This is a genomic window from Streptomyces sp. NPDC085460 (assembly GCF_044541975.1).
In the GTDB taxonomy this organism is placed as follows: Bacteria; Actinomycetota; Actinomycetes; order Streptomycetales; family Streptomycetaceae; genus Streptomyces.
In genome coordinates this window covers 57,356-417,357 of record NZ_JBITTO010000006.1, presented here as the reverse complement: position 1 = coordinate 417,357, position 360,002 = coordinate 57,356, and the positions used below count along the sequence as shown (strand labels likewise).

Genomic DNA, 360,002 nt, shown 5'->3' with positions numbered 1-360,002 from the left:
TCGCCGCCGCGGGGGGGCCCCCCCGGGCGCGCGGGGGCCCGGGGCCCGCCCGGCGGTGGACCGCCGCGGGGGGGGGGGGCCCGGCCCGCACCCCCCACCCCTTGGAGGCCGTACCCCCAGAGCCGTACCCCCTGGGTCGCGCTCCTACAGCGCGTCCGGTCCGCGCTCGCCCGTCCGGACGCGGACGGCGGTCTCGACCGGGACGCTCCAGACCTTTCCGTCACCGATCTTGCCGGTGCGGGCGGCCTTCACGACGACGTCGATGAGCTGTTCGGCGTCCTCGTCCTCGACCAGGACCTCGATGCGGATCTTGGGGACGAGGTCGACGGTGTACTCGGCTCCGCGGTAGACCTCGGTGTGGCCGCGCTGGCGGCCGTATCCGCTGGCCTCGGTGACGGTGAGGCCGTGGACCCCGAACGCCTGGAGGGCCTCCTTGATCTCGTCGAGCCGGTGCGGCTTCACGACCGCGGTGATGAGCTTCATGCGTCCACCTTCTTGTTCTCCGTGACAACCGGGGCGGGGGCGGCGGTGGTGCGCCCGCTGGCGCCGCCGCCGGCTCCGCTGAAGTCGTAGGCGGTCTCGGCGTGCTCGACCTGGTCGATGCCGGAGACCTCGTCGTCCTCGCTGACCCTCATGCCCATGGTCTTGTCGATGATCAGGGCGAGGACCGCGGAGGCGATCAGAGAGTAGGCGAGGACGGCGAAGACGCCGACGGCCTGCTTGCCGAGCTGCTCCAGGCCGCCGCCGTAGAAGAGGCCCTTGGCGTCGGACTGGACGCCGCCGGTGGCGAAGAAGCCGACGAGGAGGGAGCCGAGGACACCGCCGACGAGGTGGACGCCGATGACGTCGAGGGAGTCGTCGTAGCCGAACTTGTACTTGAGGCCGACGGCCATGGCGCAGACGAGGCCGGCGATGGCGCCGATGGCGATCGCGCCGAGCGGGGAGCAGGAGCCGCCCGCGGGGGTGATGGCGACGAGGCCGGCGACGGCGCCGGAGGCGGCGCCGAGGGTGGTGAAGGCGCCGTGCCGGATCTTCTCGTAGAAGAGCCAGGCGAGCATGGCGGCGGCGGTGGCGACCTGGGTGTTGACGAACATCACGGCGCCGACGCCGTCGTCGTTGCCGAGCCAGGAGCCGGCGTTGAAGCCGAACCAGCCGAACCAGAGCAGACCGGCGCCGAGCATCACCAGCGGGAGGCTGTGCGGGCGCATCGGGTCCTTCTTGAAGCCGACGCGCTTGCCGATGACGAGGATGACGCCGAGGGCGGCGGCGCCGGCGTTGATGTGGACGGCCGTTCCGCCGGCGAAGTCGATGACGCCCATCTCGAAGAGCCAGCCGCCGGCGCCCCAGACCCAGTGGGCGACGGGGAAGTAGACGACGGTGACCCAGAGGGCGATGAAGAGGGCCCAGGCGGTGAACTTGACCCGGTCGGCGAGGGCGCCGCTGATGAGGGCCGGGGTGAGGATGGCGAACATCAGCTGGAAGGCGGCGAAGACGAAGACGGGGATGGTGTAGCCGTCCCAGAGTTCGGTGACGCCGATGCCGCTGAGGCCGAGGTAGTCGGAGGACCAGCCGACGATGCCGCCGGTGTCGGTGCCGAAGGCGACGCTGAAGCCGTAGAGCACCCAGAGGATCGTGACGATCCCGAGGCTGATGAAGCTCATCATCAGCATGTTGAGGGTGGACTTGACGCGGACCATGCCTCCGTAGAAGAAGGCGAGGGCCGGGGTCATCAGCATGACCAGGGCGGTGCAGATGAGCATGAACCCGGTGTTGGCGGCGGACAGCTCGGGGGCGTCTGCTGCCAGGGTCGTGATGGCTGGTGCCATCGGCGTCTCCTCGTCGTCGGATGCGGCCTGTGCGGGGCGGGGCCGGCGGTGAGCGGCGGCCTGAGGGGTGGCCGGTTATGGGCCAGAGATTCGCGCAGCGCGGTTTCCGACGATGCCGCTCGATGTTTCGGGGCAGTGACGAAGGGCCGGGGTGTGTTACGTGACCGTGAACACCCGGGTCACGGGGAGGTAACGGGCGTACTCTCCCGGCCGGGCGGTCGGGGGGTGGCGGGTCCCGGACGTGGACCGGCCGCGCCGGCGTCCGTGTGTCCTGTGCGGCGGGGGAGCCGAGTCGGGCAGTACGGGACGTCCGGCGCGGCCGGGGTGCGGGGGCTCGCGGGGAGTGGGCGGGGCGGTCAGACGGCCTCGGCGGACTCGGGCAGGAGCAGGGTGAGCCGGTCGGTGAGGTCGACGACCTGGGCGACGTCGCCGAAGTCGCGGGCGGCGGTGTCGACGGTCTTGCGGAGCCGGTTGTTGACCCGTTCGGAGCGGATGGAGCGGGCGACCCCGAGGGCCTTCTCGGCGAGGACGACGGACTGCTCGGGCTCGCGCTTGAGCAGGTGGACGGTGGCCATGCCGATGAGGTTGAGGGCGTACGACCGCTGGTGGTCGGGGTCCTTCCCGAAGAGCTCCACGGCCCGTTCCATGACGGGTTCGGCGAGGGAGGCGTAGGTCGGGGAGCGGCCGGCGACATAGGCGAGGTCGCGGTAGGAGTGGGAGTTCTCGCCGTTGAGCTCGGCCTCGGTGAAGAAGCGGATCCAGTCGGGCTCGGGGCCGCCTTCGAGGGCGGCGTCGGCGAAGGTGTCCTCGGCCATCCGGACGGCCCGCTTGCACTTGGAGGGCTGGCCCATGTTGGCGTAGGCGCGGGCCTCCATCGCATACAGCATGGCCTGGGTGCGGGGGGTGGCGCAGTCCCGGCTGCCGTACTGGGCGAGGTGGATGAGTTCGAGGGCGTCGTCGGGGCGGCCGAGGTGGATCATCTGCCGGCTCATGGAGGAGAGGATGTACGAGCCGAGCGGCTTGTCGCCGGCTTCCTTGGCGGCGTGCAGGGCGAGGACGAAGTACTTCTGGGCGGTGGGCTGGAGGCCCACGTCGTAGCTCATCCAGCCGGCGAGTTCGGCGAGTTCGGCGGCGACGGTGAAGAGGCGTTTGGCGGTGGCGGCCGGCTGGGGCTCCTGGAGGAGGTCGGTGACCTCGTGGAGCTGGCCGACGACGGCCTTGCGGCGCAGTCCGCCGCCGCACTGGGCGTCCCACTTGCGGAACATGGCGGTGGTGGATTCGAGGAGGTCGAGCTCGATCTCGGAGAGCCGGTGGGGGCGGCGGCCGTCGGGGGCGGGGTCTCCGGGGGCGGCTTCGCCGGTGGGGGTGGGCACCAGCCAGCGCTGCATGGGCTCGATGAGGGCGGGTCCCGCGGCGAGCTGGAGGGAGGAGCCGAGGAAGCCGCGGCGGGCGAGCATGAGGTCGCTGCGGGAGAACTCGCTGAGCAGGGAGACGGTCTGGGGTCCGGCCCAGGGGAGGTCGACGCCGGAGACGGAGGGCGTCTGGTGGGCGGTGCGCAGTCCGAGGTCCTCGATGGCGACGACGGAGCCGAAGCGCTCGGAGAACAGCTCGGAGAGGATTCTCGGGATGGGTTCGCGGGGCTGCTCGCCGTCGAGCCAGCGGCGGACCCGGGAGGTGTCGGTGGAGATGTGGTGGGCGCCCATCTGGCGGGCCCTGCGGTTGACCTGGCGGGCGAGTTCGCCCTTGGACCAGCCGCTGCGCACGAACCACGAGCCGAGGCGCTCGTTGGGGCGCTTGCCGGCATTCGTACCGTCTGTGCCGCTGCCGCCCACTGGAACGCCCCCATCCACCTGATTGCCTGTCGTGCGAACCCCTATCAGAATGCCGCGTCCGGCGGCACTCCGCTCGGTGTTCCGACTCCTTCGAACGGGAAACCGGCTTGCCTCCGGCATACCCACCCGCGCGTGTCCTCCGGGGTTCGGGTACCGAAAGTAATCCTACGATCACCCCTGCGGTGAGGGCGTTTCAAGAAACGCCACCATTCGCCACCCCTTCGAATGAACTCGCCGGGCGCTCCACACGATTCACTTGACATGCGACGACCCGGGGTCAGCGGTTGGGAGCGCGGAGAGGCGTGCGCCACCGGGCGCACCACCCCGTTCACGACCGAGCGCCGCCCCGGGCGATCACACCCGGGCGTGGCGTCACCGAACGTGACCCGCGTGTTCCGGGTCGTAACCACCGGCGCGTCCGACCCGTTGGAGGGGGCATGGGCTTCACGATCGGCGGCATTCGCGAGATGCGGTCCGGCTCACGGCGTCGCGCACGCACCACCGAGTGCACAGCGGTGGCCGAGTACACCGGACTCTGGGGCTGGGACGTCCAGCCCGGCGCGCGGGCCGTCTCCGGCCAGTGCTCCTGCGGCGACCGGGCCTGTACGGCTCCGGGCGCGCATCCTCTCTCCTTCGCGCCGCCCGTTCCGGCGGGCGCGGGGGTGGACGACGCGACCAAGGCGTGGGCGGAGTTCCCGGGGGCGGCGCTGCTGCTGCCGGTGGGGCGCGCCTTCGACGTGATCGAGGTGGCGGAGGCGGCGGGCCGGCGGGCGCTGGTCCGGATGGAGCGGATGGGGCTGCCGCTGGGGCCGGTCTGCGCGACGCCGACGGGCCGGGCGCAGTTCTTCGTCGCGCCGGGCGCGGCGGCGGAGCTGCCGCGGCTGCTGTACCGGATGGGCTGGGACGACGCGGACCTGGACCTGCACTGTCTGGGGCCGGGCTGTCACATCACCGCTCCCCCGTCGAACCTGGGCGGTCTGGGTCCGGTGCGCTGGCTGCGGCCGCCGACGCTGGACACGGCGGGGGCTCCGCCGCAGGCGCGGCTGCTGCTCGGCACGCTGGCGTACATGTGCCATCGGACGCACGCCTAGGAGTACGGCGCGTACGGCGAGGGCCCCCGCTCCTGGACGGAGCGGGGGCCCTCTCGCGTGCGCCGTGCGGGGTCAGTCGCCGATGAGGGCGTCGACGAAGGCGGCGGGCTCGAAGGGGGCCAGGTCGTCCGGGCCCTCGCCGAGGCCGACGAGCTTGACGGGGACGCCGAGCTCGCGCTGGACGGCGACGACGATGCCGCCCTTGGCGGTGCCGTCGAGCTTGGTCAGGACGATGCCGGTGATGTCGACGACCTCGGCGAAGACGCGGGCCTGGATGAGGCCGTTCTGGCCGGTGGTGGCGTCGAGGACGAGGAGGATCTCGTCGAGCGGGCCGTGCTTCTCGACGACGCGCTTGACCTTGCCGAGCTCGTCCATGAGGCCGGTCTTGGTGTGGAGGCGGCCCGCGGTGTCGACGAGGACGACGTCGGCCTTCTCGGCGATGCCCTCCTTGACGGCGTCGTAGGCGATCGAGGCGGGGTCGCCGCCCTCGGGGCCGCGGATGGTGCGGGCGCCGACGCGGTCGCCCCAGGTCTGGAGCTGGTCGGCGGCGGCGGCGCGGAAGGTGTCGGCGGCGCCGAGGACGACGGACTTGCCGTCGGCGACGAGGACGCGGGCGAGCTTGCCGGTGGTGGTGGTCTTGCCGGTGCCGTTGACGCCGACGACCATGACGACGCCGGGGACGTCCTCGGGGCTCTCGGTGTGCACGGTGCGGTCGTAGTCGCCGAGGAGGGCGATCAGCTCCTCGCGGAGCAGGCCGCGGAGCTCCTCGGGGGTGCGGGTGCCGAGGACCTTGACGCGCTCGCGGAGCCGGTCGACGAGTTCCTGGGTGGGGGCGACGCCGACGTCGGCGACGAGGAGGGTCTCCTCGATCTCCTCCCAGGTGTCCTCGTCGAGGTGCTCGCGGGAGAGCAGGGTCAGCAGGCCCTTGCCCAGCGAGTTCTGGGAGCGGGCGAGGCGGGCCCTGAGGCGGACGAGGCGTCCGGCGGTGGGCTCGGGGACCTCGATCTCGGGCGCCGGGGGCGCCTCGGCGACGACCGGGTCCTCGACGGCGGCGGGGGTCTCGACCGCCTCCTCGGCGGTCGGGAGGCCGACCTCCTCGACGGTGCGGCGTGGTTCTTCCCGCGGTGTCTCCGCCTCGTCGCCGACGTGCGGCTCGGCAGGCGGAGCGGTGATGGTCGGCGTGGTGGACGGCGGCTCGGCCGGCGGCAGCTGCTTCTTCTTGCGGCCGCTGATCACGAGCCCGCTGGTCACGGCGACCACGACGACCAGAGCGATGACTACAGCAAGGATGAGTTCCATAACGTCACCCAGTATCGGACACGACCGGGCCGGTGACGCCGTACGCACGCAGCGTGGGTCGCGCGTTCCGGGCGCGCCGGGACCGTTCTCATCTGACGTAGCGTCAGCTATGGTCGCCCCTCGCCGGCAGCCCACCCGGGAGGGGACCCCCATGGCCTTCAGCGTCGTACGGTTCAACCTGGTCGAGCCGCGTGCCACCGCCGAGTCGCTGGCGGAGCGGTACCGCGCCGCGCTGGAGATGGCGGCCTACGCGGACGGGCACGGGGTGGACACGGTCCAGACCGAGGAGCACCACGGGGTGGAGAACAACTGGCTCCCCTCCCCCTTCGCGTTCGCGGGCGCGGTCTTCGGCGCCACCCGCCGGATCGCGGTCACCGTCTCGGCGATCATCGGCCCGCTGCACGACCCGCTGCGGCTCGCGGAGGAGATCGCGGTCCTGGACCTGCTGAGCCGGGGCCGGCTGGTGACGGTGGCGGGGATCGGCTACCGGCCGGAGGAGTACGAGGAGCGCGGGGTGGACTGGGGGCGGCGCGGGAAGCTCCAGGACGAGCTCCTGGAGACGCTGCTCGCCGCGTGGACGGGCGAGCCCTTCGCGTACCGGGGCCGTACGGTACGGGTCACCCCGCGGCCCTTCACCCGGCCGCACCCGCTGCTGCTCGTCGGCGGTTCGTCGAAGGCGGCGGCGCGGCGCGCGGCGCGGCTCGGTCTGCCGTTCTTCCCCTCGGCGCATCTGCCGGAGCTGGAGGCGTACTACGCGGAGCGGTGCGCGGAGTACGGGACGGAGGGCTGGACGATGATGCCGGGTCCTGTGACGCCGCTGCTGCACGTGTCGGAGGATCCGGACCGGACCTGGGCGGAGTACGGCGAGCACTTCCTGCACGAGGCCCGGGCCTACGCGTCCTGGCAGTCGAAGGACATCAGGTCGGCGGTGCGGTCGGGGGCGTCGAGCGTGGCGGAGCTGCGGGCGGAGGGGGTGTACCGGGTGGTGACGCCCGCGGAGTGCGTGGCGCTGGGCCTGGAGAGCCTGGTGCTGCATCCGCTGTGCGGGGGGATGCCGGTGGAGGAGGGGTGGCGGAGCGTGCGGCTGTTCTGCGACGAGGTGCTGCCCCGGCTCGGGGCGTGAGCCTCGGGCCGGGGCAGCCGTCGTGAGGAGAGGGGCAGCGGGGGTTAGCCCATCTCCTCCAGCGCCTTGCCCTTGGTCTCCTTGACGTACCTGAGCACGAAGGGGATCGAGAGCACGGCGAAGACCGTGTAGATGATGTAGGTGCCGGAGAGGTTCCAGTCGGAGAGGGACGGGAAGCTGGCGGTGATGGCCCAGTTGGCGATCCACTGGGCGGAGGCGGCGACGCCGAGGGCGGCGGCGCGGATCCGGTTGGGGAACATCTCGCCGAGGAAGACCCAGACGACGACGCCCCAGGAGAGGGCGAAGAAGAGCACGAAGACGTGGGCGGCGACGAGCGCCACGACGCCCTGGGTCTCGGGGAGCTTGCCGTCGACGAGGTCGGCGGAGAAGGCCCATGCCTCGAAGGCGAGGGCGATCGCCATGCCGACGGATCCGACGAGGGCGAGCGGCCGGCGGCCGACGCGGTCGACGAGGACCATGGCGATCACGGTGCCGATGATGTTGATGATCGACGTGGTGAACGAGTAGAAGAACGAGCTCGACGGGTCGATGCCGACGGACTGCCAGAGCGTCGAGGAGTAGTAGAAGGCGACGTTGATGCCGACGAGCTGCTGGAAGACCGAGAGTCCGATGCCGACCCAGACGATGGGCAGGAGGCGGAAGCGGCTGCCCTGGACGAGCAGGTCCTTGAAGGTGGACTTGTGCTCGCTGCGCATGGCCCGGTCGATCTCGGCGACGCGGCGGTCGAGGTCGACGCCCTTGCCCTCGACCTCGGCGAGGACTTCCTTGGCCCGGTCGGTCTTGCCGACGGAGATGAGGAAGCGGGGGGACTCGGGGATGGCGAAGGAGAGCAGCCCGTAGAGCAGGGCGGGGACGACCATCACGCCGAGCATCCACTGCCATGCCTCCAGGCCGCCGATCTCGCCGCGCTGGTCGCCGTCGGCGAGCTGGAGGATGCCGTAGTTGACGAGCTGGGAGATGGCGATGCCGATGACGATGGCGGCCTGCTGGAAGGAGCCGAGGCGGCCGCGGTAGGCGGCGGGGGCGACCTCGGCGATGTAGGCCGGGCCGATGACGGAGGCCATGCCGATGGCGAAGCCGCCGATGATCCGCCAGAAGGCGAGGTCCCAGAGGGCGAAGGGCAGCGCGGAGCCGACGGCGCTGACGGTGAAGAGGACGGCGGCGATCTGCATGCAGCGGATGCGGCCGATGCGGTCGGCGATCCGGCCGGCGGTGGCGGCGCCGATGGCGCAGCCGATCAGGGCGATGGCGATGACCTGGGCGAGGGTCGCGGAGCCGATGTCGTAGCGGTCGCGGATGGCTTCGACGGCTCCGTTGATGACGGAGCTGTCGTAGCCGAAGAGGAAGCCGCCCATCGCGGCGGAGGCGGTGATGAAGATGACGTGCCCGAGGTGGTCCGGATGGGCCGCTCGGCCTTCGGACGGCGGCGGCGTGGGCGCCTGCGCGGTGTCGGTCACATGGACTCCTCGGTGGGGGGACAGCCCTTCCAGTGGCTTCCAGTGGCGCACAGGTCCGCGCCGCCCACCACGTGAAGGTAAAAGCAACGTTGCAGAGACTATGCGTTCAAGTTTTGAAGTCAAGAGGCAGGGTCATCCCTCGCTTACCCAGCAATGAGCGCTCTAATGTTCATTGCTTGAAGGAGTGAAGCCGAGAATCGAGGGCAGGCGGGATCAGCGGAGTCTCTGGCTGATGACCTTCGAGACGCCGTCGCCCTGCATCGACACCCCGTACAGCGCGTCCGCGACCTCCATCGTCCGCTTCTGGTGGGTGATCACGATGAGCTGCGAGGACTCCTGGAGCTCCCGCATGATCCGGATCAGCCGCTGGAGGTTGGTGTCGTCCAGCGCCGCCTCGACCTCGTCCATGACGTAGAAGGGGCTCGGCCTGGCCTTGAAGATCGAGACCAGCAGGGCCACGGCGGTCAGCGAGCGCTCACCGCCGGAGAGCAGCGAGAGGCGCTTGACCTTCTTGCCCGGCGGGCGGGCCTCGACCTCGACGCCGGTGGTGAGCATGTTGTCCGGGTCGGTGAGCACCAGCCGGCCCTCGCCGCCCGGGAAGAGACGGGAGAAGACGCCCTCGAACTCGCGGGCGGTGTCCCGGTACGCCTCCGTGAAGACCTGCTCGACCCGCTGGTCGACCTCCTTCACGACCTGAAGCAGGTCGGCGCGGGTCTTCTTCAGGTCCTCCAGCTGCTCGGAGAGGAAGCGGTGCCGGTCCTCCAGGGCCGCGAACTCCTCCAGGGCCAGCGGGTTGACCTTGCCGAGCTGCTGGAAGGCGCGCTCGGCTGCCTTCAGCCGCTTCTCCTGCTCCGAACGGATGAACGGCCGGGGCTGGTTGCGCGGGTCGGAAGGGTCGTCGGGGAGGGTCTCCCCCTCGGCGGGCGGCGACGGCGGCACCGGCTGGTCGGGGCCGTACTCGGCGGTGAGCGCGCCGGTCTCGACCCCGAACTCCTCCAGGGCCCTCGCCTCCAGCTGCTCGATCCGCAGCCGCTTCTCCGCGCCCAGGACCTCGCCGCGGTGGACGGAGTCGGTGAGCTTGTCCAGCTCGGCCTTGAGTTCCCGGCCGCGGGCGCGGGCGGTGCCGAGGCCCTGTTCGCGGTCGGCGCGGGCGGCGGCCGCCGCGGCTCGCTCGCGCTCGGCCCGCTCCAGCGAGACCTCGGCGTGGGCGAGGAGGGTACGGGCTCCGGCGGCGACCGCACCCGCGACCCCGGCCTCGTGGCGGAGTCTGGCCCTGCGCTGCTCCGCACGCGCGCGTGCGTCCCGTTCGGCGCGGGCGGCCCGGTCGAGGGAGTCGGCCCGGCCGGCCAGGCCCTTGACCCGCTCCTCGTGGGTGCGGACCTGGAGGCGGGCCTCCATCTCGGTCTGGCGGGCGTTGGAGCCGTCGATGGCGAGCCGGTCGCGGACGGCGGTGTCGGGCTCCTCCTCGGCCGGAGCCTCCTCGGCGACGAGCAGCCGCTCGGCGAGTTCCTCGGCCTCGGCACGCGCGCGTTCCAGGGCTTCCTGGGCGCGGGCGACGGCGGCGGCGGTCCGCTCGGCCTCGCCGGCCGCTCCCCTGGCCTGGCCGGCGAGCCGTCCGAGGGCCTGGGCGACGGACGCCTTCTCCTTCTCGGCGGTACGCCGCAGCGCGTCGAGCTCCTCGACCCGCGCCGCGCCGGCCCGGCGGCGCTCGGCGGCCTCCTCCTTGGCGCGGGCCGACTCCTCGCAGCGGACGGCCAGTTCGGCGAGCTCGGCGGCGGCCTCGTCGACCTGGGCCTGGACCTCCAGGAGGCTGGGGGCGCCGGCGGAGCCGCCCTGGGCCCAGTGGGCGCCGAGCAGGTCGCCCTCGGCGGTGACGGCGGTGAGGGCGGGGTGGGCGCGGACGAGGTCGCGGGCCTCGTCGAGGCCGTCGACGACGACGATGCCGTCGAGGAGCCGGCGGACGGAGCCGAGGAGGCCGGGCGGACCGGAGACGAGCGCGGCGGCGGGCCGCGTGCCGGCGGGCAGCGGGCGGGGGGCCGCCCCGGGCTCGGGGTCGGACGCGAGGAGGAGGGTGGCGCGGCCCGCGTCCTGTTTGCGGAGCAGGCGGAGGGCCTCGGCGGCGGCGCCGGGTCCGTCGGCCGCGAGGGCGTCGGCGGCGGCGCCGAGCGCGGCGGCGACGGGGACCTCGTACCCGGGGGTGACGGTGAGGAGTCCGGCGGCGGGGCCGAGGATCCCGGTGAGGCCGGCGGCGAGCAGGGCGCCGGTGCCGTCCTTGCGGCGCAGGCCGAGCGCGAGGGTGTCGTGCCGGGCGCGGGTGGCGGCCCGGCGGCTCTCGGCGGTCGCGGCCGCCTCGCGGGCGGCGCTCAGCGCGGTCTCCGCGTCGGCGAGGGCGCGGCGGGCCTCCTCGTGCCGTTCGGCGTGCGCGGTGTCCTCGGCGTCGAGGTCGTCGACCTCGGCCCTGAGCCGCTCGTACTCCTCCTGGGCGGCGACGGCGCGGTCGGCGGCCTCGTCGCGGGCGGCGGCCAGCCGGTCGATCTCGGCCTGGGCGGAGGCGGCGCGGGAGCGGGCGGCGTTGACCTGGCCGTGCAGCCGGGCCAGGCCCTCGCGACGGTCGGCGAGGGCACGGGCGGCGTCCTTGAGGCGGCGCTCCTCGGCGGCGAGGGCCCGTTCCAGTTCGGCCCGGTGCTCGACGGTGTCCTCCAGGGCCCGCTCGGCGGCCTCCAGGGCGGCCTCCAGCTCGGCCTCCTGCTCGCGGACCCGGGCGGCCTCGCGCTCCAGGTCCTCGGGGTCGCGGCCCCGGCGCTCCTCGGCGGGGGCGTCGGTGGCGCTCTTCACGCGCGCGTCGGCGAGGGAGATCGTGCCGCGGACGCGTTCGGCGAGCTGGGAGAGGGCGTACCAGCTCTGCTGCGCGCGCTCCAGGCGGGGGGCGAGGGCGCGGACCTCGGCCTCCAGCGCGGACTCGTGGGCGAGGGCGATGCGCAGTGCCTCCTCGGTGGTCTCCTTGCGGGCCAGCAGGGCGGCCTCGTCGGCGAGTTCCGCGTTCAGGGCGTTCTGGAGGCGGACGAGGTCGTCGGCGAGGAGGCGGAGGCGGGCGTCGCGGAGGTCGGCCTGGATGACGACGGCGCGGCGGGCGACGGCGGCCTGCCGGCCGAGCGGCTTGAGCTGGCGGCGCAGTTCGTCGGTGAGGTCCTGCACGCGCGCGAGGTTGGCCTGCATCGCGTCGAGCTTCCGCAGCGCCTTCTCCTTGCGCTTGCGGTGCTTGAGGACGCCGGCGGCCTCCTCGATGAAGGCGCGCCGGCCCATCGGGTCGGCGTGCAGCACGGAGTCGAGCTGTCCCTGGCCGACGATGACGTGCATCTCGCGGCCGATGCCGGAGTCGGAGAGGAGGTCCTGGATGTCGAGCAGCCGGCAGGTGTCGCCGTTGATCTGGTACTCGCTGCTGCCGCCCCGGAACATGATCCGGGTGATCGTCACCTCGGCGTAGTCGATCGGCAGGGCGCCGTCGGAGTTGTCGATGGTGAGCGAGACCTCGGCGCGGCCGAGCGGCGGGCGCCCGGTGGTGCCGGCGAAGATGACGTCCTCCATCTTGCCGCCGCGCAGCGACTTGGCTCCCTGCTCGCCCATGACCCAGGAGAGCGCGTCCACGACATTGGACTTGCCGGAGCCGTTGGGGCCGACGACGCAGGTGATTCCGGGTTCGAACCTCAGCGTGGTGGCGGAGGCGAACGACTTGAATCCGCGGAGCGTCAGGGCCTTGAGGTGCACCCCCGGGACTCTACCCGGGGTGTCGCGTTTCGCCCGTGATCGCGCAGGGCAGACCCTCGGGTGACGAGGGTGTGACGCGGGGGAGTCGAGGGGGCCAAGAAAAGAAGGGACGCCGGAGCGCCCCTTGCCTATTCAGCTGTTCCCACCTGAGCCCGTCGGAGCTTGTCGGGGTTGGGTGTCAGGTGAGCGCAGGCTCCGCCTGGGGTACGTCGAGGTCGATGCGGTCGAGCAGCGACTCGCCCTGCTGAGCGGCGGCAGCGTTGAGCGCGTCGTTCTCGGTCTGGATCCGAACGAGCTCGGATTCCAGGTCCTGGACGCGCTGCTGAAGCCGTCGCATCTCGGCGAGGAGTCGCGGGTCGGAGCCGCCGACGTAACCGAGAAGCGCCTTTGCCATGATGAGTGGTCCTCCACACTGAGTGACCGACCGATTGCGGTGTGGGTCGTGAGGGATGGATTCGCACCCGCGGTGCTCGGCAGTACCTGAGTCGTGCCGGTGTGCTACTGCCACACAGCTAAGGTGCGCGGGGCTTCCAGAGTCTCACCAAAAAGTTTGACGGTCAACACGATCACGCCCCGATCGGTGGCGCGGACGGGGAGTTCGCGGCCGCGTCGCAGGCGGCGGCGCCTCTCGACCCGTTGCGCCGGGGCGTGGCGATCATCCTTACCCGGGAAGCCTTGCACGAGTGTCGAATCTTGGCAACCACCAGGCGGTTTCCCTGTTCACGCCCGTTCATACGCGCGAAACACCGGCCCCCGCCCGGCCCTCGGCGAGGGCGGGCCGAGGGGGCCGACGCGGGTACGGGCGGGCGGGGATCAGCGGATGGCGAAGCCGTCGTAACCGCCGCGGGGGGTGTCCCATATCTCGGTGACTCCGTCCACGCGGCCGGGCGTGTCCTCGGACCGCAGCCAGTCGAGGAGACGGTGGCAATTGTCACTCGGGCCCTCCGCGACCACCTGGACCCGGCCGTCGTCGAGGTTCAGGGCGAAGCCCTTGAGGCCGCCGATCTCCAGCGCGTTTGCCCTGGTGAACCAGCGGAAGCCCACTCCCTGTACTCGCCCACGCACCCAGGCGGTCATCCGTACATCGTCGCTCATGGCTGCACGCTAGCGGGCGGATTGCCCGAACGGCACGTCGCGGCGGCTTCCCATGGCGTACAGTCCGACGGAATGCGCCTCACCCGCACGGGTGCACACCTTTCGGCCGTCCGTACGCAGCGTCACGCTCCGCACCGACCCGTACCGAAAGCAAAGGCCGCAAAGATCCAGCGCATCGATCCAGTACGTCGATCCAGCACAGAGCCAGCTCAGGGAGGCAGGGCAGATGGGACGCCACCGTCGCTCCGGCGCCGCGCCCGCCGAGGCAGACTACGCGACCGGCACCGACCGCGGTCACGGGGGTACGCGCCGCAAGCGCCGCCACCCCGTCCGCAACGGACTGATCGGCGCCTCGGCGGCGGTCGCCGTCGGCGCCGCCGCGGTCGCATCCGGCCTCCTGCCCGGCGGGGAGACCGTCACCGCCGGCAGTGTGGGCAGCGCCCGCCCGGCCGCCGCGGAGACCCGGCAGACCCCCGAGCTGACCACGCAGGGCGGGGGGAGCCGTACCCCGGCGTCCCCGTCCACCGGCGCGGGCAAGGCCACGGGCACGGGCACGGGCACGGGCAAGAGCAAGGAAGCGGGCAAGGGCACGCCGGAGAGGAAGAAGTCCCCGACCCCCTCCTCCCCCAAGGCCAAGCCCACCCCGACGAAGACCGCGAAGGCCGCCAAGACCGCGACCCCCTCGCCCGAGCCCAAGCCGTCGAAGACGCGGGCCGCCGCCCCGGCGCCCGCGACCACCCCGGCGAAACCGAAGGCGAAGCCGAAGCCCGAGCCCGAGCCGTCGAAGGTCCCGGCCACCACGAAGGCCGCCGCTCCGAAGCCCTCCCCCACCACGGAGGCCCCGGCCGAGGAGACGACGGCGGCGGCCGGTTCCACCGCCGACCGCGCGGACGCGGCCGAGGCCGAGGTGCTGCGCCTGGTGAACGTCGAGCGCGCCAAGGTCGGCTGCGTCCCCGTCCAGCCCTCGGACTCCCTCGCCCGTCTCGCCGGGAACCTCAGCGCCGACATGGCGAACCGCGGCTTCTTCGACCACACCGACCCGGACGGCGCCACCCCCTGGGACCGGGCCCAGGCCGCCGGCATCACGAACCTCGGCGCCGAGAACATCGCCCGCGGTCAGGTCGACGCGACCGCCGCCATGGTCTCCTGGATGAACAGCGACGGGCACCGCGCCAACATCCTGAACTGCGACCTCACCACCCTCGGCGTCGGCGTCCACTTCGCCGACGGCGGCCCCTGGTGGACGCAGGACTTCGGCCGCTGACGGCACTGACTTTTCGAAAGCGCGGTCTGGTGGTGAGTGGCCGGCCCGCGTACGGTGAAGAGCATGACCGACGATCTCGCCTTCGATGTGTTCGCGCGGGGGTGTGCCTCGCGGGTGACCCTGGAGCACGTCACGGGGCGCTGGGGCAGCCTCACCCTCGGGGCCCTGCACGAGGGGTCCTTCCGCTTCAACGAGCTGCGGCGCCGGGTCGACGGCGTCAGCGAGAAGATGCTGGCGCAGACCCTGCACGCGCTGGAGCGCGACGGCCTCGTGCACCGGGAGGCGCAGCCGGTCAATCCGCCCCGGGTCGACTACCGGCTCACCCCGCTCGGGCGGGACATCGCCGAGCGGCTCGTCGGGCTGATCGCGCTGGTGGAGGGCCGGATGCCGGAGGTCGTCGCGGCCCGGGAGGCGTACGACTCCGAGCGCGCCGCCGTCACGGGCTGACGCGCGGCGGGCGCTGGCAGCGCGGGCAGAAGTAGCTGGAACGGTTCATCCAGGCACGGCGGCGCATCGGCGTGCCGCAGCGGCGGCAGGGCTCGTCCTCCCGCCCGTACGCGTCGAGCGAGCGGTCGAAGTAGCCGGACTCGCCGTTCACGTTCACGTAGAGGCTGTCGAAGCTGGTGCCGCCGGCGGCGAGCGCCGCGTTCATCACGTCGCGGACGTGGCCGAGGAGCTCCTTCGAGCGGGGGCGCGTGAGGGTGGCGGTCGGCCGGTCGTAGTGCAGCTTCGCCCGCCACAGCGCCTCGTCGGCGTAGATGTTGCCGACGCCGCTGATCAGCGACTGGTCGAGGAGCGCCCGCTTGATCGTCGTCCGGCGCAGCCTGAGCGCGGCGTGGAAGGCGGCGTCGTCGAAGGCGGGGTCGAGCGGGTCGCGGGCGATGTGCCCGATGACGTCCGGCAGCCCCTCGGCGCTGTCGGGGGCGTGCTCGTGCAGCGAGAGCCCGCCGAAGGTGCGCTGGTCGACGAAGCGGAGCTCGGTGCCGGCGGCGCCCGTGAGGGAGTCGCCGTCGGACGGCGCGAAGCGGATCCGGATGCGCAGGTGCTTCTCGTCCGGGGCCGACTCCGGCTGCACGAGGAGCTGTCCGCTCATCCCGAGGTGGCCGAGGACCGAGGTGCCGGTGCCGGCGAGCGGCAGCCACAGGTACTTGCCCCGGCGCAGGGCCGGCTCGAAGCGCTGCCCGGTCAGCCGTGCCGCGAAGTCGGCGCCGCCCGCGAGGTGACGCCGGACCGCCCTGGGGTGGAGCACCTCGACGCCGGCCACGGTCCGGCCGGCGACCCAGCGCTCCAGTCCCCGCCGGACGACCTCGACCTCGGGCAGCTCGGGCACGGGACTCCTCCGGAGGGGGTACGGGGTGGGGGTGGTGCTGGTCCTCGCAGCCTACCTCCAGGCCCGGACGCGCCCGGGCGCCCCCGGAAACGGCTCCGCCCGCCCCTGGCGGGGGCGGGCGGGGAGACTCCGCTGAGGGAGACGAAGGACGCGTGCGATGGCGCGGGGAACGGTCAGGCGGTGGCCGGTGCGGCCCCGTCCTTCCGGTCCTGCTCACCGGGGAGCCCGGCGGCGCCGGAATCACCGGTCTCGCCGGCGTCGGCCGCGGCCTTGGCCGCCGCCGCGCGCTCGTCCGCGGCCGCGCGGATCGCGCGCCACGCGGACTCGGCGGCCTGCTGCTCCGCCTCCTTCTTGCTGCGGCCGGTGCCGGTGCCGTACGAGACACCACCGACGCGGGCGGCAGCAGTGAAGGTCTTCTCGTGGTCGGGGCCCTCCTCGGAGACGAGGTACTCCGGCACGCCGAGACCCTCGGCCGCGGTGAGTTCCTGGAGGCTGGTCTTCCAGTCCAGGCCGGCACCGAGGTTGGAGGACTTCTCGATCAGCGGGTCGAAGAGCCGGTGCACCAGCTCGGACGCCGCTTCGAGGCCCTGGTCGAGATAGACCGCGCCGATCACCGCTTCCAGGGTGTCGGCGAGGATGGATGCCTTGTCCCGGCCGCCCGTGCCCTCTTCGCCCCGGCCGAGCCGGATGAAGGAGCCCAGGTCGAGACCACGCCCGACGTCCGCCAGCGCACGCGAGTTGACCACCGCGGCCCGGAGCTTGGCCAGCTGGCCCTCGGGCAGATCGGGGTGGGTGCGGTAGAGGGTGTCGGTGACCACCAGGCCGAGCACGGAGTCCCCCAGGAACTCCAGCCGCTCGTTGGTGGGCAGACCGCCGTTCTCGTACGCGTACGAGCGGTGGGTCAGCGCACGCACCAGAAGGGCGGACTCGAGGTGATACCCGAGCCGCCCTTCCAGAAGCGTGTGGGACGAGGCGCTGTTGATGTTGTCAGACATCGTGCCCCTCACCAGCCCGCTCAGACCGCGAGGACCTGGCGCTTGTTGTAGGTGCCGCAGCTCGGGCACGCGATGTGCTGCAGCTTCGGCTCCTGGCAACGCTCACACGAAACCAGGGTGGGGACCGCAGCCTTCCACTGCGACCGGCGGTGGCGCGTGTTGCTGCGCGACATCTTCCGCTTCGGAACAGCCACGGCTACTTCTCCTGCTTCTCGTCGACACCGGTAGCGGCGTCGCTCATGTTGTCCTTCTCGTCGGCTCCCAGCGAACCGGCGAGTTCCTGCAGTGCCGCCCAACGGATGTCGGTGGCGTCGTGGTGGTGGTCCGGATGGTCGTTCAGGTTGATTCCGCAATCGGAACACAGACCCGCACAGTCATCCCGGCACACCGGCTGCATGGGCAGCGCGAGTACCACCGCGTCACGCAGCACGGGTTCGAGGTCGAACATGCCGTCCTCGAGGGGGGTCATGCTCTCGTCTTCATCGTCCTCGTCGTCCGTGGCCGCCTTGGCGCGGCCCCGGTCGTCGGATTCGGGGTACGAGAACATCTCCTGGAAGTCCGCGTCGAGATCGAACTCGACGGGCTCCAGACACCTTACGCACTCCCCCTCGGCCGATGCACGGGCGGTGCCTGTGACAAGCACCCCTTCCATGACCGACTCGAGTCGGAGCTCGATCTCGACCGGAGCGCCCTCGGGCACTCCGATGACCCCCGCGACGCCGAGGTCGGCGGGCGCGTCGACCGTGCGGGAGATCCGCTGGAGGGCACCGGGACGCCGCCCCAGCTCGTGTGTGTCGAACACGAGGGGGTTGCGGTGGTCGAGGCGCGTGCTCAGGGTTCTTCCCGCTTTCGGATCGTTCGCGTCGCAAGTCTCAGGGGGCTGCCGCTTGCGGGCAGCATGGATCGCGGACCTACACGCGACCGAAGGACCAGGATACTGGACGCTTCGCCCAGGGCCCAATCCGGCCCTTCCGCCGGCGGGCGGACCCGCCTAGTGCCCCTGCTCGTACCGGCGCAGCTGCTCCAGGTCGATCATGCTGGTGTCGAAGAAGCTGGTCTCGTCGAGGGCGGCCGGCTGCTGCTGGACCTGGGGCTGCTGCTGGTACCCGTACGGGTCCTGCTGCTGGTAGCCGTAGGGGTCCACCTGCTGGGGCTGCTGGTACGCGTAGGGGTCCTGCTGCGGGTAGCCGTACGGGTCCGTCTGCTGGGGCTGCTGCTGGTAGCCGTACGGGTCCGGCTGCTGGGCCGGGATCTGCGCGGCGACGGGGGCGGGCGCGGGCGGCGCGGGGGCGGCCGGCTGCGGGTCGGCCAGCTCGGCGAGACCGGCGAGGTAGTCGGCGTCGCTGGTGTGCACGGAGGAGCCGAGGCCCTCGTGGGCGGCCATGTGCTCGCCGAGGGCGTCGGTGGCGATCCGCCCGTGTAGCTTCTGGCGGCCCCGGCCGACGGCCTCCAGGGTCTTGGAGAGGACCGCCTCGAAGGCGCCCAGCTTGGCGTCGACGTACTCGTCGGCGCGGGAGATCAGGGTCTGCGGGTCGGCGCTGTACTCGGGGGCGTCCTCGTCGGCGTAACCGTGCTCGTCCAGACCGGGGCCGCGGCCGAGGAGCTTCTCGCGGCCGCGGTCGACGGAGCCGATGGTCTTGTTGAGGACGACCTCGAAGTTGGCGAGCTTGGAGTCGACGTACTCGTCGGCCTCGGCGCGGATCTCCTCGGCCTCGCGGCGGGCCTCGGAGAGGATCCGGTCGGCCTCCTCCTGGGACTGCCGGGCGATCTGGGTGTCGGAGACGATCGTGCCGCGCTCGGCGTGGGCGGCCTCGATGATCCGCTCGGCCTCCTGGCGGGCCTGCTCGACCATCTGCTCCCGCCCGCCGATCAGCTCCTGGGCCTGGGCGAGCGAGTTCGGCAGGGCGTCCCGCACCTCGTCGAGGAGGGCGAGGAGATCGGCGCGGTTGACCACGCAGGAGGCCGACATGGGCATCGAGCGGGCGCCTTGTACGGTCGCGACGATCTCGTCGAGCTTCTTCTGCACGTCCACCGGGTGCTCGCCACTCTCTACAGCTGGATGGAGACGGACGGGACGACTGTAAGGGCAGTCGTGGCCCGTCCGACACCAGGTGACGGAGCGTCAGCGGCGGTGGCCGCGCGTCACTTCTGCCGGAGCCGCTCGGTCAGCCGGCCGAGAACCGCGGGGGGCACCAGGTGGGAGACGTCGCCGCCCCAGGCCGCGACCTCCTTGACCAGGGAGGACGACAGGAAGCTGTACGTCGGGTTGGTGGGCACGAACAGCGTCTCGACGCCCGACAGGCCGTTGTTCATCTGGGCCATCTGGAGCTCGTAGTCGAAGTCGCTGACCGCCCGCAGCCCCTTGACGATGGCGGGGATGTCGCGCTGCTTGCAGAAGTCGACGAGCAGGCCGTGGAAGGACTCCACCTCGACGTTGCCGAAGTCGGCGGTGACCTCGCGGATCAGCTCTATCCGCTCCTCGACCTCGAACAGGCCCTTCTTGGACTGGTTGATCATCACCGCGACGTGTACGACGTCGTACAGCTTGGAGGCGCGGGCGATGATGTCGAGATGTCCGTTGGTGATGGGGTCGAACGACCCCGGGCAGACGGCGCGGCGCAACCTGGTTCCCTCGCTCTCCGGTCCGGTCATCGTGCGTCTTCGCACGTAGAGGCGGCGCGACCGTACCAAAACGTTCCCTCGCCGTAGCGACGGGACCGCAGTGGTGCGAAGCCGTCCGGCCAGCCGAAGGCGCCGCCTCGGGTGCTGCGCTCCACGGTGACGACGGCATCCTCGCTCAGCCAGCCCCCCGAGCGCAGTGTGAGGAGGATCTCGCGCAGCTCCTCGTCGGCGACGGCGTAGGGCGGGTCGAGGAAGACCAGGTCGTACGGTTCGGCCGGGGCCGGTCCTGTGACGATCTGCTCGGCCCTCCCGGTCCTGGCCTCGGCGCCGGGCAGACCGAGCGCGCGCACGTTCTCGCGGACGGTGCGGGCGGCGCGGGCGTCGGCCTCGACGAGCAGGGCGTGGGCGGCGCCCCGGGAGAGCGCCTCCAGGCCGACGGCGCCGGAGCCGGCGTACAGGTCGGCGACCCGGGTGCCCTCGATGCCGTGGAGCGCCTCCCAGGTGGAGAAGAGGCCCTCACGCGCCCGGTCGGAGGTGGGGCGGGTGCCGTTGCCCGGGGGCACGGCCAGGCGCCGTCCGCCGGCGGTGCCGGCGATCACGCGGGTCATCGGTGTCCTCGTCCTGCGTCGTCCAGTGCGTACGTCCCAGGATATGGCCGTACGGGCCGGGGGCGCGGTCAGCCCTTCTCCAGGTACTCCTCCCGCTCCTCGCTCAGCAGGGCGTCCAGGGCGGTGCGCAGGCCCGGGTGGGCGTCGAGCTCCGGGTCGGCGAGGACCAGGGCGGTGGCCTCCTCGCGGGCGGCGGAGATGACCTCCTCGTCGTCGATGACGGCGAGGACCCGGAGGGAGGAGCGGACGCCGGACTGGGCCTGGCCGAGGACGTCGCCCTCGCGGCGCTGTTCGAGGTCGATGCGGGAGAGCTCGAAGCCGTCGAGGGTGGCGGCGACGGCGCCGAGCCGCTGCCGGGCGGGGCTCGCCTCGGGCATCTCGGTGACGAGGAGGCAGAGGCCGGGTGCGGAGCCCCGGCCGACCCGGCCGCGGAGCTGGTGGAGCTGGGAGACGCCGAAGCGGTCGGCGTCCATGATGACCATGGCGGTGGCGTTGGGGACGTTGACGCCGACCTCGATGACGGTGGTGGCGACGAGGACGTCGAGCTCGCCGGCGGCGAAGCGGCGCATGACGTCGTCCTTGTCGTCGGGGTGCATGCGCCCGTGCAGGACGGCGATCCGCAGCCCGGCCAGGGGGCCGGCGCCGAGCTTCTCCGCCACGTCGAGGACGGCGAGCGGGGGCCGCTTCTCCGCCTCGTCCTCGGCGGAGGGCTTGCGCTTGGCGGCCTTCTTCTGGTCCTCCTCGTCGCCGATGCGGGGGCAGACCACGTACGCCTGATGGCCGCCTTCCACCTCCTCGCGGACCCGCTCCCAGGCGCGGGCGAGGAAGTGCGGCTTGTCGGCGGCGGGGACGACGTGGCTGGCGATCGGGGAGCGTCCGGCGGGGAGCTGGTCGAGGACGGAGGTCTCCAGGTCGCCGAAGACGGTCATGGCGACGGTCCTGGGGATCGGGGTGGCGGTCATGACCAGCAGGTGCGGGGGCTGTTTGCCCTTGCCACGGAGCGCGTCGCGCTGCTCGACGCCGAACCGGTGCTGCTCGTCGACGACGACCAGGCCCAGGTCGTGGAACTTGACCTTGTCCTCGATCAGCGCGTGCGTCCCGATGACGATCCCCGCCTCGCCGGTCACCAGGTCGAGCAGGGCCTGCCGGCGCGCGGCGGCTCCCATGGAGCCGGTGAGCAGCACCACCTTGGTGGCGCGCTCGGCCCCGCCGAGCATTCCCCCCTCGGCGAGCTCGCCCATCATCTCGGTGACCGACCGGTGGTGCTGCTGGGCGAGGACCTCGGTGGGGGCGAGCATCGCGGCCTGTCCCCCGGCGTCGACGACGGCGAGCATGGCGCGCAGGGCGACCATCGTCTTGCCGCTGCCGACCTCGCCCTGGAGGAGGCGGTGCATGGGGTGGTCGGTGGCGAGGTCGTCGAAGATCTCCCGGGAGACCTTGAGCTGGCCGTCGGTGAGGGTGAAGGGGAGCCTGGCGTCGAAGGCGGTGAGGAGTCCGTCGGCGGCGGGGCGGCGGGGGACGGCGGGGAGCTGGGTGTCGGCGTGGCGGCGACGGGCGAGGGCCACCTGGAGGACGAACGCCTCGTCCCACTTGAGCCGTTCGCGGGCGGCGGCGACGTCGGCCTTGGTGCGGGGGCGGTGGACCAGGCGGAGGGCGTCGGGGAGTTCGGCGAGGCCGCGGCCCTCGCGGAGGGCTCCGGGGAGCGGGTCGACGGCGTCGGCGGCGCTCGGCAGGACGGCGTCGACGGCCTTGGCGATCTTCCAGGACTCCAGTTTGGTGGTGGCCGGGTAGATCGGGATGAGGGCGCCGGCCCAGGCGTCGACGGCCACGTCGCCGTCGCCGTCGCCGCGGAGGAGTTCGTAGGCGGGGTGGGCGAGCTGGAGGCGCCGGTTGAAGAGCGAGACCTTGCCGGAGAACATCGCGCGGGTGCCGGGGGCCAGGTCGTGGTGCGGCTTGTGGACGCCCTTGCCGAAGAAGACCAGCTGGAGCCGGCCGTATCCGTCGGTGATGGTCACCTCCAGGCGCTGGCCGCGGCCCTTGGCGCCGTTGAAGGTGTGCACGCGGGCGTCGGCGACCTGGGCGACGACCGTGACGTGCTCGTCGAGCGGCAGGTCGGAGAGGGTGGTCAGCTCGCCCCGCTCCGCGTACCGCCGGGGGTAGTGGTGGAGCAGGTCGCCGACCGTGTGCAGGTCGAGGGCCTCGGCCATGACCTTGGCGGTCGCGGGGCCGAGGGACTTCTTGAGGGGTTCGTCGAGCGCGGGCACGTGTTCCATTGCACACCACGGGACGGACAGTCGGGGCGATGCCTGTGGACAACCTGCCGGTACGGGCCCGCTACTCCACCCCGATGAGGAGCGGCGGGGCGCCCTCGCCGGCGTGGTACGTGACGGTGTCGACGGCCAGGTAGCCGCGGCGGACGTGGGCTTCGAGGGTGTCGGCGAGGCCGGGCGGGGTGCCGTCGGCGACGACCAGGGTGACGAGTTCGCCGCCGGCCTGGAGCATGCGGTCGAGGACCGTGCGGGCGGTGTCGGTGAGGTCCTGGCCGATGACGGCGACGTCGCCCTCGATCAGGCCGAGGACGTCGCCGGCCTGGCAGACGCCGGCGGAGGTGAAGGACTGGCGTTCGGCGACGGCGAGTTCGGCGTAGCGGGTGGCGCCGGCGGCGGCGGTCATGGCGACGACGTCCTCGTCGAAGCTGCGCCCGGGTTCGTGGACGGCCAGGGCGGCGATGCCCTGGACGGCGGCGCGGGTGGGGATGAGGGCGACGCGGATGCCCTCGGCGCGGGCGCGTTCGGCGGCGGTCGCCGCGGCGGCCCGCAGGTCGGTGTCGTTGGGCAGGAGGACCACCTCGCGCGCGTGGGCGCTGCGGACGGCGGCGAGGAGTTCGTCGCCGGCGGGTGGTTCGCCGGGCCGGGCCTGGACGGTGGTGGCGCCGGCCTCGGCGCAGAGTCCGGCGAGTCCTTCGCCGGGGAGGACGGCGACGACGGCGCGGGCGGCGCGTTCCCCGCGCGCGTGGGCCGGGTCCTCGGCCGGGGGGCCGGGGGCGGGCGCGGCGGTGGTGCTCGCGAAGTGGGTGATGCGGATGCGGTGGGGGCGGCCGGCCTCGATCCCGGCCTCGACGGCGGCGCCGGGGTCGTCGGTGTGGACGTGGACGTTCCAGAGGCCGTCGCCGCCGACGACGACGAGGGAGTCGCCCAGGGCGTCGAGCCGGGCCCTGAGGAGTTCGACGGCGTCGTCGCCGGCCTCCAGGAGGTAGAGCACCTCGTGGCCGGGGCCCTGGGCGCCGGGCCCGCAGGTCTCCCCCGTACCGGCCGGGACGCCCCGTACGCCCGGGGAGGCGGGCGGCGGTTCCGGCGCCCGGCCGGTCACCGTCTCCACCAGCGCGCCGAGCACGGCCACCAGGCCCTGCCCGCCGGCGTCCACGACCCCCGCGCGGCCGAGCACGGCCAGCTGGCCGGGGGTGGCCTCCAGGGCCGTCCTGGCCCCGTCGTAGGCCCTTCTGGCGACGTCCGGGAGGGCGCCGCCGTCCGCGCAGCTCGCCGCGGCGGCGGCGGCGACGGTGAGGATGGTGCCCTCCTCGGGGTGGGCGACGGCCGCGCGGGCGGAGGCGGAGGCGACGGCGAGGGCGCGGGCGAGGTGGTCGCCGTCGGCGCCGTCGGCGAGCACCCCGGCCATGCCGCGGAGCAGCTGGGAGAGGATGGTTCCGGAGTTGCCGCGGGCGCCGAGGAGCGCTCCGTGGGCCATGGCGCGGACGGCGTCGGTGGTGTCGGGGGCGGAGTCCCCGGAGGCCCCGGGGGCGGTGAAGACGGCCTCGACGGCCCGGTGGGCGGCGTCGGCGGTCAGGCAGAGGTTGGTGCCGGTGTCCCCGTCGGCGACCGGGAAGACGTTGATGGCGTCGAGGGCGGCCCGCTCCCGTCCGAGCGCCTCGGCCGTCCGCGCGCTCCAGGCCCGTACCGTCCCGGCGTCGAGGACGAGACGCTCGTCACTCCGGACGGTGTGGTCGAAGGGCTGCGGGGCTCGCGACAACGGGGGTCCTCCTTCGGCGGTGAAGCTCACCGCAGGGTAGACCGGGGCTTCCCGGACCGGGGGGCCGGGACGGGGTCGGCCCCGACCGTGGTAGTTTCGTTCCACGGGAGCAGTCGTTGTATGCTGCTTCGGTTGCCCGGCACTCGCCGGGACATTCCCGGCAAGCCACTTCAGACTCCTGATTCCGGTGCGCCGGATCTCACTGTAAATCTGAAGTCTTTGGAGTGACCCGTGGCTGCCAACTGCGACGTCTGCGGCAAGGGGCCGGGCTTCGGCAACAACATTTCGCACTCGCACCGCCGTACGTCTCGTCGCTGGAACCCGAACATCCAGCGTGTGCGTGCCGTGGTCGGTCGGACGCCGAAGCGGCTCAACGTCTGCACCTCGTGCATCAAGGCCGGCAAGGTCTCGCGCTAATCGCGACGTTCTGTCGTAGCGCAGCCCCTGCGGTTGCCTTGAAAGGCCGGTTCACCTAGGTGAACCGGCCTTTTGCCATGCCCGGACGGCCTTGTGCCATGCCCGGACGGCCGCGCCTCCGGGCAGGTCTCCTGCCCTGACGGGGAAGCGGGGCCCCGGCGGGGCCCCGCTCCCTTCAGTTCTGGACTCGGTCCCTGGACGCCCACCCGTGGTCGACGGGCCCGATGCCCTGTCCCAGGGCGAAGCCCGCCGCGAGGGCCCCGGTCACGTACGCCTTGGCCTCCCGGACGGCCCGGGGCACGGGCAGCCCCTTGGCGAGACCCGAGGCGACGGCCGAGGCGAGCGTGCAGCCGGTGCCGTGGGTGTGCCGGTTGTCGTACCGGGGGGCGTACAGCAGGTGCTCCTCGGTGCCGTCGGTGAGGAGGTCCACGACCTCGGCGGCGTCGCCGGGCAGGTGGCCGCCCTTGATGAGCGCCCACCGGGGTCCGAAGCCGAGGATCGCTTCGGCGGCGCGGCGCATCCCGTCCTCGTCCTCGACGACGATCCCCGTGAGCTGGGTCACCTCGTCGAGGTTGGGGGTGGCGACGGTCGCGGTCGGGAGCAGTCGCTTCCGTACGGACTCCAGGGCGGACGCCGCGAGCAGCGGATCGCCGTGCTTGGAGACGCCGACCGGGTCGACGACCACGGGCACGCCGGGGGTCCCCGCGAGGAGCTCGGCGACGGTCTCGACGAGCGGGGCGGTGGCGAGCATGCCGGTCTTGACGGCGTGGACGCCGATGTCGTCGACGACGGCACGGTACTGGGCGCGGACGGCCTCCTCGGGAAGCTCCCAGACGCCCTGGACGCCCCGCGAGTTCTGGGCGGTGACGGCGGTGAGGACGCTCATGCCGTGGACGCCGAGGGCGAGCATGGTCTTGAGGTCGGCCTGGATGCCGGCGCCGCCGCCGGAGTCGGATCCGGCGACGGTGAGGACGAGCGGCGGGGCGGGGCTCACTCGGTCTCCCCGAAGTGGTCCCAGCCGCCGGTGCTGTGCCAGGGGGCGCCGTCGACGGTCACCTGGGGCAGGGCGGAGGGGGCGATGACCTCTCCGATGACCTTCCAGCGGGCGGGCAGCTTCACGTCGGGCGGGAAGGTGGCCACGATGGCGTGGTCCTCTCCCCCGGTGAGCACCCACTGGCGCGGGTCGACGCCGACGGCCTGGCCGATGTCGTGCATCTGGCTGGGGATGTCGATGAGCCCGGAGCGCAGGTCGATGCGGACGTTGCTGGCCTCGGCGATGTGGCCGAGGTCGGCGATGAGGCCGTCGCTGACGTCGCACATGGCGGTGGCGCCGAGCCCGGCGGCGGCCGGACCGGCGTGGTACGGCGGCTCGGGGCGGCGGTGGGCCTCGACGAAGGCGCGCGGGGAGCGGAAGCCGCGGGAGAGGACCGCGTAGCCGGCGGCGGACCAGCCGAGCCAGCCGGTGTAGGCGACGACGTCGCCGGGCTTCGCGCCGCCCCGGGTGACCGGGTCGTGGTTGCGGAGGTCGCCGAGGGCGGTGATGGAGACCATGATCGTGTCGCCGCGGACGACGTCGCCGCCGACCACCGCCGCGCCCGCGACCTGACATTCGTCGCGCAGCCCGTCCATCAATTCGGTGGGCCAGGTGACGGGGAGTTCGGCGGGGACGACGAGGCCGAGGAGGAGCGCGGTGGGGACCGCGCCCATGGCGGCGATGTCGGCGAGGTTCTGCGCGGCGGCCTTGCGTCCGACGTCGTACGCCGTCGACCAGTCGCGGCGGAAGTGCCGTCCTTCGAGCAGGATGTCCGTGCTGGCCACCACGCGCCGGTCCGGGGCGGAGACCACGGCGGCGTCGTCGCCTGGCCCGATCCGTACCGCCGGGGTGGAGGTGAGCCGGGACGTGAGCTCTCTGATGAGCCCGAACTCGCCCAGTTCTCCGACTGTGCCCTTCACCGCGTCTCACCTCGTGTCGTCATGCCGGCCGGCGGTCGGCGGAGCGTCCGCTCACGCCGCGGGTCGCGGGCCGTCACCGTGCTGGGTACCGTCAAGTTGACCGTCAACTTCCGTCCTGTGTACGCCACACTCCGGGCGCCCCGGAAGGCGCGGGTCTCCCCGCGGCTTCCGGGGACGCGGTACCGTGGCGTCTCTTTCTCCCACAAGATCCTCGTGGCCGCCCTGGAGGTTCCGTGGTACAGGCGTACATCCTGATTCAGACCGAGGTGGGTAAGGCGTCGCTCGTCGCCGACACCATCTCCAAGATCCCGGGGGTGATCCAGGCAGAGGACGTGACCGGTCCGTACGACGTGATCGTGCGGGCGCAGGCCGACACGGTCGACGAACTCGGCCGCATGGTGGTCGCGAAGGTCCAGCAAGTGGACGGCATCACGCGCACCCTGACCTGCCCGGTCGTCCATCTGTAGCCCCCGTCTACCCTTGGCCGGTGATGTCTTCCCACCGGCCCTTCGGCCTGCCCGCCGCGACCGCCGTCCTGCTGCTGGCCGTCACCGGCTGCTCCGCCGGCGCCCGGGCGTCCGTGCCGGTGCCGACGCCGCCCCCGGCGGAGGCGGCGCTCTGCCGTGCGCTGGCGCGGGAGCTCCCGGACACCGTGGCGGGGCGGGAGCGGAGCGATCCGTCCCCCGACTCCGAGCTGACCGCGGGGTGGGGTGACGGAGCGATCGTACTGCGCTGCGGGGTCCCCCGGCCCGAAAAGATGAGCGATCCGCAGGCGCAGGGCGTCTCCGCCGAGGGCGTGCGCTGGATGCTGGAGCAGCCCGGGAGGGGCGGACCCCGGTTCACCTCGGTGTACCGGGAGACGTACGTCGAGGTGACGCTGGACGAGGGGTACGCGCACGACATCGGGCCGCTGGTGGATCTGGCCGCCCCGGTGGAGCGCGCGGTGCCCTGCGCCCTGGAGCCCGAGTGCCGCTAGGGCTCCAGGGATCCGGGCGTCAGCGCAGGCCCGTGGAGCGGGTCAGCGCGGCCTGGATCAGCCGGTCGACCAGCTCGGGGTAGCTCACGCCGCTCTCCTGCCACATGCGCGGGTACATGGAGATCGGGGTGAAGCCGGGCATGGTGTTGATCTCGTTGATGACGAAGTCGCCGTCCTCGGTGAGGAAGAAGTCGGCGCGGACCAGGCCCTCGCAGGAGACCGCGTCGTAGGCGGCGACGGCCAGGCGCTGGACCTCGGCGGTGGCCTCGGCGCCGATCGGGGCGGGGACCAGGCCGGAGGCGGAGTCGATGTACTTCGCCTCGAAGTCGTAGAAGTCGTGGTCGGTGACGGGCGGGATCTCGGCGGGCACGCTGGCGCGCGGGCCTTCCTCGAACTCCAGGACGCCGCACTCGATCTCGCGGCCGCGGACCAGCGCCTCGACGATGATCTTCGGGTCGTGGCGGCGGGCCTCCTCGACGGCCTCGTCCAGGCCGGAGAGGTCGTCGACCTTGGTGATGCCGACGGAGGAGCCGCCGCGGGCCGGCTTCACGAAGAGCGGCCAGCCGTGGTCGGCGGCGAACTCGACGATCTTCTTGCGGGCCTCGGCCGGGTTGCGGTCCCACTCGCGCGGCCGGATCACCTCGTACGGGCCGACGGGCAGCCCGTAGGAGACGAAGACCCGCTTCATGTACTCCTTGTCCTGGCCGACGGCGGAGGCGAGGACGCCCGCGCCGACGTAGGGGATGCCGGAGAGCTCGAGGAGGCCCTGGAGGGTGCCGTCCTCGCCGTACGGGCCGTGCAGCATGGGGAAGACGACGTCGACCTCGCCGAGGGCCTGCGGCAGGGAGCCGGGCTCGTGCAGGACGACCTCGCGGCTGGCCGGGTCGACCGGGAGGACCACTCCGCCGGTCTCCGACTCGGTGAGCTGCTCGACGTCCGGCAGGGCGCGCTCGGCGATCGCCATCCGCTCAGGGGCGTCGGCGATCAGCGCCCAGCGCCCCTCCCGGGTGATGCCGATGGGAAGCACGTCGTACTTGGTCCGGTCGATCGCCTTGAGGACGGCGCCGGCGGTGACGACGGAGATGGCGTGCTCGGAGCTGCGTCCGCCGAAGACGACGGCCACGCGCGGCTTGCGGGGGCTCTGGGTGTTCTCGCTCATATCGCGATGAGCGTACCTTGCGGTGTCCGAACTCCTGAGCGCCCCGCTGGCGGCCTCCCGCGTCCGGCGCAGCGGCCCGGCGGGCTCAGCGGCGCTCGGGCTTGGCGCTGCGCGACATCAGCTCCTTGAGCGCGACCGTGGGCGGCTTGCCGTCGTGGACGATGGAGACGACGGTCTCGGTGATCGGCATGTCGACGCCGTGCCGGCGGGCCAGATCGAGCACCGACTCGCAGGACTTGACGCCCTCGGCGGTCTGCTTGGTGGCCGCGACGGCCTCCTGGAGGGTCATCCCGCGGCCCAGGTTGGTGCCGAAGGTGTTGTTCCGGGACAGCGGCGAGGAACAGGTGGCGACGAGGTCGCCGAGGCCCGCGAGGCCGGAGAAGGTGAGCGGGTCGGCGCCCATGGCGAGGCCGAGGCGGGTGGTCTCGGCGAGGCCGCGGGTGATGAGCGTGGCCTTGGAGTTGTCGCCGAGGCCCATGCCGTTGGCGATGCCGACGGCGAGGCCGATGACGTTCTTCACCGCGCCGCCGAGTTCGCAGCCGACGACGTCGGTGTTGGTGTACGGGCGGAAGTACGGGGTCATGCAGGCGGCCTGGAGCCGCTGGGCGACCGACTCGTCGACGCAGGCGGCGACGGCGGCGGCGGGCTGCCGGGCCGCGATCTCACGGGCCAGGTTGGGGCCGGTGAGGACGGCCACGCGCTCGGCGGGGACGCCGGCCACCTCGGTGATGACCTCGCTCATCCGCTTGGCCGTGCCGAGTTCGATGCCCTTCATGAGGGAGACGAGCACCGTGCCGGGGCCCAGCTTCGGCGCCCAGGCGGCGAGGTTCTCGCGCAGTGTCTGCGAGGGGACGACGAGGACGGCGAAGTCGGCTCCCTCGGTGGCCTCGGCGGCGTCGGCGGTGGCCGTGATGCCCTTGGGGAGTTCGACGCCGGGCAGGTAGTCCGGGTTGGTACGGGTGGTGTTGATGGTCTCGGCGAGCGCGGGGCGGCGGCCCCAGAGGCTCACCTCGCAGCCCGCGTCGGCCATCACCATGGCGAAGGCGGTGCCCCAGGACCCGTTGCCGAAGACGGCGGCCTTGGTCACTTGGTGCCTCCCTCGGCGGCCTTGCGGCGCTGCTCCAGACGGGCGCGGCGGGGGTCGTACGGCTCGGCGGGGGCCTGTTCGCCGCGGACCTCCTCCAGGAGCGCGGTGATGGCGGCCATGATCGTCTCGGTGGCCTCGCGCAGCACCTCGGGGGTGGGCTCCAGGCCGTCGAAGCGGGAGAGGTCGACGGGCGGGCCGGCCTGCACGATCAGCGTCTTGCGCGGGAAGAGGCTGAACTTGTCCTGCTTGGCGTACGGCGGCATCGCCAGGTTGGCGCCCCACTGGGCCACCGGGATGACGGGCGCCTTGGTGAGCAGCGCGACGCGGGCGGCGCCGGTCTTGCCGGGCATGGGCCACATGTCGGGGTCGCGGGTGAGGGTGCCCTCGGGGTAGAAGGCGACGCACTCGCCGCGTTCGATGGCGTCCACGGCGGCGCGGAAGGCGTCCAGGGCGTTCGCGGTCTCGCGGTAGACGGGGATCTGGCCGGTGTTGCGGAGCATGGTGCCGACGAATCCGGCCTTGAAGAGGCCGGCCTTGGCGAGGAAGCGGGGCACCCGGCCGGTGTTGTACTGGTAGTGCGCGTAGGAGAGCGGGTCCAGGTACGAGTTGTGGTTCACCGCCGTGATGAAGCCGCCCTCGGCCGGGATGTGCTCCGTGCCGCGCCAGTCCCGCTTGAACAGAACCACCAGGGGGGGTTTGGCGATGACCGCCGCGAGGCGGTACCAGAAGCCGATTCTGCGGCGGGGCACTCGGGGCACCTTTCTCCGGGACGTACGGGGACTTGCTGGGTCGTGCTCGGTCTTGCCGGCAGGGGGGGCAAGTGTCGCCCCGCGGTCCTGCTCTGTCGAGGACACGGTACGCCCCGGGGGCGCGGCCGTACCGCCCGGGCGGGACAGAATGGTCGGCGATGAACACGGATGCGGACGACGGCTGGTCCCTGGTCGTACCCCTGAAACCCCTGGCCCTGGCGAAGAGCCGGCTCGCCGCGGCGGCCGGGGAGCGGCTCCGGCCCCGGCTGGCCCTGGCCTTCGCCGAGGACACCGTGGCGGCGGCGCTGGAGTGCCCGGAGGTACGGGACGTGGTGGTGGTCACGGACGATCCGGCGGCCGGCCGGGCGCTGGCCGCGCTGGGGGCCCGGATCGTGCCGGACTCCCCGGCGGCGGGGCTCAACGCGGCGCTGGCGCACGGGGCCCGGGCGATACGGGAGCGGCGGCCGCACGCGCGCGTGGCGGTGCTGAACGCGGACCTGCCCGCGCTGCGGCCGGCGGAGCTGGCGCGGGTCCTGGGGGCGGCCCGCCAATTCCCGAGGGCATTTCTCGCGGATGCCGCCGAAATAGGTACGACATTCCTCTCGGCGGCTCCGGGGGTGGAATTGGAACCGGCTTTCGGAGGTCCGTCGCGGCTGCGGCATTTGTCGTCGGGGGCGGTGGAAATCCGGCTGGCCGGGGTGGATTCCGTGCGCCGGGACGTGGACACCGGCGAGGACCTGGAGGCGGCGGGCTCGCTGGGGCTCGGCCCGCGGACGGCGGCCCGGCGGCCGGCACCGGCCGGATAGGCTGCGGTGCATGCAGGCGACCGCGTTCACGTACGACCCCGACACCCGCAGCGGCAGTGTGCTGCTCGACGACGGCACCCCGGTGGAGTTCGGTCCCGACGCCTTCGACGCGGGCGGGCTGCGACTGCTGCGGCCGGGTCAGCGGGTGCGGATCGAGACGGAGCCGGGCGCCGCGGGCGCGGGCCCGCGGATCACGCTGGTGACGCTGCAGACCTTCTGAACCGCTCCCCCGGGCCTGTCGCGCCCGGGGCCGGGGGCTCGTGGACGCGCCCGGGGGGCGGAGGCTCGTGGACGCGCCCGGGGGGCGGAGGCTCGTGGACGCGCCGCGGGCCGGGCTCCCGTGCGGGGAGCCCGGCCCGGCGGACGTGCGAGGACGGTCCTACTTCTTGGCGGCGGCCTTCTTCGCCGTGGCGGTCTTGCGCGCCGTGGTCTTCTTGGCGGGCGCCTTCTTCGCCGTGACCTTCTTGGCCGGGGCCGTCTTCTTGGCGGCGGCCTTCTTGGCGGTGGTGGCCGTGGTGGCCTTCTTGGCCGCGGCGGTGGCGGTCTTCTTCGCGGCCGTCGTCTTCTTGGCGGCGGCGGCGGAGGTCTTCTTCGCGGCCGCGGTGGTGGTCTTCTTGGCCGGGGTCGCCTTCTTGGCGGCGGCGGCCGTGGTCTTCTTGGCCGGAGTGGCCTTCTTGGCGGCGGCCTTCTTGGCCGTGGTGGCCTTCTTCGCCGCGGCCTTCTTCACGGTGGCGGAGGCGCCACCGGTCAGGCTGCCCTTGGGGGCCTTCTTGACGGAGACCTCGCCGCCCTTGGGGAGCTTCTTCGAGCCGCTGACCAGGTCCTTGAAGCCCTGGCCGGCGCGGAAACGCGGAACCGAGGTCTTCTTGACCCGCACGCGCTCGCCCGTCTGCGGGTTGCGGGCGTAGCGGGCCGGGCGGTCGACCTTCTCGAACGAGCCGAAGCCGGTGACCGACACCCGGTCGCCGGACACCACGGCGCGCACGATGGCGTCGAGCACGTGGTCGACGGCTTCGGCGGCCTGCTGGCGACCGCCCAACTTGTCGGCAATCGCTTCTACGAGCTGCGCCTTGTTCACGTCTTCCCCTTCGGAGACTTTGCCGGAACGAAACTGTTCTAGCGTTTTCGCACGTTAGGCATGTATATACCGCAAATCAAACACGAAACGGCCTAATCACCCTTGTGCCGCAACGCGGAAGTGCCGTTGCGGAGTTCCTGGTGTCAGTCGTCTTCAGGGAATCGGCCCTCGTCGAGGTCCTTCATCAACCGGTCCAGACGCGTTGCCGCGTCCGCGAGATCGTGCTTCGCCGCGGCCGTGACGACCAGCAGCTTCCGGGACAGCGCCATCCTTACGCCCTCCGGGACTTGCAGTGCGCGCACTCGGGAGTGCGCTTCTTTCAATCGGTCGGCGACTTCCTCGTAGAGCTTGAGTTGGTTGTCGCGTTCCATGCACCGATTGTGCCATCTAGGGCGAGTTGTCGCCCGACAGGGTCTCAACAAGCGACTGCGCCCCCCACCGGAGGGTGGGGGGCGCAGTCTTGGAAAAGCGCTGCTCAGGCCGTAATTGTACGGGGCTTGAAGGACGGCCTCGCCGTCTCGTAGGCCGCGATGTCGGCTTCGTTCTGAAGGGTGAGGCTGATGTCGTCCAGCCCGTTCAGGAGCCGCCAGCGGGCGTTCTCGTCGAGCTCGAAGTCGGCGTCGATCCCGGCCGCCAGGACCTTGCGGGCCTCCAGGTCGACGGTGATCTCGGCGGTGGGGTCGGCCTCGGTCAGCTCCCAGAGGGCGTCGACCGTCTCCTGCGGGAGGACGACCGTCAGCAGACCGTTCTTCAGCGAGTTGCCGCGGAAGATGTCGGCGAAGCGGGCGGAGATCACGGTCTTGAAGCCGTAGTTCTGGAGCGCCCAGACGGCGTGCTCGCGGGAGGAGCCGGTGCCGAAGTCGGGGCCGGCCACCAGGACCGAGGCGCCCTGCCGCTCGGGGCGGTTGAGGACGAACTCGGGGTCCTTGCGCCATGCCTCGAAGAGGCCGTCCTCGAAGCCGTCGCGGGTGACCTTCTTCAGCCAGTGCGCCGGGATGATCTGGTCGGTGTCGACGTTGCTGCGGCGCAGCGGGACGGCCCGGCCGGTGTGCGTGGTGAAAGCTTCCATGGTTCCTCAGACCCCCGCGGTGGTGACGGCGTCGGACAGGTCGGCCGGGGAGGCCAGATGGCCCAGGACGGCGGTGGCGGCGGCGACCTGGGGGGAGACCAGGTGGGTGCGGCCGCCCTTGCCCTGCCGGCCCTCGAAGTTGCGGTTGGAGGTGGACGCGGAGCGCTCACCGGGGGCCAGCTGGTCGGGGTTCATGCCCAGGCACATGGAGCAGCCCGCGTGCCGCCATTCGGCGCCGGCCTGCTTGAAGACCTTGTCCAGGCCCTCCTCGACGGCCTGCAGGGCGACCCGGACGGAGCCGGGGACGACCAGCATGCGGACGCCGTCGGCGACCTTGCGGCCCTCCAGCAGGGAGGCGGCGTTGCGCAGGTCCTCGATGCGGCCGTTGGTGCAGGAGCCTACGAAGACGGTGTCGACCTTGATGTCGCGCAGCGGCTGGCCGGCGGTCAACCCCATGTACTCCAGGGCCTTTTCGGCGGCGAGGCGCTCCGAGGGGTCTTCGTACGAAGCCGGGTCGGGGACGTTCGCCGAAAGCGGCGCGCCCTGGCCGGGGTTGGTGCCCCAGGTGACGAACGGCGCCAGGGCGGCGGCGTCGATGACGACCTCGGCGTCGAAGACCGCGTCCTCGTCGGACTTCAGCGTCTTCCAGTAGGAGACGGCGGCGTCCCAGTCCTCGCCCTCGGGGGCGTGCGGACGGCCCTTGAGGTAGGCGAAGGTGGTCTCGTCGGGGGCGATCATGCCCGCGCGGGCACCGGCCTCGATGGACATGTTGCAGATGGTCATGCGGGCCTCCATCGAGAGCTTCTCGATGGCGGAGCCGCGGTACTCCAGGACGTAGCCCTGGCCGCCGCCGGTGCCGATCTTCGCGATGATCGCGAGGATCAGGTCCTTGGCGGTCACGTCGGCGGGCAGCTCGCCGTCGACGGTGATGGCCATGGTCTTCGGGCGGGCCATGGGCAGCGTCTGGGTGGCCAGGACGTGCTCGACCTGGCTGGTGCCGATGCCGAAGGCCAGGCCGCCGAAGGCGCCGTGCGTGGAGGTGTGGGAGTCGCCGCAGACCACGGTCATGCCGGGCTGGGTCAGGCCCAGCTGCGGGCCCACCACGTGGACGACGCCCTGCTCGACGTCGCCGAGCGGGTGGAGCCGCACGCCGAACTCGGCGCAGTTCTTCCGCAGGGTCTCCAGCTGGGCGCGGGAGACCGGGTCGGCGATCGGCTTGTCGATATCGAGGGTGGGGGTGTTGTGGTCCTCGGTGGCGAGGGTGAGGTCGAGGCGCCGCACCTGGCGGCCGTTCTGCCGGAGGCCGTCGAACGCCTGGGGGCTGGTCACCTCGTGCAGCAGGTGAAGATCGATGAAGAGGAGGTCGGGCTCGCCCTCGGCGCGCCGGACGACGTGGTCGTCCCAGACCTTCTCCGCGAGTGTCCTACCCATCGCTTTCCCTCCGGCCGGCGGCTGCGCCGGCACCACTAGAGACCGTTGTGCGGGCCGTTGTGCGGCCGCCCCACCAGAGTGACAAGATCCTCGGAAAATTGAACTTGCGTTTCACAGAGTGAGACGTGAATATCGTTGCATGGACAACTCTAGCGGCGTAGGCGTTCTCGACAAGGCAGCCCTTGTCCTGAGCGCCCTGGAGTCCGGTCCGGCCACCCTCGCAGGACTGGTCGCGGCGACGGGACTCGCACGACCCACGGCCCACCGTCTGGCCGTGGCATTGGAACACCACCGGATGGTGGCCCGCGACATGCAGGGCCGTTTCATCCTGGGCCCGCGCCTCGCGGAGCTCGCGGCGGCGGCCGGTGAGGACCGCCTCCTGGCGACGGCCGGGCCGGTGCTGACGCATCTGCGCGACGTCACCGGGGAGAGCGCGCAGCTCTACCGGCGCCAGGGCGACATGCGGATCTGCGTGGCGGCGGCCGAGCGGCTGTCCGGTCTGCGGGACACGGTCCCGGTGGGCTCCACGCTGACCATGAAGGCCGGCTCGTCGGCGCAGATCCTGATGGCCTGGGAGGAGCCCGAGCGGCTGCACCGCGGTCTTCAGGGCGCCCGCTTCACGGCGACGGCCCTGTCGGGCGTACGGCGCCGCGGCTGGGCCCAGTCGATCGGTGAGCGGGAGCCGGGCGTCGCGTCCGTCTCCGCGCCCGTGAGGGGCCCGTCGAACCGCGTGGTGGCCGCCGTGTCGGTGTCGGGTCCGATCGAGCGTCTGACGCGCCACCCGGGCCGTATGCACGCCCAGGCGGTCATCGACGCCGCAGCGCGGCTCTCCGAGGCGCTCCGCCGCAACGGCTGATCCTTCTTCTCTCTTCACCTGTACGTTCCCCGGCCCACCGCTCCAACGCCGCAGCGGTGGGCCGGAGTTGTCCGTGCGCGAGCCGGGAACAGCGAAGAAGCCCTCCCCCGAAGGGAAGGGCTTCTCTGTCGCGTACCCCCGACCGGATTCGAACCGGCGCTACCGCCTTGAGAGGGCGGCGTGCTAGGCCGCTACACAACGGGGGCTTTGGATCATGCGAGCGTCGGACTCCGACCGCCGCAGACCCGAGCTGGTCTACCAGGACTCGAACCTAGACTAACTGAACCAGAATCAGTCGTGCTGCCAATTACACCATAGACCAATACGTGGTTAGACCAGCGTCGTACCCCCGACCGGATTCGAACCGGCGCTACCGCCTTGAGAGGGCGGCGTGCTAGGCCGCTACACAACGGGGGCCCTAGCGATCCTGCATCGGGTCCACCTGGGAGCTACCCAAGTGATCCCGCGGGAAGGATCTGTACCCCCGACCGGATTCGAACCGGCGCTACCGCCTTGAGAGGGCGGCGTGCTAGGCCGCTACACAACGGGGGCTTTGTGGATGCCATCCACGGTTTGCAGATGAGCTCTGCGAGCTGGCCTACCTGGACTCGAACCAAGACTAACTGAACCAGAATCAGTCGTGCTGCCAATTACACCATAGGCCACCGGGGCAACTTCCCCGTGAGGGGGATCTTGCTCGGCTTGCGCTTTCCGGGTTCTTGCCTTTCGGCTTGCTCCCCTCGGCGCAGGAAGAACATTACCCGAAGGTGGACGGTGCTCCAAAACGGGTATCCCCGCGGAGCAGCGGAGGGAGCTGGTGCAGGTCGGTGATGCGGTGCAGGCCGGGTCGGCCGCCGGTGCCGGCGCGGTCCAGCCAGATGCCGCGGAGCCCCGCCTCCTGCGCGCCGAGGGCGTCGATGTCGGGCCGGTCCCCCACGTACGCCACCTGGTGCGGGGCGAGGCCGAGGGCGGCGCAGGCGGCGTGGAACGCCTCGGCGGCGGGTTTGGCGCTGCCCAGCTCGGCGGCGCACAGGACGGCCTCGAAGCGGTCGCGGACGCCGAGGGCGCGCAGCTTGGGTTCCTGGGCGTGGATGCTGGAGTTCGACAGGACGGCCTGCCGGTAGTCGGTGGCGAGCAGGTCGAGGACGGGCAGGGCGTCGGGGAAGAGCTCCCAGGCGGCCTCGTAGTGGGCCACGTACCGGGCGAACCAGGCGTCGGCCTCGGGGTCGGTCATCTCCGGGCGCTCCAGGAAGTCGCGGACCCGCGCCCGGCGCTGGTCCTGCCAGTTCCCCGCGGGGCTCTCCTCGTACCGCCGCCAGTGCAGCTCGGTGAGCGCCTTCCAGTGGAGCAGGGCCTCCTCGACGGAGCCGTGCAGGCCGGCCAGGCCCTCGGCGGCGAGGTGGGCGCGCATCCCGGCGCGGTCGGCGCTCGCGTAGTCGAAGATCGTGTCGTCCACGTCCCAGAGGACGGCGCGGATGCTCATGGCACCGACCGTACGCCGGTGGCGGGCTCCCGTCAGCGGTCTTCCGGTCCTGGTGGCCCAGGTCGGGTGGAGCCCGTCGCTCCGGCCCGATGCGCGCACGGCGGGGCGGGTACGACGACGGGGCGGCGGCCGGAGGGGGTCCTCCAGCCGCCGCCCCGTGGTGGAGGGCGGTGTCGCCTAGGCGGCGAGCTTCGCCAGGGCCGCGTCGACGCGGGCCAGGGTCTTCTCCTTGCCCAGGATCTCCAGGGACTCGAAGAGGGGGAGGCCGACGGTGCGGCCGGTGACGGCGACGCGGACCGGGGCCTGGGCCTTGCCGAGCTTGAGGCCGTGGGCCTCGCCGGCGGCCAGGACGGCGTTCTTGAGGGACTCGGGGTCGCTCCAGTCGGCCGCGTCGAGCTTCTCGCGGGCGGTGGTGAGGAGGGCCGCGGGCTCGCCCTTCATCGCCTTGTCCCAGGAGGGCTGGTCGAGGACCGGCTCGGGCAGGAAGAGGAAGTCGACGTTGGCCGTGATCTCGGAGAGCACGGTCAGGCGGGTCTGGGCGTGCGGGGCGATCCGCTCCCAGGCCGCGCGGTCGAAGTCCTCGGGGGCCCAGGGGGCGTGCGGGGCCTGGAGCCAGGGCTCGCACGCCTCGGTGAACGCCTTCACGTCCAGCATGCGGATGTGGTCCGCGTTGATGGACTCGGCCTTCTTGAGGTCGAAGCGGGCCGGGTTGGCGTTGACGTCGGCGATGTCGAACTTCGCCACCATCTCGGGGATGGTGAAGATGTCCTGGTCGGCCGAGAAGGACCAGCCGAGCAGCGACAGGTAGTTCAGCAGGCCCTCGGGGAGGAAGCCGCGCTCCCGGTAGAGGTTGAGGCTGGCCTGCGGGTCGCGCTTGGAGAGCTTCTTGTTGCCCTCGCCCATCACGTACGGCAGGTGGCCGAAGGCGGGGATCTCCTTGGCGACGCCCAGCTCGATCAGCGCCTTGTAGAGGGCGATCTGGCGGGGGGTGGAGGAGAGCAGGTCCTCGCCGCGCAGGACGTGGGTGATCTCCATCAGCGCGTCGTCGACCGGGTTGACCAGGGTGTAGAGCGGGGCGCCGTTGGCCCGGAGGATGCCGTAGTCCGGCACGTTCTCCGGGGTGAAGGTGAGCTCGCCGCGGACCAGGTCGGTGAAGGTGATGGCCTCGTCGGGCATCCGGAAGCGGACGATCGGCTCGCGGCCCTCGGCCTCGTACTGCGCGACCTGGCCGTCCGACAGCTCGCGGCAGTGGCCGTCGTAGCCGGAGGGCTTCCCGGCGGCGCGGGCGGCCTCGCGGCGCTCGTCCAGCTCGGTGGTGGTGCAGTAGCAGCGGTACGCGTACCCGCCGGCGAGCAGCTTGTCGGCGACGTCCTTGTAGATGTCCATCCGCTGCGACTGGCGGTAGGGGGCGTGCGGGCCGCCGACCTCGGGGCCCTCGTCCCAGTCGAGGCCGAGCCACTTGAGGGAGTCGAGCAGCTGCTCGTACGACTCCTCCGAGTCGCGGGCCGCGTCGGTGTCCTCGATGCGGAAGACCATGGTGCCCTGGTTGTGCCGGGCGAAGGCCCAGTTGAAGAGGGCCGTGCGGACCAGGCCCACATGGGGGTTGCCGGTCGGGGACGGACAGAAACGGACGCGGAGGTTCGCGTTAGCCACGCTTGATCACCCTGTTGGTGAGAGTGCCGATGCCTTCGATGGTGACGGCGACCTCGTCGCCGACGGTGAGGGGGCCGACCCCGGCGGGAGTGCCGGTGAGGATGACGTCGCCGGGGAGCAGCGTCATGGCCTCGGTGATGTGGACGACCAGGTCCTCGATGGAGCGGATCATGTCGCTCGTCCGACCGAGCTGGCGTTGTTCGCCGTTGACCGTGGCCTGGATGGCGAGGTCGCTCGGGTCGAGGTCGGTCTCCACCCAGGGGCCCAGCGGGCAGCTCGTGTCGAAGCCCTTGGCGCGGGCCCACTGGGCCTCGCGCTGCTGGACGTCGCGGGCGGTCACGTCGTTGGCGCAGGTGTAGCCGAAGATCACGTCCTTGACGCGCTCCCGGGGCACCTCGCGGCACATGCGGCCGATCACCACGGCCAGTTCGGCCTCGTGGTGCAGCTCGCTGGAGAAGGAGGGGTACTCGACGGCGTCGCCGGGGCCGATGACGGAGGTGGTCGGCTTGAAGAAGGCGACCGGGACGTCGGGGACCTCGTGACCGAGCTCCTTGGCGTGCTCCGCGTAGTTGCGGCCGATGGCCACGATCTTGTTGGGGAGCACCGGCGGCAGGAGCCGTACCTTGCTCAGCGGGACCTTGGTACCGCTGAGCTCGAAGTCGGTGTACGGGATGCCCTTGATGATGTCGAGGACCAGGCCGCCGGACTCGACGGTCCCCTCGCCCTCGACCGCGCCGAAGGCGACGTTGCCGTCGATGGAGAATCTGGCGATGCGCACGCGTGCTGTCGCCCCTCACTTGGTACTGGCTGGAGTCTGACGCTCCAGGCTAACGCGGCGCGGGGCGGCCGACCGGCGGTTATCGCCGGTGGCGGGCGGGTGGAGGGGCGGATCAGCCCTCGGTCAGATAGGCCGGCACGTAGGGCGCGGGGGCCGTCATGAGGACCGTGCGGCGCGGGTTGGCCGTGGTGCCGGGCAGCTCGGTCGCGTACTCGGGGGTGGCGCCGCGGCCGAGGGCGGCGGCGTCCGCGAGGTGGGCGAGCGTGGAGCGGCGCGGGTTGGCCGTGGTGGCGGGGGTGGGTGCAGTCATCGCGCTGGCAGACCTTGTTCCGGGACGGGCGCCCGTGCGGGCGCGAGAATGGTGTAAAGCGTCAGGCTAAATCAAGGCGTTCCCTTCGAATGCATGGCTGAGACATCCATTCCCGTGTGAGTTTGCTCACCACTGGGTGGATTTTCCGGTCATTACGGACGGGCATGTCAGGTCACGGAAAGGGACATTCCGCCATTGAACCCTCCATTCCGCTCCTGATCATCGCGACTGGGACACTCGGGGGCGCCAGGCCATTGGAGGGGAAAAGTCCGAATCCTCCGTGATCATCTTCTACGCGGGGTGACGCCGTGCGCACGGTTGGTCATCCCCTCCGCGGTACAGACCGCAGCCCTTGTTGGAGGTCCGGCACTGTGCTGGAATTCCACGACCGCCGCGGGTTCGACGCCGGCACGCAGGGGGCGCAACGCAGCGCCGGCCGAGTGGCGGGAAAGGGGGATCTGCGCCGGTCACCGACGACCACCCGGGGCGCACCGACGCGTCCCATCGACGCCGACACCGTCCGCTCCGGTTCCGACCGGAAAGGGCGCCTGGTCCAGAGGTTGCGACGCTAGTGCAGGGACGTTTCAAGAGGGATGGCGCGGGCTCTGCCCAGGCCCGCAAGGGTCGCGCGGAGGCTCCGTCGGAGCAGGAACCGCGTGCCGGGACCGATCGCGGTCCCGCGGCCCCGCACTCCACCCAGCAGGCGCCCGGCGCGGGCGGCCAGGGCAGGAACCAGGGCAAGGGCGCGCGGCCGAACGGCGAGTCCGGCGACGGCTCCGCACGCCGTTCCGGCCCGTCCGCCGCGCCCGGCGGCGAGCAGGGCGCGGCCACCGCGCGCGGGGAGAAGGGCACCGCCCCCACCCCTCCCGAGAACCCCACCGGACCGCGAATAGCCCTGCGCAACTGGCGTATCTCCACGCGCCTCGTGGCGCTGCTGACCCTCCCCGTGGTCGCGGCCACCAGCCTCGGCGGCATCCGCATCAACGAGTCGCTCCAGGACATGCAGCAGCTCGACCACATGCAGCTGCTGACCAAGCTGACCCGTGAGGCGACCGCGCTCGCGCAGGCCCTCCAGGCCGAGCGCGACCTATCCGCGGGTCCGCTCGCCAACAAGCGCCCCACCAGCGACTACCAGATCGCCAACCCGCGCCGCCGCACCGACCGCCAGTACGACGCCTTCCTCGACGCGACCCGGGCCATCCCGAACAGCGAGGACGACGAGGCGCTGCAGAGCATCCGCTCCAACGTCGGCACCATCGCGGCCCAGGTCATCGACCTCCACAACATCCGGACCACCGCGTACAAGGACGGCGTCCAGCAGTCGGTGACCGTCGAGGCGTACAGCCGTCTCATCCGCTCGCTGCTCAGCCTCTCCCAGGACATGGCGCAGGCGACCAGCAACCCCGAGATGATCAAGCGGACCCGCGCGCTCGCCGCGTTCTCGTCCGCCAAGGAGTACGCCTCCATCCAGCAGGCGATCATCGCGGGCGCCCTGCCGGCCAGCGACAAGGGCCCCGGCGACATCCAGCCCGGCGACCGCCTCTACGGCGAGGCCGCGCTCAACGGCGAGAACAACGCCTTCAAGTCGTTCACCGCGATCTACGAGGGCACCGGCGGCAACGCCACCGAGCTCACCGACTCGCTCCGCTCCGGCAACCCCACCATCGTGGACGCCGAGAAGTACGCCGAGCGCGTGCTGAAGACGGACGACCAGCTGAAGAGGCGCGACAACTGGCGCGGCTACCTCAACTTCACCGACGAGTACGAGACCAAGATCGCGGCCATGGGCCGCATCGAGAACCAGCTCCTCGGCGACATGGAGACGATGGCCCGTGAGCTGCGGCAGGAGTCGCAGCGCGAGGCCATCATCAACGGTGCGCTGATCCTGCTCGTCCTCGGCGTCTCGCTCATCGGCGCCTTCGTCGTGGCCCGCTCCATGATCCGCTCGCTGCGCCGGCTCCAGGACACCGCCACCAAGGTCGCCCAGGAACGCCTGCCCGAGCTGGTCAAGCAGCTCTCCGAGTCCGACCCGCAGGACGTCGACACCTCCGTCGAGTCCGTCGGCGTGCACTCCCGGGACGAGATCGGCCAGGTGGCCACGGCCTTCGACGACGTGCACCGCGAGGCGGTCCGCCTCGCCGCCGAGCAGGCCCTCCTCCGGGGCAACGTCAACGCGATGTTCACCAACCTCTCGCGCCGTTCGCAGGGCCTCATCCAGCGTCAGCTCTCGCTCATCTCCGAGCTGGAGTCGCGCGAGGCCGACCCGGACCAGCTCTCCTCGCTGTTCAAGCTCGACCACCTCGCGACCCGTATGCGCCGGAACGGCGAGAACCTCCTCGTCCTCGCCGGCGAGGAGCCGGGCCGCCGCTGGACCCGCCCGGTCCCGCTGGTCGACGTGCTCCGCGCCGCCGCCTCCGAGGTGGAGCAGTACGAGCGCATCGAACTGGCCGCGGTCCCGGCGACGGACGTCGCCGGCCGGGTCGTCAACGACCTCGTGCACCTCCTCGCCGAGCTGCTGGAGAACGCCACCTCGTTCTCCTCCCCGCAGACCAAGGTCCGGGTCACCGGCCACGCGCTGCCCGACGGGCGCGTGCTGGTCGAGATCCACGACACCGGCATCGGCCTCTCCCCCGAGGACCTCGCCGCGATCAACGAGCGGCTCGCCTCGCCGCCCACCGTGGACGTCTCCGTCTCCCGCCGCATGGGCCTCTTCGTGGTCGGCCGCCTGTCCCTGCGACACGGCATCCGCATCCAGCTGCGCCCGTCCGACTCGGGCGGCACCACCGCGCTCGTCATGCTCCCGGTCGACGTCGCCCAGGGCGGCCGCAAGCCGGCCCCCAAGGCGGGTCCCGGCTCCCAGGGCGCGGCCCCGCAGGGCGGCAACGCCCCCGGCGGCCGTCTCCCCGGCGGCCCCGGCGCGGCCGGTGGTCCGGGTGCCGGCGGCCCCGGTGCCGGACGTCCGGGCCTCGGCGGCCCCTCGGCTCCGGCCGGCCGCCTCGGCGCCGGTCCCGGCGCCTCGCGTCCCCAGGTCGGTCCCGCGGGTGCTCCGCGCACCGCGCTGCCCGCCCGGGACGGCGCGCCGCAGGCCCCGGCCCCGCAGCAGCCCCGCCAGCCGCAGCCGGCCGACGCCCAGCTCGACCAGACCGGCCGTCTGCCGCAGCTCCCCCAGCCTCCGCAGCCCGGCCCCGGCGCCGGTCTCATCGGCGGCGCGGCCAGCGCCATCCCGTCCCGTACGGACGTGTGGGGCGGCCGTCCGCAGAACCAGCAGGCCCCGCAGCAGCCGCAGGCCCCCCAGCAGCCCCAGGCCCCGCAGCAGCAGGACCCGCTGGGCGCGCCGAACGGCTTCCCGCGCGCCGAGCTGCCCGGCGGCAACCCCCAGCCGCAGCGCCCGCAGGGTGCGAGCTGGGGCAGCGACCCGGCCCAGCAGCCGGTACGCCGCCCGCAGCAGGACATGACACCGCTGGACGCCCCGCGCGGTCACGAGGACGCCGAGACCACCGGCTCCTTCGCCGCGCCCGGCGCGCCGCAGGGTCCGGGCTCGACGGGCCAGTTCCCGCGCCCCGACTTCGGCGCCCCCCAGGCTCCGCAGGCGCCCCAGGCTCCGCAGTACCAGGACCCGGCGTCCACCGCGCAGTTCGCGCGGCCGGACTACGACGCTCCCCTGGCGCCGCAGGGTCCCGGCTCGACCGGCCAGTTCCCGCGCCCGGACTTCGGTGCCCCGCAGGCGCCCCAGGCCCAGCCCCAGGCTCCGCAGTACCAGGACCGTCCGCCGTACGGCAGCCAGCCCTTCGTACCGCAGGCACAGCAGCAGGCGCAGCAGCCCCCGGCCCCGCGCCAGCGCACCGGCAACGAGTTCGCGCCCCAGGCGCCGCAGATGCCTCAGGCCCCGCAGCAGCCCGTACCGCCGCAGGCGCCGCAGCGCGTCGCCCCGCAGGGCCAGGCTCCCGAGCCGCGGCAGCCGCAGCTCGGCCGGCCGCGCCGTCCGGAGGCCCTGCCGCCGGCGCCGGGCGCGGGCGACGGACGCACGCCGCTGTACGACACGCTGGAGACCAACTGGTTCCACCAGGACCAGGGTCAGCAGCAGGCTCCGGCCCCGTCGGCGCAGCCGCAGCAGCGGACGCCCGCGGTCGAGCAGACCATGCAGACCCCGGTCGTGCAGCAGCCCGCTCCCGCGGGTCCGCCGGCCGGCGGTCCGGCCGGCGACGCCGGCCGGCCGGGCTCCGCCTCGTGGCGGCCCTCCCCCAACGACGATCTGGTGCGCCAGGCCGAGCGGGCGCGCAAGCCCTCCGCCGGCGGGGTCACCACATCCGGTCTTCCGCGCCGTGTGCCGAAGGCCAACCTCGTACCCGGGACCGCACAGGAGCAGGCCCACACGGCCGGCCCCCAGGTCTCGCGTGCACCCGACGACGTCCGTGGCCGGCTCACCAACCTGCGCCGCGGCATCCAGCAGGGCCGGCAGGCGGGCAACTCGACCACGGGTAGCTTCCACCTCGGTCCGAACCACCAGCAGGAGCGATAGTTGAGCGCGATGAGCCAGGCGGCGCAGAATCTGAACTGGTTGATCACCAACTTCGTGGACAACACCCCCGGGGTGTCCCACACGGTGGTGGTCTCCGCCGACGGCCTTCTGCTGGCCATGTCCGAAGGGTTCCCCCGCGATCGTGCCGACCAGCTGGCGGCGGTCGCGTCCGGGCTCACCTCGCTGACCGCGGGCGCCTCCCGGATCTTCGAGGGCGGTCCCGTGGCGCAGACCGTGGTGGAGATGGAGCGCGGCTTCCTCTTCCTCATGTCGGTCTCGGACGGCTCCTCGCTGGCCGTGCTCGCGCACCCGGAGTGCGACATCGGCCTCGTCGGCTACGAGATGGCGCTGCTGGTCGACCGGGCCGGCAGCGTGCTCACCCCGGATCTCCGCGCGGAGCTCCAGGGCAGCCTGCTGCACTAGCGGCCCCCACCCGCCCGCAGCGCCTGCCCCCTCGACGGGGCGGTACGTCCCCAACCCGTACCGCCCCCGGCACCGTTCATCGTCCGGCCGCCCCATCCGGCCCCCCACCGGCCCCATCAGACGGCAGAGGTCTTGTCGTCACGCCCGGAGGATTCATGACCCCGCCCCCCGCCACTCACGATCCGTACGGCGGCTCGTCCCTGGACGATCCGTACGGTCATGAGGGCGACCAGCCGCTGGTCCGTCCGTACGCGATGACCGGCGGCCGGACCCGGCCGCGCTACCAGCTCGCCATCGAGGCGCTGGTCAGCACCACGGCCGACCCGGCGCACCTCGCCACGCTCCTCCCCGAGCACCAGCGCATCTGCCACCTGTGCCGTGAGGTCAAGTCGGTGGCCGAGGTGTCCGCCCTGCTGTCGATGCCGCTCGGTGTCGCCCGGATCCTCGTGGCCGACCTGGCCGAGGCGGGCATGGTGGCGATCCACCAGCCGGGCAACGGAGAAGCCGGCGGCACGCCGGACGTGACACTGCTCGAAAGGGTGCTCAGTGGACTTCGCAAGCTCTAACGGCGGCGCGGCCAGATCGACCACCAGCGCGAAGATCGTGGTGGCCGGTGGCTTCGGCGTGGGCAAGACCACGTTCGTGGGTGCCGTCTCGGAGATCAATCCGCTGCGCACCGAGGCCGTCATGACGGCGGCCTCGGCCGGGATCGACGATCTGACCCACACCGGCGGCAAGACCACCACCACGGTGGCGATGGACTTCGGCCGTATCACGCTGGACCAGGATCTGATCCTGTACCTGTTCGGCACCCCCGGCCAGGACCGCTTCTGGTTCATGTGGGACGACCTGGTCCGCGGCGCCATCGGCGCCGTCGTCCTCGTCGACACCCGCCGCCTCGCCGACTGCTTCCCGGCCGTCGACTACTTCGAGAACTCGGGGCTCCCCTTCGTCATCGCCCTCAACGGCTTCGACGGCAGCCAGCCGTACACCCCGGACGAGGTCCGCGAGGCCCTGCAGATCGGCCCGGACACCCCCATCATCACCACCGACGCCCGCCATCGCGCGGACGCCAAGAGCGCGCTCATCACCCTCGTCGAGCACGCCCTCATGGCCCGCCTCAAGTAACGTCCTCACCAGGGCAGTTGTCATATGCCGCCACACCGGGGCGGCCGGAGTCGATCTGTGTCCTTCGACACGGCGGATCCGGGCTTCATAACGTTTCGACAGAGAATTCGTGCGCCCCGGACACCCGACGCATCCGATCGGTGTCGCTGCGCTCACATGAGCCCCGCCATTTGGCGGGGCTCGCTCTTTATGCCCGTTTTATGTGAGGCGTGGGCCACTGAAAGCGGTCCCGTCCCACTGTTTGGAACCGACCCCCTTCACGTGCTGCAATTCATGAACTCCCGAGTAGTACGGCCCTGAACGAAACACCGGCACGACGTAGGTGCCGACGCGGAGAGGTTGTTGGTCGAGTGAGGCGAAGCATGGATGGCTCCGCGGAGCAGGAGGCGCGGGGCAACTTCACCCCGCCGTCGCGCGGTGCGGTGTCGCCCGCGGACGTGCCGGTGACGCCCGTGCCCGGACCCGCCCCCCGGGGCAGCTCCAGCAAGCTGTCCCCGCGCAACTGGCGCGTGCCCACCCGGCTGAACGCGATCCTCCTCATACCCGTGCTCGTCGGCCTCGTCATGGGCGGCTTCCAGGTCAAGGGGTCCATCGACACCTGGCAGGAGGCCCAGGACGCCGAGAAGACGGCGCTCATCGTGCGCGCCGCCTCGGAGTACTCCACCGCCCTCCTCAACGAGCGCGACCTGACGGCGGCCCCGCTGCTCGCCGGCAAGGACCGCGCCGGGGAGGACATCACCCGGGCGTACGCCAACACCGACGCGGCCCGCGCCAAGTTCGACGAGGCCGTCAAGAACATGCCCTCGGGCCAGGGCCTCGAACGCCGTCTGCAGGCGTTCAAGAACGAGGAGCCCAAGCTGGCCGCGCTCCGCAAGAGCGCGTACACGGCCTCCCAGGACCCGGTGAACACCCAGCTCGCCTACACCGGCGTCCAGCACTACCTCATGGAGTTCTCCAACGAGCTCGGCCTGGGCACCGGCAACATCACCAGCTACGGCCGGACGGTCTACGCCATCCAGCTCGCCCAGGCCGCCGGTTCGCTCCAGCGCTCCATCGGCGCCCACCTGCTCGTCCGCCCCAGCGCCGAGGACGCCGTCTTCGCGCAGCAGTCGGTCGCGTTCAACTCGTACAACTACCTGGAGCAGATCGCCCTCGGCGAGTACAGCTCCGGTGGTACCGCCGAGGACGTCGAGCGCCTGAAGAAGGTCATGGCCGGCAAGGCCGCCGAGGGCGAGCGGCGGATGAAGGCCGCCGACGTCACCCTGCCCAAGGGCAAGGACGGCTCGGTCTACACGGGCGTCGCCGGCCTGATCGGCAGCGCCGACGACGCCGACGCGATCAAGGCGCTCGGCGCCAAGGGCATCAACGCCGACACCTGGCTGGCGATCGCCACCGCCAAGTTCGAGGGCTACAGCGAGGTCGAGAAGGTCCTCGTCGACAAGGCCGTGGCCGAGGCCACCGACATCTCCTCCGACGCCGCGACGGACGCCTGGGTCACCGGCGCCAGCGTCGTGATCGCCCTGCTCGCCGCCTTCATCCTCGCCGGGATGATGGCCCGCCAGATGAGCCGCTCCATGCGCGAGCTGCGCACGGCCGCCTTCGGCATCGCCGAGCAGCGCCTGCCGATGCTCGTCGACCAGCTCTCCCGCACCGAGCCGGGCCGGGTCGACACCCGCGTCCAGCCCATCCCGATCGACTCGCAGGACGAGATCGGCGAGGTCGCCCGCGCCTTCGACCAGGTCCACCGCGAGGCCGTCCGGCTCGCCGCCGAGCAGGCCATGCTCCGGGGCAACGTCAACGCGATCTTCACCAACCTCTCGCGCCGCAACCAGTCGCTGATCGAGGGCCAGCTGACCCTCATCACCGACCTGGAGAACAACGAGGCCGACCCGGACCAGCTGGAGAACCTCTTCAAGCTGGACCACCTGGCGACCCGTATGCGCCGCAACGGCGAGAACCTCCTCGTCCTCGCCGGCGAGGAGCCGGGCCGCCGCTGGGACCAGCCGGTCCCGCTGGTCGACGTGCTCCGCGCCGCCTCCTCCGAGGTGGAGCAGTACGAGCGCATCGAGATCGCCGGTGTGCCGGAGGCCGAGATCCACGGCCAGGCCGTGACCGACCTCGTGCACCTGCTCGCCGAGCTCCTGGAGAACGCGACCACGTTCTCCTCCCCGCAGACCAAGGTCCGCGTGACCGCGACCCGTCTCCCCGACGGCCGGGTGATGGTCGAGATCCACGACAAGGGCATCGGCCTCACCGCCGAGGACTTCGCGGACATCAACCACAAGCTGGCGAACCCGCCCACCGTCGACGCGGCCGTCTCCCAGCGCATGGGCCTCTTCGTGGTCGGCCGGCTCTCCGACCGGCACGGCATCCGCGTCCAGCTCCGTCCCTCGGGCGAGCAGGCCGGCACCACCTCGCTGGTCATGCTCCCGGACGCCATCACCCACGGTGGCGGCGGCGAGCAGCCGGTCCAGGACGACTTCACGGTCTCCCAGATCATCCCGCAGCAGCAGAGCGGCTTCGAGCCGGCGGTGGCGCCGATGCGGACCGCGGCCGAGCTCGGCTTCGACGACTCGCGCTACGAGCAGCAGGGCGAGGGCCGCCAGCTGGACCCGGTCAACCGCTCGCTGATGCGCGAGGGGCGCCGCGCGGCCCTGGAGGCCCAGGTGCAGGCCGACGGCACGCCCCTCTACGGCGAGGAGCCGGGGCACGGCCAGGAGCAGGGCCAGGAGTACGGCGCCGAGTACGGCCAGGAGCAGGGCTACGGCCAGGAGTACGCCCAGGGCTACGACCAGCAGGGCCAGGCCCCCGGCCAGGAGTACGGCCAGGAGCAGGGGTACGGCCAGGAGTACACCCAGGGCTACGAGCAGCAGCAGCCGCAGGACGGCTACGGCTACCCGCAGCAGCAGGGTTACGAGGGCTACGACCAGCAGCCCGACGCGTACCCGCAGCAGGCGTATGCGGAAGCGCCGTACGGCGGCCAGGACGCGCCCCACGCCGGATACGACCAGGCGTTCGAAGGTGCCTCCCACCAGGGCGAGTGGCCCGCGCAGACCTCCTACCAGGGCGCTTTCGACCAGGGTTACCGGCCGGAATCGGAATCTTCCCAGGTCGCTCCCGAACAGGGCGGCGAGCGCGTAGGCTTCGACCGTCCGGCTCCGGCTCCGAGTCCCGCTCCGGACACCGGCCACGGACTGACCGACGCCGGTCTGCCGCGCCGCGGCGGTGCCGCCCCGCAGGCGCCCCAGGCGCAGCGGCCCGCGCCGCCGGCCCAGCCCGCCCCGCCGGTGGGGCAGGACGAGCAGCACCAGAACGACGGCTCCGAGGAGTGGCGCTCGGCCAACGACGAGCGCTGGGAGCAGGCCAAGAAGCTCCGCGAGCCGAAGGCGGGCGGGGTCACTCCGTCCGGTCTCCCCCGGCGTGTCCCGAAGGCCAACCTGGTCGAGGGCACCGCGGAGCAGACCCCGCAGGGCGGCCCCCAGGTCTCCCGCGCGCCCGAGGACGTCCGGGGCAGGTTGAGCAACCTGCGCCGCGGGGTCCAGCAGGGACGTACCGCGGGGTCGGACACGAACGGATCGGGCTTCGGCCCGGGTAGTACCTACAACCAGGAGCGTTAGTGTGAGCCCGATGAGCCAGGCGGCGCAGAATCTGAACTGGTTGATCACCAACTTCGTGGACAACACCCCCGGGGTGTCCCACACGGTGGTGGTCTCCGCCGACGGACTCCTGCTGGCCATGTCCGAGGGATTCCCCCGGGACCGTGCCGACCAGCTGGCGGCGGTCGCCTCCGGGCTGACCTCGCTGACCGCGGGCGCGTCCCGGATCTTCGAGGGCGGCGCGGTCAACCAGACCGTGGTGGAGATGGAGCGCGGCTTCCTCTTCATCATGTCGGTCTCGGACGGTTCCTCGCTGGCCGTCCTCGCCCACCCCGAGTCCGACATCGGTCTCGTGGGCTACGAGATGGCCCTGCTGGTGGACCGGGCGGGCTCCGTCCTCACCCCGGACCTGCGGGCGGAGCTCCAGGGAAGTCTTCTCAACTAACAGACACACAGTGCGTTTCACGTCACCGCACCGTTAGGGTGCGGTGACGCGGCTCCAAGGGACATGGACCGCGAAGCAGTCGGAGGAGGAGACGTGGGAACACCCCCGGGGGCGAACCCCTACAACGGTTTCGATGCGCATCAGGTGCCGATGGGCGACACCGCGCAGAACCGGTACAACTTCCCTTCCGCACCCAGCAGACAGGGCGTCCCCCAGCACTACGGGCAGCAGCCGCAGGCGCAGCCCGCGCCCCAGCGGGCCGCGGGCAGTGCGAGCGCCGGCGGCGGACACAACCCGCTGGTGCGTCCGTACGCCATGACCGGCGGCCGGACCCGGCCGCGCTACCAGCTCGCCATCGAGGCGCTGGTCAGCACCACGGCCGATCCGTCGCGGCTGCAGGGGCAGTTGCCCGAGCACCAGCGGATCTGCCGGCTGTGCTTCGAGATCAAGTCGGTCGCGGAGATCTCGGCCCTTCTCTCCATCCCCCTCGGCGTCGCCCGAATCCTCGTGGCCGACCTGGCCGAGGCCGGACTTGTCGCCATTCACCAGCCCGGCGGCGACGAGGCCGCCGGCGGTCAGCCAGACGTGACACTGCTCGAAAGGGTGCTCAGTGGACTTCGCAAGCTCTAGCGGCGGCGCGGCCCGTTCAACCACCAGCGCGAAGATCGTGGTGGCGGGCGGCTTCGGCGTGGGCAAGACCACGTTCGTGGGTGCCGTCTCGGAGATCAATCCGCTGCGCACCGAGGCCGTCATGACGTCCGCGTCCGCGGGCATCGACGACCTCACGCACACCGGCGACAAGACGACGACGACTGTCGCCATGGACTTCGGCCGTATCACGCTGGACCAGGACCTGATCCTGTACCTGTTCGGCACCCCCGGCCAGGACCGCTTCTGGTTCATGTGGGACGACCTGGTCCGCGGCGCCATCGGCGCCGTCGTCCTCGTCGACACCCGCCGCCTCGCCGACTGCTTCCCCGCGGTCGACTACTTCGAGAACAGCGGCCTGCCGTTCGTCATCGCCCTCAACGGCTTCGACGGCAACCAGCCGTACAACCCGGAGGAGGTCCGCGAGGCCCTGCAGATCGGCCCGGACACCCCCATCATCACCACCGACGCCCGTCACCGCGCGGACGCCAAGAGCGCGCTCATCACCCTCGTCGAGCACGCCCTCATGGCCCGCCTGCGGTAACCGTCCCGCCGGGTTCGTCGGTGGTTACCCCACGCGAAAGGGCCCCCGCTCCTCGAAGGAGCGGGGGCCCTTTGCGTACGTCCGGGGCGTCAGCGCCAGCTGTGCGGGGCGCGGAAGCCGTTCTCGCGCTCCAGACGGCGCCAGCCGGCGGTGGTGCGGCCGTGGCCGGCGACGGCGGGCTCGGGCTGGGAGGCGGCGCGGGCGAGCAGGACCGCCGTGATGGCGGCCAGCTCCTCGGGGTCGGCGTGGCCCTTCTCGACGCGGAGAAGGTTGGCTGTGGCAGGCGTGGTCACTTCGGTGGACTCCTCTGGCTGCAGTCTTACTGCGGCGGGTTGCCGTGCTTGCGGGACGGCAGGTCGGCGTGCTTGGTGCGGAGCATGGCGAGGGACCGGATGAGCACCTGGCGGGTGTCGGCGGGGTCGATGACGTCATCGACGAGACCGCGCTCGGCCGCGTAGTACGGGTGCATCAGCTCGGCCTTGTACTCCTTGACCATGCGCGTCCGCATGGCGTCGGGGTCCTCGGCCTCCGCGATCTGCTTGCGGAAGATCACGTTGGCGGCGCCCTCGGCGCCCATGACCGCGATTTCGTTGGTGGGCCAGGCGTACGTCAGGTCGGCGCCGATGGACTGGGAGTCCATGACGATGTAAGCGCCGCCGTACGCCTTGCGCAGGATCAGCGAGATCCGGGGCACGGTCGCGTTGCAGTACGCGTACAGCAGCTTCGCGCCGTGGCGGATGATTCCACCGTGCTCCTGGTCGACGCCGGGCAGGAAGCCGGGCACGTCCAGAAGGGTGATGATCGGGATGTTGAAGGCGTCGCACATCTGCACGAAGCGGGCGGCCTTCTCGGACGCCTCGATGTCGAGGACGCCGGCGAGGGACTGCGGCTGGTTGGCGACGATGCCGACGACCTGGCCGTCCAGGCGGGCCAGGGCGCAGATGATGTTGCGCGCCCAGCGCTCGTGGATCTCCAGGTAGTCGCCCTCGTCGACGAGCTCCTCGATGACCTTGTGCATGTCGTACGGGCGGTTGCCGTCGGCGGGCACCAGGTCGAGCAGGACGTCGGAGCGGCGGTCGGCCGGGTCCTCGGAGGGGACGGTCGGCGGGTTCTCGCGGTTGTTCTGCGGGAGCATCGACAGGAGGTAGCGGACCTCGGCGATGCAGGTCTCCTCGTCGTCGTACGCGAAGTGCGCGACGCCGGAGGTCTCGGCGTGCACGTCGGCGCCGCCGAGGCCGTTCTGGGTGATCTCCTCGCCGGTGACCGCCTTGACGACGTCCGGTCCGGTGATGAACATCTGCGAGGTCTCGCGGACCATGAAGACGAAGTCGGTGAGGGCGGGGCTGTAGGCAGCGCCGCCGGCGCACGGGCCGAGCATCACGCTGATCTGCGGGATGACGCCGGACGCCTTGGTGTTGCGCTGGAAGATGCCGCCGTAGCCGGCGAGGGCGGAGACGCCCTCCTGGATGCGGGCGCCGGCGCCGTCGTTGAGGGAGACCAGCGGGGCGCCGGCCGCGATGGCCATGTCCATGATCTTGTGGATCTTGGTGGCGTGGGCCTCGCCGAGCGCGCCGCCGAAGATCCGGAAGTCGTGGGCGTAGACGAAGACGGTACGGCCCTCGACGGTGCCCCAGCCGGTGATGACGCCGTCGGTGTAGGGCTTCTTGGCCTCCAGGCCGAAGCCCTGGGCGCGGTGCCGGCGGAGCTGCTCGACCTCGCTGAAGGAACCCGGGTCGAGGAGCAACTCGATGCGCTCGCGCGCGGTCAGCTTGCCCTTGGCGTGCTGCGCCTCGGTCGCTCGCTCGCTGGGGCCTGCCAGCGCCTGCTCGCGCAGGACGTGCAGTTCGGCGACACGGCCGCGTGCGTCGGTGGGCTCGCTCGGGATCTCGTCGACAAGGGTCATGTACCGACCCTACGAACTCGACCAAGGAAACCCCGCCGTCGACTCCGTACAGTCTCGCGTGTCGATTCCTGGCGGGGACGGACAGAACCAGGGGTCCGTCGGAGCGAGTCGACAGCCGGAGGACCCGTTTGGCTGTAGGGGTCCCACAAACAGCCGAGCGCGGACCCCCGAGGTGACGGCGGTCCGCGCCGGGTGGTGGTCCGCGGTTCAGCAGCCGCCGCAGTTGTGGAAGGTCACGTCCCAGTGGTTGCCCTCGTCGGCGTAGACGTTGCCGGCGCCCGAGCGCCACTGCGGGGCGCCGTCACCGCGCACGCCGATGTAGGTGAACGTGTTCTTGATGTAGTTCCCGAGGCACGTGTACTTGCCGAAGTCGAGCTTGTAGCCGTTCCAGTGCGAGTAGGTGCCGCTCGCGTGGCCGGTCTCGGTGCCGCCGGTGATGTTGAGGGCGCAGCCGCTGGCGCTCCTGAGGGTCTGGGCGCCCTGGGCGGTGGCGAGGTTGAGCTGCTCGAAGGAGGTGCAGGTGGGGTTGGAGCGGGTCGAGCAGCCGCCGGAGGACGACCAGGTGATGCCGGAGGAGCGGAACATCGAGGTCGCGGTGGCGTGACTGATCTTGGTGACGGCGTGGGCCTCGCCGCCGGAGGTGAGGGCGCCGAATCCGGGGGCGAAGAGAGCGCCGAGGACGAGGGCGACTGCGGTGAGGACGGAGCGGAGCTTCACGGGGGTTGCCTCCTGCTGGTGACCGTGCGTCGGGTGGGGACGGCTGTGCAGGTGGTGCTCGTCGCGCAGGGAGATGGTGCCGCAGTTCTACGCGCGTCCGCCAGAGGGCGTCGGCCACGCCGTGCGGCCGTCCGGATGAATGTCCGCGCCAGATGTTGAAAGTTGAACCGAATCGGTCTACGGTCGTTCTCGTTGAAGCTTAAACAACCCCTCCCCGCTTCGACACCATCCCGACAAGGAGCACGTCATGGGTCTCTTCGGCCGCAAGAACACCGAGTCCGCCACCACCACCGCCACCCTCCCCGTGGACCCGGCCCTGGCCGCCCTGACCGGCGACTACACCATCGACGCCGCGCACAGCAGCATCGGCTTCACCGTCCGCCACGCCATGGTCACCAACGTCCGCGGCTCCTTCGGCGAGCACGAGGGCACGCTGCGGCTGAACGGCAGCGACCCGGCCGCCTCCACCGCGTCCATCGACGTCAAGATCGCCTCCGTCGACACCGGCATCGGCGACCGCGACAACCACCTGCGCAGCGGCGACTTCTTCGACGCCGAGCAGTTCCCGCTGATGAGCTTCCGCTCCACCGAGGCGGCGCAGCTGGGCGGCGACAAGTACCGGATCACCGGCGACCTGACCATCAAGGACGTCACCAAGCCGCTCTCCATCGACCTGGAGTTCAACGGCACGGCCACCGACCCCTACGGCAACGAGCGCGTCGGCTTCGAGGGCTCCGCCGAGATCCTCCGCTCCGAGTGGGGCCTCACCTGGAACGCGGCCCTGGAGACCGGCGGCGTCATGGTCAGCGACAAGGTGAAGCTGAACTTCGACATCTCCGCGATCAAGAACGCCGCCTGACCCTTCCCCCTCCCGGGTCCGGACACGAGCGCGCCCGCCCTCCGCCCCACGGCGGACGGCGGGCGCTCGGCGTCCTCGGACCGGGTCGCCGGCGCTGCTGGAGATCGCAGCCGCCGAGACCGGCTCCGCGGGGCGGCGCCGTTGTCAGAGGCCGCCGCTAGCGTCGGCGGCATGGAGATCCACATCGACAGTGCCGTGCTGACCGAAGCCGTCGCGGGGGCCGCGCGCGTCCTGCCCGCCCGCTCCCCCGTGCCCGTCCTCGGCGGATTGCTCCTGGAGGCCGGGGAGGACGGCCGGCTCGGCGTCTCCGGCCTCGACCACGAGGCCGCCACCCGCGTCGAGGTCGAGGCGGAGACCGTCGCACCCGGTCGCGCCCTGGTGCTCGGCCGGCGGCTCCTCGACATCTGCAAGGTGCTGCCGCGCGGCCGGGCCGGGCTCGCGGTGGAGGGCGCCCGGCTCTCGGTCACCTCCGGCGACGTCCGCTTCGGCCTCTCGCTGCTGCCGCTGGACGCCTACCCGGCGGCCCCGGCGCTGCCGCCGGTCCTCGGCGAGGTCGACGGGGCCGCGTTCGCGGAGGCGGTCGGCCAGGTCGTCGCGGCGGCCGGGCGGGACGACGCGCTGCCGGTCCTCACCGGCATACGGCTCGCCCTCGACGGCCCGGTGATGACCCTGGCCGCCACGGACCGCTACCGGTACGCGGTCCGCTCCCTGGAGTGGCACCCCTACTCCGGCGCGACCCCCGAGCACCCCGCCGACGTGGTCGTCCCCGCCCGCCGCCTCGCCGAGACCGCCCGCTCCCTCGCCGCCGGCGGACGGGCCCGGCTCGGTCTCGACGCGCACTCCCTCGGCTTCGAGCGGGCCGGCCTGCGCACCACCACCCGGCTGCTCGACGGCCGGCTCCCCCGCCACGACAAGCTCTTCGCCCTCGGCGAGCACTCCGTCGCGGCCACCGGCCGGGCGGCGCTCGTCGAGGCCGTGAAGCGGGTCGCGGTCGTCGCCGAGGGCGACAGCCCGGTCCAGCTCGCCTTCGACGGGACGACGCTCCGGCTCCAGGCCGGGTACGAGGACGACGTCGCCTCCCAGCGGCTGCCCGCGACGCTCACCGGCTCCGCCGCGATGACGGTCGCCTTCAACCCGGGCTACCTGCTGGACGCCCTGGACCGGTTCACCGCCGAGGAGGTACGGCTCCACCTGCTCGGCCCCGGCCAGCGCGCCCTGCTGACCGACGGGGACGACGGCCGCCACCGCCACCTGCTGATGTCGGTGAAGCCGCTGGTCTGAACCCGGAGCCGGGGGCGATCTCGGTACCGGTCAGAATCCTCCGCCGCCGAAGTCACCGCCGCCGAAGCCGCCGCCTCCGCCGAAGTCACCTCCGCCGCCGAAGTCACCGCCCCCGTGGTCACCGCCGCCGAAGTCCGTGCCGCCGAAGTCACCGCCCTGGCCGTCCTGGAAGTCGGGGCCGCCGTACTCGGAGGCGTAGGCCGGGGTGGCGAGCGCCGAGCCGAGGAGGGTCCCCACGAGGAGGCCGGGGAGGAGGCCGTTGCCGAAGTAACCGCCGGCCCACGGGCCGTACGCCGGGCCCGCCTCCCAGTAGGGGCGGCGGCCGGAGTCGGTCTCGACGGTGCGGCCCTGCGGGTCCCGGCCGTCGTCCAGGCGGGCCGCGTCGGCGGCGCAGACCGGGACCTCGCGGGAGCTCCCGCCGGCCGGGGTCCAGGTGCGGTCCTCGGTGGACGGGCCGTGGCGCGGGTCGAAGAAGCACGGGGGCCTGCGCTCCGGCAGCGGACGGGAGGCGCGGCGGGCGTCCAGCACCGCGAGCGCGTGACGGCCGTCGTCCAGGGCCTGGGTCACCCCGCGTACGTCGTGCGGCCGGGTCGCCGAGCCCATCAGCGACTTCGCCCGGTCGTAGGAGTCCAGGGCGCTCTCGTAGTCGGCGCGCATCGCCTCGTCGGCGCCGCGCTCCGCCGGGTGGAAGTCGAGCCGTTCCAGCTCCTCGCCGAAGGCGGTGATGTCCTCGTCGACCACGACCCGCAGCTTCTCCAGCGCCGCCCGCTCCTCCGCCTCCTTCCGCTTCCGCCGGCCGCGCACCACCGCGTAGGCGCCCGCGCCGCCGGCGGCGGCGACCGCGCCGAGGGTGACGAGGCCGGCGACCGGCACGCCGGAGTCGGACCCGCCGGCCCAGGCGTCCGGGGCGCTCCCGCGCATCGCGGGGAGGGCCTGGTCGGCGAAGGCGTTCAGTTCGGTGGCGGCGTCGGTGCCGGGCCGGGTGACGGTGGCGACCATGTTCGTCACCGCGCCCTCCGACAGCACCTGGCTGTCAGCCTTCGCGGCGAAGTCGTCGCCGAGCCGGACCGCGTACACGCCGGCGATCCCGGTCTGTTCGCGCAGGTTGTCGATGAGCCCCTGCGGCGGGTACTCGGCGCCCTCCGGCAGCACCGCCACGAAGAGGGGCTTGTCGGCGTCCTCGATCTTCTCCGCGAGGGCGGCCGCGTCGGCCGTCGAGAGCTGGTCGGCGGCGCCCGGGTCGACGTAGACCGGGCCCTGTCTCAGGGCCGCGCCCGCCTCCGGCACGCCGGTGGCCCTGGCACCCGCCGACGCGGGGGCCAGGGCCAGGAGCAGCAGGAGGATCAGCCCGGCGAGGGCCGACCACACCAAAATCGCCCTGGTCCTCATGGTTCGAAATTACCCGAATGGACCAGAAGTAGACATACCGGATGGAGTTCCTTTACTCCGCGGGGTCCACCCCGGCCCGCAGCAGACCGTAGGTGAAGGCGTCCTCCAGGGCCTGCCAGGAGGCGGCGATCACGTTCTCGCCGACGCCGACGGTGGACCACTCGGTGTTGCCGTCGCCGGTGGTGACGAGGACGCGGGTGGTGGACTCGGTGCCGTGCCGGCCTTCGAGGATGCGGACCTTGTAGTCGACCAGCTCGAACTTGGCGAGCTGCGGGTAGATCCGCTCCAGGGCCACCCGCAGGGCCTTGTCGAGGGCGTTGACCGGGCCGTTGCCCTCGGCGGTCGCGAGCATCCGCTCGCCCTTGGCCCACAGCTTGACGGTGGCCTCGTTGGCGTGGGTGCCGTCGGGCCGGTTCTCGGTGATCGCCCGCCAGGACTCGATGCGGAAGTAGCGGCGGGCCCGGCCCTCGGCCTCGGCGCGGAGCAGCAGCTCGAAGGAGGCGTCGGCCGCCTCGTACGTGTAGCCCTGGAGCTCGCGCTCCTTGACCCGCTCGACCACCCGGGCGACCAGGGCGCGGTCGCCGCCGAGGTCGATGCCGAGCTCCTTGCCCTTGAGCTCGATGGAGGCGCGGCCGGCCATGTCGGAGACGAGCATCCGCATGGTGTTGCCGACCAGCTCGGGGTCGATGTGCTGGTAGAGGTCCGGGTCGACCTTGATGGCGGAGGCGTGCAGGCCGGCCTTGTGGGCGAAGGCGGAGACGCCCACGTACGGCTGGTGGGTGGACGGGGTGAGGTTGACGACCTCGGCGATGGCGTGCGAGATCCGGGTCATCTCGGCGAGGGCGCCGTCGGGCAGCACCTTCTTGCCGTACTTGAGCTCCAGGGCGGCGACGACCGGGAAGAGGTTGGCGTTGCCGACCCTTTCGCCGTAGCCGTTGGCGGTGCACTGGACGTGGGTGGCGCCGGCGTCGACGGCGGCGAGGGTGTTGGCGACGGCGCAGCCGGTGTCGTCCTGGGCGTGGATGCCGAGCCGGGCGCCGGTGTCGGCGAGCACGGTGGCGACGACGGCCTGGATCTGGGCGGGCAGCATGCCGCCGTTGGTGTCGCAGAGGATGACGACGTCGGCGCCGGCCTCGTGCGCGGCCCGGACGACGGACTTGGCGTAGGCGGGGTTGGCCTTGTAGCCGTCGAAGAAGTGCTCCATGTCGACGAAGACCCGGCGTCCCTGGGCGACCAGGTGGGAGACGGTGTCGCGGACCATCTCCAGGTTCTCGTCGAGGGTGGTGCGCAGGGCCAGTTCGACGTGCCGGTCGTGGGACTTGGCCACCAGGGTGATCACCGGGGCGCCGGAGTCGAGCAGCGCCTTGACCTGCGGGTCGTCGGCCGCGCTGCCGCCGGCCCTGCGGGTGGCGCCGAAGGCGACGAGCCGCGCGTTCCTGAAGTGGATCTCCTGGCGGGCGCGGGCGAAGAACTCGGTGTCGCGCGGGTTGGCGCCGGGCCAGCCGCCCTCGATGAAGCCGACGCCGAACTCGTCGAGGTGCCGGGCGATGGTCAGCTTGTCCGCGACCGTGAGGTTGATGCCCTCACGCTGGGCTCCGTCGCGGAGCGTCGTGTCGAAGACGTGGAAGCTGTCGTCGGCCGGGCCAGCGCCCGGGCGGGGGCTCTCGCCGTTCTCGGTGGTCATGACTGTGTTGGCTCCTGTCGGATGTGGCTCCGGAAGGGATGGATCCACTTGCCCCCATTCTCACGCGCCGTCCGTCTCCGGCGTGGGTGGGGCCGGAAAACGAAAAAACCCCTCGCGGGTGCGAGAGGTCTGCGCGCGGGTCTGGGGCACGGTGGCCGCCGCCGCGGGGGTGGGGTCCCGGGGTTCAGCGGTCACTGCGGACCGGCGCGCTGCTGCCGATAATCATCGTGGTAGCAAGCACGCCCGCAGTCTGCCACAGGCCCGCGCGGTTCAGGACGCGGATCTCACGATGCGGAATCCGCGCCGGCGGTCCTCCTGGCCGGCGGTACGGAGCCGGGCGCGGCGGCCGTCTCCTCGGGGGTGCCCACCCGGGCCAGGTCGATGTCGCGGGTCTCCCGCATGGTCAGGTAGACGATCAGCGAGACGGCCGCGCACCCCGCCACGTACCAGGCGAAGCCCGATTCGACGCCGGCGTTCTTGAACCAGAGGGCCACGTACTCGGCGGTGCCGCCGAAGAGCGCGTTGGCGATCGCGTACGGCAGGGCGACGCCGAGGGCGCGGATGCCGGTGGGGAACAGCTCGGCCTTCACACAGGCGTTGATCGAGGTGTACCCGGTGACGACGAGCAGCGCGAGGAGCGAGAGGCCGAGGGCGGGCCAGAAGGAGTCGGCGCGCCCCAGCATGGTCAGGATCGGCACCGTGAGGAGGGTGGAGCCGACGGCGAAGGTGATGAGGAGGGGGCGGCGGCCGATCCGGTCGGAGAGCGCGCCGGCGAGCGGCTGGAGGCAGGCGAAGACGATGAGGGCGCAGAAGGAGACGAGCGTGGCGGTCTGCTTGGGCAGCCCGGCGCTGTTGGAGAGGTACTTGGTGAGGTAGGTGGTGTACGTGTAGTAGGCCACCGTGCCGCCCATGGTGAGGGCGACGACGAGGAACGCCTCGCGGCGGTGCGCCCACAGGGCCTTGAGGGTGCCCTGCTCGCCGTGGGCGACTCCGGCGTCGGCGGTCCGCTCGTACACCTCGGTCTCCAGCATGTTCCGTCGCAGGTAGAAGACGACGGCGGCGCCGAGGGCGCCGATGACGAAGGGCACGCGCCAGCCCCAGCTGTGCAGGGCCTCGCTGGACATCGTGTGCTGGAGGACCAGCAGCAGGCCGAGGCCGAGGATCTGTCCGGCGGTCATGGAGACGTACTGGAAGCTGGAGGCGAGGCCGCGCCGGCCGGGGGCGGACGCCTCCGTGAGGTAGGTGGCGCTGGCCGCGTACTCGCCGCCGACGGAGAGGCCCTGGAGGAGGCGGGCGACGAGGAGGACGGCGGCGCCGCCGTAGCCGGCGACGGCGTAGGTGGGGGCGACGGCGATGAGCAGGGCCGAGGCGGACATGAGGGTGACCGTGAGGGTCAGCGCGGCCTTGCGGCCCTTGCGGTCGCCGACCCGGCCGAGCAGCCAGCCGCCGACGGGGCGCATGAAGAAGCCGACGGCGAAGATGCCCGCGGTGTTCATGAGCTTGGCGGTGTCGTTGCCCTCGGGGAAGAAGGCGCCGGCGAAGTAGACGGCGAAGCTCGCGTACACGAACCAGTCGAACCACTCGACCATGTTCCCGGCCGACCCGATCCAGATCTTCTTCCAGTGATCTCGTCCCATGGCCCGGAACCGTGCCGGAGTCGGCCCCCGTCCAACAAGGGTGCACGGGGCAACGATCGGGAGTACTTACGTGCCTTGAGTTCGCGGGATCAGGGTTTCGTCGATGAACTCCCGCACCTGCACGAGGACTTCGCCCCGCCCGGTGCCGGGCAGGCCGACCGCGACGTGCACGCTGTAGCCGTCCAGGAGTGCGCGCATCCGGGTGGCGAAGCGATCGGGGTCGACGGGCCGGAACTCGCCGCGCGAGACGCCCTCGGCGAGGATCGCGACGAGGTCCCGGTGCCAGGCACGCTCGATGGCGGCCTGCCGGGCGCGGGCGTCCGCGTCGGCGTTCTGGGACCGGTTCCAGACCTCCAGCCAGAGCGTCCAGTGCGGGTCGCGCGGCCCGGCGGGCACGTACACGTCGACGTACCCGTCGAGCCGCTCGCGGGAGGTGCCGGGCCCGGAGAGCAGCGCCCCGCGCTCCGCGCCGAGCCGGCCCTCGCTCCACTCCAGCGTCTGGAGCAGCAGCTCGTCCTTGGTGCGGAAGTAGTACAGCAGGTGGCCGCTGCTCATCCCGACCTGGCGCCCGAGCCCGGCCATCGTGAGCCCGTCGAGCCCCCGCTCGGCGACGGTGTCCATCGCCGCGGCGAAGACGTCCTCGCGAGGCGGGGCGGGCTGGTTGCGCCGGCGGCGGGCGGGGGCCGGGACGGGGCTGCTGCTCTGACTCACTCGTACGTTCTACACCGCGGGCTGCTGCTGGGTGATGCAGTGGATGCCGCCGCCGGCCGCGAAGATCGTGCGGGCGTCGACCAGGACGACCTCGCGGTCCGGGAAGAGGCGGCGGAAGATCTCGGCGGCGAGCTCGTCGTGCGGGTCGTCGAAGGCGCAGAGGACGACGGCGCCGTTGCAGAGGTAGTGGTTGATGTAGGAGTAGTCGACCCAGTCGCCCTCCTCGTCCTTGAGGACGGTGGGGGCCGGGACCTCGATGACCTCCAGCGGGCGGCCCTGGGCGTCGGTCTGGGCGCGCAGGATGTCGGCGTACAGCCGGGAGCGGCCGTAGTCGGGGTGGTTCGGGTCCTGTTGGCTGTGGACGAGGACGGTGCCGGGGCGGGCGAAGGCGGCGACGATGTCGATGTGGCCCTGGGTGCCGTACATGCCGTAGTCGCCGGCGAGGCCGTGCGGAAGCCAGATCGCCTTGGTGGTGCCGAGCCTGGCGTGGATCTCCCGCTCGACCTCCTCGCGGCTCCACTCGGGGTTGCGGCCGGAGCCGAGCTGGACGGTGTCGGTGAGCAGGACGGTGCCCTCGCCGTCGACGTGGATGCCGCCGCCCTCGTTCACCAGGGGGCTGCTCAGCACGGGTACCCCGGCGGCGTCCGCGACATGGCGGGCGATCTTGGAGTCGTGCTCCCAGCGGGCCCAGTCCTGGGCGCCCCAGCCGTTGAAGACCCAGTCCACGGCGGCCAGGGAGGTGCCGTCGGTGACGAAGGTGGGGCCGATGTCGCGCATCCAGGCGTCGTCGAGGTCCCGCTCGACCAGCTCGACGCCCTCGCCGAGGAGCGCGCGGGCCCCCTCCGCGTCGCCGGGCGCGACGACCATCGTCACCGGCTCGAAGCGGCGTACGGTCCGGGCGACGGAGGCCCACGCCTCGCGGGCGGCGGCGAGCTCGGCCTCGTCGGTGAAGGTGGGGTTGGGGCTGGGCCAGGCCATCCAGGTCCGCTCGTGCGGGGTCCACTCGGCGGGCATGCGGTACGCGGTCATGGCGGGGTCCTCGGGGAAGTGGAACGATGCGGTCGACTCTTTGAGCGACACTCTAAATGCTGAGAGGTTTCCCTCCAAGCATTGACGTCAGGTGCAGGCACAGGTCACATTGAGCGCCACTCAAAAGTTCCCCTTCCGCTCCCCCGGAGGTCCCATGGCGGTCGAACAATCCGGAACCGGTCGGCACGGCACCGAGCAGCGCGGCATCGAGCAGCGCGGCGTCGACACCGTCCCCGAGGCCGAACGCACCAGCGGCCCCCGCGACCTCGTCGCGATCCTGCTCGGCTCCAACCTCTGCCTGGGGGTGATCGTCTTCGGCTGGCTGCCCGTCTCCTTCGGCCTCGGCCTGTGGGGCTCGGTGACCTCCGTGGTGGCCGGCACCATCGCCGGCGTCGCCGTCACCGCCCCGCTGGCGCTGGTCTCGCTGCGTACCGCCACCAACCTCTCCACCTCCTCCGGCGCCTTCTTCGGCGTCCGCGGCCGGCTCGTCGGCTCGGTGGTGGGGCTGCTGCTCTCGCTGGGCTACACCGCCCTGACGCTGTGGATCGGCGGCGACGTGATGGTGGGCACCCTCGCCCGGCTGACCGGCCTCTCCACCGGCGACGGGACGCACGTGGCCGTGTACACGCTGCTCGCGGCCTGCACGGTGGTGGGCGCCGTGTACGGCTACCGGCTGCTGCTGCGGCTCAGCAAGGCGCTCGCCGTCGGCATGACCGTCCTCCTGGCCATCGGGCTCGCCGCGTACGCCGGCGACTTCACCGCCGCGCCGGCGCCGGACACCCCGTACCTGCTCGGCTCCTTCTGGCCGACCTGGCTGCTCTCGGCCGTCGCCGCCGGTCTCAGCGGCCCGGTCGCCTTCATCACCCTGCTGGGCGACTACACCCGGTACGTCTCCCCCGCCCGCCACAGCGCGCGGAGCGTCTGGCGGGCCACCTGTCTCGGGCTGCTCGTGGGCCTGCTGGTACCGCAGCTCTTCGGCACGTTCACGGCGCTCGCCGCCCGGGCGGGCCACGACTACGCGGGGCCGCTGGTCGCCGCCTCCCCCGCCTGGTACCTGGTCCCCCTGCTGCTCGCCGCCGCCGCGGGCTCCGTCGGCAACGCCGGCCTGATGCTCTACTCGATGGGCCTCGACCTGGACGCCATCCTGCCCCGGGCCACCCGGGCGCGCGCCACCCTCGTCGTCGCGGCGGTCGCCACCGGCTTCGTGCTCCTCGGGCACTTCGCCACGGACGCCCGGTCGGCGATGACCTCGTTCGTGCTGCTCCTGACCGCGCTCGGCACCCCGTGGGCGGTCATCACCCTGATCGGGCACGTCCGCTGCCGGGGCGAGTACGACCCCGAGGCGCTCCAGGTCTACAACCGGCGCTCACGCGGCGGGATCTACTGGTTCTCGGCCGGCTGGCACCCGCGCGCCACCGCGTCCTGGGCGCTCGGCGCCGCCGTCGGCCTCGCCGCCGTCTCCACCCCGCTGTACGAGGGCCCGCTGCTGGCCCTGACCGGCGGGATCGACTGCAGCTTCGTGCTGTCCGGGCTCACCGGCGGACTGCTGTACGCGGCCCTCACCCCCGCCCCGGAACGGGCGGCGCCCGGGACGGAGTCCGTCCCGGGCGCCCTGGCCGACCGGCCCTGAGGTCACTTGCCCAGCTGGTGCACCCAGCCGTGGGTGTCCTCGGCCTTGCCGGTCTGGATCGCGAGCAGTGCCTCGCGCAGCTTCATGGTGACCTCACCGGGCTCGCCGCCCGAGTGGTGCCACTCGCCGCGGGCGGACTTCACCGTGCCGACGGGGGTGATGACGGCGGCGGTGCCGCAGGCGAAGACCTCGGTGAGGGTGCCGTTCGCGGCGTCCTCCTGCCACTGGTCGATGGAGACGCGGGCCTCCTCGGACTCGTAGCCGAGGTCCTTGGCGACCTGGAGCAGCGAGTCGCGGGTGATGCCGGCGAGCAGCGAGCCGGTGAGGGTCGGGGTGACGATCCTGTCCCCGTAGACGAAGTACAGGTTCATGCCGCCCAGTTCCTCGACCCACTTGTGCTCGACGGCGTCGAGGTAGGCGACCTGGATGCAGCCCTTCTCGGCGGCCTCGGCCTGGGCGAGCAGGGAGGCGGCGTAGTTGCCGCCGGTCTTGGCGTCGCCGACGCCGCCGGGGACGGCGCGGACGCGGTCCTCGGAGGCCCAGATGGCGACCGGCTTGACGCCGTCGGGGAAGTAGGCGCCGGCCGGGGAGGCGATGACGACGAAGAGGTACTCGTTGGCCGGGCGGACGCCGAGGCCGACCTCGGTGGCGATCATGAACGGGCGCAGGTAGAGCGACTCCTCGCCGCCGTGCGGCGGGACCCACGCCTGGTCCTGGCGGACCAGGGCGTCACACGCCTCGACGAAGGTCTCGACCGGAAGCTCCGGCATGCCGAGCCGGCGGGCGGAGTACTGGAAGCGGCGGGCGTTGGCGTCCGGGCGGAAGGAGGCGACCGAGCCGTCGGGGCGGCGGTACGCCTTCAGGCCCTCGAAGATCTCCTGCGCGTAGTGGAGGACGCTGGTCGCCGGGTCGAGGGAGAGCGGGCCGTACGGCACGAGCTGGCCGTCGTGCCAGCCGCGGCCCTCGGTCCAGCGGATGGTGACCATGTGGTCGGTGAAGTGGCGGCCGAATCCCGGGTTGGCCAGGATCGCCTCTCGCTCCGCGGTGGACAGCGGGCTGGAGGAGGGCTTGAGCTCGATCGTGGGCTTCGTCATGAGTGCGTGTCCTTCACCGGTTGTGTGGGTCGGACCGCGCCCACGGCGTGCCCGCATGCCGCGGCCCCACGTTCGATTATCGCCCGGGGGGACCGGAGGACGAAACGGGTGGACGCGGCGCGGGTGAGCGCGATCCGGTGAGAGGGAGAGTAGGGGTTCTCGCGCCCGGTGGCCGCATACGACGAAGCAGCCGCCGGGTGTCTGGGAGACCCGGCGGCTGCTCTGTGGAGTCAGTGTGGCGCGCGGGTCAGCTCGCTACTCGCGCGGCGAGCGCGTCGCCGATCTCGTCCGTCGTGCGGACGGCGTCGCCCCGCTCGGTCAGGTCTGCCTCGACGGCGGCCTCGACGCGGGCGGCCTCGGTCTCGTAGCCGAGGTGGCGCAGCAGCAGGGCGACGGAGAGGACGGTGGCCGTGGGGTCGGCCTTGCCCTGGCCGGCGATGTCCGGCGCGGAGCCGTGGACCGGCTCGAACATGGACGGGAAGTCGCGACTCGGGTTGATGTTGCCCGAGGCGGCGACGCCGATGCCGCCGGAGACGGCCGCGGCGAGGTCGGTGATGATGTCGCCGAAGAGGTTGTCGGTGACGATGACGTCGAAGCGGGCCGGGTCGGTGACGAGGAAGATCGTCGCGGCGTCGACGTGCAGGTAGTCGGTGGTGACCTCGGGGAACTCCTGGGCGACACGGTGGAAGATGTCGGTCCAGAGGTGGCCGGCGAAGGTCAGCACGTTGTTCTTGTGGACCAGCGTCAGCTTCTTGCGCGGGCGGGCCTGGGCGCGGGCGAAGGCGTCCCGGACCACGCGCTCGACACCGAAGGCGGTGTTCACGGACACCTCGGTGGCGACCTCGTGCTCGGTGCCCTTGCGGATGGTGCCGCCGTTGCCGGTGTACGGGCCCTCGGTGCCCTCGCGGACCACGACGAAGTCGATCGCGGGCTGGCCGGCCAGCGGGGTCGCGACGCCGGGGAGCAGCTTCGAGGGGCGGAGGTTCACGTGGTGGTCGAAGGCGAAGCGCAGCTTCAGGAGGAAGCCGCGCTCCAGGACGCCGGAGGGCACGGAGGGGTCGCCGATCGCGCCGAGCAGGATGGCGTCGTGCTTCTTGAGGGAGTCCAGGTCGGCGTCGGTGAGGGTCTCACCGGTGGCGTGGTAGCGCTTGGCGCCGAAGTCGTACTCCTCGGTCTCCAGCTTCACGTCCTGGGGAAGCACCGCCGAGAGGACCTTGAGGCCCTGGGCCACGACCTCCTGGCCGATGCCGTCGCCGGGGATGACTGCGAGATCGATGCTGTGAGACATGGCGGCACCCTACTCTTCGTCCCATCGTCTGACACGCAACGTCCACCATGTGGACGAACGGACAGGCGCCGGGGGTGGTTCAGTGACCGGTCGAGCCGCCGTTGTCGCGGCGGTCGAGGGCGCGCTGGAGGGCGGCGGCGGCGTTCTGCCGGGCCTCGTCGCTCGGACGGGTGGCGGAGTGGCGGACGCGGGGGGCGGTCTGAGCGGCCATGGGGGATCGACTCCTTGAGATCAGTGGTGATCCGGATGTGCGGAGATCAGCTGCGATCGGGAGATCAGTGATCGAAGGCGCCGGAAAGGGGCGGGGAGCGCCGCCGCAGGGGTTGCCTGCACGGGGCGTCGCGCTCTCGGCCGCCATTCGCTGATGAAGCGAGACGTTCGGCTTCTACAAAGCTAGGGCAGGGACCCGCATCTGTCTCCACAATTACTCGGACTTCCTACTATCTGAGACGGCGGCTCTCCCCCGGCCGCCCGATCCGTCACACGACGTCGCCGTCCCGCCAGTCGAAGACCAGCGGCGCCCCCTGGTCCGGGAGGGCGAGAGCGCCCGCCGCGCGGACGAAGACGCCGCCCTCCTCCTCCGGGAGCCGGACGATCCCCTCGGGGCCCAGCACCGCGATCGGCCCGCCCCAGACCTGCCAGCCGCGCCCCCGGTAGAGGGCGGCGCCCTCGTCGGAGGCGGAGAGCGCGCCGAAGGCGTGGGTCGCGTCGATCACCCGCTCCAGGGCGTCCATCACGGCGCCGCCGAGGCCGCGCCGGCGCGCGTCGGCCCGGACGGCGACCCCCTCGACGTATCCGGTCCGGTACGAGCGTCCGCGGTGCAGCACCCGGCGCTGGACGACGGCCCCGTGCGCGACGAGCCCCGTCCCGTCCTCGATCCAGGCGTGGACGCCGCCGAGGGTGTGGTCCCAGTCCGCCGCGGAGAAGTCGCCGTCGAAGGCGGAGTCGAGCAGGGCGCGGACGGCCGTCAGCCGCTCGGCGCCGAGGGAATGGGTGGGCGCGGTCCTCACGGTCATCCGCCCACCCTGCCACCGGGCCCCCGGGGGCCGCACACGAATACCGTCCCGTGCCCGCACATCCATACCGTCCCGGGCCCGCACATGAATACCGCCCCCGACCCCGGTCTGGGGGGACCGGGGAGGGGGGCGGTGATCAGGGGCCGCTCACGCGGCGGGCGGGCGTCAGCCCATGTGCGGGTAGCCGTACTCGGTCGGCGGGACCAGCGTCTCCTTGATGGCGCGGGTCAGCGTCCAGCGCATCAGGTTCTGCGGGGCGCCGGCCTTGTCGTTGGTGCCCGAGGCACGGCCGCCGCCGAAGGGCTGCTGGCCGACGACGGCGCCGGTCGACTTGTCGTTGATGTAGAAGTTGCCCGCGGCGAAGCGGAGCTTCTCCATCGTGTGCGCGGCGGCGGCGCGGTCGTTGGAGATGACGGCGCCGGTGAGGGCGTAGTCCGAGACCGACTCCATCTGGGTCAGCATCTCGTCGTACTTCTCGTCCTCGTACACGTGGATCGCGAGGATCGGACCGAAGTACTCGGCCTTGAAGACCTCGTTCTCCGGGTCGGTGCACTCGATGACGGTCGGGCGGACGAAGTAGCCCTCCGCGTCGTCGTAGGTGCCGCCGGCGATGATCGTGCAGCTCGGGTCGGAGGCCGCGCGGTCGATCGCCGCCTTGTTCTTCGCGAACGAGCGGTCGTCGATGACGGCGCCGATGAAGTTCGACAGGTCGGTGACGTCACCCATCTTGATGCCGTCGACCTCGGCCGCGAACTCCTCCTTGAAGCCGTCGTTCCAGATGGAGGCCGGGACGTACGCACGCGAGGACGCGGAGCACTTCTGGCCCTGGAACTCGAAGGAGCCGCGGGTCAGCGCGGTCTTCAGGATCGCGCGGTCGGCGCTGGGGTGGGCGACGACGAAGTCCTTGCCGCCGGTCTCGCCGACGATCCGCGGGTACGAGCGGTACTTCTCGATGTTGTTGCCGACCGTCTTCCACAGGTGCTGGAAGGTCTTGGTCGAGCCGGTGAAGTGGATGCCGGCCAGGTCGCGGTGGTTCAGGGCCACCTCGGAGACGGCGATGCCGTCGCCGGTCACCAGGTTGATGACGCCCTTCGGCAGGCCGGCCTCCTCCAGGAGCTCCATGAGCAGCACGGCGGAGTGGGTCTGGGTCGGGGACGGCTTCCAGACCACCACGTTGCCCATGAGGGCGGGGGCGGTGGGCAGGTTGCCCGCGATGGCCGTGAAGTTGAACGGCGTGATCGCGTAGACGAAGCCCTCCAGCGGGCGGTGGTCCAGACGGTTCCACACACCCGGGGAGTTGGCCGGCGGCTGCTCGGCCAGGATCTGGCGGGCGTACGCGACGTTGAAGCGCCAGAAGTCGACGAGCTCGCACGGGGTGTCGATCTCGGCCTGCTGGGCGGTCTTCGACTGGCCGAGCATGGTGGAGGCGGCCAGCGTCTCGCGCCACGGGCCGGCGAGCAGCTCGGCGGCGCGCAGAATGATCGCGGCGCGGTCGTCGAAGGACATCGCGCGCCAGGCCGGGGCGGCGGCCAGGGCCGCGTCGATCGCGTCCTGGGCGTCGGCCTCGGTGGCGCCGCGGAAGGTGCCGATGACGGACTTGTGGTTGTGCGGCTGGACGACCTTGAACTCGTCGCCGCCGCCCATCCGCTTCACGCCGCCGATGGTCATCGGCAGCTCGCGCGGGTTGTCGGCCAGCTCCTTGAGAGCGGCCTCCAGACGGGCGCGCTCGGGCGAACCGGGGGCGTAGCCGTGCACCGGCTCGTTGACGGGAGTGGGGACCTGGGTCACAGCGTCCATGAGTCTCTGAACTCCTTCAAAGAGAGGTAGTGGGCTCAGCCCTTGGTGAGGATGGAGCGGACGAAGAAGAGGAGGTTGGCCGGCTTCTCCGCGAGGCGGCGCATGAAGTAGCCGTACCAGTCGGTGCCGTAGGCCGTGTAGACGCGCATGCGGTGGCCCTCGGCGGCGAGGCGGGTCTGCTCCTCGGAGCGGATGCCGTACAGCATCTGGAACTCGTACTCGTCCAGCTTGCGCCCGGCCCGGCGGGCCAGCTCCTGGGCGATCGAGATCAGGCGCGGGTCGTGCGAGCCGATCATCGGGTAGCCCTCGCCGTCCATCAGGATCTTCATGATCCGGACGTACGCCTTGTCGATCTCGGGCTTCTCCTGGATGGCGACCTCGGCGGGCTCCTTGTAGGCGCCCTTCACGATGCGCACCCGGGAGCCGTTGGCGGCGAGGCGGCGGGCGTCCTCCTCGGTGCGGAAGAGGTACGCCTGGATGACGCAGCCGGTCTGCGGGAAGTCCTTCCGCAGCTCGTCGTGGATGGCGAACATCGAGTCGAGGGTGGTGTGGTCCTCGGCGTCCAGGGTGACCGTGGTGCCGATCTCGGCGGCGGCCGCGACGACCGGGCGCACGTTGGCGAGCGCCAGCTCGTGCCCGTTCTCCAGGGACTGGCCGAACATCGACAGCTTGACGGACATCTCGGCGCGCTCGCCGAGGCCCAGCTCCTTGAGGCGGCCGATCAGCTCCAGGTAGGCGTCCCGGGCGGCGTACGACTGCTCGACGGTGGTGATGTCCTCGCCGACGACGTCGAGGGTGATCTCCAGGCCGCGGTCGGTCAGCTCCTGGACGATCGGCACGACGTCGCCGACGGTCTCGCCGGCGATGAAGCGCGCGACGACCTGCTTGGTCCCGGGCGCGGCCGACACGAGACGGCGCATCTTGTCGCTGCGCGACGCGGCGAGGATCACGGGACCCAGCACGGGGCACCTCCAAAGAGCAAGGGTAGAACGGGGCCGTTACCGGTCACAGGGGTACGAACCGGGAACAGCACGGAGAACCACCGTGAAACCTAGGGATCGCTCCGATCCTGCGCCATCTACAGGTGTCACGCATCCGTGAACACGCCCTCAGACATCTGTCTGAAAGGCCGGTCGGCGAGTGCGAGAATGGGGCCCGTGAAGGGCGATTACCAGGAGCTGGTGGACGAGATCTCGGCGCTGCTCGGCGCCCCGGCGACCCTGGAGAACCGCGACTTCGGGCTGATCGCCTTCGGAGCCCACGACAGCGACGACGACAGCGCCATGGACCCGGTCCGCACCCGCTCGATCCTGACCCGGAGGTCCACCCCGGCGGTCCGCGCCTGGTTCGAGGGCTTCGGCATCACCCGCGCGACCGGCCCCGTCCGCATCCCGGCCGCTCCGGACGCGGGCGTCTACCGCGACCGGATCTGCCTCCCCGTACACCATCGGGGTGTCGTCCTCGGCTACGTCTGGCTGCTGGACGCCGAGCCCGGCCCCTCGCACCAGCAGCTCACGGCCGCGATGGAGGTCGCCGCCCGGATCGGCGAGCTGCTCGCCGACGAGGAGCGGGCCGGCGCCGACCTCTCCCGCGAGCTGCGGGCCGCCCTCACGGCGGAGCGCGGCTGGCAGTACGACATGGCCGTCGCCGCCCTCCGTACGGCCCTCGGCCCGGACGCGGAGGGCCTGCACGCCCTGGTCTGCGTCGCCCCCTGGAGCGGCGAGGACTCCCCCTCCCCCCGTACGGTCCCCGGCGCCGCCGCCCTCTGCGCCCTCCCCTGGCGCGGCCCGGCCGGCCCGTACGCGGCCGCGGCCCCGGGAGCCGACCCGGCCTCCGGCGGCCCGGCCCGTGGCACCCGCCCCGCGTCCGCCGGCCCCGGCCCCGGGCACGCGACGGCGACCGGTCCCGGCGGCGCGTCCGCCGCCCCCGGCGCCGGCCCGCTGCGCGCGCTCGCCGTGCTGGTGCGGCTCCGGTCCGCCGACAACCTCTCCCCCGCCACCACCGCCGCCGAACGGCTGCGCGGACCCGCGGGACCGGCCGCCGTCGCCGGCGTCGCCGCCCCCCGCCGGGGTCTGGGCGACCTCGACCGGTGCTGGCACGAGGCGACCGCCGCCGCCCGGGCCGCGCACGCCCAGCCCCGGCTCGGCCCGCTCGCCCACTGGTCCGGGCTCGGCCCGTACCGGCTGCTCACCGCCCTCCCCCCGGCCGAGCCCGATCCCGCGGTACGGGCCCTGCTCGGACCCGCCCACACGGAACTGGCCCGCACGGCCGAGGTGTTCCTCGACCACGCGGGCCAGGCGGGCCGCGCGGCGGCGGCCCTAGGCATCCACCGGCAGACCCTCTACTACCGCCTCTCCCGCGTCGAACAGCTCACCGGCCTCGACCTGGACACCGGCGAGGACCGCCTCCTCCTCCACATGGCCCTGAAGACGGCCCGGCTCTGAGGTACCGGCTCTGATACACCGGCTCTGAGGGTCCGGCCGGTTCAGCCGGTCGGCCCGGCGTCCCGCAGCTCCCACCACCGGGCGTCCCACCGCCAGCACCCGGCGGAGTCCCGCATGGCCCAGGTGTGCGCGAGCCGGCCCTCGTCGTCGCCGAGGACGAGTTCGATGTGCCCGTTCCAGCGCGAGGTGCCGGCGAGGCGCGTGTAGGCGGCCGGCGGCGGCTCGGGGAAGGGGCCGGTGTACAGGCCGCCGGGCCGCAGGACGCAGCGGTCGCCGGCGAGGACGACCAGAGCCTCGTCCGGCAGCGGCACGACGGCGCGCACCGGGCCGTCCTCGTCCGGCTCCCGCCGCCACCGGCCCGTGGCGCCCCCGTGGCCGCGCCACACGGTGCCGGACCGGTCGACGGCGGCGAGACCGCCGCAGGCGACGCCCGGCCGCAGGGCCACCAGCTCCCCGTGGGTGCCCGGCACCGGCGCCCAGGGCGCCCACCCGTCGTCCTCCCGCCGCTCGCGCTGCCAGCCGACGCCGTCCCCATCGACCGCGTACAGCCGGTGCGCGGCCCACGGCGCCCCGGCCGCCGCGATGTCCGCCAGCGGGGCACCGCCGGGTGTCGGGACGGACTCCCACGCCGACCAGTCGTCGACCGGCACGAAGGTCTCCGGGTCCACGGACAGGGCCCGCTGCCACAGCCGCCCGTCGCGGTCGAGGAGCCACAGGTGCTGCCGGTACGCCTCCGGGGCGCCGGCCGCCAGGGCGGCGGCGGGCGCGGGCGCGTCCATGGGGTGCCACTTGCTCCAACCGGAGACGTTCCAGCCGTGGCACAGTCCGCGGGAGTCCGCCGCGAAGACCTCCAGGTGCGGGTCGCCGTAGGAGGCCACGGCGAACGCCGCGTGCGGCAGCGGGCGGGTGGGCGGGAGCGGCACCGTCCCGGCCAGGTCCCGCAGCCGGCGCGCGGCCGCCCGCGCGGTGGGCCGATCCGCGGGCTCGGCCGCGAGCAGCTGCCGCACCAGGCCGGCCGCGCGCGGATCCGTGCCGCGGGCGCCGAGCGCGTCCAGGAGCTCCCGGGCCAGCCGGGCCGCCTCCTCGGCGCGCGGCTCGGTGACGTGCGAGGGCAGACCTCCGAGCAGGCACTGGGCGAGGACGACGCCCAGGGCCCAGGCGTCGTCGGCCGGCCGCACCTCGCGGCGCCCTCCCTCGACCGCCGCCAGCCGCTGCGGCGACATGTAGGACGGGGTGCCGCCCAGGTCCCGGGCGACGGTCTCCCGCAGGGCCGTGGCCACGTTGAAGTCCGCGATCTTCCACAGGCCGCGGCAGCGCACGATGTTGCCGGGCTTCAGGTCCGCGTGCACCAGTCCCCGGCCGTGCACGTGCTCCAGCGCCTCCGCCACCCCCGCGAGCGCGGCGGCCGCGTCGTACGGCGGCAGCGGGCCCACGGCGTCCAGGTGGTGGCCGAGCGAGCGGTCGCCCAGCTCCATCACCTGCACCAGGCAGCCGGCGTACGGCCCTTCCGGGGCGATGAAGGCGTCCACGTACGCCACCGCGTGCGGGCAGCCCATCAGCCGTTCCTGGACCCGGATCTCGTCCAGGGCCCGGCGGCGCTGCTCCGCGTCGCCCCGGGCGTGGTAGATCTTCACCGCCCGGTGCTCGACGTGTCCGTCCATGTCCGGCCGCACCCGGCGGGCCGGCAGCACCCGCGCGAAGTGCCCGCTGCCGAGCGGCGCGGTGTCGTCGACGAGCCAGTCCCCCACCCGTGTCTCCGCCATTCCCGGAGTGTACGAGCGCACCGCGCCGGCCGGGGCGGGATCGCGGGCACAGCACCGCACCCGGCCGCCGGACGGCCCCTGAGGGGCGGTCGTCCGGGGACCGGGTGCGGAGGGAGGCCGTGCGGGCGGGGCGTCAGATCAGGTTGACCGAGCGGGCCGAGGTGGCGCCGATCTCCGTGGAGATCTCCGCGATGACGGCCGCCGGGACGGTGTCGTCGACGGTGAGCACGACGAGCGCCTCGCCGCCCTCCTCCGTACGGGAGACCTGCATGCCCGCGATGTTCAGACCGGCCTCGCCGAGGATCCGGCCGACGGTGCCGACGACGCCGGGACGGTCCTCGTACCGCAGGACGACCATGTGGTCGGCGAGGGCGAGGTCCACGTCGTAGTCGCCGACGGCGACGATCTTCTGGAGGTGCTTGGGGCCGGCCAGGGTGCCGGAGACCGACACCTCCTCGCCGCTGGAGAGCGTGCCGCGCACGGTGACCATGTTGCGGTGGTCGGGCGACTCGGAGCTGGTGGTGAGGCGGACCTCGACACCGCGCTCCTGGGCGAAGAGCGGGGCGTTGACGTACGACACCGTCTCGTCGACGACGTCCTCGAACACGCCCTTGAGCGCGGAGAGTTCGAGCACCTTGACGTCGTGCTGGGTGATCTCGCCGTACACCTCGACGTCGAGGCGGGCCGCGACCTCGCCCGAGAGGGCGGTGAAGATGCGGCCGAGCTTCTCGGCGAGCGGCAGACCCGGCTTCACGTCCTCGGCGATGACACCGCCCTGGACGTTGACCGCGTCCGGGACCAGCTCGCCGGCGAGCGCGAGGCGCACCGACTTGGCGACGGCGATGCCGGCCTTCTCCTGCGCCTCGTCGGTGGAGGCGCCGAGGTGCGGGGTGCAGACGACCTGGTCGAGCTCGAAGAGCGGGGAGTCCGTGCAGGGCTCCTTCGCGTACACGTCGAGGCCGGCGCCGGCGACCCGGCCCTCCTTGATGGCCGAGTACAGCGCGGCCTCGTCGACGATCCCGCCGCGGGCGGCGTTGACGATGCGGACGCTCGGCTTGACCTTGTGCAGCGCCTCGTCACCGATGAGACCGACGGTCTCGGGGGTCTTCGGCAGGTGGACGGTGATGAAGTCGGCGACCTCCAGGAGCTCGTCCAGGGCCAGCAGCTTCACCCCCATCTGGGCGGCGCGGGCCGGCTGCACGTAGGGGTCGTACGCGACGATCTTCATGCCGAAGGCGGACATCCGCTGGGCGACGAGGACGCCGATGCGGCCGAGGCCGACGACGCCGAGGGTCTTCTCGCTGAGCTCGACGCCGGTGTACTTGGAGCGCTTCCACTCGCCGTTCTTCAGCGCCGTGTTGGCCTGCGGGATGTTGCGCGCGGTGGCGACGAGCAGACCGCACGCGAGCTCGGCCGCGGTGACGATGTTGGAGGTCGGGGCGTTCACGACCATCACGCCGGCCTTGGTGGCGGCGGACACGTCCACGTTGTCCAGGCCGACGCCGGCGCGGGCGACGACCCGCAGCTTCTTGGCGGCGGCGATGGCCTCCGCGTCGACCTTGGTGGCCGAGCGGACGAGGATGGCGTCGACGTCGGCGATCGCGGGGAGCAGCTGGGCGCGGTCGGCGCCGTCGCAGTGCCGGATCTCGAAGTCAGGGCCCAGGGCGTCGACGGTGGCGGGCGACAGCTCTTCAGCGATGAGTACGACAGGTTTCGAGCTCACGTGAGTCCTCACAGAGGCAGTGCGGACGGCCGTCCCGACGGCCGCAGGCGGTGGAGGGGGCTTGCCGCGTGGAAGCGCACGACGCTGTGGGCCAGACGCGATGTTGTTGAGCAGTGTAGTGCCGCATCGGCGCACGTCGTACGCCTCGTTGGAAGGATCACCCGTCCGTGGTTGGACGGGGTGTCCAAGGATGCGGCACGGGGCCGGACAGCGTGTCCGGCCCCGTGCCGAGGGGCTTACGCCTCCTCGTCGTTCACCCAGCTCATGAGCTTGCGCAGCTCCTTGCCGGTGGTCTCCAGGAGGTGCTTCTCGTCCTGGGTCTTGTACTCGTTGTACTTCTTCAGACCGCCGTGGTACTCGTCCATCCAGTTCTTGGCGAAGGTGCCGTCCTGGATCTCGGTGAGGACCTTCTTCATCTCGGCCTTGGTGTCGGCGGTGATGACGCGGGGGCCGGTGATGTAGTCGCCCCACTCGGCGGTCTCGGAGACGGACCAGCGCATCTTCTCCAGGCCGCCCTCGTACATGAGGTCGACGATGAGCTTCAGCTCGTGCAGGCACTCGAAGTAGGCGATCTCCGGCTGGTAGCCCGCCTCGACCAGGGTCTCGAAACCGGCCTTGACGAGCGCGGAGGCGCCACCGCAGAGGACGGCCTGCTCGCCGAAGAGGTCGGTCTCGGTCTCCTCGGTGAAGGTGGTCTTGATGACGCCGGCGCGGGTGCCGCCGATCGCCTTGGCGTAGGAGAGGGCGAGCGCGAAGGCGTTGCCGGTCGCGTCCTGCTCGACGGCGGCGATCGCGGGGACGCCGCGGCCCTCCTCGTACTGACGGCGGACCAGGTGGCCCGGGCCCTTCGGGGCGACCAGCGCGACGTCGACGCCGGCCGGGGGCTTGATGAAGCCGAAGCGGACGTTGAAGCCGTGGGCGAAGAACAGCGCGTCGCCGTCCTTCAGGTTCGGGGCGATGGACTCCTCGTAGACCTTGGCCTGGATCGGGTCCGGGATCAGGATCATGATGAGGTCGGCCTCGGCCGCCGCCTCGGCGGGGGTGACCACGCGCAGGCCCTGCTCCTCGGCCTTGGCCTTGGACTTCGAGCCCTCGTGCAGACCGACGCGGACGTCGACACCCGAGTCGCGGAGCGACAGCGCGTGGGCGTGGCCCTGGCTGCCGTAACCGATCACCGCGACCTTGCGGCCCTGGATGATCGAGAGGTCGGCGTCGGCGTCGTAGAACAGCTCGGCCACTGGAAATCTCCTTGAGGTGCTGGTGTTGCGTCCCACCGTACGGCGGGGAGCGGAAGGAAGGTTGAGGGGTCTCGTCAGGCGGACCGCCGGATGGACCGGCGGTCAGCCCCCGTGGACGGTGCGGAGCGTCACGCGCTGCGGTCGAGTGCCCGCAGGGACCGGTCCGTGATGGACCGGGCGCCACGCCCTATGGCGATGGTGCCCGACTGGACGAGCTCCTTGATGCCGAACTGCTCCAGCATCTTGAGCATGGCGTCCAGTTTGTCGCTCGAACCGGTGGCCTCGATGGTGACGGCCTCGGGCGAGACGTCGACGGTCTTGGCGCGGAACAGCTTGACGATCTCGACGATCTGGGAGCGGGTCTCGTTGTCGGCGCGGACCTTCACCAGGACGAGCTCGCGCTGGATCGCGGCGCTGGGCTCGAGTTCGACGATCTTCAGGACGTTGACCAGCTTGTTGAGCTGCTTGGTCACCTGCTCCAGGGGCAGGGACTCGACGTTGACCACGATGGTGATGCGGCTGATGTCGGGGTGCTCGGTGACGCCGACGGCGAGGGAGTCGATGTTGAAGCCGCGGCGGGAGAACAGGGCGGCGATCCGGGCGAGGATGCCGGGCGTGTTCTCGACGAGGACGGAGAGCGTGTGCTTGGTCATGGTGTGTGGTCTCTTCCCTGTGGCTCTTCGCTGCTCAGTCGTCTTCGCCGTCGCCGAAGTCGGGGCGGACACCCCGCGCGGCCATGACCTCGTCGTTGGAGGTGCCGGCGGCGACCATCGGCCAGACCTGGGCGTCCTCGTGGACGATGAAGTCGATGACGACCGGCCGGTCGTTGATCGCGTTGGCCTCGGCGATGACCTTGTCGAGGTCGTCCGGGGACTCGCAGCGCAGGGCGACGCAGCCCATGGCCTCGGACAGCTTCACGAAGTCCGGGACGCGGGTGCCCTTGGCCTCCGGGTTGATGTCGTCCGGACCGGAGTGCAGGACGGTGTTGGAGTAGCGCTGGTTGTAGAAGAGGGTCTGCCACTGGCGGACCATCCCGAGGGCGCCGTTGTTGATGATGGCGACCTTGATCGGGATGTTGTTCAGGGCGCAGGTGGTGAGCTCCTGGTTGGTCATCTGGAAGCAGCCGTCGCCGTCGATGGCCCAGACCGTGCGCTCGGGCATGCCGGCCTTGGCGCCCATGGCGGCCGGGACGGCGTAGCCCATGGTTCCGGCGCCGCCGGAGTTCAGCCAGGTGGCCGGCTTCTCGTAGTCGATGAAGTGGGCGGCCCACATCTGGTGCTGCCCGACGCCCGCGGCGTAGATCGTGTCCTCGGGGGCGAGCTGGCCGAGGCGCTGGATGACCTGCTGCGGGGAGAGGCTGCCGTCCTCGGGCATGTCGTAGCCGAGCGGGTAGGTCTCGCGCCAGCGGTTCAGGTCGGCCCACCAGGCGGTGTAGTCGCCCTTGTTGCCCTCGGTGTGCTCGGCCTGGACGGCCTGGACCAGGTCGGCGATGACCTCGCGGGCGTCACCGACGATCGGGACGTCGGCGGCGCGGTTCTTGCCGATCTCGGCCGGGTCGATGTCCGCGTGGACGATCTTGGCGTACGGGGCGAAGCTGTCCAGCTTGCCGGTGACGCGGTCGTCGAAGCGGGCGCCGAGGGCGACGATCAGGTCGGCCTTCTGGAGCGCGGTGACGGCGGTGACGGCGCCGTGCATGCCGGGCATGCCGACGTGCAGCGGGTGGCTGTCGGGGAAGGCGCCGAGGGCCATCAGGGTGGTGGTGACCGGGGCGCCGGTCAGCTCGGCCAGGACCTTCAGCTCGGCCGTGGCGCCGGACTTGATGACACCGCCGCCGACGTACAGGACCGGGCGCTTCGCGGCGGAGATCAGCTTCGCGGCCTCGCGGATCTGCTTGGCGTGCGGCTTGGTCACCGGGCGGTAGCCGGGCAGGTCGGTCTGCGGCGGCCAGGAGAAGGTGGTCTTCGCCTGGAGGGCGTCCTTGGCGATGTCGACCAGGACCGGGCCCGGGCGGCCGGTGGAGGCGATGTGGAACGCCTCGGCGATGGTCCGCGGGATGTCGTCGGCCTTGGTGACCAGGAAGTTGTGCTTGGTGATCGGCATCGTGATGCCGCAGATGTCCGCCTCCTGGAAGGCGTCCGTGCCGATGGCCTTGGAGGCGACCTGGCCGGTGATCGCGACCAGCGGGACGGAGTCCATGTGCGCGTCGGCGATCGGGGTGACCAGGTTGGTCGCGCCGGGACCACTGGTCACCATGCAGACGCCGACCTTGCCGGTGGCCTGGGCGTAGCCGGTGGCGGCGTGGCCCGCGCCCTGCTCGTGGCGGACCAGGATGTGCCGGACCCGGGTGGAGTCCATCAGCGGGTCGTACGCCGGGAGGATGCAGCCTCCGGGGAGGCCGAAGACGGTGTCCGCGCCCACCTCTTCGAGAGAGCGGATGAGGGACTGCGCGCCCGTGACGTGCTCGACGGTGGTGGCGGGCGTCGCGCCGCCGCGGGGCCGCGGCTGCGGATGGTGCCCGGTGGCCTGCTCGGTCATCAGCATCTCTTCTCGAAGCAGAGGGTTTTTGCGGGGTGTTTTACGAGGTTTTGCGTCGACTTGGGAGAGACCCAGTGCAACAAAAAACCCCTCGTGCCGGAAGGCAAGCGAGGGGAGCGCGTCGGGTGGTTCTCAGCGGGCCTGCGGGGGCCCGGCCTCAGCCGACGCGCTGTCCAAGTACGAGAATTCGGGTGCGCATGGCACTGACCCTCCCTCTCGGGCCGCGCCACTGTCAAGTGGGTGGGACGCGCGTCTCATCATGTGAGCGGATCGGGGGACGGTTTCCGCCGTGCCTCCCGGCCCGTCCCGGCGGGTACGGAGACGGTCCCGGGCAGCGGGAAGTCACCCCGGACGAGGGCCCGCCGCAGCCGGTACTCGTCGAGCGGGCCCGAGAAGGCCATCCCCTGCGCGTGGCGGCAGCCCATCGCCCGCAGGGCCAGCGCCTGCTCGGGGACGTCGACGCCCTCGGCGACGGTCTGCATGCCCAGCTCCCCGGCGATGCGGAGCACCCCGCTGGTGATCTTGCGGAGCCGGGCGGACTCGACCACGCCCTCGACGAGTCCTCTGTCCAGTTTCAGTATGTCGATCGGGAGCCGTCTGAGGGCGTGGACGGCCACGTGTCCGCTGCCGAATCCGTCCAGGGCGATCCGTACGCCGAGCCGGCGCAGCGCGACCAGGCGCTGCTCCAGCTCGTCGAGGGGGATCCGGTGGTCGGTGTCGGCCAGCTCGATCACGAGGGAGCCGGAGGGCAGCCCGTGCCGGGCGAGGAGCGCCTCGACGGTGCCGAGCGGGACCGAGCGGTCGAGGAGGCGGCGGGCGGCGAGCCGGATGGTCACCGGGGTGCGGTGGCCGCTGCCGGCCCGCTCGGCGGCCTGCTCGACCGCCTCCTCCAGGAGCCAGCGGCCCAGCTCGGCGGTGCGCTCGCCGTCGTCGGTGACCCGCAGGTACTCCGCCGGGGTGAAGAGGATGCCCTGGGCGGAGCGCCAGCGGGCCTGCGCGCTGACGCCGGAGATCCGGCCGGTGGCGAGGTCGACGACCGGCTGGTGGAGCAGGGCGAACTCTCCGTCGTGGAGCGCGCTGCGCAGCCGGGCGGCGAGTTCGGTGCGCCGGACGACCTCGGCCTGCATCTGGGGCACGTACAGCTCGACCCGGTCCTTGCCGCCGGCCTTGGCCCGGTACATGGCGAGGTCGGCGTTGCGCAGCAGGTCGCCGGCGCCGATGCCGGGCTCGGCGAAGGCGACGCCGATGGAGGCGGCGACCCTGACCTCGGTGCCGCCGTCGACGTGGTAGGGGCGGGAGAGGGTCTGCCGGAGCCGGTCGGCGATCTCCTGGACCTGGCTCTCGCGGGCGGACCGGTCGTGCACACCGTCGCCGAGGATGAGGGCGGCGAACTCGTCGCCGCCGAGCCGGGCGGCGGTGTCCCCGGAGCGTACGGCCTCCTGGAGGCGGCGGCCGGCCTGCACCAGGAGGTCGTCCCCCGCCTGGTGGCCGAGCCGGTCGTTGACCGCCTTGAAGCCGTCGAGGTCGATGAAGAGGACGGCGGTGCCGGCGTCCGAGGAGCGGCGGCCGCCGAGCGCCTGTCCGACCCGGCGGGTGAAGAGCGCGCGGTTGGGCAGGTCGGTGAGCGGGTCGTGCTCGGCGTTGTGCTGCAACTGGGCCTGGAGCCGGACCCGTTCGGTGACGTCGCGGCTGTTGAAGATCAGGCCGCCCTGGTGCCGGTTGACGGTGGACTCGACGTTGAGCCAGTCGCCGTCCCCTGAGCGGAAGCGGCACTCGATCCGGGTGGTGGGCTCCTCGGCGGGCGACGCGGCGAGGAAGCGGCGCACCTCGTGGACGACCGCCCCGAGGTCCTCGGGGTGGATCAGCGAGGCCAGTTCGGATCCGACCAGTTCCTCGGCGTCCCGTCCGTACACCCCGCTGGCGGCGGGGCTGACGTACCGCAGGACCCCGCTGGGCGCGGCGATCATGATGACGTCGCTGGAGCCCTGCACGAGCGACCTGAAGTGGTTCTCCTTCTGCGCCAGTTCGTGGGTGAGGGCGATGTTGTCGATGAGCATGATGCCCTGGCGGACGACGAGCGCGAGGACGACGGCGCAGCCGGTGAGGACGACCACGCGGTCGATCCGGCGGCCCTCGACCACGTTGTAGAGGATGCCGAGGGTGCAGACGGCGGCGGCGAGGTACGGGGTGAGGGCGGCGAGCGAGCCGGCGATGGGCCGGCTGGGCACCCCCGGCCCCCGGACGGGGGCGGTCTCCGGCGGGCGGCGGACGCCCCAGGGGGCGTAGGCGAGCAGCAGGGAGCCGGCGAACCAGCCGGCGTCGAGCAGCTGGCCCGAGACGTAGTTGGCGCGCAGCAGCGGCGAGGTGAAGAGGGCGTCGCAGAGCACGGTGAGGGCGAGCGCGGCGATGGCGGTGTTGACTGCCGAGCGGTTGGCCTGGGAGCGCCGGAAGTGGAGCGCGAGGACCATGCTGACGAGCACGATGTCGAGCAGCGGGTACGCGAGCGACAGCGCGGCCTGGGCCACGGACTCGCCCTGGAAGTGGGCGGTGTGGGCGAGGGCGAGGCTCCAGGAGAGGGTCAGCAGGGACCCGGCGATGAGCCAGGCGTCGAGCCCCAGGCAGACCCAGCCGGCCCGGGTGACGGGCTTCTTGGCGAGGACGAGGAGGCCGACGATGGCGGGCGGGGCGAAGAGTAAGAAGAACAGGTCGGCGACGGAGGACTCGGGGACCTCCTGGTCGAGCACGACCTCGTACCAGCCCCAGACGGCGTTCCCCGCGCCGGCCATGAAGGACGAGAAGGCGAAGAGGAGCCAGGCGGGCCGGGTGCCGCCGCGCTCGGTCCTGGCGTAGAGGAAGCAGGAGAAGGCGGCGGTGAGGGCCGCGGCGCTGAGCCCGAAGTCGCCCATGAAGAGGGCGAGCCGGGGCGAGCCCCAGCCGAGGGCGGCGCCGGTGGTGTAGCCGGCGCAGACGAGGCCGAGGGCGATCTGGGCGAGGAGCGAGCCGGCCCAGGAGGCCGGCCGCTCCGGCCCGGGCACGGCCTGTCCGGGGGCGGTCTGTCCGGGCGCGGCCTGTCCGGGGCCTGCGGGCGCGGTTCCGCGCCGCATGACGGCGGTCGCGCCGGGGCCGGTCACCGGGTGGTCCTCTCGTCCCTCTCCGTGCCCGAAGCCGCCGCCCCCTCCGTCCCCCCCGCCGAAGGCGTGCGGGACGCCGTCGCGCGGGGCGACGGCCCGACGGCCGCCGCCGGCCTCCCCGCCGCGCGGGGCGGGGAGGCCGGAACGTACGGGCGCAGCGCCCCGCGCGCCGGAGGCGCGGGCGTACGGCTCCCTGACGGCGGCACGAAGGCGCGCCGGGTGGGGTGCGGCGGGGTCGGATGAGGCCGGGCCGAGTGAGACCAGACCGGGTGAGGCGGTGCCAGGTGAGGCCGGGCCTGTCGAGGCGGGGCCGGATGCGGCCGGGCCTGGCGAGGCGGGGCCGGATGAGGCCGGGCCTGGCAAGGCGGGGCCGGGTGAGGCGGGGCCGGGTGGGGACGGTTCGCGGGCCGGGACGGGGCCTGCCTGCTGCGGCGCCTCGGTGCCGCGGTGGGGCAGGTCCGGGGCGTCGGTGTGCGGCGGTGCCTCGTCGATGCGTTCCGCGCGGTGGGGCGCGGCCTGGTCCGGCACCGGACGTACGAGACCGGCAGCGAGGCGCGGGAGGTCGGCCGACGGCGTCGCCGCGCGGGACCGTCGGTCCTCCGGCCGTGCTTCACCGGTCGCCCCCCTCGGATTCTGATGGCCCGTCACTTCGCTCCCCAGCGTCAGCCCGTACACGACGCAGTCCCCCGATCCGGGACGATACACCAGAACCGTCACTCAGGGACAGGGGTGCAGTACTCTCCGTGACGGCCAGGGGGCTTGCGGGCGGCGCGCGAGGGGGCGCGCACCGCCCGGCGGCGTCAGGTGGTGCGGAGCACGTTCGCGAGCTCCTCCCCGGCCGCGAACCGTCCGACCTGTCCCGCGATCAGCCGCTTCGCCCTCGGCATGAACGCCGAGGTGGATCCGCCGACATGAGGGGTGACGAGAACACCGGGAGCGTGCCACAGCGGGTGCCCGGCCGGCAGCGGTTCCGGGTCGGTGACGTCCAGGGCCGCCGTGATCCGCCCGCTCTCCACCTCCTTCAGCAGGGCGTTCGTGTCGACCACCGGTCCGCGGGCGACGTTGACGAGCAGCGCCCCGTCCTTCATCCGGGCGAGGAAGCCCGCGTCGGCGAGGTGCGTGGTCTCCGGGGTGAGCGGGGTGGAGAGCACCACCACGTCGGCCTCGGGGAGCAGGGCGGGCAGGTCGGCCAGGGCGTGCACGGGGCCGCGGGCCGTGGTGCGCGCGGAGCGCGCGACGCGCGCCACCCGCGCGCATTCGAAGGGCGCGAGCCGGTCCTCGATCGCCGAGCCGATCGATCCGTACCCGACGATCAGGACGGACTTGTCGGCGAGCGCCGGGTAGAAGCCGTCGCGCCACTCCTCGGCGTCCTGGCCGCGCACGAAGCGGGGGATGCCGCGCAGGGAGGCGAGGATCAGGGCGAGGGTGAGTTCGGCGGTGCTGGCCTCGTGGACGCCCTTGGCGTTGCAGACCGAGACGCCGGGGCCGAGCGAGCCGAGCCCGGGCACGACGTGGTCGATGCCCGCGGAGAGGGTCTGGACGACGCGCAGCGAGGTCATCGCGGCCAGCGGTCGTACCGCGACCGCGGAGCCCTTCATGTACGGGACGACGTAGAACGCGCAGTCGGCGGGATCGGCCGGGAAATCGGCTCCGCCGTCCCAGAAACGGTAGTTCAGCCCCGACGCGCCCGGGTCGGGCAGCCCGGCGATCTCGTCGGCGGGGATCGGAAGCCACACGTCAGCGGTGGTGGGTGCGAGTGTCATGACCGGGAGGCTATGCGAAGAATCCCGCGCGCCATTGGTTACTTTGGGGGGCGGCACAGGGAGGGGTAGCGGCACGTGGAGCGCAGGACTATCGGGGCGACGGCGCTCGACGTGGGGGCTGTCGGCCTCGGCTGCATGCCGATGAACTGGGCCTACGGCCGGTCGGAGCAGCGGGGGGACCGCTCGCTGCGGGCCGTGCACGCGGCGCTGGACGCCGGGGTGAGCCTGCTCGACACCGCCGACATGTACGGCCCGTTCACCAACGAGCTGCTGCTGGGGCGGGTGCTGAAGGAGCGCCGGGCGGACGTCTTCGTGTCGACGAAGTGCGGACTCCTCGTCGGCGACGGGCACGTGGTCGCCAACGGGCGTCCGGAGTACGTGCGCCGGGCCTGTGACGCCTCCCTGCGGCGCCTCCAGACCGACGTCCTCGACCTGTATCTGCTGCACCGCGCCGACCCGGAGGTGCCGGTGGAGGAGACCTGGGGCGCGATGGCGGGCCTCGTGGCGGCGGGCAAGGTCCGGGCGCTCGGGATGAGCGCGGTCGGGGTGCGGCGGACCCGGCGTTCGCGGACCGGCGATCTGTACGAGGGAACGATCCGTCAGCTGGCCCGGGTGCAGCAGGAGTTCCCGGTGGCGGCGGTCCAGGCCGAGCTGTCGGCGTGGGCGCCGGAGGCCCTGGCGCGGCTGCTGCCCTGGTGCGCGGCGCGCGGGGTCGGGCTGCTGGCGGCGATGCCGCTGGGCAGCGGTTTCCTGACCGGGACGCTGACGCCGGGGGGCGGTTTCGAGCCGGACGACCCGCGGGCCCGGCATCCGCGGTTCACGGCCGAGATGATGGCGGCGAACCAGCCGCTGGTGGCCGGGTTGCGGCGGGTGGCGGCGCGGCACGGCGAGGGGGTGACCGCGGCGCAGGTGGCGCTGGCGTGGGTGCTCGCCCAGGGCCGGCACGTGGTGCCGGTGCCGGGGACGAAGCGCGAGCGGTGGGCGGTGGAGAACGCCGGGGCGGCGGGGCTGCGGCTCACCGACGGCGACCTGGCCGAGCTCGCGGCGCTGCCCGCTCCCCGGGAGTCCTGGGACCAGCGGGACTGACCCCGCTCTGACCTGCGGTTTCGGGGAAGATCCCAGAAAGTCGGCCGGAGGCGGGAACGTGATCGGCGCGAGCGGTGTATCAAAGGTGGAAGGGATGCCGCTCGACCTCTCGAACCGTCGAAGGGACACCGGATCATGAGCCGTCCTGCTGTATTGAGGGCCCTGGGGGCCCTCACCGCGCTGGTGTTCGCGGCGGGCTGTTCCTCGGGCGGTGACGCCGGCTCCCGGGGCACCTCGCCGCCGGGTTCGCCCCCAACTTCCTCGGCCGGCTCCCCCACCGGCTCCCCCACCGGCTCCGCGCCCGCGAGCCCCGCGGCTGAGGGGCGGGTGACGGTGGCGGGGACGCTCACCGAGGGGCTGCGGTCGCCGTGGGGGCTCGCCGCGCTGCCGGGCGGTGACCTGCTGGTCTCCTCGCGGGACGAGCGGACCGTCACACGGGTGGACGGGCGGAGCGGGGCGCAGACCCCGCTGGGCGAGGTGCCCGGGGTGGTGCCGGGCGGCGAGGGCGGGCTGATGGGCCTCGCGGTGCGGGACGGGTGGGTGTACGCCTACCTGACCGCCGAGTCGGACAACCGGATCGTGCGGATGCGGTACGGCGGCGGGGCCGGCGACCGGCTGGGCGCGCCGGAGCCGGTGCTCACGGGCATCCCCAAGGGCACGGTCCACAACGGCGGCCGGATCGCCTTCGGACCGGACGGGATGCTGTACGCGGGGACGGGCGAGACGGGAGAGACGGGGCTCGCGCAGGACCGGGAGTCACTGGGCGGGAAGATCCTGCGGATGACGCCGGAGGGGAAGCCGGCGCCGGGCAATCCCTTCGCGGGTTCGGTGGTGTATTCGTACGGCCACCGGAACGTGCAGGGGATCGCGTGGGACGACCAGGGGCGGCTGTGGGCGGCCGAGTTCGGGCAGAACACCTGGGACGAGCTGAACCTGGTCGAGCCGGGGAAGAACTACGGCTGGCCTGAGGCGGAGGGGCAGGCGGGCGAGGCGCGGTTCGTCGACCCGGTGGCGCAGTGGCCGACCTCCGAGGCGTCGCCGAGCGGCATCGCGTATGCCCGGGGCGCGGTGTGGATGGCGGGGCTGCGGGGCGAGCGGCTGTGGCGGATCCCGCTGTCGGGCGCGGAGCGCTCCGGGGAGCCGGAGGCGTTCCTGGCCGGGGAGCACGGGCGGCTGCGGACGGTCCTCGCGGACGGCGCCGGGCGGCTGTGGCTGGTGACGAGCGAGACCGACGGCCGGGGCACGCCGGGGTCGGGGGACGACCGGATCCTGCGGCTCGACGTGAGATGACGGCCCCGGCCCGGTGCGGCTCCCGGCCGGGCGTGGGGCGGGGTCAGCGGGGGGTGTCGAGGAAGTGCAGGCGGTGGGCCATCGCGGCGGCCTCCCCGCGGCCGGAGACGCCGAGCTTGGCGAGGATGTTGGAGACGTGGACGCTGGCGGTCTTCGGTGAGATGAACAGCTCCTCGGCGATCTGCCGGTTGGTGCGGCCGGCCGCGACCAGGCGCAGGACGTCCTGTTCGCGGGGGGTCAGTCCGAAGGCGTCGGCGTGCGGCTCGGGCTCCGGGGCCGCGGCGGCCGGGTCGGCGGTGAGGGGGATCCGGGCGCGGGCGGCGAGCAGTTCGACGTCCTCGCGGAGCGGGCGGGCGCCGAGGGCGACGGCGGTGGCGTGGGCCTGCCGGAGCAGGGCCGTGGCCTCCTCGCGCCGGCCGCCCTCGGTGAGGAGGGCGTCGGCGAGCCGGTGGCGGGCGCGGGCCAGCGGGTAGGGCTGGTCGAGCGGGGTCCACGCCTCGACGGTCTCGGTCCAGCGGGCGGCGGTCTCGCGGCCCTCGGCGCGGGCCAGTTCCTCGGAGACCTGGGCCGCGTGGGCGGCCCAGACGGGGGCGGGGGCGGCGAGGGCGCGGACACAGCGACGGACGGCGGCCAGGGCCTCGGCGCGGCCCTCCTCTGCGGCGGGCAGGCCGCGGCTGTCGGCCTCGGCGGTGACGGCGGCGAGGACGAGCGGCCAGCCGTAGCGGTGGGTGCCGGGCGGGAAGCCGCTCTCGGCGGCGGCGGCGAGCCGGGCGCGGACGTCGGCGAGGCGGCCTTCGGCGGCGGCCGCGGCGAGGTCGATGCCGGCCAGCGGGAGGGTGTACTGCGGGATCGGGTCGCGGGTGCCGTAGACGGCGCGGGCCTCGTCGAGGTGGCGGGCGGCGGTGGCGGTCTCGCCGCGGGCGACGGCGATCTGGGCGAGCCGGAGGTGGGCGGAGCCGCGGGGCTTGGTGCTGGTGGCGGAGGAGAGGAGGCGTTCGGCCTCGGCGCGGGCCTCGTCCCAGCGGCCGAGGGAGAAGAGGGACTCGGCCCTGTTGCCGCGGATCCAGCTGCAGGACTCGACCAGGCCGCGGGCGCGGGTGAGTTCGAGGCCGGCGTCGGAGAGAGCGACGGCCTCGGCCGAGCGGCCGAGGGATTCCAGGGCGGAGACGAGGTTGATGTGGGCGCGGGCGGCTTCGTGGAACTGGCCGAGGGCGGTGGTGCGTTCGCGGACCGCGTGCATCTCGGCGAGGCCGGCCTCGCGTTCGCCGGCGGCGACCATGATGGTGCCGAGGGTGAGGCGGGCGTTGAGTTCGGTGGCCTCGGCCTTGACCAGGCGGGCGTACTCGACGGCGCGTTCGGCGGCGGCGAGGGAGTCGGGGCCGGGGTTGCGGAGCATGCCCCAGCCCGCGGCTCCGGCGAGGACGGTGGCGTGGACGGCGGACGGCGGCAGGCCCTTGACGAGCTCCTGGGCGCGGGAGATCTCGGCCCAGCCGTCGCCGCGGCCGAGGTTGGACTGGAGCCGGGCCTTCTCGGCCCAGAACCAGGCGGCGCGCAGCGGGTCGTGGTCCTCGTCGCCGTCGAGGAGGCGGAGCGCCGTCTTGCCGATCTTGAGGGCGCGTTCGCGTTCGCCGCAGAGACGGGCGGCGACGGCGGCCTCGGCGAGCAGGTCGAGGTGGCGCAGCGGGGTGGTCTCGGGGTCGCAGCCGCAGGGCGGGTAGGACTCGGCGTAGTCCATGGGGCGCAGGCCGGCGCGGACCTCGGCGGGGGCCTCGTCCCAGAGCTCCATGGCCCGTTCGAGGAGGCGGAGCTGTTCGGCGTAGGCGTGGCGCTTGCGGGTGGCGACCGAGGCGTCGAGGACGGCGGGGAGGGCCTTGGCGGGGTCGTGGGCGTGGTACCAGTACGTGGCCAGGCGGGTGGCCCGCTCGTCGGGGCGGACGAGGCCGGGGTCGGCCTCCAGGGCTTCGGCGTAGCGCCGGTTCAGGCGGGAGCGTTCGCCGGGGAGCAGATCGTCGCTGACGGCCTCGCGGACCAGGGAGTGACGGAAGCGGTAGCCGTCGCCGTCGGGGACGGCGAGGAGGAGGTTGGCGCCGACGGCGGCGCGCAGGGCCGCGATGAGGTCGTCCTCGGCGAGGCGGGAGACGGCGGCGAGCAGCCCGTGCTCGACGGTGGAGCCGCCTTCGGCGATGATCCGGGCGACCCGCTGGGCGTCCTCGGGGAGGGCCTCGACGCGGACCAGGAGCAGGTCGCGGAGGGAGTCGCTGAGCGGGGCGATGCCCTCGCCGCAGGTCTGGGAGGCGATGAGCTCCTCGACGAAGAAGGCGTTGCCGTCGGAGCGGTCGAAGATCTCGTCGACGAGGCCGGGGGCGGGTTCGGCGGCGAGGATGCCGGTGAGCTGGCGGTGCACCTCGGTGCGGGTGAAGCGGGAGAGCTCGATGCGGCGGATGGTCCGCATCCGGTCGAGCTCGGCGAGGAGGGGGCGGAGCGGGTGGCGGCGGTGGATGTCGTCGGCGCGGTAGGTGGCGACGACGACGATCCGGCCCCGGCGCAGGGTGCGCAGCAGATAGGTGAGGAGGTGGCGGGTGGAGGTGTCGGCCCAGTGGAGGTCTTCGAGGACGAGGACGAGGGTGCGGTCGGCCGCGAGCCGTTCCAGCAGGCGGACGGTGAGCTCGAAGAGGCGGGCGGTGGCGTCCTCGTCGCCGGAGTCGGCGCCTCCGGGGTCGCCGAGCTCGGGGAGGAGGCGGGCGAGTTCGCCCTCGTGGCCGTCGGCGGCGGCGGAGAGCTCCTCGGGAAGGTGGCGGCGCAGGGTGCGCAGGGCGGTGGAGAAGGGGGCGAAGGGGAGTCCGTCGGCGCCGAGCTCCACGCAGCCGCCGAGGGCGACGACGGCTCCCGCGGCGCAGGCGGCGTCGCGGAACTCCTCGACGAGCCGGGTCTTGCCGACCCCGGCCTCACCGGCGACGAGCAGGGCCTGGGGCTCTCCCGCGGTCGCGCGGGAGAGCGCCTCGGTGAGGGCGGTGAGTTCGCCGGCGCGGCCGACGAAGACGGGACTGACGGACCTGGTCTCCACGGCGCCGAGCATCGCACAGGCGCCCCGCTGGTCACTCATACGGGGGTCACGCGACCTGGGTGTAGCGGTCCCTGCCGGCACTCACCCGCCCCTCGGTTTCGTGGCGGCCGGCCCGGCGGGCGGCCTTGGCGGCGCGGGCGGCCTCGCGGCCGAGGCGCTGGACACCGGCCTCGCGGACCAGCTCGGCGTGGGCGGCGCGGTGGAGTTCGTACTCGAACATGGGGTGCTCCCTGGGCTTCGGTTTCGGTATCGCTCCTTGCGATGCCTCTACCTTCCTCGCCCAGCCGGTGCGGGGGCATCGGGCGAGTGCCGCATGTTCGGCGTACGGGGGGCCTTAGGGAGGTCCGGGGGGTGCCTTAGGGCGTTCCCGGGCCTCCCCCGTACGGCGGTGAGGGGGTGCCTAGGCGGGTCGGGCGGCGCGCCAGTCGGGGGCGAGGACGGCCCAGATCTCGGTGTCGGCGCGGGTGCCGCGGTGGGTGAAGTTCTCGCGGAGGACGCCGTCCCTGGTCATGCCGAGCCGGCGGGCGACGGCGATGCTGGACTGGTTCTTCGTGGAGACGAGCCATTCGACGCGGTGGATGCCGCGCCGGTCGACGGCCCAGTCGATGAGGGTCCGGCAGGCGCGGGTGACCAGGCCGCGGCCGACGGCGGCGGGTTCCAGCCAGCAGCCGACCTCGGCGTTGCCGGCGGCGACGTCCATGGTGCGGAACATGACGCCGCCCAGCAGGGTCCCGTCGGCCCAGATGCCGTAGATGCGCCCGGCGTCGTTCGCGGTCTTCTCGGCGTAGGAGCGGAGGAAGGCGCGGGCGGAGTCGAGGTCGTGGACGGCGTCGGCGAGGCCGATGTGGGTGCCGATGAACTCCCGGCCGCGCTCCATGTGGGCCAGGAACTCCTCCGCCTGCCAGGCCTCCAGGGGCCGCAGCTCGGCGCCGTCGTCACCCAGCGATATCGCGAACATCCTCGTTCTCCTCCGTGGTCGGTGCCGTCACACGCTGCCCGGGGATCTTCGCACGGACGTCGGCGGCGGCACGGGACTCCGGCGGCTCGATGCTGATCCGGGGCAGGATCCGGTCGAGGCTGCGGGGCAGCCACCAGTTGGCGCCGCCGAGCATGTGCATGAGGGCGGGGACGAGGAGGGTGCGCAGGACGAAGGCGTCGAGGGCGACGGCGGCGGCGAGCGCGATGCCGAACATCGCGATGACCCGGTCGCCGGAGAGGACGAAGGCGAGGAAGACCGCGATCATGATGACCGCGGCGGAGTTGATCACCCGGCTGGTCTCGGCGAGGCCGACCCTGACCGCGCGCCGGTTGTCGCCGGTCTCCAGCCACTCCTCGTACATCCGGCTGACCAGGAAGACCTGGTAGTCCATGGAGAGGCCGAAGAGGACCGAGACCATGATCACGGGGAGGAAGGGCTCGATCGGTCCGGCGCTGCCGAGGCCGAGGAGTTCGGCGCCCCAGCCCCACTGGAAGATCGCCACGACGATGCCGAAGGCGGCGGCGACGGCGGCGATGTTCATGGCGGCGGCCTTGAGCGGGATGCCGATGGACCGGAAGGCGAGCAGCAGGAGCAGGCAGCCGAGGGCGACGACGACGCCGACGAAGAGCGGGAGCTTGCCGACGATGATCTCGGCGAAGTCGTCGTACGAGGCGGTGATGCCGCCGACGTGGACGTCGAGGGAGGTGCCGGACTCGGCGGCCGGGATCACGTCCTGGCGGAGCCGGTCGACGAGCTCGCTGGTGGCCTCGGACTGCGGGGAGGAGTCGGGGACGACGGTGAGGAAGGCGGTGTCGCCGGAGCCGTTGTAGGTGACCGGGGAGACGGAGGCGACGCCCTTGGTGGCGGCCAGCGCGTCCGGGAGCTGGTCGAGGGCGACCCGGTCGTCGGCGCCGTCGAGACCGGCGACCAGGGTGAGCGGGCCGTTGACGCCGGGCCCGAAGCCGTCGGCGAGGAGGTCGTACGCCTGCCGGGTGGTGGCCGAGGCGGGGTTGTTGCCCTGGTCGGAGGTGCCGAGGTGGAGCGAGAGGGTGGGCAGCGCGAGGACGGCCATGACGACGGCGGCGACGGCACCGAGCAGCTTGGGGTGGCGCTCGACGAAGGCGGACCAGCGGGCGGCGAAGCCGGTGGGCAGCTCGGGCTGCGGCCCGTGCTCGGCGAGCGCCCGGCGCTCGCGCCGGGACAGGGCGCGCATGCCGATGAGGGAGAGCAGCGCGGGCAGCAGGGTGACCGAGGCGGCGACGGTGAGGACGACGGTGAGGGAGGCGGCGAGGGCGACGCCGTTGAGGAAGCTCAGCCGGAGGATGAGCATGCCGAGGAGGGCGATGCAGACGGTGGCGCCGGCGAAGACGACGGCCCTGCCGGTGGTGGCGACGGCGGTCTCGGCGGCCTCGGCGACGCTCAGGCCGCGTTTCAGGCCCTTGCGGTGCCGGGTGACGATGAAGAGCGCGTAGTCGATGCCGACGCCGAGGCCGATGAGCATGCCGAGCATGGGGGCGAAGTCGGCGACGGTCATGACGTGCCCGAGGAGCACGATCCCTGAGTACGCGATGCCGACGCTGACCAGGGCGGTCGCGATGGGCAGCAGGGAGGCGGCGAGGGAGCCGAAGGCGAGGAAGAGGACGACGGCGGCGACGGCCACGCCGACGGCCTCGGCGATGTGTCCGCCGGGCGCCTCGGTGAGGGCGACGGCGCTGCCGCCGAGCTCCACCTGGAGCCCGTCGGCCTCGGCGGCCTTCGCGGTGTCGACGAGGGCCCGCGCCTGGGCGACGGGGATGTCGTCGGCCTGCTCGCGGAAGGTCACGGTGGCGTAGGCGGTGTGCCCGTCCTCGCTCACCTGGCCGGGCGCGGCACCGGCCCCGTACGGGGAGGCGACGGAGGCGACGCCGGGGAGGCCGGCGACCTTCTCCAGCATGGGCCCGACCCGGTCCTGGACGCTGTCGGCGCGGACGCTGCCGCGCTCGGTGTGCCAGACGATGGTGTCCGTGTCGCCGCCGAGGCCCTCGAAGCCGCGGTCGAGGAGGGCGGTGGCGCGCCCCGACTCGGTGCCGGGCACCTCGTAGTCGTTGGAGTACGCGCTGCCGGCGAAGGCGGCGGCGCCGCCCACTCCGACGAGGGCGAGGACCCACAGGAGGACGGCGACGAGGCGGTGCCGGATGAACCACCGTGCGATGGCTGCCAAAGGACGTGCTCCCTGCCTGGATCGGTGCTCGGGGCCCACTGTCGCAGGCATACGTGATCGTTTGCCCGTTTCGTGTCGATCCTCACAGCTCACGCGAGGGCGGAACCACCACCCCGCCGCCACCCCCGGACAGGCCCGGCTCGCCCCAGCTCCCCGGCCGGGTCGGCATCCTCGTCGGCGAACGTGGCGCGGTTCACAGAAGCGATGGCCGGTCCTCAGGCGCAAACCGCTTGGTTCCGGCCATTGCCGCATCGCCGGTGTCCCTTCTGGGCGGGCTGCGGGGTGTCCGGGAGGTGGTGTGGCTGCGCTTCTGCGAACGGTCGGGGGGTGTCAGGGCGGGTGCGGGAGGTGTGTCTTTCGGGCGGGGGTTCTCCGGTTGACCACGGAGGTGGCCGAACGGCAAGCTGACTTCCTGTCATTCACTGTGCCTTGGGGGAAAGTTGAGCAAGTCGGCACACCACATCGGGCCTGACTCCGCACCGGACCGCTACCGGCTGCTGCGTTCCATCGGACGGGGCGGGGAGGCGGTGCTCTATCTCGCCGAGATCGAGCTAGCGGGTGGTACCGAACCGGTCGTCGTCAAGGTCCTGGACTCCAAGACGACGATCACGCCGGAGATCTTCGAGCGGGTCAGCCGCAAGTGGAACGAGCAGGCCGAGCTGCTGCGTTTCGTCAGCCGCCCCGGGGTCGTCGGCGTGCGCGAGCACTTCCAGGGCTCGCCCATCCACGCGCCCGGCGAGTCCGGCACCCTCACCGGGCGGGCCCTCGTCCTCGTCATGAACCACGTCGACGGCCTCGATCTGCGCGACTGGCGCGCCGAGCGGACGCTGGCGACGCCCGCCGAGCGGCGCGAGGTCATGCGGACGCTCGAACAGCTCGCGGACGTCCTCGACTGGCTGCACTCCGGCAAGGCCACTCCGTCCGGCCGGACCGTCGTCCACGGCGACCTCTCGCCGGGCAACGTGATGGTCGACGAGCACGGCCAGGCCACCCTCGTCGACTTCGGCCTCAGCAAGCTGACCGCCGACCACCAGACCGCCGAGGTCTGGTTCACGCCCGGGTACGCGGCGCCGGAGATCTTCGAGGGGAAGCGGACCCCGGCCACCGACCGGTACGCCTTTGGTGCCATCGCCTACTTCCTGCTGAGCGGCCAGTCCCCGCCGGCCACGCCCGAGCAGCTCGCGGCCGCGTTCGCCGGCGTGCCGCAGATCGCCGCGCTGCCGGCGGACCAGCGGAAGAAGGTGCTGGCCATCGCGGCGGCCGACGCGGACAAGCGCCCGCTGTCGCTGTCGTCGTGGGTCAAGGAGGTCCGGCACGGGGTGGTCTCCACGACCACGACCTCCCGCCCGGTCGGCCCCCAGGACGCCGGGCCTCAGGACGCCGGCCCCCAGGACGCCGTCCCGCCCCGGCCGGCCGGCGCCCCGGCCGTGCCCCCGGTCCCGGCGGCCCCGCCGGTCGGGCCTCCGCCGGCCGAGCCCCCGGCCGCGGCACCCCAGGACGCGGCCCCTCAGGACGCCGCGCCCACGCCTCCGCCGGCCCAGCCGCCGGCCCCCGCGCCCGCCCCGGCCCCCGCCGCCGTTCCGGCTGCCGCCGACACGGCCCCGAGCGGCTTCGGCGCGCCCGCGCCGGGCCCGGTCGGACCGGTGGGGTACGACGCCGGGCAGGGCGCGTACGGGCCGCCGACCGCCGGGATACCGACGTACGGCGGACCGGGTCACGGCGGCCAGGGGTACGGGCAGCCGACGGCCGGGATGGCCGCCGTCGGCGGGCCGGGCGGGCCGACCGGCCCCCGGCCGCAGCGCTCACCCGCCGGGCCGCGCAAGCGCCGCAAGGGGCCGCTGATCGGCGCCGTCGCCGGAGTCCTCGTGATCGCCGCCCTCGCGGTGGCCGGGATCCGGCTGCTCGGCGACCGCGACGCCGGGAACGGCAAGAACGAGCAGGCCGCCGGCGCCGGCTCCTCCGCCCCGGCGGCCGCCGAGACGCCCACCGAGGAGCCCACTCCGACGGAGACCACCGAGGAGCCGACGACCGAGCCGACCACCGAGCCGACCACGGAGCCGCCGTCCGAGGAGCCGACCGTCGACCCGACCGCGAGCGGCAGCCCGTCGCTCAACCCCGGTTCCGTCCCGGACGCGACCGAGGCCGACCTCACCACGCTCGCCTCCGTCAGCGACCCCGACGACTTCGAGATCGGCAGCGCCAAGATCAACACCAAGGAGTACGGCGCCGCGCTGATCGGCGACTGCTACAGCGGCGCCTACGTCGAGTACGACCTCAACCGGGAGTGGAAGAGCTTCACCTTCACGGCCGGCGTCGACGACGGCTCCAGCATCGAGACCGCGCGGATCATCGTCTCCATCGACGACAAGCCCGCCCTCTTCAACGAGACGGTGGACCTGGGCAAGCCCATCACCACCTCCCTCAAAATCGAGGGCGCCCTGCGGCTGCGGCTCAAGGTCGAGGCGACCTGCACCGACTCCGGCAACGGCATCATCGCCGCGCCGATGCTCAGGCGGTAGCCCGTACGACGCGGAGTGGCCCCGCACCGGACGTCCGGTGCGGGGCCACTCCGCGTACGGGGCCGAGGCCGGGGTCAGCCCTCGCTGACGCCCAGCTTCTCCAGGATCAGCTCCTTGACCTTCGCCGCGTCGGCCTGGCCTCGGGTGGCCTTCATGACCGCGCCGACCAGCGCGCCGGCCGCCGCGACCTTGCCGCCGCGGATCTTGTCCGCGATGGCCGCGTTGCCCGCGATGGCCTCGTCGACGGCCGCGCCGAGCGCGCCGTCGTCGGAGACGACCTTCAGACCGCGCTTCTCGACGACCTCGTCCGGGGTGCCCTCGCCGGCGAGGACGCCCTCGATGACCTGACGGGCCAGCTTGTCGTTGAGGTCGCCGCCGGTGACCAGGGCCGAGACCCGGGCCACGTCCGCCGGGGTGATGGGCAGCTCCTCCAGGGAGACGCCCTTCTCGTTGGCGTTGCGGGCCAGTTCGCCCATCCACCACTTGCGGGCCGAGGCCGCGTCCGCGCCCGCCTCGGTCGTGGCGACGATCGGGTCGACCGCGCCCGCGTTGAGGATGGACTGCATCTCCTGCTCGGAGACGCCCCACTCCTCGCGCAGCCGGTTGCGGCGCAGGCGGGGCAGCTCCGGGAGGCCCTTGCGCAGCTCCTCGACCCACTCGCGGGCCGGGGCGACCGGGACCAGGTCCGGCTCGGGGAAGTAGCGGTAGTCCTCGGCGTTGTCCTTGATGCGGCCGGAGGTGGTGGAGCCGTCGTCCTCGTGGAAGTGACGGGTCTCCTGCACGATCGTGCCGCCGGACTCCAGGACCGCCGCGTGGCGCTGGATCTCGAAGCGCGCCGCCCGCTCGACCGAGCGGAGCGAGTTCACGTTCTTCGTCTCCGAGCGGGTGCCGAAGGTCTCGGAGCCCTTCGGCATCAGCGACAGGTTGACGTCGCAGCGCATCTGGCCCTTGTCCATGCGCGCCTCGGAGACGCCCAGGGCACGGATCAGCTCGCGCAGCTCGGCCACGTACGCCTTGGCGACCTCGGGAGCACGCTCGCCCGCGCCGACGATCGGCTTGGTGACGATCTCGATGAGCGGGATGCCGGCCCGGTTGTAGTCGAGCAGCGAGTGCGAGGCGCCGTGGATGCGGCCGGTCGCGCCACCGATGTGGGTGGACTTGCCGGTGTCCTCCTCCATGTGGGCGCGCTCGATCTCCACGCGGAAGACCTCGCCGTCCTCCAGCTGGACGTCCAGGTAGCCGTTGAAGGCGATCGGCTCGTCGTACTGGGAGGTCTGGAAGTTCTTCGGCATGTCCGGATAGAAGTAGTTCTTCCGGGCGAAGCGGCACCACTCGGCGATCTCGCAGTGCAGCGCGAGGCCGATCTTGATGGCGGACTCGACGCCGATCTCGTTCACGACGGGCAGCGCGCCGGGCAGGCCGAGGCAGGTCGGGCAGGTCTGCGCGTTGGGCTCGGCGCCCAGCTCGGTCGAGCAGCCGCAGAACATCTTGGTCCGCGTGCCGAGCTCGACATGGACCTCCAGGCCCATGACGGGGTCGAACGAGGCCAGTGCCGCCTCGTACGACAGCAGTTCAGTGACAGTCACGGTGGAACTTTCCCTCTCAGCCCAGCAGGACGTCGTCGTCGCCGAGGCGCTTCAGCTCGCGGTACAGGATCGCGAGGCCGGTGACGATGGCGGCGGCGGACACGGCGGAGTCGATCAGCCGCAGCACGTCGTTGTCGTTGCGGGCCAGCTTGGCCTGCTTGGCGACGCTGACGGCACCGAACGCGGTGGTCGCGAGCGAGACGTAGATACCGGTCTTCGACTTCTTGAAGTTCTTGGCCTTCTTTGCCATGGCACTCACAGCGACGGAGCCTCCTCAAGCAGCGGGTGGCCCCACTTTTCCACGAAGGCGGCCTCGACGGCGGCACCGACCTTGTACAGCCGGTCGTCCTGCATGGCGGGGGCGATGATCTGCAGCCCGACCGGGAGACCGTCCTCCGGCGCCAGGCCGCAGGGCAGCGACATGGCGGCGTTTCCGGCCAGGTTGGTCGGGATGGTGCACAGGTCCGCGAGGTACATCGCCATCGGGTCGTCGGCGCGCTCGCCGATCGGGAAGGCGGTGGTCGGGGTCGTCGGGGAGACGATCACGTCGACCTGCTCGAACGCCTTCTCGAACTCGCGGGTGATGAGGGTGCGGACCTTCTGGGCCGAGCCGAACCACGCGTCGTAGTAGCCGGAGCTGAGCGCGTAGGTGCCGAGGATGATGCGGCGCTTCACCTCGGGGCCGAAGCCGGCCTCGCGGGTGAGGGCGGTGACGTCCTCGGCGGAGCGGCTGCCGTCGTCGCCGGCGCGCAGGCCGTACCGCAGACCGTCGAAGCGGGCCAGGTTGGACGAGCACTCGGACGGCGCGATCAGGTAGTACGCGGAGAGCGCCAGGTCGAAGCTCGGGCAGTCCAGCTCGACGATCTCGGCGCCCAGCTCCTTCAGCACCTCGACGGACTCGTCGAAGCGCTGCATGACGCCGGCCTGGTAGCCCTCGCCGCGGAACTGCTTGACGACGCCGACGCGCATCCCGGCGACCGAGCCGCTGCGCGCGGCCTCGACCACGGGCGGGACCGGCAGGTCGGCGGAGGTGGAGTCCAGCGGGTCGTGGCCGGCGATCGCCTCGTGCAGCAGGGCCGCGTCCAGGACCGTACGGGCGCAGGGCCCGCCCTGGTCGAGGGAGGAGGAGAAGGCCACCATGCCGTAGCGGGAGACGCCGCCGTAGGTCGGCTTGACGCCGACGGTGCCGGTGACGGCGGCGGGCTGGCGGATCGAGCCGCCGGTGTCCGTGCCGATGGCGAGCGGGGCCTGGTACGCGGCGAGCGCGGCGGCGGAGCCGCCGCCGGAACCGCCGGGGATCCGGGTCAGGTCCCAGGGGTTGCCGGTCGGGCCGTAGGCGCTGTTCTCGGTGGAGGAGCCCATGGCGAACTCGTCCATGTTGGTCTTGCCGAGGATGACCACGTCGGCGGCCTTGAGGCGCGTGACCAGGGTCGCGTCGTACGGCGGGATCCAGCCTTCGAGCATCTTCGAACCGACCGTGGTGGGCACGCCCCGGGTCGTGAAGATGTCCTTGAGGGCCAGCGGGACGCCGGCGAGCGGGCCGAGCTTCTCGCCGCGGGCGCGCTTCTCGTCGACGGCGCGGGCCTGCGCGAGGGCGCCCTCGCGGTCGACGTGGAGGAAGGCGTTGACCTTCTCGTCGACGGCGTCGATACGGGCCAGGTGGGCCTCGGTGACCTCGACCGCGGTGAGCTCGCCGGAAGCGATCCTCGCGGCGATCTCGGCGGCGGTGAGCTTGATGATGTCCGTCATGGTCAGTCCTCCCCCAGGATCTGCGGCACCTTGAAACGCTGCTGTTCCTGGGCGGGGGCGCCGGAGAGCGCCTGCGCGGGGGTGAGCGACGGACGGACCTCGTCCGCGCGCATGACGTTCGTCAGCGGCAGCGGGTGGGAGGTCGGCGGTACGTCCTGCTCGGCGACCTCGGAGACGCGGGCGACCGCGCCGATGATGTCGTCGAGCTGACCGGCGAAGTGGTCGAGTTCCTCGTCGGCGAGTTCCAGACGCGCCAGCCGAGCGAGGTGTGCGACCTCCTCGCGCGTGATGCCAGGCATGCAGCGATCCTCTGGGGTGAGTCTGATGGTGTTGGCCCAATCCTATGGGGACGGCGGCGCTGCCCGTGAAACGGTCGGCCCGGAGATGCCCCCGGAACTCCCCCGGAGGCCCCCCTGACGCCGTCGAGCGGACCCATGAGGGTCCGCTCGGGGTGCCCGGGGTGCTCCGGGTGCCCGGGATGCTCGGGGTGCCCGTGGTGCTCGGGGTGCCCGGTGCCGGCCCGGGGTCACTGCACGGCGTGTCCGGGGGCCGGGTCGAGCTCGATCGCGGGGGCGGCGGTCTCGGCGGCCCGGCGCCAGCCGTGCTCGCCGCGGGCCAGCAGCCAGGCGGTGGTCTCGGCGGGCGGCATGGCGGCGGAGACCAGCCAGCCCTGGACGGCGTCGCAGCCCAGGTCGCGCAGCCGCTCCCAGGTCTCGTCGTCCTCGACGCCCTCGGCGACGACGAGGAGGCCGAGGGAGTGGGCGAGGTCGACGGTGCAGCGGACGATCTCGGCGTCCTCGGTGTCGACGGCGAGCCGGGCGACGAAGGAGCGGTCGATCTTCAGCTCGCTGACCGGGAGCCGGCGGAGGTGGACGAGGGAGGAGTAGCCGGTGCCGAAGTCGTCCAGGGACATCTTGACGCCGTGGCCGGTGAGGCCGTTGAGGGTGTCGGCGGCGCGCTGGGGGTCCTCCAGGAGGACGTGCTCCGTTATCTCCAGCTGGAGCGAGCCCGCCGGTACGCCGTGCCGGGCGAGCCGGGCGGCGACGGCGCCGGCGAAGCCGGGGGTGTGGACGTCGCGCGGCGAGACGTTGACGGCGACGGGGACCTCCAGGCCCTGGGCGCGCCAGCGGGCGACCTGGGCGAGGGCGGTCTCCAGGACGTACTCGGTCAGGTGCGGCATCAGGCCCGAGGACTCGGCGATGGCGATGAACTCGTCCGGTGGAACCTTTCCGCGCTCGGGGTGGACCCAGCGGACGAGGGCTTCGAGGCCGGCGACCTGGCCGTCGAAGCGGACCTTCGGCTGGTAGTGGAGTTCGACCTCGCCGGCGTCGAGGGCGCGGCGCAGGTCGCCCAGGAGACCGAGCCGGTCGGGGGTGTTGGAGTCGCGCTTGGACTCGTACACCTCGACGCCGGTGCGGTCCCGCTTGGCCTGGTACATGGCGACGTCGGCGCGGCGCAGCAGGCCCTCGGCGTCACCGGCGTGGTCGGGGTAGACGGCGACGCCGGCGCTGGCCTCCAGGACGAGGGTGAGCCCGTCGAGGTCGAGCGGGGAGGAGAGGGCGGCGACGAGGTGGCGGGCGACGCGCTGGGCGCTGGTGGTGGAGTCGGCGACGGGCAGCAGGACGGCGAACTCGTCGCCGCCGAGCCGGGCCGCCTCGGCGCCCCGCGGCAGGGCGAGGCGGAGCCGTTCGGCGATCTGGAGGAGGAGCCGGTCGCCGGCGAGGTGGCCGAGGGTGTCGTTGACCGAGCGGAAGCGGTCGAGGTCGATGAGGACGAGGGCGGCGCGGGCCTGTTCGCCCTCGGCGTCCTCCAGGGCGGTCCAGGTGCGCTCCAGGAGCCACTGGCGGTTGGGCAGGCCGGTGAGCGGGTCGCGGAGCTGCTCCTCGGCGCGGGCGCGGGCGATCCACAGGGTGGAGTCGAGGGCGATCAGGGGGATCGCGAAGAGCGGCAGGAGGACCGGGAAGGCGGCGGCGACCACGCAGATCAGCGGGGCGATGCCGAGCAGGGCGACGGCGACCAGGCCCTGCCGGACGAGGGCGGTACGGGCGACGGTGGGCAGGCCGCGGCCGGGCGGGGCGAGGGTGTACCACAGCAGCAGGCGGGTCGCGAGGAGGTAGGCGCCGGCGGCGAGGACGATCTCCGGGACGTCGGCGATCCCCCAGTCGAGCGGGTGCCAGGGGTCGGTGACGCCGGGGACGTCGCCGAAGAGGGCGAGGACGAGCGCGGCGGCGCCGACGCCGAGGATGTCGGCGGCGCCGTGCAGCAGCCCCTGCCGCCAGCGGTGCCGCCGGGCGGCGCCGACGAGGACGACGACGGTGAGCGAGACGAGCCCGGCGGGCACCCAGCCGTACAGCAGGAGGACGGCGAGGGTGAGGGCGGCGCCGGAGCCGGTGCCACCCCACCAGCGCTCGCGGCCGAGGGCCACGAGGTGGCCGACGATGAGGCCGGTGAGGAGGGCGAGGGACCAGCCGGCGACTCCGCCCGGGAAGAGCGGGTCGCCGGTGCTCAGGGCCCGCTGGAGCCCGGTGACGAGCACGGCGGCTGCGGTGCCCAGCACGGCGGCGGGCAGTCCGGTGAAGCCCGCGGGGAGCACCCGGCCGCGCGGTCGTGGCACCGGTGCGGCACTCTCGGTCGGTTCCATTCCCGTCCCTCTCACAGGCGGCGGTGCCGTCGCTGTCCGATGGGCCGCGGCGAGGCGGCCCGGGTGGCGTCCGGCTTCCGCTGGTGCGCCCCGCCGGCTTCGGGGCGGGGCGCGGGGCGCGGGGCCGTTCGTCCTGGCGCACGGCCGCGCAGAACCTTCGCGCGGCGGTGCGGGACGAGACGCACGGTCACCACACTAGGCCGCCGAGGGCGCCGAGGGGCAGCGCTCTCCCTCTCTTGCCCGAATGCGACCTGGCCACCCGTAACGATCTGGTATGCGCCGAACGGGTGAGCCCCTGGGGCCCGGAGAGGGGGTGACCCGGGGTTACTCCTCGATCGGCTGTGCGGCCTCGCGAGCAGCCTCGGGACCCTGTTCGAGCAGGATCGTGAAGCCTTCCTCGTCCAGAACCGGAACCTTCAGCTGCATGGCCTTGTCGTACTTGGAGCCCGGGTTCTCCCCCACGACGACGAAGCTCGTCTTCTTCGAAACGGAACCGGTGACCTTCGCTCCGCGGCTCTGGAGCGATTCTTTTGCGCCATCCCGGGTGAACTGCTCCAGGGTGCCGGTCACGACGACCGTGAGGCCCTCCAGCGGGCGGGGTCCCTGGTCCTCCCCGGCGCCCTCGTCCTCCAGGGTGATGCCGGCGGCGCGCCACTTCCGCACGATCTCGCGGTGCCACTCCTCGGAGAACCACTGCTTCACGGCGGCGGCGATGATCCCGCCGACGCCGTCGACCGCGGCCAGCTCCTCCTCGGTGGCCTGCTCGATCCGCTCCAGGGAGCGGAACTCGCGGGCGAGCGCCTCGGCGGCGACGGGGCCGACGTGGCGGATGGAGAGGCCGTTGATGAAGCGGGCGAGCGGGCGGGTCTTGGCGGCCTCGATGTTCGCCAGCATCGCGAGCGCGTTCTTCTTCGGCTCGCCCTTCTGGTTGGCGAAGACGGTGACGATCTTCTCCTCGCCGGTCTTCGGGTCCCGCTTGGGCAGCCCCGAGTCGGCGTCGAGCACGTACGCCTTGATGGGCAGCAGCTGCTCGATGGTGAGGTCGAACAGGTCACCCTCGTCGGCGAGCGGCGGCTCGGACGGCTCCAGGGGCCGGGTGAGGGCGGCGGCGGCCACCGCCCCGAAGTTCTCGATGTCCAGGCACTGGCGGCCGGCGAGGAAGAACAGCCGCTCGCGCAGCTGGGCCGGGCAGGTCCGGGCGTTCGGGCAGCGGAGGTCGATGTCGCCCTCCTTCATCGGCTTCAGCGCCGTGCCGCACTCGGGGCACTCGGCCGGCATCACGAACTCCCGCTCGGTGCCGTCCCGCAGGTCGACGACCGGGCCGAGGATCTCCGGAATGACGTCGCCGGCCTTGCGGAGCACCACGGTGTCGCCGATGAGGACGCCCTTGGCCTTCACCACCTCCTGGTTGTGGAGGGTGGCGAACTCGACCTCGGAGCCGGCCACGGTGACCGGCTCCACCTGGGCGTACGGGGTGACGCGGCCGGTGCGGCCGACGCCGACCTTGATGTCGACCAGCTTGGTGTTGACCTCCTCCGGCGCGTACTTCCAGGCGATCGCCCAGCGCGGGGCGCGCGCGGTGGAGCCGAGCCGGCCCTGGAGCGGGATCTCGTCGAGCTTGACGACGACGCCGTCGATCTCGTGGGCCACGGAGTGGCGGTTCTCGCCGTAGTACGCGATGAACTCGCGCACCTCGGGGAGGCCGGCGACCACCTTGTTGTGCGTGGAGGTGGGCAGGCCCCACTCGCGCAGCAGCCCGTACGCCTCCGAGAGGCGGGAGATCTCGAAGCCCGCGCGGGCGCCGATGCCGTGGACGACCATGTGGAGCGGGCGGGTCGCGGTGACCTTCGGGTCCTTCTGGCGCAGCGAGCCGGCGGCCGCGTTGCGCGGGTTGGCGAAGGGCTTGTCACCGGCCTCCACCAGGCGCGCGTTGAGCGCCTCGAACGCCTCCATCGGGAAGTAGACCTCGCCCCGGATCTCGACGAGCTCCGGGATCCGGTCGCCCTGGAGGCGCTCGGGGATGTCGGCGATCGTGCGCACGTTGGGCGTGATGTCCTCGCCGGTGCGGCCGTCGCCGCGGGTGGCGGCGCGGGTGAGCCGGCCGTGCTCGTAGGTGAGGTTGACGGCGAGGCCGTCGACCTTGAGCTCGCACAGGAAGCGGAAGTCGGGGGTGCCGACGTCCCGGGCGACGCGCTCGGCCCAGGTCGCCAGCTCCTCGTCGTCGAAGGCGTTGTCCAGCGAGAGCATGCGCTCGCGGTGCTCGACGGCGGTGAACTCGGTCTCGTACTGCCCGGCCACCTTCTGGGTCGGCGAGTCGGGCGTGCGCAGCTCGGGGTACTCCTCCTCCAGCGCCTCCAGGGCGCGCAGGAGCGTGTCGAACTCCGCGTCGCTGACGACCGGCTGGTCCTTCACGTAGTACCGGAAGCGGTGCTCCTCGACCTGCTCGGCCAGCTCGGCGTGCTTCTCCCGCGCCTGGGCGGGCACGACCGCCTCTTCACCGGGCAGGGCCCCCTGTTCGACTGCCACCTTCGTCCGTCCTCCCGTACTTCAGAACCCGGTCACTCTGGGTTGTCCGCGAGCGATCTCGCCGCCCGGACGCAGTGGGCGAGCGCCGCCCGGGCGTAACCGGGCGAGGCGCCCGCGAGCCCGCACGTCGGGGTGATGACCACGGACTCGGCGAGAGTCCCCGGATTCAGCCCCAGCCTGCGCCACAGCGTCCTGACACCCATGACGCTACCGCCCGGGTCGGACAATGCCGTGTCGGTGGACGGCACCACACCGGCGAAGAGCTTCGTGCCGGCCTCGACGGCCTCGCCGATCGGCTCCTCGTCACGTTCGGTGAGCAGCCCGAAGTCGAACGAGACGCCGGCCGCCCCGGCCCTGCGGAGCAGGGCGAAGGGCACGCCGGGGGCGCAGGAGTGGACGGTCACGGGCCCGTCGTGGGCGCCGATCACGTCCCGCAGGGCGGCCTCGACGACCTGCCGGTCGACGGCCCGGTGGGTGCGGTAGCCGCTGGCGGTGCGGATCTGGCCGAGGAGGACGGCGGTGAGCGAGGGCTCGTCGAGCTGGAGCACGATCCGGGCGCCGGGGACGCGCTTGGCGACGTCGGCGAGGTGCTCGCGCAGGCCCTCGGCGAGGGAGGCGGCGAGGTCGCGGCAGGCGCCGGGGTCGCCGAGGGCGGCCTCGCCGCCGCGGAGTTCGAGGGCGGCGGCGAGGGTCCACGGGCCGACCGCCTGGACCTTGAGCGGGCCCTCGTACCCCTGGGTGAACTCCTCCAGGGCGTCGAGGTCCTCGCCGAGCCAGGAGCGGGCGCGGCGGGTGTCGCGGCCGGGCCGGTCGCTGATCCGCCAGCCGCTGGGCTCCACGTGCGCGTACAGGTCGACCAGCATCCCGAGGGTGCGGCCGATCATGTCGGCGCCGGGGCCGCGGGCGGGGAGTTCGGCGAGGAAGGGGAAGTCCTCGAAGGAGCCGGTGACGGTCTTGGCGGCCTCGCGGGCGTCGCCGCCGGGCAGCGAGCCGACGCCGGTGGCGGGGCCCCACTGGGGGACGTCGTTCATCGTCATCGCCCCGGACGGACCGTCAGGTCGTTGACCTCGGCGTCGCGCGGCAGGTCCAGGGCCATCACGATGGTGGTCGCCACGGACTCGGGGTCGATCCACCGCGCGGGGTCGTACTCCTTGCCCTCCTGCTGGTGCACCTTGGCCTGCATGGGGCTGGCCGTGCGGCCCGGGTAGACGGAGGTGACCCGGACGCCGTTCCCGTGCTCCTCGTGGCGCAGAGCGTCGGCGAGCGCCTTCAGGCCGTGCTTGGAGGCGGCGTACGCGCTCCACTCGGCGTGCGCGTTGAGCCCGGCGCCGGAGTTCACGAAGACGACGTGGCCCTGGGTGAGGCGGAGCTGCGGCAGGAAGTGGCGGGTGAGCTCGGCGGGGGCGACCAGGTTGACGTTCAGCTGGTGGTGCCACGTCTTGGGGGTCAGCTCGCCGACGGTGCCGAGGTCGACGACGCCGGCGATGTGCAGCAGCGAGTCGACGCGGTCGGGCAGGCTCTGGTGCGAGAACGCCCAGGAGAGCCGGTCCGGGTCCGCCAGGTCCCCGACGAGCGTCCGGGCGCCGGGGAACTCGGCCGCCAGCTCCTTCGCCCGCCCCGCGTCGCGCGCGTGCAGCACGAGTTCGTCCCCGCGCGCGTGCAGCCGCCGCGCGACGGCCGCGCCGATGCCGGAACCGGCCCCGGTGATCACATGAGTAGCCATGGGGTCATGGTCCCACCCGCGGTCAGGAGGACGGGCCGGGGGCGGGTGTCGTGGCGGACCAGAAGTCGGAGCGGACGTACGGGGTGGGGATCTTGCCGTAGGGGTAGGCGGGGCCGTTGGGGGCGGTGGTGGGTTCGGCGACGTCGGACTCGTCGACGCAGGGGGTACTCGCCTTGAACACCACCTGCCCCTTGAACCCGACGCTCAGTGTCAGGCCGAAGCCATCGGAGGTCCTGGCGAAGACGGCCGGCATCTCCTTGCTCGGAATCACACTGGTGATCTCGTAGCCGCTCGCTTTCCAGTGCCGCTCGATCACCCCGAGGAAGTTGCCCCGCCGCTCCTCGGAGATGACGGTCGTGACGACCCGGTGGCGTGTCACGGTGCAGCTCGTGTAGAGCCAGGTGTCGTGGGCCCACTGGACCTCGGGCGCGACCGCCCTGAGCGTCGCGTCCAACACGGCGTCCGCTCTCTCCGCCGCCTCTTGCATGTCCATGGCCTTGGTAGCTCCTCCACTGGTCTGAGTCCCGCATCCCGAGAGCATGCTGACGCTCAGGAGCAGGGGAAGCGTCGCCCGGGTGACGCCACCTGATCGCTTCATCGGTGTTCCTCCATGACGATCTCATTGGGCTTCCCCGCGACGATGCGTGCGATGTTCTCCGCCGAAATCGGATCCAGGTCGGGTGATTCCTTGTCTCGTTCCGTTTTGAAGTAATCGGAGTGGGCGTCGAATCCGCCCCCTTCGAAGATCATCCGCGGCCCGTCGTCGACTTTGAAGCGCCGTGCCCCGAACGCCTCGCTCGCCGGGTCCTTCCCGAAGTACACGTCGTCATTTCCGATGTCGTACAGGTCGCGACCGATCAGGACGCCCAGCGGGCCACTCAGCGCGACCTCGCTCTTCGAGGGCAGATGGGTCACGGGGTCGTTGTCGGCCGCTCCGACGAAGACGTGCCCCTTGCCGACTCCGAGCTCTTCGGCCTTCTGCGCGTCCACGCCGGGGCTGCCCAGCAGAATGATGTCGTCGGCCCCGGGGATGCCGCCGGACCGCTGGGCGGCCGTGCCGACGGTCAGGGAGCCGTACGAGTGACCGATCGCCGTCACGTGGGGGTCGGGGTTCTGGTTCGTCGCCGAGAGGCCCGCCATGAACGCGTTGTACGACGGGGCCCCTCTTTGGGCGTCGCCCTTGGACATGACGTCCAAGTGCTGAGGGGCGTCGTAGCCGAGCCAGACGATCGAGGCGCTGGACGGATCGATGTACTGGGCGCTCTTGGCCGTGTGCCAGGCCCGGGTCATCGTGTCCTTCACGAAGTCCCCGTCGAGCTTCGTCCCCAGCCCCGGCACGTACGCCGAGACGTTCCTCGACGTGTCCGGGTTGCCGTACGAGACGATCGCGCGGCCGTTGCCCTCGTCGCCGATGCCGAGGAGGAACATCGGCGGATCGCTCGGCGCGTTCAGCTTCTCCTGGATGCCGCGCAGCGCGTCCAGCTTCGTCTTCGCGTCGTCACCGCCCTGCCGGGACAGCTCGTCCATGAGGATCGGCAGGTAGGTGCGGTTGGCCTCGTCGCGGGCCGTGGACGGGATGCCGTCGAGGCCGCCGACCAGGTCCGGGGCGACCTCCAGGTACTCCTGGCGCTGCTCGTCCGTCAGGCCGTCCCACCACTTCTTGCGCTCGGCGGGACTCTTGTCCGTCGGTACGTCCTCGCCGAGGTACATGCCGGCCGTGCCCCGCACGTCGGCCGTGTCCTCGCGGACGTCCTTCAGCGTGGCCTCGGTGACGTCGAGGCCCTTCTCCGCCTTCAGGCCGGCGAGGGTCCTGGCGTACCGGGCGTCGACCTCCCCGGCGGACCGCAGGGCGCGCGCGATGCGGTCGGCGACGGCCTGGGCCTTCGTCTGGTTCGGGTTGACCGGCAGAAAGCCGGGGAAGCCGCCCTGGGGGCTGCCGAGCGGCGGCGCTTCGAGAGGGAGGCGGGCGCTGCCCCGGACGGTGCCGCCGGGGACGTCCTTCGCCGTTCCGGCCAGGTCGGTGACCTGGGCGGAGGGGTAGCTCACGGAACCGTCCTCATGAACGGTGAGGCCCTGAGCGGTGGCGTCCGCGAGGGCGTTCCTCAGCTGGATCTGCGGCTCCGCGATGTCGGCGGCGAGTCCGTTGAGTGTCGTCCGGACGAGGCCGCACTCGCTGTGCAGGTACTGGAAGTTGCGGCCGAGGCGCCGGAGCCGGCCGAGGGCCGCCTCCGCGGACTCGCTCTGCTGCGTCTCGCGAAGCTTCGCGGACATGGCCCGGTCGACCCGCACCCGGTCGGCGTCGGAGCTGTTCGACACCTGGTGCCAGGCGTCGCCCGCCTCGGTGAACTCGGAGGGCCTGAGGTCGCGCAGCTGCTGCCAGGTGAGGGTGGCCCCGGTCATCGCTTCTCCTGCCCGGGCTTGGTGTCGATCGAGGCCAGGGAGCTCTTGACGGTGGTGTCGGTCTCCCCCAGCTCCCCCGCGACCGCGAGCAGGGCGCCCTGGAGCGCCTCGCACTCGTCGCGTACGGATGCGAGGCGGTCCTCCCACGACCGGCGTAGGGCGGTGAGCGCGGCGACCGCGGAGAGGCCGGCGGCGCCCGCCGTCACGCCCTCGTGGCCGGGGCCGAGGGCGGAGCGGCTCGTCTCGGTGCTGGTCCGCACGGCGCCCGCCGTACCGGAGGCGCTGCTCCAGGGGCCTCGGCTGTGCTTGAGGGTGCCGGAGGGACCGGAACCGGGGTCGGCGGAGGCGAGGTCCATCCGGGTGTCCGCCCCGCTCGTCCCGAAGATGTCATGCCAGTTCGAGTGGCTCACGATCCCCCACTCCCTGTGGTGTGCCACGTACGCCACGTGACGCTACCGGAGCGCATCCACTGCTGTGCAACCGCAAACCGAGAAGTCGGGTCGAAGGGGCGATGATCACATAGCATCCTGCTCAAGGCAGTACAAGAGCACTGCCTCTCATCTTTCGGACGCTTCCCATGCGTTCGCGGACTCAACGCAGTTGCGACTCCAGATACGCGAGGGCCGCCGCTCCGTCCTCGGCGAAGAAGGCGAGGTCGGTGAGGGGGCGGGGAAGGAAGCCCTCGGTGTCCATGCGCTGGAACTGGGTCCTGAGGCCGTCGTAGAAGCCGGCGGTGTTGAGGACGACGACGGGCTTGGTGTGCTTCGCGTGCTTCTTCAGTTCCAGGATCTCGGTGGCCTCGTCGAGGGTGCCGGTGCCGCCGACCATGACGACGATCGCGTCGGACTTGGCGAGGAGGAGGGCCTTCCGCTCGGCGAGGTCCTTGGCGACGGTCATCTCGTCGGCGTTCGTACGGGCCTTGGCGGCGAGGAAGTCGACGGAGACGCCGACGAGCCGGCCGCCGGCCTCCTGCACGCCGTCGGCGACGACCTTCATCAGCCCGGTGTCGGAGCCGCCCCAGACGAGGGTGTGGCCGGCCTTGCCGAGGAGGCCGGCGAACTCGCGGGCGGGGGCGGTGTACCGCTCGTCGAGGTCGGCGGCGGAGAGGAAGACGCAGATGTTCATCCCGACACCGTAGGGCACTGCCCTTTTCCGACCGTCCTCTCCGTACCGCCCTGACCTGCGGGTTCCAAGATTCTTCGGGAAATCCCGGGGCGGGGCGATGAGTTCCGGCGGGGGCGCCGGTCTGCCCTGCCATGGACGAGGTGAGGACGGTCGTGTCGCGGGACGGGACGACGATCGCGTACGGGCGGTACGGGGCCGGCGACGGGCCCGCGGTGGTGCTGGTGAGCGGGGGCCCGGGGGCCGGGGAGGCGCCGCTGGCGCGGCTGCTGGCGCGGGACTTCCCGGTGTTCGTGTACGACCGCCGGGGGCGCGGGCACGCGCCCGGGCGGGAGGTGGAGGACTTGGCGGCGGTGCTGGCGGCGGCGGGGCCCGGCGCGGCGGTGCACGGCAGCGGGGAGGGCGGCGCGCTGGCGCTCGTGGCCGCGGCGGCGGGGCTGCCGGTGGCGGCGGTGTCGGTCTTCGAGCCGGCGTACGACGCTCTCGGGGCCCTTCCCGAGGTCCACGCGCGCGTGCTGGTGGTCGACGGGGGCGCGAGCCCGGCGCCGGTACGGCGGGCGGCCCGGGAGCTGTCGGCGCTGCTGCCGCGGGCCCGGCACCGGACGCTCACGGGGCAGACCCACGAGGTGGCGCCACATGTGCTGGCGCCGGTCCTCGCGGAGTTCGTGGCGGAGTCGTCCGAGCTCGGGTGAGCCGGGCCGCCCCCCATGACGCGGGGTGGGGGGTCGCGGTCGGCAGCCTCGGCCTCTACGCGTCCGCCGCCCCCGCTGACGCGGGGGTGGGGGCGGTGCGCCGTACGGTCGTCGCGATCGTCGCCGAGCCGACCACGCGGGTGCCGTCGTAGAGAACGATCGCCTGGCCGGGGGCGACGCCGCGGACGGGCTCGTCGAAGGTGACCTTCAGCTCGCCGTCCTCCAGGGCGGCGCCGACCGGGGTCTCGCCGCCGTGGGCGCGGAGCTGGGCGGTGTAGCGTCCCGGGCCCTCGGGGGCGGTGCCGCACCAGCGGGGCTTGATGGCGGTGAGGGCGGTGACGTCGAGGGCCTCGGCGGGGCCGACGGTGACCGTGTTGTTCACGGGCGAGATGTCGAGGACGTAGCGGGGCTTGCCGTCGGCGGCCGGGTGGCCGATCCGCAGGCCCTTGCGCTGGCCGATGGTGAAGCCGTACGCGCCCTCGTGGGTGCCCAGCTTGGTGCCGGACTCGTCGACGATGTCGCCCTCCGCCGTGCCGAGGCGGGTGGCGAGGAAGCCCTGGGTGTCGCCGTCGGCGATGAAGCAGATGTCGTGGCTGTCGGGCTTCTTGGCGACGGCGAGGCCGCGCCGCTCGGCCTCGGCCCGGATCTCGTCCTTGGTGGTGAGGGTGTCGCCGAGCGGGAACAGCGCGTGGGCGAGCTGGCGCTCGTCGAGGACGCCGAGCACGTACGACTGGTCCTTGGCCATGTCGGAGGCGCGGTGCAGCTCGCGGGTGCCGTCCTCGTTCAGCACGACGGTGGCGTAGTGGCCGGTGCAGACGGCGTCGAAGCCGAGGGCGAGCGCCTTGTCGAGCAGGGCGGCGAACTTGATCTTCTCGTTGCAGCGCAGGCACGGGTTGGGCGTGCGGCCGGCCTCGTACTCGGCGACGAAGTCGTCGACGACGTCGGCGCGGAAGCGCTCGGCGAGGTCCCACACGTAGAAGGGGATGCCGATGACGTCGGCGGCCCGGCGCGCGTCGCGCGAGTCCTCGATCGTGCAGCAGCCGCGGGCTCCGGTGCGGAAGGACTGCGGGTTCGCGGAGAGCGCGAGGTGCACGCCGGTGACGTCGTGCCCGGCCTCGACGGCTCGGGCGGCGGCGACGGCGGAGTCCACTCCGCCGGACATGGCGGCGAGGACGCGGAGAGGGCGCGGAGTCTGAGTCATAGCCCTACCAGGGTACGGGGCGGCGGGAACCGCTCGGCCGGAACCGGCGTTCTGGGGAGCATGGGGAGCGAGAACGGGAAGAAGCGGGGGGTCGGCCGGCGCGCCGTGCTGATCGGCGGCGGGGTCGCCGTCCTGGGTACGGGCGTGCTGGCGCGCGAGGAGCTGGCGCGGGCCTGGTGGCGGCTGCCGGGGATGGAGAAGCCCCGGCTCGACGGGGAGCTGGACTACGAGGCGGCCGCGTGGACGGCGGCGCACCAGGCGAACTCGCGGCGGGCGGACCGGCCGGACGACTACCGGATCGACCGGGTGGTGATCCACGTGGTGCAGGGCAGCTACGCCACCGCGCTGAAGGTCTTCAAGAACCCGCTGCACGAGGCCGCCACGCACTACGTGGTCGGCAAGGACGGGCGGGTGGCGCAGATGGTGCGGGAGCTCGACGTGGCCTACCACGCGGGGAACCGGGACATGAACGAGCGGAGCGTCGGCATCGAGCACGAGGGGTTCGTGGACCGGCCGCAGGACTTCACGAAGGCCATGTACGAGGCGTCGGCGCGGCTGACGGCGGACATCTGCCGGCGGCACGGGATACCGGTCGACCGGGAGCACATCATCGAGCACGCGGAGGTCGAGGGCACCGACCACACCGATCCCGGCCCGCACTGGGACTGGGACCGGTACATGGAGCTGGTCCGCCGGGAGCGGGCGAAGCTGCCCGCCTGACGCGGTACGGCGGCCTAGCTGAGGCCGGCGGTCCTGGCGCGTTCGACGGCGGGGCCGATGGCGTCGGCGACGGCCCGTACGTCGTCCTCGGTGGAGGTGTGGCCGAGAGAGAAGCGGAGGGTGCCGCGGGCGAGGTCGGGGTCGGTGCCGGTGGCGAGGAGGACGTGGCTGGGCTGGGCGATGCCGGCGGTGCAGGCGGAGCCGGTGGAGCAGGCGATGCCGGCGGCGTCCAGGAGGAGGAGCAGGGAGTCGCCCTCGCAGCCGGGGAAGGTGAAGTGGGCGTTGGCGGGGAGCCGGTCGACCGGGTCGCCGCCGAGGACCGCGTCGGGGACGGCGGCGCGGACGGCCGTGACGAGGGCGTCGCGCAGGGCGCCGATCTCGCGGGCGAAGTCCTCCTGTCCACCGGCGGCGGCGCGGGCGGCGGTGGCGAAGGCGGCGACGGCGGGCACGTCGAGGGTGCCGGAGCGGACGTGCCGCTCCTGGCCGCCGCCGTGCAGCACGGGCACGGGGGTGTGCTCGCGGCCGAGGAGCAGGGCGCCGATGCCGTAGGGGCCGCCGATCTTGTGGCCGGAGACGGTCATCGCGGCGAGCCCGGAGGCGCCGAAGTCGACCGGGAGCTGGCCGACGGCCTGGACGGCGTCGGCGTGCAGCGGGACGCCGAACTCGGCGGCGGCGTCGGCGAGCGCGCGGACCGGCATGACGGTGCCGATCTCGTTGTTGGCCCACATCACGGTGGCGAGGGCGACGGACTCCGGGTCGCGGGCGATGGCCTCGCGCAGCGCGTCCGGGTGGACGCGGCCGTGGGCGTCGACCGGCAGGTACTCGACGGTGGCGCCCTCGTGTCCGGCGAGCCAGTCGACGGCGTCGAGGACGGCGTGGTGCTCGACGGGGCTGGCGAGGACGCGGGTACGGCGGGGGTCGGCGTCGCGCCGGGACCAGTAGAGGCCCTTCACCGCGAGGTTGTCGGCCTCGGTGCCGCCGGAGGTGAACACCACCTCGCTGGGCCGGGCGCCGAGCGCGGCGGCGAGGGTCTCGCGCCCTTCCTCGACGGTCCGCCGGGCGCGTCGCCCGGCGGCGTGCAGGGAGGAGGCGTTGCCCGTGACGGCGAGGTGGGCGGTCATCGCCTCGATCGCCTCGGGCAGCATGGGCGTGGTCGCGGCGTGGTCGAGGTAAGCCATGGTGGGTCGATTCTACGAGCCCGGCCGGCGGCTCCCACGACGAGCCCGGCCGGGCGACCGGCGACCGTACGGTTCGGGCCAGGGGCGACGTGCGGCGACCGTACGGTTTCGGGCCAGGGCCGGCCTCGGGCGGCCGTACGGTTCGGGCCATGCCTCCAGGGACGTACGGCTCAGCCGCGCGGGGCGCGGGCGAGCTGGCGGGACTGGGCGACGAGCCGGCCGGCGCTGTCCCAGACCTCGGCGTCCTCCTCCAGGAAGCCGCCGGCGAGGTTGCGGGTGGTGATGGAGACCCGCAGCGGGCCGGGGGCGGGCCGGCAGCGGACGTGCGTGGTGAGCTCGACCGTCGGGGTCCAGCCCTTGAGGCCCAGTTCGAAGGAGGTCGGCGGGAGGGCGTCGACGGCGAGGAGGAGGGAGAGCGCGTCCGGCTCGCGGCCGTCGGCGAGGCCGAACCAGGCGCGCATCTCTCCCTTGCCGGAGGGGGCGCCGATGGCCCAGCCGACGCAGGCGGGGTCGAGGCGGAGGTCCAGCCGGTCGGTGATGGCGGAGGAGCCGGGGATCGGCGGGGCCGGCCCGTCGGAGGCGCTGAAGCACTGGTCGATCGGGGCGAGGGCCGGCGGCACGGCGCTGGTGCGGACCTCGTCCGTGAGGGCGTCGAGGTCGCCGTAGGAGGCGAGGACGCGGATCCGCTCGACCTCGGTGCCGTCCTCCGCGAACTGGTAGAGCGAGGCGGTCCCGGTGGAGAGGGTCCGGCCGGTGCGGACGGTCTCGGTCCTGATCACCGCGGGGCCGGGCGCCGACGGCGTGAGGTAGTGCGCCGAGACGGTGAACGGGTCGGGGTGCGGCAGGTGGTCGCCGAGGGCGCGGCCGAGCAGGGCGAGGAGGTAGCCGCCGTTGACGGCGTGGATGATCGTCCAGCCGGCCGAGAGCTCGGCGTCGTAGACACCGGGCTCGCGGAGGGTGAGGGCGGTGTCCCGGTCGAACTCGCTGAGCGCCGCGGCCTCGGCGGCGGGGCTCGTCTCGGTGCTCGTGCTCATACGGCCGACGGTACAGCAGGAAACTACTGAGCGGTAGCTTTTTCGTTCTCCTCGCGGGCCGAGGAGCGGTTCCAGGCGCGCGGCGCCCGCCAGTGGTAGCGCATCGCGAGCAGCCGCAGGAGAAAGGCGGTGAGCACCGCCGCGCCGCTGGTGTAGGCGTTCAGGACGTCGAAGCGGATGCACAGGACGACCATGGCCGAGCCGACGATCGCGGGCACGGCGTACAGGTCGCGGTCCCAGCGGAGCAGCGAGGGCACCTCGTTGGCGAGGACGTCGCGCAGCACGCCGCCGCCGACGGCGGTGGCGAGGCCGAGCGCCGCCGAGGAGGTGAGGCCGAGCCCGTAGTCGTACGCCTTCGTCGTCCCGGTCACGCAGAAGAGGCCGAGGCCGGCCGCGTCGAAGACGTTCACGGCGGTCTGGGTGCGCTCCACCTCGGGGTGGAGGAAGAAGACGAGGACGGTGGCGACCAGCGGCGTCAGGAAGTAGCCGAGGTCGGTGAAGGCGGCCGGGGGTACGGCCCCGATGATGAGGTCGCGCAGGAGTCCTCCGCCGAGCGCGGTGACCTCGGCGAGCACGGCCATGCCGAAGACGTCGAAGTTCTTCCGGACGCCGAGGAGGGCGCCGGAGATGGCGAAGACGAAGATCCCGACGAGGTCGAGCGTGTGTTGGACCGACGGGCTGAACAGATCGTGGAGCACCGGCCAATTGTGCCGTGTGTTCGGAAAGGGCCCGGCCGCCACACGGCGGCCGGGCCCTTTCCGGGTGCGCTACGTGCCCTCGGCCGCCGGAGCCTCCGGAGCCGTGTCCGTGTCCGGCGCCTCCGCCTGGGCCGGGATCACCACGGCGTCGGACCCGCTCGCCGGGGCGAGCGTGCCGGACTGGATCTCCCGGGTGAAGTGGCAGGCCACCTTGTGGCCGCCGCCGGCGTCGGTGAGCTCCGGGCGCTCCTCGGAGCACTTCGGCTGCGCCCACGGGCAGCGGGTGTGGAAGCGGCAGCCCGCCGGCGGGTTCGCCGGGGAGGGCAGGTCGCCGGTCAGGAGGATCCGCTCGCGCCGCTCCTCGACCTCCGGGTCGGGCACCGGCACGGCGGACATGAGCGCCCGCGTGTACGGGTGCAGCGGCTCCTCGTACAGCGTGTCGCTCGGCGCCTCCTCGACCAGGGAGCCGAGGTACATCACGCCGATGACGTCCGAGATGTGCCGGACGACGGCGAGGTCGTGGGCGATGACCAGGTAGGTCAGGCCCATCGACTCCTGGAGCTCTTCGAGCAGGTTGATGACCTGGGCCTGGATCGAGACGTCGAGCGCGGAGACCGGCTCGTCGCAGATGATGAGGTCGGGCTCCAGGACCAGCGCGCGGGCGATGCCGATGCGCTGGCGCTGGCCGCCGGAGAACTCGTGCGGGTAGCGGGAGAGGGCGTTGGCGGGCAGGCCCACCTTGGCGAGGATCTCCCGGATCCGCTCCCGGCGCTCGTCCTGGTCCGCGCCGATCCCGTGCGCGGCCATGCCCTCGCTGAGGATGGACTCGATGTTCTGGCGCGGGTTGAGGCTGCCCAGCGGGTCCTGGAAGACCATCTGGAGCCGGCGGCGGAAGGAGCGCAGCTCCTTCTCCGGCAGCTTGGCCACGTCGGTGCCGTCGAGGACGACGGAGCCGTCGGTGACGTCCACGAGCCGCAGCACGGCCCGTCCGAGGGTGGTCTTGCCGCAGCCGGACTCGCCGACCAGGCCGTACGTCTGGCCCGCCTCGACCTTGAGCGAGATGCCGTCCACGGCGTAGACGTGGCCGACGGTGCGGTCGAAGAGGATGCCCTTCTTGACGGGGAAGTGGACCTTCACGCCGTCGAGTTCGAGCAGGCTCATGCCGGTACCTCCGTCGTGGCGAGGACCGGGTTCGCGCAGCGGGCGCGGTGGCCGGCCGCGCGCGGTTCGGTCAGTTCGGGCGTGCCGGTGAGGCACTCCATCTCGTACCGGTCGCAGCGGGGGGCGAAGGCGCAGCCGTCGGCCCAGGCGATCTGGTCGTTGATGGACCCGCGGATCGGGTGGAGCGGCTCGCCGCGCGGGGCGTCGAGCCGGGGGATGGAGCCGAGCAGGCCGTGGGTGTACGGGTGCGTCGGGTGGGCGAACAGCTCGCGGCGCCCCGCCGATTCGACGACCTTGCCGGCGTAGAGGACGTTCACCTGGTCGCAGAGGCCGGCGACGACACCCAGGTCGTGGGTGATCATCAGCAGCGCGGTGCCCTCCTGGTCGACCAGTTCCTTGAGGAGTTCGAGGATCTGGGCCTGGATGGTGACGTCGAGCGCGGTGGTCGGCTCGTCGGCGATGAGCAGGCGGGGGGCGCAGGCGACCGCCATGGCGATGAGCGCGCGCTGCCGCATGCCGCCGGAGAGCTGGTGCGGGTACTCCTTGAGCCGCCGGTCCGGGTCGGGGATGCCGACCCGGTCGAGCAGGTGCGCGGCCTCCTTGCGGGCGGCCTCGCCCTTCAGGCCGCGGTGGCGCTGGAGGATCTCGGTGACCTGGACGCCGATGGGGATGACCGGGTTCAGCGAGGACAGCGGGTCCTGGAAGATCATCGCCATGTCGCGTCCGCGCAGGTCGCGCATCTTCGACCGGGAGAGCGACAGCAGGTCCGTGCCGTCGAGGTCGGCGCGGCCGCCGAGGGTGACGCCCTTGGCGGGCAGCAGCCCCATGAGGGCGAGCGAGGTCACGGACTTGCCGCAGCCCGACTCGCCGACGAGGCCGACGACCTGGCCCTGGTCGACGCTGAAGGAGACGCCGTTGACCGCCCGGACGTCCTTGCGGCCGCGGCCGCCGAAGGTGACGGTGAGTTCGTCCACGGTGAGCAGTGCCATGGTCAGCCTCGCAGCTTCGGGTCGAGGGCTTCGCGCATGGCCTCGCCGAGCAGGGTGAAGCCGAGGGCGGTGATGATGATGCCGACCGCCGGGAAGACGGACATCATCGGCGCGTTGTCGAAGAAACGCTGCGCCTGGGAGAGCATGACGCCCCACTCCGGGACCGCCGGGTCGGGGTTGCCGAGTCCGAGGTAGGAGAGGGCGGCGGCCTCGATGATGGCGGTGGCGAGGCTGAGCGTGGCCTGGACGATCACCGGGCTCAGCGAGTTCGGCATGATCTGGGTCAGCACGATCCGGCGCTTGCGGATGCCGAGGGAGCGGGCCGCGAGGACGTAGTCGCTGCCGCCCTGGGCCAGCATCGAGCCGCGCAGCAGACGGGCGAAGACCGGGATCTGCACGACGCCGACGGCGATCATCACGGTGGTGAGGGACTGGCCCAGCACGGCCGCGACGGAGACGGCGAGGAGCAGCGACGGCAGCGCCAGCAGGATGTCGGTGACGCGCATGATCACGTCGTCGATCCGTCGCCCGGCCTTCCCGCCGAGGGTCGCGCAGGCTCCGGAGACGGCGCCGACGAGCGCGCCGAGGACGAGGCCGATCAGCATCGAGACGACGCCGACGAGCAGGGTCTGGCGGGCGCCTTCGAGGAAGCGGGAGAAGCTGTCCCGGCCGAGGTGGTCGAGGCCGAACCAGTTCTCGGCGCGGGGGCCGACGAACTTGCCCTGGTTGGAGAAGACCTCGCCGCGCCAGGTCTGGTCGGTGGGGCCGTACGGGGCCAGCCAGGGGCCGACGATCGCGACGAGCACGAACAGCGCGATGATCGCGGCGCCGATGAGGGCCATCTTGCTGCCGCGCAGCCGCTTCATCGCCTCGCGCCACAGCCCGGCGCCGCTGGAGGTCTCGGTCTTCGCGGTGAGTTCGGCGAGCCGGTCGAGCTTGGCCTTGTCGGTGGATATCAGGCTCATCAGTGCACCCGCACCCTCGGATCGATGACGCTGTAGGCGAGGTCGACCAGCATGTTGATCAGCACGTAGACCATGGCGATGAACATGATGAAGCCGACGAGCACCGGGTAGTCGCGGGCGTCGATGGCGGTCCGGATGAAGGAGCCGATGCCGCCGAAGGAGAAGACGGACTCGGTGAGGACCGCGCCGGACAGGAGGCTGCCGGTGAGGAGGCCGACGGCGGTGACGACGGGCAGCAGCGCGTTGCGCAGGATGTGCCGGCCGCGGACGACGCGGCGCTCCAGGCCCTTGGACTCGGCGGTGCGGATGTAGTCCTCGCCGAGCACCTCCAGGACGCTGGCGCGGGTCATGCGGACGATGACCGCGAGCGGGATGGAGGCGAGGGCGATCGCCGGCAGCACCAGGTGCGTCAGCGCGTCCCACGCGGCGTCCAGCTCTCCGGTGAGCAGGCCGTCGAGGACGGCGAAGCCGGTGACGCTGGTGGCGTCGATGCCGGTGGACTGGCGGCCGAAGCTGGGGAAGATGCCGAGCTCGACGGCGAAGACGCCCTTGAGCAGCAGGGCCAGGAAGAAGACCGGGATGCAGATGCCGACGAGGGAGCCGGAGACGGAGGCCACGTCGACCCAGCCGCCGCGCTTGCGGGCGGCGAGGTAGCCGAGCGGGACGCCCACGGCGATGGCGATGATCATGGCCGCGACGCTGAGTTCGACCGTGGCGGGGAAGCGCAGGAGGAACTCGTCCCAGACGGGCTGACCGGTCTGCACCGAGGTGCCGAGGTCGAGGTCGAGGAGCCGCTTGAGGAAGCGCCCGTACTGGACGTAGATCGGCTGGTCGAGACCCAGCGCGCGGTTGATGCGCGCCACATCGGCTTCGGTCGCCCGCTCGCCCAGGATCGCTGAGGCGGGTCCGCCGGGCAGCCGGTTCAGCCAGATGAAGAGCAGAACCGACAGGCCGAGCAGGGTGGGTATGAGCTGGAGAAGTCGTCGTACGACGAGTCGCAACACCCCGCGTGCCCCTTTCTTGCGTGTGGAGGGTGGATGCGCGGACGCCCGGTCACGAGAGGAACGCGTGACCGGGCGGACCGCTTACGGGGGTGTTACTTGAAGGAGACCTCGGCGAAGTTCTCCTGCGTCAGCGGGGAGACCTTCGGCGGGACCACGTTCTTGCCGAACGCGATGGCCGGCGGGGAGGAGGTCAGCGGGAGACCCGGCAGGTACTCCATGATCGCCTCGTTGGCGGCCTTGTAGAGGTCGGTGCGCTTGGTCGGGTCGCCCTGGAGCGAGCCGGCCTTGACCGCGTTGAAGACCTTGTCGTCCTTGAAGCCCCACTGCTTGTCGTACCCGGCGAACCAGGTGCCGATGAAGTTGTAGCCGTCGTTGAAGTCACCGGTCCAGCCGAGCATGTGGAGCGGGCAGGAGCCGTGCTCGACCGCGTCGACGTAGTCCGGGTTCCACTTCTTCGGCTTGGGGTTGACCTTGATGCCGGCCTTCTCCAGGTCGGCCTTGACCAGCTCGAAGATGTCCTGCGGGGCAGGCATGTACGGGCGGGTGACCTCGGTCGGGTAGCAGAAGTCGACCGACAGGTTGCTCGCGCCGGCGCCGGCGAGGAGCGACTTGGCCTTGGCGGTGTCGAAGGCGTACTTCTTCACGTTCTCCGAGTAGCCGGCGACCGTGTCGGGCATGAACTGGGTCGCGACCTTGCCGCCCTCGGGCAGCTGGGTCTTGACGATGTTCTCGCGGTCGACGGCGTGCGCGATGGCCTGGCGGACCTCGGGCTTCTTCAGCGCCGGGTTGGCCTCCTGCGTCATACCGAGGTAGAGCAGGTTGAAGACGTCACGGGTCGGGACCTGGAAGCCCGCGCCCTCGAGGGTCTTGATGTCGGCGGGCGCGACGAGGTCGTAGCCGTCGATGTCACCGGCCTGGAGCGCCTGGCGGCGGCCCTCCTCGGTGTCCAGGGTGCGGAAGACCAGGTTCTTCACCTTGGCCTTCTCGCCCCAGTAGTCGTCGAAGCGCTCGAGGGTGACTTCCTTGTTGCCCTTGTTCCACTTCGTGATCTTGTACGGGCCGGTGCCGGCGACCGTGCCGGCCTCCTGGCTGTACTTGGGGTACGTGATGGCGTCGCCCTTGGCGGTGGCCTGCTGCTTCGCGTACTCCTTGAGCGCCTTCGGCGAGTGGATCGCGAGGGCGTTCAGGGAGAAGCCGCCGGGCAGGTTGGCGGAGGGCTCGAAGACCTCGATGACGGCGGTGGCCGGGTCCTTGGCGGTGCAGGACTTGTAGTTCGCCTTGGGCGTCTCCTTGTCCTCGTTGGCCTTGAAGCCGCCCATGATGGTCTGCCAGTAGTACGAGACCGCGCTCGACTGGAAGGTGCCCTTCCAGTTGAACCAGTAGTCGTAGTTGGCGCAGACCGCCGCCGCGTCGAGGGCCTCGCCGTCGTGGAACTTCACGCCCTGGCGGATGTTGAAGGTCCAGACGGTGCCCTCGGTGTTGCTCGACCACTTCTCGGCGAGCCCGCCGACGAGCTTGCTGCCGCCGGCCTCGTGCTCCAGGAGCGCCTCGAACGCCTGACGGGTGACCCGGAAGGTCTCGCCGTCGCTCGCGAGGGCCGGGTCGAGGGAGGCCGGGTCGCCCGGGGCGCCGAACACGAAGGTGTCCTTGGCCCCGCCCTTGTTGCCTTCCTTGTCCCGGTCGCTCGCGCAGCCCGTGGCGATGAGGCCGACCGCGATGGCCGCCGTCAGAGCCCGGGTCGACCGGGAATTGAGTATGCGCATGGGTCCACCCCTGGGTCGCCATGTGTGGTCTTGACCGGCCGAACGCTACTGGCGAGTGACGCGGCAGAGAACAGTCCGCATAGCGGTGATACCAACCTGAGACCCGGACACTCACCAAAACGGTCCGATGCCGGACATCGGCGGCGGGAGCGGGCTCAAGCGGACGCAAAACCCCGCCCTGGCAAGGAATTTCGGCCAGAGCGGGGTCGGGGGGCGGAGCGGTTCTCAGCGGTGCTGCGCGGGCGGGTAGCCATATCCCGGACGGTGGGATCCCGCATGCTGGGACGGCGATCCGTGCGCCTCGCGGTCGTAGAAGGGCCGGGCGTGGGCCTTCAGCCAGAGCGCCACCGGGTCGTACGCGTCGGAGAGCGCGACCGTCGAGACCGGCAGGCCCTCGGGCACGCTGCCGATCGACTGGCGCATCATCGCCCGCACCTCGTCCACGGCCGCCGCCGAACCGTCGTACAGGTCGAGGCCGATGACCAGGTACGGGGTCCCGAGCGCGGGCTGCACCCAGCCGCGGCGGAGCGAGCGGACGGCCGGCGTCCGGTGCGCGTTCTGGGTGAGCTGGGCGTAGAACTGCGGGATCTCCAGGGCGGGTTCGGAGACCCGGAGCGGCCCGGCGGGCATCCGGTCGAGGCCGGTGGCGATCCGGCGCAGATCGGACCAGGGAATGCCGACGCCGCCGCCGGGGGCGTGCGGATTCAGCCAGACGCCCCAGCGCTCGGGGTAGAGGGCGCGGGCGATCTCGCGGCCGGTGACGCGCTCGTGGGCGCGGTGCCAGCCGGAGGCGGCGAGCTCGCCGGCCGAGGTGACGCAGGGCGCGTAGCCGTAGCCGTCGACCTCCATGTTGCCGTACTGGGCCTCCGGCGAGCCCGCCGAGCCCTGCCAGAGCAGCATGTACAACTCGCCGTCGGCCAGGGCGTGCAGCAGTCCCTCGTACGCGTCGTAGCGTCCGGGCGCCACCTGGCGCAGCATGTGCTCGACCTGTCCGGTCGCGCCTGACGCGCTCACCCTGGGTTCCGCCCCTCTGTCTCGTACGGCTCGGTTCGGTGGTTCGTTCTCGGTCGGTCCAGCTTAGACAGGGCCGGGGGTCATCCGTCGGTGCGCCGGTAGAAGGGGCGCACCCGTTCCAGCATCCAGTCGCCGACGGGGTCGGCGGCCATGTCGAGGAGGATGAGGTTGACCGGCCAGGCCACCTCGACGCGGCCGAGGGCGCGGCCGAGGGCGTCCAGCGGCGCGTTGCGGTCGACGCCGTCCCAGCCGGTGAGCTGGACGCCGATGAAGAGGGCCGGTTCGGTGCCCTCGACGCTGGCGAGGGTGCGGCGGGCGGTGGCGACGACCCCGGTGGCCTCGAACTCGGCGGAGGCGGCGGCGAGGAAGTCGACCGGGTCGTCCTGCCAGTCGGGCTCGAAGAGGCGGACCCGGCCGCCGGACGCGGGCCCGTCGAGGGCGGTGCGGCCGGTCCGGCAGAGCTCGGCGACGGCGGGCGGGGGCAGCGGGACGCCGACGGTGCCGCCGGGGTTCACCGCGATGCCGAGCTGCGGGGGCAGGCCGCGGGCGAAGTCACGGGCCGGGGCGACGGTGAAGGACATGTGGTCGCCGACGCAGGCGAGGAACTGCTCCTGGGAGCTGAAGACGGGGACGAAGGCGGCGCCGCCGATCTCCATGGTGGCGAGGTCCAGGTCGGGGCTGTCGGGGCCGCCGCCGTTGGGCAGCGGGACCCACACCTGGCTGCGGCCGAGCACCTCGATGAGCCGGCCTCCGGCCGCGGGCTCCCCGAGCGCGGCGGCCAGCGCCTCCTCCAGCTCGTTGCCCGGCCACGTCACGTCCACGGTGGTTCCGTCCCCTCCTCGCACGGCCCGGTCCCGGCCGTCCCGCAGCACCCTAACGCCGCCCCGCCCCGGCTGTGACCAGAACCCGCCCCCGGGCGGACGCGGGCCTCAGCCCGCGTCCCGGAGTCCCTCGTCCCGGAAGCCCGACTCCCGGAAGCCGAGACGGCGCAGGGCCGCGGCGGCGTCCCGGTCGAGAAGCGTGGCGGAGGCGCAGCCGCGGGGCAGCCGGCCCGACTCCACGGCGGCGACGAGCCGGCCGACGGCTCTGCGGTGCCGGGCGAAGGCGTACGCGGAGACGCCCCGGCCGCGCTCGCGCTGCCCGTCTCTGGCGGTGTCCGGGTCGACGTCGAGGAGGACGAGGTGGAGGGCGCGGCCGCGCCGGGCGGCGGAGCGGGCCAGCCAGCCGCGGACCCAGGACTGGGTGCCGCAGTCGTGGACGACGACTCCGGCGCCGGAGCGCAGGGCCCGGTACAGCCCGGCGTAGTGCGCGATCCGGACCAGCGGGCGGTAGAGCGCGTACGGCACCATCCGGGGCATCCGGGCCTCCCAGCGCTCCCGGACGTCCTGCGAGTCGATGCCGCGGCCCTCGGCGGCCCGCCGCAGCAGCGTGGACTTGCCGCTGCCCGGGAGCCCGGAGACGACCACGACGTCACCGGCGGCGAAGGTGAGGGCGCGCGGGCCGCGCCCGCCGCGCTCGCGGAGGTCCCGCACCACGCGCCCGCGCGCGCGGGTCCGGGCGCGGGGCCGCTGAGCCGGTATGGCGGCGTCGGTCGCGAAGACGCCGGTGTGCTGGATCCTCATCGCTGCTCCCCCTGTCGGGTCCCCGGGGGACGTACCGGGAGACCTCACGGAGACCCTTGCCCACGAAGTGTAAAGAAACGGTAATCCGTGACAAGCGATTTGCCGCGCCGACACCGTGTGCGAGGATGTGCGCGCCAGGCGCGCGCAGCGCCGTACAGCTGGACAACCGCATACCGGCCGCTCGAATCCGCGCGGGAGAGTTCCGGACCGGCCTCGGCCGTCCGGGCGCCGAAGGAGCAAGACCCTCCCTTGAATCTCTCAGGCCCCGTACCGCGTGGATGAGGCAGATCTGAAAAGCGGGACACCTGTCGTGTCCCCACCCAAGGTGCAAGCCGGGGATGCCCCCGGTGAACCTCTCAGGTTCCATGACAGATGGGGAGGACCGTCCTTGCCTGTCATGTTTTCCGCCTTCGGGACCCGGGAGCCACGTCCATCATGAGCACCACCCCCCGTCTGACCGCCCTCGATGCCCTGCATCGTTCGCTGGGCGCGACCATGACCGACTTCGCCGGCTGGGACATGCCGCTGCGGTACGGCAGCGAGCGCGACGAGCACAACGCCGTCCGCACCAGGGCCGGTCTCTTCGACCTCTCCCACATGGGCGAGATCACCGTCACCGGGCCGCAGGCCGCCGAGCTGCTCGACTACGCCCTGGTCGGCAACATCTCCACGATCGGCGTCGGCCGCGCGCGCTACACGATGATCTGCCAGGAGGACGGCGGCATCCTCGACGACCTGATCGTCTACCGCCTCGGCGAGACCGAGGCCGCGTCTTCCCAGTACATGGTCGTCGCCAACGCCTCCAACGCGCAGATCGTCCTGGACGCCCTGGTGGCCCGCTCCGGCGGCTTCGACGCCGAGGTCCGCGACGACCGCGACGCGTACGCCCTGATCGCCGTGCAGGGCCCGGAGTCCCCCGGCATCCTCAAGCAGCTGACCGACGCCGACCTGGACGGTCTGAAGTACTACGCGGGTCTGCCCGGCACGGTCGCCGGCGTCCCGGCGCTGATCGCCCGGACCGGCTACACCGGCGAGGACGGCTTCGAGCTCTTCCTGAAGCCCGAGCACGCCGAGGGCGTGTGGACGGCGCTGACCGAGGCGGGCGCGGGCGTCGGCCTCATCCCGTGCGGCCTCTCCTGCCGCGACACGCTGCGCCTGGAGGCGGGCATGCCGCTGTACGGGCACGAGCTGACCACCTCGCTCACCCCCTTCGACGCCGGTCTGGGCCGGGTCGTGAAGTTCGAGAAGCCGGGCGACTTCGTCGGCCGCAAGGCGCTGGAGGCCGCCGCCGAGCGCGCCGAGACCGCCCCGCCGCGCAAGCTGGTCGGCCTGATCGCCGAGGGCCGCCGCGTCCCGCGCGCCGGCATGGCCGTCGTCGCCGGCGGCGAGGTCATCGGCGAGATCACCTCCGGCGCCCCGTCGCCGACGCTCGGCGAGCCGATCGCCATGGCGTACGTCGACGCGGCGCACGCCACGCCCGGCACCGAGGGCGTCGGGGTGGACATCCGCGGCACCCACGAGCCGTACAAGGTCGTGGCCCTGCCCTTCTACAAGCGCCAGAAGTAGCCGGGTTCCCGTCCGGGGTCCGCCCCGGACGTGACGCGTTCGTCTCGGAACGCGTCTCACCCCGCAAGACCCACGTACATCCGCACTCCCCCGATCCAGGAGAATCAGGCCATGAGCAACCCCCAGCAGCTTCGCTACAGCAAGGAGCACGAGTGGCTGTCGGCCGTCGAGGACGGCGTCGCCACGGTCGGCATCACGGAGCACGCGGCCAACGCCCTCGGTGACGTCGTCTACGTGCAGCTCCCCGAGGTCGGCGACACCGTGACCGCGGGCGAGTCCTGTGGCGAGCTGGAGTCGACCAAGTCCGTCAGCGACCTCTACGCCCCGGTGACGGGCGAGATCGTCGAGGCCAACCAGGACGTCGTCGACGACCCCTCGCTGGTGAACTCCGCCCCCTTCGAGGGCGGCTGGCTGTTCAAGGTGCGCATCTCGGGCGAGCCGGACGACCTGCTCTCCGCCGACGAGTACACCGCCTTCACCGCAGGCTGACCGAGACCCCCTAGGGATCGCTTCATGTCGCTTCTGAACACTCCCCTCCACGAGCTGGACCCGGACGTCGCCGCCGCCGTCGACGCCGAGCTCCGCCGCCAGCAGTCCACCCTCGAGATGATCGCCTCGGAGAACTTCGCTCCGGTCGCGGTCATGGAGGCCCAGGGCTCCGTCCTCACCAACAAGTACGCCGAGGGCTACCCGGGCCGCCGCTACTACGGCGGCTGCGAGCACGTCGACGTGGCCGAGCAGATCGCGATCGACCGGATCAAGGACCTGTTCGGCGCCGAGTACGCCAACGTGCAGCCGCACTCCGGCGCCTCCGCCAACCAGGCCGCGCTCTTCGCGATCGCCCAGCCGGGCGACACGATCCTCGGTCTCGACCTGGCGCACGGCGGCCACCTCACCCACGGCATGCGCCTGAACTTCTCGGGCAAGCAGTTCAACGTGGTCGCGTACCACGTGGACGAGGCCGGCCTGGTCGACATGGCCGAGGTCGAGCGCCTCGCCAAGGAGCACCGCCCGAAGGTGATCATCGCCGGCTGGTCGGCGTACCCGCGTCAGCTGGACTTCGCCGAGTTCCGCCGGATCGCCGACGAGGTCGAGGCGTACCTGTGGGTCGACATGGCCCACTTCGCCGGCCTGGTCGCGGCGGGTCTGCACCCGAACCCGGTCGAGTACGCGGACGTGGTGACCTCCACCACGCACAAGACGCTCGGCGGCCCGCGCGGCGGCATCATCCTGGCGAAGAAGGAGTTCGCCAAGAAGCTGAACTCCTCGGTCTTCCCCGGCTTCCAGGGCGGCCCGCTGGAGCACGTGATCGCGGCCAAGGCCGTCTCCTTCAAGGTCGCGGCCTCGGAGGAGTTCAAGGAGCGCCAGCAGCGCACCCTGGACGGCGCCCGGATCCTGGCCGAGCGCCTGGTCCGCGACGACGTCACGGCGCACGGCGTCTCGGTCCTCTCCGGCGGCACGGACGTGCACCTGGTCCTGGTGGACCTGCGCGACTCCGAGCTCGACGGCCAGCAGGCCGAGGACCGGCTCCACGAGGTGGGCATCACGGTCAACCGGAACGCCGTTCCGAACGACCCGCGCCCGCCGATGGTCACCTCCGGTCTGCGCATCGGCACGCCGGCCCTCGCCACCCGCGGCTTCACCACCGAGGACTTCACCGAGGTCGCCGACATCATCGCCGAGACGCTGAAGCCGGGCTTCGACGCGGACAAGGCGGAGTCCCTGAAGGCGCGCGTGACCGCTCTGGCCGAGAAGCACCCGCTGTACCCCGGCCTGAAGTAATTTCGTACGCTTTCGTTCCTGGGTTCGTTCGTTCGAAAGTTCCGGGGCACCGCGCACACTGGACAGTGGGCGCGGTGCCCCGCCCCATGTCGTCACCTCTCACGCTTTTCTGCTCCACCCCGGCAGACAACGGCGTCTAGCCCCCACAAGGAGTCCTCCCGTGGCCATCTCGGTCTTCGATCTGTTCTCGATCGGCATCGGTCCTTCGAGCTCCCACACGGTGGGCCCCATGCGCGCGGCCCGGATGTTCGCCCGCCGGCTGAAGAACGAGGGGCTGCTCGCGGGCACGGCCAAGGTCCGGGCGGAGCTGTACGGCTCGCTCGGCGCCACCGGGCACGGGCACGGCACCCCGAAGGCGGTCCTGCTCGGCCTGGAGGGCAACTCGCCCCGCACGGTCGACGTGGAGAACGCCGACGACGAGTTCGAGCGGATCAAGGCGAGCGGCCGGATCAACCTGCTCGGCGCCCACGACATCCCCTTCGACTTCGACGCCGACCTGGTGCTGCACCGGCGCAAGGCGCTCCCGTACCACGCCAACGGCATGACGGTCTTCGCGTACGACGCCGAGGGCGCGCTCGTCCTGGAGAAGACGTACTACTCCGTCGGCGGCGGCTTCGTCGTGGACGAGGACGCGGTGGCGGGCGAGAACCCGATCATCCCGGACGACACCGTCCTGAAGTACCCCTTCCGCACCGGCGACGAGCTGCTCCGCCTCACCAAGGAGACCGGTCTGTCGATCTCCTCGCTGATGCTGGAGAACGAGAAGGCGTGGCGCACCGAGGACGAGATCCGGGCGGGCCTCCTGGAGATCTGGCGGGTCATGCAGTCCTGCGTGTCGCGCGGCATGTCCCGCGAGGGCATCCTGCCCGGCGGCCTGAAGGTCCGCCGCCGCGCCGCGACGCTGGCCCGCAAGCTGCGCTCCGAGGGCGACCCGGCCATGCACGCGATGGAGTGGATCACCCTCTACGCGATGGCGGTGAACGAGGAGAACGCGGCGGGCGGGCGCGTGGTCACCGCCCCGACGAACGGCGCGGCCGGCATCATCCCCGCCGTCCTGCACTACTACATGAACTTCGTGCCCGGCGCCGACGAGGACGGCATCGTGCGCTTCCTGCTCGCGGCCGGCGCGGTCGGCATGCTCTTCAAGGAGAACGCGTCGATCTCCGGCGCCGAGGTCGGCTGCCAGGGCGAGGTCGGCTCGGCCTGCTCGATGGCGGCGGGCGCCCTCGCCGAGGTCCTGGGCGGCTCCCCCGAGCAGGTGGAGAACGCGGCGGAGATCGGCATGGAGCACAACCTGGGCCTGACCTGCGACCCCGTGGGCGGCCTGGTCCAGATCCCGTGCATCGAGCGGAACGGCATGGCGGCGGTCAAGGCCGTGACGGCGGCGAAGATGTCGATGCGCGGCGACGGCAGCCACCTGGTCTCCCTCGACAAGGTCATCAAGACCATGAAGGAGACGGGCGCGGACATGAGCGTCAAGTACAAGGAGACCGCGCGCGGCGGTCTCGCGGTGAACATCATCGAGTGCTGAGCCCGGCGCGCACCCGACGAACGGCCGGTCCCGCCCCCGCGGGGCCGGCCGTCGGGCGTTCGGGTCAGTAGCGGACCCAGAGGACGTAGACGTCCGGGCGGGAGGGGTGGAAGGGCTCGCAGAAGTAGATCTTGCCCCAGATCCACTCGCCGGCCTGGCCGGCGGCCTGGCACTCGGCGTACGAGGCGTGGTGGCTGCGGGCGTAGAAGCCCGGCCCCGCGGCCTCGGCGGTGCCGGCGGTGCCGAGGGCGAGTGCTCCTGCGGTGGCCGCGGTGGCGAGGGCGGCGGCGACGCGACGGTACATGGCATGTCCTCCTGAAATGAACGATGCGATGTGGTGCGGGATGGTGCCGTGCGTTTCGTCCCGGCTGCGCAGCCAGGAGGAAAGGTATCGGCGCGCCCCCTCTCCGGCAATAGGTCTAGGCCAATCGCCGAACGGATGTCCGGATTCCCCGATGAAGGCCGGAATTCGTCGCTAGGGTCCGGTCATGACCATGACCACGGATGCCGAATGTTCCACTCTGACCCGCACCCTGCGCCGCCGCGGGATCGTCGTGCTCTCCGTCTTCGCGGCGGTGTGGGCGCTCGCCGGCGGCTCGGGACTGCCCGCGCCGGGGCTCGTCGTCGCCGGGGTGTCGGCGGCCCTGCTGGTGGCCGGGACGCTGGCCGCGGGGTTCCGGTGGACGGCCCGCGAGGTGACCCGTCCGGTGCGGCTCCCTGAGCGGTGGAACCGGGGGGTCGGGATCGTCAACGCGGTCGAGGCCGCGGCGATCGTCGCCGTGATCGCGGCCTCGAACGCGGCCGGGCGCCAGGAGTGGATCCCGGTCGGCCTCTGCCTCGTCGTCGGCCTGCACTTCTTCCCGCTGGCCCGCCTCTACGACCAGCGCCAGTACGGATGGCTGGCGGCGGCCCTGACGGCCCTCGCGTCGATCGGCACGGGCCTGCTGGCGGCCGGCCTGTCGGCGGAGGCCGTACGGGCGGCCGTGGCGCTTCCCGCGGCCCTGGCCCTGTGGGGCACCGCGCTGCTGGTGGCGCGCGACTGACGCGCCGGGGCCCTCAGGGGCCGAGGGGCGGGCGGCGGCTGCTCGCGAGCGCCGCCCGGCCCCGGGGCCGGGGCCGGTCAGGCCCGGGTCACGCCTTGCTGAGGTGGGACCAGAACTCGTCCCACGACAGGCGGCCGTCGCCGTTGTCGTCGCGCTGCTTGATGAGGGCCTCGGCGACCGTCTCGGTGACGTTGAAGTCACCCAGCTGCGCCATGACGCTCTTGTACTCCGCGGCGGTGATGAAGCCGTCCCCGTCCACGTCGTACCGGTTGAATGCCGTGCGTGCCGACTCGATGTCCGCCACTGCTTCCGCCCCTTCTCGGTGCTGTCTTTGACGGTGGTCAGATTAGCGGGCGCGGCGGTGTCCGATGATGGCGGTATGAGCGGTGACGTGACACGGATCCTGGAGGCGGCGGCGAGCGGGGAGTTCCCGCCCATGGACGGCGGGACGACGGTGGTGCCGCAGCCGGACCGGCGGGACGCCGGGGTGCTGGCCTTCACGGCCCACTCGGTGGTCTTCGCCGACGTCGACCCGGAGTGGGTACGGGCGGAGCTCGCGGCCACCGGGAGCGATCCGCTCGCGGCGAGCATGAACCCGGGCTTCCTGGTGCGGCTGATGACTCGGACCGGCCGGCGGATGAACACGATCGACCTGCTGACGGTCGCCGACGCCCTGCCGGGCCCTCCGCCGGTGGAGCTGCGGGAGATCGAGGACCCCGGGCACCCCAGGGTGGCGCGGGCCCTGAAGTACCGGGACGAGGTACGGGTGTGGGCGGCGGACGGCGGGGTGCTGATCCTGGGGCGCGGTGTGGCCGGGCGGATGGAGGCGGCGATCGAGGTGGACGAGGGCGTCCGCCACCGAGGTCTGGGGCGGGCGCTGGCCACGGCGGCCCGCCATCTGACGCCGGACCCCGTGGTGTGGGCGCAGCAGTCGCCGGGGAACGCGCGGAGCGTGCGGACCTTCCAGGCGGCGGGGTACCGCCCGGTGGCGTCGGAGGCCCTGCTCACGGCCCGGTAGAAGGGCGCACGGGCGTCCAGCATGTGGATGATCGAGGGAAACAATCGGTGAACCGCATAGCCATTCACAGTTTGCAAGGCAAGTGCCGCAGGTCACCAACGATTCACAGTTAAAACGTAGGGGTATGTCCGTATTGATGGCGATACAGGCACTTGGCGATGGGTCCGGCGTCTGTCATAGTCGAGGGAACGACCCCCATTGACCCGGGCCAGGTCGTCCAAGCGGCCGTGGATACACCCCCCCCCGTCCACGGCGCATCACACGGAAGCCCCCAGCAGCCCCACCACGGCGCACGGGGGCTTCCGTGCGTTCAGCGGTCGGTGACCCGCATCTCGAACCAGGTCGTCTTGCCGCGCGGCCCCAGGTCCACGCCCCACCGGTCGGAGAGCTTGTCGACGAGGAAGAGGCCCCGTCCGCTGACGTCGAGCTCACCCACCGGCATCAGACAGGGCAGGCCGCGCGAGGGGTCGCGCACCTCGATCCTGATCCGGCCGGGGCGCCGCTGGGCGCGGAGCGCGAAGACCCGGGCGCCGGTGTGCCGGACCGCGTTCCCCACCAGCTCGGAGACGAGCAGGACCGCGTGCTCGGCGAGGGTCGGGCCGAGCGCCCACTGCCGGAGCACCACGTGCTGGGTCATCCGCCGGGCGATCCGGGCCGACTCCGGCAGCGACGGCAGGCGGACGTCGACCTCCGCCGGGTTGCCGTACCGGTCCATCGCCGAGAGGGCCTCTTCGTCCTCCGGGGTCGGTGCCCACCGTGCGGCGGGCACACTCCCCTGCCGTGGTTGTTCCCTGCTCTCCAGGCCCGCCATGCCCCCCATCATGGCCGCCGGAGACGGCCCGCGGGGGCCGTTCCGGTGGAATGGCCCCCGCGGGACGGCGCGTCGCCGTGACGGACCGTCGGACGACGGTCCGGACGGCGGCCGGTCAGGCGAACTTGGCCTTGCCGGGGCCCTCCTCGACGAAGCTGCGCATGCCGGTCTCGCGGTCCGCGGTGGCGAACAGCGCGGAGAACCAGGTGCGTTCGAGGGCGAGGCCGGTGTCGATGTCGGCCTCCAGGCCCTGGTCGATCGCCTCCTTGGCGGCCCGCAGCGCCACCGCCGGGCCCTGCGCCAGCTTGGCGGCCCAGGCGTGCGCCTGCTCGTACACCTCGGCGGCCGGGACGACCCGGTCGACCAGGCCGAGCGTGAGGGCCTCGTCGGCGCGCACCATCCGGCCGGTGAAGATGAGGTCCTTCGCCTTGGACGGGCCGACCAGGCGGGAGAGCCGCTGGGTGCCGCCGGCGCCGGGGATCAGGCCGAGCAGGATCTCGGGCTGGCCGAGCTTCGCGTTGTCGGCGGCGATCCGGTAGTCGGCGCAGAGCGCGAGCTCGCAGCCGCCGCCGAGGGCGTACCCGGTGATCGCGGCGACGACCGGCTTGGGGATGCGGGCGACGGCGGTGAAGGAGTCCTGGAGCGCGCGCGACCGCTCGACCATGGCCACGTGGTCCATGACCTGCATCTCCTTGATGTCCGCGCCGGCCGCGAAGACCTTCTCGCCGCCGTAGAGGACGACGGCTCGCACGTCGTCGCGGTCGCCGGCCTCCTGGGCCAGCTCGCGCAGCCGGTCCTGGGTGGCGATGTCCAGGGCGTTCATCGGCGGGCGGTCGAGGCGGATCGTGCCGACGCCGTCGGCGACTTCGAGGTTCACAGTCATGGGAGAGAGGTTAGTGCGCGTTAACGCGGACGGGCCCGGTGCTGTTGCTCACAGCACCGGGCCCGTCCGCGACGGCGGGGACCTAGGCGGTCCACTCCGCCCAGGACATGTTCCAGCCGTTCAGGCCGTTCTCCGGCTTGATCTGCTTGTCCTTGGAGTTCTTCACGATGACGACGTCACCGATGAGCGAGCGGTCGAAGAACCAGGCGGCCGGCGTGGAGCTGTCGCCCGCGCCCCGGGTGTCCGAGAGGCCGACGCAGCCGTGGCTGACGTTCTGCGAGCCGAAGGTGGACTTCGGGGCCCAGTAGTTGCCGTGCACGAAGGTGCCGGAGGTGGACAGGCGCATCGCGTGCGGCACGTCCTTGATGTCGTACTCGCCGCCGAAGCCCACGGTGGCGCCGTTCATCCGGGTCACCTTGTACTTCTCGCTGATGACCATCTGGCCGTTGTACGTGGTCGTGGACGGGGCGCCCGCGGTGATCGGCAGGGTCTTGATGATCGTGCCGTCGCGCTCGACCTTCATCGTCTTGGCGCTCGCGTCGACCGTGGAGACCTGACGGCGGCCGATGGTGAAGGAGTACGACTTCTTCTGCTTGCCGTAGACGCCCGGGCGGCCCTCGACGCCGTCCAGGTTGAGCTCGACGGTGACCTTCGTGCCGGCCTTCCAGTACTCCTCGGGACGGAAGTCGAGGCGGTCGTTGCCGAACCAGTGGCCCTCGATCTCGACGGCCGGCTCGGCCGTCACCTTGATGGCCCTCTCCACGGCCTCGGGGTCGGTGATGCCCCGGGTGAAGTTGATGGAGACCGGCATGCCGACGCCGACGGTCGAGTCGGCCTCCGGCGTGTAGTGGCCGATGAAGGTGTTCTTCGGGACCAGCGTCGTGAAGGTGGTGTCCTTCGCCGACTCGCGGCCCTCGGCGTCCTTCGCGATCGCGTGGACCTTGTACTGCGTGCCGGCCGACAGATGGGCCAGCGGCTCCCAGCTCGCGCCGTCCGCCGAGATCTTCCCCTCGACCGCGCCGCCCTTGGAGTCGGCGACCGTCACGGTCGTCAGCTTGCCCTGCTCGGCGGAGACCTTGAGGGCCCCGCTGGTGGCGACCGAGTCGGCGCCGTCCTTCGGCAGGATCGTCACGACCGCCTGGGAGGCGGCGTTGTCGGGGGCCACGGTCCCCTGCCCGTTGCCCTTCGCCCCGGCCCCGCCGGCGGTCTTCGACGGCTCCTCACCGCCACAGGCGGTCAGCACCAGCAGCAGCGCCCCCGTCGCCAGGGCCCCGAGGCGGAGGCTCCGCCGCCGCGCCGACCGCCCCGATATCGGCTGCCCGTTCACTATGGTCTTCTCCCCTCGCACGACCCGGCCGCAGGCCGGGCCCCACCCCCTGTACGCACGTCCCGCGCACGGCGCTAGATAATCACACCGGAAGACACGAAAGTTCCACGTGAATGTCACCGTTCAGTCCCAGTCGGGGCGGGACCGGAGGCGAGCGGGGAGGTGCCCGCGTCCGGCCCCGGGACCAGGGCGGGGTCAGCGGAGCGCGGATCCGGCCTTCCAGCCCTCCCAGTCGAGGTTCCAGCCGCCGAGACCGTTGTCCGGAGCGACCTCGCGGTCCTGGGAGTTGACCACCTCCACGACGTCCCCGATGAGGCTCCGGTCGTAGAACCAGCCCGCCGGGGTCTCGGCGCCGCCGCCCTTCACGTCCCGCAGCCCCACGCAGCCGTGGCTGACGTTGGCCGAGCCGAAGGTGGACGCGTCGGCCCAGTAGTTGCCGTGGATGAAGGTGCCGGACTCGGTGAGCCGCATGGCGTGCGGCACGTCCTTGATGTCGTACTCGCCGCCGAAGCCGACCGTGGCGCCGTTCATCCGGGTCACGTCGTACCGCTCGGTCACCACCATCTTCCCGTTGTACGTGGTGGTCTTCGGCGCGCCGGCGGTGATCGGCAGCGTCGCCAGGACCTTGCCGTCCCGGCGCACCTCCATGGTGTGCGCGGCGGCGTCCACCAGGGAGACCTGGGAGCGGCCCACCGTGAAGCCGACCGTCTTGCGCTGGATGCCGTAGACGCCGGGGGCGCCCTCGACGTCCCGCAGCGCCAGCTCGACGGTCACCTTGGTGCCGGCCGCCCAGTACCGGGCCGGGCGGAAGTCGAGCCGCTCCTTGCCGAACCAGTGGCCGACGACCTCCACCGGCGGGTCGGCGGTGACCCGGATCGCCCGCTCCACCTCCGCCCGGTTCTCGATCGGGCGGTTGAAGCCGAAGGAGACGATCATGCCGGCGCCGACAGTGGAACGGTTCTCCGGAGTGAAGTAGCCGATGAAGCGGCTCTCCGGCACCACCGTGGTGAAGGTGGTGTGCCGGGCCGAACGGCGCCCGTGCGCGTCGAGCGCCACCGCGTCCACGCTGTACTTCGCGGCGAGCGCGAGCCGCGTGCCCTCGGCGGGCCGCCAGCGCAGCCCGTCGGCGGTGAAGGCGCCGGCCACGGCGGAGCGGCGCCCGTCCGCCACCTGGGTCACGCTCACCCGTTCGAGCCGCCCGCTGTCCACCCGTACCTCCAGGGGTCCTTCCGGCGGCACCGCCCGGCTGCCGTCCTCCGGGCTCACCCGGATCACGTCCCCGGGCGCCCGCGCCTTGCCCGGAAGCCCCAGGCCGACGCCTCCTTCCCCGTCCGATCCGGTGCAGCCGGCGAGACCCACGAGGAGCCCCGCGACCGCGAGGAGTTGCCCGGCCCGTTCCCATACACGTGTCACGCGTGGCCCAACGACGACCCCCCTCCAGGGGAAACGTGCGCGCGGGCCATGTTGGGGGGACGGCCGCGCGGGCAGAACAGGGGGGACGACCGGGAGTACACGAGGGTGCGGGAGGACGCGCGGGGCCGGGGCCGGGACGCCCCGGGCCCGGCCGCGGGCCCGCCGGAGCCGCGGGAGGCCAGGGCGGTGTCGAGCGCAGCCGAACAGCAGGCGGTACCGGAGCATGCCCCGGAACGGACCGCGCCCCCGGTGTGGCCCGGGGCGCCCACCCCGCTCGGGGCCCGCTGCCGGGTCGGCCCCGACGGGACCCGGGGCACCAACTTCGCCCTGTGGGCGGGCGGCGCGGAGGCGGTGGAACTCTGCCTCTTCGCGCCGGACGGCACCGAGACCCGGCTGCCGCTGACCGAGCTCACCCACGAGATCTGGCACGGCTTCGTGCCCGGCGCCGGCCCGGGGCAGCGGTACGGCTACCGGGTGCACGGCCGCTGGGACCCGTGGACGGGCGCCCGCTGGAACCCGGCGAAGCTCCTCCTCGACCCGTACGCGCGGGCCGTCGACGGCGACTTCACCCTGCCGGCCGAGGTGTACGGGCACGTCCGGGACTGGCCTCAGCAGCACGTCGCCGACACCGTCCGCGACGAGCGGGACTCCGCCCCGTACGTCCCCAAGGGCGTCGTCGTCCTGGACGACGACGACTGGTCCGACGACCGCAGGCCCAAGACGCCCTGGCAGGACTCCGTCATCTACGAGGTGCACGTCAAGGGCTTCACCGCCCGGCACCCCGGCATCCCCGAACACCTGCGGGGCACCTACGCGGGGCTCGCCCACCCGGCCGCCATCGACCACCTGGTCCGGCTCGGGGTCACGGCGGTCGAGCTCCTCCCGGTCCACCAGTTCGCCCACGAGGACCACCTGCTGCGCCGCGGCCTCACCAACTACTGGGGCTACAACTCGATCGGCTACTTCGCCCCGCACGCCGGCTACTCCTCCTCCGGCACCGCCGGGCAGCAGGTCGGCGAGTTCAAGCGGATGGTCAGGGCCCTGCACGCGGCCGGCATCGAGGTCATCCTCGACGTCGTCTACAACCACACCGCGGAGGCGGGCGAGCTCGGCCCCACCCTGTCCCTCAAGGGCATCGACAACCGCGGCTACTACCGGCTCCAGTCCGACGCCCGCCGGTACGCCGACTACACCGGCTGCGGCAACACCCTCCACGTCGTCCAGCCGCAGGTGCTCCGGCTCATCACCGACTCCCTGCGCTACTGGGTCACCGAGATGGGCGTCGACGGCTTCCGCTTCGACCTGGCGGCGGCCCTCGCCCGCTCGATGCACGACGTCGACATGCTCTCCCCGTTCCTCGCCGTCATCGCCCAGGACCCCGTGCTGCGCCGGGTCAAGCTCATCGCCGAACCGTGGGACGTCGGCAACGGCGGCTACCAGGTCGGCGCCTTCCCGCCGCTGTGGACCGAGTGGAACGACCGCTACCGGGACGCCGTACGGGACTTCTGGCGCGGCGCCCTGCCCGACGTGCGCGACCTCGGCTACCGCCTCTCCGGCTCCAGCGACCTCTACGCCTGGGGCGGCCGGCGCCCGTACGCCTCCGTCAACTTCGTCACCGCCCACGACGGCTTCACCCTGCGCGACCTGGTGACGTACGAGCGCAAGCACAACGAGGCCAACGGCGAGGGCAACCGGGACGGCACCCACGACAACCGCTCCTGGAACTGCGGCGCCGAGGGCGAGACCGACGACCCGGAGATCGGCGCGCTCCGGCTGCGGCAGCTCCGCAACCTCCTCACCACGCTGCTGCTCTCCACCGGCGTGCCGATGCTCGTCGCGGGCGACGAGATGGGCCGCACCCAGGGCGGCAACAACAACGCCTACTGCCAGGACAACGAGACCAGCTGGCTCGACTGGTCGCTGCCCGAGGACCCCGGCCGCGCCCAGCTCCTCGCCCTGACGCGACGGCTGCTCGCCCTGCGCCACCGCCATCCGGTGCTGCGCCGCCGGGCCTTCTTCTCCGGCCGGCCGCAGGGCGCCGACGGGCTGCGGGACCTCGCCTGGTTCGGCCCGGACGGCACCGAGATGACCGAGCGGGACTGGTACGCGCCCTCGGCCACCCTGGCGCTCTACCTGTCGGGGCGGGACATACCGGGCCGGGACGAGCGCGGCGAGCAGGTGCTCGACGACAGCTTCCTCGCCGTGCTGCACGCCGGCCCGGCCCCGCTGGACCTCCGGCTGCCCGGCGCGCCCTGGGCGCAGACCTACGAGCGGGTCCTCGACACGGCCCTCGACGACCAGACCGCGCCCCCGGGCACGCTCCACCGGGGCGGGGCGGTGCTGCCGGTGGGGGCGCGGTCGGTGGTACTGCTGAGGGTGGCGGGGTGACGCCCGTGGGGCGGCGGTAATTCGGGTGAGCGGTGTCAGTGGTGACTCGTAGGGTCGGACCTGATGCCCGAGAATCCCGCACCTCCCGAATCCGCCCCCGCCCGCCGCTCGGCCGTACGGGTGCTGCTGCGGCTCTGGCCGTACGTCCGGCCCGTGCGGGGGCGGTTCCTCACCGCCGCCGCCGTCGCGGTCGTCGCCTCCTGTCTGTCGCTGGTCATCCCGCTGGTCCTGAAGTGGCTGGTGGACGGGCCGGTCGCGGACCGGGACCCGGGCGGGGTGTGGCTGGGGGCGCTGTACCTGCTGCTCCTCGGCTTCGCCGAGGCCGCGCTCTTCGGTCTGCGCCGGTGGCTGGTGGCCCGGCCGCTCTCCTCGGTGGAGGCGCGGATGCGGAAGGACCTGTACGGGCGGCTCCAGCGGCTGCCGATCGCCTTCCACGACCGGTGGGCGTCCGGGCAGCTGCTGTCGCGCGGCACCACGGACCTGATGGTCCTGCGGATGTTCCTGGCCTTCCCGCTGACGTACCTGGTCGTCAACGCGGTGACCGTCCTCGCGGGCTGTGTGCTGCTGCTGGCGCAGGACTGGGCTCTCGGGCTCGTGCTGCTGACGCCCGTGGTGCCGGTGGTGGTGCTGTGCTCGTACTTCGAGCGGCGGTACGGGGTGGTGGCGCGGCGGGCCCAGGACCAGGTGGGCGATCTGACGACGGTGGTGGAGGAGAGCGTCCTCGGCATCCGGATCGTCAAGGGCTTCGGCAGGCACCGCAGCCAGGCGGAGGCGTTCCGTCGGCTCGCGGGGCTGCTGCGCTCCACGGAGCTGTCCAAGGCGCGGTTGCTGGCCACGCTCTGGGCGCTGATGACGGCCCTGCCGGAGCTGGCGATCGGTGCCGCGCTCGTGCTGGGCTCGGTGCGGGTCGCGGACGGCGGGCTTTCGGCGGGCACCCTGGTGGCCTTCCTGGCGACGGCGCTCGCGCTGCGCTGGCCGGTGGAGTCGATCGGCTTCCTGCTCGCGATGAGCCAGGAGGCGGTGACGGCGACGGAGCGGTACTTCGAGGTGATGGACGCGGAGGAGGAGCGGGACGCGCCCGCCCCCGCGGCGGTGCCGGGGGCCCAGGACGGGCTGCGGTTCGAGGGCGTGACCTTCCGGTTCCCCGACGCGCCCGAGGGCGCGGCGCCCGTGCTGGACGGCGTGGACCTGCACGTGCGGCCGGGCGAGACGCTGGCTCTGGTCGGGGCGACCGGCTCCGGCAAGACGGCGCTGACCGCGCTGGTGCCGCGGCTGCACGAGGCGAGCGGCGGCCGGATCCTGCTGGACGGCGAGGACATCGCGCTGATGGGGCGGGAGCGGCTGCGGACCCTGGTGTCGGTGGCCTTCGAGGAACCGACCCTGTTCTCGGCGAGCGTCGGGGAGAACGTGCTGATGGGCGCGGACGCGGACGCCGGGCGGCCGGAGCTGGACCGGGCGCTCGGGATCGCGCAGGCGGACGGTTTCGTCGGGCGGCTGCCGGAGGGCGCCGGGACCCGGGTCGGGGAGCAGGGGCTGAGCCTGTCGGGCGGTCAGCGGCAGCGGCTCGCGCTGGCCCGCGCGGTGGTCGGCCGGCCGCGGTTCCTGGTGCTCGACGACCCGCTGTCGGCGCTGGACGTGCACACCGAGGCGCGGGTGGAGGCGGCCCTGCGCGAGGTGCTGAAGGAGACGACGGCGCTGGTGGTGGCGCACCGGCCGTCGACGGTGATGCTGGCCGACCGGGTGGCGCTGCTGTCGGGCGGCCGGATCGCGGCGGTCGGCACCCATCAGGAACTGCTGCGGAGCAGCGCCGAGTACGCCTGGCTGATGTCGGGCGGGGCCGGCGCCGGTGTCGGTGCCGGTGTCGAGGGGGACGTGGAGACGGGAGACGGGGAGCGATGACGGAGACCGCGCTCGCGCAGCCGGAGGAGGAGGCCGTCCGGCCGGCCGGGGAGGAGGGGCCGGGTCCCGGCGACCCGTTCGACCGGGACGATCTGCCGGCGCCGCGCGGGGCGACCGGGGCGCTGCTGCGTTCGCTGCTCGCCGCGCACCGGTTCCGGGTGGCGGTGGCGGCGCTGGTGCTGCTGGTGAAGGAGGCGGCGGTCCAGGCGGGCCCGCTGCTCGTGGCGTACGCGATCGACCGGGGGGTGCCGGCCTTCCGGGCCGGGGACCACGGCCCGCTGGTCGCGGTGGCGGCCGGGTACCTGCTCTGCGCGCTCGGCGCGGGGGCGCTCCAGTACGTGTTCGTGCGGGGTGCGGCGCGGATCAACCAGGACGCGCTGCTCGACCTGCGGGGGCGGATCTTCCGGCACGCGCAGGTGCTGAGCGTGGACTTCCACGAGCGGTACACCTCGGGGCGCTTGATCTCGCGGTCGACGACGGACGTGGAGTCGCTGCGGGAGCTGCTGTCGGAGGGGCTCCAGGAGCTGATCGGGGTGGTGCTGTCGTTCGTGTCGATCTCGCTGGTGCTGCTCTGGCTGGACCTGGGGATCGGGGCGGTGGCGGTGGCCTCGTTCGGTCCGCTGTACCTGCTGGTGCGGATGTACCGGCGGCGGGCGGGCGCGGTGTACGCGGAGCGGTCGACGGCGATCGCCGGGGTGATCGTGAAGTTCGCGGAGACGATGAACGGGATCCGGCCGGTGCGGGCGTTCCGCCGGGAGCGGGTGAACGACGCGGAGTTCGCGGGGCTGAACCACCGGCACGAGCGGAGCAACGGCGACGCGCTCCTGGAGATGGCCCGCTACGTGGTGGGCTCGCGGCTCGTGGCGAACACGGCGGTGGCCGGGATGTGCCTGTGGGGCGCCTACCGGGTGGCGGACGGTTCGCTGGAGCTGGGCGTGCTGGCGGCGGCGGTGCTGTACGTGCGGCGGCTGTACGACCCGATCGACCGGCTCGGGATGTTCCTCAACTCGTACGAGTCGGCGGCGGCGTCCCTGGCCAAGATCGCGGGGCTGCTCGCGCAGGAGCCGGGCGTGCCGGAGGCGACCGCTCCGCGCGGGCTGCCGGCGCGGGCCGGGGCGGCGCCGGGCCGTGAGGTGGTCTTCGAGGGGGTGCGGTTCGCCTACCGGACGGGCGGTGAGGTGCTGCCCCGCTTCTCCCTGCGGATCCCGGCGGGGCAGACGGTGGCGGTGGTGGGGGCGACCGGCGCGGGCAAGTCGACGCTGGCGAAGCTGCTGGCGCGCTTCTACGACCCGACGGAGGGCCGGGTGCTGCTCGACGGCGTGGACCTGCGGGAGCTGGCGACGGCGGAGCTGCGGCGCGGGGTGGTCATGGTGACGCAGGAGGCGTTCCTGTTCTCCGGGACGGTCGCGGAGAACATCGCGATCGGGCGTCCGGACGCGAGCCGGGAGGAGATCGAGCGGGCGGCGAAGGCGATCGGCGCGCACGAGTTCATCGCGGGCCTGCCGGACGGCTACGACACCGACGTACGGAAGCGGGGCGGCCGGATCTCGGCCGGGCAGCGCCAGTTGGTGGCCTTCGCGCGGGCGCTCCTCGCGGACCCGGCGGTCCTCATCCTGGACGAGGCGACGAGCTCGCTGGACGTGCCGGGCGAGCGGGCGGTGCAGCACGCGATGGACACGGTCCTGGCGGGCCGTACGGCGGTGGTCATCGCCCACCGCCTGTCCACGGTCGAGGTCGCGGACCGGGTCCTGGTGATGGACGCGGGCCGCGTCGTCGAGGACGGCACCCCCGCCGGCCTGATCACCGGCGAGGGCCACTACGCGGACCTCCACCGCGCCTGGCGCGACTCCCTGACGGGCTGACGGACTGACGGGCTGAGCGACTGACGGGCCGCCGGGACGGGTCCGCCGGAACGGCTCCCCCGCCGGCCGGAGGGCAAGCCGCACCGGCGCCGAGCGGAACACCGGCTTCACGCCGAGTGGTTTCGGCCATCGGTTCGGTAAAGGCGGCCGGTGTCCGAAGGGCGGGACGCGGGGCGGAGGGTGGTGGTCCGGATCCGTGGCCGCGAGGGGATCGCAGCACGGAGAACGGGGGATGACCGGCCGTTCATGATCGATGAAACGTTCGGTTAACGAACACGCCCGTACGCGCAGCGGACGACTTCCGGCCAAGTTGTTGACGCGCTCCTGACAGATACCGCCGGTAGCTGCCAGTCTCTCCCCCGGTTCCTCGCAACCGCGTTCGCCGCTTCACCCGATCGTGCGTCATCGCTCTGCTTGCTCCGCCCGGCCCGTCCACCCAGCGGCCGGTACCCCCCTCGCAAAAGGAGTTCGCGTGAGATCCACGCCCAGCCGCCGCGCCACCGCGACCGGCGCGCTCATCGCCGCCGCCGCCATGCTCGCCGTCGGCGTCCAGGCCGGCAGCGCCTCCGCCGACAACGCCGGGACGGCCGCCCCCCAGGCGCAGGCCGCCGGGAAGGCCGACCCGGGCAAGCTCCCCGCCGACCTCTCCCCCGCCCAGCGCACCGCGCTGATCAAGGCCGCCGACGCCGACAAGGCCGAGACGGCCAAGGAGCTCGGCCTCGGCGCCCAGGAGAAGCTGGTCGTCCGCGACGTGGTCCAGGACCGCGACGGCACCACCCACACCCGCTACGAGCGCACCTACGGCGGACTCCCCGTCCTCGGCGGCGACCTGGTCGTCGCCGAGACCCGCGCCGGGGCCACCACCGCGGTCTCCAAGGCGTCCCGCGCCGAGCTGAAGAGCGTCGACCTGGCCGCCACCGTCGCCCCCGCCGCCGCGGAGAAGCAGGCCGTCGGCCTGGCCGCCGCCGAGGGCTCCAAGGCCACCAAGAGCGAGCGCGCCCCGCGCAAGGTCGTCTGGATGGGCCACGGCGGCGCCCCCGTCCTCGCGTACGAGACCGTCGTCGGCGGCCTCCAGCACGACGGCACCCCGAACGAGCTGCACGTCGTCACCGACGCCAAGACCGGCGCGAAGCTGTACGAGTGGCAGGCGGTGCACACCGGCACCGGCAACACCCAGTACAGCGGCCAGGTCACGCTCGGCACGGCGCCCTCGTACACGCTGACCGACACCACCCGCGGCAACCACAAGACGTACAACCTCAACCGCGGCACGTCCGGCACCGGCACGCTCTTCTCCGGCGCGGACGACATCTGGGGCGACGGCACCCCGCAGAACGCGGAGACCGCCGGCGCCGACGCCCACTACGGCGCCGCGCTCACCTGGGACTACTACAAGAACGTGCACGGCCGCAGCGGCATCCGCGGCGACGGCGTCGGCGCGTACTCCCGGGTCCACTACGGCAACGCCTACGTCAACGCCTTCTGGCAGGACTCCTGCTTCTGCATGACGTACGGCGACGGCGCGGGCAACACCAAGCCGCTCACCTCCATCGACGTGGCCGCGCACGAGATGACCCACGGCCTCACCTCGGTGACGGCCAAGCTCGTCTACAGCGGCGAGTCCGGCGGCCTCAACGAGGCCACCTCCGACATCTTCGCGGCGGCCGTCGAGTTCTACGGCAACAACGCCCAGGACAAGGGCGACTACCTCGTCGGCGAGAAGATCGACATCCGCGGCAACGGCACCCCGCTGCGGTACATGGACAAGCCGAGCAAGGACGGCTCCTCCAAGGACTACTGGTACTCCGGCATCGGCAACGTCGACGTCCACTACTCCTCGGGCCCGGCCAACCACTTCTACTACCTGCTCTCCGAGGGCAGCGGCGTCAAGACGGTCAACGGCGTCACCTACGACTCGCCGACCTCCGACGGCCTGCCCGTCACCGGCATCGGCCGCGACAAGGCGTCGCTGATCTGGTTCAAGGCGCTCACCACCAAGTGGACCTCGTCCACCAACTACGCGGGCGCCCGCACCGGCACCGTCGCCGTCGCCACCGAGCTGTACGGCGCGAACAGCCCCGAGGTCGCGGCCGTCGAGCACGCCTGGGCCGCCGTCAACGTCGGTTCCCGCCCCGGCGGCGGCAACCCCGGCGGCAAGGTCTTCGAGAACACCGCCGACGTCGCCATCCCCGACTCCCCCGGCGCCGCGGTCACCTCGACCGTGAACGTCACCGGCGTCACCGGCAACGCGCCGAGCAACCTCTCCGTCGGCGTGGACATCGTCCACACCTACAAGGGCGACCTCGTCGTCGACCTGATCGCCCCCGACGGCTCGGTCTACAACCTCCACAACCGCTCCGGCGGCGGCACCGACAACATCCAGCAGACCTACACCGTGAACGCCTCCTCCGAGGTCGCCAACGGCGCCTGGAAGCTCCGCGTCCAGGACAAGGCCGGCGCCGACACCGGCTACATCAACAGCTTCAAGCTCACCTTCCCGTAACCCGGGAGGCGCAGGCCGGAAGCGCACACGGCGGACGCCCGGAGGGAACCATCCCTCCGGGCGTCCGCCCGTTCACCCCACCTCGTCCTTCGCGACCAGCCGGCCCGCCGTGAAGCACAGCCGGTAGACCGGCCGCTCCGCGAACACGGTCGCCCGGTAGTAGCGGCACTCGTCCGCCCCGCCCGGCTCCGCCGGCAGCCCCTGCGGCGGCTTCTCCAGGGCGTGGTCCGGCAGGTCCTCCACGATCTCCCCGTACGCCTGGCCGACCAGCAGCCGCGCGTAATTGTCGGGCTCCAGGTACGAACGGGCCTGCGACCACAGCGCGACCCCGGCCGTCAGCACCGCCAGCGCGGCCAGCAGCGCCAGCGGGATCCAGATCGCCCGCACCAGGTCCGCCCGCACCCGCCGCCTGGCCCGGTCCAGCTCCCGCGCCGAGGTCGGCGCGGCCGGCACCGCCGCCGGCGCCCGCCGGGGCAGCACGGCCGTCAGCGCGAACCCGCCGCCCCGCACCGGGCCGTGGGCGAGCGTGCCGCCCGCGAGCCGCACGCGCTCGTCGAGGCCGACCAGACCGGAGCCCGCGGCGGCGGGCGGCCCCGTCACGGTGCCGGGCCCGCTCTCCACCCGTACCGTCACCCGCTGCCCGGTCTCCCGGACCTCGACGGCGACGGCGGCGCCCGGGGCGTGCTTGGCCGCGTTCGTCAGCCCCTCCTGCACCACCCGGTGCAGCGCCCGGCCCGCCATCCCCGGCAGCTCCGGCGGGACGCCGGAGAGCGTCACGTCCAGCCCCGAGGCCCGCGCCCGGTCCACCAGCTCGCCCGCCGTCTCGTCCGGCGGACTCGTCGGCGCCCCGGCGCCCTCCTCCCGCAGCACCCCGATGACGTCCCGCAGCCGCTCGGTCGCCTCCGCCGCCGCGAGGCGCAGCTCGCCCGCCGCCCGCTGCTGCGCGGGCCCGAGCCCCGGATCCACCTCCAGGGCGCCCGCCCGCACCGCGATCAGCGCCAGGTCGTGGCCGAGGGAGTCGTGCATGTCCCCGGCGATCCGGGACCGCTCCCGCAGCCGCTCCCGGTCGGCCACCGCCGCCTGCTCGCGCTCCATCCGGTCCGCCAGCTCCCAGCCGCTGCGCACGAGCCGGTCGTACTGGCGCACGTACCGGCCGACCAGCCAGGGCGCGACGATCGCCAGGGCGAGGGCGAGGAGCAGGGTGAACCAGGGGCCGAGGGAGGTGCCGGTGAGCCGGGTGAGGAGCAGCCCCACCGCCGCCACCGCGCCGAACAGCCAGAACGAGCCCCGGGTGTGGTCCTGCCGCCGCCCGGCGAGGTAGCCGAAGGCGACGAGGGCGAGGCTGTACGAGGGAGTGAACAGCTCCAGGGAGGCGGGCAGGCTCGCCGCGACCGTGACCGCGAGCGGCAGCAGCGGCCACCGGCGGCTGACGGCGACGCAGCCGCCGAGGACGGTGATCCCGGCCGCGACCTGGAGCCAGGAACCGCCGTCGTTCGGGTCGGAGCGGAGCAGCACCGGGACGGAGAGCAGCAGCCACAGCGCCAGGTCGAAGAGGCGGCGGCGCGCCGGGGAGGTCTCAGGCACCATCCGGCCCGTACCCGTGCCCGTGCCCGTGCGCCTGGCGCTGCGCCGGCGCCTGCACCTGGCCCTGCCCCTGCCCCTGCCCCTGTTCGTGTCCCTGTTCGTGTCCGTGCGGGTCGCCGACGAGGCCGGCCTCGTGGGCGAGGACCGCGAGCTGGACCCGGTTGCGCAGGCCGAGCCGGCCGAGGACCGCGCTCACGTGCGCCTTGACGGTGCCCTCGACGACGTACATCCGGGCCGCGATCTCCTGGTTGGAGCAGCCGGCGGCGAGCAGCGAGACGACCTCCCGCTCGCGGCCGGTGAGCACGGCGAGGCGGGCGCGGGCGGCGGCGGCGCGGGTGAGGCGCTCGCCGCCGAGGGTGTCGATGACCCGGCGGGCGACGGTCGGCGAGAGGGCGGCGCCGCCGGCGGCGACCGCGCGGACGCCGGCGATCAGCTCGCGCGGGTCGCCGGACTTGAGGAGGAAGCCGCCGACGCCGCCGCCGAGGGCGCGGGCGATGTAGTCGTCCTCGGAGAAGGTGGTGAGCATGACGACGGCCGTGTCCGGGAGGGTGCGGCGCAGCGCGTCGGCGGCGGCGAGGCCGTCGAGGCGGGGCATCCGGATGTCGAGGAGGGCCACGTCGGGCCGGTGCAGCCGGGCCAGCTCCACCGCTTCGTGCCCGTCGCCCGCCTCGGCGACCACCTCGATCCCCGGGTCGGTGGTGAGGATGGCCCGCACCCCGGCACGGATCATCGCCTCGTCGTCGGCGAGCAGCACCCTGATCATGCGGTCCAGCCTACGGCGGGACCGGCGGCGCCCGGGGTCCGGCGAAGGGCCCCGGGCGCCGCCCGCGCGGCTAGCGCAGGAGCACCCCGGCGCCCTCCCCGGCCTCGCCGCCCGGGTCCTCCGGCAGGGCGAGGAGGCCCGGTTCGGCGGGGTGGGCGAGGCGGGGGTGGGCGGGCAGGACGCGGACGGTGCAGCCGAAGGGGCCGGTGCGGTCGAGCTCCAGGGTGCCGGCGTAGGGCTGCCGGCCTTCCAGGTCCGGGCCGCCGACGGGCTTGAGGGTGACCGTGCGGGTGTCGGTGAGGGTGTCGTCGGTGGCGGCGCGGCCGGTGACGGCCTGCACCTCGACGTCGTCGGGGGCGAGGCCGCCGAGGGCGACCCGGACCCGGACGACCGGGGTGGCGCCCAGTTCGGCGGCGGTCTCGCCGAGGTCGTCGCCGATCTCCACGTGGTCGACGGAGACGCCCGGCCAGGCCGAGCGGACCCGGGCCTTCCAGGCGGCGAGCTCCCGGGCCCGGTCCGGGGTGAGCGCCCGGCGGGCCTCGGCGGCGGGGACGTACAGCCGCTCCACGTACTCGCGGACCATCCGGTCGGCGAGGACCTTGGGGCCGAGTTCGGCGAGGGTGCGGCGGACCATGGCGGTCCAGGCGGCGGGGACGCCGTCGGGGCCGCGGTCGTAGAAGCGGGGGGCGACCCGGCGTTCGATCAGCTCGTAGAGGGCGGCGGCCTCCAGGTCGTCGCGGCGCTCGTCGTCGGCTCCGGCGGTGCCGTCGGCGGTGGGGATGGCCCAGCCGAACTCGGGCTCGAACCACTCGTCCCACCAGCCGTCGAGGACGGAGAGGTTGAGGCAGCCGTTGAGCGCGGCCTTCATGCCGCTGGTGCCGCACGCCTCCAGCGGGCGGAGCGGGTTGTTGAGCCAGACGTCGCAGCCGGGGTAGAGGCCGCGGGCCATCTCCATGCCGTAGTCGGGCAGGAAGACGATCCGGTGCCGGACCCGGGGGTCGTCGGCGAAGCGGACCAGTTCCTGGACGAGCTTCTTGCCGCCGTCGTCGGCCGGGTGGGCCTTGCCGGCGACGACGAGCTGCACCGGCCGCTCGGGGTGGAGCAGCAGGGCGCGCAGCCGGTCCTTGTCGCGGAGCATCAGGGTGAGCCGCTTGTACGAGGGGACCCGGCGGGCGAAGCCGATGGTGAGGACCTCGGGGTCGAGGGCGCTGTCGGTCCAGCCGAGTTCGGCGGCGGCGGCGCCGCGCTGCCGCCAGGAGGCCCTCAGCCGGTCGCGGACGTCGGCGACGAGCCGGGTGCGCAGGGTGCGGCGCAGTTCCCACAGTTCGAGGTCGGTGGCGTCGGGGCCGAGGCGGCCGACCTCGGGCGCGGTCCAGGTGGGGGCGTGGACGCCGTTGGTGATGGAGGTGATCGGCACCTCGTCGGCGTCGAAGCCGGGCCAGAGTCCGGCGAACATGGCGCGGCTGACGGCGCCGTGGAGGGTGGAGACGCCGTTGGCCCGCTGGGCGAGGCGCAGGCCCATGGCGGCCATGTTGAAGACGGCGGGCTCGCCGCCGAGGGGGGTCTCGTCGCCGAGGGCGAGGATCCGGCCGGTGTCGAGGCCGGGCAGGGCGCCGTCGTCGCCGAGGTGGCGGGCGACGAGGCCCCGGTCGAAGCGGTCGATGCCGGCGGGGACGGGGGTGTGGGTGGTGAAGACGGTGCCGGCCCGGACGGTCTCCAGGGCGGTGTCAAAGTCCAGCCCCTCGCCCTGGAGTTCGCGGATCCGTTCGAGTCCGAGGAAGCCGGCGTGGCCCTCGTTGGTGTGGAAGACCTCGGGTTCCGGGTGGCCGGTGAGGCGGGTGTAGGTGCGGACGGCGCGGACGCCGCCGATGCCGAGCAGCATCTCCTGGAGGAGCCGGTGCTCGCTGCCGCCGCCGTAGAGCCGGTCGGTGACGGAGCGCTCGCCGGGGGCGTTCTCCTCGACGTCCGAGTCGAGCATGAGCAGCGGGACCCGCCCGACCTGGGCGATCCACAGCTGGGCGTGGAGGCTGCGGCCGCCGGGCAGGGCGAGGGTGATCCGGGCGGGGGTGCCGTCGGGCTCGCGGAGCAGGGCGACGGGCAGCTCGCCGGGGTCGAGGACGGGGTACTGCTCCTGCTGCCAGCCGTCGCGGCCGAGGGACTGCCGGAAGTAGCCGTGCCGGTAGAGGAGCCCGACGCCGATGAGGGGGACGCCGAGGTCGCTGGCGGACTTGAGGTGGTCGCCCGCGAGGATGCCGAGCCCGCCGGAGTACTGGGGCAGGGCGGCGGCGACGCCGAACTCGGGCGAGAAGTAGGCGAGGGCGGCGGGCCCGTCGCCGGAGCCGCGCTCCTGGTACCAGCGGGGCCGGCCCAGGTAGGCGTCGAGGTCGTCGGCGGCGGCGGTGAGCCGGGCGAGGAAGTCCCGGTCGGCGGCGAGCGCGGTGAGCCGGGACGCGTCCAGGGCGCCGAGGACGCGGACCGGGTCGGCCCCGGCGAGCCCTTCGGGGGCGAGGGAGTCGAAGAGGGCGCGAGTCGGTTCGTGCCAGGACCAGCGCAGGTTGCGCGCCAGGGCGGCGAGGGGTCGGAGGGTGTCGGGGAGGACAGGACGCACGGTGAATCGACGGATTGCCTTCACGTGTCCCACCTTCGCAGGCCGGTGACGGAACGGAGCGGACGCACCACGCTGTGCATCCGGCGTGCCGCACCGAGCCTAGGCCCTGGATCCGGGTGCGCGCGGGGCGCCCGGGGGCGCGGACGGGGCGTCGGGGGGCGCGGACGGGGCGTCGGGGGTGTCCGGACAGCCCGGAGGCGGGGCGCCCGTCACGGTGCTCCACCGACCCCCAGGGACTGGATGTCGACCAGGTTGAGCGCCTCGTGGACGAAGACGTTGGTCAGCCGCGGGTTGCGGTAGGCGACGATCTTCTCGGCGCTGAACGGCAGGTAGTAGGCGCCGTCGGTGACGCGGTGGTTGATCTCCTGGTAGAGGCGGGTCGCCGCGGCGTCGTCGGTCTCGGCCGAGGCCCGGTCGAACAGTTCGTCGATCCGGGGGTCCTTCACCCGGGCGTAGTTGCTGTTGCCCTCGTCCCTGCCCAGGGCGCTGTCGGCGAGCGGCTGGAGGAAGCCTGCGCCGGTGGGGAAGTCGGCCCCCCATCCCAGGACGAGCATGCCGATCCCCTTCTCCTTCAGGATCGCTGGCGAGCCGAGGGCGGAGAAGTAGGCCGGGACGTTGTCGAAGCGCTCGATCTCCAGGGTGATGCCGACGGCCTTGAGGTCGCTCCGCAGGGCCTCGACCACCTGGAGGTCCTTGGTGTTGCCGCTGTTCACGGCGACCTTGGTGGTGAAGCCGCCGGGCTTGCCGCACGCCCGCAGCGCCTCCTCGGCCTTCTCCCGCCGGGGTTCGCCCCCGGTCAGGCCGAAGGGGTCGTAGGAGTCGGCGCCCCGGACCGTCGGGGGCAGCATGCTGCCCTGCGGCGAGGAGAAGGTCTCCCCGCCGCGCGCGGCCCGCAGGGACGTGGTGCCGGTCGCGTACACCACCGCCTTGCGGCAGTTCACGTTGTTCAGCGGGGCGGTGTCGGAGATCATCCCGGCCATCCGGAGGTACCCGCTGTACGGGTTGTCCGCGTGGGCCTTCAGCTTCGGGTCCGCGAGCACCCTGGCGGCCGTCTCCGGCGACAGGCCGATCTGGGAGGCGTCCAGGTCGGCGGTGCCGGCGAGGAGCCGCTCGTCGGCCTTGGCCTGGTCGGGCTCGATGGTCAGCTCGACGCGGTCCGGCAGGGCCTTGCGGATCGGGTCGGTGGCGGGGTCCCACTTCTCGTTGCGGACGAGGACCAGCGACCGGTCGGGCTGGTACGAGGAGAACCGGTACGGGCCCGAGGAGAGCGGCCTGGTCTCGTAGCGGGCGGCGGAGTCGCGCTGGCGGGGCACGGGGGCCGTCGCGCCCATGGTGAGCAGGTAGGGGAACCGGGAGTCGGGCTCGGCGAGCCGGAAGACGAGCGTGTGGTCGTCCGTGGCCTCGACGGACCGCAGGCCCGACGACCCGGTGTCCTTGTACGGGCCCGGGTAGTTCTGCTTCTGGTCGAGGACGTCGACGAGGTACGTGGGTCCGCCGACGATCTCCGTCGCGAAGACGCGCTCGATGCCGTACTTGACGTCCGCGGCGGTGATCGGCGTGCCGTCCTCGAACGTGAGGCCGGACCTCAGCCGGAAGGTGTAGGTCCGGCCGTCGGGGGACACCTGGGGCTGTGCCGCGGCGAGGTCGGGGACCACCTGGAGGCCGTCCTCGCCGGGTGCGGCGGCGTACGTCATCAGGGTGCGGGTGTAGAGCCGCTGGATGTTCCAGGCCCATCCCGAGTAGGAGCGGGCCGGGTCCCAGGAGTCGGCGTCCGTCGAGCTCACCAGGCGAAGGGTGCCGCCCTTCTTGTCGGAGGCGTTGACGACCTTGCCGACCGCCCCGTTGAAGCCCTCGCCGGTCGCCGGGGAGTCCCCTCCCCCGTCCTTCCCCTTGTCCTTCCCCTGGTCCTGCTGCTGTCCCTGGGTCCCCTTCCCCGACGGGTCGTCCTTCTGGGAGAGGACCACGGCGGTGACGCCGCCTCCCGCGACCAGGGCGATGCCGAGGGCGATCGCCGCGATCCTGCGGCCCCGGGGACGTCCGGGCGCGCGGGCCGGGCCGCCGGCGGGACCGGAGGGGTACGGGGCGGGGGCGGGGGCGGTGGTCGCGTACGGGTTCCCGGCGTACGGGTTCCCCGCGGCGGGGAGCGTCGCCGGCATCGCGGGCGGCGGCGTGGCCGGCATCGCGGGCGGTGCGGCGGGGCCCTTCGCGAGCGGGACGCGGGGATCGGGCCGGGGCTCCGGGGCGACCGGGGGCGGAGCCGGTGAGGTCCACGCGGTCGGCGCCGGACCGGGAGCGGGGGTGGTGGGCGCGGGTGCGGGGGTGCTCGGGGTCGGGGCGACTGCCGGCGCGGGGCCGGGGGTGGTCGGGGGCGGCGTCGGGGCGGGTGCCGGCGCGGGACCGGGGACGGACAGCGGCCCGAGGGCGCCTCCCGCCTCGCCGAGGGCCGTCGCCACCGCCTCCGGCAGCCAGTGGGTCTCCTTCGCCGGCCCTCCCCCGTAGGTGTGGCCGCTGCCCTCGCCGAGCAGTCCCGCGAACTCCGCGAGCAGCTCCGGCACGGTGGGCCGCCGGGCGGGGTCCTTCTCCAGGCACCGGCCGATGAAGCCGACCCCCGGCGGGAGCAGGCGCAGGTCGGGTTCCCCGTAGACGGCGCGGAAGTTCACCGAGTGCGCGGAGCCGGTGCCGAACGGTCCGGTTCCGGTGGCCGCGAAGGCCAGCACCGCGCCCAGCGCGAACACGTCGGTCGCCGGGCCGACGGCGGTGCCCGCCACCTGCTCGGGCGACATGAAGCCGGGGGTGCCGATCACCATGCCCGTCTGGGTCAGGACGTGCGACTCGGCGATGAGCGAGATGCCGAAGTCGATCACCCGGGGGCCGTCGGGGGCGATCAGCACGTTCGACGGCTTCAGGTCACGGTGGACGAGACCCGTGCCGTGGATGGCCTCCAGGGCCTCGACCAGGCCCGCCCCCAGGTAGAGCAGCGAGCGCAGGGGCCACGCCCCGTGCGTGCGCACCGCCGTCTCCAGGGGCAGCCCGGGGACGTACGCGGTGGCGAGCCAGGGCGGCGAGCCCAGGGGGTCGGCGTCGACCACGGCCGCCGTGAAGAAGCCGGTGACCCGCCGGGCCGCCTCCACCTCGCGGACGAACCGGCGCTGGAACTCGGGGTCCTCCGCGAGTTCGGCGCGCACCACCTTGACCGCGACCATCCGGCCGCTCGTGGACCGTCCCAGGTAGACGCGTCCCATCCCGCCCGCCCCCAGGCGCGCGAGAATCCGGTACCGCCCGACCTGACGCGGGTCCGACCCGTCCAGCGCTTGCAAGACCGCCCCCGTCCCCGGCGCCGCATCCCCTGGGCGCCGGGACGATTAGATCAGATCGGCCGCCGGGCCCGGGGGCCGGTTCACGCCCTGCGGGGCGCGGCGGCCCGGTACTCCCCGGGGGTCATGCCGTAGGTGGTGCGGAAGGCGAGGTGGAAGCCGACCCTGCTGCGGTAGCCGACGCGGGCGGGTACGGCCGACTGGGGGAGCCCGGTCTCGGCGAGCAGCCGGGCGGCCTCCCGTATCCGGCGGGCCGTCAGATGGCGTGCCGGGGGTGTGCCGACGGTCTCGCGGAAGGCGGCGGTGAAGGCGGAGCGGGACATCCCGGCCTCGCGGGCGAGGGTGACCACGGTCCAGGGTTCGGCGTAGCGGGTCTCGATGGCGGCGAGGGTGCGGCCGATGCCGGGGTGGGGGTACGGGCCTCCCGGCGGGCGGGGCGCGGCGGCCAGGAGGAGGGCGGTCTCCAGGACGCGCAGGGCGAGCAGCGGGTCGCCGGGGCCGGGGCGCCGGCCGGGGGCGGCGAGCAGGGCGAGGGTGTCGCGGAGCAGCGGGGTCGCCTCGACGCGGGCCCGGTCGAGGCGCAGGGCGCGGGGCAGGGCGGTGACGAGCGGGGACGCGGCGCGGCGGTCGTATCCGGTGCGGACGGTCAGCAGCCGGGCGCCGGTGCCGGGCGCGCCGAGTTCGAGCAGGCCGGCGGCGGGGCCCGCGGGGGGCGGGGTGCCGGAGGCGTCGGGTCCCGCGGCGAGGCGGTGGCGGGCGCCGGTGGGCAGCAGCGCGAGGTCGCCCGCTGCGAGGTCGAGGGCGGCGGCCCCGGCGGCGGAGAGCCGGCATGTTCCGGCCAGTACGTGGTGGAGGACGGCCCGGGCCGTGCCGGTCTCCGTGTCCATGGGCGTCTCCCGTCCGCGCAGCCGGTGACGACGGACCGTCAGCGTAGCGAGGGCGGCGGGGGGATCCGGCCTCCTCCGGCGCCGGGCGGGTTTCTTGTCCGGCTCGCGTCCTTGCCCGGCTCGCTACGCCCTAGTAGTTAACAAAGGGCCGGATTGCCCACCCGAGTAGCTGGGGAAGGCTCCACCGGTAACCCCCCGAATCCGTCCTCCCCGTACCCGTCTTCATCCCTGTGGGCCCGCCATCCGAGTGAACGCGGAGGGGCGCGGCGATGCCGTCCTCCCCCCGGCCTCCGGCGCGGCTAGAAAGAGCGCACCACCACCCGCACCCCCGCAAACCGTCAGGTGATGCTGTGAATCCGCTCATGGGACGCATTCCCGTACTGGACGTCCGCCCGCTGGTCGACTGTGGCCGGCGCCCCGCGAAGGCCGTGGCCGGCGAGACCTTCGAGGTCTCGGCGACGGTCTTCCGCGAGGGCCACGACGCGGTCGCCGCCAATGTCGTACTGACCGGCCCGACCGGCCGGACCGGCCCGTGGACCCCGATGCGCGAGCTGGCCGAGGGCACCGACCGCTGGGGTGCCGAGGTCACCCCGGACGCCGAGGGCCTGTGGACGTACACCGTCGAGGCGTGGAGCGACCCGCTGGCGACCTGGCGCCACGCGGCGAGGATCAAGATCCCGGCCGGGATCGACTCCGAACTCGTCCTGGCCGAGGGCGCGGAGCTGCACGAGCGGGCCGCCAAGGGCGTCCCGAAGAAGGGCGGCGGCCGGGAGGCGGTGCTCGCGGCGGCGGACGCGCTGCGCGACGAGTCCCGGCCCGCGGCCGCCCGGCTCGCGGCGGCGCTCGCGCCGCGGGTCACGGAGACCCTGGACCGGCATCCGCTGCGCGAACTGGTCTCCTCCTCACCGGTGTTCCCGCTCCGGGTGGAGCGGGAGCGGGCGCTGTACGGCTCCTGGTACGAGTTCTTCCCGCGCTCGGAGGGCGTGCGGAAGGTCAAGGGCCGTACCGTGCCGGGGAGTTTCCGCACCGCCGCCGAACGGCTTCCGGCCATCGCGGCGATGGGCTTCGACGTGGTCTACCTGCCGCCGATCCATCCGATCGGCGAGACGCACCGGAAGGGCCCCAACAACGCGCTGTCGGCGTCCCCGAGCGACGTCGGCGTGCCGTGGGCGATCGGCTCGCCGGAGGGCGGGCACGACGCGGTCCACCCGGACCTGGGCACGATCGAGGACTTTGACACCTTCGTGGCCAGGGCCCGTGAGCTGCGCCTGGAGATCGCGCTGGACTTCGCCCTCCAGTGCTCGCCGGACCACCCGTGGGTGGAGAAGCACCCGGAGTGGTTCCACCACCGTCCGGACGGCTCGATCGCGTACGCGGAGAACCCGCCGAAGAAGTACCAGGACATCTATCCGATCGCGTTCGACAAAGACATGGACGGGATCGTCGCCGAGACCGTGCGGGTGCTGCGGCACTGGATGGACCACGGGGTGCGGATCTTCCGGGTGGACAACCCGCACACCAAGCCGGTGGTGTTCTGGGAGCGGGTGATCGGGGAGATCAACGGCGCCGATCCGGACGTGATCTTCCTGGCGGAGGCGTTCACGCGGCCGGCGATGATGCGGACGCTGGGCGCGGTCGGCTTCCAGCAGTCGTACACGTACTTCACCTGGCGGAACACGAAGGACGAGCTGACCGCGTACCTGACCGAGCTGTCCGGGGACGTGGCGGCGCAGATGCGGCCCAACTTCTTCGTGAACACCCCGGACATCCTGCACGCCTACCTCCAGGAGGGGGGCCGGCCGGCCTTCGAGGCGCGGGCGGTGCTCGCGGCGACGCTCTCGCCGACCTGGGGGATCTACGCCGGGTACGAGCTGTGCGAGAACACCCCGCTGCGCCCGGGCAGCGAGGAGTACCTGGACTCGGAGAAGTACCAACTCCGGCCGCGCGACTGGGAGTCGGCGGAGCGCTCGGGCGCGTCGATCAGCCCGCTGATCACCTCCCTGAACCGGATCCGGCGCCGTCACCCGGCGCTCCGGCGCCTGCGGAACCTGACCTTCCACACGACGGACAACCCGCAGGTGATCGCGTACTCGAAGAAGTCGGGTTCGAACACCGTTCTGGTGGTCGTCAACCTCGACCCGCACCACACCCAGGAGGCGACGGTCTCGTTGAACATGCCGGAACTCGGCCTCGGCTGGCACGAGACCGTGCCGGTGCGCGACGAGCTCACCGGCGACACCTATCACTGGGGCAGGAACGCCTACGTACGCCTGGAACCGGGCGTCACGCCCGCGCACGTGCTCGTCCTGCGACCGTCCCCGCAGACCGGAGGGTCACCCACCACATGACTGTCAACGATCCCGTCCCCGACACCTTCGAGGACACCCCCGCCAAGGACCGCGACCCCGACTGGTTCAAGCGGGCCGTCTTCTACGAGGTCCTCGTCCGGTCCTTCCAGGACAGCAACGGCGACGGCGTCGGCGACCTGAAGGGCATCACGTCCCGCCTGGACTACCTCCAGTGGCTCGGCGTGGACTGCCTCTGGCTGCCGCCGTTCTTCAAGTCCCCGCTGCGCGACGGCGGCTACGACGTCGCCGACTACACGTCGGTCCTCCCCGAGTTCGGCGACCTCGCCGACTTCGTGGAGTTCGTGGACGCGGCGCACCAGCGCGGGATGCGCGTGATCATCGACTTCGTCATGAACCACACCAGCGACCAGCACCCGTGGTTCCAGGAGTCCCGGCGCGACCCGGAGGGGCCGTACGGCGACTACTACGTCTGGGCCGACGACGACAAGCAGTACGCGGACGCCCGGATCATCTTCGTCGACACCGAGACCTCCAACTGGACCTTCGACCCGGTCCGCAAGCAGTACTACTGGCACCGCTTCTTCTCGCACCAGCCGGACCTCAACTACGAGAACCCGGCGGTGCGGGAGGAGATCCTGTCGGCGCTGAAGTTCTGGCTGGACCTGGGGATCGACGGCTTCCGGCTGGACGCGGTGCCGTACCTGTACCAGCAGGAGGGCACCAACTGCGAGAACCTGCCGGCGACGCACACGTTCCTCAAGCAGGTCCGCAAGGAGATCGACGACCACTACCCGGACACGGTGCTGCTCGCCGAGGCCAACCAGTGGCCCGAGGACGTCGTGGACTACTTCGGCGACTTCCGCTCCGGCGGCGACGAGTGCCACATGGCGTTCCACTTCCCGGTCATGCCGCGGATCTTCATGGCGGTGCGGCGGGAGTCCCGGTACCCGGTCTCCGAGATCCTGGCGAAGACGCCGGCGATCCCCTCCGGCTGCCAGTGGGGCATCTTCCTCCGCAACCACGACGAGCTCACCCTCGAGATGGTCACCGACGAGGAACGCGACTACATGTACGCCGAGTACGCCAAGGACCCGCGGATGCGGGCCAACATCGGCATCCGGCGGCGGCTCGCCCCGCTCCTCGACAACGACCGCAAGCAGATGGAGCTCTTCACCGGGCTGCTCTTCTCGCTGCCGGGCTCGCCGGTGCTGTACTACGGCGACGAGATCGGCATGGGCGACAACATCTGGCTCGGCGACCGGGACGGGGTGCGGACCCCGATGCAGTGGACCCCGGACCGGAACGCGGGCTTCTCGTCCTGCGACCCGGGCCGCCTCTACCTGCCGGCCATCATGGACCCGGTCCACGGCTACCAGGTGACCAACGTGGAGGCGGGGATGGCCTCGCCGTCCTCGCTGCTGCACTGGACGAAGCGGATGATCGAGATCCGCAAGCAGAACCGGGCGTTCGGGATCGGCACGTATACCGAACTGCCGTCCTCCAACGCGGCGGTACTCGCCTTCCTCCGCGAGGCTCCTCCGGAGGAGGGGGAGGACGCCGACCTCGTGCTGTGCGTGAACAACTTCTCGCGGTTCGCGCAGCCGACCGAGCTGGACCTGCGGCGCTTCGCCGGGATGCGGCCCGTCGAACTGATCGGCGGGGTGGAGTTCCCGGCGATCGGCGAGCTGCCGTACCTGCTGACGCTCGCGGGCCACGGCTTCTACTGGTTCCGCATGAAGCGGAGTTGACGGTCGGCCCTTTCCGGGCGGGGCGGTTTCCGCCGCCCCGCTCGGGGAACTGTGTCCCACACGCGATTCAGCCCCATCCGGGTCCATCCATATGGATCTTCCCTTTCCGACACGTCCCGCACATCCGGACAGCCCCAGCCGCCATCCGGGACAATCTGCGCATTTGAACGCCTACGACGCCCACGTGCGCGCCCCGGGGAAAGGACGCGATGCCATGCCGGAGACCGCATCCACCGCCCGGGCCACGGACGCCCTCCTTCCGTCCCTGACACCCCTGCTCCACGAATGGCTGCCCCGGCAGCGCTGGTTCGCGGGCAAGGGCCGCCGGGTCACCGGATTCACCCTGGACGCGGCCACCGAGCTGCTGCCGCTGGACGGCGCCGGACCCGGACTGCTCCACCTCCTGCTGCGGGTCGAACAGCCCGGCCGCCCGGCCGGCGTGCCCGCAGACTGCTATCAGATCCTCCTCGGCGTACGGACCCAGCTGCCGCCGCGGCTCGCTCCCGCCCTCATCGGACGCGTCCGGCAAGGCCCCTTGGCCGGCCGCGCCGTCTACGAGGGGCTGCGCGACCCGCGCCTCGCCGGGCTGCTGTACGAGCGGCTGCGCACCCCCGGCAGCACCGGGCCGCTCCGCTTCCACGCCACCCGCGCGCTGCCCGGGGCGCTCGCCCCCCGGGTCCTCGACGCCGAACAGTCCAACTCCTCGCTCGTCTTCGGCGACGCCTACATCCTCAAGATCTTCCGCCGGGTCAGCCCCGGCGCCAACCCCGACCTGGAGCTCCCCCTCGCCCTCGACCGGGCCGGCTGCGCCCGCGTCCCGGCGCCGGTGGCCTGGTTCGAGTCGGGGGCGGCCACGCTGGGCGTGCTCCAGCCCTACCTGCGGGACTCGCGGGACGGCTGGCGGCTCGCCCTCGACTCCCTGGCGGCGGGACGGGAGTTCAGCGGCGAGGCACGGGCGCTCGGGCGGGCCACCGCCGAGGTGCACCTCGCCCTCGCCGAGGCCCTCCCCACCCAGCGGCTGCCGCGCGCCGAGACCGAGGGCCTGGCGGCCGCGATGGACCGGCGCCTGCACGCCGCCGCCCAGGCGGTGCCCGCCCTGCTGCCGTACGTCCCGGGCCTGCGGGCCGTCTTCGCGGCGGCGGGCGGCGCGGAGGGGGCGGGAGCGGTCCAGCGCATCCACGGCGACCTGCACCTCGGGCAGACGCTGCGCGGATCCGACGGCGCCTGGGCCGTCATCGACTTCGAGGGCGAGCCGGCGAAGCCCCTCGACGAGCGGCGGCGCCCGCAGCCGACCGTCCGCGACGTCGCCGGCATGCTGCGCTCCTTCGACTACGCGGCCCGCACCCACCGTCCCTGGAACGCGGACTGGGCGGCGCGGTGCCGGGCGGCGTACTGCACGGGCTACGCGGAGGTCGCGGGGGCGGATCCGCGCGCGGACCCCGCGCTGCTGCGCGCCTACGAGACGGACAAGGCCGTCTACGAGGTCGTGTACGAGGCGCGTCACCGTCCCGACTGGCTCCCCGTCCCGATGTCCGCCATCCACCGTCTCTCCACCGCCTCTTGAGCCGGGAACCCGCCATGGCCGAGATGGCCCGTTCGGCGGAGTTTCCTGGCACCCGGCGAGGGAGTTGCCTATTTCGTACCCTTTTCTCTGCTTCAGGAGGCTTCCGGTGACCGCCAAGACGCCCCGCACGGCGCCCCCTCTCGACCCCGGCGAGCGCGCGCGGCTCCTCGCCGGAGAGCATCACGATCCGCACGCGCTGCTCGGCGCCCACCCGGTGAAGGGCGGAGTGGTCCTCCGGGCGCTGCGCCCCTGGGCCCGGAGCGTGACGGCCGTGCTGCCGAAGGGCCGGAGAGTCGAGCTGCGCGACGAGGGCGACGGCCTGTTCTCGGCGCTCGTACCGCTGCTGCGCAAGGTCCCGGCGTACGAGCTGCGGGTGGAGTACGGCGACGGGGAGCTCGCCGTCCAGGACCCGTACCGGCACCTGCCCTCCCTCGGCGAGCTCGACCTGCACCTGATCGGCGAGGGGCGGCACGAGGAGCTGTGGACCGCGCTGGGGTCGCGGGTGATGACGCACGGCGGGGTGGCCGGCACCCGCTTCGCCGTCTGGGCGCCGAACGCCCGGGGGGTCCGCGTCACCGGCGACTTCACGCACTGGGACGGCACGGGGCTGCCGATGCGCTCCCTCGGCTCCACCGGCGTGTGGGAGCTGTTCGTGCCCGGCGTCGGCGAGGGAGCGGTCTACAAGTACGACATCACTCGCCCCGACGGCTCGCACACCGTCCGCGCCGACCCGATGGCCCGCCGCACCGAGTGCCCGCCGGACACCGCCTCGATCGTCACCGAGTCGCACTACGAGTGGAGCGACCAGGAGTGGATGGCCCGGCGCGGGGCCCGCCCTCCGCACGAGGCGCCGATCTCCGTGTACGAGCTCCACCTGCCGTCCTGGCGCCCCGGCCTGACCTACCGTCAGCTGGCCGAGGAGCTGCCCGCGTACGTCCGCGAACTCGGCTTCACCCACGTGGAGTTCATGCCGGTCACCGAGCACCCCTTCGGCGGCTCCTGGGGCTACCAGGTCACCGGCTTCTACGCGCCGACCGCCCGTCTCGGCACCCCGGACGACTTCAGGTTCCTGGTGGACGCGCTGCACCGGGCCGGGATCGGCGTCCTGATGGACTGGGTGCCGGCGCACTTCCCGAAGGACGACTGGGCCCTGGCGGAGTTCGACGGGCGCCCGCTGTACGAGCACGAGGACCCGCGCCGCTCGCACCACCCTGACTGGGGCACCCTGGAGTTCGACTACGGCCGCAAGGAGGTGCGGAACTTCCTCGTCGCCAACGCGGTCTACTGGTGCCAGGAGTTCCACGTCGACGGCCTGCGGGTGGACGCGGTGGCGTCGATGCTCTACCTCGACTACTCGCGCGAGTACGGCGAGTGGTTGCCGAACGAGTACGGCGGCCGGGAGAACCTGGACGCGGTCGCCTTCCTCCAGGAGATGAACGCCACCGTCTACCGCCGCTGCCCCGGCATCGTCACCTTCGCCGAGGAGTCCACGGCCTGGGACGGCGTGACCCGGGCGACGGACCTGGTCGGCCCGGGCGGCCACGGCGGCCTCGGCTTCGGCATGAAGTGGAACATGGGCTGGATGCACGACTCGCTCCAGTACATGGAGAAGGAGGCGGTGCACCGCAAGTACCACCACCACGAGATGACCTTCTCGATGGTGTACGCGTACAGCGAGAACTACATCCTGCCGATCTCGCACGACGAGGTCGTCCACGGCAAGCGGGCGCTGGTCTCCAAGATGCCCGGCGACTGGTGGCAGCGGCGCGCCAACCACCGCGCCTACCTGGGCTTCATGTGGGCCCACCCGGGCAAGCAACTCCTCTTCATGGGGCAGGAGTTCGCGCAGGGCGCGGAGTGGTCGGCGGAGCACGGTCCCGAGTGGTGGCTGCTCGACCCGGAGTACGGGCCCTCGGCCGACCACCGGGGCGTGAAGGACCTGGTGCGGGACCTGAACCGGGTCTACACGGCGACGCCGTCGCTGTGGGAGCGGGACACCGCGCCGGAGGGGTTCCAGTGGGTGGTGGGGGACGCCGCCGACGACAACGTCCTCGCCTTCCTGCGCTACGACGCCTTCGGCTCGCCGCTCCTCGCCGTCTGCAACTTCTCCCCGGTCGTCCGCCACGACTACCGGCTCGGCGTGCCGGACTCCTTCGCCGCCTGGGGCGAGGTGCTGAACACGGACGCGGCCCGGTACGGCGGGTCGGACGTGATCGGCACCGACCCGGTGAAGACCGAGTCGGTGCCGTGGCACGGCCGTTCGGCGAGCGTCCGGATGACGCTGCCGCCGCTCGCGACGGTCTGGCTCAGGCCCGCCTGAGTCCGCCGGCGGGCCTGACGGTCCTCAGGCCCGCCGGACGACGCCGAGCCGCTGGGTGGCCCGGGTCAGCGCCACGTACAGGTCGTTCGTGCCGTGCGGGGCGCCGGCCCGGATGCCGTCCGGGTCCACGACGACGACGCTGTCGAACTCCAGGCCCTTCGCCTGCCGGGGATCGAGGAGGACCACCGGCCGGGTGAGGTCGGGTGCCGGGCCGTACGAGGCGTCCGGGAGGGCCGCGACCAGGGCCGGCAGCAGCTCCGCCGGGGCGATCACGGCGAGCCTGCCCTCGGCGCCGGCCTCGGCCGCGACGGCGTCGGCGGTCTCCTTCACCGGGTCCTCGGCGGTCCGGTCCCAGGGCTCGACGCCGGTGGAGCGGACCGAGCCGGGCGGCTCGAACGACGGGTCCTCCTCCCGGCGCACGGCGGCGGCGACCGCCATGATCTCGGCGGGCGTGCGGTAGTTGACCCCGAGCCGCACGTGCTGCCAGCGGTCCTGCACGTACGGGGCGAGGATCGCGTCCCAGGCGCCGACGCCGGCCGGGTCGCCGGTCTGGGCCGGGTCGCCGACCAGGGTCATCGACCGGGTGGGGCTGCGGCGCATCAGGAGCCGCCACTGCATCGCGGACAGCTCCTGGGCCTCGTCGACGATGATGTGGCCGAAGGCCCAGGTGCGGTCGGCCGCGGCCCGCTCGGCGGCGGTGCGGTGGTCGGCCTCCTCGTGCCGCTCGGCGAACCGCTCGGCGTCGATGATGTCGTGGGCGGACAGCACCTCGGAGGCGTCCTCGTCGAGCTCCTCCTTGTCCTCGAACTCGTAGGTGCGGGAGGCGAAGGAGACGTCGAGGACGCCCTGCGCGTACTGCACCTGGCGCTGCCGCTCGGCCTCCTGGGCGGCGCGGGCGGCCGAGTCGTCGTGGCCCAGGAGTTCGGCGGCCTCGTCGAGGAGCGGGACGTCGCCCGGGGTCCACGCGCCGCCGTCGCGGCGGATCGCCGCCGCGTCCTCCTCGGGGAGGTGGGTGGGCTCGGCGAGATAGCCGGCGAGGAAGTCCTCGGGGGTGAGCTCCGGCCAGAGCGTGTCGATGGCGGCGTGCACGTCGGGGTTGGCGGCGATGCCCTTGGCGAGCAGGGCGATGTCGTCGGGGCCGAGGAAGTTCGGGCCGCCGTACGGGTCGGCGCCGATCCGGTCGGCGAGCTGCGAGGCGAGGGCGTCGAGGATCCGGAAGGCGAAGTAGGGACGGGCCAGGTTGTGCGGGAGGGCCGTCTCGCGCGCCTTGTGGCGGGCCTCCAGGGCCATGTCCCAGTCGATGACCAGGTCGCCGTCCTCGTGCGGGACGATCAGCGGCGCGTCGCGCTCGGGGACCTCCTGCCGGTCGCGTACGGCCGCGGCCAGCGCGTCGGCCATCCGGGCGTCGCCCTTCACGGCGGCGGCGCGGGCGGTGTCGGCGCCGGTGGCGCGGACGCCCGGGTACAGCTCGCCGGGGGTGGCCAGCAGGACGCCGGTCTCGCCGAGCGAGGGCAGCACGTTGCCGATGTAGCCGAGGAAGGCCGGGTTGGGGCCGACGATGAGCACGGCCCGCTTGGCGAGCTGCTCCCGGTGGGCGTAGAGGAGGTACGCGGCGCGGTGCAGGGCGACCGCCGTCTTGCCGGTGCCGGGGCCGCCCTCGACGACGAGGACGCCGGCGTGCGGGGAGCGGATGATGGCGTCCTGCTCGGCCTGGATGGTCTGCACGATGTCGTGCATCCGGCCGGTGCGGGCGGCGTCGAGCGCGGCGAACAGCACCTCGTCGGCGTCCCGGCCCTCGTGCCCGGAGCGGGTGCGGTCGGCGAGGTCCAGGACCTCGTCGTGGAGCGAGACGACCTCGCGGCCCTTGGTGGTGAGGTGCCGGCGGCGGGTGAGGCCCATGGGCTCGTGGCCGGTGGCCAGGTAGAAGGGGCGGGCGATCTCGGCGCGCCAGTCGACGACGAGCGGGGTCCGCTTCGGGTCGTCCTCGCGCAGGCCGATGCGCCCGATGTGGTGGTCGCGCCCGTCCCGGAAGACGAGTCGGCCGAAGCACAGCCCGGTCTCGCCCGCGTTGAAGGCGGCGAGCAGCCCCGACTGCTCGGCCACCATGATGTCCCGCTCCAGGCGCGACTGCGCGCTCCCGGTCCCGGGCGTCCTGAGCGCCTCGCCGACGGCGGCCTCGGCCCGGTCTCTCAGGTCGTCGAGCCGCGCGTAGAGCGAGGTGATGAATTTCTGCTCTTCCCGAATTGGCTCGGTTGACAATTCGACTCCCAGCGCGATACAGTGCCTTTAGTGAAATGCTCCGCGAATTCGTCGGACATAAGCTCCGGCGGGCACACGGAATTCACTAATATAGGCGCCGCACCACCCCGACTGTCAATTCAGCCGGGGTATTTTTGTGCCGCCGTACAGCCGTACGCCTCCCCCCGCGCCGTCATTCCGCCGCGGTGTGCCGCAGGATCTCGCGCGCGAGCGGGGCGTGCACCTGCGGGGGCAGGGCGTGGCCCATGCCGGGGATCTCGGCGATCCGGGCGCCGCGGATCACCTGGGCGAGGTGCTCGGGGTGCGGGGGCGGGGTGACGGGTTCGGCCGGGGCGGCGATCACCAGGACGGGCACCTCGGTGGCGGCCAGTTCCCCGGTGCGCAGCAGCCCGGACGGGTCGGCGAGGGCGTGGGCGGTGCCGGGCGTGTGGTGTCCGGTGTGGGCGACGATCGCGCGCTCCTGCTCGCGGAACCAGTCCGTGTCGAAGGGGAGGGCGTCGCCGGCCAGGGCCCGCCAGTGCTCGACCCGGTGGTCCAGTTCGGCGTCGAGCCCGAGGTCCTCGACGGGGAGGGACCAGAACTCCAGGAGCCGCTCCGAGGGACCGGGCAGCTCCTCGGCCGGCACCCGGGTGCCGTCGGGGCGGACGTACGGGGTGGTGCTGAGCGCGGTGGTGCCGATGAGCGTGGCGCTGAGCAGCCGGTCCGGGTGGTCGGCGACCAGGAGCTGCGTGAGCAGCCCGCCGAGGGACATGCCGACGACATGGGCCCGGTCGACCCCGAACGCGTCCAGGACGGCGACGGCGTCCTCGGCGAGCCGGGAGATCGGGTAGGGCTGCTCGTCGAAGGCCCAGGTGGAGCGGCCGGTGTCCCGGTGGTCGTAGCGGATCACCCGGTGGTGCTCGGCGAGCAGCGCCACCAGCTCCTCGGGCCAGGCGAGGCCGGACGCCAGGGCGCCCATGACCAGGAGCAGCGGCGGCCGGTCGGCGTCTCCGCGCTCCTCGGCCCAGAGCCGTACGCCGGGCTCCACGTCCACAAACCGTTCCCGCGTCATGCGGTGCTCCTCCCGTGGCTCAGCAAGACGAGACGTATCGTATTGCGAGAGGGCTGAGAAAGGCAAGGGGAAAGGGGGAGGGTGGCGGGGAAGGCGGTGGGCCGGGCCCCGTGAGGGGGTCCGGCCCACCGGTCACGGGGCGCCGGCCGCCAGGCTCTTGTGGAAGGTCACGCGGCGCCGGCCGCCAGGCTCTTGTGGAAGTGGACGTCCTCCGCGCCGCCCGGGATGCCGAGCGTCCGGCCGGTCTCCACGTACCCGTGGCGCCGGTAGAAGTCCGGGGCCTGGAAGGTGAAGGAGGAGACCACCGCGCGGTCGCAGCCGCGCCGGCGCGCCTCCGCCTCGGCCGCGCGCAGCAGCCTGCTGCCCCAGCCGCCCTGCCGGTGGTCCTCGCGCACCCACAGCATGTCGATGCCGAGCAGCCCGCCCCAGGTCCAGGCGGTGAGCCCGCCGACGGTCTCGCCCGACGCCGGGTCGACCGCCCGCACCGAGAGCTCGCCCTGGTCCTCGGCGGTGGTGCCGGTGGCCGCGAAGTTGTACGCGTCGAGGCCGGCGTCCAGGATCTTCGTCAGCTCCGGGTCGCGGCCGCCGACGGTCAGCCCCGTCTCGTCGTGATCATGGTTCATGGGGCCGAGTCTGGCACGGGCGGGTCGCCCTCAGCCGAGGACGTCCGCCAGCTCCTCCCGGAGCTTCCGCTTCGGGCGGGCGCCGACCAGGGACTTCACCGGCTCGCCGTCCCGGAAGACCATCAGGGTGGGGGTGGCCAGGACGCCGTGGCGGGCGGTGGTGGCGGGGTTGTGGTCGACGTCGATCTCGACCACCCGCAGCCGGTCCGCCTCCTCGGCCGCGAGCGCGGCGAGGACCGGCTTCAGCTGGCGGCAAGGGCCGCACCAGACGGCCGTGAACTGCACGAGGACGGGCGGCCCCGCCGACAGCACGTCCGCCGCGAACTCCGCGTCGGTCGTCTCCCTCACGGTCACGGGGATCCTCGCCCCGTCCGTGGTCTGCGTCGTCTCCGTCATCTCCGTCGTCTCCGTCATCTCCGTCGTCTCCCTCATCTCCGTCACTCCTCCGTGTCGTCCGTCGGCTCCGTGCCGAGTGCGCACCGGGGGGCCGGGCCCGCGGGCAGCTCCGCCTCGGCCCGCAGCAGCTGGACGGCCACCTGGTCGCGGACCTCCTGGAGCCGGCCGAGCAGCGCGTCCAGCTCGTCGAGCTTGCGGCGGTAGACGGCCACCGACGCGGGACAGGAGTCCCCCGCCGGGTGGCCGGCCCGCAGGCAGTCGACGAACGGCCGCGTCTCCTCCAGTTCGAACCCGAAGTCCTGGAGGGTCCGGATCTCCCGCAGCAGCCGGAGGTCGCTCTCGTCGTAGGTGCGGTGCCCCTGTTCCGTGCGCCGGGCGGGCAGGAGACCGCGGGACTCGTAGTACCGCAGGGTCCGCGTGGTCGTCCCGGCCCGCTCGGCCAGCTCTCCGATGCGCATGCCGACGAACGTACGCGTTGACGCCGACGTCAAGGCAAGGCCGGGGGACGGGGAATCGGGGAGTGCCGGACCTCAGCCGGCCGCCGCCTTGAGGAGGGGGACGATCTCCGCCTCCTCGTACGCGAAGTGCGCCTCCAGCTCCGCGCGCAGCCGGTCGAACTCGGGGCGCAGCTGCTCCGGCCCGGTCTCGTCGACCCGGGCGAGCAGCCCGCGCAGCTCTTCCAGGGCGCGGGAGACGGTGTCGTGCTCGGCCCGCAGCCGTGCGAAGACCTCCGCCTTCCCGGGGAACTCCCGGGCGAGGTAAGGGAAGAGGCCGGCGTCCTCGCCGCCGTGGTGGGTGGCGAGGCCCGCGCAGAAGGTGAGGCAGTGCCGGCGGAGCTCCACCGTGAGCTCGGCCGTGCCGGGTGCGGCGAGGCCGTCGGCGAGGGCCGCGAGTTCGCCGCGCAGCCAGTCGTGGATCTTCACGAGCTCGTCGGCGAGGGCGTCGAGCCGGTTCGGCGGGGTGTAGTCGGAGACCGGGATCCGGTGGAGGACGACGACGGGCAGGACGCGGGTGGTGGCCCGCTGGTAGTCGGCGTAACCGGGGGCGGCGGCGACCACCTTCGCGAAGAGCGCGTCGCGCTCGGCGCCGGTCGCGGCGACGGCGGTGGCCTGCCAGGTGTCCGTGCCCCGCTCGACGGTCACGGTGGGGTTCACCAGGATGTTGCGGTACCAGTCCGGATGGCGGTCGGAGCCGCCGGCCGAGCCGACGACGAGGAGGCGGTCGCCGTCCTCGACGAAGCCGAGCGGGGTGGTGTGTTCCGTGCCGGACCTGGCGCCGGTGGTGGTGAGGAGAAGGAGCACCCATCCCTCGAAGGGGCCGCCGAGGCGTCCGGCGTTGGTGCGGAATTCTTCGATGAGCTTGACGTTGAAGTCGAGAGGCAATTGCCGTCCCTACTGTCCTCTTGCCTCCATGTCTCCGCTTTCGAGCGCGGACCGACACGCGACGTGAGGGGGCCATTCTCACGCCGAAGCCCTTGACGCTGTCAAGGGCCTTTCGCGCGGGGCGGGTTCCTCCCGGTGCCCGGATCCGGCTCAAGGCCCGGGTCCCGGGAGGAGGTTCACGGCGGTCAGACTCCGGCGCGGGCGCGCTCCTCGCCCTGGTCGCGCTGGTCCGGTACGGGCCCGGCGTCGGCGGCCGGGGCGTGGTCGGCGCGGGGTGCGGGGTCGGCGTGATCGTCCACGAGCGTCTTCTCGTCGAAGGGGAACTTCCCCGCCAGGACCTCCGTCACCCGCGTCCGGTCGATCTCCTTCGTCCAGGTGCCGACGAGGACGGTGGCGACGGCGTTGCCCGCGAAGTTGGTGAGGGCGCGGGCCTCGCTCATGAAGCGGTCGATGCCGACGATCAGGCCGACGCCGTCGACCAGGTCGGGGCGGTGCGACTGGAGGCCGCCGGCGAGGGTGGCGAGGCCGGCGCCGGTGACGCCGGCGGCGCCCTTGGAGGCGATGACCATGAAGACGAGGAGGGAGATCTGCTCGCCGATCGAGAGCGGGTCGCCCATCGCCTCGGCGACGAAGAGCGAGGCCATCGTCAGGTAGATGGCGGTGCCGTCGAGGTTGAAGGAGTAGCCGGTGGGGACGGTGATGCCGACGACCGGCTTGGAGACGCCGAGGTGCTCCATCTTGGCGATCAGGCGGGGCAGCGCGGACTCGGAGGAGGAGGTCGAGAGGATCAGCAGGAACTCGCGGCCCAGGTACTTCAGGAGGGCCCAGATGTTGATCCCGGCGACCAGCCTCAGCAGCGCGCCGAGGACGACGAAGACGAAGAGGGCGCAGGTCAGGTAGAAGCCGATCATGATGACGGCGAGCGACTTCAGGGCGTCGAGGCCGGTGGCGCCGACGACGGCGGCGATGGCGCCGAAGGCGCCGACCGGGGCCGCCCACATGATCATGGAGAGGATGCGGAAGACGAGCCGCTGGATGTGGCCGATGCCGCGCAGGACGGGCTCGCCGGCCGGGCCCATCGCCTGGAGCGCGAAGCCCGCGAGGAGGGCGACGAGGAGGGTCTGGAGGACCTCGCCCTCGGTGAAGGCGGAGACCAGGGTCGTCGGGATGATCCCGAGGACGAAGTCGGCGGTGGACTCGCTCGCGCCCTCCGCCTGCTTGGCGCCGGCCTCGGCCAGTTCCTTGGTGAGGTGGAGGCCGGAACCGGGCTCCAGGAGGTTGCCGACGACCAGACCGATCGCGAGTGCGACGGTCGACATCACCATGAAGTAGCCGAGCGCGAGGCCGCCGACGGCGCCGACCTTGGCGGCCTTGCGGACCGAGCCGACGCCCAGGACGATCGTGCAGAAGATGATCGGCGAGATCATCATCTTGATGAGGTTCACGAAGCCGGTGCCCAGCGGCTTCAGCTCGGCGGCCACCCCTGGAGCGAGGAAGCCCACGGCGACGCCGAGGACGACGGCGCCGATCACGGCCAGATACAGATAGTGGGTACGGTCCCGGCGTGCGGCCACGGGGTCCTCCTCGCGCTGATGGGTGTCCACGTCCCGGTGGACTCCGCGACTATCCATCAGCCTGTGACCGGGGTCACCGTTGCGTGCGTTTCGTTCATGGCCGAAACGTGCGGGCCGCGCCGCGGCGGAGAACGATTCGGGAACGCAATGCCCCGGAGCAAATCCCGGCGTGCACACTTGCTCGCATGCGTCTCCCGCTCCCCCACCCCCTCCCCCGGCCCCGCAGCCTGGCCGGCCAGCTCTTCGCGATGCAGGTCGTGCTGATGGCCGCGGTCGTGGCGGGCTGCGCGGTCTTCGCGTACCTCACGGACCGGGACCAGGCCGAGGAGACCGCGCGCCGGCAGTCGACGGCCACCGCGACGGCCGTGGCCGGCTCGCCGTCCGTGGTGGCCGCGGCCCGCACGGCCGATCCGTCCGCCGCTCTCCAGCCGTACGCGGAGGGGCTGCGCCGGCGGGCGGACGTGGCCTTCGTGGTGATCATGGCGCCGGACGGGACCCGCTGGACCCACCCGGAACCGGAGCAGATCGGCCGCCACTACCTGGGGCACATCGAGCCGGCGCTGCGCGGCGAGACCTTCTCGGAGACCCACCTCGGGACCCTCGGCCCGTCGGTGCGGACGATCACCCCGGTCCTCTCCGGCGGCCGGGTGGTCGCGCTGGTCAGCGCGGGCATCACGATCGAGCGGATCAGCGCGCAGGTACGCGAGCAGGTGACCGCGCTGCTCGGGATGGCGGGCGCGGCGCTCGCGCTGGGCGGCGCCGGCACGTACGTGATCAACGCGCGGCTGCGGCGGCACACCCACGGGATGAACGCCGCCGAGCTGAGCCGGATGCACGACTACCACGAGGCCGCGCTGCACGCGGTGCGGGAGGGTCTGGTGATGCTCGACGGGCGGCGCCGGATCGCGCTGATCAACGACGGGGCGCGCGAACTGCTGGGCCTGGACGGGGCGGTGGTCGGACGTCCGGCGGCCGAGCTGGGGCTGCCGGCCCCGCTGACCGGGGCGCTGCTCTCCTCGGAGCCCCGGGTGGACGAGACGCATCTGACCGACGAGCGGGTGCTGGTCGTCAACACCCGCCCGGTCGTGGGCGGGGAGCGGCGCGGCACCGTGGTGACGCTCCGGGACCGCACCGAACTCCAGTCGCTCTCCGGCGAGCTGGACTCGCAGCGCGGGTTCACGGAGGCGCTGCGCTCACAGGCGCACGAGGCGGCGAACCGGCTCCACACGGTGGTGTCGCTGATCGAACTCGGGCGGGTGGCCGAGGCGGTGGAGTTCGCGACTGCGGAGCTGGAGCTGGCCCAGGCGCTCACCGACCGGGTGGTGGACGCGGTCGGCGAACCGGTGCTCGCGGCGCTACTGCTCGGCAAGGCGGCGCAGGCCAACGAGCGGGGCGTGGAGCTGGTCCTCACCGAGGACAGCCGGATCGACGACGGGCTGCTCCCGCCCGCCCTGGAGCCGCGCGACCTGGTGACGGTGCTCGGCAATCTCGTGGACAACGCGGTGGAGGCGGCGGGCGGCGCCCCGCACGCGCGGGTGACCGTCACGGTCGCGGCCCGGGCCGGCGACGGCGAGCTGCTGCTCCGGGTCGACGACAGCGGGCCGGGCGTCCGTCCCGCCGACCGGGACGCGGTCCTCGGCCGGGGCTGGTCCACCCGGGGCCCGGGGCGCGGCCTGGGCCTCGCGCTGGTCCGGCAGGCCGTCACCCGCGCCTCCGGCACGCTGGCCCTGGACGAGGCGCCGGGGGGCGGCGCGCGCTTCACCGTGCGGGTGCCGCTGCGGCGGGCGGCGGGGCCGGACCCGGGTGCGCCCGCCCTCTGCGAACCCGCCGTCGCGGGCGGCTCCCCCGAGGGAGGTGCCGCGTGAGCGGGGCGCAGGAGATCAGGGTGCTCGTGGTCGAGGACGACCCGGTCGCCGCCGACGCGCACGCGCTGTACGCGGGGCGGGTGGAGGGGTTCCGGGTGGTCGGGGTGGCGCACTCGCGGGCGGCGGCGGTACGGCTGCTCGACCGGGCCCCCGTCGACCTGATCCTGCTCGACCTCTACCTGCCGGACGGGCACGGGCTCGCGCTGCTGCGGGCACTGCGGGCCGCCGGGCACGGGGCGGACGTGATCGCGGTGACGTCGGCGCGCGACCTCGCGGTGGTGCGCGAGGGGGTGTCCCTCGGGGTGGTCCAGTACGTCCTCAAGCCGTTCGCCTTCGCCACCCTGCGGGACCGCCTGGTGCGCTACGCCGAGTTCCGGGGCGCGGCCGGGGAGGCGTCCGGGCAGGACGAGGTGGACCGGGCGCTCGCCGCGCTGCGCGCCCCGCATCCGGCCGCCCTGCCGAAGGGCCTGAGCGGGCCGACCCTGGAGGCGGTGACGCGGACGCTGCGGGAGACGCCGGCGGGCCTGACGGCGGCGGAGGCGGGCGCGGCGGTGGGCATCTCGCGGATCACCGCCCGCCGCTACCTGGAGCACCTGGTGACCGAGGGCCGGGCGGCGCGGGCCCCGCAGTACGGCCAGATCGGCCGCCCGGAACTCCAGTACCGCTGGCGCGGCGGCGGCCGCTGACCCGGGGAGCGGGAGTGGGGAGCCGGCGGGCCGGGCCAGGGTGGAGCGGGCCGCGCCCGTTCATGGAAGGCCGCCGAAGCGGACCGCGCCCGTTCGCGGAAGCCGCCGGGGCGGAGCCCGTACCGTCGTGCGGGCACGCGGACCCGAACGCGTACCGCTCACCGGACGTCACCCACCGATTACCGATCGGTTCCGATGTTCCTACAGGCCGTGGCCTCAGATGAACGCACCGTAGCCACAGATCCTCCTGGGCCCCTACCGTGGCCGCGTGCACCAACCCTCTCCTCCCTTCGACGCCCCGGCCGCCCGCCGCCTCCGCCAGGCGCTCGGCATGGCGCCGGGACATGTCGCCTACGGCCTGCGGGCCCAGTACGGCCTCCCCGTCTCCCCCGACGCCGTCGCCGCCTGGGAGCGCGGCACCCTCCGGCCGACCGAGCAGGAGCTGACCGCCCTCGCGGGCGTCCTCTGGTGCTCGCCCGCCGACCTGATCGCCGTCGCCTCCACCCTGCGGGAGCACCGCGTGGCGCGCGGGCTCTCCGTGGAGGAGCTGGCCCGCCGGGTGGGCGTCGCCGCGAACGCGTACCGCCGGATGGAGGACGAGGGCAGCTGGAAGGGGACCGAACGGCAGACGGCCACGCTCGCCGAGGTCCTCGGCCTCGGCCCGCGCGCCCTCATCACCGCCACGGGCGGCGGCGAACAGCTCGCGGAGCTGCTGCGGGACGCGGCGACGACCCGCTGGCAGGCGTACGTGAAGCCGGTCGTCCGCATGCTGCCGCTGCCCAAACGGGTGGTGGAGCCGGCCCTCGCCCGGCTGCACTCCGAGTACCACGCCCACATGGCGGCGACCTCCAGCTGGGGCGCCTCGGGCGCGACCGGCGAGGAGGGCCGCGCCTACCTGGAGACGGTCGCCGACCACTTCTGGGCGGCGGTCGGGCACTGAGGCCGCGACGGCCGCAGGTCCCGGCACAAGAAAGGACGAAGGGCCCGCCGTACGGGCCCTTCGCCCTTTCTCTCTCGTGTCCGCGTGTCCGCGCGTCCGCGCGTCCGCCGGTCAGAAGACCGATTCGGCCTCGCGCACCCGGTCCTCCGGGACCGTCTTGAGCCGGGTGACGGCCTCGGCCAGCGGGACCATCTTCACGTCGGTGCCGCGCAGCGCCGTCATGTTGCCGAACTCGCCCCGGTGCACCGCCTCCACCGCGTACCAGCCGAAGCGCGTCGCGAGGACGCGGTCGTACGGGGTCGGGGTGCCGCCGCGCTGGACGTGGCCGAGGATGACCGGGCGGGCCTCCTTGCCGAGGCGGCGCTCCAGCTCGTAGGCGAGGGCGGTGCCGATGCCCTGGAAGCGCTCGTGGCCGAACTGGTCGATCTCGCCCTTGCCGTAGTCCATCGTGCCCTCGGCCGGGTGGGCGCCCTCGGCGACGCAGATGACGGCGAACTTCTTGCCCCGGGCGAACCGCTCCTCGACCATCTTGACCAGGTCGGCCGGGTCGAAGGCGCGCTCGGGCAGGCAGATGCCGTGGGCGCCGCCGGCCATGCCGGACTCCAGGGCGATCCAGCCGGCGTGGCGGCCCATCACCTCGACGACCATCACCCGCTGGTGGGACTCGGCGGTGGTCTTCAGCCGGTCCATCGCCTCGGTGGCGACGCCGACGGCGGTGTCGAAGCCGAAGGTGCGGTCGGTCGACGAGATGTCGTTGTCGATGGTCTTGGGGACGCCCACGACCGGCACGCCCGCGTCGGACAGCATCCGGGCGGCCGTCAGGGTGCCCTCGCCGCCGATCGGGATCAGGGCGTCGAAGCCGCTCTTCTCGACGAGCGCCTTGGCGTTGTCGCAGGCGGCGGCGAAGCGGTCGCGCTCCAGGCGGGAGGAGCCGAGGATGGTGCCGCCGCGGGCGAGGATGCCGCTGACGGCGTTGAGGTCGAGGGGGCGGTAGCGGCCGTCGAGGAGCCCGGCGTAGCCGTCCTCGAAGCCGATGACCTCGTCCCCGTAATGGGTCACCGCCCGGTGCACGACCGACCGGATCACTGCGTTCAGGCCGGGGCAGTCGCCGCCTGCGGTGAGGACTCCGATGCGCATCGTGCTCTGTCTCCTGCTCGGTCGAGGTTCCGTTTGAGCCGTTTCGATTCTCACACGACGGACGCGCCCGGGGCGTTCGCCGCCGCTCCGCGCGCGCCGGGAACGGGGCCGGACGGGGGTCTTTCGTCCCGTCACGGAGGCCCTTCGTACAGCGGGCGACCTACCCAGGTGCGGGGGTATTGTCAAGGGGGTAATGCCACCCTGTCGGCTTCTTTTCGAGATCGAGAGTTGACAGGGGTGACGCAGGGCGAGGGCCGGGCCCCGAGGACGGGCCGGGCCCTCACGCAGGACGGCCCCTCCGAGGGACGGGGCCCCTTCCGCAGGACTGGACAGGAGACCACGGCGTGACGCGCAGCGTGTACGTGACCGGGATCGACCGCGGGGACGGCCGCCAGGTCGTCGAGCTGGGAGTCATGGAACTCCTCACCCGACAGGTGGACCGGGTGGGGGTGTTCCGGCCGCTGGTGCACGACGGCCCCGACCGCCTCTTCGACCTGCTGCGCGCCCGCTACCGGCTCACCCAGGACCCCGCCACGGTCTACGGCATGGACTACCACGAGGCGTCCGCGCTCCAGGCCGAGCAGGGCACCGACGAACTCCTCTCCCGGCTCGTCGACCGCTTCCACGCGGTCGCCCGGGAGTACGAGGTCGTCCTCGTCCTCGGGACCGACTTCGCCGGCACCCAGGTCCCCGACGAGCTGGCGCTCAACGCGCGCCTGGCGAACGAGTTCGGCGCCTCCGTCATCCCGGTCGTCGGCGGCAAGGGCCAGACCGCCGAGTCCGTCCGGGCCGAGACGCGCAACGCCTTCCGCGCCTACGACGGCCTCGGCTGCGACGTCCTCGCGATGGTCGTCAACCGGGTGGCGGGCGAGGACCGCGCCGCCATCGCCGAGCGGCTGTCCGCCCGGCTTCCGGTCCCCTGCTACGTCCTCCCGGACGAGCCGGCGCTCGCCGCGCCGACGGTCGCCCAGATCACCCACGCGCTCGGCGCCACCGTCGTCCTCGGCGACGACGCCGGGCTCGCCCGCGACGCCCTGGACTTCGTCTTCGGCGGCGCGATGCTCCCGAACTTCCTCGCCGCGCTGACCCCCGGCTGCCTGGTCGTCACCCCCGGCGACCGCGCCGACCTGGTCGTCGGCGCGCTCGCCGCCCACTCGGCCGGTACGCCCCCGATCGCCGGCGTGCTGCTCACCCTGGACGAGCGGCCCACCGACGCGGTCCTCACCCTCGCGGCCCGCCTCGCGCCCGGCACCCCGGTGATCTCCGTCCCCGGCAACAGCTTCCCGACCGCCGCCGAACTCTTCGCCCTGGAGGGCAAGCTGAACGCGGCCACCCCGCGCAAGGCGGAGACCGCCCTCGGCCTCTTCGAGCGGCACGTGGACACCTCCGACCTGCTCAAGCGGATCTCGGTGGCGCCCAGCGGCCGGGTCACCCCGATGATGTTCGAGCACGAGCTGCTGGAGCAGGCCAGGGCCGACCGGCGCCGGGTGGTGCTGCCCGAGGGCACCGAGGAGCGGGTGCTGCGCGCCGCCGACGTGTTGATCCGCCGGGACGTCTGCGACCTCACCCTGCTCGGCGACGTCGAGGCGATCCGCAAGAAGGCCGCCGACCTCAGCGTGGACCTGCGGGACACCCAGCTGATCGACCCGCAGACCTCCGAGCTGCGGGACGTCTTCGCCGAGAAGTACGCGGCGCTGCGCGCCCACAAGGGCGTCACGGTGGAGCTGGCGTACGACGTCGTCTCGGACGTGAACTACTTCGGCACCCTGATGGTCCAGGAGGGCCTGGCCGACGGCATGGTCTCCGGCTCCGTGCACTCCACCGCCGCGACCATCCGCCCCGCCTTCGAGATCATCAAGACGAAGCCGGACGCCTCGATCGTCTCCTCGGTCTTCTTCATGTGCCTCGCCGACAAGGTGCTGGTGTACGGCGACTGCGCGGTCAACCCGGACCCGAACGCCGAGCAGCTCGCCGACATCGCCGTGCAGTCGGCCGCCACCGCCGCCCGCTTCGGCGTCGAGCCGCGGATCGCGATGCTCTCGTACTCCACCGGCACCTCCGGCTCCGGCGCCGACGTCGACAAGGTGCGCGAGGCCACCAAGCTGGTCCGCGAGGCGCACCCCGGGCTGCGGATCGAGGGCCCGATCCAGTACGACGCGGCCGTGGAGCCCTCCGTGGCGGCGACCAAGCTGCCGGACTCGGAGGTGGCGGGCCAGGCGACCGTGCTGATCTTCCCGGACCTCAACACCGGCAACAACACGTACAAGGCGGTCCAGCGTTCGGCCGGCGCCGTCGCCGTCGGCCCGGTCCTCCAAGGCCTGCGCAAGCCGGTCAACGACCTCTCGCGCGGCGCCCTCGTCAGCGACATCGTCAACACGGTCGCCATCACGGCGATCCAGTCCCAGGTCCCGACCCCGGCTGAGGAGCTCCCCGCATGACCGGCACCCCCACCCGCGTCCTCGTCCTCAACTCCGGCTCCTCGTCGGTGAAGTACCAGCTGCTCGACATGAGCGACGGCAGCCGGCTCGCCCTCGGCCTGGTGGAGCGGATCGGCGAGGACACCTCCCGGCTCGCCCACACCCCGCTCCAGGGCGGCGGCGGCGAGCCGCGCGAGCGGACCGGTCCGATCCCCGACCACGCGGCGGCGCTGAAGGCGGTCGCCGAGGAACTGGCGGCGGACGGCCTCGGCCTGGACTCCCCCGAACTGGCCGCGATCGGCCACCGGGTGGTGCACGGCGGGCTGCGCTTCACCGAACCGACCGTCATCGACGAGGAGGTGCTCGCCGAGATCGAGCGCCTGGTGCCGGTGGCGCCGCTGCACAACCCGGCGAACCTGCTCGGCATCCGTACGGCGACGGCCCTGCGCCCCGACCTGCCGCAGGTCGCGGTCTTCGACACCGCCTTCCACACCACGATGCCGGAGTCGGCCGCCCGGTACGCGATCGACGTGGCGACCGCCGACGCGCACCGGATCCGCCGCTACGGCTTCCACGGCACCTCGCACGCGTACGTCTCCCGGGCGGCGGCGAAGCTGCTCGGCAAGGAGCCCGAGGAGGTGAACGTGATCGTGCTCCACCTCGGCAACGGCGCCTCCGCCTCGGCGGTCCGCGGCGGCCGCTGCGTGGACACCTCCATGGGCCTGACCCCGCTGGAGGGCCTGGTCATGGGCACCCGCTCCGGCGACATCGACCCGGCGGTCACCTTCCACCTCAAGCGGGTGGCGGGCATGGACGCCGACGAGATCGACGTCCTCCTCAACAAGAAGTCGGGTCTGGTCGGCCTCTGCGGCGACAACGACATGCGCGAGATCCGGCGCCGGGTCGACGAGGGCGACCCGGCGGCGGCGCTCGCCTTCGACATCTACATCCACCGGCTCAAGAAGTACATCGGCGCCTACTACGCGGTCCTCGGGCGCGTCGACGCGGTCGTCTTCACCGCCGGCGTGGGCGAGAACGCGGCGCCGGTACGGGAGGCGGCCATCGCCGGCCTGGAGGAACTGGGCCTCGCGGTGGACGCCGAGCTCAACGCCGTACGGTCCGGCGAGCCGCGGGTGATCTCGCCCGAGTACGCCCGGGTCGCGGTGGCCGTCGTGCCGACCGACGAGGAGCTGGAGATCGCGCGGCAGACCTTCGCGCTGACGGGCGCGCACACGGCGGCCGAAAAAGTTACTCGAACGGCAAACGCCTGAGCGGGTCCCCGCCCATTTGTACTTTCCACCAGCCGGAATATTCCGCAGTGAAACAAACCGATAGGATCCGCCTCATGCGCCGTTCCAAAATCGTCTGCACGCTGGGCCCCGCCGTCGACTCGTACGAGCAGCTGAAGGCTCTCATCGAGGCCGGTATGAACGTGGCCCGTTTCAACATGAGCCACGGGACCCAGGCAGAGCACCAGGAGCGGTACGACCGTCTCCGCAGGGCCTCCGCCGACACCGGCCGCGCCGTCGGTGTGCTGGCCGACCTCCAGGGCCCCAAGATCCGTCTGGAGACCTTCGCCGAGGGTCCGGTCGAGCTGGTCCGCGGGGACGAGTTCACCATCACCACCGAGGACGTCCCCGGCGACAAGTCCATCTGCGGCACCACCTACAAGGGCCTCCCCGGCGACGTCTCCAAGGGCGACCAGGTCCTCATCAACGACGGCAACGTCGAGCTGCGGGTCGTCGAGGTCGAGGGCCCCCGGATCAAGACCGTCGTCATCGAGGGCGGCGTGATCTCCGACCACAAGGGCATCAACCTGCCCGGCGCGGCGGTCAACGTCCCGGCCCTCTCCGAGAAGGACGTCGAGGACCTCCGCTTCGCCCTCCGGATGGGCTGCGACATGGTCGCCCTCTCCTTCGTCCGCGACGCCGCCGACGTCAAGGACGTCCACAAGGTGATGGACGAGGAGGGCCGCCGGGTCCCGGTCATCGCCAAGGTCGAGAAGCCGCAGGCCGTCGAGAACATGGCCGAGGTCGTCGCCGCCTTCGACGCCGTCATGGTGGCCCGCGGCGACCTCGCCGTCGAGTACCCGCTGGAGCGGGTCCCGATGGTGCAGAAGCGCCTCGTCGAGATGTGCCGCCGCAACGCCAAGCCCGTCATCGTCGCCACCCAGATGATGGAGTCGATGATCACCAACTCGCGGCCGACCCGCGCCGAGGCGAGCGACGTCGCCAACGCCATCCTGGACGGCGCCGACGCGGTCATGCTCTCCGCCGAGTCCTCGGTCGGCGCCTACCCGATCGAGACCGTCAAGACGATGTCGAAGATCGTCGCCGCGGCCGAGGAGGAGCTGCTCTCCAAGGGCCTCCAGCCCCTCGTCCCCGGCAAGAAGCCGCGCACCCAGGGCGGCTCGGTCGCCCGCGCGGCCTGCGAGATCGCCGACTTCCTCGACGGCAAGGCGCTGATCGCCTTCACCCAGTCCGGCGACACCGCCCGGCGCCTCTCGCGCTACCGCACCCAGCAGCCGATCCTCGCCTTCACCACGGACGAGGGCACCCGCAACCAGCTCACCCTGAGCTGGGGCGTCGAGTCCTTCCTCGTCCCCTTCGTCGACAACACCGACGCCATGGTCGACCTCGTCGACGCCGAGCTCCTGAAGCTCCAGCGCTACAACGAGGGCGACACCATGGTCATCACCGCCGGCTCGCCCCCCGGCGTCCCCGGCACCACCAACATGGTCCGCGTCCACCACCTGGGCGGCGGCGACCCCGCCTGACGGCCGGAACACGCACGACGGCCTCTCCTCCCGATGGGAGTGAGAGGCCGTCGTCGTTCTGTCGCGGCTCCGGAGCGTACGGGGGTCAGCCCGGTTCGATGGTGTTGCGGAGTTCCTTGACGCGGAGGGTGCCGCCGAACTGGCCGGCCTGCTTCAGCTTCACGTGGGTGAAGAAGACGGCCGGGAGGTCCAGCGGGGGCGGCGACTCGGGGCCGAAGGTGATCGGGATGATGCCGAGGAGGTTGCCCTTCAGCTCCTCCGTGTACATCGTCACCGTGCCGTCGGTGATCGTCGACTCCGAGCCCTTCTTGGAGCGGACGTGGCCGACGCGCCCCTCGGAGTGCTCGGTGATCTGGTGCAGGTCCTTGATCCCGATGTAGGTCGCGGTGAACTTCAGGACCTTCTTGACCTTGCCGCCGTACGTCTTCACCTCGACGATGCCGTGGTACTTCAGGCCGCTGAGCGTGAGCCTGGTGCTCTCCAGGCGCCACGGCTCGTCCGGCAGCAGCGGGATGCCGGGCTCCAGCTCGGCGGCGGCGAGCGCCGCGTCGTCGCGCTCGGGGCACGGGAAGCGGGGCTTGGCCCCGTCGGGTATGTCCGTGTCCGGCTTGGCGTCCAGGCCCTGCGCGCTCTCGGGCAGCTCCTGGACGGGTACGCCCGCCTTCTCCGCCGCCTTCTTGATGGCGGTCTTCGTCTTCTCGGCCGTGTCGGTCTTGGCGGGGGTGTCGGTCTTGGCGGCGGGTGCCTGGGTGGCCGGGGTACCGGTGGCCGGGGCCTGGGTCGCCGGGGGCTGGGTCGCCGGGGCCTGGGTCGCCGGGGTGTCGTCCGCCGTCGCCGCCTTCTGGCGCGGGGCGTCCGTCGTCGCCGAAGGGGTGGGCGTCGGGGTCGGCGTAGCGGTGGCCGACGGGGTCGCCGTGGGCTCCTGCTTCGGGGCCAGTCCGCCGAAGAAGTCCTTGATGGCGTCGCCGACACCCAGCGGGTCCAGCGGGTTGACCGACTTCGTGGGCGTGGGCGTGGGAGTGGCGGTGGTCTTCGGCGCGGTGTCGGCGGCGGGCGCCGCCTCCTGCGCGCCGCCCTGCTCGGGCGCGGACGTGGTCGCGGTTGCGGTCGCGGTCGGCTCCGGGCTCGCCGTGGCGTCCGGCCCGGCCGTCGCGGTCGCGGTGGCCGTCGCGGACGGGGTCGCCGTCGGCTCCGCGGTCGGTCCGGACGGCTTGGTGGCCGTCGCCGTCGGCTCCGGCTTCGCGGTCTCGGTGGCCTTCGCCGTGGGCGTGGCCGTCGTCTCCTCCGCCACCGGCTCGTCGGAGCGGGTCACACAGGGGCCGGGCGCGAAGGGGATGTCCTTCTCGTCGGCCAGTGCGGGGCTGGGCGCGAGGCCCATGCCCACGAACACCGCGGTCGGCATGGCGGCGAGCGCCATCGCCTTGCCCGCGGGGCCCTGGATCCTGTTCAGCAGCGTCTTGCGAGGGGCCGCGTGGCGCGGCCCGCTCCTCGCGACAGTCGGCTGGGTGTCGTCACCCCGCACTGTTCCTCCCGCCCTTGGCGTCGATCGTCGTGTCGGTCGCCTCGCGCTGGTCCGGGACGCCGACCGCCATGACGGTCTCGGTCTCGTCCTCGTGCGCCGGCGCACCGTCGTGCTCCGCCTCCGCCGCGTCCTCGGTCTCCTCGGGCTCCGGCGCGGGCGCCCAGGACGCCGACATGGCACCGCCGATGAGGGCCAGGAGGAACCCGACGACCAGTCCGCCGAAGTTCGACACCGGGATGGAGACGAGGGCCAGGACGATCGCCGCGACACCCGCGAAGACCCGGACGACGGGTTGGAACCACATCGTCAGGCCCAGGGTGATGAGCAGGACGCCGATGATCAGCGCGCCGGCTCCGGCGGTCGTCGCCATGGCGAGGGTGACGTTGCCGAGCCGCATGTCCCCGTACGGCAGATAGGCGATCGGCACTCCGCCCAGCATGGTGAGCAGTCCCGCCCAGAAGGGCCGGGTCTGTCGCCAGACCTGGAACCTGTTTTCCTTCTTGGGGACTTCGCGGGAGGTGAGGGTCTCGGCGCTCATGGAAACAGCTCCCTGGAAGCGGTCTTGCTGAGAAAAGGTGAAGAGGCCGGAGCCCGGCCCCGGTGCAGGTGCGGGCCGCCTGGGCGGCCCGCACCGTGAGGGACCGGATCAGTCCTTGAAGCACTCCGCCGAGGTGCCCCGGTGCAGGGACAGGCTCAGGTTCGGGAGCTTGAAGGTCGCGGCGGTGGTGGCCCACGCCTTCTGGCGGACGTTGCTGAGCTTCGCCGTCTCGGCACGCTGCGCGAAGCCGTTCAGGTTGGCCTTGGTGTTGGACTGGATGCCCGGGCGGCCCGGCAGGACCGTCTTGCCGTCAGGGCCCTTGTCGGCGACCCCCGCCGCGATGCCGATGTCGATGTTGCCGAACTCGGCGTCAGCCTTCAGGTCGGAGACGTCGAGGTACAGGCCCGACGCCTCGACCGGCTTCTTGGAGTCGGTGCCGGCGTTCAGCTGGAGCGTCACGTCACCGACGAACGGGATCTTCGGGGTGACGACCGACTGGCACATCCCGTAGATCTTCGCGGTGTGGAAGCCCGACACGGCGACCGGAGCGGCGAACGGCTCGCCTTCCAGCGTCTTGCCGGAGGCGACGCTCCCGTACTGGACGAACCCCTCACCGACGAGGCTGTCCGCACGAACCTTGAACTCCTGGCCGGAAATGCTGAACGACGCGGCCAGCGCGCCCTGCGCCAGGCCGACACCGATCGCGGCCGTGGCGGCCATGCTCGGGACCATGACGACGGCGAACCGCTTCCATCTGGTCCCGCCACGAACCTGGGACTTCATGAGAATCCTCCTTCTCGGACGTACATCTCCAAGAAGGGCCCGGGGCCCGTCCTGGGATGGGAGAAGAGCTACGTCCTCGGGAAGGAGAGCGCCGAGGCACGAGGAAGCGCGACGCGCGTCCTGATCACCGGCGATCACCCCCGAGCGACAACCATGTGCCGCGCGTACGCACGGCCCGGTGGACAGGTCCTGCCCGGTGGGAGCAGGAACCCCCCTGTCCGATCGGCCGGCCACCCAGGGGCCGCCGGCCCGCCCGGTGGGGACCCTCGCCGCGCGTCCCCTGCGGTTGCCGGGGCGTGCGGTTCGGACCGAGCGTGGCCGATCGTGGTCCATTCCCGGCGCCCGCACAAGGGGTTCATTACTCGCTAGTAACGGATGCGTGACCGCGCCATGGCGCGATGCCGCCGGGTGGGCACACAGGGTGGAGGAACGTGGTGCGGAAAGTCCGTTTATAGGAGTGCGAACCCGGACAGACCCACGGGTTCGATTTACTGCAAGTAACAGCGGCCGCGATTATCAAGATTTGGTAAAGCGCGGCCGCCGATTGTCACCGTGTCGCCAAATCGTCGGACGATCCGGCGCCTTTTCCCGCCCTGAGCAGGCGCTTAGCGCGGGGCGGGGAATTCGGGGCTCAGAACAGCACGCGGGCCAGCGCCTGGCGGGCCGCGATCACCCGCGGGTCCTCCGTGCCGATGACCTCGAACAGCTTCAGGAGCCGCACTCGCGCCGCGTCCCGGTCCTCGCCGAAGGTCCGGCGCACGGTCTCGACCAGCCGCCCGAAGGCGTCCTGGACGTGACCGCCCACCAGGTCCAGGTCGGCGGCGGCGATCTGCGCGGCGACGTCCGTCGGGTTGTCCGCCGCGTTCTTCCGCACTTCCTGCGGGTCCATGCCCTGCACCCGGGCGAGCAGCTCGGCCTGGGCGAGGCCCAGCTTGGCCTCGGGGTGACCGGGGTCGTCGGCCAGGACGTTCCTGTACGCCTGCGCCGCGCCGGCCAGGTCGCCCGCGTCGAGCGCGGTCATGGCCGCCTCCAGGAGGGCGTCGTACGGACCGGCGGCCGGCCGCTCGGCGGGCTCCGCGCCGTCCGCGTCCCGGTCCACGGCGATGCCGGTGAGACCGAAGCGCTCCTCGCCGACCTGGATCAGCTGGTCGAGGGTCTGGCGGATCTGCGCCTCCGGCACCGCGCCCTGGAAAAGGGGCAGTGCCTGACCGGCGACGACCGCGAAAACGGCCGGAATTCCCTGGATGCCGAACTGCTGCATCAGCATCTGGTTGGCGTCGACGTCGATCTTCGCGAGCAGGAAGCGGCCGTCGTACTCCACGGCCAGCCGCTCCAGGAGCGGGCCGAGCTGCTTGCAGGGCTCGCACCACTCGGCCCAGAAGTCGAGGACGACCGGGACCTCGGCGGAGCGCTGGAGCACATCGCGCTCGAAGCCCGCCTCGTCGACGTCGATCACGAGGGCGGAGGGCGGCACCGCCGCGGGCCCGCCGTGCCGGGCGGCCTCGGCGCGCGCCTGCTCCGCCTTCGCCTTGGCCTCTCCGGCCGCCTTCACCGCGGCGAGGTCGACGACGCCGCTCATGGACATGTTTCGGGGCTGCATGGGTACATCCTCCCCCCTCCGCACACCGAACCGGTAAGCCATGGCTGAACAGCGCCCTCCACCGGGGGCGCCCACCGCTCGCCGGGTCCCCACCCGGCGGTCCTGCATGGTTGTCGCTCAGGCAGATCACTGCCTTTCGCTACGGGTCGTAGCGTAATGGCCGGGGCCGGGGCGGAGGGAGCCCCCGGCCGTGAACTGCCTCACATCACGCGCCTCTGGCGCCGTACCTACCGGCGGGTATGGTCGTCGTTCATGTGTAGCCGCACCACCCCACGCACCGGCCGCCCGCGCTCCACGGAGGCCGACGCGGCCATCCTGGAAGCGACCCGCGCGGCCCTGGTGGAGCTGGGCTGGTCCAGAGTCACCATGGGCGACGTCGCGACCAGGGCCGGAGTCGCCAAGACCACCCTGTACCGCCGGTGGGCCAACAAGAACGAGCTGGTCGTCGACGCCGTCGCCGTCCTCTTCGATGAACTCGAACTGCCCGACCTCGGTTCCCTCCAGGCCGACATCGAGCACGTCGTCCTCCAGTTCGCCGGCCTCCTGGAGCGCCCCGAGACCAAGACGGCCCTGATGGCCGTGGTCGCCGAGTCGACCCGGGACGCCCCGCTGCGCGAGCGGATCCGCACCTCGATCGTGGAGCGCCAGAAGCGGCTCGTCCTCGACGGGCGCCGGCGGGCCCAGGAGCGCGGCGAACTCCCCGCCGACCGCGACCCGGTCGTGGTGGACGCCACCGACGACCTGATCTTCGACGTGGTCGCGGGCGCGGTGGTGCACCGGGCGCTGGTGAGCGCCGAGCCGGTGGACGCGGCCTGGGTGAACCGCCTCTCGACCCTCCTGGTCGGGGGTCTGGGAGCGGTGGCGGCGCTCGGCTAGCGTGCCTCCATGATCACTCGTACGGAGATCCGACTCTCCCCCGCGGTACGCGCCCTGCTCGACGACGTGAACCACGCGGTCCTGGCCACGGTCCAGCCCGACGGCTCCCCGCAGACCTCGGTGGTGTGGGTGGGCCGGGACGGGGACGACGTCCTGATCTCCAGCCAGGAGGGCCGCCGCAAGGTCAAGAACATCCGCGCCGACGCCCGGGTCTCCCTCACGCTGCTCGACCGCCACGACCCGGACCGCTACACGGAGATCCGCGGCTCGGCGACGGTCACCGAGGACGAGGGCCGGGCCGTGGCGGTGGCGCTGGCGGAGAAGTACGAGGGGGCGGACGCCGGGCGGGAGTACCGGGAACTGCCGCCGGAGCAGGTCAGGGTGACGCTCCGGATCACCCCGGCGAAGGTGCTGGGCTCGGTCCGCTGAGGCGGGCGGGAAGGGCCGGTACGGAGTGCCGTGCCGGCCCTTCCCGTGACCGTGTTCGCCCGTGCGCGTCAGAAGCCGGCGGGCTCCACGTACACGCCCCACTCCTCGCGGAGCACGTCGCAGATCTCGCCGAGGGTGGCCTCGGCGCGGACCGCGTCGAGCATCGGCGGGATCATGTTGGAGCCGTCCCTGGCCGCCGCCAGCATGGCGTCGAGGGAGGCGCGGACCTTGGCCTCGTCGCGCCGGCCCTTGCGCTCGCCGAGGACCCGGACCTGCTCCCACTCGACCTCGTGGCTGACCCGCAGGATCTCCAGGTCGCCGGTGACGGAGCCGTGGTGGACGTTGACGCCGACGACCCGCTTCTCGCTCTTCTCCAGGGACTGCTGGTAGCGGAAGGCGGACTCGGCGATCTCGCCGGTGAACCAGCCGTCCTCGATGCCGCGCAGGATGCCGGAGGTGATCGGGCCGATCGGGTGCTCGCCGTCCGGGTGGGCCCGGAGCCCGCGCTCCTTGATCCGGTCGAAGATCTTCTCGGCGTCGGCCTCGATGCGGTCGGTGAGCTGCTCGACGTACCAGGAGCCGCCCAGCGGGTCGGCGACGTTGGCGACGCCGGTCTCCTCCATCAGCACCTGCTGGGTGCGGAGCGCGATCTCGGCGGCCTGCGCGCTGGGGAGGGCGAGGGTCTCGTCGAGGGCGTTGGTGTGGAGGGAGTTGGTGCCGCCGAGGACGGCGGAGAGCGCCTCCACGGCCGTGCGCACCACGTTGTTGTACGGCTGCTGCGCGGTGAGCGAGACGCCGGCGGTCTGGGTGTGGAAGCGGAGCCACTGCGCCTTGTCGGTCTCGGCGCCGTACACCTCCTTCATCCAGCGGGCCCAGATCCGGCGGGCGGCGCGGAACTTGGCGATCTCCTCGAAGAAGTCGAGGTGGGCGTCGAAGAAGAAGGAGAGGCCGGGCGCGAAGACGTCGACGTCGAGGCCGCGGGAGAGGCCGAGCTCGACGTAGCCGAAGCCGTCGGCGAGGGTGTACGCCAGCTCCTGCGCGGCCGTCGCCCCGGCCTCGCGGATGTGGTAGCCGGAGACGGAGAGCGGCTTGTACGCGGGGATGCCGGCGGCGCAGTGCTCCATCAGGTCGCCGATGAGGCGCAGGTGCGGCTCGGGCGGGAAGAGCCACTCCTTCTGCGCGATGTACTCCTTGAAGATGTCGGTCTGGAGCGTGCCGTTGAGCACGGCCGGGTCGACGCCCTGGCGCTCGGCGGCGACCAGGTACATGCAGAAGACCGGGACGGCGGGGCCCGAGATCGTCATCGAGGTGGTGACGTCGCCGAGGGGGATGTCCTTGAAGAGGACCTCCATGTCGGCGGCGGAGTCGACGGCGACGCCGCAGTGGCCGACCTCGCCCAGCGAGCGGGGGTCGTCGGAGTCGCGGCCCATGAGGGTGGGCATGTCGAAGGCGACCGAGAGCCCGCCGCCGCCGGCGGCGAGGATCATCTTGTACCGCTCGTTGGTCTGCTCGGCGTTGCCGAAGCCGGCGAACTGGCGGATGGTCCAGGTGCGGCCGCGGTAGCCGGTCGGGTGCAGCCCCCGGGTGAAGGGGTACTCGCCGGGCCAGCCGATGCGCTCGAACCCCTCGTAGGTGTCCCCGGGCCGGGGCCCGTAGACGGGCTCGACGGGGTCCCCGGAGAGCGTGGTGAAGTCGGCGTCGCGCTTGCGGGCCTTGTCGTAGCGGGCCTGCCAGCGCCGGCGCCCTTCCTCGATGGCGTCAGCGTCCATGTCCCAAATTTACTAGGACGTCCTAGTACATGTCGACGAAACACCCCCGCACACCTGTGCGGGGGTGAGGGTCAGACCTTGACGGGCACCGGCTGCGCGCCGCTGACCAGCGGCTTCACCTCGGCGACGACCTTGCGCTCGACGAAGAAGGCGGCGAAGGGGATGGTGCCGGAGAGCAGCAGCCACACGATCCTGCCGAAGGACCAGCGGGCCTTCGAGCCCAGGTCGAAGGCGAAGACCAGGTAGATGATGTACAGGACACCGTGGGTCTGGGAGACCGCGAAGGTCAGGTCCTCGCCGGTGTCGAAGCCGTACTTGGCGACCATGCAGCCGCAGAGCACGAGCAGCATGACGGCGGTCACGTACGCCATGACGCGGTAGCGGGTCAGCACGCTGGATTTCATGCCGTCGAGCGTAACCGGCCACTCCGGGGCGATCTTCGCTGGGGTCAGCCCTCGTCGAAGTCGTGCGCCGCGACCCGCAGGGGGCGGAGCAGGGCGAAGATCTCGGCGCACTCCTCGGAGTCGTACGCGCCCAGACCGAACTCCATCTCCATCAGATCGCGGGTGGCGGACTCGACCACCTCGCGGCCCTTCTCGGTGATGGAGGCGAGCGTGCCGCGCCCGTCGTTGGGGTTGGGGCGCTTGTCGACGAGGCCGGACTTCACCAGGCGGTCCACCGTGTTCGTCACCGAGGTCGGGTGGACCATCAGCCGCTCGCCGATCTTCGACATCGGCAGCTCGCCCGCCTTGGAGAAGGTGAGCAGCACGAGGGCCTCGTAGCGGGCGAAGGTCAGCCCGTACGGCTTGACCACGGCGTCGACCTCGGCCAGCAGGATCTGGTGGGCGCGCATGATCGAGGTGATCGCGGCCATCGAGGGGACCGGGCCCCAGCGCTTCTGCCAGAGTTCGTCGGCGCGGGCGATGGGGTCGAAGGGGAGACTGAGCGGCTTCGGCACGCGTCGACCTTACCCACTGGTCACATGCCGGTCAGCCCTGTCTCACCTTTCGGCCGCCGGACACATGTGTCTCGGCCAGAAGGGCGGCGGGGACGTGTGCGTCTCGGCCAGAAGGGCGGCCGAGACGCGTACCTCTCGTCCGGAGGGGCGGCGGCGCGTACCTCGGCCGGAAGGGCGGCGGAGGCGCACACCTCGGCCAGAGGGGCCGCGGCGGAGGCGCGTGCGTCTCGGCCAGAAGGGCGGTGGGCGGTGTCGCAGCCGAAGGCCGCGTGACCGACATGTGACGATAGCGCCGTCTGTCCGGTTCACCCGCGGGTGGACCCTCGCCCGCACTCCCCTCGTCGCCGACCCCGGGGGCCGGATGTCCCGCCGTACCACCGCCACCGCCACCGCCACCGCCACCTTCGCCCTGCTCGGCGCGCTGCTGCTGACCGCGAGCGGCTGCGCCTCCGAGGAGCCCGCCCCCTCCCCCGTCGGGCCGCCCGCCGCGACGGGGAGCCGGACGCCGGCGCCGAGCGCGGGGTCGCCGTTCTGGGTCGACCCGGAGAGCGACGCGGCCCGGCAGGTGCGCCGGTACGAGGAGCAGGGCCGCGCGGACGACGCCCGGGCGCTGAAGCGGATCGCGGAGCAGCCGGTCGCGGACTGGCCGGCCGGGGACGATCCGGTGCCGGAGATCGTGCGGGCGGTGCGGGGGGCGGCGGCGCAGGACCGGACGGCGGTCTTCGTGGCGTACAACATCCCGCACCGGGACTGCGGCATGTACTCGGCGGGCGGGGCGCGGGACGGGCAGGCGTACCTGGCGTGGGTGGACGCCTTCGCGTCGGCGATCGGCGACGCCTCGGCGGTGGTGGTGCTGGAGCCGGACGCGGTGCCGCACATGGTGGACGGCTGCACCCCGGCGCAGTACCACGAGGAGCGGTCGCGGCTGCTGACGGAGGCGGTGGAGCGGCTGAAGCGGCAGCCGGGCACCCGGGTCTATCTGGACGCGGGGAATCCGGCGTGGATCGACGATCCGGGGAAGCTGGTGGAGCCGCTGCGGCGGGCGGGGATCTCCCGGGCGGACGGATTCTCGCTGAACGTGTCGAACTTCCAGACCAACGCGGCGGTGCGGGAGTTCGGGGCGACCCTGTCGGGGCTGCTCGGCGGGATGCACTTCACGATCGACACGAGCCGGAACGGCGCCGGCCCCCTCCCGGGGGACCGGGCGGAGGCGTGGTGCAATCCCCCGGGCCGGTCGCTCGGCGTGCCGCCGACGGACCGGACCGGGGACGCGCTGGTGGACGCGTATCTGTGGATCAAGCGTCCGGGGGATTCGGACGGGCCGTGCCGGGGCGGGCCGGCCGCGGGGACATGGTGGCCGGAGTACGCCCTCGGGCTCGCCCGGCGCGCGGGGTCCTGACCGGGCCTCAGTCCGCCTTCACCTGGATCCAGGTGGCCTCGGAGGGGATGCCGGCGTCGTCGGTGACGAAGAGCATGTACCAGCCGGGCGGGACGAGGGTGGGGTCGGCCGGGGCGTCCACGGTGACCGTGAGCCCGTCCTTGCCCTTCGTCAGGTCCAGGGCGATCGAGCGCTGCTCGACGTCGGTGGTGTGGGTGACGGCGCTGGGCCGCATCAGCCGGGCCTTGGCGATCCGGCCGGCGTCCTTGGTCCTGAAGGTGGCGCGGCCGTTCCGGTCGAGCTCCCGGGGGCCCTCGCCGAGGGCCGGGCGGTCGGCGCCGGCCCGGTGCAGGTAGGGCGGGGTGAAGACCTCGATGCGCTGCTCGAAGGTGCCGAGCTTGGTGTCGTCCTTGTCGGCGAAGAGCGGGTCGGAGCCGAAGGTGGCGACCCGTCCGTCGGGCAGCAGCAGTGCCTCCGAGTGGTAGTTGCGGCCGACGGTGGGGTCGGCGGCGGCGGCGAAGGCGTTGGTGGCGGGGTCGTAGAACTGGGCCTTGAGGATGTCGCTGCCGCCGCGGCCGCGGTAGTCGCGGGAGCCGCCGGTGGTGAAGACGGTGTCGTCGGGGAGCAGCACGCTGTTGAGGTAGCGGGTGCCCTGCGGGAGGGCGGGGCCGTCCCGGAAGACCGGGCTGTCGGTGGAGAGGTCGACGATGGAGGTGCGGGCGGTGGACTTGGCGGACTCGCCGACGCCTCCGCCGCCGAGGACCATGACCTTCTGGGCCTGTGCCGGGGGCAGGATCAGGGAGGCGGAGGTCTCCAGCTGGTCGGGGTCGGTGAGGCCGGGCAGGGCGGTGAAGGTGTTGGTCCTCAGGTCCCAGAGGCCGGGGGCGCGGCCCTTCTCGGCGGGGCCGTAGCCGGCGTTGGAGCCGGTGTAGAGGAGCTTGCCGCCCTTGGTGAGGAAGAGCGAGGGGTAGGTGGGGAAGTAGCGGAAGGGGCCCTTGGTCCACTTCTTGGTCTTCGGGTCGTAGATCTCGTTGTCGCCGGGGACGACGTCGCCGACGTCGTTGAGTCCGGAGACGGCGAGGACCTTGCCGTCCTGGAGGCCGACGAGGGTGGGGTACCAGCGGGCGTCCTTCATGGGGGCGACCGGGATGTACTTCTCGGCCCTGGGGTCGAACTCGTAGGCGGCCTTGATGCCCTGGAAGTCCTGCTTCTCGGTGGTGAGTTTCTGGGCGAGGCCGTAGACGTTGTCGGCGTCCTTGCCCTTGAGGCCGACGATCTCGTACTGGGCGGCCTGGGTGGTGAGGCCCCGCGGGCCCTCCTCGACGGCCTCGACGAAGACGCGGGCCTCGGCGGCGGTCACCTTGGTCTGCCAGGGCTTCATCTGGCCGCTCTTGAAGTACGAGATCTCGAACTCGCGCTTCGCCTTGGGGACGGTGACGTCGGTGGTGGTGACGTACTCGACGCCGGAGGGTGAGCGGAAGACGGTGCCCTTCTTCAGGGTGACGGCCTTGTCGGGGCTCTCGTTCTTGACCCGCATGCCGCCGCCGGCCTTCGTCACCCCGCCGTCGAGGATCTCGTAGCGGGCGGTGCCGCCGGCGACCAGGAGGCGTCCGTCGGGGAGCTGGCTGTGGCCCGCGCAGAAGAAGTCCTCGGGGGTGGGGATCTTCTTGAAGGTGTTCTTCACCGGGTCCCACAGGACGGTGTCGAAGGTCCCGGCGTCGAAGTTCTTCTGGTTGTTGCCGGAGCCGGCGATCAGCAGCACCTTGCCGGTGTGGAGGAGGGCGGCGTGGATGGCGTTGACGCGGGCCCCGTCGGGGACGGAGACCCCGCCCCAGGAGCCGTACCTCTTCTTGTAGCCGGGCTGGGCGATCTTGTAGGCGTGGTACTTCTCCGAGGCGAAGGTGACGGCGGCGGGGGCGTTGAGCGCGGCGAGGACGAGGACGGCGCCGCTGCCGAGCAGGGTCTTCTTGAACTTCTTGGACGGCCGGTACGCCATGGGTCAGTTCCCTCCGGTCGTGGGCGCCGTGGTCGCGGGCGGGTGCGGGGGAAGGGGCGGGAGCGGCGGTACGGCGCGCAGCTCGATCCCGGTCCTGGCGAGGGCGAGACGGCGTTCACGGGTCCTGGCGCGGGCCTGGGCGCGGACCGCGCGGACCCGCCGGCCGCGCAGCAGGCTCCAGGCCCAGAGGGTGACCGGGGCGAGCGTGATGACGAGGGCGAGGACCGCCCAGGTGCGCATGGCCGCGTGGGTGTGGTCGTAGCGGACCGAGGCCGCCAGGGAGGCGACGAGGACGACCGCCCAGAAGAGGTGGAGGCGGAAGGTGAGGAGCCGGTCCGGGCTGGCGGCGCCGCCCTTGGGGGTGACGACGAAGCGGCCTCGGGTTCGCAGCAGCGCGGAGCCGAGGGACGTGAGGTAGACGGGCGCGGAGAGCGCGGACATCGCCATGCCGGCGAGGCCGCCGGAGCCCTCCGGCTCGTGCGGGGAGACGTTGTGGCGGCGGTTCCAGAGGTAGAGGCCGATCTGGAGGGCGACGGCGTCGCTGTAGATCATGAGCCAGACCTGGGAGGAGACCTGGGTGCCGGAGGCGCCGAGCCACAGGTAGAGGACGCAGCTGAGGATGCCGAGGAGCCAGTTGACGGCCGTCATGGGGTAGTAGACGAGCATCAGCGTGTAGTGGAGGAGGCGGCCGGGCGGCATGGAGAACGGCGCCTTCCAGTACTGCTTGAGGATCGTCTCGTAGGTGCCGCGGGACCAGCGGAGCTGCTGGCTGAAGAAGTCGGTCCAGGAGGCCGGGCCCTCGCCGACGGCGAGGACGTCGGGGGTGTAGACGGAGCGCCAGCGCCGGCCGGTGACCGGGTTCCTGCGGCGGTGCAGTTCGAAGCCGGTGGCCATGTCCTCGGTGATGGAGTCGTACAGGCCGCCGATCTGCTGCAGGGCGGCGATCCGGACGACGTTGTTGGTGCCGACGAACATGGGGGCGCGGTAGCGGTTGCCCGCGCGCTGGATCAGGGCGTGGAAGAGGAACTGCTGGGACTCGGCGGCCTTGGTGACGGCTCCGGTGTAGTTGCCGTAGACCTGCGGTCCGACGACGAAGGCGACGTCGGGGTCGCGGAAGTAGCCGAGCATCCGCTCCAGGAAGTCGGGGAGCGGGACGTGGTCGGTGTCGACGGAGGCGAAGACGTCGTAGCCGTCGCCGTGCCGGGCGAGCCAGGCGTTGTAGTTGCCGTGCTTGGTCTTCGCCTTGTGCGGGCCCTTGCGGCGGTTCCACTCCGGGACGCCGGCCCGGCTGAAGTGGCGGACGCCGAGTTCGGCGCAGAGGGCCTTGGCCTCCTCGGAGTCGCCCTCGTCGAGGAGCCAGACGTGGAGGGTGCCGTCGTGCCGCATGCCGACGGCGGCCTCCAGGGTCCTGCGGACCATGGCGAGGGGTTCCTTGCCGGGCACGTACGTGGTGAGGAAGGCGACCCGGGTGCCCTTCGCGGGGTACACCGGGACGGGGTCCCGGGCGACCATGGTGGCGTGGGCGATGGAGGTGACGTTCACCAGCATGAAGAGGCAGATGAGGCCGATCGACACGAGCATCACCGTGTCGTAGGGCACCCGCCAGGCGTCGTCGCCCTCGCGGACGGTCCAGTGGGTGGGCCAGACGAGGTAGGCCAGGAGCAGCGCGGAGAGCAGCGGCGCGAGGGCCATGAGGAGGACGGCGCGTATTCGGTGCGGCTCCTTCGAGAGCAGACTCGTGTACCGCACCTGGTACGCCGCCGTGTCCGGTTCCGTGAGGGGACCGGCGAGTCGGCTGTAGGTGTCGTAGTCGTAGCCTCCCGGCCGCACGGTGCCTCCAGCTGTCGTCGAACGGGTCGATATCCTCACGAAAGGGGACATCGTCCGGCGTGTCGACTGGAGTACTCCGAGTGAGGGTGTTCTAGCTGCCGCGTCCACCCGATCGACGCAGTGTGTACGCGACGGCTTTGCGCGCGACCGGGTTCAGGGCCTCGACGGCGGCGAGCAGCGCGCCGAGCTGCTCCAGCGCGGCGAGCGCCGCCTCGGCGCCGTCCGGGTCGACGCCCTCGTACAGTTCGAGCCCGACGAAGGAGGCGGCGACGGCCCTGGCCAGTCCCGCGGGGTCGGTGAAGCCGTCCAGCGGGCCGCCGGCGAGCACCCGCCGGAGGACCTGCTCGATCTCCTCGATCCACAGGTCGAGCCCGGCGGCGGTGGCCGGGGCGAGCCGGGGGTGGTTCCGGGCGCCGGCGAGCAGCTGGGCGAGGACGGTGACGTGCCCGGCGTCCCGCTCCTCGTCGTGCATCGCGCGCCCGAAGGCGAGCAGTTCGTCGAGGCCGGTGACGGCCCTGAGCCGGTCGCGGTGGCGGGCGACCCGCTGTTCGGCGCCGCGCCGGCAGGCGGCGGCGAGGAGGTCGTCGACCGAACCGAAGTGGTAGAAGACGAGCGCCTGGTTGACGCCTGCGGCGGTGGCGACGGACCGGGCGGAGGTGCCGGCGATCCCGTGCTCCGCGAGGGACCTCAGGGCCCCGTCGAGCAGCTTCTCGCGGGTCTCCCGCCCCTTGGCGTCCCGCGCCCCCCGCGCCTTCTCCTCCAGGCTCACGCCCGCCCCTCCTCGCGTACGGGTCCCGCCCCCGAGCCCCGGTGCGGCCACGCGCACGTCCGGCCGCCGCCGGCCCGGTGGCGCTCCCCCGCGGAGACACCGGCGCCGGCGACGGCCGGGAACGGGAACACGCTGTGGATCCCCACGACCGTTCCCCCGTCTTGAGCGACTGCTCAAGGAAGACGTTATCCGATGTCGATCATTCGCTCAAAGCGCCGGCGGGCGGGGGCCGCCGCACGCGCGCGGCGAGAGAGCCGCACGCGCGCAGCGAAAAGCCCCCGGCGCGGTGCCGGGGGCTCGTAAGGGCCTCGTCTCAGGCGCCGAGATGGCGCTCCACGGTCTCGACCTTGGCGGTGAGGCCGTCGGTGACGCCGGGCCGGATGTCGGCCTTGAGGACGACGGAGACGCGCGGGGCGCGCGCCTCGACGGCGGCGACGGCCCGCTTCACGACGTCCATCACCTCGTCCCACTCGCCCTCGATGGACGTGAACATGGCGTCGGTGCGGTTCGGGAGGCCGGACTCGCGGACGACGCGGACGGCGTCGGCGACGTACTCGCCGACCTCCTCCCCCACTCCGAGCGGGGTGACCGAGAACGCGACGATCACGCCTTCACCGCGCCCTCGGCGGCCTCGGCGCGGGCGCGCGAGGCGATGACGGCCGCGTCGGCCTCGGCCTTCAGCTTGCGGTCGGCGAAGAAGCCGCCGAAGGGCACGACGGAGAGGACGAAGTAGACGGCGGCGGTGCCGAAGCTCCACTTGGTGCGGTTCCAGGCGTCCAGCCAGAAGAGCACGTACAGCACGAAGAGCACGCCGTGGACGGCGCCCATGACCGGCACCGCGTTGAAGTCCGTGGTCCGCTTGAGCACCGAGCAGACCAGCAGGAGCAGGAAGGACACGGCCTCGGGGGCGGAGACGAGCCGGAGGCGGTGGAGCGAGGAAGCGGTCTTGAGGTCCACGGAGGGGTCACCTTCGTTTCGAGCCGATGATGCGGGCCGGAGGCGGGCTGCCGGGCGCGATCTTGTGAACGGATGCACAAGGGCGGGCGGATCCATTGTGCACGCCGTCTTTGCAGTCCCTTTAACCGGGTCCCCGCTACCTTCGGCCCGTGGCTACGTTCCGACTCCAGGGCAGCAAGGTGCTCGCCGTGACGATGACCGGCGACGCCGTCAAGGCGAAGAACGGCTCGATGGTCGCCTACGACGGGCAGATGGCGTTCAAGAAGATGAGCGGCGGCGGTGAGGGCCTGCGCGGCATGGTCACCCGGCGCCTGACCGGCGAACAGATGGAGGTGATGGAGGTCAAGGGCCAGGGGACCTGCTGGTTCGCCGACCGGGCCTCCGAGATCAACCTGGTCCAGCTGCACGGCGACAAGCTGTGGGTCGAGGCGAGCAACCTGCTCTGCGCCGACGCCGGGCTGCGCACCGGCACCACCTTCACGGGGATGCGCGGCGGCGCGACCGGCAACGGCCTCTTCACCACCACGGTGGAGGGGACCGGGCAGGCGGCCATCATGTCCGACGGCCCGGCGACCGTGCTCCGGGTGACCCCGCAGTACCCGCTGTCGGTCGACCCCGGCGCGTACATCGCCCACCAGGGCAACCTCCAGCAGCACTTCCAGTCGGGCGTGACCTTCCGCACGCTGCTCGGCGAGGGCGGCGGCGAGGCGTTCCAGATCCGGTTCGAGGGCGACGGCCTCGTCTACGTCCAGCCCAGCGAGCGCAACACGATCGGAGGGGACGTCTAGTGCCGTTCCGCGAGGTCAACTCCAAGATGATCGAGGCGACCGTGGTGCCCGGGCAGCGCCTCTTCAGCCAGCGCGGCGCCATGCTCGCGTACCGCGGGAACGTCACGTTCACGCCGAACGTGACGGGCGGCCAGGGCGGTCTGATGTCGATGATCGGCCGCCGGGTGGCCGGCGAGGCGACACCGCTGATGACCGTGGAGGGCAGCGGCACGGTGATGTTCGGGCACGGCGGCCACCACATCCAGGTGATCGCGCTGACCGGCGACACGCTCTACGTGGAGGCGGACCGGCTGCTCGCCTTCGACGGCACGCTGGAGCAGGGCACGATGTTCATGGGCTCGCAGGGCGGCGTCATGGGCATGGTCCGCGGCCAGGTGACCGGCCAGGGCCTCTTCACCACCACCCTCAAGGGCCACGGCTCGGTGGCGGTCATGGCGCACGGCGGGGTGATCGAGCTGCCGATCACGCCGGGCCGCCCGGTCCACGTCGACCCCCAGGCGTACGTGGCCCACCACGGCGACGTGCGCAACAAGCTCTCGACCGCGCTGGGCTGGCGCGACATGGTGGGCCGCGGCTCCGGCGAGGCGTTCCAGCTGGAGCTGAGCGGCAGCGGTGCGGTGTACGTCCAGGCGTCGGAGGAGAAGCTGTGACCACCCCTGTCATCCACGATCCGCACACCCTGCCGTCGGACGACAACGTCAACGCGTACACCTTCTGCGTCGAGCTGAAGGGCTCCCCCTGGTTCCTCCAGAAGGGGAAGATGATCGCCTACTACGGGCGGATCGAGTTCAACGGCATCGGGCACGGCCGGCTCGACCGGCTGGTGCGGACCGCCTTCCACTCGCCGCTGCACGCGAGCGACTGGGTGGTCGCCGAGGGCACCGGCAAGATGCTGCTGGCGGACCGGGCCTTCGACGTGAACTCGTACGACCTGGACGAGGGCAATCTGACGATCCGGTCCGGGAACCTGCTGGCCTACCAGCCGACGCTGGCGCTGAAGCAGTCGATCGTGCCGGGCTTCGTGACCCTCATCGGCTCCGGCACGTTCGTGGCCGCGTCCAACGGGCCGGTGGTCTTCATGGAGCCGCCGCTGCGGGTGGACCCGCAGGCCCTGGTCGGCTGGGCGGACTGTCCCTCCCCCTGTCATCATTACGACCACGCCTACCTGACGGGCGTGATGGGCGGCGTACGGGCCCTGACCGGCATCGGGGGCTCGTCCGGCGAGGAGCACCAGTTCGAGTTCGTCGGCGCGGGCACGGTGCTGCTCCAGTCGACGGAGCTGCTGATGGCGGAGCGGAACATCGGCGGGCCGCCGGCCCAGGCCGGGGTGCCGGGCGGGCACGCCGGGCATGGTTCCGGCCAGGCGGCGCAGGGGGCGGTACCGCGCCTTCCCGGCCAGCTCGGAGACTTGCAGCGGCGCTTCGGGCTGTGAGCGGTAGTCTGCGGAGCGTGACGCTTCGAACAGCCGCGCGGGGACCGCGGCCGGCCCGACGGGTGCCGCGCGTCACCCCGCAGATTTCGTCAAGTATTCAACTTCTTAGGTAGAATCCACTCATGGACACCGAGACGGCCACTCCCTGGCTCACCGACGCCGAGCAGTGCGCGTGGCGCACCTTCCTCGACGTCCAGAGAATGCTGACGCACCAGCTGGAGCGCGACCTCCAGCCCTTCGGCCTGACGATGAACGACTACGAGATCCTCGTCAACCTCTCCGAGTCCGCCGAGCGCAGGCTCCGGATGAGCGACCTGGCCACCGCCACCCTCCAGTCCAAGAGCCGCCTCTCCCACCAGATCACCCGGATGGAGAATGCCGGCCTGGTCGAGCGGGTCAACTGCGAGTCGGACCGGCGCGGCCTCTACGCCGTCCTCACCGACCAGGGCATGGAGACCATGCGCAAGGTCGCCCCGCACCACGTGGAGTCCGTCCGCGACCACTTCATCGACCGGCTCACCCCGGAGGCGCTCGGCGACCTCCACGAGTCGCTGAAGCCGGTCGCCGAACGGCTCCGCGGCAAGCGCGGCAAGCCGTGACCTGACAGAGTCGCGCCGAAGGGCCTCCCCCGACGGGGAGGCCCTTCGGCGCATCCGGGGCCGTTCAGCTTCCGGTCAGGCTCGCCCTTCGGCGCGTCCGGGGCCGCTCAGTTCCCGGTCAGGCTCGCCCTTCGGCACGTCCCGGGCCGCTCAGTTCCCGGTGAGGCTCGCCAGGAGCTCGTCGGAGGCCGCGTACGGGTCGAGTGAGCCGGCCGTGATCCGCTCGGCCAGCGCGTCGAGCCGCCGGTCCCCGTGCAGGTCGCCGATCCGCTCGCGCAGCGCCGTGATGGCGATGGTCTCCACCTCGCGGGCGGCACGGGCCGTACGGCGCTCCGCCAGGACCCCGTGCTCCTCCATCCAGGCCCGGTGCTTCTCCAGGGCCTGGACGACCTCGTCCACGCCCTCGCCGCGCGCCGCGACCGTCTTCACGATCGGCGGCCGCCAGTCGCCGGGGCCCCGGCGCTCGCCGAGGCCCAGCATGTGGTTGAGCTCGCGGGCGGTGGCGTCGGCGCCGTCCCGGTCCGCCTTGTTGACCACGTACACGTCGCCGATCTCCAGGATGCCCGCCTTCGCGGCCTGGATCCCGTCGCCCATGCCCGGGGCGAGCAGCACCACCGAGGTGTCGGCCTGCCCGGCGATCTCCACCTCGGACTGCCCGACGCCGACGGTCTCCACCAGGATCACCTCGCAGCCGGCCGCGTCGAGGACGCGGATGGCCTGCGGGGCGGACCAGGCGAGACCGCCCAGGTGCCCGCGGGTGGCCATCGAGCGGATGTAGACGCCGGGGTCGGAGGCGTGCTCCGACATCCGCACCCGGTCACCGAGGAGCGCGCCGCCGCTGAACGGCGAGGACGGGTCGACGGCGAGCACGCCGACCCGCTTGCCCGCCCGGCGGTACGCGGTCACGAGCGCCGAGGTGGTGGTGGACTTCCCGACCCCGGGCGAGCCGGTCAGGCCCACCACGTAGGCGTTGCCGGTGAGCGGGGCCAGCGCCGCCATCACCTCGCGCAGCTGCGGGGACGCCCCCTCCACGAGCGAGATGAGCCGGGCCACCGCACGCGGCCGGCCCTCCCGTGCCTGGGCGACCAGTGCGGGGACGTCCACCATGCTGCGTTCTCCTGTCGGGAGTGCTTACTTGCCGGCCACGCGGATGATCAGCGCGTCGCCCTGACCGCCGCCGCCGCACAGGGCCGCCGCGCCGGTGCCGCCGCCGCGCCGCTTCAGCTCCAGGGCGAGGTGGAGCACCACACGGGCGCCGGACATGCCGATCGGGTGGCCGAGCGCGATCGCGCCGCCGTTGACGTTCACCTTTTCCGGGGACACCCCGAGGTCCTTCATGGACTGGACGGCGACGGCGGCGAACGCCTCGTTGATCTCGATCAGGTCGAGGTCGTCGACGGTCAGGCCGTCCTTCTCCAGGGCGTGCCGGATGGCGTTGGACGGCTGCGACTGGAGCGAGTTGTCCGGGCCGGCCACGTTGCCGTGGGCGCCGATCTCGGCGATCCACTCCAGGCCCAGCTCCTCGGCCTTGGCCTTGCTCATCACGACCACGGCGGCGGCGCCGTCGGAGATCTGCGAGGCGGAGCCGGCGGTGATCGTGCCGTCCTTGGCGAAGGCCGGGCGGAGCTTGCCGAGGGACTCCGCGGTGGTCTCGGCGCGGACGCCCTCGTCGGTGGCGAAGACGACCGGGTCGCCCTTGCGCTGCGGGATCTCGACGGGGGTGATCTCGGCCTCGAAGAGGCCGTTCTTCTGCGCGGCGGCGGCGCGCTGGTGCGACAGCGCGGCGATCTCGTCCTGGGAGGCGCGGTCGATGCCCAGGCGGGTGTTGTGCTTCTCCGTGGACTCGCCCATCGCGATGTTCTCGAAGGCGTCGGTCAGGCCGTCGTACGCCATCGCGTCGAGCATCTCGATCGCGCCGTACTTGTAGCCCTCGCGGGACTTCGGCAGCAGGTGCGGCGCGTTGGTCATCGACTCCTGGCCGCCGGCGACGATCACGTCGAACTCGCCGGCGCGGATCAGCTGGTCGGCCAGTGCGATGGCGTCCAGGCCCGACAGGCACACCTTGTTGATGGTGAGGGCGGGGACGTTCATCGGGATGCCGGCCTTGACGGCGGCCTGGCGGGCGGGGATCTGCCCGGCGCCCGCCTGGAGCACCTGGCCCATGATCACGTACTGCACCTGGTCGCCGGCGACGCCGGCCCGCTCCAGGGCGGCCTTGATGGCGAAGCCGCCGAGGTCGGCGCCGGAGAAGGACTTGAGCGAGCCGAGCAGGCGACCCATGGGCGTGCGGGCGCCCGCGACGATCACTGAGGTGGTACCGGTCGTTCCAGACATGAGGCACGGCCCCTTGGGATGAGGAGTGAACGAGGGTTTACCGCCAATGTACTGAGCGGTGCGGCGCCGGGTCACCGGCCCGCCGGTGTGACGGCGCGCACGTTGCGTAACCATCTCGGCGGGGGTGCACTGGAGCCATGCTGACGCGTATCGACCACATCGGGATCGCCTGCTTCGACCTGGACAGGACCGTCGAGTTCTACCGTGCCACGTACGGCTTCGAGGTCTACCACTCCGAGGTCAACGAGGAGCAGGGCGTCCGCGAGGCCATGCTGAGGATCAACGCCACGGACGACGGCGGCGCCTCCTACCTCCAGCTCCTGGAGCCCACCCGCGAGGACTCCGCGGTGGGCAAGTGGCTGGCCAAGAACGGCGAGGGCGTCCACCACATCGCCTTCGGCACGGCGGACGTGGACGGCGACGCCGAGGACATCCGTTCCAAGGGCGTCCGGGTCCTCTACGACGAGCCCCGGACCGGCTCCATGGGCTCCCGGATCACCTTCCTCCACCCCAAGGACTGCCACGGCGTCCTGACCGAACTCGTCACCTCCGCGCCGCCTTCCGCTGACCACTCCTCAGCGGAGCACTGACCTCCGTATTCCCGGCCCGGTAGAGTGGGCGACTCCGGGCCGGGGCCGGTCGGGGCCGCTTCGCGCGGCGCCGTAGTCGGGATGTCGGGGTCGTCCGATCTGCCACGATTCCCCGGGGGGCCGTTCAGTCCGGTGAACGGTGCTCGTCGGAACGTAGCGACCAGGGTTGGGGTCTCCCCTGCTCGGAGAGCTCGGGGAAGGATGGACCGCGCGGTGCGGGGCTACGAACGCCAGGAGAGCCACCGAGCTGAGGACGACCATCTGTCGCGGTTCGAAGCCGAGATGGACCGGCTGAAGAAGGAACGCGAGAAGGCCGTCCAGCACGCCGAGGACCTCGGCTACCAGGTCGAGGTCTTGCGTGCCAAGCTCCACGAGGCGCGGCGCACCATCGCGTCCCGGCCCGCCTACGACAGCGCGGACATCGGCTACCAGGCCGAGCAGACGCTGCGGAACGCGCAGGCGCAGGCCGAACAGCTCCGGCAGGACGCCGAGCGGGAACTGCGCGACGCCCGGGCCCAGACCCAGCGGATCCTCCAGGAGCACGCCGAGCACCAGGCCCGGCTCCAGGCCGAGCTGCACAACGAGGCCGTGCAGCGCCGCCAGCAGCTCGACCAGGAGCTGAACGAGCGCCGCCAGACCGTCGAGGCCCACGTCAACGAGAACGTGGCCTGGGCCGAGCAGCTGCGCGCCCGCACCGAGTCCCAGGCCCGCCGGCTGATGGAGGAGGCCCGCGCCGAGGCCGAGCAGTCGCTCGCCGCCGCCCGCGCCGAGGCCACCCGTCTGTCCGAGGAGACCGGCCGCCGCGTCGGCGCCGAGGCGGAGGCCGCCCGCGCCGAGGCCGAAGCGATTCTGCTGCGCGCCCGCAAGGACGCCGAGCGGCTGATGACGGCTGCCTCCACCCAGGCCCAGGAGGCCACCGGCCACGCCGAGCAGCTGCGGTCCGCCGCCGTCGCCGAGACCGACCAGGCCCGGCGCCAGGCCGGCGAGCTCTCCCGCGCCGCCGAGCAGCGGATCCAGGAGGCCGACGAGAAGCTGCGGCAGGCCCGCGCCGAGGCCGACAGGGCGCTCACGGAGGCCAAGGAGGCCGCCGCGAAGACGCTCGCCTCCGCCGACTCCGTCAACGAGCAGCGCACCCGTACCGCCAAGGCGGAGATCGCCCGGCTGGTCGGCGAGGCCACCAAGGAGGCCGAGCAGCTCAAGGCGGAGGCCGAGGAGAAGCTGCGCGAGGCGACCGCGCACTCCGAGAAGCTGGTCGCCGAGGCCACCGAGCAGGCCCGCGCCTCCGCGGCCGAGGACTCCGCCGCCGCGCTGGCCAAGGCCGCCCGCAGCGCCGAGGAGGTCCTCAGCAAGGCGTCCGAGGACGCCGCCGAGACCACCCGCAAGGCGTCCGAGGAGGCCGAGCGGATCCGCCGCGAGGCCGAGACCGAGGCCGACCGGCTGCGCTCCCGCGCCGAGGAGCAGGCCGACGAGCTGCTCGGTTCGGCGAAGGACGACACCAAGGAGTACCGGGCCAAGACCGTCGAGCTCCAGGAGGAGGCGCGGCGGCTGCGCGGTGAGGCCGAGCAGCTGCGCGCCGAGGCCATTGCCGAGGGCGAGCGGATCCGGGGCGAGGCCCGCCGCGAGGCGGTCCAGCAGATCGAGGAGGCGGCGAAGACCGCCGAGGAGCTGCTGACCAAGGCGAAGGCCGACGCCGACGAGCGGCGCACCATCGCCGGCGCCGAGAGCGAGAAGCTCAAGTCGGAGGCGATGGAGCGCGCCCAGACGCTCCGGACCCAGGCCGAGGAGACGCTGGAGCGGACCCGCGCCGAGGCGGAGCGGCTGCGCGCCGAGTCCGAGGAGCAGGCGGAGTCGGTACGGGAGGCCGCCGAGAAGGCCGCCGAGCAGCTGCGCGCGGACGCCGAGCGGGCCGCCGAGGCCCGCCGGGCCGAGGCCGCCGAGGAGCTGACCCGGCTGCACACCGACGCCGAGGCGAAGCTGGCCTCGGCCGGGCAGGAGCTGACCGACGCCCGTGCCGAGGGCGAGCGGATCCGGCGCGAGGCCGCCGAGGAGTCCGAGCGGCTGCGGACCGAGGGCGCCGAGCGGATCCGTACGCTGCGCGAGCAGGCGGAGCAGGAGGCCGAGCGGCTGCGGGCCGAGGCCACGGCGGACGCCTCCGCCGCCCGCTCCGAGGCCGAGGCGACCGCGCAGCGGCTCACTTCCGAGGCGGAGACCGGGGCCGAGCGGCTGCGGGCCGAGGCCCAGGAGACCGCCGACCGGGTGCGGGCCGAGGCGGCGGCCGCCGCCGACCGGGTCGCCGCCGAGGCGGCCGAGGCGCTGGCCGCGGCGCAGGAGGAGGCCGTCCGGCGCCGCCGGGAGGCCGAGGAGACGCTGGAGTCGGCCCGTTCGGAGGCCGGCCGGGAGCGGGAGCTCGCCCGCGAGCAGTCCGAGGAGCTGCTCGCCGCCGCCCGCAAGCGGGTGGAGGAGGCGCAGGCCGAGGCGCAGCGCCTGGTCGAGGAGGCGGACGCGCGGGCGACCGAGATGGTCGCCGCGGCCTCGCGAGCCGCGCAGGAGGTCCGCGACTCGGTCGCGGGGCTGCGCGAGCAGGCCGAGGAGGAGATCACCGGGCTGCGCTCGGCCGCGGAGCACGCGGCGGAGCGGACCCGTACCGAGGCGCAGGAGGAGGCGGACCGGGTCCGCGCCGACGCGCACGGGGAGCGGGAGCGGGCGTCCGAGGACGCGGCCCGCACGCGCGCGCGTGCCCAGGAGGAGTCCGAGGCGGCGAAGGCGCTGGCCGAGCGGACGGTCGGGGACGCGATCGCGGAGGCGGAGAAGCTCCGTACGGACACCGCCGAGTACGCGCAGCGGGTACGGACCGAGGCGACGGACGCGCTGGCGGCCGCCGAGCAGGACGCGGCCCGCACGCGCGCGGACGCCCGGGACGACGCCAACCGGATCCGTTCGGAGGCGGCCGAGAAGGCCGAGGGCGTGGTCGGCGAGGCGACGGCGGAGGCGGAGCGGATCGGCGCGGAGGCCGCGCGGGTCCTCGACGAGGCACGCCAGGCCGCCGACAAGCGCCGCCAGGCCGCCGCCGAACAGGCCGACACCCTCGTCGGCGAGGCGACCACGGAGGCCGAGCGGATCGCCGCCGAGGCCGCGCAGGTCCTCGACGAGGCACGCCAGGCCGCCGACAAGCGCCGCCAGGCCGCCGCCGAACAGGCCGACACCCTCGTCGGCGAGGCGACCGCCGAGGCGGAGCGGATCGCCGCCGAGGCGGCCCAGCTGCGCGAGACCACCGAGCGGGACGCGACCCGGCTGCGGAGCGAGGCCGAGCAGGTCAAGACGGACGGCGAGGCGCACGCCCAGGCGCTGCGGACGGCCGCCCTGGCCGACGCCGAGCAGATCCTGGACGAGGCCCGCCAGGCGGCCGACAAGCGCCGTCAGGACGCCGCCGAGCAGGCCGACGCGCTGATCGGCGAGGCGACCACGGAGGCCGGGCGGATCACCGACGAGGCGATCGAGCTGGCCGACTCGGTGACCGCCGACGCCCGGACCGAGGCCGAGCGGACCGTCGCGGACGCGGCGGGCGAGGCCGAGCGGTTGCGGACCGAGGGCGCCGAGGACCTGGAGTCGGCCCGGCGGGACGCCGAGCGGATCCGTGCGGAGTCGGCGAAGGCCCGGGAGGACGCCGCGGCGGCGGCCGAGCAGATGCGCTCCGAGGCGCGCGCGGAGGCCGACCGGACCCTGGACGAGGCCCGCGAGGCCGGCGCGAAGAAGCGCGCCGACGCCGCCGAGCAGGCCGACCAGCTGATCGCCAAGGCCCGGGAGGAGGCGCTGCGCGCCACCGCCGAGGCCGAGACGCAGGCGGACACGATGGTCGGCGCCGCCCGCAAGGAGGCCGACCGGATCGTCGCCGAGGCGACCGTCGAGGGCAACGCGCTGGTGGAGAAGGCGCGGACCGACGCGGACGAACTGCTGGTCGGGGCGCGGAAGGACGCGACCGACATAAGGGAGCGGGCCGAGGAGCTGCGGGGCCGGATCGAGGGGGAGATCGAGGAGCTCCACGAGCGGGCGCGGCGCGAGTCGGCCGAGCAGATGAAGACGGCGGGCGAGCGGGTCGACAAGCTCGTGAAGGCCGCGGAGGACCAGCGCGCCGAGGCCGAGGAGAAGGCCAAGGAGATGGTCTCCGAGGCGAGTTCCGAGGCCAGCAAGGTCCGGATCGCGGCCGTGCGGAAGGCGGACGCGCTCCTGAAGGAGGCCGAGCAGAAGAAGAGTTCGCTGGTGGCCGAGGCGGAGCGGATCAGGGCGGAGGCCGAGGCCGAGGCGGAGCGGCTGGTCGAGGAGGGCCGGCGCGAGCTGGAGGTCCTGACCCGTCGTCGTACCGACATCAATGCCGAGATCTCCCGTGTCCAGGACGTGCTGGAGGCGTTGGAGTCTTTCGAGACGCCGTCGGCCGGGGCGAAGGACGGGCTCAAGGCGGGCGCCTCTTCGGGGTCCACTCGTTCGGGTGGCAAGTCCCAGGACGGCTAGCCACTCAAAAGGCTGGACATTCTCCAGATCAAACGGGCATACGCTCGATGACACGCCGCTTCGGCCCCTAGGATTCCCTCTAACACCTCACCGGTCTCATTCGACAGGAACCCCATGAGCGACACATCCTCCCCCTTCGGCTTCGAGCTCGTGCGGCGTGGTTACGACCGCGGTCAGGTGGACGACCGCATTACCAAGCTCGTCGCCGACCGTGACAGTGCGCTGGCCCGGATCACCTCGCTGGAGAAGCGCATCGAGGAACTCCACCTCGAAACGCAGAACGCCCAGGCGCAGGTGAGCGACGCCGAGCCGTCGTACGCCGGTCTCGGCGCGCGCGTCGAGAAGATCCTCCGTCTCGCCGAGGAGGAGGCGAAGGACCTGCGCGAGGAGGCCCGCCGCGCCGCCGAGCAGCACCGTGAGCTGGCCGAGTCGGCCGCCCAGCAGGTGCGGAACGACGCGGAGTCGTTCGCGGCGGAGCGCAAGGCGAAGGCCGAGGACGAGGGCGTCCGGATCGTCGAGAAGGCGCAGGGCGAGGCCAACTCGCTGCGGGCCGAGGCGCAGAAGGACGCGCAGTCGAAGCGCGAGGAGGCGGACGCCCTCTTCGAGGAGACCCGCGCCAAGGCCGCCCAGGCCGCCGCGGACTTCGAGACCAACCTGGCCAAGCGCCGCGAGCAGTCCGAGCGCGACCTGGCCTCCCGTCAGGCCAAGGCCGAGAAGCGCCTCGCCGAGATCGAGCACCGCGCCGAGCAGCTCCGCCTGGAGGCCGAGAAGCTCCGCACGGACGCCGAGCGCCGGGCCCGCCAGACGGTGGAGACCGCGCAGCGCCAGGCCGAGGACATCGTGGCCGACGCGAACGCCAAGGCCGACCGGATCCGCTCGGAATCGGAGCGCGAGCTCGCCGCGCTGACGAACCGCCGCGACTCCATCAACGCGCAGCTGACCAACGTCCGCGAGATGCTGGCGACGCTGACCGGCGCCGCGGTGGCCGCGGCCGGTTCCCCGCTGGACGAGGAGCGCTCCGCGGGCGTTCCGGCGCAGCAGACCCGGTAAGCCCCGGTCGAGCCGGGAGCCGTTGCGTTCCGAGCCCCCCGTCACTCCGGTGGCGGGGGGTTTCGCGCGCCCTTAGCTTGGTACGCATGATCGAGCTTGACGGACTGACGAAACGGTACGGGTCGAAGACGGCGGTCGATCATCTCTCCTTCCAGGTCCGGCCGGGCATGATCACCGGCTTCCTGGGGCCCAACGGGGCGGGGAAGTCGACCACGATGCGGATGATGCTCGATCTGGACAACCCGACGAGCGGCACGGTGCGGATCGACGGCCGGCACTACCGCGAGCTGGACGAGCCGCTGAAGTACATCGGGGCGCTCCTCGACGCCAAGGCGATGCACGGGGGCCGGTCGGCCTACAACAACCTGCTCTGTCTGGCGCAGTCGAACCGGATCCCGGAGCGCCGGGTGGACGAGGTGCTGGACCTGGTGGGCCTGACGGCGGTGGCGCGGAAGAAGTCGAAGGGTTTCTCGCTCGGCATGGGGCAGCGGCTCGGCATCGCGTCGGCGTTGCTCGGCGATCCCGAGATCCTGATGTTCGACGAACCCGTCAATGGTCTGGACCCCGAGGGAATTCACTGGATCCGCAATCTGATGAAGTCGCTGGCCGCCGAAGGCAGAACGATCTTCGTCTCCAGCCATCTCATGAGTGAAATGGCGCTGACGGCGGATCATCTGATCGTGATCGGGCAGGGAAAGCTGCTGGCCGACACGTCGATGGCGGATTTCATCCAGGAGAATTCCCGGAGTTTCGTCCGATTGCGCTCTCCGCAGCAGGAACGCCTGCGGGATGTGCTCCAGACCGATGGATTCGTGGTGGTCGAGGCCGGGAACGGCACGCTGGAGGTCGACGGGGCCACGACCGAGCGGCTCGGCGAGCTGGCGGCGCGGCACCAACTGACGCTGCACGAGCTGAGCGCCCAGCGCGCCTCCCTGGAGGAGGCGTTCATGCAGATGACGGCGGGCGCGGTGGAGTACCACGCGCACGGCACGGATGTGCACGGCGGCGAACCGGCCCCGCCGGGCCCCGCGTGGGGCGCGAACTCCGGCTGGGGCCCCGCGCGGGGCTCCGGGTCCGGCTCGACCGGTGAGGGGGTCTGACCATGGCAGCGGTACCCGCGGTCCTCCAGTCGGAGTGGACCAAGATCCGGACGGTCTCGTCGACGGTCTGGACGCTGGCGAGCGCGCTGATCGTGACGGTGGCGATGGGCGCCGCGCTCTCGGCGGTGCTGAACGCGAGCTTCGGCGACCTCTCCGACCTGGAGCGGGCGACCTTCGACCCGACCTTCGTCAGCTTCTCCGGGATGGTGCTCGGGCAGCTGGCGATGGTGGTCTTCGGCGTGCTGGTGGTGGGGACCGAGTACTCCTCGGGCATGATCCGCACCTCGCTCGCCGCCGTCCCCCAGCGGGCCACCTTCCTCTTCTCCAAGATCGCGGTGGCAGGGGTGCTCGCCCTGGCCGTCGGACTGGTGACGAGCTTCCTGTCGTTCTTCCTCGGGCAGTCGCTGCTCGGCGAGCACCGGACGACGATCGGCGCGGACAACGTGCTGCGGGCGGTGGTCGGCGGCGGGATCTACATGGGGCTGATCGCGGTCTTCTCGATGGGCGTGGCGGCGATGCTCCGCTCCTCGATGCTGTCGCTCGGCATCCTGGTGCCGTTCTTCTTCCTGATCTCCCAGATCCTGTCGGCGGTGCCGAAGGCGAAGGAGGTCGCGAAGTACTTCCCCGACCAGGCCGGCTCCAAGATCATGCAGGTGGTGCCGGACGCGCTGGGCACGGAGAAGGCGCCGTACGGGCCGTGGGGCGGGCTGGGGATCATGCTGATCTGGGTGGCGGCCTCGCTGCTCGGCGGCTACCTGGTGCTGAAGCGGCGGGACGCCTGAGGCGCCGCCGCACGGTCCCGCGGGACGCCCCGGAGCCCCCTGAGCGGGGTCCGGGGCGTCCCCGATTTTCCCCGGAGGTTTCGCTTCGGTCTCGCTTCTCCGGCGCGGGAACCGTCAACGCCTGGATAAGCTCCTGACTCGTACGGGGGCTCTGCGGCCGCGCGCCGCCATGCCCCGATCGCACACCACCGAGCTGTCGATGGGGCTGGAGAATGATCGAGGCAGTCGGCCTGACCAAGCGCTACGGCGCCAAGACGGCCGTGTACAACCTTTCCTTCCAGGTGCGGCCGGGTGTCGTCACCGGCTTCCTGGGCCCGAACGGCTCCGGCAAGTCGACCACCATGCGCATGATCCTGGGCCTGGACCGGCCGACGGCCGGGCATGTGACGATCGGCGGCCACCCCTTCCGGCAGCTGCCCAACGCGCCCCGGCAGGTCGGCGCCCTCCTCGACGCCAAGGCGGTGCACGGCGGGCGCAGCGCCCGCAGCCACCTCCTGTCGCTCGCCCAGCTGGCCGGCATCCCGGCCCGCCGGGTGGACGAGGTGCTGGGCGTGGTGGGCCTCCAGGACGTGGCGAAGCGCCGCTCCAAGGGCTTCTCGCTCGGCATGGGCCAGCGGCTCGGCATCGCGGCGGCCCTGCTCGGCGACCCGCAGGTGCTGCTCTTCGACGAGCCGGTGAACGGCCTGGACCCGGAGGGCATCCTCTGGGTCCGGAACCTGATGAAGAAGCTGGCCGCCGAGGGCCGCACGGTCTTCGTCTCCAGCCACCTCATGAGCGAGATGGCGCTGACCGCCGACCACCTGATCGTGATCGGCCGGGGCCAGCTGCTCTCCGACATGCCGGTGAAGCAGTTCATCTCGGCGAACTCGGCGGACTTCGCGCGGGTCCGCACGCCGGACGGCGAGACCGCGCTGCGGGACAAGCTGTCGGGCGTGCTCGTCGAGGCCGGCGGCCAGGTCCTCTCCGAGCCGGACGGCGCGCTGCGCGTCACCGGGCTGCCGCTGCCGAGGATCAGCGACCTGGCGCACGGGGCGGACGTACGGCTGTGGGAGCTGTCCCCGCACCAGGCGTCGCTGGAGGAGGCGTACATGCGGCTGACGCAGGGCGCGGTGGACTACCGCTCCACCGACGACAAGCTGGCACACCTCCAGGCCCCGCCGCAGCCCGGGCAGCCGGGGTACGGGGTGCCGCCGCAGCCGCCGGTCCCGGCGGACGTGCCGCAGCAGGGCTGGTACGCCCCGCCGCCGCCCGGCCAGAACCCCTACGCCGCCCCGCAGCCGCCCGCGGCTCCGGCCGCGCCGCCGCAGAGTCCGCCGCAGCCGAGCACCCCGCAGCCGAGCCTCCAGAAGCCGAGCGACACCACCGAGGACGCCCGATGACCGCCCCGACGCCGATGCAGACGCCTCCCCCGCCGTACGGCTACGTCTCCCCCATCCCGGTCCGCCGGGCGCACCTGGGGGACGCGCTCGCCTCGGAGTGGACGAAGATCCGCTCGGTGCGGTCGACGATGTGGACGCTGGGCACCATGGTCCTGCTGATGCTGGTGATCGGTCTCGGCGTGGCCGCGGTCGCCGCCGGCGAGGGCGGGGGCATGGGCGAGGACTCGGCGCTGCCGCTGGGCTTCTTCGGGATGCTGCCGGCGTCGATCTGCGTGATCACGCTGGGTGTGCTGACCATCTCGTCCGAGTACGGCACCGGGATGATCCGGACCACGCTGACGGCCTGCCCGAGCCGGTCCCGGGTGCTGACGGCGAAGGCGATCGTCTTCTTCCTGCTGGTCTTCACGGTGACCCTGGTCATGGCCTTCGCGGTGGCGACGGCGCAGGTGGCGATGGTCGACGCGGCGGAGCCGACGGGCGCGGAGTGGGCGCGGGCCACGGTCGGCGCGGCCGCGTTCATGGCGATGCTCGGTCTGCTGTCGATGGCGATCGGGGCGCTGGTGCGGCACTCGGCGGGCGCGATCACGGTGATGATCGGCGTGCTGCTGCTGCCGCTGGTGGCGGCGCTGTTCATGTTCTCGCCGGCGCTGAAGGGCGTCCAGGAGGCGCTGTTCACCTACGCGGTGCCCTCGCAGATGATCGCCCTGTACAGCGCGGAGTCGCCGTTCGGCGGGGGCGGGCCGGCGGGCTGGGAGGCCCTGTTCATCCTCGCGGGGATCACGGTGGTGGCGCTCGGCGGCGCGTACGCGCTGCTGAACAGCCGGGACGTCTGAGCCCGGGCCGGCCGGGGGCTGGTACCGGCTAGTACTTCGGCGCGTTGCGGGACCGCTGCGCCCGGGTGGTGCGGCGGTCCTTCGCGTTCCAGCACGCCTTGTGCCAGTGGCGGCGGTCGTCGACCCCTCCGAACTCGGGCCAGGCGACGACGTGCGGGGCGCCGGACGGGATCTCCTGGTCGCAGCCGGGGCAGCGGTAGCGCTTGCCCGGGGAGCTGGCGCCGGCGACGAGGCGGACGTACCACTCCTCTCCCTGCCAGGTCTCGGTGGCCTGCGAGCCGCCGTACCGGTCGTCGCGGTCGTCCTGCGCCTCGGGCCTGGAGCCGCGGCGGGAACGGTTGTGACGCGGGGACACAGCACACCTCACGGGGTCGGGAACACGGACCGTTCCCTCCAGCGTACGGGCCGCGACAGGGGGGCCGGGGCCCCGGCCGGAGCGCGCGGGCCGAAAATCGCAAGAACTTCGCGCGGGGCCGTTGCCTTTGGCACGTGTCAGGCGTTGTTGCCGGTACGAGGGGGAGTCAACGCGTCGGCCGCGAGGAGGCAGAAGGCGATGCGCGTAGGAACGTTCGTTCTGGCGGCTCAGTTTCCGGGCCAGGGGCAGGGAGAGGCACTGCACCGCGCGGTGCGGACCGCCGAGGTGGCCGAGGAGGCGGGCCTGGACTCGGTCTGGCTGGCCGAGCACCATTTCGTGCCGTACGGCGTCTGCCCGTCGGCGGTGACGCTGGCGGCGCTGCTGCTCGGCCGCACCCGCCGGCTGCGGGTGGGGACGGCGGTGAGCGTGCTGCCGAGCGTCCACCCGGTCGCCCTCGGCGAGCAGGCGGCGCTGCTGCACGTGGTCTCGGGCGGCAGATTCACCCTCGGGGTGGGCCGCGGCGGGCCGTGGGTGGACCTGGAGGTGTTCGGCGCGGGTCTGGAGGCGTACGAGCGCGGCTTCCCCGAGGCCCTCGATCTGCTGCTGCGCTGGCTGACCGAGGCGCGGGTGGGTGCGGAGGGCGAACGATTCTCCTTCCGTGAGGTGCCGGTGGTGCCCCGGCCCGGTGAGCTGATCGGCGGCGACGCGTCGCCGGAGGTGGTCGTCGCCTGCACCTCGCCGAAGAGCGTGCGGCTCGCGGCCGAGCGCGGGCTGCCGATGCTCCTCGGCATGCACTGCGGCGACGAGGACAAGGCGGAGATGGTGGCCGCCTGGGCCCGCTGCGCGCGCGAGGCCGGACGGGACCCGGACGAGATCGCGCGGATCGCCGCCGGGCACGTCTCCGCAGGCGTGGTGCAGCTCGCGGACCGTACGCAGGAGGCGGCGGAGACCCTGGTGAAGGCGATGCCGGGCTGGCTGAGGCAGGGCCTGAACGCGCATGTGACGGTGGACGGCAGGCACCGGGCGATGCGGGACCCGGTGGCGTACACCGAGCTGCTCTGCTCGCTGCACCCGGTCGGCACCCCGGCCGTCGCGGCCGACCGGCTGGCGGCGACCGCCGAGCGCACCGGGATCACCCGCTTCGCCCTGCTCGCCGAGGGCTCCGGCGAGCTCGCCGGCACCGAGGAGAACCTGCGGCGCCTCGGCGCCGAGGTCCTGCCCCGGCTGGGCTGAGCGGCCGGACCGGACCCGCCGTCGCCCCGGCGTCCCCGCGTGCGGTGCGCGTCGGCACGCACCGCACGCGGCTCCCGCGACGCGGAGCGGCGGCGTTCGAGTCCTCGCCGGTCCCGGTGGCGACGGCCGGACCTCAGCAGTCGCGGAGCTCCGGCGACTGGTTGAGCAGCTGGCCCCGTATCGAGGTGAAGCGGGCGAGCCGCTCGTCCACCGACGGGTCCAGCGGGAAGACCGCCACGCGGTGGCAGTTCTGGAAGGCGAGACGCACACCGAAGTGGCGCTGGAGCGCACCGCGGATGGCGTCGCTCGCCAAGGCGCGGAGCAGCTGACCGCGGGCCTGCTCGTTCGGCGGCGGCGTCTGGTTGTCGGCGAACTCTCCGCCTTCCACCTCCAGCTGGGCCACCAGAGAACTGATCATCTCCCACGCGAAGGGCAGGGAGGTCCGGACGCAGTCGACGAAAGCGGCTTCGTCGACCTCGCCTCGCTCGGCCTGTTCCAACAGTGCCGGTGAGACGTCGAGCGACATGGGTTCTCCTCTCGCGACCCCGCGGACGGGGTCTGTGCGGGCAGGGACGAGGGCCGACGTACGCCACGCAGCGTGCACGGACGACGACCTCCAGCATCCACGGTAAGCGCGCGGTGCTGCCCGCACCAGGAGAATGGGCACACAACAGGCCGATAACCGACGGGTGTTCGGCTCATGCGGGTGCCCGAATCGCGTAGAAGGGCGCTCCTCTTGTAGCGTTGCCGACCATGCGTCTCGTCATTGCCCGTTGCTCCGTGGACTACGCGGGCCGGCTCACGGCCCATCTGCCCTCCGCACCCCGTCTGATCCTGATCAAGGCCGACGGCAGCGTCTCGATCCACGCGGACGACCGGGCGTACAAACCGCTCAACTGGATGTCTCCGCCGTGCACCCTCAAGGAGGGTGCCGATGGTGAGGCCGGCGTCTGGACCGTGATCAACAAAGCGGGCGAGAAACTGATCATCACGATGGAGGAGATCCTCCACGACTCGTCCCACGAGCTGGGTGTGGACCCGGGTCTCATCAAGGACGGCGTCGAGGCCCACCTCCAGGAGCTGCTCGCCGACCGCATCGAGACGCTCGGCGAGGGCTGGTCGCTGGTCCGCCGCGAGTACCCGACGGCGATCGGCCCGGTCGACATCCTCTGCCGGACCGCCGACGGCGCCACGGTCGCGGTCGAGATCAAGCGGCGCGGTGAGATCGACGGCGTGGAGCAGCTGACCCGCTATCTGGAGCTGCTCAACCGCGATCCGCTGCTCGCCCCGGTGAAGGGCATCTTCGCGGCCCAGGAGATCAAGCCGCAGGCGCGGGTCCTCGCGACGGACCGCGGGATCGACTGCGTGGTGCTCGACTACGACGCGCTGCGCGGCATCGAGGACGACAAGCTGCGGCTGTTCTGAGCCGGGCGGTACGACGAGGGGGACGGCCCCGGGCGCGGTGAGCGCCCGGGGCCGTCCCCTTTCCCGGTCTCAGCCGACCGTGGCGGTGCCGGGGGTGGGGGTGCCGTCGAGGGTGGAGGAGGCGTCGGCGCCCGGTGACGTGGTGGTGGTCGTGACGCTGGGCGCCGGGCTCGACGAGGTCGTGGACGGGGTGGCCGTCGGCGGGGTCGGGGGCGACACCGACGTGGACGGCGGGGTGGTCGAGACCGGTGGCGTGGTCGTCGTCGGCGTCGAGGGCCGGGTCGTGCTCGGTCCGGGGCTCGTCGGCGGGTCCGTCGGCGTCGTCGGGCCGTCCGTCGTGCCGGGGGCGCTCGTGGTGGGCGTCGGGTCCGGCGCGCCGGAGGTGGTGGTGGACGGCGCGCCGGTCCCCGTGGGGTCCGTGCCGGCCGACGTCGGGGTGGTGCCGGGCGTGGTGGGGCCGGGCGAGCCGGAGGCGGTGGGGGTGCCGCTCGCGGGCGGGTCGGCGGGTTCGGAGTCGTCCGGGGCGCCGTCGTCGGTGCCGGGGACCTCGTCGGTGCCGTCGCCCTGGTCGGCGGTGCTGTCGGTGGTGACGGTGCCGGAGGTCGGCGTCTCGTCGGTGCCGGAGGTGGCGCCGAGGGTGACGACGGTGCCGAGGACGGCGACGAGCAGGGCGCCGGCTCCGACGGCCGCGAGGTTGCGGCGGGTGCCGTCGAGGATGCCGGCCTTGAGGCTCCGGCGCGGCTTGTCCGCCGGTGCGGCCGTACGCGAGACGACGGTGGGGCCCTGGTCCTCGGCGTCCGCGTAGGCCGGGAAGTCCGGGAAGGCGGACGGGGCGGCGGCGGGGACCGGCGGCAGCAGCTCGGTCGGCGGTTCGGGGGCGGCCAGGGTGACGGGCGGGGCCACGGGCAGGCCGCGGGGCGGGGAGTCGGTACGGGACGGCGGCGGGGTCCGCGGGGGCTCCTGCTCGCGGGTGAGGTCGGCGACGAGGGCGAGGGCCCTGCGTCCGGCGACGGTGCCGCGCTTGTCGGCGAGGACGCCGCGCAGACCGATGGACGCCTCCAGTTCGGCGCGGGCGCGGCCGAGGTTGCCCCCGCAGACGGCGAGGACGCCGAGCTCGTGGTGGAAGTACGCCTCCTCGGCGACGTCCCCGGCGAGCCGGGCGGCCTCCTGGCCGGAGCGCAGGGCGCGCTCCCAGGCGCCCCAGTGGAGCCCGGCGGCGAAGGCGGGGGCTGCGGCCCGGGCGAGGGCGACGGCGGTGGCGCGGGGGTCGGCGCCGGGCTCGCCGCCGGCCGCTCCGGCCGCGGCGGCGTCCGCCGGGGCTCCGGTCGCGCCGCCGTGGTCGCCGCCGACGAGGGCGCCGAGGGCGGCGAGCAGGGCGTCGGACTCGGCGGAGGCGCGCTCGGGCCCGACCGAGGGGTGTCCGGCCCACCAGGCGTAGTGCTGGGCGGCGGTGTGGACGCGGTCGGCGGCGTCGTGGCCGTAGCCGTGGGCGAGGAGCTGGGTGAGGACGCCGCCGGCGAGGCGGTGCCGGGTGCCGGCGGGGCTGAGCAGCCCGCAGGCCCGCAGTTCGCCGAGGGCCGCGTCGGCGTGGGTGTCGCCGACGAGCGCCGGGAGGTGGGCGTGGTGCGGGACCTCTCCGCCGAGGGCGACGGCGAAGCGGAGGGTGGTCTGGGCGGAGCGGCTGAGCCGGGAGGCGAGCAGCGCGGCGGGGGCGGCGCCCTCGCCGAGGCTGGGGAGCGGCACCTCGTGGAGCTCGATGTCGGGGTTCTCGTACGGGTCGAGGGCGGGTACGGCGCCGGCGGGGCCCGTTCCCGGTCCCGTGCCCGTCGGGCCGAACGCCTCTTCCAGGGCGCCGAAGGCGTCGAACTCGGCCGGGGTGACGCGGAGCCGGTCGCGCTGCCGGAGCAGGGCGCCGGCCTGGACGAAGCGGAGCGGCAGGCCCTCGGACTCGAACCAGAGGTCGCCGGCCCAGTTGGCCTCCTCCTCGGTGAGGCGGCGGCCGACGGCGGCCTCCAGGAGGTGGAGGGAGGCGGCGCGGCCGAGGCCGGGGAGGGCGACCTCCTCGATCGGGGCGTCGGCGGAGGGGACGGGGACGCCGGGGGCGGCGGCGAGGAGGAAGGCGCACTCGGGGGCCGCGGCGAGGAGTTCGTCCAGGGCGGCGCCGCCGAACTCCAGGTCGTCCACGACGACGACGGCGCCGATGCCGGTGAGGTCGGCGCGCAGCCCGTCGCGGTCGGGCCGGTGGCCGGGGGCGTGCAGGACGGCGGCGCGGAGGTCGTGGAGGAGTTCGCCGGTGGTGCGGTGGTGGCCGGAGAGGCGGACGACGCCGTCGGGGGCGAGCGTGGCGCAGTCGGCGGCGACGGCGTCGAGGAGGGCGGTGCGGCCGGAGCCGTCAGGGCCGGTGAGGCGGGCGCAGCGGCCCCGGGTCAGGGTCTCGGTGAGCCGGGCGCGCTGTTCCTCGCGCTCCAGGAGGGGCAGCGCGGGGGCGGCGGGTCCCGGCGGGACGGGCACGGCGGCGGCGCGGGCGGCCTCGGCGCGCTCCTCGGGGGTGCGGCGGCGGACGGCCGGGGGTTCCTCGCCGGGCGGGCGGGCTTCGATCTCGCTGCCGTCGACGGGGTTGACGGTGAGCAGCAGGTCGCCGGAGACGATCCGGGTGACGCGGGCGCGGGCGGGTGCCGGGGCGGCGCGGTCGGGCAGGGCGGCGGGCTGTGCGGGGCGGGCGTCCTCGGCCGCGGCGTCGTGACCGGACTCGGCCGGCCCGCGGTGTATCGGGTCCATGGTCAAAGCCCCCAAGAGCGGTGGTGCGGAGCCCGCCGGGTGGGTCCGTCGTCGGGTGCGGGCGACCGAACCCTAGACGGTCACGGGACCCCCGGGAACAGGCGGGGTGCCGTGGAGACCAAGACGTCACGGTCTTGTGAGGATTGAGCGTGACGCCTGGTTCGCACAGGGGCTTCACACTCCGGGGCGCCCCGTTCACCCCCGGGGGCCGCGCGCGCACCGGCCGGTCAGACGCGGGGCAGGGACTCCAGGGCGAGGCCGCCCTCGATGGCGAGGATGCGGTGGAGGCGGGTGGCGACGAGGAGCCGCTGCATCTGCGGCGGTACCCCGCGCAGGACGAGCCGGCGGCCGCAGCGGCCGGCCCGTCGGTGCGCGCCCATGATCACGCCGAGGCCGGTGGCGTCCCAGGAGTCGAGTCCGGTCAGGTCGAGCACCAGGTCGCCGACTCCGTCGTCGACGGCCGTGTGCAGGACCGTACGGGCGTCCGCCGCGCTGCGGACGTCGAGGCGGCCCCCGACGACCAGCTCGGCGTGGTCGCCCCTGATGTGCATAGTCGCTCCCCGGGAAATGCTCCGTCTTCGCAACAACTGACTGCTGCCTCGGCAGATACGTTGCGCCTTGTCGTCGAACCGATACCTGAATTCACTCCATGGAGTGAGCCTGTGTGGCGGGCGGAGCTCAGTACGTGTAGAAGCCCTGCCCGCTCTTGCGGCCGAGGTCGCCCGCGTCCACCATCCGGCGCATCAGCTCCGGCGGGGCGAACTTCTCGTCCTGGGTCTCGGCGTAGATGTTGCCGGTGGCGTTGACGAGGATGTCGACGCCGGTGAGGTCGGCGGTGGCGAGGGGGCCCATGGCGTGGCCGAAGCCCAGCTTGCAGGCGAGGTCGATGTCCTCGGCGGTGGCGACGCCCGACTCGTACAGCTTGGCGGCCTCGACGACGAGGGCGGAGATGAGGCGGGTGGTGACGAAGCCGGCGACGTCGCGGTTGACGACGATGCAGGTCTTGCCGACGGACTCGGCGAAGGAGCGGGCGGCGGCGAGGGTGGCGTCGCTCGTCTTGTGGCCGCGGACGAGCTCGACCAGCTGCATCATCGGGACCGGCGAGAAGAAGTGGACGCCGACGACGGCCTCGGGGCGCTCCGTGACCGCCGCGATCTTGGTGATCGGGAGGGCGGAGGTGTTGGAGGCGAGGACCGCGCCGTCCTTCGCGATCTTGTCGAGGGAGCGGAAGATCTCGTGCTTGACCTCGATCTTCTCGAAGACGGCCTCGACGACGATGTCGGCGTCGGCGACGGCTTCGAGCTCGGTGGTGGCGGTGATGCGGCCGAGGGCGGCCTCCGCGTCGGCGGCCGAGAGCTTGCCCTTGGCGACGAACTTCTCGTACGACGCCTTGATGCCGTCGGTGCCGCGGGTCAGGGCGGCGTCGGTGACGTCCCGCAGGACGACGTCCCAGCCGGCCTGGGCCGAGACCTGTGCGATGCCGGCTCCCATGAGTCCGGCCCCGATGACGGCGAGCTTTCCGGCCACGAATTCCACCCCTTAACACCTGTTCACTTCTGGCTCTTCGGCGGAGATTAGCGGGCGCGGGGCGCCGTGGGGCCGCTAAGTAATGCGCGTCACGCCCTCTTTGACGGACGTCACACTCGCGACATCCGTCCGGGGGCCGCGCCGCCGTGACGGTCGGCACACGCGCGGTCCCGGGGGCCGGAGTCTCACTAGTCTGGTCCCATGGTCAATCTGACGCGCATCTACACCCGCACCGGCGACCAGGGCACGACGGCCCTGGGCGACATGAGCCGCACCGCCAAGACCGACCTCCGGATCGCGGCCTACGCGGACACCAACGAGGCCAACGCCGTCCTCGGCACCGCGCTCGCGCTCGGGCAGCTGGCGGAGGAGGTCGTGACGGTCCTCACCCGCGTCCAGAACGACCTCTTCGACGTGGGCGCCGACCTCGCCACCCCGGTCGTGGAGGACCCGAAGTACCCGCCGCTGCGAGTGGAGCAGAGCTACGTCGACAAGCTGGAGGCGGACTGCGACCGCTTCCTGGAGGAGCTGGAGAAGCTCCGCTCCTTCATCCTCCCCGGCGGCACGCCCGGCGCGGCCCTGCTGCACCAGGCGTGCACGGTGGTCCGGCGGGCCGAGCGGTCGACCTGGGCCGCCCTGGAGGTCCACGGCGAGACGATGAACCCGCTCACCGCCACGTACCTCAACCGGCTGTCGGACCTGCTCTTCATTCTTGCCCGCACGGCCAACAAGGCGGTCGGGGACGTCCTCTGGGTCCCCGGAGGCGACCGCTAGCCCGCCTGCCGCCCACCGCCGGGGGTCCGGGGGTCGCCCCCGGGGGACGCGGCATCCTCGCGCGCGCGGCCGGCAAGGCGGTCGGGGACGTCCTCCGGGTCCCGGGCGGGGAGCGGTGAGCGGTCCTCGGCCGGGGGTTCGGGGGCCGACTTGGGGAAGAGCGCGTAGCTGAGGGCGATCAGGCCGTGGATGCCGACGGCCTTCCAGACGCCGTTGATCCAGCCGCGGAGCGACGAGGTGTCGCCGGCGTCGCCGACGTACCAGATGGCGGCGGTGAGCAGGCCGGTGGCGACGACGGCCGCGACCACCGTGCCGAGCCAGATGGCGCCCTCGTGCAGGGCGCGGCCCTTGCCGTAGCGGGGCGGCTTCGCGGGCGGCGGGGCGCCGCCGAAGCGGTGGGCGGCGATGCCGTCGAGCCACTTCACGGTCCGGTGGCCGTGGCCGACGGTGTAGCCGATGTACACGGCGGCGAGACCGTGCCGCCAGCTGGGTTCGGCGCCGTTCTTGAGGTCCATCGCGGTCACGACCAGGAGCAGGACCTCCAGGAGCGGCTCGCACAGCAGCAGCCCCAGGCCCAGCCTGGGCATCCGCAACAGGTAGCGGGCGGCGAGCCCGGCGGCCAGCAGGACCCAGAACCCCACCTCGCAGACGACGATCAGCGTGACGATCACGGCGCTTCCCCTTTCGCTTCCCCCTGCGGGTGCTTCCAGCCTCCCGTGCGGCCGGCCCGGAATCGTCGTCGCCGGTGACGAAACGGGACTACATCCTTCGACGGAGGCGTACAAGGGCGCGGATCGGCCCCGGCGGCGAGGACCCGGGGCCGCCCGACGTGTTGGATGGGGACGTGACCCTCCCCCGCCCGCACCGCGTCGATCTGCTCATCGCCCTCGCCGGGCTGGCCACCGGGCTGCTCCTGTGGTCGTTCGGCCTGTACACCACGGGCGGCCGGCTCTTCGACGAGCGCTGGGCGGCGCTCGTCCCGCTGGCCGTGATGGCCGGGGCGGAGGCGCTGCGCCGGGTGGCCCCGCAGACCGCGCTGATCGCGGGGACGCTGGCGATCGTGGCCGACCAGTTCACCAACGGGAACCTGGCCACCGTGCTGATGTTCACGGACATCGTCTACGCGGCGGTCGTCTACGGCACCCCCGGCCAGGCCCGCCGCATCCCGTACACCACCGCGCTGGTCACGGTGGCCACCACGGTCGCCTTCCTGGTCTGGTGGCAGAACGCGTTCGCGCTGCTCGTCGGCGTGATCACCGGCATCGTCTCGTTCCTGCCCGCCGTCACCGGCTCGATCGTGCGCAACCACCGGGAGGCGGCCGAGTCCGCCCGGCTGCGCGCCGAGCAGACCGCGCTGCTCGCCGAGATCGACCGGGCGCAGGCGGTGGTGGCGGAGCGGGCCAGGATGGCGCGGGAGCTGCACGACATGGTGGCCAACCACCTCTCCGCGATCGCGATCCACTCGACGGCGGCGCTCTCCCTCGACGATCCCGGCACCACCCGGCAGGCGCTCACGGTGATCCGGGAGAACAGCGTGGCGGGGCTCGCGGAGATGCGGCGGCTGATCGGGCTGCTGCGGGAGAGCGGCGCGGAGACCGAGCCGGCGGCGACGGCGACGCTGGCGGGTCTGGACGCGCTGGTGGAGCAGGCGCGGACGAACGGTACGGCGAGCGGGCTGCGCTTCGCGCTGGACGACGCCCGGCGGGACGGCCCGGGGCTGCCGGCGCCGGTGGAGCTGGCGGCGTACCGGATCGTCCAGGAGTCACTCACGAACGCGCTGAAGCACGCGGCGCCCGGCGAGGTGCGGGTGGCGCTGGCGCACGAGGAGGGGGCGCTGCGGGTGACGGTGACGAGTCCGTACGGGCAGCGGCCCGGGCCGGGCGCGCCGGGCTCGGGCGCGGGTCTGGTGGGCATGCGCGAGCGGGTGGCGCTGCTCGACGGCTCCCTGGAGGCGGGTCCCGAGGCCGTGGACGGGGGCGCGAAGGTGTGGCGGGTACGGGCGGTGCTGCCCGTGGGAGCGAGCGAGGAGGAGCGGGCATGACGGTGCGGGTGGTGGTGGCCGAGGACCAGGGCGCGGTACGGGCCGGTCTGGTGCTGATCCTGGGCAGTGCGCCGGACATCGAGGTGGTCGGGGAGGCCGAGGACGGCGAGCGGGCGGTGGAGCTGGCCCGGGAGCTGCGGCCGGACCTGGTGCTGATGGATGTGCAGATGCCCCGGATGGACGGGGTGACGGCGACCCGCCTCGTGGTGGCGGAGGGCCTCGCGGACGTGCTGGTGCTGACCACCTTCGATCTGGACGAGTACGTCTTCGGGGCGCTGCGCGCGGGGGCTTCGGGCTTCCTGCTGAAGAACGCGGACGCGCGGGAGCTGATCGAGGCGGTGCGGACGGTGGCGCGGGGCGAGGGGCTGATCGCGCCGGCGGTGACCCGGCGGCTCATCGCGGAGTTCGCGACGACGGGCGCGGCGGCTCCCCGGCCGGCGCCGGGGCGGGACGCGTCCTGTCTGGAGGCGCTGACGCCGAGGGAGCGGGAGGTGCTGGCCGCGCTGGGGGCGGGGCTCTCGAACGCGGAGGTGGCGGTGCGGCTGGACATGGCGGAGACGACGGTGAAGACGCACGTCAGCAAGGTGCTGGGGAAGCTCGGGCTGCGCAGCCGGGTCCAAGCGGCCGTACTGGCACAGGAGTTGGGGCTCCGGTAGAACCCGCCGACGTTGGTCTGGACCTCTTGACGGTTGGTCCAGACCTTTCTACGCTCGCGGGGCGCGCGCAACTCTCCCGGACCACCCCCACCCAGAACGTCCGCAACTTGAGGAGCACCGTTGAGCACTCAAGCACCGACGCGCCGAAGAGGATTCAGGGCACGGGCCGCAGCCGCCCTGACCGCCCTGGCCCTCCCGCTCGCCGCCATGGTCGGTCTCGCCACCCCCGCGGAGGCGGCCACCTCCGCCACGGCGACCTACACCAAGACCCAGGACTGGGGAAGCGGCTTCGGCGCCAGCTGGACCATCAAGAACACCGGCACCACCACCATCAGCTCGTGGAACCTGGAGTGGGACTACCCCTCCGGCACCCGGGTCACCTCCGCGTGGGACGCCACCGTCACCAACAGCGGCGACCACTGGACCGCCAAGAACGTCGGCTGGAACGGCACCCTGGCCCCCGGCGCCTCCGTCTCCTTCGGCTACAACGGCGCCGGATCCGGCGCCCCCACCGGCTGTAAGATCAACGGCGCCTCCTGCGACGGATCGACCCAGCCCGGCGACAACCCGCCCTCCGCCCCCGGCACCCCGGTCGCCTCGGACATCACCAACACCTCGGTGAAGCTCAGCTGGGGCGCGGCCACCGACGACAAGGGCGTCAAGAACTACGACGTCCTGCGCGACGGCACGAAGGTCACCACCACCACCGCGCTGACCTTCACCGACCAGGGCCTCACCGCCGGCACCGACTACACCTACAGCGTCGTCGCCCGCGACACCATCGACCAGACCGGTCCCGCCGCCGGCCCGACCCCGGTGCGCACCACCGGGGGCGACACCCCGCCGCCGCCGAAGGCCGTCAAGCTGGGGTACTTCACCAACTGGGGCGTCTACGGGCGCAACTACCACGTGAAGAACATCGTGACCTCGGGCTCCGCGTCCAAGATCACCCACATCAACTACGCCTTCGGCAACGTCCAGGGCGGCAAGTGCACCATCGGTGACGCCTACGCCGACTACGACAAGGCGTACACCGCCGACCAGTCCGTCGACGGCGTCGCCGACACCTGGGACCAGCCGCTGCGCGGCAACTTCAACCAGCTCCGCAAGCTGAAGAAGGCGTACCCGAACATCAAGGTCCTCTGGTCCTTCGGCGGCTGGACCTGGTCCGGCGGCTTCGGCCAGGCCGTCCAGAACCCCGCCGCGTTCGCGCAGTCCTGCTACGACCTGGTCGAGGACCCGCGCTGGGCCGACGTCTTCGACGGCATCGACCTGGACTGGGAGTACCCGAACGCCTGCGGCCTCAGCTGCGACACCAGCGGTCCCGCGTCCTTCAAGAACATGATGCAGGCCATGCGCGCCAAGTTCGGCGCGAACAACCTGGTCACCGCGGCCGTCACGGCCGACGCCTCCGCCGGCGGCAAGATCGACGCCGCCGACTACGCGGGCGCCGCGCCGTACTACGACTGGCTGAACGTGATGACGTACGACTTCTTCGGCGCCTGGGCGGCGAAGGGTCCGACGGCCCCGCACTCCCCGCTGACCGCGTACCCCGGCATCCCGCAGGCGGGCTTCAACTCCGCCGAGGCGATCGCCAAGTTCAAGGCCAAGGGCGTCCCGGCCAACAAGCTGCTGCTCGGCATCGGCTTCTACGGCCGCGGCTGGACCGGCGTCACCCAGTCCGCCCCCGGCGGCACCGCCACCGGACCGGCGCAGGGCACCTACGAGCAGGGCATCGAGGACTACAAGGTCCTCAAGAACTCCTGCCCGGCCAACGGCACCGTCGCCGGCACCGCCTACGCCCACTGCGGCACCAACTGGTGGAGCTACGACACCCCCGCCACCGTCAACTCCAAGATGAGCTGGGCCAAGAACCAGGGCCTCGGCGGAGCCTTCTTCTGGGAGTTCAGCGGTGACACCTCGAACGGCGAGCTCGTGAACGCCATCAACGGCGGCCTGAGCTAGCACCCCGGGCACGACGAAGCGGGGGACGGTGCAGCACACCGTCCCCCGCTTCCTGCGTCTACGCGACGTTCACCCTCTGCCCGGGCGGCGCCGCCTCCAGCCAGGCCATGAAACCGGTCCGGGCGTCCTCGCTCATCGCGAGCTCCAGACGGACGCCGTTGTACATGCACGGCTGGATCACCGAGTCGGAGAGGAGCGCCAGCTCCTCCTCGCCCTCCGGCATCCGGCGCTCCAGGGCCACGATGGCCGAACGCTCCAGGAAACGGCGCGGCCGGGGCGCGTACGAGAAGACCCGGAACCAGGCGATCTCGTCGCCGCTGTACCGGGCCACGCCGTACACCCAGCCCTTGCCGGACAGGTCCGGCTCCTCCGGGACGTCCCAGCGCAGCGAACAGTCGAAGGTGCCGCCGGCCCGCTGGATCAGCCTGCGCCGCAAGCCGAAGACGAAGAGCCCGATCACCACCAGTGCGACGACCAGGCCGCACACGAGCAGAGCGAGGAACATCTTCACCGACCTCCTCGCTGCGTCCCGTGACCGGCGCCGCCGGCCGAACCGAATACAACCTGCATCTGCATCGCCTCAGCCGCGGCACGGTCTGGAACATTCCAGCCGTGCCGCGGCTGAGGGCACTACTCTTCGGTGCGGGTCCGCTAGCGGACCGCTACCGCGCGCAGCCGGACCTCGGCGCGCCGCTCGGCGGCGGCGTCCTCGTCCGACTTGGCACGCTCCAGCGCGCGCTCGGCGCGCTGGGCGTCGATCTCGTCCGCCAGCTCGGCGATCTCCGCGAGGAGCGACAGCTTGTCGTCCGCGAAGGAGATGAAACCGCCGTGGACGGCGGCCACGACGGTGGCGCCCTCGCTCGTACGGATGGTCACCGGGCCCGACTCCAGCACACCGAGCAGCGGCTGGTGACCGGGCATGACGCCGATGTCGCCGGAGGTGGTACGCGCGATGACCAGGGTGGCCTCGCCGGACCAGACACTCCGGTCCGCGGCGACCAGCTCGACGTGCAGCTCAGCAGCCAAGGGTGGCTCCTCGGGTCACCACCCGGCGGTGCTGCCGGGTGTTGGGATCAATTCTAAGGGGCGTGACGAGGGGGACGGGAACGGCTCCCGCCCCCCTCAGGGCGAGCACGGGGCTCAGGAGACGCCGAGCTCCTTGGCGTTGTTCTTGAGGTCCTCAAGACCACCGCACATGAAGAACGCCTGCTCCGGGAAGTGGTCGAACTCGCCGTCGCAGATCGCGTTGAACGCGGCGATCGACTCGTCCAGCGGAACGTCCGAACCGTCCACACCGGTGAACTGCTTGGCGGCGTGGGTGTTCTGCGACAGGAAGCGCTCGACACGACGCGCACGGTGCACGACGAGCTTGTCCTCCTCGCTGAGCTCGTCGATACCGAGGATCGCGATGATGTCCTGGAGGTCCTTGTACTTCTGCAGGATGCCCTTGACGCGCATGGCGGCGTCGTAGTGGTCCTGCGCGATGTAGCGCGGGTCCAGGATCCGGGACGTGGAGTCCAGCGGGTCCACGGCCGGGTAGATGCCCTTCTCGGAGATCGGACGGGAGAGAACCGTCGTCGCGTCGAGGTGGGCGAAGGTGGTCGCCGGCGCCGGGTCGGTGAGGTCGTCGGCGGGGACGTAGATCGCCTGCATCGAGGTGATCGAGTGACCACGGGTCGAGGTGATGCGCTCCTGGAGGAGACCCATCTCGTCGGCCAGGTTCGGCTGGTAACCCACCGCGGAGGGCATACGGCCGAGCAGGGTCGACACCTCGGAACCGGCCTGGGTGAAGCGGAAGATGTTGTCGATGAAGAACAGCACGTCCTGCTTCTGCACATCGCGGAAGTACTCCGCCATGGTCAGACCGGCGAGGGCGACGCGGAGACGGGTGCCCGGGGGCTCGTCCATCTGGCCGAAGACCAGGGCGGTCTTGTCCAGAACGCCGGACTCTTCCATTTCCGCGATGAGGTCGTTGCCCTCACGGGTGCGCTCGCCGACGCCGGCGAAGACGGAAACGCCCTCGTGCAGCTTGGCCACACGCATGATCATTTCCTGGATCAGAACGGTCTTGCCGACACCGGCACCACCGAACAGACCGATCTTTCCACCCTTGACGTACGGGGTGAGAAGGTCGACGACCTTCAGGCCGGTCTCGAACATCTCGGTCTTCGACTCGAGGTCCGCGAACGCCGGGGCCTTGCGGTGGATGGACCAGCGCTCGCTGACCTCCGACTCCGCCTCGGGCTCGTTCAGGATCTGACCCAGCGTGTTGAACACGCGGCCCTTGGTGACGTCGCCGACGGGCACCGTGATGCCGTCGCCGGTGTCGACCACGGGGGCCTGGCGGACCAGACCGTCGGTGGGCTGCATCGAGATGGTGCGGACGACGCCGTCACCCAGGTGCTGCGCGACCTCGAGGGTCAGCGTCTTGAGCGCGCCCTCCTCGGCCGGGTCGGCGACCTCGACGTGAAGGGCGTTGTAGATCTCCGGCATCGCGTCGACGGGGAACTCCACGTCGACGACCGGGCCGATGACCCGGGCGACGCGGCCCGTGGCGGCGGCCGTCTCAACAGTGGTCGTCATTACTTGTCACTCCCCGCGGTCGCGTCGGCCAGGGCTGCGGTGCCACCGACGATCTCGCTGATTTCCTGGGTGATTTCGGCCTGGCGGGCCGCGTTGGCAAGTCGGGAGAGGTTGTTGATCAAGTCTCCCGCGTTGTCGGTCGCCGACTTCATCGCACGCCGCGTCGCGGCGTGCTTCGACGCCGACGACTGGAGCAGCGCGTTGTAGATGCGGCTCTCGACGTAGCGCGGCAGAAGGGCGTCCAGGACGTCCTCCGCCGACGGCTCGAAGTCGTACAGCGGACGGAGCGTGTCCGGCTCGCCCGCCTCCTTCGCCACCTCGTCGAGGCTGAGGGGCAGCAGCCGGGCCTCGACCGCCGTCTGCGTCATCATCGAGACGAACTCGGTGTAGACGATGTGGAGCTCGTCCACACCACCCTCCGCCGTGGCCTTCTCGATCGCCTCGATCAGCGGCACGCCGATCTTCTTGGCGTCCGCGTACGTCGGCTCGTCCGTGAAGCCGGCCCAGGTGTCGGCCAGCTTGCGCTCACGGAAGTTGAAGTGCGCGATGCCGCGACGGCCGACGACGTAGACGTCGACCTCGCGACCCGCGCCCTCCAGCCGCTTGATGAGCTGCTCCGCCGCCTTGATGGCGTTGGAGTTGAAGGCGCCGGCCAGACCGCGGTCGCTCGACAGGAGCAGAACCGCGGCACGGGTCGGGTTCTCGGCCTCGGTGGTCAGCGCGTGCTTGTCGTTGGCACCCGTGGCCACCGCGGTCACCGCGCGGGTGAGCTCGGTGGCGTACGGGGTCGACGCCTGCACCTTGCGCTGAGCCTTGACCACGCGCGAGGCGGCGATCATCTCCATCGCCTTGGTGATCTTCTTCGTCGCGGTGACGGATTTGATGCGACGCTTGTAGACCCGGAGCTGCGCTCCCATGAGTCAGGTCCCTTCCGTCGTCACTTCGAGACGTTGACGGCGGCAGGGGCGTCCTCGCCGAGCAGCTTGCCGTCAGAGGTCTCGAACTGCTTCTTGAACTCCGCGATGGCGTCGGCGACGGCCGTCAGGGTGTCGTCCGACATCTTCTTGCCCTCGCGGATGGAGGTCATGAGACCCGAGTGGTTCTGGCGGAGGTACGCCAGGAGCTCGGCCTCGAAGCGACGGATGTCGGCGACCGGGACGTCGTCCATCTTGCCGGTGGTGCCGGCCCAGACGGAGACGACCTGGTTCTCGGTCGGCATCGGCTGGTACTGAGCCTGCTTGAGCAGCTCGACCATCCGCTGACCACGCTCCAGCTGCGCCTTCGAGGCCGCGTCCAGGTCGGAACCGAAGGCGGCGAACGCCTCCAGCTCACGGAACTGGGCGAGGTCCACGCGGAGGCGACCGGCGATCTGCTTCATGGCCGGGTGCTGGGCGGAGCCACCGACACGGGAGACCGAGATACCGACGTTCAGGGCCGGGCGCTGGCCGGCGTTGAACAGGTCGGACTCCAGGAAGCACTGGCCGTCGGTGATGGAGATGACGTTGGTCGGGATGAACGCCGAGACGTCGTTGGCCTTGGTCTCGACGATCGGCAGACCGGTCATCGAGCCGGCACCGAGCTCGTCCGAGAGCTTGGCGCAGCGCTCGAGGAGACGCGAGTGCAGGTAGAAGACGTCACCCGGGTAGGCCTCACGGCCCGGCGGGCGGCGCAGCAGCAGCGACACGGCGCGGTAGGCGTCGGCCTGCTTCGACAGGTCGTCGAAGACGATGAGGACGTGCTTGCCCTCGTACATCCAGTGCTGACCGATGGCCGAGCCGGTGTACGGGGCGAGGTACTTGAAGCCGGCCGGGTCGGACGCGGGGGCGGCGACGATCGTCGTGTACTCGAGCGCGCCGGCCTCCTCCAGGGCACCGCGCACGGACGCGATGGTGGAGCCCTTCTGGCCGATGGCGACGTAGATGCAGCGGACCTGCTTGTTCACGTCGCCCGAGCGCCAGTTGTCGCGCTGGTTGATGATCGTGTCGACGCACAGCGCGGTCTTGCCGGTCTGGCGGTCGCCGATGACCAGCTGGCGCTGACCGCGGCCGACCGGGGTCATGGCGTCGACGGCCTTGTAGCCGGTCTCCATCGGCTCGTGGACCGACTTACGGGCCATGACGCCGGGGGCCTGCAGTTCGAGGGCGCGGCGGCCCTCGGTCGCGATCTCGCCGAGACCGTCGATCGGGTTGCCGAGCGGGTCGACGACGCGACCCAGGTATCCCTCACCGACGCCGACGGAGAGGACCTCGCCGGTGCGCTGCACCGACTGCCCCTCCTCGATGCCGCTGAACTCACCGAGAACGATCGCACCGATCTCGCGCTCTTCGAGGTTCAGCGCGAGGCCGAGGGTTCCGTCCTCGAACTTCAGCAGCTCGTTCGCCATGGCCGAGGGAAGACCCTCGACCTTCGCGATGCCGTCACCGGCCAGGCTGACCGTGCCGACCTCCTCGCGCGAGGCCGCGTCCGGCTGGTACGACTGGACGAAGGTCTCCAGCGCGTCCCGGATCTCCTCCGGCCGGATCGTGAGCTCCGCCATCTGGGTTCCCTGCTCTCCTTGTTGGGCCCGAAGTTTCTTAAGGGGTCTGGGGGCCGACCCCCAGGAATCTTCTGCAATCTCTGCACGGCCCAACCGGGCCGCTGTGATGCGTGTTGTGTTGCCGGCGGCGGGTGCCGTCAGCCGGCCAGTCGCCGCTTCGCCTCGCCGAGGCGCTCGGAGACCGTGCCGTCGATGACCTCGTCACCGACCCGCACCGAGATCCCGCCGAGGACCGCGGGGTCCACGTCCAGGTTCAGGTGCATCTCGCGGCCGTACAGCTTCGCGAGGACGCCACCGAGGCGCTGCTTCTGCTGGTCGGACAGCGGCACCGCCGAGGTGACGACGGCGACCATCCGGTTCCGGCGCGCCGCGGCGAGCTTGGACAGGGACTCGAGTCCCGCTTCCAGGCTACGTCCCCGGGGCTGGGTCACCAGACGGACGACCACGCGCTCGGTGGTGGCGTGGGCCTTGCCGCCGAGCAGGCTGCGGAGCAGCTCGCCCTTCGCGGTGGCCGTGGCGGTCTTGTCCGTCAGCGCGGAGCGGAGCTCGGTGCTGGAGGACACGATCCGGCCGAAGCGGAACAGCTCGTCCTCGACGTCGTCGAGGGCGCCCGCCTTCTGGGCCGCGGTGAGGTCGGCGGTGTTCGCCAGCTCCTCGGTCGAGTCGACCAGGTCGCGCGAGCGCGACCAGCGGGACCGGACCATGCCGGAGACCAGATCGACGGTCTCTCCGCCCACCTGACCGTTCAGGAGTCGCTGCGCGAGCTCGGCCTTGGCCTCACCCGCCTGCGCGGGGTCGGTCAGGACCCGGCGCAGCGACACCTCGCGGTCGAGCAGGGCGGTTACTGCGGCCAGCTCGTCCGCCAGCTTCGCCGCGTCGACCGAGGTGTTGTCGGTCAGCGCGTCGAGGGACTCGCGGGCGGCGGCCAGTGCCTCACGGCTCGCTCCGTTCATCGGACGGCCTCTGCCTTCTCCTCGAGCTCATCGAGGAAGCGGTCGATCGTCCGGCTCTGGCGGGCGGTGTCCTCGAGGGACTCGCCGACCAGCTTGCCGGCCAGGTCGGTGGCGAGCTTGCCGACGTCCTGGCGCAGCGAGGCGGTCGCGGCCTTGCGGTCGGCCTCGATCTGCGAGTGACCGGCGGCGATGATCTCCTCGCGCTGGCGCTGGCCCTCCGCCTTCATCTCCTGGATGATCGCGGTGCCCTGCTCCGTCGCCTCCTGGCGGAGACGCGCGGCCTCGTGGCGGGCCTCGGCAAGCTGTGCCTTGTACTGCTCCAGCACACTCTGAGCCTCGATCTGGGCCGACTCGGCCTTCTCGATGCCACCCTCGATGGCCTCGCGGCGCTCGACCAGAACCTTGTTGATGTTCGGGAGGAGCTTCTTGGCGAGGAAGCCGAAGACGATGACGAAGGCGATCAGGCCGATGACGAGCTCGTCAAGATGCGGGAGGAGGGGGGGCTGGGGCTCCCCCTCGGCCGCAAGAAGCAGAGCGTTCACATCAGTGCCTTCCGTGAAAATGTGGCTGTCGTCGAGAAGCAGGCTTAGTAGACGAAGCCCATGACGATGCCGATGAGGGCGAGCGCCTCACAGAAGGCGAAACCCATGATCTGGTTGGTACGGATCAGGCCGGCCGCCTCGGGCTGGCGGGCGAGGGCCTGGGTGCCGTTACCGAAGATGATGCCGACGCCGACGCCGGGGCCGATCGCGGCGAGGCCGTAACCGATGGCGGCGACGTTGCCTTCGACAGCAGCAAGGGTCTGGAGAGCGGACATGCCGGTTCTTCCTTCTCTTTCAAGGACCCGGTGGGGGTTGGCCACCGGAGACTGCGGGGTGGGTGGTGGAGCTGGTCCGTGGCAGGGGGCTCAGTGGTGCTCGGAGAGCGCGCCCTGGACGTAGCTGCAGGCCAGGAGGACGAAGACGTACGCCTGGACGGCCTGGATGAAGAGCTCGAAGGCGGTCATCACGAGGACCATCACGAAGGACGTGCCGGCGTAGACGATGCCGATGCCGTTGAGCAGGTACCAGGAGGCCAGCGAGAACATCACGATCAGCAGGTGACCGGCGAACATGTTCGCGAACAGTCGGACCGCGTGCGTGAAGGGCCGGATGATCAGGTTCGAGAAGAACTCGAGGACGACGACCAGCGGGAGGATCGGGCCGAGGGACTTGTCCCAGCCGACGATGTTCTTCCAGCCGCCGACGAAGCCGTGCTTCTTGAAGGTCAGCGAGACCCAGAGCACGTACACGATCAGCGCGAGGGCCGCCGGGAAGGCGATCAGCGAGGTGACCGGGAACTGGGCCAGCGGGATGATCGACCAGAGGTTCATCATCCAGACGAGGAAGAACATCGACACCATGAAGGGGACGTACTTCTCGCCGTCCTTCTTGCCGATGATCTCGTAGACGATGCCGCGGCGCACGAAGTCGTAACCGGCCTCGCCGATCATCTGCATCTTGCCGGGGACCAGCTTCGGCTTGCGGAAGGCCGCCCAGAAGAAACCGACCACCACGACCGAGCTCAGGACCGCGAGCAGCATGGGCTTGGTCAGCTCGAAGCTGCCCCACGTGGCGATCGGCTCGTAGATGAACGTGTGCAGGCCCGGAGCCGGGAAGCCACATCCGGTGAAGATGTGGCAATCCGGGTCGAAGGCAAGCGTCTGGTCAGCACTCACCGCGGGCTCCTTCAGCGTGGCGCATAGGTACGGCAACCTCGTTGTGTCGGCGCGGCGCGCAGCCGCGGGTCGGCACTGGACTGGTCTTACGGATAAGGGGGCGGCGGGTCGGCTTCGAGCCTCGCGCTGGGACAGGCGCCTCTTCGGATGCCCGCGCCCGCAGTGCCGCAGTTGGCACCGGACGATAGCAGGAAGCCGAACGCGTCTTTATACCGGCCCTACCCCTCACGGCTTCGAACCCGTTTTCCCGGGCTCGACGTACGCGATCTTGGCCTTCATGTAGGCACGGGCCTGCGCCGCGACCCACACCACGGTCGTCGCGAGCACGGTGAAGGCGAAGGCTTTGAAGTCGAACACCGTGGTGCCCTTCAGCACGGCCAGGAAGACGGCGAGAACCAGCAGCTGCGTCGTGTAGAGCAAGAGCCCCATGGCCTGGAACAGCTGCGGGTGCTTCTTTGCCGTCCGCTGGAGCACCAGCATCCCGATGCCCATGAAGAGGAGCACGACCAGGGTGCCGAGCCCGGCGCCGATCGCCCCCTTCCCGCCGGCGACGATGCCGCTGATCACCGTGGCGATGACGCCGACGGCGGCAGAGGGTACGACGGCCGAGAGAAGGAGGCGTGCGTCGGTGGAAGGCATGGCGGTGTCTCCGCTGTGATGGAGGGGGCGATGGTGTCGTCAGGGACGAGCGTATGCCCGGTCCGAGGTGGGTCTCGGGGCCAACAGACCGTCGCACTACGGTCTTTCGGCACTGTCGCCGGGTCTCGTGAACGGTATCACAAACTATTTGAGTAGTTCTTTACACATGGGGTGTGCCAACTGTCACACATGAGGGCTACAACGCGCGGTTGTGCGCGACAGCGGGGCGTCTTGTCTGGTATTGGCCCCCACTGAGGCATTCGGCCGGCGTCGCCGACCACCCGTCAACCGCGCGTTCCGGCCTTCCTCCGGTCGGAGAAGCGCGAGCGGTGACCGATGGCCGTCGAGCCGTGCAGCCCGGCCGGCACCGGAACCCGCTCCTCCTCCTCGGCCGCCGCGTGCTCCGGCTCGGGTTCCGGCAGCGGCTTGCGGCGCCGGTACCGCGGCGGGACGACGGCCTCCGCCCAGCGGGGCGCCCGCGGCGAGAAGCGCGGCAGCAGGAGCAGCACCAGACCGATGGCGCTCAGCACGGTGATGACGAGCACGATCCACATCGACGTCGAGTGGACCGAGTACGCGAGCGCCCCGAAGGCGATCAGCGCCGACCAGAAGTACATGATCAGCACCGCCCGGCTGTGCGAGTGCCCGATCTCCAGGAGCCGGTGGTGCAGGTGCCCGCGGTCGGCGGCGAAGGGCGACTGGCCCTTCCAGGTCCGCCGGACGATCGCCAGGACCAGGTCGGTCATCGGGATCGCGAGGATGGTCAGCGGCAGGATCAGCGGGATGAAGACCGGAAGGGCCGCGTGGGTCGCCTCCCGGGTCGAGCCCTCGAAGATCTTCAGGGTGTCGGGGTCCACCTGGCCGGTGATGGAGATGGCCGAGGCGGCGAGGATCAGGCCGATCAGCATCGAGCCGGAGTCGCCCATGAAGATCCGCGCCGGGTGCATGTTGTGCGGCAGGAAGCCCAGGCACATGCCCATGAGGATCGCGGCGAAGAGGGTGGCGGGGGCCGCGGCCTCGATCGTGTAGCCGTACCAGAGCCGGTACGCGTACAGGAAGAAGGCGCCGGTGGCGATGCAGACCATGCCCGCCGCGAGGCCGTCGAGACCGTCGACGAAGTTCACTGCGTTGATCGTGATGACGACCAGGGCCACCGTCAGCAGCGTGCCCTGCCACTGGGTCAGCGCGACCGTCCCGACACCGGGGATCGGCAGCCACAGGATCGTCAGACCCTGCGCCACCATCACGCCGGCCGAGATCATCTGCGCGCCCAGCTTGATCAGCGCGTCCAGCTCGAACTTGTCGTCCAGGACGCCGATCAGCCAGATCAGCGCGGCGCCGGAGAGCAGCGCGCGCGGCTCGTTCGACTGCTCGAAGACGCTGTTGAGGTTCTGGAGGTGGTCGGCGACGAGCAGACCCGCGCACAGCCCGAAGAACATGGCGATGCCACCGAGCCGCGGTGTCGGTTCTCGGTGTACGTCACGCGCGCGGATCTCCGGCATCGCCCCGGTCGCGATGGCGAACTTCCGCACCGGACCGGTCAGCAGATAGGTCACCGCGGCCGTGACACAGAGCGTCAGCAGGTAATCACGCACGGGCTGTCCCCACAGGAATCGCTGGCCATCTCAGCCCCACACCCTAGCCGTGCCGTCCATGTGGTTGGAGACACCAGGGGTCCCCGAACGGTTGCGGGCGCCCCTCGGGCGTCTCGCGCTCACCGTCCATACGGGGGAAAACTCCTGGTCAGCTCCCGTACCTCGGCCCGTACCCGAGCCGTCTCCTCCGGTTCGTCGCGGAGCGCCGCGGTGAACAGGGCGGCGATCCGCGCCATCTCCGGGGCGCCCATCCCCTGGGTGGTGACCGCGGCGGTGCCGAGCCGGATGCCCCGCCCGTCCCCGTACGGCAGGGCGCAGGTGTCGAGGACGACGCCGGCGGCGGAGAGCCGGGACCGCGCGGTGCGGCCGTCGACGCCGAGCGGGGCGGGGTCGGCGGTGATGAGGTGGGTGTCCGTGCCGCCGGTGGTCAGCGCGAAGCCCTCGGCGGACAGCGCGGCCGCCAGCACGCGCGCGTGCTCGACCACCCGATGGGCGTACCCGGTGAAGGCCGGAGTGGACGCCTCCCCCAGGGCCACCGCCTTCGCCGCGATGGTGTGCATCTGGGCGCCGCCCTGGGTGAACGGGAAGACCGCGCGGTCCACCCGCTCCGCCAGCTCCGCCGTGCACAGCACCATCCCGCCGCGCGGCCCGCGCAGCACCTTGTGGGTGGTGGCGCAGACGATGTCGGCGTACGGGACGGGGTTGGGCGCCGCTCCCCCGGCGACGAGTCCGATGGGGTGGGCGGCGTCGGCGATCAGATAGGCGCCGACCTCGTCGGCGACGGCCCGGAAGAGCGCGTAGTCGGGGTGGCGGGGGTAGGAGATCGAGCCGCAGACGATCGCCTTGGGCCGGTGGTGGCGGGCGAGCGCGGCGAGCTGCTCGTAGTCGATGAGCCCGGTCTCGGCGTCGACGCCGTACGGGACGAAGTCGAACCAGCGGCCCGAGAAGTTCGCGGGGGAACCGTGGGTGAGGTGGCCCCCGTGGTCCAGGCCCATGGCGAGGACCGTGTCACCGGGCCTGAGAAGGGCCGCGTACGCCGCCAGGACGGCCGAGGAGCCCGAGTGCGGCTGGAGGTTGGCGTGATCGGCTCCGAAGAGCGCGGTGGCCCGTTCGACGGCGATCCGCTCGGCCGCGTCGGCGTACGCGCAGCCGCCGTGGTGCCGGGCGCCCGGATATCCCTCGGCGTACTTGTTGGCGAGCTGCGAGCCGAGCGTGGCGAGCACCGCCGGCGAGGTGAAGTTCTCCGCCGCGATCAGCTGGAGCGTCTCGGCCTGCCGCCGCGCCTCCCCGAGCAGCACGTCGGCGATCTCCGGATCCTGCCGCCGCAGGACGTCGAGGACCTCTTCGGGGGGCGCGCTGACCGACATGGCTGACTCCGTGCCTGGAGGGACGTAGCCCCAATGTAGGCCCGCCCGCCCGGGGGCGCCCCCGGAGCTCAGCGCCTCGTGGGGACGCCCGTCAGAGCCGTGACGACAGGATCCAGGGCCTCCTGGATCTCGTCGCCGATGGAGCGGAAGACGGTGATGGGGGCGCCGTAGGGGTCGTTGACCTCGTCGGCCTCGGCGGAGGGGGCCAGGAGCCACCCGCGTAGAGCGGCGGCCGCGCGGACCAGGGCGCGCGCGCGTTCCTCCACGCCGTCGCGCGGGTCCGGCAGGGTCGCGGGGTCGATGGCGCGGACCAGCCGGGTGAACTCCTTCAGGGTGAAGGTGCGCAGTCCGGCCGAGTGGCCCATCGAGATGACCTGCGCGCGGTGGTCGCGGGTCGCGGTGAGGACGAGGTCGGCGCGGATGACGTGCTCGTCGAGGAGCTCGCGCCCGACGAAGCCACTGTGGTCGGCGCCGAAGTCGGCGAGGACCAGCTCCGCGTTGGTCTCCATGGGGGCGCCCTCGTGGCCCCAGGTGCCGGCGCTCTCCACGATGAGGCCCCGGCCGAGCCCGTCGCCGAGCCGCTCGCCCAGGGCGTGGCGGGTCAGCCGCTCGGTGATGGGCGAGCGGCAGACGTTGCCGGTGCTGACGTGGAGGATGCGGAAGGCGCCGACGTGCTCGTACCCCGCTATGCCACGCCCCTCAGGGGCGGTCAACTGGCCACCTCGAGGTCGGGTACGACCTTGCGGAGCTCCTCCGGTGACAGCGCGCCCTCGCGCAGCAGCACCGGGACCTTGCCCGTGACGTCGACGATGGAGGAGGGGACGAGGGCGGGCGTCGGGCCGCCGTCGAGGTAGACGGAGACGGCGTCGCCGAGCATCTGCTGGGCGGCGTCGCAGTCCTCCGGCGCGGGCTGCCCGATGGTGTTGGCCGAGGAGACGGCCATCGGGCCGACGTCGGTGAGCAGCTCGATGGCGACCGGGTGCAGCGGCATGCGGATGGCGACGGTGCCGCGGGTATCGCCGAGGTTCCACATGAGGGACGGCTGGTGGCGGGCGACCAGGGTGAGCGGGCCGGGCCAGAAGGCGTCGACGAGCTCCCACGCGTGCTCGGAGAAGTCGGTGACGAGGCCGTGCAGCGTGTTCGGGGAGCCGATGAGGACGGGGGTGGGCATGGTGCGGCCCCGGCCCTTGGCGGCGAGCAGGTCCGCGACGGCCTCGGCGGAGAAGGCGTCCGCGCCGAGCCCGTACACGGTGTCGGTGGGGAGCACGACGAGCTCGCCGCGGCGGACGGCCGACGCGGCTTCGCGCAGGCCGGTCGCACGGTCGGTCGACTCGTTGCAGTCGTATCGGCGTGCCATCAGTCGCGCTCCTCCTCGGTGGTGGTGCGGTGCCGGCTCATGGCATCGCCTTGCGGGCGGTCGCGAAGCGCGGCCGGTTGTTCAGGTCGGGGTGGTCGGCGGCGTCCGCCCAGCCGGCCTCCTCGTTGAAGATCCACGGCACCTGGCCGCCCTGGGTGTCGGCGTGCTCGATGACGACGAGGCCGCCGGGGCGGAGCAGGCGGTGGGCGGTGCGCTCGATGCCGCGGATGGTGTCGAGGCCGTCCTCGCCGGAGAAGAGCGCCATCTCGGGGTCGTGGTCGCGGGCCTCGGGGGCGACGTACTCCCACTCGGTGAGGGGGATGTACGGCGGGTTGGAGATGACCAGGTCGACCTGGCCGTTCAGCTCCGGGAGCGCGGTGAGCGCGTCGCCCTGGTGGACGGTGACGCGGGAGCCCTCGGCGTTCCTCCGGGTCCAGACGAGCGCGTCGTCGGAGAGCTCGACGGCGTGGACGCGCGAGCGGGGCACCTCCTGGGCCATCGCGAGGGCGATGGCGCCGGAGCCGGTGCAGAGGTCGACGATGAGCGGCTCGACGACGTCCATCGCGCGGACGGCGTCTATGGCCCAGCCGACCACGGACTCGGTCTCCGGGCGGGGCACGAAGACGCCGGGGCCGACCTGGAGCTCCAGGTAGCGGAAGAACGCCCGGCCGGTGATGTGCTGGAGCGGTTCGCGCGCCTCGCGGCGGGCGATGGCCTCCCAGTAGCGGGCGTCGAAGTCGGCGTCCTTGACGTTGTGCAGCTCCCCCCGCTTGACGCCGTGCACGAACGCGGCGAGCTCCTCGGCGTCGAAACGCGGTGAGGGAACGCCGGCGTCGGCCAGCCGCTGGGTGGCCTGGGCCACCTCGGCGAGCAGCAGGTTCACGCGGTCCTCCGTGGTGCGGGGTGGGGCTTGCAGGGGGCCGTGCCCGGGGGGTGGATCAGGTCGCGGCGAGCTTCGCCGCCGAGTCGGCGTCGACGCATGCCTGGATGACGGCGTCGAGCTCGCCGTCGAGGACCTGGTCGAGGTTGTACGCCTTGAAGCCGACGCGGTGGTCGGAGAGGCGGTTCTCCGGGAAGTTGTACGTGCGGATCTTCTCGGAGCGGTCGACCGTGCGGACCTGGCTGCGGCGGGCGTCGGCGGCCTCCGCCTCGGCCTTCTCCTGGGCGGCGGCAAGGAGCCGGGAGCGCAGGATGCGCATGGCCTGCTCCTTGTTCTGGAGCTGGCTCTTCTCGTTCTGGCAGGAGGCGACGATGCCGGTCGGCAGGTGGGTGATGCGGACGGCGGAGTCGGTGGTGTTGACCGACTGGCCGCCGGGGCCCGACGAGCGGTAGACGTCGATGCGCAGGTCGTTGGCGTGGATCTCGACGTCGACCTCCTCGGCCTCCGGGGTGACCAGCACGCCGGCGGCGGAGGTGTGGATGCGGCCCTGCGACTCGGTGGCGGGCACGCGCTGCACGCGGTGGACGCCGCCCTCGTACTTGAGGCGGGCCCAGACGCCCTGGCCGGGCTCGGTGGCGCCCTGGCCGCCCTTGGTCTTCACGGCGACCTGGACGTCCTTGTAGCCGCCGAGCTCGGACTCGGTGGCGTCGATGATCTCGGTCTTCCAGCCGACGCGCTCGGCGTAGCGGAGGTACATGCGGAGCAGGTCCCCGGCGAAGAGGGCGGACTCGTCGCCGCCGGCGCCGGCCTTGATCTCCAGGATGACGTCCTTGTCGTCGCTGGGGTCGCGCGGGATCAGCAGGAGGCGGAGCTTCTCGGTGAGCTCCTCGCGCTGCTTCTCCAGCTCCTTGACCTCGGCGGCGAAGTCGGGGTCGTCGTGCGCGAACTCGCGCGCGGTCTCGATGTCGTCCCCGGTCTGCTTCCAGGAGCGGTAGGTGCCGACGATCGGGGTCAGCTCGGCGTAGCGCTTGTTCAGCTTGCGCGCGTTGGCCTGGTCGGCGTGGACCGACGGGTCGGCGAGCTTCTTCTCGAGGTCGGCGTGCTCGCCGACCAGTTCCTCGACCGCCTCGAACATCTTCGGGCTCCTGGTTTCGTCAGTTGCTACGGGGACGCCAAAGCGCCGGTCCCGGCCGCCCCGCGCAGGGGCGGCCGATGACCGGCGCGGGGGCTCGCTACTTCTTGGCGGAGCCGGCGGCCTTGCCGAAGCGGGCCTCGAAGCGGGCGACGCGGCCACCCGTGTCGAGGATCTTCTGCTTGCCCGTGTAGAACGGGTGGCACTCGGAGCAGACCTCGGCACGGATGGTGCCCTCGGTGAGGGTGCTACGGGTGGTGAACGACGCGCCACAGGTGCAGCTGACCTGGGTCTCGACGTACTCGGGGTGGATCTCGCGCTTCAAGGGTGTCTCCTAGTTCCGGGAGGGCGCCGGGTCGTCGCCGCGGGTTGCGGCGGACGTGAACCGGGGCCGACGTACCAGTCTGCCAGGACCGGCCGCATCTCCCCAAACCGGGGTGGGGCCGCCGGTATTCCCCGGAGGGGTCCGCTCGGTCCGCGACGCCTAGCGGACGACGCCCTCGGCCTTGCCGGTGGCGGTGTCCTCGGTGGCCGCGGCGGGGATCGGCAGGTCGCGCTCCAGGGCCTTCCAGACCTGCTGGGCCTTGGCGTCGACCGGGACGACCCGGTTGGGGTCCAGGGGGTCGTACTGGACGGGGAGGGTCACCATGTGGACCTTGTCGGCGGAGATGCCGGTGAGGCCCTGGGCGAAGCCCATCAGCTCCTGGACGGAGTCGAGCTCGGAGTCCGGGGTGATGGCCTTGGTGGCGGCGTCCGCGAGGTCGAGGAGCTTCTTGGGGTTGGTCCCCGCGCCGACGTCCTTGAGCTGCTCGATGAACGCCTTCATGAACGCCTGCTGGAGCTGGATGCGGCCGAGGTCGCTGCCGTCGCCGACGCTCTTGCGGGTGCGGACGAGGGCGAGGGACTGCTCGCCGTCGAGGGTGTGGGTGCCGGGCTCCAGGTCGAGGTGGCTCTTGGAGTCCTTGATGGCCTGTGTGGTGGTGATCTCCACGCCGCCGAGGGTGTCGATGAGCTTCTTGAAGCCGGTGAAGTCGACCTCGATGTAGTGGTCCATGCGGATGCCGGACATGGCCTCGACGGTCTTGACGGCGCAGGCGGGGCCGCCGACCTCGTACGCGGTGTTGAACATGGCGCGGCTGTCGCCGGGGACCTCGGCGCCCTGGGCGCCGGCGCACGCGGGGCGGTCGACGAGGGTGTCGCGCGGGATGGAGACGACGCTGGCCTTCTTGTGGCCCTCGTAGACGTGCAGGACCATCGCGGTGTCCGAGCGGGCGCCGCCCTCGTCCTTGCCGTAGGCGCCGTTGTCGCCGGAGCGGGAGTCGGAGCCGAGGACGAGGATGTCCATGGAGCCGTTGTCGACGTTCTTGGGGCGGTCGGTGCCCAGCTGGGCGTTGATGTCGACGCCCTGGATGTTGCCGTCGAGCTTGAGGTACACGTAGCCGAGTCCGGCGCCGGCCAGGACGAGCACGGCGGTGGCGCCGGACACGGCTATGCCGATCCGGCGGCGTCGTTTGGCGGGCGGTTTGCGGCGGCGTCCGGTGGCGCCTCCGCGTGCGCGCCCACTCTGGTTCTGCTCGGTCATCGTCTTCCCTCGGGCCTATGGTTCACCTGATGTGACGGCGAAGCACCCGAAAGGGTTGCATACGGACCTGTGAGGTTCCGGTGAGCGAGCTGTCGACAACGCACCGTGCCCACCGCTCGGGGAGCGATGGGCACGGTGTTTGCGCAGGTCACGAACTGGTTACGACCCTGAGGTCACCGTTCGTGGGGGGACCCGCGGTGTGACGCGAGTCTCCTCGACGAGCTCGGTCGAGCTCAGTCGTTGTTGCCGCCCGGCGTCGTCTTCTGGATCTGGAGCAGGAACTCGCCGTTCGACTTCGTCTGCTTGAGCTTGTCCAGGAGCAGCTCGATGGCCTGCTGCTGGTCGAGCGCGTGCAGCACGCGGCGGAGCTTCCAGGTGATGGCGAGCTCGTCGCTGCCGAGGAGGATCTCCTCCTTGCGGGTGCCCGAGGCGTCGACGTCGACGGCCGGGAAGATCCGCTTGTCGGCGAGCTTCCGGTCGAGCTTGAGCTCCATGTTGCCGGTGCCCTTGAACTCCTCGAAGATCACCTCGTCCATGCGCGAGCCGGTGTCGACCAGCGCGGTGGCCAGGATGGTCAGCGAGCCGCCGTCCTCGATGTTGCGCGCGGCACCGAAGAAGCGCTTCGGCGGGTAGAGCGCGGTCGAGTCGACACCACCGGACAGGATGCGGCCGGAGGCGGGCGCCGCGAGGTTGTACGCGCGGCCCAGACGGGTGATGGAGTCCAGCAGGACGACCACGTCGTGACCCAGCTCGACGAGACGCTTGGCGCGCTCGATGGCCAGCTCGGCGACGGTGGTGTGGTCCTCGGCCGGGCGGTCGAAGGTCGAGGAGATGACCTCGCCCTTCACCGACCGCTGCATGTCGGTGACCTCTTCCGGACGCTCGTCGACCAGGACGACCATCAGGTGGCACTCGGGGTTGTTGTGGGTGATCGCGTTGGCGATCGCCTGCATGATCATGGTCTTGCCGGTCTTCGGCGGGGCCACGATCAGACCGCGCTGGCCCTTGCCGATCGGCGACACGAGGTCGATGATCCGCGTGGTCAGCACGCCCGGGTCGGACTCCAGACGGAGCCGGTCCTGGGGGTACAGCGGCGTCAGCTTGTTGAACTCGGGGCGGCCGCGGCCGGAGTCCGGCGCCATGCCGTTGGTCGAGTCGAGGCGGACCAGCGCGTTGAACTTCTCGCGGCGCTCGCCCTCCTTCGGCTGGCGGACCGCGCCGGTGAGGTGGTCGCCCTTGCGCAGGCCGCTCTTGCGGACCTGGGCGAGGGAGACGTACACGTCGTTCGGACCGGGCAGGTAGCCGGAGGTCCGGATGAACGCGTAGTTGTCGAGGATGTCGAGGATGCCCGCGACGGGGATCAGGACGTCGTCGTCGGAGACCTGCGGCTCGCCGGCGGCGAACTCGTCGCGCCCGCGACGGCCGCGGCGGTCGCGGTAGCGGCCGCGACGGCCCCGGCGGCCGCCCTCGAAGTCGTCGTCGTCGTCCTGCGGGGCGCCGCCCTGCGGACGCTGGCCCTGGCTCTGGCCCTGCTGGCCCTGGCCCTGGCCCTGGCGCTGCTGGTCCTTGCGCTGGCCGCCGCCCTGCTGCTGGTCGTCGCCCTTGCCGCGCTCGCGCTGGCGGTCGCGGCGGTCCCGGCGGTCCCGGCGGGTGCGGCCCTCGGCGGTGTCCGCCGCGGCCTCGGCCTTGTCGCCCTGCGACTCGGCCTTGGTCTCGGTGCGCGCCTCGGTACGGGCCTCGGTCTTGACGGCCTGCGGGGCCTCGGCGCCGTCCGGCGAACCGGCGGGGGCCGTGGCGCGGCGGCGGCGGCGCTCGCCGGCCGGCTGCTCCTCGCCCTGCTCGGCGGCGGGCGACTTCGACGGCTGGCCCGGGATGTCGATCTGCTGCTGGGCGGGGGCCTGCTCGGCCTTCTCCGCCTTCGGCTCGGCGGCCTCGGCGGTCTCGCCCGTACGGGCCTTGGAGGTGGCGCGGCGCTTCGGCTTGGCCTCGGCGGCGGCCTCGGCCTTGGCGGGGGCGGCGGAGCCCCCTCCCGCCTGCGCCTCCTTGATGACCTCGATCAGCTGGCTCTTGCGCATCCGCGCGGTGCCCCTGATGCCGAGGCCGGACGCGACCTGCTGCAGCTCGGCCAGGACCATGCCCTCGAGGCCGGTGCCGGAGCGGCGGCGCCGTGTGGTGCCGCCACTGGCAGCACCTGCGGCGGGCGCGGCGGCGTCGACGGTGCCGTCGGCAGTCACGCCCATCAGATCGGTGGTGTCGCTCACGAAGGGTCCTTCCCTGGAGCGGACGTCGGCCCTGTGGCTCGGCGACCGGTTGTGCTGTCCGGCAGCGGTCCTGGTTGGCGGACCGTGTCCGGGGCGGTGGTCCCGCCGGGATGCGGCGAGAGGAGAAAACGTGCTGTGGGTCCGGCCCGAGCGCCCCCTGCTCGGCCCTCGCACGGAAAGAGCGAGGGGTGTCGTGCCGGTTCCGGAGCGTGCTCGAAACTGCTCAGGCAGGCTGCTCAGGCAGTTGGGGAGGCTCCCGGAAGAATGGGTGGTCCCTGAGGGGACACTCCGCACCGCTCCACAAAGAGGTCGGGTGCAGACTTGAGGTTAACACTACCGGCTCCAACAAACATTCCCCCTCTCACTCACCGGCAATCGCGTGTTCAGGACGCTGCCCGGCGTCCCGTACGGCGTCCGCCGCCGCGCCGTCAGGGCGCCAGCGGCAGCACGCTCGCTCCCGGCGCGTCGAGGTCGAGCCGGTTGGCGGCCCACCCCTCGCCCGCGAGCAGGGCGACCTTGTCGGCCGTCCCGTTGTCGGCCAGCGCGAGGACCGTGGGGCCCGCGCCGGAGATGACCGCGGGCACGCCGTCCGCCCGCAGCCGGTTCACAAGTGCGATGCTCTCCGGCATCGCGGGGGCCCGGTACTCCTGGTGCAGCCGGTCCTCGGTGGCCGCGAGCAGCAGCTCGGGGCGGCGGGTCAGGGCCTCGACGAGGAGGGCGGCGCGACCGGCGTTGGCGGCGGCGTCCACGTGCGGGACGGTGCGGGGCAGCAGGCCCCGGGCGGTCTCCGTCAGGACCGGCTTCCCGGGCACGAAAACCACCGGAACGATGGAATCCGAGGGATCCATCCTGATCGCCCGCGCGGCGCCGGCCTCGGTCCACGCGAGGGTGAAGCCGCCGAGCAGACAGGCGGCGACGTTGTCGGGGTGGCCCTCGATCTCGGTGGCCAGCTCAAGGAGGGCGGCCTCGTCGAGCTTGGCGTCCCCGCCTATGGTCACGGCGCGGGCGGCGACGATGCCGGCGCAGATGGCGGCCGACGAGGAGCCGAGGCCGCGGCCGTGCGGGATGCGGTTGGCGCACACGACCTCCAGGCCGCGCGGCTGCCCGCCGAGCAGGTCGAAGGCCGTGCGCAGGGAACGTACGAGCAGGTGGCTCTCGTCGCGCGGGAGCGTCTCGGCGCCCTCTCCGGCGATGTCGACGTGCAGCCCGGAGTCGGCGACCCGGACGACGACGTCGTCGTAGAGCCCCAGCGACAGGCCGAAGGCGTCGAAGCCCGGGCCGAGGTTGGCGCTGGTGGCGGGGACGCGCACCCGTACGGCGGCGGCGCGGAACGCGGGACCGGCCATCGCTCGATGACTCTCCTTGACTGCGGCAACGGGGTGTTCAAGAGAAGTGCTGGGAACCCGGGGGGCCGTTTCGGCCGTTCGGCCGCGAAGGGGCGACAACGGCAACGACACCGCGCATATGCGCCGGGGCGGGTTCGGTACAGCCTATCGAAGGAAGGTTCTGTGGCGACATAGGGCGCACGGGAGGCGCACGATGCGTGTCGCGCGCCAACCTGTGCGCCTATGTACGTTCCTGATCGGGTTTCGACCAGGCGCCTGACCCGGCCGGGGGAGTTTCCGCTCGTTCCCGAGCATCCGCTCCCCCGTTCGGGGCATCGGGATCAGGCCAGTCCGAGCCGCTCCGCGGCGGTCGCGGCGTCCACCGGGACGGTGACGGGCTGCGGGGCGCCGGCGACGGCCCAGTCGGGGTCCTTCAGGCCGTTCCCGGTGACGGTGCAGACGATCCGCTGGCCCGGGTCGACCTTGCCCTGCTCCGCGGCCTTCAGCAGACCGGCGACAGAGGCGGCCGAGGCGGGCTCCACGAAGACGCCCTCCTGCGCGGCCAACAGACGGTAGGCGCGCAGGATCTCACGGTCCGTCACCTCGTCGATGAAGCCGCCCGACTCGTCGCGCGCGGCGATCGCGTACTGCCAGGAGGCCGGGTTGCCGATGCGGATCGCGGTGGCGATGGTCGACGGGTCCTTGACGACCTCGCCGCGCACCAGCGGGGCCGAACCGGACGCCTGGAAGCCCCACATGCGGGGCTTGCGGGCCGCCATGCCGTCGGCGGCGTACTCGGTGTAGCCCTTCCAGTAGGCCGTGATGTTGCCGGCGTTGCCGACGGGCAGCACGTGGATGTCGGGGGCGTCGCCGAGCATGTCCACGATCTCGAACGCGGCGGTCTTCTGGCCCTCGATGCGGACCGGGTTGACCGAATTGACCAGCGCCACCGGGTAGTTCTCGGAGAGCGAGCGGGCCAGCGTCAGGCAGTCGTCGAAGTTGCCGTCCACCTGGAGGATCTTCGCGCCGTGCACGAGGGCCTGGCCCATCTTGCCGAGCGCGATCTTGCCCTGCGGCACCAGGACGGCGGAGACCATCCCGGCCCGCACCGCGTAGGCGGCCGCGGAGGCGGAGGTGTTGCCCGTGGAGGCGCAGATGACCGCCTTGGCGCCCTCCTCCTTGGCCCGGGTGATGGCCATGGTCATGCCCCGGTCCTTGAAGGAGCCGGTGGGGTTGGCGCCCTCGACCTTGAGGTGCACCTCGCAGCCCGTGCGCTCGGACAGGACCTGAGCGGGAACGAGCGGCGTACCGCCCTCACGGAGCGTGACGACCGGCGTCGTGTCCGTGACCGGAAGGCGGTCCCGGTACTCCTCGATGATGCCGCGCCACTGGTGGGTGCCCTGGTTGGTCATGGGTCCTTACTCCCCTTCAACACGCATGATGCTGGCGACACCGCGGACGGTGTCGAGCTTGCGCAGCGCTTCGACGGTCCCGGAGAGGGCTGCGTCGGCCGCGCGGTGGGTGACGACGACGAGGCTGGCCTCGCCGTCCTTGCCCTGCTGTCGGACGGTGTCGATCGACACCCCGTGCTCGGCGAAGACCGTCGCGACCTGGGCGAGGACGCCCGGCTTGTCGGCCACGTCGAGACTGATGTGGTACCGCGTCACCACGTCGCCCATGGGGCTCACGGGCAGCTGGGTGTACGCGGACTCGCCGGGGCCCGTCGCCTCGTTGAGACGGTTGCGGCAGACGGCGACGACGTCGCCGAGAACGGCCGAGGCGGTCGGCGAGCCGCCCGCCCCGGGGCCGTAGAACATGAGCCGGCCGGCGGCCTCCGCCTCGACGAAGACCGCGTTGTACGCCTCGCGCACGGAGGCCAGCGGGTGGCTGAGCGGGATCATCGCCGGGTGCACGCGCGCGGTGACGGACTCGCCGTCGGCGGCCCGCTCGCAGATCGCGAGCAGCTTGATGGTGCAGCCCATCTGCCGGGCGGAGGCGAAGTCGGCGGCGGTGACCTCGGTCATGCCCTCGCGGTAGACGTCGTCCAGACGCACGCGCGTGTGGAAGGCGATCCCGGCGAGGATGGCGGCCTTGGCGGCGGCGTCGAAGCCCTCCACGTCGGCGGTCGGGTCGGCCTCGGCGTACCCGAGCGCGGTCGCCTCGTCCAGGGCCTCCTGGTAGCCGGCGCCGGTCGAGTCCATCTTGTCGAGGATGAAGTTCGTGGTGCCGTTGACGATGCCCATCACGCGGTTGATCTTGTCGCCGGCGAGGGACTCGCGCAGCGGGCGGATCAGCGGGATGGCGCCGGCGACGGCGGCCTCGAAGTAGAGGTCCCGCCCGTGCTCCTCGGCGGCGGCGTACAGGGTCGTGCCGTCCTGGGCGAGCAGCGCCTTGTTGGCGGAGACCACGGAGGCGCCGTGCTCGAAGGCCGTGGTGATGAGGGCGCGGGCCGGCTCGATCCCGCCGATGACCTCGACGACGACGTCGATGTCCCCGCGTTTGACCAGGGCGGTCGCGTCGGTGGTGATCAGCGCGGGGTCGATGCCGCCGCGGACCTTGTCGGGCCGGCGGACGGCCACGCCGGCGAGCTCGATCGGCGCGCCGATGCGCGCGGCGAGGTCGTCGGCGTGCGTCGTCATGATGCGCGCCACCTCGGAGCCGACAACTCCACAGCCCAGCAGCGCCACCTTCAGCGGACGCGTACGCATCATCCGACCCTCGTTTCTCGTACTTCTGATTCGTATCTCTACGGTTCTGGCGGGGATGGGGACAAGTCTCACTCACCGGACGGCGGATTCAGCCCTCCGTCCGGATCCTGAGACATCGATTCCATCACTCGACTATTTCATCAGCCGACGTCGAGACGCAGGAGATCTTCCTCCGTCTCGCGCCGGACGATGACCCTTGCTTCGCCGTCCCGGACCGCCACCACGGGCGGCCGGAGGGCGTGGTTGTAGTTGCTCGCCATGGAGCGGCAGTAGGCGCCGGTGGCGGGCACGGCGATCAGGTCGCCGGGCGCCAGGTCGGCGGGGAGGAAGGCGTCGCGCACGACGATGTCGCCGCTCTCGCAGTGCTTGCCGACGACCCGGGAGAGCATCGGCTCGGCGTCGCTGACGCGGGAGACGAGGCTGACGCTGTACTCGGCGTCGTAGAGGGCGGTGCGGATGTTGTCCGACATGCCGCCGTCCACGCTGACGTACGTGCGCAGCCCGTCGAGCGGCTTGATCGTGCCGACGCGGTAGAGCGTGAAGGCGGTCGGGCCGACGATGGCGCGGCCGGGCTCGACGGAGATCCGGGGGGTCCGCAGCCCGGCCGCCTCGCACTCCCGCGTCACGATCTCGCCGAGCGCCTTGGCGATCTCGTGCGGCTCGCGCGGGTCGTCCGCGGAGGTGTACGCGATGCCGAGGCCGCCGCCGAGGTCGATCTCGGGCAGTTCGACGCCGTGCTCGTCGCGGACCTCGGCGAGGAGCTGGACGACGCGGCGGGCGGAGACCTCGAAGCCGGCCATGTCGAAGATCTGGGAGCCGATGTGCGAGTGGATGCCGATGAGCTCCAGGCCGTCGAGCTTCAGCGCCCGGCGCACGGCCTCGGCGGCCTGTCCGCCGGCGAGGGCGATGCCGAACTTCTGGTCCTCGTGGGCGGTGGCGATGAACTCGTGGGTGTGCGCCTCGACGCCGACGGTGACGCGGATCTGGACGCGCTGCCGCTTGCCGAGCGACTGGGCGATGTGGGCGACCCGGACGATCTCCTGGAAGGAGTCGAGGACGATCCGCCCGACGCCGGCCTCGACGGCCCGCAGGATCTCCTCCTCGCTCTTGTTGTTGCCGTGGAAGGCGATCCGCTCGGCGGGCATTCCGGCGGAGAGGGCGGTGGCGAGCTCGCCGCCGGAGCAGACGTCGAGGTTGAGCCCCTCCTCGTGCAGCCAGCGGACGATCGCGCGGGAGAGGAACGCCTTGCCGGCGTAGAAGACGTCGGCGTCCGCGCCGAAGGCGTCGGCCCAGGCGCGGCAGCGGGTCCGGAAGTCGGTCTCGTCGAGGAAGTAGGCGGGGGTGCCGAACTCCTCGGCGAGGTCGGTGACGCGGAGTCCGCCGACGGTCGCGACGCCCTGCTCGTCCCGGTCCACGGTCCGCGCCCACACCTTGGGGTCGAGCGTGTTCAGGTCGGCGGGCGGCGCTGTGTAGTGACCCTCGGGAAGGACGTCGGCGTGGCGGGGGCCTGCGGGGTGGGCGGAACGGCTCATGTCTGGTCTGCTCTTTCAGATCCGGTCGGGTGCGCTGATGCCGAGCACGGAGAGGCCGCCGGCGAGCACCGTCCCGGCGGCTTCGGCGAGCGCGAGCCGGGAGCGGTGGGCGACCGAGGGTTTCTCGTCGCCGAGCGGCAGAACGGTGTGCTGGAAGCCGAGCAGCGCGTCGGCGACGGCTTCGAGGTGCCGCGCGACCCGGTCGGGGGCGCGGTGGCGGGCGGCGGCGAGGAGGACGTCGGGGTGGTCGCGGAGCAGCGCGGCGAGCGGGCCGGCCGCGGCGGTGTCGTCCGCGGGGTGGACGCCGAGCTGCGCTCCGTTGGCGAGGAGCCGCCGGGCGCGGGAGTGGGCGTACTGGACGCGGAACAGCGCGTTGCGTTCGTGCCGTACGAGGAGCGGGGGCCCGTCGAGGGGCCGGTCGTGGGGCGCGGCCCGCAGCAGCCGCCAGCGGGCGGCGTCGGTCCCGAGCCGGGCGGTCTCGTCGGTGCCGGGGTGGACGTACGGCCGCTCGCCGCCGGCCTCGAAGGACACGTCGGCGCCCTGGCCGCGCAGCAGCCCGGTGAGGCAGCCGACGACGACGGTGGCGCGGGCCTCGGCGGGGGGCTCGAACCGGACGCTCCGCCCGGCGAGCGCGTCGCCCTGCCCGTAGGAGAGCCCGGCGGCGCGGACGGCCCGGACGAGTGCGGCGCCACTCTCGGGCCGCAGGGTGAAGTTCAGGAAGCCGGGCCCGGTGATGTCCACGGAGAGGATCCCGGCGGTGCCGTCGAGACGCGCCTTCAGTTCGGTGGCGACGTCGAGCGCGGGCCGCCCGGCGGGCCGCGCGAGGGAGAGGGCGACGCTGCTGGCGTACTCCCCCACCCCGCCGGGCCCGGCCTTCTCGACCTTGACGCGCGGCGGGACGTCAACCCGGAGCGCACCGTCGTCGACCGCGCGGCGCACGGCGTGCTGCACGGTGAGGGAGAGGTCCGCGGGGGTCACGCTCCCAGCCTAGGGGAGGAGGGGGGTCGGAACGCGAACCGGTTTCGCCATCCGGGCACCGACCCGGAAACCGGGGAGGAGGGGTGGGGCCGACGGGGTGACGGCGGCTACCGGGCGACGGTGCGGGGGCGGGGCGGGGCCGGCGGGAGGGCGGCGGGCGGCCGGTGCGGGGCCGGTACGCGGTCGGCGGGAGGGCGGTGCGGGGCCGGTGCGGGGCGACACGGGGCCGGCGGGCGGCCGGTGCGGGGCCGGCACGGGGCGGTACGGGGCCGGAGGCGGTACGAAGCCGGTGCGAGGTCGGCGTGAGGCCGGTACGGGCCGGCGTGGAGCAGGTACGAAGTCAGCGCGGGCCGGCGGGGCCGGCGGGGTCGGCTTCCCGCGCCCGCTCACCACCCGGGGCACACGCTCCCGGCGGCCGGTCTTCCCGGGGTCCCGTCCCCTGCGGACGGCTCCTCTCCCGCGTCGGGTCCCCCGGCCTGGCGCCGCTGCCGGGGCTCCCGGTGCAGCAGCTGCCGGACGACCCGTACGAGCTCCGCCGGCTCGAAGGGCTTGGCGAGGAAGGCGTCCGCCGCCGGGGCGGCCTCGCCCTCGCCGCAGGCACTGATGATGGCCACGGGCAGGTGCCGGGTCCGAGGGTCCTCCCGCAGCCGCTGGGCGGTCTGGATGCCGTCGAGCCGTGGCATGACGACGTCGAGGGTGACGACGTCGGGCTGGACGCGGTGCACCACGTCCAGACACTCGGCACCGTCGGCCGCGGTCACGACCTCGAACCCCTCGAGTTCGAGATTGACCCTGATCAACTGCCGGATGACCTTGTTGTCGTCGACAACGAGCACCCGCCCGGACATGCCTGACACGTGAACGAGAGTAGGCCGCGGGGAGGGGCTGCGTCCGGGTTTTGCCCACTTCCGACCCACGCGGGCGAACTCCCCCTGGTGACGCCCCGGAAATACCTGTTCACAGGCACCCCGAGAGAGCTGGTAGGGTTCTACCCGTCGCCACAGAGCGCGACGAAGCCCCCGTAGCTCAGGGGATAGAGCAACGGCCTCCGGAGCCGTGTGCGCAGGTTCGAATCCTGCCGGGGGCACTTCGCAAGAAGTGCCGAACAGACCCCGTGATCAGCGGAAACGCCGATCGCGGGGTTTCTTCGTGTTGCGGGTGGGCGGTCAGGCGGGTGGGGGGCGGGATTCGCCGGCGGTGAGGTGTTCCAGGACTTCCAGGAGTTCTTCGCATGCCTGTTCCACGGAGCGGCGGGTGTTGAGCTGCTCGGTGATCACGGCGGAGAGCAGCAGGGCCGTGAGGGCCATGGTGCCGTTGAAGGTCTGGAGTTTGATCATGACTTCGATCTGGGTCAGGCCGGCGAAGGGGCCGGTCTGGTCGGTGGCGGCGACGGTGGCCATGACCGAGGCGTAGAGGGCGCAGAGCGTGCTGCCGGCGAGCTGGAAGCTGAGGGCCGCCCAGATGAGGAGGGGGTAGACGAGGTAGAGGAGGCTCATGCGGCCCTGGGTGGCGATCGAGACGGCCACGAGGGTGACGGCCGTGAGGACCGCGACCTCCTTCCAGCGCCCCAGGCGGAAGGGGGGCCGGACGTCCTTCAGGAGGAGCAGGACCGGGGTGACGATCAGGACGCCCATGGCGTCGCCCACCCACCAGGCCAGCCAGACGGCCCAGAAGTCGTCGGTCGGGAGGCGGTCGGTGAGGACGAGGACGCCGACGCCGGTGGTCGCGCTGATCGTCATGGCCGTGAACGCGCCGAGGAAGACCAGGGCCAGGCCGTCGCGGAGCCGGTCCAGGCGGGTGCTGAAGCCGGCCCTGCGCAGCAGGAGGCAGGCGAAGACCGGTGCGGCGGTGTTGCCGAAGATGTTGACCAGGGCCAGGGGGCGGAGCGTGGCGATCGACGCGATGACGAGGAGGGCGCCCAGGGCGACACCTCCCCAGACGCGGAGTCCCAGGATCAGGAAGGCCGCGAGGGCGACGCCCGTGGGCGGCCAGATCGGGGTGTAGATCGCGCCTTCGACGACGAGCTGCCGGGTGAGTCCCAGCCGGCCGGCGGCGAAGTAGGCCGCGGCGACCGCGAGGCTCTGGACGGCCACCAGGGCCGCCCGGCGGCGCGGATCGAGCTCCTTGGCAGTCGGCACATCAGCCATCAGACAACGCCCCGGGCCCGGCGGCGAGGGGAGAGGCCGTTCCGTCCCGCCCCTCGGGTGAAACCCTGTCGGGAGGGGTGACATTCACGGTGAGGTTCACGGTGACGTTCAAGGGGTCCCGGTGGGTCCGTCGGGGTCCGGGTGGATGCCCTCGGGGTACGGGGCGATGCCGTCGGCGTACGGGGCGCTGCCGTCGGCCGTGGGCGTCACGGTCCCGGACGCGCCGGAGGGGCGCCTCGTTCGTCGTGGCCCACGACCAGGACCGCCGCGTCGTCCTCCTGGCCCACGCGTTCGGCGCCCCTGATCACGGCGGCGGCGACGGAGTCCGGCGACAGGCCGGCGACGGCGGCGACCCCGGCGAGCCGGACGGCCTGGTCGAGGCCCTCGTCGACGGGGAGCGAGGGGCCTTCCACGACGCCGTCCGTGAGCAGGACGAAGACGCCGCCCTGGGTGAGGCGGTAGCGGGTGACGGGGTACTCGGCGCCCGGCAGGATGCCCAGGGGCGGCCCCCCGGCATCCTGGGACGTCCCGGACCTGCCGTCGGCCGTCGCCCAGACGAAGGGGAGGTGGCCGGCCCGCGCGCTCTCCAGGATGCCGCTGGCGGGGTCGAGGCGCATGAACGTGCAGGTGGCGAAGAGGGTGCCGCCGAGGGAGAGCAGGAGGTCGTTGGTGCGGGCGAGCAGTTCGCCGGGTTCGCCGCCGACCGACGCGAGGGCGCGCAGGGCGACCCGTATCTGTCCCATGAGCGCCGCGGCCTCGATGTTGTGGCCCTGGACGTCTCCGATGGAGAGCCCGAGGCGGCCGTCGGGCAGGATGAACGCGTCGTACCAGTCGCCGCCGACGTTGAGGCCGGTGCAGGCCGGGGCGTACGCGACGGCCAGTCGGAAGCCGGGCACCTGGGGGAGCTCCGAGGGCAGCATGTCGCGCTGGAGGGCGAGCGCCAGCTCGACCTGGGAACGCTGCAGCTCCGCGTGGCGGCGCGCCTGGGCGGTCAGCGAGCCCAGGCGGGCGAGCAGCTCGTCGCCGTCGCCCGAGTGGTGCTTGTGGGACATCGCTCGCGACCTCAAGGTGGACACGTCACCTGAATGGGGGCATTCCTCGCTTTTACACCGTAGTGCATGAAACGTTTCCGCGGCGGCTGGGGGCCGGGACCGCGGTCAGGCGGTGCGCTTGCGGGGGGTGCTCTTCCGGGCGGTCTCGGCCTGCTTCTTGGCGGGTTGTTTCTTGGCGGACTGTTTCTTCGCGGCCTGCTTCCCGGCCGTCGTCTTCTTGGCCGTCGTCGCCTTCTTCGCCGCCGTCTTCTTCGCGGCCGGCTCCTTCGCCGCGGTCTCCTTCGCCGCCGCCTTCTTCGCCGCGGTCTTCCGCGCCGGGCGGCTCTTGATGTCGGTGACCTCCGCCGGTTCGCCGCGGGCCTCCTTCGCCTCGCGGACGCTCTTCTCCAGGGCCGCCATCAGGTCGATCACCTGGCCGCCGCCGCCTTCCTCGCCGGGCTCAGGAGGAGCCACGCCCTCGCCGCCCGCCGCCTTCGCCGCGATCATCTCCTCGACCGCTTCGCGGTAGTCGTCGTGGAGGGAGGTGATGTCGACCTCGCCGAGGGTGGCCATCAGGGCGTCCGCCAGGTCGAGCTCCGCCTCGCGGACCGACACCGGGGTCTCCGGGGCGACGCCCTCCGGGGCGCGGATCTCGTCGGGCCAGAGCAGGCCGTGCATGGCGATGACGTCGTCGACGACCCGGAGCATGCCGAGGCGCTCGCGGCCCCGCAGGGCGTACTTCGCCACGGCCACCTTCTCGCTGCGCTTCAGGGCCTCGCGCAGGAGGGTGTACGGCTTGGCGGCGGGGACGCCGTTGGCGGAGAGGTAGTACGCGGCGTCCATCTGGAGCGGGTCGATGTCGCCCGCCGGGACGAAGGCGACGATCTCGATGGTCTTGGCCGTGGGCAGCGGCAGCGCGGCCAGGTCCTCGTCGGTGATCGGGATCATGGTCCCGTCGGCGTCCTCGTACGCCTTGCCGATCTCGGCCTGTCCGACCTCCTCGCCGTCCAGCTCGCAGACCTTCCGGTAGCGGATCCGGCCGCCGTCCTCGACGTGGATCTGGCGGAAGGAGACGGACCGGCTCTCGGTGGCGTTCACCAGCTTGATCGGGATGCTGACCAGGCCGAAGGATATGGCGCCGTTCCAGATGGATCGCACGTCTCATCTCCTTCGTACTGGTTTGTCCGGAAACGTGGGAGTCTCATCGTATGACGCCCATCACAGAGGTGGCGGGGCGGCGCATCACGCTCAGTAACCTCGGCAAGGTCATCCACCCCGCCACGGGCACCACCAAGGGCGAGCTGCTGCACTACTACGCCACCGTCGAGGCGGCGATCCTGCCGCATCTGCGCGACCGGCCGGTCTCCTTCCTGCGCTATCCGGACGGGCCCGGCGGGCAGCTCTTCTTCACGAAGAATCCGCCTCCGGGTACGCCCGCCTGGGTGGCGACCACGCCCGTGCCGCGCACCGAGGACCCGCGCGCGCGGCAGGTGATGATCCAGGACCTGCCGTCGCTGGTGTGGGCGTCCAACCTGGTCGTCGAGTTCCACACGCCGCAGTGGACGGAAGCCGCCCCCGCCGTCGCCGACCGGCTCGTCCTCGACCTCGACCCGGGGCCGCCCGCCACGGTCGTCGACTGCTGCCGGGTCGCCCTGCACCTGCGGGAACGGCTCGCCGGCGACGGCCTCGACGCCTTCGCCAAGACCTCCGGCGCCAAGGGGCTCCATCTGCTGGTCCCCGTGCTGCCGACGCCGTCCGAGCAGGTCTCCGCGTACGCGAAGCGGCTCGCCGTCGAGGCGGAGGCGGAGCTGCCGCGGCTGGTCACCCACCGGATGGCGAAGGCCCTGCGCGCCGGGAAGGTCTTCGTCGACCACAGCCAGAACGCCGCCGCCAAGACCACCGCCACCCCCTACACCCTGCGGGCCCGCGAACGGCCCACGGTCTCCGCGCCGGTCACCTGGGAGGAGGTCGAGGCGTGCGCCGACCCCGCCGACCTCGCCTTCGTGATGGGCGACATCGCGCCACGTCTGGAGCGGTACGGGGAGCTGCTGGGGCCCCTGTTCGACGCGGGGCGGGCGGGGGGCGTGCCGTGAACGGCGGCCCGGACGGCGGTGGCCGGGTCGTGCTGCTGCCGCCGGTCGACGTCATGCGGCCGCGGACGGCGGAGGAGATTCCCGGCCAGGCTCCGCCGCCCCGCGACCTGCAGTACTCCCTGAAGCTCGACGGGTTCCGGGCGCTCGCGTTCGTCCTGGAGGGCGGCCGTGTGGTGCTCCAGTCGCGGTCCCGGCGCGACCTCTCCCCCGAGTTCCCGGACATCGCGGCGGCGCTCGCGGACCGGCTGCCGCCGGGGATCGTGCTGGACGGCGAGCTGTGCGCGTACCGGGAGGGGCGGCTCAGCTTCACCGACCTGCTCCACTCGCACGCCGACCGGGTACGGAGCGGGGTGCCGGTCTCGTACATCGCCTTCGACCTGCTCGCGGTGCCCGGCCGGGACGTACGCGCGCTGCCGCTGCGGGACCGGTGGGAGCTGCTGGGGGCGGCGCTGCGCGAGGCCGGGCCGCCGCTCCAGCGGGTGCTGGCCACGGAGGACGAGGAGACCGCGCGGGCCTGGTTCCGGGACCTGCGGGAGGCGGGTGTGGAGGGGGTGGTGGCCAAGGCGATGGGGTCGGCGTACCGCTCCGGTTCCACCTGGTCGTGGCGGAAGGTGCGGCACTCCGAGACCGTGGACGCGGAGCTCGTCGGGCTCGTCGGTCCGGCGGCCCGGCCCCGGGCGCTGCTGGTCCGGCTGCCGGACGGGCGGACCCTGACGACGACGCCCCGGCTCACCCCCGTGCAGGCCCGGCGGGTCGGCGCCCGGGTCGCCGAGACCGGCGGCGGGGTGACGGCGGAGACCGACCCCGAGCACGGGCCGGTGCTGCGGATCGCCCGGCCGCCGGCGGTCGAGCTGCGGCAGGTCGCCGGGCGGCACGAGTCCGCCTCGTTCGTACGGTTCCGGGGCGAGGGGGTGTGACCGGGTCCCACGCGCGCGTGCGCCGGCCGTCCCCCTGCGGCCCGGTCCACGCGCGTGTGCCGGTCGTCCCCCTGCGGCCCGGTCCACGCGCGTGCGCCGGTCGTCCTCCTTCGGCCCGGTCCACGCGCGCGTGTGGGGCCCCGCACGCGCGGGAGGTGTTCCGGGGCCTGAATCGTGCGCAACGACCGGTCCGCGCACCGTACATGGCGCAAACCGAGCGGAACGTTCCCCGGTCGTGGGGCGGGTGACGCCGGTTCGGCGTCGACAGGCGTCCGGTGGTGCACACTTGCTGCCTGGCGAAGGGCTCACGGGGAAGGCGGCCTGGCAATGCTGACGGGGATCGAGGAGGTCGACTGGGCCTCGCTGGGGCACGCCTACGGCCCCGCGGACGACGTGCCGGCACTGCTCCGCGGTCTCGCCTCGCCCGACCCCGCCGAGCGGGAGGCCGGCCTCGACGGCATGTACGGCGCCGTCCACCACCAGGGGGACGTGTACGACTCCACGCTCGCCTGCATCCCCTTCCTCCTGGAGCTCGTCGCCGACCCCGCCGTCCAGGACCGCGGCGGCATCGTCGAACTGCTCACCAGCATCGGCGGGATCGAGCTCGACGACGAGGACGACGACCTGGACGGGCCGTCCGGTGCCGGCCCCGGCGACGACGGGTTCGTCCCGGCCGCGAACTTCGCGATGGCGTCCGCCGCCGTCGCCGCGGGCGCCGACGTCTTCCTCTGCCTCGTCGACGACGCCGACCCCGAGGTGCGGCTCGCCGCGCCGGTGGCGCTGGCCTCGCTGCACCCGGACCCCGCGCGCGTGCTGACCCTGCTGCGGGAGCGGCTGACCGTGGAGCCGGACACGGAAGTGCTCCTGGCGCTGGTCGAGGCGGTGGGGCGGATCGCGCTGCGGCACGCCTCGCTGCGCGCCGAGACCGTCGACTGGCTGGGCTGGCTGGCACGGGCGGCGCAGGACCCGGGGCTGCGGCTCGCGGCGCTGGCGCAGCTCGCGCGGTGCGCGCCGGGGCGGATCCCGGAGGACGTGGTACGGCGGGTGACGGAGCTCCTGGAGGAGATCCGGACGGCGCCGGCGGCGGACGACGCGGGCGGCGAGGCCGCGTCCGCGCGGCTGCCGGTGACGCTCGTGGGACAGGTGCGCGAGCTCCTCGGGGAGCAGGCGGCGGGGCGGCGGACGCCGTGGACCGAGGAGCTGCTGCGGACGCTGCACGGCGCGCTCGACGACCGGGTGGACGACCGGATCGCGCTGATCCTGGCCCAGCTGCGGAGCCCCGACCCGGCGCAGCGTTCGGACGCGATCTGGCTGTGCGGCGGGCTGATACGGCGCTGGCGGGGGCGGTACGAGGAGGTCGTCGGGCTCGTCGGCGCGCAGCTCGCCGACCCCGACGCCCGGCTCCGCGAGGCCGCCACCTCCTTCCTGGAGCGCCTCTTCGAGCTGGGCGCCCCCGCGGCCGACGCGCTCGCCGGGGTCCTCACCGGGCGGGCGCGGCACGTCGGGCCGGGCGGGGCTTCGGCGGCGGCCGGCGGCCTGGCGGGGCTCACCGGCAGGACCGGGCGGGACGGCGCGCTCCTCGCGCTGGCGCGGAGCGGCGACGCCCGTGCCGTACCGCTGCTCGCGCGGGCGCTGGAGGGGCGGGGCGAGGTGCGGCGCGAGCTGCTGTACGCGGTCGACGGCCTCGGGCCCGCCGCCGCCGGTCTCGCGCCGCTGCTGCGGCGGAGGCTCGCGGCGGTGGAGCTGGACGAGGACCTGTACGACCGGGCGGCCCCGCTGCTGTACGCGCTGGCGGCGGTACGCGGCGGCCAGGCGCTGCCCGAGGTGCTGCGGGTGCTGCGCGGGGCGCCGGAGCACCGGCGCGAGTGGGTGCGGGAGGCGGCGGCGCGGACCTTGGGCGCGTTCGGGCCGGCGGCCCGGGAGGCCGTACCGGAGCTGCGGGAGCTGCTGGGCGCGGAGTCGGCGTCGGTCGCCACGGCGGCGGCGCGCGCCCTGTGGGCGGTCGAGGGCGACGCGGAGGCGGTGGTGCCGGTCCTGGTGCGGTGGCTGCGGCCCGGCACCTCGGGCGCCGACCGGTGCGCGGCGGCGCAGGCGCTGGGCGCGATCGGGCCGGCGGCGGCCGGTGCGGCGCGGGCGCTGCGGCCGGGGCTCACCTCGCGGGACCTGTGGGAGCGGGTGCGGTGCGCGGCGGCGCTGTGGCGGGTGTCCGGGGAGACGGAGCGGACGCTGCCGGTGCTGCTCGCGGCGTGGGAGGAGAACCGGCACGCGCGCGTGGAAGTCGCCGCGTGCCTCGCGGAGATGGGCCCGGCCGCGGCGGCGGCGCAGCTGCCGATCCTCACCGAGCTGACCCGGCGCCACCGGCACAACGCCCGGGAGGGCGCCTCCGGCAGCCACGACATCCACCAGGACGAGAAGCTTCTGACCCTGTGCCGCGCGGCCCTGACCCTGATGGAGCGCCCGGCACGACCGTGGCGGGAGGAGCGGCCGACGGGGGACGCGAACGGCTCCGGGCCGGGGCGGGACCGGCGGCCGACGGGGGACGCGGAGCCCCCCGGACCGGGGCGGGAGCGGCGGCCGACGGAGGACGCGGACGGCTCCGGGCCGTGGCAGGAGAAGCGGCCCACTCAGGACGCGGACGCCTCCGGCCCGCAGCGGCACGAGCGGCCCGCACAGGACGCGGACGCCCCCGGGCCCCGGCAGGAGGAGCGGCCGGCAGGGGGCGCGGGCGGTCGTGCCGTGGAAGGCGAGCGGTGACCGGGCGGGTGCGGACGCGCGTGTCGGCGTACGCCCTCGCGGTGCGCGAGGGCCGGATGCTGCTGACCCGGCTCTCGGACGCCTCGCCCGTCTTCGCCCCCGGCCTGTGGCACCTGCCGGGCGGCGGCGTGGACCCGGGCGAACAGCCCGTGGAGGCGCTGGTCCGGGAGCTGCGGGAGGAGACCGGTCTGGAGGCGACCGGCGCGGAACTGCTGGACGCGCGGAGCTACACCGTCTCGCGGGACGGCGTCGACTGGCATCTGACCGCGCTCTTCTACGCCGTCGGCCTCCCGGCGGGCGGGGCCCCGGAAGTCTCCGAGACCGGCGGCTCCACCGACGCCGTGGCCTGGGTCCCGCTGCCCGATCTGCCGGACGTCCCGCTCTCCCCCGCGGCCCAGGACGCGGTGCGCCTGCTGCGCGCCCGGACCGGGTGAGCGGACCCGCACCGTCCCCCTAGGGGGATGACCTTCCCTAATTGGACATATGGTCTTTCCGAGACCGCCCGTCCGACCTGGGAGCCCCGTGAGAGTCCGCACCCCCGCCCTCGCCGCCGCCGTCGCGCTCGTCGCGCTGGCCGGCTGCGGCACCGGCGGCGGGCTCACGAGCGACGGGCCGACGCCGACCGCGGTGGGGCCCGTGCGGCTCTGGCCGGAGCTGCCGCCCGCCTCGGACCCGCCGGTCGACTACGGGGAGACGGACACCGAGCGGGTGCCGGGGATCGCCGTGCGGAACGGCGACGTGCGGACCGTGGACCCGGTCGCGGTGGTCCGCGCCGAGGTGGCCGCGCACCCCGACACGTACTCCGGCGCCGACGGCATGTACGAGGAGACCGCCCGCGCGATCCTCGCCTGCGACACCGCGCCGGCGGCCTGCCCGGTGCTCTCGCCGTACTACCGGGACCTCACCGGGAACGGCCGCGACGAGCTGATCGTCGGGATCCGGATGCCCGAGCAGCAGGTGGCCGTCCGGGTGTACCTCGCCGAGCGGGGCGGGCTCACCCGGGTGATGTCCACCGTCGACCAGGTGATCAGCGTGGAGCTGGCCGGGAAGGACCTGATCGTCCGGGCCGCCTCGGCGGGGATCCCCGGCTACGAGTACCGGACCGCGTGGTCGTGGGACGAGCGGCAGCACAGCATGCTTCCGGCGCGCGACGAGATCGTGCCCGTACGGACGCCCCCGGAACGGACCCCGACCCAGACCCCGGACCGGACCCCGACCCAAACCCCGGAGCGAACCCCGCCACGGACCCCGACCCCCGCCCTGACCCCCGCCCCGGAGCCCGCCCCGTGAGCCCGCGCCGGAGGCGCCGGCCCCGGGCGCCCGCCTGGACCGCGACGCTCACCTGGAAGGCCGCGGTCTTCATCGCCGTGATGTGCTGCGCGCTGGCCGCGCTGCTCGGCACCCTGGTGCACGTCTCGGTGTCCGGGCAGACCGTGCGGGACGCCCGGGAGAAGGCGCTGTCCCGGCTGACGGACGTGACCCGGCTGTACGAGGCGGGCGAGCCGCTGCCGCCGTTCGCCGGGCTCGACCCGCCCGGCCTTCCGGAGGAGCTGCGGGACCTGACGGCACGGGGCGAGCGCGGCACCGTCGTCGCCGACCACCGGGGCCGGCCGACCGTGTGGGCGGCGGGCCCGGCGGACGGGCACGCCCTCGCGGTGCGGGTCGACCACACCGTGGGCGCGGGGACCCTCGACGCCCTGGACCGGTCGATCGTCGGCTCCTCGATCCTCGCGATCGCCGCGACCCTCGTCGTCGGGGTGGTGGCGGTCACGCGGGTCACCCGGCGGCTCCACGCCACCGCGCAGGTGGCCCGCCGGATCACCGCGGGGGACCTGGACGCGCGCGTGGACGACCCCCGGACGAAGGACCCGCGGCGCCCGCAGGACGAGGTGGCGACGGTCTCGGGGGCGCTCGACACCATGGCCTCCTCGCTCCAGCGCAAGCTCCAGAGCGAGCAGCGGTTCACCGCCGACGTGGCCCACGAGCTGCGCACCCCGCTGACCGGCCTCTCGGCCGCCGCCGAACTGCTGCCGGAGGGACGTCCCGCCGAGCTGGTGCGGGACCGGGTGCGGGCCATGCGGGGGCTGACCGAGGACCTGCTGGAGATCTCCCGGCTCGACGCTCGCAACGAGACCGTCGACCTGGCCGTGCACGAGCTCGGGCCGCTGGTCGAGCGGGTGGTGCGGGCCTCGGGCACGGAGACGGAGGTGCGGATCGTCGGGGACGCGACGGTGGAGACGGACCGGCGGCGGCTCGAACGGGTGCTGGGGAACCTGGTCGCCAACGCCCACCGGCACGGCCGCCCGCCGGTGGTCGTGACCGTGGACGGGGCGACCGTGACGGTACGGGACCACGGGCCCGGCTATCCGGAGTACCTGCTCGTCTCGGGGCCGCAGCGCTTCCGCACCGAGAGCGGCGGCAAGGGGCACGGCCTGGGCCTGACCATCGCGCGGGGGCAGGCGGAGGTGATCGGCGCCGAGCTGGAGTTCGGCCGGGCGCGGGAGGGCGGGGCGGAGGCGCGGATCCGGCTGCCGGAGTACGTACGGTTCGAGGAGACCGGCCCCACGGACCGACCCGGCACCGCCGATTGACCCGGACCGCGGACCGACCCGGCACCGCCGACTGACCCGGACCGCGGACCGACCGGGCACCGCCGACCGACCCGGACCACGGACCGACCCGGCACCGACAGGCCCACGGCGCACCGGCACACAACCCACGGCACACCGTCACACAAAAGGGACATACGGCATACGGCTTGCTACGTTGCCGACCATGACCGCACCTCGGACCACGGACGCGCCCCCGGACGCGCCGCCGCCCGGTGTCCGGGTCCCGAAGCGGCGCGGGGTGGAGCTGGTGCTGCTGCTCGGCGCCGTCCTCATCTCCGTCTGCGGCTACGCCTCGGTGGGGCTCGCCCACGACGGCGCCGTGCCGCCGGACGCCGCACGGTACGGGGCGGGACTCGGGCTCCTCGCGCTGCTCGCGCACCTCGCCGTGCGGTTCCGGGCCCCGTACGCCGATCCGCTCCTGCTGCCGATCGCCCTCCTGCTCAACGGGCTCGGCCTGGTGCTGATCTACCGGCTCGACCTGGAGACCCCCCGCGACCACGCGGCGAGCACCCAGCTGGTGTGGTCCACGCTCGGGGTCACGCTCTTCATCGTGGTCGTGGTGCTGCTGCGCGACCACCGCGCCCTCCAGGGGTACGCGTACGTCTCCGTCGCCGCCGCGCTCGCCCTGATGATCCTGCCGATCTTCTTCCCGGCGGTGAACGGCGCCCGGATCTGGATCCGGATCGGCGGGCTCTCCTTCCAGCCCGGCGAGTTCGCGAAGATCCTGCTCGCGGTCTTCTTCGCCGCGTACCTCTCCGCCAACCTCAGCGCGCTCGCGTACGCCGGCCGCCGGATCTGGAAGTTCCAGTTCCCCACCTGGCGGGTGCTCGGTCCGATCGTGGCGATCTGGCTGCTGAGCGTCGGCGTCCTCGTCCTGGAACGGGACCTCGGCACCTCGCTGCTCTTCTTCGGCCTCTTCGTGATCATGCTGTACGTGGCGACCGGCCGCACCGGCTGGATCGCGATCGGGCTGCTGCTCGCCGCCGCGGGGGCCTTCCTCATCGGCTCCGTCGAGCCGCACGTGCACAGCCGGGTGGAGGACTGGCTCGACCCGTATGCCTCCATCCGGGCCGGCGACGGGCCGGGGCAGCTCGCCCAGTCGCTCTTCGCCTTCGCCGCCGGCGGGATGCTCGGCACCGGGCTCGGCCTCGGGCACTCGGTCCTCATCGGCTTCGCCGCCAAGTCGGACTTCATCCTGGCGACGGCCGGCGAGGAGCTGGGGCTCGTCGGGCTCACCGCGCTCTTCCTGCTGTACGCGCTCTTCGTGGCGCGCGGCTACCGGGCCGGGCTCGCCCTGCGGGACCCCTTCGGGCGGCTGCTCGCGGTCGGGCTCGCGTCGATCGTGGCGCTCCAGGTCTTCGTGATCGCGGGCGGGGTGATGGGGCTCATCCCGCTGACCGGCATGGCGATGCCGTTCCTGGCGCAGGGCGGTTCGTCGGTGGTGACCAACTGGGTGATCGTCGCGCTCCTGATCCGGGTCAGCGACTCGGCGCGGGCGCCGCAGCCGGAGACGGCGGACACGGGCGAACTGGCCCGGGTGGAGGCCGCCCGGTGATCCGGTACATCCGGCGGGCCGCCGTGCTCTGCCTGCTCCTGCTCGTCGCGCTGCTCGTGAACGCGGCCCGCGTGATGCTGGTCGAGGCCGAGGAGCTGGACACCAACCCGGCCAACCGGCGCGGCGCCATCGCCCGCTGGGCCGAGCCGCGCGGCGAGATCGTCGTCGACGGGAAGCCGGTGACGGGCTCCCGCGACAGCGGGCAGCAGCTGCGCTGGGAACGGACCTACCGCCGGGGGCCGCTGTACGCGCCGGTGACCGGCTACGCCTCCCAGACGTACGGCACCACCATGGTCGAGCACGCCGAGGACGCGATCCTCTCCGGCGCCGACCCGATGCTGGCGCCGCTGCCGCTGTGGAACGACCTCACCCGGGGCCGCTCCCCCGGCGGCGACGTGGTGACGACGATCCGCGCCCCGATGCAGGAGGCCGCCTACCGGGGCCTCGACGGCAAGCGCGGCGCGGTCGTCGCCCTCGAACCGTCGAGCGGGCGGATCCTGGCGCTCGTCTCCTCCCCCTCGTACGAGCCCGGGGTGCTCTCCGGCACGGGTCCCGGCGTGAAGGACTCCTGGACCCGGCTGACCACCTCGCCGAACCAGCCGATGCTCAACCGGGCGCTGCGGCAGACCTATCCGCCGGGCTCCACGTTCAAGATCGTGACGGCCGCCGCGGCGCTCGACGCGGGCGTGGTGCGGGACGTGGACGCGCCGACGGACACGCCCGACCCCTTCGTGCTGCCCGGCACCCGGCAGGTGCTGCCGAACGCGGCGAGGGGCTGCGAGGACGCCTCCCTCGCGTACGCCCTCCAGTGGTCCTGCAACACGGTGATGGCCGGGCTCGGCGTGGACGTCGGCCTGGACGGCATGGTCGGGGCGGCGGAACGATTCGGCTTCGACGACCCGACCCTGCGGGTGCCGTCCTGGGTGGCGAGGTCCAACTTCGACCGCGACATGAGCCCGGACCAGCTGGCCCTGTCGTCGATCGGGCAGTTCAACACCACGGCGACCCCGCTCCAGATGGCGATGGTGGCGGCGGCGGTCGCCAACACCGGGGAGATCGCGCAGCCGTACCTGGTGGACCGGACGACGACCGACGGCGGGACGACCGTGGACCGCACCCCGCGCCGCGGCTACCGGCAGGCGATGAACCCGTCGACCGCCCTCCAGCTCCAGCGCATGATGGTGAAGGCGGTCGAGGAGGGGACGGGCACGAACGCGGCGATCCCCGGGGCGCGGGTCGGCGGCAAGACGGGCACCGCGCAGCACGGCCTCGGCAACACGGGGACCCCGTACGCCTGGTTCATCGCCTGGGCGCAGGCGGACGGCTCGGGGCGGCCCGCGGTGGCGGTGGCGGTGGTCGTGGAGGACGCGGAGGCCGCGCGCGCGGACATCAGCGGGGGCGGCAGCGCGGCCCCGATCGCGCGGGAGGTGATGCGGGAGGCGCTGCGCCTGGAGGCGGAGTCCCGCGCGTCCGGCGCCCCGGGGCCGCGCGGCGGGCCGGCGGCGGCGACGAAGCCGCCCCGGCCGGTCGGCCCGCCCGGAGGCCGCCCGACGAGAGAGGCGACCCCGGAGGCCGCCCGGCGAGGCGGTGATCCGGCGGCGCCCCGGCGCGAGAGGTGACCCCGGGGTCCACCCGGTGAAGGGGTGAGGGGTGACGGCGCGCCCGGGTCCGTGAGAGGGTCCGGACGTGATCGTCCGAGTGAGCGAGGCCCGCGTCCGTCCCGAACGCTTCGACGCGTTCCACGAGTTGATCGTCGCCGCGGTACGGGACTTCCCGGCCCGCAACCCCGGTCTGGTGGACCACGAGGTGCTGGTCGCGCCGCCGCGCTCGCTGCTCTACGTGAGCCGCTGGCGGTCCGAGGAGGACCTGGTGGCGTACGCCGGGGAGAACTGGCGCGACGAGCCGGTGGTCCTGCCGGGCGAGGAGGAGTACCTCCTCGGCCCGCTGGAGCTGCGCCACTTCACGGTCGCGCCGCTGGACTGACCGGGCCGGCTACGGCGCCGCCGCGCCGTCGGCGATCGCGCGCGCCACCTCGTCCACCCGCTCCCGCTCCTCCGCCGCGAACCGCTCGGCGTCGAGCTTCTCGGCGACCTCCTCGTCCTCGGTCATCAGAAGGTCCAGGCTGGAGTCGCCGAGGTCGAGGACGCCCATGTCGACGTAGGCCCTCTGGAGGCGTTCGCCCCAGAGGCCGATGTCCTTGACGCAGGGCACGATCCGGCTGAACAGCAGCTTCCTGAAGAGGTGCAGGAAGTCGCTCCGCTCGCTGAACTCCTCCGCCTCCCTGCGGCCGACGCCGAAGTTCTCCAGCACCTCGACCCCGCGCAGCCGGTCGCGCATCAGGTAGCAGCCCTCGATGACGAACTCCTCGCGCTCGCGCAGTTCGGCGTCGGTGAGCTGTTTGTAGTGGTCGCGCAGCGCCATCCGGCCGAAGGCCACGTGCCGGGCCTCGTCCTGCATGACGTAGGCGAGGATCTGCCGCGGCAGCGGCTTGTCCGTGGTGTCGCGGATCATGCCGAAGGCGGCCAGGGCCAGGCCCTCGATGAGCACCTGCATGCCGAGGTAGGGCATGTCCCAGCGGGAGTCGCGGAGGGTGTCGTCGAGGAGCGACTGGAGGTCGTCGTTGATCGGATACAACATCCCGATCTTCTCGTGGAGGAAGCGGCCGTAGATCTCGGCGTGCCGGGCCTCGTCCATGGTCTGGGTGGCGGAGTAGAACTTGGCGTCGAGGTCGGGCGCGGACTCGACGATCCGGGCGGCGCAGACCATGGCGCCCTGCTCGCCGTGGAGGAACTGGCTGAAGTTCCAGGAGGCGTAGTGGCGGCGCAGCTCGCCCTTGTCCTTCTCGGTGAGCTTGGCCCAGTGGCGGGTGCCGTGGAGGGCGAGCGCCTCGTCGGGGGTGCCGAGCGGGTCGTACGGGTCGACCTCCAGGTCCCAGTCGATGCGGCGGGCGCCGTCCCACTGCTTGTCCTTGCCCTTCTGGTAGAGGGCGAGGAGCCGCTCACGGCCGGCGCCGGCCATGTCGTACTCCCAGGAGAAGCGGGCCTCGCCGGTGGCCGGGACCTCCCGGCCGGGTCCGGACGGTGGGTTCACGTAGAGCTCGTGCGTCGTCATCGACCACTCCTTCCGGCGTGACGGTGTCCCGCCGCCTCCAGCAGGCTCACACGTTGCTGGACGAAGCGTCAACAAGTCGCGCAGGGGGGATTGACGAGCTTGCTGACGGGCAGTCTGATAGCGAGTGACCGACGGTAACCCACGTGCCACGCCAGCGAGGTTCCCCGCCATGAGCCCCTTCACCGAGCCCGACTTCACCCTGCTGCGGGACGCGCTGGGACCGCTCCGCGACCGCGAACGGCTCGCCGAACGGCTCCTGGAGTCCTCCCGCAAGCACTCCCACGACCCCGACGCCGAACTCGACTGGGACGCGCCCTTCGAGGACGGGCGGTGGTACTGGCCGCCGGAGCTGGTCTCGCTCTACGGCACCCCGCTGTGGCGCCGGATGTCCGAGGAGCAGCGGATCGACCTCTCCCGCCACGAGGCCGCCTCGCTCGCCTCGCTGGGCGTCTGGTTCGAGATCATCCTGATGCAGCTGCTCGTCCGGCACATCTACGACAAGTCGCTGACCAGCCATCATGTGCGCTACGCGCTCACCGAGATCGCCGACGAGTGCCGGCACTCCATGATGTTCGCCCGGCTGATCCGCAAGGGCGGCACCGGCGCGTACCCGGTGCCGCGGGTCTACCACAACCTCGCCCGCTTCCTGAAGACCGTCTCCACCACCCCGGGCTCCTTCGCCGCCACCCTCCTCGGCGAGGAGATCCTGGACTGGATGCAGCGGCTGACCTTCCCGGACGAGCGGGTCCAGACCCTGGTGCGCGGGGTGACCCGGATCCACGTCGTGGAGGAGGCCCGGCACGTCCGGTACGCCCGCGAGGAGCTGCGCCGCCAGATGGTGACGGCGCCGCGCTGGGAGCGGGAGTTCACCCGGCTCAGCTGCGGCGAGGCCGCCCGCGTCTTCTCCACCTGCTTCGTCAACCCCGCCGTGTACGACGCCGTCGGCCTGGACCGGCGGCAGGCGGTCGCCGAGGTGCGGGCGAGCGGCCACCGGCGGGAGGTCATGCAGGCCGGCGCCAAGCGGCTGACGGACTTCCTCGACGACATCGGCGTGCTCCGGGGCCCGGGGCGCCGTCTGTGGCGCTCCTCGGGCCTGCTGGCCTGAGGGCGGGCGGCGAGCCGCCGGACCGGGCCCGGAGCCGGAGGTACCGGGGTTACGCTGCGGTCATGACGAGCGCCGCCTCCCCCGCGTACCGCCGGCTCAGCGTCGAGGAGCGGCGCGGCCAGCTCCTGGAGGCGGCCCTCGGGCTCTTCGCGCACCGGGCCCCCGAGGACGTGTCGCTCGACGACGTCGCCGAGGCCGCCGGGGTCTCCCGGCCGCTGGTCTACCGCTACTTCCCCGGCGGCAAGCAGCAGCTGTACGAGGCCGCCCTGCGCTCCTCTGCCGACGCCCTGAACCGCTGCTTCGCCGAGCCGGCCCAGGGCCCGCCCACCGAGCGCCTCGGCCGGGTCCTGGACCGCTACCTGGCCTTCGTGGACGGCCACGACGCCGGGTTCAGCGCGCTGCTGCGCGGCGGGAGCGTCGTGGAGACCTCGCACACCGCGGCGATCGTGGACGAGGTGCGGCGGGCCGCCGCCGAGCAGATCTTCACGCACCTGGGGGTGGAACGGCCGGGCGGGCGGCTCGGCATGCTGGTCCGCACCTGGATCGCGGCCGTCGAGGCGGCCTCCCTCATCTGGCTCGACGAGGGCAAGCACCCGGCCGCCGGCGAGCTGCGCGACTGGCTGGTCGACCATCTCGTCGCCCTGCTCGCGGCGAGCTCCGCCAGCGACCCGGAGACCGCGGAGGTGGTGCGGCGGCTGCTCGCCCAGGAGACCGCCGAAGGACCGGTCGCCGGGCTCGCACGGCGTCTGGTGCCGCTCGTCGGCCAGGCGGCGCACCTGCTCTGACCTCCCGCGCCGGGTGCGGCCGGGGGAGACTGGTGGGGTGAGAAGCGAGAACACCCCCTTCCGCGGCGGCCCGCTCGACGGGCGCGTGCTGCCCATCCTGCTGGGCCCCACCGGCCACCCGCCGAAGTGGTACGAGGTGCCGGTGCCGGCCCACGACGGCCGGCCGCCCATGCTGTACACGTACCGGCGCGAGCCCGCCGGCCACACCAGACGGCTCGGCCTCCAGCGCGGCTGGATCTACGCGTACGCCCCCGAGGGCCGCGAGCGGCGCGAGCTGAAGTGGCCGTGGTCCAAGCCGGCCGCCCGCCCCGACGGGGAGCCGAACGGGTGAGCCGGGACGGACGCGCCCCGCTTCGTACGGTAATCGGATGAATCGACGCGCCATGATGCCTCCGGAGCCCGCTCTGGAGGTGGTGGTGACGTGTCGCGAAGGCTGCTGCGCACGGTCTGTACGGGAGCGCTGGCCGCGCTGACGGCCCTGGGCGGCACGGCGGCCGCGCCCCCGCCGGAACCCCCCGCCGACCCTCCCGCCGGATCCGCCGCCGTCGCCTGGGCGGACCCCGCGGCGGAACCGGTGGGGCCGGTGGACCCGGACGCGGCGGAGGTACCCGCGACGGAGGACGCGGGACCCGAGGATGCCGGCACGGCCGCCGAGGACGACGCCGCCGCGCTCGCCCCCGCCGGCGGGGACTCCGTGGCGACGCTGCTCACCCGGCTCCGCACCCTGTACCGGGAGGCGGAGGAGGCCACGGAGAGGTTCAACGCGGCCGAGGAGGCGCTCCGGCTCCAGGGCGCCGCCACCCGGCGGGTCGCCGGCGACCTGAAGACCGCCCGGGAGGAGCTGGCGCGCGGTCGGGCCGAGGCCGGGCGGCTCGCCCGGGAGCAGTACCAGGGCAGGACCGGGTACGCCTCACCGCTGCGGCTGCTCTTCGCCGCCGACCCCCGTACGGCGCTCGACGCGGGGCACCTGATGGACCGCACGGCCCGCGACCGGGCCTCCGCCGTGCCCCGGCTCCGGGCCGCCGAACGCCGCGCCGCGGCACTGGCCGCCTCCTCCCGCACCGCGCTCGACCGGCACAGGACGCTCGCCGACCGGAAGCGGACCCGGCGGGACGAGGTGCGCGGGAAGCTCGCCGAGGTCGAGAAGCTGCTCGCCTCGCTCTCCCCCGAGCAGCTGGCCCGCCTGACCGAACGGGAGCGGACCGAGACCGCCGGCGCCCAGCGCGAACTCCTCGGCTCCGGCGTCCTCGACCACGCCCTCACCCCGTCGGGGGCGGGCGCGGAGGCGCTGCGCTTCGCGGTCGGCGAGCTCGGGAAGCCGTACGAGTGGGGCGCGGAGGGCCCGGACGCCTACGACTGCTCGGGCCTCACCCAGCGGGCGTGGGCGGCGGCCGGCCGCGCACTCCCGCGCACCAGCCAGGAGCAGTGGGCGGAGCTGCCCCGGGTGGCGCTGGGCGAACTGCGCCCCGGGGACCTGGTGGTGTACTTCCCGGGCGCCACGCACGTGGCCCTCTACCTCGGCGAGGGCCTGGTCCTGCACGCCCCGCGCCCGGGCGGCCGGGTGAAGGTCTCCCCGCTCGCGGCGAACCCGCTGCTCGGGGCCGTACGGCCGGATCCCGGCGGCACGGCCCTGGAGTCGTACACCCCGCCGGTCCTCCCGGAGGGCGCCCGGGAGGGCTCGGACGAGGGGTACGACGTGCCGGGGACCGGCGGCGGTCAGGCTCCGGCGACCGAGGCCAGATAGGCGGCGGACTTCTCCGGGTCGAAGAAGAACTCCTCGAAGTCGGCCGGGTCGTCGAAGCCGTTGGCGAAGCGGTCGGCGACCGGCTGGAGCTGTCCGGCGGCGCCGAGCAGGTTCAGGACGTGCTCCGGCGGCGGCGCCAGCATGGCGTTGGTCCACTTGGTGACCGGCTCGGCGACCTTCCAGTAGCGGTCGAAGGCGGACCGCATCCACTCCTCGTCGAAGGGCTTGTCGCCGTGCTCGACGATGGCGGCGAGGTAGGCGGCGGCGCACTTGGACGCGGAGTTGGAGCCCTGTCCGGTGATCGGGTCGTTGGCGACGACCACGTCGGCGACGCCGAGGACCAGGCCGCCTCCGGGGAGCCGGCCGACCGGGTTGCGGACGGTCGGCGCGTACCGGCCGGCGAGCGTGCCGCCGGCGTCGGTCAGCTCGACCCGGGTGGCGCGCGCGTACTCCCACGGCAGGAACTTCTCCATCAGCTCCAGCGTCAGCGCCAGGTGTTCGGAGGGGTCCTTGACGCCCTGGAAGGCGTCGACGGGGCCGCCGGGGACGCCCTCCCAGAAGAGGATGTCGGCACGACCGCAGGTGGTGAGGGTCGGCATCACGAAGAGCTCGCCGACGCCGGGCACGATGTTGCAGCGGACCGCGTCGAAGTCGGGGTGCTCGGGGCGCGGGCCGAGGCCGTGGACGTACGCGACGGCCAGCGCGCGCTGCGGCTCGGCGTACGGGGAGCGGTCGGCGTCCCGGCCGAACATGGAGACCAGCTCGCCCTTGCCGGCGGCGACGAGCACGAGGTCGTAGCGGCGGGCGAAGAAGTCGAGGTCGCCGACGGCGGCGCCGTGGATGACGAGCTGTCCGCCGCGCTGGGCGAAGGTCTCCATCCAGCCGGCCATCTTCACGCGCTGGTCGACGGACTGGGCGTACCCGCCGAGCTTGCCGACCCAGTCGATGAGGCGGGCCGACTCGGGTCCGGCGACGGAGACGCCGAGGCCCTCGATCCTCGGGGCCTGGGACTCCCAGAAGTTCAGGCCGAGGTCGCGCTCGTGCTGGAGCGCGGTGTGGAACATGCACTGGGTGGACATGACGCGGCCGGAGCGGATCTCGTCCGCCGTCCGGTTCGACATCAGGGTGACCTCGTACCCCTGGGACTGGAGGCCGAGGGCGAGCTGGAGACCGGACTGGCCGGCGCCGACTATGAGTATCTTCCGCATGGGCGGGGCTCCTGGCGAAACGTTCTGTACGGGCGAGCTATTCGGGGGTGGCGGAGAGCGCGTGCTCGACCATCGCGAGCAGCGTCTCGACGACGCTGTAGCGTTTCCGCGCGTCCATGATCACCACGGGGACGTCGGGAGCGATGGTCAGGGCCTCCCTGACGTCCTCCGGCTCGAAGCGCTCGGTGCCCTCGAAGTGGTTGACGGCGACGACGTACGGCAGGCCGCAGCTCTCGAAGTAGTCGAGCGCCGGGAAGCAGTCGGTGAGGCGGCGGGTGTCGGCGAGGACGATCGCGCCGATCGCGCCGCGCACGAGGTCGTCCCACATGAACCAGAAACGCTGCTGGCCCGGGGTGCCGAAGACGTACAGGACCAGGTCGTTGTCGAGGGTGATCCGGCCGAAGTCCATCGCCACGGTGGTGGTGAGCTTGTCCGGGGTGGCGGTGAGGTCGTCGGTCTCCTCGCTCGCCCGGGTCATCAGCGCCTCGGTCTGGAGCGGGGTGATCTCCGAGACCGCGCGGACGAAGGTGGTCTTGCCGACGCCGAAGCCGCCCGCGACCACGATCTTCGTGGCGATCGGGGCGCGGGAGTGGTCGAGCTGCCAGTCCTGGGCGCCGTCCTCGGGATCGGGTTCCCCGACGGGCCCGGGCTGGGCGGGGATGGCGGCGGTGGGGACGGTCTCCGCCGGAGCGGCGGCGGGGGTGTCGCCGGCGGTGTCGACAGCGGTGGCGTCAGAGACGACGGAGTCCACTCAGCACCCTTTCGAGGAGCGCGCGGTCGGGCTGGCCGGTGCCGTGACCGGTCCCGTACACACGGATCTTTCCCTGGTCGGCCAGGTCGCTCAGGAGCACCCGGACGACACCCAACGGCATCTTGAGGAGCGCCGAGATCTCCGCCACGGTCCGCATCCGGCGGCAGATCTCGACTATGGCGCGCATCTCGGGCATCAGCCCGCGGGCGCCGGGGCCGCCGTCCGTGAGGACCTTGCGGGCGATCGGCGCCTCCAGGGCGGCCACGAACGTCTCGACGAGCAGCACGTGCCCGAACCGGGTGCGGCCGCCGGTCAGCGAGTACGGGCGCACACGCGCGGGGCGCCGTCCCTCGCCGCGCACGGGCAGCCGGTGGCCGATGGCGGTCAGCGAGGTCACCGGTAGCTCTCCATCGACTTGCGCAGTTCGCTGCGGACCTCGGGGGTGAGGACGTGTCCCGCGCGGCCCACGAAGAGCGCCATGTGGTAGGCGACGACGCTCATGTCGCAGTCGGGTTCGGCGTGCACGCCGAGCAGCGAGCCGTCGCTGATCGACATGACGAAGACGCTGCCCTCCTCCATGGCGACCATGGTCTGCTTCACTCCGCCGCCGTCCATGAGTCGCGCGGCGCCGACGGTGAGGCTGCCGATGCCGGAGACGATGGTGGCGAGGTCGGCGCTGGAGCCGCGCGGGCCCCGGGGGCGGGCGGACCCGTCGGCGGCCGGTCCGGGCCGCTCGTCGGGGTCGGAGGAGAGCAGCAGGAGCCCGTCGGAGGAGACGACGGCGACCGAGCGGACGCCCGGCACCTCCTCCACGAGGTTGCCCAGCAGCCATTGCAGGTTGCGGGCCTCCGTGCTCAGTCCGTACGTGCCGGTGGTGCTCGTCGTGCTCGTTCCCGTGGCGGTCAACTGCGTGCCTCCTCGACTGTGTCCCCCGTCATCTCCTCTGTACGCGCGGTGCTTCCTGCGGCTATCTCCGCCTCGACGTCCCGGCGCCCGGCCACGGCGCCCTGGTGGAAGCCGCCGAGCCTGCGGCGGAGTGCCTCGGCGTCGACCGCGCCCCGGCGGGGGGCGGTGGGCTCGGCGGGGGCGCGGACCACCTGGGGGGTCCGCTTGGGCAGGCCCTTGTCGGTCACGCGCTCCCACTGCGCGGGGCGCGGTCCGGGGACCTGGGCCTCGTCGGCGGGCCCGCCCTGCTCGGGCACGACCGGTGCGGGCCCGGTCGCCGCCGGGGGCTCGGCGGCCCGCTCGTGGCTGTCCGGCTCGGGCGGCGGGTCGGGGAGCCGGACCTGGAGCGTGGTCTCGGAGACGGACTCCTGGTACGGCTCGGTGACGGCGGCCCCGGCCTGCGGATCGGCCGGCCGGCCCGGCGCGCCCGGCCCCGCGACCGGCGGGACGAAGGGCGGTGCCTGCTCGACGGGAGCGGCGGACTCGGAGCCGTACGACTCCGCGAAGACGTCCTCCGCCGCGGTTGGCTCGGAGCCGTACGAACCCGCGAAGGCGTCCTCCGCCGCGGCGGGCGCGGGCTCGGCCGCGGTCGCCGGCTCCGCCGGCTGCGCCTGGAAGGCGCGCTCCGCGGCTTCCACGAGCGGGTCGCGGCTGCGGGACGGCAGGGCGTTGGAGTTGGCCTCGGCCTCCGAGCCGGGGAGGTGGAGGACGGGTACGGGGCCTGTGCCCGCGATCCGTACCGGCTCGGGGACGGCGGCCGGCGGCGCGGTCGGCAGCAGCGGCAGCGGCAGCACCACGACGGCGGCCGTGCCGCCCGGCTTCTGCTCGCGCAGCTCGACGCCGACGCCGTGGCGGGCGGCCAGCAGGGCGACGACCCGCATGCCGAGCCCCTCGCCCTCGAAGGCGTTCGGGTCGGCGGCGGCGAGGCGTGCGTTGAGGTCGGCGCGCCGGTGCTCGGGGATCCCTATCCCGGAGTCCTGCACGGAGAGCATGACCTCGCCGGTCTCCAGGAGCCAGCCGGAGAGCTGGACCTCGGCGTCCGGCGGGGAGAACGAGGTGGCGTTCTCCAGGAGTTCGGCGACCAGGTGGCTCAGGTCGTCGGCGGCGAAGCCGGCGAGCTGGGCGTGCGGCGGCAGCGACTGGATGGTGACCCGCTCGTACCGCTCGATCTCGCTGACGGCGGCGCGCAGCACGTCGACGAGCGGCACCGGGCCCGCGTGGCCGTGGACGTGCTCGTGTCCGGCGAGGACCAGCAGGTTCTCGCTGTGGCGGCGCATGACGGTCGCCATGTGGTCGAGCTTGAAGAGGGTGGCGAGGCGGTCCGGGTCCTGCTCGCGCTCCTCCAGCTTCTCGATGACGGCGAGCTGGCGGTCGACGAGGCCGAGGCTGCGCAGCGAGAGGTTGACGAAGGTGTGGTGGACGGTGCTCCGGAGCCGTTCGAGGTCGGCGGTGAGCACGGCGATCCGGCCCTGGAGCTCGGCGCGCTGGGCGGCCAGGTCGGCCTCGGCGGACTCGCGGGCGGCGACCAGGCCGGCGCGCTCGCCGGTGAGCCGGCCGGTGTGGGCGGTGAGGGCGGCGAGCTGACCGTGGAGGGTGTTGAGGGAGCGGACGACCTGGGCGAACTCGTCGTTGCGGCCGGTGAAGCGGACGCCTTCCTCGGTGGCCGGGTCGGGCGCGGCGGCGAGCCGGGCGGCGCCGAGGCGGAGCACGGCGAGCGGGCGGGTGAGGCTGCGGGCCACGTAGGTGGAGACGCCGACGGCGAGCAGCAGGCAGCCGCCGAGGAAGGCGAGGCGCAGTTCGAGGGCGGTGACGTCGTCGTCGCGCAGGGCGGTGAGCCGTTCGACCCGCTTGGCGGCGAGGGCGGACTCGACGCCGCGCATCTGCTCGATGCGGGCGGAGAGCGCGGCATCGAGGCCGGACGGTGAGGTGCGGGTCTCGGCCTCGGAGAGGGTGGGCTGGTCGGTGAGCCGGCCGAGGGCCTGTTCCGCGGTCTTGACCTGGGGTCCGGCGACGGTGCCTGCGAGGGAGTCGCGGGCGGCGGGGCCGGCGGACCGGTCGAAGTCGCCGAGCGCGGCGAGTTCGCGGACGCGGGCCTGCTGGGCGGCGGCGCTCAGCTGGTCGCGGGCGCGCTCGGCCTCCTCCTTGCCCTCGGGCTCCTCGGCGACGTAGGTGCCGGTGGCGGCGTCGTAGCGGAGCTCGCCGCTGGGCTCGGGCTGCGGGACGGCGAGCGCGGCGAGGAGCAGGCCGCGGGCGGCGGACGCCTGCTCGACGGCGCGGCCGAGGTCCGCGGGGGCGCGGCCGGTGCCGGTGACGGCGGGGTCGGCGGCGCGCGGCGGGGTCCGCTCGGCGAGCTCGTCGGCGAGGTCCTGGAGCTTGGCGATGACGTCGGTGTACGCCTTGTGGGCCTCCAGCGCCGTGCCCTCGCCGGTGACGGCGGCGCGGCGGACCGAGGCGACGCCGGCGAGCTCGCGGCGGAGCGCGTCGGGGGCGGCGGCGCGGATCTCGTCGATCTGGCGGTCGACGCGGGCCGACTTGGCGGGGGTGACGGCCCGGCGGTCCTTCTTGGGGCCGGTCTGCTCGTCGCGGCCGGCGGCGACGAAGGCGACGACCTCGTCGCGCTCGTCGGCGAGGGAGTGCGCGAGGGTGACCGCCTGCCGGTCGAGTTCGGCGAGGGTGACCAGGCGCCGGGACTCGTTCAGTTCGGTGGAGGCGGTGAGGACGGCGGGGGCGCCGGCGCCGAGGACGATGACGCCGACGAGGGCGACTCCGGCGACGAGGCGGGTCCGGACGCGCTTCTTGCGGCCGGTGGGGGTGACGGCGGTGGGGGTGGTGCCCGGGGTGGGGGTAACGGCCGTGGGGGCGGGGGTGCCTGTGGTGGGGGTGGTGCCCGTGGTGGGGGTGGCGGGGGTGCCGGGGCCGGGGTTGGCGGGGGTGCCGGGGCCGGTGGGGGTGCCGGGGCCGGTCGAGGTGCCCTTGCCGGTGCCGGGGTTGGTGGCCGTGCCCGTGGCGGGGGTGCTTCCCGTCGTCGGCGGGGTACCGGGGGCCGTCGGCTCACCGGGGGTCTGACTCCGCGCGCCGTTCATGCTCCGAGGCCGCTTCTTCTGCACCGGTGCTCGCATTCTTGACTCGTCCGCCCACACAGCAGAGGTGACGGCCGGTCACGAGGTTCCGCCCCCACCCCTGGTACGGCTTCCGACCATTCCAGCGCTCCCCGGCAGGGGACGGGCATCGGCCGCTCCGCCACCCGAACGAGTGAACAACACTCCTGAGTTGGCGAACAACTTCCGGCGGACGCCGCGCGGGCCCTCCGCGGGGCCCCGGCTGGATCTTCGGAGCGGGCTTTGGCAGGATGCCCGCCCGCAGCTCGCCGGAGCTGCCGATTCCGCCTTCGAGGCGACTCACGGCCGGTTGGTACAGGCCATTTTCCGCCCTTTGCAGGTGTTGTGAAGAGACCGCGCGAGCCGGGCACACTGGACATCATGCGCAGCGAAGTCGCCACCCTCCCAGGCAGCCCCGAACGCCCCAACGAGGACTGGGCCGCCGCAGCTCTGCCCGCCTCGGGCGGCGGGGGGACGCTCGTCCTCCTGGACGGGGTCACACCACCCCCGGGGGACGTCGGGTGTGCGCACACGGTGCCGTGGTTCACCGCGCGACTCGGCGGCGCTTTGACCGAACTGTCCACTTCTCGCCCCGATCTGACGCTGTCCGAGATCCTGTCCCGGGCAATCCGGCGCACCGCGGAGCTTCACACGGACACCTGTGACCTTTCTCACGTGCGTACGCCTCAGGCGACGGTGGTCCTCGCGCGGTGGGGCGCGGACTCGGTCGACCACCTCGTCCTCTCCGACTCGGTGCTGCTGATCGAGGCGCCGGACGGGTCGGTCCGTGCGGTGCGGGACGACCGGCTGGACCGGGTCCCGCGCGAGGTGCTGCGCTCGCACGCCGCGACGGACCGGCTGCGGAACCGGGAGGGCGGCTTCTTCACGGCGGCCGCGGACCCGTCGGTGGCGGAGCGGGCGGTCACCGGTACGACCCCGGCGGCGGAGGTGCGGGCGCTGGCGGCGCTCACGGACGGGGCGAGCCGCTGGGTGGAGCGGTTCGGCGCGGGCGACTGGGCGGAGTGCGCCCGCGTCCTGGCGAAGGAGGGGCCGGCGGGGCTGCTCCGGCGGGTGCGGGTACTGGAGACCGTCGCGGCGGCGGAGGCCGGCGTGGGGCACGGGCGGGGCGGGAAGGTCCACGACGACGCGACGGGCGTGTACGTGGCCTTCTGAACCTTCCGGACCTTCCGGACCTTCCGGGGCCGGGGCGGCTCTTGCCCTCAGCCCTCGGAGCGCTGGTTGAAGTGGTTGAGCAGGCGGGCGAGTTCGGCGACCTCGGCGCGGTCCCAGCCCGCGAGCTTGCGGACGTACCGCTCGCGCCGGGCGTCGCGGACGCGCCGGAAGCGGGCGCGGCCCTCGTCGGTGAGCCGGACCAGCGAGGCGCGACCGTCGGCGGGGTCGGGGTCGCGGGCGACCAGGCCGAGCTGTTCGAGGGCGCGCAGCTGGCGGCTCATGGTGGCCTTGCCGACGCCGAAGTAGGCGGAGAGCTCGGTGGCGCGCTGCGGCCCGGCGTCGTCGAGCCGCACGAAGAGCCCGTACGCGGCGGGCTCCAGCTCCGGATGCACCTCCCGCGCCATCTCCCCCGACTGCGCCCGCGCCCGCCGCAGAAACACGGCGAGCTCCCGTTCCAGAGCCAGGAACTCCCGCTCGGCGGGGGCGGGGTCGGGGGAGGGGGTGGGGGTGGCTGGGGCGGCTGGGGTGGCTGGGACGGCTGGGACGGCTGCGGCGGGGCCGGCGGGGCTCGTACCGGGCCGGTCGCCGGCGGGGCTCGTACCGGGCGCCGCGCTCGCGGGGCTCGTACCGGGCCCGTCGTCGGCGGGGCTCGTACCGGGCGCCGCGCTCGCGGGGCTCGTACCGCGCGCCGTGCCGGCCGGGCTCGTACCGCGCGCCGTGCCGGCCGGGCTCGTACCGGGCGTCGCGCCGTCTTCACCGGCCGGACCGCCTGCGCGCACCTCGGACCTCCCACGCGTGTTTCGTCGGCTGAAAGTTTCCCGCTCCGGCGGGCATCGCCGCAGCTCCTTCAGTATTTCGCAGGAGTAGACCAACGGCGGAACCCAGGTCCTCTTCCACCCCACCTGTCTACGTGCGTAGAGTCGCCGACGAGCACGTGACTGACATGTCCACACCACCCCCACCGACCCTTCGGGAGTCACGCCATGCGTGTGCGCAGATCCGTCCCCACCACCCTGCTCGCCGGCCTCGCCGCCACCGCCCTCGTCCTCCCCCTCGCCGGTCAGGCCGGCGCCGCCGACCCGGGCGCCCGCGCCGCCGTCCCCGCGCGCGGCACCGCCCACATGGGCATGGGCGTCCTGAAGCACGACGGCAGGGGCACCGCCCCCGCCGGCGGCGCCTCGACCCTCGCCGTCCAGACGGAGGGCGTCGACGTCTCCAGCCACCAGGGCAACGTCGCCTGGTCCACCCTCTGGAACAGCGGCGTGAAGTGGGCCTACGTCAAGGCGACGGAAGGCACGTACTACAAGAACACGTACTTCACGCAGCAGTACAACGGCTCGTACAACGTCGGCATGATCCGGGGCACGTACCACTTCGCCACCCCGGACACGACGACCGGCGCCGCCCAGGCCGACTACTTCGTCGACAACGGCGGCGGCTGGTCGAAGGACGGCAGGACCCTCCCCGGCGTCCTCGACATCGAGTGGAACCCGTACGGCGCCACCTGCTACGGCAAGACCCAGTCCGGCATGGTCGCCTGGATCCGCGACTTCCTGAACCGCTACAAGGCGCGCACCGGCCGCGACGCCGTCATCTACACGGCGACCAGCTGGTGGAAGCAGTGCACCGGCAACTACTCCGGCTTCGCCGCGACCAACCCGCTGTGGATCGCGCGGTACGCCGCCGCCGTCGGCGAACTCCCGGCCGGCTGGCCGTACTACACGATGTGGCAGTACACCTCGTCCGGCCCGACGGTCGGCGACCACAACCACTTCAACGGCGACCTCTCGCGGGTCCAGGCACTCGCGAACGGCTGACGCCGGCGCGGAGAACGGCGGTCCCGGGGGTGCGGCGGCACCCCGGGGGCCGCCGTTCCGCGTACCCGGCGCCGCTCCAGGGGCCGCAGTTCCGCGTACCCCCCGCGCCTTTTTCCGCCCACCCCCTTGCCCATTGGTATGGACCAATGCGAGTCTCTACCCCGGTCGCACGGGTTTCAACTTCCGGGCGCCCCGCGCGCGTTGCTCGTTCCGTACTCCCCCACGCACGAGAGAGAGCCCCCGCATGCCGTCCTCCCGCCGTACCGCCGCCGGCGTCGCCGCCCTGTCCGCCGCCGCCGCTCTCGTCGGCCTCACCCCCACCACCGCCGCCGCCCACGGAGCCGTCTTCAACCCCGTGAGCCGGGTCGCCGCCTGTTACGCCGAGGGCCCCGAGAGCCCCGACTCGCAGGTGTGCAAGGACCTCGTCGCCGACTCCGGCACCCAGCCGCTCTACGACTGGAACGAGGTCAACATCGCCAACGCCGACGGCAATCACCAGGCGCTCATCCCCGACGGCAAGCTCTGCTCCGCCAACCGCGAGAAGTACCGGGCGCTGGACTGGGCGCGTACCGACTGGCCCGCCACCGCCGTCTCCGCCGGCGCCTTCGGATTCAAGATCCGGGCCACGGCCGCCCACTCCGGCACGATGACGATGTACATCACCAAGGCGGGCTTCGACCCGACGCAGCCGCTGAAGTGGTCCGACCTCGACGCCACTCCGGCCGCCGTGTACAACACCACCCGCACCGCCACCGACGGCTACTACTCCTTCACCGGCAACCTCCCCGCCCGTACCGGCCGCCACATCGTCTACATGGTCTGGCAGCGCAACGACAGCCCCGAGGCGTTCTACAGCTGCTCGGACGTCACCTTCGGCACCGCCGCCGCGGCGACCGCCGCCAAGGCCGAGGCGCCCACCGAGGCCGAACTCGCCGCCGGCGCCGAGCTGTCCACGGTGAGCCACGCGGGCCACGGCGGCGACGAGCAGCCGCCGGCGCTCTCCGCCGAGGCCGCCCAGGCCCCCGGCTCGCCGCTGCCGCTCGCCCTGGCCGGCGCGGGCGCGCTCGCCGTCTTCGGCGCGGGCAGCCTGCTCCTGGGCCGCCGACGCTCCTCCGCGTCCTAGGCACCCGCCACGCCCCGGGCGTCCACCGCGCCCGGGGTCGCGCCCTCGGCGTCCGTCGCGCCCTGGGTGCCCTCCGCACCCTGGGCGTCCGCCGCACCCGGGGTGCCCTCCGCACCCAGGGCGTCCCCAAGCGCCCGGGGTGCCCTCCGCGCCCCGGACGCCCTTCACCTCCCGGGCGCGCTCCGCCTCCTCCGCTCCCACGGGCCGCCCCCGGGAGCGGAGGCGCGGGCGGGAGAGCGAGGGCGGGGCGGTGGCCCCGCTCACCCCTCCGGCGGCTCCCAGGGAACCCTCTCCCTCCTCTCCCGCCCGCCTCGCCCCCCGGACCTCGTCCGGGGGGCGATTTCGCGCCATCCGGGGCGGGACGGGTGGAAGCCGGGACGTTCGTGGACAGCCTTGGAGAAAGCTCGTTCGAACGGCCGTCAGCGCACCACCGTCCGCCCGTGAAGCCGCCCGTGAAGGAGAGCGCTCCATGCGGAACCAGCAGCGGTGGGTCTACCACCGCGGGGAAGGACTGCGCACGTTCGGGGTGGAGGAGGAGCTCCTCCTGGTCGATCCCGAGACCGGACACCCCCAGCCCCTCGCCGGCACCGTCACCGAGATCGCCGCCTGGCACGCGGGCGCCGGACCGCGGACCGAGGGCCCCGAGCCGGCGAAGCCCGAGTTGTACGCCGAGCAGCTGGAGATCGGGACCGCGCCCTGTGCCACCACCCCCCAGCTCGCCGACCAGCTGCGCCGGGCCCGGCGCGCCGCCGCCGCGGCGGCGGCGGAGGCCGGCGTGGCGGTCGCGGCGCTCGCGACCGCGCCCGTCGACTTCGGCCCGCCGCTGCTCACCCCGGACGACCGCTACCGGCGGATCCACGCCCGGTACGCCCACCTCGTGGACGAGGAGTTCGCCTGCGCCTGCCACGTCCACGTCCACCTCTCCTCCCCCGAGGAGGGGGTGGGGGTGCTCGACCGGATCCGCCCGTGGCTCGCCCCGCTCCTCGCGCTCAGCGCCAACTCCCCCTACTTCCAGGGCGTCGACACCGGTTACGCGAGCTGGCGCCACCAGCTGTGGCAGCGCTGGCCGATGTCCGGTCCGAGCGAGCTGTACGGGGACGTGGCGGCGTACGAGCGGACCACCAGCGAGATGCTCGCCAGCGAGGTGCCGCTCGACGGTCACATGGTCTACTTCGACGCCCGGCTCTCCCTCAGCTATCCGACGGTGGAGATCCGGGTCGGCGACGTCTGTCTCGACGTGGAGGACACCGTCCTGCTCGCGGTGCTGAGCCGCGCCCTGGTGGAGACCGCGGCCCGCGAGTGGCGGGGCGGGCGGCTTCCCGATCCGGTGTCGACGGTGGTGCTGCGGCTGGCCGCGTGGCGGGCCAGCCGGTACGGGCTCGGCGGCGAGCTGCTCGACCCGCGCAGCTGGCGGCCCGCCCCGGCCGGCGAGGTGCTGCACGCCCTGCTCGACCATGTGCGCCCCGCCCTGGAGGACACGGGCGACCGGGAGCGCGCCGAGGCGGGTGTGGAGCGGCTGCTCGCGCGCGGCACCGGAGCGGACCTCCAGCGCGCCGCCCACGCCGGCGACTCCTCGCTCGCCTCCGTGATCGTCGAGGCGGTGAGGCGGACGACGCCGGCGTGAGGGGACCGCGGGGGGGGACTCCGTCCCGTCCCGGACCGACGGGGCTCCGGTACGCGTGCGCGTACCGGGGCCCCGTCGGCGTCGGGCGGCGGTCAGGCGGCCACCGGCACCGCGACCTCCGCCGGGGCCAGGGCGATCTCCAGGACCTGGCGGACGTCGGTCACCGGGTGGACCTCCAGCTTCTCCAGGACCTCGGCCGGGACGTCGTCCAGGTCGGCCTCGTTCCGCTTCGGGATGACCACCGTGGTGATCCCGGCCCGGTGCGCGGCGAGCAGCTTCTGCTTCACGCCGCCGACGGGCAGGACCCGGCCGGTGAGGGAGACCTCCCCGGTCATGGCCACGTCGGTGCGGACGAGCCGGCCGCTCAGCAGCGAGGCCAGCGCGGTCGTCATGGTGATGCCCGCGCTCGGGCCGTCCTTCGGGACCGCGCCCGCCGGGAAGTGGATGTGCACGCCCCGGTCCTTCAGACCGGTCACGGGCAGTTCCAGCTCCGCGCCGTGCGAGCGGAGGAAGGAGAGCGCGATCTGCGCGGACTCCTTCATGACGTCGCCCAGCTGACCGGTGAGGGTCAGCCCGCCGGCGCCTGTCTCCGGGTCGGCGAGGGACGCCTCCACGAAGAGGACGTCGCCGCCGGCGCCGGTCACCGCGAGGCCGGTGGCCACCCCGGGGACCGCGGTACGCCGCTCGGCCGGGTCCTGGGCGGACTCGGGCACGTGGTGCGGGCGCCCGATGAGGGCCCGCAGGTCCTCGGGGGTGATCGTGAACGGTAGCTCGCGGTCGCCGAGTTCGTGCTGGGCCGCGACCTTGCGGAGCAGCCGGGCGATGGCCCGCTCCAGGGTGCGGACGCCGGCCTCCCGGGTGTACTCGCCGGCCAGCTTCCGCAGCGACGCCTCCTCCAGGGCGACCTCGCCGGGTTCCAGGCCGGCCCGTTCCAGCTGCCGGGGCAGCAGGTGGTCGCGGGCGATGACGACCTTCTCGTCCTCGGTGTAGCCGTCGAGGCGGACCAGCTCCATGCGGTCGAGCAGCGCCTCGGGGATGGCTTCGAGGACGTTGGCCGTGGCGAGGAACACCACGTCACTGAGGTCGAGTTCGACCTCCAGGTAGTGGTCGCGGAAGGTGTGGTTCTGGGCCGGGTCGAGGACTTCGAGGAGGGCCGCGGCGGGGTCGCCGCGGAAGTCGGAGCCGACCTTGTCGATCTCGTCGAGGAGCACGACCGGGTTCATGGACCCGGCCTCCTTGACCGCGCGGACGATCCGGCCGGGCAGGGCGCCCACGTAGGTCCGCCGGTGGCCGCGGATCTCGGCCTCGTCCCGTACGCCGCCGAGGGCGACGCGCACGAACTTCCGTCCCATGGCGTGGGCGACGGACTCGGCGATCGAGGTCTTGCCGACGCCGGGCGGGCCGACCAGCGCGAGCACGGCGCCGCCGCGCCGCCCGCCGACGACGCCGAGGCCGCGCTCGGAGCGCCGCTTGCGGACCGCCAGGTACTCGGTGATGCGCTCCTTCACGTCCTCCAGGCCGGCGTGCTCGGCGTCCAGGACGGCCTTGGCGCCCTGGATGTCGTACCGGTCCTCGGTCCGCTCGTTCCAGGGGAGTTCGAGGACGGTGTCGAGCCAGGTCCGGATCCAGGAGCCCTCGGGCGACTGGTCGCTGGACCGCTCCAGCTTGTCGACCTCCTTGAGGGCGGCCTCGCGGACGGCCTCGGGCAGGTCTGCGGCCTCCACGCGGGCGCGGTAGTCGTCGGACTCCTCGCCGTCCTTCTCGCCGTTCAGCTCGCGGAGTTCCTTGCGGACGGCTTCGAGCTGGCGGCGGAGCAGGAACTCGCGCTGCTGCTTGTCGACGCCTTCCTGGACGTCCTTGGCGATGGTCTCGGCGACGTCCTGCTCGGCGAGGTGCTCGCGGAGCTGGCCGGTGGCGAGCCTGAGGCGGGCGACCGGGTCGGCGGTCTCCAGGAGGGCGACCTTCTGCTCGACGGTGAGGAAGGGCGAGTACCCGGAGTTGTCGGCGAGGGCGCCGACGCCGTCGATCTGCTGGACGCGGTCCACGACCTGCCAGGCACCGCGCTTCTTCAGCCAGCTGGTGGCCAGCGCCTTGTACTCCTTGACCAGTTCGGCCACGGCGCCGGGCAGGGGCTCGGGGACGGTCTCCTCGACCACGCTCCCCTCGACCCACAGCGCCGCGCCGGGCCCGGTCGTCCCGGCCCCGATCCGCACCCGTCCGATGCCCCGGATCAGCGCGCCCGGATCACCGTCCGCGAGCCGCCCCACCTGCTCGACGATGCCGAGCACACCGGTCCCGGCGTACGTCCCGTCCACGCGCGGCACCAGCAGCACCCGTGGCTTCCCGCCCGCCCCGCGAGCGGCGGCCTGAGCCGCCTCCACGGCGGCCCGCACATCGTTGTCCGACAGATCCAGCGGCACCACCATCCCGGGCAGCACGACCTCGTCGTCGAGCGGCAGCACAGGCAGAGTGAGCGGCACGGTCGCCTTGGACTCAGAAGCCATGATCTCCCCTTCGGCAGTCAAGTTGAGCTATGCCGACTCAATGCATCTGCGCCCTCGAATGTTCCCCGCCCCGTGTTCGCTCTGAGCGATCATCCGGATCGGGGGGCGCGTGCCGGATTCCGGATCGGGGTGGCGCGCGCCCGATTCCGGATCCGGGGTGGCGCGTGCCGGATTCCGGCTGCGCGGGGGCGCGGGGGCGGGCATGCTTCGGCCTATGCGGAGTGGTGTGGAACGGCGGTTCGGGCGCGGCCCGGTGTGGGGTGCGGTGCCGGCGGCGGTGGCGGTGCTCGTCGTGGGCGTGAGCGGGTGCGCCGACGCCGACGGGCCGGGCCGTTCGGACGGGCCTCGCGACAGGAGCTCGGCGAGCGCCGGGGCCACGCCCGGGCCCGGCGCCTCCACGGCCGGGAGTACGGGGACTCCCACCGCCACGGAGGAGTCGACGGCCGCGCCCCGGTCGGGCGCCGTCCTCGTGGAGGTCGTCGTGAACGGCGGTTTCGCCGGGGTGACCAACCAGCTCGTGGTGCACGAGGACGGGAGCTGGACCGTCCGGTCGAAGGACAAGGACGCGCGCTCCGGGCGGATGAGCGCCGACGGCCTGGCCGAGCTGCGCGCCGCCCTGGAGGACCCGGCCTACGCGCGCATGCCTGGGCGCCCGAGCGGGCCGCCGGTCGCCGACGGGTTCCAGTACTTCGTGACCCACGACCACCGGCTCGTCGTCGCGGGCGACCGCGATCGCCCCGCCGCCCTCCAGCGCGTCTTCGACGCCCTCCCCGAGGGCGGCCCGCCGACCGCCCCGTGATCCGGCCCGCCTCTCCGTGAACCGCGCGTGCCCCGCCGCGCGATAGAGAGGACGTGAGACTGTCACGCCCCGAGGGGGACGATCCGGCCGACGACGCCGCGCTGCTGCGCGCCGTCGCCCGCGGCGACACCGGGGCGCTGGCGCTGCTCCACGACCGGCACGCCGGCTGGCTGTACGCCCGGCTGGCCCGCCGCTGCCCGGACGAGGAGACGGTACGGGAGGTCCTCCAGGACACCTTCGTCACCGTCTGGCGCTCCGCCGGCGGCCACCGGGGCCGGGGCGAGGCGGGCGGCTGGCTGTGGGTGATCGCCGCCCGCCGCCTGGTCGACGCCCAGCGCGCCCGTGCCCGCACCGCCCGCGCCGAGCCCGCCGGGGCCGTCCCGCCCGAACGGATCCCGGCCGCCCCGTCCGCCGAGGACCGGGTCCTCGCGGGCCTGGAGTACGGGGACGTGGGCGCCGCCCTCGACCGGATCTCGCCCGAACTCGCCGAGGTGCTGCGGGCGACCGTCGTCGACGGGCTCACCACCCGCGAGGCCGCCCGGCTGCTCGGCATACCCGAGGGCACCGTGAAGACCCGCGCCCAGCGCGCCCGCCGCGAGCTGCGCGCCGCCCTCGGGAGCCTCCCGCAGGGCCCGCACCCCCTGGGAGGCCCCGCGTGACGACCCCTCCTGCCCCCTGGCACGTGACCGCCGCGCTGGCGGTCCGGTACGCCGAGGGCTCCGCGCCCGAGCCGGACGCCTGGTCCCTGGAGAAGCACGTCGAGTCCTGCGGCCCCTGCGCGGCGCGCGTCTCGGCCGCCGTCCGCGCGACGAGCCCCGCCGGCCCCGCCCTGGCGGCCCTCCGCGCCGACCTCCTCCGCGCGGTGGGCCACCGGGAGTCCCTCGCGGCCCCGCCCGTCACCGGCCCCGGCTTCTCCACCGGCCACGGCCCCTCCACCGACCCCGGCACTTCCACCGGCCCCGGCCCTTCTGTCGCTCCCGAAGACCGCCGCCACGCGCGCGCGTGGGCCTTCCCCGCTCCGGCTCACCGCCGCCACGCGCGCGCGTGGGCTTCCCCCGTCCGGATCTGGTGGGCCGTCGGTCCCGCCCTGCGCGGCTCGTGGCTGGCGGCGGTGGCCCTGGTGGCCGGGGCTGCGTTCGCGCTGTCCCACGGCGCCGGGCTGCCGGCGGGGCGCACCTGGCTGCTCGCCGCCGCACCCGTCCTCCCGCTCGCCGGGGTCGCCGTGTCGTACGGCCCGCGCGCGGACCCCCTCCACGAACTCGCCGCCTCCACCCCGGCCGGCGGCCTGCGGCTGCTGCTCACCCGCACGGTCGCCGTGCTCGTCGTGTGCGTGCCGCTACTGACCGCGGCCGGGGCGCTGCTGCCGCCCGCGGCGGGGCTGCCGGGGGCGGCGGCCTGGCTGCTGCCGGGCCTGGCCCTCACCGTCGGCACGCTCGCGCTCGGTTCCTTCGTGGGCTGCCGCGCGGCCGCGGCGACGCTCGGCGGCGGTTGGCTGCTCGCGGTGGCGGGCCCGCTGCTCGGTCCGGCCGCGAGCCCCTCCTCCGTACCCCTCCCGTACGCCGCCGGTCCGGCCGCGCAGGCCGGCTGGGCGGCCGCCGCGCTGGCCGGCGCCGCCCTCCTGGCGCTGCGGCGCCGTTCCTTCGACCTCCTGGAGCCCCGGTGACCCCACCGCGTCCCACCACCGTGGCCGTGACCGGCCTGACCGTCCGGCACCGCCGCACGCGCGTGCCCGCGCTGGACGGCGTCGACCTGCGGCTCTCCCCCGGCGTCCTCGGTCTGCTCGGCCCCAACGGCGCCGGGAAGACCTCTCTCGTCCGGGTCCTGGCGACCGTCGCCGCCCCGTCGGCCGGCCGGGTCGAGCTGCTCGGCCGGGACGTCGGCGACCCGCGCGGGAGGACCGGCGTCCGGCGCCGGCTCGGCTACCTCCCGCAGGAGTTCGGGCACTATCCGGCGTTCACGGTGCGGGAGTTCGTGGCGTACGTGGCCTGGCTGAAGGAGCTGCCGGCCGACCGCGTCCCCGCGGCCGTGGAGCGCGCGGTGGCCCGGGTCGGCCTCACCGACCGGATCGACGCGCGGCTGCGGACCCTGTCGGGCGGCATGGTCCGCCGGGCGGGCATCGCCCAGGCGATCGTCAACGAGCCGGACCTGCTCCTCCTCGACGAGCCGACGGCCGGCCTCGACCCCGAACAGCGCGTGGAGTTCCGCGCCCTGCTGCGCGAGCTCGGCACCGAGTCGACGGTCGTGGTCTCCACCCACCTGGTCGAGGATGTGGCCGCCGCCTGCACGGAGGTCGCCCTCCTCGAAGCGGGCCGGCTCGCCTTCCGGGGGACGACGGATGAGCTCACCGCGCTGGGCGCGGCGGCGCCCGCCGACGACGCGGCGGCCAACGCCATCGAGCGCGGCTACACCGCCGCCCTGCGCTCCCATCGCGAGCGGGCGGAGGCCGGCCGGTGACCGCGACGGCGACGGAGACCCGTCCGGAAGCCACGGCGGCGCGGCCGGCGCCCGGCCCGCTCCGTACCGAACTGCGCCGCGGCCTCGGGCCGTGGACGGGCGCGGCGGTCGCGGTCACGATCCTGGTCACGATGTACGCCAAGGCCCCGGAGTGGCAGATCCGCTGGCAGGACGCGCAGAACCTGCTCCATCCGCTCGCCGGGATGCTGTGCGGGCCGCTCGCGATGGCGGCGGGCTGCCTCCAGGGCGGCCGGGACCGGCGGGTGGGCGCCGAGGACCTGTGGGCGTCGGTGCCGCGTTCCCCGCTGCCCCGGCTGCTGGTGGCGGCGGCCCCGTCGGCGCTGTGGCCGGCCGCCGCGGTGCTGCTCGCCGACGCGGTGGTGCTCCTCGCCGTGTGGCCGTACGCGTCCTGGGGGCGGCCCTCGGCCGGCCCGCTGCTGGCGGACGCGGTGGCGGTGGGCGCGATGGGCCTCACCGGGCACGTGGTGGGGCGGGTGGTGCGGTGGCGGCTGGCGGCACCGCTGCTCGCCGTGGTGGGCTACTTCGGCCTCGCCTACGCCGACTTCACGTCCTCGGCCTCGCGCTGGCTGCTCCCGAACGCCCAGTTCAGCGCGTCCGGGTACCGGCAGGTGTGGTGGTACGCGCCGGCGTCGGCCGCGTGGACGGCCGGCCTCGCGCTCACGGTCCTCCTCGCGTACGGGCTCCGCTCCTCCCGGGCGCGTCTCCTCGCGCTCGCGCCCCTGACGGTGGCGGTCTGCGCGGCGGCCGTGATCCTGCGGCTGCCGGCGGACCCCGGGCCCTGGCGGATCGACCCGGCGGCGGTCCGTCCGGTCTGCGACGACGGTGCGCCCCGCGTGTGCGTGGTCGCTCTGGACGCCCGGCTGCTGCCGGCCGTGGCGGAGGCCCTGGAGCCGGTGAACGAACGGCTCCGGGGGCTGCCGGGCGCCCCCGCCCGCTGGGCGGTCGGGACGATGGAGCCGGAGCCCGGGGACGTGGAGCTGCTCGACGTCGCCCAGGACGTGGTGCGGAACCGGCTCGAAGACCCCGCCCTGTACCGGAACTTCGCGGTGTCGCAACTGCTCTCGGAAGAGTGCCGGGAGGGCGAGCTGGCGGGGCCGTACGCGGAGCGGACGATGGACGTCAACCACGCGGTCGTCGAGTGGCTCGCCCCCGCCCCGCCCGGCTACGGCCCCGACGTGCCCGGCGCCCGCGCGCATCTGGACCGGCTGCGGGCGAAGTCGCCGGCCGAGCAGCGCGCGTACCTCGTCCAATACCTCGCGGCGAACAACTGCCGCCCCGACGAGGTGCCCGTCCCGTGAGCCTCTATCTGCGTTCTCGCGGGGTGCCGGGGGCGCTGACCGTGGTCCTCGCGGCGGTCGCGGCGGCATGGCTGCTCGCGCCGGAGGACGGGTCCCCCCACGCGCGCGTGCCGGTGGTGATGGCGCCGCTGCTGGTGGCGGCGGCGATCGGGACCTCGCTGCACACGGCGAGCGACGAGCTGGACCGGACGGCGGTAAGGGCCTGGTGGCCGCTGCGGCTCGGGCACGTCCTGGTGCCGGTCGCGGCGGCCGCCGCGCTGTTCGTCCTCGTCCTGCCGGGGGATCCGGCGGAGGCGGGGTTCGGCGCGTCCGCCGCCGTACGGAACACGCTCGGGCTGACCGGCCTCGCGGCGGGCGCGGCGGCGCTGGCCGGGGCGCGGGCGAGCTGGCTGCCGCCGGTGACGTACACGGCGGCGGTGTGGCTGACGCCGCCGGACGCCGGGGCGGCGGCCTGGTGGGGCTGGGCACTCCGGCCGGCCGCGGAGGGCCCGGCCTGGACGGTGGCCTGCGCCCTCCTGTGCGCGGGCACGGCCCTGTTCGCGCGACGCGGCCCGCGGCCGGGGAGGGGCTAGGGCGTGTCTGCCAATTGGCGTCGGACCCGACGGGAATGGTCAGACACGCCCTAGGACCCCCAGGCCGGGGCGGGGTCCTGGCCGTCCGTCGCGCGGATCGCGTCGTACTGGCGCCGGAGGTAGTCCCGTACCCGCGCGGGCATGTCGAGGGAGTCCGGGGCGAGGGCCCACTGGATCTGGAGGCCGTCCATGACGGCCAGGTACTCCCGGGCGATGCCTTCGCAGTCGATGCCGGGGCGGAGCTCGCCGGACCGGACGGCCTCCTCCAGGCGCTGGACGCTGTGCGCGAGCACGCGCGCGTACCGGTCCTTGAAGTACCCGTGGGCGGGGTGGCCGACGTTCCCGGACTCGCCGACGAGGACGTTGAACATGCGGACGATTCCGGGGCGCCGGGTGTTCTCCTCGATCAGCCGGACCAGGGCGTCGAGGAAGGCCGCGTACGACGCCGGCTCCTCGCTGAAGAGGCGCTCGACGTCGTGCTCCTCGCTCTGCGCCAGGACCGAGAGGAGCAGGTCCTCCTTGCTGCGGAAATGGTGCAGCAGGCCGCCCTGGGTGATGCCGCAGTCATGGGCGATGCGGGCGAGGGAGGAGGCGTGGAATCCCCACTTCCCGAAGTGCTCGACGGCGGTGTCCAGGATCAGCCGACGGCGGGCGTCACCGACGGCGTAACTGCCGCGACCTGCGCTTTTGGCGGTCGCGGCGACCTTCTTCTCCGGCATGCGGTCACCTTAGCCCCGCCCGGGAACCGCCCCAGCGACCTGTGACCCAGGTCACACATGACATACCTAGTACCCACTCGGTTTTCGCGCTTAGCCTGAGCCCGCCGCGGACGGCACCGCACCCCGCGGAGCCCCCGCCCCGGCTCCCGGGCGCGGTCCGCCGGCCCGCGAGCCGGGCCGCCCCCGTTCACGAAAGGCAGGTACGGACGCGATGCACCCCTATCAGGACGCCGGGCGCCCCGTGGACGAGCGCGTGGAGGACCTCCTCTCCCGGATGACGCCGGAGGAGAAGGCCGGTCAGCTCTTCCACACGATCCTCACGATGAACCCGGACGGCACTCCGGTCACCGAGCCCGACGACTCCCTCGCCCGGCTCACCACCCCGGAGCTGATCGCCGGGCGCGGCCTCACCCACTTCAACCTGCTCGGCAGTCACGGCGCCCGCGAGCTGGCCCGCTGGCACAACGCGGTCCAGGAGCTCGCGGCGGACACCCGCCTCGGCATCCCGGTCAGCCTCTCCACCGACCCGCGCCACGCCTTCACCGACAACATCGGGGCCTCGTTCAACGCCGGCGCCTTCTCCGCCTGGCCCGAGGCCCTCGGCCTGGCCGCCGTCCGCGACCCGGAGCTCGTCCACCGCTTCGCCGACACGGTCCGCCGCGAGTACCTCTCCGTCGGCTTCCGCACCGCGCTCCACCCGCAGATCGACCTCGCGACCGAACCCCGCTGGTCACGCCAGTCCGGCACCTTCGGCTCCGACGCGAAGCTGACCGGCGAACTGGTGGAGGCGTACGTGCGCGGCCTCCAGGGCGAGACCCTCGGCCCGGACTCGGTCGCCGCCATGGTCAAGCACTTCCCCGGCGGCGGCCCGCAGAAGGACGGCGAGGACCCGCACTTCCCGCACGGCAAGGAGCAGGTCTACCCGGGCGGCATGCGCGACCACCACCTGGAACCCTTCAAGGCCGCGATCGCCGCCGGCTGCTCGCAGATGATGCCGTACTACGGACAGCCGATCGGCACCGACTGGGAGGAGGTCGGCTTCGGCTTCAACCGGGGCGTCATCACCGGCCTGCTCCGCGAGGAACTGGGCTTCGGCGGGATTGTCTGCACCGACTGGGGCCTGCTCACCGACTCGGTGATCTTCGGCGAGCCGCACGAGGCCCGCGCCTGGGGCGTCGAGCACCTGAGCACGGCCGAACGCGCGGCGAAGGCGCTGGACGCGGGCGTCGACCAGTTCGGCGGCGAACAGTGCCCCGAGGTGATCGTCGAGCTCATGGCCTCCGGCCGGATCCCCGAGTCCCGCGTGGACGCCTCCGTACGGCGCCTGCTGCGCGAGAAGTTCCTGCTCGGCCTCTTCGACCACCGGCGGTACGTCGACCCCGACGAGGCCGCCGAGACCGTCGGCCGCGCCGACTTCACCGCCGCCGGCGCAGCCGCCCAGCGCCGCTCCCTCACCGTCCTCACCGACGGCCCCCTGCCGCTCGGCGGCTCCCCCCGGCTGTACGTCGACGGGGTCGACCCCGCGGTCGCCGCCGCGTACGGCGAGGTCGTCGCCACCCCCGACGAGGCCGACCTCGCCGTCCTCCGCCTCCGCACCCCCTACGAGGAGCGCCCCAACCGCTTCGAGTCCTTCTTCCACTCCGGCACGCTCGCCTTCGAGGAACCCGCGCTCGGCCGGATCCTCACCCTGCTCGACACCGTGCCCACGATCGTCTGCGTCAACCTCGAACGCCCGGCCGTCCTGCCCGAGATCGCCGCCGGCGCCGCCGCCCTCCTCGCCGACTACGGCGCGAGCGACGACGCCCTCCTCGACGTCCTCTTCGGCCGCGCCCGCCCCGAGGGCCGGCTCCCCTTCGAGCTGCCCCGCTCCATGGACGCGGTCCGCGCGGCCCGACCGGACGTCCCGAACGACACGGTGGATCCGGTCTTCCCACACGGGCACGGCCTGGACCTCTGACCCGGGACACCGGACATCGGATCTTGGATCTTGGATCTTGGATCTTGGATCTTGGATCTTGGATCTTGGATCTTGGATCTTGGATCTTGGATCTTGGATCTTGGATCTTGGATCTTGGACTTCGGAGATTGGAGATCGGATCTTGGATCCGATCTCCAATCTCCGAAGTCCGACATCCGACATCCGTCACATCGGATCCAATCTCAAGTCTTCTGGACATCGGATCCGATCACAGACCGCGGGGTACCTGACGACCCCGCGCGATCCGGGGCCCGCCCGTGGGGGGCCGGGCCCCGGATCCCCCCCTACCTGTCATGCCCATGAAAGGACGCACCGCCATGCGCCGTACCCTCGCGCTGACCGCAGCAGCAGCCGTACTTGCCGGCCTGGGCGCCACCGCCTTCGCCACCACTCCCGCCGCCAGTCCCGCCACCACCGCCGAGCGGACCCACGCCAAGCCCCGCCCCCTCGCCGGCCTGCGGATCCTCGTCTCCAACGACGACTCCATGAGAGCCGCGAAGGCGAGCAATTCGGACGGCCTGGGACTGTACGAGCTCCGCCGTGCGATGTGCGCGGCCGGCGCGGACGTCGTCGTGATGGCTCCCTGGCAGGTGCAGTCGGGCAAGGGCACGGCCGTGAGCAACGGCGGGGCGCTCACCGCCCAGCGCCGTACCGCGCTGCCCGCCGGGTACGAGAGGGACTGCGCGGGGGCGCCGTCCGGGGGCGCCGTGTTCGGCGTGTGCCTCGCCGAGGGCGGCTGCGCGCCGGACTCCCCCAGCGCGACCCCGGCGGACACCGTGAAGCTGGCGCTGCGCGGCGGCCTGGCGGCGAAGGTGGGCTGGAAGGGCGCCCCCGACCTGGTGCTCACCGGCATCAACTCGGGCCCGAACGTCGCCGCGAGCGTCAACGACTCGGGCACCGTCGGCGCGGCCGTCGCGGCGATCGACCAGGACGTCCCGGCGATCGCGTTCTCCTCCTCCGGCGACGCGAGCCAGACCTACTTCCCGCGCGAGAACTACCGGGCGCACGCCGAGTTCGGCGCGCGCCTGGTCGCGGGCCTCAGCGAGCGCGGGCTGCTGACCTCCGCCTTCGCCCTCAAGGTCGACTACCCGGACGTGAGCGCCGGCCAGCGGGCGAAGGCCCCGGCGTGGACCCGGGTCGGCGCCGGGGCCGTCGCCTACCACGCGTACGAGCAGCGGGGCTCGGGCGACACCTTCGACATCGCCCTGGGGCTGTGCCCGGTGGACGGCGGCGGCGAGGGCGAGTGCGCCGAGCCGCGCCGGGACGCCGACTCCGTCCGGCTGCTGGCCGACGGGCACGTCACCATCGCCCCCCTCACCTGGGACCGCACCTACGGGACCCCGGTCGAGGCGCGGCGCGAGCTGAGGGCCGTGCAGCGGTACGTGGAGCGCGAGGCCCCGCGCCCGTGACTCCCCCGACGGCACCTCAGCGTCATCCCGTGACTCCATAACGTGTTTGTCCCGGCCGCCCGCGCTCCGCGAGGATGGCCGGGACGACGCGTATCGCACGACGAGACACGGAGTGACCGCCCATGAACAGTCCCGTCACCCTCGACCGCCGCGAGGGTCCGTACGGCGAGGTCGTCCTCAGGCGCCGGGACGCCGGGGACCGCACCGACTTCGAGATCATCGCCAACGGCACCTTCCTGATGGACACCTCCGACGGACGCTCCGAGCGGCTGCTCGTGGACGCGGCGATGGAAGCGCTGCCCACGCGGGCGCGCGCGGGCGCGTCCGTCCTGATCGGCGGGCTCGGCGTCGGCTTCTCCCTCGCGCACGCCGCCGCCGACCCCCGCTGGGGCCGGATCGCGGTGGTCGAGCGGGAGGAGGCGATCATCGACTGGCACCGGAGCGGCCCCCTCGCGTCGCTCTCCGGGCGCGCCCTGGGCGACGAACGGACCGTGATCCTGCACACGGACCTGGTGACGTACCTGGAGACCACCACGGACACCTACGACGCGCTCTGCCTGGACATCGACAACGGCCCCGACTGGACGGTCACCGAGTCCAACGAATCCCTGTACGGGGCAGGGGGTTTGGCGTCCTGCGCGGCCCGGCTGAACCCCGGCGGAGTACTCGCCGTGTGGTCGGCGCGACCGTCCGGCGATTTCGAAGAGTCCTTGCGGAATGCCGGATTCAGCGGGGTACGGACGGAAGAGATCCCCGTTGCCCGGGGCGTCCCCGACGTGGTCCACCTCGGCGTCCGGCCTGCGTAGCCGGGACGCCGCCGGTACCTCTAGGCTGCTGCACCGACATCGGCGACGCGAGGCGGGGCAATGGAGCAGACACACACCACTCACCAGGGTGCGGCGACTCCGGGGGCCCAGCGGCGCGTCCTGGTCGTCGAGGACGACGCGACGATCGTGGAGGCGGTCTCGGCCCGGCTGCGCGCCGAGGGCTTCCTCGTGCAGACCGCGACCGACGGCCCGGCGGCCGTCGAGGCGGCCGAGGCGTGGCAGCCCGACCTGATGGTGCTGGACGTGATGCTGCCGGGCTTCGACGGCCTGGAGGTCTGCCGGCGCGTGCAGGCCCAGCGCCCGGTGCCGGTGCTCATGCTCACCGCGCGGGACGACGAGACCGACATGCTGGTCGGTCTGGGCGTCGGCGCCGACGACTACATGACGAAGCCTTTCTCCATGCGTGAGCTGGCCGCCCGGGTGCACGTGCTGCTGCGCCGGGTGGAGCGGGCCGCGCTCGCCGCCGTGACCCCGCGCAGCGGGATCCTGCGCCTGGGCGAGCTGGAGATCGACCACGCGCAGCGCCGGGTGCGGGTGCGGGCCGAGGACGTACACCTGACGCCGACCGAGTTCGACCTGCTGGTCTGTCTGGCCAACACCCCGCGCGCGGTGCTCTCCCGGGAGCAGCTGCTGGCCGAGGTGTGGGACTGGGCGGACGCCTCGGGCACCCGGACCGTGGACAGCCACATCAAGGCGCTGCGCCGGAAGATCGGCGCCGAGCGGATCCGTACGGTGCACGGGGTGGGGTACGCGCTGGAGACCCCGGCGCCGTGAACCGGCCGGGGCGGCGCACCGGACGGCCCCGGCGCCGGATCGCGATCTCGATCAAGACGAAGCTGGGCGCGCTGGTCGTCGGCGCGGTGCTGCTGACCTCCGGTCTGGCCCTGGTGGCGATCCGCACCTCCACCGAGTTCCGGTACATCACGATCTTCGCGATGATCGCGACGCTGCTGATCACGCAGTTCGTGGCGCAGTCGCTGACGGCGCCGCTGGACGAGATGAACACGGTGGCGGGGTCGATCTCGCGCGGTGACTTCTCGCGTCGGGTGCGGGGCGCGGACCGGCGCGACGAGCTGGGCGACCTGGCCTCCACGATCAACCGCATGGCGGACGACCTGGAGGCGGTGGACCGGCACCGCAAGGAGCTGGTCGCCAATGTGTCGCACGAGCTGCGGACGCCGATCGCGGCGCTGCGGGCGGTGCTGGAGAACGTGGTCGACGGGGTCTCGGAGGCCGATCCGGAGACGATGCGTTCGGCGCTGAAGCAGACCGAGCGGCTGGGCCGGCTGGTGGAGACGCTGCTCGACCTGTCACGGCTCGACAACGGTGTCGTGGCGCTGCGGGCCCGCCGTTTCGAGGTGTGGCCCTATCTGTCCGGGGTGCTGCGGGAGGCGAACCTGGCCGCCGCGCAGCGCGGGCTGCCGTCGACGTCGGGCCTGCACCGGCGTACCGACGTGCACCTGCACCTGGACGTGTCGCCGTCCGACCTGACGGCGTACGCGGACGTGGAGCGGCTGCACCAGGTGATGGCGAACCTGATCGACAACGCCGTGAAGCACTCCCCGCCGCACGGGCGCGTGACGGTGCGGGCCCGGCGCGGTCCGTACCCGGAGTCCCTGGAGCTGGTGGTCCAGGACGAGGGCCCGGGCATCCCGGAGCAGGAGCGCCACAAGGTCTTCGAGCGTTTCAACCGGGGCACGGCCCCGGACCTCCAGGGGCCGGCGAGCGACGGCGGGACCGGTCTGGGCCTTGCGATCGCCCGCTGGGCGGTGGATCTCCACGGTGGCGGAATCGGTGTGGCCGAATCTTCACGCGGGTGCCGCATCCGCGTCACTCTTCCGGGCAGCCTCCCTCTGCGGGATTGACGTAGGGTTCGAACCGGAAGCGAACGTTCTGCGTGAACAAGGGCAGGACGTGGTCAGGGATGCGGCCGAAGACGGCCGTAGCCGGGCTTTTCCGTACCCTCACACCTGCGGAACCCCGCTTGTTTCCCGCCATTCACGGCGCCGAAACACCCCGTCAAGTGTGACTTGCGCGACGTTGGAGTGCCCGGCCTGCACGTCCCGGCCGGACAGGCGTAGCCTTTATTTCCGCTGTCCATCACCTTGCGAAGCGGAAGAGGGCGGTTGCCGCCGTGTCGTCTCAGTCCCCCAGTACCCCGAGCTCCCCGGCCGACCAAGACGGGCGTGGCGTGAGCCCCGCAGCCGCCTTCGGTGCCAATGAGTGGCTCGTCGACGAGATCTACCAGCAGTACCTCCAGGACCCGAATTCGGTCGATCGTGCCTGGTGGGACTTCTTCGCCGACTACAAGCCGGGTGCGGCGGAGACCCCGTCCGCCCCGGCCGCCACCACGACGGCCGCGCCCTCGGCGCAGCAGGCGGGCCCCGCACAGGCCGCACCTGCCGCTCCGACCGCCGCCGTGCCGGCCCCGGCGCCGGCTCCCGCCGCGAAGCCGGCCGCCGCCGCTCCGGCCCCGGCTCAGGCTCCGGCCCCGGCGAAGCCCGCCGCGGCCGCTCCCGCCGCCGCGAAGCCGGCCGCCGCCGCTCCGGCGCCCGCCAAGGCCGCCGAGGCGCCCGCCGGTCCCGAGCTGATCACCCTCCGCGGCCCGGCCGCCGCGGTCGCGAAGAACATGAACGCCTCCCTGGAGGTGCCGACGGCCACGTCCGTCCGCGCCGTCCCGGTGAAGCTGCTCTTCGACAACCGGATCGTCATCAACAACCACCTGAAGCGCGCCCGGGGCGGGAAGATCTCCTTCACCCACCTCATCGGCTACGCCATGGTGCAGGCGATCAAGGCCATGCCGTCCATGAACTACTCCTTCGCGGAGAAGGACGGCAAGCCGACCCTGGTCAAGCCGGAGCACGTGAACTTCGGTCTCGCCATCGACCTGGTGAAGCCGAACGGCGACCGCCAGCTCGTCGTCGCGGGCATCAAGAAGGCCGAGACGCTCAACTTCTTCGAGTTCTGGCAGGCGTACGAGGACATCGTCAAGCGCGCCCGCGTGGGCAAGCTGACGATGGAGGACTTCACCGGCGTCACCGTCTCCCTGACCAACCCCGGCGGCCTCGGCACGGTCCACTCCGTGCCGCGTCTGATGCCCGGACAGTCGGTCATCATGGGCGTCGGCTCCATGGACTACCCGGCCGAGTTCCAGGGCACCTCCCAGGACACCCTGAACAAGCTGGGCATCTCCAAGGTCATGACCCTGACCTCGACCTACGACCACCGGGTCATCCAGGGCGCCGCCTCCGGCGAGTTCCTGCGGATCGTCGCGAACCTCCTCCTCGGCGAGAACGAGTTCTACGACGAGATCTTCAAGTCGCTGCGGATCCCCTACGAGCCGGTCCGCTGGCTCAAGGACATCGACGCGTCCCACGACGACGACGTCACCAAGGCCGCGCGCGTCTTCGAGCTGATCCACTCCTACCGGGTCCGCGGCCACGTCATGGCCGACACCGACCCGCTGGAGTACAAGCAGCGCAAGCACCCCGACCTGGACATCACCGAGCACGGCCTCACCCTGTGGGACCTGGAGCGCGAGTTCGCGGTCGGCGGCTTCGCCGGCAAGTCGATGATGAAGCTCCGCGACATCCTCGGCGTCCTGCGCGACTCGTACTGCCGCACCACCGGCATCGAGTTCATGCACATCCAGGACCCGAAGCAGCGCAAGTGGATCCAGGACCGCGTCGAGCGTCCCCACGCGCGCGTGGAGCGCGAGGAGCAGCTCCGCATCCTCCGCCGCCTGAACTCGGCCGAGGCGTTCGAGACCTTCCTGCAGACGAAGTACGTCGGCCAGAAGCGGTTCTCCCTGGAGGGCGGCGAGTCCGTCATCCCGCTGCTCGACGCGGTCATCGACTCCGCCGCCGAGTCCCGCCTGGACGAGGTCGTCATCGGCATGGCCCACCGCGGCCGCCTCAACGTCCTCGCGAACATCGTGGGCAAGTCGTACGCGCAGATCTTCCGCGAGTTCGAGGGCAACCTCGACCCGAAGTCGATGCACGGCTCCGGCGACGTCAAGTACCACCTGGGCGCCGAGGGCACCTTCACCGGTCTCGACGGCGAGCAGATCAAGGTCTCCCTGGTCGCCAACCCCTCCCACCTGGAGGCGGTCGACCCGGTCCTGGAGGGTGTCGTCCGCGCCAAGCAGGACGTCATCAACAAGGGCGGCACGGACTTCACCGTCCTTCCGGTCGCCCTCCACGGCGACGCGGCCTTCGCGGGCCAGGGCGTGGTGGCCGAGACCCTCAACATGTCGCAGCTGCGCGGCTACCGCACGGGCGGCACGGTCCACATCGTCATCAACAACCAGGTCGGCTTCACCGCCGCCCCGGAGTCCTCGCGTTCCTCGATGTACGCGACCGACGTGGCCCGCATGATCGAGGCGCCGATCTTCCACGTGAACGGCGACGACCCGGAGGCCGTGGTCCGCGTCGCGCGGCTCGCCTTCGAGTTCCGCCAGACGTTCAACAAGGACGTCGTGATCGACCTCATCTGCTACCGCCGCCGCGGTCACAACGAGGGCGACAACCCCTCGTTCACCAACCCGCAGATGTACAACCTGATCGACAAGAAGCGCTCGGTGCGCAAGCTCTACACCGAGTCGCTCATCGGTCGCGGCGACATCACCCTGGAGGAGGCGGAGCAGTCGCTCCAGGACTTCCAGGGCCAGCTGGAGAAGGTCTTCGCGGAGGTCCGCGAGGCCACCTCCGCCCCCGCGGCGACGACCGTCCCGGACGCGCAGGCCGAGTTCCCGGTCGCCGTCACCACCGCGGTCTCCCAGGAGGTCGTGAAGCGGATCGCCGACTCGCAGACCAACATCCCGGAGCGGATCACGGTCCACTCGCGTCTGCTGCCGCAGCTCCAGCGCCGCGCGGCCTCGATCGACGACGGCACCATCGACTGGGGCTTCGGCGAGACCCTCGCCATCGGCTCCCTGCTGATGGAGGGCACCCCGGTCCGTCTGTCGGGCCAGGACTCCCGCCGCGGCACCTTCGGCCAGCGCCACGCGGTCCTGGTCGACCAGGAGACCGGCGAGGACTACACCCCGCTGCTCTACCTGGCCGAGGACCAGGCCCACTTCAATGTCTACGACTCGCTGCTCAGCGAGTACGCGGCGATGGGCTTCGAGTACGGCTACTCGCTGGCCCGCCCGAGCTCCCTGGTGGTCTGGGAGGCGCAGTTCGGCGACTTCGTCAACGGCGCCCAGACCGTCGTCGACGAGTTCATCTCCTCGGCCGAGCAGAAGTGGGGACAGACCTCCGGCGTCACCCTGCTCCTGCCGCACGGCTACGAGGGCCAGGGCCCGGACCACTCGTCCGCCCGCCCGGAGCGCTTCCTCCAGATGTGCGCCCAGGACAACATGACGGTCGCCATGCCGACGCTGCCGTCGAACTACTTCCACCTCCTGCGCTGGCAGGTGCACAACCCGCACCACAAGCCGCTCATCGTCTTCACCCCGAAGTCGATGCTGCGTCTGAAGGCCGCGGCGTCCAAGGTGGAGGAGTTCACCACCGGCGGCTTCCGCCCGGTCATCGGCGACTCGACCGTCGACCCGGCCGCCGTCCGCAAGGTCGTCTTCTGCGCCGGCAAGGTCTACTACGACCTGGAGGCCGAGCGGCAGAAGCGCGGCGACACGGAGACCGCGATCATCCGTCTGGAGCGCCTGTACCCGCTGCCGGGTGCCGAGCTCCAGGCCGAGATCGCCAAGTACCCGAACGCGGCCAAGTACATCTGGGCGCAGGAGGAGCCGGCGAACCAGGGCGCGTGGCCGTTCATCGCGCTCAACCTGATCGACCACCTCGACCTGGCGGTCGGCGCGGACATCCCGGCGGGCGAGCGCCTGCGCCGGATCTCCCGCCCGCACTCCTCGTCCCCGGCGGTCGGCTCGGCCAAGCGTCACCAGGCGGAGCAGCAGCAGCTGGTCAACGAGGTCTTCGACGCCTGACGTCGGCACCCCGTACGGAGGCCCGGCACCCCTCGTGGGGTGCCGGGCCTCCGGCCTGTCCGGGCGGGCCTATCCTGGATCGCATGTACTTCACCGACCGTGGCATCGAGGAACTGGAGAAGCGGCGCGGCGAGGAGGAGGTCACCTTCGAGTGGCTCGCCGAGCAGCTGCGGACCTTCGTCGATCTCAACCCCGACTTCGAGGTGCCCGTCGAGCGCCTCGCGACCTGGCTGGCCCGCCTCGACGACGAGGACGAGGACGACGAGTAGGACCGACGACGCCTGAGGCCCCCTCCCGAGCGGGAGGGGGCCTCAGGCGTCTGCGGGCACGGGGGCGCGGTACCGGCGTTTCGGGGGGCTCGGCTCGGTGGAGGCGGCTCGGTGGTCACCGGCCGGCGCACGCGTCTCGGGGGTCGCGGCCCGGTATCGGCGGGCCGGGGGCTCAGTGCTCGCGCAGGCGGTCGTACGCGAGGCCGAGGGCGCCGTGGGCGACCAGGAGGGCTCCCGCCGTCGCCCAGCCGCCGCTGCGGCGGCCGAGGCCCCACAGGAGCAGCGGGACGCCCGCGGCGAGCTGGGCGCCGCCGAGGACGCGCGCTCGCGGGCCGCGCAGGTACGGGCCGAGGGGGCCCTCCTCCACGACGTCGAGCTCGGCGAGGACGGCGTCGCGCCAGCCGGGCCACTCCAGTTGCTCGGCACCGTCGGCGAGCGCCGCCTCGCGAAGCCGGTCGGGGGTCTCGCCGGGGTCGACGCCGCCGGGCAGGTGGAGACCGGCGCGGGCGAGGACGGCGACGAGGCCGAGGAGACGGGTACGGGCGTCCGCCTCGGGGTCGGGGAGGGTGAGCGGCTCCAGCGCCTGGACGTCGAGGACCGGGTCGAGGGCGAGGCGGTCGGCGAGGGTCCGCATGGCCTCGTCCTCGCCGACCGGGGTGCCGTCCGCGAGCCAGGTGTAGCCGACGGTGCGGCGGAAGCCGGCGGCGAGGGTCACCCCGGCGCGGTCGCCGTCCCACCAGAGGGCGAGGACGGGCCAGGTGGCGGCCGAGACGGCGAGGGCGGTGGCCCAGCCGGTGACGACCCGTTCGACCGGCTCCCCGCCGCCCTGCCAGGGCTTCCCCTCCGATACGAGCACGCTCCAGTCGGCGCCGGCGGGCGCGAGCAGCAGCCGCTCCCGGAGGAGCTGGGCGGGCGGACGGACCGTCGGGGGGTCGGCTCGGCACAGCAGCAGCGCCCCGGCGGGGCTCGGTCCGGATGTCGCGTTCATGAGCCCTACGCTAGGCCAGTTTGTCCGTGTACGGCGGTGATTGCGCCGACCCTGTCAGGGATGAATCAGGGTTGACTCCGCCACACCGCGATATATCGTGAATCTCGGAAGTCGCGATATGTTGCGTCGCCAGGCGCTGCTGGACGAAAGCTCGACGAAGGCCCGGGGAGGGTTCGGCGAGGGTTCGACGAAGGCTCGGCAGAGCTCTGAGGAAGGCTTCGAGGAATGCTTCGAGGAAACGGGAGGTCCGCACCATGACCGAGTGGTCCGTCACCGAGCCGGTGAAACTCGCGCCCGCCGACCCCGTGACACGGCTGCGCATCCGCGTCGTGGGCGGCGCGGTCAACGTAGTGGGCACCGACGAGAGCACGGCACGGGTGGAGATCTCCGAGATCGAGGGCCCGCCCCTGGTCGTCACGCAGGAGGGCTCCACCCTGACCGTCGCCTATCGGGACCTGCACTGGAAGGGCATCCTCAAGTGGATCGACACCAAGCCCCACCGGCGGCGGGCCGTGGTCTCGGTCGCCGTGCCGGCCGGTGCCGAGGTCGAGGTGGGGGCGGTCATGGCGGACACGGTGGTCTCCGGTCTGCGGGGCCGCACCGAGGTCAAGGGGGTGACCGGGGCCACGACGCTCGTGGGGCTCTCCGGTCCGGTCCGCGCCGAGACCGTGTCGGGCGCCCTGGAGGCCCAGTCGGTGACCGGGGCGCTGCGGGTGAGCTCGGTGACCGGTGACGTGACGGTGATCGAGGGCTCCGGCTCGGCGGTACGGGCGGAGACGGTCAGCGGGGACATGGTCCTGGACCTGGACCCGGCCCCGGACGGGGCCCCGCCGGCCGACATCCGGCTCACCAGCGTCTCCGGCGAGGTCGCCATCCGGCTGCCGCACCCGGCGGACGCCCGGGTCGAGGCGAGCACCACCAGCGGCGCGGTGTCGAACGCCTTCGAGGACCTGCGGGTCGGCGGCGAGTGGGGCACCAAGTCCATCACCGGCACGCTCGGCGCCGGCAGCGGCACGCTCAAGGCGACCACGGTCTCCGGCTCGATCGCGCTCCTCCGCCGTCCGGAGCCCGCCGAGGACGCGGAGTCCGGCCCGGCCGGCCCCTCGGCCGACCCCACCGCCGACCCCTCCGACCCCACCTCCCCCGCGTCCGGAAAGGTGCTCTGACATGTCCCCCGTCTTCGCCCACGGCCGACTCCGTCTCTACCTGCTCAAGCTGCTCGACGAGGCCCCCCGTCACGGCTACGAGGTGATCAGGCTCCTGGAGGAGCGCTTCCAGGGTCTGTACGCGCCCTCCGCGGGCACGGTCTACCCGCGACTGGCCAAGCTGGAGGCCGAGGGGCTCGTCACGCACACCAGCGAGGGCGGCCGGAAGGTCTACTCGCTGACCGACGCGGGCCGCGCCGAGCTGGCCGGCCGGGACGCCGAACTCGACGCCCTGGAGCGGGAGATCCGGGACTCCGTCGCGGAGCTGGCCGCCGAGATCCGTGAGGACGTGCGGGGCGCGGCGGGCCGGGTGCGCAGCGAGATGCGCGCGGCGGCGAGCCGGACCCGCACCTCGGAGGGCTCGGCCTTCGCCGAGGCCAGGGAGGAGCTGAGCAAGGCCAAGCGGGAGTGGAAGGAGCAGACCCGGCAGGCGAAGGAGGAGGCCCGGTCGGCGAAGCTCCAGGCGAAGGAGTTCCAGCGGATCGCCCAGCAGGTGCAGGACGAGGTCCAGAGCCGCTTCGCCAGGGGCGAGTGGCCGCAGACCGTCTGGGAGGGTCTGTCGGGGATCACCGCGCAGCTGGGCGACCTCGTCCAGGGCCACCACGCCAAGGCCCGCGCAGGGGCCCCCGGTGCGCCCGGCGGCGCCTCGGAGACCGAGGCGCCGGCTCAGGCTCCCGCGTGGGCGCGGGAGACGGCTGGGTCGGGCGAGCCGGCCAGGGATCTGGACCGGCTGCTCGACCGGTTCCGTGACGAGATCCGGGACGCGGCGCGCGACCACGGGGTGACGGACGCCCAGCTGGCGGCGGCCCGCGACCACTTGGCCACGGCGGCGACCCGCATCACCGGAATACTCCACCGCCGCTCGGACGCCTGAGCGGCACCCGCGGCCGGCGACGACGTCCGGAGCGGGCCACGGTGCCGGCGTCAGGGGCGGGCCACGGTGTCGGCGTCAGGGGCGGGTGGCGGTTCGGGTCACGGTGACGGTGACCCGGGCGCCCGGTGCGGCGAGGACCCGGCCCTTGCCGCCGTCCCGGTCGCGCAGGACCAGCGCCCCGCGCGCCCTGGCCTTCCAGTCGCCGGACGGCAGGGCGAGCTCGGTGACGCGGGAGCCGCGCGGCCCGGCGGCGTCGTACTCCAGGCGGTAGACGCCGGTCGCCGGGTCGTAGGCGGAGGAGCGGACCCGGCCGGCGACGGCCTCGGCGTACGGCTCGGCGGTCAGCTCCTTGTTGGTGCGGAAGGCGCCGGAGCCGTCGACGGCGCAGTAGCCGCCGCCGTAGCACCACTCCCAGCCGGTCCAGCCGGAGCCGTAGCGGCCGAGCGAGACCATGGCCTCGCGGTAGAAGCGGTTCATGTTCGGGAGGGAGTTGTTGAGCGGCCCCCACTCCCCCACGATCACGGGGACCTCGTACTCCTTGGGGTAGAGGGTGACCGCCGCCTCGTAGTTCTCGATCCAGCGGGCCGAGGGATCGTAGTCGCCGCCCACCTCCATGGCGCTGTTGTAGAAGTGCGGGGCGTAGACGACCTTCGGGTCGTCGATCCGGCCGAGGCCGGTCGGCACGCCCTCGCCGACGATCGGGGTCGGCTCGACGAAGATCCAGGAGTCCCGGTCGACCGAACGGATCGCGTCCGCGATCCGGTTGTACATCGGGGTGATCTGCTCGCGTTCGATGCGCCGGGCGGCGGTCGCGAGGTCCTCGCCCTCGCGCAGTTCGCCCATCGGCTCGTTGATCAGGTCGTAGCCGAGGACGGCCGGATGGTCCTCGAAACGGTCGGCGAGCACCCGCCACATGCGGGCCTGGGCGCGGCGCAGGTCCTCGTCCTCGTAGAGGTGGGTGAAGGCGCGCTGGACGGCGGGCTCGAAGTACTCGGAGAACCAGTCGTCGGGGCGCGGGGTGAAGGGCAGCCCGTCGGTCCGGGTGGCCCAGGCGGGGATGCCCCGGTGGTCGAAGGCGGGGCCGAAGACGTCCTGGTGGGCGTCGAGGATCACCATGACGTCGTGTTCGGCCGCCCAGTCGAGGACCCGCTCGATCTTGCGGAGGTAGCTCTGGCTGTACTGCCCGGGACGGGGCTCCAGGTCGTCCCAGAAGACCAGCAGACGTGCGGTGTTGAAGCCCCTGGCCCGCATGTCCCGGAAGTGCTTCTCGGTGACGGAGGAGAGGGCTTCGTCCCCGCTGTGCGCCTTGTCGCCGACGTTCCAGCCGCGCAGCGTCAGGACGCGGCCGCGGGAGTCGGTCAGGTGCGGGATGCCGTCCCCGCCGGCCCGCGTGCGGGCCGTTGCCTCCGCGCGGGCCGCGCCGGCGGTGGCGGTGACCGTGGCCGTGGCCGTGGCCGTGGCAGTGGGGGCGAGCGTGGCGAGCAGGGCGGCGGCGACGGCGGCCGACAGGAGGGTGGTGCGCGACGAGCGGGACACGGGGACCTCCGGCACAAGGAAGTGAGCGTTGTTCACGTTTCACGTGCCGGAGATCCCATCAGGTCGACCGACCCGTATCAAGACGTCGTCAGCACGATCTTTCCGAAGAGGTCGCCGGCGGCCATCTTCTCGAAGCCCTCGCGGGCCCGGTCCAGCGGCAGCACCTCGTCGATCACCGGACGGACACCGGTGGCCGCGCAGAAGGAGAGCAGGTCCTCCAGCTCGTCCTTGGAGCCCATCGTCGAGCCGACGACCTTCAGCTCCAGGAAGAAGATCCGGGTCAGCTCCGCGTGCGAGGGGCGGTCGCCGCTGGTGGCGCCGGAGATGACCAGAGTGCCGCCGGGGCGCAGCGACTTGACCGAATGCGACCAGGTGGCGGCGCCGACGGTCTCGATGACGGCGTCCACCCGCTGCGGCAGCCGGGCTCCGGGCTCGTACGCCTCGACGGCGCCGAGCTCCACGGCCCGCTTCCGCTTGGCCTCGTCCCGGCTGGTGGCGAAGACCCGCAGGCCGGCGGCCTTGCCGAGGACGATCGCGGCGGTGGCGACGCCCCCGCCGGCGCCCTGGACGAGGACCGAGTCGCCGGGGCGGACTCCGGCGTTGGTGAAGAGCATCCGGTAGGCGGTCAGCCAGGCGGTGGGGAGGCAGGCGGCCTCGGCGAAGGAGAGCTCCTTCGGCTTGGGCAGGACGTTCCAGCTCGGGACGGTGACGCGCTCGGCGAAGGTGCCCTGGTAGCGCTCGGTGAGGATGGAGCGGGGCTCGTTCGGCCCGACGCCGTGGCCGGTCTGGCCGATGACGGAGTGCAGGACGACCTCGTTGCCGTCCTCGTCGATCCCGGCGGCGTCGCAGCCGAGGATCATCGGCAGCTTCTCCTCGGGGAGGCCGACCCCGCGCAGCGACCAGAGGTCGTGGTGGTTGAGCGAGGCGGCCTTGACGGTGACGGTGGTCCAGCCGGGACGCGCCTCGGGCTCGGGGCGTTCGCCCAACTCAAGGCCGTTCAGGGGCTGGTCGCGGTCGATTCGGGCGGCGTAGGCAGCGAACATGGCCACGACCCTAGGCGGCGACGGCGACCGCGCGGAACCACACACCGGTGTGACGCGCGTCCCCTCACGACCACCCCTCACAACCGCCCCTCACGGCCACCCCCTGACCCCTCCCGCACGAGCAAAGCGGCGAGGGCGCCCGTACCGGCCTCCAGGCGGGCCCAGAAGGTCCGCAGGCCGGGCGGCGGGGGCCCCAGGGCCCCGAGAGCGGCCAGGAGGCGAGCGAGGGCGGCAGCAAGGAAGTACGGGGGCCCTCCACGCCCTCCACGCCCGCCACGCCCCACCCACGCGAAAGGGCCCCGCCAGGTCCGATGCGGCGGACCCGGCGGGGCCCTTTCAGGGGCCTTCCGCGGACTGGCGTCAGCGGCGGGCGACGCCCTCGGCGCGCGCGGCGGCGGCGACCGCGGCCGCGACGGCCGGGGCGACCCGGTCGTCGAACGGCGACGGGATGACGCAGTCGGCGGCGAGCGCGTCACCGACGACACCGGCGATGGCGTCGGCGGCGGCGATCTTCATGCCCTCGGTGATCCGGGAGGCCCGGACCTGGAGCGCGCCGGCGAAGATGCCGGGGAACGCGAGGACGTTGTTGATCTGGTTGGGGTAGTCCGAACGGCCGGTGGCCACGACCGCCGCGTACTTGTGCGCGACGTCCGGGTGGACCTCGGGGTTCGGGTTGGCCATGGCGAAGACGAAGGCGTCCTTGGCCATGGAGGCGACGGCCGCCTCGGGGACCGTGCCGCCGGAGACGCCGATGAACACGTCGGCACCGGCGAGGGCGGTCTCCAGGGAGCCGGTGAGGCCCGCCTTGTTGGTGAGCCCGGCGATCTCGCGCTTGACGTCGGTGAGGTCCTCGCGGTCGCTGCTGACGACGCCCTTGCGGTCGGCGACGCAGACGTCGCCGATGCCGGCCTCCAGCAGGAACTTGGCGATGGCCACGCCGGCCGCGCCCGCGCCGGAGATGACGGCGCGCAGGTCGCCGAGGGTCCGGCCGGTCAGCTTCGCCGCGTTCCGCAGGGCGGCGAGGGTGACGATGGCGGTGCCGTGCTGGTCGTCGTGGAACACCGGGATGTCGAGGCGCTCCTGGAGCTTGCGCTCGATCTCGAAGCACCGCGGCGCCGAGATGTCCTCCAGGTTCACTCCGCCGAAGGACGGGGCGAGCCGGACGACCGTGTCGACGATCTCGTCGGTGTCGGTGGTCGCGAGGGCGATCGGGACGGCGTCCACGCCGCCGAACTGCTTGAAGAGGATCGCCTTGCCCTCCATGACCGGGAGGGATGCCTCCGGGCCGATGTCGCCGAGGCCGAGCACGGCGGTGCCGTCGGTGACGACGGCGACGACCTGGGACTTCCACGTGTAGTCGTGGACCAGCTCGGGCTGCTCGGCGATGGCGGTGCACACCTTGGCGACGCCGGGGGTGTACGCGAGGGACAGGTCGTCCTTGTTGCGGACGGGGACGGTGGCCTGGATGGCCATCTTGCCGCCGCGGTGGAGGGCGAAAGCCGGGTCGAAGAGCTCCTCGGGAGCTCCTTCCGTACCGCTCTCGCTGCGAGGATTGACGATCTCCGCTGCCATGTGGGTGAGACCCCTTTATGTCTGTTGTCGAGGGTTGCCGCTCCTGGTGTGGAGCGGTGGGCGGGTCCCGCGGCCGCCGTGTCGGGCAGCCGCGCGGGCGCGCCGCACAACGCGCCCTGAGCCCCGGATGAGGGGTGTAAGGATCCTTCTTACCGGACAGACGGCACCGCAGACGAGTCCGTATCCGCTCGGTGACGCGACTCATACCGAGTGCTTCCGGACGCGGACGGAGAAGGAAGCGTCACCCGATATCAGGAAACATGACGGCAGCGCCCGTTTGGCTCTCTTCGTGCCGTCCGAATGGCGAGATCAACCGCAGATTCTTCGGTGAATCGGGAAGGGAACGACAGATAGTCCGGCCTTGATGTACCGGCCTGTCGTAGTTCGGGCGCGACCCGTTACCCGATTTTGACATCCGTGGACGTCGGTTTGAGGCAGTCCGAATGGCAAGATGCCGTAATCACACGAGGTCGCGACACTCGAAGACGCGTACGCGACCATTGGCAACGCCTATGGCAACTCCCTCATACGCCGGAGGATCCCGACCATGACCGCACGCTCCACGCGCTGTACGACCGTCGCCAAGACCCGCACCTCCCGTCTTGCCGCGGTCGCCGCCATCGCGGTCGCCGGCTCGATGCTGCTGACCGCCTGCGGTGACCAGACCGAAGGCGGCTCCACCACGGAGGGCGGCACCACCGCTGCCAACTCCGCCCCGCTCTTCTCCAAGCTGCCCGCCGACATCCAGAAGGCCGGCGTCATCAAGGTCGGCACGGACGCCTCGTACGCGCCGATGGAGTTCACCGAGAACGGCAAGATCGTCGGTGTCGACCCCGACATCGCCGCCGCCCTCGGCAAGCAGCTCGGCGTGGAGCTCAAGTTCACCTCGGGCACCTTCGACGGCCTGATCACCGGCCTGGAGTCCGGCCGCCACAGCCTCGTCATGTCCTCCATGACGGACAACAAGAAGCGCCAGGAGGGCCTGGACGACGACGGGAAGAAGATCGGCAAGGGCGTCGACTTCGTCGACTACTTCTCCTCCGGCGTCTCCCTGCTGGTCAAGAAGGGCAACCCGCAGGGCGTCAACTCCCTCGACGACCTCTGCGGCAAGACCGTCGCCGTCCAGCGCGGCACGATCTACGAGGACACCTTCAAGGCCCAGGCCACGAAGTGCGGCTCGAACAAGCTCACGATCCAGGCGTTCGACACCGACGCCGAGGCCCAGACCCGCGTGAAGGCCGGCGGCGCCGTCGCCGACCTGAACGACTACCCGGTCGCCGCGTACATCGCGAAGACCTCGGGCGGCGGCAACGACTTCGAGGTCGTCGGCAACCAGACCGACGTCGGCCTCATGGGCATCGCCGTCTCCAAGGACGACACCCAGCTGCGCGACGCCGTCAAGGAAGCGCTCGACGCGATCATCAAGGACGGCACCTACGCCGAGGCCCTGAAGAAGTGGGACGTCGAGGACAGCGCGGTCAAGTCGGCCACGATCAACGCCGGCAAGTGACCTGCCCGCTTCCCCCCTCGCACCACTGAAGGGCAGTCGTCGTGACTGACAAGCTCAGCAAGGACCCGACCCCCACACCTCCCGGGTCCGGCTCCTCCGCCACGCCGTACGAGGCCATCAAGGCCGTCCCCGTACGCCACTACGGGCGCTGGATCAGCGCCGTGGTGGTCGTGGCCCTCCTCGGATGGCTCGTCTACGCCTTCTCCCAGGGCAACATCATCTGGGACACGGTCTGGGACAAGCTGTTCGACTCGTCGATCATCGACGGCCTGTGGAACACGATCATCATCAGCGTCGCCTCGATGGCGCTGGGTCTGGTGCTCGGCATCCTCTTCGCCGTCATGCGCCTGTCCAAGAACCCGGTGACGGGCGCGGTGGCGTGGCTGTACATCTGGTTCTTCCGCGGCACGCCGGTCTACGTCCAGCTGCTGGTCTGGTTCAACCTGTCGCTGATCTTCGAGTACATCAACCTCGGGCCGCTCTACAAGAACGAGACCGTGGACGTCATGACGCCGTTCATGGTCGCCCTCCTCGGCCTCGGCCTGAACGAGGGCGCGTACATGGCGGAGATCGTCCGCGCCGGCATCCAGTCGGTCGACGAGGGCCAGACCGAGGCGGCGCACGCGCTCGGCATGTCCCAGACGAAGACCATGCGCCGGATCGTGCTGCCCCAGGCGATGCGGGTCATCGTGCCGCCGACGGGCAACGAGTTCATCAACATGCTCAAGACCTCGTCGCTGGTCTCGGCCGTGCAGTACACCGAACTGCTCCGGGCGTCGTCGAACATCGGCAGCACGTCCAGCGCCGTGATGGAGATGCTCTTCGTGGCCTCCATCTGGTACCTGGCGCTGACCAGCGTGTTCAGCGTCGGCCAGTACTACCTGGAGCGCCGTTTCGCCCGGGGTTCGCTCCGCAGCCTGCCGCCCACCCCGTGGCAGCGGGTCAAGACGAACCTCACCACCTTCAAGCGCTCCCCGGAGGCGACGCGATGACCGGCGAGCTCATGGTCAAGGCGGAGGGCGTCCACAAGTCCTACGGCGCCGCCCACATCCTCCGGGGCATCGACCTGGAGGTCCGCAGCGGGGAGGTGTTCTGCCTGGTCGGCCCGTCCGGCTCCGGCAAGTCGACCTTCCTGCGCTGCATCAACCACCTGGAGCGCATCGACGGCGGCCGGCTCTCGGTCGACGGTCAGCTCGTCGGCTACCGCCAGAAGGGCGACAAGCTGTACGAGCTGAAGGACAGCGAGGTCGCGGCCCAGCGCCGGGACATCGGCATGGTCTTCCAGCGCTTCAACCTGTTCCCCCACATGACGGCCCTGGCCAACGTGATGGAGGCACCCGTCCAGGTGAAGGGCGAGACCAAGGCCGTCGCCCGCGAGCGGGCCGAGCGCCTGCTCGACCGGGTGGGCCTCGGCGACAAGATGGGGAACTACCCGTCCCAGCTCTCCGGCGGCCAGCAGCAGCGCGTCGCCATCGCCCGCGCGCTGGCGATGGAGCCGAAGCTGATGCTCTTCGACGAGCCGACCTCGGCGCTCGACCCGGAGCTCGTCGGTGACGTCCTGGACGTCATGCGGGACCTGGCCGAGTCGGGCATGACGATGATCGTCGTCACGCACGAGATGGGCTTCGCCCGGGAGGTCGGCGACTCGCTGGTCTTCATGGACGGCGGCGTGGTGGTCGAGTCCGGCCACCCGAGGGACGTCCTGACCAACCCGCAGCACGACCGGACGAAGGCGTTCCTGTCCAAGGTGCTGTGAGGCGTACGGAGAGGGGCGGTACGGGCCTGGACCCGTACCGCCCCTCTTCCGCACCCGGCGCCCTCTTCCGTACCCGGCGCCCTCTTTCCGTACCCGGCGCCCGCCCCGGCCTACTTCACGGCGAGGAGCAGCGTGTCGGAGGGCGAGCACCAGACCGGGCGGGCCTCGCCGAAGCCGGCGGCCCGCAGGGTGTCGGCGTGCCAGCCGACCGGGGGCATGTCGCCGTCGGCGTGCTCGCCGTAGATCTCGAAGCGGCGGGCGGTCGGCTCGGCGAGGACCGGGTCCGCGGCGGCGAGCGCCCACCATTCGGCCCAGTCGAGGACTCCCGCGGCCTTCTCCTCGTCCATCCGGGCGTGCCGCTGGGCGCGCTCGGCGGCGTTGATCCGCGGGGTGGCCGGGTCGATCATGTGGTCGGCGTTCATGAAGACCCCGCCGTCCCTGACGAGCCCGGCGACCTGCCCGTACAGGGCGGCGAGGGGCTCGCTGTGCAGCCAGTGCAGGGCGGTGGCGGTGAGGACGGCGTCGTACGAGTCGTACGGCAGCGCCTTCGTCCACTCCGGGTCCTTGAGGTCGGCCGTCACGAAGGTGACGCGTCCGTCGCCCTCGAAGGTGCCCTGGGCGATGGCGAGCAGCGCCGGGTCGAGGTCCACCCCGGTGGAGACGGCGCCCGGGAACCTCCGGAGGAGCCTGTCCGTGATACTTCCCGTACCGCAGGCGAGGTCGAGGACGCGGGGCTCCGGCCCCACCAGCGCCTCGACCATGTCGAGCATGACGCGGAACCGCTCCTCACGGTCCGGCATGTACCACTCCTGCTGACGGTCCCAGCTACGCTGCCAGCCCGCCCAGTCGGTGTCGCCCATGTCCGTGTCCTTCCGTCGTCGTCTCACCGCGGAACACCCGAGAACGTAATACCCTCGGAGGGGTAACACCGGTTACCCCCTCGACGCCGACCCTAGCCCGCCAGAGTAAGGACTACAAGTGGAGCTGGCCCATTACTCGGATTACGCCGTGCGCCTCGTCAACACCGAGGAGCCGGGCCGCGGCAGGGACAGCCTCGGCTCCGTCGAGGCTGTCAAGGAACTCTTCGGCCCCGCGGGGCAGATGGCCCGCCGGGTCACCGAGGCCGACCTGCCGCGCTTCCGCACGATCCGGGCCCGGCTGCGGGCCGTCTTCACCGCGGCCGACGAGGGCGACCACACCGGCGCGGTCGACCTGCTGAACTCCCTGCTCCTGGAGTTCCCGGTCAGCCCGCAGATCTCCGGCCACGACTATCTGGACGACGAGGGCCGGCCCCGCTGGCACATGCACCTCGCCGACCACTCGTCCAACGCCACCGCCGGCTACGCCGCCATCTCCGCCATGGGACTCGCCTTCCACCTGACCGAGTTCGGCGCCGACCGGCTCGGCCTCTGCCAGGCCCCGCCCTGCCGCAACGCCTACCTCGACACCTCCACCAACCGCTCCCGGCGCTACTGCTCCGACCGCTGCGCCACGCGCGCCAACGTGGCCGCCTACCGGGCCCGCAAGCGCCTGGAGGCCGAGCGGACCGACCTCACCGGGCGCACCGCCGAGAACAGCCAGGAGAGCACCACGCCGGCCGAGCGCCGGCGCCCCGGCGTCACCGGCCGGTAGCGGCCGAGCACCCGCCCGAGCACCAGCTCGGGCGGTACGGCCCCGAAGACCCGGCTGTCCCCCTCGGCGCCCGGGTTGTCCCCGAGCACCCACCAGCCGGCGTCCCGTCGCTCGATCAGGCGTTTCACCAGGAGCAGATCCTGCTGGAGCGGATGGCGCATCACGACGACGTCACCGGCCCGCACCCGCCCGCCGTACCGCACCAGCAGCCGGTCCCGGTGCAGCAGCGTGGGCACCATCGACACCCCCGTCACCTCGGCGATCCCGAACGGCGCCGCGGCCGCCGCGGTGGCCTCCCGATCCACTCCTGCTCCCCTCGTCGACTCGTACACGAGTCCCGGTCGAACCCCGGACTTTTGACCTAAGCCCCAGGGGGCGCTCGCGAAAACGCCCTTCTCACCGAGTAATCTCCCACTTGAGAAGACGATCACGAGGAAGGACGGCTCAATGCTCTCCCGCCTGTTTGCCCCCAAGGTCAAGGTCAGCGCCCACTGCGACCTCCCCTGCGGCGTGTACGACCCGGCCCAGGCCCGCATCGAGGCCGAGTCCGTCAAGGCTGTCCAGGAGAAGTACCAGGCGAACGAGGACCCGCACTTCCGGGCCCGCGCCACGGTCATCAAGGAGCAGCGCGCGGAGCTCGCCAAGCACCACGTCTCGGTGCTGTGGAGCGACTACTTCAAGGCCCCGCACTTCGAGAAGTACCCCGAGCTCAACCAGCTGGTCAACGACACCCTGAAGGCCCTCTCGGCCGCCAAGGCGTCCACCGACCCGAAGACCGGCGAGAAGGCGCTCGAACTCATCGCCGAGATCGACCGCATCTTCTGGGAGACGAAGAAGGCCTGACCTTCGCCCTCCCGCCGCAGGGGTCCTTGCCGTCACGAGCGGCGGGGCCCCTTCGTCGTGTCCGGGGGTTCAGGGGTGGTCGCGGGGGAGGCACGGGGCCGCCGTGCCGCCGGCGCGGAGCCAGGCGCGGTACGGGGCGGAGCGGTGGGCGGCCTCGCGGTACGCGTCGGCGAGGTCGGCGTGCAGGAGGTCGAGGGGGGTCTCGGGGCGGGCGCACAGCAGGAGGCGGACGGCGAGCGGGTCGCCGCGCAGGGGGCGGACGGCCAGGTCCTCGCGGGGCACCGAGGTGGGCTGGCAGGGGGCGACGGCCTCGCCGAGGGCGATGAGCGAGGCGGCGGTGTGGTAGTCGCCGTGGAGGAGCGGCGGGTCGATGCCGGCCGCCGTGAGCACCCGGCGCAGCCCGTCCCACTCGCCGTCCACGCTGGGGTCGACCATCCAGTGGTCCCCGGCGAGGTCCGCGAGGTCCACCACCGGGCGGGCGGCGGCCGGGTGGCTCGGGGCCAGAGAGACGAACTGGGGCTCGCGGGCGACCAGGACGCGCCGGACGAGGCCGTCGGGGATCCGGAGCGGGCAGCCCTCGACCTCGTGGACGAAGGCCACGTCGAGCCGGCCGCCCACGACCTCCCCCAGCAGGGCGTGGGCGGAGACGTCGACGCGCAGCCCCACATCGGTGTCGGGGAACCGTTCCCTCAGCCGCCGCAGCCAGCCCGGCAGCGCCCGGCTGGCGGTGGAGCCGACGCGGAGCTCGGGCCCCTCGGCGCGGGCCGCCTCCGCGAGGGTCTCGGTGACGAGCGCGGCCATGTCGGCGACGAGCGGGCGGGCCCGGCTGAGCACGGAGCGGCCGAGCGGGGTGGGGCGGCAGCCGGTGCGGCCCCGGGAGAAGAGCTCGGCACCGAGCGCGTTCTCGATGCGGCGCAGCTGGGTGGTCAGCGAGGGCTGGCTCATGCCCAGTTGCCGCGCGGCCTTGTGCAGGCTGCCGGCGTCCGCGATGGCGCAGAGTGCGCGCAGGTGTCTCACCTCCAGCTCCATGCCCTGAGCGTAGGGCGGGGTTCCGGTCTCGCACCAGACGCACGGATCGCCTCAACTACCCTGAAACAGCCGCCAATTGAGCCTGCTCTTCCGGGGTGATGTGAGCGCGCTATCGGGGTTTGGCATCCTTCCCCGCGGGCCTTCGCCGCCCGAGACTCTCTCCCGACACCGATCAGGAGGAGCCCCCCATGCGACACCCCAAGGTCCTCACCCGTACCCTCACCGCCGCCCTCGGCCTCGGTCTCGCGGTCTCGCTCGGCGCCGCCGCGCCGGCCGGAGCCGCGCCCGGCACCACCGCGAACGCGTACGCCGGCTACGCCGGTTCCGCGGCGGAGGCCCAGGCCAACCAGGCGTTCTTCGACGCCGTCATGCGGTCGGTGGCGAAGAAGCGGGCGGCGAACCCGTCCGCCGCCGCTGCCGTCACGGTCGTCTACAGCGCGGCCAACGCCCCCAGCTTCCGCACCCAGATCGCCCGTTCCACGCAGATATGGAACAGCTCGGTGGTCAACGTGCGGCTCGTCGAGGGCAGCAACCCGGACTTCCGCTACTACGAGGGGAACGACTCGCGGGGCTCGTACGCGAGCACCGACGGGCACGGCAGCGGCTACATCTTCCTCGACTACCGGCAGAACCAGCAGTACGACTCCACCCGGGTGACGGCCCACGAGACCGGGCACGTGCTGGGTCTTCCGGACCGCTACAGCGGCCCGTGCAGCGAGCTGATGTCGGGCGGCGGCCCCGGCACGTCCTGCCGGAACGCCACCCCGAACGCCCAGGAGCGGGCCCGCGTCGACCAGTTGTGGCGCTACGGGCTCGCTTCCGCCTTCAAGAGCTGACCGGTACGGGCCCCGCGAGGGGCCCCGGGGGCGCCGCCGTCACACGGCGGACAGGATCCGCCGGCCGAAGTCGGCGCCCTCGGGGAGCTGGCCGCGCAGCCGGGCCAGCGCTCCCTCGAAGTCGCCGCCGGCGACGACCGCCTCGAAGGCGGTGCCGCCGTAGTGCAGGGTCAGGCTGAGGTCGGCCCGCTCGCCGAGGGTGAGCAGGCAGCTGAGCGTGGCCTGTTGGGCGGTGCCGTCGGTGACGACGGGGAGCGGCAGGTCCCACTCCAGGACGCAGCCGGTGAGGGTCTCCCCGCCCTCGCCGGCCGCGGTGAGCGTGGCGAAGCCCGCGCCCGTGTACTCGATTCCCCTGACGCGGGTGGTGACGTTCCCGCCGTCGGCCGTGATGACGATCGCTTCCGCGCCACGGCGGTCCCGGTACCAACCGGTCCAGACTTCTGTCGACTCCGATGACATGCGCGGACTGTAGCGGTATGACCGGCTCCGGCGCGCGGCCGGTCACCCTGTGGCCGGACTTCTCCCGTTCTCGCCGTTCTTGCCGGTGACCTGCGTGGTAGTGGCTTCCGTGCCGGCGGGTCCCTGCGCCTCGAAGCGCGCGCAGTCGGGGTTGCGGCAGGGCTGCACCCGCCACTCGGGCACCCAGGCCCCGAGGACCTTGTGCCGGGTCGCGACGGTGGCGCACGGGCGCCCGCAGACCGGGCAGGGCGGCTCGGCCAGCGGGTCCCTCACGGTGCGGGGCGTCTCGTCACCCATGTCTCCAGGGTAGGCCGCGGGGCCGCGGCCCGCCCGCTACCGCTTCCTGGTGTACGTACGGACGAGCACGCCGTTGTCGAAGGTGCGGACGCTTCCGAGCTCGAAGTCGCGGGGCTCGAAGCCGGCGCCGAACATCGGCATGCCGGAGCCGTACACCTGCGGGTACGTCTTGATGATCAGCTCGTCGATCTCGTCGACGAGTTCGCCGGCGATGGTGGAGCCACCGCAGAGCCAGATGCCGAGTCCGCCCTCCTCGGCCTTGAGCTCCCGGATCCGGCCGACGAGGTCGTCGGCGATCAGCTCGACGTTCGGGTCGGGCGACTCGGTGAGCGAGCGCGTGGCGACGTACTCGCGGAGGTGGCCGTACGGGCTGGTGAGGCCGGCGTCGAGGCCGATCCGGTACGAGCCGAGGCCCTGGATCACGGTGTCGAAGTGCTTGTTGTCGGAGTCGATCCCCAGCGCCTCCCGCATCTGGGTGGGGACGGTCTCCGGGTATTCGGCGTTCATCCACGCCATGTACTCCTCGTTCACGAAGGCGTACATGGAGGAGGCATCGCCCTGCGGGTCGCCGATGAAACCGTCGATGGAGCAGGCGATGTAGTACGTCAGCTTGCGCAAACCGGGTCCTGTTCTGTTCGGGGCGTGACCGCGTGCGCGACCACGACAGACATAGTGCTTCATCTGTAGTGGTCGCGCAACCCCGAAACGGGATCCGCTTGTCGGACCGTGCGGCGGTTCAGGTCTCCGGCGGGCTCGACAGGCTCGGCGGCCCCACCGGGTTCGACGGGCTCACCAGGTTCGGCGGGCTCACCGGGTTCTGTGGGCTCACCGGGTTCTGCGGGTCACGAACTCCGCGAGTGCCAGCAGGTCCCCCGCCGCCGAGAGGTCCGGCACCGCGCGCGCCAGGTGCTCGACGGCCCGGCCCATCCGGTCGGCCGCCTGGGCCTGCGCCCAGTCCCGTCCGCCGGCCCGCTCGACCGCGTCGGCCGCGGCCCGCACCGCCCGCTCGTCCAGGGCGTCGCGGCTGTACAGCTCGGCCAGCTCCTCGCCGGCGTCGGTGCCGGAGGTGAGCGCAGCGACGACGGGCAGCGACTTCTTGCGGGCGACGAGGTCGGCGCCGGCGGGCTTGCCGGTGCGCTCCGGGTCGCCCCAGATGCCGATGAGGTCGTCGATGAGCTGGAAGGCGAGGCCGGCCTCGCGGCCGAAGGAGTCGAGCGCCGCCACCTCCTCCTCGCCCGCGCCCGCGTAGAGCGCGCCGAGGGCGCAGGAACAGCCCAGCAGGGCGCCGGTCTTGGCGGTGGCCATGGCGAGGCACTCGTCGAGGGAGACCTCGCGGGGGCCGCGGGACTCGAAGGCGCAGTCCGCCTGCTGTCCGGCGCAGAGCTCGATGACGCAGGCGGCGAGACGGGCGGTGGCCTCGGCGGAGGAGGGGTGCTCGTCCTCGGCGAGCAGCCGGAGCGCGAGCGCGTTCATGGCGTCGCCGGCCATCAGGGCGTCGGGGATGCCGAAGACGGTCCAGGCGGTGGGCCGGTGACGGCGGGTCGGGTCCTCGTCGACGATGTCGTCGTGGAGCAGGGTGAAGTTGTGGGCCAGCTCGACGGCGGCGGCCGCCTTCACGGCCCGGCCCTCCTCGGCGCCGAGGGCGCGGGCGGCGGCGAGCACCAGGGCGGGGCGGATCGCCTTCCCCGCCTGGCCGGTGACGGGGGTGCCGTCGGCGTCCTCCCAGCCGAAGTGGTACATGGCCACACGGCGTATCGAGCCGGGCAGGGTGTCGACGGTGGAGCGGATCTGGGGGTCCACGGCGGTCCTCGTCCGGTCGAGGAGCGCCACGGCGCCCGGCCCGTCGGTGACGGGATCCGCGGTCGTGAGCGTCACGGTCTTGGTCGTCCTTCTTCGCGAGGGGGCCGCGCGCCGGGGTGCGGCGCGCGGCCGGTGGGGCGGGTCTGAGGGGGGCTGAGGGGGGACTGGGGGCGGGCGGATACGGGTGGGGCAGAGGGGGCGGTGGCCGGCCGGGTCCGGGCGTGGGCCCCGGACCCGGCCGGAGCCGTCAGCGCCTGCGGCCGATCTCGACGTTCTCCAGGACGCCGAGCGCGTCGGGCACGAGGACCGCGGCGGAGTAGTAGGCGGTGACCAGGTAGGAGCTGATCGCCTGCTCGTCGATGCCCATGAAGCGGACGGAGAGGCCGGGTTCCACCTCGTCCGGGAGGCCGGTCTGGTGGAGGCCGATGACGCCCTGGTCGGACTCGCCGGTCCGCATGCAGATGATCGAGCTGGTGCCCGCGGGGCTCACCGGGATCTTGTCGCAGGGGAAGATCGGGACCCCGCGCCAGGTCGGGACCCGGGTGCCGGCCACGTCGATCGTCTCCGGCACCAGGCCCCGCCGGTTGAGCTCGCGGCCGATGGCGGCGACGGCCTTCGGGTGGGCGAGGAAGAGCTTGGAGTCGCGGCGGCGCGAGAGCAGCTCGTCGAGGTCGTCGGGGCCGGGGACGCCGTCGTGCGGCTGGATCCGCTGCCCGTAGTCGCAGTTGGCGAGGAGGCCGAACTCCTTGTTGTTGACGAGCTCGTGCTCCTGGCGCTCGCGCAGCGCCTCGACGGTGAGCCGCAGCTGGTGCTCGGTCTGGTTCATCGGGTGGTTGTAGAGGTCGGATACGCGCGTGTGGACCTTGAGCACGGTCTGGGCGAGGCTGAGCTCGTACTCGCGCGGGGCGGGCTCGTAGTCCACGAAGGTGTGCGGGACGACGGCCTCGCCGACGTGGCCCGCGGAGAGGTCGATGGCGGCCTCGCCGTAGCCGTTGGTGGGGCGCTCCGGGCGGCCGGCGGCCTCGGCGAGGTGGGAGGCGAGCGAGCCGGCGCGGGCGGCCAGCGCGGTCACGTCGGCGCGGGTGAGCTCCAGGACCGTGCAGGCGGTCGCGGCCCGTGCGGTCCACTCCCAGGCGGCGTCCTCGGAGAGGAGGGCGTCCTCGCCGAGGTAGGAGCCGTCGCCGAGGACGCCGAGCACCGTCTCGTCGCCGTACGGACCTTCGCCGAGCCGCTCGACACGGCCGTGCGCGAGGAGGAGGACGCGGTCGGCGGGGGCTCCGGCGACCGCGATGACCTCGCCGGCGGCGAACTCGCGCTGGACGCACCGGGCCGCGAGCTCGCCGAGGGCCGCCTCGTCCTCGTACCCGCGCAGGGCCGGCAGCTCGCCGAGCTCGGCGGGGATCACGGCGACCCGCTCGCCGGTCTGGACGAAGGTGACACGGCCGTCGCCCACCGAGTGGCTGAGCCGCCGGTTGACCCGGTAGGCACCGCCCTTCGTCTCGACCCAGGGCAGCGTCCGCAGCAGCCAGCGGGAGGTGATCTCCTGCATCTGCGGGGCCGACTTGGTGGTCGAGGCGAGGTTCCGCGCGGCGGCGGTGCCGAGACTCTGCTGCGGGGCCTGCCGCTCCGCCAGGACCTCGTCGCCAACCGAACCAACGGACATGGAACTCCCTCTCGTACGTCTGGCTTGCGACGGAAAGCCTTTCAGCACGGAGCGTGGCGGCGCCATTACACAATCGGGTGGGACTGTTCGGTGATCTTCGGGGCATGTCGCCCGATTTCCCTGCGGACGGAGGGGGTCGGCGGCGGACGGGCGCGGTCGGCGGCGAAGGGGGCCGGCGGTGCCGTACGCGGCCCGGCCGGGGTGTCCGGATCGGCTCGCACACGGCCCGAACGGATGGCTGCGGAGGAACGGACTCCGGTACTCCGGAAACAGCGGTCCGTTCCGCTGGAAGCCGGAAGGCTGGAAGGAGCACGCCATGGCCGTTCCGCTGTCCGCGAGCAGGATCCTCGGCGCACTGCGCGGCGAGGGCCTGTCGGTCGTCGAGGTCGGCGACTGGTCCACCCACAACAGGAACCACAAGGGCCCCTGGGGTCCGGTGCACGGGGTGATGGTCCACCACACCGTCACCCGGGGCACCGCCCACACCGTGCGCATCTGCCGGGACGGGTACGCGGGGCTGCCCGGCCCGCTCTGCCACGGCGTGATCGCCAAGGACGGCACGGTCCATCTCGTCGGCCACGGGCGGGCCAACCACGCCGGGCTCGGCGACGACGAGGTGCTGCGGGCCGTGATCGCCGAGCGGGGCCTGCCCCCGGACGACGAGGCCACCACCGACGGCAACAGGCACTTCTACGGCTTCGAGTGCGAGAACCTCGGCGACGGCGAGGACCCGTGGCCCAAGGTCCAGCTGGAGGCGATCGCGAAGGCGTCGGCGGCACTCTGCCGGGCGCACGGCTGGACGCACCGCTCGGTGATCGGGCACCGGGAGTGGCAGCCGGGGAAGGTGGACCCGCGCGGCTTCACGATGGCGTCGATGCGGGAGCGCGTCGCCGACCTGCTGCGCTGACGCCGGGGGCACGCGCGCGTACGCCGGGAGCCGGCGAGGTGGGGCGGGGCCCAGGCACGCGCGCGCGTGGGGGGGGGCGGGACCGGCCGCATACGGCGGGACCCCGGCACGCGCGCGTACGGCCAGCCGGCCCGGTCCGTACGGCAGCGGGGCCCGCTCACGTACGGCGGCGAAGACCGGTCGCGTACGGCTGGGCTCGGTCGCGCACGGCGGCGAGGCCCCTCACCTACGCAGGCGGGGACCGGTCGCGTACGCAGGCGGGGACCGGTCGCGTACGGCCGGCCCGGTTCCGGCCGGCCCGGTTCCGGCCGGCCCGCGCCCCCCGTCCTGCGCGCGCGTGTCCGTCGCCCGCGAGAATGGTCCGGTGGACACGTACGACCTCTCCGCCCTGCGGCCCCGGCTCCCCTCGCCCCTGGAGCCGGTGGAGGACGAGCGGTTCACCCGGCGCGGGCTGTCGCTGCTGCTCAAGCGGGACGACCTCATCCACCCCGACCTGCCCGGCAACAAGTGGCGCAAGCTCGCGCTCAACCTGCGCGCGGCCTCGGGGCGGCCGGTGCTGACCTTCGGGGGCGCGTACTCCAACCACCTGCGGGCCACGGCCGCCGCCGGCCGGCTGCTGGGCTTCCCCACGATCGGGATCGTGCGCGGCGACGAGCTGGCGGGGCGGCCGCTGAACCCCTCGCTGGCGCGGTGCGCGGCGGACGGGATGCGGCTGGAGTTCGTGGACCGCGCCACGTACCGGGCGAAGCACGAGCCCCCGGTGCTCGCCGCCCTCCTCGAACGGGCCCCCGAAGGCACCTACGTGGTCCCCGAGGGCGGCAGCAACGCGCTCGCGGTGGAAGGGTGCGGGTCGCTGGGGCGGGAGCTCTCCGGGCGCGCGGACGTGGCCGCGGTGGCCTGCGGCACGGGCGGCACCCTGGCGGGGCTCGCGGCCGGGTTCGACGGCAGGACGCTGGGGGTCCCGGTCCTGAGGGGCGGTTTCCTCGGCGGCGAGGTGCGGGCCCTCCAGGACGCCGCCTTCGGCGGCCCCCGCGGCGACTGGTGGCTGGACGAGCGGTTCCACTGCGGCGGCTACGGCCGGACGACCCCGGCACTCGACGCGTTCGCACAGGACTTCGAGGCGCGGCATGGACTCGCCATCGAGCGACTGTATGTCGCCAAAATGCTCCTCGGCCTGGTCTCCCTCGCCGAGGAGGGCGCCTTCCCGCCGGGAACCCGGATCGCCGCCGTGATCACCGGCAGCGACGGCGCCTAGTCCGTCTCCTCGCGGTAGGCCGCGGCCTCCTCCAGGTCGAGGCGGCGCAGCAGGCTGCGCATCATCTCGTCGTCGATGCGGCGCTCGTCGCGCAGCCGCACGAAGACCTCGCGCTCGGCCTCGATCATCTCGCGCGAGAGACGGCGGTAGGTGTCGTCGGCGGTCTCGCCGGTGAGCTCGTTGACGGCGCCGAGGCGCTCCCAGACGCTGTTGCGGCGGCGTTCCAGGACCGTGCGGAGGCGGTCGGCGAGGGGGCCGGGCAGGGCGTTGCGCTCGTCGGCCAGGAGCGCGTCGAGCCGTTCCCGGGCGGCGCGGGACGCCTCGCTCTGGGCCTGCGCCTCGGCGAGGGTCTCCTGGTGGCGGTCGCGGCCGGGGAGCTTCAGGGCCCGGATCAGCGGGGGCAGCGTGAGCCCCTGGACGACGAGGGTGCCGATGACGGTGGTGAAGGTGAGGAAGAGGACGAGGTTGCGGGCGGGGAACTCGACGCCGTCGGTGACGACGGGGATGGAGAAGGCGATGGCGAGGGAGACCACCCCGCGCATACCGGCCCAGCCGACGACGACGGGCGCCCTCCAGTCGACGCCCGGCTCGCGCTCCCGGACCCGGGCCGAGAACCGGCGGGGCAGGAAGGTCGCCGGGAACACCCACACGAAGCGGACCACGACGACGAGGACGAAGACCCCGACGGCGTACCAGAGGGCTTCTCCGAGGCCGTACGGGTCGAGCTCCCGGACGACGTAGGGCAGCTGGAGGCCGATCAGCGCGAAGACCGCGGACTCCAGGACGAAGGCGACCATCTTCCACACCGCCTCCTCCTGGAGACGGGTGGCGAAGTCGACCTTCCACGCCTTGTGCCCGAGGAAGAGGCCGACCACGACGACGGCCAGCACCCCGGAGGCGTGGACCTCCTCGGCCGCCGCGTAGGCGATGAAGGGGATGAGGAGGGAGAGGGTGTTCTGGAGCAGGGGTTCGCCGAGTCGGGTCCGCAGCCAGTGGATGGGCACCATGAGGATCAGGCCGACGCCGACGCCGCCGATCGCGGCAAGGGCGAACTCGCCGAGGCCGCCGGCCCAGCTGATGCCCTCGCCGACGGCGGCGGCGAGGGCCACCTTGAACGCGGTGATCGCGGTGGCGTCGTTCACCAGCGACTCGCCCTGGAGGATCGTGGTGATCCGGTGGGGCAGACCGAGCTTGCGGGCGATGGCGGTGGCGGCCACCGCGTCCGGCGGGGCGATCACCGCGCCGAGGACGAGCGCGGCGGTCAGCGGCAGGTCGGGGACGAGGACGTACGCGAGCCAGCCGACGGCCACGGTGGCGAAGAGGACGTAGCCGACGGAGAGCAGCGCGACGGGGCGGATGTTGGCCCGCAGGTCCAGGTAGGAGGAGTCGACGGCGGCGGTGTAGAGCAGCGGCGGAAGGATCAGCGGCAGCACGACGTGCGGGTCGAGGGTGTAGTCGGGGACCCCGGGAACGTACGAGGCGACCAGGCCGACCGCGACGAGGAGGAGCGGCGCAGGGACGGGGGTACGGCGGGCGAGCCCCGCCACCGCCGTGCTCGCCGCCACCAGTGCCACCAGCCGCAGTGCGTCCATGCCGCCCCCGCCTTCCCGTTCCGTCTCGTGTCGTCTCGTCATGCCGGGTCACGCCCCTCGCGGGACCGCCCGGGCCGCTCGCTCCGACCGGTCCACCCGCTTCGATCGGTCCGCCTGCTCCGCCCGTCCGCCCGTTCCGATCCGGTCCGCCCGGCCCGTCCGGTCGGGTCGTCCGACCAGGGCGTCCGGACGGCCGTCCGACCGGGTCGGCCGGCCGGGGACGGCCTGGTCCGGGTGCCCGGTCAGGGGCCCGCCGGTCCGGGCCGCCGCCACGTACCCTGGCCATCATGATCGAGTGCCCGCACGTAGCAGAAATGCCGCGCCCCGAGCCGGCCCCGCTCCACCGGACCTGCCCCGAGTGCCTGGCCGACGGGACCAACCCGGTGCAGCTCCGGCTCTGCCTGACCTGCGGGCACGTGGGCTGCTGCGACTCCTCGCAGGGGCGGCACGCGACCGGGCACTTCGACGCGACCGGGCATCCGGTGATGCGGACCTTCGAGCCGGGCGAGGCGTGGCGCTGGTGCTTCGTGGACGAGGCGCTGGTCTGAGGCGGCCGGCCTCTTGGCGGCGGGGCGGTTCGGGCGGGGAGCCGATGGGTACGTCACCCCTCCGCCGGTCGCCGCTTTTTTGGCCCCCGCACACCCCTGGCCACGGTCCGCACCCATGGGCCTACCATGAGTGACGGGCCGGGATCGGGGGCCCGAGGGCTTGCGGCGACACGGCAGGATGGATCGCGATAGCGTCACGGCGGACCGCGCAGCCCCTGCGTGACCCGCCCGGTCCGGGGGCCTTCCCCCGGGCCCCGAATGAGCTTGTGCCACCTTGGAGGTGAGGGTGTCCCAGATCGCAGGCGAGCCCGGGACCCAGGACTTCGTGGAAGTCCGGCTGCCCGCTGCGGGTGCCTATCTGTCCGTGCTGCGTACGGCCACGGCCGGCCTCGCGGCGCGCTTGGACTTCACCCTCGACGAGATCGAGGACTTGCGGATCGCGGTGGACGAGGCGTGCGCGATCCTGCTCCAGCAGGCGGTGCCCGGCTCGGTCCTGAGCTGCGTCTTCCGGCTGGTGGACGACTCCCTCGACGTGACCGTGTCCGCGCCGACGACGGACGGCCGCGCCCCCGAGCGCGACACCTTCGCCTGGACGGTGCTCTCGGCGCTGGCCGGGAAGGTGGAGTCCTCGGTCGCGGAGGACAACACGGTCTCGATCAGCCTGTACAAACAGCGCGGCGCGGGGCCAGGCCCGGCGTGAGGAGCGGGGACGCGACGGCCGGCATCCCCGGTCAGCAGGCAGCACGGCCGCATGAGGTCGCTACGGAGCAGCAGGCGGACCAGATGAGCGAGCACGAGCAGCAGGACGAGGCTCCCCCGGCACCGGCCCCGGCACTAGCCCCGGCCTCGACCCCGGCACCGGCACCGGCCCCGGCCTCAGCCCCGGCCCCCGACGGCAGCGCCGTGGCCGCCGACGCCCCCGTGGCGGCGGAGAAGGCGGAAGCCACCGGGGACGGCGACGGGGCGAGCGGCGGGGCGAGCGAGGGGTCGCGCGACGGCGGGAGCGACGGCGCGAGCCGCGGTCCGCACCCGCAGGACCGCAGCGGTGCCCGCGCGCTCTTCGTGGAGCTCCGGTCGCTGCCGGAGGGCTCCCCGGAGAAGGCCGAGCTGCGCAACCGGCTGGTGCGGATGCACCTGCCGCTGGTGGAGCACCTGGCACGGCGCTTCCGCAACCGCGGCGAGCCGCTGGACGACCTGACGCAGGTGGCGACGATCGGCCTGATCAAGTCGGTCGACCGGTTCGACCCGGAGCGGGGCGTGGAGTTCTCCACGTACGCGACGCCCACGGTGGTCGGCGAGATCAAGCGGCACTTCCGCGACAAGGGCTGGGCGGTACGGGTGCCGCGCCGGCTCCAGGAGCTGCGGCTGTCGCTGACGACGGCCACGGCGGAGCTGTCCCAGCAGCACGGGCGGTCACCGACCGTGCACGAGCTGGCCGAGCGGCTCGGGATCTCCGAGGAGGAGGTCCTGGAGGGTCTCGAATCGGCGAACGCCTACTCGACGCTCTCCCTGGACGTGCCGGACACGGACGACGAGTCGCCGGCGGTCGCGGACACCCTGGGCGCGGAGGACGAGGCGCTGGAGGGGGTCGAGTACCGGGAGTCGCTCAAGCCGCTCCTGGAGGACCTGCCGCCGCGAGAGAAGCGGATCCTGCTGCTCCGGTTCTTCGGGAACATGACCCAGTCGCAGATCGCGCAGGAGGTCGGCATCTCGCAGATGCACGTCTCCCGGCTGCTCGCCAGGACCCTGGCGCAGCTGCGGGAGAAGCTGCTCGTGGAGGAGTGACTCCCCCTCGGCCGTCGCGCCGGGGGCTCAGCTCTCCTGGCCGGGGCGCCGGATGCCGAGCGCCTCGGTCGTGGCCGGGTTGACCAGCAGGACGAGCCCGGTCACGGCGAGGAGGGCGAGGACGATCCCGTAGGGGATCACGCCGTCGGTCTGGAGCATCTGCCAGGCGACCGGCAGGGCGAGGATCTGGGTGATCACGGCCGGGCCGCGGCTCCAGGAGCGCATCCGCCACAGGCCGAGCGCGGCGGCGAACGGGATCAGGCCGAGTGCGAGCAGTGTCACACCTCCGGTCACGCCGCCGGTGAGGTCCGCGCCGTCGTCGAGGAGCGTACGCACCAGGACGTAGGCACCGCCGGCCATGAGCCCGACGGCCTCGACGAGGGCCACGCCCGCGGCGGCGGCCAGCCGGTTCGGGCGGGGGGCCCGGTCGGTGCCGCTCTGCTCCGTACTGCTCTGCTCCGCACTGCTCATGAAGGGCAGCGTAACGGGGGCGCCCGGGGAGCCGGGGCGGGGACCCGGGCCGGGGCTCCGGCGGAGGTGTCCGGGGATCGGGCGGGAGTGGGATCGGTACCGTCGGGTAGGTACGCTGGCGGTCATGCGCGCACTTCTCGTGGTCAATCCGGCAGCCACCACCACCAGTGCCCGCACCCGTGACGTGCTGATCCACGCGCTGGCCAGCGAGATGAAGCTGGAGGCCGTCTCCACCGAGTACCGGGGCCACGCGCGGGACCTCGGCCGGAGGGCGGCCGAGTCGGGGGAGATCGACCTGGTCGTGGCCCTCGGCGGCGACGGCACGGTGAACGAGGTCGTGAACGGGCTGCTGCACGGCGGCCCCGATCCGGACCGGCTGCCCGGCCTGGCGGTGGTGCCGGGCGGTTCGACCAACGTCTTCGCCCGCGCGCTGGGGCTGCCGAACGACGCCGTGGAGGCGACCGGCGCGCTGCTGGACGCCCTCCGGGAGCGGAGCGCCCGGACCGTGAGCCTCGGGCTCGCGTCGGGGACGCCGGGCACCCCGGACGAGGAGGTGCCGGCCCGCTGGTTCACCTTCTGCGCCGGTCTCGGTTTCGACGCCAGCGTGATCGGCCGGGTCGAACAGCAGCGCGAGCGGGGGAAGCGGTCCACCCACGCGCTCTATCTGCGCCAGGTGTTCCGCCAGTTCCTGGAGGAGCCGAACCGGCGGCACGGGACGATCACCCTGGAGCGGCCCGGCGCCGAGCCGGTGAAGGACCTGGTCCTCTCCATAATCTGCAACACCTCCCCCTGGACCTACCTGGGCAATCGCCCGGTGTACGCGTCCCCGGAGGCGTCCTTCGAGACGGCGCTCGACGTGCTCGGACTGAGCCGTCTGTCGACGCCGGCGGTGGCCCGGTACGCCACCCAGCTGCTCACTTCCACCCCCGAACGGGGCCCTCGCGGCAGGCACGCCACGACTCTCCACGACCTGACCGACTTCACCTTGCATTCGAAGGTGCCCCTCCCCCTCCAGATGGACGGAGACCACCTCGGACTGCGCACGAGCGTGACGTTCACAGGCGTACGCCGTGCACTGCGTGTGATTGTGTGAGTGGAAGGGCCGAAAGTCCTTGCACTCGAACGTTTAGGCGCGCATCCACCCCTTAGAAGTACGGCTGTGACCTAGCCGACACCGAGGAATCAAAAAAAACTTTCCGGAAGGGGTTGTATCCGCTGCCGAGGTTTGCGAGTCTCTTCTTGGCGATCGGGACGGCCCGCAAGACCGGCCTCCACTGAGAGCCAGAACCCCTCCTCAAACTCAGGACCACACCGGTTCATCCGGCAGTCGGCCCTTCACTTGTTGAGGGATTCGTGAAAGCGTTCACATTCACAAGCAACTTGCACGTAATAACCAAGAGAGGTAGCAGCCATGGACTGGCGTCACAACGCCGTTTGTCGTGAGGAAGACCCCGAGCTGTTCTTCCCCATCGGCAACACCGGTCCTGCGCTGCTGCAGATCGAGGAAGCCAAGGCCGTCTGCCGCCGCTGCCCCGTCATGGAGCAGTGCCTGCAGTGGGCGCTCGAGTCCGGCCAGGACTCCGGCGTCTGGGGTGGCCTCAGCGAGGACGAGCGCCGCGCGATGAAGCGCCGCGCCGCCCGCAACCGGGCGCGCAACGCCAGCGCCTGAGCCACCTGCACAGCCTGAGGCAGAGGCGGCGCGCACATCGTGTGCGCAATCACCGCCCCCCGAGCCGCAGCGCGCAGCAGCAGTAAAGCAGTGCAGCAGTACCCCACAGCATTCGAGCCCCGGACCGATTCACTTCGGTCCGGGGCTCGCTGCTGTGCGGGACCGCTGGTACGGACCACACGCGTGACCACTGGTAGGGACCACCGTACGGCGTCCGGTACGGACCACGCGTACGGCGTCACTTCTGCGGGCGCACCGGGATGTCCAGGACCACCTTGGTGCCGCCCTCGCTGCCGGGCCGCATGTCGAAGATGCCGCCCAACTCCCCTTCCACCAGGGTCCGTACGATCTGGAGGCCGAGGTTGCCGGCCTTCTGCGGGTCGAAGCCCTCGGGCAGACCGCGGCCGTCGTCCCGGACGGTGATGAGGAGTCGGCTGTCCGGGCGCGCCTCGCCGCGGACCGCGCTGACCTCCACCGTGCCGTGCTCGCCGGGGGCGTAGGCGTGCTCCAGCGCGTTCTGCAGGATCTCGGTGAGGACCATGGAGAGCGGGGTGGCGACCTCCGCGTCCAGGATGCCGAAGCGGCCGTTGCGCCGGCAGGTCACCTTGCCCGGGGAGATCTCGGCGACCATCGCGATGACCCGGTCGGCGATCTCGTCGAACTCGACCCGCTCGTCCAGGTTCTGGGACAGCGTCTCGTGGACGATCGCGATCGAACCGACGCGCCGGACGGCCTCGTTGAGCGCCTCCCGGCCCCGGTCGGAGTCCATCCGGCGGGCCTGGAGCCGCAACAGCGCGGCCACCGTCTGGAGGTTGTTCTTCACCCGGTGGTGGATCTCCCGGATGGTGGCGTCCTTGGTGATCAACTCGCGCTCGCGGCGGCGCAGTTCGGTGACGTCCCGGAGCAGGACCAGCGAGCCGATCCGGCTGCCCTTGGGCTTGAGCGGGATGGCCCTCAGCTGGATGACCCCGCCGCTGCCCTCCACCTCGAAGTTCCTGGGGGCGTAGCCGGAGGCGAGCTTGACCAGGGCCTCGTCCACCGGGCCCCGAGAGGGGGCCAGTTCGGCGGTGATCTGGCCGAGGTGCTGGCCGACCAGGTCGGCGGCGAGGCCGAGCCGGTGGTACGCGGAGAGGGCGTTGGGCGAGGCGTACTGCACCATGCCTTCGGCGTCCAGGCGGACCAGCCCGTCACCGGCCCGGGGCAGCGAGTCCATGTCGGACTGCTCGCCGGGGTAGGGGAAGGAGCCGGCCGCGATCATCTGGGCCAGGTCGGAGGCCGACTGGAGGTAGGTGAGTTCGAGCCGGGAGGGGGTGCGGACGGTCAGCAGGTTGGTGTTGCGGGCGATCACGCCGAGGACGCGGCCCTCGCGGCGGACCGGGATCGACTCGACCCTGACCGGGACCTCCTCGCGCCACTCGGGGTCGCCCTCGCGGACGATCCGGCCCTCGTCCAGGGCGGCGTCCAGGAGCGGGCGGCGGCCGCGCGGGACGAGGTGGCCGACCATGTCGTCCTGGTAGGAGGTGGGGCCGGTGTTCGGCCGCATCTGGGCGACGGAGACGTACCGGGTGCCGTCGAGGGTGGGGACCCACAGGACGAGGTCGGCGAAGGAGAGGTCGGAGAGCAGCTGCCACTCCGACACCAGCAGGTGGAGCCACTCCAGGTCGGAGTCGCTCAGGGCGGTGTGCTGGCGGACGAGGTCGTTCATGGAGGGCACGGTGCGAGCGTACCCGCGGAATTAACAGCTGGTGAACCTGGATCTCCCGGGCTCCGTGTTGGAGGATGGGCCCGGAAACACCGCGTTCAGGTGGATGGACAGACAAGAATGGTCTAGTCCACAATGGGCGCATCGAACTCCACACAGCCTCCATCCTCCCCGCACAGGAGGATGGACGAGGTACCCGGCGCTCTCTGCCCTGACTGCGCCGAGACCTCCCTTCACGGCCGAGGGTCCGCACACCCCCGGCCGGGCACACCCGGGCTGCGGTGCCGGGCGGGTTGAGGGTCCCGCCAGGCGCCGCGGCCCGCGGTCTTTTCCGGGGGTACGCGGCACCCACCCCCACTCCCCCTTCCCGCCGTACGCGGGACCCGGCCCCCGCCTCCCTTCCCGGCCGTACGCGAGACCCGCCCCCGCCCCCCTTCCCCGGCGTGCGCGGGCCCGTGCCGTCAGGCCGTGGGCCAGGCGAGCATCGCCAGCTCCGCCATCGCCGTCAGCTCCTCCGCCGCGGCCCCGTCGCGGGCCTGCTGGGACATGCCCTGGAGGACGGCTCCGCTGTAGCGGGCCAGCACGCGGGGGTCGGTGGCGGCGGGCAGCTCGCCGGAGTCCACGTCCCGGCGGATCAGGTCCTCGATGGCGGCCAGGTTGGCGTTCCGCCGGGCGCGCAGGGCCTCCTCCACCTCGGGGGTGGAGCAGTTGACCGCCGCCGAGATCACCAGGCAGCCGCGGGGGTGGCCGGGCTCCGTGAAGTGGAGGGCGGCCTCGCGGAGCATCCGCGCGACGCCGGCGCGGGCCGTCGGCTCCTCCGCGAAGGCGCGGGCGCCGAAGGCTCCGTGCGAGAGCGCGTACTGGGCGACGACCTCCTCGAAGAGCGTCCGCTTGTCGCCGAAGGCCGCGTAGAGGCTCGGGGCGCTGATGCCCATGACACGGGTCAGATCGGAGACGGAGGTCGTCTCGTAGCCCCGCTCCCAGAAGGCCATCGTCGCCTGCTCCAGGGCCGTGGGCCGGTCGAAGGAGCGGGGGCGGCCGCGCTGTTTCGTCGCCATGGGGTGAATTCTATAGCGTGCGTTAGGGATCATGGGGTACGGTCTTTTCTGTAACGACCACTAGGAAATGAGGGGGGCGTCGTCATGGGCGTGCTCACGGGGAAGACGGCACTGGTCACGGGCGCGAGCCGGGGCATCGGGCGGGGGATCGCCGAGCGGCTGGGCCGGGACGGCGCGCGGGTCGCGGTGCACTACGGGGCGAACGAGGCGGCGGCGAAGGAGACGGTCGCGGCGATCGAGGCGGCGGGCGGCGACGCCTTCGCGATCGGCCAGGAGCTGGGGGTGCCGGGGGACGCGGCGGCGCTCTGGGCGGCCTTCGACGCGCGGGCGGACGGGCTGGACATCCTGGTGAACAACGCCGGGATCGGAGCCTCGCGCCCCTTCGAGGAGATCGACGAGGAAGAGTTCGACCGGGTGTTCGCCGTGAACACGAAGGCGCCGTTCTTCCTGGCGCGGCAGGGGGCCGAGCGGCTTCGGGACGGCGGCCGGATCGTCAATGTGTCGACGGGGCTGAGCAGGACGGCGCTGATGCCGGAGCTGATCGCCTACTCGATGTCCAAGGCCGCCCTGGACGTCTTCACGCGCGATCTGTCGAAACTGCTGGGCCGGCGGGGGATCACGGTCAACTCGGTGGCACCCGGGATCGTGGCCACGGACAACACGTCCTGGCTGGAGGGCGACGAGCAGGCCCGCGCGCGGGCCGCGGGGTACTCGGCGCTGGGCGGGATCGGGAGCACGGCGGACATAGCCGACGTCGTGGCCTTCCTCGCCTCGGACGACGCGCGCTGGGTGACGGGTGCCTGGATCGACGCCACGGGGGGCTCGCTGAGCTGAGCGGAGCAGGGGCGGGGGCGATCCAAGTGGCTGGTGGGGCGGGGGCGGCCGACCATGGAGGGGACCGGAGGGCACGGGCCGTCCGGGGTGCGGAACCCCGGAGGGCACGGGCCGTCCGGGGTGCGGAACGGCATGAGGAGACGGGTCTCACTCTGCTAGATTGGGACTTTGATTGGTCTATACCACATGGCCCCTCCCCAGCCCCTCACCAGATCGGCAGGCACAGCGTGGAAGTTGTCATCGTCAAGGACGCCAAGGCGGGCGGAGAGCTCATCGCGGACGGCATCGCCGGCCTCCTGCGCCGCAAGCCCGACGCGCTGCTCGGCGTGGCCACCGGTTCGACCCCGATCCCGATCTACGACGCCCTGATCGCCCAGGTCCGGGCCGGCTCCGTGGACCCGTCCCGGGCGCGCATCGCCCAGCTGGACGAGTACGTCGGCCTGCCGGCCGGACACCCGGAGTCGTACCGCTCGACCGTGCTGCGCCAGGTCGTGGAGCCGCTCGGCCTGCCCGAGGAGCACTTCATGGGCCCCGACGGCTCCGCCGAGGACGTCCAGGCCGCATGCGAGGCGTACGACAAGGCGCTGGCCGACGCCGGCGGCGTGGACCTCCAGATCCTCGGCATCGGCACCGACGGGCACATCGGCTTCAACGAGCCGTGCTCCTCGCTCGCCTCCCGCACCCGGATCAAGACGCTGACCGAGCAGACCCGGGTGGACAACGCCCGCTTCTTCGACGACGACATCGAGCAGGTCCCGCACCACGTCATCACCCAGGGCATCGGCACCATCCTGGAGGCCCGCCACCTGGTGCTGCTCGCCACCGGTGAGGGCAAGGCCGAGGCCGTGGCCCAGACCGTCGAGGGCCCCGTCGCCGCGCTCGTGCCGGCCTCCGCGCTCCAGCTCCACCCGCACGCCACCGTGGTCGTGGACGAGGCCGCCGCCTCCAAGCTGAAGCTCGCTGACTACTTCCGCCACACCTACGCGAACAAGCCCGCCTGGCAGGGCATCTGATCCCGCCCGGACCCACGCGAGAGGGGCCCGGCACCTGGGAACAGGTGCCGGGCCCCTCTCGCGTACTCCTCCGGGCCGTCAGGCGCCGGTGCCGGCCACGGCCTCGGCCGCGGCCCGGCCGCAGACCCGGGCGGCGCCGTGGGTCGCGATGTGCAGGGCCCCGCGCGGCTCCGCCTCGTTGAGCCCCATCTCGACGACCACGGTGTCCGGGCGGACGGCCACGAGGCCGTCCAGGGCGGCGGTCATCCACGGGTGCCGGTGGAGGTCGCGGACGACCGCGACGATCCGCCGCTCCCCCGCCGCCGCGAGCACGGACTCCACCGTCGCCTCGGCGCCGAAGGAGCCGGACGCGGTGCCCGGCAGCAGCCGGTCGAGCTCGGCGGCGACGCCCCACGGGGTCTCGTCACCGACCGCGAAGTTGGCGACCGGGGTGAACGAGGCGACGAAGGGAGCGCTCGACACCGGGGTGTGGAACTCGGTGCCCTTGGTGATCCGCAGCGCCCGCCGGGCCGCCACGAGTCCGATGTCGGCACCGGGCGCGGTCCCCTCCTGCACTGCCGCGCCCGGCACCGATCCAGCCCCCCTCGCCCGGTGCGCCTGGGTCCAGGCCGCCAGGGCGCGCACGCGCGCCGCGGCGTCGGCCAGCCGCTCCTCGGGCAGTTCACCGGTCCGTACCGCCTCGACCAGCGCGTCGCGCAGCCGCAGGACGGTGTCCTCGTCGCACAGCCCGCCGCCGACGCAGATGGCGTCGGCGCCCGCGGCGATCGCGAGGACGGATCCGCGCTCGATGCCGTACGTGGCCGCGACGGCCTGCATCTCCATGCCGTCGGTGACGATCAGGCCGTCGAAGCCCAGCTCCTGACGGAGCAGACCGGTGAGGATCTGCGGGCTCAGGGTGGCCGGACGGTCGGTGTCGAGCGCGGGAAGCAGGATATGCGCGCTCATGACGGCTTTGGTACCCGCGGCGATGGCCGCGCGGAAAGGTACCAGCTCACGGGCGTGCAGTGTGGCGAGGTCCACATCGATCCGGGGCAGCGCGTCGTGCGAGTCGACGTTGGTGTCGCCGTGTCCGGGGAAGTGCTTGGTGCAGGCCGCCACCCCGACGGCCTGGAGGCCGTCGACGTACGCCACGGTGTGCCGGGCGACCAGGTCCGGGTCCGGCCCGAAGGAGCGGACGCCGATGACGGGGTTCTCGGCGTTGGAGTTCACGTCGGCCGAGGGGGCCCAGTTGAGGTCGATGCCGCAGTCGATGAGCCGGCGCCCGAGCTCGCGGGCGACGGCCCGGGTCAGCTCGACGTCGTCGACCCGGCCCAGGGCGTAGTTGCCCGGGAAGGACGAGCCCTCGTTGACCTCCAGGCGGGTGACGTCCCCGCCCTCCTCGTCGATGGCGACGAGGACGTCGTCCCGCTCGGCGCGGAGCTGGGCGGTGAGGCGGGCGAGCTGCTCGGGGCTGACGACGTTCCGGCCGAAGAGGCCGACGGACGACAGGCCCTCGCCGATCCGGCGGAGCAGCCAGTCGGGGGCGGTGGTGCCGACGAAGCCGGGCTGGAGCACCGTGAGCGCGTCACGGGTCAGCGTGTCCGGGCGGTGTACGAGTGTGGTCATGGGGCGCCGTTATCCCTTCACCGCGCCGGCGGTCATGCCGCCGACGGCCTTGCGCTGGAGGAAGAGGAACACGATGAGCACGGGCAGGGCGAAGAGCGTCGAGGCGGCCATGGTGGCGCCCCAGTCGTCGCCCTGCGCGGTCTGGAACTGCGTCAGCCAGAGCGGCAGGGTCTGGCTGAGCTTGTCCTTGTTGAGCACGAGGACCATCGCGAACTCGTTCCAGGCCGTGATGAAGCCGAAGAGCGAGGTGGACATCAGGCCCGGGGCGAGCAGGGGGAAGATGACCTTGCGGAACGCCTGGCCGCGGGTGCAGCCGTCGATCTGGGCGGCCTCCTCCAGCTCGACCGGGACGGCGGCGATGAAGCCGCGCAGGGTCCAGATGGTGAAGGGCAGGACCATCACGAAGTAGATCGCGGTGAGCATCGGGATGCTGTTCAGCATCGAGCTGTCGCGGGCGATCATGTACATCGCGATGACCATGACCTCCCAGGGGGCCATCTGCGCCATCATGACGATGAGGACGATGCCCTTGCGGCCCTTGAACTTCATGCGGGCGATCGCGAAGCTCGCGGCCAGGGCCACGAACAGGGCCAGGAGGACGGCACCGACCGTGACGATCAGGCTGTTGGTGACGTACGTCCAGAACTGGTCGACCCCGGTGGCCGTCGCGTAGTTCTCGCCGGTCGGAGCGAAGAGGAAGACCGGGTCCTTGGTCAGGATCTCGCTCTGCGGCTTGAGCGATGAGGAGATCATCCAGTAGACGGGGAAGACGAAGGCCAGGGCGAGGAGCAGCGCGGTGGCGTTCTTCGCCACGACGCCGACGGTCAGCGGCTTGCGGGTGCGCAGCTTCTGCGGAGCCGGCGCCGCGGCCTTGGGGGTCTGTGCGGTGGTGCTCACTGCTCGTCCTCCTGCTTCAGGATCAGGCGGAAGTAGAAGGACATGGCCACGAGGAGCATCACGATGGTGAGGATCGAGATGGCCGCCGCGACGCCGTAGTGCTGCTGGCTCATGCCTTCGATGTACGCGAAGACGGGAAGGGTCTCGGAGGCGCGGTCGGGGCCGCCCTGGTTCATGGCGTAGACCTGGGTGAACGCCTTGAAGACCCAGATGATCTCCAGGAACGTGGTGATCATGAAGAACGGCTTGAGGTTCGGGAAGACCACGGACCAGAAGGTCCGCCAGCCGCTCGCGCCGTCCATGCGGGCCGCCTCGTAGAGCTCGGTGCCCACGGTGGTGAGGCCGGCGTACATGTTGAGGGCGACGAAGGGGACCGAGCCCCAGACGACCAGGACCGTGATGATCACGAAGGTGGAGTAGCCGGTCTCGAACCAGTTGTGCTGGTCGTAGCCGGTGAAGCCGAGCGTGCGCATCAGCCAGTTGGCGATGCCGAACTGCTCGTCGAAGAGCCACCGGAAGACGGTGACGGAGGCGACGATCGGCATGGCCCAGGCGAACATCAGGGCCAGCGAGAGCACCAGCCGCATCTTCTTGCCGAGCCGGTTGAGGAGCAGGCCGATCCCGGTGCCGACCGCCATGATCAGGGCGACGTTGGCGGCGGTGAAGGCGACCGAGCGGAGGACGACGGTCCAGAAGTCGGGGTCGCTCAGCAGCTCCGTGTAGTTGTCGAATCCGATCCAGGGGGTCTCCCGGCGGATCAGTTCACGCCGGTTGACCGACTGGAGGGAGAGGATCAGGTTGCGGATGAGCGGGTAGAGCAGCAGCACCGCCATGGACAGCAGGGCGGGCGCGACGAGCAGATACGGCAGTAGCCCACCAGGCAGCGGACGTCTGCCGCGCGAGGGCTGAAGGGCTTCCTTCGCGCCGGAAGGGGGTGGCGGAGTCTGCGACTTCCCTGCCGCCCTCCCGGGCGCGTCCTGGGAACCGGCGGTCGCCGTCCCCTGGGAGTCCACGGTCATGGTCTTCTTCCTCGCGGTTCTGGGGCTCCCGCGCCCACCGGGGCGCGGCCCGGGGGAGCGGGCCGCAAATCACTGCAACGCCCAGGTGGCGTGGCCGGGGGAAGCCGGCCACGCCACCGGGGTGGGATTACTTCTCGTTGATGCGCTCGGCGATGACCTTGTCGGCCTCTTCGCCGGCCTTCTGCGGGTCCTCGCCCTTCAGGACCTTGGTCATGTAGCCCTTGATCGGGTTGGGCTCGGTCTCGACGTTGGCCCAGCCACCCGTGATCGGGGTGATGCGACCGACCTCGGCGACCTTCACCATGGCCTCGGCGAAGGAGCCGGCCTCAGGGGTGACCTGCGCGGAGGTGTCGACGGGGATGATGCCGCCCTTGTTGGCGGTGCCGTACGACTCCAGCTGCTTCTTGTTGGTGACGAAGGCCAGCCACTCCTTCGCGAGCTCCTGGTTCTGGGAGCGCTCGGCGACGGCGAGGTTCGAGCCGCCGAAGAAGACGGAGCCCGGCTTGTCGGCCGTCTTGCCCGGGATCGGGAAGTAGCCGAAGTCGGCCTTCTTGCCGGCCTTCTCGATGGCGGCGATCGCGCCGCCGGCCTCCCAGCCGAGACCGATCCAGGAGGAGACGCCGCCCTTGGGGACGATGTCCACGGACTGCTGCGGGGTGGCCTCGTCCTTGTCCTTCGGAGCGGTCGAGAAGGACTGCAGCTCCTTGTAGAAGTTCATGGCGGCGGCGGCCTGCGGGGTGGCCAGGCCACCCTTCCACTTGTCGCCGTCCTTGACCGCGAGCTCGCCGCCCTCGTCCCACAGGAAGCCGGCGAGGACGTACCAGCTCTGGCCGGGCAGGTAGATCGGCTGGCTCTTGGGGTCGGCCGTCTTGAGCTTCTTCAGGCCGTCGACCCACTCGTCACGGGTCTTCGGCGGGGTGACGCCGGCCTTCTTGAAGGCGGCCTTGTCGTAGATCACGACGCGGCTGGCGGCCCACCACGGAGCGGCGTAGAGCTTGCCGTCCAGCTCGGCCGAGGGCAGCATGCCCTTGCTCCAGTTGTTGTAGCCGAGCTTCTCCTTGTCGCCGGAGAGGTCGGCGAGACCGCCGGAGACGGCGTAACCCGTGGTCTGGGTGTTGCCGAGCTCCAGGACGTCCGGCGGGGTGTCCTCGGAGAGGGCCGTGGTGACCTTGGTCTGGATGTCGGTCCACTGCTGGACCTCGACCTTGACCTTGACGCCGGGGTGGGCGGCCTCGAACTCCTTGTTGACGCCGTCGATCCACTCCTTGGGAGCGGAACCGTCCATGACCCAGACGGTGAGCGACTTGTTGCCGCCCTCGGCCTTGTCCTTGTTCTTGTCACCGCTGTCGGAACCACACGCAGCGATAGAGACCATCATGCCCGCGACGCCGATCGCCGCGATGAGCTTGCGCTTCACGCCACCCTCCTCAGGGATGCCTGCAACCCCTGCCCACCGCGCGAAGACATACGTCAGGTAGTGCTCGTGGGGCTGGGACCTGGTCTTTAATGGTTTAGACCAGTACCCGGAGCTTGGCCTAGACCTTTAGGGGTGTCAAGGGTGTATAAGAAGGGCAGTCGCGTCCGTTATCGGACCGACACCTGAGGGAGGCCGACGACCCGTGACCGGTCCGTGCCACCATGTGAGCCGCGACAGACGGAGGAGCCGGTGACGGCAGCAGCACAGTCGGGAAGGCAGGCCATGGCCACGGAGGCGGGCAGCACGGAGACAGAGGGCGGAGCGGCCACCCGCACCGCGCGCGTGCCCAAGTACTACCGGCTGAAAAGGCACCTCCTCGACATGACGGAGACCCTTCCGCCGGGCACCCCCGTGCCGCCGGAGCGGACCCTCGCGGCCGAGTTCGACACCTCGCGCACCACCGTGCGCCAGGCCCTCCAGGAGCTGGTCGTCGAGGGCCGGCTGGAGCGCATCCAGGGCAAGGGCACCTTCGTGGCGAAGCCGAAGGTCTCCCAGTCCCTGCAACTCACCTCGTACACCGAGGACATGCGCGCCCAGGGCCTCGAACCCACCTCGCAGCTCCTCGACATCGGGTACGTGACCGCCGACGACACCCTCGCCGGGCTGCTCGACATCACGGCCGGCGGCCGGGTGCTCCGCATCGAGCGCCTCCGGCTGGCCAACGGCGAACCGATGGCGATCGAGACCACGCACCTTTCGGCCAAGCGCTTCCCCGCGCTGCGCCGTTCGCTGGTCAAGTACACCTCGCTCTACACCGCCCTCGCCGAGGTCTACGACGTCCACCTCGCCGAGGCCGAGGAGACCATCGAGACCTCGCTCGCCACCCCCCGCGAGGCCGGACTGCTCGGCACCGACGTCGGACTGCCGATGCTGATGCTCTCCCGCCACTCCCTGGACGCCCAGGGCGAACCGGTCGAATGGGTGCGCTCCGTCTACCGCGGCGACCGCTACAAGTTCGTCGCCCGCCTCCAGCGGCCCAACGGCTGAAAATCGATCTGAACCCGTACCCCGGCGCATCCGTGTGATGTGTCGGGGTAGTTCTGTTCCAGGGCCGGTGCGCCCATCGCCGAGACCCGCCCGATACACGTCCGTTATTCGGACGAGGGTTCCCATGGACTGGACGGTCCCCTACATTTCCTCGGCATCAGCCGGTGATCAGCGAGGGGACCACTTCACCATGTCAGAAGCCACAACCGGGAACCAACCGGTCATCACACCGATCAGGGTCGTCATAGCGCTGTGCCTGACGGCCCCGTTCGTGGCGATGCTCTGGGTGAGCTCGTACGCGAAGGTCGAACCGCTCTTCGCCGGCATCCCGTTCTTCTACTGGTACCAGATGCTCTGGGTGCTGGTGTCGACCGCGCTCACGATGATCGCGTACAAGCTGTGGCAGCGTGACCAGCGCGCCCGCAAGGGAGGTGACGCGCGATGAAGGACGGCGTCAACGGCGTGGCACTCGCCGTCTTCATCTTCTTCTTCCTGGCCGTCACGGTCATGGGCTTCCTCGCCTCCAAGTGGCGCAGGGCGGAGAACGAGAACAGCCTCGACGAATGGGGCCTGGGCGGCCGGTCGTTCGGCACCTGGGTCACCTGGTTCCTGCTCGGCGGCGACCTCTACACCGCGTACACCTTCGTCGCCGTCCCGGCGGCCATCTACGCGGCGGGCGCGGCCGGCTTCTTCGCCGTGCCGTACACGATCCTGGTCTACCCGCTGATCTTCACCTTCCTGCCCCGGCTCTGGTCCGTCTCGCACAAGCACGGATACGTGACCACCTCGGACTTCGTCCGCGGCCGCTTCGGCTCCAAGGGCCTGTCCCTGGCCGTCGCCGTCACCGGCATCCTCGCCACCATGCCGTACATCGCGCTCCAGCTCGTCGGCATCCAGGCCGTCCTCGACGTGATGGGCGTCGGCGGCGGCGAGGACACCCACTGGTTCATCAAGGACCTGCCGATCCTCATCGCCTTCGGCGTGCTCGCGGCGTACACGTACTCCTCGGGCCTGCGCGCCCCGGCGCTCATCGCCTTCGTCAAGGACACCCTGATCTACATCGTCATCGCGGTGGCGATCATCTACATCCCGATCAAGCTCGGCGGCTTCGACGAGATCTTCGCCAAGGCCGGCGAGGCGTACGCGACGATCAACCCGGCGACCGAGAAGCCGCGCGGCTCGCTGGTGCCCGGCGAGGCGAGCCAGTGGACGTACGCGACGCTCGCGCTCGGCTCGGCGCTCGCCCTCTTCATGTACCCGCACTCGATCACGGCGACCCTCTCCTCCAAGAGCCGTGAGGTCATCCGCCGCAACACCACGATCCTCCCGCTGTACTCGCTGATGCTGGGCCTGCTCGCGCTGCTCGGCTTCATGGCGATCGCCGCCGGGGTGAAGGTGTCCAACGGACAGCTCGCCATCCCGCAGCTCTTCGAGGACATGTTCCCCGACTGGTTCGCGGGCGTCGCCTTCGCCGCGATCGGCATCGGCGCGCTCGTCCCCGCCGCGATCATGTCGATCGCCGCGGCCAACCTCTTCACCCGCAACATCTACAAGGACTTCATCAAGAAGGACGCCACCCCGGCACAGGAGACCAAGGTCTCCAAGCTGGTCTCGCTCCTGGTCAAGGTCGGCGCGCTCGCCTTCGTCCTCACCATGGACAAGACCGTCGCGATCAACTTCCAGCTGCTCGGCGGCATCTGGATCCTCCAGACCTTCCCGGCCCTGGTCGGCGGCCTCTTCACCCGCTGGTTCCACCGCTGGGCCCTGATCGCCGGCTGGGCGGTCGGCATGATCTACGGCACCGCCGCCGCGTACGGCGTCGCCAGCCCGACCCAGAAGCACTTCGGCGGTTCCTCGGCGGAGATCCCGGGCATCGGCGAGATCGGCTACATCGGCCTCACCGCCTTCGTCCTCAACCTCGTCGTCACCGTGGTCCTCACCTTCGTCCTGCGGGCCGCCAAGGCGCCCGAGGGCGTCGACGAGACCTCCCCGTCGGACTACACGGCCGACGCCGGCGACGCCGGGGTCAGCACGGAGCTCCCGAAGGTCGGCGCCTCCACCCACTGAGCCGCCCACACGCACACCGAGAGGGGCCCGGGGAGAAACCCGGGCCCCTCTCGCGTGGCCGCGCGGCAGACTGAGGCCCATGGACTTCACGATCAGGGCGGTACGGCCCGAGGAGTACGAGGAACTCGGTGACCTCACCGGACTCACCTATCTGAACGACGGGCTGCTGCTGTACGGCGAGGACGACTTCTACCTGAACGTGCTCCGCGACACGGCCCGGCGGGCGCGCGAGAGCGAGGTACTGGTCGCCGCCGACGCCGAGGACGGGATCATCGGCGGGGTGACCTTCGCCCCCGGCGGCACCGCCTGGGCGGACATCGCCGTCCCCGGAGAGGCCGAGTTCCGGATGCTCGTCGTCGCGCCGGCGGCCCGCGGCAGAGGCGTCGGGGAGGCGCTCGTCCGCGCCTGCCTGGACCGGGCACGGGCCCTGCCCGGCTGCGCCAGGCTCGTCCTCTCCACCGACGCCAAGATGGTCTCCGCCCACCGGATATACGAGCGGATGGGCTTCGTCCGCACGCCGGAACGGGACTGGCAGCCCATCCCCGAACACTCTCTGCGAACCTACGCCCTGGAGCTGTAGTCCACGGACCGACACAACATGTGGGGGGTTCCGAGATCGGCGCCCCCCACATGTATGCTCGTCCTCGCTGTCGTCGCAGGGGAATCCGGTGCGAATCCGGAACTGTCCCGCAACGGTGTACTTCGTGTGCCCTTGTCCACGGAGCGAGTCCGAACACCTGCCGGCAGTGCACCTGGTACGACCGTTCCGGGTGCCGATGACGTCCGGGCCTCGCGGAATGGGCCGGTGGACACGGGCGCGTACGGGTGCCCGTCCGCCCCTCCCCCGCCGTGGCCCCGGGCCGAGCGAGGGAGAGCCCCCACGTGACCATCGCGCCTGCGGGTCCGTCAGCCACCGAGGCCGCCGCGATCGAGAGTGACGGCCCCGGGACCGTGCTGCTGCGGACCCTGACCGACCTCACCGCCGACCTCACCGACACCGACCCCGGCCGGGTCGCCGCCGCCGCGCTGCGCGGCCGGCACGCCGGTTCGGACGAGGCGGAGCTGCGCGAACTGGCCACCGAGGCCGCCGCCGGACTCATCTCCGAGGACCCCGCCTACTCCCGGCTCGCCGCCCGGCTGCTCACCCTCACCATCGCCGAGGAGGCGGCCACGCAGGGCGCCGTCTGCTTCTCCGCCTCCGTCGCCACCGGTCACCGCGAGGGCCTGATCGCCGACCGCACCGCCGCCTTCGTCGCGCTGCACGCGGACCGCATGGACGCGCTGATCGACCTCGCCGGCGACGACCGCTTCGGCTACTTCGGCCTGCGGACGCTCTACTCCCGCTACCTGCTGCGCCACCCGATCACCCGCAAGGTGATCGAGACCCCGCAGCACTTCATGCTCCGGGTCGCGGCCGGCCTCGCCGAGGACGACTCGCTCCGCGCGCTGGACGAGGTGGCGGCGCTGTACCGGCTGATGAGCCGGCTCGACTACCTGCCCTCCTCCCCCACGCTCTTCAACTCCGGCACCCGCCACCCCCAGATGTCCTCCTGCTACCTCCTGGACTCCCCGCAGGACGAGCTGGACTCGATCTACGACCGCTACCACCAGGTCGCGCGCCTGTCGAAGCACGCCGGCGGCATCGGCCTGTCCTACTCCCGGATCCGCTCGCGCGGCTCCCTGATCCGGGGCACCAACGGGCACTCCAACGGCATCGTGCCGTTCCTGAAGACGCTCGACGCCTCCGTGGCGGCGGTCAACCAGGGCGGCCGCCGCAAGGGCGCCGCCGCGGTCTACCTGGAGACCTGGCACGCGGACATCGAGGAGTTCCTGGAGCTCCGCGACAACACCGGCGAGGACGCCCGCCGCACCCACAACCTGAACCTCGCCCACTGGATCCCGGACGAGTTCATGCGCCGGGTGAACGCGGACGCCGAGTGGTCGCTCTTCTCCCCCGCCGACGTGCCCGAGCTCGTCGACCTGTGGGGCGAGGAGTTCGACGCCGCCTACCGCGCCGCCGAGGCGAAGGGCCTGGCCCGCCGGACCATGCCGGCCCGCGACCTGTACGGCCGGATGATGCGGACCCTGGCCCAGACCGGCAACGGCTGGATGACCTTCAAGGACGCCTCGAACCGTACGGCCAACCAGACCGCCGAGCCCGGCACGGTCGTCCACTCCTCCAACCTCTGCACCGAGATCATCGAGGTCACGAACGACGGCGAGACGGCCGTCTGCAACCTCGGCTCGGTCAACCTCGGCGCCTTCGTGTCCGGCGGCACCATCGACTGGGAGCGGCTCGACGAGACCGTCCGCACCGCGGTCACCTTCCTCGACCGGGTCGTCGACATCAACTTCTACCCGACCGAGCAGGCCGGGAACTCCAACGCCCGCTGGCGCCCGGTCGGCCTGGGCGCGATGGGCCTCCAGGACGTCTTCTTCAAGCTGCGGCTGCCCTTCGACTCCCCCGAGGCCCGCGCCCTGTCCACCCGGATCGCCGAGCGGATCATGCTCGCCGCGTACGAGGCGTCCGCCGACCTCGCCGAGCGCAACGGCCCCCTGCCGGCCTGGGAGAAGACCCGTACCGCCCAGGGCGTGCTCCACCCCGACCACTACGGCGTCGAGCTCACCTGGCCCGAGCGCTGGGCCGCGCTGCGCGAGCGGATCGCGACGACCGGCATGCGCAACAGCCTGCTGCTCGCCATCGCCCCGACGGCGACGATCGCCTCCATCGCCGGCGTCTACGAGTGCATCGAGCCGCAGGTCTCCAACCTGTTCAAGCGCGAGACGCTCTCCGGCGAGTTCCTCCAGGTCAACTCGTACCTCGTCGACGAGCTGAAGGCGCTCGGCGTGTGGGACGCGCAGACCCGCGAGGCGCTGCGCGAGGCCAACGGCTCGGTCGCCGGCTTCACCTGGATCCCGGCCGAAGTCCGCGACCTGTACCGCACGGCCTGGGAGATCCCGCAGCGCGGCCTCATCGACATGGCGGCGGACCGGACCCCGTTCCTGGACCAGTCGCAGTCGCTGAACCTCTTCATGGAGACGCCGACCATCGGCAAGCTGTCGTCGATGTACGCGTACGCCTGGAAGCGGGGCCTGAAGACGACGTACTACCTGCGCTCCCGCCCGGCGACCCGGATCGCCCGCGCCGCCCAGGCGTCCGCGACCGCCGCCGCCCCCATCCCCGTCCAGCAGGTCGCCGACCCCGACGCGGTCGCCTGCTCCCTTGAGAACCCCGAGTCCTGCGAGGCCTGCCAGTAATGACCACCGAGAACAAGAACCTCCTGGACCCGGGCTTCGAGCTGACCCTCCGCCCGATGCGCTACCCCGACTTCTACGAGCGCTACCGGGACGCCATCAAGAACACCTGGACCGTCGAGGAGGTCGACCTCCACTCGGACGTCGCCGACCTCGCCAAGCTCACCCCGGGCGAGCAGCACATGATCGGCCGCCTCGTCGCGTTCTTCGCGACGGGCGACTCGATCGTGGCGAACAACCTGGTCCTGACGCTGTACAAGCACATCAACTCCCCCGAGGCGCGGCTCTACCTCTCGCGCCAGCTCTTCGAGGAGGCCGTGCACGTCCAGTTCTACCTGACCCTCCTGGACACCTACCTGCCCGACCCGGACGACCGCGCGGCGGCCTTCGACGCCGTCGAGAACATCCCCTCCATCCGCGAGAAGGCGCAGTTCTGCTTCAAGTGGATGGACTCGGTCGAGAAGATCGACCAGCTGGAGACGGCCGCCGACCGCCGCCGCTTCCTGCTCAACCTGATCTGCTTCGCCGCCTGCATCGAGGGCCTGTTCTTCTACGGCGCCTTCGCGTACGTCTACTGGTTCCGCTCCCGCGGCCTGCTGCACGGCCTGGCGACCGGCACCAACTGGGTGTTCCGCGACGAGACCATGCACATGAACTTCGCCTTCGAGGTCGTGGACACGGTCCGCAAGGAGGAGCCGGAGCTCTTCGACGACGCCCTCCAGCAGCAGGTCACCGACATGCTGAGGGAGGCCGTCGAGGCCGAGCTCCAGTTCGGCCGCGACCTCTGCGGCGACGGCCTGCCCGGCATGAACACCGAGTCCATGCGCGAGTACCTCCAGTGCGTCGCCGACCAGCGCCTGGTCCGCCTCGGCTTCCCGCCGGTGTACGGCTCCGAGAACCCCTTCGCCTTCATGGAGCTCCAGGGCGTCCAGGAGCTCACCAACTTCTTCGAGCGCCGCCCCTCCGCCTACCAGGTGGCGGTCGAGGGCTCGGTCGACCTCGACGAGGACTTCTAGTCCGCCGGGACGGTCCTTCCGGATACGCGAGAGGGCCCCGCACTCCACGAGTGCGGGGCCCTCTCGCGTAGCTGCCGCCGGTCAGTCGTTGGCGACGACCGGGTAGCGGGGGGTGCCCTCTTCCATCTGGCGCAGGGCGTCCTTGCGGTCGCGCTTGGACAGCTTGTCGATGTAGAGGAAGCCGTAGAGGTGGTCCGTCTCGTGCTGGAGGGCGCGGGCGAAGTAGCCCGTGCCGCGGACCTTGATGGGGTTGCCGAGGAGGTCCTGGCCGTGGACCTCGGCGAAGTCGGGGCGGGCCAGGGCGGCGTAGGCGGTGGGGACCGAGAGGCAGCCCTCGTTGGAGTCGTCGAGGTGGCGGCGGTCGGCCGGGAGCTCCTGGAGCACCGGGTTGATCACGTGGCCGGTGTGGCGGACGCCCTCGTCGTCGGGGCAGTCGTAGACGAAGACCTTGAGGCCGACGCCGATCTGGTTGGCGGCGAGGCCGACGCCCTCCGCCGTCTTCTGGCTGGCGAACATGTCGTCGACCAGGGCGGCCAGTTCGGGGCCGAACTCGGTGACGTCCTCGCACTCGTGGTGCAGCACCGGGTTGCCGACGACCGTGATGGGCCGGGAGGTGCCCCGCTCGCGGTGGGCGAGCTCGCGCTCCTCACACCTGTCCGTGTCCACGATGTAGCCGTCGTCGTCCAGGGCGTAGCCCGTGAAGATCTGCTCGCCCGTCTCCTGCTGCGCCATGTGCCGCCGCGCCTTCCTGAAAACCCGAATCCGTCGGGGACAGCCTACGGGGCCGGGGCGGAAGGCTCAGCAGACCTCTTCGAGATCGCGCCACTCCCGGCTGTCGGGGCTGTCGGCCACCCAGCCGTCGAGGAGGCCGCGGACCAGGTCGGCGGGGGCGGCGATGCCGCACTCGCGCTCGGGGACCCACAGCTCGCCGGGCGAGCGGTGGCCGAGCGGGCCGGGGTGGCCGGGCTCGCTGTGGTCGTGCGGGTCGACGTGGTCGCCCTCGCCCTCGGCGCTGGGCATGGTGGACTCCGAGCAGGCCCGGCAGAGGAGCCGTACCGACGAGGACCAGTCCTCGGCGGCGAAGCCCGCCTCGGCGGCCAGCGCCTCCAAGGCGTCCCGGTCGTCCTCGGTGGCGGCCTCCAGGAGGACGACCCAGGTGGGGACGGGGGACGGGGCCCACAGCTCGATCTCGTCGAAGACCGGGTAGGAGGGGCCCGCGCTGGTGGTCCGCTCGCCGTTCGGGACGCCGTCGTGGAGGACGACCTCGCCCCAGCGGCGTCCGGAGGACGGCAGCGGGATGGAGAGGACCTCGATCCGGGCCGGGTCGAGCCGGCGGCCCCACACCACCTCGGCCTCGCCCTCGGGCGAGAGCCGGACGGCGGCGCTGCCCAGCTGCATCCCGGCGGGCTCGCCGGTGGCGGAGGAGGCGCCGGGGACCTTCAGTCCGTACGCCTGCCAGGCGCGGCGGGCCAGCGGCCAGTCCTGGAGGGCGGTGGCGGCGATGCCGACGTTCCACCAGTCGGGGGCGCCGGTCTCCTTGTCGAGCAGGGCCACGGCCCGCAGTCCGGCGGCGCGGGCCTGCTCCCAGTCGTGCCGGAACTTGTGGAGCAGCGCCAGGTTGAACCAGGACTCGGAGAGCCAGGGCTCCAGATCGGCCGCCCGGGTGAGCAGCGCGCCCGCGTCCTCGTACCGTCCGTCGCCGATCAGCGTGAACGCGCGGTCGGTGGCCTGCCGCCACGAGGCGGAGGGCCGATGCCGTACCTTCCCGAAGATCCTCACGATTCCCGCCTGCCCGGTCGCTTCACCCTCTTGTTCGCATCCAACCATGCCGGGTCGGACGCGCGCTCATTACCCATGGGTTACCCCGTGGGGACCGAGGTCACCCCAGGGGTCGTGCCGCGGGCCAGGACCCTGGCGAGGCAGGCGACGACCTCGGGGTGGTAGTCGCGGGCGGTGCCGAGGCGCAGCAGCTCCAGGGCCTCCAGGGCGGCGGCCGCGCCCTGGCCGGCGAGGTCGTCGTAGGCGTTCACGGCGCGGACGATCCGGGCGGGCAGGGGCTGCTCGCGGTACGGGTCGGCCTGCCGCTCGACGACCTGGGCGACGGCGGCGGGGACGCCGGTCATCCGGACCACCTCGCCGCCGAGGAGGGCGATCCGGCGCTGGTCCTCGGCGGGGAGGAGCGCGGTGGCGCCGCCGGGGACGGGGTCCACGAGGGAGAGCTGTCCGATGTCGTGCATGAGGGCGGCGTACTCCAGGACGGTCAGCTCGGCGCCGCCGAGGCCGAGCTCGCGGCCGACGGCGGTGGAGAGGGCGGCGACGCGGCGGGCGTGGCCGGGCGGGGTGCAGCCGGCGATCTCGGTCGCCCGGGCGAGGGACGCGATGGTCTGCCGGTTGACGGTGCGGACGGCCGCGTACCGCCGGAAGGAGATCTGGGTGAGGAGCAGCGGCACGGCGAGCGGGGGCAGGGCCCAGAGTCCGGCGGCGGCGACGCCGAGGGCCATGACGACGCCGGTGGCGCAGACGGCGGAGCCGATGCCGGGGAGGGCGCGCAGTTCGTCGCGGAGGAGGGGGCCGTACGGGTACGCGGTGCGGGCGCGGAGCAGCAGGGCGGCGAGGACGGCGTCGCAGAGGCCGGTGAGGCCGAGGACGAGCAGGAGGAAGAGGACGTGGGCGGCGCCGAGGCCGAGCCGGTCGGTGACGGCGCCCGCGTTGTAGAGCGGCTGGAAGCAGAGGGCGGCGAAGCCGACGGTGAGGACGCGGCGGGCGAGGTGGTCGGGGTCGGGGCCCCGGCCGCGGGCGATGTGGGGGACGATCCCGGCGAGCCCGCCGGCGCAGGCGACGGCGACGACCTGGAGGACGCCGTGGGTGGTGGTGGCGCCGGCGTCGTCGCCGAGGAGGGCGTAGGCGAGTGCGGCGGCCGCGGCGAGCGGGGCGGGTTCGCGCTCTTCCGGGCGGGCGCCCCGGCGGGCCAGCTCGCCGAGGGCGACGAGGGCGCCGAAGGCGAGGGCGTTGCGGGGTTCGGCGATCCCGTGCCAGAGGGTGTGGGCGAGGCCGGCCAGGCCGAGGAGGAGGGCGGCGGCGTGGACGGTGCCGACGGTGGCCGCGCCCGGTCTCATGCGGGCTCCTGGGTCTTGGCGGCGAGGGGTCCTGGGGTGCGGGGTGCGGGGACCTGTGTGCCGGGTTCGTCGGCGGTGACGGCCGGCTGCCAGCCGTCCGTGTCCAGGGCGCGGACGAGGGCGGCGACCATCCGGGGGTCGAAGTGGCTGCCGGCGCAGCGCTCCAGTTCGGCGAGGGCGGTGGCGACGGGCCGGGCGCGGCTGTAGGAGCGGGTGGAGGTCATGGCGTCGAAGGCGTCGGCGACGGCGACGACGCGGGCGCATTCGGGGATCTCCTCGCCGCGCAGCCCGTAGGGGTAGCCGCTGCCGTCGATCCGTTCGTGGTGGTGGAGGACGGCGTCGCGGGCGTCGCCGAGGAAGCCGATGCCGCGGATGATCTCGTGGCCGTACTCGGGGTGGAGTTCGATGATCCGGCGTTCCTCGGCGGTGAGCGGTCCGTCCTTGCGCAGGACGCGGGTGGGGACGCCGAGCTTGCCGACGTCGTGGAGGATGCCGGCGAAGCGGACGGTGTCGAGCCGGTCGCCGTCCATGCCGAGTTCACGGGCGATCAGGACGGAGGCGTGGCCGACGCGTTCGCTGTGGCCCCGGGTGTAGCTGTCCTTGATGTCGACGGCCTGGACGAGGGCGCGGATGGTGGCCTGGTGGGCGGCGCGCTCGTGGTGGTACTGGGCGAAGACCCAGCAGGAGAGGTACATGGGCAGCAGGACGAGGAGGGCGGCGGCGGGGCCGTGGGGGCTTTGCCAGAGGACGCCCATCATGAGTCCGGCGAGGCCGTGGACGAGGTGGGGGGCGAGGGCCCGGCCGAGGAGTCCGCGCCAGGCGGTGCGGAGCGGGAGGCCGTCGGCGGTGGCGCGGATGCCGCCGTCGAGGGCGGTGAGGGTGAGGCAGAAGACGAGGGCGGCCGCGAGGGCCGGGAGCAGCGCGTAGGGCATGTCGGGGCGGCCGAGGGCGGTGCCGGTGCCGAGGGCGGTCCGGGCGCCGAGGGCGCCGGCGGTGTGGGCGGCGGCCCAGGTGGCGAGGGCGGCGGTGGCGGCGCGCCAGGCGCGGCGCCAGCCGGCGGGGGGTTCGTCGGCGCGGGTGAGGAGGCCGCCGGGGAGGGCGGTGAGCGCGGCGGCGGCCGGGGGCAGCAGGAGGGCGGCGGTGAGGAGGACGGGGAAGAAGGAGCCGCTGCCCATGGGGACGGAGCCGCCGCGGGCGCGGCCGAGGAGGCGGCAGCGGGCGGGCAGCTCGCAGAGCGCGTACAGGGCGGCGAGGAGTCCGGCCGTCGCCCAGGGGGTGGGCGACGGGGGGAGGAGCGCGGGCAGGGCGCACGCTCCGGCGCCGAGGGCGGCGCAGACGATGTACGCGCGGGCCGTTCGCGGGAGGGGCTTCACGACCGTCACGCGGTCACGCTAGCGAGGACGGCGGCCGCGGAAGGCGGGCCGCCGTCGATTCCTACCATCGGGTGATACAAACTGATGGATGCGCGGGTGACCCCCCGCACATCCGTGCGAGGTCACTCCTGGGCGGCGGCGGGGGTCTGCGCGGCGGAGGACTCCGCCGGGGACTCCGGGGCGACGATGTCCTGTTCGGGTACGAGGTGTCCGCCGCGGATCAGGTCGATCCGGCCCATCACCTTGGCCCGCAGGTCGGTGGGGACCTCGTCACTGCCGCAGCAGCGCTTGACGAGCTTCTTCACCGCCTGCTCCAGGCCGTACTTCTCCAGGCAGGGGGAGCATTCCTCGAAGTGCACCTCGAACTTGGTGCACTCGCCGTCGGGCATCTCCCGGTCGAGGAACTCGTAGAGATGATCCAGGACTTCCGAGCAATCCGTCTCGTGCGGGTCTCCGCAGCTCATGAGTCCGCGCCTTTCAGATCCTTGGACGACTCTCCGGCGCCGGCGGGGACGAGGCCACGCTCGCGGGCGTAGTCCTCGAGCATGCCGCGGAGCTGGCGGCGGCCCCGGTGCAGGCGGGACATCACCGTACCGATGGGGGTCCCCATGATGTCGGCGATCTCCTTGTACGCAAAGCCCTCGACATCGGCGAGGTAGACCGCGATGCGGAACTCCTCGGGGATCGCCTGGAGCGCTTCCTTCACGTCCGAGTCGGGCAGGTGGTCGAGCGCCTGCGACTCGGCGGAGCGCAGACCGGTGGACATGTGCGACTCGGCGCGGGCGAGCTGCCAGTCCTCGATCTCCTCGGCGGCGCTGCGCTGCGGCTCACGCTGCTTCTTGCGGTACGAGTTGATGAAGGTGTTGGTGAGGATGCGGTACAGCCACGCCTTGAGGTTGGTGCCCTCGCGGAACTGGTGGAAGGAGCCGTACGCCTTCGCGTAGGTCTCCTGCACCAGGTCCTCGGCGTCCGCGGGGTTGCGCGTCATCCGCAGCGCGGCCGAGTACATCTGGTCGAGGAAGCCGAGGGCGTCCCGCTCGAAGCGCGCGTTGCGCTCCTCGGTCGTCTCCTCGCGGCCGTCGTCGGTCCCTGTGTCGGTCCCAGTGACCGGACCCACCTCCTCCAGCGTGGTGACGGGGCCGGTGCCGGACCCGCTCGTCTCGGAGGATAGACGAGGAACGGCTCCGCCCGCCGCCCGAAGGGGCGCGGCCTTGGGGGCGGGCAGCACGGTCCAGTCGAGCTCCGCGGACCTGACCCGCTCCGGGCAGATGGTCGAACCCATGCGACGGACTCCCTCTCTCGTTCTCACACCGACGCTCTCCACAACACGGGCCGCGACCGCCGCATTCCCGGGCCTCCGGCCGTGTTCAGCCCAGCGCCGCGAGCCAGTCGGCGACGCCCTCGACGATCCGTCCGACGGCCTCGTCCTGTTCGATCGGCGCCCGCTTGGGGACGGCGAAGCCGTGGTCGCCGTACGGGACCTCGACGAGCTCGTACCCGCCGCCGGGCGGGAACTCGGCCGGCTTCCCGAAGGGGTCGTTGCCGCCCTGGACGACGAGGGTGGGCAGTTCGGTGGAGAGGAGTTCCCCGGCGCGGGAGCGCTCCGGCTTCCCCGGCGGGTGGAGCGGGAAGCTCAGCGCGAGGACGGCGACGGCGCCGAGCTCCGCGCCGGTCCTGCAGGCCACCCGGGCGCCGGCGCTGCGACCGCCCGCGACGACCGGGAGACCGGGGGCGGCGAGGGCCGGCCAGAGGCCGCGCCAGCCGGTGTCGAGGGTCTTCGGCGCGGGCGCGACCTTCTTCCCCGCGACCCGCCAGGGCTGCTCGACCAGGGCGACGGTGACGCCCCGGGCCGGCAGGGCGGCGGCGAGGGCGGCCAGGTCGCGGGCCTCGATGCCGCCGCCGGCGCCGTGGCCGAGGGCCAGGACGCGGCGGGCCTTCGGGCCGGTGTGCCAGGTGATGCGCGCCTCACCGGCGTCGGTGGAAACGGTCTCGATCTTCGTCACGTCCCCATCCTGCCGCCCCGGCCCGCGCCGGGCGGTCACGGACCCGGCCGCGCCGGGCGGGGTTCGAACCCGCCCTCCGCAGGAAGCGCTTCAGAACAGCGTGCCGACCTCCGGCCCCGCCAGTTCCGCGAGGAGTTCGGGGCCGTTGTTGCGGACGTTGCTGACCGCGGTGGAGACCGGGTAGGCCCGCATCAGGCCCCCCGGCGGCGGGGCGAGCAGGGCGCGCAGCTCGTCGAGGCCGGTGGTGGTCGGGTCGAGCCAGTCGTCCCAGCGGTCCTCGGTGAGCATCAGCGGCATCCGGGGGTGGATCTCGGCGAGCGAGCCGGGCCCCTCGGCGGGCGCGACGCCGAGCGGCCCGGTCTCCGCCTCGGTGGTGATCACGGAGCAGGTGGCCCACCAGGCGCCCGGGTGCTCGGGCGGCAGCGTGGGGTCGCGCCAGAACTCGTAGAGGCCGGCCATGGCGAAGACCGAGCCGTCCGCCGGGGTGACGAAGTACGGCTGCTTCCGGGGCCGCTTCTTCTTGCCCTCGACCTCCAGGTCGCGCTCGGCGGCGCCGGTCACCCACTCGTAATAACCGTCGGCGGGCAGGATGCAGCGGCGGGCCTGGAACGCGCGCTTGAAGGAGGGCTTCTCGTGCACGGTCTCGGCACGGGCGTTGATCATCCGGGCGGCGCCCTCCGGCGACTTCGACCAGGACGGGACCAGTCCCCACTTCAGTGCGCGCAGCTGGCGAACCGGCCGGCGCGTCTCCGCGTCTTTCAGAGGGCGTTCGAGGACCGCGTAGACCTCCTTGGTGGGGGCCACGTTCCAGTCCTGGTCCAGGGTCTCCTCCGGCTCCCACTTCTCGATCCCGAAGAGGCCCACGAGGTCCTCGGGCCGCCGGCTCGCCGCATAACGTCCGCACATACGTGCCACACTGCCACGATCCCCGAGCCCGAGAGGAGCGGACCGAAGGATGGACCTCTTCAGCCCGCAGGCCCCGCCGGCCGAGTGGCTGGTGATCGCCACCGGCGTCGCCGCGCTCGCCGTCACCGTGCCCCGCCGTCTCTGGCTCCTCGCGCGGAACGCGATCACCATCACCCACGAGGGCGGCCACGCCCTGGTGGCGCTCGCCGTCGGCCGCCGTCTCCAGGCGATCCGGCTGCACTCGGACACCAGCGGCCTCACCGTCACCCGGGGCCGCCCGACCGGTCTCGGCGTCGTCCTCATGCTCGCCGCCGGGTACGCGGCGGCCCCGCTGCTGGGCCTCGGCGGGGCGGCGCTGCTCGGCGCCGGCCACGTCACCGTGCTGCTGTGGCTGGCGACCGCGCTGCTCCTCGCCATGCTGGTGATGGTCCGCAACGCGTACGGGATCCTCTCCGTCGTCCTCACCGGCACGCTCTTCGTCCTGGTGTCCTGGCTCGCCCCCGCCGAGGTGCGGGCCGGCTTCGCCTACGCGGTGGTGTGGTTCCTGCTCCTCGGCGGGGTGCGACCGCCCTTCGAGCTCCAGTCGAAGCGCCGGCACGGGGGCGCTCCCGACTCGGACGCGGACCAGCTCTCCCGGCTCACCCACGTGCCCGCCGGGGTGTGGCTGGCCTTCTTCCACACCGTGTCCCTCTCCTGCCTGATCGGCGGCGGCACCTGGCTTCTGGGGTACTGACACCCCCGTACAGTGAGGGCATGACCGCAGCTTCCCCCGCGCACCCCGATCCGTCGCACCCCGCCCCCGCCGGCCAGGAGCTCTGGCCCGCCCCGTACGCGAGCGGCCCCGTCGACGCGACCGTGACCGTGCCGGGCTCGAAGTCGGTCACCAACCGCGCCCTCGTCCTGGCCGCGCTCGCCGCCGAGCCGGGCTGGGTCCGCCGCCCGCTCCGCTCCCGCGACACCCTCCTGATGGCCGAGGGCCTGCGCACCCTGGGAGTGAAGATCGACGAGACGGTGTCGTCCAGCTCCTCCGCCGCGGGGGGCGCCGACGCGACCGGCGAGGCGTGGCGGATCATCCCCGCCCCGCTGCGCGGCCCCGCCGCCGTCGACGTGGGCAACGCCGGCACCGTCATGCGCTTCCTCCCGCCCGTCGCCGCGCTCGCCGAAGGACCGGTCCGCTTCGACGGCGACCCCCGCTCCCACGAGCGCCCGCTGCACGGCGTGATCGACGCGCTGCGCGCGCTCGGCGCCCGGATCGACGACGAGGGCCGCGGCGCCCTCCCGATGACCGTGCACGGCGCCGGCGGTCTGGACGGCGGGGTCGTCGAGATCGACGCCTCCTCGTCCTCCCAGTTCGTCAGCGCGCTGCTGCTCTCCGGTCCCCGCTTCAACCAGGGCGTGGAGGTCCGGCACGTCGGCGGCCGGCTGCCGTCGATGCCGCACATCCGGATGACCGTGGACATGCTGCGCGCGGTGGGCGCGAAGGTCGACGAGCCGGAGCACGGCGGCGAGCCGGACGTGTGGCGGGTCACCCCGTCGGCGCTGCGCGGCCGGGACCTGGTCATCGAGCCGGACCTGTCGAACGCGCAGCCGTTCCTGGCGGCGGCGCTGGTCACCGGCGGCCGGGTGACCGTGCCGGACTGGCCGGCCCGCACCACCCAGCCCGGCGACGAGCTCCGCCGGATCTTCACCGAGATGGGTGGAGTCTGCGAGCTGACCGACGCCGGCCTCACCTTCACCGGCACCGGCCGGATCCACGGCATCGACGTGGACCTGGGCGAGGTCGGCGAGCTCACCCCCGGCATCGCGGCGGTCGCCGCCCTCGCCGACTCGCCCTCCACCCTGCGCGGGGTGGCGCACCTGCGGCTCCACGAGACCGACCGGCTCGCGGCGCTCACCCGGGAGATCAACGGCCTCGGCGGTGACGTCACGGAGACCGAGGACGGGCTGCGCGTCAACCCGCGCCCGCTGCGCGGCGGCGTCTTCCACACGTACCACGACCACCGGATGGCGACCGCGGGCGCGATCATCGGCCTCGCCGTGCCGGGCGTGGAGATCGAGGACGTGGCGACGACGGCCAAGACCTTGCCGGACTTCCCGGGGATGTGGACCGAAATGCTCGGAGTCTGAACCATGCGGCGCTACGGCAAGCACACCGACGAGGACGACATCCGCCAGCGGCCCAACCGCAAGGGCACCCGGCCCCGGACCAGCATCCGCCCGAAGCACGAGGACGCCGTCGAGGGCCTGGTCCTCACCGTGGACCGCGGCCGGCTGACCTGCCTGGTCGAGGACCGCACGGTGATGGCGATGAAGGCCCGCGAGCTGGGCCGCAAGGCGGCCGTGGTCGGCGACCGGGTCTCCCTGGTGGGCGACCTCTCCGGCGAGAAGGACACGCTGGCCCGGATCGTACGGATCGGTGAGCGGACCTCGCTGCTGCGCCGCACGGCCGACGACGACGACCCGTACGAGCGGGTGGTGGTCGCCAACGCCGACCAGCTCGCGATCGTCACCGCGCTCGCCGACCCCGAGCCCCGCCCCCGGCTGATCGACCGCTGCCTGGTGGCCGCGTACGACGGCGGCCTGGAGCCCTTCCTGGTGCTGACCAAGTCGGACCTGGCGCCCCCGGAGAAGCTCCTGGAGCTCTACGGCGACCTGGACATCCCGTACGTGGTCGTGAACCGGGAGGAGCTGTACGACGGCGAGGCGGCGCACCGGGTGCGGGAGTACCTGGACGGCCGGGTGACGGCCTTCGTCGGGCACTCCGGCGTCGGCAAGACGACGCTGGTCAACGCGCTGGTGCCGGAGGAGAAGCGGCGGGTCACCGGTCATGTGAACGCGGTGACCGGGCGCGGCCGGCACACCACCACCTCGGCGCTCGCGCTGCCGCTGGACGTGGTGGACGGCTGGGTCATCGACACGCCGGGCGTGCGCTCCTTCGGCCTGCACCACGTCGATCCGTCCCGGGTCATCCACGCCTTCCCCGACCTGGGGCCGGGGACCGAGAACTGCCCGCGCGCGTGCAGCCACGACGAGCCGGAGTGCGCCCTGGACGCCTGGGTGGCGGACGGGCACGCCGACCCGGCCCGGCTGGTGTCGCTGCGGCGGCTGCTCGCCACCCGGGAGCGCCGCGAGGGCGACTGAGCCGTCCCGCCGGGTCGCCCCCGGTGTTTACGCCTCCCCCCAGACCGGTATGGACATAACCGCACAAGTGCGAGTAATCCGACCGGGTGGGAGGCAGGAACGATGGCGTGGCTGCTGGTGGTGGTCGCCGGGATCCTGGAGACGGGATTCGCGGTCTGCCTGAAGCTCTCGCACGGATTCACCCGGCTGTGGCCGACGATCGCGTTCGCCTGCTTCGCCCTGGGCAGCTTCGGGCTGCTCACGCTCGCCCTGAAGAAGCTCGACGTGGGTCCGGCGTACGCGGTGTGGACGGGGATCGGGGCGGCCGGGACCGCCATCTACGGCATGGTGTTCCTCGGCGACCTGGTCTCCACGCTCAAGATCGTCTCGATCACGCTGGTCATCGTGGGGGTCATCGGCCTCCAGCTGTCCGGCTCGGCGCACTGACCCTCCGGCGGCAGCGCCGGGGCCACCACGTGGCTGACGGCGAGCCGCAGGGCCAGCTCGCAGCCGGCCGCCCACCGCTCCCCCGCGCACCGCGCGGTCGTCGCGAGGAGCTCCCCCGGCGCCGGCGGTCCGGCGTCGGCCCGCCGCTGCGCGGGTACGGGGGCCGGGCGGGCGCCCGGCCTGGCCGGGCGGGGCCGGGGCAGGCCCTCGGTCCAGGCGCCGGTGAGCAGCGCGCGCAGTATCGGCCGGTCGCCGGCGCGGACGACGGTCCACTCGGCGACGGCGGCGAGGGTACGGGCGGGCGGTTCGGGCGCGGAAAGTATCCGGCGCGCCCCGTCGAGGTAGGCGTCGGCCTCGCGGCGGACGAGGGCCCGCGCCAGCCCTTCCTTGCTGCCGAACTCGTTGTAGAGGGTCTGCCGGGAGACCCGGGCGGAGGCGGCGAGGTCGGCCATCCGCACGGCGGACCAGGCGTGGCGCGCCAGGGCGGTGTGGGCGGCGTCGAGGAGGGCCTCGCGGGCGGTCGGCATGGGCGGCTCCGGGCCGTGCGTCGGTCCCCCAGCGTGGGCAGGCGCGCGGGCGCTGTCAAGGGCGCGCCGGGTGCCGCGCGGCCGGGCGTCGGGCGCCGTCCATGGACGGTTCACCGGGGGGCCGCCGGGCGGCGCTAGAGTGCCGGGCATGGCCGATTACCACGATGACCTGCGTCTTGCCCATGCCCTCGCGGATGCCGCCGACGCGGCCACCATGGCCCGCTTCCAGGCGCTGGACCTCAAGGTCGAGACGAAGCCGGACATGACCCCGGTGAGCGAGGCGGACCGGGCCGCCGAGGCGTTGATCCGCGCGGGGCTCCAGAAGGAGCGGCCCGAGGACGCGATCCTGGGCGAGGAGTACGGCGTCGAGGGCACCGGCCCGCGCCGCTGGGTGATCGACCCGATCGACGGCACCAAGAACTACGTGCGCGGGGTGCCGGTGTGGGCGACCCTGATCGCGCTGATGGAGGAGGGCGAGACCGGGTTCCAGCCGGTGGTCGGCGTGGTGTCGGCGCCCGCGCTGGGCCGCCGCTGGTGGGCGGCGAAGGGCCTGGGCGCCTTCACCGGGACCGGTCCGGAGGCGGGGACCCGGATCGGCGTCTCCCAGGTGGCCTCGCTGGCCGACGCGTCGTTCGCGTACTCCTCGCTGAGCGGCTGGGAGGAGCGGGGGCGGCTCGACGCGTTCCTGGACCTCACGCGCGCGTGCTGGCGGACCCGGGCGTACGGCGACTTCTGGCCGTACATGATGGTCGCCGAGGGCACGGTGGACCTGTGCGCGGAGCCGGAGCTCTCGCTGTGGGACATGGCGGCGGTGGCGATCGTGGTGCAGGAGGCCGGCGGCTCGTACACCGGCCTGGACGGCGTCCCCGGCCCGCACAGCGGCAACGCGGCGGCCTCGAACGGCCTGCTCCACGAGGCGCTGCTGGGGCACCTGGGGCACTAGGCCGGGCCCTTTCGACGTACGGGCGGCGGCGGGCGCGTGGGCGCGCCCCCGGCCGCTCCTGGAAGCGCCTCGCGCGCCCCCTTGTCGGGTCCCGGTCCCGGTGCGACTCTGAGAGCCCCCACTTGTGCATTTGTGAACCGCCTCACGCGGGCGGTTCGCCGAGGAGGTGGCTCCTTCCATGCTCGTCCGTGACGCCATGAGCACGGTGGTCCTCACCATCGGACCCGCCCACACCCTCCGGCAGGCCGCCCGGCTGATGTCCGCCCGCCGGGTCGGCGCGGCCGTCGTCCTGGACGGCGACACCGGCACCGGCATCCTCACCGAGCGCGACATCCTGAACTCCCTGGGCCGCGGCGAGGACCCGGACCGCGAGACGGCCGGCTCCCACACCACCCACGAAGTCGTGTTCGCCGCGCCCGGCTGGACGCTGGAGGAGGCGGCCGAGGCGATGACCAGGGGCGGCTTCCGCCATCTGGTCGTTCTGGACCATCTCGGGCCGGTCGGCATGGTGTCGGTCCGCGACATCATCCGCTGCTGGCTCCCCGCCCACAGCGTGGCCGACTGACCGGGCCCCTGCGCCACCCGGGTCCACGGACCGGAAGCCCTCTCCGCCCCGTTTCGACCCGCTGTTACCCTGGCCCTCATGAGCGACCTGTTGGAACGGCTGCGCGGACGCGGCTGGCGGATGACCGCGCAGCGCCGTGTCGTCGCCGAGGTCCTCGACGGCGACCACGTGCACCTCACCGCCGACGAGGTGCACGCCCGCGCCGTCGAGCGCCTGCCCGAGATCTCCCGTGCGACCGTCTACAACACGCTGGGCGAGATGGTCACGCTCGGTGAGGTCATGGAGGTCGCCACCGACGGCCGCGCCAAGCGGTACGACCCCAACGCCCACCGGCCGCACCAGCACCTGGTCTGCGCCGGCTGCGGCGCGATCCGGGACGTCCACCCGGCGGGCGACCCGCTGCGGGACCTGCCGGACGCCGAGCGCTTCGGCTTCACGATCTCGAACGTCGAGGTCACCTACCGGGGTCTCTGCCCGAACTGCGCGGCGGCCTGAGACGAGATCGCGAGAAGGGCGCCCCCGCGGGGGCGCCCTTCTTTTCATGTCCCCTTGTATGTCTCCGGAGAACGCCGAAGGCCCGGATCGTATGGATACGATCCGGGCCTTCGGGCTACTGAGTAGCGGGGACAGGATTTGAACCTGCGACCTCTGGGTTATGAGCCCAGCGAGCTACCGAGCTGCTCCACCCCGCGTCGGTGAACACCACCTTACGGGAGTGCCGTGACAGGAGCAAATCGCTTCTACGCCGTGAGCTCCTGGTGCAGCGCCTCGCTGAGCCGCGCCGCCCGCTCGGCGACCTCGGCCGGGCCGAGCTCCACCGCGCGGGCGCACCACGTGCGGCCCTCGGACAGCTCGCCCCGGCGGGCGGCGAGCAGCGCGAGCCGGAGCGCGGCGCGGCCGTGCCCGGCGCGGGCGGCCCGGGTCCACCAGAGGGCGGCCTCGCGCTCGCTGCCCTCGCGGGCGAGGAGCAGTCCGAGGTTGAAGGCGCCGTTGCGGCTGCCGGCCTCGGCGGCCTCCCGGTACCAGCGGGCGGCCCCGGTGAGGTCGCCGCGGCCCGCGGCGAGCATGCCGACCCGGACCTGGGCACGCCGGTGACCCTGCTGGGCGGCCCGCTCGTACCACTCCTCGCACTCGGTCTTCTGGTCCACGGGGGCGCCGAGGACCACCGGCCCGGGGTCGGGGCGGCGGGCGTCGAGGACCGTGGCGAGCCGGAAGGCGGCCTCGGGGCTGCCGCCGCCGGCGGCGCAGCGCAGGTGGCGCTCCGCCGTCCGGTCGTCGCCGTCGCGCAGGGCGGCGATGCCGACCTGGAGGGCGGCCTCCGTGTGCCCGGCGGCGGCGGCCCGCTCGTACCAGGCGAGCGCCGCGCGGTCGTCGTCGCGGCCCGCGTGGATGATGCCGAGGTTGAAGGCGGCGTCCACCGAGCCGGCTTCGGCGGCCTTGGAGAACCACGGCTCGGCGCCGCCCGCGTCGCCGGCCTGGAGGAGCAGCACGGCGAGCGCGTTGGCGGCCTCGCGGTGGCCGGCGTAGGCGGCGCGGCGGTACCACTGCTCGGCCTGCGGGAGGCGGTCCTGGGCGGCGCAGAGCAGGCCGAGGTTGTAGGCGCCGTTGACGTCACCGGCGTCCATGGCGGCGCGGTACCAGCGCTCGGCGGTCTGCTGCTCGCCGCGCGCGGCGTGCAGGGCTCCGAGCGCGTTGGCGGCGTTGCCGTCGCCGTCCTGGGCGGCGCGCAGCCACCAGACGGCGGCGGACTCCTCGTCACCGGCGTCGCGCAGCAGGAAGCCGAGGGCGCAGGCGGCCTTGGCCTCGCCCTCCTTGGCGGAGCTGAGGTACCAGCGTCCGGCCTCCTTCAGCTCGCCCCGGTGCTCCAGGATCGCCCCGAGGTGCAGCGCGGCCCGCCGGTGGCCCCGGGCGGCCGCCTGCCGGAACCACTGCTCTGCCTCTCCGAGGAGGCCGGTGCCGGCGGTCTCCCCGGTCCGGGGCGGTGCGGTCTCGGGGCGCGCGGCGGGGACGGCGGGGACGGCGGGCGGCTGGTCGCCGGTCCGGAGGGTGCCGGCGGCGCGGAGGCGGCCCGCCGTGTCGTACGCGTGCCCGACGCGGCCGGCGGAGGCGGCGGGGCCGAGGGCGTGCGGGCCGCGGAGCGTCTCGGTGGCGCGCCGCTCCAGGGCGAGGGCGAGGCGGTAGGCGGCCTCGCGGTGGCCCTGTTCGGCGGCGGCGCGCAGCCAGCGCTCGGCGCCGACGTCGCTGCGGTGCTCCAGGAGGTCGGCGAGGGCGTAGGCGCCCAGCGCGTGGCCCTGCTCGGCGGCCTGGCGGAGCCAGTACTCGGCGGCGGGCTCGTCGCCGCGCTCGCGGTGGTGGCGGCCCAGGGCGTGCGCGGCCGGGGCGGAGCCGGCGACGGCGGCGACCCGCCACCAGCCGGCGGCCTCGTCGGGGTAGCCGCGCTGGTGGAGGAGGACGCCCAGGTTGTTGGCGGCGGCGCGGTCGCCCTCGGCGGTGGCGCCCCGGAGGTAGGGCTCGGCGGCGTCGAGGTCGCCGCGGCGCAGCAGGAGGGCGCCGAGGGCGCTCATGGCGTCGGTGTCACCGCGCTCGGCTGCCTTTCGGTGCCGGCCCTCGGTCTCGGCCTCGGTCTCGGCGTCGGTCTCCGGTCCGGCGTCCGGGAGGGTCCCGGTCCTCGCGGCGGTGTCGACGACCGCATCGACGGCGGGCACCGCCTCGATGATCTCGTCCGCGGCATCTCTGGCGTGCCGCTGCACAAACCGCCCTGTCTCCAACAGAGTTGCCCTGTCCCCCATAAATACCATCGTCGCACCACCCGCAACCCGCGCACACCCGGTATACCGCAGCCCGTGAGGTCACCTCAGCGTTTTGTCGACATGCCCACAGAGAGACAAGTCAAACACGAGACGCCTCAACTCGCCCCTTCCGTACCGCCCTTCGGTGTCCCCCGTCACCTCGACACGCGACGAGGGCCCGGATCCTTATGGATCCGAGCCCTCGTGTCAGTAGCGGGGACAGGATTTGAACCTGCGACCTCTGGGTTATGAGCCCAGCGAGCTACCGAGCTGCTCCACCCCGCGTCGATGAGGTAACACTACCACGACGCGGGGTGAATCCCGCAGGTCAGCTGCCGGAACCCTCCTTGGGCTGGATCTTGGCCCCTGCCTCGGCGGCCTTCTCCAGGGCGTCCTGGAGGTCCTCCTGGGCCTTGCCGTAGGCCGCCCAGTCGCCCTTCGCGAGGGCCGCCTCGCCCGCGTCGTACGCCTTCTGGGCGTCGGCGATGGCCTGCTTCAGCGCCGCGTCCGCCGAGGCCGGCGGCTGCGGGGTGGTCGGCGGCTGCTCGGTGCCCGGCGGCGTGGTCGGCGGGGTCGTGCCCTCCACCCCGAAGACCGCGTTGAGGGCGTCCGTGAGGTTGTTCTCGAACACCGTGGTGTCCTTGGTGGTGTCGCCGTCCGGCTGGTCGGCGTCCACGTACGACACCGCGACCTTCTTCAGGAGCGGGTAGAGCGCGTTCCGTCCCTGGGCGTAGACCGGCTCGACGTACAGGAACCCGCCGTCGAGGGGCACGGTGAGCAGGTTGCCGTACTGGATGTCCGAGTCGGCGCCCTTCATGTCGCGGACGAAGGTGGCGACGTCGGGCAGACCGTTGAGCTTGCTCTGCACCTGCGCCGGTCCCGGCACGTCCTCGGTGACCCTGAGGAGTCTCAGCCGGCCGTACTCCTTGCTGGTGGCGTCGGCGTCGACCGCCATGAAGCCGCCCAGGTTGGGCCGCCCGTTGGGGGTGAACGTCGTGGTCAGCGAGAAGCGCTGCTCCGTGTCCCCGGGCATCTTCATGCTCAGGTAGTACGGCGGCACGGCCACGTTGTCCTTGTTGGTCGGGTCGTCCGGCACCTGCCAGGCGTCCGAGCCGCTGTAGAACTGGGCCGGGTCGGTGACGTGGTAGCGGGTCAGCAGCTCGCGCTGGACCTTGAACATGTCCTGCGGGTAGCGCAGGTGCTCCAGGAGGTCCGCGTCGATGTCCGCCTTGGCCTTCACCGTGCCGGGGAACGCCTTCATCCAGGTCTTGAGGACCGGGTCCTCGGTGTCCCACTGGTAGAGGGTGACCGTGCCGTCGTACGCGTCGACGGTGGCCTTCACCGAGTTGCGGATGTAGTTGACCTGGTTCTGCTGGGCGACGACCGCGCGCTGCTGGTTGCCGACGGTCAGCGAGTCGGCCGTGGTGTCGCCGAGCGTGGTCCGCGAGGCGTACGGGTAGCCGTTGGTGGTCGTGTACGCGTCGACGATCCACTGGATCCGGCCGTTCACGACCGCCGGGTAGGCGTCGCCGTCGATCGTCAGCCAGGGGGCGACGGCCTCGACGCGCTGCTTGGGCGTGCGGTTGTACAGGATCCGCGAGCCGTCGCCGATGGCTCCCGAGTACAGGATCTGCGGCTCGCTGAAGGCCACCGCGTACGCGGCGCGGTTGAAGGCGCTCTCCAGGCTGACCCCGCTGTTGCCCTCGTAGCTGGTGGTCTTCTCGCCGTTCTCCTCGTAGTCCAGCTCCTTCTGGGGGCCGCCCACGATCGAGTACTGGTCGGTCTTCTCGCCGTAGTAGATCTTCTGCTCGTACTTCCCGAGCTCACCGGTGGTCGGGAGGCCCGACTCGGTGAAGACCGGGGAGCCGTTGGCGTCGGTCTGCGTGCCGCGGGCCATGATGGCGCCGTAGCCGTGGGTGTACGTGAAGTGGTCGTTGATCCAGTTCCGCTTCGGGATGCCGCGGATGTTCAGCTCGCGCAGACCGATGACGACGTCCTGGCCCTTGTAGCGGTCCACGTCGAGCGTCGTCGGGAACTGGTAGTACTTCCGCTTCTGCTCCAGCTGCTGGAAGGTCGGCGAGACGATGTTCGGGTCGAGGACGCGGTAGGCGGCCGCCGTGTCGGCGTTCGCCCGCAGCTTGTCCTTGGCCTTGACCGTCGACTTGCCCGAGTAGTTCTCCAGCTTGGTCTCGTCGATCGCGTACGCCTTGCGGGTCGCGTCGATGTTCTTCTGGATGTACGGGGCTTCCTTGGCCTGCTCGTTCGGCTGGACCTGGAACTTCTGCACGATCGCCGGGTACAGGCCGCCGATCAGCACCGCCGACAGCACCATCAGGCCGAAGCCGATGACCGGCAGCTGCCAGGTGCGCCGCCACAGGGTCGCGAAGAAGAGCAGGGCGCAGATGACGGCGATGCAGAAGAGGATCGTCTTGGCCGGCAGATAGGCGTTGGCGTCGACGAACCGCAGGCCCGTCCAGTTGCCGGTGGCCTTGAAGTCGCTGGACTTCACCGCCAGGCCGTACCGGTCGAGCCAGTACGCCACGGCCTTCAGCGCGACGAAGACGCCGAGCAGCACCGAGAGGTGGCCGGTGGCGGCGGCGGTGGCGCGGGCACCGGGGCTGGTGACCCGCAGTCCGCCGTACAGGTAGTGCGTGATCGCCGCGGCGATCAGGGAGAGCACCACGGCGGCGAAGCCGAAGGCCAGCAGGAAGCGGTACCAGGGCAGGTCGAAGGCGTAGAACGAGACGTCCTTGCCGAACTGGGAGTCCTTCTCGCCGAAGTCGACGCCGTTGATCCACATGAGCCAGGTGCGCCACTGGCCGGAGGCGGAGGCGCCGGCGATCAGGCCCACGAGGGCGGTGACCGCGAGCAGCACCCACTTCTTGAAGGGGGCGACGCCCATGCGGTACCGGTCGAGGCTCTGCTGCTCCAGCGACATCGCGCTGAGCGGCGGGCGCAGCCGGTACGCCAGCCAGATGTTGAGGCCGACGACGAGGGCCATGAGCAGGCCGAAGACCGCGAACAGCCCGATCTTGGTCCACAGCGTGGTGGTGAACACGGACGAGTAGTGGACCGAGCGGTACCAGAGCCAGTCCGTCCAGAACCCGGCGAACATCACGAACGCCATGGCCAGGACGGCCAGCACGCCCAGTGTCATCAGCAGGGTGCGGGCCCGCCGGGACGGCCGGCCGACTCTGATCCTTGGCCCGGACGGGCCTCCGCCACGGTCAGGCATCTGGAAAGCCAACGTGCGCCCCTCGGTGTTGATGCGTCGGAAAGCGGGCCCCGCGATCGTAGAGCCCACTGATGCAACTTACTGAGGCTTTACCTAGTTCCCGTCTCCGGGGGAAGAGGAGGCAGGATATTGGTCATGTCCAACCTTTCCCCCTCGGGCCCGCCGATGGCCTCCAGTCCCCTCACCCGCGCGGTGCTCGAGATCGACGAGTACGCCTCGGGTCTCGGCTGGGACCGGCCCGCCCGCCTCTTCGCCCTCGTCGACACCGCCCGGCTGCGGGCCCAGGCGCCCTCGCTGAAGCTCGGCCAGGACGCCACCGCCTACACCCCGATCGAGCAGGAGGAGATCCCGGCGGGCAAGCCGCTGGACGAGTTCCTCGGCACCATCGCCTGGCCGGACGGGGTGGCCGGCTGCGCCCTGACGGTGGAGCGGCTGATGCTGCCGC

General features: G+C 72.7%; 312 protein-coding genes, 8 tRNA genes, 2 pseudogenes and 2 riboswitches (1 of these 324 cut by a window edge). Of the genes and pseudogenes, 129 read left to right on the top strand and 193 right to left on the bottom strand.

The features are described from left to right. Positions 1 to 144: 144 nt before the first annotated feature. From ACIGHB_RS18255 to ACIGHB_RS18245, 3 genes are all read right to left on the bottom strand, one after another. Positions 145 to 483 (bottom strand): P-II family nitrogen regulator, encoded by a 339-nt coding sequence (locus ACIGHB_RS18255; protein WP_015036464.1) that lies wholly within the window; start codon positions 481 to 483, stop codon positions 145 to 147. Continuing rightward, positions 480 to 1,826 (bottom strand): ammonium transporter, encoded by a 1,347-nt coding sequence (locus tag ACIGHB_RS18250; RefSeq protein ID WP_360314488.1) that lies wholly within the window; start codon positions 1,824 to 1,826, stop codon positions 480 to 482. The genes ACIGHB_RS18255 and ACIGHB_RS18250 overlap by 4 nt, the downstream gene beginning before the upstream one ends. 356 nt (positions 1,827 to 2,182) lie before the next feature. Then, a complete protein-coding gene (locus tag ACIGHB_RS18245; RefSeq protein ID WP_360314490.1) occupies positions 2,183 to 3,658 on the bottom strand; it encodes a hypothetical protein in 1,476 nt (491 codons plus the stop codon). Between the two features lie 437 nt (positions 3,659 to 4,095). Here ACIGHB_RS18245 and ACIGHB_RS18240 point away from each other — a divergent pair, with 437 nt between their 5' ends. Further along, entirely contained in the window at positions 4,096 to 4,749 is a 654-nt protein-coding gene (locus ACIGHB_RS18240; protein WP_360314492.1) for a bifunctional DNA primase/polymerase, read from the top strand. 72 nt (positions 4,750 to 4,821) lie between these two features. Here the strand turns inward: ACIGHB_RS18240 and ftsY are convergent, their stop codons facing one another. After that, positions 4,822 to 6,048, bottom strand: coding sequence for a signal recognition particle-docking protein FtsY (ftsY, locus tag ACIGHB_RS18235; RefSeq protein ID WP_399914186.1), 1,227 nt, complete (start codon positions 6,046 to 6,048; stop codon positions 4,822 to 4,824). Positions 6,049 to 6,199: 151 nt separating this feature from the next. Between ftsY and ACIGHB_RS18230 the strand changes: the two genes are divergently transcribed. After that, on the top strand, positions 6,200 to 7,171 hold the full coding sequence (locus tag ACIGHB_RS18230; RefSeq protein ID WP_360314496.1) for an LLM class flavin-dependent oxidoreductase: 972 nt from the start codon (positions 6,200 to 6,202) through the stop codon (positions 7,169 to 7,171). A 44-nt stretch (positions 7,172 to 7,215) separates the two neighbouring features. Here ACIGHB_RS18230 and ACIGHB_RS18225 read toward each other — a convergent pair whose 3' ends face one another. From ACIGHB_RS18225 to ACIGHB_RS18210, 4 genes are all read right to left on the bottom strand, one after another. Beyond that, positions 7,216 to 8,649, bottom strand: coding sequence for a sugar porter family MFS transporter (locus ACIGHB_RS18225; RefSeq protein ID WP_360314498.1), 1,434 nt, complete (start codon positions 8,647 to 8,649; stop codon positions 7,216 to 7,218). A gap of 213 nt (positions 8,650 to 8,862) precedes the next feature. Further along, on the bottom strand, positions 8,863 to 12,414 hold the full coding sequence (gene smc / locus ACIGHB_RS18220) for a chromosome segregation protein SMC (protein ID WP_399914181.1): 3,552 nt from the start codon (positions 12,412 to 12,414) through the stop codon (positions 8,863 to 8,865). Between the two features lie 178 nt (positions 12,415 to 12,592). Continuing rightward, positions 12,593 to 12,808, bottom strand: coding sequence for a hypothetical protein (locus ACIGHB_RS18215; protein WP_169086434.1), 216 nt, complete (start codon positions 12,806 to 12,808; stop codon positions 12,593 to 12,595). 419 nt (positions 12,809 to 13,227) lie between these two features. Next, positions 13,228 to 13,509: an acylphosphatase gene (locus ACIGHB_RS18210; RefSeq protein ID WP_399914178.1), complete on the bottom strand. Its 282-nt coding sequence runs from the start codon at positions 13,507 to 13,509 to the stop codon at positions 13,228 to 13,230. A gap of 226 nt (positions 13,510 to 13,735) precedes the next feature. Here ACIGHB_RS18210 and ACIGHB_RS18205 point away from each other — a divergent pair, with 226 nt between their 5' ends. Beyond that, positions 13,736 to 14,773 (top strand): CAP domain-containing protein, encoded by a 1,038-nt coding sequence (locus tag ACIGHB_RS18205; RefSeq protein WP_399914175.1) that lies wholly within the window; start codon positions 13,736 to 13,738, stop codon positions 14,771 to 14,773. A 63-nt stretch (positions 14,774 to 14,836) separates the two neighbouring features. Then, complete coding sequence (locus ACIGHB_RS18200) at positions 14,837 to 15,220, top strand: helix-turn-helix domain-containing protein (RefSeq protein WP_360314506.1); 384 nt, start codon at positions 14,837 to 14,839, stop codon at positions 15,218 to 15,220. Here the strand turns inward: ACIGHB_RS18200 and mutM are convergent. The 9 genes from mutM to ACIGHB_RS18155 form a co-directional block, all read right to left on the bottom strand. After that, on the bottom strand, positions 15,210 to 16,103 hold the full coding sequence (mutM, locus tag ACIGHB_RS18195; protein WP_399914172.1) for a bifunctional DNA-formamidopyrimidine glycosylase/DNA-(apurinic or apyrimidinic site) lyase: 894 nt from the start codon (positions 16,101 to 16,103) through the stop codon (positions 15,210 to 15,212). The two genes, ACIGHB_RS18200 and mutM, sit on opposite strands and share 11 nt — an antisense overlap. A 173-nt stretch (positions 16,104 to 16,276) precedes the next feature. After that, on the bottom strand, positions 16,277 to 17,098 hold the full coding sequence (gene rnc, locus ACIGHB_RS18190) for a ribonuclease III (protein WP_399914169.1): 822 nt from the start codon (positions 17,096 to 17,098) through the stop codon (positions 16,277 to 16,279). 20 nt (positions 17,099 to 17,118) lie between these two features. Further along, a complete protein-coding gene (gene rpmF, locus ACIGHB_RS18185; RefSeq protein WP_043229344.1) occupies positions 17,119 to 17,292 on the bottom strand; it encodes a 50S ribosomal protein L32 in 174 nt (57 codons plus the stop codon). A 2-nt stretch (positions 17,293 to 17,294) separates the two neighbouring features. After that, positions 17,295 to 17,933, bottom strand: coding sequence for a DUF177 domain-containing protein (locus ACIGHB_RS18180; protein ID WP_360314546.1), 639 nt, complete (start codon positions 17,931 to 17,933; stop codon positions 17,295 to 17,297). Positions 17,934 to 18,089: 156 nt separating this feature from the next. Further along, the gene (locus tag ACIGHB_RS18175; protein WP_399914165.1) at positions 18,090 to 19,130 is read right to left on the bottom strand and encodes an ATP synthase F0 subunit B; all 1,041 of its coding nucleotides are present in this window, start codon (positions 19,128 to 19,130) and stop codon (positions 18,090 to 18,092) included. A 110-nt stretch (positions 19,131 to 19,240) separates the two neighbouring features. Further along, positions 19,241 to 19,720, bottom strand: a complete 480-nt coding sequence (gene coaD, locus ACIGHB_RS18170) for a pantetheine-phosphate adenylyltransferase (protein ID WP_360314548.1) — start codon at positions 19,718 to 19,720, stop codon at positions 19,241 to 19,243. A 26-nt stretch (positions 19,721 to 19,746) separates the two neighbouring features. After that, the gene (rsmD, locus tag ACIGHB_RS18165; RefSeq protein ID WP_360314514.1) at positions 19,747 to 20,328 is read right to left on the bottom strand and encodes a 16S rRNA (guanine(966)-N(2))-methyltransferase RsmD; all 582 of its coding nucleotides are present in this window, start codon (positions 20,326 to 20,328) and stop codon (positions 19,747 to 19,749) included. 68 nt (positions 20,329 to 20,396) lie between these two features. Then, the gene (recG, locus tag ACIGHB_RS18160; protein ID WP_399914162.1) at positions 20,397 to 22,601 is read right to left on the bottom strand and encodes an ATP-dependent DNA helicase RecG; all 2,205 of its coding nucleotides are present in this window, start codon (positions 22,599 to 22,601) and stop codon (positions 20,397 to 20,399) included. 61 nt (positions 22,602 to 22,662) lie between these two features. Continuing rightward, positions 22,663 to 24,354, bottom strand: a complete 1,692-nt coding sequence (locus tag ACIGHB_RS18155) for a DAK2 domain-containing protein (protein WP_399914158.1) — start codon at positions 24,352 to 24,354, stop codon at positions 22,663 to 22,665. 231 nt (positions 24,355 to 24,585) lie between these two features. On the opposite strand from ACIGHB_RS18155, the gene rpmB reads away from it, so the two are divergent. Continuing rightward, positions 24,586 to 24,771 (top strand): 50S ribosomal protein L28, encoded by a 186-nt coding sequence (gene rpmB / locus ACIGHB_RS18150; protein WP_003957616.1) that lies wholly within the window; start codon positions 24,586 to 24,588, stop codon positions 24,769 to 24,771. Between the two features lie 175 nt (positions 24,772 to 24,946). Here the strand turns inward: rpmB and thiD are convergent, their stop codons facing one another. Both thiD and ACIGHB_RS18140 read right to left on the bottom strand, forming a co-directional pair. Continuing rightward, positions 24,947 to 25,765, bottom strand: a complete 819-nt coding sequence (thiD, locus tag ACIGHB_RS18145) for a bifunctional hydroxymethylpyrimidine kinase/phosphomethylpyrimidine kinase (protein WP_360314520.1) — start codon at positions 25,763 to 25,765, stop codon at positions 24,947 to 24,949. Then, positions 25,762 to 26,724, bottom strand: a complete 963-nt coding sequence (locus ACIGHB_RS18140; protein ID WP_360314522.1) for a thiamine-phosphate kinase — start codon at positions 26,722 to 26,724, stop codon at positions 25,762 to 25,764. Before ACIGHB_RS18140 ends, thiD begins: the two co-directional genes overlap by 4 nt. A 233-nt stretch (positions 26,725 to 26,957) precedes the next feature. Between ACIGHB_RS18140 and ACIGHB_RS18135 the strand changes: the two genes are divergently transcribed. Both ACIGHB_RS18135 and ACIGHB_RS18130 read left to right on the top strand, forming a co-directional pair. Beyond that, complete coding sequence (locus tag ACIGHB_RS18135; RefSeq protein WP_169086459.1) at positions 26,958 to 27,191, top strand: Lrp/AsnC ligand binding domain-containing protein; 234 nt, start codon at positions 26,958 to 26,960, stop codon at positions 27,189 to 27,191. A 23-nt stretch (positions 27,192 to 27,214) separates the two neighbouring features. Continuing rightward, complete coding sequence (locus tag ACIGHB_RS18130) at positions 27,215 to 27,700, top strand: DUF3515 domain-containing protein (protein ID WP_399914347.1); 486 nt, start codon at positions 27,215 to 27,217, stop codon at positions 27,698 to 27,700. Positions 27,701 to 27,719: 19 nt separating this feature from the next. Here ACIGHB_RS18130 and ACIGHB_RS18125 read toward each other — a convergent pair whose 3' ends face one another. The 3 genes from ACIGHB_RS18125 to ACIGHB_RS18115 all read right to left on the bottom strand — a co-directional run bounded on the left by ACIGHB_RS18125 (position 27,720) and on the right by ACIGHB_RS18115 (position 30,695). After that, the gene (locus ACIGHB_RS18125; protein WP_399914153.1) at positions 27,720 to 28,859 is read right to left on the bottom strand and encodes a D-alanine--D-alanine ligase family protein; all 1,140 of its coding nucleotides are present in this window, start codon (positions 28,857 to 28,859) and stop codon (positions 27,720 to 27,722) included. Between the two features lie 85 nt (positions 28,860 to 28,944). After that, a complete protein-coding gene (locus ACIGHB_RS18120; RefSeq protein ID WP_360314526.1) occupies positions 28,945 to 29,946 on the bottom strand; it encodes an NAD(P)H-dependent glycerol-3-phosphate dehydrogenase in 1,002 nt (333 codons plus the stop codon). Continuing rightward, on the bottom strand, positions 29,943 to 30,695 hold the full coding sequence (locus ACIGHB_RS18115; RefSeq protein WP_360314528.1) for a lysophospholipid acyltransferase family protein: 753 nt from the start codon (positions 30,693 to 30,695) through the stop codon (positions 29,943 to 29,945). The genes ACIGHB_RS18120 and ACIGHB_RS18115 overlap by 4 nt, the downstream gene beginning before the upstream one ends. Before the next feature lie 158 nt (positions 30,696 to 30,853). Here ACIGHB_RS18115 and cofC point away from each other — a divergent pair, with 158 nt between their 5' ends. Next, complete coding sequence (cofC, locus tag ACIGHB_RS18110) at positions 30,854 to 31,501, top strand: 2-phospho-L-lactate guanylyltransferase (protein WP_360314530.1); 648 nt, start codon at positions 30,854 to 30,856, stop codon at positions 31,499 to 31,501. Positions 31,502 to 31,511: 10 nt separating this feature from the next. Continuing rightward, complete coding sequence (locus tag ACIGHB_RS18105) at positions 31,512 to 31,721, top strand: hypothetical protein (protein ID WP_360314532.1); 210 nt, start codon at positions 31,512 to 31,514, stop codon at positions 31,719 to 31,721. Between the two features lie 159 nt (positions 31,722 to 31,880). Here ACIGHB_RS18105 and ACIGHB_RS18100 read toward each other — a convergent pair whose 3' ends face one another. The 4 genes from ACIGHB_RS18100 to leuC form a co-directional block, all read right to left on the bottom strand. After that, a complete protein-coding gene (locus ACIGHB_RS18100; protein ID WP_399914148.1) occupies positions 31,881 to 32,579 on the bottom strand; it encodes an HU family DNA-binding protein in 699 nt (232 codons plus the stop codon). A gap of 143 nt (positions 32,580 to 32,722) precedes the next feature. Then, a complete protein-coding gene (locus ACIGHB_RS18095; protein ID WP_030750706.1) occupies positions 32,723 to 32,950 on the bottom strand; it encodes a hypothetical protein in 228 nt (75 codons plus the stop codon). Between the two features lie 104 nt (positions 32,951 to 33,054). Next, positions 33,055 to 33,648, bottom strand: a complete 594-nt coding sequence (gene leuD / locus ACIGHB_RS18090; RefSeq protein WP_360314536.1) for a 3-isopropylmalate dehydratase small subunit — start codon at positions 33,646 to 33,648, stop codon at positions 33,055 to 33,057. A gap of 6 nt (positions 33,649 to 33,654) precedes the next feature. Continuing rightward, positions 33,655 to 35,079 carry a 3-isopropylmalate dehydratase large subunit gene (gene leuC, locus ACIGHB_RS18085; RefSeq protein WP_360314538.1) on the bottom strand — a complete coding sequence of 475 codons (1,425 nt, stop codon included), beginning with the start codon at positions 35,077 to 35,079 and terminating at the stop codon, positions 33,655 to 33,657. Between the two features lie 139 nt (positions 35,080 to 35,218). On the opposite strand from leuC, the gene ndgR reads away from it, so the two are divergent. After that, positions 35,219 to 35,935: an IclR family transcriptional regulator NdgR gene (ndgR, locus tag ACIGHB_RS18080; RefSeq protein ID WP_005311436.1), complete on the top strand. Its 717-nt coding sequence runs from the start codon at positions 35,219 to 35,221 to the stop codon at positions 35,933 to 35,935. A gap of 133 nt (positions 35,936 to 36,068) precedes the next feature. On the opposite strand, the gene ACIGHB_RS18075 is transcribed toward ndgR, so the two are convergent. The 9 genes from ACIGHB_RS18075 to ACIGHB_RS18035 form a co-directional block, all read right to left on the bottom strand. Further along, positions 36,069 to 36,141: transfer RNA gene (locus tag ACIGHB_RS18075), tRNA-Glu, on the bottom strand. A gap of 44 nt (positions 36,142 to 36,185) precedes the next feature. Then, positions 36,186 to 36,257, bottom strand: a tRNA-Gln gene (locus tag ACIGHB_RS18070). Positions 36,258 to 36,279: 22 nt separating this feature from the next. Beyond that, positions 36,280 to 36,352: transfer RNA gene (locus ACIGHB_RS18065), tRNA-Glu, on the bottom strand. 62 nt (positions 36,353 to 36,414) lie between these two features. Then, positions 36,415 to 36,487, bottom strand: a tRNA-Glu gene (locus ACIGHB_RS18060). A 41-nt stretch (positions 36,488 to 36,528) separates the two neighbouring features. After that, positions 36,529 to 36,600: transfer RNA gene (locus tag ACIGHB_RS18055), tRNA-Gln, on the bottom strand. A 92-nt stretch (positions 36,601 to 36,692) separates the two neighbouring features. After that, entirely contained in the window at positions 36,693 to 37,418 is a 726-nt protein-coding gene (locus tag ACIGHB_RS18050) for an HAD family hydrolase (RefSeq protein WP_360314540.1), read from the bottom strand. Between the two features lie 177 nt (positions 37,419 to 37,595). Beyond that, complete coding sequence (gene gltX / locus ACIGHB_RS18045; protein ID WP_360322352.1) at positions 37,596 to 39,071, bottom strand: glutamate--tRNA ligase; 1,476 nt, start codon at positions 39,069 to 39,071, stop codon at positions 37,596 to 37,598. Continuing rightward, positions 39,064 to 39,849, bottom strand: a complete 786-nt coding sequence (locus ACIGHB_RS18040) for a fumarylacetoacetate hydrolase family protein (protein ID WP_399914142.1) — start codon at positions 39,847 to 39,849, stop codon at positions 39,064 to 39,066. Before ACIGHB_RS18040 ends, gltX begins: the two co-directional genes overlap by 8 nt. A 112-nt stretch (positions 39,850 to 39,961) precedes the next feature. Then, positions 39,962 to 40,159, bottom strand: a complete 198-nt coding sequence (locus ACIGHB_RS18035; protein WP_360322346.1) for a hypothetical protein — start codon at positions 40,157 to 40,159, stop codon at positions 39,962 to 39,964. A 571-nt stretch (positions 40,160 to 40,730) separates the two neighbouring features. On the opposite strand from ACIGHB_RS18035, the gene ACIGHB_RS18030 reads away from it, so the two are divergent. The 8 genes from ACIGHB_RS18030 (at position 40,731) to ACIGHB_RS17995 (ending at position 51,462) form a co-directional block, all read left to right on the top strand. Further along, entirely contained in the window at positions 40,731 to 44,678 is a 3,948-nt protein-coding gene (locus ACIGHB_RS18030; protein WP_399914139.1) for a nitrate- and nitrite sensing domain-containing protein, read from the top strand. Between the two features lie 9 nt (positions 44,679 to 44,687). Then, positions 44,688 to 45,101, top strand: a complete 414-nt coding sequence (locus tag ACIGHB_RS18025; RefSeq protein WP_030496942.1) for a roadblock/LC7 domain-containing protein — start codon at positions 44,688 to 44,690, stop codon at positions 45,099 to 45,101. A gap of 155 nt (positions 45,102 to 45,256) precedes the next feature. Then, positions 45,257 to 45,667 (top strand): DUF742 domain-containing protein, encoded by a 411-nt coding sequence (locus ACIGHB_RS18020; RefSeq protein WP_030496941.1) that lies wholly within the window; start codon positions 45,257 to 45,259, stop codon positions 45,665 to 45,667. Further along, entirely contained in the window at positions 45,648 to 46,229 is a 582-nt protein-coding gene (locus ACIGHB_RS18015; RefSeq protein WP_189848077.1) for an ATP/GTP-binding protein, read from the top strand. The genes ACIGHB_RS18020 and ACIGHB_RS18015 overlap by 20 nt, the downstream gene beginning before the upstream one ends. A 350-nt stretch (positions 46,230 to 46,579) precedes the next feature. Next, complete coding sequence (locus ACIGHB_RS18010; RefSeq protein WP_399914135.1) at positions 46,580 to 49,846, top strand: nitrate- and nitrite sensing domain-containing protein; 3,267 nt, start codon at positions 46,580 to 46,582, stop codon at positions 49,844 to 49,846. Between the two features lie 10 nt (positions 49,847 to 49,856). Beyond that, positions 49,857 to 50,270, top strand: a complete 414-nt coding sequence (locus tag ACIGHB_RS18005; RefSeq protein ID WP_030496939.1) for a roadblock/LC7 domain-containing protein — start codon at positions 49,857 to 49,859, stop codon at positions 50,268 to 50,270. A 93-nt stretch (positions 50,271 to 50,363) separates the two neighbouring features. Further along, complete coding sequence (locus ACIGHB_RS18000) at positions 50,364 to 50,900, top strand: DUF742 domain-containing protein (protein ID WP_360317312.1); 537 nt, start codon at positions 50,364 to 50,366, stop codon at positions 50,898 to 50,900. Then, a complete protein-coding gene (locus ACIGHB_RS17995) occupies positions 50,881 to 51,462 on the top strand; it encodes an ATP/GTP-binding protein (protein ID WP_226651380.1) in 582 nt (193 codons plus the stop codon). Before ACIGHB_RS18000 ends, ACIGHB_RS17995 begins: the two co-directional genes overlap by 20 nt. Positions 51,463 to 51,551: 89 nt before the next feature. On the opposite strand, the gene ACIGHB_RS17990 is transcribed toward ACIGHB_RS17995, so the two are convergent. The 3 genes from ACIGHB_RS17990 to ACIGHB_RS17980 all read right to left on the bottom strand — a co-directional run bounded on the left by ACIGHB_RS17990 (position 51,552) and on the right by ACIGHB_RS17980 (position 54,082). Further along, positions 51,552 to 51,755, bottom strand: coding sequence for an acyl-CoA carboxylase subunit epsilon (locus ACIGHB_RS17990; RefSeq protein WP_360317315.1), 204 nt, complete (start codon positions 51,753 to 51,755; stop codon positions 51,552 to 51,554). A 26-nt stretch (positions 51,756 to 51,781) separates the two neighbouring features. Further along, positions 51,782 to 53,365: an acyl-CoA carboxylase subunit beta gene (locus tag ACIGHB_RS17985; protein ID WP_360317318.1), complete on the bottom strand. Its 1,584-nt coding sequence runs from the start codon at positions 53,363 to 53,365 to the stop codon at positions 51,782 to 51,784. 207 nt (positions 53,366 to 53,572) lie between these two features. Next, entirely contained in the window at positions 53,573 to 54,082 is a 510-nt protein-coding gene (locus tag ACIGHB_RS17980) for a hypothetical protein (RefSeq protein WP_360317320.1), read from the bottom strand. Between the two features lie 247 nt (positions 54,083 to 54,329). On the opposite strand from ACIGHB_RS17980, the gene ACIGHB_RS17975 reads away from it, so the two are divergent. Together ACIGHB_RS17975 and dnaN are read left to right on the top strand one after the other, a co-directional pair. Beyond that, entirely contained in the window at positions 54,330 to 54,941 is a 612-nt protein-coding gene (locus ACIGHB_RS17975; RefSeq protein ID WP_360317323.1) for a YceI family protein, read from the top strand. Between the two features lie 171 nt (positions 54,942 to 55,112). Then, complete coding sequence (gene dnaN / locus ACIGHB_RS17970; protein ID WP_399914128.1) at positions 55,113 to 56,222, top strand: DNA polymerase III subunit beta; 1,110 nt, start codon at positions 55,113 to 55,115, stop codon at positions 56,220 to 56,222. 30 nt (positions 56,223 to 56,252) lie between these two features. Here the strand turns inward: dnaN and ACIGHB_RS17965 are convergent, their stop codons facing one another. The 5 genes from ACIGHB_RS17965 to ACIGHB_RS17945 all read right to left on the bottom strand — a co-directional run bounded on the left by ACIGHB_RS17965 (position 56,253) and on the right by ACIGHB_RS17945 (position 62,672). After that, positions 56,253 to 57,611: a hypothetical protein gene (locus tag ACIGHB_RS17965; protein WP_399914125.1), complete on the bottom strand. Its 1,359-nt coding sequence runs from the start codon at positions 57,609 to 57,611 to the stop codon at positions 56,253 to 56,255. A gap of 52 nt (positions 57,612 to 57,663) precedes the next feature. After that, entirely contained in the window at positions 57,664 to 59,295 is a 1,632-nt protein-coding gene (gene cimA / locus ACIGHB_RS17960; protein ID WP_360317332.1) for a citramalate synthase, read from the bottom strand. A 284-nt stretch (positions 59,296 to 59,579) separates the two neighbouring features. Continuing rightward, entirely contained in the window at positions 59,580 to 60,932 is a 1,353-nt protein-coding gene (locus ACIGHB_RS17955) for an MFS transporter (protein WP_399914122.1), read from the bottom strand. A 66-nt stretch (positions 60,933 to 60,998) separates the two neighbouring features. Continuing rightward, on the bottom strand, positions 60,999 to 61,553 hold the full coding sequence (locus ACIGHB_RS17950) for a TetR/AcrR family transcriptional regulator (RefSeq protein ID WP_388872124.1): 555 nt from the start codon (positions 61,551 to 61,553) through the stop codon (positions 60,999 to 61,001). 99 nt (positions 61,554 to 61,652) lie between these two features. After that, positions 61,653 to 62,672 (bottom strand): agmatine/peptidylarginine deiminase, encoded by a 1,020-nt coding sequence (locus ACIGHB_RS17945; protein WP_399914119.1) that lies wholly within the window; start codon positions 62,670 to 62,672, stop codon positions 61,653 to 61,655. 154 nt (positions 62,673 to 62,826) lie between these two features. On the opposite strand from ACIGHB_RS17945, the gene ACIGHB_RS17940 reads away from it, so the two are divergent. Beyond that, positions 62,827 to 64,302 carry a cytosine permease gene (locus ACIGHB_RS17940; protein WP_399914116.1) on the top strand — a complete coding sequence of 492 codons (1,476 nt, stop codon included), beginning with the start codon at positions 62,827 to 62,829 and terminating at the stop codon, positions 64,300 to 64,302. Between the two features lie 2 nt (positions 64,303 to 64,304). On the opposite strand, the gene ACIGHB_RS17935 is transcribed toward ACIGHB_RS17940, so the two are convergent. The 6 genes from ACIGHB_RS17935 to ACIGHB_RS17910 form a co-directional block, all read right to left on the bottom strand. Then, positions 64,305 to 65,396, bottom strand: coding sequence for a branched-chain amino acid aminotransferase (locus tag ACIGHB_RS17935; protein WP_360317342.1), 1,092 nt, complete (start codon positions 65,394 to 65,396; stop codon positions 64,305 to 64,307). Positions 65,397 to 65,643: 247 nt separating this feature from the next. Then, a complete protein-coding gene (locus tag ACIGHB_RS17930; protein WP_360317344.1) occupies positions 65,644 to 66,684 on the bottom strand; it encodes a 3-isopropylmalate dehydrogenase in 1,041 nt (346 codons plus the stop codon). A 79-nt stretch (positions 66,685 to 66,763) separates the two neighbouring features. Continuing rightward, a complete protein-coding gene (locus ACIGHB_RS17925; protein ID WP_268254967.1) occupies positions 66,764 to 66,895 on the bottom strand; it encodes a hypothetical protein in 132 nt (43 codons plus the stop codon). Positions 66,896 to 67,163: 268 nt separating this feature from the next. Further along, positions 67,164 to 67,766, bottom strand: a complete 603-nt coding sequence (locus ACIGHB_RS17920) for a GNAT family N-acetyltransferase (RefSeq protein ID WP_399914110.1) — start codon at positions 67,764 to 67,766, stop codon at positions 67,164 to 67,166. 99 nt (positions 67,767 to 67,865) lie between these two features. After that, positions 67,866 to 69,497, bottom strand: coding sequence for an L-glutamate gamma-semialdehyde dehydrogenase (gene pruA, locus ACIGHB_RS17915; protein ID WP_360317348.1), 1,632 nt, complete (start codon positions 69,495 to 69,497; stop codon positions 67,866 to 67,868). Positions 69,498 to 69,532: 35 nt separating this feature from the next. After that, a complete protein-coding gene (locus ACIGHB_RS17910; RefSeq protein ID WP_360317350.1) occupies positions 69,533 to 70,459 on the bottom strand; it encodes a proline dehydrogenase family protein in 927 nt (308 codons plus the stop codon). A 195-nt stretch (positions 70,460 to 70,654) separates the two neighbouring features. On the opposite strand from ACIGHB_RS17910, the gene ACIGHB_RS17905 reads away from it, so the two are divergent. Beyond that, positions 70,655 to 71,941, top strand: coding sequence for a PucR family transcriptional regulator (locus tag ACIGHB_RS17905; protein ID WP_399914105.1), 1,287 nt, complete (start codon positions 70,655 to 70,657; stop codon positions 71,939 to 71,941). Between the two features lie 41 nt (positions 71,942 to 71,982). On the opposite strand, the gene ACIGHB_RS17900 is transcribed toward ACIGHB_RS17905, so the two are convergent. The 7 genes and pseudogenes from ACIGHB_RS17900 to ACIGHB_RS17870 form a co-directional block, all read right to left on the bottom strand. Further along, the gene (locus ACIGHB_RS17900; RefSeq protein ID WP_399914101.1) at positions 71,983 to 73,704 is read right to left on the bottom strand and encodes a protein kinase; all 1,722 of its coding nucleotides are present in this window, start codon (positions 73,702 to 73,704) and stop codon (positions 71,983 to 71,985) included. Positions 73,705 to 73,837: 133 nt separating this feature from the next. Next, positions 73,838 to 75,427 carry a phosphoglycerate dehydrogenase gene (gene serA, locus ACIGHB_RS17895; protein ID WP_360317355.1) on the bottom strand — a complete coding sequence of 530 codons (1,590 nt, stop codon included), beginning with the start codon at positions 75,425 to 75,427 and terminating at the stop codon, positions 73,838 to 73,840. Positions 75,428 to 75,663: 236 nt separating this feature from the next. Then, the gene (gene ilvC, locus ACIGHB_RS17890) at positions 75,664 to 76,665 is read right to left on the bottom strand and encodes a ketol-acid reductoisomerase (RefSeq protein WP_043219930.1); all 1,002 of its coding nucleotides are present in this window, start codon (positions 76,663 to 76,665) and stop codon (positions 75,664 to 75,666) included. 128 nt (positions 76,666 to 76,793) lie between these two features. Next, entirely contained in the window at positions 76,794 to 77,318 is a 525-nt protein-coding gene (gene ilvN / locus ACIGHB_RS17885; RefSeq protein WP_360317359.1) for an acetolactate synthase small subunit, read from the bottom strand. Positions 77,319 to 77,352: 34 nt separating this feature from the next. Then, positions 77,353 to 79,206 carry an acetolactate synthase large subunit gene (locus ACIGHB_RS17880; RefSeq protein ID WP_360317361.1) on the bottom strand — a complete coding sequence of 618 codons (1,854 nt, stop codon included), beginning with the start codon at positions 79,204 to 79,206 and terminating at the stop codon, positions 77,353 to 77,355. Between the two features lie 226 nt (positions 79,207 to 79,432). Then, positions 79,433 to 82,304: pseudogene (locus tag ACIGHB_RS17875) on the bottom strand (putative bifunctional diguanylate cyclase/phosphodiesterase). An 827-nt stretch (positions 82,305 to 83,131) separates the two neighbouring features. Beyond that, on the bottom strand, positions 83,132 to 84,094 hold the full coding sequence (locus ACIGHB_RS17870) for an NAD(P)-dependent oxidoreductase (protein WP_391077588.1): 963 nt from the start codon (positions 84,092 to 84,094) through the stop codon (positions 83,132 to 83,134). Positions 84,095 to 84,169: 75 nt separating this feature from the next. On the opposite strand from ACIGHB_RS17870, the gene ACIGHB_RS17865 reads away from it, so the two are divergent. Both ACIGHB_RS17865 and ACIGHB_RS17860 read left to right on the top strand, forming a co-directional pair. Then, on the top strand, positions 84,170 to 85,180 hold the full coding sequence (locus ACIGHB_RS17865) for an aldo/keto reductase (protein ID WP_399914095.1): 1,011 nt from the start codon (positions 84,170 to 84,172) through the stop codon (positions 85,178 to 85,180). A 135-nt stretch (positions 85,181 to 85,315) separates the two neighbouring features. Continuing rightward, positions 85,316 to 86,470 carry a PQQ-dependent sugar dehydrogenase gene (locus ACIGHB_RS17860; protein WP_399914092.1) on the top strand — a complete coding sequence of 385 codons (1,155 nt, stop codon included), beginning with the start codon at positions 85,316 to 85,318 and terminating at the stop codon, positions 86,468 to 86,470. A gap of 43 nt (positions 86,471 to 86,513) precedes the next feature. Here the strand turns inward: ACIGHB_RS17860 and ACIGHB_RS17855 are convergent, their stop codons facing one another. The 4 genes from ACIGHB_RS17855 to ACIGHB_RS17840 form a co-directional block, all read right to left on the bottom strand. Continuing rightward, on the bottom strand, positions 86,514 to 89,573 hold the full coding sequence (locus ACIGHB_RS17855) for an AAA family ATPase (protein WP_399914089.1): 3,060 nt from the start codon (positions 89,571 to 89,573) through the stop codon (positions 86,514 to 86,516). Positions 89,574 to 89,580: 7 nt separating this feature from the next. Then, positions 89,581 to 89,754: a hypothetical protein gene (locus ACIGHB_RS17850; RefSeq protein WP_360317370.1), complete on the bottom strand. Its 174-nt coding sequence runs from the start codon at positions 89,752 to 89,754 to the stop codon at positions 89,581 to 89,583. A 180-nt stretch (positions 89,755 to 89,934) separates the two neighbouring features. Further along, entirely contained in the window at positions 89,935 to 90,492 is a 558-nt protein-coding gene (locus ACIGHB_RS17845) for a GNAT family N-acetyltransferase (protein WP_399914085.1), read from the bottom strand. Further along, on the bottom strand, positions 90,470 to 92,713 hold the full coding sequence (locus tag ACIGHB_RS17840) for an MMPL family transporter (protein WP_360317374.1): 2,244 nt from the start codon (positions 92,711 to 92,713) through the stop codon (positions 90,470 to 90,472). The genes ACIGHB_RS17845 and ACIGHB_RS17840 overlap by 23 nt, the downstream gene beginning before the upstream one ends. A gap of 440 nt (positions 92,714 to 93,153) precedes the next feature. Between ACIGHB_RS17840 and ACIGHB_RS17835 the strand changes: the two genes are divergently transcribed. Further along, positions 93,154 to 95,232, top strand: coding sequence for a protein kinase (locus ACIGHB_RS17835; RefSeq protein WP_399914081.1), 2,079 nt, complete (start codon positions 93,154 to 93,156; stop codon positions 95,230 to 95,232). 74 nt (positions 95,233 to 95,306) lie between these two features. Here the strand turns inward: ACIGHB_RS17835 and gatB are convergent, their stop codons facing one another. The 12 genes from gatB to ACIGHB_RS17775 all read right to left on the bottom strand — a co-directional run bounded on the left by gatB (position 95,307) and on the right by ACIGHB_RS17775 (position 108,982). Beyond that, entirely contained in the window at positions 95,307 to 96,818 is a 1,512-nt protein-coding gene (gene gatB / locus ACIGHB_RS17830; protein ID WP_360310520.1) for an Asp-tRNA(Asn)/Glu-tRNA(Gln) amidotransferase subunit GatB, read from the bottom strand. Between the two features lie 16 nt (positions 96,819 to 96,834). Next, a complete protein-coding gene (locus tag ACIGHB_RS17825) occupies positions 96,835 to 97,068 on the bottom strand; it encodes a hypothetical protein (RefSeq protein WP_360310704.1) in 234 nt (77 codons plus the stop codon). 5 nt (positions 97,069 to 97,073) lie between these two features. Further along, positions 97,074 to 98,567, bottom strand: a complete 1,494-nt coding sequence (gatA, locus tag ACIGHB_RS17820; RefSeq protein ID WP_399914077.1) for an Asp-tRNA(Asn)/Glu-tRNA(Gln) amidotransferase subunit GatA — start codon at positions 98,565 to 98,567, stop codon at positions 97,074 to 97,076. A gap of 2 nt (positions 98,568 to 98,569) precedes the next feature. Next, positions 98,570 to 98,866 (bottom strand): Asp-tRNA(Asn)/Glu-tRNA(Gln) amidotransferase subunit GatC, encoded by a 297-nt coding sequence (gatC, locus tag ACIGHB_RS17815; RefSeq protein ID WP_030492502.1) that lies wholly within the window; start codon positions 98,864 to 98,866, stop codon positions 98,570 to 98,572. A gap of 227 nt (positions 98,867 to 99,093) precedes the next feature. After that, on the bottom strand, positions 99,094 to 101,208 hold the full coding sequence (locus tag ACIGHB_RS17810) for a bifunctional diguanylate cyclase/phosphodiesterase (RefSeq protein WP_360310524.1): 2,115 nt from the start codon (positions 101,206 to 101,208) through the stop codon (positions 99,094 to 99,096). 324 nt (positions 101,209 to 101,532) lie between these two features. Beyond that, a complete protein-coding gene (gene ligA / locus ACIGHB_RS17805) occupies positions 101,533 to 103,734 on the bottom strand; it encodes an NAD-dependent DNA ligase LigA (RefSeq protein WP_399914072.1) in 2,202 nt (733 codons plus the stop codon). A 32-nt stretch (positions 103,735 to 103,766) separates the two neighbouring features. Beyond that, complete coding sequence (locus ACIGHB_RS17800; RefSeq protein WP_399914344.1) at positions 103,767 to 104,765, bottom strand: methionine synthase; 999 nt, start codon at positions 104,763 to 104,765, stop codon at positions 103,767 to 103,769. Between the two features lie 2 nt (positions 104,766 to 104,767). After that, entirely contained in the window at positions 104,768 to 105,457 is a 690-nt protein-coding gene (locus tag ACIGHB_RS17795) for an SDR family oxidoreductase (protein WP_360310528.1), read from the bottom strand. A 22-nt stretch (positions 105,458 to 105,479) separates the two neighbouring features. After that, a complete protein-coding gene (locus ACIGHB_RS17790) occupies positions 105,480 to 105,950 on the bottom strand; it encodes a hypothetical protein (protein ID WP_399914069.1) in 471 nt (156 codons plus the stop codon). Positions 105,951 to 106,051: 101 nt separating this feature from the next. Then, positions 106,052 to 107,857, bottom strand: coding sequence for an alpha/beta hydrolase (locus tag ACIGHB_RS17785; RefSeq protein ID WP_399914066.1), 1,806 nt, complete (start codon positions 107,855 to 107,857; stop codon positions 106,052 to 106,054). Next, entirely contained in the window at positions 107,854 to 108,267 is a 414-nt protein-coding gene (locus ACIGHB_RS17780; RefSeq protein WP_399914063.1) for a hypothetical protein, read from the bottom strand. The genes ACIGHB_RS17785 and ACIGHB_RS17780 overlap by 4 nt, the downstream gene beginning before the upstream one ends. 181 nt (positions 108,268 to 108,448) lie before the next feature. After that, the gene (locus ACIGHB_RS17775; protein WP_399914059.1) at positions 108,449 to 108,982 is read right to left on the bottom strand and encodes a TIGR00730 family Rossman fold protein; all 534 of its coding nucleotides are present in this window, start codon (positions 108,980 to 108,982) and stop codon (positions 108,449 to 108,451) included. 131 nt (positions 108,983 to 109,113) lie between these two features. On the opposite strand from ACIGHB_RS17775, the gene ACIGHB_RS17770 reads away from it, so the two are divergent. Further along, a complete protein-coding gene (locus ACIGHB_RS17770) occupies positions 109,114 to 109,671 on the top strand; it encodes an alpha/beta fold hydrolase (RefSeq protein ID WP_360310538.1) in 558 nt (185 codons plus the stop codon). A 55-nt stretch (positions 109,672 to 109,726) separates the two neighbouring features. On the opposite strand, the gene mnmA is transcribed toward ACIGHB_RS17770, so the two are convergent. After that, positions 109,727 to 110,872, bottom strand: a complete 1,146-nt coding sequence (gene mnmA, locus ACIGHB_RS17765) for a tRNA 2-thiouridine(34) synthase MnmA (RefSeq protein WP_399914055.1) — start codon at positions 110,870 to 110,872, stop codon at positions 109,727 to 109,729. 60 nt (positions 110,873 to 110,932) lie between these two features. Here mnmA and ACIGHB_RS17760 point away from each other — a divergent pair, with 60 nt between their 5' ends. Beyond that, on the top strand, positions 110,933 to 111,592 hold the full coding sequence (locus ACIGHB_RS17760) for an N-acetylmuramoyl-L-alanine amidase (protein WP_360310542.1): 660 nt from the start codon (positions 110,933 to 110,935) through the stop codon (positions 111,590 to 111,592). 14 nt (positions 111,593 to 111,606) lie between these two features. Here the strand turns inward: ACIGHB_RS17760 and ACIGHB_RS17755 are convergent, their stop codons facing one another. The 11 genes from ACIGHB_RS17755 to ACIGHB_RS17705 all read right to left on the bottom strand — a co-directional run bounded on the left by ACIGHB_RS17755 (position 111,607) and on the right by ACIGHB_RS17705 (position 123,020). Beyond that, the gene (locus tag ACIGHB_RS17755) at positions 111,607 to 112,770 is read right to left on the bottom strand and encodes a cysteine desulfurase family protein (protein ID WP_360310544.1); all 1,164 of its coding nucleotides are present in this window, start codon (positions 112,768 to 112,770) and stop codon (positions 111,607 to 111,609) included. Between the two features lie 170 nt (positions 112,771 to 112,940). Beyond that, entirely contained in the window at positions 112,941 to 113,804 is an 864-nt protein-coding gene (locus ACIGHB_RS17750; RefSeq protein ID WP_360310546.1) for a thioesterase family protein, read from the bottom strand. A 23-nt stretch (positions 113,805 to 113,827) separates the two neighbouring features. Beyond that, on the bottom strand, positions 113,828 to 114,502 hold the full coding sequence (locus ACIGHB_RS17745) for a trimeric intracellular cation channel family protein (protein ID WP_360310548.1): 675 nt from the start codon (positions 114,500 to 114,502) through the stop codon (positions 113,828 to 113,830). Positions 114,503 to 114,571: 69 nt separating this feature from the next. Beyond that, the gene (locus ACIGHB_RS17740) at positions 114,572 to 115,663 is read right to left on the bottom strand and encodes an oligopeptide/dipeptide ABC transporter ATP-binding protein (protein ID WP_360310550.1); all 1,092 of its coding nucleotides are present in this window, start codon (positions 115,661 to 115,663) and stop codon (positions 114,572 to 114,574) included. Continuing rightward, positions 115,660 to 116,652: an ABC transporter ATP-binding protein gene (locus tag ACIGHB_RS17735; RefSeq protein ID WP_360310552.1), complete on the bottom strand. Its 993-nt coding sequence runs from the start codon at positions 116,650 to 116,652 to the stop codon at positions 115,660 to 115,662. The genes ACIGHB_RS17740 and ACIGHB_RS17735 overlap by 4 nt, the downstream gene beginning before the upstream one ends. 2 nt (positions 116,653 to 116,654) lie before the next feature. Further along, the gene (locus ACIGHB_RS17730) at positions 116,655 to 117,617 is read right to left on the bottom strand and encodes an ABC transporter permease (RefSeq protein ID WP_360310554.1); all 963 of its coding nucleotides are present in this window, start codon (positions 117,615 to 117,617) and stop codon (positions 116,655 to 116,657) included. Then, positions 117,617 to 118,621, bottom strand: coding sequence for an ABC transporter permease (locus ACIGHB_RS17725; RefSeq protein WP_360310556.1), 1,005 nt, complete (start codon positions 118,619 to 118,621; stop codon positions 117,617 to 117,619). Before ACIGHB_RS17725 ends, ACIGHB_RS17730 begins: the two co-directional genes overlap by 1 nt. A 92-nt stretch (positions 118,622 to 118,713) precedes the next feature. Continuing rightward, positions 118,714 to 120,384: an ABC transporter substrate-binding protein gene (locus ACIGHB_RS17720; protein ID WP_360310558.1), complete on the bottom strand. Its 1,671-nt coding sequence runs from the start codon at positions 120,382 to 120,384 to the stop codon at positions 118,714 to 118,716. A gap of 225 nt (positions 120,385 to 120,609) precedes the next feature. Further along, the gene (locus ACIGHB_RS17715) at positions 120,610 to 121,398 is read right to left on the bottom strand and encodes an enhanced serine sensitivity protein SseB C-terminal domain-containing protein (protein WP_360310560.1); all 789 of its coding nucleotides are present in this window, start codon (positions 121,396 to 121,398) and stop codon (positions 120,610 to 120,612) included. 80 nt (positions 121,399 to 121,478) lie between these two features. Beyond that, complete coding sequence (locus tag ACIGHB_RS17710; protein WP_360310562.1) at positions 121,479 to 122,219, bottom strand: enhanced serine sensitivity protein SseB; 741 nt, start codon at positions 122,217 to 122,219, stop codon at positions 121,479 to 121,481. Between the two features lie 108 nt (positions 122,220 to 122,327). Beyond that, positions 122,328 to 123,020: an AAA family ATPase gene (locus ACIGHB_RS17705; RefSeq protein WP_399914042.1), complete on the bottom strand. Its 693-nt coding sequence runs from the start codon at positions 123,018 to 123,020 to the stop codon at positions 122,328 to 122,330. Between the two features lie 182 nt (positions 123,021 to 123,202). After that, positions 123,203 to 123,303, top strand: a riboswitch (glycine riboswitch). Positions 123,304 to 123,455: 152 nt separating this feature from the next. Here ACIGHB_RS17705 and gcvT point away from each other — a divergent pair. From gcvT to ACIGHB_RS17685, 4 genes are all read left to right on the top strand, one after another. Beyond that, positions 123,456 to 124,586 carry a glycine cleavage system aminomethyltransferase GcvT gene (gcvT, locus tag ACIGHB_RS17700; RefSeq protein WP_360310566.1) on the top strand — a complete coding sequence of 377 codons (1,131 nt, stop codon included), beginning with the start codon at positions 123,456 to 123,458 and terminating at the stop codon, positions 124,584 to 124,586. Positions 124,587 to 124,697: 111 nt separating this feature from the next. Beyond that, positions 124,698 to 125,075: a glycine cleavage system protein GcvH gene (gene gcvH, locus ACIGHB_RS17695; protein ID WP_399914039.1), complete on the top strand. Its 378-nt coding sequence runs from the start codon at positions 124,698 to 124,700 to the stop codon at positions 125,073 to 125,075. A gap of 24 nt (positions 125,076 to 125,099) precedes the next feature. Then, positions 125,100 to 126,368, top strand: a complete 1,269-nt coding sequence (gene glyA, locus ACIGHB_RS17690; RefSeq protein ID WP_360310570.1) for a serine hydroxymethyltransferase — start codon at positions 125,100 to 125,102, stop codon at positions 126,366 to 126,368. 160 nt (positions 126,369 to 126,528) lie between these two features. Next, complete coding sequence (locus ACIGHB_RS17685; protein ID WP_399914036.1) at positions 126,529 to 127,899, top strand: L-serine ammonia-lyase; 1,371 nt, start codon at positions 126,529 to 126,531, stop codon at positions 127,897 to 127,899. 64 nt (positions 127,900 to 127,963) lie between these two features. On the opposite strand, the gene ACIGHB_RS17680 is transcribed toward ACIGHB_RS17685, so the two are convergent. After that, positions 127,964 to 128,203, bottom strand: a complete 240-nt coding sequence (locus ACIGHB_RS17680; RefSeq protein WP_360310574.1) for a hypothetical protein — start codon at positions 128,201 to 128,203, stop codon at positions 127,964 to 127,966. 184 nt (positions 128,204 to 128,387) lie between these two features. Between ACIGHB_RS17680 and ACIGHB_RS17675 the strand changes: the two genes are divergently transcribed. Beyond that, complete coding sequence (locus ACIGHB_RS17675; protein WP_399914032.1) at positions 128,388 to 128,942, top strand: DUF7010 family protein; 555 nt, start codon at positions 128,388 to 128,390, stop codon at positions 128,940 to 128,942. Positions 128,943 to 129,030: 88 nt separating this feature from the next. On the opposite strand, the gene ACIGHB_RS17670 is transcribed toward ACIGHB_RS17675, so the two are convergent. Then, on the bottom strand, positions 129,031 to 129,246 hold the full coding sequence (locus ACIGHB_RS17670; protein ID WP_015036303.1) for an EF-hand domain-containing protein: 216 nt from the start codon (positions 129,244 to 129,246) through the stop codon (positions 129,031 to 129,033). A gap of 75 nt (positions 129,247 to 129,321) precedes the next feature. On the opposite strand from ACIGHB_RS17670, the gene ACIGHB_RS17665 reads away from it, so the two are divergent. Beyond that, positions 129,322 to 129,960 (top strand): GNAT family N-acetyltransferase, encoded by a 639-nt coding sequence (locus ACIGHB_RS17665; protein WP_399914029.1) that lies wholly within the window; start codon positions 129,322 to 129,324, stop codon positions 129,958 to 129,960. A 310-nt stretch (positions 129,961 to 130,270) separates the two neighbouring features. On the opposite strand, the gene ACIGHB_RS17660 is transcribed toward ACIGHB_RS17665, so the two are convergent. The 4 genes from ACIGHB_RS17660 to ACIGHB_RS17645 form a co-directional block, all read right to left on the bottom strand. Continuing rightward, positions 130,271 to 130,771, bottom strand: a complete 501-nt coding sequence (locus tag ACIGHB_RS17660) for an ATP-binding protein (protein ID WP_360310580.1) — start codon at positions 130,769 to 130,771, stop codon at positions 130,271 to 130,273. Between the two features lie 115 nt (positions 130,772 to 130,886). Beyond that, on the bottom strand, positions 130,887 to 131,654 hold the full coding sequence (locus tag ACIGHB_RS17655) for an enoyl-CoA hydratase-related protein (RefSeq protein WP_360310582.1): 768 nt from the start codon (positions 131,652 to 131,654) through the stop codon (positions 130,887 to 130,889). Positions 131,655 to 131,736: 82 nt separating this feature from the next. Further along, the gene (locus ACIGHB_RS17650) at positions 131,737 to 132,981 is read right to left on the bottom strand and encodes an Ig-like domain-containing protein (protein WP_399914025.1); all 1,245 of its coding nucleotides are present in this window, start codon (positions 132,979 to 132,981) and stop codon (positions 131,737 to 131,739) included. 195 nt (positions 132,982 to 133,176) lie between these two features. Then, on the bottom strand, positions 133,177 to 134,394 hold the full coding sequence (locus ACIGHB_RS17645) for an Ig-like domain-containing protein (RefSeq protein WP_360310586.1): 1,218 nt from the start codon (positions 134,392 to 134,394) through the stop codon (positions 133,177 to 133,179). 186 nt (positions 134,395 to 134,580) lie between these two features. Between ACIGHB_RS17645 and glgX the strand changes: the two genes are divergently transcribed. The 4 genes from glgX to ACIGHB_RS17625 all read left to right on the top strand — a co-directional run bounded on the left by glgX (position 134,581) and on the right by ACIGHB_RS17625 (position 143,046). Next, positions 134,581 to 136,782: a glycogen debranching protein GlgX gene (gene glgX / locus ACIGHB_RS17640; protein WP_399914021.1), complete on the top strand. Its 2,202-nt coding sequence runs from the start codon at positions 134,581 to 134,583 to the stop codon at positions 136,780 to 136,782. Between the two features lie 63 nt (positions 136,783 to 136,845). Further along, a complete protein-coding gene (locus ACIGHB_RS17635; RefSeq protein ID WP_399914018.1) occupies positions 136,846 to 138,681 on the top strand; it encodes an ABC transporter ATP-binding protein in 1,836 nt (611 codons plus the stop codon). After that, the gene (locus ACIGHB_RS17630; protein WP_360310592.1) at positions 138,678 to 140,543 is read left to right on the top strand and encodes an ABC transporter ATP-binding protein; all 1,866 of its coding nucleotides are present in this window, start codon (positions 138,678 to 138,680) and stop codon (positions 140,541 to 140,543) included. Before ACIGHB_RS17635 ends, ACIGHB_RS17630 begins: the two co-directional genes overlap by 4 nt. A 472-nt stretch (positions 140,544 to 141,015) precedes the next feature. Beyond that, positions 141,016 to 143,046 (top strand): M4 family metallopeptidase, encoded by a 2,031-nt coding sequence (locus tag ACIGHB_RS17625; RefSeq protein WP_360310594.1) that lies wholly within the window; start codon positions 141,016 to 141,018, stop codon positions 143,044 to 143,046. Between the two features lie 72 nt (positions 143,047 to 143,118). Here the strand turns inward: ACIGHB_RS17625 and ACIGHB_RS17620 are convergent, their stop codons facing one another. The 5 genes from ACIGHB_RS17620 to ACIGHB_RS17600 form a co-directional block, all read right to left on the bottom strand. Further along, positions 143,119 to 144,633 (bottom strand): sensor histidine kinase, encoded by a 1,515-nt coding sequence (locus ACIGHB_RS17620; RefSeq protein WP_399914013.1) that lies wholly within the window; start codon positions 144,631 to 144,633, stop codon positions 143,119 to 143,121. Next, positions 144,623 to 145,393, bottom strand: a complete 771-nt coding sequence (locus tag ACIGHB_RS17615; RefSeq protein WP_399914010.1) for a response regulator transcription factor — start codon at positions 145,391 to 145,393, stop codon at positions 144,623 to 144,625. The genes ACIGHB_RS17620 and ACIGHB_RS17615 overlap by 11 nt, the downstream gene beginning before the upstream one ends. Before the next feature lie 70 nt (positions 145,394 to 145,463). Then, positions 145,464 to 148,025 (bottom strand): alpha-glucan family phosphorylase, encoded by a 2,562-nt coding sequence (glgP, locus tag ACIGHB_RS17610; protein WP_360310598.1) that lies wholly within the window; start codon positions 148,023 to 148,025, stop codon positions 145,464 to 145,466. Between the two features lie 185 nt (positions 148,026 to 148,210). Continuing rightward, positions 148,211 to 151,318, bottom strand: coding sequence for an ABC transporter substrate-binding protein (locus ACIGHB_RS17605; RefSeq protein ID WP_399914006.1), 3,108 nt, complete (start codon positions 151,316 to 151,318; stop codon positions 148,211 to 148,213). A gap of 80 nt (positions 151,319 to 151,398) precedes the next feature. Beyond that, a complete protein-coding gene (locus tag ACIGHB_RS17600; protein ID WP_399914004.1) occupies positions 151,399 to 152,202 on the bottom strand; it encodes an AraC family transcriptional regulator in 804 nt (267 codons plus the stop codon). Positions 152,203 to 152,564: 362 nt separating this feature from the next. Between ACIGHB_RS17600 and ACIGHB_RS17595 the strand changes: the two genes are divergently transcribed. From ACIGHB_RS17595 to glgB, 4 genes are all read left to right on the top strand, one after another. After that, positions 152,565 to 154,550, top strand: coding sequence for an alpha-1,4-glucan--maltose-1-phosphate maltosyltransferase (locus tag ACIGHB_RS17595; protein ID WP_399914001.1), 1,986 nt, complete (start codon positions 152,565 to 152,567; stop codon positions 154,548 to 154,550). Beyond that, positions 154,547 to 156,259, top strand: coding sequence for a maltose alpha-D-glucosyltransferase (gene treS / locus ACIGHB_RS17590; protein WP_360310606.1), 1,713 nt, complete (start codon positions 154,547 to 154,549; stop codon positions 156,257 to 156,259). The genes ACIGHB_RS17595 and treS overlap by 4 nt, the downstream gene beginning before the upstream one ends. A gap of 214 nt (positions 156,260 to 156,473) precedes the next feature. After that, entirely contained in the window at positions 156,474 to 157,823 is a 1,350-nt protein-coding gene (locus ACIGHB_RS17585; RefSeq protein ID WP_360310608.1) for a maltokinase, read from the top strand. A gap of 64 nt (positions 157,824 to 157,887) precedes the next feature. Next, on the top strand, positions 157,888 to 160,143 hold the full coding sequence (glgB, locus tag ACIGHB_RS17580) for a 1,4-alpha-glucan branching enzyme (protein ID WP_399913997.1): 2,256 nt from the start codon (positions 157,888 to 157,890) through the stop codon (positions 160,141 to 160,143). A 24-nt stretch (positions 160,144 to 160,167) separates the two neighbouring features. On the opposite strand, the gene ACIGHB_RS17575 is transcribed toward glgB, so the two are convergent. The 7 genes from ACIGHB_RS17575 to ACIGHB_RS17545 form a co-directional block, all read right to left on the bottom strand. Beyond that, positions 160,168 to 162,402 (bottom strand): HelD family protein, encoded by a 2,235-nt coding sequence (locus ACIGHB_RS17575; RefSeq protein WP_399913994.1) that lies wholly within the window; start codon positions 162,400 to 162,402, stop codon positions 160,168 to 160,170. Between the two features lie 172 nt (positions 162,403 to 162,574). Then, a complete protein-coding gene (locus ACIGHB_RS17570) occupies positions 162,575 to 163,453 on the bottom strand; it encodes an alpha/beta fold hydrolase (protein WP_399913991.1) in 879 nt (292 codons plus the stop codon). A gap of 167 nt (positions 163,454 to 163,620) precedes the next feature. Further along, complete coding sequence (locus ACIGHB_RS17565; protein ID WP_399913988.1) at positions 163,621 to 164,076, bottom strand: GNAT family N-acetyltransferase; 456 nt, start codon at positions 164,074 to 164,076, stop codon at positions 163,621 to 163,623. 30 nt (positions 164,077 to 164,106) lie between these two features. Continuing rightward, positions 164,107 to 164,472, bottom strand: coding sequence for a thioredoxin family protein (locus ACIGHB_RS17560; protein ID WP_399914343.1), 366 nt, complete (start codon positions 164,470 to 164,472; stop codon positions 164,107 to 164,109). Between the two features lie 41 nt (positions 164,473 to 164,513). Next, positions 164,514 to 164,930 carry a MerR family transcriptional regulator gene (locus ACIGHB_RS17555; protein ID WP_360310620.1) on the bottom strand — a complete coding sequence of 139 codons (417 nt, stop codon included), beginning with the start codon at positions 164,928 to 164,930 and terminating at the stop codon, positions 164,514 to 164,516. A 72-nt stretch (positions 164,931 to 165,002) separates the two neighbouring features. After that, a complete protein-coding gene (locus tag ACIGHB_RS17550; RefSeq protein ID WP_399913984.1) occupies positions 165,003 to 165,854 on the bottom strand; it encodes a nitroreductase/quinone reductase family protein in 852 nt (283 codons plus the stop codon). Positions 165,855 to 166,039: 185 nt separating this feature from the next. After that, positions 166,040 to 167,485 (bottom strand): cation:dicarboxylate symporter family transporter, encoded by a 1,446-nt coding sequence (locus tag ACIGHB_RS17545; protein ID WP_399913981.1) that lies wholly within the window; start codon positions 167,483 to 167,485, stop codon positions 166,040 to 166,042. A gap of 128 nt (positions 167,486 to 167,613) precedes the next feature. Here ACIGHB_RS17545 and ACIGHB_RS17540 point away from each other — a divergent pair, with 128 nt between their 5' ends. From ACIGHB_RS17540 to ACIGHB_RS17530, 3 genes are all read left to right on the top strand, one after another. Further along, the gene (locus ACIGHB_RS17540) at positions 167,614 to 169,293 is read left to right on the top strand and encodes an ATP-binding protein (protein ID WP_399913979.1); all 1,680 of its coding nucleotides are present in this window, start codon (positions 167,614 to 167,616) and stop codon (positions 169,291 to 169,293) included. After that, positions 169,290 to 169,979 carry a response regulator gene (locus ACIGHB_RS17535; RefSeq protein WP_360310628.1) on the top strand — a complete coding sequence of 230 codons (690 nt, stop codon included), beginning with the start codon at positions 169,290 to 169,292 and terminating at the stop codon, positions 169,977 to 169,979. The genes ACIGHB_RS17540 and ACIGHB_RS17535 overlap by 4 nt, the downstream gene beginning before the upstream one ends. Before the next feature lie 331 nt (positions 169,980 to 170,310). Further along, positions 170,311 to 170,919, top strand: a complete 609-nt coding sequence (locus ACIGHB_RS17530; protein WP_360310708.1) for a helix-turn-helix domain-containing protein — start codon at positions 170,311 to 170,313, stop codon at positions 170,917 to 170,919. Positions 170,920 to 171,030: 111 nt separating this feature from the next. Here ACIGHB_RS17530 and ACIGHB_RS17525 read toward each other — a convergent pair whose 3' ends face one another. Next, complete coding sequence (locus ACIGHB_RS17525; protein ID WP_360310630.1) at positions 171,031 to 172,056, bottom strand: 6-phosphofructokinase; 1,026 nt, start codon at positions 172,054 to 172,056, stop codon at positions 171,031 to 171,033. 344 nt (positions 172,057 to 172,400) lie between these two features. Here ACIGHB_RS17525 and pta point away from each other — a divergent pair, with 344 nt between their 5' ends. The 3 genes from pta to pyk all read left to right on the top strand — a co-directional run bounded on the left by pta (position 172,401) and on the right by pyk (position 177,249). Beyond that, positions 172,401 to 174,494 carry a phosphate acetyltransferase gene (pta, locus tag ACIGHB_RS17520; protein WP_360310632.1) on the top strand — a complete coding sequence of 698 codons (2,094 nt, stop codon included), beginning with the start codon at positions 172,401 to 172,403 and terminating at the stop codon, positions 174,492 to 174,494. Continuing rightward, positions 174,491 to 175,744 carry an acetate kinase gene (locus tag ACIGHB_RS17515; protein ID WP_360310634.1) on the top strand — a complete coding sequence of 418 codons (1,254 nt, stop codon included), beginning with the start codon at positions 174,491 to 174,493 and terminating at the stop codon, positions 175,742 to 175,744. Before pta ends, ACIGHB_RS17515 begins: the two co-directional genes overlap by 4 nt. A 74-nt stretch (positions 175,745 to 175,818) precedes the next feature. Then, a complete protein-coding gene (gene pyk, locus ACIGHB_RS17510; protein WP_399913972.1) occupies positions 175,819 to 177,249 on the top strand; it encodes a pyruvate kinase in 1,431 nt (476 codons plus the stop codon). 85 nt (positions 177,250 to 177,334) lie between these two features. Here the strand turns inward: pyk and ACIGHB_RS17505 are convergent, their stop codons facing one another. From ACIGHB_RS17505 to ACIGHB_RS17490, 4 genes are all read right to left on the bottom strand, one after another. Then, a complete protein-coding gene (locus tag ACIGHB_RS17505; RefSeq protein WP_399913969.1) occupies positions 177,335 to 178,771 on the bottom strand; it encodes a hypothetical protein in 1,437 nt (478 codons plus the stop codon). Further along, positions 178,761 to 179,309, bottom strand: coding sequence for a DUF6114 domain-containing protein (locus ACIGHB_RS17500; RefSeq protein WP_399913966.1), 549 nt, complete (start codon positions 179,307 to 179,309; stop codon positions 178,761 to 178,763). Before ACIGHB_RS17500 ends, ACIGHB_RS17505 begins: the two co-directional genes overlap by 11 nt. A gap of 108 nt (positions 179,310 to 179,417) precedes the next feature. Continuing rightward, a complete protein-coding gene (locus ACIGHB_RS17495) occupies positions 179,418 to 180,092 on the bottom strand; it encodes a DUF6230 family protein (RefSeq protein WP_399913963.1) in 675 nt (224 codons plus the stop codon). Positions 180,093 to 180,723: 631 nt separating this feature from the next. Beyond that, positions 180,724 to 181,692 carry a tetratricopeptide repeat protein gene (locus ACIGHB_RS17490; protein WP_360310650.1) on the bottom strand — a complete coding sequence of 323 codons (969 nt, stop codon included), beginning with the start codon at positions 181,690 to 181,692 and terminating at the stop codon, positions 180,724 to 180,726. Between the two features lie 252 nt (positions 181,693 to 181,944). Between ACIGHB_RS17490 and ACIGHB_RS17485 the strand changes: the two genes are divergently transcribed. Both ACIGHB_RS17485 and ACIGHB_RS17480 read left to right on the top strand, forming a co-directional pair. Further along, positions 181,945 to 182,568, top strand: a complete 624-nt coding sequence (locus tag ACIGHB_RS17485) for a TetR/AcrR family transcriptional regulator (RefSeq protein WP_360310652.1) — start codon at positions 181,945 to 181,947, stop codon at positions 182,566 to 182,568. A 9-nt stretch (positions 182,569 to 182,577) separates the two neighbouring features. Next, complete coding sequence (locus tag ACIGHB_RS17480; protein ID WP_360310654.1) at positions 182,578 to 182,997, top strand: PPOX class F420-dependent oxidoreductase; 420 nt, start codon at positions 182,578 to 182,580, stop codon at positions 182,995 to 182,997. 68 nt (positions 182,998 to 183,065) lie between these two features. Here the strand turns inward: ACIGHB_RS17480 and ACIGHB_RS17475 are convergent, their stop codons facing one another. The 3 genes from ACIGHB_RS17475 to ACIGHB_RS17465 form a co-directional block, all read right to left on the bottom strand. Then, positions 183,066 to 184,766 carry a methylmalonyl-CoA mutase family protein gene (locus ACIGHB_RS17475; RefSeq protein WP_360310656.1) on the bottom strand — a complete coding sequence of 567 codons (1,701 nt, stop codon included), beginning with the start codon at positions 184,764 to 184,766 and terminating at the stop codon, positions 183,066 to 183,068. A 71-nt stretch (positions 184,767 to 184,837) separates the two neighbouring features. Further along, positions 184,838 to 185,170, bottom strand: coding sequence for a DUF3817 domain-containing protein (locus tag ACIGHB_RS17470; protein ID WP_360310658.1), 333 nt, complete (start codon positions 185,168 to 185,170; stop codon positions 184,838 to 184,840). A gap of 44 nt (positions 185,171 to 185,214) precedes the next feature. Next, positions 185,215 to 185,724 carry a MarR family transcriptional regulator gene (locus ACIGHB_RS17465; RefSeq protein WP_360310660.1) on the bottom strand — a complete coding sequence of 170 codons (510 nt, stop codon included), beginning with the start codon at positions 185,722 to 185,724 and terminating at the stop codon, positions 185,215 to 185,217. A gap of 361 nt (positions 185,725 to 186,085) precedes the next feature. Here ACIGHB_RS17465 and ACIGHB_RS17460 point away from each other — a divergent pair, with 361 nt between their 5' ends. Then, a complete protein-coding gene (locus tag ACIGHB_RS17460; protein ID WP_399913956.1) occupies positions 186,086 to 187,123 on the top strand; it encodes a glycoside hydrolase family 6 protein in 1,038 nt (345 codons plus the stop codon). A 7-nt stretch (positions 187,124 to 187,130) separates the two neighbouring features. Here the strand turns inward: ACIGHB_RS17460 and ACIGHB_RS17455 are convergent, their stop codons facing one another. The 5 genes from ACIGHB_RS17455 to ACIGHB_RS17435 form a co-directional block, all read right to left on the bottom strand. After that, entirely contained in the window at positions 187,131 to 189,098 is a 1,968-nt protein-coding gene (locus tag ACIGHB_RS17455; protein ID WP_399913953.1) for a galactose oxidase-like domain-containing protein, read from the bottom strand. Positions 189,099 to 189,101: 3 nt separating this feature from the next. Beyond that, complete coding sequence (locus tag ACIGHB_RS17450; RefSeq protein ID WP_399913950.1) at positions 189,102 to 190,928, bottom strand: glycosyltransferase family 2 protein; 1,827 nt, start codon at positions 190,926 to 190,928, stop codon at positions 189,102 to 189,104. Between the two features lie 91 nt (positions 190,929 to 191,019). Next, positions 191,020 to 191,697, bottom strand: a complete 678-nt coding sequence (locus tag ACIGHB_RS17445) for a TetR/AcrR family transcriptional regulator (protein WP_360310667.1) — start codon at positions 191,695 to 191,697, stop codon at positions 191,020 to 191,022. 313 nt (positions 191,698 to 192,010) lie between these two features. Continuing rightward, a complete protein-coding gene (locus ACIGHB_RS17440) occupies positions 192,011 to 192,304 on the bottom strand; it encodes an MTH1187 family thiamine-binding protein (RefSeq protein ID WP_043219759.1) in 294 nt (97 codons plus the stop codon). Then, complete coding sequence (locus ACIGHB_RS17435) at positions 192,301 to 192,654, bottom strand: DUF3817 domain-containing protein (RefSeq protein WP_388871470.1); 354 nt, start codon at positions 192,652 to 192,654, stop codon at positions 192,301 to 192,303. The genes ACIGHB_RS17440 and ACIGHB_RS17435 overlap by 4 nt, the downstream gene beginning before the upstream one ends. Positions 192,655 to 192,803: 149 nt before the next feature. Here ACIGHB_RS17435 and ACIGHB_RS17430 point away from each other — a divergent pair, with 149 nt between their 5' ends. The 4 genes from ACIGHB_RS17430 to ACIGHB_RS17415 all read left to right on the top strand — a co-directional run bounded on the left by ACIGHB_RS17430 (position 192,804) and on the right by ACIGHB_RS17415 (position 195,473). Continuing rightward, on the top strand, positions 192,804 to 193,442 hold the full coding sequence (locus ACIGHB_RS17430) for an AIM24 family protein (RefSeq protein ID WP_360310672.1): 639 nt from the start codon (positions 192,804 to 192,806) through the stop codon (positions 193,440 to 193,442). Next, positions 193,442 to 194,092, top strand: a complete 651-nt coding sequence (locus ACIGHB_RS17425; protein WP_360310674.1) for an AIM24 family protein — start codon at positions 193,442 to 193,444, stop codon at positions 194,090 to 194,092. The genes ACIGHB_RS17430 and ACIGHB_RS17425 overlap by 1 nt, the downstream gene beginning before the upstream one ends. Further along, on the top strand, positions 194,089 to 194,874 hold the full coding sequence (locus ACIGHB_RS17420; protein WP_399913945.1) for an AIM24 family protein: 786 nt from the start codon (positions 194,089 to 194,091) through the stop codon (positions 194,872 to 194,874). The genes ACIGHB_RS17425 and ACIGHB_RS17420 overlap by 4 nt, the downstream gene beginning before the upstream one ends. Positions 194,875 to 194,996: 122 nt before the next feature. Beyond that, a complete protein-coding gene (locus ACIGHB_RS17415; RefSeq protein WP_360310678.1) occupies positions 194,997 to 195,473 on the top strand; it encodes a MarR family transcriptional regulator in 477 nt (158 codons plus the stop codon). 150 nt (positions 195,474 to 195,623) lie between these two features. Here ACIGHB_RS17415 and meaB read toward each other — a convergent pair whose 3' ends face one another. Further along, positions 195,624 to 196,580: a methylmalonyl Co-A mutase-associated GTPase MeaB gene (gene meaB, locus ACIGHB_RS17410; RefSeq protein ID WP_360310680.1), complete on the bottom strand. Its 957-nt coding sequence runs from the start codon at positions 196,578 to 196,580 to the stop codon at positions 195,624 to 195,626. 24 nt (positions 196,581 to 196,604) lie between these two features. Then, the gene (locus ACIGHB_RS17405; protein WP_388871484.1) at positions 196,605 to 197,807 is read right to left on the bottom strand and encodes an acetyl-CoA C-acetyltransferase; all 1,203 of its coding nucleotides are present in this window, start codon (positions 197,805 to 197,807) and stop codon (positions 196,605 to 196,607) included. A gap of 137 nt (positions 197,808 to 197,944) precedes the next feature. Here ACIGHB_RS17405 and mce point away from each other — a divergent pair, with 137 nt between their 5' ends. From mce to ACIGHB_RS17370, 7 genes are all read left to right on the top strand, one after another. After that, the gene (mce, locus tag ACIGHB_RS17400; RefSeq protein ID WP_399913940.1) at positions 197,945 to 198,397 is read left to right on the top strand and encodes a methylmalonyl-CoA epimerase; all 453 of its coding nucleotides are present in this window, start codon (positions 197,945 to 197,947) and stop codon (positions 198,395 to 198,397) included. Between the two features lie 213 nt (positions 198,398 to 198,610). After that, positions 198,611 to 202,903: a polarized growth protein Scy gene (scy, locus tag ACIGHB_RS17395; RefSeq protein WP_399914340.1), complete on the top strand. Its 4,293-nt coding sequence runs from the start codon at positions 198,611 to 198,613 to the stop codon at positions 202,901 to 202,903. A gap of 114 nt (positions 202,904 to 203,017) precedes the next feature. Continuing rightward, a complete protein-coding gene (locus ACIGHB_RS17390; RefSeq protein ID WP_030492585.1) occupies positions 203,018 to 203,953 on the top strand; it encodes a cellulose-binding protein in 936 nt (311 codons plus the stop codon). Positions 203,954 to 204,039: 86 nt separating this feature from the next. After that, the gene (locus ACIGHB_RS17385) at positions 204,040 to 205,053 is read left to right on the top strand and encodes an ABC transporter ATP-binding protein (RefSeq protein WP_399913936.1); all 1,014 of its coding nucleotides are present in this window, start codon (positions 204,040 to 204,042) and stop codon (positions 205,051 to 205,053) included. 2 nt (positions 205,054 to 205,055) lie between these two features. Next, complete coding sequence (locus ACIGHB_RS17380; protein ID WP_360310690.1) at positions 205,056 to 205,835, top strand: ABC transporter permease; 780 nt, start codon at positions 205,056 to 205,058, stop codon at positions 205,833 to 205,835. A gap of 212 nt (positions 205,836 to 206,047) precedes the next feature. After that, positions 206,048 to 207,214, top strand: a complete 1,167-nt coding sequence (locus ACIGHB_RS17375) for an ATP-binding cassette domain-containing protein (RefSeq protein WP_399913932.1) — start codon at positions 206,048 to 206,050, stop codon at positions 207,212 to 207,214. Next, positions 207,211 to 208,047 carry an ABC transporter permease gene (locus ACIGHB_RS17370; RefSeq protein WP_360310694.1) on the top strand — a complete coding sequence of 279 codons (837 nt, stop codon included), beginning with the start codon at positions 207,211 to 207,213 and terminating at the stop codon, positions 208,045 to 208,047. Before ACIGHB_RS17375 ends, ACIGHB_RS17370 begins: the two co-directional genes overlap by 4 nt. 28 nt (positions 208,048 to 208,075) lie before the next feature. Here ACIGHB_RS17370 and ACIGHB_RS17365 read toward each other — a convergent pair whose 3' ends face one another. Next, complete coding sequence (locus ACIGHB_RS17365) at positions 208,076 to 208,402, bottom strand: ATP/GTP-binding protein (RefSeq protein ID WP_399913929.1); 327 nt, start codon at positions 208,400 to 208,402, stop codon at positions 208,076 to 208,078. Between the two features lie 198 nt (positions 208,403 to 208,600). Here ACIGHB_RS17365 and ACIGHB_RS17360 point away from each other — a divergent pair, with 198 nt between their 5' ends. After that, positions 208,601 to 209,635 (top strand): LLM class flavin-dependent oxidoreductase, encoded by a 1,035-nt coding sequence (locus ACIGHB_RS17360; RefSeq protein ID WP_399913926.1) that lies wholly within the window; start codon positions 208,601 to 208,603, stop codon positions 209,633 to 209,635. A gap of 133 nt (positions 209,636 to 209,768) precedes the next feature. Here ACIGHB_RS17360 and ACIGHB_RS17355 read toward each other — a convergent pair whose 3' ends face one another. Next, on the bottom strand, positions 209,769 to 210,161 hold the full coding sequence (locus ACIGHB_RS17355) for an SCO5389 family protein (protein WP_360310700.1): 393 nt from the start codon (positions 210,159 to 210,161) through the stop codon (positions 209,769 to 209,771). A 227-nt stretch (positions 210,162 to 210,388) separates the two neighbouring features. Between ACIGHB_RS17355 and nucS the strand changes: the two genes are divergently transcribed. Then, entirely contained in the window at positions 210,389 to 211,060 is a 672-nt protein-coding gene (gene nucS / locus ACIGHB_RS17350) for an endonuclease NucS (RefSeq protein WP_399913922.1), read from the top strand. Between the two features lie 69 nt (positions 211,061 to 211,129). On the opposite strand, the gene ACIGHB_RS17345 is transcribed toward nucS, so the two are convergent. The 3 genes from ACIGHB_RS17345 to ACIGHB_RS17335 all read right to left on the bottom strand — a co-directional run bounded on the left by ACIGHB_RS17345 (position 211,130) and on the right by ACIGHB_RS17335 (position 215,365). After that, positions 211,130 to 213,838 carry an ATP-binding protein gene (locus tag ACIGHB_RS17345; RefSeq protein ID WP_399913919.1) on the bottom strand — a complete coding sequence of 903 codons (2,709 nt, stop codon included), beginning with the start codon at positions 213,836 to 213,838 and terminating at the stop codon, positions 211,130 to 211,132. 227 nt (positions 213,839 to 214,065) lie between these two features. Further along, positions 214,066 to 214,389, bottom strand: coding sequence for an STAS domain-containing protein (locus tag ACIGHB_RS17340; protein WP_360318477.1), 324 nt, complete (start codon positions 214,387 to 214,389; stop codon positions 214,066 to 214,068). Between the two features lie 127 nt (positions 214,390 to 214,516). After that, positions 214,517 to 215,365 (bottom strand): 3-hydroxyacyl-CoA dehydrogenase family protein, encoded by an 849-nt coding sequence (locus ACIGHB_RS17335; RefSeq protein WP_360318474.1) that lies wholly within the window; start codon positions 215,363 to 215,365, stop codon positions 214,517 to 214,519. Between the two features lie 201 nt (positions 215,366 to 215,566). On the opposite strand from ACIGHB_RS17335, the gene ACIGHB_RS17330 reads away from it, so the two are divergent. Continuing rightward, positions 215,567 to 216,139, top strand: a complete 573-nt coding sequence (locus ACIGHB_RS17330) for a cob(I)yrinic acid a,c-diamide adenosyltransferase (protein WP_360318471.1) — start codon at positions 215,567 to 215,569, stop codon at positions 216,137 to 216,139. On the opposite strand, the gene ACIGHB_RS17325 is transcribed toward ACIGHB_RS17330, so the two are convergent. Further along, positions 216,136 to 216,810: a hypothetical protein gene (locus ACIGHB_RS17325; RefSeq protein ID WP_360318469.1), complete on the bottom strand. Its 675-nt coding sequence runs from the start codon at positions 216,808 to 216,810 to the stop codon at positions 216,136 to 216,138. The genes ACIGHB_RS17330 and ACIGHB_RS17325 overlap by 4 nt on opposite strands. A 173-nt stretch (positions 216,811 to 216,983) precedes the next feature. Between ACIGHB_RS17325 and ACIGHB_RS17320 the strand changes: the two genes are divergently transcribed. The 3 genes from ACIGHB_RS17320 to ACIGHB_RS17310 all read left to right on the top strand — a co-directional run bounded on the left by ACIGHB_RS17320 (position 216,984) and on the right by ACIGHB_RS17310 (position 220,801). Next, on the top strand, positions 216,984 to 218,180 hold the full coding sequence (locus ACIGHB_RS17320) for a histidine kinase (RefSeq protein WP_360318466.1): 1,197 nt from the start codon (positions 216,984 to 216,986) through the stop codon (positions 218,178 to 218,180). Continuing rightward, positions 218,177 to 218,836, top strand: coding sequence for a response regulator (locus ACIGHB_RS17315; RefSeq protein ID WP_388871523.1), 660 nt, complete (start codon positions 218,177 to 218,179; stop codon positions 218,834 to 218,836). Before ACIGHB_RS17320 ends, ACIGHB_RS17315 begins: the two co-directional genes overlap by 4 nt. Positions 218,837 to 219,043: 207 nt before the next feature. Beyond that, positions 219,044 to 220,801 carry a glycoside hydrolase family 18 chitinase gene (locus ACIGHB_RS17310; protein WP_360318483.1) on the top strand — a complete coding sequence of 586 codons (1,758 nt, stop codon included), beginning with the start codon at positions 219,044 to 219,046 and terminating at the stop codon, positions 220,799 to 220,801. A 58-nt stretch (positions 220,802 to 220,859) separates the two neighbouring features. Here ACIGHB_RS17310 and ACIGHB_RS17305 read toward each other — a convergent pair whose 3' ends face one another. The 25 genes from ACIGHB_RS17305 to ACIGHB_RS17185 all read right to left on the bottom strand — a co-directional run bounded on the left by ACIGHB_RS17305 (position 220,860) and on the right by ACIGHB_RS17185 (position 246,803). After that, positions 220,860 to 221,306 carry a DUF2550 domain-containing protein gene (locus tag ACIGHB_RS17305; RefSeq protein ID WP_150233122.1) on the bottom strand — a complete coding sequence of 149 codons (447 nt, stop codon included), beginning with the start codon at positions 221,304 to 221,306 and terminating at the stop codon, positions 220,860 to 220,862. Positions 221,307 to 221,452: 146 nt separating this feature from the next. Then, positions 221,453 to 221,827 carry a F0F1 ATP synthase subunit epsilon gene (locus ACIGHB_RS17300; RefSeq protein WP_031006240.1) on the bottom strand — a complete coding sequence of 125 codons (375 nt, stop codon included), beginning with the start codon at positions 221,825 to 221,827 and terminating at the stop codon, positions 221,453 to 221,455. A 114-nt stretch (positions 221,828 to 221,941) separates the two neighbouring features. Beyond that, the gene (gene atpD / locus ACIGHB_RS17295) at positions 221,942 to 223,384 is read right to left on the bottom strand and encodes a F0F1 ATP synthase subunit beta (protein ID WP_360318461.1); all 1,443 of its coding nucleotides are present in this window, start codon (positions 223,382 to 223,384) and stop codon (positions 221,942 to 221,944) included. After that, positions 223,384 to 224,301: a F0F1 ATP synthase subunit gamma gene (locus tag ACIGHB_RS17290; protein WP_360318459.1), complete on the bottom strand. Its 918-nt coding sequence runs from the start codon at positions 224,299 to 224,301 to the stop codon at positions 223,384 to 223,386. The genes atpD and ACIGHB_RS17290 overlap by 1 nt, the downstream gene beginning before the upstream one ends. 20 nt (positions 224,302 to 224,321) lie before the next feature. Continuing rightward, complete coding sequence (gene atpA, locus ACIGHB_RS17285; RefSeq protein ID WP_360318457.1) at positions 224,322 to 225,920, bottom strand: F0F1 ATP synthase subunit alpha; 1,599 nt, start codon at positions 225,918 to 225,920, stop codon at positions 224,322 to 224,324. A 137-nt stretch (positions 225,921 to 226,057) separates the two neighbouring features. Further along, on the bottom strand, positions 226,058 to 226,873 hold the full coding sequence (locus ACIGHB_RS17280) for a F0F1 ATP synthase subunit delta (protein ID WP_399913909.1): 816 nt from the start codon (positions 226,871 to 226,873) through the stop codon (positions 226,058 to 226,060). Further along, positions 226,870 to 227,415, bottom strand: coding sequence for a F0F1 ATP synthase subunit B (locus ACIGHB_RS17275; RefSeq protein WP_360318453.1), 546 nt, complete (start codon positions 227,413 to 227,415; stop codon positions 226,870 to 226,872). The genes ACIGHB_RS17280 and ACIGHB_RS17275 overlap by 4 nt, the downstream gene beginning before the upstream one ends. Positions 227,416 to 227,459: 44 nt before the next feature. Continuing rightward, positions 227,460 to 227,690 (bottom strand): ATP synthase F0 subunit C, encoded by a 231-nt coding sequence (gene atpE / locus ACIGHB_RS17270; RefSeq protein WP_006346597.1) that lies wholly within the window; start codon positions 227,688 to 227,690, stop codon positions 227,460 to 227,462. 90 nt (positions 227,691 to 227,780) lie between these two features. Next, positions 227,781 to 228,590 carry a F0F1 ATP synthase subunit A gene (gene atpB / locus ACIGHB_RS17265; RefSeq protein ID WP_030492608.1) on the bottom strand — a complete coding sequence of 270 codons (810 nt, stop codon included), beginning with the start codon at positions 228,588 to 228,590 and terminating at the stop codon, positions 227,781 to 227,783. Positions 228,591 to 228,815: 225 nt separating this feature from the next. Continuing rightward, positions 228,816 to 229,229 carry a hypothetical protein gene (locus ACIGHB_RS17260; RefSeq protein ID WP_360318450.1) on the bottom strand — a complete coding sequence of 138 codons (414 nt, stop codon included), beginning with the start codon at positions 229,227 to 229,229 and terminating at the stop codon, positions 228,816 to 228,818. 284 nt (positions 229,230 to 229,513) lie between these two features. Continuing rightward, positions 229,514 to 230,824: an MraY family glycosyltransferase gene (locus ACIGHB_RS17255; protein WP_399913904.1), complete on the bottom strand. Its 1,311-nt coding sequence runs from the start codon at positions 230,822 to 230,824 to the stop codon at positions 229,514 to 229,516. A 119-nt stretch (positions 230,825 to 230,943) separates the two neighbouring features. After that, positions 230,944 to 232,191, bottom strand: coding sequence for a serine hydroxymethyltransferase (gene glyA, locus ACIGHB_RS17250; protein ID WP_399913901.1), 1,248 nt, complete (start codon positions 232,189 to 232,191; stop codon positions 230,944 to 230,946). A 68-nt stretch (positions 232,192 to 232,259) separates the two neighbouring features. Further along, positions 232,260 to 232,904 carry a protein-tyrosine-phosphatase gene (locus ACIGHB_RS17245; RefSeq protein ID WP_360318444.1) on the bottom strand — a complete coding sequence of 215 codons (645 nt, stop codon included), beginning with the start codon at positions 232,902 to 232,904 and terminating at the stop codon, positions 232,260 to 232,262. Further along, positions 232,901 to 233,548 carry an L-threonylcarbamoyladenylate synthase gene (locus ACIGHB_RS17240; protein WP_360318442.1) on the bottom strand — a complete coding sequence of 216 codons (648 nt, stop codon included), beginning with the start codon at positions 233,546 to 233,548 and terminating at the stop codon, positions 232,901 to 232,903. Before ACIGHB_RS17240 ends, ACIGHB_RS17245 begins: the two co-directional genes overlap by 4 nt. Positions 233,549 to 233,585: 37 nt before the next feature. After that, positions 233,586 to 234,431 carry a peptide chain release factor N(5)-glutamine methyltransferase gene (prmC, locus tag ACIGHB_RS17235; protein ID WP_360318440.1) on the bottom strand — a complete coding sequence of 282 codons (846 nt, stop codon included), beginning with the start codon at positions 234,429 to 234,431 and terminating at the stop codon, positions 233,586 to 233,588. A gap of 55 nt (positions 234,432 to 234,486) precedes the next feature. Further along, a complete protein-coding gene (gene prfA / locus ACIGHB_RS17230; protein ID WP_360318438.1) occupies positions 234,487 to 235,563 on the bottom strand; it encodes a peptide chain release factor 1 in 1,077 nt (358 codons plus the stop codon). A 97-nt stretch (positions 235,564 to 235,660) separates the two neighbouring features. Further along, positions 235,661 to 235,885 (bottom strand): 50S ribosomal protein L31, encoded by a 225-nt coding sequence (rpmE, locus tag ACIGHB_RS17225; protein ID WP_030761597.1) that lies wholly within the window; start codon positions 235,883 to 235,885, stop codon positions 235,661 to 235,663. Between the two features lie 159 nt (positions 235,886 to 236,044). Further along, a complete protein-coding gene (locus ACIGHB_RS17220) occupies positions 236,045 to 237,142 on the bottom strand; it encodes an LCP family protein (protein ID WP_360318435.1) in 1,098 nt (365 codons plus the stop codon). 233 nt (positions 237,143 to 237,375) lie between these two features. Then, positions 237,376 to 239,403, bottom strand: coding sequence for a transcription termination factor Rho (gene rho / locus ACIGHB_RS17215; RefSeq protein ID WP_399913894.1), 2,028 nt, complete (start codon positions 239,401 to 239,403; stop codon positions 237,376 to 237,378). Between the two features lie 428 nt (positions 239,404 to 239,831). Beyond that, positions 239,832 to 240,749, bottom strand: coding sequence for a homoserine kinase (thrB, locus tag ACIGHB_RS17210; RefSeq protein ID WP_360318431.1), 918 nt, complete (start codon positions 240,747 to 240,749; stop codon positions 239,832 to 239,834). A 320-nt stretch (positions 240,750 to 241,069) separates the two neighbouring features. Beyond that, entirely contained in the window at positions 241,070 to 242,140 is a 1,071-nt protein-coding gene (thrC, locus tag ACIGHB_RS17205) for a threonine synthase (protein ID WP_360318429.1), read from the bottom strand. Positions 242,141 to 242,146: 6 nt separating this feature from the next. Further along, positions 242,147 to 243,436, bottom strand: coding sequence for a homoserine dehydrogenase (locus ACIGHB_RS17200; protein ID WP_360318480.1), 1,290 nt, complete (start codon positions 243,434 to 243,436; stop codon positions 242,147 to 242,149). Between the two features lie 140 nt (positions 243,437 to 243,576). Further along, on the bottom strand, positions 243,577 to 244,968 hold the full coding sequence (lysA, locus tag ACIGHB_RS17195) for a diaminopimelate decarboxylase (RefSeq protein WP_360318427.1): 1,392 nt from the start codon (positions 244,966 to 244,968) through the stop codon (positions 243,577 to 243,579). A gap of 15 nt (positions 244,969 to 244,983) precedes the next feature. Continuing rightward, positions 244,984 to 245,946, bottom strand: a complete 963-nt coding sequence (gene nrtL / locus ACIGHB_RS17190) for an ArgS-related anticodon-binding protein NrtL (RefSeq protein WP_399913889.1) — start codon at positions 245,944 to 245,946, stop codon at positions 244,984 to 244,986. A gap of 386 nt (positions 245,947 to 246,332) precedes the next feature. Further along, complete coding sequence (locus ACIGHB_RS17185) at positions 246,333 to 246,803, bottom strand: response regulator (protein ID WP_399913886.1); 471 nt, start codon at positions 246,801 to 246,803, stop codon at positions 246,333 to 246,335. Positions 246,804 to 246,961: 158 nt separating this feature from the next. On the opposite strand from ACIGHB_RS17185, the gene ACIGHB_RS17180 reads away from it, so the two are divergent. Beyond that, positions 246,962 to 247,033, top strand: a tRNA-Arg gene (locus ACIGHB_RS17180). A 79-nt stretch (positions 247,034 to 247,112) separates the two neighbouring features. On the opposite strand, the gene ACIGHB_RS17175 is transcribed toward ACIGHB_RS17180, so the two are convergent. The 3 genes from ACIGHB_RS17175 to ACIGHB_RS17165 form a co-directional block, all read right to left on the bottom strand. Continuing rightward, positions 247,113 to 248,093, bottom strand: a complete 981-nt coding sequence (locus tag ACIGHB_RS17175; protein ID WP_399913883.1) for an MASE1 domain-containing protein — start codon at positions 248,091 to 248,093, stop codon at positions 247,113 to 247,115. Between the two features lie 206 nt (positions 248,094 to 248,299). Next, the gene (locus ACIGHB_RS17170; RefSeq protein ID WP_360318418.1) at positions 248,300 to 249,145 is read right to left on the bottom strand and encodes a PP2C family protein-serine/threonine phosphatase; all 846 of its coding nucleotides are present in this window, start codon (positions 249,143 to 249,145) and stop codon (positions 248,300 to 248,302) included. Between the two features lie 105 nt (positions 249,146 to 249,250). Beyond that, complete coding sequence (locus tag ACIGHB_RS17165) at positions 249,251 to 250,282, bottom strand: Ku protein (RefSeq protein WP_360318416.1); 1,032 nt, start codon at positions 250,280 to 250,282, stop codon at positions 249,251 to 249,253. Between the two features lie 50 nt (positions 250,283 to 250,332). Here ACIGHB_RS17165 and ligD point away from each other — a divergent pair, with 50 nt between their 5' ends. The 9 genes from ligD to ACIGHB_RS17120 all read left to right on the top strand — a co-directional run bounded on the left by ligD (position 250,333) and on the right by ACIGHB_RS17120 (position 261,038). Beyond that, positions 250,333 to 251,217 carry a non-homologous end-joining DNA ligase gene (gene ligD / locus ACIGHB_RS17160; protein WP_360318414.1) on the top strand — a complete coding sequence of 295 codons (885 nt, stop codon included), beginning with the start codon at positions 250,333 to 250,335 and terminating at the stop codon, positions 251,215 to 251,217. Continuing rightward, positions 251,214 to 252,134 (top strand): DNA ligase, encoded by a 921-nt coding sequence (locus tag ACIGHB_RS17155; protein WP_399913879.1) that lies wholly within the window; start codon positions 251,214 to 251,216, stop codon positions 252,132 to 252,134. Before ligD ends, ACIGHB_RS17155 begins: the two co-directional genes overlap by 4 nt. 327 nt (positions 252,135 to 252,461) lie before the next feature. Beyond that, positions 252,462 to 254,888: a HEAT repeat domain-containing protein gene (locus tag ACIGHB_RS17150; RefSeq protein ID WP_399913876.1), complete on the top strand. Its 2,427-nt coding sequence runs from the start codon at positions 252,462 to 252,464 to the stop codon at positions 254,886 to 254,888. A 20-nt stretch (positions 254,889 to 254,908) separates the two neighbouring features. Continuing rightward, entirely contained in the window at positions 254,909 to 255,322 is a 414-nt protein-coding gene (locus ACIGHB_RS17145; RefSeq protein ID WP_360322209.1) for an NUDIX domain-containing protein, read from the top strand. Between the two features lie 88 nt (positions 255,323 to 255,410). Continuing rightward, on the top strand, positions 255,411 to 256,178 hold the full coding sequence (locus ACIGHB_RS17140; protein WP_399913873.1) for a hypothetical protein: 768 nt from the start codon (positions 255,411 to 255,413) through the stop codon (positions 256,176 to 256,178). Then, the gene (locus ACIGHB_RS17135; protein WP_360322203.1) at positions 256,175 to 257,479 is read left to right on the top strand and encodes a HAMP domain-containing sensor histidine kinase; all 1,305 of its coding nucleotides are present in this window, start codon (positions 256,175 to 256,177) and stop codon (positions 257,477 to 257,479) included. The genes ACIGHB_RS17140 and ACIGHB_RS17135 overlap by 4 nt, the downstream gene beginning before the upstream one ends. 184 nt (positions 257,480 to 257,663) lie before the next feature. Next, the gene (locus ACIGHB_RS17130) at positions 257,664 to 259,055 is read left to right on the top strand and encodes an FtsW/RodA/SpoVE family cell cycle protein (RefSeq protein WP_360322200.1); all 1,392 of its coding nucleotides are present in this window, start codon (positions 257,664 to 257,666) and stop codon (positions 259,053 to 259,055) included. Further along, complete coding sequence (locus tag ACIGHB_RS17125) at positions 259,052 to 260,674, top strand: penicillin-binding transpeptidase domain-containing protein (RefSeq protein ID WP_399913868.1); 1,623 nt, start codon at positions 259,052 to 259,054, stop codon at positions 260,672 to 260,674. Before ACIGHB_RS17130 ends, ACIGHB_RS17125 begins: the two co-directional genes overlap by 4 nt. A gap of 67 nt (positions 260,675 to 260,741) precedes the next feature. Continuing rightward, positions 260,742 to 261,038, top strand: a complete 297-nt coding sequence (locus ACIGHB_RS17120) for an antibiotic biosynthesis monooxygenase (RefSeq protein WP_360321181.1) — start codon at positions 260,742 to 260,744, stop codon at positions 261,036 to 261,038. 9 nt (positions 261,039 to 261,047) lie between these two features. Here ACIGHB_RS17120 and ACIGHB_RS17115 read toward each other — a convergent pair whose 3' ends face one another. Next, entirely contained in the window at positions 261,048 to 262,166 is a 1,119-nt protein-coding gene (locus tag ACIGHB_RS17115; RefSeq protein WP_399913865.1) for a ferritin-like domain-containing protein, read from the bottom strand. Between the two features lie 169 nt (positions 262,167 to 262,335). On the opposite strand from ACIGHB_RS17115, the gene ACIGHB_RS17110 reads away from it, so the two are divergent. The 4 genes from ACIGHB_RS17110 (at position 262,336) to ACIGHB_RS17095 (ending at position 265,800) form a co-directional block, all read left to right on the top strand. Further along, positions 262,336 to 263,271 carry a diiron oxygenase gene (locus ACIGHB_RS17110; RefSeq protein WP_399913862.1) on the top strand — a complete coding sequence of 312 codons (936 nt, stop codon included), beginning with the start codon at positions 262,336 to 262,338 and terminating at the stop codon, positions 263,269 to 263,271. 62 nt (positions 263,272 to 263,333) lie between these two features. Beyond that, entirely contained in the window at positions 263,334 to 264,056 is a 723-nt protein-coding gene (locus tag ACIGHB_RS17105; protein WP_360321190.1) for a TetR/AcrR family transcriptional regulator, read from the top strand. Positions 264,057 to 264,093: 37 nt separating this feature from the next. Continuing rightward, positions 264,094 to 264,387: a hypothetical protein gene (locus ACIGHB_RS17100; protein ID WP_399913859.1), complete on the top strand. Its 294-nt coding sequence runs from the start codon at positions 264,094 to 264,096 to the stop codon at positions 264,385 to 264,387. A 90-nt stretch (positions 264,388 to 264,477) separates the two neighbouring features. Beyond that, on the top strand, positions 264,478 to 265,800 hold the full coding sequence (locus ACIGHB_RS17095; RefSeq protein ID WP_399913857.1) for a C40 family peptidase: 1,323 nt from the start codon (positions 264,478 to 264,480) through the stop codon (positions 265,798 to 265,800). Here the strand turns inward: ACIGHB_RS17095 and ACIGHB_RS17090 are convergent. Genes ACIGHB_RS17090 through ACIGHB_RS17070 form a run of 5 tightly spaced genes read right to left on the bottom strand, consistent with a single transcriptional unit; the run spans position 265,773 to position 271,787 of the window. After that, entirely contained in the window at positions 265,773 to 267,008 is a 1,236-nt protein-coding gene (locus ACIGHB_RS17090; RefSeq protein ID WP_399913854.1) for a styrene monooxygenase/indole monooxygenase family protein, read from the bottom strand. The two genes, ACIGHB_RS17095 and ACIGHB_RS17090, sit on opposite strands and share 28 nt — an antisense overlap. 37 nt (positions 267,009 to 267,045) lie before the next feature. After that, complete coding sequence (locus ACIGHB_RS17085) at positions 267,046 to 267,759, bottom strand: GTP-binding protein (RefSeq protein ID WP_399913851.1); 714 nt, start codon at positions 267,757 to 267,759, stop codon at positions 267,046 to 267,048. Next, complete coding sequence (locus ACIGHB_RS17080; RefSeq protein ID WP_360321202.1) at positions 267,740 to 268,156, bottom strand: DUF742 domain-containing protein; 417 nt, start codon at positions 268,154 to 268,156, stop codon at positions 267,740 to 267,742. The genes ACIGHB_RS17085 and ACIGHB_RS17080 overlap by 20 nt, the downstream gene beginning before the upstream one ends. Continuing rightward, positions 268,153 to 268,665: a roadblock/LC7 domain-containing protein gene (locus tag ACIGHB_RS17075; RefSeq protein WP_360321205.1), complete on the bottom strand. Its 513-nt coding sequence runs from the start codon at positions 268,663 to 268,665 to the stop codon at positions 268,153 to 268,155. The genes ACIGHB_RS17080 and ACIGHB_RS17075 overlap by 4 nt, the downstream gene beginning before the upstream one ends. Continuing rightward, a complete protein-coding gene (locus ACIGHB_RS17070) occupies positions 268,662 to 271,787 on the bottom strand; it encodes a nitrate- and nitrite sensing domain-containing protein (protein ID WP_399913848.1) in 3,126 nt (1,041 codons plus the stop codon). The genes ACIGHB_RS17075 and ACIGHB_RS17070 overlap by 4 nt, the downstream gene beginning before the upstream one ends. A gap of 396 nt (positions 271,788 to 272,183) precedes the next feature. Here ACIGHB_RS17070 and ACIGHB_RS17065 point away from each other — a divergent pair, with 396 nt between their 5' ends. Beyond that, a complete protein-coding gene (locus ACIGHB_RS17065; protein WP_399913845.1) occupies positions 272,184 to 272,975 on the top strand; it encodes a hypothetical protein in 792 nt (263 codons plus the stop codon). Positions 272,976 to 273,022: 47 nt separating this feature from the next. Here the strand turns inward: ACIGHB_RS17065 and ACIGHB_RS17060 are convergent, their stop codons facing one another. Continuing rightward, the gene (locus ACIGHB_RS17060) at positions 273,023 to 273,439 is read right to left on the bottom strand and encodes a MarR family transcriptional regulator (protein WP_360321223.1); all 417 of its coding nucleotides are present in this window, start codon (positions 273,437 to 273,439) and stop codon (positions 273,023 to 273,025) included. Positions 273,440 to 273,958: 519 nt separating this feature from the next. On the opposite strand from ACIGHB_RS17060, the gene ACIGHB_RS17055 reads away from it, so the two are divergent. From ACIGHB_RS17055 to ACIGHB_RS17045, 3 genes are all read left to right on the top strand, one after another. Continuing rightward, positions 273,959 to 274,792: a lysozyme gene (locus ACIGHB_RS17055; protein WP_399913842.1), complete on the top strand. Its 834-nt coding sequence runs from the start codon at positions 273,959 to 273,961 to the stop codon at positions 274,790 to 274,792. 244 nt (positions 274,793 to 275,036) lie between these two features. Beyond that, complete coding sequence (locus ACIGHB_RS17050) at positions 275,037 to 275,915, top strand: lytic polysaccharide monooxygenase (protein ID WP_399913839.1); 879 nt, start codon at positions 275,037 to 275,039, stop codon at positions 275,913 to 275,915. A 469-nt stretch (positions 275,916 to 276,384) separates the two neighbouring features. Next, the gene (locus ACIGHB_RS17045) at positions 276,385 to 277,539 is read left to right on the top strand and encodes a glutamate--cysteine ligase (RefSeq protein WP_360320950.1); all 1,155 of its coding nucleotides are present in this window, start codon (positions 276,385 to 276,387) and stop codon (positions 277,537 to 277,539) included. Positions 277,540 to 277,631: 92 nt separating this feature from the next. Here the strand turns inward: ACIGHB_RS17045 and lon are convergent, their stop codons facing one another. Next, complete coding sequence (gene lon / locus ACIGHB_RS17040; protein ID WP_399913836.1) at positions 277,632 to 280,043, bottom strand: endopeptidase La; 2,412 nt, start codon at positions 280,041 to 280,043, stop codon at positions 277,632 to 277,634. A gap of 214 nt (positions 280,044 to 280,257) precedes the next feature. On the opposite strand from lon, the gene ACIGHB_RS17035 reads away from it, so the two are divergent. From ACIGHB_RS17035 to ACIGHB_RS17010, 6 genes are read left to right on the top strand one after another with little or no spacing between them, the layout of a single operon-like run. Then, the gene (locus ACIGHB_RS17035) at positions 280,258 to 280,842 is read left to right on the top strand and encodes a hypothetical protein (protein ID WP_399913833.1); all 585 of its coding nucleotides are present in this window, start codon (positions 280,258 to 280,260) and stop codon (positions 280,840 to 280,842) included. 53 nt (positions 280,843 to 280,895) lie between these two features. Beyond that, positions 280,896 to 281,501: an RNA polymerase sigma factor gene (locus ACIGHB_RS17030; protein WP_399913831.1), complete on the top strand. Its 606-nt coding sequence runs from the start codon at positions 280,896 to 280,898 to the stop codon at positions 281,499 to 281,501. Continuing rightward, a complete protein-coding gene (locus ACIGHB_RS17025) occupies positions 281,498 to 282,505 on the top strand; it encodes a zf-HC2 domain-containing protein (RefSeq protein WP_399913828.1) in 1,008 nt (335 codons plus the stop codon). The genes ACIGHB_RS17030 and ACIGHB_RS17025 overlap by 4 nt, the downstream gene beginning before the upstream one ends. After that, positions 282,502 to 283,296: an ABC transporter ATP-binding protein gene (locus ACIGHB_RS17020; RefSeq protein WP_399913826.1), complete on the top strand. Its 795-nt coding sequence runs from the start codon at positions 282,502 to 282,504 to the stop codon at positions 283,294 to 283,296. Before ACIGHB_RS17025 ends, ACIGHB_RS17020 begins: the two co-directional genes overlap by 4 nt. Next, positions 283,293 to 284,615 carry a hypothetical protein gene (locus ACIGHB_RS17015; RefSeq protein WP_399913823.1) on the top strand — a complete coding sequence of 441 codons (1,323 nt, stop codon included), beginning with the start codon at positions 283,293 to 283,295 and terminating at the stop codon, positions 284,613 to 284,615. Before ACIGHB_RS17020 ends, ACIGHB_RS17015 begins: the two co-directional genes overlap by 4 nt. Then, positions 284,612 to 285,187 (top strand): hypothetical protein, encoded by a 576-nt coding sequence (locus ACIGHB_RS17010; protein WP_399913820.1) that lies wholly within the window; start codon positions 284,612 to 284,614, stop codon positions 285,185 to 285,187. The genes ACIGHB_RS17015 and ACIGHB_RS17010 overlap by 4 nt, the downstream gene beginning before the upstream one ends. A gap of 50 nt (positions 285,188 to 285,237) precedes the next feature. Here ACIGHB_RS17010 and ACIGHB_RS17005 read toward each other — a convergent pair whose 3' ends face one another. After that, a complete protein-coding gene (locus tag ACIGHB_RS17005) occupies positions 285,238 to 285,906 on the bottom strand; it encodes a TetR/AcrR family transcriptional regulator (protein ID WP_399913817.1) in 669 nt (222 codons plus the stop codon). Between the two features lie 211 nt (positions 285,907 to 286,117). Here ACIGHB_RS17005 and ACIGHB_RS17000 point away from each other — a divergent pair, with 211 nt between their 5' ends. From ACIGHB_RS17000 to ACIGHB_RS16970, 7 genes are all read left to right on the top strand, one after another. Further along, complete coding sequence (locus ACIGHB_RS17000; RefSeq protein ID WP_399913814.1) at positions 286,118 to 287,863, top strand: glycoside hydrolase family 3 N-terminal domain-containing protein; 1,746 nt, start codon at positions 286,118 to 286,120, stop codon at positions 287,861 to 287,863. 338 nt (positions 287,864 to 288,201) lie between these two features. Next, entirely contained in the window at positions 288,202 to 289,293 is a 1,092-nt protein-coding gene (gene surE, locus ACIGHB_RS16995) for a 5'/3'-nucleotidase SurE (protein WP_399913811.1), read from the top strand. 122 nt (positions 289,294 to 289,415) lie between these two features. Then, positions 289,416 to 290,099 carry a spermidine synthase gene (locus tag ACIGHB_RS16990; RefSeq protein WP_360320920.1) on the top strand — a complete coding sequence of 228 codons (684 nt, stop codon included), beginning with the start codon at positions 289,416 to 289,418 and terminating at the stop codon, positions 290,097 to 290,099. 60 nt (positions 290,100 to 290,159) lie between these two features. After that, entirely contained in the window at positions 290,160 to 290,894 is a 735-nt protein-coding gene (locus ACIGHB_RS16985; protein WP_319009605.1) for a response regulator transcription factor, read from the top strand. Then, on the top strand, positions 290,891 to 291,985 hold the full coding sequence (locus ACIGHB_RS16980; RefSeq protein WP_399913808.1) for an ATP-binding protein: 1,095 nt from the start codon (positions 290,891 to 290,893) through the stop codon (positions 291,983 to 291,985). Before ACIGHB_RS16985 ends, ACIGHB_RS16980 begins: the two co-directional genes overlap by 4 nt. Before the next feature lie 269 nt (positions 291,986 to 292,254). Next, positions 292,255 to 296,064 carry a multifunctional oxoglutarate decarboxylase/oxoglutarate dehydrogenase thiamine pyrophosphate-binding subunit/dihydrolipoyllysine-residue succinyltransferase subunit gene (locus ACIGHB_RS16975; protein ID WP_399913805.1) on the top strand — a complete coding sequence of 1,270 codons (3,810 nt, stop codon included), beginning with the start codon at positions 292,255 to 292,257 and terminating at the stop codon, positions 296,062 to 296,064. Positions 296,065 to 296,147: 83 nt separating this feature from the next. Further along, entirely contained in the window at positions 296,148 to 296,333 is a 186-nt protein-coding gene (locus tag ACIGHB_RS16970; RefSeq protein WP_007266501.1) for a DUF6104 family protein, read from the top strand. Between the two features lie 172 nt (positions 296,334 to 296,505). Here ACIGHB_RS16970 and ACIGHB_RS16965 read toward each other — a convergent pair whose 3' ends face one another. Beyond that, on the bottom strand, positions 296,506 to 297,321 hold the full coding sequence (locus ACIGHB_RS16965; protein WP_399913802.1) for a hypothetical protein: 816 nt from the start codon (positions 297,319 to 297,321) through the stop codon (positions 296,506 to 296,508). 254 nt (positions 297,322 to 297,575) lie between these two features. Here ACIGHB_RS16965 and ACIGHB_RS16960 point away from each other — a divergent pair, with 254 nt between their 5' ends. Continuing rightward, positions 297,576 to 298,487, top strand: a complete 912-nt coding sequence (locus ACIGHB_RS16960; RefSeq protein ID WP_399913799.1) for a DUF4097 family beta strand repeat-containing protein — start codon at positions 297,576 to 297,578, stop codon at positions 298,485 to 298,487. A 1-nt stretch (position 298,488) separates the two neighbouring features. Continuing rightward, positions 298,489 to 299,400, top strand: a complete 912-nt coding sequence (locus tag ACIGHB_RS16955; RefSeq protein ID WP_399913796.1) for a helix-turn-helix transcriptional regulator — start codon at positions 298,489 to 298,491, stop codon at positions 299,398 to 299,400. A gap of 75 nt (positions 299,401 to 299,475) precedes the next feature. On the opposite strand, the gene ACIGHB_RS16950 is transcribed toward ACIGHB_RS16955, so the two are convergent. The 3 genes from ACIGHB_RS16950 to ACIGHB_RS16940 all read right to left on the bottom strand — a co-directional run bounded on the left by ACIGHB_RS16950 (position 299,476) and on the right by ACIGHB_RS16940 (position 303,551). Continuing rightward, positions 299,476 to 300,771 (bottom strand): cellulase family glycosylhydrolase, encoded by a 1,296-nt coding sequence (locus ACIGHB_RS16950; RefSeq protein WP_399914337.1) that lies wholly within the window; start codon positions 300,769 to 300,771, stop codon positions 299,476 to 299,478. Positions 300,772 to 301,013: 242 nt separating this feature from the next. Continuing rightward, positions 301,014 to 301,979 carry a zinc-binding dehydrogenase gene (locus ACIGHB_RS16945; RefSeq protein WP_388871694.1) on the bottom strand — a complete coding sequence of 322 codons (966 nt, stop codon included), beginning with the start codon at positions 301,977 to 301,979 and terminating at the stop codon, positions 301,014 to 301,016. A gap of 360 nt (positions 301,980 to 302,339) precedes the next feature. Further along, positions 302,340 to 303,551 (bottom strand): NADP-dependent malic enzyme, encoded by a 1,212-nt coding sequence (locus tag ACIGHB_RS16940; protein ID WP_360313132.1) that lies wholly within the window; start codon positions 303,549 to 303,551, stop codon positions 302,340 to 302,342. 547 nt (positions 303,552 to 304,098) lie between these two features. Here ACIGHB_RS16940 and ACIGHB_RS16935 point away from each other — a divergent pair. From ACIGHB_RS16935 to ACIGHB_RS16925, 3 genes are read left to right on the top strand one after another with little or no spacing between them, the layout of a single operon-like run. Further along, entirely contained in the window at positions 304,099 to 305,061 is a 963-nt protein-coding gene (locus ACIGHB_RS16935; protein WP_399913792.1) for an ABC transporter substrate-binding protein, read from the top strand. A gap of 41 nt (positions 305,062 to 305,102) precedes the next feature. Further along, entirely contained in the window at positions 305,103 to 306,053 is a 951-nt protein-coding gene (locus ACIGHB_RS16930; protein ID WP_360313128.1) for an amino acid ABC transporter permease, read from the top strand. Further along, positions 306,050 to 306,817, top strand: a complete 768-nt coding sequence (locus ACIGHB_RS16925) for an amino acid ABC transporter ATP-binding protein (protein WP_360313126.1) — start codon at positions 306,050 to 306,052, stop codon at positions 306,815 to 306,817. The genes ACIGHB_RS16930 and ACIGHB_RS16925 overlap by 4 nt, the downstream gene beginning before the upstream one ends. A gap of 110 nt (positions 306,818 to 306,927) precedes the next feature. Here the strand turns inward: ACIGHB_RS16925 and ACIGHB_RS16920 are convergent, their stop codons facing one another. Continuing rightward, positions 306,928 to 307,677: a class I SAM-dependent methyltransferase gene (locus tag ACIGHB_RS16920; RefSeq protein ID WP_360313124.1), complete on the bottom strand. Its 750-nt coding sequence runs from the start codon at positions 307,675 to 307,677 to the stop codon at positions 306,928 to 306,930. A gap of 118 nt (positions 307,678 to 307,795) precedes the next feature. Here ACIGHB_RS16920 and ACIGHB_RS16915 point away from each other — a divergent pair. Then, a pseudogene (locus ACIGHB_RS16915) lies at positions 307,796 to 308,422 on the top strand (CGNR zinc finger domain-containing protein); the annotation flags it as partial. On the opposite strand, the gene sodX reads toward ACIGHB_RS16915, so the two are convergent. Then, complete coding sequence (sodX, locus tag ACIGHB_RS16910; protein ID WP_399914335.1) at positions 308,329 to 308,688, bottom strand: nickel-type superoxide dismutase maturation protease; 360 nt, start codon at positions 308,686 to 308,688, stop codon at positions 308,329 to 308,331. The pseudogene ACIGHB_RS16915 and the gene sodX overlap by 94 nt on opposite strands. Before the next feature lie 208 nt (positions 308,689 to 308,896). Between sodX and sodN the strand changes: the two genes are divergently transcribed. Further along, positions 308,897 to 309,292, top strand: coding sequence for a superoxide dismutase, Ni (sodN, locus tag ACIGHB_RS16905; protein WP_030207400.1), 396 nt, complete (start codon positions 308,897 to 308,899; stop codon positions 309,290 to 309,292). Between the two features lie 69 nt (positions 309,293 to 309,361). On the opposite strand, the gene ACIGHB_RS16900 is transcribed toward sodN, so the two are convergent. After that, positions 309,362 to 310,321, bottom strand: a complete 960-nt coding sequence (locus tag ACIGHB_RS16900) for a LysR family transcriptional regulator (RefSeq protein WP_399913789.1) — start codon at positions 310,319 to 310,321, stop codon at positions 309,362 to 309,364. Between the two features lie 188 nt (positions 310,322 to 310,509). Here ACIGHB_RS16900 and snpA point away from each other — a divergent pair, with 188 nt between their 5' ends. After that, positions 310,510 to 311,157 carry a snapalysin gene (gene snpA, locus ACIGHB_RS16895; RefSeq protein WP_360313118.1) on the top strand — a complete coding sequence of 216 codons (648 nt, stop codon included), beginning with the start codon at positions 310,510 to 310,512 and terminating at the stop codon, positions 311,155 to 311,157. Between the two features lie 39 nt (positions 311,158 to 311,196). Here the strand turns inward: snpA and ACIGHB_RS16890 are convergent, their stop codons facing one another. The 5 genes from ACIGHB_RS16890 to ACIGHB_RS16870 all read right to left on the bottom strand — a co-directional run bounded on the left by ACIGHB_RS16890 (position 311,197) and on the right by ACIGHB_RS16870 (position 315,376). Beyond that, the gene (locus tag ACIGHB_RS16890; protein WP_399913786.1) at positions 311,197 to 311,616 is read right to left on the bottom strand and encodes a DUF6304 family protein; all 420 of its coding nucleotides are present in this window, start codon (positions 311,614 to 311,616) and stop codon (positions 311,197 to 311,199) included. Between the two features lie 42 nt (positions 311,617 to 311,658). Next, positions 311,659 to 311,913: a hypothetical protein gene (locus ACIGHB_RS16885; RefSeq protein WP_399913783.1), complete on the bottom strand. Its 255-nt coding sequence runs from the start codon at positions 311,911 to 311,913 to the stop codon at positions 311,659 to 311,661. A gap of 36 nt (positions 311,914 to 311,949) precedes the next feature. Further along, positions 311,950 to 312,531 carry a dihydrofolate reductase family protein gene (locus ACIGHB_RS16880; protein WP_399913780.1) on the bottom strand — a complete coding sequence of 194 codons (582 nt, stop codon included), beginning with the start codon at positions 312,529 to 312,531 and terminating at the stop codon, positions 311,950 to 311,952. Positions 312,532 to 312,738: 207 nt separating this feature from the next. After that, positions 312,739 to 313,788 carry a family 2 encapsulin nanocompartment cargo protein polyprenyl transferase gene (locus ACIGHB_RS16875; RefSeq protein ID WP_399913777.1) on the bottom strand — a complete coding sequence of 350 codons (1,050 nt, stop codon included), beginning with the start codon at positions 313,786 to 313,788 and terminating at the stop codon, positions 312,739 to 312,741. Positions 313,789 to 313,960: 172 nt separating this feature from the next. Then, entirely contained in the window at positions 313,961 to 315,376 is a 1,416-nt protein-coding gene (locus tag ACIGHB_RS16870) for a family 2B encapsulin nanocompartment shell protein (protein ID WP_399913774.1), read from the bottom strand. Between the two features lie 316 nt (positions 315,377 to 315,692). On the opposite strand from ACIGHB_RS16870, the gene ACIGHB_RS16865 reads away from it, so the two are divergent. Together ACIGHB_RS16865 and ACIGHB_RS16860 are read left to right on the top strand one after the other, a co-directional pair. Next, positions 315,693 to 316,283, top strand: a complete 591-nt coding sequence (locus ACIGHB_RS16865; protein WP_399913771.1) for an N-acetylmuramoyl-L-alanine amidase — start codon at positions 315,693 to 315,695, stop codon at positions 316,281 to 316,283. A gap of 364 nt (positions 316,284 to 316,647) precedes the next feature. Beyond that, a complete protein-coding gene (locus tag ACIGHB_RS16860) occupies positions 316,648 to 317,538 on the top strand; it encodes a pyridoxal-phosphate dependent enzyme (protein ID WP_360318493.1) in 891 nt (296 codons plus the stop codon). Here ACIGHB_RS16860 and ACIGHB_RS16855 read toward each other — a convergent pair. Further along, positions 317,535 to 319,130: a Na+/H+ antiporter gene (locus tag ACIGHB_RS16855; protein WP_360318496.1), complete on the bottom strand. Its 1,596-nt coding sequence runs from the start codon at positions 319,128 to 319,130 to the stop codon at positions 317,535 to 317,537. The genes ACIGHB_RS16860 and ACIGHB_RS16855 overlap by 4 nt on opposite strands. Before the next feature lie 287 nt (positions 319,131 to 319,417). Here ACIGHB_RS16855 and ACIGHB_RS16850 point away from each other — a divergent pair, with 287 nt between their 5' ends. The 3 genes from ACIGHB_RS16850 (at position 319,418) to ACIGHB_RS16840 (ending at position 321,463) form a co-directional block, all read left to right on the top strand. After that, the gene (locus ACIGHB_RS16850; protein ID WP_360318499.1) at positions 319,418 to 319,678 is read left to right on the top strand and encodes a UBP-type zinc finger domain-containing protein; all 261 of its coding nucleotides are present in this window, start codon (positions 319,418 to 319,420) and stop codon (positions 319,676 to 319,678) included. A 286-nt stretch (positions 319,679 to 319,964) separates the two neighbouring features. Beyond that, positions 319,965 to 320,378 carry an anti-sigma regulatory factor gene (locus ACIGHB_RS16845; RefSeq protein ID WP_030492700.1) on the top strand — a complete coding sequence of 138 codons (414 nt, stop codon included), beginning with the start codon at positions 319,965 to 319,967 and terminating at the stop codon, positions 320,376 to 320,378. Between the two features lie 83 nt (positions 320,379 to 320,461). Next, a complete protein-coding gene (locus ACIGHB_RS16840) occupies positions 320,462 to 321,463 on the top strand; it encodes an RNA polymerase sigma factor SigF (protein WP_399913767.1) in 1,002 nt (333 codons plus the stop codon). 27 nt (positions 321,464 to 321,490) lie between these two features. On the opposite strand, the gene ACIGHB_RS16835 is transcribed toward ACIGHB_RS16840, so the two are convergent. Next, the gene (locus ACIGHB_RS16835) at positions 321,491 to 321,934 is read right to left on the bottom strand and encodes a hypothetical protein (protein ID WP_360318502.1); all 444 of its coding nucleotides are present in this window, start codon (positions 321,932 to 321,934) and stop codon (positions 321,491 to 321,493) included. 124 nt (positions 321,935 to 322,058) lie between these two features. Between ACIGHB_RS16835 and ACIGHB_RS16830 the strand changes: the two genes are divergently transcribed. Both ACIGHB_RS16830 and ACIGHB_RS16825 read left to right on the top strand, forming a co-directional pair. Further along, entirely contained in the window at positions 322,059 to 323,027 is a 969-nt protein-coding gene (locus ACIGHB_RS16830) for a diacylglycerol kinase family protein (protein ID WP_360318505.1), read from the top strand. Positions 323,028 to 323,345: 318 nt separating this feature from the next. Beyond that, positions 323,346 to 323,603 (top strand): WhiB family transcriptional regulator, encoded by a 258-nt coding sequence (locus tag ACIGHB_RS16825; RefSeq protein WP_003953983.1) that lies wholly within the window; start codon positions 323,346 to 323,348, stop codon positions 323,601 to 323,603. A 238-nt stretch (positions 323,604 to 323,841) separates the two neighbouring features. Here the strand turns inward: ACIGHB_RS16825 and ACIGHB_RS16820 are convergent, their stop codons facing one another. Together ACIGHB_RS16820 and ACIGHB_RS16815 are read right to left on the bottom strand one after the other, a co-directional pair. Further along, on the bottom strand, positions 323,842 to 325,308 hold the full coding sequence (locus ACIGHB_RS16820; protein WP_399914333.1) for a sensor histidine kinase: 1,467 nt from the start codon (positions 325,306 to 325,308) through the stop codon (positions 323,842 to 323,844). 458 nt (positions 325,309 to 325,766) lie between these two features. Continuing rightward, complete coding sequence (locus ACIGHB_RS16815) at positions 325,767 to 326,363, bottom strand: TetR/AcrR family transcriptional regulator (protein WP_360318508.1); 597 nt, start codon at positions 326,361 to 326,363, stop codon at positions 325,767 to 325,769. Between the two features lie 84 nt (positions 326,364 to 326,447). Between ACIGHB_RS16815 and ACIGHB_RS16810 the strand changes: the two genes are divergently transcribed. Then, on the top strand, positions 326,448 to 327,197 hold the full coding sequence (locus ACIGHB_RS16810) for an SDR family oxidoreductase (RefSeq protein ID WP_399913762.1): 750 nt from the start codon (positions 326,448 to 326,450) through the stop codon (positions 327,195 to 327,197). Positions 327,198 to 327,424: 227 nt separating this feature from the next. Then, entirely contained in the window at positions 327,425 to 328,210 is a 786-nt protein-coding gene (gene nagB, locus ACIGHB_RS16805; protein ID WP_360318514.1) for a glucosamine-6-phosphate deaminase, read from the top strand. 78 nt (positions 328,211 to 328,288) lie between these two features. Here the strand turns inward: nagB and ACIGHB_RS16800 are convergent, their stop codons facing one another. From ACIGHB_RS16800 to ACIGHB_RS16785, 4 genes are all read right to left on the bottom strand, one after another. After that, positions 328,289 to 329,815 carry a glycoside hydrolase family 3 N-terminal domain-containing protein gene (locus ACIGHB_RS16800; protein WP_360318516.1) on the bottom strand — a complete coding sequence of 509 codons (1,527 nt, stop codon included), beginning with the start codon at positions 329,813 to 329,815 and terminating at the stop codon, positions 328,289 to 328,291. 9 nt (positions 329,816 to 329,824) lie between these two features. After that, positions 329,825 to 330,661: a carbohydrate ABC transporter permease gene (locus ACIGHB_RS16795; protein WP_360318568.1), complete on the bottom strand. Its 837-nt coding sequence runs from the start codon at positions 330,659 to 330,661 to the stop codon at positions 329,825 to 329,827. 47 nt (positions 330,662 to 330,708) lie between these two features. Further along, the gene (locus tag ACIGHB_RS16790) at positions 330,709 to 331,731 is read right to left on the bottom strand and encodes a sugar ABC transporter permease (protein ID WP_360318518.1); all 1,023 of its coding nucleotides are present in this window, start codon (positions 331,729 to 331,731) and stop codon (positions 330,709 to 330,711) included. A 127-nt stretch (positions 331,732 to 331,858) separates the two neighbouring features. Next, positions 331,859 to 333,148 (bottom strand): extracellular solute-binding protein, encoded by a 1,290-nt coding sequence (locus ACIGHB_RS16785; RefSeq protein ID WP_360318520.1) that lies wholly within the window; start codon positions 333,146 to 333,148, stop codon positions 331,859 to 331,861. Between the two features lie 282 nt (positions 333,149 to 333,430). Between ACIGHB_RS16785 and ACIGHB_RS16780 the strand changes: the two genes are divergently transcribed. The 6 genes from ACIGHB_RS16780 (at position 333,431) to ACIGHB_RS16755 (ending at position 340,533) form a co-directional block, all read left to right on the top strand. After that, entirely contained in the window at positions 333,431 to 334,195 is a 765-nt protein-coding gene (locus tag ACIGHB_RS16780) for a GntR family transcriptional regulator (RefSeq protein WP_031013165.1), read from the top strand. A 190-nt stretch (positions 334,196 to 334,385) separates the two neighbouring features. Then, positions 334,386 to 334,640 (top strand): DUF3311 domain-containing protein, encoded by a 255-nt coding sequence (locus ACIGHB_RS16775; RefSeq protein ID WP_360318522.1) that lies wholly within the window; start codon positions 334,386 to 334,388, stop codon positions 334,638 to 334,640. Beyond that, positions 334,637 to 336,262, top strand: a complete 1,626-nt coding sequence (gene mctP, locus ACIGHB_RS16770) for a monocarboxylate uptake permease MctP (RefSeq protein WP_360318524.1) — start codon at positions 334,637 to 334,639, stop codon at positions 336,260 to 336,262. The genes ACIGHB_RS16775 and mctP overlap by 4 nt, the downstream gene beginning before the upstream one ends. Before the next feature lie 79 nt (positions 336,263 to 336,341). After that, the gene (locus ACIGHB_RS16765) at positions 336,342 to 336,842 is read left to right on the top strand and encodes a GNAT family N-acetyltransferase (protein WP_399913757.1); all 501 of its coding nucleotides are present in this window, start codon (positions 336,342 to 336,344) and stop codon (positions 336,840 to 336,842) included. Between the two features lie 41 nt (positions 336,843 to 336,883). Next, positions 336,884 to 337,022: riboswitch (cobalamin riboswitch) on the top strand. Positions 337,023 to 337,144: 122 nt separating this feature from the next. Further along, positions 337,145 to 339,520, top strand: coding sequence for a ribonucleoside-diphosphate reductase subunit alpha (locus tag ACIGHB_RS16760; RefSeq protein WP_360318528.1), 2,376 nt, complete (start codon positions 337,145 to 337,147; stop codon positions 339,518 to 339,520). Next, positions 339,520 to 340,533, top strand: coding sequence for a ribonucleotide-diphosphate reductase subunit beta (locus tag ACIGHB_RS16755; protein WP_360318530.1), 1,014 nt, complete (start codon positions 339,520 to 339,522; stop codon positions 340,531 to 340,533). The genes ACIGHB_RS16760 and ACIGHB_RS16755 overlap by 1 nt, the downstream gene beginning before the upstream one ends. Positions 340,534 to 340,614: 81 nt before the next feature. On the opposite strand, the gene def is transcribed toward ACIGHB_RS16755, so the two are convergent. The 8 genes from def to ACIGHB_RS16715 form a co-directional block, all read right to left on the bottom strand. Continuing rightward, positions 340,615 to 341,265 (bottom strand): peptide deformylase, encoded by a 651-nt coding sequence (gene def, locus ACIGHB_RS16750; protein ID WP_399913752.1) that lies wholly within the window; start codon positions 341,263 to 341,265, stop codon positions 340,615 to 340,617. Positions 341,266 to 341,331: 66 nt separating this feature from the next. Further along, positions 341,332 to 342,312, bottom strand: coding sequence for a hypothetical protein (locus tag ACIGHB_RS16745; RefSeq protein WP_360318535.1), 981 nt, complete (start codon positions 342,310 to 342,312; stop codon positions 341,332 to 341,334). A gap of 80 nt (positions 342,313 to 342,392) precedes the next feature. After that, positions 342,393 to 343,649 (bottom strand): HD-GYP domain-containing protein, encoded by a 1,257-nt coding sequence (locus ACIGHB_RS16740; protein ID WP_399913749.1) that lies wholly within the window; start codon positions 343,647 to 343,649, stop codon positions 342,393 to 342,395. Next, positions 343,646 to 345,022 carry an HD-GYP domain-containing protein gene (locus tag ACIGHB_RS16735; protein WP_399914331.1) on the bottom strand — a complete coding sequence of 459 codons (1,377 nt, stop codon included), beginning with the start codon at positions 345,020 to 345,022 and terminating at the stop codon, positions 343,646 to 343,648. Before ACIGHB_RS16735 ends, ACIGHB_RS16740 begins: the two co-directional genes overlap by 4 nt. Before the next feature lie 122 nt (positions 345,023 to 345,144). Then, positions 345,145 to 345,486, bottom strand: a complete 342-nt coding sequence (gene rsrA, locus ACIGHB_RS16730) for a mycothiol system anti-sigma-R factor (RefSeq protein ID WP_388871779.1) — start codon at positions 345,484 to 345,486, stop codon at positions 345,145 to 345,147. Next, complete coding sequence (locus ACIGHB_RS16725; protein WP_360318573.1) at positions 345,483 to 346,139, bottom strand: sigma-70 family RNA polymerase sigma factor; 657 nt, start codon at positions 346,137 to 346,139, stop codon at positions 345,483 to 345,485. Before ACIGHB_RS16725 ends, rsrA begins: the two co-directional genes overlap by 4 nt. Before the next feature lie 250 nt (positions 346,140 to 346,389). Then, positions 346,390 to 347,025: an alpha/beta family hydrolase gene (locus ACIGHB_RS16720; RefSeq protein ID WP_399913745.1), complete on the bottom strand. Its 636-nt coding sequence runs from the start codon at positions 347,023 to 347,025 to the stop codon at positions 346,390 to 346,392. A gap of 90 nt (positions 347,026 to 347,115) precedes the next feature. Further along, complete coding sequence (locus ACIGHB_RS16715; RefSeq protein WP_399913743.1) at positions 347,116 to 347,931, bottom strand: SOS response-associated peptidase; 816 nt, start codon at positions 347,929 to 347,931, stop codon at positions 347,116 to 347,118. A 49-nt stretch (positions 347,932 to 347,980) separates the two neighbouring features. On the opposite strand from ACIGHB_RS16715, the gene ACIGHB_RS16710 reads away from it, so the two are divergent. The 4 genes from ACIGHB_RS16710 (at position 347,981) to ACIGHB_RS16695 (ending at position 351,498) form a co-directional block, all read left to right on the top strand. Then, on the top strand, positions 347,981 to 348,664 hold the full coding sequence (locus tag ACIGHB_RS16710) for a M50 family metallopeptidase (protein ID WP_360318545.1): 684 nt from the start codon (positions 347,981 to 347,983) through the stop codon (positions 348,662 to 348,664). Between the two features lie 20 nt (positions 348,665 to 348,684). Further along, entirely contained in the window at positions 348,685 to 350,058 is a 1,374-nt protein-coding gene (aroA, locus tag ACIGHB_RS16705) for a 3-phosphoshikimate 1-carboxyvinyltransferase (protein WP_399913739.1), read from the top strand. Positions 350,059 to 350,061: 3 nt separating this feature from the next. Further along, on the top strand, positions 350,062 to 351,072 hold the full coding sequence (gene rsgA / locus ACIGHB_RS16700; protein ID WP_399913737.1) for a ribosome small subunit-dependent GTPase A: 1,011 nt from the start codon (positions 350,062 to 350,064) through the stop codon (positions 351,070 to 351,072). 102 nt (positions 351,073 to 351,174) lie between these two features. Further along, a complete protein-coding gene (locus ACIGHB_RS16695) occupies positions 351,175 to 351,498 on the top strand; it encodes a multidrug efflux SMR transporter (protein WP_150209631.1) in 324 nt (107 codons plus the stop codon). Here the strand turns inward: ACIGHB_RS16695 and ACIGHB_RS16690 are convergent. Further along, positions 351,390 to 352,025 (bottom strand): helix-turn-helix domain-containing protein, encoded by a 636-nt coding sequence (locus ACIGHB_RS16690; RefSeq protein WP_360318552.1) that lies wholly within the window; start codon positions 352,023 to 352,025, stop codon positions 351,390 to 351,392. The genes ACIGHB_RS16695 and ACIGHB_RS16690 overlap by 109 nt on opposite strands. A 148-nt stretch (positions 352,026 to 352,173) precedes the next feature. Here ACIGHB_RS16690 and hisN point away from each other — a divergent pair, with 148 nt between their 5' ends. From hisN to ACIGHB_RS16675, 3 genes are all read left to right on the top strand, one after another. Beyond that, on the top strand, positions 352,174 to 352,968 hold the full coding sequence (hisN, locus tag ACIGHB_RS16685) for a histidinol-phosphatase (RefSeq protein WP_360318555.1): 795 nt from the start codon (positions 352,174 to 352,176) through the stop codon (positions 352,966 to 352,968). 178 nt (positions 352,969 to 353,146) lie between these two features. Beyond that, a complete protein-coding gene (locus ACIGHB_RS16680) occupies positions 353,147 to 353,533 on the top strand; it encodes a CBS domain-containing protein (RefSeq protein WP_360318558.1) in 387 nt (128 codons plus the stop codon). Positions 353,534 to 353,611: 78 nt separating this feature from the next. Next, positions 353,612 to 354,028, top strand: a complete 417-nt coding sequence (locus tag ACIGHB_RS16675) for a Fur family transcriptional regulator (RefSeq protein WP_360318560.1) — start codon at positions 353,612 to 353,614, stop codon at positions 354,026 to 354,028. Positions 354,029 to 354,151: 123 nt separating this feature from the next. Here ACIGHB_RS16675 and ACIGHB_RS16670 read toward each other — a convergent pair. The 4 genes from ACIGHB_RS16670 to ACIGHB_RS16655 all read right to left on the bottom strand — a co-directional run bounded on the left by ACIGHB_RS16670 (position 354,152) and on the right by ACIGHB_RS16655 (position 359,557). Further along, a tRNA-Met gene (locus ACIGHB_RS16670) sits at positions 354,152 to 354,225 on the bottom strand. A 48-nt stretch (positions 354,226 to 354,273) separates the two neighbouring features. Continuing rightward, positions 354,274 to 356,331 (bottom strand): tetratricopeptide repeat protein, encoded by a 2,058-nt coding sequence (locus tag ACIGHB_RS16665; protein ID WP_399913731.1) that lies wholly within the window; start codon positions 356,329 to 356,331, stop codon positions 354,274 to 354,276. Between the two features lie 202 nt (positions 356,332 to 356,533). Next, positions 356,534 to 356,607: transfer RNA gene (locus ACIGHB_RS16660), tRNA-Met, on the bottom strand. Between the two features lie 43 nt (positions 356,608 to 356,650). Further along, positions 356,651 to 359,557, bottom strand: coding sequence for a UPF0182 family protein (locus ACIGHB_RS16655; RefSeq protein WP_399913728.1), 2,907 nt, complete (start codon positions 359,555 to 359,557; stop codon positions 356,651 to 356,653). A gap of 135 nt (positions 359,558 to 359,692) precedes the next feature. Between ACIGHB_RS16655 and ACIGHB_RS16650 the strand changes: the two genes are divergently transcribed. Further along, a protein-coding gene (locus tag ACIGHB_RS16650; protein ID WP_360321301.1) for a PPA1309 family protein crosses the window boundary here: on the top strand, positions 359,693 to 360,002 show its 5' portion. Its footprint extends 230 nt past the window's final position; only the first 310 of its 540 coding nucleotides appear in the window; its start codon is at positions 359,693 to 359,695; its stop codon lies beyond the right edge, outside the window.

Coding starts and splice junctions, on each gene's coding strand:
- gatC (WP_030492502.1), bottom strand. CDS start 98,866: ATGCCTGGCATCACGCGCGAGGAGGTCGCACACCTCGCTCGGCTGGCG.
- ACIGHB_RS17795 (WP_360310528.1), bottom strand. CDS start 105,457: ATGGCTACTCATGTGATCACCGGGGCCGGTTCCGGCATCGGCGCGGCC.
- ACIGHB_RS16680 (WP_360318558.1), top strand. CDS start 353,147: ATGCTCGTCCGTGACGCCATGAGCACGGTGGTCCTCACCATCGGACCC.
- ACIGHB_RS17870 (WP_391077588.1), bottom strand. CDS start 84,094: ATGACACTCGCACCCACCACCGCTGACGTGTGGCTTCCGATCCCCGCC.
- ACIGHB_RS16990 (WP_360320920.1), top strand. CDS start 289,416: ATGAACAGTCCCGTCACCCTCGACCGCCGCGAGGGTCCGTACGGCGAG.
- ACIGHB_RS17490 (WP_360310650.1), bottom strand. CDS start 181,692: ATGCAGCCCCGAAACATGTCCATGAGCGGCGTCGTCGACCTCGCCGCG.
- sodX (WP_399914335.1), bottom strand. CDS start 308,688: ATGGTGCCCACGCTGCTGCACCGGGACCGGCTGCTGGTGCGGTACGGC.
- ACIGHB_RS17975 (WP_360317323.1), top strand. CDS start 54,330: ATGGGTCTCTTCGGCCGCAAGAACACCGAGTCCGCCACCACCACCGCC.
- ACIGHB_RS17595 (WP_399914001.1), top strand. CDS start 152,565: ATGGGACGCATTCCCGTACTGGACGTCCGCCCGCTGGTCGACTGTGGC.
- ACIGHB_RS18210 (WP_399914178.1), bottom strand. CDS start 13,509: ATGAGCGACGATGTACGGATGACCGCCTGGGTGCGTGGGCGAGTACAG.
- ACIGHB_RS17940 (WP_399914116.1), top strand. CDS start 62,827: ATGGCGGTCGAACAATCCGGAACCGGTCGGCACGGCACCGAGCAGCGC.
- ACIGHB_RS16890 (WP_399913786.1), bottom strand. CDS start 311,616: ATGTCATCGGAGTCGACAGAAGTCTGGACCGGTTGGTACCGGGACCGC.
- ACIGHB_RS17260 (WP_360318450.1), bottom strand. CDS start 229,229: ATGCCTTCCACCGACGCACGCCTCCTTCTCTCGGCCGTCGTACCCTCT.
- ACIGHB_RS17785 (WP_399914066.1), bottom strand. CDS start 107,857: ATGACCGGGGCCACCCTCACCTGGCAGCAGCTGCGCGACCTCAGGCCC.
- ACIGHB_RS17415 (WP_360310678.1), top strand. CDS start 194,997: ATGGACACCGAGACGGCCACTCCCTGGCTCACCGACGCCGAGCAGTGC.
- ACIGHB_RS16710 (WP_360318545.1), top strand. CDS start 347,981: ATGGACCTCTTCAGCCCGCAGGCCCCGCCGGCCGAGTGGCTGGTGATC.
- ACIGHB_RS17705 (WP_399914042.1), bottom strand. CDS start 123,020: ATGAGGATCCAGCACACCGGCGTCTTCGCGACCGACGCCGCCATACCG.
- ACIGHB_RS16865 (WP_399913771.1), top strand. CDS start 315,693: ATGGCCGTTCCGCTGTCCGCGAGCAGGATCCTCGGCGCACTGCGCGGC.
- ACIGHB_RS17385 (WP_399913936.1), top strand. CDS start 204,040: ATGATCGAGCTTGACGGACTGACGAAACGGTACGGGTCGAAGACGGCG.
- ACIGHB_RS17775 (WP_399914059.1), bottom strand. CDS start 108,982: ATGAACATCTGCGTCTTCCTCTCCGCCGCCGACCTCGACGAGCGGTAC.
- ACIGHB_RS17355 (WP_360310700.1), bottom strand. CDS start 210,161: ATGTCGCTCGACGTCTCACCGGCACTGTTGGAACAGGCCGAGCGAGGC.
- hisN (WP_360318555.1), top strand. CDS start 352,174: ATGGCCGATTACCACGATGACCTGCGTCTTGCCCATGCCCTCGCGGAT.
- ACIGHB_RS17600 (WP_399914004.1), bottom strand. CDS start 152,202: ATGGACACGGAGACCGGCACGGCCCGGGCCGTCCTCCACCACGTACTG.
- ACIGHB_RS17240 (WP_360318442.1), bottom strand. CDS start 233,548: ATGGCACGCCGATACGACTGCAACGAGTCGACCGACCGTGCGACCGGC.
- ACIGHB_RS18095 (WP_030750706.1), bottom strand. CDS start 32,950: ATGGAACGCGACAACCAACTCAAGCTCTACGAGGAAGTCGCCGACCGA.
- ACIGHB_RS16790 (WP_360318518.1), bottom strand. CDS start 331,731: ATGACCGTGGACTCCCAGGGGACGGCGACCGCCGGTTCCCAGGACGCG.
- ACIGHB_RS16655 (WP_399913728.1), bottom strand. CDS start 359,557: ATGCCTGACCGTGGCGGAGGCCCGTCCGGGCCAAGGATCAGAGTCGGC.
- ACIGHB_RS17615 (WP_399914010.1), bottom strand. CDS start 145,393: ATGATCAGGGTGCTGCTCGCCGACGACGAGGCGATGATCCGTGCCGGG.
- ACIGHB_RS17475 (WP_360310656.1), bottom strand. CDS start 184,766: ATGGACGCTGACGCCATCGAGGAAGGGCGCCGGCGCTGGCAGGCCCGC.
- ACIGHB_RS18230 (WP_360314496.1), top strand. CDS start 6,200: ATGGCCTTCAGCGTCGTACGGTTCAACCTGGTCGAGCCGCGTGCCACC.
- ACIGHB_RS18050 (WP_360314540.1), bottom strand. CDS start 37,418: ATGAGCATCCGCGCCGTCCTCTGGGACGTGGACGACACGATCTTCGAC.
- mce (WP_399913940.1), top strand. CDS start 197,945: ATGCTGACGCGTATCGACCACATCGGGATCGCCTGCTTCGACCTGGAC.
- ACIGHB_RS17635 (WP_399914018.1), top strand. CDS start 136,846: ATGCCCGAGAATCCCGCACCTCCCGAATCCGCCCCCGCCCGCCGCTCG.
- ACIGHB_RS16810 (WP_399913762.1), top strand. CDS start 326,448: ATGGGCGTGCTCACGGGGAAGACGGCACTGGTCACGGGCGCGAGCCGG.
- ACIGHB_RS17470 (WP_360310658.1), bottom strand. CDS start 185,170: ATGAAATCCAGCGTGCTGACCCGCTACCGCGTCATGGCGTACGTGACC.
- ACIGHB_RS17720 (WP_360310558.1), bottom strand. CDS start 120,384: ATGCGCATACTCAATTCCCGGTCGACCCGGGCTCTGACGGCGGCCATC.
- ACIGHB_RS16755 (WP_360318530.1), top strand. CDS start 339,520: ATGACCACCGAGAACAAGAACCTCCTGGACCCGGGCTTCGAGCTGACC.
- ACIGHB_RS16940 (WP_360313132.1), bottom strand. CDS start 303,551: ATGGCAGCGGAGATCGTCAATCCTCGCAGCGAGAGCGGTACGGAAGGA.
- ACIGHB_RS16955 (WP_399913796.1), top strand. CDS start 298,489: ATGTCCCCCGTCTTCGCCCACGGCCGACTCCGTCTCTACCTGCTCAAG.
- pruA (WP_360317348.1), bottom strand. CDS start 69,497: ATGGACGCTGTGACCCAGGTCCCCACTCCCGTCAACGAGCCGGTGCAC.
- ACIGHB_RS17110 (WP_399913862.1), top strand. CDS start 262,336: ATGAGCCCCTTCACCGAGCCCGACTTCACCCTGCTGCGGGACGCGCTG.
- ACIGHB_RS17665 (WP_399914029.1), top strand. CDS start 129,322: ATGAGCGGTGACGTGACACGGATCCTGGAGGCGGCGGCGAGCGGGGAG.
- cofC (WP_360314530.1), top strand. CDS start 30,854: ATGAACACGGATGCGGACGACGGCTGGTCCCTGGTCGTACCCCTGAAA.
- snpA (WP_360313118.1), top strand. CDS start 310,510: ATGCGACACCCCAAGGTCCTCACCCGTACCCTCACCGCCGCCCTCGGC.
- ACIGHB_RS17310 (WP_360318483.1), top strand. CDS start 219,044: ATGGTCGGTCTCGCCACCCCCGCGGAGGCGGCCACCTCCGCCACGGCG.
- ACIGHB_RS17675 (WP_399914032.1), top strand. CDS start 128,388: ATGACCATGACCACGGATGCCGAATGTTCCACTCTGACCCGCACCCTG.
- ACIGHB_RS17565 (WP_399913988.1), bottom strand. CDS start 164,076: ATGAACCATGATCACGACGAGACGGGGCTGACCGTCGGCGGCCGCGAC.
- pyk (WP_399913972.1), top strand. CDS start 175,819: ATGCGCCGTTCCAAAATCGTCTGCACGCTGGGCCCCGCCGTCGACTCG.
- ACIGHB_RS17770 (WP_360310538.1), top strand. CDS start 109,114: ATGGACGAGGTGAGGACGGTCGTGTCGCGGGACGGGACGACGATCGCG.
- ACIGHB_RS17730 (WP_360310554.1), bottom strand. CDS start 117,617: ATGAGCCTGATATCCACCGACAAGGCCAAGCTCGACCGGCTCGCCGAA.
- ACIGHB_RS16695 (WP_150209631.1), top strand. CDS start 351,175: ATGGCGTGGCTGCTGGTGGTGGTCGCCGGGATCCTGGAGACGGGATTC.
- prfA (WP_360318438.1), bottom strand. CDS start 235,563: ATGTTCGAGGCGGTCGAGGAACTGGTCGGCGAGCACGCCGACCTCGAG.
- rsgA (WP_399913737.1), top strand. CDS start 350,062: ATGCGGCGCTACGGCAAGCACACCGACGAGGACGACATCCGCCAGCGG.
- ACIGHB_RS18005 (WP_030496939.1), top strand. CDS start 49,857: ATGAGCCAGGCGGCGCAGAATCTGAACTGGTTGATCACCAACTTCGTG.
- glyA (WP_399913901.1), bottom strand. CDS start 232,191: ATGTCGGTCAGCGCGCCCCCCGAAGAGGTCCTCGACGTCCTGCGGCGG.
- atpA (WP_360318457.1), bottom strand. CDS start 225,920: ATGGCGGAGCTCACGATCCGGCCGGAGGAGATCCGGGACGCGCTGGAG.
- ACIGHB_RS18125 (WP_399914153.1), bottom strand. CDS start 28,859: ATGAGCGAGAACACCCAGAGCCCCCGCAAGCCGCGCGTGGCCGTCGTC.
- ACIGHB_RS17845 (WP_399914085.1), bottom strand. CDS start 90,492: ATGTTCGCGATATCGCTGGGTGACGACGGCGCCGAGCTGCGGCCCCTG.
- ACIGHB_RS17330 (WP_360318471.1), top strand. CDS start 215,567: ATGGTCAATCTGACGCGCATCTACACCCGCACCGGCGACCAGGGCACG.
- ACIGHB_RS16870 (WP_399913774.1), bottom strand. CDS start 315,376: ATGTCCGTTGGTTCGGTTGGCGACGAGGTCCTGGCGGAGCGGCAGGCC.
- ACIGHB_RS17370 (WP_360310694.1), top strand. CDS start 207,211: ATGACCGCCCCGACGCCGATGCAGACGCCTCCCCCGCCGTACGGCTAC.
- ACIGHB_RS16970 (WP_007266501.1), top strand. CDS start 296,148: ATGTACTTCACCGACCGTGGCATCGAGGAACTGGAGAAGCGGCGCGGC.
- ACIGHB_RS17070 (WP_399913848.1), bottom strand. CDS start 271,787: ATGAACGGCGCGCGGAGTCAGACCCCCGGTGAGCCGACGGCCCCCGGT.
- ACIGHB_RS16850 (WP_360318499.1), top strand. CDS start 319,418: ATGATCGAGTGCCCGCACGTAGCAGAAATGCCGCGCCCCGAGCCGGCC.
- meaB (WP_360310680.1), bottom strand. CDS start 196,580: ATGGTGGACGTCCCCGCACTGGTCGCCCAGGCACGGGAGGGCCGGCCG.
- ACIGHB_RS17855 (WP_399914089.1), bottom strand. CDS start 89,573: ATGAGTGACCAGCGGGGCGCCTGTGCGATGCTCGGCGCCGTGGAGACC.
- ACIGHB_RS17525 (WP_360310630.1), bottom strand. CDS start 172,056: ATGCGCATCGGAGTCCTCACCGCAGGCGGCGACTGCCCCGGCCTGAAC.
- ACIGHB_RS18215 (WP_169086434.1), bottom strand. CDS start 12,808: ATGGCAAAGGCGCTTCTCGGTTACGTCGGCGGCTCCGACCCGCGACTC.
- ACIGHB_RS17455 (WP_399913953.1), bottom strand. CDS start 189,098: ATGGCGTACCGGCCGTCCAAGAAGTTCAAGAAGACCCTGCTCGGCAGC.
- nucS (WP_399913922.1), top strand. CDS start 210,389: ATGCGTCTCGTCATTGCCCGTTGCTCCGTGGACTACGCGGGCCGGCTC.
- ACIGHB_RS16985 (WP_319009605.1), top strand. CDS start 290,160: ATGGAGCAGACACACACCACTCACCAGGGTGCGGCGACTCCGGGGGCC.
- ACIGHB_RS17390 (WP_030492585.1), top strand. CDS start 203,018: ATGAGCGACACATCCTCCCCCTTCGGCTTCGAGCTCGTGCGGCGTGGT.
- ACIGHB_RS17900 (WP_399914101.1), bottom strand. CDS start 73,704: ATGGCGGAGACACGGGTGGGGGACTGGCTCGTCGACGACACCGCGCCG.
- ACIGHB_RS18105 (WP_360314532.1), top strand. CDS start 31,512: ATGCAGGCGACCGCGTTCACGTACGACCCCGACACCCGCAGCGGCAGT.
- ACIGHB_RS17045 (WP_360320950.1), top strand. CDS start 276,385: ATGCGGAACCAGCAGCGGTGGGTCTACCACCGCGGGGAAGGACTGCGC.
- ACIGHB_RS17755 (WP_360310544.1), bottom strand. CDS start 112,770: ATGGCTTACCTCGACCACGCCGCGACCACGCCCATGCTGCCCGAGGCG.
- ACIGHB_RS18025 (WP_030496942.1), top strand. CDS start 44,688: ATGAGCCAGGCGGCGCAGAATCTGAACTGGTTGATCACCAACTTCGTG.
- ACIGHB_RS17945 (WP_399914119.1), bottom strand. CDS start 62,672: ATGACCGCGTACCGCATGCCCGCCGAGTGGACCCCGCACGAGCGGACC.
- ACIGHB_RS17515 (WP_360310634.1), top strand. CDS start 174,491: ATGACCGGCACCCCCACCCGCGTCCTCGTCCTCAACTCCGGCTCCTCG.
- cimA (WP_360317332.1), bottom strand. CDS start 59,295: ATGACCACCGAGAACGGCGAGAGCCCCCGCCCGGGCGCTGGCCCGGCC.
- gcvH (WP_399914039.1), top strand. CDS start 124,698: ATGAGCAACCCCCAGCAGCTTCGCTACAGCAAGGAGCACGAGTGGCTG.
- ligD (WP_360318414.1), top strand. CDS start 250,333: ATGACGCCCATCACAGAGGTGGCGGGGCGGCGCATCACGCTCAGTAAC.
- aroA (WP_399913739.1), top strand. CDS start 348,685: ATGACCGCAGCTTCCCCCGCGCACCCCGATCCGTCGCACCCCGCCCCC.
- ACIGHB_RS17925 (WP_268254967.1), bottom strand. CDS start 66,895: ATGGCCGCTCAGACCGCCCCCCGCGTCCGCCACTCCGCCACCCGTCCG.
- ACIGHB_RS17405 (WP_388871484.1), bottom strand. CDS start 197,807: ATGTCTGGAACGACCGGTACCACCTCAGTGATCGTCGCGGGCGCCCGC.
- ACIGHB_RS17495 (WP_399913963.1), bottom strand. CDS start 180,092: ATGAAGTCCCAGGTTCGTGGCGGGACCAGATGGAAGCGGTTCGCCGTC.
- dnaN (WP_399914128.1), top strand. CDS start 55,113: ATGGAGATCCACATCGACAGTGCCGTGCTGACCGAAGCCGTCGCGGGG.
- ACIGHB_RS17380 (WP_360310690.1), top strand. CDS start 205,056: ATGGCAGCGGTACCCGCGGTCCTCCAGTCGGAGTGGACCAAGATCCGG.
- atpE (WP_006346597.1), bottom strand. CDS start 227,690: ATGTCCGCTCTCCAGACCCTTGCTGCTGTCGAAGGCAACGTCGCCGCC.
- ACIGHB_RS17965 (WP_399914125.1), bottom strand. CDS start 57,611: ATGAGGACCAGGGCGATTTTGGTGTGGTCGGCCCTCGCCGGGCTGATC.
- ACIGHB_RS17480 (WP_360310654.1), top strand. CDS start 182,578: ATGATCACTCGTACGGAGATCCGACTCTCCCCCGCGGTACGCGCCCTG.
- ilvN (WP_360317359.1), bottom strand. CDS start 77,318: ATGACCAAGCACACGCTCTCCGTCCTCGTCGAGAACACGCCCGGCATC.
- ACIGHB_RS17170 (WP_360318418.1), bottom strand. CDS start 249,145: ATGTCCCACAAGCACCACTCGGGCGACGGCGACGAGCTGCTCGCCCGC.
- ACIGHB_RS17655 (WP_360310582.1), bottom strand. CDS start 131,654: ATGACTGTGAACCTCGAAGTCGCCGACGGCGTCGGCACGATCCGCCTC.
- ACIGHB_RS17560 (WP_399914343.1), bottom strand. CDS start 164,472: ATGACGGAGACGACGCAGACCACGGACGGGGCGAGGATCCCCGTGACC.
- ACIGHB_RS17340 (WP_360318477.1), bottom strand. CDS start 214,389: ATGCACATCAGGGGCGACCACGCCGAGCTGGTCGTCGGGGGCCGCCTC.
- ACIGHB_RS17150 (WP_399913876.1), top strand. CDS start 252,462: ATGCTGACGGGGATCGAGGAGGTCGACTGGGCCTCGCTGGGGCACGCC.
- ACIGHB_RS17950 (WP_388872124.1), bottom strand. CDS start 61,553: ATGGACACCGTCGCCGAGCGGGGGCTCGACGGGCTCACGATGGCCGGG.
- ACIGHB_RS17545 (WP_399913981.1), bottom strand. CDS start 167,485: ATGGATAGTCGCGGAGTCCACCGGGACGTGGACACCCATCAGCGCGAG.
- surE (WP_399913811.1), top strand. CDS start 288,202: ATGCGCCGTACCCTCGCGCTGACCGCAGCAGCAGCCGTACTTGCCGGC.
- ACIGHB_RS18205 (WP_399914175.1), top strand. CDS start 13,736: ATGGGACGCCACCGTCGCTCCGGCGCCGCGCCCGCCGAGGCAGACTAC.
- ACIGHB_RS17680 (WP_360310574.1), bottom strand. CDS start 128,203: ATGTACCGTCGCGTCGCCGCCGCCCTCGCCACCGCGGCCACCGCAGGA.
- ACIGHB_RS17920 (WP_399914110.1), bottom strand. CDS start 67,766: ATGGATGTGCGGGCACGGGACGGTATTCGTGTGCGGCCCCCGGGGGCC.
- ACIGHB_RS18200 (WP_360314506.1), top strand. CDS start 14,837: ATGACCGACGATCTCGCCTTCGATGTGTTCGCGCGGGGGTGTGCCTCG.
- ACIGHB_RS17220 (WP_360318435.1), bottom strand. CDS start 237,142: ATGACCGAGCAGAACCAGAGTGGGCGCGCACGCGGAGGCGCCACCGGA.
- ACIGHB_RS17530 (WP_360310708.1), top strand. CDS start 170,311: ATGGCGCCGGGACATGTCGCCTACGGCCTGCGGGCCCAGTACGGCCTC.
- lon (WP_399913836.1), bottom strand. CDS start 280,043: ATGGCTTCTGAGTCCAAGGCGACCGTGCCGCTCACTCTGCCTGTGCTG.
- def (WP_399913752.1), bottom strand. CDS start 341,265: ATGGCGCAGCAGGAGACGGGCGAGCAGATCTTCACGGGCTACGCCCTG.
- ACIGHB_RS18035 (WP_360322346.1), bottom strand. CDS start 40,159: ATGACTGCACCCACCCCCGCCACCACGGCCAACCCGCGCCGCTCCACG.
- ACIGHB_RS17485 (WP_360310652.1), top strand. CDS start 181,945: ATGTGTAGCCGCACCACCCCACGCACCGGCCGCCCGCGCTCCACGGAG.
- ACIGHB_RS17200 (WP_360318480.1), bottom strand. CDS start 243,436: ATGCGTACGCGTCCGCTGAAGGTGGCGCTGCTGGGCTGTGGAGTTGTC.
- ACIGHB_RS17065 (WP_399913845.1), top strand. CDS start 272,184: ATGCGCAGCGAAGTCGCCACCCTCCCAGGCAGCCCCGAACGCCCCAAC.
- atpD (WP_360318461.1), bottom strand. CDS start 223,384: ATGACGACCACTGTTGAGACGGCCGCCGCCACGGGCCGCGTCGCCCGG.
- ACIGHB_RS17130 (WP_360322200.1), top strand. CDS start 257,664: ATGACCGCACCTCGGACCACGGACGCGCCCCCGGACGCGCCGCCGCCC.
- gatA (WP_399914077.1), bottom strand. CDS start 98,567: ATGACGGACATCATCAAGCTCACCGCCGCCGAGATCGCCGCGAGGATC.
- ACIGHB_RS17315 (WP_388871523.1), top strand. CDS start 218,177: ATGACGGTGCGGGTGGTGGTGGCCGAGGACCAGGGCGCGGTACGGGCC.
- ndgR (WP_005311436.1), top strand. CDS start 35,219: ATGGACAACTCTAGCGGCGTAGGCGTTCTCGACAAGGCAGCCCTTGTC.
- mnmA (WP_399914055.1), bottom strand. CDS start 110,872: ATGACTCAGACTCCGCGCCCTCTCCGCGTCCTCGCCGCCATGTCCGGC.
- ACIGHB_RS17460 (WP_399913956.1), top strand. CDS start 186,086: ATGTCCCGCCGTACCACCGCCACCGCCACCGCCACCGCCACCTTCGCC.
- ACIGHB_RS17800 (WP_399914344.1), bottom strand. CDS start 104,765: ATGAACGACGTCCCCCAGTGGGGCCCCGCCACCGGCGTCGGCTCGCTG.
- ACIGHB_RS16665 (WP_399913731.1), bottom strand. CDS start 356,331: ATGGTATTTATGGGGGACAGGGCAACTCTGTTGGAGACAGGGCGGTTT.
- rsrA (WP_388871779.1), bottom strand. CDS start 345,486: ATGAGCTGCGGAGACCCGCACGAGACGGATTGCTCGGAAGTCCTGGAT.
- gcvT (WP_360310566.1), top strand. CDS start 123,456: ATGAGCACCACCCCCCGTCTGACCGCCCTCGATGCCCTGCATCGTTCG.
- glyA (WP_360310570.1), top strand. CDS start 125,100: ATGTCGCTTCTGAACACTCCCCTCCACGAGCTGGACCCGGACGTCGCC.
- mctP (WP_360318524.1), top strand. CDS start 334,637: ATGAAGGACGGCGTCAACGGCGTGGCACTCGCCGTCTTCATCTTCTTC.
- ACIGHB_RS17050 (WP_399913839.1), top strand. CDS start 275,037: ATGCCGTCCTCCCGCCGTACCGCCGCCGGCGTCGCCGCCCTGTCCGCC.
- ACIGHB_RS16935 (WP_399913792.1), top strand. CDS start 304,099: ATGACCGCACGCTCCACGCGCTGTACGACCGTCGCCAAGACCCGCACC.
- ACIGHB_RS16815 (WP_360318508.1), bottom strand. CDS start 326,363: ATGGCGACGAAACAGCGCGGCCGCCCCCGCTCCTTCGACCGGCCCACG.
- ACIGHB_RS16885 (WP_399913783.1), bottom strand. CDS start 311,913: ATGGGTGACGAGACGCCCCGCACCGTGAGGGACCCGCTGGCCGAGCCG.
- ACIGHB_RS17500 (WP_399913966.1), bottom strand. CDS start 179,309: ATGAGCGCCGAGACCCTCACCTCCCGCGAAGTCCCCAAGAAGGAAAAC.
- ACIGHB_RS17735 (WP_360310552.1), bottom strand. CDS start 116,652: ATGGCACTGCTCACCGTGGACGAACTCACCGTCACCTTCGGCGGCCGC.
- recG (WP_399914162.1), bottom strand. CDS start 22,601: ATGGAACACGTGCCCGCGCTCGACGAACCCCTCAAGAAGTCCCTCGGC.
- ACIGHB_RS17105 (WP_360321190.1), top strand. CDS start 263,334: ATGACGAGCGCCGCCTCCCCCGCGTACCGCCGGCTCAGCGTCGAGGAG.
- ACIGHB_RS17540 (WP_399913979.1), top strand. CDS start 167,614: ATGCGTCTCCCGCTCCCCCACCCCCTCCCCCGGCCCCGCAGCCTGGCC.
- ACIGHB_RS16715 (WP_399913743.1), bottom strand. CDS start 347,931: ATGTGCGGACGTTATGCGGCGAGCCGGCGGCCCGAGGACCTCGTGGGC.
- ACIGHB_RS17630 (WP_360310592.1), top strand. CDS start 138,678: ATGACGGAGACCGCGCTCGCGCAGCCGGAGGAGGAGGCCGTCCGGCCG.
- ACIGHB_RS17290 (WP_360318459.1), bottom strand. CDS start 224,301: ATGGGAGCGCAGCTCCGGGTCTACAAGCGTCGCATCAAATCCGTCACC.
- ACIGHB_RS16900 (WP_399913789.1), bottom strand. CDS start 310,321: ATGGAGCTGGAGGTGAGACACCTGCGCGCACTCTGCGCCATCGCGGAC.
- treS (WP_360310606.1), top strand. CDS start 154,547: ATGACTGTCAACGATCCCGTCCCCGACACCTTCGAGGACACCCCCGCC.
- ACIGHB_RS17175 (WP_399913883.1), bottom strand. CDS start 248,093: ATGGCTGATGTGCCGACTGCCAAGGAGCTCGATCCGCGCCGCCGGGCG.
- ACIGHB_RS17740 (WP_360310550.1), bottom strand. CDS start 115,663: ATGAGCCTGCTCGAACTCGACGGCGTGAAGGTCCACTTCCCCGTCAAG.
- ACIGHB_RS17360 (WP_399913926.1), top strand. CDS start 208,601: ATGCGCGTAGGAACGTTCGTTCTGGCGGCTCAGTTTCCGGGCCAGGGG.
- ACIGHB_RS16740 (WP_399913749.1), bottom strand. CDS start 343,649: ATGAGACCGGGCGCGGCCACCGTCGGCACCGTCCACGCCGCCGCCCTC.
- ftsY (WP_399914186.1), bottom strand. CDS start 6,048: ATGGAACTCATCCTTGCTGTAGTCATCGCTCTGGTCGTCGTGGTCGCC.
- ACIGHB_RS18250 (WP_360314488.1), bottom strand. CDS start 1,826: ATGGCACCAGCCATCACGACCCTGGCAGCAGACGCCCCCGAGCTGTCC.
- ACIGHB_RS17620 (WP_399914013.1), bottom strand. CDS start 144,633: ATGGTGCCTGAGACCTCCCCGGCGCGCCGCCGCCTCTTCGACCTGGCG.
- ACIGHB_RS17005 (WP_399913817.1), bottom strand. CDS start 285,906: ATGCCGGAGAAGAAGGTCGCCGCGACCGCCAAAAGCGCAGGTCGCGGC.
- ACIGHB_RS17790 (WP_399914069.1), bottom strand. CDS start 105,950: ATGGACATGCAAGAGGCGGCGGAGAGAGCGGACGCCGTGTTGGACGCG.
- ACIGHB_RS16765 (WP_399913757.1), top strand. CDS start 336,342: ATGGACTTCACGATCAGGGCGGTACGGCCCGAGGAGTACGAGGAACTC.
- lysA (WP_360318427.1), bottom strand. CDS start 244,968: ATGAGCCGTTCCGCCCACCCCGCAGGCCCCCGCCACGCCGACGTCCTT.
- ACIGHB_RS17810 (WP_360310524.1), bottom strand. CDS start 101,208: ATGGAACCGACCGAGAGTGCCGCACCGGTGCCACGACCGCGCGGCCGG.
- ACIGHB_RS17930 (WP_360317344.1), bottom strand. CDS start 66,684: ATGTCTCACAGCATCGATCTCGCAGTCATCCCCGGCGACGGCATCGGC.
- ACIGHB_RS16925 (WP_360313126.1), top strand. CDS start 306,050: ATGACCGGCGAGCTCATGGTCAAGGCGGAGGGCGTCCACAAGTCCTAC.
- thrC (WP_360318429.1), bottom strand. CDS start 242,140: ATGACCAACCAGGGCACCCACCAGTGGCGCGGCATCATCGAGGAGTAC.
- ACIGHB_RS16920 (WP_360313124.1), bottom strand. CDS start 307,677: ATGGGCGACACCGACTGGGCGGGCTGGCAGCGTAGCTGGGACCGTCAG.
- ACIGHB_RS16960 (WP_399913799.1), top strand. CDS start 297,576: ATGACCGAGTGGTCCGTCACCGAGCCGGTGAAACTCGCGCCCGCCGAC.
- ACIGHB_RS18240 (WP_360314492.1), top strand. CDS start 4,096: ATGGGCTTCACGATCGGCGGCATTCGCGAGATGCGGTCCGGCTCACGG.
- ACIGHB_RS16945 (WP_388871694.1), bottom strand. CDS start 301,979: ATGTTCGCTGCCTACGCCGCCCGAATCGACCGCGACCAGCCCCTGAAC.
- ACIGHB_RS17825 (WP_360310704.1), bottom strand. CDS start 97,068: ATGGCAAAGAAGGCCAAGAACTTCAAGAAGTCGAAGACCGGTATCTAC.
- ACIGHB_RS17280 (WP_399913909.1), bottom strand. CDS start 226,873: ATGAACGGAGCGAGCCGTGAGGCACTGGCCGCCGCCCGCGAGTCCCTC.
- ACIGHB_RS17750 (WP_360310546.1), bottom strand. CDS start 113,804: ATGAGCACGAGCACCGAGACGAGCCCCGCCGCCGAGGCCGCGGCGCTC.
- ACIGHB_RS16830 (WP_360318505.1), top strand. CDS start 322,059: ATGCGCGCACTTCTCGTGGTCAATCCGGCAGCCACCACCACCAGTGCC.
- ACIGHB_RS16690 (WP_360318552.1), bottom strand. CDS start 352,025: ATGCCGACCGCCCGCGAGGCCCTCCTCGACGCCGCCCACACCGCCCTG.
- ACIGHB_RS18020 (WP_030496941.1), top strand. CDS start 45,257: ATGACCCCGCCCCCCGCCACTCACGATCCGTACGGCGGCTCGTCCCTG.
- sodN (WP_030207400.1), top strand. CDS start 308,897: ATGCTCTCCCGCCTGTTTGCCCCCAAGGTCAAGGTCAGCGCCCACTGC.
- ACIGHB_RS16855 (WP_360318496.1), bottom strand. CDS start 319,130: ATGGACGCACTGCGGCTGGTGGCACTGGTGGCGGCGAGCACGGCGGTG.
- ACIGHB_RS17555 (WP_360310620.1), bottom strand. CDS start 164,930: ATGCGCATCGGAGAGCTGGCCGAGCGGGCCGGGACGACCACGCGGACC.
- ACIGHB_RS17375 (WP_399913932.1), top strand. CDS start 206,048: ATGATCGAGGCAGTCGGCCTGACCAAGCGCTACGGCGCCAAGACGGCC.
- thrB (WP_360318431.1), bottom strand. CDS start 240,749: ATGGCCGGTCCCGCGTTCCGCGCCGCCGCCGTACGGGTGCGCGTCCCC.
- ACIGHB_RS16800 (WP_360318516.1), bottom strand. CDS start 329,815: ATGACCACACTCGTACACCGCCCGGACACGCTGACCCGTGACGCGCTC.
- ACIGHB_RS17305 (WP_150233122.1), bottom strand. CDS start 221,306: ATGTTCCTCGCTCTGCTCGTGTGCGGCCTGGTCGTCGCACTGGTGGTG.
- ACIGHB_RS17935 (WP_360317342.1), bottom strand. CDS start 65,396: ATGACGAAGCCCACGATCGAGCTCAAGCCCTCCTCCAGCCCGCTGTCC.
- ACIGHB_RS16965 (WP_399913802.1), bottom strand. CDS start 297,321: ATGAACGCGACATCCGGACCGAGCCCCGCCGGGGCGCTGCTGCTGTGC.
- ACIGHB_RS17850 (WP_360317370.1), bottom strand. CDS start 89,754: ATGTTCGAGTACGAACTCCACCGCGCCGCCCACGCCGAGCTGGTCCGC.
- ACIGHB_RS16820 (WP_399914333.1), bottom strand. CDS start 325,308: ATGAACGACCTCGTCCGCCAGCACACCGCCCTGAGCGACTCCGACCTG.
- ACIGHB_RS17880 (WP_360317361.1), bottom strand. CDS start 79,206: ATGCTGATGACCGAGCAGGCCACCGGGCACCATCCGCAGCCGCGGCCC.
- ACIGHB_RS18255 (WP_015036464.1), bottom strand. CDS start 483: ATGAAGCTCATCACCGCGGTCGTGAAGCCGCACCGGCTCGACGAGATC.
- ACIGHB_RS17985 (WP_360317318.1), bottom strand. CDS start 53,365: ATGACCCTTGTCGACGAGATCCCGAGCGAGCCCACCGACGCACGCGGC.
- ACIGHB_RS17860 (WP_399914092.1), top strand. CDS start 85,316: ATGAGCCGTCCTGCTGTATTGAGGGCCCTGGGGGCCCTCACCGCGCTG.
- ACIGHB_RS17000 (WP_399913814.1), top strand. CDS start 286,118: ATGCACCCCTATCAGGACGCCGGGCGCCCCGTGGACGAGCGCGTGGAG.
- ACIGHB_RS16840 (WP_399913767.1), top strand. CDS start 320,462: ATGAGCGAGCACGAGCAGCAGGACGAGGCTCCCCCGGCACCGGCCCCG.
- ACIGHB_RS17345 (WP_399913919.1), bottom strand. CDS start 213,838: ATGGACCCGATACACCGCGGGCCGGCCGAGTCCGGTCACGACGCCGCG.
- rnc (WP_399914169.1), bottom strand. CDS start 17,098: ATGTCTGACAACATCAACAGCGCCTCGTCCCACACGCTTCTGGAAGGG.
- ACIGHB_RS17115 (WP_399913865.1), bottom strand. CDS start 262,166: ATGACGACGCACGAGCTCTACGTGAACCCACCGTCCGGACCCGGCCGG.
- ACIGHB_RS16825 (WP_003953983.1), top strand. CDS start 323,346: ATGGACTGGCGTCACAACGCCGTTTGTCGTGAGGAAGACCCCGAGCTG.
- ACIGHB_RS16675 (WP_360318560.1), top strand. CDS start 353,612: ATGAGCGACCTGTTGGAACGGCTGCGCGGACGCGGCTGGCGGATGACC.
- ACIGHB_RS17585 (WP_360310608.1), top strand. CDS start 156,474: ATGCCGGAGACCGCATCCACCGCCCGGGCCACGGACGCCCTCCTTCCG.
- ACIGHB_RS17660 (WP_360310580.1), bottom strand. CDS start 130,771: ATGGCGGGCCTGGAGAGCAGGGAACAACCACGGCAGGGGAGTGTGCCC.
- ACIGHB_RS18130 (WP_399914347.1), top strand. CDS start 27,215: ATGTCTTCCCACCGGCCCTTCGGCCTGCCCGCCGCGACCGCCGTCCTG.
- ACIGHB_RS16835 (WP_360318502.1), bottom strand. CDS start 321,934: ATGAGCAGTGCGGAGCAGAGCAGTACGGAGCAGAGCGGCACCGACCGG.
- ACIGHB_RS16780 (WP_031013165.1), top strand. CDS start 333,431: ATGGCCACGGAGGCGGGCAGCACGGAGACAGAGGGCGGAGCGGCCACC.
- ACIGHB_RS17570 (WP_399913991.1), bottom strand. CDS start 163,453: ATGACGCGGGAACGGTTTGTGGACGTGGAGCCCGGCGTACGGCTCTGG.
- ACIGHB_RS17760 (WP_360310542.1), top strand. CDS start 110,933: ATGGGGAGCGAGAACGGGAAGAAGCGGGGGGTCGGCCGGCGCGCCGTG.
- ACIGHB_RS17035 (WP_399913833.1), top strand. CDS start 280,258: ATGCGGAGTGGTGTGGAACGGCGGTTCGGGCGCGGCCCGGTGTGGGGT.
- leuC (WP_360314538.1), bottom strand. CDS start 35,079: ATGGGTAGGACACTCGCGGAGAAGGTCTGGGACGACCACGTCGTCCGG.
- leuD (WP_360314536.1), bottom strand. CDS start 33,648: ATGGAAGCTTTCACCACGCACACCGGCCGGGCCGTCCCGCTGCGCCGC.
- ACIGHB_RS16775 (WP_360318522.1), top strand. CDS start 334,386: ATGTCAGAAGCCACAACCGGGAACCAACCGGTCATCACACCGATCAGG.
- ACIGHB_RS17055 (WP_399913842.1), top strand. CDS start 273,959: ATGCGTGTGCGCAGATCCGTCCCCACCACCCTGCTCGCCGGCCTCGCC.
- ACIGHB_RS17090 (WP_399913854.1), bottom strand. CDS start 267,008: ATGCGGAAGATACTCATAGTCGGCGCCGGCCAGTCCGGTCTCCAGCTC.
- ACIGHB_RS17955 (WP_399914122.1), bottom strand. CDS start 60,932: ATGGGACGAGATCACTGGAAGAAGATCTGGATCGGGTCGGCCGGGAAC.
- rsmD (WP_360314514.1), bottom strand. CDS start 20,328: ATGACCCGCGTGATCGCCGGCACCGCCGGCGGACGGCGCCTGGCCGTG.